304 protein-coding genes (1 of these 304 only partly in view) are annotated in these 461,373 nt (G+C 47.3%); 170 read left to right on the top strand and 134 right to left on the bottom strand.

Translation table 11 applies throughout. The features are described from left to right. From OL444_RS26015 to OL444_RS25980, 8 genes are all read left to right on the top strand, one after another. Positions 1–624, top strand: the 3' portion of a protein-coding gene (locus OL444_RS26015; protein ID WP_264728648.1) for a DUF58 domain-containing protein. Its footprint begins 261 nt before the window's first position; the window shows 624 of its 885 coding nt (coding positions 262–885); its start codon lies off the left edge, out of view; it ends in the stop codon at positions 622–624. A gap of 6 nt (positions 625–630) precedes the next feature. Next, entirely contained in the window at positions 631–1,959 is a 1,329-nt protein-coding gene (locus OL444_RS26010) for a BatA domain-containing protein (protein ID WP_264728649.1), read from the top strand. After that, entirely contained in the window at positions 1,952–4,075 is a 2,124-nt protein-coding gene (locus tag OL444_RS26005; RefSeq protein WP_264728651.1) for a DUF4175 family protein, read from the top strand. Before OL444_RS26010 ends, OL444_RS26005 begins: the two co-directional genes overlap by 8 nt. Continuing rightward, a complete protein-coding gene (locus OL444_RS26000; protein ID WP_264728652.1) occupies positions 4,072–5,520 on the top strand; it encodes a hypothetical protein in 1,449 nt (482 codons plus the stop codon). The genes OL444_RS26005 and OL444_RS26000 overlap by 4 nt, the downstream gene beginning before the upstream one ends. 172 nt (positions 5,521–5,692) lie before the next feature. Further along, positions 5,693–7,330 (top strand): TldD/PmbA family protein, encoded by a 1,638-nt coding sequence (locus tag OL444_RS25995; protein WP_264728654.1) that lies wholly within the window; start codon positions 5,693–5,695, stop codon positions 7,328–7,330. A 10-nt stretch (positions 7,331–7,340) separates the two neighbouring features. Beyond that, entirely contained in the window at positions 7,341–8,675 is a 1,335-nt protein-coding gene (locus OL444_RS25990) for a TldD/PmbA family protein (protein ID WP_264728656.1), read from the top strand. 50 nt (positions 8,676–8,725) lie between these two features. Further along, complete coding sequence (locus OL444_RS25985) at positions 8,726–10,360, top strand: TldD/PmbA family protein (protein ID WP_264728658.1); 1,635 nt, start codon at positions 8,726–8,728, stop codon at positions 10,358–10,360. Between the two features lie 3 nt (positions 10,361–10,363). After that, positions 10,364–11,701, top strand: coding sequence for a TldD/PmbA family protein (locus OL444_RS25980; RefSeq protein ID WP_264728661.1), 1,338 nt, complete (start codon positions 10,364–10,366; stop codon positions 11,699–11,701). Between the two features lie 161 nt (positions 11,702–11,862). Here the strand turns inward: OL444_RS25980 and OL444_RS25975 are convergent, their stop codons facing one another. Then, positions 11,863–12,279 carry a hypothetical protein gene (locus OL444_RS25975; RefSeq protein WP_264728663.1) on the bottom strand — a complete coding sequence of 139 codons (417 nt, stop codon included), beginning with the start codon at positions 12,277–12,279 and terminating at the stop codon, positions 11,863–11,865. A 95-nt stretch (positions 12,280–12,374) separates the two neighbouring features. Here OL444_RS25975 and OL444_RS25970 point away from each other — a divergent pair, with 95 nt between their 5' ends. The 4 genes from OL444_RS25970 (at position 12,375) to OL444_RS25955 (ending at position 15,405) form a co-directional block, all read left to right on the top strand. Beyond that, the gene (locus OL444_RS25970) at positions 12,375–13,193 is read left to right on the top strand and encodes an alpha/beta hydrolase (protein ID WP_264728665.1); all 819 of its coding nucleotides are present in this window, start codon (positions 12,375–12,377) and stop codon (positions 13,191–13,193) included. Positions 13,194–13,224: 31 nt separating this feature from the next. Next, a complete protein-coding gene (locus OL444_RS25965) occupies positions 13,225–14,010 on the top strand; it encodes a porin family protein (RefSeq protein WP_264728667.1) in 786 nt (261 codons plus the stop codon). A 77-nt stretch (positions 14,011–14,087) separates the two neighbouring features. Further along, positions 14,088–14,444: a hypothetical protein gene (locus tag OL444_RS25960; RefSeq protein ID WP_264728669.1), complete on the top strand. Its 357-nt coding sequence runs from the start codon at positions 14,088–14,090 to the stop codon at positions 14,442–14,444. A gap of 4 nt (positions 14,445–14,448) precedes the next feature. After that, a complete protein-coding gene (locus tag OL444_RS25955) occupies positions 14,449–15,405 on the top strand; it encodes a hypothetical protein (RefSeq protein WP_264728671.1) in 957 nt (318 codons plus the stop codon). An 80-nt stretch (positions 15,406–15,485) separates the two neighbouring features. Here the strand turns inward: OL444_RS25955 and OL444_RS25950 are convergent, their stop codons facing one another. Continuing rightward, positions 15,486–16,202: a 3-ketoacyl-ACP reductase gene (locus OL444_RS25950; RefSeq protein WP_264728673.1), complete on the bottom strand. Its 717-nt coding sequence runs from the start codon at positions 16,200–16,202 to the stop codon at positions 15,486–15,488. Between the two features lie 128 nt (positions 16,203–16,330). On the opposite strand from OL444_RS25950, the gene OL444_RS25945 reads away from it, so the two are divergent. Then, on the top strand, positions 16,331–17,200 hold the full coding sequence (locus tag OL444_RS25945; protein ID WP_264728675.1) for an aldose 1-epimerase family protein: 870 nt from the start codon (positions 16,331–16,333) through the stop codon (positions 17,198–17,200). Between the two features lie 81 nt (positions 17,201–17,281). Here the strand turns inward: OL444_RS25945 and OL444_RS25940 are convergent, their stop codons facing one another. The 6 genes from OL444_RS25940 to OL444_RS25915 all read right to left on the bottom strand — a co-directional run bounded on the left by OL444_RS25940 (position 17,282) and on the right by OL444_RS25915 (position 26,513). Beyond that, positions 17,282–17,800 carry a hypothetical protein gene (locus OL444_RS25940; protein WP_264728677.1) on the bottom strand — a complete coding sequence of 173 codons (519 nt, stop codon included), beginning with the start codon at positions 17,798–17,800 and terminating at the stop codon, positions 17,282–17,284. 67 nt (positions 17,801–17,867) lie between these two features. Further along, positions 17,868–20,987, bottom strand: a complete 3,120-nt coding sequence (locus OL444_RS25935) for an efflux RND transporter permease subunit (RefSeq protein ID WP_264728679.1) — start codon at positions 20,985–20,987, stop codon at positions 17,868–17,870. 11 nt (positions 20,988–20,998) lie between these two features. Continuing rightward, the gene (locus OL444_RS25930; RefSeq protein WP_264728681.1) at positions 20,999–22,045 is read right to left on the bottom strand and encodes an efflux RND transporter periplasmic adaptor subunit; all 1,047 of its coding nucleotides are present in this window, start codon (positions 22,043–22,045) and stop codon (positions 20,999–21,001) included. 11 nt (positions 22,046–22,056) lie between these two features. Continuing rightward, positions 22,057–23,424 carry a TolC family protein gene (locus OL444_RS25925; RefSeq protein WP_264728683.1) on the bottom strand — a complete coding sequence of 456 codons (1,368 nt, stop codon included), beginning with the start codon at positions 23,422–23,424 and terminating at the stop codon, positions 22,057–22,059. Between the two features lie 183 nt (positions 23,425–23,607). Next, the gene (locus OL444_RS25920; protein ID WP_264728685.1) at positions 23,608–24,222 is read right to left on the bottom strand and encodes a TetR/AcrR family transcriptional regulator; all 615 of its coding nucleotides are present in this window, start codon (positions 24,220–24,222) and stop codon (positions 23,608–23,610) included. 65 nt (positions 24,223–24,287) lie between these two features. Then, the gene (locus tag OL444_RS25915) at positions 24,288–26,513 is read right to left on the bottom strand and encodes a glycoside hydrolase family 20 protein (protein ID WP_264728687.1); all 2,226 of its coding nucleotides are present in this window, start codon (positions 26,511–26,513) and stop codon (positions 24,288–24,290) included. Positions 26,514–27,321: 808 nt separating this feature from the next. Here OL444_RS25915 and OL444_RS25910 point away from each other — a divergent pair. After that, complete coding sequence (locus OL444_RS25910) at positions 27,322–28,422, top strand: sensor histidine kinase (RefSeq protein ID WP_264728690.1); 1,101 nt, start codon at positions 27,322–27,324, stop codon at positions 28,420–28,422. 7 nt (positions 28,423–28,429) lie between these two features. On the opposite strand, the gene OL444_RS25905 is transcribed toward OL444_RS25910, so the two are convergent. Beyond that, the gene (locus tag OL444_RS25905) at positions 28,430–29,272 is read right to left on the bottom strand and encodes a hypothetical protein (RefSeq protein WP_264728691.1); all 843 of its coding nucleotides are present in this window, start codon (positions 29,270–29,272) and stop codon (positions 28,430–28,432) included. Between the two features lie 313 nt (positions 29,273–29,585). On the opposite strand from OL444_RS25905, the gene OL444_RS25900 reads away from it, so the two are divergent. After that, a complete protein-coding gene (locus tag OL444_RS25900; RefSeq protein ID WP_264728693.1) occupies positions 29,586–30,254 on the top strand; it encodes an HAD family hydrolase in 669 nt (222 codons plus the stop codon). A gap of 68 nt (positions 30,255–30,322) precedes the next feature. Beyond that, entirely contained in the window at positions 30,323–31,030 is a 708-nt protein-coding gene (locus OL444_RS25895) for an NUDIX hydrolase (RefSeq protein WP_264728695.1), read from the top strand. 81 nt (positions 31,031–31,111) lie between these two features. Here the strand turns inward: OL444_RS25895 and OL444_RS25890 are convergent, their stop codons facing one another. From OL444_RS25890 to OL444_RS25860, 7 genes are all read right to left on the bottom strand, one after another. Further along, entirely contained in the window at positions 31,112–32,941 is a 1,830-nt protein-coding gene (locus OL444_RS25890) for an alkaline phosphatase (RefSeq protein ID WP_264728697.1), read from the bottom strand. 104 nt (positions 32,942–33,045) lie between these two features. After that, complete coding sequence (locus OL444_RS25885) at positions 33,046–34,554, bottom strand: RagB/SusD family nutrient uptake outer membrane protein (RefSeq protein WP_264728700.1); 1,509 nt, start codon at positions 34,552–34,554, stop codon at positions 33,046–33,048. 18 nt (positions 34,555–34,572) lie between these two features. After that, positions 34,573–37,950, bottom strand: a complete 3,378-nt coding sequence (locus OL444_RS25880; RefSeq protein ID WP_264728702.1) for a TonB-dependent receptor — start codon at positions 37,948–37,950, stop codon at positions 34,573–34,575. 100 nt (positions 37,951–38,050) lie between these two features. Further along, positions 38,051–38,989: a FecR family protein gene (locus OL444_RS25875; protein ID WP_264728704.1), complete on the bottom strand. Its 939-nt coding sequence runs from the start codon at positions 38,987–38,989 to the stop codon at positions 38,051–38,053. Between the two features lie 99 nt (positions 38,990–39,088). Then, positions 39,089–39,640, bottom strand: a complete 552-nt coding sequence (locus OL444_RS25870; protein ID WP_264728707.1) for an RNA polymerase sigma-70 factor — start codon at positions 39,638–39,640, stop codon at positions 39,089–39,091. Positions 39,641–39,948: 308 nt separating this feature from the next. Continuing rightward, complete coding sequence (locus OL444_RS25865; RefSeq protein WP_264728709.1) at positions 39,949–40,494, bottom strand: RBBP9/YdeN family alpha/beta hydrolase; 546 nt, start codon at positions 40,492–40,494, stop codon at positions 39,949–39,951. A 469-nt stretch (positions 40,495–40,963) separates the two neighbouring features. Further along, complete coding sequence (locus OL444_RS25860) at positions 40,964–41,716, bottom strand: DNRLRE domain-containing protein (protein WP_264728711.1); 753 nt, start codon at positions 41,714–41,716, stop codon at positions 40,964–40,966. Positions 41,717–42,470: 754 nt separating this feature from the next. Between OL444_RS25860 and OL444_RS25855 the strand changes: the two genes are divergently transcribed. Continuing rightward, positions 42,471–42,680, top strand: coding sequence for a hypothetical protein (locus OL444_RS25855; RefSeq protein WP_264728715.1), 210 nt, complete (start codon positions 42,471–42,473; stop codon positions 42,678–42,680). A gap of 282 nt (positions 42,681–42,962) precedes the next feature. Here OL444_RS25855 and OL444_RS25850 read toward each other — a convergent pair whose 3' ends face one another. Together OL444_RS25850 and OL444_RS25845 are read right to left on the bottom strand one after the other, a co-directional pair. Further along, positions 42,963–43,373 (bottom strand): hypothetical protein, encoded by a 411-nt coding sequence (locus tag OL444_RS25850; RefSeq protein WP_264728717.1) that lies wholly within the window; start codon positions 43,371–43,373, stop codon positions 42,963–42,965. After that, positions 43,348–43,836 carry a hypothetical protein gene (locus OL444_RS25845; protein ID WP_264728719.1) on the bottom strand — a complete coding sequence of 163 codons (489 nt, stop codon included), beginning with the start codon at positions 43,834–43,836 and terminating at the stop codon, positions 43,348–43,350. The genes OL444_RS25850 and OL444_RS25845 overlap by 26 nt, the downstream gene beginning before the upstream one ends. A 274-nt stretch (positions 43,837–44,110) precedes the next feature. Here OL444_RS25845 and OL444_RS25840 point away from each other — a divergent pair, with 274 nt between their 5' ends. After that, complete coding sequence (locus OL444_RS25840; protein ID WP_264728721.1) at positions 44,111–44,884, top strand: hypothetical protein; 774 nt, start codon at positions 44,111–44,113, stop codon at positions 44,882–44,884. Here OL444_RS25840 and queG read toward each other — a convergent pair. Beyond that, positions 44,881–45,795, bottom strand: a complete 915-nt coding sequence (gene queG, locus OL444_RS25835; RefSeq protein WP_264728723.1) for a tRNA epoxyqueuosine(34) reductase QueG — start codon at positions 45,793–45,795, stop codon at positions 44,881–44,883. The genes OL444_RS25840 and queG overlap by 4 nt on opposite strands. A gap of 114 nt (positions 45,796–45,909) precedes the next feature. Beyond that, the gene (locus OL444_RS25830) at positions 45,910–47,190 is read right to left on the bottom strand and encodes an OmpA family protein (protein WP_264728725.1); all 1,281 of its coding nucleotides are present in this window, start codon (positions 47,188–47,190) and stop codon (positions 45,910–45,912) included. Between the two features lie 470 nt (positions 47,191–47,660). Between OL444_RS25830 and OL444_RS25825 the strand changes: the two genes are divergently transcribed. From OL444_RS25825 to OL444_RS25810, 4 genes are all read left to right on the top strand, one after another. Then, positions 47,661–48,809, top strand: a complete 1,149-nt coding sequence (locus tag OL444_RS25825) for a hypothetical protein (protein ID WP_264728727.1) — start codon at positions 47,661–47,663, stop codon at positions 48,807–48,809. Between the two features lie 82 nt (positions 48,810–48,891). Next, positions 48,892–50,085 (top strand): quaternary amine ABC transporter ATP-binding protein, encoded by a 1,194-nt coding sequence (locus OL444_RS25820; RefSeq protein WP_264728729.1) that lies wholly within the window; start codon positions 48,892–48,894, stop codon positions 50,083–50,085. A gap of 22 nt (positions 50,086–50,107) precedes the next feature. Further along, the gene (locus tag OL444_RS25815; protein WP_264728731.1) at positions 50,108–50,938 is read left to right on the top strand and encodes an ABC transporter permease; all 831 of its coding nucleotides are present in this window, start codon (positions 50,108–50,110) and stop codon (positions 50,936–50,938) included. A 12-nt stretch (positions 50,939–50,950) separates the two neighbouring features. Then, a complete protein-coding gene (locus tag OL444_RS25810; RefSeq protein ID WP_264728733.1) occupies positions 50,951–51,796 on the top strand; it encodes a glycine betaine ABC transporter substrate-binding protein in 846 nt (281 codons plus the stop codon). Positions 51,797–51,883: 87 nt separating this feature from the next. Here OL444_RS25810 and OL444_RS25805 read toward each other — a convergent pair whose 3' ends face one another. Next, positions 51,884–54,202, bottom strand: a complete 2,319-nt coding sequence (locus tag OL444_RS25805; protein WP_264728735.1) for a PDZ domain-containing protein — start codon at positions 54,200–54,202, stop codon at positions 51,884–51,886. Positions 54,203–54,401: 199 nt separating this feature from the next. On the opposite strand from OL444_RS25805, the gene clpB reads away from it, so the two are divergent. Both clpB and OL444_RS25795 read left to right on the top strand, forming a co-directional pair. Continuing rightward, a complete protein-coding gene (gene clpB, locus OL444_RS25800; RefSeq protein ID WP_264728737.1) occupies positions 54,402–57,005 on the top strand; it encodes an ATP-dependent chaperone ClpB in 2,604 nt (867 codons plus the stop codon). Positions 57,006–57,124: 119 nt separating this feature from the next. After that, the gene (locus tag OL444_RS25795) at positions 57,125–57,604 is read left to right on the top strand and encodes a nucleoside deaminase (protein ID WP_264728739.1); all 480 of its coding nucleotides are present in this window, start codon (positions 57,125–57,127) and stop codon (positions 57,602–57,604) included. Positions 57,605–57,705: 101 nt separating this feature from the next. Here OL444_RS25795 and OL444_RS25790 read toward each other — a convergent pair whose 3' ends face one another. The 4 genes from OL444_RS25790 to OL444_RS25775 form a co-directional block, all read right to left on the bottom strand. Further along, entirely contained in the window at positions 57,706–58,059 is a 354-nt protein-coding gene (locus OL444_RS25790) for an anti-sigma factor family protein (protein ID WP_264728742.1), read from the bottom strand. Positions 58,060–58,076: 17 nt separating this feature from the next. After that, the gene (locus tag OL444_RS25785; RefSeq protein ID WP_264728744.1) at positions 58,077–58,658 is read right to left on the bottom strand and encodes an RNA polymerase sigma factor; all 582 of its coding nucleotides are present in this window, start codon (positions 58,656–58,658) and stop codon (positions 58,077–58,079) included. Positions 58,659–58,753: 95 nt separating this feature from the next. Continuing rightward, positions 58,754–59,851 (bottom strand): tetratricopeptide repeat protein, encoded by a 1,098-nt coding sequence (locus tag OL444_RS25780; protein ID WP_264728746.1) that lies wholly within the window; start codon positions 59,849–59,851, stop codon positions 58,754–58,756. After that, positions 59,841–60,416, bottom strand: coding sequence for a sigma-70 RNA polymerase sigma factor region 4 domain-containing protein (locus OL444_RS25775; RefSeq protein WP_264728748.1), 576 nt, complete (start codon positions 60,414–60,416; stop codon positions 59,841–59,843). The genes OL444_RS25780 and OL444_RS25775 overlap by 11 nt, the downstream gene beginning before the upstream one ends. Before the next feature lie 92 nt (positions 60,417–60,508). Here OL444_RS25775 and OL444_RS25770 point away from each other — a divergent pair, with 92 nt between their 5' ends. Next, a complete protein-coding gene (locus OL444_RS25770) occupies positions 60,509–61,285 on the top strand; it encodes a C40 family peptidase (protein WP_264728750.1) in 777 nt (258 codons plus the stop codon). 100 nt (positions 61,286–61,385) lie between these two features. On the opposite strand, the gene OL444_RS25765 is transcribed toward OL444_RS25770, so the two are convergent. From OL444_RS25765 to purE, 4 genes are all read right to left on the bottom strand, one after another. After that, a complete protein-coding gene (locus OL444_RS25765) occupies positions 61,386–61,925 on the bottom strand; it encodes an inorganic diphosphatase (protein WP_264728753.1) in 540 nt (179 codons plus the stop codon). 231 nt (positions 61,926–62,156) lie between these two features. Beyond that, entirely contained in the window at positions 62,157–62,645 is a 489-nt protein-coding gene (locus tag OL444_RS25760) for a nuclear transport factor 2 family protein (RefSeq protein WP_264728755.1), read from the bottom strand. A gap of 248 nt (positions 62,646–62,893) precedes the next feature. Next, positions 62,894–63,847 (bottom strand): PhoH family protein, encoded by a 954-nt coding sequence (locus OL444_RS25755; protein ID WP_264728756.1) that lies wholly within the window; start codon positions 63,845–63,847, stop codon positions 62,894–62,896. A gap of 99 nt (positions 63,848–63,946) precedes the next feature. Further along, on the bottom strand, positions 63,947–64,402 hold the full coding sequence (gene purE / locus OL444_RS25750; protein ID WP_264728758.1) for a 5-(carboxyamino)imidazole ribonucleotide mutase: 456 nt from the start codon (positions 64,400–64,402) through the stop codon (positions 63,947–63,949). 310 nt (positions 64,403–64,712) lie between these two features. Here purE and OL444_RS25745 point away from each other — a divergent pair, with 310 nt between their 5' ends. After that, the gene (locus tag OL444_RS25745) at positions 64,713–67,322 is read left to right on the top strand and encodes a PAS domain-containing sensor histidine kinase (RefSeq protein WP_264752042.1); all 2,610 of its coding nucleotides are present in this window, start codon (positions 64,713–64,715) and stop codon (positions 67,320–67,322) included. 9 nt (positions 67,323–67,331) lie between these two features. Next, entirely contained in the window at positions 67,332–67,721 is a 390-nt protein-coding gene (locus OL444_RS25740) for a response regulator (protein ID WP_264728761.1), read from the top strand. On the opposite strand, the gene rpe is transcribed toward OL444_RS25740, so the two are convergent. Genes rpe through thrA form a run of 5 tightly spaced genes read right to left on the bottom strand, consistent with a single transcriptional unit; the run spans position 67,702 to position 74,169 of the window. Beyond that, on the bottom strand, positions 67,702–68,367 hold the full coding sequence (gene rpe, locus OL444_RS25735; protein WP_264728763.1) for a ribulose-phosphate 3-epimerase: 666 nt from the start codon (positions 68,365–68,367) through the stop codon (positions 67,702–67,704). The two genes, OL444_RS25740 and rpe, sit on opposite strands and share 20 nt — an antisense overlap. Positions 68,368–68,401: 34 nt before the next feature. Further along, the gene (locus tag OL444_RS25730) at positions 68,402–69,415 is read right to left on the bottom strand and encodes a tetratricopeptide repeat protein (protein WP_264728765.1); all 1,014 of its coding nucleotides are present in this window, start codon (positions 69,413–69,415) and stop codon (positions 68,402–68,404) included. 24 nt (positions 69,416–69,439) lie between these two features. After that, a complete protein-coding gene (gene thrC, locus OL444_RS25725) occupies positions 69,440–70,735 on the bottom strand; it encodes a threonine synthase (RefSeq protein WP_264728766.1) in 1,296 nt (431 codons plus the stop codon). Between the two features lie 17 nt (positions 70,736–70,752). Next, positions 70,753–71,679 carry a homoserine kinase gene (locus OL444_RS25720; RefSeq protein WP_264728767.1) on the bottom strand — a complete coding sequence of 309 codons (927 nt, stop codon included), beginning with the start codon at positions 71,677–71,679 and terminating at the stop codon, positions 70,753–70,755. 45 nt (positions 71,680–71,724) lie between these two features. Beyond that, positions 71,725–74,169, bottom strand: coding sequence for a bifunctional aspartate kinase/homoserine dehydrogenase I (gene thrA, locus OL444_RS25715; protein ID WP_264728768.1), 2,445 nt, complete (start codon positions 74,167–74,169; stop codon positions 71,725–71,727). Positions 74,170–75,133: 964 nt separating this feature from the next. On the opposite strand from thrA, the gene OL444_RS25710 reads away from it, so the two are divergent. The 21 genes from OL444_RS25710 (at position 75,134) to OL444_RS25610 (ending at position 99,665) form a co-directional block, all read left to right on the top strand. Continuing rightward, complete coding sequence (locus OL444_RS25710) at positions 75,134–76,291, top strand: homogentisate 1,2-dioxygenase (RefSeq protein WP_264728769.1); 1,158 nt, start codon at positions 75,134–75,136, stop codon at positions 76,289–76,291. A gap of 54 nt (positions 76,292–76,345) precedes the next feature. Further along, positions 76,346–77,476 (top strand): 4-hydroxyphenylpyruvate dioxygenase, encoded by a 1,131-nt coding sequence (gene hppD / locus OL444_RS25705; RefSeq protein WP_264728771.1) that lies wholly within the window; start codon positions 76,346–76,348, stop codon positions 77,474–77,476. Between the two features lie 323 nt (positions 77,477–77,799). Continuing rightward, positions 77,800–78,618 carry a hypothetical protein gene (locus OL444_RS25700; protein WP_264728773.1) on the top strand — a complete coding sequence of 273 codons (819 nt, stop codon included), beginning with the start codon at positions 77,800–77,802 and terminating at the stop codon, positions 78,616–78,618. A gap of 288 nt (positions 78,619–78,906) precedes the next feature. After that, positions 78,907–79,656 (top strand): L,D-transpeptidase family protein, encoded by a 750-nt coding sequence (locus OL444_RS25695; protein WP_264728775.1) that lies wholly within the window; start codon positions 78,907–78,909, stop codon positions 79,654–79,656. Positions 79,657–79,926: 270 nt separating this feature from the next. Continuing rightward, on the top strand, positions 79,927–80,502 hold the full coding sequence (locus tag OL444_RS25690) for a gluconate 2-dehydrogenase subunit 3 family protein (protein ID WP_264728777.1): 576 nt from the start codon (positions 79,927–79,929) through the stop codon (positions 80,500–80,502). Between the two features lie 80 nt (positions 80,503–80,582). After that, entirely contained in the window at positions 80,583–82,280 is a 1,698-nt protein-coding gene (locus tag OL444_RS25685; RefSeq protein WP_264728779.1) for a GMC oxidoreductase, read from the top strand. 68 nt (positions 82,281–82,348) lie between these two features. Then, on the top strand, positions 82,349–84,046 hold the full coding sequence (locus OL444_RS25680) for a GMC oxidoreductase (RefSeq protein WP_264728781.1): 1,698 nt from the start codon (positions 82,349–82,351) through the stop codon (positions 84,044–84,046). Positions 84,047–84,316: 270 nt separating this feature from the next. Beyond that, on the top strand, positions 84,317–84,760 hold the full coding sequence (locus OL444_RS25675) for a CBS domain-containing protein (RefSeq protein WP_264728783.1): 444 nt from the start codon (positions 84,317–84,319) through the stop codon (positions 84,758–84,760). A 262-nt stretch (positions 84,761–85,022) separates the two neighbouring features. Beyond that, positions 85,023–85,499 carry an NADH-quinone oxidoreductase subunit A gene (locus OL444_RS25670; protein ID WP_264728785.1) on the top strand — a complete coding sequence of 159 codons (477 nt, stop codon included), beginning with the start codon at positions 85,023–85,025 and terminating at the stop codon, positions 85,497–85,499. 49 nt (positions 85,500–85,548) lie between these two features. Further along, positions 85,549–86,187 carry an NADH-quinone oxidoreductase subunit B gene (locus OL444_RS25665; protein WP_264728787.1) on the top strand — a complete coding sequence of 213 codons (639 nt, stop codon included), beginning with the start codon at positions 85,549–85,551 and terminating at the stop codon, positions 86,185–86,187. Positions 86,188–86,271: 84 nt separating this feature from the next. Further along, positions 86,272–88,017, top strand: coding sequence for an NADH-quinone oxidoreductase subunit C/D (gene nuoC / locus OL444_RS25660; protein ID WP_264728788.1), 1,746 nt, complete (start codon positions 86,272–86,274; stop codon positions 88,015–88,017). 11 nt (positions 88,018–88,028) lie between these two features. Then, positions 88,029–88,493, top strand: coding sequence for an NADH-quinone oxidoreductase subunit NuoE (nuoE, locus tag OL444_RS25655; RefSeq protein ID WP_264728791.1), 465 nt, complete (start codon positions 88,029–88,031; stop codon positions 88,491–88,493). A gap of 64 nt (positions 88,494–88,557) precedes the next feature. Beyond that, complete coding sequence (nuoF, locus tag OL444_RS25650) at positions 88,558–89,838, top strand: NADH-quinone oxidoreductase subunit NuoF (protein WP_264728792.1); 1,281 nt, start codon at positions 88,558–88,560, stop codon at positions 89,836–89,838. Continuing rightward, a complete protein-coding gene (gene nuoG, locus OL444_RS25645) occupies positions 89,819–92,512 on the top strand; it encodes an NADH-quinone oxidoreductase subunit NuoG (RefSeq protein WP_264728794.1) in 2,694 nt (897 codons plus the stop codon). Before nuoF ends, nuoG begins: the two co-directional genes overlap by 20 nt. A 3-nt stretch (positions 92,513–92,515) precedes the next feature. Beyond that, the gene (gene nuoH / locus OL444_RS25640; protein WP_264728796.1) at positions 92,516–93,466 is read left to right on the top strand and encodes an NADH-quinone oxidoreductase subunit NuoH; all 951 of its coding nucleotides are present in this window, start codon (positions 92,516–92,518) and stop codon (positions 93,464–93,466) included. A 34-nt stretch (positions 93,467–93,500) separates the two neighbouring features. Continuing rightward, positions 93,501–94,016 (top strand): NADH-quinone oxidoreductase subunit NuoI, encoded by a 516-nt coding sequence (gene nuoI / locus OL444_RS25635; protein ID WP_264728798.1) that lies wholly within the window; start codon positions 93,501–93,503, stop codon positions 94,014–94,016. Between the two features lie 10 nt (positions 94,017–94,026). After that, entirely contained in the window at positions 94,027–94,554 is a 528-nt protein-coding gene (gene nuoJ, locus OL444_RS25630; protein WP_264728800.1) for an NADH-quinone oxidoreductase subunit J, read from the top strand. Continuing rightward, on the top strand, positions 94,551–94,859 hold the full coding sequence (gene nuoK / locus OL444_RS25625; RefSeq protein WP_264728803.1) for an NADH-quinone oxidoreductase subunit NuoK: 309 nt from the start codon (positions 94,551–94,553) through the stop codon (positions 94,857–94,859). Before nuoJ ends, nuoK begins: the two co-directional genes overlap by 4 nt. A 15-nt stretch (positions 94,860–94,874) precedes the next feature. After that, on the top strand, positions 94,875–96,764 hold the full coding sequence (nuoL, locus tag OL444_RS25620; RefSeq protein WP_264728805.1) for an NADH-quinone oxidoreductase subunit L: 1,890 nt from the start codon (positions 94,875–94,877) through the stop codon (positions 96,762–96,764). A gap of 23 nt (positions 96,765–96,787) precedes the next feature. Further along, complete coding sequence (gene nuoM, locus OL444_RS25615; RefSeq protein ID WP_264728807.1) at positions 96,788–98,239, top strand: NADH-quinone oxidoreductase subunit M; 1,452 nt, start codon at positions 96,788–96,790, stop codon at positions 98,237–98,239. Continuing rightward, the gene (locus OL444_RS25610; protein ID WP_264728809.1) at positions 98,226–99,665 is read left to right on the top strand and encodes an NADH-quinone oxidoreductase subunit N; all 1,440 of its coding nucleotides are present in this window, start codon (positions 98,226–98,228) and stop codon (positions 99,663–99,665) included. Before nuoM ends, OL444_RS25610 begins: the two co-directional genes overlap by 14 nt. Here the strand turns inward: OL444_RS25610 and OL444_RS25605 are convergent. The 3 genes from OL444_RS25605 to OL444_RS25595 all read right to left on the bottom strand — a co-directional run bounded on the left by OL444_RS25605 (position 99,662) and on the right by OL444_RS25595 (position 103,777). Further along, entirely contained in the window at positions 99,662–102,103 is a 2,442-nt protein-coding gene (locus OL444_RS25605) for a TonB-dependent receptor domain-containing protein (RefSeq protein ID WP_264728811.1), read from the bottom strand. The two genes, OL444_RS25610 and OL444_RS25605, sit on opposite strands and share 4 nt — an antisense overlap. 58 nt (positions 102,104–102,161) lie before the next feature. After that, positions 102,162–102,434 carry a hypothetical protein gene (locus OL444_RS25600; protein WP_264728813.1) on the bottom strand — a complete coding sequence of 91 codons (273 nt, stop codon included), beginning with the start codon at positions 102,432–102,434 and terminating at the stop codon, positions 102,162–102,164. Positions 102,435–102,496: 62 nt separating this feature from the next. Further along, a complete protein-coding gene (locus OL444_RS25595) occupies positions 102,497–103,777 on the bottom strand; it encodes an aspartate kinase (RefSeq protein WP_264728815.1) in 1,281 nt (426 codons plus the stop codon). A 144-nt stretch (positions 103,778–103,921) separates the two neighbouring features. Between OL444_RS25595 and fbp the strand changes: the two genes are divergently transcribed. The 5 genes from fbp to OL444_RS25570 all read left to right on the top strand — a co-directional run bounded on the left by fbp (position 103,922) and on the right by OL444_RS25570 (position 107,550). Further along, on the top strand, positions 103,922–104,932 hold the full coding sequence (gene fbp, locus OL444_RS25590) for a class 1 fructose-bisphosphatase (protein WP_264728817.1): 1,011 nt from the start codon (positions 103,922–103,924) through the stop codon (positions 104,930–104,932). Between the two features lie 156 nt (positions 104,933–105,088). Next, a complete protein-coding gene (locus OL444_RS25585; protein ID WP_264728819.1) occupies positions 105,089–105,583 on the top strand; it encodes a CAP domain-containing protein in 495 nt (164 codons plus the stop codon). An 88-nt stretch (positions 105,584–105,671) separates the two neighbouring features. Next, entirely contained in the window at positions 105,672–106,436 is a 765-nt protein-coding gene (locus OL444_RS25580; RefSeq protein WP_264728821.1) for an ABC transporter ATP-binding protein, read from the top strand. Positions 106,437–106,452: 16 nt separating this feature from the next. Continuing rightward, complete coding sequence (locus tag OL444_RS25575) at positions 106,453–106,980, top strand: YfiT family bacillithiol transferase (protein WP_264728823.1); 528 nt, start codon at positions 106,453–106,455, stop codon at positions 106,978–106,980. 9 nt (positions 106,981–106,989) lie between these two features. Next, on the top strand, positions 106,990–107,550 hold the full coding sequence (locus OL444_RS25570; protein ID WP_264728825.1) for an NUDIX hydrolase: 561 nt from the start codon (positions 106,990–106,992) through the stop codon (positions 107,548–107,550). A gap of 1 nt (position 107,551) precedes the next feature. Here OL444_RS25570 and OL444_RS25565 read toward each other — a convergent pair whose 3' ends face one another. From OL444_RS25565 to OL444_RS25555, 3 genes are all read right to left on the bottom strand, one after another. Continuing rightward, complete coding sequence (locus OL444_RS25565) at positions 107,552–108,841, bottom strand: bifunctional folylpolyglutamate synthase/dihydrofolate synthase (protein WP_264728827.1); 1,290 nt, start codon at positions 108,839–108,841, stop codon at positions 107,552–107,554. Between the two features lie 105 nt (positions 108,842–108,946). Beyond that, positions 108,947–110,392: a DUF5723 family protein gene (locus tag OL444_RS25560; RefSeq protein WP_264728829.1), complete on the bottom strand. Its 1,446-nt coding sequence runs from the start codon at positions 110,390–110,392 to the stop codon at positions 108,947–108,949. A 173-nt stretch (positions 110,393–110,565) separates the two neighbouring features. Further along, positions 110,566–111,456 (bottom strand): hypothetical protein, encoded by an 891-nt coding sequence (locus tag OL444_RS25555; protein ID WP_264728831.1) that lies wholly within the window; start codon positions 111,454–111,456, stop codon positions 110,566–110,568. Between the two features lie 143 nt (positions 111,457–111,599). Between OL444_RS25555 and OL444_RS25550 the strand changes: the two genes are divergently transcribed. From OL444_RS25550 to OL444_RS25540, 3 genes are all read left to right on the top strand, one after another. Further along, a complete protein-coding gene (locus OL444_RS25550) occupies positions 111,600–112,820 on the top strand; it encodes an MDR family MFS transporter (protein ID WP_264728833.1) in 1,221 nt (406 codons plus the stop codon). Positions 112,821–112,887: 67 nt separating this feature from the next. Beyond that, positions 112,888–113,322: a hypothetical protein gene (locus tag OL444_RS25545; RefSeq protein ID WP_264728835.1), complete on the top strand. Its 435-nt coding sequence runs from the start codon at positions 112,888–112,890 to the stop codon at positions 113,320–113,322. 175 nt (positions 113,323–113,497) lie between these two features. Next, complete coding sequence (locus OL444_RS25540; RefSeq protein WP_264728837.1) at positions 113,498–114,400, top strand: AraC family transcriptional regulator; 903 nt, start codon at positions 113,498–113,500, stop codon at positions 114,398–114,400. A gap of 18 nt (positions 114,401–114,418) precedes the next feature. On the opposite strand, the gene OL444_RS25535 is transcribed toward OL444_RS25540, so the two are convergent. From OL444_RS25535 to OL444_RS25525, 3 genes are all read right to left on the bottom strand, one after another. After that, the gene (locus tag OL444_RS25535) at positions 114,419–115,714 is read right to left on the bottom strand and encodes a radical SAM family protein (protein WP_264728839.1); all 1,296 of its coding nucleotides are present in this window, start codon (positions 115,712–115,714) and stop codon (positions 114,419–114,421) included. A gap of 75 nt (positions 115,715–115,789) precedes the next feature. Continuing rightward, positions 115,790–116,377, bottom strand: a complete 588-nt coding sequence (locus OL444_RS25530) for a hypothetical protein (RefSeq protein WP_264728841.1) — start codon at positions 116,375–116,377, stop codon at positions 115,790–115,792. 16 nt (positions 116,378–116,393) lie between these two features. After that, entirely contained in the window at positions 116,394–117,437 is a 1,044-nt protein-coding gene (locus OL444_RS25525) for an agmatinase family protein (protein ID WP_264728844.1), read from the bottom strand. A 238-nt stretch (positions 117,438–117,675) separates the two neighbouring features. On the opposite strand from OL444_RS25525, the gene OL444_RS25520 reads away from it, so the two are divergent. The 18 genes from OL444_RS25520 (at position 117,676) to OL444_RS25435 (ending at position 138,169) form a co-directional block, all read left to right on the top strand. Beyond that, entirely contained in the window at positions 117,676–118,074 is a 399-nt protein-coding gene (locus OL444_RS25520; protein WP_264728845.1) for a cytochrome c maturation protein CcmE domain-containing protein, read from the top strand. Between the two features lie 92 nt (positions 118,075–118,166). Then, positions 118,167–120,650 carry a cytochrome c biogenesis protein CcsA gene (gene ccsA / locus OL444_RS25515; RefSeq protein WP_264728847.1) on the top strand — a complete coding sequence of 828 codons (2,484 nt, stop codon included), beginning with the start codon at positions 118,167–118,169 and terminating at the stop codon, positions 120,648–120,650. Between the two features lie 171 nt (positions 120,651–120,821). Beyond that, positions 120,822–121,826 carry an alpha/beta hydrolase gene (locus OL444_RS25510; RefSeq protein ID WP_264728849.1) on the top strand — a complete coding sequence of 335 codons (1,005 nt, stop codon included), beginning with the start codon at positions 120,822–120,824 and terminating at the stop codon, positions 121,824–121,826. A gap of 80 nt (positions 121,827–121,906) precedes the next feature. Beyond that, the gene (locus OL444_RS25505) at positions 121,907–122,527 is read left to right on the top strand and encodes a DUF4294 domain-containing protein (protein WP_264728851.1); all 621 of its coding nucleotides are present in this window, start codon (positions 121,907–121,909) and stop codon (positions 122,525–122,527) included. A gap of 46 nt (positions 122,528–122,573) precedes the next feature. Beyond that, positions 122,574–123,071 carry a hypothetical protein gene (locus tag OL444_RS25500; protein ID WP_264728854.1) on the top strand — a complete coding sequence of 166 codons (498 nt, stop codon included), beginning with the start codon at positions 122,574–122,576 and terminating at the stop codon, positions 123,069–123,071. A gap of 46 nt (positions 123,072–123,117) precedes the next feature. After that, entirely contained in the window at positions 123,118–123,849 is a 732-nt protein-coding gene (gene bshB1, locus OL444_RS25495) for a bacillithiol biosynthesis deacetylase BshB1 (protein ID WP_264728856.1), read from the top strand. Between the two features lie 579 nt (positions 123,850–124,428). Beyond that, positions 124,429–124,983 carry a peroxiredoxin gene (locus tag OL444_RS25490; RefSeq protein WP_264728859.1) on the top strand — a complete coding sequence of 185 codons (555 nt, stop codon included), beginning with the start codon at positions 124,429–124,431 and terminating at the stop codon, positions 124,981–124,983. 86 nt (positions 124,984–125,069) lie between these two features. Beyond that, positions 125,070–125,657, top strand: a complete 588-nt coding sequence (locus OL444_RS25485) for a carboxymuconolactone decarboxylase family protein (RefSeq protein ID WP_264728861.1) — start codon at positions 125,070–125,072, stop codon at positions 125,655–125,657. 190 nt (positions 125,658–125,847) lie between these two features. After that, on the top strand, positions 125,848–126,084 hold the full coding sequence (gene rpmB / locus OL444_RS25480; protein ID WP_073086206.1) for a 50S ribosomal protein L28: 237 nt from the start codon (positions 125,848–125,850) through the stop codon (positions 126,082–126,084). A gap of 31 nt (positions 126,085–126,115) precedes the next feature. Then, the gene (rpmG, locus tag OL444_RS25475; protein WP_264728868.1) at positions 126,116–126,298 is read left to right on the top strand and encodes a 50S ribosomal protein L33; all 183 of its coding nucleotides are present in this window, start codon (positions 126,116–126,118) and stop codon (positions 126,296–126,298) included. Positions 126,299–126,372: 74 nt separating this feature from the next. Next, positions 126,373–126,546: a DUF4295 family protein gene (locus OL444_RS25470; RefSeq protein ID WP_264728870.1), complete on the top strand. Its 174-nt coding sequence runs from the start codon at positions 126,373–126,375 to the stop codon at positions 126,544–126,546. Positions 126,547–126,873: 327 nt separating this feature from the next. Beyond that, positions 126,874–127,836 (top strand): signal recognition particle-docking protein FtsY, encoded by a 963-nt coding sequence (gene ftsY, locus OL444_RS25465; protein ID WP_264728871.1) that lies wholly within the window; start codon positions 126,874–126,876, stop codon positions 127,834–127,836. 214 nt (positions 127,837–128,050) lie between these two features. Beyond that, positions 128,051–128,932: a cupin-like domain-containing protein gene (locus OL444_RS25460; RefSeq protein WP_264728873.1), complete on the top strand. Its 882-nt coding sequence runs from the start codon at positions 128,051–128,053 to the stop codon at positions 128,930–128,932. Positions 128,933–129,153: 221 nt separating this feature from the next. Further along, complete coding sequence (gene rimO, locus OL444_RS25455; protein WP_264728875.1) at positions 129,154–130,461, top strand: 30S ribosomal protein S12 methylthiotransferase RimO; 1,308 nt, start codon at positions 129,154–129,156, stop codon at positions 130,459–130,461. A gap of 172 nt (positions 130,462–130,633) precedes the next feature. Continuing rightward, positions 130,634–132,427, top strand: coding sequence for a DEAD/DEAH box helicase (locus tag OL444_RS25450; RefSeq protein ID WP_264728878.1), 1,794 nt, complete (start codon positions 130,634–130,636; stop codon positions 132,425–132,427). 136 nt (positions 132,428–132,563) lie between these two features. After that, complete coding sequence (gene glgB / locus OL444_RS25445) at positions 132,564–134,498, top strand: 1,4-alpha-glucan branching protein GlgB (protein ID WP_264728880.1); 1,935 nt, start codon at positions 132,564–132,566, stop codon at positions 134,496–134,498. Positions 134,499–134,803: 305 nt separating this feature from the next. Next, entirely contained in the window at positions 134,804–135,376 is a 573-nt protein-coding gene (locus OL444_RS25440; RefSeq protein WP_264752041.1) for a toxin-antitoxin system YwqK family antitoxin, read from the top strand. A gap of 1,653 nt (positions 135,377–137,029) precedes the next feature. Next, entirely contained in the window at positions 137,030–138,169 is a 1,140-nt protein-coding gene (locus OL444_RS25435; protein ID WP_264728883.1) for an AcrVA2 family anti-CRISPR protein, read from the top strand. Between the two features lie 942 nt (positions 138,170–139,111). Here the strand turns inward: OL444_RS25435 and OL444_RS25430 are convergent. Both OL444_RS25430 and OL444_RS25425 read right to left on the bottom strand, forming a co-directional pair. Next, the gene (locus tag OL444_RS25430) at positions 139,112–141,517 is read right to left on the bottom strand and encodes a glycoside hydrolase family 31 protein (RefSeq protein WP_264728884.1); all 2,406 of its coding nucleotides are present in this window, start codon (positions 141,515–141,517) and stop codon (positions 139,112–139,114) included. A 258-nt stretch (positions 141,518–141,775) separates the two neighbouring features. Then, positions 141,776–142,882, bottom strand: coding sequence for a WD40/YVTN/BNR-like repeat-containing protein (locus tag OL444_RS25425; protein ID WP_264728886.1), 1,107 nt, complete (start codon positions 142,880–142,882; stop codon positions 141,776–141,778). Between the two features lie 124 nt (positions 142,883–143,006). Between OL444_RS25425 and OL444_RS25420 the strand changes: the two genes are divergently transcribed. Together OL444_RS25420 and OL444_RS25415 are read left to right on the top strand one after the other, a co-directional pair. Continuing rightward, on the top strand, positions 143,007–146,135 hold the full coding sequence (locus OL444_RS25420; protein WP_264728888.1) for a ligand-binding sensor domain-containing protein: 3,129 nt from the start codon (positions 143,007–143,009) through the stop codon (positions 146,133–146,135). Between the two features lie 47 nt (positions 146,136–146,182). Further along, positions 146,183–146,851, top strand: a complete 669-nt coding sequence (locus OL444_RS25415; RefSeq protein WP_264728890.1) for a response regulator — start codon at positions 146,183–146,185, stop codon at positions 146,849–146,851. Positions 146,852–146,967: 116 nt separating this feature from the next. On the opposite strand, the gene OL444_RS25410 is transcribed toward OL444_RS25415, so the two are convergent. Next, the gene (locus OL444_RS25410) at positions 146,968–147,117 is read right to left on the bottom strand and encodes a hypothetical protein (protein WP_264728892.1); all 150 of its coding nucleotides are present in this window, start codon (positions 147,115–147,117) and stop codon (positions 146,968–146,970) included. Positions 147,118–147,454: 337 nt separating this feature from the next. Between OL444_RS25410 and OL444_RS25405 the strand changes: the two genes are divergently transcribed. The 4 genes from OL444_RS25405 (at position 147,455) to OL444_RS25390 (ending at position 153,270) form a co-directional block, all read left to right on the top strand. Continuing rightward, positions 147,455–149,371 carry a DNA topoisomerase IV subunit B gene (locus OL444_RS25405; protein ID WP_264728894.1) on the top strand — a complete coding sequence of 639 codons (1,917 nt, stop codon included), beginning with the start codon at positions 147,455–147,457 and terminating at the stop codon, positions 149,369–149,371. Between the two features lie 64 nt (positions 149,372–149,435). Continuing rightward, positions 149,436–150,320 carry a DUF1835 domain-containing protein gene (locus OL444_RS25400; RefSeq protein WP_264728896.1) on the top strand — a complete coding sequence of 295 codons (885 nt, stop codon included), beginning with the start codon at positions 149,436–149,438 and terminating at the stop codon, positions 150,318–150,320. Next, positions 150,317–150,721: a hypothetical protein gene (locus tag OL444_RS25395; protein ID WP_264728897.1), complete on the top strand. Its 405-nt coding sequence runs from the start codon at positions 150,317–150,319 to the stop codon at positions 150,719–150,721. Before OL444_RS25400 ends, OL444_RS25395 begins: the two co-directional genes overlap by 4 nt. A 17-nt stretch (positions 150,722–150,738) precedes the next feature. After that, on the top strand, positions 150,739–153,270 hold the full coding sequence (locus tag OL444_RS25390; protein ID WP_264728899.1) for a DNA gyrase/topoisomerase IV subunit A: 2,532 nt from the start codon (positions 150,739–150,741) through the stop codon (positions 153,268–153,270). 75 nt (positions 153,271–153,345) lie between these two features. Here the strand turns inward: OL444_RS25390 and OL444_RS25385 are convergent, their stop codons facing one another. The 9 genes from OL444_RS25385 to OL444_RS25345 all read right to left on the bottom strand — a co-directional run bounded on the left by OL444_RS25385 (position 153,346) and on the right by OL444_RS25345 (position 161,313). Further along, a complete protein-coding gene (locus OL444_RS25385) occupies positions 153,346–154,314 on the bottom strand; it encodes a hypothetical protein (RefSeq protein WP_264728902.1) in 969 nt (322 codons plus the stop codon). Positions 154,315–154,340: 26 nt separating this feature from the next. Further along, positions 154,341–154,862: a D-glycero-alpha-D-manno-heptose-1,7-bisphosphate 7-phosphatase gene (locus OL444_RS25380; RefSeq protein WP_264728904.1), complete on the bottom strand. Its 522-nt coding sequence runs from the start codon at positions 154,860–154,862 to the stop codon at positions 154,341–154,343. A gap of 41 nt (positions 154,863–154,903) precedes the next feature. Continuing rightward, positions 154,904–155,605: a nucleotidyltransferase family protein gene (locus tag OL444_RS25375; protein ID WP_264728906.1), complete on the bottom strand. Its 702-nt coding sequence runs from the start codon at positions 155,603–155,605 to the stop codon at positions 154,904–154,906. Continuing rightward, a complete protein-coding gene (locus OL444_RS25370; protein WP_264728908.1) occupies positions 155,602–156,180 on the bottom strand; it encodes a D-sedoheptulose-7-phosphate isomerase in 579 nt (192 codons plus the stop codon). Before OL444_RS25370 ends, OL444_RS25375 begins: the two co-directional genes overlap by 4 nt. Positions 156,181–156,206: 26 nt before the next feature. Then, positions 156,207–157,232 carry a GHMP family kinase ATP-binding protein gene (locus tag OL444_RS25365; RefSeq protein WP_264728910.1) on the bottom strand — a complete coding sequence of 342 codons (1,026 nt, stop codon included), beginning with the start codon at positions 157,230–157,232 and terminating at the stop codon, positions 156,207–156,209. A gap of 15 nt (positions 157,233–157,247) precedes the next feature. Continuing rightward, positions 157,248–158,402 (bottom strand): glycosyltransferase, encoded by a 1,155-nt coding sequence (locus tag OL444_RS25360; protein ID WP_264728912.1) that lies wholly within the window; start codon positions 158,400–158,402, stop codon positions 157,248–157,250. 134 nt (positions 158,403–158,536) lie between these two features. Further along, positions 158,537–159,490 (bottom strand): glycosyltransferase family 2 protein, encoded by a 954-nt coding sequence (locus OL444_RS25355; RefSeq protein WP_264728914.1) that lies wholly within the window; start codon positions 159,488–159,490, stop codon positions 158,537–158,539. A gap of 15 nt (positions 159,491–159,505) precedes the next feature. Then, positions 159,506–160,042, bottom strand: coding sequence for a DUF4199 domain-containing protein (locus tag OL444_RS25350; RefSeq protein ID WP_264728916.1), 537 nt, complete (start codon positions 160,040–160,042; stop codon positions 159,506–159,508). Between the two features lie 5 nt (positions 160,043–160,047). Beyond that, positions 160,048–161,313: a dihydroorotase gene (locus OL444_RS25345; RefSeq protein WP_264728918.1), complete on the bottom strand. Its 1,266-nt coding sequence runs from the start codon at positions 161,311–161,313 to the stop codon at positions 160,048–160,050. A gap of 162 nt (positions 161,314–161,475) precedes the next feature. On the opposite strand from OL444_RS25345, the gene OL444_RS25340 reads away from it, so the two are divergent. Together OL444_RS25340 and OL444_RS25335 are read left to right on the top strand one after the other, a co-directional pair. Continuing rightward, positions 161,476–162,420 carry a hypothetical protein gene (locus OL444_RS25340; RefSeq protein WP_264728920.1) on the top strand — a complete coding sequence of 315 codons (945 nt, stop codon included), beginning with the start codon at positions 161,476–161,478 and terminating at the stop codon, positions 162,418–162,420. Between the two features lie 131 nt (positions 162,421–162,551). After that, entirely contained in the window at positions 162,552–164,714 is a 2,163-nt protein-coding gene (locus OL444_RS25335; RefSeq protein ID WP_264728922.1) for a S9 family peptidase, read from the top strand. Positions 164,715–164,819: 105 nt separating this feature from the next. Here OL444_RS25335 and OL444_RS25330 read toward each other — a convergent pair whose 3' ends face one another. From OL444_RS25330 to OL444_RS25320, 3 genes are all read right to left on the bottom strand, one after another. Further along, on the bottom strand, positions 164,820–165,491 hold the full coding sequence (locus tag OL444_RS25330; RefSeq protein WP_264728924.1) for a DUF1349 domain-containing protein: 672 nt from the start codon (positions 165,489–165,491) through the stop codon (positions 164,820–164,822). 50 nt (positions 165,492–165,541) lie between these two features. Next, complete coding sequence (locus OL444_RS25325; protein ID WP_264728926.1) at positions 165,542–166,645, bottom strand: SGNH/GDSL hydrolase family protein; 1,104 nt, start codon at positions 166,643–166,645, stop codon at positions 165,542–165,544. Positions 166,646–166,895: 250 nt separating this feature from the next. Next, a complete protein-coding gene (locus tag OL444_RS25320) occupies positions 166,896–167,921 on the bottom strand; it encodes a LacI family DNA-binding transcriptional regulator (RefSeq protein WP_264728929.1) in 1,026 nt (341 codons plus the stop codon). Between the two features lie 267 nt (positions 167,922–168,188). Between OL444_RS25320 and OL444_RS25315 the strand changes: the two genes are divergently transcribed. Together OL444_RS25315 and OL444_RS25310 are read left to right on the top strand one after the other, a co-directional pair. Then, a complete protein-coding gene (locus OL444_RS25315) occupies positions 168,189–169,049 on the top strand; it encodes an OmpA/MotB family protein (protein WP_264728931.1) in 861 nt (286 codons plus the stop codon). A 105-nt stretch (positions 169,050–169,154) separates the two neighbouring features. Beyond that, entirely contained in the window at positions 169,155–170,063 is a 909-nt protein-coding gene (locus OL444_RS25310) for a DsbA family protein (protein ID WP_264728933.1), read from the top strand. Positions 170,064–170,121: 58 nt separating this feature from the next. Here the strand turns inward: OL444_RS25310 and OL444_RS25305 are convergent, their stop codons facing one another. Then, positions 170,122–172,794: a TonB-dependent receptor gene (locus OL444_RS25305; RefSeq protein WP_264728935.1), complete on the bottom strand. Its 2,673-nt coding sequence runs from the start codon at positions 172,792–172,794 to the stop codon at positions 170,122–170,124. A 184-nt stretch (positions 172,795–172,978) separates the two neighbouring features. Continuing rightward, positions 172,979–174,394: an SDR family oxidoreductase gene (locus OL444_RS25300; protein WP_264728938.1), complete on the bottom strand. Its 1,416-nt coding sequence runs from the start codon at positions 174,392–174,394 to the stop codon at positions 172,979–172,981. A gap of 91 nt (positions 174,395–174,485) precedes the next feature. On the opposite strand from OL444_RS25300, the gene OL444_RS25295 reads away from it, so the two are divergent. After that, entirely contained in the window at positions 174,486–174,962 is a 477-nt protein-coding gene (locus OL444_RS25295; protein ID WP_264728940.1) for a DinB family protein, read from the top strand. Here OL444_RS25295 and egtD read toward each other — a convergent pair. The 6 genes from egtD to OL444_RS25265 form a co-directional block, all read right to left on the bottom strand. Next, positions 174,959–175,957, bottom strand: coding sequence for an L-histidine N(alpha)-methyltransferase (egtD, locus tag OL444_RS25290; protein ID WP_264728942.1), 999 nt, complete (start codon positions 175,955–175,957; stop codon positions 174,959–174,961). The genes OL444_RS25295 and egtD overlap by 4 nt on opposite strands. 76 nt (positions 175,958–176,033) lie before the next feature. Continuing rightward, positions 176,034–177,188: an ergothioneine biosynthesis protein EgtB gene (egtB, locus tag OL444_RS25285; protein ID WP_264728944.1), complete on the bottom strand. Its 1,155-nt coding sequence runs from the start codon at positions 177,186–177,188 to the stop codon at positions 176,034–176,036. A 12-nt stretch (positions 177,189–177,200) separates the two neighbouring features. Then, complete coding sequence (locus OL444_RS25280; RefSeq protein WP_264728946.1) at positions 177,201–178,769, bottom strand: ABC transporter permease/substrate-binding protein; 1,569 nt, start codon at positions 178,767–178,769, stop codon at positions 177,201–177,203. Between the two features lie 6 nt (positions 178,770–178,775). Further along, complete coding sequence (locus OL444_RS25275; RefSeq protein WP_264728948.1) at positions 178,776–179,723, bottom strand: ABC transporter ATP-binding protein; 948 nt, start codon at positions 179,721–179,723, stop codon at positions 178,776–178,778. A gap of 42 nt (positions 179,724–179,765) precedes the next feature. Continuing rightward, a complete protein-coding gene (locus OL444_RS25270; protein WP_264728951.1) occupies positions 179,766–181,148 on the bottom strand; it encodes a mercuric reductase in 1,383 nt (460 codons plus the stop codon). A 208-nt stretch (positions 181,149–181,356) separates the two neighbouring features. Next, entirely contained in the window at positions 181,357–181,569 is a 213-nt protein-coding gene (locus OL444_RS25265) for a hypothetical protein (RefSeq protein WP_264728954.1), read from the bottom strand. Positions 181,570–181,630: 61 nt separating this feature from the next. Here OL444_RS25265 and dusB point away from each other — a divergent pair, with 61 nt between their 5' ends. The 4 genes from dusB (at position 181,631) to OL444_RS25245 (ending at position 185,145) form a co-directional block, all read left to right on the top strand. Then, positions 181,631–182,668: a tRNA dihydrouridine synthase DusB gene (gene dusB, locus OL444_RS25260; protein WP_264728956.1), complete on the top strand. Its 1,038-nt coding sequence runs from the start codon at positions 181,631–181,633 to the stop codon at positions 182,666–182,668. 66 nt (positions 182,669–182,734) lie between these two features. After that, positions 182,735–183,307 (top strand): hypothetical protein, encoded by a 573-nt coding sequence (locus OL444_RS25255; protein ID WP_264728958.1) that lies wholly within the window; start codon positions 182,735–182,737, stop codon positions 183,305–183,307. Between the two features lie 138 nt (positions 183,308–183,445). Continuing rightward, positions 183,446–184,279: an aldo/keto reductase gene (locus OL444_RS25250; RefSeq protein ID WP_264728960.1), complete on the top strand. Its 834-nt coding sequence runs from the start codon at positions 183,446–183,448 to the stop codon at positions 184,277–184,279. A 152-nt stretch (positions 184,280–184,431) separates the two neighbouring features. Then, positions 184,432–185,145 (top strand): DUF4198 domain-containing protein, encoded by a 714-nt coding sequence (locus OL444_RS25245; RefSeq protein WP_264728962.1) that lies wholly within the window; start codon positions 184,432–184,434, stop codon positions 185,143–185,145. A gap of 18 nt (positions 185,146–185,163) precedes the next feature. Here OL444_RS25245 and OL444_RS25240 read toward each other — a convergent pair whose 3' ends face one another. Next, the gene (locus OL444_RS25240; protein WP_264728964.1) at positions 185,164–186,297 is read right to left on the bottom strand and encodes an aminotransferase class V-fold PLP-dependent enzyme; all 1,134 of its coding nucleotides are present in this window, start codon (positions 186,295–186,297) and stop codon (positions 185,164–185,166) included. Between the two features lie 183 nt (positions 186,298–186,480). Here OL444_RS25240 and OL444_RS25235 point away from each other — a divergent pair, with 183 nt between their 5' ends. Continuing rightward, positions 186,481–187,065, top strand: coding sequence for an ester cyclase (locus OL444_RS25235; protein WP_264728966.1), 585 nt, complete (start codon positions 186,481–186,483; stop codon positions 187,063–187,065). A 47-nt stretch (positions 187,066–187,112) separates the two neighbouring features. On the opposite strand, the gene OL444_RS25230 is transcribed toward OL444_RS25235, so the two are convergent. From OL444_RS25230 to OL444_RS25205, 6 genes are all read right to left on the bottom strand, one after another. Then, positions 187,113–188,348, bottom strand: a complete 1,236-nt coding sequence (locus OL444_RS25230; protein WP_264728968.1) for a cation:proton antiporter — start codon at positions 188,346–188,348, stop codon at positions 187,113–187,115. Positions 188,349–188,466: 118 nt separating this feature from the next. Next, a complete protein-coding gene (locus OL444_RS25225) occupies positions 188,467–188,814 on the bottom strand; it encodes a TfoX/Sxy family protein (RefSeq protein ID WP_264728970.1) in 348 nt (115 codons plus the stop codon). A gap of 41 nt (positions 188,815–188,855) precedes the next feature. Then, positions 188,856–189,929 carry a serine hydrolase domain-containing protein gene (locus tag OL444_RS25220; protein WP_264728972.1) on the bottom strand — a complete coding sequence of 358 codons (1,074 nt, stop codon included), beginning with the start codon at positions 189,927–189,929 and terminating at the stop codon, positions 188,856–188,858. A 21-nt stretch (positions 189,930–189,950) separates the two neighbouring features. Continuing rightward, complete coding sequence (locus tag OL444_RS25215; RefSeq protein ID WP_264728974.1) at positions 189,951–191,195, bottom strand: multidrug effflux MFS transporter; 1,245 nt, start codon at positions 191,193–191,195, stop codon at positions 189,951–189,953. A 126-nt stretch (positions 191,196–191,321) separates the two neighbouring features. Then, the gene (locus OL444_RS25210; RefSeq protein ID WP_264728977.1) at positions 191,322–192,923 is read right to left on the bottom strand and encodes a glycosyl hydrolase family 18 protein; all 1,602 of its coding nucleotides are present in this window, start codon (positions 192,921–192,923) and stop codon (positions 191,322–191,324) included. 129 nt (positions 192,924–193,052) lie between these two features. Then, positions 193,053–195,914, bottom strand: a complete 2,862-nt coding sequence (locus tag OL444_RS25205; protein ID WP_264728980.1) for a triple tyrosine motif-containing protein — start codon at positions 195,912–195,914, stop codon at positions 193,053–193,055. A 331-nt stretch (positions 195,915–196,245) separates the two neighbouring features. On the opposite strand from OL444_RS25205, the gene OL444_RS25200 reads away from it, so the two are divergent. The 4 genes from OL444_RS25200 (at position 196,246) to OL444_RS25185 (ending at position 203,146) form a co-directional block, all read left to right on the top strand. Further along, positions 196,246–197,460 (top strand): family 16 glycosylhydrolase, encoded by a 1,215-nt coding sequence (locus tag OL444_RS25200; protein ID WP_264728982.1) that lies wholly within the window; start codon positions 196,246–196,248, stop codon positions 197,458–197,460. Positions 197,461–197,612: 152 nt separating this feature from the next. Further along, positions 197,613–201,227 carry a T9SS type B sorting domain-containing protein gene (locus tag OL444_RS25195; protein WP_264728984.1) on the top strand — a complete coding sequence of 1,205 codons (3,615 nt, stop codon included), beginning with the start codon at positions 197,613–197,615 and terminating at the stop codon, positions 201,225–201,227. Positions 201,228–201,301: 74 nt separating this feature from the next. Further along, positions 201,302–202,090 (top strand): helix-turn-helix transcriptional regulator, encoded by a 789-nt coding sequence (locus tag OL444_RS25190; protein WP_264728986.1) that lies wholly within the window; start codon positions 201,302–201,304, stop codon positions 202,088–202,090. Between the two features lie 69 nt (positions 202,091–202,159). Beyond that, complete coding sequence (locus tag OL444_RS25185; protein ID WP_264728988.1) at positions 202,160–203,146, top strand: S41 family peptidase; 987 nt, start codon at positions 202,160–202,162, stop codon at positions 203,144–203,146. A gap of 34 nt (positions 203,147–203,180) precedes the next feature. On the opposite strand, the gene scpC is transcribed toward OL444_RS25185, so the two are convergent. Then, complete coding sequence (gene scpC / locus OL444_RS25180; RefSeq protein WP_264728991.1) at positions 203,181–204,683, bottom strand: succinyl-CoA:acetate CoA-transferase ScpC; 1,503 nt, start codon at positions 204,681–204,683, stop codon at positions 203,181–203,183. 193 nt (positions 204,684–204,876) lie between these two features. Here scpC and OL444_RS25175 point away from each other — a divergent pair, with 193 nt between their 5' ends. The 3 genes from OL444_RS25175 to OL444_RS25165 all read left to right on the top strand — a co-directional run bounded on the left by OL444_RS25175 (position 204,877) and on the right by OL444_RS25165 (position 208,030). Further along, positions 204,877–205,293, top strand: a complete 417-nt coding sequence (locus tag OL444_RS25175; protein ID WP_264728993.1) for a hypothetical protein — start codon at positions 204,877–204,879, stop codon at positions 205,291–205,293. A gap of 109 nt (positions 205,294–205,402) precedes the next feature. Next, on the top strand, positions 205,403–206,830 hold the full coding sequence (locus tag OL444_RS25170; RefSeq protein ID WP_264728994.1) for a DNA/RNA non-specific endonuclease: 1,428 nt from the start codon (positions 205,403–205,405) through the stop codon (positions 206,828–206,830). Positions 206,831–207,115: 285 nt separating this feature from the next. Continuing rightward, positions 207,116–208,030, top strand: coding sequence for a glycosyltransferase family 2 protein (locus OL444_RS25165; RefSeq protein WP_307735001.1), 915 nt, complete (start codon positions 207,116–207,118; stop codon positions 208,028–208,030). A gap of 108 nt (positions 208,031–208,138) precedes the next feature. On the opposite strand, the gene OL444_RS25160 is transcribed toward OL444_RS25165, so the two are convergent. The 3 genes from OL444_RS25160 to OL444_RS25150 form a co-directional block, all read right to left on the bottom strand. After that, on the bottom strand, positions 208,139–209,989 hold the full coding sequence (locus tag OL444_RS25160) for an ABC transporter ATP-binding protein (protein WP_264728996.1): 1,851 nt from the start codon (positions 209,987–209,989) through the stop codon (positions 208,139–208,141). Positions 209,990–210,463: 474 nt separating this feature from the next. Further along, on the bottom strand, positions 210,464–211,378 hold the full coding sequence (locus OL444_RS25155; RefSeq protein ID WP_264728997.1) for a UbiA family prenyltransferase: 915 nt from the start codon (positions 211,376–211,378) through the stop codon (positions 210,464–210,466). A gap of 87 nt (positions 211,379–211,465) precedes the next feature. Continuing rightward, positions 211,466–213,241 (bottom strand): ATP-binding protein, encoded by a 1,776-nt coding sequence (locus OL444_RS25150; RefSeq protein ID WP_264728998.1) that lies wholly within the window; start codon positions 213,239–213,241, stop codon positions 211,466–211,468. 131 nt (positions 213,242–213,372) lie between these two features. Here OL444_RS25150 and OL444_RS25145 point away from each other — a divergent pair, with 131 nt between their 5' ends. Continuing rightward, positions 213,373–213,774 carry an Hpt domain-containing protein gene (locus OL444_RS25145; RefSeq protein WP_264728999.1) on the top strand — a complete coding sequence of 134 codons (402 nt, stop codon included), beginning with the start codon at positions 213,373–213,375 and terminating at the stop codon, positions 213,772–213,774. A 67-nt stretch (positions 213,775–213,841) separates the two neighbouring features. On the opposite strand, the gene OL444_RS25140 is transcribed toward OL444_RS25145, so the two are convergent. Then, entirely contained in the window at positions 213,842–215,152 is a 1,311-nt protein-coding gene (locus tag OL444_RS25140; protein ID WP_264729000.1) for a hypothetical protein, read from the bottom strand. 48 nt (positions 215,153–215,200) lie between these two features. Beyond that, positions 215,201–216,751: a sulfatase family protein gene (locus tag OL444_RS25135; protein ID WP_264729003.1), complete on the bottom strand. Its 1,551-nt coding sequence runs from the start codon at positions 216,749–216,751 to the stop codon at positions 215,201–215,203. Between the two features lie 247 nt (positions 216,752–216,998). Between OL444_RS25135 and OL444_RS25130 the strand changes: the two genes are divergently transcribed. The 12 genes from OL444_RS25130 (at position 216,999) to OL444_RS25075 (ending at position 228,402) form a co-directional block, all read left to right on the top strand. Beyond that, on the top strand, positions 216,999–217,253 hold the full coding sequence (locus OL444_RS25130) for a hypothetical protein (protein WP_264729005.1): 255 nt from the start codon (positions 216,999–217,001) through the stop codon (positions 217,251–217,253). Between the two features lie 108 nt (positions 217,254–217,361). Then, positions 217,362–217,604 carry a hypothetical protein gene (locus OL444_RS25125; protein ID WP_264729007.1) on the top strand — a complete coding sequence of 81 codons (243 nt, stop codon included), beginning with the start codon at positions 217,362–217,364 and terminating at the stop codon, positions 217,602–217,604. Positions 217,605–217,657: 53 nt separating this feature from the next. Then, a complete protein-coding gene (locus tag OL444_RS25120) occupies positions 217,658–219,007 on the top strand; it encodes an SWIM zinc finger family protein (RefSeq protein ID WP_264729009.1) in 1,350 nt (449 codons plus the stop codon). 26 nt (positions 219,008–219,033) lie between these two features. Further along, positions 219,034–221,883 carry a DUF6493 family protein gene (locus OL444_RS25115; protein WP_264729011.1) on the top strand — a complete coding sequence of 950 codons (2,850 nt, stop codon included), beginning with the start codon at positions 219,034–219,036 and terminating at the stop codon, positions 221,881–221,883. Between the two features lie 264 nt (positions 221,884–222,147). Next, a complete protein-coding gene (locus OL444_RS25110; protein WP_264729013.1) occupies positions 222,148–223,278 on the top strand; it encodes an NAD(P)/FAD-dependent oxidoreductase in 1,131 nt (376 codons plus the stop codon). Further along, positions 223,278–223,991 carry a methyltransferase domain-containing protein gene (locus tag OL444_RS25105; protein WP_264729014.1) on the top strand — a complete coding sequence of 238 codons (714 nt, stop codon included), beginning with the start codon at positions 223,278–223,280 and terminating at the stop codon, positions 223,989–223,991. Before OL444_RS25110 ends, OL444_RS25105 begins: the two co-directional genes overlap by 1 nt. Continuing rightward, the gene (locus OL444_RS25100) at positions 223,988–225,040 is read left to right on the top strand and encodes a type III polyketide synthase (RefSeq protein ID WP_264729016.1); all 1,053 of its coding nucleotides are present in this window, start codon (positions 223,988–223,990) and stop codon (positions 225,038–225,040) included. The genes OL444_RS25105 and OL444_RS25100 overlap by 4 nt, the downstream gene beginning before the upstream one ends. After that, on the top strand, positions 225,034–225,831 hold the full coding sequence (locus OL444_RS25095; protein ID WP_264729018.1) for an SDR family oxidoreductase: 798 nt from the start codon (positions 225,034–225,036) through the stop codon (positions 225,829–225,831). Before OL444_RS25100 ends, OL444_RS25095 begins: the two co-directional genes overlap by 7 nt. 2 nt (positions 225,832–225,833) lie before the next feature. Further along, positions 225,834–226,280, top strand: coding sequence for a 3-hydroxyacyl-ACP dehydratase FabZ family protein (locus OL444_RS25090; RefSeq protein ID WP_264729020.1), 447 nt, complete (start codon positions 225,834–225,836; stop codon positions 226,278–226,280). Next, positions 226,273–227,544 carry a beta-ketoacyl-[acyl-carrier-protein] synthase family protein gene (locus OL444_RS25085; protein WP_264729022.1) on the top strand — a complete coding sequence of 424 codons (1,272 nt, stop codon included), beginning with the start codon at positions 226,273–226,275 and terminating at the stop codon, positions 227,542–227,544. The genes OL444_RS25090 and OL444_RS25085 overlap by 8 nt, the downstream gene beginning before the upstream one ends. A gap of 47 nt (positions 227,545–227,591) precedes the next feature. After that, positions 227,592–227,855 (top strand): acyl carrier protein, encoded by a 264-nt coding sequence (locus OL444_RS25080; protein WP_264729024.1) that lies wholly within the window; start codon positions 227,592–227,594, stop codon positions 227,853–227,855. Then, a complete protein-coding gene (locus OL444_RS25075) occupies positions 227,842–228,402 on the top strand; it encodes a 4'-phosphopantetheinyl transferase family protein (RefSeq protein WP_264729027.1) in 561 nt (186 codons plus the stop codon). The genes OL444_RS25080 and OL444_RS25075 overlap by 14 nt, the downstream gene beginning before the upstream one ends. Here the strand turns inward: OL444_RS25075 and OL444_RS25070 are convergent. From OL444_RS25070 to OL444_RS25060, 3 genes are all read right to left on the bottom strand, one after another. Beyond that, positions 228,385–229,680 carry a sensor histidine kinase gene (locus OL444_RS25070; RefSeq protein WP_264729029.1) on the bottom strand — a complete coding sequence of 432 codons (1,296 nt, stop codon included), beginning with the start codon at positions 229,678–229,680 and terminating at the stop codon, positions 228,385–228,387. The two genes, OL444_RS25075 and OL444_RS25070, sit on opposite strands and share 18 nt — an antisense overlap. Before the next feature lie 79 nt (positions 229,681–229,759). Next, positions 229,760–229,999, bottom strand: a complete 240-nt coding sequence (locus OL444_RS25065) for a hypothetical protein (RefSeq protein ID WP_264729031.1) — start codon at positions 229,997–229,999, stop codon at positions 229,760–229,762. A gap of 42 nt (positions 230,000–230,041) precedes the next feature. Then, positions 230,042–230,656 carry a class I SAM-dependent methyltransferase gene (locus OL444_RS25060; RefSeq protein WP_264729034.1) on the bottom strand — a complete coding sequence of 205 codons (615 nt, stop codon included), beginning with the start codon at positions 230,654–230,656 and terminating at the stop codon, positions 230,042–230,044. Between the two features lie 428 nt (positions 230,657–231,084). On the opposite strand from OL444_RS25060, the gene OL444_RS25055 reads away from it, so the two are divergent. Beyond that, positions 231,085–231,753, top strand: coding sequence for a DUF4253 domain-containing protein (locus OL444_RS25055; protein ID WP_264729036.1), 669 nt, complete (start codon positions 231,085–231,087; stop codon positions 231,751–231,753). 6 nt (positions 231,754–231,759) lie between these two features. On the opposite strand, the gene OL444_RS25050 is transcribed toward OL444_RS25055, so the two are convergent. The 4 genes from OL444_RS25050 to OL444_RS25035 all read right to left on the bottom strand — a co-directional run bounded on the left by OL444_RS25050 (position 231,760) and on the right by OL444_RS25035 (position 234,794). Further along, positions 231,760–232,527: a metallophosphoesterase family protein gene (locus tag OL444_RS25050; RefSeq protein ID WP_264729038.1), complete on the bottom strand. Its 768-nt coding sequence runs from the start codon at positions 232,525–232,527 to the stop codon at positions 231,760–231,762. A gap of 113 nt (positions 232,528–232,640) precedes the next feature. Next, positions 232,641–233,177 (bottom strand): YceI family protein, encoded by a 537-nt coding sequence (locus tag OL444_RS25045; protein WP_264729039.1) that lies wholly within the window; start codon positions 233,175–233,177, stop codon positions 232,641–232,643. A 113-nt stretch (positions 233,178–233,290) separates the two neighbouring features. Continuing rightward, a complete protein-coding gene (locus OL444_RS25040; RefSeq protein ID WP_264729041.1) occupies positions 233,291–234,205 on the bottom strand; it encodes an SAM hydrolase/SAM-dependent halogenase family protein in 915 nt (304 codons plus the stop codon). Between the two features lie 40 nt (positions 234,206–234,245). After that, entirely contained in the window at positions 234,246–234,794 is a 549-nt protein-coding gene (locus tag OL444_RS25035; protein WP_264729043.1) for a suppressor of fused domain protein, read from the bottom strand. 468 nt (positions 234,795–235,262) lie between these two features. On the opposite strand from OL444_RS25035, the gene OL444_RS25030 reads away from it, so the two are divergent. Beyond that, entirely contained in the window at positions 235,263–236,210 is a 948-nt protein-coding gene (locus OL444_RS25030; RefSeq protein WP_264729046.1) for a terpene synthase family protein, read from the top strand. Here OL444_RS25030 and OL444_RS25025 read toward each other — a convergent pair. Next, entirely contained in the window at positions 236,195–237,949 is a 1,755-nt protein-coding gene (locus tag OL444_RS25025; RefSeq protein WP_264729049.1) for an ATP-binding response regulator, read from the bottom strand. The genes OL444_RS25030 and OL444_RS25025 overlap by 16 nt on opposite strands. Before the next feature lie 733 nt (positions 237,950–238,682). On the opposite strand from OL444_RS25025, the gene OL444_RS25020 reads away from it, so the two are divergent. Continuing rightward, positions 238,683–239,438 (top strand): GNAT family N-acetyltransferase, encoded by a 756-nt coding sequence (locus OL444_RS25020; protein ID WP_264729052.1) that lies wholly within the window; start codon positions 238,683–238,685, stop codon positions 239,436–239,438. Between the two features lie 63 nt (positions 239,439–239,501). On the opposite strand, the gene OL444_RS25015 is transcribed toward OL444_RS25020, so the two are convergent. Then, on the bottom strand, positions 239,502–240,944 hold the full coding sequence (locus OL444_RS25015; protein WP_264729055.1) for a SusD/RagB family nutrient-binding outer membrane lipoprotein: 1,443 nt from the start codon (positions 240,942–240,944) through the stop codon (positions 239,502–239,504). A 23-nt stretch (positions 240,945–240,967) separates the two neighbouring features. Further along, positions 240,968–244,171 carry a SusC/RagA family TonB-linked outer membrane protein gene (locus OL444_RS25010; RefSeq protein ID WP_264729057.1) on the bottom strand — a complete coding sequence of 1,068 codons (3,204 nt, stop codon included), beginning with the start codon at positions 244,169–244,171 and terminating at the stop codon, positions 240,968–240,970. A gap of 318 nt (positions 244,172–244,489) precedes the next feature. Here OL444_RS25010 and OL444_RS25005 point away from each other — a divergent pair, with 318 nt between their 5' ends. The 4 genes from OL444_RS25005 (at position 244,490) to OL444_RS24990 (ending at position 247,995) form a co-directional block, all read left to right on the top strand. After that, positions 244,490–244,807, top strand: coding sequence for a hypothetical protein (locus OL444_RS25005; protein WP_264729059.1), 318 nt, complete (start codon positions 244,490–244,492; stop codon positions 244,805–244,807). A gap of 176 nt (positions 244,808–244,983) precedes the next feature. Further along, a complete protein-coding gene (locus tag OL444_RS25000) occupies positions 244,984–246,465 on the top strand; it encodes a c-type cytochrome (RefSeq protein ID WP_264729061.1) in 1,482 nt (493 codons plus the stop codon). 18 nt (positions 246,466–246,483) lie between these two features. Continuing rightward, entirely contained in the window at positions 246,484–247,821 is a 1,338-nt protein-coding gene (locus tag OL444_RS24995) for a c-type cytochrome (RefSeq protein ID WP_264729063.1), read from the top strand. A 6-nt stretch (positions 247,822–247,827) separates the two neighbouring features. Further along, positions 247,828–247,995: a hypothetical protein gene (locus OL444_RS24990; RefSeq protein WP_264729064.1), complete on the top strand. Its 168-nt coding sequence runs from the start codon at positions 247,828–247,830 to the stop codon at positions 247,993–247,995. Between the two features lie 122 nt (positions 247,996–248,117). Here the strand turns inward: OL444_RS24990 and OL444_RS24985 are convergent, their stop codons facing one another. Then, the gene (locus OL444_RS24985; protein WP_264729066.1) at positions 248,118–248,279 is read right to left on the bottom strand and encodes a hypothetical protein; all 162 of its coding nucleotides are present in this window, start codon (positions 248,277–248,279) and stop codon (positions 248,118–248,120) included. Positions 248,280–248,734: 455 nt separating this feature from the next. On the opposite strand from OL444_RS24985, the gene OL444_RS24980 reads away from it, so the two are divergent. The 4 genes from OL444_RS24980 to OL444_RS24965 all read left to right on the top strand — a co-directional run bounded on the left by OL444_RS24980 (position 248,735) and on the right by OL444_RS24965 (position 252,737). Continuing rightward, complete coding sequence (locus OL444_RS24980; protein WP_264729067.1) at positions 248,735–248,890, top strand: hypothetical protein; 156 nt, start codon at positions 248,735–248,737, stop codon at positions 248,888–248,890. Positions 248,891–249,341: 451 nt separating this feature from the next. Further along, the gene (locus OL444_RS24975) at positions 249,342–250,556 is read left to right on the top strand and encodes a lanthionine synthetase C family protein (RefSeq protein WP_264729070.1); all 1,215 of its coding nucleotides are present in this window, start codon (positions 249,342–249,344) and stop codon (positions 250,554–250,556) included. 193 nt (positions 250,557–250,749) lie between these two features. Then, positions 250,750–251,376: a response regulator gene (locus OL444_RS24970; protein ID WP_264729072.1), complete on the top strand. Its 627-nt coding sequence runs from the start codon at positions 250,750–250,752 to the stop codon at positions 251,374–251,376. Positions 251,377–251,774: 398 nt separating this feature from the next. Further along, a complete protein-coding gene (locus OL444_RS24965; protein WP_264729074.1) occupies positions 251,775–252,737 on the top strand; it encodes a 2,3-diaminopropionate biosynthesis protein SbnB in 963 nt (320 codons plus the stop codon). 116 nt (positions 252,738–252,853) lie between these two features. Here the strand turns inward: OL444_RS24965 and OL444_RS24960 are convergent, their stop codons facing one another. From OL444_RS24960 to OL444_RS24950, 3 genes are all read right to left on the bottom strand, one after another. After that, the gene (locus OL444_RS24960) at positions 252,854–253,063 is read right to left on the bottom strand and encodes a dodecin family protein (RefSeq protein WP_264729076.1); all 210 of its coding nucleotides are present in this window, start codon (positions 253,061–253,063) and stop codon (positions 252,854–252,856) included. 64 nt (positions 253,064–253,127) lie between these two features. Then, positions 253,128–253,427 (bottom strand): hypothetical protein, encoded by a 300-nt coding sequence (locus OL444_RS24955; protein WP_264729078.1) that lies wholly within the window; start codon positions 253,425–253,427, stop codon positions 253,128–253,130. Between the two features lie 182 nt (positions 253,428–253,609). Then, on the bottom strand, positions 253,610–254,242 hold the full coding sequence (locus tag OL444_RS24950) for a hypothetical protein (RefSeq protein WP_264729080.1): 633 nt from the start codon (positions 254,240–254,242) through the stop codon (positions 253,610–253,612). Between the two features lie 367 nt (positions 254,243–254,609). On the opposite strand from OL444_RS24950, the gene OL444_RS24945 reads away from it, so the two are divergent. The 7 genes from OL444_RS24945 (at position 254,610) to OL444_RS24915 (ending at position 259,778) form a co-directional block, all read left to right on the top strand. Then, positions 254,610–255,131 carry a 2'-5' RNA ligase family protein gene (locus OL444_RS24945; RefSeq protein WP_264729082.1) on the top strand — a complete coding sequence of 174 codons (522 nt, stop codon included), beginning with the start codon at positions 254,610–254,612 and terminating at the stop codon, positions 255,129–255,131. A gap of 207 nt (positions 255,132–255,338) precedes the next feature. Next, positions 255,339–255,554, top strand: coding sequence for a class I lanthipeptide (locus tag OL444_RS24940; RefSeq protein ID WP_264729084.1), 216 nt, complete (start codon positions 255,339–255,341; stop codon positions 255,552–255,554). Positions 255,555–255,978: 424 nt separating this feature from the next. After that, positions 255,979–258,234: a sensor histidine kinase gene (locus OL444_RS24935; protein ID WP_264729086.1), complete on the top strand. Its 2,256-nt coding sequence runs from the start codon at positions 255,979–255,981 to the stop codon at positions 258,232–258,234. Between the two features lie 3 nt (positions 258,235–258,237). Next, positions 258,238–258,861, top strand: a complete 624-nt coding sequence (locus OL444_RS24930; RefSeq protein ID WP_264729088.1) for a response regulator — start codon at positions 258,238–258,240, stop codon at positions 258,859–258,861. Between the two features lie 91 nt (positions 258,862–258,952). Further along, positions 258,953–259,282, top strand: a complete 330-nt coding sequence (locus OL444_RS24925) for a magnetosome magnetite crystal formation protein family (protein WP_264729090.1) — start codon at positions 258,953–258,955, stop codon at positions 259,280–259,282. A 35-nt stretch (positions 259,283–259,317) separates the two neighbouring features. Then, positions 259,318–259,572: a hypothetical protein gene (locus OL444_RS24920; protein WP_264729091.1), complete on the top strand. Its 255-nt coding sequence runs from the start codon at positions 259,318–259,320 to the stop codon at positions 259,570–259,572. 2 nt (positions 259,573–259,574) lie between these two features. Beyond that, the gene (locus OL444_RS24915) at positions 259,575–259,778 is read left to right on the top strand and encodes a hypothetical protein (RefSeq protein WP_264729093.1); all 204 of its coding nucleotides are present in this window, start codon (positions 259,575–259,577) and stop codon (positions 259,776–259,778) included. A 317-nt stretch (positions 259,779–260,095) separates the two neighbouring features. On the opposite strand, the gene OL444_RS24910 is transcribed toward OL444_RS24915, so the two are convergent. After that, positions 260,096–261,214 (bottom strand): alkene reductase, encoded by a 1,119-nt coding sequence (locus OL444_RS24910; protein ID WP_264729095.1) that lies wholly within the window; start codon positions 261,212–261,214, stop codon positions 260,096–260,098. A gap of 89 nt (positions 261,215–261,303) precedes the next feature. On the opposite strand from OL444_RS24910, the gene OL444_RS24905 reads away from it, so the two are divergent. Continuing rightward, positions 261,304–262,167, top strand: a complete 864-nt coding sequence (locus OL444_RS24905; protein ID WP_264729098.1) for a helix-turn-helix domain-containing protein — start codon at positions 261,304–261,306, stop codon at positions 262,165–262,167. 79 nt (positions 262,168–262,246) lie between these two features. On the opposite strand, the gene OL444_RS24900 is transcribed toward OL444_RS24905, so the two are convergent. From OL444_RS24900 to OL444_RS24880, 5 genes are all read right to left on the bottom strand, one after another. Continuing rightward, positions 262,247–263,479, bottom strand: coding sequence for an alkaline phosphatase family protein (locus OL444_RS24900; protein WP_264729099.1), 1,233 nt, complete (start codon positions 263,477–263,479; stop codon positions 262,247–262,249). Positions 263,480–263,492: 13 nt separating this feature from the next. After that, positions 263,493–264,956 (bottom strand): SusD/RagB family nutrient-binding outer membrane lipoprotein, encoded by a 1,464-nt coding sequence (locus OL444_RS24895; protein ID WP_264729101.1) that lies wholly within the window; start codon positions 264,954–264,956, stop codon positions 263,493–263,495. A 20-nt stretch (positions 264,957–264,976) separates the two neighbouring features. Continuing rightward, the gene (locus tag OL444_RS24890; RefSeq protein WP_264729103.1) at positions 264,977–268,399 is read right to left on the bottom strand and encodes a SusC/RagA family TonB-linked outer membrane protein; all 3,423 of its coding nucleotides are present in this window, start codon (positions 268,397–268,399) and stop codon (positions 264,977–264,979) included. A 49-nt stretch (positions 268,400–268,448) separates the two neighbouring features. Further along, positions 268,449–269,435: a FecR family protein gene (locus OL444_RS24885; protein ID WP_264729104.1), complete on the bottom strand. Its 987-nt coding sequence runs from the start codon at positions 269,433–269,435 to the stop codon at positions 268,449–268,451. Positions 269,436–269,537: 102 nt separating this feature from the next. Continuing rightward, on the bottom strand, positions 269,538–270,134 hold the full coding sequence (locus OL444_RS24880; RefSeq protein WP_264729105.1) for an RNA polymerase sigma factor: 597 nt from the start codon (positions 270,132–270,134) through the stop codon (positions 269,538–269,540). A 684-nt stretch (positions 270,135–270,818) separates the two neighbouring features. Here OL444_RS24880 and OL444_RS24875 point away from each other — a divergent pair. From OL444_RS24875 to OL444_RS24840, 8 genes are all read left to right on the top strand, one after another. Then, on the top strand, positions 270,819–273,887 hold the full coding sequence (locus OL444_RS24875; protein WP_264729106.1) for a SusC/RagA family TonB-linked outer membrane protein: 3,069 nt from the start codon (positions 270,819–270,821) through the stop codon (positions 273,885–273,887). Positions 273,888–273,907: 20 nt separating this feature from the next. After that, positions 273,908–275,308 carry a SusD/RagB family nutrient-binding outer membrane lipoprotein gene (locus OL444_RS24870; protein ID WP_264729107.1) on the top strand — a complete coding sequence of 467 codons (1,401 nt, stop codon included), beginning with the start codon at positions 273,908–273,910 and terminating at the stop codon, positions 275,306–275,308. Positions 275,309–275,583: 275 nt separating this feature from the next. Further along, positions 275,584–275,841, top strand: a complete 258-nt coding sequence (locus OL444_RS24865; protein ID WP_264752040.1) for a hypothetical protein — start codon at positions 275,584–275,586, stop codon at positions 275,839–275,841. A gap of 56 nt (positions 275,842–275,897) precedes the next feature. After that, positions 275,898–276,605 carry an ABC transporter ATP-binding protein gene (locus OL444_RS24860; protein WP_264729109.1) on the top strand — a complete coding sequence of 236 codons (708 nt, stop codon included), beginning with the start codon at positions 275,898–275,900 and terminating at the stop codon, positions 276,603–276,605. A gap of 6 nt (positions 276,606–276,611) precedes the next feature. Continuing rightward, entirely contained in the window at positions 276,612–278,036 is a 1,425-nt protein-coding gene (locus OL444_RS24855) for a DUF3526 domain-containing protein (RefSeq protein WP_264729111.1), read from the top strand. Then, the gene (locus OL444_RS24850; RefSeq protein ID WP_264729114.1) at positions 278,020–279,471 is read left to right on the top strand and encodes a DUF3526 domain-containing protein; all 1,452 of its coding nucleotides are present in this window, start codon (positions 278,020–278,022) and stop codon (positions 279,469–279,471) included. Before OL444_RS24855 ends, OL444_RS24850 begins: the two co-directional genes overlap by 17 nt. A 21-nt stretch (positions 279,472–279,492) precedes the next feature. Then, complete coding sequence (locus OL444_RS24845; protein ID WP_264729116.1) at positions 279,493–281,601, top strand: TonB-dependent siderophore receptor; 2,109 nt, start codon at positions 279,493–279,495, stop codon at positions 281,599–281,601. Between the two features lie 168 nt (positions 281,602–281,769). Continuing rightward, the gene (locus tag OL444_RS24840) at positions 281,770–281,946 is read left to right on the top strand and encodes a pinensin family lanthipeptide (protein ID WP_264729118.1); all 177 of its coding nucleotides are present in this window, start codon (positions 281,770–281,772) and stop codon (positions 281,944–281,946) included. A gap of 186 nt (positions 281,947–282,132) precedes the next feature. Here OL444_RS24840 and OL444_RS24835 read toward each other — a convergent pair whose 3' ends face one another. Genes OL444_RS24835 through OL444_RS24820 form a run of 4 tightly spaced genes read right to left on the bottom strand, consistent with a single transcriptional unit; the run spans position 282,133 to position 289,830 of the window. Further along, positions 282,133–284,055: a lanthionine synthetase LanC family protein gene (locus tag OL444_RS24835; protein WP_264729120.1), complete on the bottom strand. Its 1,923-nt coding sequence runs from the start codon at positions 284,053–284,055 to the stop codon at positions 282,133–282,135. Continuing rightward, the gene (locus OL444_RS24830; protein ID WP_264729122.1) at positions 284,021–284,905 is read right to left on the bottom strand and encodes a thiopeptide-type bacteriocin biosynthesis protein; all 885 of its coding nucleotides are present in this window, start codon (positions 284,903–284,905) and stop codon (positions 284,021–284,023) included. The genes OL444_RS24835 and OL444_RS24830 overlap by 35 nt, the downstream gene beginning before the upstream one ends. A gap of 3 nt (positions 284,906–284,908) precedes the next feature. Beyond that, positions 284,909–287,593 (bottom strand): lantibiotic dehydratase, encoded by a 2,685-nt coding sequence (locus OL444_RS24825; RefSeq protein ID WP_264729124.1) that lies wholly within the window; start codon positions 287,591–287,593, stop codon positions 284,909–284,911. 26 nt (positions 287,594–287,619) lie between these two features. Continuing rightward, positions 287,620–289,830, bottom strand: a complete 2,211-nt coding sequence (locus tag OL444_RS24820; RefSeq protein WP_264729125.1) for a peptidase domain-containing ABC transporter — start codon at positions 289,828–289,830, stop codon at positions 287,620–287,622. A gap of 253 nt (positions 289,831–290,083) precedes the next feature. Between OL444_RS24820 and OL444_RS24815 the strand changes: the two genes are divergently transcribed. Next, complete coding sequence (locus tag OL444_RS24815) at positions 290,084–291,937, top strand: NACHT domain-containing protein (protein WP_264729126.1); 1,854 nt, start codon at positions 290,084–290,086, stop codon at positions 291,935–291,937. Between the two features lie 395 nt (positions 291,938–292,332). On the opposite strand, the gene OL444_RS24810 is transcribed toward OL444_RS24815, so the two are convergent. Further along, on the bottom strand, positions 292,333–292,854 hold the full coding sequence (locus OL444_RS24810; protein WP_264729128.1) for a DUF4240 domain-containing protein: 522 nt from the start codon (positions 292,852–292,854) through the stop codon (positions 292,333–292,335). 838 nt (positions 292,855–293,692) lie between these two features. Between OL444_RS24810 and OL444_RS24805 the strand changes: the two genes are divergently transcribed. The 7 genes from OL444_RS24805 (at position 293,693) to OL444_RS24775 (ending at position 300,966) form a co-directional block, all read left to right on the top strand. Beyond that, entirely contained in the window at positions 293,693–293,959 is a 267-nt protein-coding gene (locus OL444_RS24805; protein WP_264729130.1) for a hypothetical protein, read from the top strand. A gap of 220 nt (positions 293,960–294,179) precedes the next feature. Beyond that, entirely contained in the window at positions 294,180–294,902 is a 723-nt protein-coding gene (locus OL444_RS24800) for a sigma factor-like helix-turn-helix DNA-binding protein (protein WP_264729132.1), read from the top strand. 224 nt (positions 294,903–295,126) lie between these two features. Beyond that, positions 295,127–295,954 carry a M12 family metallopeptidase gene (locus tag OL444_RS24795; protein WP_264729134.1) on the top strand — a complete coding sequence of 276 codons (828 nt, stop codon included), beginning with the start codon at positions 295,127–295,129 and terminating at the stop codon, positions 295,952–295,954. 332 nt (positions 295,955–296,286) lie between these two features. Beyond that, complete coding sequence (locus tag OL444_RS24790) at positions 296,287–297,756, top strand: PfkB family carbohydrate kinase (protein ID WP_264729136.1); 1,470 nt, start codon at positions 296,287–296,289, stop codon at positions 297,754–297,756. A gap of 15 nt (positions 297,757–297,771) precedes the next feature. Next, positions 297,772–298,755: an ADP-glyceromanno-heptose 6-epimerase gene (gene rfaD / locus OL444_RS24785; RefSeq protein WP_264729138.1), complete on the top strand. Its 984-nt coding sequence runs from the start codon at positions 297,772–297,774 to the stop codon at positions 298,753–298,755. Positions 298,756–299,032: 277 nt separating this feature from the next. After that, positions 299,033–300,244, top strand: coding sequence for an alpha/beta hydrolase family protein (locus OL444_RS24780; protein ID WP_264729140.1), 1,212 nt, complete (start codon positions 299,033–299,035; stop codon positions 300,242–300,244). A 107-nt stretch (positions 300,245–300,351) separates the two neighbouring features. Further along, on the top strand, positions 300,352–300,966 hold the full coding sequence (locus OL444_RS24775) for a TetR/AcrR family transcriptional regulator (RefSeq protein WP_264729142.1): 615 nt from the start codon (positions 300,352–300,354) through the stop codon (positions 300,964–300,966). A gap of 6 nt (positions 300,967–300,972) precedes the next feature. On the opposite strand, the gene OL444_RS24770 is transcribed toward OL444_RS24775, so the two are convergent. Beyond that, a complete protein-coding gene (locus tag OL444_RS24770) occupies positions 300,973–301,698 on the bottom strand; it encodes a DUF92 domain-containing protein (RefSeq protein WP_264729144.1) in 726 nt (241 codons plus the stop codon). Between the two features lie 592 nt (positions 301,699–302,290). Here OL444_RS24770 and OL444_RS24765 point away from each other — a divergent pair. The 5 genes from OL444_RS24765 to OL444_RS24745 all read left to right on the top strand — a co-directional run bounded on the left by OL444_RS24765 (position 302,291) and on the right by OL444_RS24745 (position 397,936). Then, positions 302,291–303,331 (top strand): methyltransferase, encoded by a 1,041-nt coding sequence (locus OL444_RS24765; RefSeq protein ID WP_264729146.1) that lies wholly within the window; start codon positions 302,291–302,293, stop codon positions 303,329–303,331. Between the two features lie 301 nt (positions 303,332–303,632). Beyond that, a complete protein-coding gene (locus tag OL444_RS24760) occupies positions 303,633–304,847 on the top strand; it encodes a Gfo/Idh/MocA family protein (protein WP_264729148.1) in 1,215 nt (404 codons plus the stop codon). Positions 304,848–304,896: 49 nt separating this feature from the next. Continuing rightward, positions 304,897–306,018 (top strand): FAD-dependent oxidoreductase, encoded by a 1,122-nt coding sequence (locus OL444_RS24755; protein ID WP_264729149.1) that lies wholly within the window; start codon positions 304,897–304,899, stop codon positions 306,016–306,018. Positions 306,019–306,782: 764 nt separating this feature from the next. Beyond that, a complete protein-coding gene (locus OL444_RS24750; RefSeq protein ID WP_264729150.1) occupies positions 306,783–307,547 on the top strand; it encodes a M57 family metalloprotease in 765 nt (254 codons plus the stop codon). A gap of 539 nt (positions 307,548–308,086) precedes the next feature. Further along, positions 308,087–397,936 (top strand): non-ribosomal peptide synthase/polyketide synthase, encoded by an 89,850-nt coding sequence (locus tag OL444_RS24745; RefSeq protein WP_264729151.1) that lies wholly within the window; start codon positions 308,087–308,089, stop codon positions 397,934–397,936. A 113-nt stretch (positions 397,937–398,049) separates the two neighbouring features. Here the strand turns inward: OL444_RS24745 and OL444_RS24740 are convergent, their stop codons facing one another. Both OL444_RS24740 and OL444_RS24735 read right to left on the bottom strand, forming a co-directional pair. Next, positions 398,050–398,238 (bottom strand): hypothetical protein, encoded by a 189-nt coding sequence (locus OL444_RS24740; RefSeq protein ID WP_264729152.1) that lies wholly within the window; start codon positions 398,236–398,238, stop codon positions 398,050–398,052. Positions 398,239–398,947: 709 nt separating this feature from the next. Further along, positions 398,948–401,098, bottom strand: a complete 2,151-nt coding sequence (locus OL444_RS24735; protein ID WP_264729153.1) for an Ig-like domain-containing protein — start codon at positions 401,096–401,098, stop codon at positions 398,948–398,950. Between the two features lie 1,335 nt (positions 401,099–402,433). Here OL444_RS24735 and OL444_RS24730 point away from each other — a divergent pair. The 5 genes from OL444_RS24730 to OL444_RS24710 all read left to right on the top strand — a co-directional run bounded on the left by OL444_RS24730 (position 402,434) and on the right by OL444_RS24710 (position 410,935). After that, on the top strand, positions 402,434–403,420 hold the full coding sequence (locus tag OL444_RS24730; RefSeq protein WP_264729154.1) for a DNRLRE domain-containing protein: 987 nt from the start codon (positions 402,434–402,436) through the stop codon (positions 403,418–403,420). Between the two features lie 390 nt (positions 403,421–403,810). Then, positions 403,811–405,586, top strand: coding sequence for an ATP-binding response regulator (locus OL444_RS24725; RefSeq protein ID WP_264729155.1), 1,776 nt, complete (start codon positions 403,811–403,813; stop codon positions 405,584–405,586). Between the two features lie 138 nt (positions 405,587–405,724). Continuing rightward, the gene (locus tag OL444_RS24720; RefSeq protein ID WP_264729156.1) at positions 405,725–406,636 is read left to right on the top strand and encodes a UbiA family prenyltransferase; all 912 of its coding nucleotides are present in this window, start codon (positions 405,725–405,727) and stop codon (positions 406,634–406,636) included. A 1,037-nt stretch (positions 406,637–407,673) separates the two neighbouring features. Next, positions 407,674–408,504: an RNA polymerase sigma factor gene (locus OL444_RS24715; protein WP_264729157.1), complete on the top strand. Its 831-nt coding sequence runs from the start codon at positions 407,674–407,676 to the stop codon at positions 408,502–408,504. A gap of 100 nt (positions 408,505–408,604) precedes the next feature. Then, positions 408,605–410,935, top strand: coding sequence for a DUF262 domain-containing protein (locus OL444_RS24710; RefSeq protein ID WP_264729158.1), 2,331 nt, complete (start codon positions 408,605–408,607; stop codon positions 410,933–410,935). A 45-nt stretch (positions 410,936–410,980) separates the two neighbouring features. Here OL444_RS24710 and OL444_RS24705 read toward each other — a convergent pair whose 3' ends face one another. The 6 genes from OL444_RS24705 to OL444_RS24680 all read right to left on the bottom strand — a co-directional run bounded on the left by OL444_RS24705 (position 410,981) and on the right by OL444_RS24680 (position 414,936). Then, positions 410,981–411,184 (bottom strand): hypothetical protein, encoded by a 204-nt coding sequence (locus OL444_RS24705; RefSeq protein ID WP_264729159.1) that lies wholly within the window; start codon positions 411,182–411,184, stop codon positions 410,981–410,983. Between the two features lie 4 nt (positions 411,185–411,188). Beyond that, on the bottom strand, positions 411,189–411,569 hold the full coding sequence (locus tag OL444_RS24700; RefSeq protein ID WP_264729160.1) for a hypothetical protein: 381 nt from the start codon (positions 411,567–411,569) through the stop codon (positions 411,189–411,191). Positions 411,570–411,648: 79 nt separating this feature from the next. Continuing rightward, on the bottom strand, positions 411,649–412,167 hold the full coding sequence (locus OL444_RS24695; RefSeq protein WP_264729161.1) for a YbhB/YbcL family Raf kinase inhibitor-like protein: 519 nt from the start codon (positions 412,165–412,167) through the stop codon (positions 411,649–411,651). 95 nt (positions 412,168–412,262) lie between these two features. Beyond that, positions 412,263–413,123 carry a helix-turn-helix transcriptional regulator gene (locus OL444_RS24690; protein ID WP_264729162.1) on the bottom strand — a complete coding sequence of 287 codons (861 nt, stop codon included), beginning with the start codon at positions 413,121–413,123 and terminating at the stop codon, positions 412,263–412,265. A gap of 69 nt (positions 413,124–413,192) precedes the next feature. Next, positions 413,193–414,059 carry a DUF1963 domain-containing protein gene (locus tag OL444_RS24685; protein ID WP_264729163.1) on the bottom strand — a complete coding sequence of 289 codons (867 nt, stop codon included), beginning with the start codon at positions 414,057–414,059 and terminating at the stop codon, positions 413,193–413,195. An 88-nt stretch (positions 414,060–414,147) separates the two neighbouring features. Beyond that, a complete protein-coding gene (locus tag OL444_RS24680) occupies positions 414,148–414,936 on the bottom strand; it encodes a helix-turn-helix domain-containing protein (RefSeq protein ID WP_264729164.1) in 789 nt (262 codons plus the stop codon). An 88-nt stretch (positions 414,937–415,024) separates the two neighbouring features. On the opposite strand from OL444_RS24680, the gene OL444_RS24675 reads away from it, so the two are divergent. Genes OL444_RS24675 through OL444_RS24665 form a run of 3 tightly spaced genes read left to right on the top strand, consistent with a single transcriptional unit; the run spans position 415,025 to position 419,015 of the window. Further along, entirely contained in the window at positions 415,025–416,356 is a 1,332-nt protein-coding gene (locus OL444_RS24675; protein ID WP_264729165.1) for a TolC family protein, read from the top strand. 11 nt (positions 416,357–416,367) lie between these two features. Continuing rightward, complete coding sequence (locus OL444_RS24670) at positions 416,368–417,420, top strand: HlyD family secretion protein (RefSeq protein WP_264729166.1); 1,053 nt, start codon at positions 416,368–416,370, stop codon at positions 417,418–417,420. Positions 417,421–417,425: 5 nt separating this feature from the next. Beyond that, positions 417,426–419,015: an MFS transporter gene (locus tag OL444_RS24665; protein ID WP_264729167.1), complete on the top strand. Its 1,590-nt coding sequence runs from the start codon at positions 417,426–417,428 to the stop codon at positions 419,013–419,015. Between the two features lie 239 nt (positions 419,016–419,254). Here the strand turns inward: OL444_RS24665 and OL444_RS24660 are convergent, their stop codons facing one another. Beyond that, positions 419,255–420,361, bottom strand: a complete 1,107-nt coding sequence (locus OL444_RS24660; RefSeq protein ID WP_264729168.1) for a hypothetical protein — start codon at positions 420,359–420,361, stop codon at positions 419,255–419,257. A gap of 136 nt (positions 420,362–420,497) precedes the next feature. Next, entirely contained in the window at positions 420,498–421,070 is a 573-nt protein-coding gene (locus tag OL444_RS24655; protein WP_264729169.1) for a Crp/Fnr family transcriptional regulator, read from the bottom strand. A 154-nt stretch (positions 421,071–421,224) separates the two neighbouring features. Here OL444_RS24655 and add point away from each other — a divergent pair, with 154 nt between their 5' ends. After that, positions 421,225–422,208: an adenosine deaminase gene (gene add / locus OL444_RS24650; protein ID WP_264729170.1), complete on the top strand. Its 984-nt coding sequence runs from the start codon at positions 421,225–421,227 to the stop codon at positions 422,206–422,208. Between the two features lie 3 nt (positions 422,209–422,211). On the opposite strand, the gene OL444_RS24645 is transcribed toward add, so the two are convergent. Continuing rightward, on the bottom strand, positions 422,212–423,090 hold the full coding sequence (locus tag OL444_RS24645) for a LysR family transcriptional regulator (RefSeq protein WP_264729171.1): 879 nt from the start codon (positions 423,088–423,090) through the stop codon (positions 422,212–422,214). Between the two features lie 78 nt (positions 423,091–423,168). Here OL444_RS24645 and OL444_RS24640 point away from each other — a divergent pair, with 78 nt between their 5' ends. After that, positions 423,169–423,759: a thioredoxin family protein gene (locus tag OL444_RS24640; protein ID WP_264729172.1), complete on the top strand. Its 591-nt coding sequence runs from the start codon at positions 423,169–423,171 to the stop codon at positions 423,757–423,759. Positions 423,760–423,949: 190 nt separating this feature from the next. On the opposite strand, the gene OL444_RS24635 is transcribed toward OL444_RS24640, so the two are convergent. The 4 genes from OL444_RS24635 to OL444_RS24620 all read right to left on the bottom strand — a co-directional run bounded on the left by OL444_RS24635 (position 423,950) and on the right by OL444_RS24620 (position 428,490). After that, positions 423,950–424,993 (bottom strand): NAD(P)-dependent alcohol dehydrogenase, encoded by a 1,044-nt coding sequence (locus OL444_RS24635; protein ID WP_264729173.1) that lies wholly within the window; start codon positions 424,991–424,993, stop codon positions 423,950–423,952. Between the two features lie 64 nt (positions 424,994–425,057). Continuing rightward, positions 425,058–425,279 carry a hypothetical protein gene (locus tag OL444_RS24630; RefSeq protein WP_264729174.1) on the bottom strand — a complete coding sequence of 74 codons (222 nt, stop codon included), beginning with the start codon at positions 425,277–425,279 and terminating at the stop codon, positions 425,058–425,060. 518 nt (positions 425,280–425,797) lie between these two features. Continuing rightward, positions 425,798–426,964, bottom strand: coding sequence for an SDR family oxidoreductase (locus tag OL444_RS24625; protein WP_264729175.1), 1,167 nt, complete (start codon positions 426,962–426,964; stop codon positions 425,798–425,800). 449 nt (positions 426,965–427,413) lie between these two features. Next, positions 427,414–428,490 carry a 3-oxoacyl-ACP synthase III family protein gene (locus tag OL444_RS24620; RefSeq protein ID WP_264729176.1) on the bottom strand — a complete coding sequence of 359 codons (1,077 nt, stop codon included), beginning with the start codon at positions 428,488–428,490 and terminating at the stop codon, positions 427,414–427,416. 478 nt (positions 428,491–428,968) lie between these two features. Between OL444_RS24620 and OL444_RS24615 the strand changes: the two genes are divergently transcribed. Next, positions 428,969–430,426 (top strand): flavin-containing monooxygenase, encoded by a 1,458-nt coding sequence (locus tag OL444_RS24615; RefSeq protein WP_264729177.1) that lies wholly within the window; start codon positions 428,969–428,971, stop codon positions 430,424–430,426. Between the two features lie 250 nt (positions 430,427–430,676). On the opposite strand, the gene OL444_RS24610 is transcribed toward OL444_RS24615, so the two are convergent. Further along, the gene (locus OL444_RS24610) at positions 430,677–432,059 is read right to left on the bottom strand and encodes a S41 family peptidase (RefSeq protein ID WP_264729178.1); all 1,383 of its coding nucleotides are present in this window, start codon (positions 432,057–432,059) and stop codon (positions 430,677–430,679) included. Positions 432,060–432,168: 109 nt separating this feature from the next. On the opposite strand from OL444_RS24610, the gene OL444_RS24605 reads away from it, so the two are divergent. Next, positions 432,169–433,173: a prolyl hydroxylase family protein gene (locus tag OL444_RS24605; protein WP_264729179.1), complete on the top strand. Its 1,005-nt coding sequence runs from the start codon at positions 432,169–432,171 to the stop codon at positions 433,171–433,173. On the opposite strand, the gene cysC is transcribed toward OL444_RS24605, so the two are convergent. Together cysC and OL444_RS24595 are read right to left on the bottom strand one after the other, a co-directional pair. Beyond that, on the bottom strand, positions 433,174–433,728 hold the full coding sequence (gene cysC, locus OL444_RS24600) for an adenylyl-sulfate kinase (protein WP_264729180.1): 555 nt from the start codon (positions 433,726–433,728) through the stop codon (positions 433,174–433,176). A 21-nt stretch (positions 433,729–433,749) separates the two neighbouring features. Further along, positions 433,750–434,940, bottom strand: coding sequence for a sulfotransferase family protein (locus OL444_RS24595; RefSeq protein ID WP_264729181.1), 1,191 nt, complete (start codon positions 434,938–434,940; stop codon positions 433,750–433,752). A 287-nt stretch (positions 434,941–435,227) separates the two neighbouring features. Here OL444_RS24595 and OL444_RS24590 point away from each other — a divergent pair, with 287 nt between their 5' ends. From OL444_RS24590 to OL444_RS24575, 4 genes are all read left to right on the top strand, one after another. Beyond that, on the top strand, positions 435,228–436,883 hold the full coding sequence (locus tag OL444_RS24590; RefSeq protein ID WP_264729182.1) for a vitamin K epoxide reductase family protein: 1,656 nt from the start codon (positions 435,228–435,230) through the stop codon (positions 436,881–436,883). A gap of 130 nt (positions 436,884–437,013) precedes the next feature. Then, positions 437,014–437,307: a hypothetical protein gene (locus tag OL444_RS24585; RefSeq protein ID WP_264729183.1), complete on the top strand. Its 294-nt coding sequence runs from the start codon at positions 437,014–437,016 to the stop codon at positions 437,305–437,307. 177 nt (positions 437,308–437,484) lie between these two features. Then, positions 437,485–437,787: a hypothetical protein gene (locus OL444_RS24580; RefSeq protein ID WP_264729184.1), complete on the top strand. Its 303-nt coding sequence runs from the start codon at positions 437,485–437,487 to the stop codon at positions 437,785–437,787. A 377-nt stretch (positions 437,788–438,164) separates the two neighbouring features. Further along, on the top strand, positions 438,165–440,003 hold the full coding sequence (locus OL444_RS24575; protein ID WP_264729185.1) for an Ig-like domain-containing protein: 1,839 nt from the start codon (positions 438,165–438,167) through the stop codon (positions 440,001–440,003). Between the two features lie 88 nt (positions 440,004–440,091). Here OL444_RS24575 and OL444_RS24570 read toward each other — a convergent pair whose 3' ends face one another. The 3 genes from OL444_RS24570 to OL444_RS24560 all read right to left on the bottom strand — a co-directional run bounded on the left by OL444_RS24570 (position 440,092) and on the right by OL444_RS24560 (position 445,099). After that, positions 440,092–442,608 (bottom strand): eCIS core domain-containing protein, encoded by a 2,517-nt coding sequence (locus OL444_RS24570; protein ID WP_264729186.1) that lies wholly within the window; start codon positions 442,606–442,608, stop codon positions 440,092–440,094. 371 nt (positions 442,609–442,979) lie between these two features. Continuing rightward, complete coding sequence (locus tag OL444_RS24565) at positions 442,980–443,378, bottom strand: response regulator (protein WP_264729187.1); 399 nt, start codon at positions 443,376–443,378, stop codon at positions 442,980–442,982. A 527-nt stretch (positions 443,379–443,905) separates the two neighbouring features. Further along, on the bottom strand, positions 443,906–445,099 hold the full coding sequence (locus OL444_RS24560; RefSeq protein ID WP_264729188.1) for a hypothetical protein: 1,194 nt from the start codon (positions 445,097–445,099) through the stop codon (positions 443,906–443,908). 377 nt (positions 445,100–445,476) lie between these two features. Here OL444_RS24560 and OL444_RS24555 point away from each other — a divergent pair, with 377 nt between their 5' ends. Further along, complete coding sequence (locus OL444_RS24555) at positions 445,477–446,016, top strand: hypothetical protein (protein WP_264729189.1); 540 nt, start codon at positions 445,477–445,479, stop codon at positions 446,014–446,016. A gap of 92 nt (positions 446,017–446,108) precedes the next feature. On the opposite strand, the gene OL444_RS24550 is transcribed toward OL444_RS24555, so the two are convergent. Together OL444_RS24550 and OL444_RS24545 are read right to left on the bottom strand one after the other, a co-directional pair. Next, complete coding sequence (locus OL444_RS24550) at positions 446,109–449,852, bottom strand: AAA family ATPase (RefSeq protein ID WP_264729190.1); 3,744 nt, start codon at positions 449,850–449,852, stop codon at positions 446,109–446,111. Positions 449,853–449,856: 4 nt separating this feature from the next. Further along, complete coding sequence (locus OL444_RS24545) at positions 449,857–451,098, bottom strand: exonuclease SbcCD subunit D (protein WP_264729191.1); 1,242 nt, start codon at positions 451,096–451,098, stop codon at positions 449,857–449,859. Positions 451,099–451,573: 475 nt separating this feature from the next. Between OL444_RS24545 and OL444_RS24540 the strand changes: the two genes are divergently transcribed. Then, positions 451,574–452,440: an alpha/beta fold hydrolase gene (locus tag OL444_RS24540; RefSeq protein WP_264729192.1), complete on the top strand. Its 867-nt coding sequence runs from the start codon at positions 451,574–451,576 to the stop codon at positions 452,438–452,440. Positions 452,441–452,496: 56 nt separating this feature from the next. Here the strand turns inward: OL444_RS24540 and OL444_RS24535 are convergent, their stop codons facing one another. From OL444_RS24535 to OL444_RS24520, 4 genes are all read right to left on the bottom strand, one after another. After that, on the bottom strand, positions 452,497–453,093 hold the full coding sequence (locus tag OL444_RS24535) for a DUF4304 domain-containing protein (protein WP_264729193.1): 597 nt from the start codon (positions 453,091–453,093) through the stop codon (positions 452,497–452,499). Positions 453,094–453,185: 92 nt separating this feature from the next. After that, positions 453,186–453,419, bottom strand: a complete 234-nt coding sequence (locus tag OL444_RS24530) for a hypothetical protein (RefSeq protein ID WP_264729194.1) — start codon at positions 453,417–453,419, stop codon at positions 453,186–453,188. Positions 453,420–453,674: 255 nt separating this feature from the next. Continuing rightward, complete coding sequence (locus OL444_RS24525; RefSeq protein ID WP_264729195.1) at positions 453,675–454,376, bottom strand: LytR/AlgR family response regulator transcription factor; 702 nt, start codon at positions 454,374–454,376, stop codon at positions 453,675–453,677. Beyond that, positions 454,373–455,425, bottom strand: coding sequence for a sensor histidine kinase (locus OL444_RS24520; protein ID WP_264729196.1), 1,053 nt, complete (start codon positions 455,423–455,425; stop codon positions 454,373–454,375). The genes OL444_RS24525 and OL444_RS24520 overlap by 4 nt, the downstream gene beginning before the upstream one ends. A gap of 554 nt (positions 455,426–455,979) precedes the next feature. On the opposite strand from OL444_RS24520, the gene OL444_RS24515 reads away from it, so the two are divergent. Together OL444_RS24515 and OL444_RS24510 are read left to right on the top strand one after the other, a co-directional pair. Beyond that, the gene (locus OL444_RS24515; protein WP_264729197.1) at positions 455,980–457,185 is read left to right on the top strand and encodes a cytochrome P450; all 1,206 of its coding nucleotides are present in this window, start codon (positions 455,980–455,982) and stop codon (positions 457,183–457,185) included. A gap of 22 nt (positions 457,186–457,207) precedes the next feature. Next, on the top strand, positions 457,208–458,413 hold the full coding sequence (locus OL444_RS24510; protein ID WP_264729198.1) for a cytochrome P450: 1,206 nt from the start codon (positions 457,208–457,210) through the stop codon (positions 458,411–458,413). Positions 458,414–458,542: 129 nt separating this feature from the next. Here OL444_RS24510 and OL444_RS24505 read toward each other — a convergent pair whose 3' ends face one another. Both OL444_RS24505 and OL444_RS24500 read right to left on the bottom strand, forming a co-directional pair. Next, positions 458,543–458,977 (bottom strand): hypothetical protein, encoded by a 435-nt coding sequence (locus OL444_RS24505; protein ID WP_264729199.1) that lies wholly within the window; start codon positions 458,975–458,977, stop codon positions 458,543–458,545. An 11-nt stretch (positions 458,978–458,988) separates the two neighbouring features. After that, complete coding sequence (locus OL444_RS24500) at positions 458,989–461,076, bottom strand: TonB-dependent receptor (RefSeq protein ID WP_264729200.1); 2,088 nt, start codon at positions 461,074–461,076, stop codon at positions 458,989–458,991. Positions 461,077–461,373 lie beyond the last annotated feature (297 nt).

Here is a 461,373-nt window from a genome sequence, read left to right as displayed (position 1 = left end):
GCCAGTAACTCGATGTTACATGAAGAAGCGGGGATCACTAAAATGGAGTACACCCGTTACCTGACAGCTTCACTGGGCTACCTGGCGCACCTGCAGGGCGATGCAGCCGGCTTGTCTGTGTTGCACCATGCCGGCCTGCAGACGTTATTGCCCCGGCGCGAAGCGCAACACATGGCCCGCTTCTATTATCAGCTGGAGCAGATACAACCGGGTGGCGCCTTTATTACACCCACCGCTTACCGTAATCTGTTTACCGGCCCGCATACCCGGCAGCTGCTGGTGTTCATCACCGATTATTATGAACGCAACGGAGAAATTACGACGCTGCTGCAAACACTGGCTCACTCCGGACATGAAGTACTGGTATTTCACGTGATAGGGGAGGAAGAGTGTAAAGGCAATTTCCGGGGATACGATGCGGTGGAAGACCTGGAAACGGGAGAGCTGGTGATGCTGGAAGGTGGTCATAACATAGACGGTTATACGAAAAATACAAACGAATATATCAACACGCTTAGAACCACGTTGCTGAATAAAGGAATTCATTACCGCAGCCTGTTCCTGCAGGAACCGCTGGACAAGGCATTGCGGGATTTTTTAAACCAGCGTAATAAACCAAGATAATAACGCTTGTTATACCTGTTACAACCCATATGGATGCTGTTGGTATCCGGGATCACGATCCCGGTATTTATACATTTATGGCACCGCCGGCCAGCCAGGGTACGGAAGGTGGGTAGTATACAGTTGTTGGCTGCCGCTACGGTAAAGCATGCACGTAGTAAGCGGGTTTCAGAATGGTGGCTGCTTTTGCTGCGCTGCCTGCTGATCCTGCTGCTGGCGTTACTGCTATCACAACCGGTCTGGCGTCGCCCGTTTACAGCCCATACCCAAAAAGGCTGGGTACTGGTGGAACCGGTTGCCTACACGCATTTTAAACCGGTAATAGATTCGCTTTTGCAGGCCGGTTACCAGTTACATGCCTGGGATACGGCGTTTGAAAGCAGCACACCGGGTACCTGGTCACCAGACACGCTGCAGTTACCTTATTGGCAAACCTTGCAATTGCTTCCAAAAAAAATACCGGGAGATCTTCCTGTATATCTTTTTACCGGTCAGCAGCTACGACGATTTCAGGGCAACCGGCCGGTATTGCCGTTGCATTTACATTGGTATACCGCCGCCCTTACAGATACAGCAGAGCGCTGGGATGCGTTGCAATATCCGTTGGAAAATGGGGGAACACGGATCTTACAAGGATATAGTACCGGTACAGGTACCCGCTATGAATATCACGATACTGCGGCAACGGCTGCTCCGCCGCTCCGGGTAACGGTATACGCCGGAAAGTATCCTGCTGATGCGAGTTATCTGTATGCGGCCTTACAGGCGGTGCAACAATACACCCGGCGTAAAATAAATATTACCCTCGTAAAAGCCGGACAAACCTTGCCACAGGAACAGGACTGGTTATGGTGGCTGTCTGAGCAACCGGTACCAGCCGGAATACAGGCTACACGCCAGGTGGTGTATGCTGCCGGCAAAATAAATCAGGACCGTGCTGTATGGGCCGGTAGGGATATATCGGTAACCAAACGAATCATAACATCGGCTAATGATAATGCCTTGCTGAAAGATAGCTATGGCCATACGTTACTGGCTAAAGGAGATACTTTATATACCCACCTGCATCCTGCCTGGAGTGAGTGGGTGTGGAATGAGCAGTTCCCGGTATACCTGTTACAGTGGATGTTTCCCGCGCCGGCTATGGGGCACCATGATCGGCGTAACATAGATCCCGTGCAATTACAACCCGTGTTGATCACGCCAGACAAAATAACGCACCCTGTTACGATCAGTGACAATCAGGAAAAAACGGTCTGGATATTACTCTTGCTGGTATTTTGTATAGAAAGATATCTGTCGTTGCGCAAAAGAAAGGAGGAGGCCCATGGCTAACGGACAGGTACATACGATGATTGAGCGCATCCGTTCCCGCTGGATAAGGCTGCAATGGTGTACCACCGTATTGCTGTCGCTGGCAGTGGCGCTGCCGCTGTTGCTGCTATATCCGTTATATAGCATCGGCGCAGGAGTGCTGTTGCTGGGTATCCGGATAGGCTATAAACGCCCCTGGGAATTACGGCCTGCAGAAGTAGCCCGTTATCTGGATCAGACTTTTCCGGCGCTGGAAGACAGTACCGGTTTATTACTCCGGTCTGCTGATAACGGCAGTTTGCTGGAACAGTTACAGGCCCGTAAGGTAGCGACCGTACTGGAACAACTGCAGCTGCCCGCTGCTTTCTACCGGCCACTGAAAAGGGCTGCCCTGCTGGCCGGTGGAGCATTGGTGGCTGGCATCGTACTCTATTATGCGGTGCAGCGGTCTGCATGGAAAGATACGTTACTACAGCAGGGAAAGGCGATTGTGCCTGCAGAAAAAACAATACCGGGCATGACGGCGGTACAAATACAAATCCGGCCACCGGCCTATACCCGCAAGGCAGTGCGGGAACAACATTCCTTTCATATTACCGCAGAAGACAGTGCACAGCTGTATTGGAAACTGCAGACCAATATACCGGTGACCCGGTTGGTACTACTATTCAACGATAGCACCACCCTGTCATTACAACCGGATAAAGACAGCACTACGTGGACGGCTACCCGGTTAATGCGCCGCTCCGGATTTTATCAGGTACAGCTGAATCATACTTTGTCTGAACGTTACCAGTTGCAGCTATTGCCGGATCATCCGCCGGTGGTGAAGATATTGACGCCGGCGCCTTATACCGTGATTGAATTCGGGCAATCCACCAAAGTGAATATACAAACGGAGCTGACGGATGATTATGGTATCCGGGAGGCCTGGATCAATGTCACTATTGCCAGCGGCAGCGGAGAAGCGGTTCGCTTCCGGGAGCAGCGGATTGCACTGGATGGTAACCTGCAGCGACAGGAGGCGCACTACCGGTTGAACCGCTTGTTGCAGCTGACCAGCCTGGGTATGAAGCCTGGCGACGAATGCTACTTTTATGTGGCTGCTACAGATACCCGCTTGCAACAAACCCGCTCCGACATTTATATCATCACCTTGCCTGATACTGCGCAACTCTTTAGTATGGAAGGCCTGGTCAATGGCGTGAATTTCAAACCGGAATATTTCCGGAGCCAGCGACAAATCATCATGGATGCAGAACAGCTGATCCGGGAAAGAGACACGCTGGGAAAAGAACGGTTTAATGCCCGCAGTAATGAGCTGGGTACCGATCAGAAATTATTGCGGTTGCGTTACGGAAAATTCCTGGGAGAGGAATCGGAGTCGAATATCGGAGACCCAAGGGTGGCAGCGGAAGGAGAGCATGAGCACGATCATGGCCATGATCACGGCGCTACAGAAGATACGCCTGCCTCATTCGGAGATGCCGCCGGTATACTGGATCAGTTTACCGATAAACATGATAATGCAGAAGATGCCACCTTCCTGGACATCCATGTAAAACAACAATTGAAAAATACCCTGACGGAAATGTGGAAATCGGAGTTGCAGCTACGGTTGTATAAGCCACAGGAAGCATTGCCCTATGCCTATAAGGCGCTCCGCCTGTTAAAAGACCTGCAGCAGCAGTCGCGTGTGTTTGTGGCTAAAACAGGCGTAAAAACAACACCATTGAAGCCAGAGAAAAGGTTGACCGGTGAGCAGGATAAAATCAATCCGGCAATACGGAAGGAGACGAAGATGGCAAAAGATGAACAGGAAGCAGTACGTATAGCCCTCTCCGTATTATCGCAGGGAAAGCCCGATGTTATCTCCGGACAACAGACCGTATTGCAGCAGGCGGCAGGGATATTGAGTACGCATGCGGCTGCAGCGCCTGCATTATACCTGCCTGCGCTCGAAGCCTTATACCGTATTACAGGGGGCCGTATAACAGCGAAGGACCTGACCCTGGCGCAGCAGGGATTACAACACCTGCTCCCCGTTCCTGCGCGTAAACCGGCTGCCGGACAACGTTTGCCGGATACAGGTTTGTCAGACCGTTATTTCAATAACCTTAAAGCCACACACCGATGAACAGCTGGCATATTATCATCATCGTAACAGGCATGATATTGTCAGGTATCTTACTATGGCTGGAATATCACCGTGCCAACCGGCGCAGACGGATAGCCCGGCTGATAGCTACTATCATCGCAGTGGCAACGGTATGTTTGCTGGCGATCCCTTTTCAGCGGACGATCCGCCAACCGGCGCCGGAAAAAATACCGGCTGTTGTATGGCCATCACCTTCCGGTATCGTTAGCTGCAACTGGCCATTGCAACGCCACAAAGGCCAGCTGTGGCAGGTACAGGGGCGCTATGAGAATACCGCTAAAAAAGAAGTATGGCTGCGTTTAAGCGGCTTTGATACCGCACTGGATTCCTTGCTGATTCCTGCTGGTGCCACAACTGTTTTTAACCTGAAAACCATTCCCCTCCACCTGGGCCCTGCGGTATACCGCATTACAGCGTTGGCAGGAAAAGATACACTGGAGCAGCAACCCCTGCCGGTAGAAGTAAAGGATATAACGCCGATGGCTATACTGATTTTAGCGGCGGCGCCGGATTTTGAAAATCGTTTCCTGGCAGACTGGCTCACGCAACAGGGATACACTGTGGCGATGCGCACACTGGTTAGCAAAAATAAATATGCTGTTCGTTTCAGCAATACGCCGCCACTATCCCTGGAACAGCTGTCTCCGGCTGTCCTGGACAAATTTGATGTAGTGATAACAGATCCGGCATCTTTAACGAAAACAATACAAAGCCAGCTGGAACAGGCAGGCATCGGATTAATCCGGAAGGCCGACAGCACAGGTACACATCCACAACCGCTGGCCTTGCAACTGCAACAAACGATATTACCTCCCTTGCAAACCGACCCGGTGGCCGCTGTACATAACAGCGGGGAGGGACTACCCCTGGTAACAGACAGCGTAGGAAGGGTATATGTGAGCGTAGCTGTTGCCGGACAAAGCAGGCGGATTCAAACCGGGTTACTGAATACCAGCAACTGGCTGCTCGAAGGAAAGGAATCCGTGTATCAGCAGTATTGGGCTGTTTTGCTGGAAGCAGCGGCACGCCGGAAACACAGAGAAGAAATAGTAAGGCTGGAACCTGCAGTACCCCGGGTAAATGAACCGGTGACGATTACGCTCGACACAAAAGGCGACGGCGTGGTATATGCCGGGAAGGCTGTGATAGCGATGGCACAGGACCCCTGGTTGCCCTCCCTGCAAACCGGTACCTGGTGGCCTTTACAGGCGGGCTGGCAGTTGCTGGCAACACCGCAGGGTACACATCGGGTGTATATTTACCGGCCCGGCGAATGGCAACAGTTATCGGTTGCTGCACCCCGACATGAAAAGATAACAACACCGGCGCGCGAAATAACAACGACGGTACGGCTTTCACCATGGTGGCTGATCATACCGTTGTTAGGTGCATTGGGTTTTCTATGGCTGGAGAAGAAAATGTGACAGACGGTAGGAATTAATAAGAAAAAAAAATTAGTTTAGGCTTACGTTAAGGTATCGTGTCTGGGCTCTTGAAAAATCACACTGGCCGTGCCATCTGATTGTTTGTATTACTAGTTGCACATACCTGCTTTATCAACAAATCTAAATCAAACTAAACCGGAGGAACTGTCTATTGAAACGTAAAGACTTTATCCAGCTTTCCGCTATGGGACTGGGTGCGCTCATGATGCCGAATCTTACCGCTTTCGGCAACCCTGTTGATCCATCGCGTTTTCTGAATGATGGTATCGATGTTAAACTGAAAAAACAACTGGCAGACATTGCACTGAATGCAGCCCGCGCGAAAGGCGCTACCTATGCGGATGTGCGTATCGGCCGTTACCTGAATCAGTTTGTGGTAACCCGCGAAACCAGGGTGCAGAATATTGCCAACACAGAATCCTTTGGGATTGGCATACGTGTTATTGCCAATGGCTGCTGGGGCTTTGCCGCTACCCATAACGTCACAAAGGAAGAAGTGGCCAGAACAGCCGAACGGGCTGTTGCCGTGGCTAAAGCCAATTCCAAAGTGGCAGCGCCGCCGGTACAACTGGCGCCGCAACAGGGATATGGAGAAGTAAGCTGGAAAACTCCCATTGTGCAAAACACCTTTACCATACCGGTAAAAGATAAAGTAGACCTGCTGTTGTCCGTGAATGATGCCGCCCTGAAAGGAGGCGCCAACTTCGTGAACTCTGCTATTCTTTCCATCAACGAACAAAAATATTTTGCTTCTACAGATGGCTCTTATATTGATCAGGATATTCATCGTTTATTTCCCACTTTCACCGTCACCAGAACAGACCGCAATTCAGGAAAATTTGAAACGCGGAAATCATTGAGTGCGCCGGTGGGAATGGGATACGAATATCTTACGCCTTCTGCAGCAGATAAGGTAGATGGGATTGTTACCCGGTACCGCAACCGCTACGACATGCTGGAAGATGTGAAAAATGCGACCAGAGATGTGGAACAGAAACTGAAAGCAAAATCAGTAGAACCGGGTAAATATGACCTGATTCTGGATCCTTCTCATCTGTGGCTGACTATACACGAATCTGTTGCGCATCCGACAGAACTGGACCGGGTATTGGGCTATGAAGCCAACTATGCCGGTACCAGCTTCCTCACATTAGATAAATGGAAATCAGGCAAATTCAATTTCGGCAGTAAACTCGTGAACGTAGTAGCAGATAAACTGCAACCCGGATCACTGGGTGCGGTGGGGTATGACGACGAAGGTGTGAAGTGTGGTAAATGGGACATCATTAAAGACGGTGTACTGGTGAACTACCAGGCGATCCGCGATCAGGCACACATCATTGGCCTGGACCATTCGCAGGGTTGCTGTTACGCCCAAAGCTGGGCCGACGTACAGTTTCAGCGGATGCCGAATGTATCCCTGCAACCGGGTAAAGAAAAACTGAGTGTGGATGATCTGATTAAAAATGTGGAGAAAGGCATTTACATCATCGGTGATGGCTCTTTCTCTATCGATCAGCAACGGTACAATTTCCAGTTTGGCGGACAAACCTTCTATGAAGTCAAAGAAGGAAAAATTGTCGGCATGCTGAAAGATGTTGCCTATCAGGCCAACACGCAGGAGTTCTGGAACAGTTGCTCCGCTATTGCCGATAAAAGCGATTACCGCCTGGGCGGCGCTTTCAATGATGGTAAAGGACAACCAGGGCAATCCAACGCCGTATCACACGGTAGTGCAACCACCCGCTTTAATGGTGTAAACGTTATTAACACAGCAAGAAAAATCTGACCTCACGAACATGGCTATACTAAAAAAAGAAGAAGCACAGGCATTGCTGAAGAAAGTGCTTTCCTATTCCCAATCAGATGAATGTGAAGCTTTTCTCCGGGGAGAAGTGGGCGGTAACGTACGTTATGCCCGGAATGCGATTTCTACAGCAGGCGATATCAGTACCATGACGCTGTCGGTGACCGCCACCTTCGGTAAAAAATCAGGTACTGCTACCATCAACGAATTTGATGACGCTGCCCTGAAAAGAGTGATTGCCCGTGCAGAAGAACTGGCCCGGCTGGCGCCGGAAAATCCGGAATACATGCCGCTCCTGGGACCAACAGATTTTAAGGAATCAAAAACATATAACCCGGCTACGGCAGCCATTACGCCCGATCAACGGGCGGAAGCGGTAGCAGGAAGTATTAATGTAGCTAAACAGGAAAACCTGGAAGCTGCCGGATATATTGAGAATGCCACGCAGTTCAGCGCGATGATGAACTCGAAGGAGTTATTCGCCTACGAAGCCAATACGGATGTGGTGTTTACCATTACCACCCGTAATAGCAGTGGTACCGGTTCCGGCTTCGCTGCCCGCGGATATACCGATGTATCCCGCCTGGATACGGTGGAAGCAACAAAAATTGCCGCCGCCAAAGCCAACGGTTCTGCCAACGCGAAAGCCATTGAACCAGGTAAGTATACCGTTATCCTGGAACCAGTGGCCGCTACCTATATGCTGGAGAATATGTTCCGCGGACTGGATGCCCGCAGTGCGGATGAAGGCCGGAGCTTTATGAGCAAACCCGGTGGTGGCAATCGTTTGGGAGAGCAGCTGATGGACCCCAGCATTACCATTTACTCTGATCCTTTCCACCCCGAACTCCCCGACAGCACCTGGAGCCGGGAAGGACTACCCCACGAAAAAGTAAGCTGGATTGATAAAGGCGTAGTGAAAAATCTGGCCTATTCCCGGTACTGGGCGCAACACAAAGGTGTACAGCCGGTACCCGCACCCTCCAATATTATTATGGAAGGCGGCACCGCTTCCCTCGATGAACTGATAAAAAGTACAGAACGGGGTATCCTCATTTCCCGCCTTTGGTATATCCGTATGGTGGATGCACAAACCCTGCTGCTGACCGGATTAACAAGAGACGGCACTTTTTATATCGAGAATGGACAGATTAAATACCCGGTAAAAAATTTACGTTTTAACGAAAGCCCGGTTATTATGCTCAATAATGTAGAAGCATTGGGCAAGTCAGAAAGAAGTGTCAGTATAGAATCGTATCGCAGTTTCCTGATCCCGCCTATGAAGATAAGAGACTTTACATTTACCTCTTTGTCAGATGCTGTTTAGGGAATAATAAACGTGGTGCATATATCATCGTTATCCAAAATCTTAGCTCCATGAAAAGAAGACAATTTCTCCAGATGGCCGGGATGGGTATGGGCGCCGGGCTCCTGGCGCAGATACCGCTGGTCGGTCATGCCGTGTCCCTGGACAGGCCCTGGTACACCATAGATGTGGCCAGAAAAAAAGAACTGGCTGATGTAGCCCTCAATGCAGCACGTAGTAAAGGTGCTACGTATACGGACGTACGAATAGGACGTTATCTGAATCAGTTTATCATTACCCGGGAAGATAAAGTGGAAAATATCGCCAATACAGAATCCTATGGGATTGGTATCCGGGTAATTGCCAATGGCAGCTGGGGCTTTGCGGCCACAGATAAAATGGACCGTGACAGCATTGCCCGCACGGCAGCGCTGGCGGTATCCATCGCCAAAGAAAATGCACGCCTCCTCACCGAACCGGTACAGCTGGCCCCCCAGAAGGGTTATGGCGAAGTAAGCTGGAAAACACCCATCGAAATCAATGCCTTTGACGTACCGGTAAAGGAAAAGGCAGAATTGCTGTTATCTGTAAATGACGCTGCTTTAAAGGGTGGCGCCAGTTATGTAGGATCTAACCTGTTTCTGGTAAATGAACAGAAGTATTTTGCCAGCTCCGAAGGTTCTTACATCGATCAGGATATACACCGTATCTGGCCTTATTTTGATGTAACCAAAGTAGATGCTGCCACCGGTAAATTTGAAGTGCGCGAATCATTGGGTGCGCCCCGTGGCATGGGGTACGAATACCTGGTTCCCCGGGAATCCGATAAAATAAAAGGTATTACAACGTTGTACCGCGACCGTTATGATATCCTGGAAGATGCCCGGCAAAGTGCGCGGCAGGTAGAAGAAAAGCTGAAAGCCAAATCTGTGGAACCAGGTAAATACGACCTGGTACTGGATCCTACCAACCTGTGGCTCACGATCCATGAATCGGTAGGCCACCCAACAGAGCTGGACCGCGTGATGGGCTATGAAGCCAACTTCGCCGGTACCAGTTTCCTGACCCTCGATAAATGGAAATCCGGCAACTTTAATTTCGGCAGTCCTATTGTAAACCTCGTGGCAGATAAACTGCAACCAGGTTCTCTCGGCGCCGTAGGTTACGACGATGAAGGCGTAGCTACCCAGCAATGGGACCTGATCAAAAATGGTAAACTGGTGAATTACCAGACTACCCGCGATCAGGCGCACATCATCGGACTGGATCACTCACAGGGATGCTCTTATTCACAAAGCTGGTCTGATGTACAGTTTCAGCGGATGCCTAACGTATCCCTGCAACCAGGTACGGCTAAGCTGTCGCCCGCAGACATTATAAAAAATGTAGAGCGTGGTATTTTTATCGCAGGAAGAGGCTCTTTCTCTATTGATCAGCAACGGTATAATTTCCAGTTCGGCGGACAACTGTTCTACGAAATCAGAAATGGTCAGATCACCGGCATGCTGAAAGATGTGGCTTATCAAAGCAATACCCAGGAATTCTGGAATTCCTGTAAGGCAATTGCAGATAAAAGCGACTACCGCCTGGGGGGGTCCTTCTTCGATGGAAAAGGCCAGCCAATGCAGAGCAGCGCTGTTTCCCATGGTGCATCCACCGCACGGTTCAACGGAGTAAACGTTATTAATACAGCCAGAAAAATCTAATATATGCCTATAGTTACTCAGAACGAAGCGCAGGCATTATTGAAAAAAGTGCTTGCCTTTTCCAAAGCAGATGAATGCGAAGTTATTTTATTCGGGCAGGATTCCGCGAACCTGCGCTATGCCAGGAATGCGGTATCTACCAGTGGAGGCAATAGTAACAGCACGTTGGTAGTTGCTTCTGCTTTCGGTAAAAAATTAGGTATAGCTACCATCAATGAATATGATGAGGTATCGCTGGAAAAAGTAGTGAGAAGATCAGAAGAGCTGGCCCGGCTGGCGCCCGAAAATCCGGAACATATGCCGGCACTGGGGCCGCAGCAATACCAGCCTTCGCCAGCTACCTACAACGCAGATACAGCTGCCATCGACCCACGATTCCGGGCAGATGAAGTGGCCAAAAGCCTGCGGATCACCAAAGAAAATAAACTGGTAGCCGCCGGTTATCTGGAAAATACCACCGGATTTTCCAGTATGATGAACAATAAAGGCCTTTTTGCCTATAACAACTACACCGACGTTAACTTCAGTGTCACCCTGCGTACGGAAGATGGTACCGGTTCCGGTTATGCTTCCAAAGGATTCAATGATGTAAACGGACTGAATATCTCTGCTGCCACCAGCGTAGCCGCTAAAAAAGCATTGGCTTCGAAAGGAGCGAAAGCCATTGAACCAGGTAAATACACAGTTATCCTGGAACCACTGGCAGGCCTGGTATTGCTGGAAAATATCATCAACAGCATGGATGCCCGCAGTGCAGATGAAGGACGTAGTTTTCTCAGTGCGCCAGGTGGTAAAACAAAGCTGGGCGAAAAACTGATGGACGACCGGGTAACCATTTACTCCGATCCCTGGAGTAAGGAATTACCTTCCAGCCATTATGCACGGGATGGCCGGCCGCAGGAAAAAACAACGTGGGTAGACAAAGGCGTGATCAAAAATATTCACTACTCCCGCTACTGGGCGCAGAAAAAGAATGTACATGCCATACCGGAGCCCGACCGCTTTATCATGGAAGGTGGAAACACCTCCCTGGAAGATATGATCCAAAGCACGGAAAAAGGGATCCTGGTAACCCGCCTGTGGTACATCCGGCCGGTAGATCCGCAAACATTGTTGTTTACCGGATTAACAAGGGACGGAACTTTCTATATTGAAAACGGAGAGATTAAATTCCCGGTAAAGAATTTCCGCTTCAACGAAAGTCCGGTGATTATGCTCAATAACCTGGAAACTTTAGGTAAGCCGGAACGCACAGTGAGCGTAGAGTCGGGCATAAATGCCCTGATTCCGCCCATGAAGATCCGGGACTTTACCTTCACATCTTTATCAGATGCTATTTAAGAACAACCCATGTATAAATGAAAAGTCCTGCATCATATTTTATGCAGGACTTTTCGTTTATACGGTAACGTAATATAGGATGCAGTATGTAATCTTCGCGTATATCATCTTCCGAAAAACAAACGATCATTGATCTTCCCGGTAATCATCTTCCGAAAACTTTATGCTTCAATGATTTCTTCTTCTTCCTGATGCCGGGGTTTGTAATACAGGTAATAGTAAGCCAGTACAATCAATCCGGTGACGAATGGTATCAACGCCAGGTGTTTGTAGGTAATGCCTCCTGTGATGATGTGTGCATCAAAATGGAAAAATTCACTTACCATCCAGTAGGAGTTCGCGCTGATCCAAACGGCAATCGCCAGATTGTGACATAGCTCCGACATGAATTGCCGGGTTCTCCAGGCAATGACAATCGCAATAATCAACGTGGGGAAAATCATGGCAATACCCAGTGGTTTCCATATCATACACCAGCTCACATCTTTCAGCAGCCAGAAAACGATATGTAAATTTTCCATTTTGCGGTACTTTAAAGGAATGCTGTATACCGGAGTGGTGGTCTCGGTGTGGTTCATGTAGCTGTATCAGTTAATTTTGGTAGTGACGGATGTTTAAAACAGGGGATAAAGATATTCTTTATCTTCGTTTTTTGTCAGATAAACTCCCCGGTATGAACGAATTCAATTGGTCTTTTCAACATACCCGCTTTGCCGGTATCAGCTGGATACCCGAAAACTACAGCCGGGTGATGATTATCATACATGGCATCGGCGAACATGTAGGCCGGTATGAACAGGTGGCTGCTTTTTTTATGCAACAGGGCTTTGCGGTGATGGGCATCGATCACTATGGCCATGGCAAAAGTGACGGGAAGCGGGGTACAACGCCTGGTTTTGATTTCATGTTCGATTACCTGGCCGCCTTTCTGGCGCATGTAACCGCTACTTATAATAAACCGGTCGTGATGTACGGGCATAGTATGGGCGGCGGCTTACTGACCGGCTTTCTCCTGAAAAGACAACCCGCCTTACAGGCAGCGGTAATATCCGCCCCGGCTTTAATCGTGGGCGCAAAGCCCGGAGCTTTCCTGAAAGGAGTCCTACGCGTGTTGAGCGCAGTGGCACCCAATTTCCGGATTGCACAGGGACTGGACATCAATAAAATATCACATGATAAAACTGCGGTAGAAAAGTTTCGCAACGATCCGCTGCGCCACGACAGACTGAGTTTGCGCCTGGCCAATGACATGATCCGTAATGGCGCCTGGTGCCTGTCGCATGCGGATCAGCTGACGGTGAAAACCTTGTTGCTCCACGGCAATGCAGATGCATTTACCGCGGTGGAAGGCTCCCGGCTTTTTGCACAGCGCGCACCGGCCAGCCTGCTTACCTACCAGGAATGGAATGGTTATTATCATGAACTACATAATGAATTCTCCTGGAAAGAAGTCGGGTTATATATTGCGGGGTGGTTAAGCGCTATCAAATAATAGATTATATTTGAATATAATTTAACTCCTTATGAACCTCTGTACATCTCTCCGGTTGCTGGTACCGGCAGCACTTACTTTTTTTTGTTTACAGGCCAATGCTCAGGTAGATATCGGTGTAAAAGCCGGTTTAAGCATTCCGAGCCTCAAATCAGGTGGTAATGAAACGGACATCAATGCCGGTTATAAATCACGCCTGGGGCCCGACTTTGGGGTACTGGTAGAATACCATGTGAATAAACGGTTTTCCATCCAGGGTATGATTAACTACTCTGCCCAGGGAGGAAAAAGAACCGGCTTTCAGCCATTCGCTTTCCCGGATCAATTAGTAGGTCTGTTACCGCCTGGTGCGCCTAAACCACCTTATCTGTATGCCGATTTCAAGAGCGTAGCCAAATTGAACTACCTCATGGTGCCGGTATTGGCTAAATTCGGCTGGGACCTGGGAGCGCATTCACCCTGGCGCCTGCATGTAGCCGCTGGGCCTTTTGCCGGTTTCCTCCTGAGTGCAAAGCAGGAAACCTCCGGCACTACTGCAATATATGCGGATCCGGGAGCCAAAGTGATGCTGACGCCTGCGACCTTCTCCATGAATAATACCACTGATATCAAAAATCAGCTGAATACCTTCAACGTGGGTGTTATCGGAAACGTAGGAATCACCTATACTTTAAGCGCTTACCACAGGGTATTTGCAGAAGTGGGCGGCAACTATGGTTTCCTCAATATCCAGAAAGGAACTGAAAATGGTAAGAACAATATCGGAGCGGCTACCGTGTCGCTGGGATATGCTTACCGTTTGCATAAAACGAAGTAATGGTTATCGCGTGTATGTCTCACAGTGAGGCATACACGCAATAATGATGTTGTCAACAATAATGCATAGCACAACCTATGGCCATCAAAAAGAGAAAGGAAACAACCGATCTCACTGTCATACCAGCTTCAGAAGTAAGCCTGACTATTACCATCGGGAATGCGCAGATAGGAGCCAGCGTCGTGCGCTCCGATGCGAATGAACAAATAATTGCCAAAGGAGATATCCGCAACCTGAAACTGGGAAAAGCAGAAGACATCCGTGGTAAAACACTGAAAGTTACGACCAACATACTGGACTCCAATACCCTCACAAACGGGATGGTGGTAACCTGCTATTTTGAATCCTGTAAACCCAATGTGGTCGTATTCCAGGATGAAGTAAAATCGGATGGGGATATACTGTCTTTTTTACTGGACTTTAATTTCAGATAGTAACATGAAAAAGATACTTTGCCTTCTGCTGTTGGTAACGGCAGTCCGGATGACCTATGCACAGCAGAAAGGTACGCTGAAAATAAGCGATATGACCATGCCATCGTCGCCCGGATTTATACTGGCAGACAAGGCGCCATCAGCTGTGGAGAAGCCGGTAAACCCTGCTGCCTTTGGTATCAGCCTGATTAATCTCTGGCAGGGGGGTGCGATAGACGTAACGCCCTACTGGCTTACCAACAAACCAAAACTGACTTTTGAAAATTATATCCGTAACCGCTTCCCCATTATACAAACCTTCAACATTTCGGCGGCTACTTTCAAAACAGATTCAACAACCAGTTTGTCTGCCGGTTTCAGAACCCAGCTGTTCAAACTGTACTACCGCCGCAACCGGGAAGCGATGCTCCGTAAAAAAGAAGAAATAGCGGCGTTGCTGGCCGTCAGTGATCCTGCTTTGCTGGATACCGTTGCCATTGCACAGCAGAATAAGGCACTCCGCGAGATGTTCGATGTACAACGCAGTAAAGGCCTGATCATCGTAGAACTGGCCGGCGCTATCGTAGGCGATGCCCCCAACAATACCTTCCGGAACCTGTCTGCTTCCCGCTCCGGGCTATGGACCAATATCCGCTGGTCGCCCTGGAAATTTCCGCTGGACTTTGTGGCGCTGGGCCGCTATAGCCGCAACGCCGGCAAAGGACCGGAAAGCAAATACCTGGATTATGGCTTATCTGCCAACTATCAGCGGAACCGCTTCGACCTCTCCGTGGAATATGTGAACCGCCGTGATCTGGAGTTAACGAATAACTATGACCGGCTGGCCTTCGCCGCCAATTTTATGATCAACGAAAACTTTTTTGCGGTAGCTGCTTTCGGGAAGAATTTTGATAAGATGAATAACATTATCGCCCTGCTGGGCGTGAAATTTGCCATCTCCAAAGAAAGGGTTACGCTATAGAAATAACTAGCCAAAACAAGACGGGCCTTACTTTCAATAGATAGAAAGTAAGGCCCGCTGTATGTTTTATCCTGTTGTGATTAAGGATTGGTAGACCATAATCCGGCTGATTTTACCAGCACTCTTCTGTTCAGTTTCAGTTGAGATACTACAAATTCTGCCAGGTCTTCCGGCTGCAATACCTTATCCGGATTGCCGTCGGTGAGTTGCAGGTCTTTGGCCATATCAGTAGCAATGGTGCTGGGTGTTAAGGCGCTCACCCGGATGTTGTGTTTTCTTACTTCCAGCATCAGGGACTCTGTTAAGCCCAGCAAGCCGAATTTAGAAGCGCTGTAGGCACTGGTAGCCGGTGCGCCGCGTTGTCCGGCAGTAGAAGAAATATTGATGATATCACCGGTTTTTCTTTCGATCATCGATGGCAATACGGCACGGGTTACATAGTATACACCCAGCAGGTTTACCTGTATCATTTGCTCCCACTGCGCCGGTTCCAGTTCCAGGAAACCGCCGAATGCCGCAATACCGGCATTGTTGAGCAGGATGTCAATAGCGCCCAGTTCGCCGGTTAATTGTGCCACGGCAGCATTAACGGCTGCCATATCCGCTACATCTGCAGTAGCTACGGCTGCTTTAACACCGGCGTTACGCACGGCAGTTGCCACTTCCTCCAAAGGACCGGCACTGCGTCCCATCAGGGCAATATCCACACCTTCCGCTGCCAGGGCTAAAGCCAAAGCACGGCCAATACCTTTACCACCACCGGTGATCAGGGCCTTTTTTCCTTTTAATGATTCCATATATATGTGCTTTTTTTATCGGATCTGTCACTGCGGTCAAATTTACGAAGTTTTCATACGGCGGCATATTTTGTTATGTTTAAATAAATATCTGATCCGTATTTTGCAACCAGTAATGTATAATTCCCATGATACAGATTTCCAATGAAAAACTCACGGTGAGTATGGCAGCGCAGGGCGCCGAACTGCAACACATCGTACACCGCGAAAATGGCCTGGAATACCTTTGGAGCGGTGACCCCGCTTTCTGGGGCAAAAAAAGCCCGGTGCTGTTTCCGATTGTAGGCGGACTGAAGAATAATACCTACCGTTATAACGGAGAAACCTATACGTTGGGCCGCCACGGCTTCGCCCGGGAACAATTGTTTACCGTAACGGAACAAGGCCCGGATCACGCTGTGTTCAGTCTGACTGATAGCCCGGCTACGTTGCAGGTATATCCCTTCCGCTTTGCCTTTCACATCACTTACCGGCTGGAAGAAAACCGCCTGTCTGTTACCTACCGGGTAGAAAACAAAGACACGAAGCCCTTGTTGTTTTCCGTTGGGGCGCACCCGGCCTTTAAAGTGCCGCTGGTAGCGGGTACCACCTTTGAAGACTATTACCTGCACTTCAATCAGACCGAAACAGCCGGCCGGTATCCCTTATCACCTGGCGGACAAATTGAGCTGACGCCGGTATCCCTGCTGGAGCATACACAGGAGCTGCCTTTGCAAAAGGCATTGTTTTATGAAGATGCCCTGGTGTTTAAGGGATTGCAGTCAGATGCGATCAGTATTAAAAGTCGCCGTACGCCACATGGCCTCACCCTGTATTTCGGCGGTTTCCCGTATATGGGCATCTGGTCTGCCAAAGATGCGGATTTTGTGTGTATAGAGCCATGGTGCGGGATTGCAGATAATGTGGAGGCTACCGGTGAGCTGGCGGAAAAAGAAGGGATCAACGAACTGGCGGCAGGCAGCCATTTTGAACGCACCTGGATAGCCGAGTTTTTTTAAACCACCAGGATCGTATAAAAAATTACGCCATCAGGAATCCATTTCCTGATGGCGTAATAATATAGTATTCACTGTACGTAATTAGAAATTATATCCAGCTTTCAGACCAAAGAATCCGTGGGTATTATCCTTAAACCAGGCTTCGTATTTGGCTTCCACATCCAGTCCCAGTAAACGGATACCTACACCGGGTGCTACGAGTGCGCCTACGCCGTTGTTGTAATCTCCGGTGAAATTGGCGGTACCGCCTTCCACTTTTACATACAGGATAGAGATCAGGTTATACCGTAACCCCAGGCGGATCGGAATAACTTTGGCATTGGCAATATCATACCGGTTGCCAAGGGCATCGGTCTGGCTTTTGCCACCGAAGTACATATAACTCACAGAACCTACCGCTGTTAAGCCAGCTACCAGTTTAATGTCAGCGCCGATACCAATACCGTAACCGGTATTATGGGTGTTGCTGAAATTACCGGTAGGGAAACCCGCTTCTACAAAGGGACCCAGGCTAAACCGCTTTAATTGTGCCTGTGAAGTTTGTGCACCCAGACAAAACATGAACAACATGACTGAAAACGTCAGTAAAGCTTTTTTCATAATAATCAATTTTCAAAAGGAATGGTGACGTGCAATTTAGCTGCAAATGTAAGCAATCAATACTAAATCAGCTGCCGGATATCATTCCTGCTTTTTTCAACCCATAGGCTTCGCCGTTATGGGCCGGCGGCGGTGTAGTCGCTACCGGTTCAATGGCGGGCGGCATCAGCTTGTACACCACCGGTGTAACAATACGCGACAGCAGGGTAGAACTGATCAATCCGCCTATCAATACGATGGCCAGCGGCGCTATCAGCGGATTGGTAGAAATGGCTATCGGAATCAACCCGCCAATGGCTGTGAGCGAGGTCAGTACAATCGGCAGGAAACGTACTTCCCCGGCTTCCCGGATGGCATCTTCCAGCGAATGGCCCTGCATACGCAGCTGGTTGGTGAAGTCCACCAGTAAAATGGTATTCTTCACCTCTATCCCCGCCAGGGCAATCAATCCGATAATGGCTACGAAAGAGAGGGAGTTACCGGTCAGCCATAAGGCTGTCACGGCGCCTACAATACCCAATGGGATCACCGACAGCACAATCAGCGTGCTTTTAAAGGTCTTGAATTGCAGAATCAATACGCCGATGAACATAAATACCGTAACAATAATGATATTCATAAAACCGCCGAAAGAGTTGTTCCTGCTTTCCACTTCACCCCCCATTTCGTAACTGTAGCCGGCTGGTAGCCGCAAGGCATCCATTTGCCGGATCACCTCATTGATGACACGGTCGGCCAGAAATCCTTTTTTCACAAAGGCGCCTACTGTCACTACCCGGTTTTTTTCCTGGTGGTGAATACTGAGCGGAGAGGTTTCGAACTGCAGCTGCGCTACCTGCGCCAGCGGAATAGCGGTACCCTGGCTGTTGTTGACGTACAGGTCTTTGAAGACGTCCAGCGTAGGCTTGCCGGTTTTTTGTTTGGTGAGTAAAACGTCGTAGTCGTTATCGTTCTTATCATTGTATTTACCCAGGTTGATACCGGCAATGGCTAAACGAACAACCTTGTCGATGTTGGCCGTAGGAATACCCAGCTGCTGCGCTTTTTCCCGGTCTATCTGTACCCGTATATCCGATTTCAGGTTGCTCACGGGGTTGGTAATATACATCGTGCCCGCTGTGTTTTCCAGCATCTTTTCCACCTGGCCGGCCAATAACCGTAAGGTATCCAGATTATCGCCGAAGACCCTGACTTCTACAGGTGCGGTCACCGGTGGCCCTTGCTCAAAATTCTTTACTTCCACCCGGGCGCCTGGATAAGGGGTCCATTTTTTACGCAGGGTTTCTATCAGTGCCATCTTTTTAGCCGGACTGGCATGTTCATCCAGTTGCACAAAAAGCTGTGCGTAATCGCTTCGCTCATTTTCCGGTACCTCGTTGTAATAGATACGGGGATTGCCTTTCCCGATGTTGCTGGTATAGAATTTTACATCCGGCTGTGCCTTTAATTCTTTTTCTATCTGTTGTACCACCTGGTTGGTATACGCTAATCCGGATTGCGGCGGCGTAATAATGTTGATGAAGAACTGGGGCTTCTCAGAGGCGGGGAACAGACTGAATCCCACTACCTTAAAGAGACCAACAGCGCCGCCAAAAACCACCAGCGATACCAGGATGGTGAGTGCCGGCCGTTGTAAGGCTTTGTCCAGCAGGCGGGCATAACTGCCATGGATCAGCTTTTTCAGCATCCGCATGAAAATATTACCTTCCGGATGGCCGGTATGTTCTTTCAGCAAACGGCTGGACAGAAAAGGAATAATGGTCAGCGAAACCGCCATGGAAGCGAGTACACTGAAGATAACCGCCAGGGGAAGACTGCGGATAAAGTCGCCGCTGGCTTCCGGCATAAACACCAGTGGCATAAAGGAGATGATCAGAGCAGCCGTACAGCCGATGACGGCAAGGCCTATCTGAGAGGTGGCTTTCAGCGTAGCTTCCAGCCTGCTGTGTCCTTCCAGCATCCATCGCTCTATGTTTTCTACTACCACAATGCTGTCGTCTACCAGTAGCCCCAATGCTACTACCAGGCCTACAATACTGAGCTGGTTGAGGTTATAGCCAAACAATTGCAGCAATACAATACCAATGGATAACGACAGCGGAATGGAAATCATCACAATGAGCGCCGGCCGCTGGCCCAATGGCAGCAAGGTTAAGGCTACAAGCAGAATGGCGATGATGAAGTCTTTCCCCAGGCCACTCAGGCGGTTATTCACTGCATTGGCCTGATCGAAATATTGTACCAGGTCGATGTTGGCCGGTAACGTCTTTTTGAATTTCTCGATGACAGGTTTATACTGCAGCTGTGTTTTGCTGATATTCTCGCCGGTTTTCTGGGCAGCAGATACCACTACGCTACGATGTCCGTTTAATCGTACATAGTATTTCTCGTCTTCAAATCCATAGTATACCCGTGCAATATCTTTCAGGAAGATATTTTTGCCGTTGACGGCAGATACAATGGTATGGCTGATTTCATCGAGCGATTGGTAGTTGCCGCTGGTTTTGATATTGAAGCTTTTTTCGCCGGCGTCAATGCTGCCACCGGGAATATTGGCCATCTCGCTTTGTATGGCGGCAGCTACGGCATTTACCGGCAGGTGCAGCTGCGCCATTTTATCCAGCTCCAGTTCTATACGTACCTGTTGATCCGGTAGCCCGTGTTGTTTTACATTTTTCAGGCTGGGTACTTTTTCCAGTTCATCCTGCAGTTTTTCTGCATAGTACCGGAGTTTGTCCCGGGAAGCATTTTCAGAGATGAGCGCCACCTGCAGCACATTCACATCAGAAGGTTCGCTTTTTTTCACTTCAATGCTATAGATGTCGGTGGGCAGTTCCTGCTTTTTATTGTTGATTTCCCGTACCAGCTCCTGGTATTTCTGATCTACGTTGGAACTGTATTTATACTCCACGCGGATAACGGCTACCCCGTCGCTGATGGCAGTACGTACCCTTTTGATATCTTCCAGGCTGTAGATCTCTTTTTCCAGCGGATCTACTACCAGGTCTTCCATGTCTTTAGGGCTGGTGCCCGGGTATACTACTACCACGGTGAATTGCGGCGATCTCAGTTCCGGATCTTCCGAACGGGGCATATTCAGCATGGTAGTGATGCCCAGTACGATGATCATGATGAATATTACCAGGGTAAACTGATAATTTTTAACGGCATATCTGGCTATTTTCATGACAGTAGATGTTATTGGATGATGCGGATAGGAGATTGATCTTTCAGATAAGCGCTGCCGGAAATAATGAGTGCTTTGGCCTGTTCCATGCCGGCGCTGATCAGTACATTTTCTTTTTCCATACCGGCAATGGTTACCGGAATCCGGGTAGCAGTGCGGTTATCGTTGGTGATAAATACAAATCCGGTGCTGCCGTTGCCGTCCAGGAGTGCGGCGTAGGGAATACTCCAGGCAGTACTGCCGGTAGCTACGCCGGAAGAAATCTGACAACGGCCAAACATGCCGGCCGCGATGGCGGCGGGCTTGTTTTCCGTGAGTTGTACATCAATAATGAAAGTGCCGCTTTGGGCATCTATACCTTCTGATTTACGTATAACGGTGCCCGTTAGGGTGTCATTAGGTTGGGCCTGTGTTTGTACAGTCGCTTTGTCGCCTGTTTTTATCTGTGCCCATTCGCGGTCGCTGACCCCGATGCGCAGCAGCCACCGGGTATGATGGGCGCCATTGGTTTGCAGTACAGGCGTGCCGGCATTCACCAGTTGTCCGGCGCTCACCAGTTTGCGCAATACATAACCATCCTGGGTAGCATGAATGGCAGAATAGCTACGGTTGAACTGAGAAGAGCTGAGTTGCTGCCGGGCCAGTTCCATCGCCGTCTGGCTGTTTTGCAACTGTTCCAGGGTGGCCACGCTGTCGCGGTGCAGGTTTACCACCCGCTGATAATCACGCTGGGCTTTTTCGTAGGCCAGCTGATCGCGTTGTACCTGGGTGTTGATTTCTGTGAGATTGAGGGTAGCAAGTAGCTGTCCTTTTCTGATGGCATCGCCTTCTTTCACCAGGATATTGTTGATGATACCATTTGTTTTGAAAGACAGCAATACTTCATCGTCGGTGGTGAACTGCCCCGATGCAGTGGTCTGCAGGTGTGTACCTTGTCTGGTCAGTGGCATAACCTTTACCGGAATGGTGTCGGCAGGTTGTTGACTGGCTTGCTGCGGCTGGTTACAACACGCAAACAGCAACAGGGAAAATGACAGGAGCAGGGAAGTATGTTTCATTTGGGTAGATTTTAAAGTGATGAAGAAGAATTGATCTGATAAGATGCTTCGGTGCGTTCTACGGCTGCGAAGGCGGTTTGTACGGCTGCCTGTGCGGCCACGGTTTGCAGCCGGGCCTGGGTCAGCTGGTTCTGCGCGTCCAGCAACTCTATGTACAGCAGCTGTCCGGCTTTATATACTTTCAGCTGATCGCGGTAGTAACGCTCCGCGAAGGAGAGCTGACTTTGTGCCGTACGGAAATTCAGGACGGCGGTGCGGTAATTGTTGGACGCTTCGTATAGCTGTAACCGTAAGGCGTCTGCGGTTTTATCTGCCTGATTGGAGATGGATTGCACCGCTACCTGTGCCTGTTTGATTTTATAGCGGTTTTTATTCGCTGCAAACAGGTTCCACTCCAGGTTTACGCCAAACATATAGTAGCGGGACTGGTTGTCGAAATGCAGGCCCATAGACTGGGTACCCAGGTCAAGAAAGGTATTCAGTTTAGGGATGAGATAGGAACGTTGCAGCTGTTCATTGAGGCGATAGCTTTTGGCGGCGCTTTGCAGCTGGGTCAGTTCTTCCCGGGCGTTGATGTCGCTGGAAGCCGCCAGGGTAGGCGTTTGCAATAATGTAATGTCGAGGGTCACCGAGTCTGTCAGTTGCCGGTTGAGTAGAAAGTTGAAATAGGCTTTGGCATTTTCCCGGGCATTGATGGCTTTGTTGATATCGCCATCGGTTTTCTCTTTCTCGGTTTGGGAGCGGTACAGCGCCGTATTGTTGCGGATGCCGTTGCGGATCATGCTTTCGTTGATGCGGATGTTTTCATTAATCAGCGATAAGGCGCTGTTGTAAATGGATACTGCCTGAGAGGCCTGATAGTATTGGAAATAGGCGGTTTTGATATCTTTTACCAGTTCCCGTTTGTAGACATTCAGCGCCGCCTGTTGCTGGGTGATTTGTTCTTTTTTGATTTGCTGGTTATAGTAAATTTCTGCGTTGACGAGCGGCAGGCTGGTACGGAGCTTTACATCATAAAAGTTGTCTGGCGCCAGCTGTACGGATACATTTTCCAGCGGTGGGAACTGATTGCTGCCAGTCAGGTGATTCAGGCTTTTGTATACCGGATTCAGCATGTCACCGGCCGGAAAGTCAATGGTACGGCCGCCTTTAGCTTTGGTGTAGTTGCCCAGGAGGGCCACATTGGGACCAAAGAGGCTCCTGGCTTCCTGCAGGGCGTACATGGATTTTTCCAGCTCAAAATGTTGCTCCCGGAGACCTTTGTTGTTTTGAAAGGCTTGTTGTATGTATTGGTCCAGCACATTGTTTTGTGCAAAGGAGGGGAATCCCGCCAGCAGCAAGACTATTAACGTCGCTCCTTTTGTGACTGATGTGTACATAATGAACAGTGTTTATTTATAGCGAAAAAAATAAAGCCGGAGCGGCTTTGGTTATCGTTGTTGATATAGTGAACAGTGTTTTGTTGTCTGCCTTAAAAAAAGCCTCGCGGCTTTTCTATTCCTGGCAGTGCAGGTAAATCCGGCACCATAAAGCGATGCCTTCAACAGTCTTTGGTATCATCGTCAGGCGACAATGATCTCGAGATAAGCTTTAATACACGCGTCAATCTTGTCCTTAATTTCCGCTTCTTCTATCTGTGCTACTTTCAACCGGCACCGCAGATTCAAGCTCACCAGGCCGTGGGCAAAGCCCCAGAAGGAAAGGGTGGCCACCATAGGATCCGTATACCGGATCAGCTTTTTCTCAATACATTCCGTCACCAGGTCTTGCAGCGCATCATAGGCGCGGTCGCCGTTTTTCCAGTTTTCATCCTTGTTCACACTATTCATCGGCTCCTTGATAATAAACATCAGATCGTACAATTCCGGGTGATTTCGTGCAAATTCAACGTAGGCCCATGACAGTTGTGCAAGCCGTTTAAGGGGATCCGCTTCCGTGATTTTTGACTCAAATTCCCTGGCCAGGGTTTCAAATGCTTCTGCCTGTACATCATACAACAATTCATCTTTGTCTTTATAGTACAGATAGATCGTAGCCGGGCTGTACTCAATCATATCAGCGATGTTCCGGATAGACATTTTCTCAAATCCTTCTTTCACAAACATGGTAATGGCCGCATCTACAATACGTCTGCGCATTTCTGCCTTTTCACGCTCTTTTCTTTCTGTTATCCCCACATTAAATTATTTACAGTGCAAATATACTGAACGGTGTTTAGTTTCCAAATTTATTTTGAAGCAATTTATTCCACGCTCACTTCATCGCAGCACAAGGCCGGCTTTTTTCCGGCCACCAGTCGCCATTCCGGCAGGCTTGCCGGGCACCGGGCCGTAATCCGGATATATCGGCCCGTAACACCGGGTTGGGGGAAAAGATAAGGCTGTATACGAACGGTGTAGTCTTCCGCCCCGGCAGGGATGCTTTGCTCGCCTGCCGCCTGGAAATGCTTCCCATCTGCAGATACCTCCACCGTTACATTTACCGGATTAAAAATATAATGCCGGGCATCCTGCAGGAAATGCAGGGAAATACGACGAAGCGGTTTGCTGCTACCCATATCGATCGTCGCTATCAGATCCTGTCCATAGGTATAGAGCCAGTTGTAACTGAAATCGGAATTGCCAAAGAGGCCGTCTGTCAGCGTGGCGGCTCCTTTGGGAGTATACTCCGGTGTAAAGGCATGCGCCAGTGTAACCGGTGCTCCCAGCGCCAGACTGGGAATCCAGGGCTGAGAAAAAGTACGCTCCCAGTCCTGCACATAACCCTCCGGCGACAGGCCACCTTCGGCCAGTTCCGTGATGCCGGCGCGCTGGCAGCCGGCTGCAAATGCCCGCACCTTTTCCCGCCAGCCGGCACGGATAGTCCCATCAGGATGCAGGTAACCACCATCGGCCGTACCATAAAAACGGGATTGCTGCAAAGCAGTATAGGTCAGCGACAAACGTACCTGTTCGACTCTTTTCAGCAAGGTGGCCTCATTTTTTACGGCGGCCGTGGCCTGGTCCAGCAGGGCATTATACTTTTTCAGCCAGATAGCCGACAGGTAATCGTGGGAACTGCGAACGGGATTCCCATAGATATCCAGTGTGGCACGGGTATCTTTTACCGCCTGGGTTAATGCAGCCAGGTATTGTTGTATATAGGGCCCGGCGGCGCCATAATAACTCCGGAGAAAACGTTCACTTACCGCTGTAACAGCTGCCTGCGGGTTCCATAACAGACACGCCTGTACGTAGCTGTTATAGGCGGCCATATCGCCGGCCGCAGCGCCGCTGCCCTGAGAAAAAATTCCCTTTACACCATGGCGGGCGAAGTATTGCAGATTCGGCTGCAACTGCGCATAATCCGGAAACGGGGTGAGATAATGGGTAAACTGGGTTGTATAATCCCAGATAAAAAGATTCGGTGTAAGGGCGGCCCATCCTTCCAGGTTTTTACGGAAAGGAGCGGCGGAAGGCGCCGTGGCCAGTGGCTCCTGCCGGAATGCATCAATGGTGCTGAGCATAATGTATACGTTGCTGGCTGGCCGGAGGTGCTGTGGTGGCCGGGCACTATAGCCATAGGCCAGCGTAGTAAAACGCTGCTCCGGAAACTGCGCGGCTATCCGGTTCACAAAACGAATCAATGAACCTTGTGGCCCGCCCGCTGCGGCATCCGCCTGACGGCAGGCATCACAGGTACAGGCGCCTGGACCGTCCTCCTGTGCGATAGACCAATACCCGGCATCCGGATGTTTGGCAATGGCCTGTTTGAAATAGGCGACTGCCAGGTCATAGACCTGTTCATTGCTCAGGCAAAGCTGTAACGGTTGCCGCCGGCCGTTGACCAGCGAAAAATATTCGGGATGGGTGTTGAAATAAGTGTCCGGCGGTACGATCCGGAAAAAGGAATGTCCCCATACGCTCCAAAGGTCTTCAAACCGGTGCAGCCCATGCCATTCCAGGTATTCGGGATCGAGGGAGGCAGGGTAGTAGGTTTCCCGGTAAAGAAAGGCAGGTTCCTGCAGGTCGTGCAGCTGTCCAGGAAGGCGGATATCGCGGGAAGCCGGTACAACGGCCGGTTCTCCGGCATCCTTACGGCAACCCATATACGTTTCCAGCACATGATACACCCCATACACGACCCCTTGTCCGCTTCCACCACGGATGTACAAGTGGGGCGCCTCGCTGCCGATAAAATATCCTTCCCCTTTTATCTGCTCCGGACCATGGCTATGATCTGTTTGCCCGATGAAAACAGCGGGTTGTGTGTGGTATTCATTTTCCGGAATCACCGTTAGCCGGGCGCCGGAAATTTGTTCGATATAATTCCGGAAGATACCGGCTGCCCGCTGTTCCGCTTTGGAAGCCTGTGCCGGAACAACAATTACGTACGCACTCTTTCCTTCGTGTACCAGGTTAATATCCTGGCTGTTCCCGGAAAAAGCTGTATGCCACCACATCGTCATCATCAGTAATAAACCGCTCATATGCTGAAATAAATTAGTCTGTTATCGTCCCGTCACAACGGGAAGTTCTTATACTTACCAAAACCTTGCCTTTCCTGTTTTTGCCACTGATTTTTCTGCTGGAAACCCGGTAACGGGTAATGGGTACCGGATACCGGTTGGTATGTTATGATAATGCTATGATTTGTCGGGCCGGTTCCTGTATGGTTGGGTATCCCCCGCGCCACACAAGGCCTTCCTGTCATGGCAACAAGGGAAGCTGGTTGCCGGAGTAATAACAGTTATCCGGAGCAGATGGTTAATTGTATAATGTTCGCTTACCTTTGCTGTGTAGTACGGAGATGCATTTTTAATACAAGGGCAGGTAGGGCTGCCCGTCATCAGGACAGTACATGATTTCAATAGCAACAAGACGACAACTGCCAACCGGTATACCGGTTGCCTGCGGTATTGGTACAGTTATTGAAATATAGGAGGTGCCTTGTATACAGGTGTGAATGTTTTGCATCTACGGAAAAATACAGATTGTGATTTGGAGCAGCTATCATTAATACAACAGCCAATTTTAGCACCGGCATGGCATGTACCCATAACAGGTATATTTGCCTACACTACTAAACACCTGGCTTATCATCTGTCGGATAAAGCGGATCGTACTCTTTTTTAACAAGATACTGCCTTATTACTATTGCCTTCAGCAACAGCTGATAATAGTGAACGCTATTCCCCGGATCGGGTAATACCGGCACTGCCCTGCATGGGTATAATAGCAGCGCGGTTTCCTGGTAGGATGACATTAATTATCGCCTATATTTAAATAATCGAATCAATGAAACAGCAACAACCGAAAGCATTTACTATCTTATTGGTAGATGATAATACGGAAAGGACGATTGCGTTGGAACAAATGCTGGATGCGGAGGAGCGCGAAATCATAAAAACCTCGTCAGGTGCAGCCGCACTGGACATCATACTATCTCACAACAATATTGGATTAATCATATTGAATACGGCTATACCGGATCTCAAAAGTCCGGAAGTACAGCAACAGCTACAGGATCATCCCAGGATTAAAGATATTCCTGTGTTGTTTATGCTGGGGGCAGCAGCTACCTCACCTTTGCCGGGACAAGATATAAAAACGGGTACCGTTGATTATATTATTCTGCCGCTGCATCCACAGCTGGTAAGCGCCAAGGTAAAGGTGCAGGAACAATTGTACCGGGCACAGTATGAATTAAAAACAGCGGTAGCAGAAACCGAGAAGGTGAACAAACAACTGGAGCGTTTCATGTACATGGTGGCACATGACCTGAAATCCCCGTTGTCCGGCGCGATTGGCATGCTGGCGCTCATCAGTGATGATGAACGTATTCAGGCGGCGCCCGACCTGAAAGAATATATGAGTATTGTAATGGGTGCTACCAACAGCTTGTCAGAAATGATTACGGCGATGCTGGATTATACCCGGCAAAATGAGATGGAGCATACAACAGAAGAAGTGAATATACCGGCGCTGATCAACCAGTTGTCACGCCTGCTGTTTTTACCGGCGCATATAAAAATTGAAGTGGCGGATACATTTCCGTTGTTTCATACCAATCAGGTGAAACTGAAACAGGTCTTTCAGAATCTGCTCACCAATGCCATTAAATACATCAACAAAAAAGAAGGGCTGATTACCATTGGTGGTACGGATAGAGGCGCCTACTATGAGTTCTATGTGAAAGATAATGGTCCGGGTGTGGCGAAGCGGGATACAGATCGCATCTTTAAATTGTTCGAAAGACTGGATACCGGCGGCAAGGAAGAAGGCACCGGTATCGGTCTGAATATATTCAAACTGCTGGTAGAAGAGCAGGGTGGAAAAGTATGGGTAGATTCTGTTCCCGGTGAAGGAAGTACTTTCTACTTCTTATGGCGGCAATAACCTCCGGTTATTGCTCAAATATCCATAGCCTGCCTGTCACCTGTTGGGTGGTAATCGGTAAACAGGAAACTTTTAAAGTAGGCGTTTCCGGTGTTTCCATTTCCCATATCCAGTTACAGATAGCATTTTCCGGCGAAGTAAAAAGACGTACGGCTTCTTTATAGATATCTGTCGTATTGGTTGTTTTATTACGCAGCTGGGTCATGGCTTCCGAGATGATGGCGGGCAGCTGTTCTCCGGGTCCTGATAGTTGTAGCAAGGTCGCAGCTTCCTGATTCACCCAGCCGGAAAATCCATCGTTGTTGATAAAAACCAGCGCATGCGGAATGGTATGCAGGATAGCGGCAAAACGCATGGCTACCCGCTGAAAGTAAAGCTGTTGCTGCGATTGCATCAGTATCTCTTTCAGGCGTAGCCGGATGGTTTCTATACATTCCTGAAAGCCGGCATCAAACGCTTGCGGCTTGTTCCATCCTACCACAATAACACTATTATCCGGAGAGGTATTGATCGGAATGATGACAGCAGTAACGGCATGGCCCAGCAGGCCTTCAAAAGCCGTTTCTGTAGCCGCTATTTCATGCCAGTAAATGGTTTTGAAACCATGGCTGTACAACAGTTTTTTGACAGGCGCCGAATCAATGACCATTTCATCCAGTTGTACAGGAGAGGCATTTTTTACCCGGGCAGTATGTTCATCTTCAAACTCCAATTGCAGGGCGATATCTGCTTCCAGCAGGTTTTTAACCAGTGCAATACTGAATGCGAGAAAAGAAGAAATATGTTTATCCTTATCCCAGCGCCCTGTTTGATTGATAAAATTTAAGGCTTTCCGCTCCCAGTTGACCACGACGTACATTTAAAACTGATGAATAAATAAAAGGAACTTGGCTATGTCCGTGCTGCTTTTTCCAGGCCCTTGGTTGGCGGAAACCTGGTAGTTGGTTGATGACAATAGTTCTGTGCCGGTATTTGTAAAAGCAGGTATTATTTTCAAATATAAGTAAATAGTCGGAACCGTACTATTTACTTATTGTCTGCAGATAGATAAAATAGCCGGCCAGGAGGCAAAGCCATACTGGTAAAAGCACGAGCGGGATAAAAAGGCATAAGAACCCGGATTTTTTTATGGTATTTTGCAGTTCAAAACGGAAAACGGCTTTATGACACCATCTGACAAAGCGTTCATCTTTGATATGAACGGTACAATGATCAACGATATGGAATACCACCTGGATGGCTGGCACCGCATGTTGAATAAACTGGGAGCCAACCTGACAAGGGAAGTGGTACGCAGCCATATGTATGGCAAGAATGAAGAACTGTTGGTACGGATTTTCGGGAACGAACGTTTTACCCTCCCGGAGATGCTGGCCATTGCCCATGAGAAGGAAGTAATATACCAGGAAGCTTTCCGGCCTTATCTGGCATTGATAGATGGATTACCCGCCTTTTTAGAACAGGCGCAGCAGGCTGGTATTCCGATGGCTATTGGCTCCGCTGCCAATAATTTCAATATTGATTATGTATTGGATAACCTGGCAGTACGTCCTTATTTTAAAGCGATCGTCAGTGCGGAAGATGTGGTCAGCAGCAAACCTGATCCGGAAGTATTTCTGAAATGTGCGGCAGCCCTGGGGGTAGCCCCGGCAGACTGTATTGTATTCGAAGATGCGCCTAAAGGAGTAGAGGCGGCAGCGAATGCAGGCATGGAAGCAGTGGTACTAACTACTATGCATACCCGGGAAGAATTTGCCGCTTATAACAATATCAAAGCGTTTGTAGCAGATTATACCAACCCTGTGTTGCAACAATTGTTTAACCGTTCATAATGAAATGTGTAATATATTTCCTAATGTCAGTGCTGTAGCCTAAATTGCCGGCCTATTACACGACATATATGGCTGGTATTACACGTTATTCGGGACAGTCAAGAATGCTGGTAGCAGTTGACTGCATCATTTTTGGTTTCGATGGTCAATCATTGAAACTACTGCTGATTAAACGGGGATTTGAACCGCTGAAGAATAAGTGGAGCCTGATGGGCGGTTTTGTACAACCCAATGAAGGTTTTGAAGGCGCCGCTGCGCGTGTACTGCACAAGCTGACGGGGCTGGAAGGCGTATATATGGAACAGCTATTTGCCTTCGGAGCGCCTGACCGGGATCCGGTAGAGCGTACGGTCGCTATCGCCTATTTTGCGCTGATCGATATCAACAAGTTCCAGGTACAGCTCAGCGATGAATACCATGCAGAGTGGGTGTCGCTGAATAAGGCGCCTCATCTGATCCTGGATCATATGGCCATGGTGAAAATGGCGCAGGAAAAATTGCGTTATAAGGCAGCTATTCATCCTATTCTGTTTGAATTGCTTCCGCCTAAATTTACCATTCCGCAGCTGCAACTGCTGTATGAAGCGGTATATGATATTACGTTTGATAAGCGTAATTTCAGCCGCAAGATCCTGTCTACGGGCCTGCTCATCAAACAGAAAGATAAAGACAAACTCTCTTCCAAACGGGGGGCTTTTTACTTCAAACTCGACAAAAGAAAGTATAACGCCAAGTTCAATGCCTTTTTGAACTTTGTAACCAACCCGGTTATTTAAAATAACTACGCTTATACGAAAAGATCTCCTGAGGAGCGCTTTCTGTATAAGCGTATTTTTTAATTGGTAATTATCTCTATGCTATAATCCGAAGCAACGCTGCATCTTCTTAAAGATTTCATTGTTCTCATACACCCCCCGGAATAATCCGGAATTAGGACCATAGGCAAATACCATAACGGGAATGCCTGTATGATCATTGGTGGCGAAATGTCCACGCAGCTGTCCGGTAGCTATATCGCCATCCATTAAAGCCAGTCCGCCTGTTTCATGATCAGCCGTTACAATCACGGTCGTTTGCTTGTTTTCATCGGCAAAACGTAACGCCGTACCCACTGCATCATCAAAGTCCAGCATCTCCCGTACCAGGTAATCCAGGTCGTTGAAGTGCCCGCCATGATCAATACGGGAACCTTCTACCATCAGGAAAAACCCTTTGCCGGAAGCGCTGAGCTGTTGCAGGGCTTTTTTGAGCGCCTGTTTGAGATAGTTGCCTCTGCCTTCGCGCATAGACCCTACCGCTTTATTGGAAAGGATGACCAGGGTACGGTTTTTTACAGCTGTATTCCAGCTATCCAGGTTATCATAAAACTGAACGCCTGCCTGTTGCAAACGGGCGCCGAGGTCTTGCTCCAGTTCTTCTTTACCGCCACCCACAGCCAGTTGCAAAGGACTGTTCAATAGTTGAGATGCCAATGTAGCGGTGTTGTCCCGGTCGGCAGTATGGCCATAAAAAGAAGCGGGTGTAGCGCCGGTAATTTCTTCCGTTACAATCACACCGCTGGGAATACCTTTGGCAGCCAGCAATTCCGGCAATACTGGTACGGATACATAGGTGTTGTCCATCCCGATTTCCCGGTTATTGGTTTTAGTACCGGTGCCCATGGCAGAACCACCTGCAGCGGAATCAGTATGGTAGTTATCAGAAGACTGGGTTTTGGATAATCCCAGTTGTCTCATACGGAAAATATTCAGATCCCCTTTGTTGGCGGTATAACCGGCAAACATCTGTGCCAGCCCGGTGCCGTCTCCTATCATCAGGATCACGTTTTTCGACTTTACCTGCGTGGCATCTGCTACATACGTTGGCGTATATACTTCATGTACAGGCAGTTGTCGTGCCGTGGTTTTATTAGTATGATGGATGACATCATAGAGCTCTTCCGGATGATCGGTGCCAATAACATCCACACCCAGGTCCATCAGTTTGTAATAACAGCTTCTGGAAGAAGGAGCGCCCCAGAACCGGAAAAGAAAGCCTTGTTCATGTGCCTTTTGAACAACAGCGGCTACTTTCGTTTGCTCTGCGGGCAGGAGGGTACCTTTACCGTTCCATTGGCTGAACCGGTGGAAGTCGGTACTCACCATGGCTACGCGTGATTTTAACGCTGCCGGATATACGCTGTCGGGTCTGCCATCAAAAAAGAAAAGCGGATCATACTGCAGCCAGTCAGCGGTGGCAGGTATATTGCCGGATAACACAATGCGCACGGCATTGGGATTAACACTGCGGTCAAAGTACTGGCGGTAGGGTTGCAGGAGGGCCTGTAAAGCCTGCAGGGTAGGCTTTCCTTCGGTTTTAATATCTACCAGTAATTGCAAGGGCGTACCATCCGTGTATACTTTACCGTTATTCAGGGCAAATTGTCTGACTACCGGTAATATATATAGTTCCTTAAAGGTACGGAATGGCTGTATGTCTTTGCTGTCGTGGGCCACATAGAGTATGCTGTCTTTCAGGTGTATGTCTGCCTCAATAGAGCCGAAGCGGAGCGCCGCTGCCGCATAAAAAGGCGTGCTGCGTTCGTAGTCGTTATGAGAATGCGCCTGCGCAGTCGTATACTGCCGGCTTTGTGCCTGCACTTGTACTGTCAGGAGTATACCAGACAATACGGGAACCAGTTTTTTCATGATACGATAATATAATAATAAAAAAAGAATGACGACAAAACATACAGTATCAAACAGCATGTTTTATCGTCATTCGTGATGCTTTACTGTAGTATACCGGACGTTTACCAGCTTTGTTTGTACAATCCGCCGCTGGCGTCAATCACGCGCTGCGGAACGGGCCATACATGGTGTTTCTTCGGATTGAAATCACGGGCAGGCCATACTTCCGCACCGGTTACACCGTGCAGCGGTTTGGCATAGGCTGCCTGGGCATCGCCCCATCTTACGAGGTCGCGGTGACGGTCGGCCCATTCGCCGGCCAGCTCACACCTTCTTTCGTGTTTCAGGTTTACCATCGTTGCATTGGTAACTGGTTTCAAACCAGCACGTTTACGGATGGCATTGATCTCGTTGTCTGCATTTTTACCCTGCATTAATGCTGCTTCTGCTTTGATCAGCAATACTTCTGCATAACGCATCAGCGGTGGATTCAGTGCCGTGGTAGGATGGTCGCCGCTGGGGCTCAGATAGGTACCAATCGGATTGGAGTAGCCAAATGGTTCCATATATTTACGGAACTGGTAGCCAGACAGACTGTTGTTAGACTTGTAGGTCCTCATCTCGCCAAAATATTTGAATTCATCGCCTGGTTTCAGGATAGTCGCTTCCCGGCGTAAGTCACCTGTTTCATATTCATCATACAATTCTTTGGTAGGAGTATAATATCCCCAGCCATTGTATTTACCCCAGCCGGTATTTTCCAGCATTACACCTGGCAGGATGCTGCCCCAGCCACCAGCACCGGCAGCGGTGCTGTATGCGGACCAGATGTATTCATCGGTCCAGTTGTTGGCAACAGTAAAGACGTCGCTGAAGTTGTCCAATAAACGGTGTTTGCCGCTGAGGATCACAGAGTCAGCAAATCTCTCTGCATTGGCATAATCCTTTTTGAAAAGATAGGTTTTGGCGAGGTAGGCGAATGCGGCTGTTTTATGCGCATGGCCAAAATCTTCCTTTTTATAGGTGCCAAAATAAGGAAGCAGGGAAGCTGCCTTTTTGAGATCTACGATGACAGAGTCATAGTTGACATTTACATTCTGCGCCCGTGGCAAGGTTACACCGGGAGTAGGATTGTATTTATCCACAATAGGTACCCCTGCGTTCTCATCCCCGTAGTTATAAGCCAGTTGATAGTACATCAGACCGCTGAGGAAGTAAGCTTCACCCATGTAACGGTTTCTGTTTTCGGTACTCATCGGGATAGCTGGCGCATAGCGCAGGATATCATTGGCGCGTTTGATGACGTTATACCGCAGGTCCCACTGACCTTCTGTATAACTACCACCAATAAACGAACGATCGAAATTTTTGATGTATTCCGCTTCGGGTTTACCACGGCCCACAATCATGTCATCGCAGGCGTCAATAAACCAGAAACATCCGCGGCCATAGAAGTTTTCATCATCAAATGGCTGGTAGGCGGCATTCAATCCTTTGACAATACTTTTTTCTGTTTGCCAGAAGTCAGCTACAGTAGGCGTACCTTCCTGTATAACATCCAGTTTTTTATTGCAGCTGCTGGTGGCGGCTACGGTAGCTATCAGTGCGAGGGTGTTGATAATCTTTCTCATGTTGTTGTGTTGGATGGTTTAGAAATTCACGTTCAGACCCACGAGGAAACTTCTTGCCTGTGGATAGCGGCCCAGGTCAATACCATAATTGTCGGTACCTACTTCCGGATCCATGCCACTGTATTTGGTGAAGGTGAAAACGTTATTCCCGGTTACGTATACACGTAATTTTTTCAGACCTGTACGGGCGATGAGTGCGTCCGGTAAAGTATAACCCAGGGAGATGTTCTTGATGCGCAGATAAGAGCCATCTTCCAGGTAAAAGTCAGAGTTGGTACCGAAGTTATTGTTACGGTCGCCGAGGGTAACACGTGGGATACCGGTGTTGGTATTTTCAGGTGTCCAGGCCTTTTTCACATCTGCCAGCAGGTTGTATCCCTGACCGGTTACCAGTGGCGCCAGGCCCGTGTATTTCAATGCATTGAATATTTTGTTGCCATGTACGCCCTGTGCAAAGATGTTGAAGTCGAACCCTTTATAGCTGGCGTTGAAGCTGAAACCATAGGAGAACTTAGGATAAGGAGTACCTACGAACTGACGGTCTTCATTATCTATTTTACCATCTCCGTTGGCATCCACAAAGCGGAGATCGCCCGGTTGCGCTTTCGGTTGTACTTTATGATCCGTTACTTCCTGTTGTGTCTGGAAGATACCATCCGTTTTCACCAGGTAGTAGGAGAAGAGCGGGTGGCCTACTTCAACGCGTACCGGTGTGAGGGAGCTGCGCACGTTAATGTTGGAAGTGTTGTATACTTTATCATTCCCGCTAAGCGACAGTAATTCATTCTTTACGCTGGAGATATTGGCATTGATGCTGTATTGGAAAGCGGCTGCAGGCTTGTTGTTATACGTTAAGCCCAGCTCAAATCCTTTATCTCTCACTTTACCGGCATTGTAAAAGGTGGCTACTGTTACCCCGTCTGTTGGCTGCGGCGTTTTTTCCAGCAGCATGTCATCTGTAGTCTTTACAAAGTAGTCGGCAGTGAGGGTTAACTGGTTATTTAGGAAACCTGCATCCAGACCCATATTGAGCTGTTTGGAATTGGCCCAGTTCACATACGGGTTCGCAATGGCCTTTTCTGCATAGCCACCGGCAATGTTGGAAGACTGACCAAAGTAAGAGGTGGTTTGTTTCATTTGTGGATCCACTACACCTGGTATCAAACTTCCCAGGTTACCCAGTTTACCATAACTGGCGCGGAGTTTCAGGAAGCTGAGTACATTTTCAATGTGCTGGTTTTTTAAGAAATCTTCATTCGTAATTACCCAGCCTGCGGAAGCAGAGTAGTAGTTTTGATAACGGTTTTGCGGTGCTACGAGAGAGCTGCCATCCCGGCGTCCCAGCAAGGTAAACAGGTATTTGGCTTTATAGTCGTAGTTAACACGGGCGAAGAAAGACTCCATCGCTTCTAATTTTTTACCACCATTCATGCCGTCTTTATCATAACCGGAGCCATTCTGCGGGTAACGGTACCCCGGACGTTCGTCATCATAGCCGGTCATAACCAGTTGAATAAAATCCAATGTTTTCTTCTGGTAGCTATAACCTGCAACCGCATCGATATGATGTTGGTTCAGCTGTTTGGTATAGGTAAGGGTTTGTTCTGCGAGTAAATCATTGGTGTTACCATTGTAGAACCGCAGGTTGTTGGAGCTGGCTACTTTTCCAATCTCCGGTACCCTGGAGGTAAATTCTTTCTGGTTATCAAATACTTTATTGAAAGCCAGGTTGGAACGGAACAGGAGATTTGCCGGTAACTTTATTTCCACATAGGGATTGATGAGGAGGTAGCTTTTCGGCGTTTTATAATCCAGTCTGTGCAGATAGGCAACCGGGTTGATCACATCGCCATAGCTGCCGGCAAAGTCGATCGGCAGTCCGGCAAAGGAGCCATCCGGATTATACGGTGTTACGCTGGGTGTATAAAATGCGGCAGCAATAACAGCACCGGTATAGGCACTGGTGGTATTGGCGCCGTTGCCGTTGGAATAGGCATAAGACATATTCTCTCCGAATTTCAGCCAGGAATTCAGCTGGTGATCGGAATTTAAACGGAAGTTATAGCGCTCATTGAAAGTATTCAGCAAAATACCATCCTGTTTGCGGTAGCCCATTCCGATGAAGTATTTAGACTTATCATTACCACCGGCAATGTCCAGGTTGTATTCCTGTACTTTGGCCGTGCGGAAAATTTCTTTCATCCAGTCGGTACGGGTCACGGCGCCATAAGGGTTTTTAGTGGCGTCGTAGCCATCCCTTCTGGGTTTGCCGGAGTTGTCGGCGGCCTGGTTCATCACGCTGTTAAACTCTTCGGCATTCAATACCTTCAAGGTTTTCCAGGCTTCCTGTACGCCTACTTTAGCGTCCAGGTTCACGGTCATCTTGCCAGCCTTTCCTTTTTTGGTCGTAATCAATACCACCCCACCGGATGCGCGCATACCATAAATAGCGGCAGCAGCATCTTTCAGTACGGAAATAGATTCGATATCGGCCGGGTTGATGAGGCCATTATAAATAACACCATCTACTATATATAAAGGATCTTCTCCGTTAATACCGCCAATACCACGGATATATACTTTAGGAGGAGAGGTAGGATCACCACCCTGGTTTTGTACAGTTACGCCGGGTGCTTTACCCTGTAAGGCTTCTGCAACGCTGTTTACAGAACGGGAAGAGAGTTTATCCAGTTTTACATCAGTGATGGCGCCGGATATTTTGGTTTTGCTTTGAGAACCATAACCTACTACCAGTACCTGGTTCAGCTCTTTGCTGCTGATTTCCAGGGAGATGTTCAGGGGAGTACCTGTGTAGGTAATCTCCTGTGTTTTATACCCAATCATGGAAACGGTGAGTACAACATCACCGGTGTTGCCGGTATTGATGGAGAAATTACCCTGTGCATCGGTAATGGCTCCTTTGGTAGTGCCTTTAATGGCTACTACGGCGCCTACCAGGGGGCCGCTGTTGTCACTTACCTTACCGGTAATTTTGCGTTCCTGATTCAGGTTGCTGAAGGAAGCAGGAGCAGGTGTGCCGCTCACCGGGTAAATGATAATGGTGTTTTGTCTTTCTTCAAACTGCAATCCGGTATTACTTAACAAATCCGACAGGATACGTGCTACCGTTTCATTTTTCCAGGATCTTTTTTCAACCCGCATGTTGGCAAGTGCCTGCTGGTCAAAGGAGATTTTAATAGCGCCTTTTTTTTCCAGCATGGCGATGGCATTGGTGAGCTGTCCCTGTTTAACTTCCATGCCTGGTACTACGTGTTTGAGCGCCTGGCTGAAAGCGGAAAAGCTTTCGGTAAAGGGAGCGGCTGCGAGCATCAGCATCAGCAGTGGCTTGATCTTTTTTTTCGGATGCCTCAGATGGTGAAGTAAATTGGAATGCATAATTGTATTGGTATTAAATTAAGTGGTCTGTCTAATGGGCATAGCAATAGCCTTACGCTGTCGGGCGTTGCATTTTTGCTGGTGCTGATGTATGTTTAGTTTATTGGTATACTTCGTATATACTATTTCCTTTTTTCCTGAACCTTACCTTCGGCGTAATGCTGATGGTGGAGATGATATCCAGTTTGTCCTGCAACGACATGTTGCTGTTGAAACTGAGGTTCAGGTGTCCCTGATCCATATTGAAATCACTATGGAAGGTAATGCCATAGAAATTTTCCAGTTCCCACAACACCTGTTGCAGCGTGGCATTGCTGATCACCATATCTCCCTTGGTCCAGGCGCTGAGTGCACTGGTGTCTGTTTTACTGATTATGGTGCGATTACCCGTACAGGTAAGCTGATCGGCTGGTAACAAGGTGGCCAGCACGGCAGCTTTGTGTGAAACCTGCACCTTCCCGCTGGCTACTGCTACCCGGGTTGGCTGGCCGGCTATATGCCGGACGAGGAAAGCGGTACCCAACACCTGTACCCGGAAGTCGCCCGATTGTACGGTAAAGGGTTGTTCTTTGTTTTGTTGTACATCAAAGAATACCTGTCCCTGTATTTTTACCAGTCTTTCGCGGGTATCAAAGCTGGCCGGATACTCCAGCGTGGAAGCCGCATTGAGCCAGGCGATGGTACCATCAGGCAGTTGTACCTGTTTGATTTCCTGTTTGCCTGTGCTGCTTTTTAACCACGCAATAGCCGGTGTGCGGGAATGCCGTACCTGTTGCTGCCACCAGACAATACTGAGGCAGGCGGGTAATAGCACGGCGGCGGCTATCCATTTACGGGCCTGGTACCATTTTTTTACCGGCGTATGGATATGTGCCATGACGGCGGATTTCACAGCATCCTGTTGCAGAGAAGGCCGGGGTGTTTCCTGCGCGGTGGCGTCCATGCGGTCCATCCAGGCAAATAACAACACGATTTCTTCCGCAGTACATTTGCCTGCTTCGTATTTCTCCAGTAAATGTTTTAATTCCGTTTGATCCACTTCCGTCAATTTTGCAATCCCTGTTTCTGTAGTAATGTCACATCCGGAAATAGCTTTAACTATCCGTTTTCCGGACTTAACAATTCGGTAATATTGGCTTTAGAGGAAGAACGAAAGGAAGGAGGATTTCAATTGCAGTTTTAAGCGTTTGTTGGCCGTGTTGAGTTGGTTCCGGATGGTTTGTTCAGAGGCCTGCATGATGTCGGCAATTTCAGGAATGGTCTTGTGTTCAAAGCGGCTTAGCTGGAAGACCTGTTTAATACGGGGCGGCAGCAGGTCCATGTATTGCTGCAGCTGGGAATAGACTTCTTTTGTTTGTAGTGCTTCGGCAGCGGAGTTGGTATGTGACTGGAGTAAAGCGGCAAATTGTTGTTCATGCCGGCTGCGGATATCTTCTTTCCGGAGTGCATTCAGAATACGTAGTTTGAGCAGGAAAACCAGGAAGGCGCTGATGTCCCGGGGGATAGGCAGCGTACTGCGTTTTTCCCATAGTTCAATAAAAAAGTTCTGCAATATATCCTGGGCCAGTGCTTCATCTGTAATAATACTGCTGGTATATTGTACCAACCGGTCCCAATGTGCGTGAAAAATTTGTTCAAAGGCAGTGGTGTCACCACTTTGAAATGCCTGCCATAAGTTACTTGCTGCCATAGACTCCCTTTTCACTGATATAAACTTCATATGCGGGTTCAAAGGTAGTAGTAAACTCATCTAGTCACCTCATTGCCACGCTTTATGTTTATGTTAATTGTTGTCTGATATGGATAGAAAATCGATTTAGATTGGCTGTTTAAAGGCTAAATATAGGAAGTTTAACTGGTAAAGATAAAGCATCATAAAACCAGGCAAAAGAAAGACGTATCGCGGGTAACAGCGACAACAGCAATGGGGTACCGGAAAAAGTGTATTACAGGTTAAACGAAGCAGCGGGTAGCAAAATACGCGGGCAGATGGATCGCTTATAAGGTGACCCGGTTATGTACCAGTTCACTCAGCAGGTCTTTCCCTTCCTGCCATTCTTCCAGGTTAGAGTCGGCATTAATATGGCCTTTGGCACCGGCATTCACAAAGCTGCTGCCCCAGTGTTTCGCCAGCAGTGCGGCACGTTCCAGTGAGCAATAGGCATCATTGGTACTGGCTATCAGGATACTTTTGAAAGGTAATTTTTTCAGCGGCACGGGGTTGAAGCTGGCGGCCACTTCGGGGAAGTCGGGGCGCTCCACATCCGGCGGTGCTACCAACAGGGCGCCCGCAATGGTCAGATGGGTTTGCTGGGCCCAATGTGCAAGCGCTATACAGCCCAGGCTATGTGCGGCAATCACTACCTGTGGCCCGGCTGCACTGATCGCTGCCTCCAGCTTATTGATCCAGTTATTTAAGGAAGGGGTATCCCAGTCAGATTGTTCTATGCGTAGGGTACCTGGAATCGATTGCTCCCAGCGGGATTGCCAATGTAAAGGACCAGAACCACCCAGTCCGGGTGCGGTCAGAACTTTAATTTCCATGACTTAACAGTATGTTAGTCTGGAAAGATAAGGAAAAGAAAGACGAATAACGAATGGCTGAAAGCTGCCGGCAGTAGCGGAATACCAGCTGCTATGCTGCTGTAATGCCCTGTTAACGGATCATACGGGGAGCAGCTAAAAAAGGAAGGTCGGCTTTATGCATCAGGACATGCGATGGATTTTCTTGTATTGCATGCAATGATAGTTATCTTCAATAGTATTTTGTTTTACTTCGTTTCAAAGCATTAAAACCAACGTGCTTCAAACTTCGGCAACCTGGAGTTGATTGGGCTGTCCTCCAGTCAAAAGTGATATATCTGCTTCCGCCCAATCCAATCATAATAAAGATGAGGGTACCTGAAAGAGTCGAAGGTAATATACCTGCAACCCTTTCAGACCTGATATTGTAGGTGATTTTGCCGGGAAGCTGCGCAGTATTTTCATCCATTTCCGCCCGCCCCGGAAACGATTAAGGAATGGTAAATGTTATGGTAAGTTTGGGCCATCTGGCCGGATCGGAGTGCCGGTGACCCGCGAAATTGAGGTTTCTGTAATAGCTTTCTACCTGCTGTTGCAGAGAGAATCCATAATTCTGTCCACTGTTAACAATATCCTGCACCAATGCCGTTACATTAACGGTTGTATTATAATCCCATTGTGAGGTGGAGGCGGCGACTCCTGCCTGATTAAGACTGGTAGTTCCTGGTTGGTTACTCCAGGTGATCGTATTTTCTTCCCAGGGTCCGGTGACTCTTTTCACCCAGCCGGCATTATCACCGAAAGGGTTATACGGAGAACCGGGATAAAAAGAATTTCCGGTATTATTTGCAACAGCAGTACCTGGCGCCAGGCCATAAAAATACAACGTCGCCGCATTTATTGTTGTGCCGGCTGGGAGATAGCTGATGCCAGGGAATTTAAAAAAATCTCTCGCAATGCCGAATGTACCCTGATAGGTCCATGCTGATGCGGCCAGGTCGGGGTTGCTGGACAGGTTGCTGGTTGGAAAGATACTATTAACCAGGCAATCCTGTTGTCCGCTACCACGGTTGGGTGAGCTAAATTCAAGGGTATGTTTTCCGGAAGTTAGTTTTTCGGCAATATCAATCTGGTCTGTCTTTTCTGAAGACCTACCGGTGCCGGGATTAGGCGCAGCATCTTTCCGGCAACTGACAAACCCGGCTAAAATAACAGTGCAAAGTAAAAAGGAAATTCTTTTCATGTTAAAGGATTTTGGGTTATCAAAAGGGTGTACAAAACATGTTTATACAAAGCATGTATAGCAGCTGGATTCCATATAAAGCGGTTGGGTGACCAAATAATAGTAATGATTAATAAAAATGTCGCTAGGTTGTAGGTATGTGACACTAAAGGTAATGCCGTAGGATTAAACACTAACCGCAGTGATCAAAAAACGGAGGTATGACGAGATAACGGAATGAAGGAGAGCAGGCAGATTTATTTTTCTCCCCGATGATATGAACGGGGCTTCCATCCATAAACCTGTAAGCGACGGAAAACTATTATGGTAGGAGATCAAAGTACAAGTATGTTAAATCCACTGTAACAGACTGGGTTTTCAACAGGGGATAGGGTACAGACAAAAAAGAAAGGTCGAAAGAATTCGACCTTTATTGCTAAAATTCCACGTTATGGCACTCAGGTCCATAAAAAGTTTATCAACTATTCGTTCCGGCGTTACCGGTATATAATAAATGATTTTACTGGTTTATAAGGCAACGATGAAGTCGCCACTTGTGATACAAAAGTAGGTGATGCTAAAACCAATGTCAAGTATTTAGCAGATATATTTTTGTTAAAGCTTGAAATCGGCCACAGTAAAGGATGTTATAATAGTGTATGAAATAGGTAAATCAGTACCATCAATACTGCAACCGATGTCGTACATTATTTTTTCAATGGGAAAGGTTATGTATCGACTGTTGTGTTGCCTGCTATATGGCTGCATAATTATCATGTTGTCCTTACCGGTGACCGCTCAAAATAAATTAACGGTTACACGGGATTATTATTATAACCATGAATTTAAACAGGATAAAACCGGTAATACGATCTGCTGGCATTATACCTGGGAAGAGCAGGAGAGCGGAGGTTTTTCATTATGGGGACATATTTTTGATTCGCTGGGAGTGAAGAGGGATACGCTGGCGATACATGAGGTATAGATCAACATATGCCGCCAAATCCTAGTCTTATCTTATTGTAAAATATATATTTTTATATAATATTGATATATAAGTATTTGTATTTAGTTGAGTCTTATAAATATCGCCAATCTTTTTGGGTTAATGGTAAGACTGATGGAAAAGGTAATAGTATCATTCCAGTATATTGAGCGTAAACCGCTATTGATAATACTAATAAAGGTCATAGAATAATGTGTAGTTCTGACACACTGCAACGATAGACTGTTCGACGCTTCAAATGCTGATACTAATTTATTTTTCTCATTTAAAGATTAGGGTTAGCGTTTTCCATGCACTATCATCCATCGCCGGTTTTCTTGCCAGTGCAAACACCTTGTTATTATACTCGAATGTTAGTTTATCTGCTGTCTGATTACATACAATATCGGTAATAGCGCAACTAAAATCGTTTCTTTTAAAGAAGGATTTATTAATAAAGCTGAACGTCAAATGATCTCCGCTTTTCTGAATAAGTGTTAGCTCATGCTTGTTCAAATAAAATACTGCCACTGTCCCGATGAAAATAAGGAGCATTGTTAGGAAGTAACTATAGCTCTTATCGATTTTTAATAACAGCAATAGTAATAATCCTGCAATACCCCCGGTGAAATATAATCCCAGCAGGAGTTTATTAAGATAAACCGCCTTACATTTTATGGTCAATACTTCCATCTTTTACTTTTTTTAATGCTTCCTGTATAACAGCTATTTCTTCATTAGACCATCCCAGGTTATATTTCTCCCTGATTTCCGCTATCATTTTTCCATGCTCCTTTATTCTTAATGTAAGGGGGGATGTTCCTTTCCTGTACAAAGTTCTTTCGTATAAAAAACTTAAATCTTCATAAGATATCGTCTTTTCAAATTGTAGGAAAAGAAACTGGTAATAACGAATGATACATGTGTTTGCATCATTGTTAAGACTGATTTGGTATATATATCGTTGTTTTTTGCTTAACATACTTAATAGAACTGAACCTACAAAGCCCAATTCTACCCATAGTATATGTGCTTTGTACCAACTGTTCATTACAATGAAGAACATAGCGTGTATAATCAGAAAAAGACTTATCGTATCATTTATGGAGGTCCCGTTAATTAATGGCCTTCGTTTTTGTATACTGAATGTAATCATTGATCCTCCTTGTTTATTCGTGGGTGCCAAAATTAAAGGGATCATTAAATAGTACAAAATTCAAGTGTCATTTCAGCGCTGATTACCTGTCAGATATCTGGCAGACGTATTTTCATTACACCTTAAATCCGCTACTACAGCAAATGTTATAATACGGTATGAAATGGGTAAATCAGTACCATAAGTAATAAAGGCGATGTTGTATTTTATTTGTTCAATCTGAAAGGTTATGTATCGATTGCTGTTTTCCCTGCTATACAGTTGCATAGTTATCATGTTACCTGCGTCAGCTACCGCTCAAAATAAAGGAAGGGTTACACTGGATTATTATTATAACCATGAGTTTAAAAAAGATAAAACTGGTAATACGATCCGCTGGCATTATACCTGGGAAGAGCAGGAGAGCGGCGGCTTTTCATTATGGGGACATATTTTTGATTCGCTGGGAGCCAGTAGAGATACGCTCGCGATAGCACCATCTGCCGCTGCTTTGGCGCATACCAGTATTTATATCATCGTAGATCCGGATACGGAACAGGAGTCGCCGGCGCCACATATGATGCAGGAAGAAGCCGCCGCCGCGATATACAAATGGGTGCAGGCGGGTGGCGTATTGGTATTATTGGGCAACGACAGCGCAAATGCAGAGCAGCGGCACTTTAACCGGCTCAGTGAAAAATTTGGAATCCATTTTAACCCGGACAGTTACCACCGGGTACAGGGGCGTCATTGGGAACAGGGCGCTTTCCGTATCGAACCACATCACGTTATTTTCCCGCATGTAGTACAGGTATATATAAAAGAATTAGCTACACTCACTATTCAGCCACCCGCGAAGGCGGTTTATGAAGATGGCGGAAATGTGATCATGGCGGTGGCACAGGTAGGAAAAGGAACTGTGTTCGCCGTAGGAGATCCCTGGTTTTATAATGAATATACAGATGGTAAAAGGCTACCGCCGGTTTATCAGAACTATGCAGCAGCAGTGGATCTTAGCCGTTGGTTGTTGGACCAGGTACCACAGAGACACCGTAAAAAGAGACATTAATCTTCCAGGAATTTCAGGTTCCTGCGAATGCCGGCATACTTGCTGCGCTTCATGGGGGAGTGCCGGAAAATGGTCTTAAAGCTTTCTTCCGTGAGGGCTTCCCAGTCTTTGGTAGTGAAGTTCAGGATAGCAGGTATCGGCGTAAAGGCAGCCTCCTGGTGTGCCTTGGCAAAGCGATTCCACGGACATACATCCTGGCAGGTATCACAGCCAAACATCCAGTTATCAAACTGTCCTTTCATCTTATCAGGAATCAGTTGTTCTTTCAGCTCTATGGTATAATAGGAAATACAGCGGCTGCCATCTACTACGCCCGGTGCTACCAGTGCGCCGGTAGGACAGGCATCGAGGCAGCGGGTACAGGTACCGCAAAAGTCCGCCACGGGATTATCATAATCCAGGGGGATATCGGTAATGAGGGTAGCAATAAAGAAGAAAGACCCGGTTTGTTTATTGATAAGATTCCCGTTTTTACCAATCCAGCCAAGGCCGCTGCGTTTGGCCCAGCTGCGTTCCAATACCGGTGCAGAATCCACAAATCCCCTTCCCTGTACAGGGCCAATTTTTTCCTGCATGCGCAGCAGCATGGTCTTCAGACGGTCGCGGATCACCTCATGATAATCCTGGCCATAGGCATATTTGGAAATCCGGGGTGCATCGGCGGTTTGTTTTTCTTCGGGGAAGTAGTTAAACAGCAGGGTAATGACAGATTGGGCGCCGTCTACCAGCTTGCGGGGGTCTATACGTTTGTCGAAATGATTTTCCATGTAATGCATGTTGCCATGCATGCCTTTGTTCAGCCACGTCTCCAGTCGCCGGGCGTCGTCATCCAGCTGCGTCGCTTTGGCAATACCACAGTGATCAAATCCCAGTTCACGTGACAGCTGTTTTATAAATGGCGTCCAGTTCATCGGTGCGAAATTACGAATTAAGCGGCATGAAATACGCATGGTGAAACAGGGGCGGTGTGATCCGCTGTTCCTGTTTCACCATGCGTGATGCTTTATTCGTAATAAACCGTGTTTTTATTTTTCTCTCACACTCACAGAAATGTGACGGTCTTTCTTCCTTTCTTCATCCGGTGCAGTGGCCGCTGCTTTGGCAAACTGAGAACCATAACCTTCTGCGCCCAGCAGCTGTGCGGCATCTGTATTTATTTTTTTTAGGGCAGTTTCAACGGCAGCCGCACGGGTTTGAGACAGTTTCAGGTTCTGGGTGCTGTCGCCGGTGCGGTCGGTATAACCCCCTATTTTAATCTTGGTTTTGGGGAATGCTTTCAGAATGGCGGCAATATTGCTGACCTGAGCAGCGCTTTCTGTAGTCAGTTCCGCACTGCCGGTTTTGAAGTTGAGGTTATCAAAATCAAACCATATATCCTTGCCTGGCTGGCGGCTGTCGTCTTTCAGGAAGGTAACCAGCTGGTCTTCGATACCGCCTTTGTAGGCATCGAGCACGGTGCCATCCGGGAGTGTTACCTTGATGGATTCACGGGTTACGGCTGGTGTATTTTCGGTAACGGTGATATTGGCAGAATCAGCCAGCTGGCTGGTTGTAACGCTGTCGGATACTGTGCCACCACCGGTTTTGCCGCCACCACAGCCGCGCATCAGGTACCATAATAGCAGAATGGCCACCAGTATGAGTAATAAAGACCAGATCCAGCGGCTGCCACCTGATTTTACCGTGTTAACCGCACTGCCGGCAGCATTGGATACACCGCTGCCCAGACCAGATACCAGGCCGCCCAGCTTTTTACCCAGATCGCCCAGGCTGGCCAGTCCCAACAGGCCGGCAATATTCAGTCCACCAGGTACTGCACCCAGGATTTTATCTTTTTGGGAGTTTAACAAGGATAGAAAAGAGTTGGGAGAAAGATTGTTCTGTGCTGCATATTGTCCTACCGTGCCTAAAGTAGCCGGAGCAGCTGTTTGCAACAAGGTATTGGCGGAAGATTCTTTAATACCGGCATAAGATGCAATCAGTCCGGCCAGACTACCTGCTTTGTCTCCAAACAGGCTGCTTAGCAGGTCGCGGCCTTTGCTGAGTAAATTACCACCGCCGCTTTGTAAGGCACTCCCAATCGCAGCCGGGCTGGCATCTGATGCCACTCCTTTCACTGCATTCAGTAAACTGCCGGCATCAGCAGCCGATCCTGCTTTGTTTAACAGTCCGGCCAATACCGTAGGTATAATGCCGCTCAATGCCTGCTGAATACCACCTTCACTCTCGCCCAATTGTGAGGAAGCCTGACTAACTACGTTGCTGTTAAAAAGATTTTTTGCACTTTCTAATAAGTCAAATGACATAATTGTAGGGTTTAAAGATGAAGAATGTAATGGAGTTTGTGAATCAATGATCATCCCGCTTTACGTGATGGCGTTGGTGCGCCGGGGTAATTATTAACAACGGAGTCCGGTGTCTTGTTTGAATTATGGCAGAAAAAGTCTGGTATTAATTAGATGTTGTAACTCATAGTTGGCTTTATTAAATTATTGATTTGTAAGAAGATGTATATCTTTTTTTGTATTTCCTTTGGCGCCGTACTTGTTTTTTTGTATCTTCGCCACGCTTTACGCATTTTTTCGGCTGTTTAATGTGCCTTCCGAGTACGACGCAATACGCTATAACAGCCACTCTTATTGGATTTGATCATTTGTCGGGCCGCATCGCGCCCGGTTCCCTTTCCCGGCTGCTGTTTTATACAGTTTGCATGCACATAGACGAACTATGTCGCCTGGAAAAAGATCAGCTTAAACATATTTAAAAATTAATAACTATGATTAGAACATCATCGTATTGGTTTTTGCTGTGCTTATTGCTCCTCTTGCCTAGTTTGCTTGTTGTTGCACAGGATAGTACCCAAACCAAAAAGGATAAACCCACCTTCCATATAGGCGGTGCCTTACGTTTCAATTACAATATGTCATCCTGGAAAAAAGAACAGGTAAAACGAGGCGGAGACTTCGGATTCGACATGTTTCGCGTAAATGCAGATGCTGCCTGGAAAGGCCTGTCATTACACGCTGAATACCGCTTCTACTCCAAAGATTTTGGCGGCGGTATGCTCAAAGAAGGATATATGCGTTACCGTTTTAACGACAGTACACATATTGAAATAGGCCTTACACAGGTACCCTTCGGCAATCAGACCTACAATTCCCATAGCTGGTTTTTTAACCTGCCCTATTATGTAGGTAAGGAAGATGATTATGATATGGGCATAAAATTCCAGCGCCACAGCAACCGCTGGACCTATCAGCTGGCCTTCTTTAAAAATGCAGAAGAACTGAACTTTGGCGATAAATCAGCCATAGATCCCAGCCGTTATTCCTACGATGTAGCCGGGCGTAATAAAGAAGTAAATCAGGGGAATGCAAAAGCAGACTATCATTTTGCGAAAGAAAGTCGTGTAGGCGCTTCCGTTATGCTCGGCGGACTTTATAATATTCCTTCCGGTAACATGGGTAGTCACTGGGCTGCCGCGCTGCATTCCGATATGCAGTTCGATCGCTGGAACCTCAAACTGCAAACCATGTATTACCAGTATAATGTGGCAGATTCCACGCAGTTTGAAAATACAGTAGACATGGCCGCTTATGGCGCGTCTTATCAGGTCGCCGCCAAAGCTTTTCTGCATACGGCTTCCGTGTCCTACAAATTACCCGTGAAATGGGGCCCCGTGAGCACATTGACATTCTACAATGACTACTCCTATATGCAGAAGCCAGCCACAGATTTTGCAGACACACAGATGAATGTACTGGGCTGTATGGTCACTGCCGGACATATTTACACCTATATAGACTGGGCAGCAGGGAAAAACCAACCCTGGCTCGGACCGGAATGGAACGCTGCCCTCGCTGCCGGCGATAAACAATCTAAGTGGCACAGTCGTTTTAATATAAACTTCGGATACTACTTCTGATCAGTAGCTACCGTTTCATCATATTCATTACACTTTTTTAAAACGCTAACAGCGCTTCGCTGATAGCTAAAGCTTAAAAGATATGCCTAAACTGAAAATAGAAGACCTGACGCTTATCTTCGGCCGTGAACGCAACACTGCGTTACAGCTGTTGAAACAGGGCAAAAGTAAAGCAGAAATTCTCGATGCGACCGGTTGTACGGTGGCCGTGAAAAATGCTTCTTTTGAAATAGAAAAAGGAGAGTTCTTCGTGATCATGGGCCTTTCCGGTAGCGGGAAATCCAGTCTGCTGCGTTGTCTCAATCGTTTGATAGAACCTACAGCCGGTAATATCCTGCTGAATGGTACCAACATCACGACACTTAACGAACAACAACTCCAGCAAACCCGCCGGAAAGAAATATCCATGGTGTTTCAGAAATTCGGATTGTTACCTCACCGTAGCGTACTGGACAACGTGGCTTTCGGCCTGGAACTGCAAGGCATGCCTGCCGGTGAAAGAACCGCCAAAGCCCAATCTGTGATAGAACTGGTAGGACTGAAAGGATATGAACAAATGCTGCCTGCAGAACTGTCTGGCGGTATGCAGCAACGGGTAGGCCTGGCGCGTGCCCTGGCCAATGATCCGGAAGTGCTGCTCATGGACGAAGCCTTTTCTGCTCTTGACCCGCTGATCCGTACACAAATGCAGGACGAATTGCTGGACCTGCAGGAAAAACTGCACCGTACCATCGTATTTATTACACATGACCTCGACGAAGCCATCCGCCTGGGCGATCGTATCGCGATCATGAAAGATGGAGAAGTGATACAGGTAGGTACGCCGGAAGAAATCCTCACCGCACCCGCCAATGATTATGTAACCTCCTTCGTGGAAAAGGTAGACCGGAAAGCGATTATTACTGCTTCTTCCATGATGGATACGAAACCCACCATGGCGGTATTCCGCAAGGATGGTCCGGAAGGGAGCCTGCGTAAAATGCGGGCTACCGGCCTCGATATCCTGCCGGCAGTGACTGTCGATAAACACTTCCTCGGATTCGTATACCTGCATGAAGTACTGGAAGTGAAAAAACGCGGTGATAAAACCATCGAAGCTGTCATTCACCGCGAAGTACCGGTGGCATACCCCGATACAACCGTAGAACAAATGCTGCCTTTCATTGCGGAAACAGATAAACCGGTAGCGGTAGTAAATCCGGAAAATAACAAACTGCTGGGCATCATCTCCCAGACAGCATTGATCATTGAAACCACCGGTAATCAGCCGGTATAACGTACCCGACTAAACGAAAAATATGATTAAAATAGGAAAATATATAGAACAATTCATCAACTGGCTGACACACAACTTTAATCCCTTTTTTAAAGTCGTGAAAACCGGTGTTGAAACAATGGTAGACAGCGTATTATGGCTGTTTACCTTCATGCCCTTTTATGTAGTGATTGCCCTGATGGCCGTACTGGCCTGGAGAAGAGCCGGTTGGGGCGTAGGCGTGCTGACAGGACTGGGCATGAGCTTCATCTACGCCATGGGCTATTGGACCCAGACCATGGAAACACTGGCCCTCATTCTGGTATCCGCTATTATCGCATTGCTGATAGGCGTACCCTTAGGTATCTGGGCTGCCCGGAATAAAACAGCCGGTAAAATCATGCGTCCGTTGCTGGATTTCATGCAAACCATGCCGGCCTTCGTATACCTGATTCCTGCCGTGTTATTCTTCGGATTAGGGAAAGTACCCGGTGTATTTGCAACCATCATTTTTGCCATGCCTCCGGCAGTGAGACTTACCACACTGGGTATCAGCCAGGTGCCGGCAGATATTGTGGAAGCTACCCGCTCTTTCGGTGCTACGCCCCGGCAGCTGTTGTTTAAGGTGGAATTGCCGCTGGCACTGCCTACCATCCTTGCAGGGGTTAACCAGACCATCATGATGGCGTTATCCATGGTTGTGATCTCCGCCATGATTGCAGCAGGAGGGTTAGGACAAGTGGTACTGAAAGGGATCACCCAGCTGAAAATAGGATTGGGCTTTGAAGGCGGTATCGCCGTCGTAATCCTGGCCATTATCCTCGATCGTATTACCCAGTCACTGGGCCGGAAGAAACAACGTGCTAAAGTTTAAAATTACATACACATGAAAAAGATATTTATCCTCGCATTGGCAGCGCTGACAGTTGGTTTTATGGCTTGTAATCCCGGCGCTGGTAAAGATGAAAAGAAAGTTACCATTGCCTATGTAAACTGGGCAGAAGGGGTAGCCATGACCCAACTCGCTAAAAACCTGCTGGAGAAAAAAGGCTATCAGGTGGCGTTGAAAAATGCAGACGTGGCGCCGGTATTTGCTGCCGTAGCCAACGGTGATGCAGATATATTTATGGATGCCTGGATGCCGGTAACCCATAAAACCTACATGGAAACCTTCGGACAAAAAGTAACCGTACTCAATACCAATTTTGATGCGGCCCGCATAGGATTGGTGGTACCGGATTATGTAGCGGTTAAAAGTATCGAAGACCTGAATGCCGCTAAGAAAACATTTGATGGTCATATCGTAGGTATCGATGCAGGTGCCGGTATCATGGACAAAACAGAAGACGCCATTAAAGACTATCAGCTGGATTATCAACTGCAGTCTTCCAGTGAAGCGGCGATGATGGCTACCCTGAAAAAGAGTCTTGATGAAAAACAACCGGTGGTAGTAACCGGCTGGGCGCCACACTGGATGTTCTCCCGTTATAAACTTCGTTTCCTGGAAGATCCCAAAAAAGTATATGGTGAAACAGAAAAACTACTCACCATTGCCAACAACGAATTTTCTGTGAAAGATACCGTAGCGGTAAATTTCTTCCGCAAATTCAAACTCAACAGCGAGCAGCTGGGCTCCTTAATGGGTGCATTGGGAGATGCTGATGGCAAAGAAGATGCGGCTATCAATCAATGGATTGGTGAACATGCAGACCTGGTGAAGGAGTGGGAATAACCTGCTTTTGTTAACCATACAAATAAAGGAGAAGAGCTTACCCGGTTGATGACCGGATAGCTCTTCTCCTTTATTTATGTGCGGTACTTAGTTGGTGTATTGTAAGGTTTGCATCCCCTGATTCCTGAATATGCGGATCGCCGGCTGCTGAGGCGCCGTGGTGGCATACACTTGCAGCAGTGTGGTTACATTGGTGACTTTCCGGTCGCCTATTTGTAATATCACATCACCTGGTTGCAGGGCATACGGAAAACGAGCGGGTACGCTCACGACATATACTCCTTTGTTATCCGGCATACCGGCGGCAGAACGTTCACCCAGGGTTTCAATATTTTTGATCACAGCACCTTTCCAGTGTACTGAGCTACCAGCTGCGGTTTGCTGTTGCTGTAATACCGGCAGGGGCGGCTGTTGGGCGAGCGCTTTTAATGCCGGTGAAGTAACGCCGAAAGCATCCATCGGAAAGTTTTGAAAGCCTGTCTGCAAGGCAGGAGAGCCGGGCTTAACCCGGTAATCGCCCGCTGCCGGTGCCATAAACAAGGGATCTCCCTGTAGCGCATGCGCATCGGTAGGTGTCTGGATCGTTGTACCGGCTGGGAACAGGTTATAGTCGATGGTATCTCCCCAGTAATGCATGCCGATAGGCTGATAGGGGCCACTGACAATGTTGTGCCGGAATACATCATGGCTGTTGGTAAACCACACATGCGGATGAAAGGAGTTGTTGAGGAGGATGTTATTTTCCACAATGCGGTAGAATCCTTCCCGTAGTTTAAGGCCGCCGTTCAGGCAAACGTTGTTATAGATAAGATAATTAGACGACCCGTCATCCAGGTCTATATCCCAGCCATGGTCGCAGCGGAAGCGGTTGTGGTGCAGGCGGGTCGGGTAGATGGCATCCTGTTTTACCATCCAGGGATGTGCGGCAGCCTGGCTATCCAGCTGTTGCCGGTCGGGGTACCACCAACGATCCCGGCCCCAGGAGTTAAAGGCGCCATGGTCGCCCGTTTCCAGTACGGTGTTGAAAACATCATTCCAGCCAATGTCATGACCGCCCCAGGTACCTTCACTCACGTTAATGCCTGCACGCGGTACATCATAAATGGTATTATGAGATACGGTGATGTTCATGGCCATAGATAGCTGTATCCCGGCGGTTTGTTTTTCTATGCGCCCGGTGCGGCAGATCAGGTTATTGGTAGCCATACAGGAATCGGGATAGTGATTATTCAGTGGCCCCCATGCGGTATCTGTTTCCGCAAAAGGGCGGGATTGATGATATTCAAACAGGGGGCTACGTACGGCATCCGGACTGCCCACAAAACAAATCCCGTTACCGCCGCCATCATGTATATAGCAGTCACTGATCCGGGTATGGCGGTTGTATCGGCTTACAAATACAGCATTGCCGCCATTGTGGTCAAATTCGCAGGAACGGATACTGCAGCCGGCAGTGCCTTCCAGCAAAATGGCGCCGCCCCGGTAGATGGTCCAGTCGCTGCGTAACAACGGTTCGCGTGTAGCCATGAACGTGGCTTCCGCATGTGCAAAACGGATACCCTGAAAAGAAACATCCTGTACAGGATGATCTGCGGTTCCTTTCACAGCTACTATTTCAGGCCATCTGCTGATCACCACACGGGCAGTGGATAAAGAAAGCTGTGGCGGTGGTTTATAATACAAGGTTTGATGGGAAGCATCATAAAACCATTCATGAGCTGCATCCAGTTCTTCCAGGATGTTTTCCACAAAACGGTGCTGGTCGTGCATCCCCATTTGCCGGTTGTTCTGATAACCGCCCTCCGTTTGTAAGGTAGCATCCGCATTTACACCGGTGATGCGATAGTGATAGCCACCCCATTCAGCTTTATGCAGCGCATGTATATAACCGCCCACCGGATGTTGCCAGGTACGTACCCGGGCCGGACTAACGGCATCTGCTGCCGTACCATTATAATGTACCGCATTGCTGTCGTAGTTGGGATAACGGGCCAGCACCTGCTGTTTATCGTTGATATATAACTGATGAAAAGAAAACGGGACGGCCAGGTGGGCGCGATAAATGCCTTTTTTCCATAAGGTCCATTTTACGCTTACCGGATAACCGCCGCTGATGGTCACGTTGTTGTTGCCACTTGTGCGAATGGTAGTATGACTGTCTGCGGGGGTGAGTAGCAAGGTACTGTCCAGGTAATAGGTACCTGGGGCCAGCTCCAGGGTGACCGGGATGCCGGGCGTAGTTTGCCGCCACTGTTTTGCCTGTTGCAATGCGGCTGCAATACCGGATACATGCCCCGGCTTCGGTGGACCTGGTTGCACCCGTATGATACGGGATTGTGAAAAGAGTATAGCCGGTAACGTTAGTAAGACGGTTATACCCGTAAAAAAGTAGCGGATTGTTTTCATAACATATAGCATCTCTGCAATTTAACAGGTGGAATAATGATATAATAATGAAAAATTAGCAGTTACTAAGTGGATTTTCTGCTAAAACTGCAGGGCGAAATGACTTTATATGACATAATTTCCGGATATACAACATTGGATCACGGTTTGTTGTTACCATAGCACGATTGAAAAATCAAAAAAAGGAAAAAACTGACATATGAATCTTAATAATTTCACTATAAAATCGCAGGAAATACTGCAACGTGCCCAGCAACTCGCATTCGATCACCAAAGCCAGTCCATTGAAACCGGACACCTGTTGAAGGCGTTGCTGGACGACGAAGACAGTCCTATTGAATACCTGCTGAAAAAGAATGATGTAAACGTGACGTTCCTCTCCGGAAAGCTGCAGGAGCAACTGGAAAAGTATCCTAAGATGAGCGGAGGCGGAGATGCCGGACAAACACTGAGCCGCGACGCAAATAACGCGATGCTGCGTGCTGGTGCCGCTATCAAAGAGTTTAAGGATGAATTTGTAAGCGTGGAACACCTGCTGCTGGGTATACTGGGCGGTAGTGATGATACTGCAAAACTCCTGAAAGCGGCCGGTCTTACAGAAAAGGGCCTGAAAACCGCTATCCGGGAGTTACGCAAAGGAGATACCGTTAATTCGCAAAGCGGTGGTAATCAATATAACACCCTGCAACGGTATGCAAAGAATCTCAACGAGATGGCCCGCGAAGGCAAACTGGATCCGGTAATAGGCCGTGATGAAGAGATTCGCCGCACCTTGCACATCCTGTCCCGCCGTTCCAAAAACAACCCCATTCTGGTGGGAGAGCCGGGCGTAGGTAAAACTGCCATCGTAGAAGGCCTGGCGAACCGTATTCTCAACGGTGATGTACCGGAAAACCTGAAGTCCAAAATCATCTATGCACTGGATATGGGGGCACTGATGGCCGGCGCCAAATACCGGGGTGAATTCGAAGAAAGATTGAAAGGGGTGGTAAAAGAAGTAGCAGAAAGTGACGGGGAAATTATCCTGTTTATTGATGAGATACATACCCTCATCGGCGCAGGTGCTATGGAAGGCGCCATGGATGCGGCCAATATCCTGAAACCAGCATTGGCGCGTGGAGAACTCCGGGCAATCGGGGCCACTACCCTGAATGAATACCAGAAATATTTTGAGAAAGATAAAGCCCTGGAACGCCGTTTCCAGAAAGTATTGGTAGATGAACCTTCCGTAGAAGATGCGATTTCCATTTTACGTGGACTGAAAGAAAAATACGAAAGTCATCACCATGTACTGATTAAAGATGAAGCGATCATTGCCGCCGTGGAATTATCCCACCGGTATATCACCGATCGTTTCTTACCAGACAAGGCGATTGACCTGATTGATGAAAGTGCGGCGAAATTAAGACTGGAAATGAACTCCATGCCGGAAGAACTGGATGAACTGGAAAGACGTATCCGTCAGCTGGAAATCGAGAAAGAGGCGATTAAAAGAGAAAATGATACCGATAAACTGCGGGAGCTGGGCGAAGAAATTGCCCGTCTCAGTGAAGAACGGAACACCTTCAAAGCCAAGTGGCAGGCAGAAAAAGAATTGGTAGATCAGATTCAGAATGCGAAAGCAGCGATCGAAGATTTAAAACTGGAAGCAGAACAGGCAGAACGGAACGGAGATTTTGGTCGTGTGGCAGAGATCCGCTATGGTAAAGTGAAAGAGCAGGAAAAACTGGTGGTGGATTTAACAGAAGAGCTGAATAAAATATCTGCCAATCAGAAACGTCTTCTTAAAGAAGAAGTAGATGCGGAAGATATTGCGGAAAATGTAGCTAAAGCAACCGGTATCCCGGTATCCAAAATGCTGCAAAGTGAAAGAGATAAGTTGCTGCACCTGGAAGATGAATTGCATCAACGGGTAGTAGGACAGGAAGAAGCCATCATTGCCGTATCAGACGCCATCCGCCGTAGCCGCGCCGGATTACAGGATCCGAAAAGGCCGATCGGTTCTTTTATCTTCCTGGGTACTACCGGGGTAGGTAAAACAGAACTGGCGAAAGCACTGGCAGAATACCTGTTCGACGATGAGAATATGATGACGCGTATCGACATGAGTGAATACCAGGAGAAACATGCGGTAAGCCGCCTGGTAGGAGCGCCTCCGGGATATGTGGGATATGATGAAGGCGGACAGTTAACAGAAGCGGTAAGGCGGAAGCCATATTCCGTGGTGTTGCTCGACGAAATTGAAAAGGCGCATCCGGATACATTTAACATTTTGTTGCAGGTACTGGACGATGGCCGTTTAACGGATAATAAAGGCAGGGTGGTGAATTTTAAGAATACCATCATTATCATGACCAGCAACATGGGCAGCCAGATTATCCAGGACAACTTCGAAGATATTGATGAAAACAACCGTGAGGAAGTAGTAGATAAAACGAAGGAAGAAGTACTGGCATTGCTGAAACAAACCATCCGGCCGGAGTTCCTGAACAGGGTAGATGAAGTGATTATGTTCCAGCCTTTGATGAGAACTGAAATTAAGGGAATAATTAACATTCAGTTGCAGCAGTTGAAGGAGATGGTAGCTAAAAATGGCATGATATTGGAATTTTCTGATTATGCTTTGGAATATCTTTCTGTACAGGGTTACGACCCGCAGTTTGGTGCAAGACCACTGAAAAGACTGATTCAGAAAGAAATCATCAACCTGTTGAGTAAAAAGATTCTGGCAGGGGAAATTGATAAATCCAAACCAGTACTGGTAGATGTGTTTGATGGTGTGGTAGTGATCAGAAATAATTAAACGCAAATAAGTAATTCTAAATACGACGATACATAGTTAACGATAAACCCCGCGATTCTTCGCGGGGTTTTTTTGTGCGTTGCTTTCGTTAAATTTGGAAGAACCAAAAAAGTACAGGTATGACCGGAGAAAGAGAAAGAGCATTTATGCAGTATGCTGTCGCATTATCGCGCAAGGGAATGGAAAGTGGGGAAGGCGGGCCATTTGGCGCTATTGTGGTGAGAGGGGATGAAATTGTGGGAGAGGGCTGGAACCAGGTACTCAGTCATACAGATCCTACCGCCCACGCAGAAGTAGTGGCCATCCGCGATGCCTGTAAAAGGCTGGGTACTTTTCAACTGCACGACTGTGAAATCTATACTTCCTGCGAACCTTGTCCGATGTGCCTGGGGGCTATTTACTGGGCACGGCCGCTGCGCGTGTATTTCGCCAATACCAAGGAAGATGCCGCTGCCATCGATTTTGATGATTCCTTTATTTACCGGGAAATCAATGTATCTCATGAGCACAAGAAAATTCCGCTGATCGGTTTAAAAGATCCGGATGCCTGGCCGGTATTTGAACAATGGAAAGCCAAAGGCAACAAGACCCTGTATTAATAATGCAATACGCATTATCCAACGTACGGTGGCCGGTTTCTCCTGCCGGTTATACTGTGGGTAATGCGTATGATTGTTTTGCCTCTCTGATCAGGCCTGATTTAATGCTGACTGGAAAAATGGTACATCCAGAATAATGCCAGCAGTAAAAACAGGATGGAGAGGATAATAACGGTGAGGTATATATTATTTTCTGTTTTCCGCCGGGTCCGGGTCCGTTTACGGAGTTTTTTCAGCAGGTCCCATTTCATCTGATGAATCCAGCCGGGTATCTTTTCTTTGTCCCTGATGCTTGCCAGGCCTTCCAGCGCGTCGCTGCAAAGCTCACAGTCTGCCAGGTGCATTTCTACCTCGTGTTGTTCTTCTGCAGTCAGCTTGCCCTGTACATAGTCCAGTAGCTGCTGTTGAGAAGGACAGCCCGTAGTTACAAAAATATCGTTGAAATGCTCGTTCATATCGCTATTGGTGCAAATTAACTTTTGTTTGCGCGTTGTAGTTTTTCCAGTAAAAGTTTCAGGTTACGTTTGCCATTCTGAATATAGCTTTTCACTTGCAGTAAGCTGTATCCGGTATGGCCGGCAATATCCTGATACGATTTCTTTTGCAGGTAAAACTGCTGTACGCATACCCGCTGTTCAGGATTTAACAGGTTGATGGCCTGTTCCATATTTTCCAGCATGACATCTTTTTCCTGGTGTTGCCGGATGTCTTCCTGTTCTGCTGCGATGACGCCAATATGTTTGTCGCTGATTTCCTCCTTATACTTCATATGGTGCTGGCGCAGCTGCATCAGGCAATAGTTTTTAGTTACCTGGTATATCCAGGCACGAAAATACTGCACTTCATGCTTATTAATATCAGCCAGCATTTTCAGGAAGATTTGCTGTACTGCATCGCGTGCATCTTCTTCGTTCTTCAGGTATTTCATGCACATACCGAGTAACAGTAAGGCATAACGGTCAAAAAGCACACCTATCCAATCACTGTTGTGGTCAGCTTTGAACCGTAGTAGTAGCTCCTGGTCTGTAAGTTGTTGTATGTCTGGATTATTCACAGGCTATATTAGAATGCTGTCTGTTAGATGCAGCCAGCTGCAAAAATCCATAAAAAAATGAAAGTATCCCCGTGGAATTTTACTTTCCGTTTATGTTACATGCTGTCTAATGCCTGTTGTGCGGCAGCTTTCAGGGAGCCTTCCATGCGTATTACTTCCCGGAACATGCGGCGGGCTTTCCCCATCTGGCCTTTACTGCGATAACAGATGGCCAGTTGGTAACGTGCCATTTCCACATATTTACCGGAACCCGCAGACTCGATGCGTCTGTACCGGTCAATGGCTTCGCTTAGATTGCCCTGTTGCTGATATCCCATAGCTGCTTTGTACAGGTATTCGTCCGTATTGGCGGCTACCGGTGCTGCTGGTTCTTTTTCCTTTTCTTTTTTAGGAGAATCGGCAGGGGGAGGTGCCTGTTCTTTAGGAGCAGGTTTGGGCTCTGGCTTTTTTTCTTCGGGTGGAGTGGCTTTATTTTTTTCTGCTTCTTTTCTGAGTGAGTCCTGTTGTTTTTGTAATGCCTGCTGTTTCTGGATGGCCGCCTGCTTCTTCGCGATGCTGTCGGCTACGGCTTTCTTATGCAACCATGCTTTGGCTGCTGCGGCTTTCAGGGCCGCAGAATCCGGCTTTGGTACAGCAGGGGTAGCCGCGTTTTTTACGGCAGTAGTAGTGGTGGGTGCTGCAGTCGTAATAGCAGGTGTATGATCCGGTGTAACGATAGGCTGTTGTTCGGTGGTAAGTACCGGACTGTCTGCCGGCGGTGGCGGTAGTACAGCCAGTGGTCTGCTGATGACAGGCTGATTGCGTACATGGCCGCGTAATACATAAATACCGCTGATACCCAATACCACAAAGGTGATGAGCCAGAAGTATACCAACAGATTTTCCTTGGTTCTTTCCTTGCGGGTATACTGGGCTACCTTTTGTACATGGGAAACCGGTTGTATACTTTGATGGATATAGCGTTGCAGTTTATCGGTCAGGTCGTGGTATTTCTCCTGGTTCGTTTCCTGTTCCAGTGCCTGCAGGGCATCGAAACACAGATCACAGTCTGTGAGGTGCTGTTCCATTAAATGTTTTTCTACCTCTGTCAGTCTGCCTTCCAGATAGCGGGGAAGCTGATCTTTATTCAGACAACGGATGGCGGAAAAAACCTTTAGTACTTTCTCATTATGCTGTTTATTGCTACTTGACATATCCCTGATTCATGAATAGCTTGGCTAGTTTACCTTTGGCGGCTTTCAGCTGGTTTCTCAATCTTTCCCGGGAAATTCCGTGGCTGGCTGAAAGGTCGGCAAAAGTTTTGTTTTCGATATAAAATTCGGTAATCAGCGTTTTGTCTTCTGCATGTAACCGTTGTAAGGCTTGTTCCAGCCGTACGGTGAGGTCCTGCCGGTCGATGATATTGGTAGCAGCTTTATCTACCTTGTTTTCGATGTGGAGCAGGTCTCTTCCGTCACGGGACGGATAAAACGGTACATTTTTTTCCGGTTTACTGAAATATCCTTTTTGTATATGCAGCATCCATTCACTGATCCTGTAAATAGTCTGTGTTTTTACACCGGCACTCAGTCGTTGCAGCAGGGAAGGAAAGACTACGTTGGGGTCCAGGCTGGCATCGTTTTTTAAATGAGGTAGGGTAATTGCCACCAGCAGGTGACTGTAGCGGTCCATTAATACGCCTTCCGCCTCCCGGTCTTTTTGCTTTCTGGCCCGGGATATTAGCTCTTTATCTGATAAATTGGTTAACTGCTGGTGCATAAACTTATTACTTTATATTTACGTATAAAAGCGGAAAAAGTTCATTAGGTACGTAAGATTATTGAATAATAAAACGGATTTATACAATTTATATGCCATACGCTATTGTAATAGTGCCGGTTGCGCCATTGAGAGCAACGGCCGCGCATAAAAGTGAGATGATTTCCCAGTTGTTGTGGGGAGAAGGAGTGGAGGTACTGGAAACTGCTGCCGGAGGTTGGGTGAAAGTAAAAAATGAGTACGACGGGTATATTGGCTGGGCTACAGCGGTACACCTGGAAACGGTGGATATGTCTTTATTGCAGGAACCTGCCACACACTATTTGTCAGGTTGGGTAAACAAGGTACTGGTCAATGGCCAGCCGATGATGGTGCCTTATGGTTGTTTGCTGAAAAACGGCGACAGGCACACCGCAGATTGGGGAACCAGGCACCTGGAATGGGAAGGGCAGCCGGAGGCTATCCGGCAGGCAGCGCAGGCAGATCCTGCTGCGCTGAAAGCTGCAGCATTTACTTTTCTGAATACGGCCTATCTCTGGGGCGGCCGGTCTGTATTTGGGGTAGACTGTTCCGGGTTTACGCAGGCCGTGTTTAAACTGATGGGTATACCGCTTTTACGCGATGCCTATCAGCAGGCCACTCAGGGTGATACAGTGGATTTCCTGGTAGAAGCCCGGTTGGGAGATCTGGCTTTCTTTGATAATGAAGAAGGGCGTATAACCCACGTAGGTATTTTATTGAATGATCATGAAATCATTCACGCTGCCGGAAAGGTAAGAGTAGATGCCATCGACAACCAGGGAATTATTAATGTAGATACAGGATTAAGAACCCATTCCCTGCGGATTATAAAACGTTTGCTGGCATAAGTCCGGCTGTAGCAGCGGCTATAAAAAACTACGCTTTATGTTACAGCTGACAACAATCGGTCTGTAACATAAAGCGTAAGTAAGGCTATAACAGCGGTTATTAGCTTTGTTTGAAGATTTTACGGTAGTCTTCAAAGCTTTGGGTGATGATTTCCTGTGCTTTGAGTTTGTCCTGGAATTCTTCCACTTTCACGGTTTTCCTTTCCAGTTTTTTGTACTCTTCGAAGAAGTGACGCATCTCATCAATAAAATGAGGCGGCAGTTCAGATATATCGTTGATGTGATTAACGCTCATGTCGTTTGCTGCAACAGCGATGATTTTATCATCCGCTTCACCACCGTCTACCATCTGCATCACACCAATAACTTTGGCTTCGATGATACACATAGGTACACATTCAATCTGAGAGAGGATCAGGATATCCAGTGGATCATGATCATCGCAATAAGACTGTGGTATAAAGCCGTAGTTGGCAGGGTAGTAAACAGAAGAATACAGAACCCGGTCTAATTTGAGTAATCCGCTTTCTTTATCCAGTTCATATTTAGCACGGCATCCCTTTGGAATCTCTATAATTGCGTTTACAACATGTGGCACTTGAGAGCCGGGACTCACGCTGTGCCAGGGATTTGTCATCATAATCTAACTTTACTTTAAGGTTTATAGTTCAATATTTGCTTTAATGCAGAAAAGTGAATCTGCCAGATAGGCCACTTTTCATGAAGATATGGTCAAAGGCTTCCGATAAGTATAAAAAGAAACTCAGCCACACATCTTTTTCATTAATGCGTGGCAAAATTAAGGGAACTCAGTCTGAATAGCTAAAAATTATCCTTTCCTTTTCCGGAAAAAAGGAGCGAAGCGCTATTTTTATTTGACTGCCGGTACAGTCATGCTACCGCCGGATGCTGTATCAGCCGGCACTACAGCGGTAGAGTCTAAAGCGGTACCTGCGTTGGCAGGGGGAATGTAGTTGGGAATGATACTTTCAAATGTCAGGGATATTTTCCACTGGCCACTTTCTTTTACCAGCTGCAGTACTTCTTTCTGGTGGGCAGAAGAGTTGAGTATTGTAACGGCGGCTTTATCGCCATTCTCTTCCATATTCACTACTTCTATACGGGCATTTTTGATTTTTTCCCGTTCAGCATCGCTGCGGCGGGCATCAAAAAACGAGTAGAGCTGTATTACCTGTTGGGATTCTTTGGTGGCGTAATCCCGGGCCTGGTCGAAGTTCGAATCCTGTATGGCATGCATAAATGCAAGGGCTACTTCCTGGGGAGTAGCTCTTTTCTTACAGGCACTGAAAAACAGTGTTGCAAGTAAAGCCAGGGTGAAGATTCGAAAATAATTGGTCATGCGGTCGATAAATTATGATATCACAACAAAAATAGGGGTAAACATTCAAATCGGCAACGCCAATCGTCTTCCGCATACTGATTCACAGCCTTTCCTCCTTGAATATCCCTTAAAAAAGCAGGTGAACTTACGGCAAACCTCGTTAATAAATAGTTAAATATCCTGATATTTTGTTATTTTCTTAGAGAAAGACCACTTTCTGATAAGAAAATAACAAAATACGGATATTATAATTCGTTTCAGGCTGCCTAATCCTTATTGGCCTCATACGCCCGGATGATGGCTTTCACCAGTCGGTGTCTTACCACATCTTCCTCGTCCAGTTCCACATAACCGATACCATCAATGTTACGGAGTATGCGGGCTGCTTTATCGAGGCCGGATTTCTGATTTTTAGGCAGATCTATCTGAGTCAGATCTCCTGTAATGATGGCCTGTGCAGAGGCACCAATACGGGTTAGGAACATTTTCAACTGCAGGTCGGTAGCGTTTTGTGCTTCATCCAGGATAATAAAGGAGTTATCCAGGGTACGGCCACGCATATACGCCAGCGGGGCAATTTCAATCACCCGGTTGGTCATATAATACGTCAGCTTTTCAGCCGGAATCATGTCATCCAGCGCATCATACAATGGCCGCAGATAGGGATCGATCTTTTCTTTCAGGTCCCCTGGCAAAAATCCCAGGCTTTCGCCGGCTTCCACCGCAGGACGGGTGAGGATGATTTTCTTAACTGCTTTATTTTTGAGTGCGCGTACAGCCAATGCTACAGCGGTATAGGTTTTACCGGTACCGGCTGGCCCAATGGCAAAAATGATATCATTCTTTTCAGCCAGCGACACCATCTTTTTCTGATTGGCGGTTCTGGCTCTTACCGTACGTCCGTTAGGACCAAATACCAATACCTCGTTAGGATTTCGTTCACTGAAATTATCTATCCTGGTACCTTCTTCATCTCCCAGTATCTGTTCAAAATAGTTTTCCGTAAGATTACCATTCCGCTCCAGATACTTGACGATCTGGCCGATTTTCTCCTCCGCAGTAGCCACTTCTTCCGGTGCCCCACTCAATTTTAACTGGGTACCCCTGGATAGGATCTTCAGCAGCGGGAATTTCTTTTTCAGCAGATCCAGTTTTCCGTTGTTAACACCGAAAAACTCAATGGGATTAATACTATCTAAGTTGATAATGGATTCAGTCAATGATTCTTGATTTAAGTGTCCAGGAAAATGATCCTTATTTTTTAATCCGAATATATTTAATTCTGACAGAACCTGGAGCCTGAATTTGTTAAGCTATCACTAAATTCTATAGCCGTTCTGTTTGAATGCTTCCACCTTAGCAGCAATATCCTTGTTGCCTAAAGCCAGGATACGCGCTGCCAGTACGGCTGCATTACGAGCGCCAGCTTTACCTACCGCCAGGGTACCTACAGGCAGACCAGCAGGCATCTGTACAATAGAATACAGCGCATCCACACCACCTGGTAAACCACCATCCAATGGAACACCCAGTACAGGCAGGGAAGTATAGGCAGATACTACACCCGGTAAAGCTGCTGCCATGCCCGCAGCGGCAATGATTACACCAAATCCTTTCTCCTGAGCAGAGATACACAGTTCTCTAACCTTATCAGGATTGCGGTGAGCAGAAGCTACAATCATTTCATTCTCGATTCCAAAATATTGCAGGTGTTTCTGAGATTCTTCCATTACTGGTTTGTCACTCTCCGAACCCATGATAATCAAAACTTTCATCTGATAAGATTTAAAAAAATAATAATTAATTACGATGCCTCAAAGATATTGATCGTTTGACAAAAACCGAAAACTGAAAATCCACAACTGGTGGATAACACCATAGTTACACTACCGGTGCAGCCATAATCCCGTTATTACCTTGCCGGAATCAGGCCTGCCCTTTAAAACGGATTTTATTACATTTATCACAGTGATAGTACTTTTTTGTTATATAATGTTTACTTTGAGCTATTCCTGACACAACTATCTTAGATCCTCGATTATGAATGTAGATATGCCTGAGCAGCATTACGTGCACTTGCAGCATATGGAAAACGCTATTAACGCTTGCGCATGGTCCCTTTCCATGAACAGAGAAGGCTTCCTGACTGCCATTAATATGCAGGTGGTGCAAGCCTTGCAGCAACCCGGGGAAACACTGATCGGTAAAGCTTTTACAGACTATCTGGAACCAGCCGGCATCGCCCGGTGGCAAGAGATCAGACAACAATTGGAGGAAGGTACACCCACCCTGCAGGAATCCATTTGCCTGCTGGCGCCCGGTAAACAGCCGGTTTGGCTGGAAGCTATTATCAGCATTACCGCAGGCAGCAATAACATACCCGCACAAATACTACTCATCGGCATCGATGTTACCGTGCGCAAACGCGCCGAAATCCGCCTGCAGGAAGAAAAAAAATATTCCGGCCAGATCCTGGAAAACCTGCCGGTAGGGCTGCAGGAATTTACGCCGGATGGCATCAGTATGGACATGAATGGCCGGCAACGCGAAATATGGGGCAGCACGCACCCTTTCCTGACCCAGCCAGGTTATAACTGGCTGCAGGATCCTTTCTTTGTATTGAACGGTCTCTCTAAAATATTTGAAGAAGTTCGCCAATCCGGTAAGACCCTCAAAAGGGAAATCCTGCTGCGCTACTCCGAAAAACAACAAAAAGAAAATCTTACCCGACTACATCCGGTATATTTTGAGGCAACGGTATTTCCTTTGACAGACGGTGATTGTAATCCCACCAACCTCTTCCTGATTCTCGATGATATTACACCGAAAAAACTGGCGGAGCTCCGGCTGCAAAAGAACGAACGCCTGTTGCATCACATCATAGAAAATCTGCCCATCGGTTACATACAGTTCGACAACTTCGGCTTTATCCGCCGGATTAATCAAACCCAACGCCGGTTCTTTAATTCTCCGGAACCTGCGGTACGCCGGAAATTCAACCTGATGAATGACCCACTGGCCAGTGATGCAGGCCTCGACGCTTTGTTTGTAGAGGCGCTGGAACGTAATGAAACACTGCGCGTGGAGAAAAAAATAGATTTCTCCGGCGACGACCGGTGGACCACCATTGGCCGGGAAGTATACCTGGACCTTACCATCTTCCCGGTAGTAGAGCCGGTAGATAAGGAACGGATTGTAGTAGCGCTGGTGAATGATATTACGGAAAGAAAAATGCAGGACCTGGAAAATAAAAAGAACCAGGAATTCCTGCTGCAAACCGGCGCTATCGGAAAGATAGGCGGATGGGAACTGGATGTATATACCCAGGAATTACGCTGGTCTGCAGAAACCTATCACATACACGATTATCCGGTAGGCAAGCCAATCGATCTGGCTACCGCGTGGTCTTTTTATACCGGTACCTCCCGGGCGGAACTGGAAAAACTCATGCAACAGTGCGTGGAAACAGGGCGGCCGTTTGATGTGGAACTCAGCATCCTGTCGCTGAAACAACAGGCCCGCCGGGTACGTGCCATCGGACAACCCGGTTATACCAATGGTGAGCTAACGTCTATGTACGGTGTTATTCAGGATATCACCGCCCAGCAGGAGATACAGGATGAACTGACCCGTAATACAGAGCTGATGCGGCTTTTCTTCGATACCATCGATATGGGATATGCGGCCATGGAGAGAGATGGCCGCCTGCATTTTCTCAACCGCAAAGCGGAGAAAATGATCGGACATCATGTGCAGACCGGCAGCAATATTTTTGAAGAATTCCCCCGGCTGAGCGGCACCGTGTTTTATGCCCGTTTACAGGAATGTGCCAGCAAGCATCTATCTCAGTCATTCGGTATCTATTTTGCCGCTCCCGACAAGTGGTATGACTTTTTGCTAACACCCATGCAGGACGGCCATATCTCTGTATTCATGCGGGATATAACCGAAAGCCGGAAAATGCAGAAAGAGCTGAGAAAGGCCAACGACCAGTTATCCAATCTCAACAAAAATCTGTTGAATCAGAATAAACAACTGGAAGATTTCGCACACATTACTTCACATAACCTGCGGGCGCCCATCGCTAACCTGAAAGCACTCATGCAGATGCACAACGAAGCGGCTACCAGTCATGAAAGGGATCTTTACCTGGGGATGTTGCATGAGGTGATCAAAAAAATTGATGAAACCCTGAACGACCTGGTAGAAGTAGTGCAGATCCGGAAAGATGTGAATGTGGAAAAAGAGAAACTGTTTTTTGCAGAACGCCTGCAGAAGGTAAAAGACATCTTACTGGTGGATATTGAAACCAGTACTATCCGGATTACCTATGATTTTGACCAGGAGCCGGTGATTGAATACCCCCGGGTGTACCTCGATAGTATTTTACAGAACTTTATTACCAATGCCATCCGTTATCGTTCGCCGGAACGCACGCCAGCCGTGCATCTGCAGACCCGGAAGGAAAATGATAATATCGTGCTGACGGTACAGGACAATGGCATCGGTATAGACATGGAACGCTTCGGCAACAAATTATTTGGTTTCCGGAAAACATTTCATAAGAACAAAGACGCCAAAGGAATTGGTTTATTCATTACCAAAACACAGGTGGAAGCGATGGGTGGAAGTATAAAGGCAGAAAGTCACCCCGGTCATGGAACAAAATTTATTATTACATTTAGGCCCGAATAAACCCCTTTTATGAAGCTGATCAATATGATTTTTATTGTAGATGATGACCCGATTCACCAGCAGATTGCTAAAATCATGATCGAACGACAGGCCATCAGTAGCAATATCCGGGTTTTTTCTGATGCACAGGATGTATTGGATTATATCCGGGAAAATAAAGATGTGCCGGCAGCTTTGCCAGATCTGATTTTGCTGGATCTCAACATGCCTGTAATGGATGGCTGGGAGTTCCTGGAAGAATATGCTGTGTTTTGTGAGCAGTTGCCCAAAAGCATCCGCATATTTGTATTGACATCTTCTATTGATGAGAAAGACAAAGAGCGGGTAAATGCCTACCGTTTTGTAACCGGTTACCTTACCAAGCCTTTGTCAAAAGAGATTATTGCGCACTTGTCCTGAGCGTGTGAATGATTTTTTCCGGATCAGGTGCCGCAAATACGGCACTGCCGGCCACCAGTACGTCCGCACCGGCTTTTACGAGTTGTGCTGCATTTTCCGGACTAACCCCTCCGTCTACTTCAATTAAAGTCTGTGCACCGGTAGCGGTGATCAGCTGACGCAGCTCCTGAATTTTCTGATAGGACTGTGGAATAAAGGATTGTCCGCCAAAACCAGGGTTAACACTCATGATCAGCACCACATCAATATCCCGGATCACATTTTCCAGTAACCGTACAGGCGTATGCGGATTCAATGCTACACCGGCTTTCATGCCCAAACCTTTGATTTGCTGAATGTTTCTGTGCAGGTGTATACAGGCTTCATAATGTACAGTCAGGATATCGGCGCCTGCTTTTTTAAAGTCGGCGGCATATTTTTCCGGTTCCTCAATCATGAGGTGTACGTCGCAGGGTTTATTGGCTTTTTGTTTTATCTGGGCGATGACAGGCAGGCCAAAACTGATGTTGGGTACAAAACGGCCGTCCATCACATCCAGGTGAAACCAATCTGCTTCGCTGCGATTCAGCATGTCCACTTCTCTCCCCAGTTCCAGAAAGTTGGCTGCCAGTAAAGAAGGCGCCACTAAAACTTGTTTATTTTCCAAAGCATTTTATTTAGCGTGATATAAATTTAAGCAATTACTTGCTGAGTCTTTTGAGTGCGGCCAGGGCTTCTGTGAAATCTTTCCTGAAGGAAGCCGCTTTCGTATAATCTGCTATTGCCAATGCTTTCTCTCCAAGTTGTTCCTGACACAGGGCCCGGTAAAAGTACGCGTCTGCATCTGTCGGCGCAGATTTGGCGGCCAGGTTATAGAAAGAGAAGGCTGCTTTCCACTGTTGCCGGTCGCGGTATATTTTTCCCAATGCCAGGTAAGCGGGTGCAAATCCGGGGTCTGCTATAATGCATTGCCGGTAGGCAGCTTCGGCCTGCTGCAGGGTGCCCAGTTCTTCCCGGTATTGGGCGGCTTCATACAAGGGATGTGCATTGGTGGTATCCAGGCGCCATGCCTGTGTGTAATAGGTGAGGGCAGCTGGTGCTTTGCGCGACCGCAGGAGGTCTCCCAGTTCCATCAGTGCTTCAAACTCCGGATGGTCGCCGGCTGCGGCGATGGCGGAGGTCAGGTATTGGATAGCCGCTGTGGTATCCTGCTGATCCTCTGCCATCCTGGCTTTCAGGTAAAAGGCCTTATCGCGTGCCGTTGTCGTTTGTGCTAATACGTTAGTAAGGCTGTCTGCCTGCGCATATTGTTTATCTTCAATCAAAGCTGTGGCCAGCCGGTATTCCAGATAATCGTAGCCAGGGGCAGTACCCAGCGCCTGTTGGAACAGGGTGGCTGCCTGCCGGTAGTTACTGGCCACCAGTGCCGCTTCTGCGGCGCCTGCCCAGTAATCGGTATTGGCGGGCATCAGTTTGGCAGCCTGCTCAAAATCAGCCTGCGCCAGGCCCGGATTGGTATTGAATAATAACAGGGCCCGGCGGTAATACAATGCATGATTCTCCGGAAACTGCCGGATAGAGTCGGTCACAGGCCGGACGATGTCACTGTTAAGCACGGAATCTGCTGTTGTTGCTGTATTTTGTTGCCGGGTGCCGGTTTGGTTGCAGGACATGATAACGCCTGTCAATACCAGCAGGATAGATACATATTTCATACTGGCGCCAAATTTACAGCATCCTCACCGCAATAACCAGTTTTTCAGCGCGGTATAATCGGGCTGCAACAGGGTGGCGGTCTTCTCCTTATCATACAGGGTCATTACCCTGGCTGGCGTAGCAATGTTTTCCCGCAAAGTTTCCGGAGCAGTATCTTCAAACTTCACAGGGTGAGCGGTTTCCAGGAATACGCCGGTCAGTTCCGGTGCCGTTTCCAGGTATTGCTGCAGGCCCAGAAAACCTACAGCGCCATGAGGGTCGAGCATGTAGTGATGTTCTTTCCATACCTGTTCCATGGCTTGTATGGTGTCTTTGTCTGAAAAGCTGTAAGCCGTGAATTTTTCCTGGAGTGCGGGTAAGCTGTTACCAAATAACGCCAGTACCCGTACGAAATTGCTGGGATCTGCCACATCCATGGCATTGGAAAGGGTGGCAAAGGCCTTGGCAGGTTCGTATTTGCCGCTTTCCATGAAGCGAGGTACGGTATCGTTGATATTGGTGGCGGCTACAAAATGCGCTACCGGTAAGCCGGTGGCAGCTGCCATGAGGCCGGCGCAGATATTACCGAAGTTACCGCTGGGTACAGAAAATACCAGACGGGGATGCGCGGCTTTCATTTGTTTGTAGGCCAGGAAATAATAAAACATCTGCGGCAGCCAGCGGGCTACGTTGATGGAGTTGGCCGACGTGAGCGGGCGGCGGGCCTGCAGCTCCTTGTCCAGGAAGGCTGTTTTAACCAGTTGCTGACAGTCGTCGAATGTGCCTTGTATTTCCAATGCGCGGATGTTGCCACCCAATGTCGTGAGTTGTTTCTCCTGGAGGGTGCTGACTTTCCGGGAAGGGTAGAGGATCACTACTTCTACGCCGGGAACATTATAGAATCCGCTGGCAACAGCACCGCCGGTATCACCGGAGGTAGCTACCAGTACGGTTACGGGTTCTTTGCTGTTGCGCCGGAAGTAACCGAGGCAACCGGCCATGAACCGGGCGCCTACATCCTTGAAGGCAAGGGTAGGGCCATGAAATAATTCCAGGGCATAGGATTGGCCGGATACTTTTTGTACCGGAAACGGAAAGTGCAGGGTATCTGCTACAATCTTTTTTAAGGCTTCTTCCGGTATTTCATCTCCCACAAAAGACTGTATCACCTGATAACCTATTTCCTGGTCGGTATACTGATGCAGTTGCTGAATAAAATCCTTGCTGAGTGTTGGAATGGTTTCCGGAAAATACAGCCCTCTGTCAGGAGCAAGCCCCTGTACGACGGCGGTTTCAAAATTTACCCGGTGTTGTTTGTTTTGTAAACTGAAGTACTGCATGAATCGTGGTTAATCGGTTAGTCAATCACTTTTACACCTGCGGTGTTGATCCGGGAAACATAAATTTTATAATCTACTCCCAGGGAGGCATACACACTGTCCATAGTGGCAGCTACGCGGCGGGCGTTTTCTTCTCCTTTGCTGAGCATAAATACAGAAGGGCCGGAGCCGGAAATGCCGCCGCCAAGTGCGCCTGCTTCCTTGCATTTCAGTTTCAGTTCGTGGAATGCCGGAATCAGGATAGCCCGCACGGGTTCTACAATCACATCTTCCAATGACCGGCTGATGAGTTCATAGTCTTCCTGATACAGGCCGGCTACCAGTGCGCCTACGTTGCCCCATTGCCGGATGGCATCTGTCATCAGTACTTTTTGTTTTAATATCTCGCGGGCATCAGAAGTTTTTACTTCTATCTGCGGATGAATAACAGTTACCCACAGCTGTTCGGGGGTATGGATGGCGGTGATGTCCAACGGGCGGTAACTTCTTACCAGGGTAAAGCCGCCGAGGATGGCCGGGGCTACGTTGTCGGCATGGGCGGAACCGCAGGCCAGTCTTTCCCCTTCCATGGCAAAACGTACCAGCTGTTTGGGGGTGAAAGGTTCTCCGAGCAGGCGGTTTACGCCTACCACGGCGCCCGCACTGCTGGCGGCGCTGGAGCCGATGCCGCTGCCGGGATGTATATGTTTGAATATCTCTATTTCAATGCCCACTTCCGGGTGTTCATATTTTTGTAACAGGGCCTGTACGGCTACACCGGCTACGTTACGGGCGGGGTCCAGGGGAAGATCCGCGCCGTGGATGGCAGTGATGCGGATACCGGGTTCATTACTTCTGCGGAGGATCATTTCGTCGCCTGGTGCATCCAGTGCCAGTCCGATGACATCAAAGCCACATGCAACATTCGCAACAGTGCCTGGCGCAAATACCTTTATACTATCCATATAAGCGTTTATGTGTGTTAGTTGAATAAGGGCAGCGGTTTTGTATTAGAAACGTGCGCTGCGGATAATGTCTGCAAATATGCCGGAGGCAGTTACATCTGCACCTGCGCCGGCTCCTTTTACAATCAGGGGCTGGTCCTGGTACCGGCTGGTTTTATACAGCACGATGTTGTCTTTACCTTCCAGCTGATAAAAAGGATGATCCGGTGCAATGCTTTGCAGGCCTACGGAAGCCTTACCTTCTTCGTAGCGGGCTACAAATTTCAGGCGTTTGCCGGCGGCGGAAGCGTCTTTCCAGAGTTGCTGAAAATGATCGGCATGTACATCCAGTTCTTTGTAGAAGTCGGCCACGGAAGGTGCATTCAGACAAGCTTCCGGCAGGAAGGAATGATTGGTGATTTCATCCATTTCCATCACTGCTCCGCTTTCCCGTGCCAGGATCAGTATCTTGCGCATCACGTCTTTCCCGCTCAGGTCTATACGTGGATCCGGTTCGGTGTAACCCTCATCCTGCGCGGCTTTCACAACCTCACGGAAGCTGGCGCCGTTTACAAAATGGTTGAATACAAAGTTGAGACTACCGGATAATACGGCTTCTATACTATGTACTTTGTCGCCGCTGCGTACCAGGTCATTTAAGGTATTGATAACCGGTAATCCTGCGCCTACATTGGTTTCAAAGAGGAAGGACGCGTTGTATTGACGGGCCAGGTCTTTCAGTTGCTTATAATAGTTATAGTCTGCAGAGCAGGCAATTTTATTACAGGTAACGATAGAAATACCATGTTCCAGGAATTCGTGATAAATAGCGGCTACTTCACTGCTGGCGGTGTTATCAACAAAAACGCTGTTACGGAGATTGAAGGTTTTGATTTGTTGCACCAGTTCCCGGATATCCAGTTTGTCGCCCTGGTCCAGCTGTTCCCGCCAGTTGTGGAGGCCGATGCCATATTCACTCAGCAGGGTGTTGCGGCTGTTGGCCAGCCCGGTTACCCGGATTTGCAGGCCCAGTTCCTGTTGCAGGTATTTTTGTTGTTGTTGTAATTGTTCCAGCAGTTTGCTGCCCACATTGCCTACGCCGGCCACGAAGAGGTTTACCTGTTTCAGGGGTTCTTCGAAGAAGGTTTCGTGCATCAGGTTGAGCGCTTTTTTGATATCTGCTTTATTGATCACCGCAGAGATATTTTTTTCAGTAGATCCCTGTGCGATTGCTCTTACATTGATACCATTCCGGCCGAAAGAACCAAACAGCTTGCCGCTGGTGCCGTGGTGGTTTTTCATATTATCGCCTACCACTGCTACGATAGACAAATCTTTTTCTACCTGCAGGGGTTTAATGCGTTTATCCTGTATCTCCTGTGCGAACTCACTGTCGACCGATATTTTGGCTTTCAGCATATCAGTTTCGTGGATACCCACAGTGATAGAGTGTTCGGAAGAACTTTGGGTAATGAGAATAACGTTGATGCGTTCCCGTAAGAGGGCTTCAAACAGACGTTTGGAGAAGCCGGGAATACCTACCATGCCGCTGCCTTCGAGTGTCAGCAGGGCAATATGCTGTATGCCGGAGATGCCGGTTACCGGGTAGCTGCGTTCCGCGCTGTCCTGTATGAGGGTGCCGTAGTCGTTCGGGGCAAAGGTATTTTTGATCCAGATGGGAATGCGTTTCTCCATCACCGGTTGTATGGTGGGCGGATAAATCACTTTGGCGCCGAAGTGCGACAGTTCCATGGCTTCCACATAAGAGATGTGGGCGATGGGGAGTGCCTGGGAAACAACGCGGGGATCGGCTGTCATCATCCCGCTTACGTCTGTCCAGATGTCGAGTACGTTGGCAACAACAGCTGCGGCTACGATAGCGGCAGTGTAGTCGGAGCCGCCGCGACCCAGTGTGGTGGTGTCGCCTTCGGTGGTAGCCGCTACGAATCCGGGCAGCACAGTATAGGATTCTGTGGCCTGGGCAAAGTATTGTACAATATTATGATTGGTAGCAGGGAAGTTTACTGTAGCGTTACAGAAATTGTCATCTGTAATAATCAGTTCACGACTGTCTTTGCAGGCAGCGTTGAGTCCTTTTTGTTTAAGGGCGGCCGCTACGATCACACAGGACATCAGCTCTCCGTAGCTCATGAGTTTGTCGAGAGAGCGGGGACTGAGTTCTCCGACCTGGAAGATCCCATCGCATAGATTTTCCAGTGCATTCAGTTTTCTTTTCAGCTGGCTGATCATGCTGCTTTGAGCAGTGATAGGGAATAATTCACGGATAGTGTCCAGGTGTCTGGTTTCAATTTCCTGCAATACAGTTTTGTATTCTTCCTGGCCTTGTCCGGCCAGTTGCCCGCAGCGTATAAGCTTATCCGTTATACCGCCCAGCGCGGATACTACAATGGCATATCTACCTGCCGGCTTGTTGTGCAGCAGGATGTTGCAGACCTGTTCAATGGCTTTGGCGCTTCCGACTGAGGTGCCGCCAAATTTTAATACTTGCATGGGGAGTTAAAATTTATAGACAGAAATGTTCCGGTTTTTTCCGGTAGTTACCACCAGTGGTGGTCGTTGGATGATATGTGAAAACTAACCCCGCAGTGGGGTTGTAATAATGGATGTAATAATAGCGCCTGTAGATCCCGGTTGGGGAACGGGAGCGAAGGGAAGCTGATATGTTAATACGGGTAGCACTATTTTAAATATGACGATTGTATAACAAAAGTCTATAATTAAGCTGGTAAATAAAAGTGACAGGCTAACATTTTGAAATGTTTCAAAAAAACACATTTTAATTATTTTTTCGTCAATATAAGATGTATTTATTGATTTAAGAAGCCGTTAACGGAATATTTATTGAAACTTAATACCCTGTTGATATATCTTTTGAGGATGTTTTAAGTTGTTTTTAAGACAATTTTATGACAAATTGTGTTTTCTTTGCTGGTTTTCAGAGAACCATTGTATACAATAATGTGACAAATGAAGGAGAACCACTTTTGCTGGTCGCCGGTAAAAAATAAGAACGCTTTTGCGGTCATAAATATTTAGCTGCAAAAGCAGGAAGGAAGCGGAAAGAAATTTTTTTTATCAATCCATTAATATTAGTTGGTTTGATAAGAAATATCATTAACTTTAGTTGTCCAAAATCATTACTCTTGTCCATTTCGTTGAAATATACAAGTAACAGTCAGTTAAACTACTACTTCCTCATGGCTACGCTGGCCATGGATTCGACTTTGGCATAACTCCACCTACAGCCACTACCGGCTATTCTTCCTGTTTTTATACCGTAACTTTGTAATAGTATTATCAGTATACTATTCCTCTTCATGTACACTGGTACATGTGATCGTCAGCATCGGTTGTTGCGTATAGTCATGCAGGTCAGGCAGCATTAATATTTGAATCACAGACCAATTCAGTCTTTATATATCATACACCAAAGCAAATTTTTAATTAACCTGATATGCCACATTATTATAAGCTAGGGCAAATACCGCACAAGCGCCATACCCAGTTCCGTAACGCGGATGGCCGGCTGTATTCTGAGCAGTTGTTTTCGACAGAAGGGTTTTCTTCTAATTCCAGTTTATTATATCATTGTCATCCGCCTACTGAAATTGTGAAAGTAGATGAACCCTACTCTGTAGCGCCGAAAGTGGCAGAAGAGAAAATGCTCAAACATCGTAGCTTCCAGGGTTTTAAAGTGCAACCGGAAGACGATTTTATGAAAAGCCGCAAAGCTGTACTGGTTAATAACGACCTGCATATTGTACTGGCAGCTCCCCGTAAAAGCATGGAAGATTACTTCTATAAAAATGCCGATGCGGACGAGATGATTTTTGTACATGAAGGCAGCGGGGTACTGAAAACCCAGTATGGTCAGCTGAAGTTTGGCTATGGCGACTACCTGGTTGTGCCACGTGGTACTATTTATCAGATCACCTTCGATACGGAAGATAACCGCCTGTTTATTGTGGAGTCGTTTAGTCCTATCCGTTATCCCAAAAGATACCTGAGCAAATACGGACAGCTGCTGGAACATGCTCCTTTCTGCGAAAGGGATATCCGTCAGCCGGAACAGCTGGAAACGATAGACCAGGAGGGCGACTTCCTGATCCGCATCAAAAAGAAAGGCGTGGTATACCCGATTCATTACAAGCATCATCCTTTTGATGTGATTGGATGGGATGGCTGTGAATATCCGTTTGCCTTCTCCATTCATGACTTTGAGCCGATTACCGGCCGCGTACATCAGCCGCCACCGGTACACCAGACTTTTGAAGGCAGCAATTTTGTCGTTTGTTCTTTCTGTCCGCGTTTGTTTGATTATCACCCGGAGGCTATTCCGGCGCCGTACAATCATAGTAACATCGATAGTGATGAAGTATTATATTATGTAGATGGTGATTTTATGAGCCGCAAACATGTGGTGCGTGGCATGATCACCCTGCATCCGGCAGGTATTCCGCATGGACCGCATCCGGGCGCTGTGGAAAAAAGCATCGGTGCAAAAGAAACCAAAGAACTGGCCGTAATGGTGGATACTTTCCATCCGTTACAGATTACGGAAGCAGCATTGGGCATTGAAGACGACAGCTATGTAATGAGCTGGGCAGAATAAAAGCATGAAAATCATACACCAAAATAAACTTACACACCAAAACATTTAAACGTCATGGAAACTGTATTCGCTACCCCTGGCAATGTGACCGGCCAGCAGGATTTCTTACCACTCAATGGTACAGACTATATTGAATTTTATGTTGGCAATGCCAAACAGGCGGCCCATTTTTACAAAACAGCTTTTGGTTTTCAGTCTTTAGCCTATGCCGGACCGGAAACAGGTGTGAAAGATCGTACTTCCTATGTATTGGTACAAGGGAAAATCCGTTTCGTTTTAACAACCAGTTTATCTCCTGAGAGTGAGATTACAGCTCACGTAACCGAACATGGCGATGGTGTAAAAGTATTAGCCCTGTGGGTAGATGATGCCCGCCTGGCTTATGAAGAAACCGTTAAACGTGGTGCGGTATCTTACCTGGAACCAGTAGTGGAAAAAGATGAATTCGGTGAAGTGGTACGTAGTGGTATCCGCACCTATGGTGATACCGTACACCTGTTCATCGAACGTAAAAACTATAATGGCCTTTTCCTGCCGGGTTATAAAGCCTGGAATACTGCCTATAACCCTGCCGATACCGGTTTACTGTATGTAGACCATTGCGTGGGTAATGTGGGCTGGAATGAAATGAATACCTGGGTAGATTACTACGAAAAAGTAATGGGCTTCAAAAACCTGATTTCTTTCGATGACAGTGATATCTCTACCGAGTATTCTGCTTTGATGAGTAAAGTAATGAGTAACGGTAACGGTCGTGTGAAATTCCCGATCAATGAACCGGCAGAGGGTAAAAAGAAATCTCAGATTGAAGAGTATCTCGACTTCTACGGCGGTCCAGGTGTACAACACGTAGCCATCGCTACCAATGATATCGTAAAAACAGTAGGGGATTTACAGCAAAGAGGCGTTGAGTTCCTGACGGTACCTTCTTCTTATTATGAGACTGTACTGGATAGAGTAGGTAAAATCGACGAAGATATCCGCCCGCTGCAAGAGTTGGGTATCCTGGTAGACCGGGATGATGAAGGGTATCTGTTGCAGATCTTCACCAAGCCTTTGCAGGATCGGCCGACTGTATTCTTCGAGATTATTCAGCGGAAGGGAGCTCAGTCGTTTGGTAAAGGTAATTTTAAGGCCCTGTTTGAATCGATAGAAAGAGAACAGGCGCTCCGCGGTAACCTGTAATATCGTTAACATATCGATAACTATGTATCTATTGCTGCAGAGAAAAATGCCGGCGTCCGGTCATCCGGTTTGTTATCCCCTGATGGTGACCCGCACATAATGCCCGGCTGAAATGGTTACAACAAATTCAACTCCAGTCCGTTCCGGTTTCCCGGAACGGATTTTTTATTATTTTAAATAATTTATTATTATATTTAATATGTAAAATATGGATTATACAAAAAATATTACTGTATAACCCATGTGTGACGTGTCCCACTTAAAACGGGAGGTTTTGGTACGATTTTCATTATATATTAGCCCAAAATTAATACAGAGCACCTATGCACAACAAGTTCATTGCCCAAGGGGCAATCTTTGCCGCTTTATTGTCGTCCGTAGTAACTTTTTCCAGCTTCCGGCCGGAAGGCGACAATCCCCACAACACTTATCTGCATAAAGTATCTTCCCCCGCAGGACAAATGCTGCTGGAATACAATGCAGATAAAACCATCAAAAAGATTGTACAGCAGCACAAAACGGAGAATGCCTCCTATAGTGATGTACAACTGCCGGTATACGAAAACGGCCGTCTCGTAAAAAGCCTGCTGGCCGACGACGAGCAAACCACTACCGGAGATCTGTACCTGTCATTCGACTACGCCGGTACCGGCGATAAAGTAGCTAAAATCAGTTACTACCGCGACGGCGCCGTTTATGCGTACGATTCACTGGTATATAATAATGATGGTAAACTGGCTACCCGCTACCAGTTCTCTAAAAATGCTGCTAAAAACACACTGGAAAACAACGGCTACCAGGAATACACCTGGAACGAAAAAGGCGATGTAAGCCAGATGGACAACTACGCTAAATTACCAGGTAACAGCAAATTCATGCCTGTGTCTTCCGTTAGCTACACGTATGACAACAGACAAAACCCGCAGCTGCAACATCCTGAACTGGCCAGCCTCCTGGATGCCACTGCACCGAACCTGTCTGCCCACAACGTACTGTCTGAAAGTATCAGCACACCACATTCTTCCCGCGTGATTACCAACACCTACTCTTATGCCTACAACGCCGGCAAATATCCGGTGCGGGGCACTTTCAGTTCAGGTATGGATCAAACCGTGGCTAAAATGGAATGGGTGAAACTATAACCTGGATTTTGTACGGCAATCCCCTGATAATCTCTTAACTTTACAGGCAATATTCAATCAATTGTTCCGTTTTTATGAGCATACAAGTGCTGTTTGGCGTATTGTTTTTATTAGGTGGGATTTTTCAGGCCTTTACGGCTATATTGATTTATCAGGGGCACCGACATTATATCCTGAAGATCGCTAACCGGAAAGTAGGCATGATAATATATTTCATTTTTGCTTTATTATTGTTTTATCTTGCCTACATAAACCTGGTGTAAATATTTAAACTTTGTTGAAATAGATATGAAGCGATTTGTAGTTTTAGTCCTGATCCTCTTAGGTACAGCTAAAATTTTTGCCCAGCAATCTTTCCTCGATAACCAGAAGATGTTTCCTAAAGTAGGAGAAGCATACCGTGAGAAGGAAGAACTGTTGAAGAAAGAATTTGAAAAGAAAGGGCTGACATATCCTGCAAAATATATGTTTGTCCGCTCCTTTAAGCTGGACAGTGAAATGGAGATATGGGTGAAAAACAACGTCTCCGATACTTTCCGTCTCTTTAAATCCTACCGCGTGTGTACCCTCTCCGGAAAGATGGGACCCAAACGTAAGGAAGGCGACCGTCAGGTACCGGAAGGTTTTTATTATATCAACGATTTCAATCCCAATAGCAGCTATCATTTATCACTGGGTATCAACTATCCCAATTTTTCCGACCGCATCCTGAGCGATCCGAAAAAACCAGGTGGAGAAATCTATATTCATGGTAACTGTATTACAGTGGGATGCATTCCTTTGACAGATGAATTTATTGATGAGGTATACATCCTCGCGGTAAATGCCAAAAATGCCGGCCAGGATTTTATCCCGGTACACGTATTCCCGGTAAAGTTCGGGAATATCCGTTCCATGGATTATCTGGGTACCGTTACCCTGACAGATAACTCTTCCCAGCAATTCTGGGTAGAATTGAAAACAGCGTACGACTATTTTGAAAGACACCATCGCCTGCCGATTGTACTGGTAGATGATAAAGGCAAATATATTATGTAGTAAAAGCGCCACCACAGTACCACACAGGGTGCTGCCCGGCAGGAAAAGATACCAACAACGAAAGTGCGAAGCAGGAGCAGGTGTTATATCGGCTTTTTCTTCGCTTTTTTTATGCCGGTAATCCCGGCAACAGCCAGACAGCCTGAGCAGGCTGTTTTATATACGACCACGATGAAATGATGCTGCAGTCAACCGTAATTTCTGATTCCACATTTGGTTTTTAAGAATATTTTTTTCAACTTGTCCAAAGGTCAAATCAATTTACCATTTATGCACAGAAGAGACGCAATCAGGAATGTGGCGATTTTGTTGGGTACTGCCATTTCCGCTTCCACGTTATCAGCGCTAGAAAGCTGTACAGGTTCCGCTCCCAAAAGTTATGATTTACATAAGCCGGAAACAAAAACGTTACTGGCAGAAATAGCGGAAACCATCATTCCCAAAACAGATACACCCGGCGCCAAAGAGGCGAAAGTAGAAGAGTTTATCATTACCATGATAAACGACTGCTACAAAAAAGAGGACCAGGAGCGCTTCCTGGAGGGACTCTCCAAAATTGATGCTGCCGCAAAAAAGCAGTTTAAAAACGGATTTAATGAACTGACGCCGCAACAGCGTACCGAGCTGCTTACCCAGATAGATAAAGAACGGGTGGAGTACAACAACCGTAAAGACAAAAAAGAAAACGACCCGCCACACCATTTCCAGCTACTGAAAGAACTGACCCTGCTGGGGTATTTTACTTCTGAACAGGGTGCTACCAAAGCCTTGCGCTATGTTCCTGTTCCTGGTAAATATGAAGGCTGCATACCCTACACGAAAGGGGAAAAAGCCTGGGCTTCCTGATAACAGGATCGTTTAATCGGTTTAAAGCCGACAGCTATCGGCTGAAGGCGGTTTCATTTACGCTTAAATCCTAAAATTCCATGAATCTCAATATCAAAGCGCAGGAACAAAATACCTATGATGCCATCGTAATTGGTTCTGGTGTCAGCGGTGGCTGGGCTGCCAAAGAACTGACCGAAAAAGGCCTGAAAGTACTGATGCTCGACCGGGGCAAACCCCTGGAGCATATCAAGGATTATGATACGGCTACCAAAGACCCCTGGGAATTCAAACACCGCGGCCGCATCACGGTAGATCAGCGCGAAACCCATCCCAAACTGGCGCGCGACTACCCTTACAGTGAACACAACGAGAAATTCTGGATCAACGATTCGGAAAGTCCCTATAACGAAGTAAAACGTTTTGACTGGTATCGGCCGGATATCGTGGGCGGTAAATCCATCATGTGGGGCCGGCAGTCCTACCGCCTTAGCGATATGGACTTTGAAGCCAACGGGAAAGATGGCATCGCCGTAGACTGGCCGATCCGGTATAAAGATATTGCCCCCTGGTACGATTATGTGGAAAAATTTGCCGGTATCAGCGGTACCCGGGAAGGATTGCCACAGTTACCGGACGGACAGTTCATGCCTGCCATGGAAATGAACTGTGTGGAGAAAGATGTAAAGAAACGCGTGGAATCTGCTTTTAAAGGCCGTATCATTACCATGGGCAGGGTGGCCAACATTACCCAGCCGCTGCCTGGGCGGGGCAGCTGCCAATACCGGAATCTGTGTAGCCGCGGTTGTCCGTTTGGCGCCTATTTCAGTACACAGTCTTCTACCTTGCCGGCTGCCATGGCTACCGGTAACCTCACCCTGCGTCCGGATTCCATTGTGAACTCCGTTATCTATGACGAAAAACAAGGAAAAGCTACCGGCGTAAAAGTGATTGACAAGCACACCAAGGAAATGGTGGAATACTACGCTAAAATCATCTTCATCAATGGCTCTACACTGGGGTCTACTTTTGTGATGATGAACTCCGTTTCTTCCCGTTTCCCGAACGGGCTGGGAAATGATAGTGGCGTATTGGGTAAATACCTGATGGATCACCATTTTCGTACAGGCGCCTATGGTACTGCAGAAGGATATGAAGATAAGTATTACTTCGGCCGCCGGGCCAATGGTATTTATATCCCGCGTTACCGTAATATCGGCAACGATAAAAGGGATTATATCCGTGGCTTTGGTTACCAGGGTGGTGCCAGCCGCTCTGGCTGGAGCAGGGGTATTGCCGAAATGGGCGTGGGCAAAGATTTCAAAGACATGCTGACCGAACCCGGTAAATGGAGTTTGGGATTAGGTGGTTTTGGAGAATGCCTGCCTTATGAAGATAACCGGGTTACCCTGGATACCAGTGTGAAAGATGCCTGGGGCCAGCCGGTGCTGAAATTTGATGCGGAGTTCAAAGAGAATGAAAACAAGATGCGGAAAGATATGATGAACGATGCCGCAGAAATGCTGGAAGCTGCCGGTCTGAAAGATGTAAAAACTTACGACAACGGTTCCTATCCGGGCATGGCCATTCACGAAATGGGTACCGCCCGTATGGGACGTGATCCGAAAACCTCCGTACTCAATGGTTTTAACCAGATGCATGCTGTGAAGAATGTATTTGTAACGGATGGCGCCTCCATGACTTCCGCCTCCTGCGTCAATCCATCCCTGACCTATATGGCGTTGACAGCAAGAGCGGTGGACTATGCTGTAAAAGAACTGAAGAAAGGAAATATCTGATAAGCCACTGTTTTCCGGCAGGTACAGGGGAGCCCTGTGCTGCCGGGAAACAGTAATACCCACGATTTATGAATCTGAATATAAAGGCAGAGCAACAGCATACCTATGATGCGATCGTTGTCGGTTCCGGCATCAGTGGCGGATGGGCAGCAAAAGAACTGTGTGAAAAAGGACTGAAAACCCTGGTCCTGGAAAGAGGCCGGGAGGTCACACACGTAAAAGACTATACGACCGCTATGATGGATCCCTGGGAGTTTAAATACCACCTGGGTACCTCCAATGAAATGCGGGAGAAATATCCTATTCAAAGCCGTTGTTATGCCTTTGATGAGGCTACCCAGCAGTTCTGGGTAAACGATAAAGAAAATCCGTATAACGAAATAAAGCCTTTTAACTGGCTGCGGGGCTACCAGGTAGGGGGCCGTTCGCTCATGTGGGGCCGGCAGGTATACCGCTGGAGTGACCTGGATTTTGAAGCCAATTTAAAAGACGGACATGGCGTAGACTGGCCGATCCGTTATAAAGATCTGGCGCCCTGGTATAGTTACGTAGAAAGCTATATTGGCGTAAGCGGACAGGCAGAAGGCCTGCCGCAGTTACCGGATGGCGTTTTCCTGCCACCTATGGAAATGAACTGTCTGGAAAAACATGTGGCGGCCCGGATTAAGGAAAAGTACCAGGATCGTATCATGACTATTGGCCGTGCAGCGCACCTGACCAAAGGATTGAATAACCGGGGACCTTGCCAGTATCGTAATCTGTGTGCCCGTGGTTGTCCTTTTACCGGCTATTTCAGCAGCAACGGTGTAACGTTGCCGGCTGCTGCAGCTACCGGTAATCTCACCCTGCGGCCGGATTCCATCGTATTGGAAATACTATATGATAAAGATAAAAGCAAAGCTACCGGTGTGCGGATCATGGATGCACATACTTTACAGACAACGGAGTATTATGCAGACCTGATTTTCCTGAATGCTTCCACGCTGGGTACCAGCTGGGTCATGCTGAATTCAGTATCAGATCGTTTCCCGAATGGTTTTGGCAATGACAGCGGCCAGCTGGGGCATAACCTGATGGATCACCATTTTGGTGTAGGCGCCGGCGGTGACTTTGATGGTTTTGAAGACCAGTATACCAATAGCGGTCGCCGTCCCAATGGTATTTATATTCCGCGTTTCCGTAACGTGAACGAACAAACGAAGCAGGGGGATTATGTACGGGGATTTGGTTACCAGGGAGGGGCCGGAAGAGGCCGGGGTACCAGCTTTGATGGTATTGGTGTGGCATTGAAGGTGGCGCAGTCTGAACCTGGTAAGTGGGGCATGGGTATTGGCGCCTGGGGTGAACACCTGCCTTATTTTGAAAACAAGGTATCCCTGAATCAGGCGAAAAAAGATAAGTACGGACTGGCCACACTGGATATCGATTGTACGTTTAAGGAGAACGAACAGGCCATGCGTAAAGACATGCAGGAAAGCGCGAAGGAAATGCTGGAAGCGGCCGGGATTAAAAACATATATGGGTACGACAGCGCGCCGCCTCCGGGGCATTGTATTCATGAAATGGGTACCGCGCGTATGGGCAGAGATCCTAAAACGTCGGTACTCAATGATTTTAACCAGGTGCACGCAGCGAAGAATGTGTTTATTACAGATGGTTCCTGTATGGCGTCTTCCTCCTGTGTGAATCCATCCATTACGTATATGGCGCTTACCGCCAGGGCATGCGACCATGCGGTAAAGGAAAAGAAGAAAGGCAATATTTAATCCGCATAAAGAAAAAGCAGGATCCCCTTTCCGGGAGTTGGCAGCAGGCTGGTTGCAGCCGGTATGTTGCAGATGGCTGGAAATGAGTATCCTGCTTTTTTGATGCAGTACGGAAAGACGCATAGTGACGGGGAAAGTGGCTTATTTTAGCGCCTCCTTAGCGTAACATATACACTAATAAATAATCCCACTGCCTTGTAATTCCCGGTGAAAAATCTTAACTTAGGAATATAGGTACTTCTATTTTTTTACTATCTAAAAAGGCTTGCCATGGGAAAAGTACGTAACATCCTGCAAGCCAAGGGTCACGCAGTTTATTCAATTCATCCCGATAGTACTGTTTTTGAAGCCCTGCAAATGCTCGTTGATCGTAATGTGGGGGCGTTGACAGTCGTTGATGAAAATGAAAACTTCCTTGGCATTTTTTCTGAACGGGACTATGCCCGCAGAGTTATTCTCAAAGGACGTGCATCAAAAGAAACCCTGATCCGTGAGATCATGACAGAGCGTCCTATTACCGTTACCGAAGAGGAGGGCATCGAAGAATGTATGGTAAAGATGACGGATAAGCGTATACGTCATTTACCGGTAGTAGATGCACAGAACAGATTAATCGGTCTCATTTCCATCGGAGACGTGGTGAAGTTTATTATTGATGACCAACGCTATATTATTACCAGTCTCGAGTGTTATATTACGGGAACGCATACCTGATTTCCTGTGTAAATCATTTTTGTTTTTTCGGTTAAATCTGTGTAAATTCATCTTCATATAGTCTTTACCGTGATGAAGATGCTGACGTTATGAAAAAGGATTTTTTCCGGTTACTTCCTGTATACACTTGATATTAGTCTTCGTATTTTAGAATAGACATTTTTTCAACAGCTTTATTTAATAGAAAGGAAAGCATACGACCGCTTTTTTGATAGACTGGCATAACGGACTTTAAAAGTTAATCGCTCGGAGGGCGAACACCTTGAAAAGCGCTGTTTCAGACATCACCCCTATCTGGCCCCTGCTGGCCTATGGTGCTATTGTTGTGGTACTGATTGGTATCATAGTAGGATTATCCTATGTGCTCGGACAACGTCACCATGACCGCGCTACCGGCGAAGCATATGAATCCGGCATTATTTCTACCGGCTCCGCCCGACTCAGATTCCCCTCACAGTTTTACCTGGTAGCTATGCTGTTCGTTATTTTTGATATCGAAACAGTATTAATCATTTCCTGGGCTATTGCATATGAAGAAGTAGGATGGACCGGATTTATTGGCGTGTCTGTCTTCATTTTTATCTTACTGGCTGTACTCATCTACGAATGGCGTAATGGTGCCCTGGATTTTGGCCCTGACGGGAATAAAATACTGCGCGCATATAAAAAGATGCGCAAGCATCGTACTACTAACGCTAACGACTACACGGATATTAAGACACAACAAATTGTAATGTAACACACCAGACTGTTGATTTTTTACTTCACCCTCAGTAAATCAACACTGCATGAAATGGTGGTTGACCAAAACGAATGACGTCTCGGGCAAAATATCCGGTAATACTTCTATGGAAGAAGTAATCCAGCAAAGCGTAATGCTGACTTCCGTTGAAAGCCTGCTGGCCTGGGGCCGTAAAAACTCTATGTGGCCTTTCCATTTTGGCCTTTCCTGTTGTTTTGTGGAAATGGCAACTGCCATGACACCCAAATATGATGTAGCCCGCTTCGGCGCCGAAGTAATCCGCGGTACCCCCCGCGAAGCAGATGTGATGATCATTGCCGGTACCGTATTCATTAAAATGGCGCCCGTTATTCAACGGTTGTATGAACAGATGATGGAACCCCGCTGGATTATTTCTATGGGCTCCTGCGCCAACTCCGGTGGTATGTATGATATCTACAGTGTAGTACAGGGCGTAGATAAATTTTTACCGGTAGATGTATACGTACCCGGATGCCCACCCCGCCCGGACGCTTTTATGCAAGGCCTCATGCTGCTGCGCGACCAGGTAGGCAAAGAAAAAAGACCCCTCAGCTGGGTGATCGGAGAACAAGGCGTCATCAAACCGGAGAAAATTGTGATGAAAGACGTACTCCGGGAGAAACGGCAGCAAATGACACAGTTTAAAACACCTGATGAAATATAGGCTTTACTCACTGTAACGGCTATATGAAATAACAGCAAGGAACTCTCCGACATTTTATCGTCACAAGTCTAAACTTAATACGCTATGCCACAGCGCATTGAAGCGGAATTAAGCTCCCGTTTCGGGGATGATACCTTTCATCCGCAAACCACACGGGATGAGACGCCCACCTTCTGGACGCCGCAGGAGAAGATTGTGGCCGTTTTACAATACCTTAAATCCGGAATAAAAATGCCTTACCGCATGCTCTATGACCTCACGGCCATTGATGAGCGTGCGTATAAAAGGGCACAGAACGGTCATAAACCCTATGACTTCACGGTAGTATATACCTTGTTCTCGTTCGACAGAAATGAATTTCTCCGCCTGAAAGTAGGTCTGCACGGAGAATACCCTTCCCTCGATACTATTACGGGCATCTGGCCCGCGGCCAATTGGTATGAACGGGAAGTATACGATATGTTCGGCATTCGCTTCAACGGCCACCCGCTCCTCAAACGTATATTAATGCCTGTTACCTGGGAGGGGCATCCCCTCAGAAAGGAACACCCTGCCCGCGCTACCGAAATGGGCCCTTTCAGGCTCTATGATGAGAAGGTAGACAGGGAGCAGGGAGCTTTACAATTTGACCCCGAAGAATGGGGCTTAAAACGCCACAGCGAGGATGCCGACTTCATGTTCCTCAACATCGGCCCACAACACCCGGGCACACACGGAGTTCTCCGTATCATTTTACAACTCAATGGTGAAGATATTATAGACGCTGTTCCCGACATCGGGTTCCACCACCGTGGTGCGGAAAAGATGGGGGAAAGGCAGTCGTGGCACACCTATATCCCCTATACAGACCGTATCGACTATCTGGGAGGCGTCAATAACAACCTGGCATATCTCCTGGCCGTAGAACAGCTGGGAGGAATTGAAGTGCCCTTGCGGGCCCAGGTGATCCGCGTGATGTTGTGCGAGTTTTTCCGGATCGCCAGCCACCTGGTATGGTATGGCACCTTTGCCCAGGATCTGGGCCAGTTGTCGCCCGTATTCTACATGTTCACCGACCGCGAACGCATTTTCGAAATTATTGAAGCCATTTGCGGAGGCCGTATGCATCCCAATTGGTTTCGTATAGGTGGCGTTGCACAGGACCTGCCCAACGGCTGGGAGCAGCTGGTGAAAAACTTCATCAGCTATTTCCCCCGCCAGCTCCGGGAGTACGACAATATGGTCATGAAGAACTACCTGTTTAAGGCAAGAACCAAAGGTATTGGTATCTATACCGAAGCAGAAGCCATTGAGTGGGGCGTCACCGGTCCCGGACTAAGGGCCTGCGGCCTGGAGTGGGACATGCGTAAAAAACGTCCGTACAGCGGCTACGAAAACTTTGCTTTTGAAGTGCCCGTGGCACAGAACGGAGATTGTTACGACCGGGCCGTGGTACGCGTGGAAGAAATGCGGCAAAGTCTGCGCATCATTGAACAATGCGTAGCCTATATGCCTGCCGGTGACTACAAATCACATCACCCGCTGGCCACTCCGCCTGTGAAGGCACACACCATGAAAGATATCGAAACCCTCATACACCATTTCCTCAACGTAAGCTGGGGACCGGTGATTCCGGCAGGAGAGGCCATGAGTTGCACGGAAGCAACGAAAGGCTGGAACAGCTATCACCTGCTCAGCGATGGCAATACATCGGCCTACCGGGTACGGGTACGAACGCCCTCTTTCCCGCACATGCAGATGTTGCCGTATATCAGCCGGGGCTACACGGTGGCAGACCTGTTATCGATTCTCGGCGGAATGGATTATGTACTGGCAGATATTGACAGATAATTTATCAACATATGCTTTCAGCACTTGAAATAGAAAAAATTACGCATGAAATACAGCACGTGCCCGTGAAAAAGGCGGCCTGTATAGAGGCGCTGAAAATCGTACAGGCACAGCGCCGCTGGGTCTCTGATGAAAGTATTCAGGACATCGCTGCCATACTGGATATGAGTACGGCGGAAGTAGACAGTGTGGCTACTTTCTACAACCTTATTTTCCGCAGTCCGGTAGGCCGGCATGTGATTCTGCTGTGCGATAGTATCAGCTGCTACGTGATGGGCTATACGGAGCTACGGAATAAACTGATGGAATTATTGCAGATAAAATATGGACAAACAACCGCCGACGCCCGCTTTACCCTGCTGCCCAACGCCTGTCTGGGTACCTGCGATCATGCGCCGGCATTGATGATAGACGACGACCTGTACAGAGATCTGCAGGTAGCAGATCTGGAAGGAATACTGGCGAAATACGAATGAATCAATTGACCCTGCTATCCGCATTACTTATTGGTTATTAAACAGACCGCTTAATCATTCTTTTATGGAACGACCACTCACCCAACATATTCCTGCTTCCGGAGCTGCCTTGCATATCAGGGAGTATGAAGCTGTAGGGGGCTATAGTGCTTTGCGTAAAGTACTGGAGCAGTTTACACCGGCAGAAGTTACTGCTCATGTAAAGGATGCCAATCTGAAAGGCCGTGGCGGCGCAGGTTTCAGCACCGGGATGAAGTGGAGTTTTGTACCCATGAATGTACCTGGCCCCAAATACCTGGTTGCCAACGCAGATGAAATGGAACCGGGTACCTTCAAAGATCGCTGGCTGCTGGAGGGCAATCCCCATCAGCTGCTGGAAGGAATGATCATCGCCGCATATGCCATCCAGGCTACCCAGGCTTTTGTATTTCTCCGCTGGGCCTACAAACAGGCGGCCCGTGAAATGACCCGGGCCATTGCCGATGCCTACGCGGCTGGTTATCTCGGTAAAAACATCCTCGGAAAAGATTATAGTCTGGATATACAATTACATACCGGCGTAGGCAGGTATATGTGCGGAGAAGAAACCGCCCTGCTTAATTCGCTGGAAGGTAAACGGGCCATCCCACGCGCCAAACCGCCCTTTCCACAGGTAAGCGGCTTGTTTGGCAAACCTACCATTGTCAATAATGTGGAAACACTTTGTTATATCCCGCATATCATGAACAAAGGCGGCGATTGGTTTAAATCACTGAGCTATACCGCCGACGGGGGAACGAAAATTTATGGGGTAAGCGGAAAAGTGAATAAACCCGGCGCCTGGGAATTGCCCATGGGCGTTACGATGCGGGAATTGCTGGAAGAACATGCCGGCGGTATGAAAAATGGCTTCCGTTTCCGCGGCGCTTTGCCGGGAGGTGCTTCCACTGATTTTCTGACAACAGCGCACCTCGATGTGAAAATGGATTTCAACGGCGTGGCCGCTGCCGGCAGCCGTTTGGGTACGGGCACTATGGTGGTGCTGGATGATCGTACCTGTCCTGTCGGATTTGTACATAACCTCGAACATTTCTTTGCGCAGGAATCCTGTGGCTTTTGTACGCCCTGTCGGGAAGGATTACCGTGGACAGAGAAAATACTATACGCCATGGAACAAGGGAAAGGAACGGAAGAAGACCTGCAGTTACTGGATATGCATACAAAGCTGCTCGGACCCGGCAACACCTTTTGTGCGCTGGCACCCGGTGCAATGGAACCTTTGCAGAGTGCGCTCAAATATTTCAGGGAAGATTTTGAACAACACATCAAAGAAAAAAAGTGCCCTTATGCCCATCATTCACATTGATAATAAACCATACGAGATAAAGGCTGGTAAAAACCTGCTGGAAGCCTGCCTGTCGCTGGGCCTCAACCTGCCTTACTTCTGCTGGCACCCGGCCTTGGGATCTGTAGGCGCCTGCCGGCAATGTGCGGTAAAAGTATTTAAAGATGAGGCAGACACCAAAGGCCGCATTGTGATGTCCTGCATGGAACCGGTGAAAGATCAGCTGCGTTTATCCGTTGACGATAAAGAAGCAGCCGACTTCCGCAAACATATCATTGGCTGGCTGATGACCAATCACCCGCACGACTGTGCTGTGTGTGATGAAGGGGGCGCCTGTCATTTGCAGGATATGACTGTGATGACCGGCCATTCCTACCGCGACTATCACTTTACCAAACGTACCCACCGCAATCAATACCTGGGGCCATTCCTGAATCATGAAATGAACCGCTGTATCCAGTGTTATCGCTGCGTACGTTTTTATAAGGATTTTGCCGGCGGCAAAGACCTGGATGTTTTTGCGGCACACAACCACGTGTATTTTGGCCGGCAGGAAGAAGGTACGCTGGAAAGTGAATTCAGCGGCAACCTGGCGGAAATATGTCCGACTGGCGTATTCACGGATAAAACCCTCAAGGAGCACTATACCCGCAAATGGGATATGACCTATGCGCCTTCTGTATGCCAGGGGTGTGGCCTGGGTTGTAATATCACTGCCGGAGAAAGATATGGTTCGCTGCGGCAGATCTCCAACCGTTTTAACAGTGCGGTAAACGGTTACTTTTTATGTGACCGTGGCCGCTACGGATATGAATTTGTGAACAGTGACCAACGTATTAAAGAACCGATCGTGCGGCATTTTCCGGGAGAAGGCGCCAACGGCCTGCCGGTAATGCAGCACATCCGGAATAAGGTAAAAGCAGGGAAGGTGATTGGCATTGGCTCTCCACGCGCTTCCCTGGAATCGAATTATATACTGAAACAATTGGTTGGCGCGCAGCAGTTTTATCTCGGTGTGTCTGCTGCAGATCATGAGCTGGTATCCCTGGGTATGAAAATACTGCAACAGGGGCCGGTGCGGGCAGCTTCGTTGCAGGAGGCCGCCGCTGCAGATGTGGTATTGATTCTGGGAGAAGATATTACCAATACGGCGCCGATGCTGGCATTATCTGTCAGACAGGCGGTGCGCCAGGTACCGGTAGGTGCTGCTGTGAGTCAGATACAGGTGCCCACCTGGCAGGATGCCGCCGTACGCGAAGCCGTGCAGGATGACAAAGGCCCTTTGTTTATACTCAATGTACAGGAAACCAAACTGGATGAACTGGCACGCGGTGCTTACCATACGGCGCCTGATAATATTGCACGTATAGGCTTTGGTGTTAGTCATCTGCTGAGCAGTAAAATGCCGGAAGTAACAGGCATGTCTGAGCAAGGTAAAGCTGCGGCAGAGCAGATAGCCGTAGCATTGAAAAATGCAAAGAATCCCCTGATCATTGCCGGCTATGGCAGTGGCAGCGAAGCCGTGCTGAAATCGGCCGCAAATGTGGCCTGGGCATTGTATGACCTGGGCATTGATGCCATGCTCACCTTTACCGTGCCGGAATGTAACAGCATCGGCCTGGAAATGCTGGGCGGCGCCCGCCTGGAGTCTGCGGTAGACCAGGTACTCAACGGGTCTGCAGACACGGTGATCATCCTGGAAAATGACCTGTATCGCCGCATGGATCAGCATAGTGCGGAACTGTTTTTTAAACATACCAAAGAAGTGATCCTGCTGGATCATCTGTATAATGCGACGGCAGAAAAAGCAACTGCGATTTTACCCGCCGGCACCTTCGCGGAATCTGATGGCAGCCTGGTGAATAATGAAGGTCGGGCACAGCGCTTCTTCCAGGTGTTTACACCGGCCAGCGCTGCCAAAGAGAGCTGGCGCTGGCTGCTCGAACTGGCAGCCGTGCTGGGACATCCTACCTTGTCGTCGCTGGCGCACCTGGATGATGTGGTGAAAGCAATTGTACAGGATTACAAAATATTTGAAGGGCTGGAAAGTATTGCGCCATCCGCAGACTTCCGGATAGCCGGACAAAAAATTCCACGGGAACCGCACCGCTACAGCGGCCGCACGGCCATGCTGGCAAATATCAATGTCAGCGAGCCCAAACCGCCGGAAGATCCGGATACGGCGATGTCGTTTACCATGGAAGGATACCGGGGAGAACCCCCTGCAGCCATGATTCCTTTTTTCTGGTCACCGGGATGGAACTCCATTCAGTCTGTCAATAAATTCCAGGAAGAAACCGGCGGCCCGCTGCATGGTGGCGAATCGGGTAAACGGCTGATCAATCCTGCCCGGAATAAACAGGCGCCCTTCTTTACAGATGTGCCGGAACCTTTCCTGCCGCTGGGTGGCCACCTGTTGCTGGTACCGCTGTTCCACATCTTCGGATCAGAAGAACTGAGTGTACACACACCTGGTATTGCGGCGCGTATGCCGGCGCCCTACATCATGCTGCATAGTGCAGATGCAGAAAGATTACAGATTACGGCTGGTCATCTGTTGCATTTTACAGATAACGGTCATCACTATACGTTACCGGTTATTATTAACGATACACTGCAGCAGGGCGCTGCCGGCATCCCGGTAGGATTACCGGATATGCAGATTGCAGAAGCGCCGCAGCTGATAAAAATATAGGTTATGATCAACACCTGGTGGATTATAGGAGGAGTGCTGTTTGCACTGTTAAATACGGCTGCGGGCCTGATATGGGTGGAGCGCCGGATGCTGGCGCTTTGGCAGGACCGCTACGGGCCCAACAGAGCAGGCCCTTTCGGCATCCTGATCGTATTGGCGGATACCATCAAACTGTTTTTCAAGGAAGACTGGATACCACCGTTTGCCGATAAAGTAGTGTTTGTATTTGCACCAGGTGTAGTCGTATTCAGTGTGCTGATGAGCTTTGTAGTAGTGCCTTTTGCCCCCGGTATTATTGTGGCAGACCTGAATATCGGCCTGCTGTTTTTCCTGGCGATGTCATCGTTGGGGGTATATAGCATTGTACTGGGAGGGTGGGCCTCCAATAATAAATATGCCCTGTTGGGAGCCATGCGTGGCGCTTCCCAGATGATCAGCTATGAGGTATTCATGGGGCTGTCGCTGATGGGGGTAGTAGTACTGAGCGGATCTTTTAATTTACATGAAATAGTAGCGGCGCAGAAAACAGTTTGGTTTATCGTGCCGCAATTTATTGGGTTTCTTATTTTCCTGGTAGCCGGTGTAGCGGAGACGCACCGGTTACCATTTGATATTCCGGAAGCGGAAAGTGAGCTGGTAGCTGGTTTCCATGCGGAGTATTCCGGGATGAAATTCGGTATGTTCTTTATTGGTGAATACCTGGGGGTGACACTGATATCTGCGATGCTGGTGACCCTGTATTTTGGCGGATGGCTGGGACCCGCTTTCCTGCCGCCGGTGATCTGGTTTGTACTCAAAACATTTGTTTTTATTATGCTGTTCATCCTGCTACGGGCTTCTATGCCGCGGCCGCGTTATGATCAGCTGATGGAATATGGCTGGAAGGTACTGTTCCCTTTGTCGCTGGCAAACCTGTTGGTAACGGCGGCAATTAAACTGTGGCTCAACGGATGAAATCTGTATTACTGAACTTATAAATCCTTACAGGATGTTTAGTTTATTTAGAAGTATGTGGCTCACGTTTCTGCATATGTTTCATAAGCGGGAAACGTTTCAATATCCGGAACAGAAAGCACCATTGCCAGCCCGCTGGCGCGGACGCATTGCCCTTACCCGCGACCCCGACGGAGAGGAGCGTTGTGTTGGCTGCTACCTGTGTGCGGCGGCCTGCCCGGTAGATTGTATCTCCCTGCAGGCAACGGAAGATGAACACGGCAGGCGTTATCCGGAATTTTTCCGCATTAATTTCTCCCGCTGTATCTTCTGTGGTTTCTGTGAAGAAGCTTGTCCTACCTATGCCATACAACTCTTGCCCGATTTTGAAATGGCGGAATACAACCGGCAAAACCTGGTATATGAAAAAGAGGATCTGCTGATCAACAGCCAGGGAAAATATCCGGGTTATAACTATTACAATATCGCTGGCCTGGCCATTAAGGATAAGGATAAAGGAGAGGCAGAACAGGAAGAACCACCAGTAAATATCAAAAGTTTGTTACCATAAACACAACCAGATGAACACAGCCTTTTGTATCGCAGCAGCTATCGCTGTATTGTCCACGCTGATGGTCATTACCCGTTATAATATCATGCACGCCCTGTTGTACCTGGTGGTATCGTTGCTGGCGGTAGCGGTGGTATTGTATATGTATGGCGCGCCGTTTATGGCTGCCCTGGAAGTGATTGTATATGCCGGTGCGATTATGGTGTTGCTGATCTTTTTTGTGATGATGCTGAACCTGGGAAAAGAATCGGCTATACAGGAACGACAGTGGCTGAAACCACATATCTGGATTTTTCCGGCAATATTATGTCTCATTCTGCTGGGAGAGTTGTTGTTTCTGGTGATGCAGAACCGGCAACCGGCGGCAGGTATACAGGTGGTTGACCCCAAAGCTGTGGGCATGGCCCTGTTCGGGCCTTATCTGTTGGCGGTGGAGCTGACCGGAATGTTGCTGATGGCAGGTATTGTAGGGGCGTATCACCTGGGCCGTCAAAAACAAAAAACCTTACATCGTTTCCTTGAAAATACAGACGTATGAACCTACATCCAACTACAGCGGGCTTGCTGTTGTCCGGCGTTTTATTCGTACTGGGATTGATCAGTATACTGGTGCGGCGCAATATCATTTTTATGTTATTGTCGGTGGAGATTATGCTCAATGCAGCAGGACTGGCTTTTGTAGTCGCGTCGGCGCATTGGGGTACGGCAGACGGGCAGGTGATGTTTATGTTCATCCTGGCGATGGCAGCAGCAGAAGTTTCCGTTGGACTGGCATTGATTCTCCAGCTGTATCATCAACTTAAAACATTGGATAGTGACGAAGCCAATAAAATGAATGGCTAATAAAAATAAGATATTATGTTCCCTGCACTCATCCCCGCTATTCCATTTCTAAGTGCCTGTATCCTGATGCTGTGCTGGCGCCGCATCGGACGTACAGCCGTTACCGTAGTCGGATGCGGTAGTATTGCCTTGTCAGCTTTGGTAGCCCTGGTAATAGTTGGGCAACTGGCGGCAAACGGTCAGCAGCCTGTTGTACAGCATGTCTGGAACTGGCTGCAGGCAGGTGGATTTACAGCGGGTATAGACCTGCGCATAGATGCCCTGTCGGCTATGTTTGTGCTGGTAATTACGCTGGTGGGATTCCTGATACATGTATATGCCACAGGCTATATGGCAGATGATCCGGATTACAGCCGCTTCTTTGCCTGTATGAATTTATTTGTGGGGGCTATGCTGGTATTGGTGATGGCAGATAATTTATTGTTGCTTTATTTCGGCTGGGAAGGCGTGGGGCTGTGCAGTTATCTGCTGATCGGTTTCTGGTATAAAGATCCGGCCAATAATTACGCCGCCCGTAAAGCATTTATTGTCACAAGGGTCGGAGATACTGCGATGGCAATTGCCCTGTTCCTCCTGTTCCAGTATACCGGTACCTTAGAGATCCCGGGGATCCTAAGTAGTGCAGCACAGCAATGGACAACAGGCAGTCCTATGGTAACGCTTATTGCTTGCCTGTTGCTGGGAGGAGCAGTTGGCAAATCAGCCCAGCTGCCATTACAAACCTGGCTTCCTGATGCCATGGCTGGTCCTACGCCGGTGAGCGCGCTGATTCATGCGGCTACGATGGTAACGGCCGGGGTATATCTGCTGGCGCGTACCCACACCCTTTTTGAACTGGCGCCGGATGCACAGGCGGCTACGGCAATTATTGGCGCCGTGACGCTGGTACTGGCGGGTTTCAGCGCGCTGGTACAAACAGATATTAAAAGAGTGCTGGCCTATTCTACGGTGAGCCAGATCGGTTATATGTTCCTGGCACTGGGATGCGGGGCCTGGTCGGCGGCCGTTTTTCATTTTGTTACCCATGCTTTTTTCAAAGCCTTGTTGTTTATGAGTGCAGGCGCCATCATTGTGGCTTTGCATCATGAACAGGATCTATTTAAGATGGGAGGATTGAAGAAACAGCTGAAAGCGGTTTACTGGGTTTTCCTGATCGGAGCCGCTTCGCTGGCAGCCATTCCTTTTGTTACGGCCGGCTTTTATAGTAAAGACCAGATTATCTGGCTGGCGTGGTCCGCAGCGGGCGGCCATCCTGCCTTATGGGTGGCAGCATTGCTCGGCGCCTTGCTGACAGGCATGTATACTTTCCGTATGTTCTTCCTGGTATTTTATGGAGATGCCAAAACACATGTGCATCACCTTCCCGGAAAAGCCATGATGATACCGTTATATATACTGGCCGTTTTATCTGTGGTAGCTGGTTTTGTAGAGCTGCCACATACACTGGGGCATCTTACGCTGGTAACCGATTGGTTATTGCCGGTATTGCCACAGGTAACCGTTGTGCAGGAATCGGCTGCGCTGGAGTGGTTGTCGCAGGGCATATCGGCCTTACTGGCGCTGAGCGGTATCGGCCTGGCCTATACCTGGGTCATCCGCCGGCCTAAAGGGATGTCGGACTTCCTGGAGATGCCGGCGCTGGAGTGGTTCCGCGGGCACTGGGCGAGAGGATGGGATTTCGACCGGTTGTACGATGTACTGTTGGTACACCCCTTTGTATACTTGTCCAGGGTAAACCGGAAAGATCTGGTAGACCGCCTTTACACGGGTATTGCCCGGTTAATGGAAGTATGTCATCAGCTGCTGGCACGTACCCAAAGCGGTATTCTCCGCTGGTATATCCTGGGTGTGGTATTGGGAGCAGTAGCTATTTTATCGGTATTGATCTGGCGGATCTATGAATAACTGAAACGACTAAACGATTTTTTATGATCCTGTTGTTGCTTTTACTGATACCTTTCGTGGCGGGCCTTTTATCCTGGGTGGCAGCCGGCGGCCGTAACACGTGGTGCCGGTGGATTGCCCTTGTCAGTCTGCTGGCAGACCTGCTGATCACATTGGGAATATGGATACAACACCCGCAGGATACCGGACAATGGTGGTATACCTACCGGGTATCCTGGATACCACAGTTTGGTATCAGCCTGCACCTCGCCATGGATGGACTCAGCCTGCTGATGCTGGCACTGACCTTTTTCCTGGGCGCACTCGCGGTATTGATCTCCTGGAAAGAAATACAAACGCGGGTAGGATTTTTTCATTTCAACCTGTTGTTTGTACTATGTGGTATCACCGGTGTTTTCCTGACCATGGATCTCTTTCTTTTTTATTTTTTCTGGGAGATGATGCTGATACCCATGTATTTCCTGATAGGCATCTGGGGGCATGAACACCGGGAATATGCTGCCAATAAATTTTTCATCTTCACACAGGCCGGTGGCCTGTTGATGTTGCTGGCTATACTGGGATTATATTTTGTACATGGGGCTAACACCAACGTATATACGTTTGATTACTTCGATCTGTTGCGCACCCCTATGGAACAGGCTACCGGCCGCTGGCTCATGCTGGGTTTCCTCATTGCTTTTCTGGTAAAGGTACCCGCCGTACCCTTTCATACCTGGCTGCCGGATGCCCATACGGAGGCTTCTACCGCCGGCAGTGTGATACTGGCCGGCCTGTTGCTGAAAACGGGTGCTTATGGTATCCTGCGGTTCGTATTGCCGCTTTTTCCGGAAGCAGTGGTGGTATATGCCCCGTGGATCATGTTGCTGGGAGTAGCCGGTATCCTGTATGGCGGTATGCTGGCCTACGCACAGACAGATCTGAAACGACTGATTGCCTATACCAGTGTTAGCCATATGGGCTTTGTATTGCTGGGCGCTTTTGCTTTCAATGAAATTGCCTACAAAGGTGTGGTCATGCAGATGATTGCACATGGCATCAGTACAGGGGCATTATTCATTATTGCCGGCGCCTTGTATGAACGGATTCATACCCGCGATATCCGTGAGATGGGTGGCTTATGGTCCAGCGTTCCCCTCATGGGCAGTGCGGCCATGATATTCGTGATGGGCTCACTGGGATTGCCGGGGTTGGGCAACTTTATTGCGGAGTTCCTGATTTTGCTGGGGAGCTGGGAAGCCAATCACTGGCTGACCGTGCTGGCGACGATTGGCCTGGTAGTAGCTACGGCGTATTCCCTGCGGATTATGCAGCACGTCTTTTTTGGTCAGGATTCCCGTCAGTATGCCCTACAGGACCTGAATAGCCGCGAACTCATTATCATTATTGCATTGGTATTGGTTATTTGCTGGCTGGGATTTTATCCGCAGCCGGTATTACATACTTCCCAAATCATAGATTATGTCGTACGCTGATTTTATAAGTCTGGGACCTTTGATTACCCTTTGTGCGGCCGCTGTTATCGCCATGCTGCTGGTAGCTGTCTGGCGTAATCACCGGCTGGTATATGCTTTTACGGTACTGGCTTTTCTCATGGGGTTGATGGCTATTGTACCGGCCATCCGGTATATTCCGCACTTGGTGCCGCCTTTACTGGTAATTGATGAGTTCTCGCTTTTTAATACCGGATTGATACTGGTAGCAGGATTTATCATTGTCTTACTTTCCTTCAACTATTTTGAAGAACGGGAAGAACGGAAGGAAGAATACTATCTGTTATTATTGTTAGCCACTATCGGCGCGATGGTGCTGGTGGTAAGCCGGCATTTCATGTCTTTGTTTCTGGGGCTGGAAATACTGAGCATCAGCTTATATGGGCTGATTGCTTATCTGCGGGCACGGGAACGCTCTGATGAAGCGGGTATTAAATACCTGATGCTGGCGGCTTTGTCTTCTGCTTTTTTATTATTCGGTATGGCATTGATCTATGCTTTTACCGGGCATATGGATTTTCCGGGCATCGGAGCGGCCCTGCGGCAGGCGGGGTATTTACCGGTGAGTGTGATGGCTGGTTTTGGCCTGATGCTGATAGGCGTAGGTTTTAAGCTGGGGGTTGTACCGTTTCATATGTGGGCGCCGGATATCTATGAAGGAGCACCATTACCGGTAGCGGCCTTTATCGCCACGGTTTCCAAAGGAGGTATGCTGGTGCTGCTGATCCGTTTTTACCAGGATATTCACGGTAACGACTATCCGATGTTGTGGTGGATTGTAGCCATTGTGGCGGTGAGTTCTATGTTTGTAGGAAACTGGCTGGCGCTGATGCAGCAGAATGTAAAACGTATACTGGCTTATTCTTCTATTGCCCATATGGGATATATACTGGTAGCTTTTCTGTCGGGAGTACAAACAGGGCTGGAAGCAATTGCTTTTTACCTGGTGGCCTACTTCATTACCAGTATTGGTGCTTTCGGGGTGGTCATTGTGATGTCGAGCAGTCAGCAGGATGCGGAAACAGTAGCAGATTACAAAGGATTATTCTGGCGTTATCCCTGGGTGGCTACCATCTTTACGGCGATGCTATTGTCGCTGGCAGGTATTCCGCTGACAGCGGGCTTTATCGGGAAGTTTTATGTGGTGATGGCAGGGGTACACGGGCACCAGTGGGTATTGTTATTTATGCTGGCGGCGAATAGTGTAATCGGGTTGTATTACTATATCCGGCTTATTGCTGCCATGTTTAATACGCCGGCTGCCGGAGAGTGGGTGGCGGTGAAGCCTGCGCTCCCCGTTGCCGGCAATATTACGTTGGCATTGTTAATGATACTCCTGGTAGGATTGGGTGTTTATCCCACCGGTATGATGCAGCTGATTCAGCAGATGATGAAGATCCTGGTTTAACCCGCTCTCTTCTGTTCATCACTGGTAGCTGTTTTCCTGTCTCTTGCGGCTTTGATATTTGTATTGCCGAAGCGATAGGTAAAGTATAGACTATAGGTTCGGAACTGCCAGGTATTGAATATATTCATGTGCATATTGGTATATTCTGCTGCTCCCCGGTAAAACTCATTCCGGAGAATGTTATTTACACTGAGCTTGATGGTACCGGCTTTTTTCAGGATGGTTTTCTGAATACCGGCATTCATGTTATACCGCTCTACGCCTCTGAATATGCCATACATAAAAGGAGAGTGGTAGTATCCCATTATTTCCAGCTTCATATCATGCGGCAGGGTGAAGGTATTAGTGCTGGTAAAATCATAGGCAAACCCATTGCTGTTATACCGGATATTCGGATTGCCCGGGTCGCTGAAACGGTAATTGTTCAACGCTAAATCGATGTTGTTATCGGTGGCCCACCATTTGGTTACCTGGAATGGTATTGTAAGGATAAGGCCATAGAAATTTGCGTTATCAAAGTTTTCCATCGTACTGATAGAAGCTTTGGTATTGTTGTCCTGGGCAATAAATTCTTCTATAATATTGTTGGTCCGGTTGTAACTCAGGGTAGCAATGTATTTATCCATGAACGTGTAGGACAGTTCAAAGTTATTATTGTACTGTGGGTTCAGGTAAGGATTGCCACGAAAGTAGGTGTACCTGTCCAGGTAAAACATGAAAGGATTCAGCTGGCCGTATTCCGGGCGTTCTATCCGGCGGTTGTAGGCCAGGGCTATCTTGTTTTTATCATTCAGTTTTTGTTCTACATTCAGGTTGGGGAAGAAGTCGAGATAGGAACGTTTTACATGGGTATTTGTGGTAACGGAATAGCCATCAGATTTTGTGTTTTCCAGTCTTAATCCCATTTGTATCCCTGTTTTGCCCAGTTGTTTTTTATAGCTGGCATAGGCAGCATAAACATCTTCCGTATAATTAAATTCATTGCTTTGGGAAGGAGCGGGTTTGTAGCTGCCGTTCTGTAAAGAATCGTACAACAACACATTGGAGGTACCCACGGAGCTGTATTTCAGCCCGGCTTCCAGTTTGCCTTCCTTACCAAGTGGCCATGCCAGGTCCGCTTTTACGCTTTTGATGGTTACCTGTGTATTCCCATTGTTCTGAATGCCGTTAAAGCTATGATGTCTCTTAGCGCGCGTATCATACATACTGTCATTCAACAGGAGGTTACGATCGCTGTTAAAACGGGCATAGTCTGCATCAATGCTGAATTCTTTGCCACTGGTATCCAGTACCGCCTTATAGTTGAGGTTAAATGCCGTATTGTTGAAACGGTTATGATTTCTGCTGAAAGAGCCGAGTATGGAGTCAGGTACCTGCTGTGGCTGTCCCAGGTAGGTGTCGCTGGAGGTTCTGTTGTTGAAAGAGTTGATGTAACCGTTTACCAATATACCGATGGTATGTTTTTCATTGATGAAAAAATCCAGTCCGGCTTTGTAGCTATTGTTCTGAAAACGGTTTCGTTGTAATACATCCTGTTGCAGGGCAGTAGTGATGCCTTTGTCGTTGGTAGCCTGCCGGCTGTAATCACGGGTAACCATAAAAGGGCGGTCGCCTTTGTTGAAATCGCCAAACAGGTTGAAGGAAGAAGTTCGCCAGTTAAAGTTACCGCCAGCCCTGTAAAAGCCATATTTGGCCTGGGAGAGGGTTACATTCACAGCACCATTGATCCCGGTTAGTTTACCTTTTTTGGTTTTGATGTTGATGATACCACCATTACCGGCGGCGTCGTACTTGGCGGAAGGACTGGTCAGGATCTCTATCTGGGCAATGGTTTCCCCGGAGGTGTTCTTTAACAGGTTAGCCAGGTCTTCTCCACTAAGGTAGGTTTGTTTACCATCTATCATCACAGTGACGGTCTGGCCTTTGATCTTCACATTTTCGCTGTTGTCTATTTGTACACCGGGCGCTCTGCGCAGGATGTCGAGGGCGGTGTTACCTGCAGCTGTAACGCTGCCTTCTACGTTGAGGACTGTTTTACCGGCAGATTTTTCAATGTAGGGCTTTGTGGCGGTTACATTTACCGCTTGCAGGTTTTTGGCGAGTGTGGGCAGTTGGAGGGATTTAAGATCTATCCGGGTATGGGTGGCATCTACCTGAAATGCAGTACTATAGGTGGTGGTATATCCCATCTGGGATGCCTGTATAAAATAGTGACCGGCTGTAATGTTTTCAAACCTGCCTTGTCCGGTTTCGGTAGTCAGTTCGCCTTTTACAAGGGTGGAATCTTTTACCTGGCGTAACAGCAGATTGGCAAAGGGAAGTGGTTTCCCGCCATTGTCTGTTACCTGTATGGTGATGGTTCCGGAAAGAGCGGCATGTTGGGCTAGAGTGGTTAACGCATGGCAAAGCATTCCCAGCACGACAATGAATTTTTTCATACTATCGTTCCTTTAAATTGGTTCTCAAAAGCGTTATAAAATGAATTTGGTTTCTTCGCTACTTCCTATCGTACGTGTTAAGGTGGTGTTGAATCAGTTGGAATAATGCGTCTTTTACATCCTCGGTAGATACAGGTATTTTATCCAGCGTCAAATTAGATTTAGCGGAAGGTATAGCAGTGGGTTGCTGGAAGTTGCCCAGGGTAAGCAGGTAAAACGGCAAAGCGTCCGGGCTACTGGCCGATATGGGGCCGGTGTCTGTGAAGGTATCCTTACAGGCCTGGAGCAGGCCGAAGGCGGTGATAAATATAAGAATGGCAACTTTTTTCATACTGGTTTTTACTAAAGACGAGCAGATATGAAAAAAGTTGCACGGAAGTTCTGATTATTTTATTACTGGATAAATTTGTTTTTCCAGAGACGTTGGATGGTTACGGGAGAACGTTGTTCCAGTAATACGGCATGGCCGTCACTGAGTTCTTCCAGCAGTCCGTCGTGGTAATATCGTACGGTCAGCAGCTCAAGTCCTTCATTATAAGCAATTTTGAATTGCTGGTGTAAGGTTTTGATGAGTAATTCTATTTTTTCCGGGTTGTTGTCGATACAGCAGGAGAAGCTGATGGCTCCGTTTTGCATCAGGTTGATTTTTACTTTCAGCCCGTGGAAAATTTCATAGATATCACTGATCTTATCTTCTGTAATAAAAGAATAATCTTTGGAAGTAATGTTCAGTAATACCTGATTTTTCTTTAGCACAATGATCGGCGGTAATTGTCTGCTGTCTGCTACTTCCCGGATAACAGTACCCGGCAGGTTTTTATCCAGGAAACATTTTACCAGCAACGGAATTTGTTTATTCTGTAATGGCTTGATCGTTTTAGGATGTATTACCTGTGCGCCGTAATAGGCCATTTCAATCACTTCTCCATAACTGATTTCGGGAATGTTGATGGTATTGGGAAACAGTTTAGGATCGGCATTTTTTAAACCTTCCACATCTTTCCAGATAGTCTGACTTTCTGCATTAAGCATATTGGCGAATACAGCTGCAGAGTAATCACTTCCTTCCCGGCCCAGGGTAACGCTTTCATTCTGATCGGTACTACCGATAAAGCCCTGTGCAATGATGATGTTGGTGGATTTAAAGATAGGCGCTACTTTCTCGTTTACCTGACGCTGGGTATATTCCCAGTCGATGTTGGCATCCCGGAAATTGTCGTCTGTCCGGAAAATATCCCGGACATCGATCCAGGTATTGTTAAGTCCGATCGTATTGAAAAATGCACTGACGATGGCGGTACTGAGCAATTCACCCAGGCCTACCAGCTGATCGTAGTAGTAGTCATAGGTGCGGAGTGGTTTTTCTCCCAGCGTCCATTCAGCTTCTGTGAAGAACTGTTGCAACTGGGTGAAAAGCGGATGTTCACGGTTCCCCAGCAGGGCTTCCGCTACCTGGATATGCTGCTGCTCCACATTAAAGAGGAGCTGCGCGGCAATTTCCCGCTTACGCAGATAATAATTCTGGGCTACTTTCTCCAGCTCATTGGTTGTTTTAGCCATGGCAGAGATAACAATCAGGAGCTGATCGTCGGGAAATGACTGTACGATTTGCGCCACTTGCCGGATACGTTCAACACTTTCTAAACTTGCGCCACCAAACTTGAAAACCTTCATATGATTATTTATCTTCTATTAAAAAATTATTTGGCAAATTAAGACAAGTTTAGAATTGTTTTAAAATCTCTTTTTGCCGAAAATGACAGTTCCGCTAAAATAGTTTCAATTCCTTTAATTTCGCCCGGACAAGTTATTAACGTTATGAATCTTAAGCAAAAAGTAATGACACTGGATGAATTTACTATTCAGGAGTTACGGAATTACCCGGGAGCAACCGGACAGCTGTCCGGATTATTACGCGACATTGGCCTGGCAGCAAAGCGGGTAAATGTGGAAGTAAATAAAGCAGGTATTGCTGATATCCTGGGAGAAGCCGGCAAAACGAATGTGCAGGGGGAATCCGTTAAGAAACTGGATGTATTTGCCAACGAGCAATTCATTAATTCGCTGGAAACCAGTATTTACTGCTGTGGGGTGGCGTCTGAAGAAAATGAACACTTCATTCCCTTTACAGACGAACATTCCAAGAAGTCCAAGTACGTAGTACTCATGGACCCATTGGATGGCTCCAGCAACATTGATGTGAATGTTTCTATTGGTACCATCTTTTCGGTATACCGCCGGTTATCTCCGGAAGGCACCGAATGTGAGCTGGAAGACTTCCTGCAACCAGGTACCCAGCAGATTGCTGCCGGTTATATCATTTATGGCTCTTCTACCATGATGGTATATGCTACCCGTCGTAGCGTACAGGGTTTCACCCTGGATCCTTCCATCGGGGAATTCTGTATGTCACATCCGAATCTGAAATGTCCGCCGGATAGCGATATCTTCTCTGTAAACGTGGGCTACTACCACTTATATGAGCAGAACATCCGTCATTCCATTGATCATTTTATGGCAAGGAATGAAAACGACCGTATTTACCGCCATCGTTTTGTAGGCTGTATGGTGGCCGAAATACACCGTACCCTTATCCAGGGAGGTATCTTTATGTATCCTGCCTTCGGCAAATACCTGTCTGGCCGTTTACGCCTTTGTTACGAATGTAATCCGATGTCGTTCATTATGGAAAAAGCCGGCGGTGTGGCCATGGCTACCGGTAAACAACGGTTGCTGGAGCTGAAGCCTGCCCAGCTGCACCAACGCGTGCCCATTTTCATCGGCTCGAAGAATATGATGGAAACGTGGAAAGATATTGTCAATAAGTAAAGACAGCGTTTTTTACAACCGGTTATTACGCATTTATGGGTTCACATCTTCCGGGATGACGATCCGTAAATGCGTAATTTTTTTGTATCCGGCCAGTTTTTTTCGTTTTGGTATAACAGTTGCTCTTTAATCCATATATCAAACCATTTTTATCTTATGTTGATTTTGAAAAACCGTCAGGTCTTCCTGTTACTCTTCGCCTTGTTTGCGGTATTTCAGGCAGTTGCCTGTGCTGCTCCGGCTACACCGCGTGCGAAGATGAAGCCTGGCAATGGGGGGAACCTGGATGAACAGATCCTGTATTACACTAATAAATTCAGGCAGTCCAAAGGGTTGAAGCCTTTACAGCTGAGCGATGAAGCAAGCCGCGAAGCCCGGCAGCACAGCCGGGATATGGCCAGTGGTAGAACCGGTTTCGGTCATGAAGGGTTTGAAGACAGAATAGCGCATGTATCCAAACAGATGGGACGCATCGGCAATGCGGCAGAAAACGTGGCCTATGGTACGCTGGACGCAGAAGCCGTGGTAGATGGCTGGATCAAAAGCCCCGGTCACCGTAAAAATATGCTGGGAGATTATAATCTCATTGGCATCGGTACCGCAGACAAAGGCAGGATCACCTTTTTTACCCAGGTGTTTATTAAGAAATAATTTAAAAAACCACCACAACAGAAAGGAAAAAGCGGCCGGGATATATCCCGCTGCTTTTTCCTTTCTGCTTTTTGCTTAATTTGGCGGCATGGAAAAGAAAAAGATCATTGAGGTAAATAACCTGGTGAAAAATTACGGGGAATTTGCCGCAGTAAAGGGAATCAGCTTTGAGGTGTATGAAAATGAGATCTTTGGTCTGCTGGGACCTAATGGCGCGGGTAAGTCTACTACCCTGGAGATCATCGAAACGCTCCGCGAAAAAACAGCCGGTAAAGTATGGGTAGATGGTTTTGACCTGGATAAAGACCCTAATAATATCAAGAAAATCATCGGTGTACAGTTGCAAAGCTCCGGTTATTATCCGGGCCTTAACCTGGTAGAACTGATCGAAATGTTCGGCGGACTGTATAACCAGCCGGTAGAACCGATGCAATTATTAGGGATGTTCAACCTGGAAGATAAGGCCAAAGCCAAGTATAAAGAGTTATCCGGTGGCCAGAAACAGCGTTTTTCCATCGCTACTACCCTGATCAATAAACCCCGCATCATTTTCCTGGACGAACCTACCACCGGACTGGATCCACAGGCCCGGCGCAATCTATGGGACCTGATTCAGGACGTACGTGCACAGGGTACTACCGTTGTGATCACCACCCATTATATGGATGAAGCAGAGTTCCTTTGCGATCGTTGTGCGATCGTTGACAGTGGCCGTATCATTGCCCTGGATTCTCCGGATGCATTAATTGATAAACTCGTATCACAGGGATTTGAAAGAAAGAAAGAAGTGAAGAAAGCCAATCTGGAAGATGTATTCATTCATCTGACAGGCAAAGACCTGCGGGAAGAATAAACCAACAATAGCTAGTATGGATGCATTACAATACCCGATCGGCCCTTTTGAAGCACAGGCCGATTATACGCCTGCTGCCATTGCCGGCTTTATCGCAGATATCCGCTTCCTGCCCACCCTCATCGAAATTGCCGTACAGCAACTGGATGCCTATCAGCTCGACACGCCGTACCGGCCGGGTGGCTGGACGGTAGCCCAGGTGGTACATCACCTGGCAGACAGCCATATCAATGCCATCACCCGCATGAAACTGGCGCTGACAGAAGACAATCCGGTCATCAAACCCTATGACCAGGATGGCTGGGTAGGATTGCCTGATGTAATGCATACCCCTGTAAATGTATCTGTTACCCTGCTGCATGCTTTGCACACCCGCTGGGCCGATCTGATGGAACGGTTAACGGATGCACAATGGGAAAGAACATTTGTACATCCCGAAGGCAGGAAAGTATTTAATCTGAAAACACAGGCAGCCAACTATGCCTGGCATGGAAAACACCATCTGCAGCATATTTTGCGGCTGAAGGAAAGAATGGAATGGTAAAGCTTTGATATGATGAATATGGATTGGCAATTGCTCTCATCGGAGTATCTTTTTAAAGATCAATGGTTAACGGCACGGGTAGACCGCTGTCTGACCCCCAGTGGTAAAATCGTAGAGCCTTATTATGTGCTCGAATACAATAACTGGGTAAACGCCGTGGCCCTGACAGCCGACGGGCAGGCCATTATGGTACGGCAATACCGGCAGGGAATTGGTAAAACCTTACTGGAAATTCCCGGCGGTACTATGGATGCCGGAGAAACTTCGCCGTTGCTGGCTATGCAACGGGAGCTGCTGGAGGAAACCGGTTACCGCTTTGAAGAAATGATTTCCCTCGGTACTATTGCGCCTAATCCGGCTTCCAGCAATAATATTACGCATATGTTCCTGGCTACAGGGGGCGTAAAAGTGCAGGAACAGGAACTGGATCCCACAGAAGAACTGGAAGTAGTGGTGATGCCGCTGGCAGAACTGCAGCAACTGGTATTGGACAACAAGATTGTACAAAGTCTGCATACTACCTGTATCTTTTACGCGTTGCTGCATCTCGGAAAGCTGGGGGTAAAGTAGGCTACATTACTTCCGCTACTACAAAGAAGCTGCCGCAAACCAGGATCATATCGTCCGGCTGGGCGTGTTGTCGTGCTGCCTGGAGTGCTGCCTGTACGCTGGGATATGGGTGCCCCTGTAACCCGCTGTGAGCGGCTTGTTCAGCCAGTTCGTTTTCGTCGAGGGCGCGCGGCAGCTGTGCTTTACAAAAATAATAATGCGCCGTAGCAGGGAATAACGGCAATACTTTTTCTACCTCTTTATCTTTCACAAAGCCTACTACAATATGTAACTGCTGGTAATTCATGTGGCGCAGCTGCTCCATGATTTCGCGGATGCCGGCTTCGTTGTGACCCACATCGAGTACGGTTAGCGGATGTTGCTGGATGACTTCCCAGCGGCCTCTTACCCCGGTGAGTTTCTTGACATGCGTCAGCGCATGGATAACCTGGTCGGTATGCAGCTGCCAGCCTTTTTCCTGGAGTACGCGGGCGGCTGATAATACTCCCATCACATTTTTTTCCTGGTATTGTCCGTTCAGATCCAGTTTAATGTGGCGCATCTGCTGTTGGCGTATATCCATCAACGTTAGTGCCAGGTGTGTGCTGGTGATATCGCTGCCATCGACCATCCATTCCTGGTCGGCGAAATGGATCGGCGCCGCTTTAGCGGCGGCGGTTTGTTCAAACACATGCCGGATCTCCGCCTGCGTTTCACTGATGACTACCGGTACACCGGATTTGATAATACCCGCTTTTTCACCGGCGATTTTTTCCAGGGTATCGCCCAGAATATTTTTATGGTCATAGCTGATATTGGTAATCAGCGACAGCTCAGGGGTAATGACATTGGTACTGTCCAGCCGCCCGCCCAGGCCCGTTTCAATGATGGCGATATCTACTTTTTCCTGTGCAAAATAGCTGAAAGCCATGGCTACGGTCAGCTCAAAGAAAGAAGGCTGGATGTGATCAATATGGGTTTGTATCTGCCGGGTGAAGTCTACCACAAAGGATTCCGGTACCATGGCGCCGTTGATCCGGATACGTTCACGGAAATCGAGCAGGTGAGGAGAGGTATACAAACCTGTTTTATAGCCGGCTTCCTGGAAAATGGCTGCCAGCATATGACTGGAAGAACCTTTTCCGTTAGTACCGGCAACGTGTATACTCCGGAAATGCTGATGGGGATTATTTACCTGTTCCAGCAATGCCAGTGTATTGTGGAGATCTTCTTTATAGGCTGTAGCGCCTACCCGCGTAAACATGGGTAGTTGCTCATACAGGTAGGCTACGGTTTCTTTGTACGCGTCCATGACTATGAATTACCATTATGATAGATCAGGTATGCAGGTAATGCATTTATCCGGCAGCTCACAAAGGAGTTGCCGGATAGACGATATGACTGCAGCTGTAATTTATTAATAATTATTAACGGGACATCCTACCTGATCTTTTTGACGGCTCCGGTTGAACATCTCCGAATTTATCCGCAAAGCTACGAAAGCGTCTGCATGATTAACACGGCTTTGAACCAGGTTGGATAAAATACTGTAAGAGCCCAGTACTACTGGTCCGAAGCGGATGCCCACCCCGGCATCCAGTTGCCCGGCGTAGTTCACCACTACCGGCAGATAGGCGCCAAAACGGGCGGTTTCATAGCGGGGGGTTACCATAAACTGGGTGAGGGCAGTTGTTTTAGTCACATCTTTTTTGCCGGCATGAAGGGCAATCACTGCGTTGGCGCTCACAAAGAAACGACTGTCGATATTATAGTCGCCCATCAGGTTTAATGCTGTGGGCAATGTCATATTAAAATCGCGGGGCGATGCAATAGGTGTAAAATACCTGTTTAACCTGGCAGCATACTGCCGGAGCCCTTCATTATTGCGATAGGTAAGGGCATTGGGATTGACGTTGTCTTTGCGCAGGTTCAGGTCAGTATTGTTGGCTGCTTTCTGGTATTTGATACGGCCGATGTCTGTAATGGAAACGCCTATACGAAATTTGTATTCGTCGGCATCGGTGCCTTCATATTTACCGAATCCGCCGTTATCGGGGCGGTATTCATAAATCACGCCGAGATCGACTCCCACGCCTATATTCTGAAAGGGCTGGAAATTGCGGAGGGTAGGAGATTGCCAGTGATCCAGTTCATCACTGTAACCATAGTGTAAAACACCGCTGGTAATATCGGCCTGCTGCCGGTTGTTCAGTTCAAAGGAAACATTGTCTGCTGCCGCATAGCCTCCTGCAATGCCACCCAGCAATTTAACTGTGATACCCGCCTTCCAGCGGCTGTTGTAGCCTTCCTTGATGACCCGGGCATAACTGATCCCCATCTCATTCCAGATGTTGGCAGATACGGCGGTATGTGGGAGATAGAAGTCGCGGTGGGCATATTGCGGATTGGGGAAGTCGATGCCAAAGAAATTGGCGATCGGCGTCGTGAGTTTTCCGCCGTTGGCACTGCTGCGTACCCGCCAGATAAAGGAAATGGATTGTTTCTCATCAATGGCGTAGAGTACAGACGGCATCACTATTTCAGCCGCTCCCCAGCCACTTTGCCTGCGTTGGGCCGTGGAGTCCAGGAAATAGTCGCGGTTCCGCCGGAAATTATCCGGCTGATTGAACAGCAATGATTTGGGAAAGCGGACGTAGGTGTTGCCGGCTTTCACATCTGCCCCGATAATGTTTACATCCCATTTATACCGGGACCCGGCAGCGCTGGCAGGGTTGGCAATAACGCCGTGAATACCTGCATAGGTGCTGTTGTGATAGCCGGGGAAAGTCTGCGCAGTAGCAGTATTCACCAGCAGTAAGGATACCACGGTGCCGGATAATACGCGATTAATAACATTACTCATCGTTGGCAATGAAAAACAGGTTTTTCGTAAAGACGCAAAAACGCTGCGCTTATTGGCTCTTAGTTGCATAGGATGATTGGTACGTCACTGAAGGCAGGAAACAATTGTTCGGTTCAAACAGCATGCTAATGCTGATACATACTCATACTGTCGGCTTTCAGGAAATACATGGTTTATTGTGCTTTGAAAAAGAATCGGACAGTTCCGAATTGTTCTTCGGGTGCGTCAGGATTTGCATTATACTTTAATTGCCCGCTTCTGGCAGCTCTTTTGGCGATCTCGATCAATTGCGGATTACTGATAGTGGAACCTTTCATACTGAAAGTAGCGGCAATTACATTGCCTTGCTGGTCCACTTTAATATTAATAGCTACGTAGCCGGTTTCGGTACCGTCATAGGTCACCTGCGGCCGGCCGATCAGGTTTCTGCCATTCAGATGAAAATCGGAACGACCACCACCCAATCCTCCACCCGTATAGCCTTTGGCGTTAGGATCTCCATTAATTTGTCCGCGGTCTCCGGGCTTTCCTGTGTTTCCTTCTCCGGTAGAATTGTTGGAACCGTTGGCACTGTTTCCACTGTTTTTATTGGTGCTGCTGCCACCTCCATATACTGCTTTGGGTTTGGGCGCCGGTGGTGCCGGAGCTGGTGGTGTTTCTGCAGGCTTTTTAGCTGGCTTGACAGGTTTAGGTTCTATTTTTTTAGGTAGTTCCTTAGGTTTTACAACTGGCTTTTCCGGTTTCTTTATTTCCGGTGCTTCTTCATCTTCCTGTGTGGCTATATCAGCGGGCGGCGTGGCATCTTTTTCCGCGGCGGTATTGGCTTCTTCCGGTGCAGTAGCTGGTTCTGTGGCTGTTTCACCGGGAGGATTGGGATTCAGCGGCTGTACGTCGCCCATTCCCTCGTCAGAGGTACCCAGGTTCACTTCCATACCCAGATCCTGGTCTGGTAATGGAGGAGGAGCAGAAAAACCGGCAAATAAAAACGCCACTAACAGCAGCGCATGTACGCCGATCGTAACTCCCAGTGCCTGAATATTTTTTCTAACTTTTTTTTCCTCCATGATAGCCTTGTTGAGCGCCTGTTGGCACCAAAGTTAATGTTTTGATCCAGAAAAAATATACCCATCCAAAAGATGAATTATTAATCTTTGCAAAAACTATGCTGTTAATCCCCTGGTGTCTTATTTTATTTTGAATTGGCTTTATGAATCCTGTAAAACAAACAGTCCGGCTTTATCAGAATGCTTATACCGGCTTATCTGCGTCTACCTGGTGGCTATCCCTTGTGTTGCTGATCAACAGAAGTGGCGCCATGGTAATTCCTTTCATGACAGTGTATCTCACACAACACTTACATTTTACTATCGCCCAGGCAGGTATTGTGATGGCCTGCTTTGGTACCGGCGCTATTGTCGGCGCTTTACTCGGGGGCTGGTTATCAGATAAGATCGGTTTTTATCAGGTCCAGTTCTGGAGCCTTTTCTCTAACGGTTTATTCTTTATTTTATTGGGTCAGATGCGCACTTTTCCGCAAATCTGCGTCTGCGTATTTATCATGAGTTCCGTCGGGGATGCTTTCCGGCCAGCCAACAGTATCGCTATTGCCGCTTACAGTGAACCCTCAAAAAGAACCCGTTCGTATGCCCTTAACCGGTTGGCTATCAACCTGGGATGGTCTGTAGGACCTGCAGTGGGAGGTATCCTGGCGAGTTTCAGTTACAACCTGCTGTTTTGGGTAGATGGCTGTAGTTGTATGCTGGCTGCGGTATTAATGCGGATCTTTTTACCACCGGTGCCAGCGCCTGCAAAAGAGGTGGTCGCCAATACCAGCAAAAAAACAGACCGGGTGTGGCACGATCACATTTATATCTGGTTTTTAATATTAGGTACCCTCAATGCCATCTGCCTGTTCCAGTTCTCCAGTATTGTACCCTTGTATTTCAAGGAAGTATTGCACCTGAAAGAATGGGCTATCGGGTTGAACATGTCTATTAATGGTATCCTCATTGCTGCAGTGGAAATGGTGATGGTGTACCGCCTGGATGGTACCAAGCCCGGTCTGGTGTTCGTTGCCCGCGGCGCCGTGATGATAGCTGTAGCTTACCTGGCCTTGCTCATAGGGCCACCGGTGTGGATGGTAGCTGTTGTTTTTATGCTGATCATCACCTTTGGTGAAATGTTTTGCCTGCCTTTTATGAACAGTTTCTGGATTGGCCGGAGTAAAGAGCATAACCGCGGACAATATGCCGCGTTGTATACCATTTCCTACTCCATCGCCAATATTGTATCTCCTACTACCGGTGCTTTTGTGGTGGAACGTGTAGGCTTTGACTGGTGGTGGGGCATCACCGCGGCTGTTTGTTTAATGACGGCAGGAGGGTTTATGTGGTTACAGCAAAAGCTCCCTAAAGCAGTACAGCTATAGTTATCAGGTGCTTTATTAATGCAGGAAAGTGGTGGTTTTTCTTTATTTTATAAGAAATACCTATAACATGAAGAAAATAAGATTTTTTCTGTTGCTGTCTGCCATGACATGGCTTTCCGGCCAGGCTGGCGCACAGGTGCTGCGGTCAGTAGCAGTTGCTCCTGTAGTGGCCGATATGCATCGCTGCGGCCCCTGGTTTGTAGTACAAAAATACCTGGGAGCAAACGTCAGCAGCATGACCCTCAGCGACGGTGGGGGATATTCCCACACTGTCAATAATCCGGTGTTTCCCTATACTTTTCCGCAGGGAGGTAGTGGTACCTATCAGTTATCCATTCAGTTTACAGCAACGGCCACCGGATACCTGGGAGTAAGTGTGGGTGCTGATCCTACTACTATCAGCTGTATCCCCTTCCGGCAAGCCTATAGTACCAGTGTCACTTTTGCGGCCGGTACCTGCGAACAGTATTCCCTCGTACTGGACCGGGCCTGTCTGAACTGATGCCTTCCGTTGGATGAACTTTATTCCCTGATTGGTCCGGATCATACCGGACCAATCGTTTTTCTGGCCGGATATGCCTGACCCTGTAGGATCCTCTTTCATTGAAATTGTTCAACGCTTTACGGAAATTGTCCAATAAATGATTAAATCCTGGAAAAAGTAGTAAAATTGGTTAATGAAAGTGATTCCATTTACCGTACCTGTTGCCGATGGGGGTACAGTAGTTATCCAGGAAGACATCCTTCCCTACTTTTATAATTACCTGCACCGGCACAAAGAAGCCCAGGTTACCTTAATTATTAAGGGAGAGGGAACACTCATTGCCGGCAACTATACCCAGCCTGTGAAAGCCGGAGATGTGTATGTTATCGGCGCCAACCAGCCACACATGTTCCGCAGCGATGCGAAATATTTTGAAAACGTACGGGAGAAAAATATCCACGCCATTCATATTTTCTTTGACCATGAACAGGGCCTGCAGGGATTATTCTCGCTGCCTGAAATGGAAAATGTCCGCAAATTCCTGCTCCAGACCCGCCTCAGTATCCAGTTACCGGGTATCTATGAAGAAAAAGTAGGGGCAGATATCCTGCGTATCACGCGGTTATCCGGCGCGGAAAGGTTATTGGCTTTTGTGAATATGCTGGTATATTTTTCCAAGCATGTAAAGGAATGGAAATCGATGTCCACCGGCTTTTCCCGGCATATCTACAGCGAGTCGGAAGGGATGCGCATGAATGATATCTACCAGTATACACTGGAACATTACGCCGAAAATATTACGTTGGAGAAGATCGCATCGGTTGCGCATTTAACAACCTATGCTTTCTGTAAATATTTTAAGAAACATACCCGCAAAACCTATCTGGGGTTTTTACATGAAATCAGGATTAATGCGGCTTGTAAGAAGATGATCAAAGGGGATTTTGACAGCATTGCTTCCGTAGCCTATGCTACCGGCTACAACAACCCGATTACCTTTAACCGCGTTTTCCGCAAGGTTACCGGGATGTCTCCATCTACCTATGCGCGCCAATATCGTTATGATGAAGTGAACGCGCATAGTGATGGCTTATAATAAAAAGAACAAAATCAACTAGTGGGCAAAGTCAGACAGGTAGTCACCTTTGATACGCTCCATCGGCGGGTTGAAATACCCGAACTTCACATCCGGAAACTCTTCATGAATCAGTTCCTGCAGTTGTTTAACACCTAAACATTCACCTGTTTCGGTGATATTCAGTTTACCCAGGTACCAATCCGGATCAATATTGAAGTTCCGCCACTGAATCATATTCAGGCCGGTTTCCCGGATCAGTTTACGCAGTGCTTCATATTCATCCGCACTATCCGTCATACCCGGAAATACAAAATAGTTGATGGAAGTCCACCCTCCGAACTCATGTACTACTTTCAGACTCTCGATGATATCTTCAAAAGTATAGTTGTTCGGGCGGTAATAAGGGGTATAGTATTTTTCCTGGGCAGAGTTTAAGCTCACCCGGATGCTGTTGAGGCCTGCTTCGCACAGTGCCCGTACTGCAGCGGGTTTACTGCCATTGGTATTGATGTTGATGCTGCCTTTAGGAGTATGTTTCCGGATTTCAATGATGGATTCCCGGATGGTTTCCCACATCAGCAGGGGTTCGCCCTCGCATCCCTGTCCGAAGCTTACAATCGGATAAGGAGCTGTTTCCAGGTGAGGTACGGTGTACTCCACAATTTCCTGTGCCGTTGGTTTAAACCGTAAACGGTCCTGGGTGGAAACGATGCTTTCTTCTTCCGGCTGGAAGGAAATACAACCTACACAGTTGGCATTGCAGGCCGGAGAGGAAGGAATCGGGCATTCCCATCTGCCCATAAAATAGTTACGTGCAGCGGGACATTCATAAGTCAGTGCGCAGTTCTCTGCCAGGTGCTGTACCAGCCTGTTGTGCGGGTAAGCTTCTGTCAGTTGTTTTACGCCCTGTTTTACTTTATTGGCATCAAATCCGGCGCATTCCTGGCGGATATCTGATTCAATACGGGTAGCAGGTACATAGAACTTACCATCGAGCCAGCCTACAGCCGTATAACAGAATAAGGGCAGGGTAGGTGCGTCTGGCATGGTTTCGTAGGCAGCCAGGTAAAAACCGGTATGTGCCGGCGGAATAAACGCCGCAACGGCCCAACCTTTATCACAAAGTTGCATATCGCCGGTAGTGGCATTGATACCAATACCCCGGCGGCCAGGCAACTCATACAGGTTACCACCTTCCGGTAATTCAATCCATTCATCTGCTTCCACCGGCCATGCATCCCAGCCACTGCGGCCGGTTACGAGCATAGAGGTGTCTTCAAAGATATTTCCTTCACCGTCTGAGTATAAAATATAAGGTGTTTGTTTTAACATGTATGCTTTTTGTGATATACTAATTTGACCAGCCGCTGTCAGCGGCTGGTCACTGATTGGTCGTACGCTTTATATTCAGGCAATTCTGCTCTGAAAGAAATTATTTAAGACTTCCCGCTGTTCTTTCCCCGGCTCATCTAATATCTCCAGCTGAATAATTTTATTGTTTTTAAAGTCGATGGTGAGCAGGTCGTTGCGCAAAATTACGTTATTCAGTTCGTTCCAGCCAATGAGCCTTTTAGAAAAGGTGGTTGGGAGGGTCATGCCGGTGGTGTCTGCTGTGACGAAAACCGGTTGAAAAATCCGGTGCTCGATCCAGCCGATATAGCCCAGGCCCAGTCCTACGAGGATGAGCAGCAGTCCGGTAGTGGGCTGCAGATGCGACAGGAAGTATAAACTGCCGGTCAGGCATATAAATGCCTGTATGATCCTGGCAATGGTGTTTATTTCAGTGAATTTCCGGAACTTTTTAATGGTGAACGGAAAGGCCAGGCAGGCAGCGCCCAGCACCAGGAAAAACAATACCAGGAACCAGTTGGGCTGCGGACTGCGGTAAATACCGATCGCATTGAACAGGAATAAGATCCCGGTAAGACCGTGCATGACCGGCAACAACCGGAGTCTGCTGGCGGTACCGGGATGTATGATACGCAGATTATACATGTAATAAACGGGCTGATTAGGAATTAGCGCTTACCAACAGGTTGCAGAGCTTGAACAGTACACGGGCGCCTACGTTGGCATCCCAGTCGTCGTGAGAAGCACTCACCTCATTCAGGTCAAACCCGATCAGCTGGCGGCCGCTGGCCAATACCTGTTTGAACAGGTAATAGATCTGTTCTGCTTCAAAACCACCGGCTACCGGTGTACCGGTATGCGGACACAGTTTTGGGTCCAGGCCGTCGATGTCAAAACTGATGAACACCTGCTGGGGCAGGGTGGCAACAATGCTGTCGCATATGGATTTCCAGGTTTCCCCTTCAAATTGTCTTTCTTTGATGTCTTTATCGAAGAAGGTTTCCACGCGGCCATTGCTGTTGCGGATATAGTCTGCCTCTTCTTCGCAATAGTCGCGGATACCTACCTGTACCAGTTTGGTCAGCTGAGGTACTTCCGCCAGGGCGTTGTACATGATGGAGGCGTGGGAATACTTGAAGCCTTCGTAGCCGTCGCGCAGGTCGCAATGGGCATCTATCTGTAAGATACCATAATCACCTTTGTGCTCTCCGATTGCTTTAAAAAAACCAAGCGGGGTGCTGTGGTCACCACCTACCAGACCTACCAGCTTACCTTTTTCGAGTAAAGCTTTGGTTTGGGTATATACCCATTCGTTCATGGCACGGGTACCGTTGTTAACGTCTACCAGTGTTTTTTTCAGGAATTCATTCTCAGAGATATCTCCCCCTTCTGTCAGGAATTTCAGGTACAGTTCTGCTTCTTTCCGCAGGTAATCGCTGCGCAGCAACAGGTGCTTGTCCGGCTCGCGCATATAAAAACCTTGTTTCCAGCCATCTTTAACATCCGCATCGTACAGGTCTACCTGCAGGGATGCTTTGAAAATGTGCTCCGGACCACGTGCCGTACCATTGCTATAGGACACGGTTACTTCCCAGGGAACAGGCAGCAACACGAGTTTAGCATCTTCTTCGGAAAAAGGTAAACCAAAAACATTGTTCGACAACAGACCTACTGAGTTAGGGTCAAATTGAGATAAATCAGCCATGATTAAAAAACTTACTTTTCTATTTTCGCCGCAAAGATAGTATTATGTTTACTTACAGCGACTCTATCATAAAAAGAATTGCCTTTTAAATAAAAAATGTCGGAAGAAGGTCATTTTTGACTTAATTTTGCCCGGTTAATTGGAAGGAGATAAATACAGGCGAAACAGAAAGGCTGTGAAACGCGTTCGGGACGGGGATTTGTTGCTTGTGTCAAACAATAGGGAAGATAATTTTCATATGAAAAAAACAAATATTATTCTGCTGGTGGTTATTGCTGTAGCGATAGGTGTAATCGTTACAATGGTAGGTGATTTCAGTACCTATGAAACATTTGCCACCGCCCGGGAGAAAGAAGGTAAGGAGTTCCATGTCATAGGCAAACTGGATACCTTACAGGCGATGAGCTACGACCCAATGAAAGACGCCAATCTGTTTAGCTTCTACGTACATGATAAAGCCGGAGAAACACGACGTGTGATTTTCTATGGCGCCAAACCTACTGACTTTGAAAAAGCTGAATCCGTAGTTCTTACGGGAAAAATGGAAGGAAATGAATTCCATTGCAGCAAAATACTCATGAAATGTCCGTCTAAATACAAAGACGACCAGGTAGCGATGAGTACCAAACAATTATAATATATTATTGATTTACTTTTTTAGTTAGCAGCGGTATGTTGTTATATAGCTGTATAACCAAATAAATAAATCCCTAAATCGATCCGTCTCTCATGAAGTTTGTAGGGGAACACTTATTACCGGGCCAGTTGGGCCACTTCTTTGCCATACTGGCATTTGTAGCATCCATAGTAGCCACCGTGGCTTATTATAATGTTGTTAAGATAAAAGAACCTGCTGTACAGGAATCCTGGAGAAAGCTTGCGCGCTGGGCATTTGCGATTCAATCCGCTGCCGTGATTGCCATTTTCTCCTGTCTGTATTTTGTACTCTATAACCACTATTTTGAATACAAATACGCGTGGCGTAATACATCCCGCGATCTGCCCATTCAATACCTGTTGTCCAGTCTCTGGTCTGATCAGGAAGGAAGCTTCCTGCTCTGGAGTATCTGGAACAGTATTCTGGGGCTCATTCTGATCCGTACGGCCAAAAAATGGGAAGCATCAGTGATGACCGTTTTCTCCCTCGCACAGGTAATTATGGCCAGCATGCTGCTGGGTATCTTTATACTGGGTTATAAAGTGGGTAGCAATCCGTTTATGTTGCTGAGAGAAGCGCAGGAAAACCAGGCGGCTCCTATCTTCCAACAGGCCGATTATCTCACCCATATTCATGACGGAAATGGTTTGAACGTTACCCTGCAAAACTACTGGATGGTTATTCACCCGCCGGTATTGTTCCTGGGTTTTGCTTCTATGATTATTCCGTTTGCGTTTGCCTTTGCCGGCATCTGGACCCGCGATTACACGGGCTGGGTGAAACCGGTATTACCATGGGCCCTGTTTGCCGTGATGCTGCTGGGTACCGGTATCATGATGGGTGCGGCCTGGGCTTATGAATCCCTGAACTTCGGCGGTTACTGGGCGTGGGATCCGGTGGAAAATGCCTCGCTGGTACCCTGGCTTACGCTGGTTGCAGGGGTACACACGCTGCTGGCCTATAAGCACACCGGTCATGCGTTGAAATCTACCATCTTCTTTTTCTTTATATCCTACATCCTCATTCTGTACTCCTCTTTCCTGACAAAGAGCGGTGTATTGGGTGACACCTCTGTTCACTCCTTTACCGATATGGGTATGAGTGCGCAGTTGCTGATTGCGATGCTGGTATTTACCGTACCTTCTATCATATTATTGATTGTACGCAGAAAAGAAATTCCTTCTGTGAATAAAGAGGAAAGCAGCTACTCCCGTGAGTTCTGGCTGTTTGTAGGTTCCCTGATTCTGCTGATTGCAGCCATACAGATTACCTTCACTACCTCCATTCCGGTATGGAATAAATTGCTGGATCTGACAGGACTGAAAGCCCTGTTTAAGTTAGATGATATTGCACCGCCATCAGACAGTATATTCCACTATAACAAAATCCAGATCTGGATTGCCATTGTGGTAGGCGTATTAACAGCGGTGGTACAGTTCATGAAATATAAAGATACGCCTCGTGGCCAGCTGACGAAAAAGCTGCTGCTGCCTACCGTTGTATCCTTATTATTTACAGGATTGATTGCCTGGAAAGGAAGCATCAACTATACCACTTATGGCGCCGGCTTCCTGACTGCCATCTACCTGATGCTGTTTGCCAGTATCTATGCCATCGTAGGAAACTTTTCCTACATTATCATAGGACTGAAAGGTAAAGTGAAATCTGCCGGTGCTTCTGTGGCGCATATCGGCTTTGGTATGGTGTTGTTAGGGGTCCTTTTATCCTCTGCCAAAATGGAAGTCATTTCCATTGATCGTATGAAGATGCTGAATGATGGTTTCTTCCGGAAGGAGAGTAAACAAAACCCACGGGAGAATATCATGCTGCCGAAGGACGTACAGGTACAGATGGGCGATTATCATGTCACCTATAAGGGCGACTCTATTGCTCCCGGCGATCCGAAAACGTACTACGTGATGCATTACGAGAGAAAAGATAAAACTACCGGTGAAGTACTGGAGAAATTTACGCTTTATCCGGATGCTTTTGTCAATAAGAAAGAAAATGCCATTTCTTCCAACCCGGCATCCCGGCACTATCTGACGAAGGATATCTTCACCTATGTGTCGGCCGCACCGAATAAGGAAGAACAGGCAAAGGCAGATACCACTGAGTATACTACACACGTGATTAAACAGGGTGACTCTGTATTCTTCTCCAAAGGATTTATTGTGCTGAAAGGACTGAATCCTAAACCGCAAGGCCGCAACTATGCACCGCAACAAGGCGATCTGGCTGTAGGAGCAGAACTGGAAGTATATACCCAGACTGATGATCACTTCAAACTGCAGCCGATTTACTTCATCCGCGACAGCAGCTACCAGTACAGTGTGGAAGATACATTGGCGCCGCTGGCCCTGAATGTACGTTTCACCAAAATTATGCCTGCGGAGAACAAAATAGAGCTGAAAGTAAAAGAAGCCGCTTCCTACAATGATTACGTAGTAATGAAAGCATTGGTATTCCCTTATATCAATGTATTGTGGCTGGGTATTATCATTACAGTAGTAGGTACCGGTATGAGTATTTACCAGCGCACCAGAAGACGCTAGACCATCACTTATAACAGTACCTGTTTATAAAATACCGGGGAGAAGACATACGCGGAGCAGATCCGCTGTTGTCTTCTCCCCGGTGCATTTACGGATGTTGATACGTAATCCTTTCTTAATGGCCCGGTTTGAAAAATCTTCTGTAGATTTATCCTAATTATTAATATGCTTATGAAACAACGGTGGTTGCGTATATCCCTGCTCATTATTGCGGTGTTGGCAGTGATATATTTTTCAGGCCCTGCGCCGGCATCTCCTGTTTTTGATCATAACTTGCCGCCGGTACCGCAGGAGGCAGGCGCATTGATGCAGTATGTGCAGCAGCGGGAAGCTGCGCACCGGCTGAAACCCGACAATGAAGCCCGTATCATCTGGCATGATACTACGCATCGGAAAACCCCCTATGCAGTGGTATACCTGCATGGATTTTCTGCCAGCCAGAAGGAAGGAGATCCGGTACATCTTGATTTTGCCCGCCGTTTTGGTTGTAACCTTTATTTGTCGCGCCTCGACGGGCATGGCATTGATACTTCCGATCCCTTGTTGCACATGACGGCCGCCGGTTTGTGGAAAGATGCAGAAGCTGCGTTGAGTGTTGGCAAAGCATTGGGAGATAAAGTTATTCTGATGACAACGTCTACGGGTGGTACCCTGGGATTGATGCTGGCTGCTGCCTATCCCAACGATGTGTATGCCCTGATCAATATGTCGCCCAATATCGCCATCAATGATAAACTGGCCTTCCTGGTCAATGACCATTGGGGGCTGCAACTGGCCCGGCTGGTCAGTAAAGGGGATTTCCGGCAAACAAGAGAAGAAGATCCGGTGCGGGCACAGTACTGGAATAGTGATTATCGTCTGGAGGCCGTCGTGCAGCTGCAAAACCTGCTGGAGGCAGGTATGCATGCCGCCACTTTCAACAAGATACATCAGCCGGTATTGAACATGTATTATTATAAAGATGCGCAGCATCAGGATCCTACGGTACGGGTATCTGCTATTTTGCAAATGACACAGCAGTTGGGTACACCCGACAGTCTGAAAATAGCCGTGCCGATACCAGGCGCCGGAGGGCATGTACTGGGGAGCTCACTCATCTCCAAAGACATCCCTGCGGTAGAAAGGACAGTGAATGCTTTTGCACAGGAAAAGCTGAAGATGATACCAGTACAATAGAACGATTTTGTTAACGCCACGTCTCAAAATCTTTTTTAACTTGTGGTAATATTGAATGGCTAAATAACGTTAAAAAACATATGCATCGCCTGAAGTACATTGCGTTTATCTTTTTCATGCTGGGCGCTTCACTGTGCCACCGGCAAGCAAAGGCGCAGGAGGCACATGGTGCGGATGTGATTCCGTTACATGCCATTGTAGTGGGCAATGATACCATTCCGGTGATCACCCTTGCCATTGTGGATGTAGTGGAAAAGATGCCCAGAGCGCTCCGTAAGGAGCGGGAACGCTGGAGCCGTTTGCGTAATGCCGTTTACGTTACCTATCCCTATGCCAAGTCGGCCGCGCGGGTGTTGAAAGATGTGAACGGCCGCCTGGCTGCCATGTCCGGAAAAAGAGAGCGGAAAGAATTCCTGGCCTCCAAGGAAAAAGAACTGAAAGCACAATTTGGAGATAAGCTACAGAACCTCTCCATATACCAGGGGAAAGTATTGATGAAACTCATTGACCGGGAAACCGGGCAAAGCTGCTATGAAATTATCAAGGAGCTGAAAGGTGGGTTTAATGCCCGAATCTGGCAAACAGTAGCCTTTTTCTTCGGGGGGAACCTGAAAAGCGGTTACGACAAACAGGAAGACCAGGATATTGAAGTGATTGTGCAGGAACTCGAGCTATACCAACAATTCCGTGCCTATAATTAATGCTGCTATCTTCGTAATATTGGCCTGTCTTGAAAAAGGAAATATGATGAAAGCACGGATCTTATTTATTTGCCTCTTATTTACATCGCTGAGCGTTTTCGCGCAGGAAGAAGAAAACGATGATCCGGTATATGTGCTGGATAGTGTGCTGGTAACACCAGCGGCTGTCAGCCAGTTATCGGCCGATCAGATAGGCGTGATTACCATTGCCAAAGGGAGGCGGGCTATCCTGAAATATGGCAGCCAGGCAGCCAATGGGGTGGTATATATGGAAACCAAGCCTTTCGCCCGCAAACGGGTACAGGCTTTATTACGGGAGGTGGCCCCGGCCTACGATAGCCTGATGAAATGTTACATGAATGACAGCAGCTGCTATTTCATTGTGAATGACAAACCTGTCACCCCAACGGATGAAGCCCGGATGATGACCCTGGATAAAAAGACATTCCGGTCCCTGCAAATTATAACTGACAAAAAATCACGGGAGCAATACCTCGTTCCTGCCAATAAGGTAGGCATCCTGATCCGGAGTACCGAAGATTGAGGAGAATGAAATAATTTCTCATCTTTGCACCTCAATTTACAAGCATATGAAACTGGATATACTGGCTATTGCTGTGCACCCTGATGACGTAGAGCTGGGGTGTGCAGGCACATTGATGGTGCATGCGCAGCAAGGCATGAAAGTAGGCGTTGTGGATCTCACCCGGGGAGAACTGGGCACGCGGGGTACACCTGAGCTTCGGGAACAGGAAGCACAGGACGCCGCAAAGATCATGGGACTGGAAGTAAGAGAAAACCTGGGGCTGGCAGACGGCTTTTTCAGGAATGATACGATGGAGCAGCTGGCGATTATTGCCGCTATCCGTAAGTTCCAGCCAGACATTGTACTGGCCAATGCGATGGATGACCGCCATCCGGATCACGGCCGCGCCGGTAAACTGATTGCCGACAGCTGTTTTCTGGCCGGATTGCGGAAAGTGATTACCAAAGGAGCCGATGGGCAGGAGCAGGCTGCCTGGCGGCCGAAGCAGGTATTTCATTTCCTGCAGGACCGCTACCACGAACCTGATTTTGTAGTAGATATTACACCGGTAATGGAAAAGAAGCTGGATGCTATCCGGAGTTTCAGTTCCCAGTTTCTGGCTGCCAAAGATCATGAGCCGCAAACCTATATTTCGGGCAGTGGTTTCTTTGATAGCGTGATATACCGGGCTAAAATGCTGGGTAAGATGGTAGGAGTGGCGTATGCGGAAGGTTATACTTCTGCCAAGATGGTGGGGATCCGGAATTTTGCCGACCTGATTAATGAGGTAACCTGAGGCGTAGTACCAGATATATAAAAATAATTACGGATGTGATGACAATCATAAGCGGAAAGTATTCGCGCCGGTTGTTATCACATCCGTAATGTTTTAGGTGTGCTTATATATAATTGAACAGCAATAAAAAGCCGGTCCCTGTGTAGGGAGCTGCTAAAGGGTATGTCAGACCCGCTAAACACTAAATGAACAGATCTTTAGTAGCGTCAAATTCATCGTGTTTGATGATGCTGTTTTTGATAAACGGAATCAAAGCAAGTCCAATCGTTATAACCACCAGTAATACGTATTTCTTTTTCATTTCCATGCTATTTAAAATTACACTTCTAATATAACTAAATAACGTGCCAAAATGATGCATAAATCCCATAAAGATGTTAATTCCGGGATATTTTTTTTGGTTATATAGGCAGGTGTCGGGCAGATTCAGCAACTGGTCGGGAAAAAAGCACATATATAGAGAATCTCAATGTCACATTTCTAAAATCTATTTGATTCCTACTAAATGTAGTGGCATCTTTGCGGCGGTAAAAAATTAATAGTCTAGTCTGTAAATCAAAAAATAGAAATAGTTATTTTATGAAGAATGTTATTTTATCCGTAGGGTCAGCGTTTCCCGAATTCAAAAAAACAGCGGTTGTTTCAATAGAAAAAGGCAAAGAATTTTACGAGCTGTCTTCTGAAGAGCTGAAAAGTTCCGGAAAATGGATGGTGATGTTTTGGTGGCCTAAGGATTTCACTTTTGTTTGTCCTACCGAAATTGCTGAATTTAACAAACATGCACAGGATTTCACTGACCGTGATGCAATCCTGATTGGTGCTTCTACTGACAGTGAGTTTGTACACGCTGCATGGAGAAGAGATCATGAAGATCTGCGTGGTCTGCAGTTCCCGATGCTGGCTGATACATCTAAATCCCTGGCTACTGAACTGGGTATCCTGGAAGTAAATGAAAAAGTTGCTTACCGTGCTACCTACATCGTAGATCCGGAAGGTATTGTACGTTGGGTTTCCCTGTACGACCTGTCTGTAGGCCGTAACGTGAAAGAAGTACTGCGTGTACTGGATGCACTGCAAACAGATGAGCTGTGCCCTTGCAACTGGAATAAAGGCGAAGCTACCCTGGCGGTATAAGTTTATTTAAGTTTATCTGCTGATAGCCGGGACGTGCCTGGTAAGGGTATTATCCCGGCTATTTAGTAATTAAAATTTTATCTGTTATGTTTGCATCTACAAATCAGGATACAGCGGTACAATTGCTGGAAGTAGTGGGATTGAATGAATGGCCGGTATCAGAAAAACTGCAGTCGTTGGTAAGCACCGATGCACGTTACCTGAAAGATCTGAAGATAAATGTGACCAATTCGATTGGAGCAGCTACCCTGTCTAAAAAAGAGGCTTACATGATAGGTCTGGCAGTGGCCGTAAATGAGAAGCATGCCGCGTTGGAAGCATCGTTTACCAAACTGGCTGTACAGGAAGGCGCGAATGAAAAGGAACTGGCTGAGGTCATTAGTTGTACTTCACTGATGAATGCCAATAACGTGTTTTATCGTTTCCGGCATTTTGTGAATAAGGAATTTTATACCGCTACTCCTGCGGGCATCCGGATGAGCATTATGGCTAACCCGGTTTTAGGAAAGGAGTTTTTTGAATTGTTGAGTTTGGTGGTATCTGCGCTGAATGGCTGTGAAATGTGTGTAACTTCTCATGAAGAAGCATTACAGAAACATGGAACAGAACAGCAGCGGATATTGGAAGCGGTGAGATTGGGGGCTGTATTACGCAGTCTGGTAGTATTATTATAAAAAATATATTAAAAAAGACAGATGGAAATTTGTCTTGTATTTAATTGATTATCAATTATTTGCATTGTGTTTATATTTTAAGTGGGTGCCTGGAAAAGTGCTTTTAGGCAAAATTGTGAATAACTTCGGTTAATTATATTTGTAAAATCCACAAAAAAATTGGACTTTTGCATTCCTAAATTTTTAGATCATGGCAAGAGTATGTCAGGTGACAGGAAAGAAGCCGATTACAGGTCACCATGTTTCCTTCTCCAACATTAAGACAAAGAGACGGTTTCTACCTAACCTGCAGAAAAAACGTTTTTTCCTGGCGGAAGAAGACAAGTGGATATCTTTAAAAGTATCTGCTGACGGTTTAAGAACCATCAACAAGAGAGGTTTGTATGCAGTAGTGAAAGAATTACGTGCTGCAGGTCAGGAAATTTAATTCTAAGGACTCACTTAATTTGTAATACGCAATGGCAAAAAAAGGTAATAGAGTACAGGTAATTCTGGAATGCACAGAGCATAAGACCACTGGTCTGCCCGGAACTTCCCGTTACATCTCTAACAAGAATAAGAAAAATACTCCTGAACGTCTGGAGTTGAAAAAGTACAATCCTATTTTAAGGAAAGTTACTGTACATAAAGAAATTAAATAGTAAATTGTTGATGGTGAATGGCTGTTTTGCATACCAGCCATATAGCCATTAGACCATAAAAACAATAGAATACCATGGCAAAAGCAGCTTCAAAGAACTCGAAGGTAAAAGATGCTAAAGCAGCAGCGGAATCGAAAGTGTGGACTAAAGTAGTAAAAGCAGTACGTTCTCCAAAAACTGGTGCGTATACTTTTAAAGAGGCTATCGTGCATAAGGATAAAGTGCTGGAGCACATTAACCAAAAGTAATTCGGCTTTACTAATAATACTGAAGAGCTGTCCCGTTAAACGGACAGCTTTTTGTGTTGGTATACGCTCATGAATGATGTAAAGAGACGCAACGGCATCCCCCGGAGGATATCTCACCAGAAACCAAATATTGGTAGTACCTTGTTGAACAATACACCTGAAATGTCCCGCTGAAGGGAACACTGCATTTTGATAGCATACCACGCAGTAATTGTTAACACAAAAGACGTATTTTAGCAACTTGTTTGAAATCTATACTGCGCCCAAAGGGGGCTGCATCAAAAATAGAGGGGCATCTCCGGATGACCATCTTAATTAAACTAAACTATGAGCTTTTTCAACAGACTATTTTCCAGGGAAAAGAAGGAAAATCTGGATCAGGGTTTACAAAAAACCAAAGAGAGCTTTCTCAGCAAAATAGGACGCGCCATTGCCGGTAAATCAACTGTAGATACGGAAGTGTTGGATAACCTGGAAGATGCTTTGGTATCTGCTGATGTAGGCGTGGAAACAACTGTAAAAATCATTGACCGCATTGAACAACGGGTAGCGAAAGATAAGTATCTGGGAACCGGTGAGTTGAACAGAATGTTGCAGGAAGAAATCGCCGCATTGCTGGTAGATGCCCCGGATAGCGGTTTCCGTGACTTTGATGTGCCCGCTGGCAAAAAACCTTATGTTATCATGGTGGTAGGGGTAAACGGTGTTGGTAAAACCACGACTATCGGTAAACTCGCCTATAATTTCAAAAAAGCCGGTAAATCTGTATTACTGGGTGCGGCGGATACTTTCCGCGCTGCGGCTGTAGATCAGCTGACGATCTGGAGTGACCGTGCCGGTGTACCGATTGTAAAACAACAAATGGGATCTGACCCGGGTGCTGTAGCTTTTGATACCGTACAAAGCGGTGCTGCCAGAGATGTGGATGTTATTATCATTGATACAGCTGGTCGTTTACACAACAAGCTGCACCTGATGGACGAGCTGGGTAAAATTAAGCGCGTGATGAAAAAAGTGATTCCGGATGCCCCGCATGAAGTGCTGCTGGTACTGGATGGATCTACCGGACAAAACGCCGTAGAACAGGCCCGTCAGTTCACTGCAGCAACGGAAGTAACAGCATTGGCCATTACCAAACTCGATGGTACTGCAAAAGGTGGCGTGGTATTGGCTATAGCCAATCAGTTCAAAATCCCGGTGAAGTATATCGGTATCGGCGAAAAAATGGAAGATCTGCAGGTGTTTAACAAAGAAGCTTTTGTAGATTCTCTTTTCAGTATAAATAATTGATCTATTGGTTGTTATGAATGATTGTCAGACAACCGGCATACATCTTGCCAGCGATAGATTGTAGTAAAATATTCATCCGGGCGCTACAGGCGGCCCGGATCTCTTTCATCCACTCCCGTTCTTTTACACTTAAATTTAAACGATCCGTAATTCCTTACATTTTTACATTTGAATAGTTGTTCCCTTTTTGTACCTCTTTAACAATTCGTCAGTTATGATAGTAAAACACATAGACCGAGTTGATAACATTACACCAGCAGAATTCAAAGAGAACTATTACAAACCCCGTAAGCCTGTTGTGATTACAGCAGGAGGCTTAAGTAAAAACTGGCAGGCTCATGACAAATGGACATGGGATTATTTTAAATCTGTCGTAGGGGACAAAATGGTGGGTGTTTACAATAATGAACGCGCCGGCGCCAATACCCTGGTAAATGGAGCAGATGACTATATCGCCTTCGGCGATTACCTGGATATGATCCAGCGCGGCCCGGTAAAATTGCGCATTTTCCTTTTCAACATTTTTCAGCATGTACCCCAACTGGTGGAAGACTTTACCTGGCCGGATATCCTCGCTTCCGGTTTTCTGAAAAAATACCCGATGTTATTTGTGGGCGGAGCAGGTTCAATCGCACATATGCATTATGATATTGACCTGTCGCATATCTTCCATACCCAGTTCCTGGGGCGTAAAAGAGTATTGTTACTGGAAAACAAGCAGTCCCCTTATATTTACCGGATGCCCTTTACGGTAGAGAGCGCGGCCAGCTTTGTCAACTGGCATGAAGAGCTCGATACGGAACAGTTTCCGGCATTAAAATATGCCCAGGGGCATACCACGATTCTGCATCACGGCGATACGCTGTTTATGCCGGGTGGCTACTGGCACCATATGGAATATATGGATGGCGGATTTGCGATGAGTCTGCGGGCACTGGACCCTACCTTAACCGGTAAGCTGAATGGTTTGTATCATTTGGTAGGATTAAGGGGGATGAATAACCTGATGATCAAAATGGCTCCCGAATGGTGGTATCACTATAAGCGTAAAAAAGCCCGTGATCGTGCAGAAAAGCTACTGAAATCGGTGCAGTAAATTAGAAAAAGGATTTGTAAGTTGTTGAAATGTAAATCTTTATCTTAAAATTTATAATTGTCAATTCTTTTTATTACCTTTGCACCTTCCTTATTTTAACCCCCACTAAGGCTCAAGTCACGTACAGTAAGTCTGCTGTTTTATTCAATTAGTGTCTGTGTGTCTTCGTGGCGGTAAGCGGGTCAGATTATACCTGACCACATGCTCTAAAACATTCGCGCTTGAAGACGAAAACTTTAAAGAAAGACAAGGTTAACATTATTACGCTTGGTTGTTCCAAGAACATGGTTGATTCAGAAGTCCTGAGTGGACAACTGCTGGCCAATGACATCGATGTAGTGCATGAAAGTGCCAAACGGGACCATAATATCGTAGTGGTAAACACCTGCGGCTTCATCGACAAAGCCAAAGAAGAATCCATCAATACTATTCTGGAACAGGTAGATCTGAAACAACGGGGTAAACTGGATAAAGTATACGTGACCGGCTGTTTAAGTGAACGTTACCGGGGCGACCTGGAATCTGAAATTGCAGGGGTAGACGCCTGGTTTGGTACCATGGAACTGCCGCTGATCCTGAAAAAATTCGACGCTGACTATAAATCAGAGCTGGTAGGTGAACGGTTACTCAGTACCCCTTCTCATTATGCCTATCTGAAAATCGCCGAAGGTTGTAACCGTACCTGTTCCTTCTGTGCCATCCCACTGATGCGTGGCGGACACGTTTCAAAACCCATCGAAGAACTGGTACTGGAAGCCGAAAAACTGGTGAAATCCGGTGTAAAGGAAATCATGCTCATTGCGCAGGAACTGACTTATTATGGTCTGGATCTCTACAAACAACGCCGCCTGGGGGATCTCATGCGGGCGCTTGCAGGGGTAAAAGGACTGGAGTGGATCAAACTGCATTATGCCTATCCTACCAAATTTCCGATGGAAATCCTGGATGTCATGAATGAATTCCCCAACATCTGCAAGTACCTGGATATGCCACTCCAGCATGCCTCCAACGCTATGCTGAAAGCAATGAAACGCCAGATTACAAGAGAAGAGATTGAAGAACTGGTGCAGGCGATCCGCGCCAAAGTACCGGGTATCTGCTTACGTACTACGTTGATTGCCGGCTTCCCGGGTGAAACCACAGAAGATGTGGAAGAGCTGAAAGGTTTCCTGGAACGAATGCGTTTTGACAGAGTAGGTGTATTCACCTATAGTCACGAAGAAGGCACCAGCGCCCATGAACTGGAGGATAATATCTCTGCCGAAGAAAAAGAAAGCAGGGCACAGGAAATCATGGAAGTGCAACAGGAAATTTCTTTGGAGAAAAACCAGGAAAAAGTAGGGAAGATCTTTAAAGTAATAGTAGATAAAAAAGAATCCGGCAGATACCTTGCCCGTACCGAGTTCGATTCTGTGGAAGTAGACAACGAAGTGATCATCAATACCACCAAACGCCTGAAACCCGGTGATTTCGTGGAAGTACGTATCACTAAAGCGTTTGATTACGACCTGGAAGGTGAGCTGGTATAAAACAGGAATTGTTTAGCTGTTAGCTGTCAGCTACCAGTAAAGCGGTTCTTCTCACCATTGGCAGGCAGTACAAGACTGTCGGCCGGTAATCAATAAAAATATTTTCAACAGCGGATGGCTAACAGCTAAAAGCTTTACACAGCTCCCGACGGAGCTCGATCAATGCAAATCAATGACTACATTTGAATCACTGGGCTTACAAGAGCTTATTTTAAAGGGAATTACGGACCTGGGCTTCGTTTCCCCAACTCCCATCCAGGAACAGGCAATACCGGTATTATTAGGAGGCGACCGCGATTTCGTAGGTCTGGCCCAGACGGGCACCGGTAAAACAGCCGCCTTTGGTCTGCCTTTGCTGCAGCAACTGGACCTCAAGCTGAATAAGGTACAAGGTCTGATTTTATGTCCTACCCGTGAACTGTGTCTGCAGATCACAAACGACCTGAAAAACTTCAGCAAATACCTGGGCGATGTGAATACCGTAGCGGTATATGGCGGTTCCAGCATCGTACAACAGTTGCGCGAACTGAAAAGAGGCGTACACATTGTCGTAGCTACTCCCGGCCGTTTACTGGACATCATCGACCGTGGTGCTATCAATTTTGATAACGTACGTTATGTAGTACTGGATGAAGCAGATGAAATGCTGAACATGGGATTCCAGGAAGACATCAATAATATCTTATCGAACACACCGGAAGAAAAAACAACCTGGTTATTCTCTGCGACTATGCCACAGGAAGTGCGCCGCATCGCAAAGAAATACATGGAAGATCCGTTTGAACTGACGGTAGGTAACAAAAACAGCGGTAACGCTAATATCGAACACGAATACTACGTAGTACGTCCCCGCGAGAAATACGCTGCACTGAAACGTATCGTGGATTTCAACCCTGAAATTTTCGGTATCATCTTTACCCGTACAAAAATCGAATCACAGGAAATCGCAGAATCGCTCATCAAGGATGGCTATAATGCAGATGCACTGCACGGGGATCTGACCCAGCAGCAACGTGATAAGGTAATGAAACGTTTCCGTGAAAGAGCGCTGCAGGTGCTGGTAGCAACGGATGTTGCCGCACGTGGTATCGACGTTGACAACGTTACACACGTTATCAACTACGACTTACCGGATGACGTAGAAAACTACACCCACAGAAGTGGCCGTACCGGTCGTGCCGGTAAATCAGGTATCTCTATTGCTATTATCAGCAGCCGGGATATCGGAAAAATCCGCCAGATCGAACGCGTGAGCGGTAAGAAATTTACAAAAGCAGAAGTACCCGATGGCTTTGCAGTATGCGAAAAGCAACTGTTCGGTCTCGTACATAAAGTACATAACGTAACTGTAAACGAAGAGCAGATTGAACCTTACCTGGAACGCATATACGAAGAGTTTGCAACCATGAGCAAGGAAGAACTGATCAAACGTTTTGCGTCCCTGGAGTTTAACCAGTTCCTGGAGTACTACCAGGATGCACCGGATCTGAATGCCAAAGACGACAGACGTTCTTCTGTGGGAGATGATGGCAGCCGCGGCAGCCGTAACAACGGTAAGTTTACCCGTCTGTTCATCAACCTGGGTTCAGTAGATGATTTCAACCGGGGCGATATGCTGCGCTACCTGTGCGACAACACAGGCGTACGTGGTAACAAGATCGGCAGAATTGATCTGAAAGGTGTTTACTCTTTCTTTGAAGTGGAAAATGACGAACTTGAAAAGGTAACGCAGGCATTCAAGAAAGTAGAATACAACGGCCGCAGTGTACGGATCGAAATGTCTCAGGACGGCGATAAACGTGCCCGTACAGGTGGTGGCGATCGTGGTCCGCGCAGAGAAGACGGCACACGTAAAAGAAGCTGGAACGGAGAAGGCGGCAGCCGTCCGGGCGGTGGATACCGCGGTGGCGACAAACGTGAGTCTTCCGGTGGTGGCAGCAAACCTCCATTCAAGCGTAAATACTAATCTCATTTTAACCGTAATAGAGTAGAAAGGTGTCCTTAGGGGCACCTTTTTATTTTTACAGGCATCTGTCAGAACTATCCCGCTGTTTACAAAATTTAAACTATCTTGTTAGGTAAGACCCAATTCACACGTTATTATGATCGGAAATATTAATCGTACTTTACAGGTCGTTGAACCCTTTTCCCTATTCTCATCCGGTGATATAACCCTGTTTCAGGCCGGCTCTCACTACCGGCTATACGAAAAGTTTGGCGCGCACCCTGTAGAATATGAAGGGGCACAAGGTACCTATTTTGCAGTGTGGGCTCCGGATGCCGCATTTGTAGCCGTTATGGGCGACTTTAACGGATGGGATCATTACAGTCATACCCTGTTTCCACGTTGGGATAGTTCCGGTATCTGGGAAGGTTTTGTTCCCGGTGTACAACCCGGTTTCCTGTACAAGTATTTTATCCGGTCGCATAATGGGGAAGAGCTGGAAAAAGGCGACCCGTTTGCTTTTTACTGGGAAGTACGCCCCAAAACTGCCGCCATTGTACATGCGCTGGATTACGAATGGGATGATAAAAAATGGATGAGCCACCGCGGCCAGCACAACTCCCTGAAAAGTCCCTATGCTGTTTATGAAGTACACCTCGCTTCCTGGCGCCGCCCGGACCCCCTGAACCCCGAAGCCGTATATTCCTACCAGGAAATCGCTGATATGCTGGTACCTTATGTAAAGGAAATGGGATTTACCCATGTGGAGCTGATGCCGGTGATGGAGCATCCTTTTGATGGTTCCTGGGGATATCAGCTAACCGGCTATTTTGCTGCTACCGCCCGGCATGGTACGCCGCAGGACCTGATGGAAATGATAGAAGCCTTTCACCTGGCAGGTATTGGCGTCATTCTGGACTGGGTACCTTCCCATTTTCCGGGAGATGCCCACGGGTTGTTCCGTTTCGATGGATCACATACGTACGAGTATGCGGATATGCGTAAGGGGTATCATCCTGATTGGAACAGTTATATTTTCAACTATGGCCGCAATGAAGTAAGGTCTTTTTTGATCAGTAATGCTATTTTCTGGTTAGATAAATTTCATGCAGATGGTTTACGGGTAGATGCCGTAGCCTCGATGATTCACCTGGATTATTCCCGGCCGCGCGGTGCATGGGAACCGAATGAGCTGGGTGGTAATGAAAACCTGGAAGCGATCAGTTTTCTCAAAAAACTGAACGAAACGGTATATGCCCTGTTCCCCGATGTACAAACCATTGCAGAAGATTCTACTGCTCATTTCGGTGTGTCCAGACCAACTTTTATGGGCGGACTTGGATTTGGGATGAAGTGGATGATGGGATGGATGAATGATACCCTGGAATATTTCAAAAAAGATCCTATTCACCGGAAATGGTATCAGCATGATGTTACCTTTAGCCTGGTATATGCCTATGGAGAAAATTATATGCTGCCGTTCAGCCATGATGAAGTGGTGCACGGCAAGTCGCCGCTGATCTATAAGATGCCAGGCGATGAATGGCAGAAGTTTGCCAATCTGCGACTGATGTACAGTTATATGTACACACATCCGGGTACGAAGTTGTTGTTTATGGGAGATGAGTTCGGACAGACATCTGAATGGAATTATCAGGGAGAGCTGGATTGGCATCTCCTGAAATTCAATCCCCATAAAGGATTGCAGGATTTTGTGAAAGACGTGAATCAGTTGTATACAACTACGCCGGCATTGTATGAACAGCAGTTTGATATGGCGGGATTTGAATGGATCACGGTGAATGATTATGATAACTGTGTACTGGCATATCTGCGGAAAGGCCAGGAGCCGGAAGATACACTGCTTATTGTATTGAATATGACCCCGGTAGTACGGGAACACTATATGGTAGGTATCCCCGGAGATGGCCGCTGGGAGGAAGTCTTGAACAGTGATGCGCCCCGGTATTACGGAAGTGGTGTGGTCAACACGGGTATATTAAGACCGGTAAAGCAGGTCTATAACGGCAAAGACTATACGCTAACATTGCGGTTGCCGCCATTAGGTGCTACTATTTTAAAACGGATTTAAAACGAATGATAACCGGGCCGCTCATAACGGTCTGTTGTACGTACACAGGTGATTGCTGAAAAGTAATCACCTGTGGTGTATATACCCGTTTGTCAGGGGGAGTGGAGATATGGCTATTGAATATGGCTGACCAATACACGGCTCACTGCAGGGAATAGCCGGGGGCCGGATGAAAACGATTCAGGGATAAGCTGTTAGGTCATTAGGAAGGTTTTAACTTTTTATACATACTAAAAATACATAACTTGTGTAACAGCAATGATCCGTTATTTATGCAAAAATGGTGTTTATATATCCTCTTACAGTTGATAGTTGTAAGCGGGATCGCTCAGGGAAAAATCAATCAGAAAGACGCGCAGCAGCGTAAGCAGGGGCGTTGGATAGAGGAAGTAGGAGAGATCCGGGGCGAACCGGGCTTTTCCTGGGAAGGGGATTATCGTAATGGACGTAAGGAAGGGGTGTGGAAGAAAACATCCGCAGGGGGCAACCTGATTGCGGAGGAGACTTATAAGAACAATGTCCTGGATGGCTATTGCAGGTACTATTATCCCAATGGCAAGCGCAGTGAAGAGGGATTATTTATTGCCACGGAAATAGAAGGGCAGCGGGATACGATCCAGATCATAGATCCGATTACCGGTGCAGAAACACCTACAGAGATTATCCGGAAGGGCAACTCGGTGAGACATGGCACCTGGAAATTGTATGATGAAGAAACCGGTAAAATGGAGAAGGCTTATTTTAACCGGGGTGAGACGACAACAGCCGGAGAGCTGGGCGACAGCGACAGTACAGCAGTAGCGCCGGCTGCCGCCAAACCGGCACCTTTGCGTTTGCCCCATGAAGCCGCAGGAAAGTCGCGCAAGAAGGGCCAGTAAAATGAACGCGCTGGTGGCTAAAATGAACAAAAAGAATTATCTGTTTTGTTTTTTTAGTTGTAATTTCATGAAACGAGGATGTGATCATACAACCCCAATGTTGAGCACTAAGCTATTGCGTTAATTTTTTAATTTGTTTGTATGAAAAGCCTGAGTATTAATCACGCGGATAATCAAAATGAGTTACATGGAATAGACTATACCAGTGACCGGATGGAAATCCTGTTTAGGGCTATTTTTATCTTTTTTGTTTTTTGTGCCCTGATGTCTATTTTCTATTTATCTATTTTTTATTGAGTAAGCACCAGGAGGTGTTTTTTTGCGGGTAGTCATGGAATGTAGCTATCAATAGATAGGGCTGCTGTATTATAATGTAACAGTGAGTCTTTATCGATGGGATAGTACTATAGGCTAATGATTGTCTGTGCGACAATATTTACACTACTTCCTTTTTGAGTTTAAGTGAATAGATGTAGTAAGGTGATGAATCTTACCGATTAGCTGTTATTGTTTTGATGTTAGCTGTTATTGTTTTCTGTTATTCTTTTCTGTTATTGTTTTATAATGATGCATGATAGGCATGATGGTATGCTTTATGAATTGCAGCAGACCGGTAGTTTGCTGGTGGTTGAAAAATGTTTGATTTCCCCTCTTCTTTGTTGTTTCCATGGATAGTCGGTTGAAGTGAAAAAGTAAGCGTCACCTGTTATAGGCTGATAATGGGAGATGATTGGCTGTGTGTTGAGGGTATTTTGATGTAGGCTTATTATTGGTATAACAAGAGGAGCTACGTTGATGTTGGGATAGAGAACAAGAACAGATTGTTATGAGAGACCAGTTGTAGTGATGGGGCAGGGCGATATTTGGAACCATGATATTGATATTGTTTTTCGGCTTCCAACAAGTGTATTGGGGTAAGTATCTGTCGGCTGTTTAATAGCGTCGGTCTTCCTTTTGAAGTCAGGTAGCAGCTGATTTATGCAATTGTATTGCTGGCTTGATCGTATTATTATTCTATTTTGAAACCAGGCAGTTAACCAATTGTTCTAACATGGGTATGTGCATCAAAAGAGCGCTATTTATTTTTGAAGGCAAACAAAAGTCTTATTAGAAGCATATTCCCCAATGCTCTGAATGCGTTATAACTTTGAGCGACAATATGTCAATTTATCGATGTTTATATAGAGACTATCAATATTCCTTTTGTAAGATCACATAATAACAACAGCGCGATAGGTGATGCTGGTGAATTTCCTTCATGGTCAATATTTTACTATGAACGAATGTATTAAAATGTCGTTGTTGCTTTTTGAAGGTAAACAAAACCTTATTAGAAAAATATCTCCTCATACCTTGTATGCACCCTCTCTTTGGACGACAACATGATAATTTTTCTCTCTTTATCTTTATTCTAGCGACTATCAATATTCCTTTTGTAAGATCACATAATAGCAACAGCGCAATAAGTGATGCTGGTGAGCTCCTCCATTACCATTATAATTCTGGCTGGAACAAGCAGCAAATGTAAACAACCGGATGATGGACGGAGTGTGTTCACAGCGACAGTATTGAACCTGTATACTGTAAATGGAAACTTTCGTATTTTTATAAGAATCGCCATTTTATCAAACTATTGAAACGCCCTGTTATCAAATGACGGAAGAAGCACTATCGTATTATTTCCCCTATACCATCGACAAACAGCATCACTTCAGACATTTCGTTGAGCAAGGCCGTGATGCATTTTGCAAAAGACATGTACCCGGTTATGATGGTACAAATGTGGGGGAGTTTCTATACAACAAATCTGGTTTAAGTAAGGAGGAGATACATGATTTTGAGTATTTGTATGAAAACTATGCCCATTGGGAGGAATGGTTTAAAAATGGGAAAAACATCTTCTCATTTCAGCAAGCACTGTTATCATTGCTCGACAAAACAGATGTCAGTGAAATAACACCAGACAAGTTTCATTTACCCTATGACACTTTTTATCTGTCACTTAAACCACTGCATATTAAGATTGCCAATGGGAGAGAGGAAGTGATTGAAGGGGTTTATATTGACCATAATATCTGGAATGGACATGGAGAGCATCCGGAGGGATACTGTGATTTATCTTTTTATTTTGTCGGGAATTTTAAACAACTTTTCCTGGAGTATATTCCACATGTGAAAAGCCGGCTTGAGGATACATCTGGTGCATATGATGAGCTGCCTGTAGGTAGTTTCTGGAATGTGTGGCTATCATTTGAAAAAAAAGAAGGTAGAGAAAATGTTAAACAAGCGGTCGCGCATTTTATACAAAATTTGCAGGCGGAGATATTACCGAAAGAACATTCACTGGAAAGTGGTGCGGATACAGATTTTTATAATGCAACAGTTGAGTTGTTAACGAATACGATCAACCTGGTCATAAATTGCTTGTTATATCTTTCTCAGCCTACCGAAAAGGTGGAGGTAGAAAAAAGATTTCCTACCGGATTACCAGGTAATTTTGATAAGCAATTATCGTTTGCGAAGACGGATAAAGAAACAAAAAAAATCGAGGAAAAGATTAACCAGCTGGGGTTCACCAAAATCAGATATGTTGGCCAATCTTTCAAAAGAACAGTCGTTGCAGCTACAGCAGATGCAACGGTGAAAGCACATTGGAGACGGGGACATTGGCGAAATCAGAAATTTGGAGAGAAGTTATTGCAGGATAAAATGATCTGGATTATGCCAACAATTGTCAACAGTCATATCGGAGATCCTTTAAAGGGGCATATTTACGATATAGAAGAAAAATAAAACAATCTGTCAGCAGCTTGTTTTTGAATAGTGAGACCTATGGCGCTTATGGGATCGCATGCCTGTAGGTTTTCTCATTTCCCGAATAGTATCTATCATGTATTGTTCCAATTTTTCCGTTTTTGTCATGCTTATATTCCTTCAGGAACTAAAATAAAGCATCAGCTGGTAACCAAAGTGGTATTAAATAAATCGTGTGAATACCCAATATGCAGGCAGGTAGAAAGGTCTGGTTAATCTTATTTGATGTCAACGGAAATATCTACTACCTGTTTTATACTGGTAAGTATGCATAACAAATCGTTACTTTTCAAGCAGATCGATAGCTGTTGGAGAGTTATTCCGGATGTACCCGGAATTATTAAAATTGATAAGAAGTGCTACTTGTCCATAAAGGAGTATAGGAATACACCTGAAAAACAGCGCACTGTTGCATGCCCCATTGATCTAAAAAATAATACCGTTATACTATTACGCTTTATCTGGGCGGTAAGCGGGAGAATGAAATATCCGGATAGTATACCGGTTGAGAATGGGAGGATACAGACAATCCCATCGGCAATGGCTAACCAGGCAGGATTCCTGCCACAAAACCCATTGTGTTTACATTAACAATAGTAGACACGGCAACAAGCAACAAAAGGTACTCTCAACAATCTTGATAATAATACAAAGCGGGCATATCAGCCTCCTGATATGCCCGCTTCAACATTACAAAATTGATTTTATATAGAAAACCCCATACAGTAAAGGATTTTGCTAAATTGTCTTGTCGGTATACTTAATTCAATGTTAAAAAATCGTTCATTTTATTCATTCCTTCTTTTACGCCTCCGGACATTTTGTACTAAGAAATTAACCGGTTACTTTCGTATCACTAAAGTTGGCATAGGTTAGGAACCCGGCGCCAGATCTCTATCTGAAGCCTTTTCTTTTACTTCGCTATTCTCCGGCCACTAAGATAATTTCTTCAAAATTACGTACCGCCGTAAACGAAAGGATACCATCCGCTAACAGGTTCTCCGGAAGCAACGCTACCTTTTTACCATCAATGATTACCGCCGTCGGTTGGAAAGGCAACCCATGAACAATCAGCCGGTATTGCTGGTAAGTCGTTTCATAGTTCACATAAAACTTCTTTTTCAGCCGGAACTGTTGTGGGGAAGAGGCTTGTTTAAACCGGATCACATTGTACTGTCCGTTCCGGTAGCCATAATGATCACCAGCATCTTCATACAACAGGCTCTTTACTTCCTGATCGCCGTAATAAACGTGCAGGAGCATTTCAGTAACTGGTATCTGCTGGGTGTACTGCATCACCGGGTATTGGGGCAGCACCGCGCCTGCCTTTACAAAGAGCGGCATTTCATCCAGTGGGGTAGGCACCGTAATCGTCTGTGCACCATTGTACACCTGATCGTTAAAGTAATAATACCAGTTGCCAGCCGGCAGGTAGATGCTTTTTTCTTTCATGCCCGGTTCACTTACATGACTGATCAGCAAGGAATCCCCAAACATAAATTCATGCGTACAATTGTAAGTGGCAACATCGTGTTGTGCAACGAAAGCGAGCGGCCGCAGCATGGGCGTACCCTTGCTGGCATATTGCCAGAAGGTGGAATATAAATAGGGCAGCAGCTGGTAGCGCAGGTTAATAAATTTGGTGACCACTTTTTCATATTCCGGCCCAAAGCTCCATGGCTCCTGGTTAAAGCCGGTTTCGTTGCTGGCGGAGTGGGTCCGCATCAACGGATGAAAAACAGCCAGCTGTATCCAGCGGGTATACAACTCTCCGTCGGGTTCTCCGATGAAACCACCGATATCGCTGCCGGTAAAGGAAATACCGGAAACGGCTAAACGCTGACACTGTACGGAGGCCAGCCAGAGATGTTCCCAGTTGGATACGTTGTCGCCGGTCCATACAGAAGACCAACGCTGTGCCCCGGCATAGCAGGAGCGGGTAATGAGGAAGGACCGGTTGGGCAACAGGTATTTTTTCATACCGGCGGCCGTGGCCTTACTCATCAGGTGACCATATATATTATGTGCTTTCCGGTGACTGACTTCTTCCCCGTCATAATCATGGCGTACATCTTCAGGGAAGGTCCCCATTTCAAATACGGCTGGTTCATTCATATCGTTCCATACGCCGCGCACGCCGGATTCGGCCAGACTTTTAAACAGGCTGCTCCACCATTCGCGCACCTCCGGATTGGTATAGTCGGGGAATACACATTTACCCGGCCATACGTCGCCTTCCATCAGGGCGCCGTCGGCGCGTTTGCAGAAGTAGTTGTTTTTGATACCTTCCTGGTAGACGGCGTAGTCGGGGTCTACTTTGATACCTGGATCTATAATCACCACGACTTTGAATCCCTGGGAGGCCAGTTCTTTGATAAGGCCTACCGGATCGGGGAACCACTCCTTGTTCCAGGTAAAGCAGCGGAAGCCGTCCATGTAGTCGATGTCCAGATAGATGACGTCGCAGGGGATGTTACGGTTCCGGAAGGTGGCCGCCACTTCTTTCACGCGGGTATCCGGGTAATAGCTCCAGCGGCATTGGTGGTAGCCCAGTGCCCACAAAGGAGGCAGTTCCGGGGTACCGGTGATGCGGGTATAGGATTCCGCCACCTCCAGCAGGTCGGGGCCGTAGATGAAATAGTAATTCATTTCACCGCCACGGGCCCAGAAGCTACAGGCATCTTCCCGTTCTTTTCCGAAGTCGAAGATGGTGCGAAAGGTATTATCGAAGAAAATGCCATAGCCAATGCCATGGTGCAAGCCGTAATAAAAAGGGATGTTGCGATACAGCGGATCGGTATCTTTCTGATAGCCGTAGGCATCGGTACCGTAGTTCTCGAGGCGTTTGCCGCGGAGATTCAGGTCGGTGGGTTTGTCGCCCAGGCCGTAAAAACATTCGCCTTCCTGTACCAGCTTACTGCAGTATTGTATCTTGCCTCCTTTCAGCAGGTAGTGTTGCCAGTGATAACCCATTTCATCCTGGTTAATCACTTTGCCTTCGTGGTCGGTGATGGTGATGCGCAGGTTGTCGCGGGCAATGAATACCCGTAACACATCGGTGAAGATTTCGAAGGTTTCTTCCCATTCCCGGATCCCGAAGGTGATGGGGGCTTCTTCCAGGGTATCGCTGGTAGCGTAGGAAAAATCCCGTTGGAAGGTGCCATCGGCTGCATACCGGAAGCGGATGATTTTATCCGCAATCACGCGTACTTCCAGGATGGTTTCCGTTGTATAAAAGCAAAAGTAATTTCCTTCTTTTTTCCATTCCCGGATATTGTCGGGATAGTGTTTAGCGCCGTATTTGCTTGACGAAGTTTCAACTTGCATAATCTCTGTTTCTGATTGCCTGGCAATGCGTTACCATGGTCTTAAATTACACAAAAAATTCACAGTAGTGATATGTCTTTCACGGTGAAAGCGGATAAGTACACGTTTACCTGATAAAATACTGGTGTGGCAAAAAATACCGGGAAATGAATAAATTACTTATTAACTTCATATCATTAAATGTACTTTTTGCTTTAACCTATTTTTACCGGTGCTCCTTTCCAGGCGCACCGTTTTGTTATCGGTCCCTCGCATGAATTATTTATTGCTTTCCAGTACCGCGATCGATTTGCCCGCTAAAAATATCCGGTTTCCTTTTCTGGCTTTGGTGACAACGTTAAATCCTGCTCCGATGGGTTGCCAGTCTTTACCGCCATTATAGGAAATATCGGTGCCGGAAGTGCCGGTAGTCACCAGTATGTGGGGTGTCAGGTAGGCTACGCCCGATTTATAACCGCCCGGAGGCGTGGAAGGCGCTACCCAGTTGCGGCCGCCGTTGCTGGTCAGCATGCAGTTGCCGCTACGGGCGGTATCGTTTTTATAATCGCCGCCTACGGCAATACCCTGCTGCGGGTTCAGGAAGGTAATGGAGAAGGTACCGGTGGTAGCGGTACCCTGCACAACCGGAATCGTATAGGCATGCCAGTTATCACCGCTGTGAAACAGACGGGATACAGTGCCGCCGGTGGCGAAGTAGGTTTTTTTATCCCGGAAGGTAACCAGACCGGTACCGCTCGCCGCAAAAATGGATTCTCCTGTTGTCGCGGCAGGTAAATCCGCCGGCGTATCCCGGTGCCACGACAGCCCGCCATCATGGGTGCGAATAATGGTAAAGCGGCCAGACAGCGGGTCGCCGATGGCGATTCCTTCCTGTGCATTGAAAAAAGACAGCGCGTCAAAAAAGATGCCCGGGGTGGTATCATAGAACGCCCGTTTCCAGGAAGTGCCCCCGTCGGTGGTCAGAAAAAGTTGCGCCGGTTCGCCGGCATTCAGTACAACGGCTTTCTGGTCGTTGAAGGCATACAGCGACCGCCAGTCGCAGCTATCGCAACCCGATACCCGGTTCCATTGCCAGTGCCGGCCGCCATCCAGACTCCTGCCTACCTGGCCGCCGGTGCCGGAGGCCCATACGATGTTATCGGTGACGGCACTGAGCCCCCGAATGCTTTGTACCGGGGTAGAGGCTATAATATTTATATGATGCGCTGCGGCAGACTGCTGGGCAGTGGCAGTAGAAAAATGTCCGGATAAATAAATAAAAAGGACGCTTAACAGCAGGCGGACTATGCAGGGTTTACCGCTTGTAACGCGCCATAGCAGGGTACCTAAGGTAGGACAAATCAGGTCGTTCCGGGATTTCTTCATAAATTATACTATTTATTTTCAGTATGTTATCTGCAAGAAAAATACAAAATAGCTAGAAAGTGTGAAGCAGATTTATATATTTGCAGATCACCTAAACCGGCTTACTTTTATCTAAATCAACATAGTGCTGTTACTGCGTCAATCAAAAATACTTATCCTGTTTTGCCTGTGTGTGCTATACGGTAGCCCGCTATTAGCCCAGGAGAAGCCATATATTTTCGATAGCTACAGTGTCAATGAAGGCCTTTCGCAGAGCACCGTATTTGATATTGCGCAGGACGACCAGGGGTTTCTCTGGATTGCTACCCGCGATGGCATCAACCGGTTTGACGGATATACTTTCAATGAATACCGCTATAAACCCAGCGCCCTGTCCAAGGCGGGCGAGGGCAAAGGAGAACTGGCGCCCCGGGGCTCTACCGGCAACCGGGCGGTCATCAACCGTTTTGACCTCAAAGGCTACAAAGCATTTTCTTTTTACAAAGACAGTCGTCATCAGCTGTTGCTGACCCATAACAACGGGATCAGCATGTATGATAAATACCGGAATAACTTTCGTACCCTCCTGGAAGATACCGCCAACCTGAACTACATGGAACGCGACAGTAACTTTAAATTCAGGATACTGGGAGAAGATACTGCTACCAACTCGCTGTGGGTATGGCGGCCTACGAAAGGGTTGTATGTACTGGATAATACGAGCTATGCGATTAAACGTATCATCCTCTACCCGCCGCAGTTCCGGCAAAGAGGGGTGGTACCTGCTACGGTGATGAAAGATGGCGATACCATCTGGATGAGTGCCGAGCAGGGGGAGTTGTTGTCGTTGAATATAAAATCCCTGCGCTTATCCACGTATTGCCTGCCAGGTGTAGGCAACCGGCCGGTGATGCGTAACCTCAACGCCGACTCCATGATTATTGTGAGTCCGGGACACATTATTGTCTTCAATAAAAAACGGAACAAGTTCAGTGACCTGGCTTATGATGTGAAGAATGAGCTGGGCGAAGCTTTTGAGCCGGCAGTGATGGAGGTAGACCAATACGGCAACGCCTGGGTGGGTGGTAACGACGGTGTACTGATATACAGCGTGGCCCGCAATGAAATCATCCGGCATATTGTAAGCTTTAATACTTTTGAAACCCGCTCCTTTAATAATGTCTCGTTCCTTTACCGGGATGGCTCCGATAATATGTGGGTAGGTACAGACGGCGATGGTATCAAAAAATATTCTCCCCATAAAAAAGTATTTAACCTGTACCGGTCGCCCTATATCACACATAATATGGTGCAGTCGGTGTACAAGCACGACGATGGTAAATTGTACCTGGGGCTGATGCGCGACGGGTTAAACATTTATGCAGAAGGGGGCAAATTCCTGGAACGGATTTCCAATGAACTGTATCCGGGTAAGTTCCCGGCCAACGATCTGGGAGCTATCTGCCGCGAAAACTCCGATCATATCTGGCTCCATTTTTCCAATATGTACATTGGGTTGTTTAATGTACAAACCAAGGCTTTCCTGGATCTGAGCAGTAAAATAAAGGAACTGGGATTACCGTATCAACCGGATCCTTTCCCGTTTCTGTTCAAACGGGTCAACGGCGAATTGTATTTCAACTATGGCGGGCACCTGCTCATGTTTAACAGTGATACACACAAAGGATACCGGGTATCTGTGGTACATGATTTTAAAGATGAGATCCTGACGGCGTATTATGAGGATTACATGGGCAACCAGTATGTGGGCACCAAATCATCCCTGTACGTAAAGCTGGCAGATGATGCCCGCTGGCGGTCTATTCCGCTGCCACAGGGCACGGCGGTGAAGTCGATCAATAAAAATCCGCATAAGGAGTTACTGGTGGCTACCAACAAGGGATTGTTCATTATCGATCCGCAGCACCGCATCAAAATGCATTTTAACAGCTACGATAATCCCAAGCTGATTAATGATTATATGTACGGTGTATTGCTGGATGATAAAGACCGGATCTGGGTAAGCCACAATAAAGGATTGTCGCAGATCAATCCGGTAAGTGGCGAGATTACTACCTTTAATTATGAAGATGGACTGCAGTCCAATGAATTTAATACCGGTGCTTTTTATAAATCGATCGACGGCGAGTTGTTTTTTGGCGGAATTCGTGGGGTAAATGGATTCTATCCGAAAAATTTCCGGAATAATCCTTTTTATTCCACAGTGATTATTCGCCGGATGGAAGTACTGAATAAGCCGTACGAATCAGATACCGCCATTTCGCTGCTGAAAAAAGTAGAGCTGCCTTATAACCAGAATACCATTGCCATAGAGTTTGTGCCGCTGGAATATACCAATCCACTGAAGAATAAGGTACGTTATAAGCTGGAAGGCGCCGACGAAGACTGGGTTGATGCAGGCACTTTCCGTATGGCACGGTATACGAATCTGCATCCGGGAAGTTATACCTTTAAGGTAAAAGGGTCGAATAATGACGATATCTGGAATCCTGCCTATACGTCTCTCGAAATTGTTATTAAAATACCTTTCTGGCAATCGTTGTGGTTCCGTTTTCTTTTGTTATTATTACTGTTGGGTATCGCTTACTATTTTTCCACGTTGTACCTGGATTATAAAATCAGACACGAAAAACTGAAATTAGAGAAGGAGCAGGCAGTAGATCAGGAAAGGGCGCGGATTTCAAGCGATATGCATGATGACCTGGGTTCAGGTTTATCTACCATCCGGTTGTTGAGTGAGGTCGCCAAACGGAAGATCCAGGATCCTGGACAAACGCGGGAGATCGAGCGTATTTCTGAAACAGCAGGAGAAATGGTGGATAAGATGAGTGAAATTATCTGGGCAATGAACTCTTCCAATGATTCGCTGGCTAACCTGATCGCCTATATGAGAAGTTTCGCCGCTGAATTTTTGGAGCACGCGCATATCACACATCAGTTTTATATTCCGGAAACAATCCCCAATATTAAATTAAGCGGGGGCACGCGAAGAAATATTTACCTGGCAGTAAAAGAATCGTTGCACAACGTAGTAAAACATGCCAAGGCCACGGAAGTGATCATTGAAGTGAAGATGCACAAAAACATGACGATAATGATCAAGGATAACGGGAAAGGATTTGATCAGGAGAAAGTACGGTTATTTGGTAACGGATTGAAGAACATACAGAAAAGAATGAATGCAGTAGGAGGAAATGCAGATATTTCTTCTAACAATGGAACAATAGTTTTTCTCGATATCCCGCTAAATTGACATACATTTGTTTTTAATAACATTTAAGTGTTATAATTCCTATAAACATGACGGTATACTCAAAAAAGAAGTCCCAGGATAACATGGACACCATCACTATTGCGATAGTAGAAGATAATCATGATATCCGCACGGCTATGGAATTGCTGATTAATGGTTCTGACGGATATGCCTGTGTTGGTACTTTCAATAATGCAGAAACCGCCGTAGAACAGATCCCTCAACTGATGCCAAATGTGGTGCTGATGGATTTCAATCTTCCTGGTGGCATGAACGGTATTGAATGTATTGCCCGGTTAAAGCAAGAGTACCAGGATATGCAGTTTATGATGCTCACAGTATATGAAGATGATGATAAAATCTTTATGGCACTGGAAGCAGGCGCAAGTGGCTATATCCTGAAGAAAACATCTCCGGGAGAATTGTTGGAAGCCATTCGTGATTTGTATGATGGGGGATCTCCCATGAGTTCCCAGATTGCCAGAAGGGTCGTGGCATTTTTTCAGAAACAGGCCAAACCCAATCCTGCACTGGAAGCTTTAACCACCAGAGAAAAAGAAATCCTCGACCAGCTGTCTAAAGGTTACCTGTATAAAGAAATTGCCAGCAACCTTTTTATCAGCATCGAAACCGTGCGTCGGCACGTGCACAATATCTATGAGAAACTGCACGTACGTAGCAGAACAGATGCCGTAAACAAATATTATAACCGCTAAGCCGGTATACATGATATAACTGCAGCAGCGAAGAAATAAGCGGATCATCTTTCACCGCTTTTATCTTCGCTGCTGTTTATTTGAGCAGCCTGCCGGCATACTGCACAACACAGTAGTTACCGCATCATCTGCCACGCATCGAATTTTTTAATCAGGCGGAGAAATTTGTTACCAATATTGTTTTCCTGCTCTTTGCGAATGAACCAGGTGGCCATGGATGCAATCAGGAGAACGGCAATCAGGAGAATCAGCATAAGTGTTTTCATAAGGCGATAGGTTAGGATATTCAAAAATAGGTTCTGCTTGGTAAATATAATTAAATTTATCATATAATACCCCTGACTCATCATAAATTTCATAATATGATAGCACTGGCAGCATAGAAAAACCGGGAAAAACAGGTAGCATTGTGGGAATATCAATTTTTATAAGTCTTAATTAATTGATAATAAATGGTATAAGTATAGTGTATAACTAATACTTGGGATGATTCCCTGAATCCTTTATTTTTGCCAGCAATCTGATTTTGCTAAAAGATTTAGTATCCTTGCACAAAAACGGATTCGCTTGAGATCTCTAATATTTAGGAAATTTTAATATATTATGGCAAACACGGAAAAGACGGATAACAAGGATTTATTTGCTTCCTATACGGAAGACTCCATACGGTCGCTGGACTGGCGGGAGCATATCCGCCTCCGGCCTGGTATGTACATCGGTAAACTAGGAGACGGAACCAGCATGGATGATGGTATCTATATACTGCTGAAAGAGGTAACAGATAACTGCATCGATGAACATACCATGGGATTTGGTAAACAGATTGATATTAAAGTAACGGAACATAGTGTCACGATCCGCGACTTTGGCCGGGGGATTCCTTTGGGTAAAGTAGTGGACGTTGTCAGCAAAATCAATACGGGCGCCAAATACGACAGCAAAGCCTTTCAGAAATCAGTGGGATTGAACGGTGTGGGTACGAAAGCAGTGAATGCACTGTCGAGCTACTTCCGCGTACAATCTGTACGGGACGGCCGCGCCAAGATCGCAGAATTTGAACGGGGTGTACTGACAAAAGAACATAAAGAAGGCGCTACTACAGAAGCCAATGGTACCCTGGTTACCTTTACACCAGATGATACGGTATTCAAGAACTTCCGCTATATCCCGGAATTCCTCGAAAACCAGATCTGGAACTATTGCTTCCTCAACGCCGGTCTGACCATCTCCTTCAACGGAAAAAAATACCTTTCCAAAAACGGATTGCTGGACCTGCTGCAACGTAAAACCAATGAAGAAGACCTGCGCTACCCGATCATTCACCTGAAAGGCGAAGACATCGAAGTGGCCATTACACATGAAAGCCAGTACGGTGAAGAATACTATTCGTTTGTAAACGGCCAGCATACCACCCAGGGTGGTACGCACCTGGCAGCTTTCCGCGAAGCCTTTGTAAAAACCGTACGGGACTTCTATAAAAAAGATTACGAAGCCACGGATATTCGTGCTTCTATCTGCGCTGCCGTAGCAGTAAGAGTACAGGAGCCGGTATTCGAATCACAGACAAAAACCAAACTGGGTTCACAGGTGGTACACGAAGGTGGCCCTTCTGTAAAAGCATTCGTACTGGATTTCCTGTCCAAACACCTGGATGATTTCCTGCACCGCAACCCGTCAGTAGCAGAGGCCCTGAAAAAACGTATCGAACAAAGTGAGCGGGAACGCAAGGAGCTGGCAGGTATTAAAAAACTCGCCAACGAAAGAGCTAAAAAAGCGAACCTGCACAACCGTAAACTGCGCGATTGCCGCCTGCACCTGAATGATGAATTCACTGGTAAGGATAAATCAGAACAGGAAGCACGCAGACTGGAATCTACCATCTTTATTACGGAAGGGGATTCTGCCAGCGGTTCCATTACCAAATCCAGGAATGTGGAAACACAGGCGGTATTCAGCTTACGGGGTAAACCCCTGAACAGCTACGGTCTTACCAAAAAGATCGTATACGAGAATGAAGAATTTAACCTGCTGCAACACGCACTGAATATTGAAGAAGGACTGGAAGGACTGCGTTACAATAACATTGTGATCGCTACAGATGCAGACGTGGACGGGATGCACATCCGGTTGCTGCTGCTCACTTTCTTCCTGCAATTCTTCCCGGACCTGGTGAAAAACGGACACGTATATATCCTGGAAACACCGTTGTTCCGCGTGCGTAATAAACAACAAACCATTTACTGTTATACGGAAGAAGAAAAACAGAAAGCAGTAAAAAAACTGGGCAATAAGCCGGAAATCACCCGCTTTAAAGGTTTGGGCGAAATTTCGCCGGATGAATTTGGCCGTTTTATCGGAGAAGATATTCATATCGAACCGATCATCCTGTCGAAAGATATTCATGTGCAGAAACTGCTGGAATATTATATGGGCAAGAATACCCAGGCCCGTCAGGAGTTTATTATCAATAACCTCCGGTATGAAAAAGACCTGGTAGAAGAAGCTGCCGAAGCGAATTAACAGGTCGGAACCAGGACATAATAACAACGGAGTATCGTATCCGTAATTAAATAGTATGATGGGTTTGTTACATATAGTTTTTGGTCAGCCTGCAGTTACGGTGCTGGGAGAAGCAGTAGCGATGGATGAGAAAATGCAGGGAGAGATCCTTTATTTTGAAGATGATCTGTCTGTAGGACCTTTGTTTATATTGGATACAAAAGATGGACAGGCCGCTCGGAAACTATGGTGGCAGCAACTCGCGGGTATTCAGCCGCAACCGGCTGCTGTTACTACGGAAGAAACAGCCCCACCATCGCAGCCTGTAGCAACGCCCGAAGAGGAAGAAACGCCGGGCGATGCAGACCGGTTCAGGAGCCTGAAAGCCCGGCTGAAAGAAGAGCCGGAGCTGGAAGTATGGATCTGGGCAGGACAGAATGCACGTGATGTTTGTGGCTATTACTGGTTGGTCAGCCAACTGTATGATTTTGCCGGCCGGATACATATCATCTACCTGAACAACCTGCCTTTCCTCAACGAGAAAGGTGGCGTATTCTATCCTACACACCTGCACCAGATATTGCCGAAAGAATTCCTGAAAGCAAAAAAACTGGCCCGCCCGATATCCCTGGCAGAATATGAGCTGGATGGAGAAGAGTGGCACCGCCTCATGAATGAAAATGGTGGTATCCGTTTGCTGGAAGGGGGGAAAAAGATAAGAGGAGAAGCAACGGCTTTCTACGATAAAGAACTGGTGACGCAAAGCGGGAAAGAATTCGTGAAAGCCTGGAAAGTTGTACAACAGGTAACCGGCAAACTGAAATACCCGGTGATGGACCAGTTCCTGGGATGGCGGCTGAAAGAGCTGATCCGCGAAGGTAAACTGGAAAGTAAAGGAGAACTGAAAACCATCCGTGATTTTGAAGTGAAGCTGCCGGGAGAACAAACCATCAATGAAACCGCATCATGATAACGGTAACGCCTATACAGCTTGTCGGGGAAGATGACCGTGGCAGCAACTATATGTGGGAATGCACCCGAAGCGGCGATTTCATGCTGTGTTACCGGCACGCCGGCAGCAGCAGCGGACAACATTACCACGAAGGGAAAAGCCCGAATAAAGATCCGGAAATAATGTTCCTGTTCAGCGGCAAGGCAGCCATTCACTGGTGCCCGCTGGACGGCAAGGAAATCATTACCACGGAAGTAACGGCGCCTGCGAGGGTGGAAGTACCGGTCAATGTATGGCATCAGCTGATTGCTATTACCGACTGTTGCTTTATAGAACTGAATTCGACTGCAGATGTACAGCGTGACAGCGTACGCGTGTGGCGGGAAGATTTTGAAAAAATGATTAACGTAAATTCGTAAGTGTACTATACATGGATATGGAAAATATAACATCAGATGAATCTCTGCACAATGTCATCCACGTTGGAGGCATGTATGAGAGCTGGTTTCTGGATTATGCATCCTATGTAATCCTGGAACGGGCTGTACCCAGCGTGGAAGATGGCCTGAAACCGGTACAGCGCCGTATCCTGCATGCCATGAAAGAAATGGATGACGGCCGCTTTAATAAAGTGGCTAACGTTATCGGACAAACGATGCAGTATCACCCGCATGGGGATGCTTCTATCAGCGATGCTATCGTAAACCTTGGACAAAAAGACCTGCTGATTGAAACACAGGGTAACTGGGGCGACGTAAGAACCGGTGATGATGCGGCTGCCGCCAGGTATATTGAGGCACGTTTATCAAAGTTTGCACTGGATGTAGCTTTTAACCCTAAGACTACTTCCTGGCAGCTCAGCTACGACGGTCGTAAAAACGAACCGCTGGCTTTACCGATGAAATTCCCGTTGTTACTGGCACAGGGAGCAGAAGGTATTGCGGTGGGGCTGTCTACCAAAATATTACCACACAACTTCTGTGAGCTCATAGAAGCGGCTGTTAAATACCTGAGAGGAAAGAAATTTGAATTGTACCCCGACTTTATCACCGGTGGTATGATTGATATTGCCAACTATAATGATGGTAAACGCGGCGGTAAAGTACGCGTAAGGGCGCACATTGAAGAGAAGGACAAAAAGACCCTGCTCATCAAGGACGTACCTTATGGTGTTACCACCACCCAGGTAATGGAGTCCATCGTTAAAGCCAACGACAGCGGTAAAATCAAGATCAAAAAAGTAGTGGATAATACCGCTGCGGAAGTAGAAATTGAAGTACAGCTGGCGCCGGGCATTTCACCGGATATTACCATAGATGCCCTCTACGCATTTACCGATTGTGAAATCTCTATCTCTCCCAATGCCTGTGTAATTGTCAGCGATAAACCACACTTCCTGACCGTATCAGACCTGCTGAAAGCCTCTACCGATTATGCCAAAGACCTGCTGAGACAGGAACTGGAAATTAAACTGGCGGAGTTGCAGGAAAAATGGCACTATACTTCCCTGGAAAAGATCTTCTTTGAAAAACAGATCTACAAGGAACTGGAGCAGAAACATAAAGACTGGGAAACCGTTCTGAATGCTATCGACAAAGGATTTACGCCGTATAAAAAACAACTGAAACGCGAGATTACCCGCGAAGATATTGTGAAACTAACGGAGAAGCCTGTACGTCGTATATATCGCCTCGATATCAATGAACTCAACGAGCAGATCAAAGGTATTGAAGGGGAAATCAAAGAGGTGAAAAACAACCTCGCCAACCTGGTGGATTACACCGTGTCTTACTTCGATAACCTCCTGAAAAAATACGGGAAAGGCCGCGAGCGTAAAACCATTATCAAAACATTTGATACCATCCAGGTACAACAGGTAGCCATTGCGAATACCAAGATCTATGTAAACCGTGCAGATGGTTTCATTGGTACTTCCCTGAAGAAAGATGAGTTTGTGGCAGATTGTTCTGACCTCGACAATATCATCGTTTTCCGCCGGGATGGTAAAATGCTGGTGACCAAAGTAGCCGATAAAACCTTTGTAGGAAAAGACATTATTCACGTGGATGTATTCCGCAAGAATGATGAACGTACTACCTACAACATGATTTATGTAGAAGGTAAAACCGGTGTCAGCTACGCCAAACGTTTTAATGTAACCGGTGTTACCCGTGATAAGGAATATGAGCTGGCACACAAAGGAGAGAAAAATTCCAAAGTGCATTATTTCTCTGCCAACGCCAATGGAGAAGCAGAAGTAGTAACGATTAAACTCAGTCCTAACTGTAATGCCCGTAACAAAGAGTTTGATCTCTTCTTTGAAACCATCGCCATCAAAGGGCGTATTTCCATGGGGAACGTGGTGACCAAATACCCGATCCGCAGCGTTAAATTCAAAGAGAAAGGCGTATCTACCCTGGCAGGCCAGAAAATCTGGTACGATACCGAAACCGGCAGATTGAATACAGAAGAGCGGGGCGTTTACATCGGCAGTTTTGAAGGAGAAGATAAAATTTTCGTTGCCTTCAAAAACGGTACCTACGAGCTCACCAACTATGAACTGATCAACCGCTACGAGTCCAATGACGTCGTGTACATTGAGAAGTTCAATCCGGAAAAAGTAGTGACGGCCATCTATTTTGATGCAGATAAAAAACAGTTTAATGTGAAACGTTTCCGTATTGAAACGCAGACATTAAATAATAAATTCCTCTTCATTAAGGAAGGCACCAATAATTACCTGGAAATGGTGACTACCCATACCCAACCGGTAGTACTGCTGAAAACAGGTAAAAAACGGAGCCCCGAAGAAGAAGAAATAGATCTCTCCGAATTTGTGGAAGTAACCGGCTGGAAAGCGGTAGGTACGCGGATTGCAGGAGATGACCTGATCAGTGCGGAACTGTTGTCGGAAGATGAAGATCCGGATCCGAATGAAACGACCGGAGGTCAGGGCGAATTGTTTTAATTGATAGATCGTTATAAAAAACGGGAGCAGATCCAATCTGCTCCCGTTTTTTTATGTTGTTTGATAACGTTGCCGTTATTGTTTTTTCTTCTTTTGGGCAGGTGTCGCCGGCTGAAAATCTTCTGCCGATTTAGGATGCATCATACTTTTTTTCTTCTGATCAAGGGGCATCGGGGTCGGAGCGCCTTTACCCAATGGAATGGCATCATGGAAAACCTTATTGATATGTACCCATTTGCCGGCTTTCCATTTAAAGCCCTCATAATCCATGTCAGACACATAGGTATATTTCTTCACCGGCTCATTGGTTTCTGAAATCAGGTGATCATATACAATCATGTCCAGTTCTTTATTATAGTTGAGCGTAGCGGTGCTTTCCTTTTTATACTCTATGATAAAGCGGTTGCGGGTAGGCGTGGGCACGCTGTCTTCCGAAAAGCTGAAAAAAGGTCCGCCGAATACAGGCGTACCGTTTTTAAAGGTCAGCATTTCCACTATCTTTTTCTGGCTGCGCGGATTGTTGGGATCCCAGCCGAAGAGGGTGTAGTACTCCTGATTGAAATAATGCCGTTGTACGATATTGTAGTAGAGGCAGCCGTACCAGGATTTATTATTGGTAATCGTATCCGGATTACTCAGGTAGTCGGAGGCATCAAAGAGCGGGAACAATTTCAGCTGTCCGTCGGGCGTATTCATCTGAATAGCGCCAAAATGCCTGTAGAAGCCTGTTTCCAGCTCCAGCGCCCACGAGAATATCCGGAAAGAACTATCTGCAGGGTATTGTATGGAAACGGTTTTCAGGGAGTCGAAAGGAAAGCGGAAAGCGTATTTGGTTTTCAGCGCCCGCACCAGCGTTGGAATGAAGGCATCCACGGCCTTTGTACGGCCTTCGTTGCCTTTACCATTGAAAATTTCCTGGCTGAGGTGCTGCAGGGTATCCTGTTGCTGTCGTAATAAGGTCAATGCAGCGGCATCCGGGCACTGTGCATATAGCAACACACACGTGAGTAGCGGAAACAGTGATAGTAGTAACTTTTTTACCATATCTATAATACGGTTCTGATTGAATTTTATTGTATTTCCTGCGCAAACTGCAACAGGTTTTCTACCCGTTTGTCGATGAGCGGATGGGGAAAAGGTACTTCCGGCCAGGTAGAAGGAATAAATACTGTGTGCATGCCCAGTGTTTTCCCAAACTGCATATCGCTGAGGGTATTACCTACCATCACGGATTGTTCGAAATCTATTTCCGGAAAATCCTGCCGGGCCTGTAAGGCCATGCCACTTTGTGGTTTGCGGCAAGGACTGTCGTTATTGACGTCGGGACAGAAATAGATGTTGTCAATTCTGCCGCCATGTTGCCGGATAGTCGCCAGCATCTGTGCGTGAATTTCCTCCAGGCCGGCCACCGTCAGTAACCCTCTACCGATACAGCGCTGATTGGTAACAATCACAATCCGTTCGAAATGTTGGGCCAGTAGCGGCATCGCCGTTAATACACCATCGCTGAAACGGAACATATCCGGATGCAGCACGTAGCTGTCGCGGATTTCATCATTGATCACACCGTCTCTGTCGAGGAATAAGGTCATGTTTGTGGATGATATAGCAGTACTTCCGCCTGTATGGACGGTTAGTGGTTGCCGGTTAAATATTGTTGTGCTGCGGCATAATCTTCCGGGATACCGATATCAATGAAATAGGTATCACTCACAAAGCCATAGAGGTTGCCGGCAGTTACCTGCGGTTCCAGTACAGATTGCTCAAAAGAAAACTTTTCCGGTAAAGACAGGCTTTTCAAATAAGCAGGGGAAGTCAGATAGATACCTCCATTGATCAGGCCCGCCTCACAGAATCGTTTTTCATGGAAAGCGGTGATCCGTTGTTGCCCGTCCAGTGTAATACTGCCGTACCGGTCAAATTGCTGCATGGGTTTCAGGGCCAGCGACAACTGACTGTGCTGTTGCTGGTGAAACTGCCGGAAAGCGGCCAGGTCTACGTCGAAGTAAGTATCGCCGTTTACAATGAATACGGCTTCGCCGGAGATGGCTGGTAGTGCGTGTAAAATACCGCCACCAGTACCCAATGGCTCCCGTTCTACGGTAAAGGATACACGTAATGGCAATGGTGTTTGTTCGCACCAGGAGATCACCTGTTCTGATTTGTAACCCAGAGACAGTACTGCGTGAGTAATGCCTTGCCGGTGCAGGTATTGCAGCAGGTAATACAAAAAAGGCTGATCGCCTACCGGCGCCATGCATTTGGGTTTGTCTGCCACTACGCTGCGTAGGCGGGTTCCCAGGCCTCCTGCCAGTACAATACATTCAGTGATCATTCGCCAAAGAGATTATTTTCTACTATTTCGCAGATGATATGTCCGACTGTAATGTGGGCTTCCTGGATACGGGGAGTATCGGTGGAAGGTATATTGATCAGGTAATCGCTGCCATCTTTCATTTTACCGCCGGTACTGCCGGTCATGCTTACCACAATCATCCCTTGTTCTTTGGCCGTTTTCATGGCTTCCAGAATGTTGGCAGAATTGCCGGAAGTAGAGATGCCTACCAGTACATCACCGGGTTTGCCGATACCACGGAGGATACGGGCATATACCTGGTCGTAGCCGTAGTCGTTGCCTACAGCAGTGAGATAGGAGGTATTGCAGTGCAGGGCTTCTGCATATAAAGGCGTACGGTCTTTATAGAAGCGGCCGGAGAATTCTGCTGCCAGGTGCTGTGCATCTGCAGCGCTGCCGCCGTTACCGCAAAAGAGAATCTTATGATCGGTTTGCAGGCTGTGGGTAATCACTTCTGCTACCTGTTGTATGGTGTGTAACAACAATTCGTCCTGGCAGATGGCTTCTTTTACCGCAATACTCTGACGAATGGTGTTGGCAATTTTTTGTTTCATCCCGTTCTGTTTTGTAGGTGAGATACTTAGATGCTCCAGGTTTGAATACCGTGGGTAGTAAAGTTATAGCGTTTTACATCGCCGCCAAAACCGCTGAGTGCATCTACTACTGCAAAGCGGGTATTGCCGGGGCAATAGAAAATCATGAAACCACCTCCACCGGCGCCGGATATTTTTCCGCCGCTGGCGCCGGCTTTACGGGCCGCATCGTAGATTTCATCCAGTTGCGGGTTGGTAATGCCTTTGGCCATTTTTTTCTTGTATTCGAAACCGTAATTCAGTATTTCGCCTATTTTATCAATGGTACCGCGGAGGATAGCTTCCTTCATCATGATCGCCTGTTCTTTCAGGTGGTGCATGGCTTCAATGGAATCATCCTTTTTATCGGTTACATTTTTTTGTTGCTCAGAGATGATGGAAGAGGAGAGACGGCTGGTAGAAGTGTAGAACAATACCAGGTTGTTCTCCAGTTCGTGCAGGTTTACTTCCTTGATGCGGAGTGGGTTTACAATGACTTTATCGCCTTTGTAAAACTCCATGAAGTTAACGCCGCCGAAGGTGGCTGCATATTGATCCTGCTTGCCACCGGCTTGTTGTAGGTCCTCTCGTTCGATACAGTAGGCCAGATGGGCCATATCATATTCGCCCAGGGGAAGTTTCAGCCATTCGGCAAAAGCGCCCAGTACCGCTACTACCAGGGTGGAAGAAGTCCCCAGGCCGGAGCCGGCGGGTGCATCCACATAGGTGGTGAGCTTGAATCCGTTGCCGGATAAAGTACCGAAGTCTTTCTGTACCCGGTTGATCACGCCTTTGAGAATATCCAGTGTGCCATCTAACGGTAATGGATATACGGCATCATAGGTAGCAGTCTCCCTGCGGTCGGCACATTCAAAAATAATTTTTCCATCAGTGCGTGGTTCTATCGCAGCTCTTGCGTATAAAGATATGGTAGCATTCAGAATTGCCCCGCCGTATAAGTCCGAATACGGACTTACATCTGTGCCGCCACCGGCAAGGCCTATACGCAGAGGTGCTTTACTTCTGTATATCATTGTTGTTGTTTTGGGCTATGCATCGCGTTTTACGCCTGCCGCTAATGTATGAATTTCTTTGGCCAGTCGTGCCCAGGAATATTGTAATTTTTCTTTTTTGAGTGCTGCTACCATCGCTGCTTCGTGGTTGCCGACGAAATATTTTTCAATAGCAGCTGCAATGTCGGCGGGATCAGGAGCTGCCTGAAATCCTACCACACCGTCTGGTACCATTTCCACGAGACCGCCTACATTGGTAACTACCATCGGTTTTTCGAAATGGTAGGCAATCTGTGAAATGCCGCTTTGGGTAGCACTTTTATAAGGCTGTACCACCAGGTCGGCCGCACAGAAATAATTTTTCACGGCTTCTGTCGGAATAAAATCGGTATGCATGAGTACCCGATCACCCAGTTGCAGTTGTTCCAGCAACTGCTGATAGGGTGCAGCGTCTTCATAGTATTCTCCGGCTACGATGGCATGTACATCCAGCTTTTTCATCCGTTCATCAGCCATAGCCTGCAGCAGCAGGTCGAGGCCTTTGTATTGGCGGATGAAACCGAAGAACAGGATATAACGCTTGCCAGGTGTCAGTTTCAGCTGCGCGCGTGCGGCTTCTTTGGAGATAAGCGCACCATAGTTATCGTAAATGGGATGTGGAATGAGCGATGCCGGTTTATGCGGTTCAAAAGTACGCAGGTCGTTGAGTACCGACTGACTCATGGCCACAAAGGCATCTACCGGTTTGAGGAAGTATTTGGTGAAAAGTACATCCCCGGGCCTTTTCTCATGTGGTACCACATTATCCAGTACGGCAATCACTTTGGTCCGATGGCCTTTTTTACCCAGCCGGAGCAGGGTACCGAGGCAGGGGCCCATAAAAGGAAGCCAGTATTTGGAGATGATGATATCCGGATTCATTTGCCGGATTTTGCGTCCCATGATCCACCAGTTGATAGGATTAACGGCATTGATGAGCCGTTTGATCCGCAGGTGCCGGGGGGCCGGGTCGGTAGAGTATTGGCTCTTGCCGGGAAAGAGGAAGTTGGGATATTGGATGGTAAACGTCCATATTTCCACATCATCCGTTTGCTGGAGCTCTTCTGCGAGCCGCTCATTATAAGCAGCCAGCCCACCCCGGAAAGGATAGGCTGTGCCAAGGATTAGTATTTTCTGCTTTTTGTCAGTCATTTTTATCAGGGTGCATAACGGATTATGCATGCAACAAGCGCTGTTGTCGGGAAGCGAACGACGGATGATCTGTGTATTTGTCTTCCGGAAAACAGCGCTTGTTTAACATATGTAATACGTCACTGCATTTAGCGTTATTCCTTTTCGGAGCAATCCATCCGTTCTTCCACGAGGTATGAATTACGTTCCGGTGCATTGCGGGTTACCAGTTCACCGATAAATCCGGTGAGAAACAGCTGAGAACCTATGATCATCGCCAACAGGGCGAGATAAAAGATAGGTCTGTCTGTCATGTTGTACTGGTAGTACAGTATTTTAGCAATGGTCAGATAGAACGCAATAACAAAGCCAATAAAGAAGAAGAGGGAGCCAAGTGCACCAAAAAGGTGCATCGGACGTTTCCCGAATTTCCCGATGAACATAATGGAAGCCAGGTCGAGGAAGCCATTGATAAAGCGTTCCAGACCGAACTTACTGGTGCCGTATTTACGGGCACGGTGTTCTACCACTTTTTCACCGATGTTACGGAAGCCGTTCCATTTGGCGATAACAGGAATATAGCGATGCATTTCCCCGTATACCTCTATGGATTTCACTACCTTTTTACGATAGGCTTTCAGGCCGCAGTTCATATCGTGCAGCTTTACGCCACTCATCCGGGTAGTGGTATAGTTGTACAACTTTGATGGCAGGTTTTTAGTGAACGCATTATCGTAACGTTTCTTTTTCCAGCCGCTGACCAGGTCATATTTTCCTTCGGTAATCATGCGGTACAGCTCCGGAATTTCATCGGGACTGTCCTGCAGATCCGCATCCATGGTAATGACAACATCACCCTGGGCAGCATTGAATCCTTCGTTCAGTGCGGCAGATTTGCCGTAGTTCCGTTGGAATTTAATGCCTTTGATATGTTGGTTCTGTGCAGCCAGCTGTTGTATCACTTGCCAGGAATCGTCGGTGCTGCCGTCGTCCACCATCCATACCTCATAGGTAAAGTGGTGGGCCTGCATCACCCGGGCTATCCAGGCTGCCAGTTCAGGCAATGATTCTTCTTCGTTTTTTAAAGGAACGATTACGGATATGTTCATCTTGATAGCATAGTATTATAGTTTCACGTCCACCGGCGCCTTTTTACGGACGATCAGGGCAATGATAACAGATATAACAAAGTAGAAAATAATACCCTTCAGGAAATCCATGAAAGATTTGGACAAGCCCACATTAAAGTCTGTGCCGTTGAGTTCATCGAGTTGTTTGTCGATTTCGTCCTGCGGCGCTTTCATCATACGCAGGGTGCTTTCAGTTGCCTGCATGATATGATGTTTGAGTGCATCTACCAGCGATGGATCAATGAATTTATACAGTACATACTGGTACAGCGTAATCATCAGCGTACCAATGATGAAGGTGATGAAAACCGGTTTTAACACATCTTTAAAACTGATAAATCCACCAGCGGCTTTTTTTGCCTCTATGCCGGCGAGTATACCGAAGAAAGCAAATATTAACAATTGAATAATACTGTTCCACCAGGCAAATAGGATGGAGGAACCTGCGACCCAGCTAATGACATTCAGAAAAATTAATACTAATCCGGAAATAATACCCCATTTGATGCCGGGATTCGAAGTTTGTTGCATGTAGGTTAAGAGTTTAGATGAAAAATAGGACCATTAACTGTGGCAATCACCTTGCCCTTCAGTTGGCTTCCAATATACGGTGAATTTTTGGATCGGGAAGCAATATGTGCAGTAGTAAACTCCCAGTTGATATCCGGATTAAATACCGTGAGGTTAGCGGCTGCGCCCTCCATCAGAGCGGGTTGTGGCAGTCCGAATACTTTTCTGGGTTGTGCAGAAAGCAGGGTAATCAGCTGATCAATGGGGAGGTTGGGAAGGTATTGTCTTAACACGCCAAAAGCGCTTTCCAATCCTATCATCCCATACTTTGCATATTCAAATTCTACCTGCTTGGCATCCCAGTCCTGGGGTTGGTGGTGGGTGGCAATACAGTCAATAATACCCGCTTGCAATGCTTCCTGTAAGGCTTGTACATCATCGGCTGTACGTAGCGGAGGATTTACTTTTAAGTGGGTATCGTAGCTGAAAAGCTGTTCGTCGGTTAAGGATAAATGATAAGGGGTTACAGAGCAGGTTACTTTGATCCCTTCAGCTTTGGCAGCTGCGATCAGGTCTACTGACCGGCGGGTGCTGATACCGGTGAAGTGGATACGGGAGTCTGTATATTTTGCGAGCCGGAGGTCCCGCTGAATGATGAGTTCTTCCGCGATGGCCGGTTTGCCGGGCATGCCCAGCCGGGTGGAAGCAACGCCTTCATTCATGAGTCCATGGGCAGAAATACTTTGGTCGTCGGGTACCTGGAGTAAGGTGCCGTCAAAAGCCTTGATATACTGGAGGGCTTTGAGCATCAGACCGGGGGATTGCAGGGGCTTAAGGCCATCTGAAAACGCAATGGCGCCCGCATGGTGCATTTCATACATTTCGGCCAGGCCGCTTCCTTCCAGATTTTTGGTAACGGCGCCAATTGGCAGTACCGTTGCTGCAGCATGTCGTGTAGTGCTCAGTACGTATTCGATCTGCGGCTTGGTATGCAGGGCCGGTTGGGTGTTGGGTACGATCATCACCGTCGTAAACCCGCCGGTGGCTGCTGCCTTCACACCGCTGTACAGATCTTCCTTGTGTTCCTGGCCCGGATCGCAGAAGTGGGAGAAGATATCCATCCATCCGGCAGAAACATGCAGGTTATCGCCCGCAATCACAGTAGCATAGGGATCTTCGAGATGATCTGCTATCTGTTGAATGATGCCGTTTTGAATGGAAATATCTTTTTGCTGCCCGTGCAAAGGAGAGGAAGGTGCTGTAATCTTTACGTTTTTGAGTAATATATGCATGCTTTACGTTCTATTCAAATATCAAAACCAGTCAGAAAATACAGGGGCAAATGTAATATAAAACTGTTAATTGTCGACGCTGGCCCCCTGCACTTTTCTAGGGTTTGTTCAGGTTGGTATGATAATTGAAAACAGACGGGTAGCAGATCAAAATAACTACAGATGATTGACTACCTTACTAATCTTATTATACGGATATGCGATCGCTCGGAGCAATTGAATAACGCCCAAACCATCAGCTGGAAAGCACTCCGTGAAGCAGAGCAACTGGCTAATCACGCTTATATACCCCTTCTGTATCAGTATATCGCATCCGAACCCGATAAAGAAAAACGCCGCGCCGCCATTTTCATCATTACCCAGCTTTCCAGAAACACCAACGACCCGGAAGTAATCCGCTTTTTGCTGGACCAGCTCAGAATGGAGCAGGATACAGACATGATCACGGCCATCCAGCAAGACCTGGAGCGGGGCCTGCTCATTCCGGGATACATCAACCTGGAACCTTTATTCAATAATACTTTATCACAGAATAATAATATTCGCCGTTCGGCCCTCCTGGCTTTACGGGGTACCCATAACCCCGCCGTGGAAGAGTGGGCCCTGTCGCTGTTGAAGCGCACGGTGAATGAATATGATATTTATTATATCACCCTGCTGCTGCATAAAGTGGCCAGCCAGAAAAGTTTACCAGCCCTGAAACGCCTGTTGGATTACCACCGGCAGGATGTGAAAAGCCTGGCTTTTGCAACCATCGCCGATATTGAAAAGGAAAAAGAAGCCCTTTTCTATGCCCGCTGCCTGTTACGTGGCCAGCTGAAGTTTGAGGCGATGGAGGCGATTAACAAATATGCCGATGAAACGGCCATCCAGCCGGTGATTACCCGCATTACTGAGCTACTTTCCAAAAGACGTAGCAGTGCCCGGATGACGATGGAAACCGTGAAAAACGGCTTTACAGACCTGATGCTGGGTATGGAATTCCTCTTCCGTTTCCGTTCCGTGAAGGCAGATGTAAAGAAAACCTTCTCCTGGATCACGGAAAAAAGAGCAGACTACCTGCTGCCCGAAGAAAAAGAATGGGTCAGACAACACCTGGCGATGTAAATCATCTCCCGAAATATAAATTTTATAGCATAAGGAGGAGATCAGTATAACTGATCTCCTCCTTATTTTTTAATTCCTCCGCGGCTAATTCCTATTTATTTTTATTTTCGTCTCCTAAAAATAAAAAGGACATGAGAAAAGCATTATTGTTGCTTTTGACAGGATGTGTTGTTGGAGGACTGCAATTTTCGTATGCCCAGCAACGTAAGTATACCATGGCAGAAGCTACCAACGGGCTTCGTCAGCAGCTGGCCCCTGAACGGGTGAAACAGTTTGAGTGGCTGCCCGGTGAGAATGCCTATAGCCGCCTGGTAACAGCCGATGGTAACACTGCCTGGGTAAAATATACCGTGCCAGCCGGAAAGGCAGATACCCTGCTTTCCCTGACTGCTCTCAATGCGCAGTTGTTTAGCGCCAAACCATTACGTGCCCTGCCTGCCCTGCATTGGATCGCGGCCGGTACGGCCTGGTTCAGCAGCGGCACTACGCTGTATAAAGGACAAACCGACAATGGCCGCCTGACTTTCACCACCTGGTGCACCCTGCCGGAAACAGCGGAGAATATCACCGTCAACGCTGCCAGCGGGAATATTGCCTATACCATTAAAAATAATTTATTCCTGCGCACAGCCGATGGTACAGAACATGCCATTACCAATGATACAGATAGTAATATCCTGAATGGTAAGAGTGTACATCGGGAAGAATTTGGGATCGACAAAGGTATCTTCTTTTCGCCCAAAGGCAACCTGGTGGCGTTCTACCGCATGGATCAACGTATGGTCAACGACTATCCGGTGATCAACTGGGCGGTAACACCCGCTTATGCCAATATTATCAAGTATCCGATGGCCGGCGGCAAATCCCATGAGGTAACGCTGGGTGTATACGACCCGGCTACTAAAAAGACCACCTTCCTGAAAACGGCTGGTGAAGCAGATCATTACCTGACCTGTGTTACCTGGGCGCCGGATCAGCAATCAATTTATGTAGCACTGCTCAACCGCGCACAAAACCACCTGTGGCTGAACCAATACAATGCTGCTTCCGGTGAACAGGTGAAAACACTGCTGGAAGAATCAGATAAAAAATATGTACATCCTTCCCATCCGCTTACTTTTATTCCCAATAAGCCGGATCAGTTTATCTGGTGGAGCGACCGGGATGGTTACGCCCATCTTTACCTGTACAATACACAGGGACAACTGCAACGCCAGCTCACCAAAGGCGATTGGATCGTGAATGAGCTGACGGGTTTCCATCTGCCGGCCAATGAGGTAATCATTACCACAGCCAAAGAAAGTCCGATGGAAAAACACGCGTATGCCGTAAATCTGAAAACAGCGGCGATGCGCCGGTTGGATACCGCAGCCGGCTGGCATGATGTACAGCTGAGCAATGATGGCGCCTATGTACTGGATACCTACAGCTCCGGTACTGTGCCGGGAGCCGCACAACTGCTGGCACTCAAAGGTAAATGGCAACAAACCATTCTTACAGCGGCAGATCCGTTGAAAGACTTCCAGCGTCCGGAAATCCGCCAGGTAACATTAAAGGCAGATGATGGTACGCCTTTGTATGGCAAATTGATTTTGCCGGTTGACTTTGATGCGGCTAAAACCTATCCGGTGATTGTATACCTGTACAATGGTCCCAATGTACAGTTGATCCGTAACACGTTCCCTTACAGCGGCAACCTGTGGTACGAGTATATGGCGCAACACGGCTATGTAATTTTTACCATGGATGGCCGGGGTAGTGCTAACCGCGGAATGGGCTTTGAACAGGCTACTTTCCGCCAGTTGGGTACTGTAGAAATGAATGATCAGCTGCAAGGTGTGGCTTATCTGAAAACACTGCCTTTTGTGAACCAACAGCAAATGGGCGTACATGGCTGGAGCTATGGTGGCTTTATGACTACTTCCCTGATGTTGCGTCATCCGGGCGTGTTTAAGGCAGCAGTAGCCGGTGGTCCGGTGATTGACTGGAGCAAGTATGAAATCATGTATACCGAACGCTATATGGATACGCCACAGGAAAACCCGGAAGGTTATGCAACGGCTAATCTGCTGACGCAAACCAAAAACCTGCAGGGAAAACTGATGCTGATTCATGGTACCAATGATGATGTAGTGGTATGGCAGCATTCGATCGATTTCCTCAAGGCTTGTGTAGATAATGAAGTACAGGTAGACTACTTCGTATATCCGGGACATTTACACAATGTACTGGGTAAAGACCGTGTACACCTGATGCAGAAAATAACAGATTATTTTGAGGCCCACCTGAAATAAATCAACAGGTATTGCCGCAAATAAAAAACGGTTTGGCCGGAAGATAACAGCGAAGAAATATGGCTGCTGTCTGTGGGCCAAACCGTTGTCTTTTAAAGTACGTGTTTATTCGCCGGTCCAGAAATCCTTGAAGGCTTTTGGCGTATATTTGATATCAGAGAAATAGCTCGTACAGGAAGTTCCCTGCGGCGATTGCGAAGAAAAACCTATCCGCAGCTGACCCTTTGGCTCGCAGTGGAACATGCGTATCATTTCCCATTTTTTACCATCCAGTGAATAGAAGAGTCCACATAGCTTCCCCGATTTACCAAGCCTGAAATACACTTCGTTCGTAGGTGCTTCCCCGTTATTACTTTCATCTGTAAAAATATTGGTCACACCAGCGCATATGATAAGTTTGCCGGCATGGCTTTTCTCAAACAGGAACTTGGTCCATTGCAAAGAATCAACAAAGAGGTACAAGGCGCCGCCATCGTATTGTGTGTGGAAATCCACTTTGATACGGGTGGTCAGCACAAAGTTCTCATCCGGCGTAAAAGCGAGGATGGGAGCGGTGGCGATGTTGTAACCACCACCGGCATAGTTGTAATAGTCTGAGCCTTTGGCAGCGGTAATAGACAAGGCATTGGCGCCGGTGATTTTAAAGGATGCCGGCTGGTTAATCCAGCTGCAGGCATGTGGGATAGCCGGAATGGTAATGCTGTCTGGCGGTGCAGCGGCGATGCTATGCAAGGCAGCGAGTAACAGGATACTCAGCAGATACAGGTGTTTTTTCATCGTGAAAAATTAAAAAATAATACGGGATGATAAAATGATATAAATAAAAGCTATGATTTTGCTTTTAATAAACGTTGTAACATGGGTTGGATTTTGGTGGCAAAGCGTTCCATCCCGATGTCGGTAGGATGTACACTGTCTATCGTTCCTTCCAGGTCATCACCGATCAGGCCATCGCCGGATTGATAATGCAGGTTTTTAACGCCTGCTTTGATCAGGTCATCAAAAGCTTTGCGCAGTTCCGCTCTCTTTTGCAAGTCGGCATCTTTCCCTGCTTTATGGAAGTTGCCGCCGGTGTACAGGTAGTTTTCTACCAGCAGTACCGGTACTGTAGGATGGCAGGCGCGAAGCTGTTGTACCAGTTTAACCGCTCTTTCGTGAATCAGTTCTACAGCTGTATTCGGATTGCAGTCAATTATCAGCAGGGCAGGTTTGGTTTCGCAAATGGCTGCTCCTACGGCCGATTCAAACATACCGTTGCCACTGAACCCGAGATTGATCACTGGCCGCTGCAGGCGCCTGGTGAGGATGTTCGTAATGGCCATGCCGGGCCGGGAAGCGCAACCACCTTGTATAATGCTGCTGCCGTAATAAACAATGGGTTGTTTATCCGATAGCGGTAATTGTTGTGGCGCCGTGATTTCCGCACCGTTTTCTATGCCGATGGAAAGGGAATCTACGCCATCATACAAGGGCAGAAAGAGCAGGTATTCACGCCAGCCCGGATCGCCGTCCTGCAACAGGGTCCGCTGGAAATTGAAGCTGCCTTCCGGAATGCCGCTGTTAACGAACTGCCATTGGTTGTTGACCAGTGCATAGAGGTCCAGTCCTTTGACGCCGGTAGCGGTCATGTGTGCCATGTTGGCGTTGTGCATCACTTTCCACCGGGCCGTTATGTTGGTGGCATTGCTGCGGAAGCGGATGGCGATACCGGCGCTGTTCATACTGAGGGCCCATACCGCCGGGCGCACAGTAGCCTTGTAGCTGGCTGGTAACCGGTTGAAATTAGGCTCCTGGTGGTACTGATTGATCACCGGAAAGTTACGTGCATCATGGTAGTTGAGGGCAGGAGCGGAAGTTTGTGCATACAGGGATAATCCCGTGAAACATAGTACAGTCAGGGAGGCGAAGAGGAATCGCGTTTTTTGGTACATGAGATATCAATTGGTTGTGGGCAGACAAGATACAGGAAATAGGGAAAAAGTGCGCTTTTTTTGCAGTTACGCAAACGCTTGCGTGGTTAACGCAAGCGTTTGCGTGAACGGAATGTTAAAAAATTGCTTTAAAATCGTAGTGCAATTAAGTGGAAAATAGTTAAGCCAGAAGGCAAGTATAAGAACAGCGAACAATGAGGTCGAATAGCCAGCCACGGTACAGACTGTGGCATGGTTATCGGCGAAATCCCTATCGGTTGTGAATAACCAGCCGCGACTCCATCCTGTTATTCTGATAATCATTTAAAGGGCGTTCTCCGCTCAGCAATGATAACAACATATGCGTAGCCGCCTGTCCCTGTTCATAGGGAAACTGCTCTACCGATGCTGCCGGCGGAAAAGCCGTGTAGCCACTCACCGGTGTGTTGGCGTAAGATACAAAAGTAATGTCTTTATTTATTTCCAGTTTTTGTTTCAGGGCATACTGTACCGCATCCATGGCTACATAGTCGTTGAAGGTAACGATGGCGGTCACTTTTCTCTTCAGGGAAAGGAGATATTGCATGGCGCTTTCCGTACCAGCGACCGTGAGGTCTGCATTTACGATCAGTTCAGGATCGTATTTCAGCCTGTGTTTACCTAATGCTTTAATGTAGCCGGTAGCGCGTTCTTTGCTGGCCATGAGCTGTTCCGGACCATTAATCATACCAATGACCCGGTGCCCTTTTTTCAGCAGAAAATCTACTGCCTGGATGGTACCGGATTCGAGATTGCAGGAAACAGCATGTATGTTAGGAAGGTCGGGAATCCGATCAAAAAAAACAACCGGAATACGTGCCTGTTGCAGCATTTCGAAGTGTTCATAGTTGCGGGTATTTTTGCCGAGAGAAACAATACAACCATCTACCCGGTGTTGTTTCATGCTTTGTATGATTTGTTTTTCACGGGCTTCATCATCATGCGACTGACCTAACAATACGGTATAGTTATTACTGTAGGCCGTATCTTCAATGCCACTGATGGCACTGGAGAAAAAGGCTTCCGACAGCTCTGGCAGCAGGATCCCGATGGTGAATGTTTTTCCCTGCTGGAAATAAATGGCTGTCTGATTGCGTTCATAATTCATTTCTGCGGCCAACTGCTGAACCCTGGCTTTGGTTCTTAATCCGATACTATGATGATCATGTAACGCCCGTGATACAGTAGATACAGAGATGTTCAGCCTTTTTGCAATTTCCTTTATTGTTGGTTGACCCGAAGAAACCACCTTTCTCATACATTTCAGCAATTAATGGAAAATAGATATAAGCATATGCGCGCCCGCCCAAGTTACTTAGTTATTGTAAAACATTAACTTTTTTTTAGGAATAATCAGGCGTTTTTATAGAGATAGGAAAATTTTAACAGCATTATAATATTTATTCGCCATTTTAAGACTAATTTTAATATGCTTCGGCCTGTTATTTGCGGTGAAGTTGCGCTTCCATTGTATTCCGATAACTTCATATATAGATACTTGTTAGATTATTTAAATATATATTTTATGAGAATAGAACGATTAGCCTTGCCCGTAGCTTTAGTCACTATTTTTGCGTCCTGCTCTGCTCCCCGTAAACTGAGAGAGTCTGAAGCACGTAATGCGCACCTGGACAGTCTGTACAGAACTGCATCCGGACAATTGAAAAAATGTGAAGAAGATGCGGCAAGGGCAGCAGCTTCCTATAAGGATAAGGTAGAAAACCTGCAGGAGCAGCAGGCACAATTGAAAACCAATAATTCCCAGATGCTGGAACACCTGAAAGAGCTGTCGGTTATCTCCGGCTCACAGGCAGAAAGTATCAAAAAATCGCTGGATAATATCGGCGCCAAAGATGCCTATATCAAAGATCTCCAATCTGCCATTGCCCGTAAGGATTCCCTGAACATGCAGCTGGTAATGAACCTGAAAGGTGCAGTAGGTAATATGGATGATAAAGACATCAATATTAAAGTAGAAAAAGGAGTCGTATATATTGATATCTCTGATAAACTGTTGTTCAAAAGCGGTAGCTACGATATCAACGAACGTGCTAAGGAAGTGTTGGGTAAAGTGGCCAAAGTGCTGATCAACCAACCGGATATTGAATTCATGGTAGAAGGCCACACAGATAATGTGCCTTACCGTCCGAATGTATTGCTGGACAACTGGGACCTGAGTGTGAAAAGAGCTACTTCTGTAGTACGCATCCTGCAGAACCAGTATAATATTCCGGCTGCACGTATGACTGCTGCAGGTAGAAGTGAATTTGTACCGGTAGCATCCAACGATTCTGCAGAAGGCCGCGCTGCCAACCGCAGAACAAGAATCGTGATATTGCCGCAGCTGGATCAGTTCTTCAAATTACTGGAGAAACCAGCTAACTGATAAACTGATACTAACTATATATAAGTTCTTACCATGAAAAAGCCGGCAACATTGCCGGCTTTTTCATGGTAAGAACTTTATCTTTACGACCTTAAATATCCAGTGATGCAAACACCTTTATTCTGCGACCCGGCTACCGGCGTATGTGAAATTCCGGGCGCCCCTATACAGGCAACCACCGTTACGGCTGATATGCAGTCCGTTGATAAACCTGTGAAACTGATTTATTTTACAGATCCTATCTGTTCTACCTGCTGGGGCATAGAACCGCAGTGGCGGAAGCTCAAACTGGAGTATGGCCATTTATTGGACATCAATTACCATATGGGCGGTTTGCTGCCTTCCTGGGATGTATACCAGTCCGGTGGTATCAGCGGCCCGGCAGATGTAGCACATCATTGGGATGAAGTGAGTCAGCATTATCAGATGCCGATCGATGGCAATGTGTGGCTGGAAGATCCTTTGCCTTCCTCTTATCCTCCTTCCATCTGGTTTAAGGCGGCCCAGCGGCAGGATCAACACAAGGCCATTATTTTTCTGCGTCGTATGCGGGAAATGCTGTTTATGGACAAACAAAACATTACCCGCCCGGAACCAGTACTGGCAGCTGCTGCCTATGCCGGATTGGATACCACGCAATTGCAACAGGACTTTGAGCAGTATGCCCCATCCTTGTTTGAAGCAGATCTGCAATTAGGAAAACAAATGGGCGTACGGGGTTTCCCTTCTGTTTTCTTTATCAGCGGAGCAGGCGAGTCTACCCTGGTATACGGCGCCAAACCTTATGCTGTATTTACTACGGCATTGCTGAAAATGATACCGGATGCACAGGCACGTACCTATGCCAGAGACCTGGGTGTGTTTAGCTATTATCCTACGCTGACAACAAAAGAATTTGCGGTATTGAATGACCTGACTTATGAAGCTGCTGAGACACAGTTAAACGCGTTTCACGCTGCAGGACAATTAGGCCTGAAGACAATTGCAAGTGGTCATCTGTGGTGGTTATTGTAAGAGAGGGGAGAGAGGGAAAAGAATAAAATCTGTCGGGTGGCAAGGGAGCGATGGAATATTATTTGCTGGCAGCTTTTTTTCCGAAGTAGTAAGTAAGGCTAAACATCAGATACTGCGATAGCATGTTGGACGTCGATGTTTCTATGTAAGTTTCTGCGAAGGAAGTGGTAATGTTTTTGTTTTCTTTAAAGATGTCATACAGATAGAGTTTTGCCGATAGATTCTTTTTCGGTAGCATGGTTTTGGAAATCCAGCCGTTGGTGAGCAGAAAGTGCTGCTGGGCCCCGGTATTGCTATAGTAATTATTGGATACACCAACGTTGATATTCCAGGGCAGATAACTATTGATGTTGAGCGAAAAAGTGTATTGCAGGAAGTCGCGATAAATATTTTGCTGCAGCGAATACCGGGTGCCGGTATATTTGATCAGGCTTACAGCGCCTATTTCCAATAGATTTTTATACATAATGGAAGCGGCGAGGTATTGTCCCAGGTCATAGATGGTACTGGTATTTTTGGTACTGTTGACATAAGAAATATCATTGTGGGTACCGGCGAGGAATTGATAGTTGAGGGTAATACCGCTTTTCTTCAGCCGGGTACCCATGGTAATGGTGTGGGTAAAGCTGTACAGGCCATCCACGTTAACGGGTATACTGACTTGTTTGCCGCTTTTATCTGATTGAATCGCCATTGCTACGGCATTATCACTTAAAGCCGCATCCAGCCGGGCGGTAAAGTTTAAACCTTTTATATCCAGAGAGCTGTATTCCAGCGATGCCCGGTTGGTAACACTGGGTTTCAGATCAGGGTTACCCAGCTCAATATAGAGCGGGTTACTGACGCTATTCACCGGCATCAGCTGGGTGATGGTAGGAGGCGTGGTTTCATTGCTGTAATTCAGTTGTAATGATTTGTAATGATTGATTCTGTAAAGCAGCAGAAAGTTCGGTGAAAAGTATTGGACAGGTTGCCTGAAATATTTGCTGGTAGTATAGTTGCGGCTATCGGAGTTGTTTGTATTGAGGGCCAGTCCAAGCATGCTTTGTATTTTTCCCTGATTATATTGTAAAGATATTTTCCAGGACTGGGTGAGCATCGTGTTTTTAAAGTGATAGGTGAGTGAGTCGTTGAAGCGGCGGTATGCTTTGGCGCTGTAATCAAAATCATACGTTCGCTGGTTATTCTCTCCTACAGCATTTTGCATTTTATAGGCTGCATTCAGGGTCAGGTACTTGTTGATCGGTTCTGTAAAGGACAGGCTGGCCGAAAGCAGTTGCTTTTTTTCAACGGGCTGAATCTGTTGATTAATGGTGTCGGCACGTTTTTGAAAATTGTTGTTGAGGGTATGGTTTACCTGGGTGCCGTCCTGATTGGTGACCTCATAATTGACGGTAGCTACGAGGGACCTGCCTTGTTTTAAAAAGGCATGGGTGTATTGGGAGGTGATGGCAAGTTTGCGCGTGGTACTTTTCTCCGTGTTGAGCGTCGCACCGCTGTTGATCAGGTCATTGTTTTTTCCGGAGGTGCGGTAGTTGTTAAACGAATGATCATCGCGGTCCATCAGACTGGAGAATACACCGATGCTGATTTTATTCTGGATATCAGGTTGGGCGTCCAGGAAAAAGGCGCCGGAGGTAGTAATGCTTTCCGCTGTTTTCCGGGTCCGGTTATTATAACGGAAACTGCTGTCCTGCAGAATGTTTTCACGTTCCGTAGCGTCATCCGTGACCGCCCTGGATTGTTCCCGTGAAAAATTGAAATTCATTTTTGTTTTTTTACTGATGTCCATGCCGATACTGGTGCTGCCATTGATGTTTTTATTGATACCCGGCAGCCGGCCGATCAGGTTCTGTGATTCATCGCTGGCGGCGAAGCTGGTATTGGTATTGATGTTATTGGCATTTCCCATCAGGTAGATCTGTTTGTTGTCGCGTAGCATATTTACATTGCCGGAGCCGGTGACTCTTCTGTTGGTCCCCAGTCCGGCAGTAACCGTACCGTTGATCCCTTTTTTCATTTCTTTTTTGATGATGATGTTCAGTACTTTTTCACTGCTACCGGGATCAGAAATACCATCGAGACTTTTTTTGTCGGCCACCTGTATTTTTTCCACCATGTTGGCCAGGAATATTTCCGCAATTTTTCTGGGATCAGCGGAGCCGTTGGCTGTTTGCCGGAACGCAGCCCTGCCATCTATATAGAGATCCCGTATCGGTTTGCCCTGGAAGTAGTAGGTCCCGTCTCCACCAATGGTTAGTCCGGGGATTTTTTGCATCAGATTTTTGAGTGATGCATTCTCCACTGTTTTAATCTGGCTGACATCAAACTCGATCGTATCTTTCCGGATGGCAAAAAGCGGCTTACTCACTTTAATATCTATACTGGACAATTTAATACTGTTACGCGCCAACTGCACATTGTTAAAAATGAAAACACCTTTTTTCTGATAAAAAGTAATTTCATCGATGTTGGCTTCATAACCGAGAAAACTGATGATAAACTTGTAATTGCCGACAGGAGGATTTAATAATTCGAAATGACCTTTTTCATCAGATAATGTCTGTGCTTTAAGAATAGATGTTTCTTTAGTAAACAGTAGAATACTGGCGCCTGCGAGTGGTTGCCGGGTAGCTTTGTCGTATACCGTTCCGCTTATTTTCCTTTGCGCAAATAATACAGAACAGCAACAACAGAATAGAATAGTGATAGTAGCTAGAGGTCTTATCATAAGGAATGGTGAATAAACACAATTCTATAATTTCTGTAATTGGCTTCTGTTAATCCAAACTAAACACGATCAAAATTTTAAAAGAAAATTTTTTCGATAAGATTCTTTGTGGTAAAGGAAATGATTATTTTCAAAGTTTATGTTAATGAAACGTAAATGAGATGCTGCATCATGAAATGATAACTTAATTCTCACTTGTTATATAACGGATCATGCCAGGGAAAATAAAAGCATGAAACGGTAACATAGCATACCAGTAAAGTTTTCCAGTGATGCCATGTGGTTTGAATGTGGCAGTTTGTATTAATTCCTGATCAATTATTTCAAAGGATAACCAGGCTTCTCCCGGCACTTTCATTTCTGCATACAGCAGTAATTTTTTATTGGCTTTATCAGCAGTCACAACTCTCCAGAAGTCAAGTGCCTGGCCTGTTGCGAGCCGGGTGCTACTGGTTCTGCCGCGCTGTTTACCGGCGCCTCCTGCCAGTTTATCCAGCAGTCCGCGTATAGACCACAACCAGTTTGCGTAATACCAGCCATGAGAACCACCTATCTCCCAGATTTTTTTCAGTGCCTGTGTAGGAGCGTTGACCCGTTTTTTCCGGATATCTTTATAACAACCGGTAACAGGTACCTGCTGATAATGCATAATGCCTTTCTCCGGGGTATAACCGGATTTTGTATCTCTCCAGCTCGACAGTACTTCATCCCGGAATATTTCCTGTAACGCGTGATGCACAGCAGTATCAAAAGAAAGCTGTTGTAAAGGTAACAGTGTAGCTAATGAATTTGTTCGCGGTAAAACTGTGTCAGCCCACATCTTTTTTATCAGGTGTTGTGTATGCGGTAAAGCGGGTGCTGTCAGTACTGCCAGCTTTAATGCTGCCAGCTGCGGCCAGGCGGCCGGCAGTGGAAAAATCGGGCAATTTACCTGACAGATCACGGCTAAACGTTGTAGTATTTGCCGCCAGGTAAAGGTATCCGGACCTGTTATCTCCAATTGCCGGTGACTGACAGGAGGTAATGATAACGTATGAAGAAGATAATGGATCACATCGCGGAGCGCAATCGGTTGACAGGTGTTATGCAGCCATTGGGCGCCGGAGATAACGGGGCTTTTCCTGACCCAGTCATACAGGATATGAAAGGTGGCGCTGCCGGCGCCGATAATGATATCCGCTTTTAAAATAGTGGTAGGAAAGGCAGCTTCGGCTAATATAGCGTCAACCCCTGGCGGTGCAACGGAGGGAATCAGATGTATGTCGGAGGCAGTGTCAGATAAGCAGATGACGTGTTGTACCCGGGTTTGTTCCAGCCTTGTACGGAAATGACGGGCCGCCGTGATGGCTACCTCACTGGCCGCAGCAGGCCCCGGATGTACGAGATAATAGGCTGCATCAATATCTGCCGGTATATGCCGGAGCGAAGCGGGATCCATGAAATCAACCGTGATGACCTGTAACGGATAAGATGGGTATTTGTTGGCATCGAATCTGCAGCTGTCCCGTACACAGCAAATAACTTCATGTCCATTTTCCAGTAAAACAGGTAGTAGTCGTTGTGCAATATATCCGCCAGCTCCTGTGAGCAGGATCTTCATTTACTTATCTGCTGTTTAAAACAAAAAATCAGTGTGCTTGTTTAGCTTGAACTAGGCCGCGAAATTACTTTAATAATTTAAAATTACTGCGATGAAAGATCAGACAGCTGTTGTACATACGTTGAAGGAGCTATTGCTCAACGCCCATGCCCATATTACTTTTGCGGATGCGGTAAAGGATTTGCCCCTTGCTTTAAGCGGGAAAATCCCGGATGGATTGCCTTACAGTATCTGGCAGCTGGTAGAGCATATCCGCATCTCTCAATGGGATATACTGGAGTTTTCCCGCAATCCGCAGCATGTGTCGCCCCCATGGCCGGCGGGCTATTGGCCGGAGGAAACAGCACCCGCCAATGAGGCGGCCTGGAAAAAAAGTATCCGGCAGATAAAAGAAGATGTACATGCCTTTGTGGCGTTGCTGGAAGCACCCGATGCAGCCCTGTTTCAGCCATTCCCGCACGGCAGCGGGCAGCATTTATTCCGGGAAGCCGTATTATTGGCCGACCATACCAGCTATCATACCGGTGAGATTATTGTATTGCGTCGTTTGTTGCATGCCTGGGATTAACTACGTTCCCATAATACATCCACAAACCATTTTTTGTGATCTGCAAAATGGGTCACAGGTGTAAAGCCCGTTTGCCTTGCCAGGGCAGTAATTTCCTCCAGGGTATATTTCTGGGAGATCTCCATATGCAATGCTTCATTAGCAGCAAAGTCAATACATACGTCTTCTCCGATGTGTACCTGCTGTGTGGTGAGGCTGATCAGGTAACTGCTGCAGGTACCTGTGCCCGGATCATAGGTGGGGTAATGCATGAACTGCTGTACATCAAAATCGGCATTCAGTTCGTGGTTGATGCGGTGCAGCAGATTCAGGTTAAACGCGCGTGTAATACCGGCGGCATCGTTGTAGGCATCCAGTATCACCTGCGGATGTTTTTTCAGGTCAAAGCCAATCATCAGCAGATCGCCCGGTTGCATATACTGATGCAGCTGCTGGCAGAAACCACGGGCTGCTTCCGTGGTAAAGTTGCCGATATTACTGCCCATAAACAGCAATACTTTTTTCCGGCTGGTATGTTCGGCTGCCTGCTGCAGCATCTGGAAATATTCACCGTTGAGGCCTTGAATCCTGAGTTGCGGCAATGCCGCTGGTAAATTTATTTGCAATTGGTTAATTACATTCGCGGAAATATCTATCGGAAAATACGTATAGTCTACTCCGTTAGATAGCAACTGTCTTAATAAGTGTATGGATTTGGTGGCATCACCTGCCCCCAGTTCCACCACATCAAAGTTGCCGGCCCGTTGTTGCAGGGTATGTGCTATCTGCGCTGCCTGCCGGGTGAAAATTTCCATTTCGCAACCGGTCAGATAGTATTCCGGACATTGCATGATCTGCTGGAAAAGTACATCTCCTGCAGCATCATAAAAATACTTGGCGTCCAGGTATTTGTTTGGAGCAGTGAGTCCTTTTACGACATCATGGTAAAAGGCTTGCAGGTGTTGTTGCCGCTTGCGGGAAGCGGTGTACGTTGGAATTACAGTGGTCGTGTGCATACCTCTTGTTTTAACACCGGCCGGAGATAGATTACGATTGGCTTTCCGGTCCGGTAAATCAGTTAATCCTCTTCAATCATCTTGCCAGCCTTATGCCGGTAAATTGCCAGCGCAAAGCGGGATGAAAAAAATTTCTGTAGGTAATACGGCTATGATGGGGCGATGTGACTTCTGAACCTCCCCGCAGTACCATCTGGCTGATCATAAATTTGCCGTTATATTCCCCAATAGCGCCTGCAGCTTTGGTGAAACCGGGATAAGGCAGATAAGCGCTTTCTGTCCATTCCCACCGTTGGCCCCATGCCAGCTGGGGCGCTGCGGCTTCCCATTCAAATTCGGTGGGCAGGCGATATCCTTTCCAGGCGGCATAAGCAGCAGCCTCATAGTAGCTGATATGTGCCAGCGGAGTATCGGGGAGCAGGGGTTGTAAGCCCTGCCAGGTATAATGCATCCACTGCCCTGAAATGTTGTACCAGTACATCGGCATGGTAACCTGGTTTTGCCTGACCCAATCCCAGCCTTCTGCATGCCAGTAACTGAAATCCTGGTAGCCGCCCGATTGTATGAAATCGAGGTATTCTCCATTGGTAACCAGGTGGGTACTGAGTGCAAAATCTGATAAATATACTTTGTGCCGCCCCAGTTCATTATCAAAACAAAATCCTTCTCCCGCAAATCCGATGTTATAAATACCGGCCTTCATATTTAACCAGGTATCACCGGAATTGTTCGTTATCGTATCCGGGAGTGGCATATGTTCGCTGTAGGGTGGAAAGAGGGGATTATGCCCCAATATGTATTTAATATCTGTGTATAATAATTCCTGGTGCTGTTCTTCATGATGAAGTCCCAGTGTAATGAGTGCCTGGAGATCCGGCGTCAGTTCCTGTTGCAATAATAGCTGCATAGCTTCATCTACATATTGCCGGTAACGCAGAATATCTTCCACAGCCGGTCTGCTGAGGTTGCCCCGATCTGTGCGGATAACGCGCGCACCCACGGTTTCATAATAGCTGTTGAACACAAAATTATATTGTGGATCAAACGCGGTATAGCCGGCTGCATGAGGGAGTAGTATAAAGGTTTCAAAGAACCAGGTAGTATGCCCCAGGTGCCATTTCGGAGGACTTACATCCACAACGGGTTGTACGACGTAGTCTTCTGTTTTGAGTGGTGCACAGATGGCGGTTGTTCTGTTCCGTACGGTTTCATATGCTTGCTGTAACAACATAAATACTGGTGGTTATTTATGGTTTATGTATGCGGTTAAATCGGATATGCTTTTGATATGCAGGCTGGCTGCTGCTTCCCGGCGCATCATCAATGCGTAGGTATTATTGAAGCCAATGGGTTTCAACCATTTTATCCGGTAGTTTTTTTCAAATTTCTCCCGCACATAGTCGTATACTTTTTTGCTATCTGCCATCATGGAGGCTGTTTCCTGCGAAGAGGCCTGCAGGATGGTCAGCAGGCCGGTACCGGTATATTCCGGGTACAGATCGATCTGCTGATTGGTTAAAGCATCAAACACAATTTTAGTGCCTCCCAGGCCGGTTTTCGTCACCGCAGCCAGATCGGTATGGCCTTCAATCAGCATCTTGTACATATTGGCCAGGATATACCCATCGCCAAAAATTTTGGCGCCAATACGGATGGTGCCTTTGTGGCCATTCCGGGCAGGTTGCCATAATTTGGCTGCTACCAGAAAATCCTTTGCTACCTTTTCCGGATTTTGTTTGAGATAATCCACCCGGTAGTTCAACGTTGTCATGATGCTATCATTAATGATGCCAGACAGCAGGTTGAGGGTACCTTCCAGTTCCGGATATTGTTCCAGCACAGCCATGTTTACAATGGGGGCAGCATAGTAGGGTGGGAAAATATGTTTATCATCTTCCAGTACTACCAGGTCAAATGCCTGTACCCGTCCATCGGTACTGCTACCGCTGATGACGTCCAGTTTTTTCTCCCAGGCGGCTTTATACATAATCATATCGCTGATCACCAGGGTGCGGATGTGTAAACCATAAACAGATTTTAACCCCAGGTAGCCATCTTTTCTGCCCATAAATTCGGGCGTGAAACCTGCCAGCATTTTACTGTTGTAGGTATCCGGAATCAGGTAAAAAGAAGAGAGGGCGAGGAGTATAGCGGGTAAGGCGTACAGCAGTTTCCGGGAGCTGCGGCTTTTCAGGTGTTGCAGCCGCGACAGCAGCCAGTCGAACAGAATAGCCAGCAGGGCTGCCGGCAGGGCGCCTGCCAGCATCATATTGGTATTGTTCAGCGCAATACCACCGAAGATAAATTCTCCCAGGCCGCCGGCAGCAATATAGGCGGCGAGGGTGGCCACGCCTACATTAATGACGGTAGCAGTACGTATCCCGGCCAGTATAACGGGCATGGCTAGTGGTAGTTGTACTTTGAACAGTAGTTGCCACGGACTCATTCCCATCCCTTTAGCGGCTTCCATAACGCTGCTATCTACCCCGCTGATACCGGTGTAGGTATTGCGGATTACGGGTAGCAATGCATAGAGTAATAACGCTACAATAGCGGGTTTGGGACCAATGCCCAGCAGCGGAATCATAAAGCCGAGCAAGGCAATACTAGGAATGGTTTGCAGGACGCCGGCCGTGCCGAGCGTAATACCTGCCAGCTTTTTATGACGGGTAATCAGGATACCCAGGGGGACGCCAATGGCTACGGCCAGTAAAACGGAAATAAAGGTAAGCCCGGTATGTGTGAGGGTTTGCTCCAGCAGTTTACCGGATTGTTGTTGTACAAAGTCGAAAAAACTCTCCGTTGCTTCCATGCGGTATTATTGGTTTTTATAGGCAGATACTGCTTCCATAAGTATGCTGGCAGTCAGTATTTTTTGTTCCTGTTGATAGTGTACTGTGGCTGGTTGTTGTGATACGGCTGCCAGGGCTTCCCAGCTGGTGGTGGTGGCAGGAAGTGCAGATGCGTTGTTGTTGTTGCCGGCGGGCCCGAGCCAGGGCCACAGGTCCTGCAGGTATAATGCTTTTAATTCCAGTTGCAGCCGTTGCGGGTCCAGGAATTTTTTCACGAAGTCATTGGCCGGGTGAAACAGCAGGTCGGCCGGTGTACCGAGTTGTTGTATGCTGCCTTCATTCATAAGGCAGATGCGGTGTCCCAGCTCAAAAGCTTCTTCTATATCATGTGTGACCAGTATGATGGTTTTGCTGTTTAGTTCATCGAGATGGCTGAATTCTTTTCGTACGCTGATGCGGGTGAGTGGGTCCAGCGCGCCGAAAGGCTCATCCATCAGTAATATCGGCGGATCGGCTGCCAGTGCGCGTGCCAGCCCGACCCTTTGTTGCTGCCCGCCGCTAAGCTGATGCGGATAGGCGTTGGCGTAGTCGCCGGGGGGCAAGCGGAGTTTTTCCATCAGGGTGGTGATACGTTGTTGTATCCGGGGTTTATCCCAGCGGAGTAAACGGGGAACTACACCAATGTTTTCACTGACTGTGTAATGGGGAAACAGGCCGGTATGTTGCAATACATAACCCATATTACGGCGCAGGATTTCTTCGGACTGTTGCTGGATATCCTGGTTGTTGACCAGGATCCGGCCGTTGTCCGGCGTGATCAGCCGGTTGATCATGCGTAGGGTAGTGGTTTTGCCGCAGCCGCTGGTGCCCAGTAATACGAGGGTTTCACCGACGGCTACTTCAAAGGATATCTCCTGTACTGCTGCTTTTTGTTGCCGGTTGAAATATTTGGAAACATGATCCAGTTTAATCATGGAGGATATGGTTGAAGCGAAAAAATAAGCGCCGGTCAACGATTATTTTTCCAGGGTCATAAAAAGGTTGTTGAGTGATTCTGTATACAGGGGATGTGCAAAAATCATCCCACGTAGTTGCGTTGCCGTTACACCACCGGCCATAGCCATTTGCAATACACTCATGATTTCACCGCCTTCTGTTCCGATGATAGCGGCGCCTAATATTTGCCCGGTATGTGCATGTACAATGGCTTTCATAAATCCGGTGGTAGTACCGGTTTCAATGGCCCTGGCCACTTTGTCCATACCAAGACAGGCAATTTTTACAGGAATGCCTTCGCGGGTAGCTGTATGGGCAGTAATGCCGATACGACCCAGCTGCGGATCGGTGAACATACAATAAGGTACCTGCCGGTCCAGCACAGACAAGTTAGCATTTTCAAACAAATTTTTATAGAGCAGGAGATGATCATTATATGAAATGTGTGTGAAAGCAGGCCCGCCTTTAACATCCCCCAGGGCATAAATGCCCGGCACGGAAGTTTCCAGCTGGTCATTCACCTGGATATATCCTCTTTCATCTGTAGTAACGCCCGTATTTTGCAGCTGGAGGGCAGCTGTCGCAGGTGTGCGGCCAGTGGCCAGCAATATATGGGAGCCCGTGATGCTGGTATGGGTATCACCGGTGATGAGATTCAGTTGTATGCCCGCCGTTGTTGGCTGGATACCTGTTGTGGTGGCGCCGGTGTAAATGCGGATACCCTCTTCTTCCAGGAAGTTCCGGATAACAGCCGCTACATCCGGGTCCTCTTTGGACACAAGTTGTGGAGACGTTTCAACGATTGTAACGTTACTGCCTAAACGCTGATACAGTTGTCCCATTTCCAGGGCAATATAGCTGCCCCCCAGGATGATCAGATCCTGGGGCAGGGTTACCTCATCCAGCAGGGTGGTGGAAGTCAGCCAGGGCACTTCCTCCAGTCCGGGAATATTCGGGATATGAGGTGCAGCGCCTGTATTAATGAATATCAGGGGGGCCGTGAGCTGTTGTTCACCGCCGTCCGAGGAGGTGACGGTAATGATCTTTTCTCCGCTGAAAGCGGCACTGCCATATATGACCGTGAGTCCGGGTGTTTGTGTCAACCCTTTGGCAGCACTGTTTCTGAACCGTAACACGATATCATTCTTGCGGGCAATAATAAAGGGAAGGTCCACCGTAAAACCGGGTGTGGTAATGCCCCATTTTTCGCTGTGGGCAACGGTATGGGCTACCTTTGCACTGGCGATCATGGTTTTGGTAGGCGTGCAGCCATCGTTGATGCAGGTGCCTCCTATGTAACGTTGCTCAATAATAGCGGTTTTCCGGCCTTTCCCGGCCAGTTTTTTTGCCAGTGGCGTACCTCCCTGGCCGGAACCAATAACAATCGCATCAAATTTTTCCATATCCCTGAATTTGGAATTACAATAAAGCATTATGCCTGGATACGTGTGGTGATAGCGGAAATTAAAAATTACGACTTTATAAGCAGATAACGGATAGAAATAACTCATCCCGAACAACCGTGCCGGATATCTGCAGAAGAAAATACTTATTTTCGTATTCCTTCTCCACGCTATATTTTTCCTCCTGACACAACCTGCTGGTATTATTTTAACCAAAAAATCCGATGGCTTTCATTCGGTTAAAGTGGATCATTCGTTTTAGTAACGTAGTAGTAAGCATATCTGGTAATATAATATCATTTATGCCCCATTTTCCGCTACATAGGGTAGCAGTTTCCCTTGTCATGAGCAGGTATGCTGGTGTGCCGGCTTCCTTTACCTGCCGGCCATGGGGTATATGATATGCTAATGCTTTAGCCATCAGTTTCTCCCGGACCACAATTATTTTTTATCTTTGCACTTCTTTTTAAAAAATACAGATTTTGGTAAAGATTGATGACATAACATTACCTGATTTTCCTTTGCTGCTGGCACCGATGGAAGATGTGAGCGATCCGCCGTTCCGGGCTGTCTGCAAGGATGCAGGAGCGGATCTTATGTATACTGAATTTATTTCAAGTGAAGGACTGATCCGGGATGCCATCAAGTGCCGGAAGAAGTTGGATATTTTTGAATATGAACGCCCGGTAGGGATTCAGATATTCGGAGGAGATGAAGACAGTCTGGCTATGGCTGCTAAAATTGTGGATGTCACCAATCCGGATTTACTGGATATCAATTTTGGCTGCCCCGTGAAAAAAGTGGCAGGAAAAGGTGCTGGCGCCGGTGTATTGAAAGATCTGGACCTGATGGTACGCCTCACTGCGGCATGTGTTAAAGCCACCAAACTGCCTGTGACGGTAAAAACACGGCTGGGCTGGGACGACGATACCAAAAATATTGAAGAAGTAGCAGAACGACTGCAGGATGTGGGTATCAAAGCATTGGCCATCCATGGCCGCACCCGCTGCCAGATGTATAAAGGGGAAGCTGACTGGACGCTGATCGGTAAAGTAAAAAACAATCCCCGCATACATATTCCCATATTTGGTAACGGGGATATCAATAGCCCGCAAAAGGCCCTGGAATACAAAAATCGTTACGGTGTAGACGGTATTATGATCGGACGTGCTGTGATCGGTTATCCGTGGTTATTCCGGGAAATAAAACACTATGTACAGACCGGCGAAATACTGGCTGGCCCCACATTGGAAGAGCGCATTGCTGTCAGCAAAAAACATCTCCGCCTGTCGGTAGAGTGGAAAGGCCCGGTACAAGGTATCAATGAAATGCGTGGCTGTTATGCCAATTACCTGAAGGGACTGCCGAATATCAAAGAGTTCCGCAGCAGACTGGTGGTGTTAAAAACGATACCGGAAGTGGAAGCGGTACTGGATGAGATCGAAGCCTATTACAAAGGCATTGAGCTGGCACAAACGCCGATAGAATTAATTGACTACCATCAGAATTGTCCGTTGTAAATCATGATAGGGTGATATAACAAAACATATCCGGTGTGCTTTTGTTATATCATAAATCATGGGACGATGCGCAGGAAGTTGTTACCCGTCATTTTATTAAGCTGCAGTTTTGCAGGATTGCTCTGTTGCAATACTGGCCCCAAAGAAAACCTGCTGGCAAAAAAGAGCCGGTATTTTAATCATCAGCTTTCGTATAGTGATGTCCGTTATCGCGATCAGCAACGTATTGAAAAAGTACTGATCGGTTTTTGTGAAAATTTTGATAATGCAGCACTCCGTAAATGTCTCGATTACATGGATGATAGTATTCATGGAGAAATAGACGGCATTCCACTGGAAGGGAAATATAACTGGCAGGCCCGTACGGCGCCGCTCCTCTACCTAATAAAGGAGCAACATTTTCAGCCCCGGCGTCTGCTCTCCAACATACAGGTATCGCCGGCCCCCGGCTATGTGGTTGATTTCAGTGCATATGCCACCTGTTTGCAAACCAACCTGGTCACCGGACAGGTACAGGTGGTCACTGCCGGTTATTACAAAGGCAGTGTGGTAAGGAAAGCAAACAAATGGTTGATTCGTTCCTTTCATTCTTTACCGGATAACAGATTAGTCAATCAGTTTCATCAGGACACGGAATAAGGGAAATATCCTTTAATGGTACAGAAAAATCCTGCTTTATTACTGCTATTGTAATGCAGCTAGCTGTATTTTTGCGCTACGCAAAAAGCCAAGGCTGAAAAAAATATTTTCAGATTTTATAAAATAAAAGAGAGACGTATGAATATTACAGACATCAAAGGTACTGTACAACTGGCAAACGGTGTACAGATGCCTTATTTCGGACTGGGTGTTTATAAAACCAATGATGGGCAGGAAGTGATTGACTCCGTTAGATATGCACTGGATGCTGGTTATCGCCATATCGATACGGCTGCTATCTATAAAAACGAAGAGGGTGTAGGAACAGCAGTAGCGAATCATGCTATCGACCGTAAAGATATTTTTCTCACCAGCAAAGTATGGAATGCAGACCAGGGTTATGATAGTACCTTGAAAGCGTTTGAAACTTCAGTAAATAAACTGCAGACAGACTACCTGGATCTGTACCTGATCCACTGGCCGGTGAAAGGTAAGTATAAAGAAACCTGGCGGGCATTGGAACAGTTATATGCAGATGGCCGTGTAAAAGCGATTGGTGTAAGTAACTTCCTGCAACATCACCTGGAAGATCTTTTACCGTCGGTGAAGGTAACGCCGATGGTGAACCAATTGGAATTCCACCCCCGCCTGGTACAACAGCCACTGCTGGATTTCTGCAAAAAACACGGTATTCAGTATGAAGCATGGAGCCCGTTAATGCAAGGTAAAATATTTGATATTCCTGAACTGCAGGCATTGGCAGAAAAATACGGTGTAACGGTGGCGCAGCTGGTATTAAGATGGAACCTGCAGAAAGACGTGGTAACAATCCCGAAGAGCATTCAGGAAAAACGTATCATCAGCAATGCGGATGTTTTCAATTTTAGTATTGAAGTAGCAGATGTAGCTAAGATTGATGCTTTAGACCGCGGTGAACGCGTAGGTCCGGATCCGGATACTTTCGACTTCTGATAAACAGCTGGCCATCCGTTGGAATCTTCTCCGGATGGCCAGCTTTCTTTCTCTTCCCTTTATTTTTCCCGAATCAGCAAATATTTTTTCTGATTGTTCAAGCAGGCTATCCATGGGATAGCTATTTTTGTTTCCCTAATCTATATGCGCTCATGAAAATAAAATTGTTGCTTAGTTTGCTGCTGGTTTGTTGCTGCAGCCATGTTTTCGCTCACATGCTCTGGATCGAAACCCAACTCACCGGCACCAAAGGGAAAGAACAACAGGTGAAGATTTACTATGGAGAATACACGGAACATACACCTGAAAAAGTATCGGACTGGTATTCAGATGTAAAAACGTTTACCTTATGGCTGATCGGCCCTGATAAACAAAAAACAAAGCTGACCTGCACGCCGGGAGCAGATCACTTTACTGCCAGCTTTACGCCTGCCACTGATGGTGTATACACCCTGGCTGTTTCCCATGATGCCAGAGAGCTGGGTGGTACTACCAAATACCAGTTCAACGCCAGCGCTACGGTAGCAGTAGGTAAAACAGCTGTGGCTACTGAAACGGTAACCGGACATGAACTGACGGCCTTTACCGGCGCCGGAAAAGTATTTAAAGTAAACAAACCGGTAGCGGTAAAAACCAGCTTCAAATCTACTCCTACAGAGAAGATTCAGGTGGCGGTATTTTCTCCCAGCGGCTGGAATACAACAATTGTAACCGATGCTGCCGGTGTGGCTACCTTCGTGCCTTTATGGCCTGGCAAATACATGCTGGAAGCTACCAACATGCACACAGAAGACGGTACGCTGTATGAGAATAAATACAACGGCGTATGGAGAAATGCAACGATTGCTTTTGAAGTAGTAAAATAAAGTCAATACACCGGGAGATTATACTCCCGGTGTATTTTCACCGATAACGGCAAAAAGATGATCAATATCCGCCGTGTTATTGTAAAAACTAAGCGCCACTGTCAGCTGTTCGTTGCTGTACCGGGCTGCAATATTTTCCGCTTGCAGGGTGGCATATTGCGCCGGCGTAATGCGTAACCGCTGAATCCCCGAAAAATGCGGCGGCGTATAAGGTGTCAGCCACTTAATACCATGGGCGGCGGCCTTTTCCCCCAGATACGCTACCAGCGTTTGTACATAGCTTTCTATCTCTCCGATGCCGATAGCCTCCAGATACTCCAGGGCTGCTTTCAACAACAGGATATTCACATAGGGGAGTGTACCCATTTCAAATACCGTAGCATCCTTTTTCAACGTAAATTTCGTATAGTCGGTATTGGTTTGGAAGTCAGGCTGGGCATAGTCTACATTCTGCCAGTTGGCCGCATGTGCCGGATATTGGGCCAGTATCTTTTCAGAGATATACATGGCGCCGATACCATAACCCGCATTCACCCATTTATAGGCATGAAAGATGAGCACATCTATGTGATACGCCTGTACATCTATCGGGAACAGACCAAATGACTGCGTTGCATCTACAATATGAATGAGCTGATGCTGCCGGCATAGGTCGCCGATCTGCGCCAGGTCTTGCCGGAATCCTGTTCTGAACATCACATGACTGGTCACCAGCAGCCGGGTCTCCGGTGTGATCTGCCGGGCAATGGCGGCAACGTCAATAGTACCATCCGGCTGGCTTTCTACCAGTACAACGGGCTGTCCGCTGTGTATCCATCCTACATAGCTGGAAGGGAAATCATCCCGCATGGAGAGAACGCCATGATCTTTGGGGAACAAGTCCTGCAGTAAGGTCATCGCATGCGCGGTATTGTTGATAAAGGCAATTTCATGTGGCTGGGCATGAATCATCCGTGCCAGCAGCTGGCGGGTATCCCGGGTTTCCTGTTCCCATTCCGGTATGATCAGCCGGCCTTTTTCACTGAGTGTCGTCAGCAGTTGATGTGCCTTGTTTATCAGCGGCGTGCTCACCGGCGCGCCGCCATTGGTGTAGAGGTAAGTGTAATGATTAAATACCGGATAGTCTGCTCTTATTTTTTGCCATTTGTTCATCGTATAATCATTTAGCATAAAAAAATCCTTGTCAAGTTAAACTATCTCACATTAGTAACCAGCAGTTGGGATAAAAAGTGAAGCCCGGCAACAGGGGCGATGTGTGGTAAAACAATCCGATATTATCTGCTGTTGATATTCCTGACGGGCTGTTTACCTCATAATCACTAAAACAAGATTATCATGAAAAAAAATGATTTCAGCTGTTTGTTGATAATGATATTCGCAGGTACTTTTTTTGCCTGTTCGCCCGGTACGCCGGATGATATAAAGGGGCTACAGGCAAAGGTAGATTCGTTGGAGAAAGCGTTGCAGTACTACCGGGACAATAAAGCTGCAGAAGATAAATTGCTAACCCGTTTTGATTCCCTGGATTACGATATATATAGTAACCAGCGATGGGATCAACTGAAAATAAGTCATGCAGATGATATTCTGGTATATTATCCGGATGGCCATACTACTACCGGTATTGATCCGCAACATATCAACGCATTGAAACCTCAGTTTGTATTTGCTCCCGACACCAGAATTAAGGAACATCCGGTGAAAATAGCGGATCGGGAATGGACAGCGGTGATAGGAATCATGGAAGGTACATTTACCCGGCCGATGCCTGTCGGGGAAGGTAAAACAATTCCACCTACCGGTAAGGCATTCAAGCTGATGATGTGTACGGTAGGGCACTGGAAAGACGGACGAATGACGGAAGAATATTTATTCTGGGATAATCAGGCATTTATGCAACAAATCGGATTGGCAAAATAAACCGCAAAAAAAATCCCGTCAACGATGATGTTGACGGGATGGGAAAATTAATGTACCAGTTTATCCACCACTCTTTTTAAGGTCAAACCTTGTACTATAATGGAAAAGAGTACGACAATATAACTGGCCGATAAAATGATTTCCTTGTAGGGAGAATCAGGCAACGACAGCGCCAGGGCAACGGAGATGCCCCCTCGCAAACCTGCCCATACCAATATACCAATGCTTTTATAATCTGTTTTCAACGAACGTTTTAATACCACCGCCGGTATGGTAATACTCAGCGCTCTGGCCACCAATACAAACGCCGTTGCCAGCAGGCCTGTGAGCCAGTAGTTCTGCAGGAAAGGCATCACCACAATCTGTAAACCGATCATCACAAACAAAATCGTGTTTAACAATTCATCAATCAAACTCCAGATGTTGTGAAAATAATGTTGCATACTTTCTGACTGTATAGCACCCAGTGAAGTATTGCCTAATATCAGTCCGGCCGAAACAGCTGCCAGCGGAATAGATACGTGTAACATACTGCCCAATACGGATATTACCATCACCATGGATAAAGACACCAGTACAATGGTCTGGAAATCATCTACCCGTTTCATGGTTCTGTAAGCTACTATTGCGGAAATCACACCCAGTAATATACCACCGAAAACTTCCTGGGAGAACAGTGCGATGGTGTGCGATAAGGAAACATGTACGGAAGATTGATCTGCAATTTCTTTCAGGATCACAAATAATAAGATACCGGTACCATCATTCAGCAGCGACTCGCCTCCAATAATGGTTTCCAGTGCCGGTGGTACTTTCGATTTTTTGAGTATAGACAATACGGCTACCGGATCTGTCGGAGAAATCAAGGCGCCGAACAGGAGGCAGTATATCAATGGTAAATCAATATGTAACAGCGAGGTGGCCCAATAGAGCAGGTATCCGAAAATAAAGGTGGAACCAATCACGCCAATGGTGCTAAGGGCCAATACGGGATAACGTTGTTCCCGTAGTTTTTTCAAATCAAAATGAAGGGCACTGGCAAACAGCAGGAAGCCTAACATAATATCCAGCAGGGTTTGTGTAAAGTCGATACTGCTGGTTAAACTTTTTATAAAGCTATAAGCGCCGGGAACGATCTTACCTGTGAGGAGTATCACAAAGGATAACAGGAGCGAAACCACGATCACGCCTATGGCGCCGGGTAATTTAATGTATCGGTTATTGATATAGGAGATTAACGCACTGATGGTAATTAATGCCGTAATAATAGTAAATGTATCCATACGCAAATAGAATAATGCCGGTTAAAAAATCTGGTTACTGTTAATGCTACATGATGGTCCGAAGTGGTTAAAGATAAAAAAAATAGTGGCAAATCAGCTGCTGAATGGCATTACCCACTTATTTTCTGCGGGAAGATTTAGCAATATGGTTAAATTCTAATGCCATTTTAATCCAGTATTGCAATTGTTTTTGTGTTTGTAATGTTGTTGCCGGTACGAAAATATATCCTTTCATCGTTTTACCACCATGGATCATAGGGGTGCACTCCGGATTGTTTTCAAGGATTTGATCTGTCAGGGAAGGATCGATGCGTACCATGATGGAAGCCGGTTTCACACCTACGCACATTTTATCGTGCACCATAAAACATAAACCACCAAACATTTTCTTTTCTGTTACTGCAGATGTAGCAGCGGCGAGTAATGCGCGTACGCGATCAGCGAGTTGTTCAGGGTAGGATGTCATACTATTTGCTTTGTACTGCTTTTAAAGATACAATTATCCTGTCAATAGCCGTATTGCTTTTCAAGTGCCCGCTGTAAGGTGTCCAATGCAGCGGCTATGTCGTCGCGTTGTTGATTGGTAAAGATGATATAACCCCTGTTGGCTGTTGGTATGACGCGTACCGTTGTGAGGAAGGTGCCGGGATTGCCTTTGTTGTAAGATACGCGGTGATGCGCATCGTTATGTTCCCAAAACCAGCCTACAGCAAAATGTGGCAGACCAGTATGGAGGAAAGCAAACTCTTTTGCTGTCAGCAGGTCTGAACGGCCGGCTAATCCTTTTAATTGCAGTTGTATGAAACAGGCATAATCTTCCAGGCTGATGTTGATATTGCCCGCCGCCATCAGCCAGTTGAGTTTGTAATGATCTGCCGGTGGTTCGGGTATACCATGGGCATCATGTCCCCAGGTTTGTGTACTGTCCGGATAATTGGGACTGCCTACGCCAAAGTGTAGTTGCAGTTGTTGTCCCAGTGCTGCCAGCAGTTCGGGGTAGGTATGTCCCGATGCTTTTTCCAGCATCAGGCTGGCCAGCGGATAGCCGCTGTTGGTGAGGTTGATATCGGCTGTAGCCGCAACCGGTGGTTGTTGTAGCAGCCATGCTGCAAAGTGATACCGTTGCATAGCTGGTGTGCCGGGTATCTGTGCGGGCGTAGGGGCGTTGTTGGTATAGGTATAGGGAATCAGTCTGGTTCTGAACGTAAGTGTCTGTAATAGGGTGAGGTGATGATAAGCCGGATGGCTGTGGCTTTTCAGCTCCGGAAAGAGGCTGAAAAATTCTGTGTCCCACCGAAGGTGACCCGCTTTTACCTGCATGGCCGCCAGCATACCGGTAATTGCCTTGGTATTGGAACCAATCCGGAACCGGTCTGAAAGCGTAGCTGGCGCCGGATCTCCGGCCTTTCTAACGCCCAGCATCCGGATGTCGGGGATACTGTCTGCCGTTACAACGGCATAACCCAATGCAGGCAGGTGTAAGGCCTGGCGGATACTATCAGCCAGTTGTGCACACGATTGCCCATAGGAGGTTACTGTACTACTCAGCAACAGTAACAGCAGCAGCACGTTGTTTTTCATCAGCGGTATGCAGATTGGGTATTAATGTACGATAACGGCACTGGCTTTATCCGGCGTGGTAATCGCTGTTTTTATCTGTTTACGGCCCATCAGCAACACCAGCAAGGCTAACAGTGAGGAACCAAACATGGTCACTGCCAGCGGCATAGCGGAGTGCGTATCAAACAGACTCACCACAGCAGATGCGAGTGCACCCAGCCCCATTTGAATGGCGCCCATCAGCGCAGAGGCGCTACCGGCATTTTTGGTAAACGGCGCCAGTGATAAGGCGGAAGTATTGGGATTGATACAACCCAGGCAACATAAAAAAGCAAATAACAACGTAATGATACCGGCCAGCGAAAGCCAGTTGTTCCAGGCGCCTACAATCAGTATTAAGCAGACGATCACTTGTCCGGCCATGGCAATAGGTACAATCTGTTGACTGGTGAAGTGTTTCAGCAACCAGCTGTTTACCTGGCTGGAACCGATCAGGCCAATAGACAGGAAGGCAAAGATCCAGCCATAGGTGGTATCACTGAGTTTATATACATCCATGAAAATCTGTGGGGAGCCGGAAACGTAGGCAAATAAACCGGAGAAGGAAATCGCACCGGCAAAGGCGTAGGTATAGAACTGGGGCTCACTGACTACCGACAGGAAGTTGGTAATAATAGGCCGCGGTTTCAGCGACATCGTTGTGTCGGGATGGTAGCTTTCCGGTAGCCATAATATGGTTGCCAGCAAAATTAAGATGCCCATCACACCTAATATCAGGAATACGGTATGCCAGCTGAAAACGCTGGTAACATAACTGCCTACGGTAGGCGCAATCATCGGAGAAGTACCTACTACCAGCATCAGAAGTGCAAATACTTTCGCATTATCCTTCACCGGGAAAAGATCGCGCACCATGGCTACAGAGGCTACGGCTGCGGCACAGCTGCCAATGGCCTGTACAAATCTCAGGATAATCAGGCTGTTGAGGGTGGTGGCATACATGCAACCGGCGGAAGCTACGATGTATAATACCAGTCCGATATATAACGGAATCTTTCTGCCGAAACGATCCAGCAGCGGGCCATACAGTAACTGACCGGCGGAGATGCCCACAAAAAAGCTGGATAAGGATAAGGCTACACGGGCCTGGTCTACTCCGAGATCCTTGGCGATGGCCGGGAATCCGGGCAGGTACATGTCAATAGAAAATGGTCCCAATGCTGTCAGTGTACCCAATATGAGAATAAGAGAAATATATCTCGAACGGGAGAGTGCTATTGTTGTCAATGTTGTCTTGCTTAATTAAATCCATTGCAAAAGTACAGCGGAAAAAATTAAGATCATCCGGAAGAGAATGACGGATTTGTTAAGAGATGGCGGGCATCTCCCGCAAATCCGTCATTGATCAGGTGTTTATAGTATCAGTATCTTTTTGATGTACCGTTTGGTACCGTTGGTGATCTCAACAAAATAAGTGCCTGCAGGAAGGTTGCCGGTGTTCAGGGTGAAGTTACCGGCCTGTACGCTCTTCCGGGAAAGTACCTGTCTGGAGCTGCTCAGCAGGGATGCCTGTACGGTGGCCCGGGCATTGTAGTCCGGCAGGGTGATGTTGAGCAGGCCGCCACTGTTGACCGGGTTGGGGTATACTGTGAAGGCTGCTGCCGCTTTTTCCTCGGGTGTAATTGTTTGTGCATTTTGCTGTGCGCCTGCCGGTGCATAGTGGAAGGATTCCCATTCACCGATAGCCGTACGCCAGCTGCTCAGGGCGCCTGCACCGTTTTCGCTGCTCAGGTAAGCGCCGGTACTGGTTTGCAGGGAGATGGTACCATTGCTATTGTTGATCCAGGTGAATTTTTCCCAATCCGCCGGAGTAGCACGGTTGCAGGTAACATTTTGTGCCCCGTTTTCACCGGAAACATATTTCCCCTGATTACGAAGCGCTACTTTGCCATTGCCGGCATCCAATACTTCAAATGCTTCCCATGCCTGTACGGCAGTACGGTTGCAGGTCATGGCCTGGGTGCCGTTTTCGCTGCTCACATATTTACTGTTGTTGCCGCGCAGCCAGATGGTTTGTCCGATAGGGGCCTGGCCGTTACCGGGGGTATTGCTCCGCACCAGTACCACTTCATGAATGGCCGACAATAAAGAGTTGGCGCCGGTTGCATCCTGAGAGAGTTCCCACATCATGATACCACTACCTTTGTCAAAAGCCAGATTGGTTTTTTTCTTGATGGTGGTGATCCCGTTATAACCAACGTTGTTGTATACGTCGGCATAGGGATCCGCACCACGGGCTACCAGTTGCTTAAATGATTCCCAGGACGGACGGCCATAGAAAGGTACGCCCAGTACCAGTTTGGAAGCAGGTAGTCCGCGTCCGAGCCAGTAGTTGACAGATTGCACGGCATAGTTGTAGGTGGAGTGATCAAAGTTGTTATAGTCGTAGGCCATCAGGGTGTAAAAGTCTACCAGCGGAAAAGCAGTGCTGAGGATACTGCCGCCGGCATCGCCAACAATTGCGCCGGTGAGCAGTTTACCACGTGTATGCATGGCCGTGGAGAGCTGCGTCATGAGCAGAATATAGTTATTGGCGGAAGCGCCGGCATCCGGATATTCCCAGTCGATGTCTACGCCATCCAGGTTGTACTGGTTGACAAAATTGATCATGTTGTTAACAAAGGCCGTCCGATAGGTACTGTTGGCAGCAAGACTTTCAAAGCCGCTGTCATTACCATCATTCCAGCCGCCGACAGAAATAAGCACTTTTACATTATTGGCATGCGCCGTAGTAACCAGGCTCTGTAACTTGGGCGCATTGTCGAGGTATTGCAGGCCGCCGGTGCTCGTAGGTAACAGAAATGCATAGTTGATATGGGTGAGTTTACTGTACTGTACCTGGCTGACAGATCCTGACCAGGAGGGCATATAGCCGACTACACGAAAAGGAGTTTGGGAAAATACCTGTAGGCTGCATACCAACAGCAGGGTCAATAGGTTTAAAAGTGTTTTCATCGTGAAAATGGATTTGGGTTTGGGTTAAGAAAAGCGGGGCAAATAAATCGGTTCCAATATAAGCGTTCAGGGGTGGGAATCCTTTTTTTACACTACGACATTTCTACGTCATGCCCTCCCTCGGGGTTATTATCCTGCAGGGGAGATGGTGATCAGGAAGTCATACAGGGTGGTGTCTCCCGGCAGGTCCAGTTTTTTGCGCAGCCGGTAACGACTGGTTTCCACACCTCTTACAGAAATGCCCATCGACTGCGCTATTTCTTTAGTCGTGAGATTGATGCGGAGATAGGCGCATAGTTTCAGATCTGTGGTAGTGAGCTCCGGAAATTTCTTTTTAAGGGTGAGGAGGAAGTTGTTATGCACTTCATCGAAGTGTTGGGAGAACTGTGTCCAGTCTTCTTCATTATTTTCTGCTGCTTCAAAAAGGCGTAACACTTTTTTGAAAGGAGGGGGCACGGCAGGATTACCTGTTTTTTTGATGCTTTGCAGGAATTCATCTTTGATGTGGGACAACATTTTTCCTTTCTGCACCAGGTTCATCGTAGCACTGGCCAGTTCCTTGTTTTTATGCTGTACATCGGCTTCCAGTTTTTCATTGCGGAGCCGGATCAGTTGTTTTTCATTGCGTTCCAGTTCCAGCTGGTGCAGAAAGATGAGGTGCTCCTGCACTTTGCGGTGTTGTTCCTGCTGCGCCGCGAGTTTTTGCCGTTGTTTCCGCAGCAGATAAAAGAGGAAGGCGACTAAGAGCAACAGATAACCTATGCGGGCAGCGAGGGTTTGGTACCAGGCCGGCCGGATAATAAAAGGAAAGCGGGCCATGGCTGTTGTGGTGCCCTGGTTATTGGTGGCAGTGACGGTAAACGTATAGGCGCCATGAGGCAGATTGGTATATTCCTTTTCGGTTTTGGTAGTCCATTCACCAGGATGTTCTTCCAATCCGATCAGCTGATACCGGTAACGAACAGGCTGCGTATGATCAGCTGCAGGCGTGGCGTATTCAAAGCGGAAGTCGCGGTAGGCATGCGGTAATGTTACCAGTGCTGCGGTGGCACGGGTGCCGTAGCCGCCGTATAGCAGGCTGTCCTTACTGCCGGTGGCGGTAATACGTCCCAGCAGTACACGAGGGCCTGCCCGGTGGGCATGGTATTTTTTATAATTGAGATGGAAGATACCTTTCTCTCCGCCAAAAAAAATATTCTCCTCATTATAGGGGTAGATGAATTCAAAACCGCTGACGATTTTTCCGGTGAGCTCCGGAAAACGGGTAATGGTATGCTGCTGCAGGTCGATGACACCAGGCTGCCGGTCTGCTACAAACCACAGGTGGCCGTAGTTGTCCGCTGTCAGGTATTGGATGCTCACAGGTCCCAGTAAGGAAAAGAATTGCGGGGAACGTATAAAACGCTGCTGTGCATCATTGTACTCATAGATACCCTGCATGGTGGCTACCACCATTTTATCCCGGATGCGGAATACATAGTTGTTGTTGGTTGCAGGTAACCCGTCTTTTTGTGTATACAACCGGGAGTGCAGTACCGTATCGCCTTGCAGGGTAAGCTGGTATACGCCGCGGTAGGGATGAGAGGCCCAGATGCGCTGCGCGCTGTCGGTAGCCAGGAAGCGGAGGGATTCATACAGGCCGGGGATATGCCGGGTGATACGGGTACTGCCAGCAGGACGCGGCAGGCTGGCCAGGCCGTTATAACAGCCGATGAGGAGTTGCCGGGCCATAGGCAGGTATAGCCAGGAGCCGGCATCTTTCAGGAGCGGTATCGCTTTGTTGTGCTGAATTTCAAAGGTGCCTTCGTGATGCCCCATCAGGAGGTGCTGATCTACAGTTTGCAGCCGCCATACCTGTCCTTTGGTTTGTGGCACGGGCTGAAAGGGCTGGCTGGAGAGGCTGAAATCAGTCATGCTGTCCAGCGGTGCACGAAACAGTCCATCGTTGGTGCCGATATAGAGTTGTTGTTGAAATATACAGGCGGCATATGCTGCGAGCGAGTTGCGTTTGTCGGGGAAAATCTGTTTGATGGCGGTGTTGTATTGCAGCAGGTCAATCCCGTTATCGAGGGTGAGCCAGATGTTTTGTTGCTGGTCGGCCAGCAGTTTCAGGACGTTATTGTTTTGCAGCCCCTCTTCCATGGTGAATTGCCGGACGATACGGCCATTGGATTTATCGATAATAAAACAGCCCTGCGAGAAAGTACCTACCGCCAGTTGGTTGTTGCGGAGGGCGATGGCGCAGTAGATACGGCTGTTGCGGAAAATGGCATCAGCGGCGGTATGGAAGGGAATGAGCTGTTGCCGGTGTAGTTTAAACAGGCCGTCTTTAAGGGTGGCCAGCAGGAGGGTGTCATGTTGTTCTTCGGGAATAGCAGTGACCAGCAGTTGTTTTTGCGCGATGGCCGGGCAAATGTTCTGCCATTGGCCATTTTGCATCCGGAGTAACCCGGTATGCTGATCCTGCGCATATATACCGGCAGGAGTACTACCCATTATCTTCCACTCTGAGGGGGCCGTGTATACCCGGATGGTTTGACCATTGTATTCAAATATTTTGTTGTTGCTGCGGAAATAGATCCGGTTGTTATAGCCGGCAATGTTCCAGATGTCTGCAAACTCCTGTTGTCCGGCGGGGATGTTTTTTTTGAGAGACGTATACCGGAGTATCCCGTTTTTATCGGGCAGGTAATAGCCGAAGTCGTCCTGTGCGCCTACATAGATGCGGCCGTCACCGGCTACTTTGACAGCTCTCAGCCGTGTGTTGTTGGGAACGGGGAATAGTTGCCAGTAATGCCCGTTAAAGGTAAGCAGTCCTTCGTTGTTGGCGAAGTAGAGGATACCGTTGTGATCAGTATCTGCGTCCCAGGTTTGGCCGTTGCCCTGGTATTGGGTTTTGGTGTAGTTAACAATGCCGGGTAACCCAATGGAATGTTGCGCGGACACAGTGCTCCAGTACAGTAGTGGAATCAGCACCAGGAAATGCTTCATGGATCGTGTTTTACTAAAAATAAAAATTTTTCGTTGTTCCAGGTAGTCGGGAATGGGCGCAAACAGTACTCAACAGGTGAGTGGTATTGGCTGCAGGTTGTGTGCAGCGCTGTTGTTGCTGCCGGTATGCTGCATGCGGCCGTGGTGGTAGTACAGAGACGTATTGTAATTTGCTGGTTTTCAATGAGGCAATAGCAGGATAACGTGGTTTTGACGTACCCTTAAATTTTGAAACACGATAAACATTGCCCAACTTTATCGCTCCTGAAACATATAATTCCACGTGTACAGTTAAACCCTTTATTATTCACTTTGTATAATTGTAAATTCCATGAAAACAACACTCCGTTTATGCAGCGTAGCGGCTTTGCTGTTAGTAGCCACTATGTATTCCTGTAAAAAAAATGCGAAAGAAATAGAACAACCCCTGTCGGCAGAGAGCCAGGCGACGGCGGCAGCCGGACTGGCTGCGGCAGATTATCAGCTGGTATGGTCCGATGAGTTTAATGGTACCGGCGTAGATGCTTCCAAGTGGTCTTTTGAAACCGGGCCCGGTGTCAACAATGAAAAGCAGTATTACCAGGCTGCCAATGCCAGCGTAAGCAATGGGAACCTGGTGATTACAGCACGTAAACAGTCAATCAATGGCTGGCCCTATACCTCTGCGAGGATGAATACCGCCGGTCACTTTACCACGCGTTACGGACGTATAGAAGCCCGTATTAAACTGGCTTCCGGACAAGGACTATGGCCGGCATTCTGGATGCTGGGCAATAACTTCGGCAGCGTAGGCTGGCCTAAATGCGGAGAAATAGATATCATGGAGCAGGTAAACACCAGCGGTACCATTTACGGTACGATTCACTGGGATTATAATGGGTATGCCCATTATGGCGGTACCACCAGCACTAACCATACCGATTATCACGTATATGCGGTAGAGTGGGATGCCAGTGAAATCCGCTGGTATGTAGATGGTAACCACTATCACACAGCCAATATCCTGAATAACATCAATGGTACAGAAGAATTTCACAACCCGTTTTTCATTATCCTGAATATGGCGGTAGCCGGCGATTTCCCAGGTCAAACCGTGGATGAAAGTAAACTGCCGGCCAATATGTATGTGGATTATGTACGGGTGTTTGCTATGACCAATGGTGGCGGTACCGCGCCGATAGGCAGTACCATTACCCTGAAAGGACTCAACAATGCTTTTGTCAGCAGTGAAAACGGTACGCAGCCGATGACCTGCAACCGGCCCACAGCGCAGGCGTGGGAACAGTTCACCGTAGTGGATGCCGGCGGCGGAAAAATTGCCCTCCGCAGTCAGAATAAATATGTGTCTTCTGAAAATGGTGCTGCCCCGATTACGTGTAACCGTACGGTTATTGACGAATGGGAAAAATTTGACTGGATTGTCAATGCAGATGGTACGATTTCGCTCCGGGGCAATAATGGCCGGTATATCTCTGCTGAAAACGGCACCCAGGCAATGACCTGCAACCGTACCACTATTTCCGGCTGGGAAGCTTTTCGCTATTAGTGGATGATCAAGATGATGATGGATGCTGCCGGCCTTTACAGGCCGGCTTTCTTAATTTTATTAAAAACAGCTGTTTGTTAAGGTTTTCCTGATAGACTATTGGATTAATAAAAATAATCATATATTGCGTCGTTTTTTCATAGTCACATCCGATGCACGAGCCTGTTCTGAGTAAAGCAAACCTACTGCTATTTCTATGCCTGCTGTTTTCGTTTTTTGCCAACGCACAGGAAGGGGGACCGTTGACGGTACGTCCCTGTGGTGCCGATGCATTCCGGCAGGTCTGGCGAAAAGATGCCGCCTTTCTGCAACGGGAAGAAGCCATCAACAAAACCATCCTACAGCAATATTATCAAAAGGCGCCGGGGGCTGCTGCTGCACCTGCTGCCGTGGTATTGCCCGTGGTTTTTCATATCATCAACGAAGACCCTGCGGCCTTTCCCGATCCGGACGTACTGAAAGCCTTACAGCGGATGAACGAAGCCTTTGGAGCTACCGGTGCTTTCACCGGCGGTCGTACGGATACCCGGATACAGTTTTGCTTGGCGAAAACAGCACCGGATGGCAGTAAAACAACGGGTATTGTACGTACGCACTCCTACCTGTCTGATTTTGACGTCGACATGGAAGGCAGTGCACTGACAGCCCTGGGTAAATGGGATGGCAGTCGTTATATCAACATATGGGTCGTTACAGATATTAAGTCGGAATATATGCAGGGTTTCGAGTGTGGCAAGTGGTCGCGAATGAAAATGGGCGGTTATGCCAGCGCCGGCGGCGACATTGTCGTAGCCGGATTGGATGTCGGGTTGCTGGCGCATGAAATGGGACACTACCTGAGCCTGGCCCACACCTTTGCGGCGGGAGACTGTAAGAATGACGATTGCCTTACTGATGGCGATATGGTCTGTGATACGCCACCGGAGAAAACCATTGCCGGCGGTTACGCCTGCAATGTGCCACAGAATTCCTGCAGTACCGATACCCTTTCCGGATTCACCATCGATGTGCCCGATCTGCCGGACAATATTATGGATTACGGCCAGGGTCTTGGCTGTATTCTCTCCTTTACGGCTGGTCAGGCACAACGGATGCATCACTTTATCACGACGGGACTATCAGTTATGCTAACGGGTACCGTGTGTCAGGAACCCTGTACGGGTAATATCACGGCGGCCTTTTCCCAAAGCAAGGATTATCCGGTAGTGGGAGATGTGGTGACTTTTTCCAGCACCGGCGCCGGAGAAGATACTTACGAGTGGCTGGTAGACGATGTGCCGAAAGGAACAGGGCACGACCTGGTGCTGTCGGTTACCCAACAAAAAAATTATCGTATCACCCTGCGTGTAACCAATACTGTTAGTAACTGCCATGCGGCTGCCTATAATGTATTGTCTGTTACCTGCGGCGTGGTAGCCCGCTTTTATCCGGATAAAAGAAAAATTGCTTCCAGACAAGGGATTGAACTCGACAGTGTGAAATTCACCAACCGGTCACGCAACGCTACTGCCTGGAGTTGGTTGATCAGTAGCAGTGGTATGGCGGAACAGGTAGTAAGTACCCAGGCGCAGCTCACCTATGTGTTTAAGCAACCCGGTATCTATAAAGTACGTTTAGCCGCTACAGATGGCCATTGCCACGATACCACCCAGCCCGTAAATATCATTGTGGACGATCCCGTGGCCGATGGTGCGGTATACGTAACGCGGGTAGAGTGTTTCGAGCAGGATAAAGTGCGTATTTCCCTGTACTTCCATAACTTCGGATACCATACCATTCCCAAAGGCACACCGGTATCTTTCTATGATGCCGATCCGCGCAAGGGAAATGCCAATAAGCTCGGGCAGCCCTGGCTGCTGCCGGCAGACCTGTTGGGTAAGTGTTCCAGCATCTTGTATACCACCACAGCTACAGTAGGCCGCGCCAATCTCGATACCCTGGTAACGGTATTCTGTGATGCCGGTAATGTACAGCCGTTCGTATTACCCAACACGCCGCTGGAGGAAAGTAATTATAACAACAATATCGACATCCGGCGTAACTTTAAATTTGAAGTACACCTGCAGCCGGCAGACTACACACTACAACCGCAGGACAAACTGGTCTTGAAACCCGCTGTTACCAACGGTCAGCTGCAAACGGCCGTATGGGCAGCCTCTCCTTTCCTGGATTGTACCGCCTGTATCAATACCACCTTCACAGCGCCATACAGAAAAGATACCGTGACTACCCAGCTGGTAACCGGTTATTCACAGCTGGGCTGTTATGATACGGCTACCGCGAAGATACATGTGCCGGTAGTAGATGATTATAAGGTTACCCTGCAACAGATAGAATGTGCGAAAGGAGATAACCTGCATGTAGGTTTTTCTATCTGCAACGGATATACGAAAGGAAATATCCCGGCCCGGTTAACAGTAGATTTTTATGACAGAAATCCGGTAGATCCGGCCGCCGTATTGCTCAATAGCGGATTTATGACGCCTGCGCAAAGCAGTAATGCCTGTGCGGACTACGGCACTACCATTAAAGCCACTGCTACCGGCGATGTATTTGCCATCGTCAACAAACGGGGTGGGCAGCACCCGCCGGAAACCGGACTGAATGAAACAGATGCGGCCAATAATACGTCGATTAAGCGCTATCAGGCGGCTGCATTGACTGTTTATCCAAGAGATACCACCGTTTTCCGGAAAGCTCTTTTTCCGGCATATTATCACCTGACTGGTTTTACGCCTAAAACAATTAAATGGCAAAACGACGACGCCTATACGCTCAGTTGCTATCAGTGCCCGGCGCCGCGGGCGGCCATGCGCAATAGTGCGGTTATTGGCGTACAACTTACCAACCCATATGGCTGCGAGTTAAAAGACCAGCAGTTGGTAAAGATTTATCCACCTGATTTTACGATGGATATTACGGACATCAGTTGCTACGATAATAACCATGTACTGGTGAAATTCAGAATCTGCACTGCCAACGGGTACGATAGTATTCCGGAGAAACTCCCGGTTACTTTCTATGATGGCATTCCAGGTAAAAGTAATGCCGTGCCAATGGAATACCGCTACTATACACCGGTAACGGCCGGTGAATGCCGCGAGTTTACGCACATCTTATCCATGCCGCGTCAGCAGCAGATAGGGGCTGTGATAAACCAGGGAACGACCAATGTCAGATTACCGGAAACGAATTATAAAAACAATGAGGCTACAGCAAACTATACACCTTTCTCCGTGACACTGAACCAGTCTTTGATAACGTTGCCGCGCCCCGCTGCCACCCGGTTGTTTGCGCGGGTAGCGGGTAGTAATGCTGCTACCTATACATGGACGCCACAAAGCGGGTTATCCTGTATTACCTGTCCTTCGCCGGTAGCTGCGGCTACCTCTTCTATGCAGTATACTGTGACGGCAGCCAATGAATATTACTGTACAGATACTGCTTCGGTTTATATCCAAACATTTATCAGCGAACTGGTAGCCATGCCGAATGCCTTTACACCCAACGGCGACGGGCAGAATGATGTGTTCTACATCATAGGCCGGCAGGACATCAGTATGGTAAAAGACTTCACCATTTTTAACCGCTCCGGTAACCGGGTATTTGAAGTACACAATACCGTGGCCAACGACCGGCGCTTTGGCTGGAACGGACAGATAAATGGTGTACCTGCCCCGATAGGTACCTATGTATATTTTGCCAGCATTGCCCTCACGGATGGAAGTGTGCGATTGATTAAGGGAACCGTAACGGTTGTGCGATAGTGTATTTGTTGGTGGGAAAAGCCAATCATTACTTATCTTAACAGCATCAATCGTACTACGGAAAAATAAGGTATATGCGTGCATTGGAAGGAGGTACCTACCTGGGAACGACGGCACGGTCTTTTCAGGCGGGCGGTATTATCATCAGCCAGACCCATTACCGGGAAAAGGTGTATGAAGGCTGGCATTGCCACGAACATCATCATGTATCCCTATTGCTGAAAGGCGGTAATACCGAACACCGGAAAGGCACATCCACTGTGGTGGGTGCAGGTGATGTTATTTACTACCGTAGCGGCGAGGTACATCGGAATGTAGATACCAGCCATCCTTCCGGAAACCTCAACCTGGAAATAACCAGTGCATTTCTGGAAAAATATGACTTGCATTTTGACACGCTGGAGAAATTTCCGGCGCAGGTACACCGGTTGAAATTTGCATTATTGCAGATTTACCGGGCATGCAGCGAAGGATACACCAACCCGGAGCTGGCCATACAGGATTATCTGTTACCTGTTTTCAGTACGCCTGTAGTACGGCATACAACAGAACCGGCCTGGGTCATCCGTTTGCGGGAACTGATGCACGACCGCTGGAATGAAACGTTGCTGCTCGACGAAATGTCGGTTATCACCGGTGTACATCCCGTCACTATTTCCAGGTATTTTCCCCATTATTTTCATTGTTCCCTGAGTGAATACCAGCGGCGTATAAAGATAGCGCAGGCATTGATCCTGGTGCGGGAAACACCGCTTTCGCTGACAGCGATTGCGCACCATTGCGGGTTCTTTGACCAAAGCCATTTTATCCGTACGTTTAAAGCCTGTACCGGCTGGCTGCCCCGTCAGTTCCGGGAATTATAGACCACGCTAATTTTATGCTATTTCCGGGTAGCTATCCATCGGATCTTTGCAGGCATAAACGTATTCGTTATGTTGTTCCGCAGTTATGTTTTCATTTGTTTTTTGTTGCTGGTGTCCACGGTGAAAGCGCAGTTGCCGCAGGCTGAAGTGCGTGCTGCCGTGGATACTGCCGCCGCACAGATCCGGCGTTATTATGTATTCGCTGATAAGGGCGAAAATATAGCCCGTCACCTGGAATCCCGATACCGGCAAGGGGCATTCCGGCAGGTAGCCAGCTGGCCTGCTTTTGCCACCCTGTGTTCCGGTATCCTGCGCAGGTATAGTGGCGATGGTCATTTGTATGTGCGCTATAGTCCGGAGAAGGTTAAAAACCTGCGGGACACGGCCGCTACCCGTCAGGATGATTTCTTTTATGGCGCTGATGCCGCCTTACGCAATTATGGTATCCGGGAAGTGGCGGTAACCGGAGATAATACCGGTTACCTGCGGTTGTCTGAGATCAATATTTCCCGGTTAAGTATGCCGGTTTTACAGGCTGCCATGTCAGTGGTGGCCCGTACCCGGGCCTTGATTATTGACCTGCGTCATAATGGAGGTGGCGGCAGCGATACCGGGGCGGTAATAGAAAGCTATTTTTTACCGGACCGTTTGCCCTTACTCACTTTCCATGCCCGTTCCGGGCGGGTGGAAACAGATAGTACGCAGGTTTCGCTGGCCGGCCATGTTTACCGGCAGCCTGTTTTTATATTGGTAGACCGTAAAACCGCATCTGCAGCAGAGGCTTTCGCTTTTGTGATGCAGGCGCATCATCGTGCCGTGATTGTTGGAGAGGTGAGTGCAGGGGCGGCTAATATGAATGAGTTTTATCCGGTGAATACCGGCGTCTTTATATCGGTGTCGGTAGGTGCACCTGTTTTGCCGGGTACTACCCGTTCCTGGGAGTCGGTGGGCGTAAAGCCGGATATCGTAACAGCGCCGGATAAAGCCCGGCAGATAGCGGAGCAGCTGGCCATTAAACAGGTATCCGGGATAAAAAAGAAAACCGGCCCCCAGTGAAGGGCCGGCATCTATTCATCACTCTTTCAACACACTAAAGAGGAACAGTTCTAAGCATGGTTCCGTTGTCTTTGAATCTGGTGTGCCAGCTAAGGGCTTCCTGCAGCCGGTGTGGCGTATGACCTCCTGTTTTGCAGGCGTTGGAAAAATAGTCATTCAATTCATCACGATAGCTGGCATGTGCACAATTAGCTATGATCAGTTTAGCCCGTTCTCTGGGCGCGAGGCCACGCAGATCGGCTAAACCATTTTCCGTTACGATAATGTCTACATCGTGTTCTGTATTATCTATATGTGAAGCCATGGGTACGATGTGTGAGATCGCTCCGGCTTTGGAGGATGACTGTGTAACAAAAATGCTCAGGTAAGCATTGCGGGCAAAATCATTGGAGCCACCGATACCATTCATCATGTGGGTACCACCGATATGCGTGGAGTTTACATTGCCGTAGATATCGCATTCGATAGCTGTATTGATGCTGATCACACCGAGGCGGCGAATGACCTCTGCGGCATTGCTGATATCTTGCGGCCGCAGTACAATATGCGGTTTGTATTTCTCAAAATTGTTGAATACACGGTGGTAGCAGGCTTCCGATACCGTGATAGAAGAGGCAGATCCCAACAGGAGTTTGCCGGCATCTATGAGGCTGAAAGTGCTGTCCTGCATTACTTCCGAATACATGGTCAGATCATGGAAATTTCCATCGATAAAACCTTCCATCACGGCATTGGCTACCTTCCCGATACCTGACTGCAATGGGCGCAGGCGATGGGTCAGCCGGCCAAGGCGGATTTCTCTTTCAAAGAATGTCAGCAGGTGTCCGGCAATCGCGCGGGTTTTATCATCGCGTTCATTGATCTGGGCCGGACTGTCCGTCGTTTCCGTGAGTACGATACCGGCAATTTTTTCCGGATCTATTTTAATCGCGTGACTGCCGATGCGGGTGCCGGCGTCGGTGACCGGAATGATCTGCCGGTTGGGCCAGTTGCCAGCCATGAATATATCGTGGATACCGTGCAGGGAAACAGGAACAGACATATTGATTTCCACAATGATTTTATCGGCTGCCGCGGCAAAGGCAGGGGAGTTCCCCACCGAAGTCGTAGGTACGATGCTGCCGTCTTCTTCCAGCATCAGTGCTTCAATCACAGCGATGTCTACTTTGGGTATGACCTTTTCGTGAATCAGTTCTGCGCTTTCCCCCAGGTGCTGATCAATAAACAATACTTCTCCGTCGTTGATGCTTTGGCGTAGTATCGGATCTACCTGGAAAGGCATTCTTTTTTTCAGTACGTGTGCAGTAGTTAAAATCCCATCTGTGCCGTGTCCGAGGGAGGCCCCGGTGAGGAGTGTGATCTGAAGCGGATCTTCCTGTGCCCGGGCGGCCAGGGCTTTCAGTACTGCTTTGCTGTCGCCTGCTTTGGTGAAGCCGCTGGAGGCCACCACCATCTGGTCCCGGAACAGGGCCGCAGCCTGGGTGGCCGTGATAATCCTGCTTTGCAGTTCCGCTCTTTTGATTCTTTCGTTATACATACTGGTATATGATGCGTGGAAATGACAATCGCGTGTTGTGATTTATGGGTACAATATTACAACATACCCGGGTGGCCGATTTGTGTATGTGCGTCAAAAATTTGTTTGATCCGGCCAATGTAGGAATGAGAACAAAATGGTATATTTAAGAAGAGTCATGATTCCTTGATGTTTACTTAAAACCACTCCATTTATGGCAAAAAAGTTCATGTTGTTATTGTTCGGTGTATGTTTTTTGAGTTTTTCCATGCAGGCGCAGGGTATCCTGGACCAGGCCAAAAAAGTAACCGGCAGCACCCAAAATCCTTTATCCAATTCCGGTGGGATCGCCAATGCTATCCTGGGGCAATTAACCCCTGCTTTGGGATTAAACAACACCCAGCAACCTAAGTTATTGAATCTGGTCAGCGGGTTCCTGAAACAGAAAGCTGGCATACTGCCATTGCAGCAGACTAACCCTGCCGGCTATACGTCGAAATTGGGCGGTTTACAAAAAGGTTTGTTTGGCAAGATTAAAACTTTGCTGACCGTTGCGCAGTACACCAAGTTTTTAGGATTGAAACCGGCAACCAATGATGCCGGTAATGTATTGTCGCAGCTCTTTTATTAGGGAACTGCATTTGCGCTGCAGTAGCAGCAGGTGATTGAAAATAAGTACGCGTAAGCTGATTTTTTCAATACCTGCTGCTGCATAAAAATTAATATCTTCGCGGCCGACTATGCCAAAGAAGAAAACGAAGAATAATAAGCGCACACAGAATAATAGTTTAGCCGTTATCGTTATCCTGATCATTGCTACATTTGCTGTTACTACCTGTTCCCGGAAAATTGCCGGTCTTGAAGAAAAAACACCTGCAAAAAAATCATCCCGCAAAAAAAATAATAAGCCGCCTGCCGCTAAAAACCTGTTGCTTGAAAACTTTGAAAAAGGTTCCAAAACAAATTACAATACCGGTAGTGAAGATTTTTCCAGTGGCTCCTGGGAATTAAAGAATGCTGTTACCGGTACTACAGAAGAAGATCATAAGGTGGGTAAACAGGCCCTCCGGCTCCGGGATAATGGCAGTGCAGCCATGAACTTTGATGTGGCTGTAAAAGGCATTGTTACGGTTACCCTGAAATATGCCTTGTATAGCAACGACAAGGAAGGTAGCTGGGAACTATGGGCATCGGTCAATAAGGGACAGCGATATACCCGGGTAGGCAATACCGTTAGTGTTACTGCCAACACGTTGCGTACCGCTACGTTCACGGTCAGCAGTCCGCAGACGATCCGTTTTGAAATCCGTAAAACAGATAAAACCGGTAGCCGCTTAAATGTGGATGCCTTTACCGTTACTGCCGGTGGCCGGTTATCTCCGGAAACACCTGCGTCTGACGGGCACCCGGCAACGGGAGACGATAGTCATCTCTTGCTGGGCAACCCCAGTGATGCTACGCCCGCTGTGGTGATGACCGGCAATTACCTGATGGATAAAGGCTACTTTGTATTATCCTATAACCGCGATAAAGGCACGCCTAACTGGGTTAGCTGGCATGTATCCAGTAAAGACCTGGGCAGCATGTCGCGCGCCAATGATTTCCGGCCGGATGCAGATCTGCCGGGCAGCTGGTATCAGGTAACACAGTCCAGTTATATCGGCAGCGGATTTGACCGGGGACATAATTGTCCTTCCGGAGATCGTACGGCTACCCGCGATGCCAATGAAGCTACTTTCCTGATGACGAATATGATTCCGCAGGCGCCTAACCATAACCAGCATTTATGGAAAAATCTGGAAGACTATACCCGCGACCTGGTGAGGGAAGGCAATGAAGTATATGTGATCATGGGGAGTTATGGCGCCGGAGGTACCGGTAGTAAAGGGTTGGCAAGAAAAATTGATAATGGCCGTATTCAGGTGCCCGATCATATCTGGAAAGTATTGGTGATTTTACCAGCCGGAAATAATGACCTGCAGCGTATTAATAAAAATACACGCATTATTGCTGTGAATACACCGAATAAAAATGATGTAAATCCCCGATGGACAGCCTACCTGACGTCTATTGCAGAAATTGAGGAAGCCACAGGCTATAAATTGTTGGATAAAGTACCAGCTAATGTACGCCAGGAGCTAATCCGAAAAATAGATGATGGTCAGTAAAAAAAGGGCAATTAATCAGGCAATAAAATTTATTATGGCATTGTTATAATATGTTATAAATTGCATAAAATTGTTATGTTTGTGGTAGCCCTGGCTGCGGCAAATGAAAGTACGTACCAAAAAAAATTGCTTTTATCGAAACTGATCAAATTGGCATAATTTTACGGAATAATTTTATGTACTGAAGAATGTATGTGTAACTTATTCTATCCTTGAAACGTTAGCATACAGGAAAAAACCTGAAAGCAATTATAACTGACCAATTTAGTAGTGCTATGAACCTGCATGTTCCTTAGTTATATCCATGTATACTGCTGTTATTGCATCATCAACCGCAATGGCACTATACGGGTTAAAGCAAGACTGTTCGGATTTTCAATAATAAATAATAATAGACTTAATAATATGGGTGATAGAATGTCGGTGGCCTTACTTGTGACAACATACAATTGGCCGGAAGCTTTAAAACTTGTGTTGGATAGCGTTTTGAAACAAAACGTGCTGCCGGACGAGGTTATTATAGCGGACGATGGTTCAGGCGATTCAACAAAAGCAGTAATAGATGCTTTTAAGAAAAAGGCGCCGATGCCTGTTAAACATTTCTGGCATCCTGATGAAGGCTTCCGGAAAACTATTATCATCAACCAGGCCATCACAGGAACAGCATCTGATTATATTATTCAGATTGATGGCGACATCGTATTGCATGAGCTCTTTATAAAAGACCACATCAGTGAGGCGGAAAAAGGTTTTTACATCCGGGGCAGCCGCGTGTTGCTACCAGAAGATAAAACAGCCCGTTTCCTGCGTAGTGGCATTTTTGGAAGGGTTGCCACCTTTGGAAGAGGGGTGAGGAACCGGTTCAATTCTCTTCGTATTCCGGTGCTGGCTCCACTACTGATTAAGAAGAGCAAGCGCTCCCGTAATCTCATTGGTTGCAACTGTGCTTTCTGGAAAGCCGACTTTTTGAAAGTAAACGGTTATAACAATGAATTAAAAGGATGGGGACACGAAGATATTGAACTGGCCGCCCGTTTCATCAACTCCGGCTTAAGCCAGAAAAAAGTGAAACTGAAAGCAGTTTGTTATCACCTGCATCATCCGTTTAATGATCGTGTACATGAGAATATTAACTACCGGGTATACCTGGATACGCTCAAACACGGCATCACCTACTGCACGAATGGTTATTATCATTAAGCGGGTGTTACCAAGACAATTATTGATTTTGAAGTAATAAAATCTGATACAAACAAGAAAGCCGGCTGCATTTGCAGCCGGCTTTCTTGTTTGTATCAATAGCGGATATTATCCGATGACTTCGCTGGGAACGGTTTCGTTGGAACTGAAAGTCTGCATTTCAATCAGCTTGCGATAGATACCATTGGCATTCAGCAGTTCCTGGTGGGTACCCTGTTCTGCTATCTGGCCGTTATCCAGTACAATGATCTGGTCTGCGTTCTGAATAGTACTCAGCCTGTGTGCAATCACCAGGGAGGTACGGTTCTTCATCAGGTTATTCAGCGCTTCCTGTACCATTTTTTCAGATTCAGTATCCAATGCGGAGGTAGCTTCATCCAGCAACATGATGGGCGGATTGGCCAGCACAGCACGGGCAATACAGATACGTTGCCGTTGGCCGCCGGAGAGCTTGGAACCTTTATCACCGATATTGGTAGCATAACCATCCGTTGTATTGAGAATAAATTCATGTGCATTGGCAATCCGTGCAGCTGCTTCTACTTCTTCAGCGGTGGCATTGAGATTACCGAAAGCAATATTATTAAAGATAGAGTCATTGAAGAGAATGGATTCCTGGTTGACAATACCCATCAAGGTACGCAGGGATTCCATGGTCACCGACCTGATGTCTTTACCATCAATCAGGATGTTACCTGATTTTACATCGATGAAACGGGGCACGAGATCCATGAGGGTAGATTTACCACCACCGGAAGGCCCTACCAGCGCGATTGTTTTCCCTTTGGGTACGGTAAAGCTGATATTACGTAATACCTCTTTCTGCTCATAGGCGAATGTTACATTTTCAAACCGGATCGCCTCTTTGAATTCCGTCAGTGCGGTAGCATCCGGCGCATCGTTGATCTGGCATTTCATATCTATCATTTCCAGTACACGTTCGCCTGCCGCAATACCGGAGTGGATACCGCTGAAAGAAGCAGAGATAGCCTTTGCAGGCCGCATAACCTGGGAGAAGAGGGCGATATAGGCGATGAAGCTGGCAGCATCCATATCTCCTTTATGTTCCAGTACCAGGGAGCCACCAAACAATACGATACCTGCTACCATGATTACGCCCAATGTTTCAGAAACGGGCGACGCCATCTGCTGTTTTTTAGACATGCTGCGGATGATCTTGGAGTAATGTACGTTCTGTCTGTGGAAACGGTTGGTAATAAATTTTACCGCATTGAATGCCTTAATGATTTTGATACCATGTAAAGCTTCATCCAGGTAACTGATCATCATACCATAGGCAACGTGGGAAGCCATGGCCTGCTCTTTCAGCTTTCTTACAATCTTGGAAATCAGAAATCCGGCTATCGGTATAATCAGCATAGATGCCAGGGTGAGCTTATAGGAGATGATGAACAGGAATACGAGGTAAGCAATGATGGTAACCGGTTCTTTGAACAACACCTGTAAGGTACCGGTAACAGAGTATTGTACTACCTGTACATCAGAAGCTACCTTGGAAAGAATATCCCCTTTTCTTTCATTGCTGAAATAGCCGAGGTGCATATCCATTACGCTGTCGAATACAGATTTACGCAGGTTCAGCAGGGTGTGGATACGCAGACTTTCCATAATACGGTCTGCGAAGTAGCGGAAAATATTACTGAGCAACACGGAGATCACAATGGTTACACACACAAATTTCAGTGTGGCCATTGGCCCGTACATTACTTTGGTATAGCTGGTGTAGTGTTTGAAAACGGCAAATACATCGAAGTAGCTGGATGGCATGGGTGAAATCACCTGTTGGGTGTTTTCATCAAACAGCGTGGTGAGCAAAGGCGCTACCAGTGCCAGGTTCAACGTACTGAATATAACGGAGAAGATGGTGCAAATAATATAAGGGATCGCATATCTGTTGATGGGCCGGGCAAATGATAAGAGTCGGAAGTATGTCTTCATATATCTGTTAAAATGACTGTCGATTAAGTGATAAATGTGGTGCATAAAAAAAACCGCATCGGATGGGATGCAGTTCCTTAAGTTTTAATCTTCTTTTATCAACAACTTAAAGACAAATTCTTTTCAAACACCGCTTTTATGTCTGCAGATCACAGCAATCCTGCAACCAGAGAGCAAAAATAGACCTTTTGTCTTAATTGTCAAAAGTTTAGCACCAGTGCGGGAAAAATAAAGGAGCACAACGGCGACCGAACGGTGTTGCCACGATATTTCAGGCTTTTTTCATCACTATCTTCCGAAGAAAAAAAACGATAACAACATCTTTTCTTGTCGGGGATACCGATGTCCTCCGGCCGGATGTTGGCGACGGGAAGCGTACTGTCTTTTATCTTTTATGTGGCTGATTACAGGCAAAAGATTCCCTTACCGGGCGGTGGCCCGGTAGGTATAAGATAAAGGAGGCTCACCTCGTTGCTACAAAAAGCAGATCACCGGTACGCCGGCACAGAATAAGGCCACGTACAGGTGATAGGTTTTATTATCCGCCGAAGGGGTCTTGTAACGGACCACCCGGATGGAAATACACCAATGAATAGCAATTTGTAGCAAGAGGATGATCATGGCGCCTTCCCGGCTGAAGATCTGCTGGGGCGAGAGCTGCGTGAGCATAGCCCCCAAAAACAGCGCGGGAGAGAAGACCAGGAAGTTGATGAAAAGCAGCATCCTGGCCTTTTTGTCGCCGAAAGTAATGGGAAGGGTTCTCCTGCCCATTTTCCGGTCGCCCTGTTCATCGCGCATATCCTGCAGCGGCAAGGCAATGCCGGCCCAGACGCTGATCAGCGCCATGTAGCCCAGCACCTGCACGCTGGCAGGTGTATCCGGCGCTGCAATACCCCATTGCACGTTCAACAGGATGAAGGTGCCGAAAGTCATACCCAGCACGTTTTTGGTAAACCAGTGATTACTCCATCCATAGGTATTGAGGAGATAAGTCACTGCCACCCAGGCCAGGGAATACCAGAAGATATGCAGCCGCCAGGCTACCAGCAGGTAGACGACGGTGTATACCACAATCCTGATCCAGGTGGCTTTTACGGTTACAAGGCCCGTGGGTAGGGGGCGATAGGGTTTGTTGATCCGGTCTTCTTCTACGCCGTTTACCTGATTGGATAAACAAAAAGTGTAGATGTACAGGGCGGCATAGCCGAGAGAATAGCCTAACCGGGCAGGAAACTCATTCCAGGACTGGTTGCTGTAGCACCAGGCTGTCATAAAGGCGATTAAAGACGGACAGATGGTGTCCCAGATGTCGTTGTCGATGAAGCGCCAAAGGATAATGAATTCCCTGCAAATAGTAGCCGGGAGGCCAGATTTGCATAAAGATGGCATGTCACATGAAAGCTAGTTCCTGTAATATAGTACGAAACCGGGCTTAGTGACCCTTTCCAGGGGGAAAACCGGAAAAATTACCGCAGTCTATCGGTCGAGATGTCGGGTTAAAACGCTGTTCAATTCATTAAAATCGATGGGCTTAATCACAAAATCATTGGCGCCGGCAGCCATATATAATTCCCTGGATTCGCTGAATCCGTCGCCGGAGGTAAATACAACAGGGATATTGGCAATTTCGGCATCTTCCCGGATCAGGTGCAGGGTTTCAATACCACCCATTTCCGGCATATGCGTATCCAGGATGATGATATCCGGTTTTTCGGTTTTGGCCATTCTCAGACCTTCCACCCCGTTTTCTGCCTGGATAAAGTAATTGCCATCCAGGTATTTCCGGACTACATCCCGGCAGGTGATTTCATCATCTATAATGAGGATTCTTTTGTTTTTTATTTCCCGGGCAGAAGGTGGCAATATGGGTTTATCCTGGGTGTACCGCTCTTTCAGCAATTCACTGAAACGAACCGTGAAGGTGGTATTTTCTTCTTCCATACTTTGTATGGAGATGATCCCGTTTAACTGTTCCACCAGTTTCCGGGTAATATATAATCCCAGGCCGGTGCCTTCTGTAAATCCGTCTTTGCCGGTTACAAAAGGCTGGAAGATTTCTTCCTGCATCTCTTTGCTGATTGGTTTGCCGGCATTGGTGACCTGCAGGTATAAATCATCCTGGATGCGGAAAACGGCAACGGTTACACGGGAATGAGATGGCGCGAACTTAATGGCATTCGACAACAGGTTATGCAGGATCTGTGTGCACTTCATTTTGTCGGAAATGATCATAGACGGGATATTCAGCCGGTCCATCTTCAATTCTGTCAGTATACTTCTTTCCTGACAGGCATGTTCGTGTATTTTCAGAATATCGCGGAGCCAGATGGTCAGGTGGAAAGGACCTTTTTTAACTTCATCCAGTTTACCCTGGTCAATGGCGGATAACTCCAGAATGTTATTCAGTACCCGCCGGCTATGGTTGGAGGAGGAAATAATACAATCTACCAACTCCTGTAGCTCCTGTAATTCCGGTCTTTCTTCCAGTAGTTCGGGCGTAAAATATTTCTCCGTTTTTCTTTCCAGTAACTGGGCATTGCCAAAAACGGCATTCAGCGGCGTACGTATTTCATGGCTGACTTCCTGCAAAAAAATCCGTTTATAGAGATTGGCCATTCTCAGAGAATTGAACAGGTGATCATTCTCGCGGATGAGCGCTGTAATCACATAGGTGATCAACAGGATAACACCTCCCTGGCAAAACCAACGGAAAATAAACCGGTTGCTGTCGCTGAGTGGCAGCGGAATAATCACTTTAAAGTAGTTGTTGGCTTCAATAACAGCCAGCAGTATAAAGGCAGCGGAAAAGCCAATCGCCCGGATACGGATATCCTTGTAGAGCAGACAGGAACCGAAACCCAGACATACAATCAAAAATACCGACACCAGTTCCAGTGGCAACACAATCCCAAACAGGGAGCCAAAATAGATGGCGGAAAAAGCATGTACCAGCAACATGGCCGTATTGGCCAATGTGTGTTGTTGTTTTTTATTCAGATACAGAATGCCATAGAAACAGGAGCCTTCAATGATGACGCCCGTCAATAGCATGCGGGAATGAATGAGATAATAGAAGTAAAGTCCAATCGCAAATACCATTGTGCCGGTGAGCAAGGCCAGGGAATTGATTAGCAGAATACTTCTTTTTTTTGCAGGGTCGGTAACAGCTGCTGTGCCGGTGTTAATCAGTCGTTGTATAAAGCCCGGGATATAGGATCTTTGCCTGCCGATTACATGGTTAAGATACTTCATAACGCAATCGCTGAATTTAAGGATATGTATTGTCTGCTATCGTTGTTTTTATTTCGGGGGTAATATACTACCTTTATCCGTGATAATCCTTTTCAGGTTTCTTTCCTCAAAGTACCTATTAATTTGCTGATATGGAAACTGTAAATATCACACCATTCCAATTTATACATAAAGACCTGGATATTACATATTTGCATGTACTGTATGATCGTCAACCAGATTATGCCTATGACATGTTTGAAATCTTCCTGACACAGACAGACCGGCGACTGGAAATGCTGAAAACAGCTATCGAACAAATCGACTGGCCGCAGATATTTTTACAGGTACATCAGGTACGTACGTATATCTGTGCCGTTGGACTGACCAAATCTGCAGGTATTGCCGCCGAACTGGAATTGAACTGTAAGAACAAAGAACAGGAAGCGGTCAGCCGCCTGTTTGATGAACTGAGTGGTGATATTGCCAGATACAGAGGCGCGGTACAGGAAGAGTTTCATCGGCTCGAAGCTTATATCAGCCAGCATTTCTAATCCTTTGTACTTATCTTTTCGCACTATTTAAAATTCCGGCGCAACACTGACGGTAACCGCGAAGTGGTTACCGGTTGAATGTTTTGTATATAAACAGGGAAGTATCCACCTTGTTTTTATGCAATAGTGCATTCAATGCCCGTATACCTGCTTTGAACCGGGCTTCACTGATACCACTGCTTTCCCTTCCGGCGAAATAAAAGTAAAAAGTTTTACGCAGCCGGATCTGACTGAGCATGATATTCATGCCTGGCATACTACGGTCAATGGCATATTGCAGGTTGCTTGTGTCTTTGATATTAATACCCCAGCATACATCAAATACACGGTAGGTGGTGGTGTCATTGTTGCGGGGATAGTTGGGTTTGATATGCTGATTGGGATCGTAGGCGCGTACCAGCAACTGTTGTTCCGAACTGTCGGGCGCACCGGTGAATCCTGCCCTCATCCGGGTAACCACAGTGTCGCCGCCAACCAGGTAGGTGAATATCGGCATGGAATCCGGATTGGCCAGGAATGCTTCCATATCCATGTTGGCCTGTGAATGCTCAAACAGGGATATCCCGAGCGGGTTATCATCATTAATCTGCGGAGCGAGTGCCAACGATGCAGCGGTATCGTTGGTATACAGAAATGCGGCGCCTTCTGTTTTGAGTTTTTCGGCTAATACGGCGCGTACCCGCTCCTTATTGATCTGGTACATTTTCTCAGAAGAGGTCCTTAATCCCCGGAACTGGTCTCTCCTGGCCTCTATTACGCAGGCGCGTATGACAGACAAGGCCGCGATTAACAATCCCAGAGAGATCAAAACAGCGGGTTGGTTTACCCATTGAGAGAATTTATTTACCGGTACCCCTCCTGTACTGGTAGGGGTAGGAGCAGGAGTTTTGGAAACGCTGCCGCCACCGGGTATGCTGGTGGTGGTTTGTTGGGAGGAAGACAACTGTAACTGCAACTGCAGGATGAAGGCCGTTAGATCGGCGAGATCAGTGGCAGTAGGCGGGATGGCACTTTTGCTGCTGTTCAACCCCCAGACATGTGATTTACCATTGCGGAGCCGGACTTTCAACGATGGCGGAATGCCATACCAGGGAGCCGACGTTTTTACAATATCTGCCAGCATGATTTCTCCGTACAGGGCCGATTGCAGCCGGTCGGCAGACAGGGTAATACTTTCCGCCCGGTGTATCCACCGCAACATGAAGATGATGCCCGCCAGCATAGCGGTTACGCTGATCACGATTACCCAGACTTCCGGCAGTTTCAATGACAAGCCGGTAAATAACAGGGCCATTCCCCCGAATACGATTCCCAATGTGCTCCACAGCGTTCTTGTATGAGAGACAACCGTGAATTGATAACTATGTGTAACAGCCATACGATGTATAATGCCAGATAAAAGATGAAATAATACTATCCCGGTAATCTATTTACCCGCCCTGGTTTCATTGGTTTCCAGGATACGGAGGGCGGCGGTGTCCTGGTATTGTACCATGAGTTTTTTCAGTTCCTGTTTTAGCGAGATGGTCAGCTGTTCGGTGCCTTTGGTACCATAGATATTGCTGACCTGCTGCGGATCTTTTTTCAGGTCATATAATTCCCAGGCATGGGTAGGCCCATAAAAATAGACGAGGGTATGTTGTTCCGTACGAATACCGAAATGCGGATATACATGATGCGGCTCCGGAAATTCATAATAATGGTAATAGGCTGCTTTCCGCCAGGCTACCTTTTTTCCACCGGTTTGCAGTAAAGGAAGGAATGACGTGCCTTGTATATCTGCCGGTACTTTTACCCCCGCTATCTGCAGGAAGGTAGGCGCCCAATCGATGTTCAGCATCAGTTGATTTACCTGTGTACCCGGTTTTACCACGCCGGGATATTTTATCATAAACGGTGTACGTAAGGATTCTTCATACATAAAGCGTTTATCGAACCAGCCATGTTCTCCCAGGTAAAATCCCTGGTCGGATGCATATACTACCACGGTATTTTCCGCCAGGCCATTTTTATCGAGATAGTCGAGTAGCTGCCCGATGTTGCGATCCAGCGACCGGGCGGTGGCCAGGTAGTCTTTCAGGTACCGTTGGTATTTCCATTCCAGTAGCGCAGCTCCGCTGAGGTGTAATGAATCAAAGGAGCGGCTGACCTGTTGTTCGTAGTAAGCCGTATATGCCTGGCGCTGCGCTGGGGTGAAACGGCCATAGATCCCTTTGTCGTAGTTCGCATGTACTTTCAGGTCTTCCTTCAGGCGCATGGTTTTGGCAATGGTCATATCCTGATCCTGTGCCGCTACCCGGTTTTTATAATCGTCGTGGAAGTTGGGTGGTAAAGGAAATGTCTGGTTGTCGTAGGCGCCGAGGTCGGGCAGATCCGGCAGCCATTCCCGGTGGGTCGCTTTTTCGCCAACTACCAGGAAAAAAGGTTTGCTGGTATCCCGTTGTTGCAGCCAGCCGGTAGATAACTGCGTGATGAGATTCGTTACATAACCTTCCATCACGGTGGTATCCTGCGGACTGATGATTTCAGGGTTAAAGTATTGGCCCTGGTTGTTGAGAATACGCCAGTAGTCAAATCCCTGTGGCAGGCTGCCGAGGTGCCACTTGCCGATCCAGGCGGTCTGGTAGCCATTTTGCTGTAGTATACGGGGAAACAACGGTTGCTGCACATCAAATTTCCGCTCGTTCAACGTATACCCGTTTACGTGGCTGTATTTTCCGGTGAGCAGGGTAGCCCGGCTGGGACCGCAGATAGAATTGGTGACCAGGGCCTGTTTAAACAAGGCGCCTTGCCGGGCAATACGATCTATATTGGGCGTTTGGGCCAGCTTGCTGCCGTAGGCGCTGATCGACTGCCATGCGTGGTCATCGGAGAAAATAAAAATAATATTGGGTCGTTTTTGCTGTCCGTATCCTGGTGTGGTTAACAGGAGCAGCAGGCTGCCTATGGCTGTGAAATATCGGATGATGTGTTGCATTTTCAGCTTGTGATAATGTCTGCAATGGGTAAAGTATAAGGCCAAGATAAAATAATCCGGAATGATTTTATAGTATTCTTTGTGAGAGGCGATAGAAAAAGGTACGCCGTTAGGGGGGCTGATGATATTATTTGCCGCGCTGATAGTATTTTGTGTTACTTTGACGTATAGGCGTGAGGGTACTGGCTAGCAATATATATGGTGATGAGATAAGAAGAATAGTATAGGAATAATAAAAGAATTTTGTATGATGGAATATTGGAAGTTTGATGGGATGAAATTTGAAGAAGAAAATTATATACAGTACTATGAATTTGAGAATGAATACGTGCGTAGACAGATTAATGTAAATTTTTTCAGAAAAGGAATTTCTTATCTGGAGATTCAAAAGCGCGAAGATTGGGCGGAAATGTTTGATCAACCACTAACTGATTTTTATCGTGTATCCATGGAACGTCTTACTGCTGATGAATTTGAAGTATTGTGGAGGAATAAGCCGTAAATTATTTATCATGCTTGAATGTGCCGATAAAAGGTGTTGGTCATTTTAAACCATTACTTCATAAAACGTAGAACCAACAGGTAAAATGTAATCTTAATTTGCTCCGTTATGCTCACCACTGTTTCGCTGATTAATATGGAGTCCTTTACAATCGGTACGATAGCAACGCTTCGATTTCCAATAGGGAACGTGCCTCGTGTAGGCGATATTGTACAGTTACCAACCGGTGTGTATCGGATTACTGGGGTCGTTTTTTCTGTGAACACCGCTGTTGGTTTTGCACGACTGGCAGATAATATATTTGATTGCCGGATAGCAGGCATCGCGGAAGATCCGCCCCAGCCGGTGTAAAATATTTCAGCAGCTCTGGGCAAAGTTGTATTTTTAAATCTTACAACACAGGCATGTCTGAAATCATCACGTACAGTTACCGGCAATCATCTTCCCTGCATCATACCGCGCAGACGCCACAATTATTGTTATCTGCCTACAGTGAAGTAGAGAAATCGCAATTATCCTGTTTCTTTCAGGGGGTGATCCGCGAGTCTTATATGTTATCGAGATGCCTGTTGGTGTTGTCGAATGTGGTAAAATCCAGTTTTAATCTTTCCCCTTTTCAGCTGGCATTGTTGAAAGATCCGATTGTAACGGCCGGCAATCAGCAGCTGCGTTTTGAAGGTTTTTCCCATTGTGCGGGTGTGTATGCCCGGGTAGATGTGATGCCGGGCGCGCTGGATGGCGTATTCCCGGCCAGTGGTACCGTGAATGTGGATTTTAACCAGCCTATGCTGAATGCATTGGCGGCAGTAGGAAGAAATGATGCGTTGTTGTTGTCGGTAGGAGAGAAGGAGATCGCCGTGCAGACATCACCGGCAGAAAATATTATAGAACGGAAAGTACCGCTGCCGGTAAAATGGATCAAGGGCCTGACCAGCGTACAGTTGTTGCTGGCAGCCGCCGGAGAGGTGCATACCTTTAATAAAATGCAAGCCCTGCAATTGTTTCAAAGTATTCCGAATGGTCAGCCCAAGGCAGATTATTACCTGGTAACACGGGGTAACAAACCCTTGTTTTCACCGGTGAATACCAGCAAAGGGATTTGTATCGGTGGTATTCACAGATTGAAATTACTGGAACCTTTATTGCCATTGGCAGATCAGCTACGGGTATTTGCGGATCCCGATATGCAGGCGACTACCTGGCAGTTGTATTTCGGGCAGGTACGTTTTAGTTTATCATTGTCCAGAGAATGCTGGCGTGGCTTTTCGGGAGAAGGTGCGGCGCTGGAATCTTTGCTGGCTGATATTCCGGATAGTTTGCTGGCCGCCATGGATAAATACAGTTATGCCAACCAGGCGTTTAATACCACCTTGCTGGCGGTAACAGAAAACATGAGTTTCAAACAGGCGGATAGCCTGACCGGCAGAATGGCTGCTATGGGATTGTTGGGATATGATCCCGATGCCCGTCATTATTTCTACCGGCGCCTGCCCTATAAGCCCAGCCGCATCTTACAGCTGAATCCGCGGATGAAAGAAGCGGAACAGTTGCTGGCAGAAGATAAAGTAATGCTATTGTCTACAGCAGATGAAAAAATAGAAGCCCGCGTAGCAGGCAGTCAGGTATGGCATACCGTGGTGATAGACCAGGGGAAAGCCCGTTGTACCTGCACCTGGTTTGCCAAACACCAGGGAGAACGCGGCGCCTGTAAACATATACTGGCCGTAAAGAAAAAAAGCGATAGCCGTTTTTAATTACCTACCATTGAACCTTTAGAGACATGACCGTACAGGAAAACCTGCAGACCAGGATTGCCAACGAAACAGCGGAGGACCTGATTCCTTTTCTGCAACAACTGGATAGTAATGATAAAAAAGCGCTGATACCTGTTATTAAGCAACTCAACAGCCATTATACCGAATTTGTAGAGCTGGAAAAGAACCGGTACGGCATGCGGGGAACGGCAACACAGCAGCGCATATTGGGTATCGTATCTTTTGTTTGTCTGGATAAAAAAGATTTTGAAAAAACATGGTATGCCAACAGTATCCTGAAAAAGGAAACATTGGAACTCCTCCTGCCGTGGTACCAGCCCGCGTGGCTGGGTGACCTGATATTATCGTATGAAGACCGGGAATTTGTTCCTTTTGATTATCAGTTGCTGATGTGGCTGGCGGCTCAGGGACTGGCAGTGCCGTCTCCGCTTTTGGTGGCGCGTTTACTGCCTTATGCCATCTATAAGTCTGAACAAAGAGCAACGGGGCAAAAATTATACGGGCCAGAAAATTTATTCGTATACCCGGAAACGTTAGCCACCCATGTCTGGTATTTGTTTGAATATCCCTCTGATATTAACTGGGTAAATGGTGGTGGGGATACAGGTGATAAAACACCATGGCAGCTATTTTTTGCAGCAAACACCGCTAATGGAAAGCTGGACCGGGAGCGGGTATTACAGGCCTGTTTACAGGCCACTACCCGGAATTTCAATAAGGTATTATCGGGGTGGTTTGTAGACCTGTTTACGATAATGGCGCCAGATGAAAAAGAGTTGTTGTTACTCCGGCAATCTTTGTTGCTGTCGCTGGGTTCACCGCATAGTAAAGTAGTCAATGCCGCACTGGCAGCGATTAAACATATCTGGTCTGCCAGCGGGTTTGACCGGGATGCCTTACTGGATCATCTGCCGCCGGTGATGACCTCCGATACAAAGTCGGTTGTTATGGCTGGTATTGCCCTCATAGAAAAATTATGTCCATCCTATCCGGACCTCCGGCTGAAGGCTGTATTGCTGTTATGTCAGGCATTGCTTAGTAAACAGGAAGCGGTGCAGGTAAAAGCAGCGAAGCTGATCGCACAGTATGGCGTCATAACAGATGCTGTGTTGAAAGCACAGCTGGAGCAGTTGCAGGACATGCTGCTGGTGAATACCCGAAAGGCATTGGCTGATTTTGCCCTGCCGGCGCCCATCGCAGCAGCGGAGGATATCACGCCGGAACAAGCCATCATCGCCTTAACAGGTGCACATAATATTATTGAACCGGTGACCACTACGGCAGAACTGATTTTTCTGGCCAGTCAGGCATTTGAAAATAATGCGGCGCATCATTTTGATCTGCTGCCGGCTACGCTGGTTACTTTGCAGTCACAAATAGACGTACCTGTTTTACAGGCGCTGGAACCAGCCTTTCAACGCGCCTTTGTTATTTATAACCGCCTGCCCGGTAATGCCGGATTCCTGGATCAGTTGCTGGCATTATTCTTCCTGCATTATGGCCGGTTAATGGCCACCCGTTTCCCGGAATATGGCGCCTATCTGCTACGGCAAAAAGGCAAGCACTGGTGGCCGCAGACAGTAGTCTTACCGCCGTTGGCAGAATGGGGGCCGGCGCACAGCGATGGACACATTTTTATGCCGGCCAGACAACTACTCGTTAATGCGTTACAAAAAATAACAGCCGGCGATACTTTGCCGCTGTTGTCCACACCTACACATACACCTGCCTGGATAGATCCGCTGGTGCTGGTACAGCGGCTGCAACAATACCAACAACAGCCGCACACACCTGCTGATATGGATTTTCAGGTGGCTATTACCCGTTGTGCGCTGCAGGATACGGCAGCAGCATGGGCATTGGCCGTGAAAGAACTGACCGGTGAATACCGGCAGCTCATGCGGTTTTTACTGGATACCTCCGCCATGCCGGAGCCGCCGTTTACCCAGCCACAGTACTGGATGCAGGCGGGTATTACCAAAACCCCGCAGGCGACCTATCCGGCGTTTGCTGCTTTTTCCTATAATGAGTTTCCAGCCGTTTACCTGCACGGACAATTTGAATGGACGGCTATGATGGAAAAATACCTGGCATATGGGACTTATGACCGGGAAAAAGGAGAATACGAACGATACGAAGCAGAGTGGCCCGCATTACGTATAGCCTTGCCCGAAAATACTACTGCGGAGGTATTGCTGTCATCGCCGGCGCCATTGCTGCAGGCGTACCTGGGTATTGTGCCTCCCTATCTGAGTGTGACGGCAAATGACCTGCAACGGTTGCTATTGTTGACACCCGGGCATCCGGATGTGCTGCTGGCAAGAATTATACATCATGATATGAGCAGTTCATCCTTCGCGGAAGTAACGGAAATCAGTCATGTAACCGCTATCATTCGTACTTTATTGGAACTGATGGTACCGTTGAGTGCCGTGGGGCATTTGTTTGTAGCTTCCTGTATGTTCCATGCCGATAAAACCATTCGGGCCTATGCTGCAGAACTATGGATCAGCGGCGTGATGACCGGTTATATCGACAGCCGGGAAATTGGCCGTATCACGGGATTGGAAGAACGGATAGAGTGGGCGCCGCTCAAGCGTTTTACAGACCTGATAGCAGGCAGTATGATCAAGATCAGTGCCTTGCACAACCGCGAACTGGAAATATTACTAACAACCTGTCTGGAACAACTGCCGGATAAACCGATCAAAGACCTGAAAAAACTGCTGGAACTATATCACGAAGTATTGTCGGTAAACGGGCAACCTGTCAGCAGCAATATTGTACAGGAAAAGCTGCAGCAGTGGCAGCAGACAGCGGGTTTGAAAAAGACGATAAAAGATTTATTGCCATAAACATAAAAAAGGAGCAGTCTTAACTGCTCCTTTTTTATGTTAAAAAAATATAGGCAAATGTTAATAAACTATCGTTCTGGTTAAACAGAATGGTCGAACTTTATACCCCATCAGGAGATAGTATTCACAACGATATATACAAATCACTATCTCTTTCCTCATCTTCCTCAATCTGTTACCTGCTTTTATCGGGTCAACCTTGTTCAGGTCCACTACATTTTTGCTATATTACAGAGAACTGTTTATCAGAACCACTCTTATGGCATGGGATCAAGAGATGTAATCATTATCGGCGGCGGGCTGGCTGGCCTTACCGCTGCTATTCATTTGTCAGGGGCAGGTTTACGCGTGGCTATCATCGAAAAAAACACCTATCCGCAGCATAAAGTATGCGGGGAATATATCAGTAATGAAGTATTGCCGTATCTGCAATGGCTGGGTGCTGACCCGGTTGCATTACAGCCATCCCATATTAACCGGTTGCTGTTGTCTGATCAGTCGGGCAATACTGTGGAAGGTGCGCTGGAGCAGGGCGGCTTTGGGGTAAGCCGTTACCGGCTGGATCAGTTCCTGATGGAAAAGGCCCTGGTAGGGGGAGCCGAACTGCTGACAGATACGGTGACCAACGTCCGGTTTGAAGCAGGACAGTTTTTTGTAGATACTGTGCAGCATGGCATATTAACCGCGCCATTCGTACTGGGTGCCTATGGGAAACGATCGGCATTGGACCAGAAATTATCCAGACCGTTTATGGCCGGTAAATCAGCCTGGCTGGCTGTAAAAGGGCATTACCAGGGCGATTTCCCGGATCATCTGGTGGCGCTGCACAATTTCGCCGGTGGTTATTGCGGTGTATCGAAAATCGAAAATGACATCATTAATGTCTGTTACCTGGTGCACTATGACACTTTCAAGCGGTATAAAAATATTGCCGCTCATCAGGAAGCCGTACTATATAAAAATATTCACCTGAAAACATTACTGACGCGTTGTACGCCGTTGTTTGATCGACCGATGTCGATCAGCCAGGTGTCGTTTGCTGCCAAGGAAAGCGTGACGGCTCATATGCTGATGACAGGCGATACTGCAGGATTGATACATCCTTTCTGCGGTAATGGTATGGCGATGGCGATACATAGTGCGGGTATAGCAGCAACCCTCCTTTTGCAATACTTTGATGGCGCTATTGCCGGCAGGGCCCTGCTGGAAGAAAAATATACGCAAGCATGGCAGGAATTATTTGCCCAACGGATGCAGACAGGCCGCATCCTGTCCCGCGTATTCCGGAGCAGTATCCTGTCGGCCGGCATGCTCAAAGGATTGCTGTGGTTTCCCGGTATATTGCCGGCCATTATTAAACGTACACATGGTAAGCCACTTAATGTAAATGTCTGATGTGGAAGGATACAAAAAACAGAAGTACTGCCACCGAAATCATGGACGACTTCCAGATGGAAGGAACGGAGTTATATAAGACGTTGGAAAAAATAGCGATGATTAATCGTACCCTTGGCGGGAATAAAATCACGCTGGAGGGAGTAGCTATATTGCTGAAACAATTACCACCGGCACAACCGGTAACGCTTGTAGATGCAGGATGTGGTAACGGCGATCTGTTACGGGAATTGTGGCGGTATGGCCGGCAGCATAACCGGCAGCTGCAGCTGATTGGCATCGATGCCAATGCTTTTACCGTGCAGCATGCCGCGGAACTATCCGCTGCTTATCCGGGCATTCAGTATCACTGTATGGATATCACTGATCCGGCATTTGCCACCTGGCAGTATGATATCATATTGTGTACGCTGACGCTGCATCATTTCAGCAACGAAGCGATCGCACAGTTGTTGCGGATTTTTCGGGAACGTGCGGCCGTGGGCATCGTGATCAATGACCTGCATCGCAGTAAAGTCGCCTATTATCTTTTTCAGCTGATGGGATATGTTGTGCGGCTGAATCCTATGTCGCGGCAGGATGGAGCCGTGTCTATTCTGCGGGGATTCAAAAAAAAGGAGTTAATACGTTTTTCACAGGCGTTGAATATTGTTCACTATTCCCTGCAATGGAGATGGGCTTTCCGTTACCAATGGGTAATTTCAAATGTATGAGTGTTAGAATTCAGGCAGTATCCAAAGCTTTACCTGCGTATTCCAGATCAACCGATGAAATGCTGCCTTATCTGGATGTATGGTTATCCGGACAGGAAGAACGCTTTGTCAGAAAGGTAAAAAAGATTTTTGAGCAGGCGGCGGTAGACAGGCGTTATGCTATTATGGGGCCGGAAGAAGTTTTTATGGCTACTTCTTTTGAAGAGAAAAATGAGTTGTATATAAGAGAAGCGATCAGGCTCGGCAAAGTAAGTCTGCAAAGCGCTTTGGATAAAGCCGGTATCACCGGTCAGGAACTGGATTATATCATCACTGTTAGTTGTACCGGCATCATGATTCCTTCGCTGGATGCGTACCTGATCAACGAACTGCAATTGCGGCAGGATATTGTGCGGTTGCCGGTTACCGAAATGGGATGTGCAGCCGGTGTATCCGGACTCATTTATGCAAAAAAATTCCTAGCCGCCAACAAGGGAAAACGGGCAGCGGTGATAGCGGTGGAATCGCCTATGGCTACCTTTCAGCAACACGACTATTCCATGGCTAATATTGTGAGTGCTGCCATTTTCGGAGATGGTGCTGCGGCCGTGATATTGTCTTCACATGAAGCAGATACCGGGCCGGAGATCATCGCAGAAGAGATGTATCACTTTTATGATGCCACGCATCTCATGGGATTTAAACTCACGAATCCCGGTTTACAGATGATACTGGATGTAACGGTACCGGAACAGATTGCGACGCACTTTTCGGATATCATCTATCCTTTTCTGGAAAAAAACGGACATTCCATCGAAGATATTCAGCACCTGATTTTTCACCCCGGTGGAAAAAAGATTATTCAGCTGGTAGAAACCTTGTTTGCCTCACAGGGAAAACAAATAGACGATACGAAGGAAGTATTGCGTTTATATGGTAATATGTCGAGTGCCACTATTTTTTATGTACTGGAGCGTTTTATGGACAAACAGATTCCTTCCGGAGAGAAAGGACTGATGTTGAGTTTTGGTCCTGGTTTTTCTGCACAGCGAATTTTATTGCAATGGTAAAAACATTTGAAGCACATCAATACTGGGCTGTCATCCTGGGTGGCAGCAGCGGATTGGGACTGGCTGCTGCCAGGAAGCTGGCGGCACAGGGTATGCATATCTGTATTGTGTACCGGAATAGCCGAACGGAAGAAGCAGAGATTGCCCGCGAATTTGAAGGCATCCGGGAGATGGGGGTACAACTGCTTACTTTTAATGCCGATGCCGGCCGTGAAGAAAAGCGGGCGGACCTGATCACAGCGCTGGCAGCAGCGCTGCAGGGAAAAGGAAAAGTACGTTGTTTACTGCACAGCATTGCCAAAGGGAATCTCAAGGCGATGGTACCCGATGAAGGCAATGCTTTGGCTACGGATGACTTCCGGATCACCTATGACCACATGGCCGTCAGTTTGTATAGCTGGACCAAAGACCTGTTGGCGCAGCAACTGTTTGCTGCAGATGCGCGGGTGCTGGCTTTCACCAGTGAAGGCAGCCACAGGGCCTGGAAACATTATGCCGCCGTATCGGCGGCTAAAGCAGCACTGGAAGCCATTGTACGCAGCATTGCTTTGGAAATGGCGCCCTTCGGTATCCGTGCAAACAGTATACAGGCGGGCATTACCGATACCCGGTCGTTGCGGATGATTCCCGGCAGCGAGCAATTGATAGCATACAGTAAAAGCAGGAATCCTTTTCAACGGCTAACGACGCCGGAAGATGTGGCCAATGTGGTATACCTCCTATGCAAAGACGAGGCTGCCTGGATCAATGGCGCGGTTATTCCGGCGGATGGAGGCACACATATCAGCTGATCATGGATACTACCGATATTATAGCACGTTTGCCATTTGCGGCTCCTTTTTTATTTGTGGATACACTGGAGCATATTGATGAGGAGAAAGTGATTGGCAGTTATACTTTTCGCGCCGACCTGGCATTTTATGCCGGCCATTTTAAACAATATCCGGTCACGCCGGGAGTATTGCTGACGGAGATGATGGCGCAGACAGGACTGGCTTGTCTGGCTATTTATCTGACCCGGCATGAGCCACCGGAGCGGGAAGCCACTTGTATGATGACTGCTGTGAACGTCGCTTTTTTGTTGCCGGTTTTTCCGGGTGAAAAAGTAACCGTGACGGCAGAAAAAATATACTTCCGTTTTGGTAAACTAAAGTGTAAGGTATCTCTCAGAAATGAGGCACACCAGGAAGTGTGTAATGGTACCATTGAAGGAATGTTAATCAACAGCGCACATGCATAACCGGGTTGTCATCACAGGACTGGGAGTAGTAGCTCCTAACGGCACAGGCGTACCTGCTTTCCGACAGGCCATTCAGCAGGGGGAGAGCGGTATCCGCTACGACCCGCGGCTGGAGGCCCTGCAGTTTTCCTGTTGTGTTGCCGGCGAACCGGTGATTCCGGAGACGTTGCTGCAACAGTATTTTGATCCGTTGGAATTGCGGGGATTGCAGTGCAGCAGTATTGTATACGGTGTTATCGCCGGTATGGAAGCCTGGTTGCATGCGGGGTTACCACTGACGGATACTGCTGATCCGGATTGGGAGAGCGGTGTTATTTTCGGTGCAGGTAGTTCCGGGGTAGATAAAATCCGCGACTCCATCTATAAAGTAGATGCCTTGCAGATACGTAAGCTGGGAAGTACTGTGGTGGTACAAACCATGACCAGTGGCGTGAGCGCCTTTCTGGGAGGAAAGCTGGGCCTGGGTAACCAGGTATCTACCAATTCGGCGGCCTGTACCACCGGGGTGGAAAGTATATTGATGGCGTACGACCGTATCCGTTATGGCCATGCCACGCGGATGCTGGCGGGTAGTACGGGAGAAAGTGGTCCTTATATCTGGGGCGGCTTTGATGCTATGAAGGTGACAACGTGGAAAGGGAACAGCCAGCCTGCGGCAGCTTCCAGGCCGATGAGCGCCAGTGCTGCAGGTATTGTACCTGGCAGCGGCGCGGGTGCTTTGGTGCTGGAATCGCTGGAAAGTGCGCTGGCCCGTGGTGCAACCATTTACGGCGAAATACTGGGTGGGCACCTGAATGGCGGCGGACAGCGGAACGGTGGCAGTATGACTGCGCCCAACAGTATGGCGGTACAGCGCTGTATTACCACTGCTTTGAATAATGCCGGCGTGACGCCGCAGGAAGTGGATGTAATCAACGGACACCTGACAGCTACCGGAAAGGATGCTGCAGAGATACACAACTGGTGTGTGGCACTGAACCGGTATGGACAAGATTTTCCGTATCTGAATGCCCTGAAAGGAATGACCGGTCATTGCCTGAGCGGATCCGGCGCTATTGAGCTGGTGTCGGCAGTACTGCAGCTGCACGAAGGTTTTTTATTTCCGAATATCAACTGTGAAGATCTGCATCCGGAAATAGCGGACCTGGTGGCCCGGGAAAAGATTCCGCAGCAATGGCGGCAACAAAACATCAATATCCTGATAAAGGCCAGCTTTGGTTTTGGTGATGTAAACGGCTGTGTGGTCTTGAAAAAATACGCATAAAGCCTTTTCTTTGTGCGCTTGCAACTTGTTTATGAAAAACTGTATATATGGATAATGCAACCCTGATCGCCCGGCTAAAAGAGATCGTAGCCCCGTATGCGAAGAATGAAGAAGCCTTGCAGCAGATCAATGCAACAACAGATTTTATCAATGACCTGAAAATTAACTCTGCCAACCTGGTGGATGTGATCCTGGATGTAGAAGAGAAATTTGACATTACCATCAGTAATGAAGAAATGGAAAAGATGCTGAATGTGCAGGCTGCGATGGATATTATCACGGCTAAATTAAATACGGGTGCTGGGGAATGATGTCATCGACCTGACAGTGGCCGGCCGGGAGAGTAACTGGCAACGGCCGGGGTATCTGTCTAAAATTTGTACACCGGCAGAACAAGCCCTGGTGGCTGTTGCGACGCAACCACATCAAATGGTCTGGTGGTTGTGGAGTTGTAAGGAAGCTGCTTATAAAATTGAACACAGGAACACCAGGGAAAGAAGATATACCCCGTTACGTTTTATATGCACGCTGCAGACAGCGAACGAAACCTGCATGACGGGCAGGGTTTCCTGCGGACAGCATGTGTACTATACCCATACGGTGATTACCGGTGATTGTCTGCATACCTGGGCGGTGGCACAACCATCGCTTTTTAAGCTGGTGGCGGGGATTACAGGCTTATCCGCTGCTGTCATATCCGCTGCATTGCGACCGGATGAGCAGTTACAAAAGGATGTGATGGGGGTACCCGTAGTGGCGCATCACCAAGATGGCCGGCAACCGGTTTCTATCAGTCATCATGGGAAATATACCGCCCTGGTGCGGGTGTTGCCCGGTATCTCAATTGGCCAGTGGTAGCGACAGGTAGAAGGAGCTGCCTTTCGGTTCGTTGTCTTCATGCCATATTCTTCCCTGTTGGGCATTGGTATATTCCTTACACAGGAAAAGCCCCAGTCCGATGCCTTTTTCATTTTCGGTACCAAAGGTGGAGCGTACTTTCAGGGAAAAAATATCGTCTTTACCGGCGGCTGTAATACCGGAACCGGAATCGCTCACTACAATCACACAATCATCTCCCGAAGGGAAAGACTGTACAGAAATATTACCGCCGGCAGGTGTAAACTTGGTAGCATTACCAATCAGATTGCGCACAATCAATTGCAACATATTGACGTCTGCCAGGGCGCTCATAGAGGTGTCTATGTTATGTTGTAACGAGATCCCTTTTTTGGAAGCTGCGGATCTGTTGAGTTGTATAATGGGCATGATAGCGTCTGAAACGTTGACGGGCGTGAGGTTTACGACCAGTCCATCCAGCTGGGTTTTAGACCACAGGAGGATGTTGGTGAGCATTTCCTGGGTGTTGTTTACCACATACAACAGTTCTGATTCGATCTGTGTTTTTTCTTTCTCTTCCAGCGGAATATCCTGGAGCAGCTGCAGATAACTTTGGATAGAAGCCAGCGGATTGCGGAGATCATGGGAGATGATAGAAAACAGTTTACTCTTTTCTGCATTCAGGATTTCCAGTACATTGGTTTTTTCTTCCCGCTTTTTCTTCTCCTCATAATAGGCCCGTTTCATATAGATGGCGCCGGCAAAAATGCCGGTGATGGTAAACAGGTAAGTGGAACCCATATCGATGTAGATGTCTTCCCTTTGCGGATATACATCCAGTACGCTTTGCGGAAAATAGAATTCTGTGGTAATCAGTCCGGCTACCAATAGCAGATTGAAGAGCAACCATCCGATGTGCTGGGCGCTGGGCGTGATCAGCATGATCAGGAAAAAACTGAACGTAAACGATAGGAGGGAAGCGCCCTGGATACCCGAACTGAAAAAGTAGTTGACGGCAAACATCACGTTGATCAGAATACTGCTGATCGTTATGCTGGCATTGAGTTTTTGTTTGTATCTGCTGAGGTAGTAAACGCCGGAAAGGAATAGGAAGATGAGTGCAAAAATATACGCGGAGATGGTGAGTCCTGTCAGATAATTGAAGGGAATGTTATAGCCAATAATCAGCAGGCCTAACAGATTTATTCCATTAAAGATACGGTGCTCGAGGGTAAATATCTGTGGATCTCCGATAAGGAAACTCAGCAGGCGTTTTAACGGATCAGACAGATTTTTCATATGAATTGGCAGCATTGCCGCAAAACTAATGAAAAATCTGCCTGTCGTTTGTCGTTATAGTTGGATGTTTTGTCCCTTTCTATGCTGAAGCGGGTTGCAGCATTGTTTTTTTGTTAAGGAACATTAAGGCATGTCTGTAGTTACGCCATTCGGTACTTTCGCAATCGAGCGGAGATACTTTTTCCAGATGTTGTTGTAAAGCAGTTACTGTTTGATTGGGCAGTGTACCGTTATTGGTATTGGCAACGACCTGTGTAATGATAGCCGCTACGTTGTCTGCGTCCTTTGCTGTTTTGAGCTGTTCGATAATCCGTAACATATATTCGTCTGTAGTTATGGTGTCCTATGTAATTGTTTGAGTTTATCTTTTAATCCACATTTTTAACTGATAATCATGAGAGGTGTCCACCACCTGAAAGCTGGGCGGGACCTCATTTTCAGAGCTATGGAAAGTCACCAGGCGGGTACCGCTTGGCCGGCTGTCCAGGGCTTTGAACAAATAACGGGAGTAATAAACGTACAGGCTGGATGAATATTCGATCTGGTGGTCAATTCTGTCGTTATTATCCAGGTTCTCAAAAAAGGAATTGTAAAAATAAAAATTATCGTATTCGCCTAAATCTATCTGTGTAAAGTTTCCATGTATGAAATCGGCGTTGTGAATGCCCATGGCATCGCGGGTGGTCAGGGCCAGTCTGTGCAGTTCTTTTCTTTGCTCTACCCCATAAAAGGTAGCATGCGGATAGTGTTGTGCAGCTACCAGGCAAAATTTGCCTACGCCGCTACCAATATCCAGCACCTTTTTACCAGGTACATTGGACAGAAAAGCGGCTGCCTTCCTGGTAACGCTCATGGGTGTCCAGTGTCGTCTTGATAACTGTTGAATCCTTTCCGGGTAATGCCAGTCAAAAGCGGCATCATTGATAAAGCGGGTGGGTTGCAATGCGTCTTTGTGGTGTACAAGTTTCGTCAGCATACTTAACGTAAAAATGTTTGATGTGTTTACGGAGACAGGAGATTTTTACATGCCTGGAAGCATACCTGTGCCGTTGATCCGTTTAGTGTGTTTGCTGAAGAAAGAAAGCCTGGATCGGAAATGAAGTTTTAGTTTCATCCTGCAAAGATAATCTTTCACAGGTTTAAAACCAGCCGAAAGTTAACAAATCATGAACATGCAGATAAAAAAAATAGATAAATGTTTATTTGTTTTAATGTATCTGGGTGCCTGGAATTGTTTACTGGTAGGGAATTGTGGCCGATTTACTACCCTTGGTATCGCAGGGTGATGTGGAGGGAATGCAGTCTGTAAAAATATGCGCCGGATCGGGAGCTGTTCCCCATAATTTTAGGTTAACTCCTTACATTTGCAGTGGCTGTGCCGGTTAATTATTAATCCTATATCAGATGAAAAAAGTATTTTCCCTCTTACCCCTGTTTTGTTTAATGACCGCGTGCTTTAACCATCAGGGAGATACAGCCCGTAAACCCGGTAAAAAAGATTATGCGCTGGCAGATTCCCTGCATTTTGACCATACGGTCATAGCTTCCCTTCGGGCCATTACAGCAGCTCCTTTCCAGCGAATGACCCTAACAGGGCATCGCAGCAACGCCGGCAGTCCGCCTCCAGCCGCACTGGAATTTGCCTACGATGAAGGCGATAATCCCCTGGAAATGGTAGATCAGTTGCTGGAAGATTTTAATCGTAAAGGCTATCATATTTTCCGGTCGGCCGAAAGTTTTGGCCCGGAACCGGATAAGATTGCCGTATTAAAATCAGCCGACCAATTTGATATCCTGCGTTACAAGGGTACCAACGGAAACAACTTTGGTATCTCCACAGATAGTCTGATCAAAAGATTACGGGAATGGGATACCCAATATCATTTTCAGATCATAGGGGCAGATCATGATTGGGTAGAATTGAAGTTTGGTACTGTACCACCGGATTTTACCGACCTGGCCCAGCAGGTGTATGATTTCTGTCCGGATATTGTGGATCAGGGCACGGAAACGGTACAAGCCCTGTCCGAAGAAATGCAGCGCACCCACACCCTGTACCTGTGGTGGGATTAAGATGCATCAATGCCTTTGCAGGAATGCCGCGTAGAAATCAGGGATCTTACTTTCCCGGATGCCCGTTGCTGTTACTTCCACGGCATAGGGAACTTTCCGGATAACGGGTATCATCACAGGCTTTTCTGCTACGGTATGGTCTATTTGCAGCAGCAGGTAAGTCGCCGCAGGATTATCTTCCTTGGAGCGCCCTACAGAGCCGGCATTGATAACCAGTTTCCGCGCGTATGCACCGTTCTTTTTGCCATGCAGCTCCCGGATGTAGGAGAGGTGGGTATGCCCGCCAATCAATACATCCGCCTGGTGTGCTTCCAGCATGTCCCACAAGACAGCGGGATCGTGATCTGCATAGATGTACTCATCTATGTTCCGGGGACTGGCATGTACCAGCAGTACCGACAGCGGTTTTTCCGGTGTCCCAAACTGCAGCCGGATATGGGCAGGCAGACTGGCCAGAAACTGTTTGTTTTCCTGGCTGATGGTGCTGCGGGTGATGGCGATTGCTTCCAGGCGGGCCGCCGTTTCTGCTGCGCTGTGTTTTTGCAGCGGCACCACAGGTATATCAAAGGCAATACGTTCGTCGTGGTTGCCCATGATTACGGGAATGCGCAAGGCCCTGATGCGGTTAATCACTTCATTGGGCCAGGGTGCAAAATCCACCAGGTCGCCCAGGCAATAAATCTGATCCGGTGCTATGGTGTCCAGGTCGGCCAGTACGGCTTCCAGCGCGGGCAGGTTGGCATGGATATCACTGATAACGGCTATGCTGAGCATACGGTATATACAATTGTGGTCATGAAATAGGTTGGCAGTGCAAGGTAAAAACGCTTGCGGGCCGGCCGTGGTATTATTCCCTGTTTGTGTGGTAGCACTTACCACCTGGCCTGTTAATGGGCCGTAACGGGCACAGTGACGGTCAGTTGCGTATAGTCGCTATCGTTGCCACTGGCACTGCTGAGACCAAAGTCGCTGCGGTTTACCTTAAATTGGCCGTTGAATACGCCACCGGCACCGTTTTTCAGGAAAGTGAAAGGAATGCTGATCGTTTTTTTAACCCCATGCATATCCAGTATTCCCTGCGCCACATACTGGTTGCCCGACCGGCTTACCGTAGTGGAAGTAAAACGGATCTCCGGATATTTTTCCGCATCAAACCATTTGGCGCTGCGGGCATGTTTATTTTTCAGCCAGTTGCCGGTATTGATGGAAGCTACATCGATGACCACATCGAATTTAGCTGCGGTGGGGTTTTGTTCGTCAAAAACCACCGTGCCTTTCAGCGTTTTAAAATAACCATCGGCATATTTACCGCTGAATTTCACCTGGTAATCGCTGCCGATACGCCACTGTTGTACGGTAATAACCGAGAAGGCAAAAACAACCAGCAGCAGGAGGGCTGCTACCGGGAACATCATTTTTTTCATCGTATAACAACTGATCAGTGAAAGTATAGCTGATTTCCGCCGGCAACACTTCCTGTGTGCCGTTACCTGCAAAATTACGGCAGTAGCTACGTATATCCCTGTTGGGGCATACTTTATTTTTTATGGGTGATGCTCACGGTTACACTCCATTCATGACCGCTGCCGATATGATAGGTGTCTGCAAAGCTGCCCAGGTTCAGGGCAAACGACAGTTCCATCAGGCTGTTCAGGTAACCCAGTGGTTTGCCTTTGGCCACGGCGCCGAAGGTCGCGCAGTAAGGCGCATCGCCTTTATACACCTGTTTGCCTTTGTGGTAAATGGTGAGGTGCAGGATATCGCCATAGGCAGGCTGTAGTTCCCGGAAGAGGTCTGCAGAGATGTTGGTCCAGATGTTTCCGTATTGCACATCCAGGATGGCAATGCTGCCTTTCAGGGTATTCCCCTCCTTTACTGCGGGCTGGTAGGGAATACTGACAACGTTGCGGGGCAGTTCCGGGCCTACCTGTTCAAAGGTGATGGTGCCGGCGGCCAGTCTGGCGGCTGTATAGGCATATACATCGCGGCCATGAAAGGTATACGACTGCTGACTGCCTTTTCTGCGGTTGGCGGCTTCGTCTATTTCCCGGATGGCGGCAATGCCCAGGGAGCGGGCTACGAGCGTAAGGGTACCGTTGTCGGGCGTTACGATGTAGTGACCGGAGTTGGTTTTTAATACCACCGATTTCCGGTCGGTGCCTACGCCGGGATCTACGACCGATACAATGACGGTGCCGGCCGGCCAGTAGGGAACGGTTTGTTCCAGGCGAAAGGCGGCTTCCCAGATGTTATAGGCCGGAATTTCATGCGTGAGGTCATAGAGTTTCAGGTCGCCGGAAACGCCTGTGGCTACGCCTTTCATAGCAGAAACGGCGCCGTCCTTTAATCCGAAATCCGATTGGAAAACCACTACCTTGTTTTGTGCGGCGACAGACAAGGTAGTCAGCAGGAAATATAAGCCGGCGAGGGTACGCAACAGAGATGTGTTCATAAGAGATGTCTTGTATGGGTCTGTGAATGAAATCAGGGTGTCAGGAGGTCAGACTGGTGCGGGCAGGATCTGCATAAGGCAATGACTGGTCTTCAAACAGCTGTTCCAGAGCTTCGTGGCCATGGGCTACTTTATAGTCTCTTTCCTGTTCTGTAATAGGAACGTACCAATAGCAGTATACCGTTTGTCCGTTTACGGCTACTTCCGCCAGTGGGCTGTCCAGCCAGGGATAGGAGATAAAGCCATGGTCGCATGATGATTGATCGAGCCAGGGGCGGCCAAGGTTTACGGTATGATACAGCAGCAAGGGGGCTTTGTTCCTGTGATAGGACGCACATACTGCCAGCAGCTCTGCGAGGCCTTCCTCTTCCCGGGGGGCATATACCACCAGTTCTGTTAAGTATGCCATATCTCCGGCAGACATCCCAACTGTACAATAGGTGTACAGGGATTGCCGGCTGTTGGGCGGAAATACGAGCAGGTAAAAATCCGGGTGTAGTTTTTCGAGCGGTCCTTTATCCCAGGTAATTTTTTTGCCGGGGATACCAAAATAGGCTTCATAATGCTGGTGCAACTGATCTGTATACATGATTTCAAAGCTAGGGATTAATAGCTAATCCGGAAAAAAACGGTGATGATTCCCGTATAGCGGCAAGTGGCTGCGGCCGGTTGGCGGTGTATTTGTCCATTTTTTTCGGGTAAATATTATTTATTTGAACGTCAATACTTTATGAAAAAAAATATTTGTCCAATTTAGCTTTAGTGCAATTAAGTATCATTCTAAAACCCCAACTTTGCATGAGTTAGAGTACTTTATTTAGATATAATATCTGCATATATAGATATTATCCGCATCTGAATGTATTGACATCGTGTACCATATCGATATTTAATTTGACCAACAACCAAAAGTAGAAAGAACCGGAAGGCTCTTTTAGAGATAGCAAAGTAGTAGCAGCGCATTTTGTAGTTCTTTGTCTGGTATGAATGGTATTTATTATCAGGCAATCCCCGGTTTGTAAATTATTTTTTTCAATAACCAATTAACTTTTCCCTTATGTCAAAAACAATGTGCTCACCTGTTGAATTCCCCGGTCCTCCGCGGATCAGTTCTTTTTCTGAAGATGTACAGCTGCAGTCTTTGCACTGGGCTGAAAGGTTCGATTTTACGTCGGCGATCAAGCCAATGAGTTGGTATGTTAAATCACAATTCGGGTTACAGGCAGCACGGGAATATCCCTATGCTTCTTTTAGTCAGTTATGTCTGGCAGGCGATTTACTGACCTGGTTATTTTCAGTGGATGATATGTGCGACCGGGCCTCCAGCAATAATATGGAAGCAGAACGGATGCGGGCTTTGCTGAATGGTTTTTTGGATATTCTGGAGAATGAGGGGACGCCGGAAGAGCATATTCTGAATAATGGTTTGATGGATATAAGGGATCGTTTTAAACGGATTAGTCCCCCGAATTTATACCGGCAGTTTTGTAAACACATGACTACTTACCTGCGGGAATGTTTTTTTGAGATTGATATGCAGTTGGATGATTATATGCCGACGATTGCAGAGTACTTTAAAGTGCGGCCGGAGACAGGCTTCTCCATTATGTTTCCGTTGGTGGCTATTTTTTCCGGGCTGAATCTGCCGGATGAAATCTATGAACACGATATCATTCAGCGAATAGAACTGGTATTGAATCTGATTGGTGGATTAGGGAATGACCTGCATTCTTTGAGAAGAGAAAAGAGCCTGGAAAAAGCCGGATTGAATCTGGTGTGTATAGCTCAGAAAGAGTTGAATATAACACAGGAAAAGGCGATTCAGTTTGTGATTGATCAGCACCAGGATCATATGCAGCAATTGGAGCAATACCGTAGTGCTATTCCTTATTGGAGTAAGGATATTAACAGGCAGGTGGAAGAATATGTATCAGGTGTATGTACGATTGTGAAAGGGTATGATGACTGGGCTATACTCGATACCGGTCGTTATGCCGATTTGTGAAACTGGGGTAACTGTTTGTATAGCTCGTTATATAATTCCTTGAAGTGAATGGGTTTGGTGAGAAATGCGTCTGCACCGGCACTGAGGATATTTTCACTGGCAGAATTAAAAGCATCTCCGGAAACGATAATGACCGGGATGTTTTTCAATTCCTGGGTTTCACGTATATGCCGCAGTAATTCTACGCCACCCATTTTCTCCATATGCATATCGGTAATAACGATATCTGGTTTTTCTGATTCTATAGAGGTGAGCCCACTTCTGCCATTGTTGCACAAGGTGGCGTTGATACCAAGGCGGGAAATCAATTTGGTGATCAATGCACCGCTGGCTTCATCATCTTCAATAATGACTGCCCTGGCGCCTGAGAAGGAATTGTTTTTCAGATCCAGGTTACTAACGGCAGCGGGTGTGGAGTACTGTGCTATTTCATAAGGAATATTGAAGGTAAATACTGTGTAGTTGTTGTCTGATTCGATGCTGATATCTCCGCCCAGCAGTTCTATCAGGTGTTTGGTAATCTGCAGGCCCAATCCGGTGTTTTCAGCATATTGATTGCGTTCTGTAAAAAAAGGTTCGAATATTTTTGCAATTTTTTCTTTGTTGATGCAGCCCTGGTTACTGACCTGGAACAGGAAATCTTTATTGTTGCACGATGCTTTTACTTCAATTAAACTATCCGGGAGCGAAAACTTGGCGGCATTGGATAACAGGTTATTGATGATTTTGATGAGGATGATTTTATCGGTATGTATCAACGTCGGTAATTGCCTGGCTGGTGTATAGGAAATCCGGATACCTCTTGCATTGGCGATGTAGTGATTCATCATGACACAATGTTCTATACAGTCGTTCAGCCGAAAAGATTCTTTGATGATTTCATTGAATTTACCCGCCTCTATCCGCGACATGTCCAGTACGTTATTGATAATATTCCGCGCTGTATAACAGGCGGCGTACAGGTTGTCTATTTCCTTCATTTCATCGGTGTTGAATTTGTCTTTATCCAGCTGCAGCAGCTGAATGATACCGAAGATATTATTGAGCGGAGTTCTTAGCTCGTGGTAGGTTTCCCGCAGAAAAGTGCTTTTGGCGATGGACGCATTTTTTAGTTTTATTTCAGAAGATAATAAACTATTGATTTGCGTCATGTAGGAAGCGAGGATTAATACAATCAGTACGAAGAAGGCGCCGGAAGTAATAAAGCGCATAGCAGAAATAATGCCGTTGCTGAAACTGAGGGGGGCAATAAACCGGTAATAGGTATTGATCTGGACGACGACCATTAAGGTTACGACGGTAACGAGACTGACGATTAATACTTTCCTTTCTTTATAAAGAAACAGCGAACCGGTTAAATGAAAAATAATGAGAAACAGAAATGCCAGCAACAGATCCATCGATACACCTGTTCCCAGTATCAGACTCCAGTAGGCCGCAAACATACCGTTGGCAATCAGCATCAGCAGATTTGCCTGAAAGAATTTTTTCCATTGATTGAGGGCTATGACTATCGCAAATCCTGTTACTTCTACCACAATGCCACCCGCTATCCACCACGATTGTTTTAACGTATAGAAATAGGTACCAATGGAGAGCACTAAGACGCTAAGCGTAAGTGCGAGTAAGTTAACAACGATGATAGGATATTTGGATTCGGGTTTTTCCAGGTGTTGGGTACCGGCCATCAGGGGGAAGAATAGCATTGACTTTAGCGGATTTCGATGTTCTATAGCCATGGTGGGTAGTTTTGAGGTGATAAAGAATATGTGCCGAGGGATTTCAAATAGCGCTGATAGTAATACGGGCATACAGGCCCCGATAGCGTTTCATAGCATTAATTATTATTGAGGGTCATAATTTTGGTTTTTCTACATTACTACAAAATTCTTATACGTACTAATTACAAGAAGGGGTATTTACATTGCCAAAATACTATCAGCAAGTTTCAAAAAATTATGATAAGAATTGTTAATCGAATGTTAACTGCCTGCCTTTACAATAATAACATTTTTTCTATTAAAAAAATAAAATGTTAGCAAAATTACAACCACTGACTGCATAATGGCGTGGGTATGTCTCTCCTGAAAAAGAAAAACAGACGATCGTATAAATAATTAAAATATAATTATTTACATAGTTATTTTATATATGTTGTTTAAAGGATATGGGTAGTCCGTTTTAGCTGATCTGTTTGTTATTCCCGGAATGATAGCAACTTGCATATTGATATCTTTTCGATTGCATTTGATTAACATTTATCAACTGCTAAAGGGAAATACCATTTTTGCAGCGGCACATCAGACAAATAGATGGTGTCACTGCTATTTTATGGCAGGTGTGATGTCACGTATACCATACAGCTATATGAACTGAACAACCGACTGTACTTCTGGGTGCAGTCAGTACCTGATACACAGCGTATTGCAGACGAACATAACTTTTAGTACATTTGGTAACGCACTGTTTGTTATGGACATCACCATTACCCCGGCTACCCTGGATCACATTCAAGATTTTCGTGTATTATTTCTGCAGGAAAATAATTTTCAGTTTGTAGGTAATAAATGCCATGAATATGGCTGGGCTGATAGCTATCTCTTTACTGTAGATGGAGAGAAGGCCGGCTATGGCGCCGTGTGGGGCTCTACCCGCCGGGAAGAAAGAGATGCCATTTTTGAATTCTATGTACTGCGGCCTTTCCGGGAGTGGACCAGCCTCATTTTTACTGCCTTCCAAGCGCAGTGTGGCGCAACTTTTATAGAATGCCAGAGTAACGATCAGTTGTTGTCGGCCATGTTGTACGAACATGCCCGCAATATCCGGGCAGAAGCCGTGTTGTTTGAAGATACGGTTACCACTCATCTGAGTATACCGGAGGTGGTATTCCGCCGCCGGTTGCCGGAAGATAACCTGGGCGGAGATGCGGGCGACTATGTACTGGAATCACATGATCGCATTGTGGCTACCGGAGGATTGATGCTCAACTACAACCTGCCGTATGCAGATGTATATATGGAAGTGGATACCGCTTTCCGGGAAAAAGGATTCGGGAGTTTACTGGTACAGGAAATAAAAAAAGAGGCCTATCAGATAGGGCGGGTACCTGCTGCCCGTTGTAACATTAATAACAAAGCTTCGAAGGCTACCTTGCTGAAAGCAGGCTTCAACATCTGCGGCTTTCTGCTACTGGGCGACCTGCATAAAGAGATACTGCCGGATACGTAAAACGGCCGCCTCAGCAAGATGCTAAGACAGCCGTTGTTGTGTTGTTGTTGTTTTAGTGTTAGTCTATTTCTTTTCCCACCACACTTTGGTGTTGATATCGTCGCCACCCATGGCAGCTACCGCACTTTTGTAGTTGTCGGGGTTTGTAATTTGTACGGTTGCCGGATATTTAAAACGCACAGGCATTACTTTTCCATTCAGCATACCATCACCCTTCGGTAATACCGGTAATCCGGTACGACGGTATTCAAACCACTGCTGGTAATCGGTAAAGAACAAGGCGCAGTATTTCTGCAACATGATGCGGTCCAGGGTACCATCATAGGCCGCTGCCGTATTGGTGAAATAATCATCCGGCATGGTAGCGCCCCACTGTTCGATAGCGGCTTTTACGCCTTTCTCGTAATGTGTTTTGGCATCTTCTGCAATAATACCTTTCTGTGCCAGTTCTGCTTTGATCAGTTCCACTTCCGCGTAGGACATCATTACTCCATTCAGTGGTGCAGTTGCGAGGGCAACCAGCATATTGGATGGGTTGTATTTGAACTGACCGGCATCACCACTGTAACCACTGGGAATACCCTTAAAGCCGAGGTCTGTTTTACCATCCAGGCTTTGGGCTCTAGACAGCATTTTTTCACGGCGGGGATCATTGAAATCGTTCAGGGTGTTTACGAAAAACTCGCCGGCGCAACGGGTGGTGGTAAAGTCCACCGCACGGCCCCAGGGCGACAGGTTAGGAGCTGCGCCGGTAAAACGCAGCAGGGCAGCCTGGCTGTTATCGTTAAATACCGGGTATTTGGCAGGATTGGCAATGATGGCCGCCATCTGCTCACCTGCTTTGGTTTCGGTACGGTTAGAGATACGCAGCAGTAAACGTAAGCGCAGGGAATTACCAAAACGTTTCCAGTTTTCTATTTTGTTCTGGTACAGCAGGTCTACGTTTTCTTCCATTTTTTCGTTGACATCAAACAGGTTGTTGGCGGTTTCCAGATACGACAACAGCTGCGGATAAATATCCTGCTGTCTGTCGAATTTAGGTCGCATGATGCCTTCTTCCGCACGGTTAGCTTCCGACATCGGGATATCGCCGAAACAATCGGTCAGGTTGGCGAAATTCCAGGCTTTCAGTACCAGTCCGATGGCCTTATAGTTCTTCTTGCCGGTTTTTTCGGCAATCTGAATCATGTCGTTGATGTTGGTCATCCAGCTATAGTAAGTATTCCAGGAACCATTACCGGAGGCGTCGGATACCACATAGCGGTGGATCCCACCGGAGTTGCTGGGCCACGGCAGTCTTACCTGCATGATATCGAAGGTAAAATCGTCGCTGCGTTTGGTGTTGTAACTGGTGAGCTGATAGAGGATCGGATTCAGTAAGGCACCAGCAGTTACATCTTTCGGATTATTCGGATCGGTGTTGACAGATTCAAAGTTCTTGGTACAGCTGCTCAACAGACTGCCGGCAAGTGCACTCAGGAAAAAATATTTTTTTATACGGATCATGATCATTGTTGTTTAACGGATGATTAAAGTTTGAGGGTGATGTTCATACCAAAGGTGCGGGTACTTGGCATCTGACCCATTTCTACGCCGGGCAGGATACTGCTGCCATTCATTGCCGCGGTTTCCGGATCAAACATCGGGAAGCTGGTCAGCATGGCGAGATCACGGCCGTAGAAGGCTACTGAAATCTGGTTAAATTTGGTTTTGTTCAGCAAGCGTTTGGAGAGGTTATACTCCAGGCGTACTTCCCTTAATTTCAGGAAGGAAGCATCAAAGGAGTTGGCCTCTACGTTTGCTCTCCGGTAGTATTCATCATAGTAATCAGCTACCGCTACTTTTTTGGTATTGGGAGAATAGGACCCGTCGGGATTTACAACCACACCCTGTCCAACAATCACACCTTCTTCTCTACCGGCTAAGGTATTGGTCAGCTTACCCTGTTCAGACATTTTGTGGTGTGTCTGGGAGTAGATCATGCCGCCATACTGGCCGTCGATGAGGAAGCTAAAACGCAGGTTTTTGTAGGTAAATTCATTGCTGATACCACCTTTCCAGTCTGCGAAAGCCCTGCCGATATATTGTACCTGAGCTGGTCTGGCAGGTACGCCATCCTTGTTGTAGATAATCTGGCCATCTGGTGTTTTCAGGAAACCAAAACCATAGATATCGCCGGTGCTGCCGCCAACTTTGGCAATGATGCTGGCTTCGCCGCCTGTACCGATCAATTGCTGATCTACTGTACCTGCTGCGAGTTCCAGTACTTTATTGGTGTTTTTGGCCCAGGTAATAGTGGTATTCCATTTGAAGTTTTTATTATTGATGGGTTTACCATTCAGCATCAGTTCTACACCTGCGTTACGTACCAGACCGGAGTTGATCCATGCTTTGTTGTAGCCGGTAGACAGGTCCAAAGCAGCTTCCAGGATCTGGTTGCGGGTATTGGTACGATAGTAGGTAACGTCCATGCCTAAACGGTTTTTCAGCAACTGGAATTCCATGCCGGTTTCAAAGCTGTTGGAGATTTCCGGTTTCAGGTTGGTATTATACAGGGTACCACTGGAGCTTACGCTGCCCGGGAAATCGTTGGTCCGGAAGTATTTGTCTACACCATATGGATCGGTATCGTTACCCAGCTGGGCAAAAGACATCCTTAATTTGGCATAGTCAATGGCTTTCGGTAAGTGCAGCAGTTTGCTCAGGATTACGCTGGTACTTACAGATGGGTAAAAGAAAGAGTTGTTGTTGGCCGGTAAGGTACTGGACCAGTCGTTACGACCGGTTACATCCAGGAAGATTTTATCATCATAGGATAAATTCGCAAATGCATACAGGCTGTTGACGTTTTTATCTGCGTTGACCTGTCTGGCGATAGCTGGGTACAGTCCTTTGTCCAGACCATATTCTCCCGGTGTGGCCAGGCCGTTGATATAGGCATTCTGGGCCGTATAGCGGTTCCGCTGTGCGTTACCACCACCGGAAGTGCTCAGTTTGAATTTCTGACTGAATGCATGCCGCCAGGTTAAGAGGAAGTCGGTGTTCAGTTCGTAACTGTTGATGCTTTGTTCTTTATAATAGCCTTTGCCAAAATTTTGGGTACTGAGTGGTCTGCGTTGTGCACGATCTTCATCCACGAGGTTGAGGGCCGTACGTACCATCAGATCCAGGTTCTTGTTGAAGGAATAGGTCGCAGAGAGATTACCTACCACGTTGGCGGAGCGAACGGAGTTGGTCATTTCATACGCAATCAGGTAAGGGTTGTCGATATAGGAGCTGAAAGGGTGCACCTGATCTACCTGTTCTTTTCCTTTTTTCCAGTATCTGCGGTACCAGTTCAGGTCCACGTTCGGATTCTGGAATATCATGAAATAGCTGATAGAGTGGTTATTGTAGCCGGTGGCAGGCAGGTTGTCGCTTTTTTTACCGGTATAGGTACCTTTGGCGCTGATCTTCAGTTTGCTGGTTACATTGTAGTTACCGCTGAGGGCTGCAGACAAACGTTCAAAGCCGGTGTTGGGCATGATCCATTCATTTTTGGAATGGGTAATGGAAGCACGGCCATTTGCTTTGGTGCCGCCTTTTTCCATGGAAACACTGTTGGTCAGGGTGTAGCCATTTCTAAAGAAACCTTTTACGTTATCTTTATAAGCCCGCCACTCGCGACGTTCAGGCGATTGCCCTTCTACTTCCGGATCATACTGGAAATAGTACTGCCCATTGAATTTAGGCCCGAAGGCACTGCTGGTACTATGATTAGCTACCCCATCTGCAGATTTGCCATAAGAGTAATACAGGTCGCTGTTGGGTTTGCCGCTGGTACCAGTACCCTGGCCATATTCATATTGGTAATCGGGCCATTTCAGGATATCGTTTACGGCAATGTTGCTGTTAACGGTAACGCCTAAACTTTTATTTTTCTTCGCACCGGATTTGGTGGTGATGACCAGTGCCCCGTTGGCAGCACGGCTACCATATAACGCCGTGGCGCCCGCACCTTTCAGTACGGTAATGCTTTCAATATCATCCGGATTGATATCATTGATACCGTTACCGAAGTCGATGGGTAGGTCATTGCCACTGCTGGCCTGATAAGCGTTGCTAACACCGGAGCTGGTGATGGCGGTATTAATAGGGGTACCGTCTACGATGATCAGGGCGTTGTTGCCACCTGCTTTCATCGAACGGTCACCACGGAGAATAATGTTGGTGGAGTTGACAGGACCGGAACCAGGAGAAACGAGTGTCAGACCGGCTACTTTACCGGAAAGCGCACTTACCCAGTTATTGGAACGTGCATCATTTACTTGTTTGTCGCCAATGGTCTGGGTGGAATATCCCAGCGCCATCTGGTCTCTTTTAATACCCAGTGCCGTTACAACGAGGGCATTCAGTTGTTTGCCATCTGTACGCAGTACTACATCCACGATACCGGAAACCTGCCAGGGTTTCATGGCTTTCGCATAGCCTACATAACTGAATTCCAGGGTGTCTTTGGCATTGAATAAACGGTCAATCGCCAGGTCGTACTTACCATCCTGTCCGCTGAGAGTTGCTTTGTTGGTGCCTTTGAGTTTTACTGTTGCCCCGGGAAGGGTGAGGCCATCGGCGTCTTTTACTGTGCCGGAAACGTGTCCGGATTGTGCATACGCATTTGTTGTCCATGCAAAAAAGACGGCCAGTAAGCAATACTTCGTTTTGCTCACATAAGTGCTACAGATCGTTGTTGTCATTCCTTATCTCTGTTTTGTCAGGTCGGTGTTCAGTTGGTGTTCGGTGTGTCAGTGCTTGATTACAGGAGTGCTGCTATAGCAATCCCAAAGGAAGTTTCACGATCCCGTATTTTTTATTCGAGCCGCGAAAGTACAAGTTATAGCACGTTAGTGGGGTAAAGTCAGTGTAAACAAATCGTTAAGTAATTTTATGCCGTGATAAATAATAAAGCCGGAAGGGGAGCCACCACCGTATATGTAGCATTATTTTATAACAGGGTGCTGTTTAGTCATACTGTTTATTCCGGCAGAAAATGTAATTTGAACAGATGGTAAAAAATGACAACGATGAATTTTGACCAGGATTGTTTGCGCACAGCCGGCCTGTTACATGCGCCTTCTTTGGAACAATGGCTGGGAGACAGCTGGACATCAGCGGAGATCCGTGCCTGTTATCATACGGCCTGCCGGCAGGTACTGCATGGCCGCCCGCTGATATTACTGCAATCATTGGCAGATATAGATGGTTATTCCCGTTTGTACCAGGCAGGCGACGATTATCTTTTTGAATCCATAGACTGCTGGGATCATTATGTCAATGCCACAGAACCGCTGATGCACCAGATCATAGCGGCTATGGAGGCATTGCGTTCCTGATGTTGCCGTCGCTTTAATGATATGTTATGCACGGATGGTGATATCTCCACGTCCGTTTTTTGAAATGCCAGCCTTTAATGACGAACAAAGCCGGAACGTTTATTGAAACTTCCGGCTTTGTTGTTGCTGGCCGTTCCTGGAGCCAGTACCGAATTTTGTGCTTCAAAAAAGCAGGTATGGATTTTCCCTTATTTCATCTCGACTGGCTCAACGATCGTTTCCTGATTGCCTTCATTGCCATTATTCACGTATTGATCAATCACGGACTGGCAGTAGGATTTATTCCCTATATCACCTGGCTGGAACAAACCGGCGTGAGAAAAGCAGCACCTGACCAGATTACAGATCCTGCCTGGGATGAGATGGTATATAAAAAAATGAAGGTGGCATTTATGATTACCACTACCCTCGGGGCCATGACCGGCGTCGGGATCTGGTTCTCCGCAGCCCTTATCAGTCCGGCTTCTATCGGTAGCCTGATCCGTGTATTTTACTTTGCCTGGTTTGTAGAGTGGACGGTATTTGTAACAGAGGTAGTACTGATTCTCATCTATTTTCTCACCTGGAAAAATGCCAATCAATCATTGGTATCCAAATTACGGCATATCCGTTTCGGCTGGTTCCTATCGTTGTTTTCCTGGATCACTATGGCCATCATCGTGTCTATCCTGGGCTTTATGATGGACCCGGGCAACTGGAACAATGATCACAGTCTGCTGAACGGATTTACCAATCCGATTTACCTGCCCCAGTTATTATTCCGCACACCCGCAGCGATGATATTGGGGGGTGTTTTTGGGATGTTGCTCACCACGGTATTCACAGACCGGGGAACGGCCATCCGTAAGCGGGCGCTGAAAATGGCGGCTGTCTGGATATTATCCTGGATGCCGGTTTGTATAACAGCGGCCGTATTGTATTACCGGGTGATGCCGGCAGCGATGAAAGCCAATATGAGTACAGCGGTGGGAACGATGGAATTTGCGCAGTATTACGATCTGCTGAAATATGTGATCATCGGTGCGTTGGGATTGGTGGTAGTCGTGAGTGTATGGGCATTGATAAAACCGGCGAAACTGCGTTTCATCGTGGTATTGATTCCCTGTATCGCGGCATTTGGTTTCCTGGGGCTTTTTGAAAGGGTGCGGGAATTTATCCGTAAACCTTATGTGATTGGCGGTTATATGTATTCCAACTTATTGCGGGAAGAAGATTACCCCTTGTATCAGCGGGATGGTATTTTGAAACACGCCATCTATACGGCGGCACCGGAAGTAACGGCCACGAATAAACTGACTGCCGGCAGAGAAGTTTTTTTGCTTTCCTGCAGCCGCTGTCATACCACACATGGAATCAACTCCGTGGTGACTGTATTTGAACGGATGTTTGGCGCCGGCAAGCCGCTGGATGAAGCCTCCATGATTGGCTACATTCCCAATATGCATATGGGCCGTACCTATATGCCACCGTTTCCGGGCAACAAAGCGGAGCTGGAGGCACTGGCTGCCTATATCCGTTACCTGCAGCAAACCGGAGAAACATTGGAAGGTGCGCAGGCTGCCGGCGTGACCGTCAGTCCCCTGCAAAATACGATGGCATTACCCGCACGCATAAACGAAGATACCACTACCGTGGCAGGCACGATTACACCACAATAAAAAAATAACAGATACCATATGATGGCTTTATTACAAACAAGTACCCCTGTTCCGAGAGATATTCCGCTGGCACTTCCGTTACCGGAGTGGGCATTGGTGGTGCTGCTGGTGCTTTCTTTTTTGCTGCACCTTATTTTTGTGAACCTGATGCTGGGTGGTTCTATCCTGACACTATGGGCACAGATCAAAGGATTAAAAAACCGGGAATATGATATCCTGGCACATGAGATAGCTAAAACCATTACCGTCAACAAAAGCCTGGCCGTTGTATTGGGTGTGGCGCCGTTATTGAGTATCAATACCCTCTATACCGTATATTTTTATAGCGCCAATGCCCTGACAGGACTGATGTGGATTTCTATTATACCATTGGTGACCCTGGCTTTTCTGCTGACGTACCTGCACAAGTATACGTGGCATCAACTGGAAAACAACAAGCCGCTGCATATCACTTTTATTGCGGCTGCCGTATTGGTGTTCCTGTTTATTCCGCTCATCTTCCTGGTGAATATCAACCTGATGTTGTTTCCGGAGAAATGGGGTACTATCAAAGGTTTTGTCAGTGCGTTGCTGTTGCCGAATGTATTTCCCCGGTACCTGCATTTCATCTGTGCTTCTCTGGCGGTCACCGGCTTGTTTTTATTCTGGTATACCCGCCGGAAACGTTATCCGTTTGAAACATACTTTACACAGCTTACCCGGTATGATGTACAGAAAAAAGCTTATTCGCTTACGCTTGCCGCTTCTTTGCTCCAGCTGATGATTGGGCCGATTGTACTGATCACGCTACCGGCAAAAGGGGTGAAGTGGAACCTGATCGTAGTCATTGCAGCAGGTGCGGCGATTGCCTTACCGGCGATGTGGCGCATGTGGAAAGCGATTACCGGTCCGCCGGAAGACATACAGCGGCATTTCGGTAAAGTGGTGATAGCGATGACCCTTACGGTGTTATTCATGGGAAGCGGCCGGCATATATATCGTGCCAATGCATTGGCTACCCACCGGCAGCTGGTAGCGGAGAAGACGACTGCTTTTGAAGCCATGTCGGCAACAGCACGCAGTCATGCCCGGGAGGAGCAGGCCGCCGCGGCGCCACCGGCAGCAACAGATCCGGTAGCCAAAGGCACTGCTATTTTTAAAATGAACTGCAGCGCGTGTCATCATCCGCAGCAAAAGCTGATAGGGCCGCCTGTTAAAGAGATGGCGGGTATCTATGCGAATGACAGGGAAGGACTGAAAAAGTGGATCAAAGCGCCGGGAAAAAAACGTGCCGGATATCCGCAAATGCCGGGCTTTCCGCAGTTGTCGGCAGCAGAACTGGACGAATTATCTCAATATATTTTATCCGTTAAATAATGAAAAATGTCTGTAACCGTATTTACTTCCGCTATTGTATTATTGTTGCTGGCCATTGTCCGGCAGCTGATATTGCTGTATTCCACTTTTATCCGGTTGCACAAAGACAATGCTTTGTGCCAGGTACGCATAAAAGAAGAAAAAGAATATCTGCTGATTAAAGGACTTTATTAGCACTGCCTGCAGGGCTGTTTCCGGGAAGATGTTACGGGCCATCTTCCCGGAAGCAGTTTTGTTGTTTGATGAAGTAGCCGTGTTGTTTTTTCTTCCGGATAGCGATCTGCGATTCATGGTATCTATGCAAAAAAATGGTAGATCACCCGTTGATGTTTACGCTGGTTGGAGAGTAATAGTATGTTCAGGTACTTATGGATATAACTGGCGGGCAGTGAGTAGCGCTGGTCCTGTGCAGCTACCTGTTGCAGTGATATGCCGTCTATATTTTTCCGAGCGGGCATGGAAAAATGCGGCGGCTAAAACTGTTCCGGAAAGTTAAAGGGAAGAAGCGGTGTGTATACGAAATAAAAATCTTCGGCTATCATCATGATCGGCATTCAGCTGCAGTGATGGCATGGTGGTTGTCTTATGCTGATGAACGTGGCCGGTTTGTAAGGGTAAGGGTATCACGGAAAAACGTGATCTTTTTTGCTGCAAAATAAAATCACGTTTTTCCGTGATCTTATTTTATCCCTTTCTGATTAATTTTAAACTAGTTTATAAAGAATGCTATTTGCTTTTGAAAAACGGCCACCACAAATTGTTTCGCGTTATAAAATGAACACTTTGAAAACTGTAAACCTTTGCCCTATTCACCCTCATAAATATAAATTCTGTTGGCACAGACACCATGCTGCCATCTGTCACATATTCTAATATATATTTTTATTTTTCACAACGTTAAACCTTTATTTTTATGAAAAAAGCACCAGCAAAAAAACTGATCTTAAGCAAAGTTACTGTTTCCAACCTGAGCCTGGCCAACGCAGATGCAGCAAACGAAAAACTTCCAACAATCAATGGTGGTTGCAGCATGCTGAGATGTACACCTCCTTCAACAAAAGTTTGCTAATTCAGTGATGAAGCATTGAACCTGTATCTGCTGAAGCAATCAACCTAAAAAACTGTACCTCGGAAAATCAGGGTCGCCAATCTGGGCAAATCAGCACAGGATGTAAAAGGCGGCAACGCTTTTAGGACAAGTCTGGTTTGTGGCGTATAGCTGTTAAGATTTCCTGCCTTTGTCAGGGAGCTCCGGTTTACAGTGAAGATTCCTGTATCTTCTGATGGAGATTCACAGAATTATGATTATCTTGGAAAAGAGAAAGAAAAAAACGTGCGATCCGAAGAACCTGCATCGCTTATTTACGTGGAGGTACCCCGGTTTGCAGTGAGGTTTCTGCTCATTTTTGTACGATAGTGACATAATTTTATTTCATAGATACCATGCATGGCAAGGCATGTACTTATAAAACAGTACATGTTTTGCCATTGCAGTTTTCAGTAAGTTGAACCCTACACATATGGATAATAAGCAAGCGGCTGCAGCGGTATTGCAGCAGATTAGTCAGGTATTGGACGATATCGTTACAACGGACACGTATCCGGGTTTATTGGGCGGGTACACAGGATGTGCACTTTTTTACGCTTATTATTATCAGTTAACCGAGCGCGATGAGCACCTGGAAAAGGTACATGCATTGATTCTGAAAAGTATAGAAGCATTATCTGCGGAAGCCATGAGTGTAGCGCATTGCAATGGTATTACCGGTATTGCCTGGAGTATTCAGCACCTGATTGAACTGGGCTTTATTGAGGAAGATGATATCGCAGATACTTTTTCAGAAATAGACCTGATTGCCGGTAGATTTCTGACGGCAGAACTGGCGGAAGAACGGCTTGATTTTCTGCATCAGGGCCTGGGAATTGCCTTGTATTTGCTGGAACGATTGCCGGCAGAACATGCGGCCACGCATCTGACTGCACTGGTACAGCAGCTGGAGCAGCAGGCCATCCCGCTGGAGCATGGTATCAGCTGGAGAGATAATTTTTCTGCCACCAGCCGGGAAGAGAAGGAGCAGCCTGTTTTTAATCTGGGGCTGGCCCACGGTATGCCTGCTATCATCGCCTTACTGGGTCGGATATACGAAAAAGGGATTGTACCCGAAAGAACGTTGCCATTGATTGAAAAAAGTGTACAATGGTTGCTGGCAACGCGGAATAAAGAAGTCCCTGCCGGTGGCGCTTTGTTCCCGGTTATCGTGGATAGGAACAATGTGGCGATCAATGGTACACAAAGCCGGCTGGGTTGGTGTTATGGCGACCTGGGTATTGCAGCTGTACTGTGGCAGACAGGGGTACGTACAGGCCGGGAAGATTACAAAACGGAAGCACATCTGATATTTAAACATATTGTACAACACAGAAATGCAGAAAACGGCAGCATCAACGACGCCTGTTTGTGTCATGGCAGTGCCGGCGTAGCCCACATGCTACTGCAGGCCTTTAAAGCTACCGGCGATCCGCTGCTGCAACAAGGAGCTGAGTTCTGGCTGCAAGCCACCCTCAAAATGAACACCTGGGAAGACGGCCTGGCCGGATACAAATTCCTGCATCACCCGGATTATGTCAACAGCCATAATGTACTGGAAGGCATAGCTGGTATCGGACTGGCGCTGATGAGCTTTGTAGACGATAATACCGTGCCTGCCTGGGATGAATGTTTGTTGATGTCCTGATGACTGTCTGTATAATAAAATTGCCAACAAGGAGCGCGCAAACCATGCTATCAATTTCCCCTTCGACTTACTGCTGAGCAGTATGTTTTTTTTAGTTATATTACGTTTATTCTGTGAGTACTTTTAATTTTCTGTTCGCCCGATTTAGGCTATGCCATAGCATATGTTAACGTTACAGCAAACCTGAAAAACCATGATCCGCGTTTACTTTGTGGATGACCATCCATTAATACTGGAGGGGCTTCACTCGCTACTTTGCCTTGAGAAAGATATAGAGCTGGCGGGGCAGGCCAGAAATGGCGCCTCCTGCCTTAAGTTTTTACTACATCACCCGGTAGATGTGATGTTGTTGGATATAACCCTGTCAGACATCAGTGGCGCAGACCTGTGTGCTACTATCAAAAGAAGATACCCACAGGTGAAAGTCCTGGGACTGAGCTATCAGAAAGAGAAAAAACACCTGCAGGACATGATGGAAAACGGCGCCAGTGGTTGTATGCTTATTAATACCAATAAGGAAGAACTGCTGACGGCTATTCATACTGTACATGCCGGCGGAATTTACCTCTCACCGGATGCGGAGGAAACCTTGCATGGCCCGTTACATAACGGGCGTGTACATACGCCGCATGTGACTAAAAGAGAAAAAGAGGTATTGTCGCTGATCGCCAACGGGAATACCAACCTGGAGATTGCAGAGAAATTATTTATCAGTGCCGATACGGTAGACAGCCACCGTAGAAATCTGTTAGGGAAACTAAAAGCCAGAAATACCGCCATGCTGATTAAGTGCGCGATTGACAATCAATTGTTATGTTGATGTAATGCTTTGTTGATGCAGGTTTACAAAGAAAATGAGCGCGTCTGGAAGTGAATATGTTGAAGAATAATTTTTTATTTTGCCGTTTTTCAATATTTTGCTACTGTTTTTGTTTGTTGGTGGTTGCCGGTTCGCTGATACCAGCGCCAGCTATGCCTTCCTATGAGACATCGATTAACCCAATGGGCCATGGCGTTGTTTTATAGTCAACATCCCATACCTGTCATTTTTACAATCACACCTTCTTTTCATGTGTAGACTTTTCTGTTGAACAGAAGAGAAAGAGACGTATTGTAATACTTTGTTACCCATTGTTGTAGTGGACGTGTAATACGTCGACTGCGACATATCCGCGCATCATCATTCATTATCATTTTTATCGTAAAAACTCAATAACCATGATTTATCTGGGCACAAATGAAATACTGACAGTTGGGAAAGACTGGAAAGAACTGGTAAATATTATTAGCGATGCAACGGTACTGATCCGTGAAAAAGATTTTGCACAGCCTGTAAAACCTTATCTACGGTACCGGGACCTGACGAACCGGATTATTGCCATGCCGGCTTATGTGGGAGGAGACGTAGCGATGGCAGGCATCAAGTGGATCGCCAGTTTCCCATCGAATATTGAGCGTGGCCTGCACAGGGCCCATTCGGTAACTATTTTGAATGAAGCTGACAGCGGCGTGCCGATTTCTATTTTCAACACCACCCTGATCAGTGCTATCAGAACGGCAGCCGTCTCCGGGTTTTTCCTCACTGAGATGAAACGGCGGCGGAAATTCCGGAAAGCACTGAAAATAGGGATCGCCGGTTTTGGGGTCATTGGCCAGATACACCTGGAGATGTTGCAGGCGGTGCTGGGCGACGCCATCGGTGCAGTTGTTCTGTACGATATACGTCCGATAGCTGCTGAAAGTATACCGGCGGATCTGGATGTTACCGTCGTGTCTACCTGGGAAGAAGCCTACCAGGATGCGGATATTTTTATTACCTGTACCGTATCACCGGAGCGATATATTAATATTCCCCCCAAAAAGGGTTCATTACAACTAAATGTTTCCCTACGTGATTATCTCCCTTCATTATTACCATATATGAGCTATATTGTAGTGGATAACTGGGAAGAAATCTGCCGGGAAAATACAGATATTGAAAAAATGCACCTGGAACTGAGCCTCCAGGAAAAGGATACGATTTCTATTCCGGAACTTACCCTGCCGGGCATTCTGCCACAGATCGGCGTCGATGATGTGGTGATGTTTAATCCCATGGGTATGGCCGTATACGATATTGCCATCGCTTCCTATTATTACCGGAAGTCTGTGGCCGATAACATCGGAATTCAGTTGCAGTAACAGGAAATCAGCCACCTGTTGATTGTTGAGGGAAGGCCCTTCCGCTACCATGCTAAACGGTGGCGGAAGGGCTTTCCCCGTATCAGGCCTTTGTACCGGATAAACGATACGGGTGGCTACTTGTCAATGTCTACCCGGAAAGAAATCTTACTGATAACACCATATGAGGCTACCTTGCCGTCTTTGATGTGTACTTTAAAATCCTTGATGTACAAACTGTCTATATTCCGGACGGTCTTGGATACTTCAGCAACCGCCTGTTTAATGGCATCTTCAAAACTTACTTCAGAGGATGCAATGACTTCAATAACTTTTACAATAGACATAATAACAGGGTTTATGGTGAATAAATGTTGCCGTTTTCATCCTGTTTCCCTTCCGGAAATATATTTACTGTGCCCTGTTCTCATAATAATCCCGGTAGTCGTCTCCATCGGCGGTATCATCCGCTATCAGGTTGTTTTCCTCGGGCACTCTTTCCGGGTGTCTGGGCTTATAAGCATTTTGAGTGGTATAGTTATCTATGATGTCCTGTAAGGGCGAGGCGCCTGTTGTTTCCGGCTGTTGCGGCTCATCCTGATCCTTTGCTGCTGCAGGTGATACGGCAGAGTGCTGTTTTTTGACTGCTTTCTTTGCTGTTTTGCCGGGTGTATGTGGGTGCGTTTGCTGGTTTGCAGAAGACTTTGTCATAACATAAACATTTAGTAAGCGGAAATAGTTGTTAAACGGATGCCCGTCAGGAAGATGTTGTAACAAGTATTTTTTGCTGATACGAAGTCTATCCCAATACCCGATGGGCTGTTCCCGTATGTTTTTAATGTAGCGGCAGATTTTACCTGCCCGCTGCCTATGCATGTTAAGCAGCAACATCGTCAGGTGACAGGCCCGGACTTTAATAATCCGTTGACCAGTTTTTTCCATTGCACTTTTGAGAATCCGAGTATAGCGGTGAAGCCGATGAGCAGATTTCTGAGCTTGTCGGTAAAAGCCCTGACGGTTGTATTAGGTATTTCATTCCTGCCAAATACGCTGGCGATGATTTTATTGCCTTTCTTTACTACCATAAAGGAGCTGGAGGCATAAGCCCGGAAAAAGTGCGCGACTTCCTTATGGGCATGTGCCGGCGCCGGGAAAGGACGCACGCGCATACCTATATAGGCCAGCGCATCGTTATCATTTTCGGCCTCCTGTATTTGTTCAATACATACCCAGTCATAACCTTCGCCGGTATCGGTGCCTGGTGCAGGAATCTTAACCCGGATATGGTCTCCTTCCCGGGCATGGCGGCGTAATAGCTTTCCATTTTCATCCACGAGGGTAAAGGAAGCCGTAAGCCCTCCGCTGAACTCCTGCCAGTGATTGACATCGAGGAGCCTGTCTTTGGCTGTCTGATAAATCATGCCGGCTTCTGTAGCGTTGCCGCTGGTACGGGTGCTGGACGTGTTGGATTGTCCTCCTTTCTTCTGCGGAGGAATCAGTTGCGTAGCAGATAAGGACGTAGTCATGGCAAAAGTATTTGAGCGGTTATTTACTTTTACGGGATTGCGCTCAACAACTATGCCTCTGTGATAATAACCGGAAGCGGAACAGACCCCGTGAAAGGTGCATGTATAAAAGATTGGAAGGCATCGTTATCGGATGATGGCAACCGCCGGATCGTCTTTACTGCCACCGATATGGATCAGCGCGTAGCGCAATTTTTTACCCATCTTCTGGAGCGGCTGCCACAGCCTTATTGTTCAGTATGTTTAGCGGAACGGGATGATGGATAACGGCATTTGTGCGCTGCCAGCATAGGTTGTAGCCGTTACGGGCCTGGTGATAAAAAGATCAGGGGGAAAGCTGTAATTTCGCTCCGCGAGAAAGCTCCTTATGCACCATAAACCATTAATCATCACGCTGGATATTGACGAGACGCACAGGCATTTTTTTAATGCTTTACGGCAGGCGCATTTTCCGAATCATGCCAACTATCTGGATGCACACCTGACTTTATTCTATCATTTGCCATCCGGAGAACCGGCGATTTATGATATCCTGCGCAGCATGGTACAACGCCCTCCTTTGGTATTGACCGTAGACGGCATCGTGAATTTTGCTAACGGTGTGGCCTATACGATACAGTCCGACGACTTACAGCAATGGCATGCTGCCATGCAAACCGCTTTTGATCCCTGGCTGAAACGGCAGGACCGGCAGGTATTACGGCCGCATATTACTATTCAGAACAAAGTCACTTCCTTTAAAGCACAGCAACTACATACACAACTCAAAGAAACATTTGTACCCTTTACTATAACGGGGATTGGCATACGTACCTGGTTGTACCTGAGAGGACCCTGGAAAGAAATTCATCTCACCAATGGCGTACCCGACTTCCGTTTCCGGTTATAAAAAACAGGGTAACAAAGTGTGAAAAAGAACGGCTTGCAGCAATACCGCACCCGCTTTTATTAATTTTAAAGTGCCTGGCATGATGGCTATTCCCAACAGCTATCTGTAGTTATCCTTACCAATATCTCCTGAAAAAATATACTGGTAAGATAGCCGTAAAAGGTAAGTCACCTATATTTTATCATGTAATCCCACAAAATGTTACGTATGAAAAAGAAAACACTCCTCCTGACCAACAAACTGTCACTGCACAAACAAACCGTGGCTGACTTAAGCAACGATGAGCAAATGTTATTGATGGCCGGAAACGGGGCACAGCAGACTTCACCGCATGTGATCAGCCTGCCTGTTTGCCTGCCGCCCACCCGGAATATCTGCAGTCCGCTTTGTGTGCCTACGCTGAGATGTCCTGTTACCGCGTAAAGAACGTTTACCTGAGACAGCCCGCAGCAGTGGCTGTGTTCAGCTAATCCTGTAATTTGCCTTATGCTGAGAGGGAAATGGTGATGTATTGCCATTTCCCCTTTTTTATGTCTTGTTGATAGGAAACAGAAAAACCACTATGGACGCATGCGCCATAGTGGTATGGGGTTAAGGGGGCACTTTTTTGGGTATATTAATCTCTTATGCCGGATGATTTGATGACACAAAATTAGCTCGTTGCTCCCTGATAAAATATCCCCGGAAACAGCCATTTATCTACCCCGTCAAAGCGACGAATACCCCTGTAATCAGGGATTTTTGGTGGCAACCCGTTCAATGCATCTTTATAATATTATCTTTATGGCCGTATTTATTTTTGTAAAACAGTAAGAAGCAGGGCGTCAGTAAACAGCCCGGAAGCGGCATGAAGGAACGAACACGTTTTATATATCATCTCATATATCGTATCAGTCTGTTGTTGCTGTTGTGTACCGGTTTCCGGATGATGCCCGTGAGGGCACAGGAAGGAGAAACGGCCGACAGTTTAAAACGGGTGCTGGCCAAACCGCAGCTACCTGCCGGCGAGCGGGTACTCGCCATGGCAAAGCTGGCCAATATTATCTATTACCGGAAAAGCCATTCCGCGGCTTTTCAAATGATGGAAACTACCCTGCAACTGGCCCGTTCCCTGAAAGATCCACAGTACCGGTCATTCGCCTATGCAGTACTGGCTACGCAACACAGTGCAGATGCTGCGCCGGAAAAGGCCCGGTTGTATATCGACAGCGCGCTTACTTATAGCCCGTATATCCGGGATAAAGTCATCAAAGGATATGTGATGTATTGCAACGGGTGGTTGCTGGAACGGGAAAACAAACCCCAGGAGGCGGTAGCTAGTTTTTTGAAAGGCATCGCGCTGCTGGATAAACAAAACAACGGCTTATACCTGAGTGCTATTTATGGTGAACTGGCGGGCATTTATGATCAGTGGGCAGATGTGGCGATGCAGGAAAAGTATGCCCGGCTGGGTTTTGAGGCCGCCACCGGCAGTCATTCTCCGGAAGCCATGGCAGCTGCCAGTAAAAATCTGGGTACCAGCTTTATCAATCATTTCAGAAACGATACTACCCGGCGCGACTTGCTGGATTCAGCCCTTTATTATCACAGGCAGGCCATGCAGCTGGTACGGCGGAACGAAAATAAAATCACCCATTTGTCTGAAATGGCAGCAACGGCCGTGAATATAGCCGGTATCTACAAATCGTATATGCCTGCCCGTTATCGAGATACTGCTTTGTATTACCTGGACATGGCCATTGCGCTGGGGCAGAAAACCAACGACTACCTGACGTTGTCGCGGAGCTATACCATGATGGCGGCTTACGCCCTGGAGAAAAACAATGATGCCTATGCTGAATCGCTGATCGGCGCCGCTATTATGGAGTTGTATAAAGAACCCATCATCGACAACCGCACCGAAATCCGTTTCAACGAAATACTGGCGCAGATTCATGAAAGAAGAGGCGATTTGCCGGAAGCGCTACGTTATTACAAACAATACATCAATGCCTACACCAATATTTTTAATGGTGATAAAATGAGTTTGGGTAAACGGCTCGAAGCTCAGTATGAAGCCGCCAAAAAAGAACAGGCCTTGCTCGAAGCCCGCTACCTCTCCGATAAACAGGATAAGGCACTGACAGAAGCGCGTTATGAAACCGGCAAAAAAGCGCAGGCACTACTGGTGGCACAGTTTGAAGCCAGCTTGAAAGACAAAGCATTGCTGCAGGCCCGGGTAGAACAGGGAAAACAGGAGCAGGCACTCACAGCTGCCCAGCTGCAAGCAGCAAAGAAGGAGCAGGAACTGGTGGTGATGCAACAAAAAATAGCTTTCAATCACAGGTTAAATCAGGTATATATTGGCCTCTCCATCGCCAGTTTACTGGCGGTGTTACTGTTGGCCTACGCCTATCAGCAACGCTCTAAAACCTTAAAACAGGCGCAGCAACTGCATCAGCTGGAGGTAGATAAAATCAGGCAGGAACACCGCATTTCGCTGTTGTCGGCCATGCTGGAAGGACAGGAACAGGAACGGACGCGACTTGCCCGCGACCTGCATGACGGATTAGGCGGATTATTATCTGGTGTGAAGATTGAATTGTCGCAACTGGTGTTGGTAGCAGAAGGAGAGAAGCCCAAACATATTGTAGGCCGTACCCTGCATCACCTGGATAACGCCGTGGATGAACTACGCCGGATAGCACGCAGTATGATGCCGGAAGTATTATTGGTATACGGGCTGGGAGAAGCCACCATTGAGTATTGCAATGGCCTGAAGAAAACAGGTATTCCAGTGGCTTGCCAAGTCTATAATTATCAGAATGACATGAGCCATTCGCGGCAGATTGTGTTGTACCGCATCATGCAGGAGCTGATTAATAATGCCGTTAAACACGCTGCTGCCACCCAGATATTCGTACAGTTACAACAACGCGATGGTATGTTGTTTCTCACCGTGGAAGATGATGGCTGCGGATTTGATACGCGGCAGCTGCAGCACCTGAAAGGTGCGGGCCTGGCAAATATACAAGCCCGGGTGGAATTGCTCAACGGGCGGCTGGATGTGGAGTCTGGCGTTGATACCGGCACTACCTTTACGATAGAATGTTCAATTATATAAATTATGATCAAAGTAGTAATTATAGATGATCACCCGATTGTGCTGGAAGGGTTGAAAAACCTGTTGTCCAGCCAGGACGATATAACCGTAACCGGCTATTTTGATACGGGGATGGCGGCACTGGCGGCATTGGATAAAGCCATGCCTGATTTGCTGTTGCTGGATATCAACCTGCCGGATATCAGTGGTCTGGATTTGTGTAAACAGATCCGCCGCAAAAATAAAGACCTGAAAATAATTGCGTTGAGTGTGCACAATGAAAGGCCGGTGATAAAAAGCATGTTGCAGCAGGGCGTGAACGGATATGTGCTGAAAAATTCTGTAGGTGAGGAAATTATTCATGCCATTCATGAAACAATGGATGGTCATACCTATCTGTGTCCGAAGACACAGGAAGTGCTAAAGAATAATACCGAAGGCGGACTGGTAGAAATACCCCGTATTACCCGCCGGGAGAAGGAAATACTGGAGTTGATCGGGCAGGGATGTACGACCGCGCAGATAGCCGCACAACTGTTTATCAGTATACACACAGTAGAGAGTCACAGAAAAAATCTCATGGGAAAATTTGAAGTCAGCAACATGACGTCTGTCATCAGACTGGCAACAGAATACAATCTGTTATAACAGAATTGGCTGTTTTCAGGGATATTGATATCGTGCGGTAAGCAATAATTTTGCTGAACATTAATAATCGTTTACATCTTAATAAAAAAAAATGGACAAGAAAACACTGGCTATCGTTTCCTACATCACTATCATCGGATGGGCAATCGCGTATATTCAATTTAATAAAAGTGAGTCGAAAGATGCACTGGTACGGTATCATCTGAAACAGGCACTGGGTGTAGCTTTAATTAGTATCGTTATTTCATTGGTGGTGAATCTGCTGGCTCATTTTTCACCTGCTTTTGCTACGATCGCCTATGTACAATGGGGCGTGCTGGTGTTATGGATACTCGGCATCCTGAATGCCAATAACGGACAAATGAAACCGGTACCGGTCGTAGGACGTTTGTTTGAAGACAAGTTTATTTTTCTGAACTAATCCGTTATCTTGCTGCTCCTTTAAATGCCGGCTGTATGCAGAAAATTGGAACCTATATCGCTATACTGGGCCTGTTGGCTATTGTCATGAACCTCTTTAACTATGTACCACGCTTGCTGGCAGGGATTTACCAGTGGGGAAACGGCGTTGCCTGGAGCATCCAAACGGGCCTCGTGGTATCAGGGATTATCCTGTATATGTTGGGTGGGCCTTCCGGTGAAAAGGCAAGGGGGGCACGTTGGTATTTTTCCGGACTATCATTTTTCCTATACAACTTTAATCATTATTAATTATGCAAAAAATCGGTGCGTACATCGCTATTCTGGGCCTGCTGGCTATTGTCATGAACTTCTTTAACTATGTACCACGTTTGCTGGTATGGATCTACCAGTGGGGTAACGGTGTTGCCTGGGGTATCAAAATCGGACTGGTGGTATTTGGTGCGGCCCTGTATTTACTGAGCGGATCATCCAACAAAACAAACGATGCCCGTTAAGTGCATCTGATTGGTGTGCTGTCGGTTAAATGTATTGTGTTGTCATGCGTAAGCTGATGTGTCGTGTACGCACTGTTTTGCTGCTGGTCATGTGTAATGGATATGTACAGCGAACAGCTGTACAGCAGGGAAAAGAGCGTGCGGCTTATCCACTTGATATATAACGGTATCTGCAGCAACTGCAGGCAGCTGACTACCGCTTGCCCGATAAGCTGGCAGCCAGCATGCATACAGTCATTGAACTTTTATATCTGTAACCGGATACAATTAAAAAATGAAGAGAGGTCGTTTCTGTTATGGAAACGGCCTCTTTTTTATTAATCTGCCAGGAGGGTATCGGCATGCGTGTGGGGATAGATAGCCGGATAATCAATATAACCGGTATTACCACCCTGATAGAAAGTGTCTTTATCAGCTTCACTCAACGGGGCATTGTGCCGGATACGAGCTACCAGATCGGGATTGGCAATGAATGGTCTGCCAAATCCGATGAGGTCTGCGAGACCGGCCTGCAGGGTAGCTTCTGCGGTATCGGGTGTATAGCCGCCGGCCAGAATGAGCAGGTTGCGGAACCGTTTGCGCAGGTCTTGCACAAAGGATGCCGGTATAGGAGGTAAGCCGTTGGAAGACTGATCGGAGAGGTGGATATATGCGATATCCATTTGTTGCAGGGCATCCGCGATATACTGATGGGTAGCTGCTTCTTCCGGGTAGGCAGGCAGGTCGTTGAGGGTGGCAAAAGGAGATAACCGGATGCCCGTGCGTTCCTTGCCGATAGCAGCGCTCACCCCTTCCATAATTTCCAGGAGGAACCGGCTGCGATGGGCGATGCTGCCGCCATACCGGTCTGTTCTGCGGTTGGTATGGGGATGCAGGAATTGCTCCGGCAGAAAGCCATGGGCGCCATGTATTTCCACGCCATCGAATCCTGCTGCCATGGCATTCCTGGCGGCCTGTATGTGCGCGGTTATATGGGCCGCTGCCCCGGCGGTGGTCAATACTTCCGGTACTGGTACGGGGAGATGCAGATCGCCCGGCACGCGTACTGTTTCTGCCGCCTGCACGGCGGAGGGAGCTACCAGCGGTGCTGTACCTTCCTGGTTCAGCGGATGGCCAATACGGCCGGTATGTACCAGCTGTACAAATATTTTTCCGTTCCTGGCGTGTACGGCATCGGTGACCCGTTTCCAGGCGGCTATTTGTGTATCGTTATAAATACCCGGTACATGCAGATAGCCGTTACCGTTAGCTGCCACGGCTGTATTTTCGGCAATGATCAATCCGGCGCCGGCTCTTTGTGCGTAATATGTGACGGCATTTTCACCCGGAATACCCTGTACTGCCCGCCGTCTGCTCATCGGCGCCATGACGATCCGGTTGGGAAGGTGAAGTGCCGGTGTAACCAGCGGTGACAGTAATTTTTCTCGCTTATTCATAATGGTTATGTTTTCCGGGATCAAAATTACAGCGGGCGGCTACGCCGGAACAGTGACAAAGAAGGGTTTGTTTTGTAATTTTACAGGTTATGGAGCATAAAGCACTACATCAGCCGTTTGAACTGTATGTATCAGATATGGAACATTGGCAGGAGCGCCCGCTGATCTACCATTTTTTTGAGATTGTGCAGATACTGGAGGGGAGTGGAACCCGTTTGGTGAATAACAATACGTTTACGTATAAAAAAGGGTGCATCTTCCTGTTTACGCCCCTGGATTGCCGCGGATTTGAAACAAAAACGCCTACCCGTTTCTGTTCTATCCGTTTCTCGGAAGTATTCCTGGGACAGTACCGGCATGCGGCAGACCGGGAAAGGATTGGTCACTGGCTGAAACAACTGGAACATCTCTTTTATCACCATAACCGTTTCCGGGAGATCCTGATTCAACAGCCGGGCGACTGCCAGATGATTACTACCCTGATTCATAATATGATAGGGGAGTATGAACAGAAGCCATCCTATCATGAGCAGAACCTGCAACACCTGGTGACATTGATCCTGAATATCCTCGTGCGTAATGTGCATGATCATGCAGACACCGTTACCGGAGAGGAGGCTACAGAGCCGCTGATCAATGGGATGCTGCTGCATATCCGGCAACATATCAGTGATCCGGAAAAGCTGCGGGTAGATTACCTGGCACAGCATTTTAATCTCTCCGTCAATTATGTAGGAGAGTATTTCCGGAAGTTTACCGGTGAAAGTTTACAGCAGTATATCACCCAATATAAAATACGCCTGGTGCAGCAACGGCTGGCCTACAGTAACCTGACGGTGAGCCAGATTGCCGGTGAGCTGGGCTTTTCAGATGAGAGTCACCTGAGCCGGCAATTCCGCAAGCATAATGGGGTAAGTCCGCTGGAATACCGGAAGAATGCCCGGCCGGCATAAACGCATGCATAGCATGGATAATAAGAAGGGGCCCTCCACACCATGGAGGGCCCCTTCTTATTATATACCAGTTTTGTTATTAAGGTGTTTTGATCACCCAGCGATTCACACTGTTATCCGGTCCTTCCAATACAATTTTATAAAACGCGGAAGGTTTGTTTTTGACAGCGATAACGGCCTGTTGCTGCTGCAGGGATACTTCCCCGGCCAGCTGGTAGTCATCTTTGCCCCCGGTTTTATACTGATTGGTAGTGGTCAGCCAGATTTTTACTTTCCCTTTCTTTTCCCAGGCTTTCCAGGAAAGATGGAGGGAATCGTTTTGCAAAGTGGCGGTTGGATGAGATAATGAAATCTTCCCGGTTAAAGGCACACCGTCCAGTTCGCGGGCATCAGCGGGCGGAATGGGGATGTGGAGGAAGCGGGCGATGGTAGGCATAATGTCCACAATACCCGGTTGTGCATTTTTGAAATAGGGATGCAGGTTACGGGCATTGGTGACCATCCAGGTGGTACGTTCCCGATCGGATTGTCCGCCGTGGTGGTGCCCACCAGCTGCGTCGCGGCCATGATCTGTGGTGATGAATACCTGCCAGTCTTCCCCAAAGTTTTTCCGACGGTAGTTGATCGCCGCCCAGATGCGGCCAATCTGGTTGTCGAGCATACTGATGGCGGTATCTAACCGCTGGCCGTCGCCATAGCGGTGCCCCATATCATCGGTATATTCCAGGTACACCCAGGTAAGATCGGGGGCGTCGGTGCGGATATAATCGGCTGCTGCAGACACCACTGCTTCATCAATGAGATGGATGTACCAGCTGTCTTTATCATGCGGGAAACGGCTGGTGTCTTTTTCCAGGCCATCCACATAATGATCGGTTTTCAGGTAGCCGGTTTGTGGCAGGTTGTCGCCCACCAGTTTGGTGCGGTTATCCAGCCAGGTAGAGAAGATCGCTGTTTTTTTATCCGGCCGGGCTGCTTTGAAAAACCGGAAGATACTCTGGTAGTGATAGTTCTGGGCAGCGATGTCGTTGTCCCACACGTTATGTTTATTTACCCAGGTACCGGTGAGCAGGCTGTTGTAGCCTACAGCCGAAATGGTGGGCGTCTGTGAGTAACCTTGTCTTTCTCCACCTACATAAGCGCGGGTATAGCCACCTTCAGCGGCAATACTGCGGAGGTGCGGCGTAGGTTGTTTTTCGATTACATCTGCCGGAATACCATCTGCAATAATGAACAGGGCTTTTTGTTTTTGCTGGGCCATCAGAGAGAGGCTGCAAAAGAGGCCTGCGGAAAGAAAAATAGTTTTTATCATCGTCCTGCTGCTTTTAATCTTTTATGAGTAACCACATCACTGCATTGATATCATCTCCCTGCGGGAACTGCCGGGCAATGGCGGCGGTCACGTTGTCCCGGTTCAGGTTCAGTTCATCTTCCGGATACATCCAGCGTTTGGGTATCCGTTTGTTGTTCAACACCCCGTTGCCGGAAACATCGAATACGGGAAGGCCTGTACGTCGTTGTTCATAGAACAGCTGCCAGCCGGAGTTCATAAAAAAGCTGATGTACTTCTGGTTAAAGATAGCTTCCATTTCCTTGCCGGGCAATAGTTGTACGGCAGGCTGGGCTTTATAGGCGGTAATATCGGCTGCGGGTACTTTGTAATGCTCCATGGAAGCCTGGATACCTTTTTTATAGTATTCCTCTGCATTGCCGCCAATCCATTTCCGTACCACCCCTTCTGCCAGGATAAACTGCAGTTCGGCGTAGCCGATGGCAATACCAGGTTCGTTCACCGGATCATTGTAATACCGTTTCGCAATTTTGGATACCTGCCCGGCTGTAACACGGCTGGTATTTTCATCGATGGTAGCGCTGCCTTTTGCACCGCCATAGGCGTTGAAGTCGTTGTCGGGTAAAGCGGCTGACTGCGGCGCTTTCTGGGCGAAGCGGAACAGGCGGGGATCTCTCGTTCCTTTCAGCAGGTTCACAAATGTTTCTTCCAGGTAGTAAGCTGTTTGCAGATCATTGCTATTATAGAAAGGGTAGCGGTTATCTTTCAGGTCTACATATACCAGTTGACCATTGTCCTGGTTGCCGGTCATCAGCGGGTATTGGCCCGGGTTGTTGACAATTTCCCGGAAGCGTTGCTGTATGCCCAGCTTTGCATTGTTTTCTTTCAGCGAAAGACTCATCAGGATACGCAGCGAGAAGGTGTTGATCAGCTGTTTCCACTGCTGGATTTTACCACTGTAGACGATGTCGCCGCGTATTTCGCCGGCATCTGCTGTCAGTAGGTTATTAGCTATTTTCAATTCATCCAGGATATGGAGGAAGATGGTTTCCTGTCTGTCGTAAGCAGGCGTGAAGCTTTTGGATTCTCCCTGTAACGCTTCGGAATAGGGGATGTCGCCATATACGAGCGACAGCCGCATGAAAAGGTAAGCCCGGAAGAACTTTGCCAGCGCAAGATAGACCGGTTTATTGAGGCGGGTGGCTGCCTGTTCCATTTTCACTACCTGGCGCAACTGATCGAAGTCGCCGAAACCGGCGCGCTGCCAGCCATAATATTGATTGGCGCTTACCCCATCGGTATTCACCAGTTGTCTGGCAGCCAGCGGACAGGAAGTGCTGACTTCACTGAAGGTTTTCGCTTCAATACTGGTCAGTAATAAGTCCGGTGTGCTTTCGGTGGGTTTGTTCGGATCGGTCTGGAAGTATTCGAATTTCTTACAGGCGCCCAGCGTTATCAGCAGGGAGCAATATAGGATGGCAAGTGATCGCTTTTTCATGATAATAGTTGCTTGGGTGATCAGAATTTTAAATTCACGTTAAAGCCCATACTGCGTGTAGACGGTGTTTGCAGGTTATCGCTGCCCGCATCCGGATCTACATTCGGCAGTTTGGAGAACAGCAGCAGGTTGCGTCCTACGAGCGATACGGCGGCGCTGCGGAAGAACGTTTTGTTCAGCCACTTGCGGGGCAGCTGCCAGGTAATATCTACTTCCCGCAGTTTCAAAAAGGTCTGCGAATAATAGTTGTAGTTATTATTGGCCGCATTGCTGGTGTTGATCATGTAATCGATGTAGTTCACGGCTTTGGTATTGGGTGCAAACTGGCGGGTGTCGGAAATGACATTGCCATCTGCATCGTATTGGATCGAGCCGGAAGTAACGACTACGCCTTGTCCTACATAGGTATTTTTACCGGCGTTGGCATCGTCGCGGTATTGGTTCACGGTGCCGGGATGTGTACCGCCCCACCACATTTTCTGGTTGGTGCTGGAGTACATGAGGCCACCGATTCTGCCGTCTACGAGGAAGCGGAAGGACACCTGTTTGTAGCGCAAGGTGTTTTCGATACCATAGGTCCAGTCAGGATCTTCGTTGCCGATAAAACGGTTGAAAACATCTCTTTTCGGGAATCCGTTTGGTTCGTATACAATGTTCCCTTCCCGGTCTGTTTCATATACACTGGCGAAGATGCGGTCCATCCGTTCTCCGGGTCTGATTTTTTCGAGTTGTTTGGCGTTGTTGTAGATGTCTTTCAGGATACGTTTGTAGGTGCTGAAATTGGCCATTACATCCCACCGGAAATGATCGGTACGTACAGGGGTGGCCGTTAGCATAAATTCCCAGCCGGTACGGAGATAGGCATTACCGTTTTCCATATGCTGACTATAACCGCTGGCGAGAGATGATGGTATCTGTACAATATTGTCGAAATCGCGGACCCGGAAGTAAGTAACGTCAAATCCCAGGCGGTTATCGAAGAGTTTCGTTTCCACGCCGGCTTCCCAGGCATTGCTGGTTTGCGGGTTGAGAAGTGGATTTTTCAGGATGTCGCTGATCGTCAGAGAAGGAGTGGCGCCCCATTTAATGCCTTTGTCGAAAGTCTGCAGGTGTTTATACGTATAGGGATCTCCTTTATCCAGTTGTCCGCTGGATACCTGCGACCAGGAACCTCTTGCCTTGAGATAGCTGATCCATGCCGGCATTTTCACCAGTTCTGAAATCACCACGGAAACAGAGGTAGAGGGGTAGAAGAAGCGGTTATTCGCAATAGGCAGGGTAGAGATCTTATCGGTACGACCGGTTACCGACAGGTAAAGGGCGCCCAGAAATTCCATATCCACAAAACCATATACGCTGCTGGTTCTTCTTTCTTCCAGGAAGTTAATACCCTGGATAGGATTGGCGGAGTTACTCAGGTTATAAAATTGCGGAATGGTTAAGCCATCCGTAAAACTTTCCTGGTAACGGTGATTGCGGTAGTAGTTGGAACCACCGGCTTCTGCATGTATAGAGAAGTTTTTACTGAAAGTATGTTGATAGCGGGCGATGAGATCGGTGACGATGTCAAAATAGTTTTGCGCGCCTACCGAATAGTTACCTCTTGATTTATTACTGTATCCGATATAGCTTACCGGCTCTTTGGTATTGGTGGAGAGCCCGTAGGTATTGGTACCGGTACGCAGTTTAACGCTGAAATCCTGATTGATCTTATAGTCCAGCGTCATGGAGCCGAAGGTGTTGTTTTTGTAGTAGCCGGTCAGCAGTTCATAGGCCTGGAAGTAAGGATTGTTGTACCAGGAAGTGTTGTAGTGGCGTTGCTGAATACCTTCCTTACCAGGCACCCAGTAGTTGCGCAGGTCGCGGATGTCTACATCGGAACCGGTCCATAACACGAGGTTATAGAGGTAATTACCAGGTCCGTAACCCACCGTCGGGTAGTTGTCGGTGTATTGCCGGTTGTAGGTAAAACGGGCATCTACATTCAGGCGGTCGGTCAGGTTGTAGTTGCCGGCGATACTGAAAGAGCTGTTGTTGAGTTGTGTGTTGGGTACGATGCCCTGCTGATAAATATGGTTGGCGGAGGCGCGGAAACTTCCTTTATCGCTGGCCTGTACCACACTCAGACTATTCGTAGAGATGACGCCGGTTCTGAAAAAGTTGCGTACATTTTTTTTACCACGGGATAACCAGGGAAGTGGCTGTGGTTTGCCGGTAACCGGGTCAATCGGGCTGTTGTACTGCGGAGTTTCCCAATAGCCGCTGGGGGTAGTGGGATCCTGTTGATCCAGTTTGGGTCCCCAGATCCAGCCGGAGCCTTCAGGGCCGCTGCCGGAACCGTCGATGTAGGCATACTTTCCTTTGTTGCCGCTGCCATAGGTGGTTTGCACCTGTGGAATACGGATGAAAGAAGGCTGGAACATCGTAGAGGAGTTGAAGTCTACCGTCAGTTCTTTGCCTTTACCTCTTTTGGTGGTAATCATCAGGGCGCCGAATTGTCCGATGGAACCATACAATGCAGAAGCAGAAGTACCTTTCAGTACGTTGATGCTTTCTACATCATCCGGATTTATTTTCCACATGTCGGCAGTCTGGTCAGGTATACCGTCGATAACGATCAGTGGTTTTGTACCACGCAGCAGAATAGCCGCATCGCGAAACATATCTGTGGAGTTGCGGATAACGAGACCGGCTACACGCCCGGTCAAAGAGCTAACCAGGTTGGGTTCCCTTGCCTGTGTCATGCTTTCGCCTTTTACGGATTGTACCGCATAACCGAGCGATTTTTTTTCTTTCTGGATACCCAATGCCGTTACCACTACTTCACTTAATCCGGCTACATCTGCCTGGAGGGAGATGTTCAGTTCTTTGCGGCCGTTGACAGGTATTTCCAGGGGTTTATATCCCAGCAGGGAAAAGCGGAGGATATCATCCGGTGAGATGCCTGCCAGGGTATATTTACCGGTGGCATCTGTATTGGTACCTTTGGCTTTGCCTTTTACGGTGATCACTACACCAGGTAAGAGGTTGTTGTCGCCGGCATCGGTTACCACCCCTTGTACGGTGTGGGTGGCTGCGGCATGCATCGTGGTTGCCGGTAAAGGTTTAATAGCGTAGTAATTGCCCTGGATCGGCTCGCAGGTAAGCCCCAGTGATCGCAGCAGCAAGGGGAGTGCAGTGGTAATGTCCGCCTGCTCCATTTTTTTCAGGAGGGCGGCATTCACGGTTTTCCCGCGCAGGATTTCACTGTTATAATTGAATTTTACTTTACGGATACTTTCCAGCCGGGGGAATACGTCTTCCAGTTCATATATTTCCCGGGTGTTTTGTAAAAAGCTGCTGTTGGCTATCGCGCTTTGAGCGGCCAGCGCATGTGGTGCGGCTGTTACCAGGCACAGTAATAGCCCTACTACCTTATTTTGCATAAGTAGTTTTGTTTGCATAGTCATGCGTTTTAGTAAATCTGTAAACTGTCTGTTGTGGCGATAATGATTATCTGGCCGGTTTAATCATTATCTGATTGTTGTGTTGATCGATCCTGATATCAAGGGATGATTTAAGAATGGTCAGTATTACATCCAGGTTATTGGCTGGTGTGGTACCGGTAAAGCGGAGCTGCGCCAGCTGCGGGGAGTCGAAAGTAATTTGCACCCCGAACTGTGCGGTCAGTTTTTCCGCAATATCTTCCAGGCTGTTTTCCCGGAATGTAAACTGATTGTCTTTCCAGCTGGTCAGTTGCAGGGTGTCCGCCTGATGGAGGGATAGCTGTCCACGCTGCAGGTGGTAGGCTGCCATTTCACCAGGTTGCAGTACAACTGACTGTGCCGGTTGTTTATGATTGGAAATGTTCACTTTTACTTTTCCGCTGTTGAGGATTACCTGTACCTGTTGCTGTTGCGTAGCCACGCTGAAACGGGTGCCCAATACCTGTACGGCTACTGCTTCGCCGGCGTGTACAGTAAATGCTGTATGATTAGGTACTACATCAAAAAAAGCTTCTCCTTTAATCCATACTTCTTTTGAGGCAGTATGCCAGTGTATACTGTCGTATTGCAGCGTAGTGCCGGCATTCAGGGTCACCTGGCTGCCATCCGGTAAGGTCAGTTGCCGGATTTCCCCGTAACTGGTGGTAGTAGTCAGTAAGGTTGGTGCCGGCCGGGAAGGACGGTATACCAGTACCAGGGTGGTGATCACTGCTGCGGCCATGGCGGCCCACCCGTAATAACGGATACGCCGGGGAGCCTGCCGGATGGTTGCCGGCGCTGGCAGGATATGATCTAATACCCTGGCAGTGGCCGTAGCATCCAGGGCTTTGGGTGCGGTAGTGATGTGGATCAGTTCTTCCGGCCCAGGCAATACTTCTTCGCTGCCTCCTTCCTGCAGATAGCGAATAAGGAACGCGGCTTCCGCCTCGGTGGCAGTGCCTTCCGCGTGTTTGATAAACAATTGCCTGATATATGCCGGATCTGGTATCATCATCTGAACGACTTTCTTATAATACAATTGGAAAAAGACAAAGGACGATCCGGTATGAAAATTTTTTTTCGGGAGATGACTACCGCGTTATGGATCTGCGATCATTTAATGGGAAGTGGTGGTAACGCCCATGGTTAATACCAACATAGGAATGATAATATCGTGGTGGGTGTGGAGTTCCTGTTTCAGAAAGCGGCTGGCTTTTACGATCTGGTCTTTGACTGTGCTTTTGGAGATGCCCAGTTTTTGCGCAATTTCCTCGTGGCTCAGCCCATCGATACGACTCAGGCAGAAGATCAGCTTGCGTTGTGGTGGCAGGAGGTCCAGCACTTTTGTTTTCACCCGTTGCAGTTCGGCGTTTCTGATTTCGTCGTCGGTGGTATTGGCGGCAGTCGGCTGATGATAGAATATCGCTTGCCGCAAGCTGGCATCCAGCGCTGCTTTTTTGAGGATATTAAAAATACAGTGCCGGGTAGCCGTATACAGATAAGACTGTATGGAGAGGTCCGGGTTCAGTTGCTGCCGGTTGATCCATACTTTCATAAATACTTCCTGCACGGCTTCTTCCGCCAGTTCGGAAGAACGGGAAAGTTTACAGGCGTAGCAGAAGAGGGCATCTTTGTAAGTGTAAAACAACTCACGGAAGGCCGCAGTATCTCCATCCTTTATCTTTAATATGCATTCAGCTGTTGGTAGGCTCATACTTTATACGGCGCAAAAGTCAGTACTTTTTCTTTCCTGAATATTAAGGATATATTAAATAATAAACAAGCCTGTGGGGACATAAAGCTATAAAGTCTTACTGATAGCGGATTACACCTGCCGGATGCCCCCGTTATACAAGACAAAGATATTTTTCGGGACAATAGTCGCTACAGATACCCCGCCATATCAAATGAATCCGTTATTGGCAGTAGCTATGCCACGGTTGCCTGTTGTTGACGCCAAGGCATGCCGGTATCAAATTTACAAGGAGTGGCAAGTTAATATCAGCAAAAAAGTGGTTAATTATAGCGTATCGCTGTAAAGGAATGTACGCTAATTTTAGGGCTGTTAAATATTAGCGGCGTAGTTTTTATTCAGGGCTGTACGGATAAAAGCTGCAGTGAGGAAACTGTCAACCAACACAACACTCAATTATTGCGGTGCATCTGTCTATAGCAGTATGTATATAACCATTTATTCATAAAATTTTGTCACTGATTTAATATGTAATCCTGCGTACCACGCTGAATTTTCTTTGCATGCAACACAAATAGGGTTTGGCCTGTAAGGCCTTTTATTCACGTTTATAATTCCTGCTTTTTTACTTATTCAACGGCGAGTGGCCGTATCATCCTGTTGATGATACTACCCGGTTATTATCATTATTCAATTATTACACTTATGAAAAGAACGATTGCATTAGCAGTATGGCTGCTAGTAGCGGTAGCTTTTGCCTATGCGCAATCTCCGGTGTTATCGGGGAAGATTACAGACAAACAGGGAACTCCCGTTCCGGGGGCGTCCATTCAGGTAAAAGGAACAAAGAACGGCACTGCTGCAGCTGCAGACGGCAGTTTTAAAATAGCCGCTAAAGAAGGCGACATGCTGATCGTGACAGCTATGGGGTTTATTACTTCACAGATAAAAGCAGGTAGCAGTAATTTTTTACCGATCACGTTGCAGGAAGATACCCGCAACATCAATGAGGTAGTGGTGACTGCCCTGGGTATCAAAAGAGATAAGCGTATGCTGACTTACAGCGTACAGGAAGTAAAAGGAGCTTCCGTCGTAGAAGCGAAGCAGGATAATCTCGTGAATGCACTGGCAGGAAAAGTAGCGGGTGTACAGATTGGCAATTCCAGTGGTATTCCCGGTAGTTCTGCCCGTATCGTGATTCGCGGTAATACCTCATTGGTAGGTAACAACCAGGCATTGTTTGTGGTGGATGGCGTACCGATGGACAACAGCGAAGCCGGAAACCCCAACCGGCCGGAGTATTCCGGTGGTACCACCAATCGTGCCAGTGATATTGATCCAAACATTATTGAAAGTATTTCCGTACTGAAAGGCGCAGCTGCTACCGCATTGTATGGTTCGGCCGCTGCCCGCGGAGCGGTGATCATCACTACTAAAAATGGTACCGGCGCCGGCAAGGCAGGAAAGCCTACCCTTTCCATCAACAGTAGTTATAGCTTTCAAACACCGATCCTGCCTAAGTTCCAGGATAAATTTGCACAGGGTAGCGAAGGAATTTACATTGATGGCAACAACGGAGAACTCAGCTCTTCTTCCTGGGGACCTGCCATCGATACCCTGAAAGTAAATGGTCAGCCGGTAAAAAAACATAACCCTGCCAAAGAATTTTTCAGAACCGGGCATACCACAGATAATAACATTAACCTCAGCGGTTTTTCCGACCGGTCTAATTACCTGATATCTTATTCTTATCTGAAAACGAATGGTACCATTCCCAATACAGATTATTCCCGTCACGCCCTGTTTCTGAAATATGGGGTGAAGGTATGGGACAAATTGCAGCTGAATGCACAGTTCAACTATATACAAACCAACAACCACCGGTACCTGGAAGGCAACAACTTTGTGAACCCTTTATGGACCGTATACGGCGCTCCTATTTCCTGGGATCCGCGGCCTTCTGTTAATGAAGACGGTTCTCAGCGTTTATACCGTGCCGGTCGGAACAACCCTTACTGGATATTGGATAATACGGGCCTGGGAGATAAAACCAACCGCATCCTGCCGGTGGTGAGTCTGAGTTACAATCCGCTGCCGTGGCTGACGATTACCGAAAGACTGGGTGCAGATATGTATGTGAATACAACTGACTACCACGAAGCACCCGGCGCTATTGGTTGGGGCAACAGTGGGGCCACACCTATTACCGGACAGTTATATAAACGTGATAATAAGTATCAGCAGTTTAACAATGACCTGATGATAGAGGCGCGGAAAGAGTTTAATAAAGACTGGTTTGGTAATATACTGATTGGTAACAACATCCTGACCACCTATTCCGATAATAATTTCGTACAGGGGGTAGGGTTAGGCGTGTCTGATTTCTATAACATCAGCAATGCGGAAAAAGTAACCTCTTCTTATGCTTATTACCGTACGCGTAAAGTAGGTTTTTATGCACAGGCCAACATTGAATATAAACGAATGCTCTCCCTGGGGCTTACCGGACGTTATGATGGTAGCTCTGTGTTGTCGGCAGATAAACAGTTCTATCCCTATGGATCAGCCAGTGCAGGTTTTATCTTTACAGAAGCATTGAAGATGGCGGATAACCGCATCCTGAATTTTGGTAAAATCCGGGTGTCATATGCCGCGGTGGGTAATGATAATGTGAGCCCTTATTTGATGAATAATCCCTATTACCAGGCGGGTGTAGGCAATGTGCAGTTCCCTTACCAGGGGCAGAACGGTTACCTGCGTACCACTACCTATGGATTCCCATTGAAAAATGAATCCCTGAAAGAGTTTGAAGTAGGACTGGAAACCCGTTTCTTCCAAAACAGGGCTTCCCTGGAAGTATCCTGGTTTCATAAAAGAAGTGCGGATCTGTTAACGCCTGGTTCCCCGGTTTCTGCCGGTACCGGCTATCCCAGTATTTCTGTGAATGCCGGCAGTATGGAGAATAAAGGTTTAGAAGTGGTATTGGGTGTTACGCCGATAAAAACAAAAAACTTCAACTGGAATATTGGTGTTAATTATAGCAAAATCAGCAACAAGGTGTTGAACCTGTCTAACGGGATCCAATATCTGCAGTTTGCAGGGTTTACACATCCGGGTGTTTTTGCTTATGCCAACCAGCCTTATGGTGTAATCTATGGTAATCATTTTCTGAGAAATGATCAGAACCAGCTGATCGTTACAGAAGATGGATATCCGATCATCAGCCAGGATTATGCGCCGATTGGAAATGCCAGCCCCAAATGGATAGGTGGGCTGACCAGTAACATGACCTACAAGGGCTTTAGCTTCTCTTTTGTACTGGAACATAAACATGGCGGAGATGTGATCAACCTGGATAACTCTTCCCTGTATTATTATGGTACCCATAAGGTGACTGAAAACAGAGGTACAGAAGTGGTATTACCTGGTGTAGTTGAGCATTCTGGTGCTCCTAATACCAAGGCGATCACTATGGACGAATATTATTATAAGTCCTATCTGTCTGCAGTAGATGAGTCCAGCGTAGAAGACGGTTCCTATTTCAAATTAAGACAGGTATCACTGGCTTACAACCTGGGAGATTATCTGTTAAAAAACAAGGCTTTCAAAAACCTGACCTTATCTGTTACCGGCACCAATTTCATCCTGCATAAAAACTACACCGGTTCAGATCCGGAAGTGAGCCTCAACGGAAGTGGTAACGGACAAGGATTTTCCAACTTCTCCGTACCTGCCAACAGAAGTATCATCATTGGATTGAAAGCTGTGTTTTAATTAAAAAAAAAGAGAAAGATATGAAGCATATATGCGTATCCGTTATTCTGGGATCTTTATTGCTGATGCAGAGCGGATGTAAAAAATTCCTGGATATCAATACTGATCCGAATAATCCGCTGGCAGTAAAAGAAGCCCATTTGCTGGCGCCTGTAGAAATAACATTGGCCACACAGGTGGTAGGTGGTACCACCAGTACCGTAAACTCCTACTGGATGCAACAGCTGTCTATGAATCAGCCGTCTCCCAGTCTGGAATCCTATCTCATTACCCCTACCGATGCAGACAATACCTGGAATTATTATCTGTATGCCAACATTTTCAGCAACCTGGATATCATGCTGAAACAGGCGGCTGCTGCTAAACGTCCGCAATACCAGGCAGTGGGAAAAACACTCTTTGCCTATAGCCTCGCTATTACCACTGATTTATGGAATCATGCTATTTATTCCGAAGGATTCCGGATGCCGGACGTGATGCAACCGCGGTACGACAAACAGGAAGCCCTCTATACAACGATCCAGGGGATGCTCGACAGCGCCTTGTATTTTTGTGATCAGCCGCTTGCACAGGTAGCGCCGGGTGCGGAAGATTATATTTACAAAGGGAAGATGACCCAGTGGAAAAAATTCATTTATACGCTGAAAGCACGCTATTACCTGCGTTTGAGCAAAGCACCGGGACATACCGCTGCCGTACAGGCAGAAAAGGCACTGGAAGCCCTGGAAAAAGGATTTAAAAGTAATGACGATAACGCCCGTATCGTTTATGCCGGTACTGCACAGGCGGAAAATCCCTGGAGTATTACTACCCGTGACGCTACCGGAGGTGTTGTGATGGCACAGTCATTCATTGATTCCCTGGTGACGCGCCATGACCCACGGTTATCAGTACTGACTATCCCTGGCAAAGACGGTGTTTACCGGGGCAGAAGGGTTGGAGACCTGCCGGCGCCTGATCCTAAAATCTATTCCCGTGTAAATACTTTTTATGCCGGTGCTGGTGCAGCGTTACACCTGGCCACTTATGCAGAAGCCCTGTTCATCAAAGCAGAAGCTACCCTGATTAAACAGGGCGCTACGGCGGCACAGCCGGTTTATGAAGCCGCCATTGCTGCGCATATGACCATGCTGGGTATTCCTGCAGCGGCACAGCAGACCTATATTGCCTCCCGTCCGGTCTTAACCACGGCGAATGCTTTGCAACAGATCATTACCGAAAAATATGTGGCAGGCTTCCTGTCGCCGGAACCTTACAACGACTGGCGCCGCACCGGTTTCCCCGTGTTGAAAGCGCATACCAGCGGTACTGTGAAAGGTATTCCCAGAAGATGGCCTTACCCTGCCAATGAAATGCTGACCAACCCGCAACCGGAACAGCAGGTAACTATCAACGACCGTGTATGGTGGGATAAAGAATAATAAACGAGCCTATATATATCCCTACACCGCTACATCGCTTACCGCAGATTACCGCAGTATCTTACTGCTACATCTGCCGGTAGGCGATGTGTCGTTTAGGACAGAATATTTTTTATTAGTTATTGCATCTATGTTGCAATTTTACCTATATTTGAAAAATGGGAAAATGCGGCAAGCATATCATGCATCGACTAATGGCAGTAATATTACTGTTCGTTATGTTCTTTGTGCAAACAGTAAAACTGTTGCACAGGCATGATAACAACTTGCCGAAAGTGAAGACGGACACAGTATGGCAGCTCCCGGATACAGGAGACACCCCCGCCGGTAAGATCCTTGCTTTTTTTCAGCAGAACACCCATCATCATTGTAATATCTGTGATTACCAGCTAACCAAAGACACTACCTTAACAGACTTTATCGCTGTTGAACAGGTAATAAGGTATAGCAATCCGGTTTATATTACCCATCAGCCGGTATTCCTTTCCGGCTTCCATTATGTCAGGGATAACAAAGGTCCTCCCACAGCCTGATTCTCATCTGCTTCACTACTGATTATCTGTATTTCTTTACTGCATCCCTGAAAGATATGCTGCAAGCTATTGCGCTGACCAGACAATTTGGTCGGCATACAGCGCTGAATGCGCTGCACCTTGAAGTTGGCAAAGGAGAGGTGTTTTGTCTGCTGGGCCCTAATGGCGCCGGTAAAACCACTACTATTAATTGTTTCCTGGGCTTTCTTGCGCCCAGTAGCGGCCGCGTACTGGTAAACGGCATTGATGTGCAGGCGCACCGGGAGGAAGCCCGCCGGCATATTGCCTACATACCGGAAACCGTGATGTTGTATCCCTATCTCACCGGTTATGAAAATCTCGAATTTTTCCATGCCCTTACCGGACAGGCCTACACGAAATCACAGCTATTTCATTTCCTGCTGGATGCAGGTTTGCAGGAAGCAGCTATTCACCGGCGGGTAGAAACCTATTCCAAAGGCATGCGGCAGAAAGTAGGCATTGCCATTGCCACAGCAAAAAATGCCAAAGCTCTGTTACTGGACGAGCCAACGTCGGGTCTTGATCCCCGTGCCAGCAATGAGTTTTCTGTATTGTTGCAACGTTTCAGCAGTGAAGGCCGGGCGGTATTAATGGCCACTCATGATTTATACCGTGCGCGGGAAGTAGCGGGCAGAATAGGCATCATGAAAAACGGGCATCTCCTCACCGTCATGCAGGCACAGGAAGTAGATCACTATGCACTCGAAGCTATCTATATGGAACATATGAACGCAGCCCTGTAATTACCTATGCTTAAAATTATTATGCTGAAAGAATGGCGCGCTGCACAGCGCAGCGGCCTATTGCTGACAGGTACCCTGTTGCTCCTCGTGATGCTGGGCATTGCCTTTGCCGGCAGCCGCCGGGAAGCGGTGGCGCTGCAGCAGCAACGACTGTCGGCCGACAGCCTGTTCCGCACACAATGGGAGCAAATGAAGGTGAGCAATCCGCATGATGCGGCGCACTTCGGCACCTACCTCTTTAAGCCACTGACTATATGGAGCAGCTTTGATAATGGCATCAATAAGTCCGGCGGACATGTCATGCGGGTAGAGGCGCATGTGCAACATACACCTGCTGCTGCGCCGGTAAGTCCGGCAGACAACTACCTGCGCTTTGGATCCCTGACCATGGCGACAGTCTTACTGCTGTTTTTTCCGTTGTTCATTATTTTCTATTGCCACAACAGTTATACCCGGGAACGGGAATGGGGTACCTTAAAATTACTCTTTATACAAGGGGCGAATAAAAGGATCCTATTACCAGGTAAAAGCCTGACAGCCTTATTCTCCTGCAATGGTATGCTGTTACTGGGATTGTTGGTATATCTCCCTTTGTTGTTTTTATATACGCCCGTGCAACCGGCCGCTGGTACAGCCATCCGGATTTTTTTCCTGGTGGTAGCCTATAGTATGTATGCAAGCATTTTTGTGTTGTTGTCGATCCGGATCTCAGCTGTTGTACAACGCAGCGGCCAGGCTTTAATGTGGCTGCTGGGCATCTGGTTGCTGGGGAATGTATTGTTGCCCCGCATGATTGCCGGTATTGGCGCTATCGTATATCCGTTGCCGTCGCAATATGCTTTTCAGGCGGCCGTAAGCAAGGCAGAAAAGTTCGGCATCAACGGCGACGAGTCGCGTGAGCAGCGGCAGCAAAAGCTGGAGCAGGCGTGGCTGACACGGTATCACGTAAAAACAGTAGCCGAACTGCCCGTAAATTTTGATGCCATCCAGCTGCAGGATACAGAAGATTATATGCAACGCATATACGAACAGCAGGTGGCAGTAGTAGACAGTATCATCCGCCTGCAGAACCGGTTATCGGTATATGCTTCCTGGATAGATCCCTATCTCGCTGTGCGAAATATTTCGATGGCAGTATGTGGTACAGACTATGCCCATCATGCCCATTTCTTTGCCGCTGCCCGCGCTTACCGGAATGATTTTATCCGGCGGCTCAACCACGAACTGGCATGGGGTGGCAGCCGCACCGGCGATCCGGAATGGAAAGCAGATCCGGCATTTTTTAGAAAGATACCTCCTTTTGTCTGGCAGCCTCCTGCTGCCGGCAGGGTGTTGCAACAGCAGTGGATGAGTTTTGCCGCCTTGCTTGGCTGGTTGCTGTTGATATGTTCAGGCTTAAAAAGATTATCACGGTATGAAGCAGTTATATAAGCGCTGGCAGCTCACCGGACGGTTGCTGCACTTTGAGTGGCGATGGTTGTTGCGTACATCCATATTACCGGTATTGTTGGCGGTGTTTACCATCACGGGTGGCTATGCCCTGTTTTATGGGCGTGCAGCTACAGTAACGCGTGTAGCCGTGATAGATAGTCTGCAGGAAGATTACCAGGCCCGGTTCCGCAAAATGCATAGCGGCCTGGAAGCCGATACTTCGGTGGCGGCGGGTAAAACTGCCTATCAGCAGGCTACAGACCCGGCGCTGGTGGAGTACCGGTTGTTTTCTAATTCCACCCATACGCCGGCTGCTTTTGCCTTGATGGCAGTAGGTATGAGTGATATTGCCCGGTATTATTATCCGGTGCGTATTAAAACGGCGTATACGCCGGCAGAAGAAAAGATCAGCAATCCGCAGCAGCTGATGACAGGCAATTTTGATCTGGCATTTATGCTGATTTACCTGGTACCGCTGATGGCGATCGGACTTTGTTACAACCTGTATGCCATAGAAAAGGAACAGGGTACGCTTACCTTACTGCTGATACAAAGCGGGCAGGTGGCAGGCATGTTGCTGGTACGGCTGCTGATGCGTTACCTCGTGTTGTTGCTGCTGATTGGTACGTTGACCGTTGCCGGTTTGTTATGTCTGCCGGCAGGTATCCCTGTTTCGCTGAAAGATTTTTTAAACTGGATGTTGGTGGCCGGCGCGTACACCGCTTTCTGGGCAGGCCTTATCTGGTTTGTCATTACCTGGAACCGTCCGGCTGCCGCTAATTTGGTAACGCTGTTAGGCATCTGGTTACTGATGCTGGTAATTCTTCCGGCTATCTTTCATTTCTGGCTGAGTAGGGAAGAAAAGACGGATAACATTGCCGTCAATGCAGCCCTGCAACGGGAGATTGAATGGGAGACCTGGGAATTACCACAGCATCAGTTGCTCGACAGCTTCTACCACACCTTTCCGCAGTATCGTAATGCACATGCCTACGATACCGGCGGTACCAGCATGCGCCGTTCTATGGGTTATTATCAGCTGGCAGAAGAAAGAATGAACCGGGTGCTGGCAGCACAGGAAACAGCCTACCGGCATAGCCGGGAAGTAGCTGCTGCTGCCTATGTCTATAACCCGGCTGTATATACGCAGGTGTTGCTGAACCGTATTGCCCGTACAGATGCTGCTGATTATGATTTCTTCCGTGAACATACCCGCACGTTCCGGGAAACATGGAAGCATTATATGTATCAGTTCTATTTCAATGACCGGGTATTTGCACCGGAAGATTATGCAAATCTGCCGGTATACCGGCCTGTGACTGATACGGGCACCGATCAGGTATTGTTCCGGGGGATCCGTTATCTGTTGGTAGGAGCCATTATATGGCTAGTGATGGGATACCTGTTGTTGCGGCAACGGCAGGAAAGTATTTAAGTATTAAGTGATAAAAATGATATGAAAGCAAAATTACCTATACTGTTTTTTTGGTGTGGACTACTGGGCGTGCAGCACAGTATGGCGCAACACCAGCCGGACAGCCTGCGGAAGATGCGGCTGCGCGGTATTGAAGTGATGGATAAAAAGAAACGGCTTACCGTAGACAGCTTGTCGCCGGCACTTAGAATGGAAGCCAGCTTTATTGAAACGCCACAGCAGATCATCACTGTGAACCGGGAGCTGATTGCACAGCAGGGTGGATTGGTGATGAAGGATATTGCGCGGAATGCCAGTGGTGTGTATTTCGGATACAACAATTCTGTGTTTGATGCCTCCAGTGTAGTCTGGATGCGAGGCTTTGCCGCAGCAACGTATGTCAATGGGATGCAACAACGTGGTCCTATCGATGATGCGGCGATTATTGAAACCGCAGAATTTATCAAAGGCCCGGCGGGATTCCTGGCATCCACCGGAGAGCCGGGGGGCAATATGAATATCACAACGAAGACACCCGGGAAACAACGGATACGTAATATAGAAATCGCCGGTGGCAGCTTTAACCTGCGGCGGGCGGCCTTTGACCTGGGTAGTGTGGTTCGCTCCAAAGGATTTTCTTTCAGGTTGAATGGCGCCTATCAGTATCAGGAATCGTTTATGGATTTTATCAGCACACATAAGTATGTGCTGGCGCCGGTGGTACAATATAATTTTAGTCCCCGTACGGCCTTACTGGCAGAGTATAACCTGATTCGCATGACGGCAGCCGGTGGTAGCAGCGTCACTAAAATAGGATCGGATGAAGATATCGCCAATACCAGTATCCTCCGGAACTATGGGGCTGATCCGGGATTGCCGGGATCTTATGCCCAAACATCATCGGCGCGTTTGTTATTCACGCATGCATTCAATCAACGCTGGAAACTGGTGGCGCAGTCGAAATATTCCACAGCGCCTATGGAAACGTGGTACCTGTTGTCTGCCAACAGGTCGCCTGTGAATTTCCATAAAGGCGATACCACACGTCGATTGCCGGTATTCAATGAAGTAAAAAGAACAGAGGCGGTAGCGCAGGTATATGTGAAAGGTATTTTTAACACGGGCAACCAGGTGAAACATTACCTGATGACCGGTGCGGATTATAATTACAACCGGGAAGATTTTTTATATGTCAACGGAAAAAATAGTTTCTACTTTGATCGGAGTCACCCGCAATATGGCTTAAATAGAGATAGTGTACAAATGTTGCAAGCGGGTACACCTTCTGTAACAGAAAATGGCTGGTGGTCAGTTTTTGTATATGATATGATTCATCTGGGCGACAGCTGGCGCATCAATGCCGGCGCACGATATACACTCAGCACCAAGGCGGGGGCCGATCAGCAGGCGGCAGTAACGCCCCGGTTGGGTCTTACCTGGTTGCTGAAAGAAAATGTGTCGTTGTATGCTTTATATGATCAGTCATTTATTCCGCAACTGGGAAAGGATTTTGAACAAAAGGCTTTTCAGCCGCTGCGGGGTAATAGTATCGAGGCTGGCGCCAAAGGAGCATGGTGGCAAAATCGTTTAACGACGAGTGTGGCTGTTTACCGTATTGTCAAAAACAATATCACCGTGAAAGACCTGGCACATCCGGGTTTCCGGCGACAAATAGGTCAGGTTACCAGTACCGGTGTAGAAGTGGATGTGACCGGAAATATCACGAAACGATTAACTGTTTCTGCTAACTATGCCTACACTCATGCGATTGTCAGCAAGGATAATAAAAAAGAAAAAGAAGGTATTCCCATGGCTTTTGTGCCGCAACAGCAAGTGAATACCTGGCTGCAATATAGTATTCCAGTAAATGCTTCCGACCGGCTGCGTCTGAGCGTAGGACAAACGACGGTAGTAAAGCCGGCAACCTATACACCCGGTACTTACCTGCCCGGCTATACGAAATGGGATGCGGGAGTTGTATACGATGCGACTAAGTGGTATGTACGTGTGGTGGCCGATAACCTGACCGATAAAAAATATTTCTCCAGCGGGGATGTATTGGTAGGCTCTGTGTTTCCGGATGTTAAAACTACTTACTATATAGATGGTACACCACTCAACTTCAAAGCTTTTGTAGGTGTACGTTTGTGAGGATTGATCGGGTGATGATTTCCTGATAAAAAAATATAAAAAAAGAGGAAATTAATCGCTGAAAATATTTGCAACAATGTTTCATTTTTGTATCTTTATAAGGATTGCAATCCGGGGAAATGCTGAAACCCTATAAGAGTAGGCTTTAATCTTTTCAATAACTATTTTATGGAAAAAAACACTTTAAAACTGAACCTGGAAGATTTAAAAATTGAAAGCTTCGTAACCAGCCTCGACAGCGAAATGAACAAACGCCTGGCTGGTGGCCTGGCAGGCGCTTCTCATCCTACGCATACTGAACCTACGGATGATGAACATCCTTGCACAGGACCAGTATGTCAATAGTGCTTCGTAATATAGAATAAGGGACACGGGGAGGTACATGGGTACCTCCCCGTTTTATTTATGGGAGATAGTCATTGTGTATGATGGCGATTGGATGTTGTCGGGATATGGTGTTATTTACCCTTACGCAGGATGATACATTTATCAGCTTATAGTAGCCATAGTGGCATGTTGTAAGTGGATATCCTATGGTGTCAGTAACAGGTGCCCGCTTTTAAGTAATTCTTTTATTTGTGCCAGCAGCGCTGTTTGTATGGCAGCTACTTCGGTGGCGGGTATATCGGAGAAATATGCTGTGATCAGTTGTGAGAGTAAGTCCGATACGGTATGTGCTGTTTGCAGGCGGGGGATCAGCAAGGCGGTTAATTTACCGGCAGGTGTAATGGTAAGATCCACATCATTGCAGCGGGCCAGCTGATAAGGAGGTGTGGCCGTATTGGTGTCCGGTGTTTCCCATATGCGTGTATGCGTGGCTGTTATGATCCGCTGCGTCAGCAGGAAACTGTTGTCCGCAGATAATACTTTTGCTATCAGTGGTTGTTGCAGCAGGTAATGCTGATGGGCATACAGCCATCCTTTGTGTTGCTGCCATAACTCCGTGGCGGCTTTTTCCGCCTGAAATACCTGTTGCGTATAGCGATCCGTAGCAGCTGTGATTTTCGCCATAAGCAGCTGTGTAAAGCCTGTTATATCTGTCGGTTCGCTGATAGCAGCATGCGAAAGCGCTCCTTGTGCTGTCAACAAAGCAATGGTTTGCGGATAATAACGACTAAACAATCGTTGTTTCACGGCGGAGGTGGTATACTTTTCATCCAGAGGTAAAGCGTGTTGGCCACTAACAGTGGGATGTAATATGGATTGGGCTCCCGGCGGAAACAAGGTACTGAGTAACAGGTACCCAACACCTGCGAGGCCGGAAAATAAGCCGGGGTCTTTCGCATCCGCTGGCCGGTGCGGATTATAGGTGCCGTGTGTGTGATAATATTGAATCGCGCGCAATGCCGTTTGCTGTGCTTCTTCCTGTAAGCCTGGCATATCCAGTACTGCTGCTCCCTGCAACAAGACTGCTACAATGCCGCCATAGCCGCTGCATAACGTAAAGTCGCCCCGTTTCAGCAGGGCATTATCGTGGCTGCAACGCCTGATAACGGCTAAGGCCTGCCGGAGATACACCGGATCACCCGTCAGCTGGTAGGCATATAATCTGGTTTGCCCTGATCCCGCGGCGCCATGTGCCCAGGTATTGAGATCAGTCATCGTCGGATAAAACAGCGTGGTTTTCCAGGACAGCAGTTGTTGCTGATAGGCTTCCTGTAAGGCCTGCAGTCGCGAAGGGCCAATACGCAGATCCATCCAGTTGTTGCGGGGTATATCGTAATACGTCATCTCATAGGTAAGTGCTTCTTTGGCGAGGTATAACCAGCCCTCGTTGTTACAATAGGTACCTGCCTGCAGCCAGGCAAAAGCAATGCCGCCGGCGCCATGGGAGAATCCGGTGAGCGAATCGGAGGCATGTTTCATCGGGTCCCATTTCAGGCCGGCCGGGGCAATACGGGCGGTATCTATGAGGACATCGGCGATGCGATGGATCCAGGACAGGTAATAACTATTTTGCGTATAGGCGTACAGGTGTGTCAGGGCCAGCAGGTTACCGGCGTGGCCACTGAGAAGGTCTGCCTGTTTCACCTGTGTGAGCAGGCGTTCACCGTAGCGGTGAATGAGTGCCTGCGCCTTGTGTAGATATCCATCGTCGCTGGTAATGGCATGCAGCCGTATACACAACCAGGGTACAGCAGTAGCGCCGGTATAAAAAGTATAATGTACCGGATCCATTACATCGGGATGCGCCAGCAGGCGGTCGGCTGCCCGTAAGGCTATCCGCAGGTGTGCAGGATCCTGTTTACATTCGTATAGATACAGATAAAACAGGATGATGCCTGCACTGCCGTTGAACAGACTGATGTGTTCTCCTGCCGGCGTGAATTTGTCCAGCCGGGGACTTTGCCAGTATACGCCTTTATCATCTTCCAAAGCGCTGGCAGTTAATTGATCCGCTATTTCCAGTACAGCAGCTTCAATTTGTTGACGGAGAGAGGCCTGAGTCATCATAAACAGGTGCCATACTTTTTAGGGTGAGATACATGATATAGGCTTCATCCATATTGGCAATGCCCAGCCGGTTGTGGGTCATATGCAGCAGGCTGCGGGCGATCTGTTCCAGTTGTGCCGGTTGTGTAATCAGTTTGCGGTAGCGCTGGAATATGCATGTCAGTCGCATCGTGAATGTTTGCAGCAGCACATCGGCCTGTTTTTGCTGCAAGGCTTCCCAGGAAGCGAGGATAGCTGGTTGCAGCACAGCTTTGTATTGTTCATACCTGCTTTCCATCTGGGCAGTTAACTCCATTTGTTGTACTGCTTCCGGGCGGGCGGGATCGTATAGCCGTGGGAGCCAGCCCGCGATGAAACCTTCACAGATCCTTTGGAAGGTGCCATAACCGCCCTGCAGCGCATAAAAGAAACAGGTATGTAATTGCAGGGCGCTGCTGAATGCCAGGTGATAATCCCAGGTTTGTTTTTCGTCTATCCATTGCCGTATGACCGCCGATGATAAATAAAATATTTCTTCGGCCAGGGGTAAGGTACGGGCATCTCCATAACGGTCTGTCTCCGGAATATAATCTATATAAGATAACACCGGCGCTGCTATGTCCGGATCGGGGACGGTAAATGTGCGGACATATTGCGCCAGCATATCTTTTACCGCATATTCCCTGTGGGGAGATACCTGCAGGCGTAGGCGGATATGCGGACCGCCTTCGTTATACCGGATAAAAAAGTAAGGCATGTCCGGCCGCAGCAGGGGTTGTGCTTCCTGCAGAAAAGGAGATACCAGTTGCTGCAGGAGCAGGTTTAGATTACCGTTGTAAAACAAGTGGGCAGATAACCAATGGGTGTTCATAACTCAGGATTTATACCAGTGCAGCAAATGTTCTGTTACAGGTGGCTGCTGTTCCTGTTGTTCCAGGTACTGTAGGTGTGGCAACATTTCTTCCAGATATACCTGGTCGCCTGCACGGGATAACAGTTTTCTAAAAAGGATCACCAGCAGCGGATTGTGAAAATGAATATACTGTGGTTTGTAGTCATCCGGACGCAGTTCACTTTTTTGTGCCGGGGTTTGTGTGGTATACCGCGTGCGGAGGAACAGGAAAATATGTTCCGGAATACCTGCCGCCTGTCGCCAGGTATGCAGTCGCAGTAAATAATCAGCTTCACTTTCGCTGGCAGATAATGGCCGTAAAACCTGGCTATTGACCAGCCATCCCATGCGTCGGATAACAACGGTGGTTTCAAATGTAATCCGGGGAAATACGACCACTTCCTGCTGCGTAGCAGGAAATGCCGTTCGGTGCTGTGCATCCACCGTGCCTATAAATTGCCGCAGGGGAATATGAAAGGCCGGGTTGAAATGCGCCAGCAGGCGATAAAAATTAGACCGCATAGAGAATGCCTGCAGGCAAAGATCAAATGCATATACCGGTTGCTGGCTGGGGCGATGTACCAGCTGCAGTTGTCCGCTGGTATCATCATACTGCACCTGTATCTCCTGCAGCGATAATTGCTGCCCGGCGGGATAGTTGTTATAACCGCCCGGCATACAGCTCTCAAAAGGCAGCAGGGGTGGGTGGATGTTGGCGTTGAAACTGGAGCCATCGCTGAGTTCCATCAGCAGATAGCCAGGATGCAGTTGCCGGTTCCACTCATTGAACAGTTGCGTTACTGCGGGATCGAAGCGATCGAGAAAACGGCCTGCTACCTTACCCAGCCCGGGTAACAAATTATTGATGACACCGGAGATACTGTCGGCAGGTGTGGTGGTGTCTTGAAAGAATTGTACGAACATGGCCATACTGCCCGGCTGTGAGGTGGCTGTTGTCAGTGCTTCCAACCGGATATGCCGGGCATCCACTGCGTGTATACGTATGCGTTGCTGCAGGATTTCCTGTAACGCAGGTGATATGGCTTGCCGGCTGGCCCGTTGTTCTTTAGCAGGATCAGTGGCTTGTTTTTTTTCATGCAGATAGTAGGTGTGATAAAAATCCGTGACGTTTTCGCGATGCCCTGGCGGGTAGTGTTGCCGGAAGAAATCGCGCATGCGGTCTCTTTCCGGTTGCAGAAAATCCAGTGGGCGCAAGGCTTCGCATAAACGATCTGTTTTTGTCGTGAAGTCCTGCACCGCTGTCAGTGGCAGCTGGGATATACCGCTAGTGCTGGTATCTTCATAAAAAAGACCTGTGGCCGGAAAATGCCGGGGTACGAATGTATTCACTTCGAAAGTACCAGACTGCCTGTGTTTTTCTACAATGTTTTGTTGCAGCATTTCATGGAATGCAGTGGTAGCAGGTGGTAAACCGGCTTCCGTGTGCAGGGTATGTAAAGTGCTGTTCAACGCTTCTGCGGCTGCTGTTAACAGGTTATTGCGTGTCGCTGCATCTGCAGCGGCAAATTGCTGCCGGGCAGTATGTAGTTGCACGAGTAACTGATGCAGTGGGGCAGCGGCCGGATGGGCGGTCAGTTGCTGCGCCAGGAAGTTGGTGAGGGCGATATCCCAATCCGGATTAATGCCGGAGCATCCGGTACCGGCTTCCAGAAATCCTGCCGTGACCAGCTGCAGCAAGAAGGCTTTCACGCCATTCCTGTCTGCATCCGCCGTCGCGGTTAACAGCTGATCTGTTAAGGCACCCAGTGTGATGGTGGCCGGTTGTTGTGTCAGGAAGGTGGTCAGCCATTCGGTAATACTACCGGCCCGCATGCGCTGGAAGGATTCTATATTAAAATAATTGACCAGAAAATGTAATTGTCCGTCGCGGATCGTCCAGGTATTGTTGAGCCGGATGTATAACATTTCATTCAACACAGGATGTTGAATCAGTAAAGACTGCAGATAGGAAAATAATCCGTTGTTCAGCCGGATGCCGCTGCTCACGGGAGCAGTAGTGTGCAGGGTGATAGCCTGGCATGCCGCCGTCACCGCAGTAATACCGGTATACGTAAACGTACTGAAAGGTGATGTTTTAAACGCCATCCGGGTCAGGTAACGGAGCAGGCTATACTCATTTTTTTGTTCTTTGTGCCGGAATCCTGCCGGGTCTGCGGCAAGGAAAGCTGGCAACTGTTCATACAGGGTAGGACTGGAGAGCAGTAAACCCTGCTGCAGTTGTTCATTGCCTGCCAGCTGTTGTAACTGTTGCCTGTGTTGCAGCAGCCGTTGGGCATAATAATACTGCCAGGTAGTTTGCAGCAGGCGTGTACGGCTATGTAATTGCTGGTAACGTTGTAATTGTGCGGGGAAGTCAGGTGGAATGATAGCCTGCGGTGGCAGCTGATAATCCTGTGCGATCGTTTTACCGGCAGTGATATCTTTTTTCAGGCGGATCAGTTGTTTACGCACCTGATCATCTTCCTGTTGCCGGATCACTTCAAATAACGTATGCTCCAGGGTATCCCGGCTATGTTGCAGTGTAGCTGCCAGCCATTGCCGCAGCTGCGATTGCCGTGAGATGCCATGCAGCTGCAATGCCTGGAAATCCTGGTGCGGAGCGCCTGCATAACGGGTAAACGCATATGGAAAAACTTGTAGTGGCATATGTGTCGGATTAACGGAACCGGGTATTACTTGCCCAGTTCCAGTTGGTTTTTGATCAGGTGATAATACGTGCTTTCCTGGCGGATCAGTTCCTGGTGCGTGCCGCTTTCTACAATACTGCCCTGGTGCATCACAATAATCTGATCGGCATGTTTGACGGTACTCAGCCTGTGTGCTACCACCAGCACCGTTTTGCCCGGGAAGAAGCGATCCAGGTTTTCTATGATGGCTCGTTCGTTGTGGGCATCCAGGGAATTGGTAGCTTCATCCAAAAAGATAAATGCCGGATTGCGATAGATCAGCCGGGCAATCAGCAGTCGCTGGGTCTGCCCTTCACTGAGGCCATATCCATCTTTACCTACCATGGTATCATAACCGAAAGGCATCGATAGAAAGAAGTCGTGGATGCAGGCCATCTTACCGGCTTCATATAACCGTTCGTAATCTCTTTCCGCTGCACCGGCAAAGATGTTGTTGGCAATGGTATCCATAAACACATACCCATCCTGCATCACCACGCCGCAGTGGCTGCGCCACGATTTAGCGGATAACTCACTGAAAGGAGTATTACCCAGGTAGATGTTGCCAGCCACCGGTTGATAGAATTTCAACAGTAACTTGATCAGCGTGGTTTTACCACCACCGCTCATACCTACAATAGCTGTGATTTTTCCGGCGGGTAAGGTGAGGTGAATATTATTCAATACCATCGGTGAATGCGCATGGCCATACTGAAACGATACATTTTCCAGGCGGATGTCTTTACCGGTAATGGCCGACAATACCGCCGGCGGCGCGTTAGGCGCATCTTCATCCGGCTCCTGGTGTACTTCTGCCAGTCGCTGTAAACTGAAACGGGCATTCTGCGCAATGCGGATAAAATCTGCCAGCTGCAGCACCGGTGCATTCAGTTGTCCGCATATAAATGTAATGGCCAGCATGGCGCCCAGTGTTATTTGTCCGTTGATGACCAGCGTTGCCGCCAGACAGGTAATCAGCACATTTTTGAATTCATTGATAAATGCACCGGTGCCCTGTATGAACTGGTCCATGCGCAAGCTTTCCAGTTTCAGGCCGGCAGACTTCTCCTGCAGCTGCTCCCAATGCGCACTTTTGATTTGTTCGGTACCGCTGATTTTGATTTCCTGCATCGCAGAAAAGATCTCCAGCAGAATATGTTGATTAGCCGCCAGCAGCTTGAATTTCTTTTGATCCAGCACGCGTCGTTGCTCCTGGAAGGCATTGGCCCACCCGATACCTGCCGCTGCACCCACCAGGAAGAGGAGGAAGATCCAGCTGTTGTAATACAACAACGTACCGCCCAGGACCAGTATCGTAATAACAGACAATACCAGCGTTACCAGCGACGTAGTCAGGAAATCTTCCATCCGCTGGTTGTCGCTCACCCGCTGCATATTATCGCCCGCATGGCGGTTGTCGAAGAAAGACAGCGGTAGCCGCATCAGTTTCAGCAGGAAGTCTTTCAGCAGCTGGATACTGATCAGCGTACCTGCCCGGAATAACACCCGCGCCCGTACGAAATCCATGACCATACGGCCCAGGAACAGCAGCAGCTGGCCTATACAGATCAGCCATACCAGGTGTATGTTTTGCCCGCGTATGCCTTTGTCAACAATCTGTTGGGTCAGTACCGGGGTGACAAAGGAAAAAAATCCCGCCAGCAACAAACTTGCCGCTACAGGCATCACCTTGCCTTTATGCAGCCGTAAATAGGGCAATAAAGACCACAGGCTGGTGTTACTCCCCGGCGCCGCTGTTTGTTCGTAAAAAGCGGCTGTAGGCTCCAGAAAAAGTGCCCGGCCGGTAGCGCTGTGTGGTTCCTGTTCCCATCCGGCCGTCAGCTCTGCCAGCGTTTTTTTGGAGCGCCGTCCCAGGGCAGGATCTGCGAGGTAGGCGTGGGTGTTGGTGATGCGGTATAATACCACGAAATGTTGTTGCTCCCAGTGCAGGATGCAGGGGAGTGGGGCTTTGGTGGCCAGTACTTCCAGCGGCAACGCAGCGGACAATGTTTTGAATCCTAATATCTCTGCGGTGGCAATGAGGTCGGCAAAGGTCACGCCCTGGCGTGTCAGCTTGCTGATGTTCCGCAGGTGCTGCAGTGAAAAGACTTTGCCGTAGTAGGCGGCGATCATTTTCAGGCAGGTAGGTCCGCAATCCATGGCATCGGATTGTTTATGAAAAGGGAAGGATTTGCGGAGTGTTGATTTTTGAAACATTGTTGCAATTATAGAAAATCTTATTGGGATGGCAAATAGTTTTTTTTGGAGGGAGGGGTGAGATGACGGAGAAAAGGGAGGAGTTGTTTTATAAGAGAAGTAACAGAATAATATTTTCAACGACCTTGTAATAGGATAAGAAAATATTATATTTACAGAGGTTACAAATAGATTAAAATGAAAGGCCTATCTGGTTCTATATTGTATAATAAATGCTTACTTGTTCTCAGAATTGTGTAAAAAGAATGAACATATGGAAATATCAATTATAACATCAAGTGTGGCTTTAATAAAGGATATAACCACTGAGTTGACCAGATTTTATAAATTTACCGAAGCGGAAGTTTCCTCTTTTTTTGAATCTGGAATAAAAAAATATTTAGAATCCCACTTGCAGAAATATCTTTTTACTAAAACATTTTTATTTAGAGATAGACCAATTTACTTTTTTGATATTTATTTCCCTCTGCAATTATCTGCAAGAAAATTATTCGGGGGTATACAGGATGATATTGGTGCTTTAATAATCAATAATAAATATTTGTCAATTACCGGAGGGGCGGGCTGTGGGAAAACAATGCTAATGAGATTTTTTTTCTTAAATGCATATAGTAATTTCTTACGTATTCCCATATTTATTGAATTCAGGAATTTCTCATTTATTAATGAAGGGTTTCAAGATTATATATTTAAGATTATTTTAGAAAATAAAATATCACCTAATGATAAGATAATGGAAAGACTTCTTCAAGAAGGGAAATTTATTTTTTTGTTAGATGGTTATGATGAGCTTGATTATAGAAAGAAAAGTATAATAACCAGTGAAATTAACTCGTTTATTGATAGATATCACAATAATAATTTTATAATCAGTTCAAGACCAGAGGCAAATGTTGAATCGATCCCAAGATTTATTACATATAATATTGAACCACTCAGTAATGATTCTATTATTAGTTTTATTGATGTTCAGCGGAAGAATTTTCACGATGCTACCCTTCTTGATAAAATAAAAACTAACATCGAGGAAATAAAGAGTTCGGAAATAGTTGTTTTTTTGAAGAATCCGCTTCTGTTAAGCATGTTTATTCTCACGTATGAATATTATCCTGAGTTACCCAAAACCAAGAGTCGTTTTTATTTCAATGTTTCTGATACTTTGTTTACAAGACACGATGCAATAAAAGGTGGTGGATTTCAACATGAAAAAAAATCTGGATTACAAAGAGAAGAAATTGAAGAAGTGTTAAAATGGCTTTCACTACTGGCTTTTATAGAAAATAAGTTCAGTTTTGAGCTTCAGGATTTGACATCTATTCTTCTTAAAATTCAAAAACTAAAGAATCTCTCATTTAAGGTAGATGACCTGATTTACGATTTAGTTGTTTCAATAAATATAATATTATTAGATGGTGCAATTTATTCTTTCCCGCATAGATCCCAACAAGAATATTATGTTGCTTTGTTACTTAGTCAGGAGAGCGTTGAATTTAAAGAATCATTTTATAAGCACAACTTAAATACATTATCTGGTAGTGATTTAAGTAATTTTTGGCTGCTATGCATTGAATTAGATAAAGAGAGTTTTTATAGTATGTATGTGATTGAAGAGATGCATCAATTTTTGAAAATAATTTCCTATGGTGGAGATGTAATGTATGTCGCAATGCAGTTAATGAAATATTTAGATATTGGATTTAGTTATATCGAAAATATTGAAAATGGTGAAATGGTATTTGAATCTATGACTACAACTGGAAATGTGTTTAAAGAGTTGGCTTCATTTGTTGTTGGGATAAATTTAAATGTCATACTTTACCGTTTTGCTCCATCAGCAGCGAATCCTATTGTTAGGTCTCTCATTAATAAGGCTGATTCAGATACTCGAATCAAAAGTGAGCCTAAAATAAATGATCATGAAGAGAGGATTGTAAAGAGGATTTATATGAGCTATCTAGAAGAAGGCGATTTTCGTAACTATTTAGCCCAGTCTCGGTTGCCGCAGAAAATAGGATCTTTTTGTGATAAGCTAAATAGTAAAATTTTAGAAATTGAAAAAGAAATAGCAGATTTAAAGGCTAAGAAGATAGGTTTGTTGAATATTTGAAAAAATTAAGTAGCAGATGTTTTTTTATTAATTAAATGACGTAAAAATACCTGTATAGGTATACATAAAAAGGATTTATTCTAATGAGAGAATCGTCGATTTATGAGCCTCGTCCCATGAATTGAAAACTACTAGATAAAGTGCATCAATAAGATATATTTTAACTTTAAATTAATAGTACAATATGGGAAAGCAAAAAATTGCTTTCGAAGTCTTCAAGATATAAGCTAAGGACCATTTGAAGAACGAATATACGCTTTGGAGTATGGAGACTGAAACAGCAGGTTGGTAGGAACAACGATTTTATAATGTCCTAGCATAACTACAGCGGGTTAGTTTTTGTACTAGCTTAACTAACCCGCTATAGGATTATGCTAAAACGAAGACTATTGAAACTAGTTAAAAATTGCCCACAGTTTTGGATAGACACCAGGCAGATCACGCTCTTCGCATTTAGTACCTTTAGTGGGAGGCGCGTCTAAATCGTAATCCAAACCTTTGCTATAGGCTATATTTCTTGGCAAATTGTCATCGTCATCACCAACGCCGCTTTTAAATTGATAGGCATTGTCAGCTATATACAAAAGGTCTTCAAAATCAGGTAAAGTTGATTGGTCAACAATTTTCGCTATGTCATCAGGATGCTGCAGAGCGATGTCAAATATTTCCCTACCCTTACTAATTATCCAACACCGGAAATATATGTAGGAATCATCGCTCACATAACCATCAATTATTTTTGGTATCCCCATCACCTTATAGTCATCTAGTTCTATGATTAATTCTCTCATAATAATTTCAAAATCTACGATGTCACTTAATGAAAACTGAGAAAGTAGACGTTGAAGTTCGTTGGCCTGATCTTCTTGTACCAGCAGAGATTTTTCAATAATCTCCCAAAATATTCTTTTTTCCATGCTAAAGTTAAAATATACGTTTTAAGTTGCTAACGGTTTAGAAGGCGCTATAATAGCGCTAAATGTGCACATATAAAAGAAATTTTTGGGAGTAAATGTTGGTGACGGCTGTTGCTTGTTTATGAGACTTTTATAGATCTTGACAATATTGGTTGAACCTATTATAGATTAATATTACGCCTGGCAATAAATGCTCATTGCTAACGAACGTAGGTACTACAAAGTATCACGAGTATATGTATTAATCCCAAGGGGGATCACGAAGGAGAGTAAAGAGAAATACTCTTATGTAGTTATAACCTTGTAGAAGTTGATTCTACAAGAGCATTAAATCCCAACCAGTAAACATTTTACTTGAGTTACATACTACATTTTCCAAACTGCCGGTACTTTTTAGAGAGCGTGTTAGTGAGGAGTGTAATTATAATTATAATACTCCAACTTTCTATAGGAAAATGTGGGAAATGGATAAACGTGTTGAAGGAAACTAGTGTGGGCATTAAGCAGGGTAGGGAAGGAAAAGATATGTGAGATTGCTGAGAGAGTAACCAATAGTTTATCTATCTCCATTTTCGGAGAGCAGGATTAGAGGCATCGAGTTTTTTTATGTGTTATGCCTAAATGATAATGGTGCTTGATTCTTCTTGCGCTATTTCTGTTATAGGATATTGAATGCGCAGCATGAAAAGGTTAAGAGTTTTGGTATTACCAAAACATAGCTGGCTATACGGACGTAAAATGGTATTTGTTTGGAGTTTTCTAATCTTTTTAGAATTTTTTTTATTTTGTGGTGTACGTAATTTTTCTTGCCCGAATTTAATAGTTACCTAGTTTAGCAATGATTGATGACAAACGGAAAATATTAGCTAAAGAACCAATTGTTTGGCAAGGAGATCTTTCTGATGATTGTACCGCTGAATGGGCGGGTTTAATGTTGCGGGCGGAATGGATGGACGAAGATTATTGGTGGTGGGCTGTTTATGATATGGAAATGAATGAAATCACAGTAGATAGCTCCAATGAATATCCTGAGGAATTTAAAGGGGGAGTAGTTGCGAGAGCAAAGGCTGAAAGCATAGCTAAAGCATACTTAGGCATCGACTAGATGTTTTTTATTAGCCTATACTTTCCTATTACGGATTTGATTTTATGGTGGGTGAGGAAAAAAGAGGATTCCTGTCAGTGGTGCGTCTTCCGGTGACGTATGCCGTTATTTTGTTAAAAGAAACTTAAAATCTGTTTTTTCCGGCTGTTGGAATAAGGGGATACCCCACCTCTAGGTGTTATATAGGCAGATGATACAACAAAATACCCTGTAGCAAGTTTTGGAAGAGGCCACCGATCGTACATATCTGTCATTGTTTAGTACTTTTTTTCATGAACATTATGGAAAACTGCATCGCTATGCCTTTTACAAAGTAAAATCGGCTATGGTGGCAGACGAAATTGTGTATAACCTGTTCGCGGAGCTATGGCAGTATAAAGTATCCTTTGTTTTTACAGCACAGTTGCGGACCTACGTATATGCTACTACGTGCGATCGGTGTGGCTGGTGGCTGTTATTGTCGCCAACAGCAGTACCCCCTGTTGAGATGGTACAACCCATGAAATTGTTATCCGGCAGTTGCCGGGCTATCTTCCTGAAAAACAGAACAGAAGAGAAGGGCTACCGCGACATTGCCGGGGAATTGGGCGTGTCGGTAACCACGGTAGCTACCCAGATGGGAAAAGCGTTGCGATTATTGCATCAATGCCAGGTATTACTGGACGCGCAGCAGGCAGTGGTAATAGACGAAGAAGAGGGCGGAGGATTAACGTTAATCAGCAGCTACCTGTCGGGTAAAGCCTCGCCGGAAGGTGCTATTGTGCTGGATGACTGGTGTGCGCATTGCAGGGAAAATACCCAGGCATTTGAAGAGATGGCCCGCCTGTGGCACCAGCTGCAGCGTAATTTACCTTATCGTATGACAGACAGCCGGCTGAAATGGGATCAATTCTGCCATAGCCTGCATATATCCCACACGGATACACGACATGATAATGTCTGACAGCCGGAATGCAGTATTGACTGCTGTTTCCGGATAATTTATCCCCACATTTTCTGTTTTCCATATTATCCATTACATTTGATTCATCAGTGACAACCAAAATCTGTAGCAACCAATATCTGTAGCCATCATCAGACCACTTAGCCCGGAAGTAATCATCAGCATTGCTGCGTTTTATGAAGCCCTGTCATCCAGTATTCTCTTCACCCATAATACAGCTATAAATGAGAACGTTGATCCACCAGGCAACCACTGTTGTTGCATTCGGCTTCCTCTTTGTTTTTGCGGCCTGTACTAAAAAAGAACAGGCGACCCCACCAACAGATATTTCGCTGCAGGCACCCGGCGAAATACGTACCGGTTATTTTCTGGGAGAAAAAATCACCTATGAACAGAAAGGTGGTTTTAATATTTTTCAGGGAGATATTTTATTGTCAGATAAACAATTAACCCAAACACCTCCACCCCGTACAGAAGGGGCAGGCGTACTGGCGGTAGACAGATGGCCGCAGGCACGTATCTACTATACCATTGCTGGTAATGTACCCAACAATACCCGTCAGAAAATAGCAGATGCGATTGCCCACTACAATGCGAAAACCAATATCCGCTGGATTGCCCGTACGAACCAGTCCAACTACGTTAATTTTACGTCGGGATCACCCAATGGCGGCGACGGATGGGCGGCAATTGGTATGTGGGGCGGCGCACAGAATATCACGCTGGACGGCCAGATTTCATTGGGCAGTACTGTACATGAAATGGGCCATGCTGCCGGTTTATATCATGAGCATACCCGCAAGGACCGCGACAGATATATCCGTATCCTTTGGAATAATATCTATTCCAATCAACAGAGTAATTTCCAGATTTACCAAAGTGGTAGCGACTATGGTACGTTCGACTTTAACTCTGTGATGATGTACTGGCCCTACTCTTATTCCGCCAATGGGTATCCTTCTATTGTAAGGGCAGATGGTTCTTCCTTTACCTATAACAGGGGAATGCTGACCAATGGAGATATCAGTGCACTGAAAAGCATGTATCCATAAGTAACGTACATGGACAGTTATTAAAAACCGGTGCCTCGCTTTTAATGCTGTCAGTGGATATAATGGTGTAACCATCACAGCAAAGTAGCGATGCTGCTGGTGGTTGCACCCTTTTTTTATATAGATAGTGCTGTATACCCGCAGTTGTTTCCATTTATTTATTTTTCGGCGAAACTTTCATTAATTATTGTAATTTAATGGAATTGGAAATACCCGCAGTATGCATCGCGTGATGGGTAGCCAACTGATGGAGTAAGTGTTGTTATGCCCGATTTTTTTGCCCACGGAAGAAAAAAATATACCCGTTATTCATTGTAAATGATCCTTCAGCCATGTACAAACATTTAATCTCACAGTTCCGGCAGTTTTCGGTATTGGTTATTGGAGACCTGATGCTGGATGTATACCTGAAAGGCGCCAGTACCCGCCTGACGCCGGAAGCCACCGTGCCCGTTGTAGATATCCTGAACAATAGCACCGTACCAGGCGGTGCTGCCAATACAGCTGCCAACCTGAAACACCTGGGTGCTGCCGTTACCTTTTGCAGCATATGCGGCGCAGATGAGTATAGTGAAAAAGCCCAGGCATTGTTATCGGCTACAGGTGTGACGTGCCGGATTTTACGGGATCCGGAAAGGAGCACCCTGGTGAAAACCCGGGTGATGTCTGGCAAGCAATTGCTGATCCGCTACGACAGCGGTTCGGTACATCAGATCAGTGCGGAACAGGAGCAGGCATTTATTGTGTTGCTGGAAGAGCAGTATCCATTGCATGATGCCATTGTGATTGCAGACTATAATAAAGGACTGATTACACCGGGCGTGATTGCGGCGTTGCAGGCACTGAACCGGCGCCGGGAAAAATTCATTGCCGTAGATTCCAGGCGGCTGGAAGCTTTCCGGTCGCTGAGTCCTTCTTTGGTGAAGCCCAACTATGCCGAAACGGTACAGTTGTTACAGATAGCAACAAAGTATGAGGCCCGGGCCCGGCAGCTGCAGGAGTCCGGCGCTGCCATGTTTGCCGCTACAGGCGCTGCTATTACCGCGGCTACGCTCGATGAAGAAGGCGCTGTTATTTTTGCCGGCAACCAGTTGGCGTACCGCAGCCATGCGCATGAAGTACCACCCCTCAATGTGGCGGGTGCCGGAGATGCCTATATCAGCGCTTTCACGCTGGCCTGCCTGGCGGGAGCTGATATTCCTGCAGCAGCAGAAGTATCGGCCGCAGCGGCGGCTGTTGCCGTGAGCAAGCATACCACGGCCTGTTGTACCTGTGAGGAGCTGACGGCCTATTTATCTGTCAACGAAAAATATGTAACAGACCCGCAGCAACTGGCATACATCAGCGCTATCTATAAATCCCAGGGGAAAAAGATTGTCTTTACCAATGGGTGTTTCGATATCCTGCACAGCGGGCATGTGAATTACCTGAACCGCGCCCGGGAACTGGGACACATCCTGATGGTAGGCATCAATACCGATGATAGCATCCGGCGGCTGAAAGGCAGTTCCCGCCCCATCAATACCCTGGAAGACCGCATGGAAGTACTGGGCGGACTGGGAGCGGTACACCATATTATTCCTTTTGGCTCCGAAGCAGAAGATACCGCTGCTCCTTTGATCAGCCTGATTAAACCGGATGTATTTGTCAAAGGAGGCGACTATACCCGGGCTACCTTGCCGGAAGCAGGTCTGGTAGAGGAACAGGGAGGAGAGGTGATCATTCTGCCATTGTTGCCTGATAGATCTACTACGTTAATCGTGAATCGTATTCACACCACACATAACTTAAAGCGGGTGTAATCACCGGAAAAATTTATGGATAAGCACAGCAGAATTGTCGTAACAGGGAGTGCCGGTTTTATCGGCAGTTGTCTGGTAGGATTTTTAAATGAAAAAGGATTTGAGCAATTAATTCTGGTAGATGATTTTACCCGGGAAGACAGACAGCAAAACCTTGCCGGTAAAACCTATGAAGCCTGTATAGAACGGGAAGTTTTCTTCGACTGGCTGGCGGCTGCAGACCGGCAGATCGATTTTGTGTTTCATCTGGGGGCACGCACAGATACTACCGAGTTCGACTATACGATACAGGAGTATTTTAATGTAACCTATTCCCGCCGTGTATGGGAATATTGCGTACGCCATCAGATACCGCTGGTGTATGCTTCTTCTGCAGCCACCTATGGCGGCGGAGAACAGGGCTATGCAGATGATCATGGCATCGTTACGGCGTTGCAGCCGCTGAATGCATACGGCATATCAAAGAATGAGTTTGATAAATGGGTATTGCAGCAAACGGAGCAGCCGCCTTTTTGGGCGGGACTGAAATTCTTTAATGTATATGGTCCCAATGAATACCATAAAGGCCGTATGGCCAGTATGATCTGGCATTCCTATCACCAGATCCGGAAGCATGGGCAGGTGAAACTGTTCCGGTCGCACCGGCCGGATTTCCGCGATGGAGAACAGTTACGGGATTTCATCTATGTAAAGGATATCCTGAAAGTAGCTTATTGGCTATCGCAACATACCAGCACAGCCAGTGGGTTGTATAACCTGGGAACGGGCCATGCCCGTAGCTTTGTGGCCCTGGTGACCAGCACGTTTGCCGGTATGGATATCCCCGCTGATATTACCTATATTGATATGCCGGAAGATATACGGGATAAATATCAGTACTTCACAGAGGCCAGCATGGCTAAACTACAGGCAGCCGGTTACCCCGATGCTTTTTATTCCCTGGAAGAAGGCGTGACGGATTATGTCAGCAACTATCTGGCGAAAGACGCCTGGTACTGATGTTACACAGGATGACTTTAAATATTTTTTACGGCGCGAAATAGCCGCCACTGCTATATAATCCCATGGTATCCCGGGAGAAGTGCATACTGGTTCCCGGGATGCAATGTCATAACAGGGCAGTGTTAATATCTTTGCACCAGTGTATTTTAAACAGCAGGAAATAGACGCGTTTTAAATTAAAATACCTGAACTATTATCGGCGCAACGTTGTTAGTACCCAATATAAAACCCACCCTCACTACAACCCTATTGCTCATCTCTTAAAACCATTACTATGATCAGATGTACTGCTCTTCGCGCTTTTGCATTTGTATTGATTGCTGGTATTGTATTCGTGGCTGGTTGCCGCAAAGATGCCACTCCTCCTGCTGCCGCGCCGGCGCATAAGCCTACCGTTGAATTGCTGGGAGAAAAACAAATCAAAAAAGAGCTCCTGAATGCTCGTGCCACCACCATTGATGGTATTGACCCTAATTCGCTGTGGGCGCTGCTTGTCAGCACGGTGGTGAATGTTTACAAGGTGACCTATCCTACCACCGATCCGGATGGCGTACCGGTGGATGCGAGCGGACTCCTGGTCATTCCCAAAGACAGGGAATCGGTTTCGCTGATCAGCTTCCAGAATGGAACGGTGTTCGACCCGAAGCAGGCGGCTTCTTTCTTTAATCCGGATGGCCCTTTACATTACTGGATTCCGGTAGCGGCGGCCCTGGGTAGCGCCGTGATTGTACCGGATTATCTGGGCTATGGCAACACGGCTAATATTCCGCATCCCTATCAGCATGCTGCTTCGCTGGCCCGCACCTCTGCGGATATGATCATTGCCGTAAAGCAATGGCTGGAAGAACAGCATATACAATGGGATAAAAAATTGTTCCTGGCCGGCTATTCCGAAGGTGGCTATGCAACGATGGCATTACACAGGTTGCTGCAGGAGCAATATGCCACCCAGTTACCGGTAACGGCAGCTTCCTATGGTGCAGGCGCCTATGACATCACCAGTACGGCGCGCTATTTCCTGGAACGTGATGAAGACAGGGACTCTTTTTATATCAGAAGCCACATCTGGGTGCTCACCAGCTTCAACAGAATTTATCACCTGAACAGACCCCTGAATACTTTCCTCAAAGCACCGTATGACGTGGAAGTAGCCACCCGCCCGATTTCCCAGGCTGTATTGCCGTTGAATCCGGCGCAACTGCTGAATCCCGTATTTAAAGCCAACGTGCTGAATGGAAACGATACACAGTTGTTGAATATATTGTCCCAGAATGATATTTATGACTGGAAACCACTTTCGCCGGTACTGCTGATACATTCAGATGCCGATCGTAATGTGCCCATTTTTAACTCAGACCGCGCCTATGCCGGCTTTAAAAGCAAAGGTGTAGACGCTGAGTACCTGATCATTCCTGGTAAGAGCCACCAGGATGCTATTCCTGATTTTGCCCTCAACTCCTTGCTCTACTTCGCCCGCTATCAATAACAACCTTCCGCAGGAGCAGGTCATTTTAGGATGATCTGCTCCTGATAGTGTAATTCCTGATTCTTATTACTAACTTTGACTGCTCAGCAATAAAAGCCGGAAAGTTAATGGGTACAGAGAATAAAGATGAAATGCAGGATAAAATCCTGGACGCTGCTTTAAAACGTTTTACCCGCCATAGTGCGGCGAAAACGACGATGAATGAGATAGCCCAGGATCTGCATTGCTCCAAAGCAGCCCTGTATTATTATTTCCCGGATAAAAAAAGCCTCCACCAGGCAGTGCTGGAAAGAGTAGCGGATCTTTATTTTGAGGAAATGAAACAGGAAGCAGAACGGGATAAGCCGGCTACCCGGAATATCTTTGCCATGGTGGCTATCCGGCAGGAGTTCGTATTGCGTTTCAATAAACTGGAATTGTTCCGCATCGCACAGTATTCTTCACAGACATTTTACGAAGGCATGATGAATGCCAAAAAAAGAGAAATAGCCATCTTCGAATCTGTTATACAGAAAGGAATCCGGAATGGAGAGTTTGCCGTGGATAATCCCGGTGAAATTGCCGCTTTGCTGGTACAGGCCATGATAGGATTACGGTTTACCATACCGGAAGCCAATGGCAATAATTATGATATGCTGGAAGAAAAAGACGTAAAAAGTATTATCCGGCAACAGGTAGCGTTGGCAGAAATCTTTGTCAATGGTATCATGAACAGAGTGTAATAGCCCTCAACTTATCCCGTACAACACACCTGCTACCAATGCCGCGAAAAGCGTATTCAGGAAATTAACGGTGTCATTGCCTATATAATATTTTCGTTCCAGGGCAGCGCCCAGTATAGAATCCATGAGGTTGCCCAGTATGCCGGCCAGGGTAATAAAAAGACAGGCAACGCCGAAACCTGCTGTCAGTCCGTATACGCCGGCAATCACCACCGCGCCGGCAGCACCCAGTAAAGTACCTTCGATACTCACCACGCCATCCAGTCCTTTCGGTTCTTTTTTCCAGCTCAGGATATTATAAAAACGACGGCCGTATACCATGCCTAGCTCCGATGACAGCGTGTCTGCCGTAGCGGAAGCCAGACTGCCGGCCAGCATTACTATATATAACGATTGATGCGCGGGATCAACGATGGCCGCCAGCGCACTTAAAGCGGCTACGCCACCGTTGGCAAATACCTGGCTGGCCTTTCTTTGTTCCGGATGGGCAGCCTCCGGTGTGAGGGCCGCTTTCTTTTTCTTGCCGTGGGAAGTGGCTAAGGTGCCCAGGATAAAAAAGAGTACCAGTAATAATAAACCGGTGTAGCTGGTACCGAGGAATACCACCATACCTGTTAATCCGGCCGTCAACGCTGCCGGCACGGAAAGTTTGCGGGTACGGATACAAAGTGCCATAAAGGCAATGAGCACAAAAAGCAGGATGCTGGTTTCAGCAATAGATGGTAGATGCATATACGATCCGCAAAAATATAAAAATATCTCTTTTTCTGTTACGAAGCTGCGGGCTCCGCTGGCGGGTTTTACCACCGGTTATACGTGTTTTATACAAGCACTGTATATGTTATTTCAGCAACCTGAAATAAAATTGCAGTTACATGCATTATTTTTATGAGAGAAGTGTAGAGAAGCCCTAACCCGTACAGGTTTATTTAATCAGATTATCATGCTTGTGGATGTAAACATACTGCCAAAAAGCAGGTGTTGACATTTTTGTGTTTCCTGTTTTAAACAGGGTAGGCGGAAGAGATATATTCTTACAGTAGTAACAGTCGGCATAACAGCGCAGCTTCGATAGTAATGCTCACAATGAAATATGTTTGTCACTTACTTCCTGCCACAGGCAGTGAAAGTAGCGGATAATCCTTTGCCCGTTTATTGTGTATCCATCACTCATGCCCGCTTCCCGCGAATGATCAGTTGTGTGTTTACGTTGAACCGATCCGGTCGGGAGTGGTAACGATTGGAGGCGCTTGGAGCTATGTCAATATAACAGTACTAACATTTCTTTTCATGATCGCTAATAATTAAACACTAATTTTTATTTATGAAACAACCTACTGTCGAAACATCCGCGATATCTGCTTCTGATGCCGCTGTTATGTTTAATTTATCTATCAGTCACTGGTATTCCTGTTGCGTGTATGTAGCAGCGAAGCTGGGTATTGCAGATGAATTGAAAACAGGCGGAAAAACCGTAGCCGAACTGGCTGCCATTACAGACAGCGATCCGGATGCGCTTCATCGTATCTTGCGGGTACTGTTCAGCATTAATATTTTTAAAGAAGCTGATGATGGTACCATTGAACTCACCTCGCTGGCCCGCACCCTGCAGGAAGACGCTCCTGATTCCATGAAAGGGTGGATATTGACGGCCATCGGCCACCGGCTGCCGCTCTGGAGCCAGTTGCTGCACAGCGTAAAAACAGGGCAAACCGCTTTTAAAGAAGTGTATGGCGCACCGGTATGGGAGTATTATACCCACAACAAACAGGATGGTGAAAACTTCATACGGGCCATGGCGAATCTTACCCGGCCGGTGATTGAAAAAATTGTTACTGTTTATGATTTCTCTCCCTATCAGACGATTGTAGATGTAGGCGGAGGCAATGGTACGTTATTGATCAACATCCTGGGCGCTTTTCCGGAAAGTAGCGGCGTGGTCTTTGATGAACCTTATGTAGCAAAAATTACCAGTGGTAAAATTGAAGCCAGTGCGGTGAAAGACCGTTGTACAGCAACCGGCGGCAGCTTCTTTGAAACGGTACCGGCAGGTGCGGATTTATATATTCTCAAAAATATCCTGCACGACTGGAACGACAAAGACGTAGCCCGCATCCTGCAGGTATGTGCCCGTGCCATGCGGCCCGACAGCCGGTTACTGGTACTGGAAACTATTATCCCTGCGGGTAATGAAGTGCATTATGCCAAACTGAATGATGTGAACATGTTGCTGGCGCAGGGCGGCCGTGAGCGCACCGGCCGGGAATATGAAGTGCTGGCAGCGCAGGCCGGATTACAACTGGTCAATATCGTGGATATCGGACTGGAAGAATGCAGTATCATCGAAATCATCAAAAAAGAATAACCGGAAGATAAGTTGTTTGTTTATCTGTTTGGATAACCTGATCAGCTTAACCCACATCATTGTTAATCCGGGCGTTACAAACGCCTGATCCTACAACTGCAACAGCAGGAATACCTGTAAGGTAATTGCAGTTACAGCACTACCCGATGATGGTGGTGTTGCGATATGAAAACTGATTACACTTCACCTACAGGCGAGAGCAGCATTACTTACCATACCACTTCGGAGAAATTCGGCTTAGACCTTATCTGTCTATTTGTTCAACAGTCACCTTTAGCATGATCCTTTAAACCAAAACGTCATGAGCGTACGAACTACTACCCACAGGGTGGGCATTATCATAAATGGAGCCACTTCACGTATCGCCACCAATCAACACCTGCTGCACTCTCTGATACCTATCATTGAGCAGGGTGGCATCAAATTGAATGAATGGGAATATATTATGCCGGACCTCATACTGGTAGACCGCGATGAGGGAAAGCTCAGACAGCTGTCTGCCCGTACAGGTATCACGAAATATACGACTAACCTGGACGAAGCACTGGATAATAAACAATACAGTGTTTATTTTGATGCCCGCCTCACCGGTTTGAGAGCAGATGGGGTATTGAAAGGAATTGAAGCCGGAAAACATATCTATTGTGAAAAACCTACTGCTACCGATACCGATGCGGCTATCGGGTTATACAACAAATGCCGGGCTGCCGGCCTGAAACATGGGGTAGTACAGGATAAACTGTGGCTGCCGGGATTAATAAAACTGAAACGGCTGATAGAAAATGATTTCTTCGGTGACATATTATCTGTTAAAGCTGATTTTGGTTACTGGGGATTTGAAGGCAATACGGTACCGGCTCAACGGCCTTCCTGGAGCTACCGCAAAGAAGATGGTGGTGGTATCATCCTGGATATGTTCAGTCATTGGCGCTATATCCTCGACAACCTCTTCGGACAGGTAAAAGCAGTATCCTGCTTAGGCAGCACGTTTATACCACATCGCGTAAATGAAGCCGGCCGGTCATTTATTTGTACGGCGGAAGATTCGGCTTTTGCCACCTTCGAACTGGAACAGGGTATTATTGCCCAGTTCAATTCTTCCTGGGCAACGCGTGTACGTCGGGAAGACCTGCTGACCATGCAGGTAGACGGAACCAAAGGATCTGCTGTAGCGGGATTGCGGCATTGCTTTACCCAGCATTATTGTAATACACCCAGGCCCACCTGGAATCCGGATATGGAACAACCTATCAACTTCTTCGATAACTGGTCCAAAGTGCCGGAACAGGAAGTGTATGAAAATGCTTTTAAAGCAGAGTGGCAACTGTTCCTGCGGCATGTGGTAAAAGACGAACATTTCCACTGGAACCTGAAAGAAGGCGCCAAAGGAGTACAGCTGGCAGAGAAAGCCACACAAAGCTGGCAGGAACGCAGATGGATAACCGTACCTGACCTGTTCGACACTTTTTTATCTCCCAGCGGGCAAGGCTGTGGAGGCAGCAATGTATTGCATTAAAACGTAGTTCCGCAACTGCGTCATTAAACAGTATTTATAATCTGATAGTATGTTTAAAGAATCAACTTTTGCCATTGTCGGATGTGGCATAGGAGGCGCTACTGTGGCAGCGTTGCTGCAAAAGTATGGCTACCGGGTAACGGTCTATGAACAGGCGGTATCGTTTGTACCGGCAGGAACAGGTATTCATATCACGCCCAATGCCATGAAAGTATTGCGGCAACTGGGAGTGGAGCCTGCCTTGCATGCAACCGGATTTCAACCGCCTGCTTTTGTCAGCCGTGCCTGGGATACGGGCGAAGTCCTGTTTGATTTTCCGTTGCAAACCATGCAGCAACAATACGCCGGTAGCTACCTGACCATTCACCGGGGTAACTTTCACAGCATATTAATCGCGGCGGTAACACCGGGTACCATTCACTATAACAAAAGATTGAAAGAGGCGGTGCAGGAAGAGGACGGTGTAACCTTGTTTTTTGAAGATGGTACAAAAGTGCAGGCCGACTATGTGATTGGTGCAGATGGTATTTATTCTGCCATCCGGAAAACGATGGCGGATCAGGCTGCGCCGGCCTTTACAGGACAGGCAGCTTTCCGTGCCATCATTCCTGCTGCAAAGCTGCGATCAGCGCCGCTGGATGGTCTCACCAAATGGTGGGGGCACGATAGGTCCCTGATTTCCTATTTTCTTTCCGGTGATCAGTCGCTGTTTTATTTTGCGGCAGGCGTACCTGCTGCTACGTGGGAGGGAAGAGCGCACAGAGAAGCTACCCGGGAAGAACTGCTGGATAGTTTTGCGGGCTTTCATCCTGCGGTGCAGGATATATTGCTGGCAAGTGAATACCCGACGCTCTGGCCTTTATTTGAGCGGCCTGCTGTTAATAAGTGGTATCAGCAGCGGATTGTATTGTTGGGAGATGCCTGTCATCCGATGATGCCACATATGGCTCAGGGCGCCGTGATGGCGATAGAAGATGCGGCTGTTTTGTTGCGTTGTCTGGAAGATGCCGGTAACAGCAGCTGGCAGCAGGTAGTAGAGCGTTATGCCACTACCCGGAAGGAACGTATCGAAACCGTACAGTTGCAATCTGCAGAAAACAAATGGTTGAAAGCACCCATGGACCCTGGCTGGGTTTTTTCCTATGATGCATTGCTGGCGCCACTGGCCTGATATTGCAGCAGTAGCTGTTGTAGCTGTTGCCCATATCAGTGAGTGATGACGTACTGCAGGATCATAATGAATGTCACCATGCTGCATACAGGCGTTGCCTTGTATGCAGGCATGGTGACTGTTGAAAATGAAAATAGTTAACCGTGCTTACTATATATAAGTGCCTTGTGATTGGTCGAGTTTAAATCCGGTTTGGTCTAAAAAAAATATTTGTTTCTGTTGAATACGCTATCCTTGCAGAGATTACCAAAATCTGAGTTTACATCCGGAGCATATTCTTTTCTTAGTAAAGCAAAACAGTGATGGGAATTATTTGTATAACCCAATGTAAATGAGTCATAGCGGGGTTTTAAGTCACAAAGATCGTCCGTACGTATTACAAGAGGAGCACAATCATATTACTGTTAAAGCCGTATATCAATGCCCCGGTTTCTGCGATTAAAATAACTGTAGCAACAACTTACATCTGCTTAGTAAGCCATCTGAACATTCATCAATTATTGTCAGCACATGTTTTATGGCAGTAACTGTATGCGCTGTACAGACAGTGATGAATCAGGTTACATTATCATATCCGTATGATAATAACCCTTGCTGTGTGCTGATGAGGGATAAGGTGTATGACAATGTAATACTGTCTCAGTGCTGCATGTAGCTGCTGTTTCACCATGAAACGTTTAAAAATTGATCATAAACGTGTATTCCTTTATTGCTAAACATTTAATCCCGATTCAAACAATCAGTTTAACCTAAACTATCTACGCATGAAAAAAAGCCTTAGCATTATCGCCGGCGTGGCCCTGGCAGCCTTTATGATGGCAGCATGTAACAAATCCAATGACAACCCTGCTGCTCCTGCAACCCAACAAAGTAATGGAGATAAAGTGTATGCCTACATTACAAACTTAGGATTTGCTCCGTCCAATATCCAGGATAATGGTACGGAATACATTGTAGAAGGAGACATCATTTTCCCGAAAAACATGCAGGTGCCGGCTGATAACGGTAAAGTTAAAACAGAACAGTTTTACACCGGCGTCCTGGTGAGCCAAACGAACAGTAGAAAAATCCGCCTGAAGGTACATTCGACCATGACCAGCATGAGCGCAGAAATTGATGCCGCCATTGCGCAATGGAACGCCGTACCTAATTGCTCTATCCATTGGGAATTAGCGACTGGTACTTCCTATGATGTATTGATTCAGGATGCAAACCTCGGTGCAGGGGTGTGTGGACAAGGACAATTCCCTGCCGGCGGCCTGGCAGGCGCCTTGATTAAAATCAACAAAGCACAGATTGCCGGCAACAGTTTCGCACAGCGGCAAAGAACCATCACACATGAGATGGGCCACAATGTGTCTTTCAGACATACCAATTGGTCTGCCATTGGTGAATCCAGCGCTACACCAGTACCTGGCGTAGGTGGTACTGATGCTTCTTCTATCATGAATGGTGGGCAGTGCGGCAGCGGTGCGACTGTATTGTCTGCTAAAGATAAACAAGCGGCAGCAGTATTGTATCCATTGTAATTGTAAGGGTGATTGTAATCACTCTTCATCCGGTTCCTGATAAAAAATTGTCAGGATAATTTATAGATAAATAATGTAGTCATCCCCTGATATCCTTTTGCATAAAGGATATCAGGGGATTTTTATTTTCGGCAAATGATGGGTCTGGTATTAATGTTGTCATATTTAGCATGATAAATTAAGAACTGATGTTTTAAAGCGGTACCATGAGATAAATTTGAATTACCTCAAATTAATCCTTTGAAATGATATCTTATTTGTTCTAAGTAATAATAGTAACTACTGCTACCAGGATGTGGGCGTTGTTGAATCTGATGTTTTAGAATTACAGTAATCCCAATGTTATAAAGATCTTCACACTTTTGTTTGCGATTCAATTATCTGCGCAGATTAAGGTGTTATGAGGGTCAGGGTAGCACTATGCCATTACGTTAATATAGCCTTTTTGCACTGACAGCAATACGAAGACACCGGATATTATTGAGTGAACCCGTTAAGATGTCTGTTTTAATCACAAACATTAATAACCCGCTTTGTTTATGAGTATAGAAACCCCCATTATCGACTCCGCTGATATTGAACAGGTCATTAAAGTTGCGTTGACACCCTATCAGTTGACATTCTATTATGAATGGTTATTGAATCCATTAAGAAGTGATTACAACATTATTTGGGATCAGGTGTTGTCGGGGGAATTTGATCCGGACAGATTTAATAAAGCCATGATACGCTTTATGAATGAGTATTTACTGGTAAACAGTAATGTGTTGCAGGAAGGGGAGCTGGTATATTGGATTAAGCGTCCCCCGGTGCCGGATACAGCTAACTTAATCAATTATTATTCGCACGATCCGGGAGAAGCTGCCATATTGGAAATGGTGAGCTTTCCGTTTCAGCTGGAAACGGCACTGCTCATGCGTTTTTACGTAGTCAGGCTGGGAGAAGGGAAGCATCGGTTGATTTTTATGATGCCACATATTCTGAATGATGCGGTAAAAGCCGATTTTTTTCTCGCTGAACTCAGCCGGTATTATAATGATTCCCAATACACGAATAAACAGAGTATTGCTACGCAGGCAGCACTTTGCCTTCAGTTAGGTGTTGAGCTGAATCAAACACTGACAGCAGGCAGAGAGCTGATGCAGGCATGGTGGAAGCAGCACCTGAGTGGCGTTAGCGGGGTAGATCTTAAGTTTCTGAAAAAAAATGCATACACGGAAAATGGTGAATCTGCACCCAGATTAAGTCCTGTGAGCGAATACCGCTTTCATATCGGAGAACTGGAAGCGACCGGATTTCATGCCATTATTGCCAGATACAAGTTGTCAGTTTTCTACTACGGACAATTGGTGTTCGCCATATTACTATACAGAATAACCGGACAACAACATATTGGAACCGGCTACCCGGTATCGATAAGGGAAGGGAAAACATTTATTTATGGCGCCCATATCAACACACTTATTAAAGTATGCCGGTTTGATGAAGTCACTACCTTGGGTGCGCTGGTGGATGATGTATTGTCTTACCTGCGTGGGTTAAAGGATAGTAAAGGACAATACCTGCCCATCAACCAGCTGATTACACATACCGCCGGAAAAGAAGTGCTGGACATCATATTCGGACAAACCAACCTGAAAGATACAACAGTTAATTTTGAAGGAGTACACCAGGTCACCATCAACGACTCCCTGAATATCGATCTTTCTGCTATGTTGCTGTTTGAACAGAAACAACGGGACGGGAAACTCAATTACCGGATCAGATATGACAACCGGTTGCTGGATCGTACGCTGGTGGAAAATTTCGGCATGCTTTACCGGCATTTGTTCTATGAGGTGCTGGCAGATCTTGCTGCTAATAACCTGGATAAACAACTGGTGGATTACATCTTGCCGGATGAACCAACACGTCACAAAATCATTCATAACTGGAATGATACTGCCACACCTTATCCTGCAGACAAAACGATCAGTCATTTATTCGATGCGCAGGTAGCTTTGTCGCCGGATCATATAGCCCTGATAAGTGATGACAAAACATTTACCTACCGGCAGTTACAGGAGCAGGTCAACCGGCTTGCGGCATATCTTAACAGTACAGGTAAGGTAGCACCGGATAGTTTGATCGGCATTTTCCTCGACCGGTCGGCAGATATGCTGATTGCCATGCTGGCGGTACTCAAAGCTGGTGGCGCCTATGTACCATTGGATCCGGAATATCCACAGGACCGTATTGCCTATATCCTGTCGGATACACAGACGACCCTGATACTTACCAGTGACGTATATGCTTCCGGGTTATCTTCCCTTGCGGCGGAAAGAACAATAGCGCTCGTATCAGTAGCCGCTGTTTTAGCCGCGACTGCCGTATATCCGGCAACGATATCTATTGACCACTGCGACGCACAGCAGCTGGCATATGTAATCTATACCAGCGGCACTACCGGTAAGCCCAAAGGGGTCATGGTGGAACATCGCAGCATCGTTCGGCTGGTAAAGGAAACGACGTATGTTGCCATCGACAGCCGGGATAACATATTGAGTTTATCCAATTTCTCTTTTGACGGATCTGTATTTGATATATATGGTGCCTTGCTGAACGGCGCAACGTTGATTGTGCCGCCCAAAGCCGCGTTGCTGGATGTAGTCGCATTGGATACACTGATGCAGCAACAGCAGGTGACTATTTTCTTTATTACCACTGCCTTGTTTAATACGCTGGTAGATGAAAAGATCGCCGGACTGCAGGGGCTGAAGCAGGTACTGTTTGGTGGCGAACAGGTATCGCCCGGACATGTGACCGCTTTCCGCGAAAGACATCCCACAGTACAACTCAGTCACGTATACGGCCCTACGGAATGTACCACGTTTGCAACTGCTTTTCTGTGCGACAGCCGGGTGGCAGGCGCTGATACGGTACCGATTGGTCGCCCTATTGCGAATACCACAGCCTATGTACTCGATACCCGGCAGCTGCCCTTGCCGGTAGGCGCCGTTGGTGAATTGTACCTGGGCGGACCAGGTGTCGCACGCGGGTATCTGAACCAACCCGAACTCACCGCCGAACGTTTCATCAGTAATCCCTTTCGTACAGCTGCCGATATAAAAACCGGCGGCCATGACAGGTTGTATAAAACCGGTGATCTGGTCAGGTTTTTACCGGATGGTAACCTGGAATATATCGGACGAAATGACTTCCAGGTAAAAATCCGCGGATATCGGATAGAACCAGGAGAGATAGAGAACCGGTTATGCTCCTTCCCGGGAATTAAACAGGCGGTCGTCATCCCCAGAGAACAGCGCGGTGGCGGTAAATACCTCGCGGGGTACTATGTATCGGCGGAAGCGCCGGACCCGCAACAGCTACTGGCCTATATCAGCGAATACCTGCCAGACTACATGGTGCCTGCTACCCTGGTGCACCTGTATAAACTGCCACTGACGCCAAACGGGAAACTCGATAAAGCGGCATTGCCGGAACCGCTGTTCACGGATGCCGCACAGTATCAGGCTCCCCGTAATGAAACAGAGGCAGTGCTATGTAGCGTATACGCGGCCGTGTTAGGACTGGATACCAGTAAGGTGGGTATGGAGGATGACTTTTTCCGGTTGGGAGGAGATAGTATTATCGCTATTCAGCTGGTCAGCAGATTAAGGCAACGTACAGGCATTCACGTAAGTGTGAAGGATATTCTGCGTTATAAAACCATCTCCACACTTTATCAGCAGGTGGTACGTCATATACTGCCTGCGGTGGCCACACCCGTGGGAGAACAGGGTACATTAACCGGAGACGTGGACCTGCTGCCGGTACAGGCCTGGTTTTTCGGTAAGCTGGATAGGGGGCAGTTGCCAGCCGCGCATCACTGGAATCAATCATTTCTGATACAGGTACCGGCACTGGATAAAACTATTTTACAACAGAGTATACAATATTTATACGCGTACCACGACAGTTTCAGGTTGCGTTATACAACGCAGGCCGATGGCGCCGGATACCGGCAGTATTATGCAGCCGCATCGGAAGCCGTTTCGCTGCGTTATCTGGATGTTGGCAGTCTGCCTTCACCAGATGCGCTCCATGCCACTTTAACGGCCTGGCAGCAGGATTTTGAACTATCCGGTAACCACCTGGTACAAGCCGGCTATCTGGATGGATATGCGGACGGCAGTGCCAGGATCTTTTTTGCCGGGCACCATCTCCTGATTGATACCGTCAGCTGGCGTATTATCTGCGAAGACCTGGAACGCATCTATCAGTACCTGGAAGCGCAGACGGCTACCACGGAAACGGATACACTAACAGACATATCGGTAACGGATATACTGGGATCGAAAGGTAGCAGCTACCGCCAGTGGGTCAATGCGCTGGCCACCTATCCTGCTTTATTTGCGGCACAGCTGCCGGAAGAACAGGCTTACTGGCAAGCTGCAACAGCCGGTATTGCTGCTGCCAACGAACAACTGGAACTATTGACTGCGGGAGTAACACAGCAGGTGACAGGTACATTGGCGCCGCAGTATACTACCTGGTTGCTGCGGGAAAGCAATCACGTATACAACACCCATATCAACGATATCTTACTGACTGCCTGGGGGACCGCACTGACACAGCTCACAGGTAATCATCAACAGCATATATTACTGGAAGGACACGGAAGGGAAGAGATAACCGCCACCGTGGATATTACCCATACCACTGGTTGGTTTACCGCTCTATACCCGGTGTTGCTGGATATAACAGGCAACACACCCGGGGAAAAGCTGGTTGGGGTGAAAGAGATGTTGCGCAAAGTACCCCGTAACGGTATAGGGTATGGCGCATTGTACGGATATGTACCGGCAGTACTGCCCCGCATCAGCTTTAACTACCTGGGGCAACTGGACCGGGAAGACCGGGATCCGCAGACACGCTGGTTTATTACAGGCGAATCTGCGGGTATCATGGTGGCTGCTGAAAACCAGGATGATAACGTCATCACCATCAATAGCTTCATTACAGCGGGGCGTTTACAATTCTATATCGCGGGCCGGCTTTCTGCCGCCCGGCTGGCCGCACTGGCAGCAGCATTTCAGGAGGCGCTGGAGGCATTGTTGGAATACCTGCATGGCATAACCCGTACTTATCTGACTGGTAGTGATATGGATTATATCCTGCCGGCGGCTTACCTGCAACAGGTACAGGCTACACGGGAGATCACAGCGGTGTTGCCCGTGAACAGTCTGCAGGAAGGATTCATTTATCACGCCATCAGTCAGGGAGATACAGACGACGCTTATCTGGTGCAGTTAAAGTGGGCATACCGGCACGCATTGGATGTAGCTAAACTACAAGCCGCATGGCGTTATGCCCAGCAAAAATACAGTGTGCTGCGTCTGCGTTTCGACTGGGAAGAAACCCTCGTACAGATAACCGACAAAACAGGCATCTTAGACTGGCGCTACCACGACATCAGTGAGCTGCCGGCAGCGGAGCAGGAGCAATATATACAGGTACTGGCCGCCGCCGACAGGCGCGAGCCCTATGACCTTACCGCAGGCCATTTGTTCCGGGTATATATCGTCCGGCGCGAGGCAACGGAGTACTTTTGTCTTTTCAGTAATCACCATATCATATTGGATGGATGGAGTATACCCGTTTTGCTGGAATATATACATACGACTTACCGACAGTTGCTGCTGGAAGAACCTGTCAGCGATGAGCCGGAAACAGCTTATCTGGCTACGCAGCAATACCTGCAGGCGCATGGAAATGATCATACGGCCTGGTGGAAAAAAGAGCTGACACGGTTGGCTGGCAAAGAAGACCTGAGCAGTTTGCTGCAGCCATCCTGCCGTCACCTGGTACTATCGGAATACCGGCATATAAAAGAGCCTGCGGAACAGGCGATCACGATAACGGGTACACGCTATCAGCTGTTGAAGCAATATTGTGCCACCAACGGCTTTACTGTAAATGCCGTATTGCAATACCTGTGGCATAAATTGCTGGCAGTATATGGTAACACGCGTACTACAGTAGTGGGGATGACCGTATCCGGCCGTAACCTGCCGATAGATGATGTGGAACAATCCGTTGGCTTGTTTATCAACACGTTGCCGGTCATCGTGGAACATGGCAGCGGTAGTGTTGTCAATGCTATTCACGAACTACAAGCCTATATCAGCGAAATTAATACCCGTAGTAATGTGCGGTTGAGTACCCTGCAACAAGGCGGCGAAAGGTTGTTTAATACCCTGTTCGTCTATGAAAACTATCCGGCTGCTGTCAATAATGCGATGGAGGAAGCCATTGGTTTTGTTTTCAACGGCTTCACCGAGAAGCTGGATTATCCGCTGGGTGTCATCGCCTATGAACAGGGACAGATCATTACCTATAGCCTCAAATATGCAGCAGAGTTATTCGCAGTTGCTACCATACAGCAGCTGCTGGAAGGTGTACAGACGTTGCTCGGTCAGTTACTGGAAAATCAGGAGCAGACAGCAGACCGTTTGTTATACCTCAACACAGCGGAACAATGGCAACTCCTGTACGAATGGAATGATACCGCCCAGCCATATCCCGCAGACAAAACATTGCAGCAGCTGTTTGAAGAACAGGTAGCGCACACACCGGATCATACTGCCCTGATATGGGAAGATACGAAGCTGAGTTACCGGGAATTAAATGAAAAAGCCAACCGGCTGGCGGCATTGCTCCGCGCGGAATATGCGATACAGCCGGATGAAGGGGTTGTGATTTGTCTGGACAGGTCACCTTACATGCTCATCGCCATGCTGGGTGTACTGAAATCAGGCGGCGCCTATGTGCCGGTAGATCCCGGATACCCGGATGAAAGAAAGGCGTATATCGTGGCCGATACCAAAACAAGAATAGTGGTCACGGAAGACTGGTATGCACATCAATGGCAGGAGATCACCAACGGCGCTGTGGCCGCCGTTATTCCGATAGATGAAGCCGGGCTGCTGGAGCATTATCCGGCAGAAAATCCGGTGCCGGTAACAACCGCCAGGAACCTGGCGTATATCATCTATACAAGTGGTACAACCGGTACCCCTAAAGGTGTTATGACGGAGCACCGCGGCGTGGTAAATCTCATTACAGCGATTACCCGCCGGTATGGATTCGGCGAAAATGAAGTCGTGCTGCAGCTGGCAAATTATGTTTTTGACGCATCCGTTAAGCAAACATTTGTGGCGTTGCTGAACGGCTATACGCTGTTGCTGGTGAGAAACCGGATCTGGGAAAACCCGGATGAATTCCTGGCGCTCCTGGTAAGACATCAGGTAACGTATATTCACAGTACCCCTTCTTTGCTGGCCCAGTTCTCATTTGCCGGTGTACCTTCTCTCAGGCGATTGAATACGGGTGGCGAATTTTTAAATACGGCGTTGCTGCAACAACTGCAGCAGACGGGTGTCATGCTGATCAACTCTTATGGCCCCACAGAAGTAAGTGTTTCTGCGGTAGTTAATGTACCCGCTACCACCAATTATATCGGTCGTCCTTTGGCCAATACCACCTTGTATGTGCTGGATCCGGCCATGATTCCGGTGCCGCTGGGTGCTATCGGAGAGTTGTATATCGGTGGCGCCGGGGTAGCCAGGGGCTATTTGCATTTACCTGAACTAACGGCTGCACGCTTCCTCCCTAACCCGTTTCAGACGCCCGCAGAAAAGCTGGCAGACATAAACGGACGTATCTACAAAACCGGTGACCTGGTGAGGTATTTACCGGATGGCCAGGTGGAATATATCGGGCGTAGTGATTTTCAGGTAAAGATAAGAGGCTATCGTATAGAGCCGGGTGAAATAGAAAACAGGTTGCTGGCTTATCCCGGTGTGCAACAGGCGGTGGTAGTAGCACGGGAACAGGCATCCGGTGGGAAGTACCTGGCAGGTTACTATGTAGCGGATGAAACCTTATCGCCGGAAGCATTACACGACTACCTGAAAAACTGTTTGCCGGAGTATATGATTCCGGCGGCATTGATACCACTGGCACAGCTGCCTGTGACTATCAATGGTAAACTGGATCGTGCGGCGTTACCTGATCCATCGTTTACCGGTGAAAAAATATATGAAGGTCCAGCCAGCGAAACGGAAGCACTGCTTTGTACTATTTATGGTGAGATACTGGGCCTGGATGCTGCTAAGATCAGTATTCATGATGACTTTTTTAGCCTGGGAGGAGATAGTATTGTCAGTATACAACTGGTCAACCGGCTACGGCAACGTGCAGGCATTCACGTGAGTGTAAAAGATGTATTTAAATATAAGACCATTGCCGCTTTATACCGGCAGGTGATCGCCGGTAAACTATCGGATACGGTAGTCTGGCAAACAGAACAAGGTGTGCTGACGGGCGATGCCGGACTATTACCGGTGCAGCAACGTTTTTTTCATCAGATAAAATCGGGATTGTTAGCTGTTGCAGGACACTGGAATCATGCCTTCATGATCCGGGTACCGCCATTGGATCAGGCACTGCTGACAGCCAGTATCATAAAACTGATCAGTTACCACGATAGCCTGCGGCTACGGTATGCAGCGGCGGATACTACCGCCGGTTACCGCCAGTTTTATCAGGAAGAGATACCTGCTGTTGCCCTGAAATACCTGCATGTAGGAGAACTGACAACACCGGAAGAACTATCGCATATCTTAACGGTTTGGCAAAGCAGTTTTGAACTGACAGGTACACCATTGTTTCAGGTGGGCTATCTGGAGGGGTATACAGATGGTAGTGCCAGAATCTGGCTGGCAGCGCATCACCTGCTGATAGATACCATCAGCTGGCGTATCCTGCAGGAAGACCTGGAGAAGATGTATACCTACCTGAGCAGGGAAGTAAGAGATGATGCAGGTATAGCTGCTATTTCCGCAACGCATATACTGGGTGCCAAAGGTAGTAGCTACCGGCAATGGGTACACGTAGTATCCGCCTATGAGTCGTTGTTTGCGAGCGAGGTGGCGGCTGAAAAAACATATTGGGCCGGAGTACTGAAAGGAGTGACTGCCAGCAACGCTATACTGACAACATTAGCTGCAGGGCCGTTGCAACAGGCGACGCTCTCCCTGGATACTGCCCATACTGCTTTATTATTGCGCGATGTGCACGAGGTGTATCATACCGCTGTCAATGATGTTTTATTGGCAGCATTGGGGATGGCGTTATCTGATCTCACGGGATACGACAGTCACCACGTGCTGCTGGAAGGGCATGGCCGGGAACCGTTATCAGATACCATTGATATCACCCATACTACGGGTTGGTTTACCAGTCTGTATCCGGTACATCTGGAAACGAATGGAACGGAGTTAGGCGCCATACTGGTACAGGTAAAGGAAATGCTGCGTGCCGTACCCCGTAAGGGTATTGGCTATGGCGCCTTGTATGGCTATACGGCTACAGAACTGCCCCGCATCAGCTTCAACTACCTCGGACAGCTGGATAATACAGGTACTGCAGCAGACCGGAACTGGGTGATTACCGGAGAAGACAGCGGCGTCACAGTGGCTGCTGCCAACCAACTGTATACGGTGATAAATATTAATAGTTGGGTTATTGATGGCGTCTTGCAGTGTACCCTGACAGGCAGTCTGCCTCCCACGATATTATCTGCGCTGGCCATCGGTTACCAGGAGGCGCTGCTAACCATCATCAGTTTCCTCACCCGGGCTACCCGTAGTTATCTCACTGCAAGTGATATCAATCATATCATCTCTGCTACCTATCTGGATGCATTGCAGGCATCCGGCGAAATAACCGGTGTATATGCCGCCAGCAGTTTGCAGGAAGGGTTTATTTATCATGCGTTGACCCAGGGCGCAATAGATGATGCCTATCGGGTACAGTTGCGATGGGAGTATCGCCAGCAGCTGGATGTGACCCGGTTGCAACAGGCATGGCAGGCGGCTCACGCCAGGTTCAGTGCATTGCGGCTACGTTTCGGCTGGGACGAAGCGTTGGTACAGGTAATTGATAAAACAGGAGTGACCGACTGGCGTTACAGTGATGTGAGTGAGCTGCCGGCAACTGTACAGGAGGCTTACTTAGCGGAGCTTTCTGCGGCCGACAGAAAGGAAGTGTTTGACCTTTCCGCAGGTAATTTATTCCGGGTGTTCCTGATAAAGTGTGCGGAAGATCATTACCATTGCCTGTTCAGTAATCATCATGCCATATTGGATGGCTGGAGTTTACCTGTGTTGCTGGGCTATGTGCATGAGGCATATCATACACCATGGGTAACCGTATCGCCGGATAACAGTTATAGCGCTGCCCAGCAATACCTGCAGGAACATCGTACGGAGCATATAGCATGGTGGAAAAATTATGTAGGGCAGTTGTTGTCCAAAGAAGACCTGAGCAATTTATTGCTGCCGGCACATCGCCTTACGGCATTGTCTGATTACCGGCATATTAAAATGCCGGAAGCGGTCTCTTTTGTGATCAGAGAAACGCGTTATCATGCCTTTAAATCCTATTGTGCGGCACAGGGATTTACGGTAAATGCGGTATTGCAATATCTGTGGCATAAACAACTACATGTTTACGGACATGCGGAAACAACGGTAGTGGGTATGACGCTGTCTGGCCGCCAGTTACCGATAGATGATATTGAACATTCCGTAGGTTTGTATATCAATACATTGCCGGTCATCTTCCTGCATACGACCGGGCTGGCAGTAGCAGATATCCGCACCTTACAGGCAGATATCAATGAGATAAACAGTCGCAGTAACGTACAGCTGGCCACCTTGCAGCAACAGGGTGAGCGACTGTTTAACAGCCTGTTTGTATATGAAAATTATCCCGTGCCTGCCACCACCGGTAATGCGTTGTCTTTTGTATGGCAAGGAGGTATTGAAAAACTGGATTATCCGCTGGCCGCCATCGCGTATGAACAGGAACAAGTGATCACCTTACAGTTGAAGTATGCGGGTGAGTTATTTGCACCTGCCTTGATGCAGCAAATGCTGGATGGTATGGAAGTACTGCTGGATCAGTTGTTGGCGGATCCGGGTATCGGAGCAGTAGCGTTGTCTTATCTGCCGCCGGACATACATCATCAGATCGTGTACGAATGGAATACTCCCGCAGCTACCTTGCCGGATGAAACGCTCCCTGAAATTTTCGCCGCGCAGGTGTTGCAACATCCCGACCATAATGCTGTGTTGTGTGGAGATCATATCCTCACTTACCGGGAATTAAATGAACAGGCAACGGCATTGGCAACATACCTGCGGCGTAACTATGAGATCCGGCCGGATGACCTGGTGGCCCTTTTTCTGGACCGGTCTGTATACATTCCGGTAGCCATACTGGCGGTGTTGAAGGCGGGTGGCGCCTACGTGCCCATCGATCCGGCGTTTCCTGCTGACCGGATCCGGTATGTACTGGCAGATACTGCTACAAAGGTTGTATTAACAACGGAAACGAATACACGAAAAATAACTGATCTTACCAACGATCTGCCGGTAAAGATACTAGCTATTGATAGCCTGGATTTACAAAATGAAGCTGCCATAGCAGTATCTCCGCTGCAGGCTCCGTTGCCGGAACACCTGGCATATGTTATTTATACCAGTGGAACTACCGGTCACCCCAAAGGGGTGATGGTAGAACATAGGCAGGTCATGCATTTATTCCGGCATACTGAACACGAGTATGTCTTTACTGATAAAGATGTATGGACATTATTTCATGCCTATGTTTTTGATTTTAGTGTATGGGAGATGTGGGGCGCTCTTTTATATGGTGGTAAACTGGTGATCCCTACTTATGAACAGACAAGGGATACCACGCTGTTTTATGACCTGTGCCGGGAAACGGGGGTAACGGTACTCAATCAGACACCCGCGGCCTTTTATGCTTTCATGGATGTTGCCATAGCAGCGCCTTATCATCCGGATACCCTGCGCTATATTATATTTGGGGGAGAAGCACTGAATTTCGCCAGAATAAAACCCTGGTATGACAACAACGTATGCCCGTCGGCGTTATTGGTGAATATGTACGGTATTACAGAAATAACCGTACATGCTACCTGGCAGACACTCAGCAGCAAACTGCTGCCAGGAGATTCACTGATCGGAAAAATAATCCCCGGATTATCGGCTTATGTATTGGATGCCCACCTGCGTCCTTTACCAGCCGGTGCTACCGGCGAATTATATATAGGCGGCGCAGGTATAGTACGTGGATACCTGCATTTACCAACATTGACGGAAGAGCGTTTTATTACCAATCCATTCCTGACAGACGCGGAAAGGGGAGCGGGGATAAACAGCCGGTTGTATAAAACCGGTGATCTGGTAAGATATACACCGGATGGTAACCTGATGTATATAGGCCGGAGCGATTTTCAGGTAAAGATACGTGGCTATCGGATAGAGCCGGGTGAAATAGAAAACCATCTGCTGACTTACGCCGGTGTGAAAGCGGTGGCAGTGATAGCCCGGGAACAAACGACCGGTGATAAATACCTCGCAGCCTATTATGTAGCAGATACGGCTGTAACGGAAGATGACCTGCGGATTCATGCAGCAGCGGCTTTACCGGATTATATGGTACCGGCTGTATTTATACCATTGGAAAACATCCCACTGACCATTAACGGTAAACTAGACCGGCAAGCCTTACCTGCACCACAATTCGGTGATCAGCACCGCTATGAAGCGCCTGCCAGTGAAACAGAAAAACAACTATGTGGCATATATGGCGCTATACTGGGATTAGATGCGGATACGATCAGTGTAGCAGATGATTTCTTCCGGTTGGGAGGTAACAGTATACTGGCTATCCGGTTGGTGAACGAGGTAAATAAAACCGCCCACAAAACCCTCAGCGTAAAAGATATACTGATGGGCAGAACGATTCGTAAACTGGCGGATTTGTTGACTGTAGCCATAGAGACGGCGCCGCAGATAACGGCTGTACCGGTTACGCAACCAGATCAGCAGCGCTTGTCTTTTGCCCAGGAACGTTTATGGTTTATTGAAAACTTTGAAGAAGGCAGCCATGCCTATCATATTCCGATAGTACTCCGGTTGCACCCGGATACCCGGGAGGAAAGCCTGTTGTGGGCGGTGAGAGCCATTGTACATCGCCATGAAGTATTGCGGAGCTTCATTAAAATAAATGAAGAAGATACGGGTTATCAGGAAGTGCAGGATGATACGGTGATGCCATTGCATATAGAAAAATGTACGCTGTTTGCAGAAGAAACATTGGCGGCTTATCTGGTGGCAGCCAACAAAAAAGTATTTGATCTGACAACGGAATATCCGGTAAGGGTAACCTTGTATACCCTGCATGCAGCCTTGCAGGAAGAAGAACGATTACTGGGAATCGTGTTGCATCATATTGCATTTGATGGCTGGTCGGCAGATATTCTGTTGCAGGAACTGCAACAGCTGTATTGGTACCAGGAGGCATTACAGCGGGGCGATCAGGCTGCAGCAGCTGTTTATCAGCTGCCGGCACTGCCCGTGCAATACCGCGATTATGCCTTGTGGCAACGACAATACCTGACCGGCGATGTACTAAACACACAGCTGAGTTACTGGAAGCAGGAACTGGCAGCATATGAAACCCTGCAACTGCATACGGATAAACCCAGGCCGAAACAGCTCAGTTATACGGGAGCACAGGTTCCTTTTTCATTGGAACTGTCACTCAGCCAGGATTTGCGGCAAACGGCCAAAGAGCTGGAAGTAAGTCTGTATAGTGTATTATTGAGTGGATATTATCTGTTATTAAGTGCGTATAGTCATCAGCAGGATATTATCACGGGCGCGCCTGTTGCCAACCGGCAGCATCCGGAAATAGCAGGACTGATCGGGTTTTTTGTCAATACCCTGGTGTTGAGAAAAAATATTTCACCGGCGCAATCCATTCGTGATTTTATCCGCGAGGTGGGCAATAAAGTAGTAGCAGCGCAATTCCACCAGGACGTACCTTTTGAAAAACTGGTAGAAGAACTGGCAGTAGTACCGGACACTTCCCGGCATCCGCTTTTCCAGGTATTGTTCAATATGCACGGGTTTGGACAACCGGTGCTCGCCGCCGCATCGTTGTTTGATTGGTACGATAGTACCCCGCACTATGCAGTGGCAAAATTCGACCTGAGCTTAACACTGGATGATAGTCAGGAAACAATTGCCGGCTTGTTTAATTACGCGACCGCTTTGTTTGAAAATGATACCATCGTTGCGTATGGTCATACTTACCTGACCATACTGCAGCAGCTCGTCCGATACAGCCGGGCCGGGAGAATCAGCGATATCAGTTACCTGAGTGAGCAACAGTATGCGGCCATCATCACTAACCGGAACGACACTACGCAGTCATATCCGGCAGCTACCACCATACACCAGTTGTTTGAAATACAGGCGGCGGCTTGTCCTGATCAGGTAGCACTGGTATTTGCCTCCGAGGAGCTGACCTATCGTACCCTGAATGAAAAAGCGAACAGACTGGCGGATTATCTCCGGCAAACCTGTGGCGTTCAGCAGGAGGAACTGGTGGCACTTTGCCTGAACCGCTCGGCATATACGCTGATTAGTATATTGGCCGTGCTCAAATCCCGCGGCGCTTACGTACCTATTAATCCCGACGATCCGGAAGAAAGAATTACCTATATCCTGAACGATATTGCCGCGAAACAGGTATTGACAGATAGCGATCATATAAACCGTATTACGGCCATCACGGCAGGGTGGCCGGTAAGGGTAACTGCCGTGGATCAGGATGCATGGTTATCACCCGGAGATACAGACAATCCGGTGTATCGCAGTAGTGGGACTGATCTGGCCTATGTGATCTATACCAGTGGAACAACCGGTGTGCCCAAAGGCGTGATGGTGGAACATCGCAGTGTAGTTAATATGCTGCAGGGGATAAAAGCAAACTATGACTTTACCGCTGATACCGTGATGACGGCGTATACCGCCTATACTTTTGATGTATCGGTGGCCGAGTTTTTTATCGCATTATTGCAGGGTGTCACCTTACACCTGTTAAGCGATGATGTCCGGAAAGATGCAGGGCTGTTGCACGATTATCTGTTGGCGCATCGTATCAGTGATGTATACCTGCCACCGGTGATGCTGGCGATGTTGCCCAAGGTGGAGTATCCGGCATTAAAAACAATCAGCTACGCAGGAGAGGCTTGCGATGCGGCTACCGCGTTGTATTGGTCGTCCCATAAACAGCTCTTTAATTATTACGGTCCTACAGAAGCTACCGTGTATGCAACTGTCAGACATATCAGGCAGGGGGAAGTGCAGATTATTGGTCGCCCGTTACCGAATGTAACGACGTATGCACTGGATGCCGTTCAACGCCCTGTGCCGGATGGCGGTATCGGGGAATTATATATCGGTGGTGCGGGAGTAGCCCGTGGCTACCTGCATGCACCGGCGATAACGGCAGATCGTTTTATAGCGAATCCGTATCAGTCGGCAGCAGAAAAACAAGCAGGTGTTAATAGCCGCTTATACCGTACCGGCGACCTGGTCAGGTACCTCCCGGATGGCCATATCATGTTCCTGGGACGTAACGATGGCCAGCTGAAACTAAGAGGCTATCGTATCGAACCCGGTGAAATAGAAGCACGGCTGATCGCTTATCCGGGGATTGAACAAGCGGTGGTACTGGCTGCAGAACAGGCTACTGGCAGCCGTTACCTGGCAGGATATTATGTGGCGGCAGCTGCCCTGGATCAACAGGAAATACTAATCTACTTACAACAATATTTACCGGATTATATGGTGCCGGCTGTGCTGGTACATTTGAATGCATTGCCACTGACCGTAAACGGGAAGCTCGACCGGCGTGCTTTACCGGATCCGTTATTGATACAAACGGAAGTATACCAGGCGCCCGCTGATGAAACAGAAACCTTGTTATGTGAAATCTATGCGTCGGTATTGGGACTGCCGGTGACACAGATCGGCGTAACAGATGATTTCTTCCGGTTAGGGGGAGATAGTATTGTGAGTCTGCGGCTGGTGAGCCGGATCAGACAGCGTATAGGCGTGCAGGTGACAGTGAAGGATATTTTCCGTTGCCGGACCATCGCTGCACTCAGTAAACTGGTGAGAACAAATGAAGGAGGGCCGGCGAAATTGCTGTTGACAGAACAGGGTATACTGGCCGGTAGCCTGGAATTATTACCCATCCAGGAATGGTTTTTTAGTCAGATAGATAAAGGCATCTTCCCGGAATATAACCATTGGAATCAGTCTTTTCTGATACAGGTACCGCCGTTGGATCGGCAGCTGCTGGCAGTAAGCCTCCGGTTACTGGCAGGTTATCACGATAGCTTCCGCCTGCGGTTCCGGCAGACAGATACGCACTATGAACAGTATTATGAGGAAGTGATACCGGAAATCATCCCCCATTACCTGGATATACGCAGCCTGCCTGCTACCGATACATTAACGGCTGTATTAACAGAATGGCAGCACCACTTTGATATAACAGGCGATCGGCTGTTGCAGACCGGCTACCTGGAAGGCTATGCAGATGGCAGTGCACGTATCTGGCTGGCGGCACATCACCTGCTGATCGATGCCGTGAGCTGGCGGATTATCTGTGAAGACCTGGAAAAGATCTATCGTCATTTGGTGGAGACGGAAGCAACAACACCGGATCTAAATAAGCTATTAGGACAAAAAGGAACCAGCTACCGGCAATGGGTACACGAAGTAAACCGTTATCATAGCGATGCGGAAAAATCATACTGGGAACAGGTGATAGCCGGTGTAGCTGCAGCTAACAGTCTGCTGGCTGCCCGTACCACTGCGACGGTAAATTATGCCGGTCTGAAACTGGATGTGGACAATACCCGCCGGTTACTGCGTGATACCGCACAGGTATACCATACGCAGATCAATGATATTTTACTCGCTGCATTGAGCAGGGCGCTGGCTGATGTGACAGGCCGTAACGAGCATTACGTATTGCTGGAAAGCCATGGCAGGGAAGAGCTATCGGCAGCCGTAGATATCACCCATACTACCGGATGGTTTACGACCATGTATCCGGTGCAACTGACCGCCACCGGTAATGACTGGGGTACACTCGTCATCGGAGTAAAGGAAACATTACGCGAGGTGCCCCGCAATGGTATTGGTTATGGTCCGGTAATAGGCTATACGGCGCATGAACTACCAGGTATTTGTTTTAACTATCTGGGACAGTTCGACCGGCAGGAAGAAGTGAAGGCCGCCGAATGGTTTATCACCGGCGAAAACAGTGGTATGTCTATCGCTGCAACCAACCATTCCGCACATTTGCTGATGATTACCGGTTGGGTAATAGACGGGCAGTTACACCTCTCGTTTTCCGGGCGGCTGGCGGCCACTGAATTATCGGAGCTGGCTAATCATTACCGCCAGGCACTGGAAGCTGTTATTACGCATCTGAGCAGTGCACAGCGTAGTTATCTGACCGTAAGTGATACAGGTGGTTTTGTTTCCACGGAATACCTGGATCGGCTGCAGGTTGCAGGAGAAATTACGGGCGTGTATCCGGTGAACAGCCTGCAGGAAGGTTTCATCTATCACGCCCTGCATCAGGGAGCTGGTGGTGATGCCTATCAGGTACAGCTGAACTGGGAATATCAGGATGAGCTTCATGTGGCGCATTTGCAACAGGCATGGCAATCAGCGCAGCAACAGTATAGCGCGCTACGGCTTCGCTTTGCCTGGGATGAAGCATTGGTGCAGGTGATTGATAAACATAGCACAGTCAATTGGTATGATGCAGATATCAGCGAACAAACCGTTGCCGCACAGGAGGCATATATTGCGCAGTTGGCTGTAACCGACCGTGCTACTGCCTTTGACCTGGCAGCAGGTAACCTGTTCCGGATTTACCTGGTGAAACGGACAGACCGCCTGTATCAATGTATGTTCAGTTATCACCATGCCATACTGGACGGTTGGAGTATTCCGGTATTGCTGGCATTTGTACATCAGGTGTATGGCCGGTTACAGGCCGGACAGCCGGTGATGGTACAACCAGAGAACAGTTATATCCAGGCGCAGCAATACCTGAAGCAACATGCATTGGAGCAGGAGGCCTTCTGGACCCGGTATATCGATCAGGATCTGCCTAAAGAAGACCTGAGCAGTTTGTTGCTCCCGGATAAGCGCCAGCTGTTACGTCCGGATTATCGGGATTTGCAGACAGAAGATGCTTTGTCCGTCGGAATTGCAGGAGCACGTTATCAACAACTGAAAACATACTGTTCTTCACAGGGTGTTACGGTGAATGCCGTATTACTGTACCTGTGGCATAAACAGTTAAGCATATACGAAAATACCCCCACCACCGTTGTGGGCGTAACCGTGTCTGGCAGAGGGCTGCCGATAGACGATCTGGAGCAGTCCGTCGGCTTATTTATCAATACCCTTCCGGTTATTGTAGCACATAAATCCGGCCGCCTGACGGATCACATCAGCGCATTGCAGGCCCATGTTAATGACATGAATAGCCGGAGCAATGTTAGTTTGCGTAAACTGCAACGGGATGGCGAACGATTGTTTAACAGCCTGTTTATTTATGAAAACTATCCGGTGCCGGATGCGGCCCGGAATACCTTGTCGTTTGTTTTCAAAGGCGCCGTGGAGAAACTGGATTATCCACTGGCAGTAGTGGCCTTTGAGCGGAATGAAGAAGTGGTAGTACGGTTGAAATATGCCCGTACTTTATTTGCTGCCGCGCGTATACAACAATTGCTGGACGGCATGATTACCCTGCTGGACCAACTGTTGGAAGAGCCGGATATTGAAACAGGTCAGTTATCTTACCTGGATGCCACCCAGTATGTGCAGGTGATGCAGCAATGGAATGCCACAGCTAAAGCCTATCCGGATACACAAACCATTCATCAGCTATTTGCGGCACAGGTTTTACGTACACCCGATCAGCCGGCATTGATATACAAAGCAACACAACTGACCTATGCTGCCTTGAATGTACGCGCCAATCAGCTGGCAGCTTACCTGATCCAACAACATGGCGTGGGACCTGATGTGCCGGTCGTATTATGCCTGGATCGTTCGCTGGATTTAGTGGTGGCTGTATTGGCCGTATTGAAGGCAGGTGGCACCTATGTGCCGGTAGATCCGGGATATCCGGAAGAACGAAAAGTATTTATCATACAGGATACCGGTACACAGGTGGTGTTAACCAACGCCTCTCAGGTTACCCACCTGCAACAGCTTGCAACCCATATTGCCATTGCTGCGGTAGATGAGGAAGCGCAATATGCGACTTATGAAACAGCTGATCCGGCGTATATCGCTACTGCTGATCATCTCGCCTATATTATTTACACCAGCGGCACCACGGGTTATCCTAAAGGAGTGATGGTGCCACACAGGGGGGTGGTAAACCTGATGCAGGAACTGATACCGTTGCATCAGCTGAATACCTATAAACATATTGGCTGCTATTCCAACTATGTGTTCGACGCCTTTGTATATGAGGCTTTCCCGGCATTATGTAATGGCAATAGTTTGTATTTGTATGGAGATGATATCCGGACTTCACCGGAAGACCTGGCCGTTTATATCCGGGAGCACAATATTGCTGTATCATTTATTCCACCGGCATTACTGCAACTGTTTATCCGGCAAAATCCTTCGCTGGCATTGATTTTCACCGGAGGAGAGTCATTACCTGATCTGCGTGACTATGCTTTTGAAGGAGAAATCATTAACGAATATGGTCCTACGGAAGCAACCGTATGTACCACGTGGCACCGTTACCGGGAGAGTGGTAATGCGGCCAATATTGGCAGGCCTATTGCCAATGCAGTCTTGTATGTACTGGATGCGCAACAGCTACCTGTTCCGCCGGGTGCCATCGGGGAATTATATATCGGGGGTGCCGGTGTAGCACGGGGCTACCTGCATTTGCCGGAACAAACTGCTGCTTCCTTTATCGACAACCCATTCCGGACAGCAGCAGAAAAAACACAGGGTATCCATGCCCGTTTGTATAAGACAGGCGATCTGGTGAGATACCTGCCGGATGGTAGTTTGGAGTATGCGGGCAGGAATGATGCGCAAATTAAAATAAGAGGCTACCGCATTGAAACCGGAGAAATTGAAAGCAGGCTGGCCACTTATCCGGATGTGGAACAGGGAGTAGTCGTAGCTCGGGAGTCAGCTACTGGTGGCGGAAAATACCTGGTGGGTTATTATGTATCTACCACCACGTTGGATGAGCCGGCGATGTTGACTTACTTAGGGATGCACCTGCCCGAATACATGATACCGGCCGTATTGGTGCACCTGCATCAATTGCCGCTGACCGTGAATGGGAAAGTAGATCGTGCTGCATTGCCGGTACCGGTATTAACAGATCAAACCACTTACCAGGCGCCGCAGAATGAAACAGAAGCTATATTATGTGCTATTTATGGCGAAGTGCTGGGCCTGGCGGCAGATAAGGTAAGCGTACACGACGACTTTTTCCGTTCAGGTGGAGATAGTATTGTCAGTATACAGCTGGCCGGCCGTATCCGGCAACGTTTAGGCGTGCAGGTAAGTATTAAGGATATTTTCAGATATAGAACCATCGCAACACTGTACCGGGCTGTTATTGCAACAGCAACGCAGGAGCATCTTATTGATGCGGAGCAAGGTGTACTCAGGGATACGTTGCCACTGTTACCGATACAGGCCTTGTTTTTTGAACAGGTGAATAATGGGCAATTGCCGGCCGCTCATCATTGGAATCATGCTTTCCTCATCCGGGTGCCGGAGCTGGATAAAGTATTGCTGGAATATAGTATAGCTATCCTGCTCAGTTATCATGACAGTCTGCGTTTACGCTACCGGAAAGATCCTGTCACCGGCAGCTACATACAGTCTTACACGGCCGATATTACGGTATCGCTGCAGGAAGCTACCATAGATCCCGCTGATCCGGCAGTGCTGTCGGCTATGCTTACGCGCTGGCAACAGGATTTTGATATCCTGGGTGATAAGTTGTTGCAGCCTGGGTATATAACAGGATATCCGGATGGCAGTGCCAGGATATTTTTTGCCATGCATCACCTGCTGACAGATACGGTTAGCTGGCGGATACTCACAGCTGATCTGGAAAAAATATATCATTACCTCCACGAGGCATGGCATAACAATAAAGGCGATAAAGCTGCGCTGGCCCATATACCAGCCCGGCGTATTTTGGGTGATAAAGGCAGTAGCTATCGTCAATGGGTAAACGTTATACATAGCTACGCAGGTATTACCGCCGGACATACAGCGGAACGGGCGTACTGGGAGCAAGTAGTAGAAGGGGTGCATGATAGTAATACCAGCTGGCAACAATATACCGGTGATTACTATCAGCAAGGCTGGTCATTGAGCAATGAACATACCCGGCTGTTATTGCAGCAATGCCATCAGGTGTATAACACGACTGCAGAAGATGTATTATTAAGTGCGTTAAGTATCGCGTTGTCGGCTGTCACGGGGCAGGATGCTCACCACCTGCTCCTGGAAGGGCATGGCCGCGAGGAGCTGAGTACCACCATTGATGTTACCCGTACAACCGGTTGGTTTACGGCCGTATATCCGATTGTATTGGTAACAGCAAACGGTCATCCGTCGGAAACACTGATCCGCGTAAAAGAGATGTTGCGGGCAGTGCCGCACAAAGGAATCGGTTACGGGGCATTACTGGGTTATGTGCATACGGAATTGCCTTGTATCCGCTTCAACTACCTGGGACAATTTGATCAGCAGGATGCCGCAACAGCAGCAGTATGGCGCATCACCAATGAACACAGCGGTACTACCATTGCTGCTGAAAATACAGACAACCGCAACCTCCATATCAACAGCTGGATGATAGGCGGTAAACTGGAATGCAGTATGGCCGGTGGTGTTAACCAGGATGTCCTGGAAGCACTGGCAGCCGGTTATCAGCAAGCACTCACGGCATTACTGGATGAGCTGAAGGAAGCGCCGCGTAGTTACCTGACAGTGAGTGATACGGATCATGTGGTAGCTGCTGCCTGTTTACACCGGTTACAGGCAGCAAAAGAAATAGTGGGTGTATATCCGGCCAACAGTTTACAGGAAGGGTTTATTTATCACGCACTCAAACAGGGTGATGTGGATGATGCCTATCATGTACAGTTGAAATGGGAATATCCGCAGGCACTGGCAGTAGATAAACTACGACAGGCATGGGCACAGGCACAGCACCGGTATAGCGCGTTGCGACTGCGTTTCGACTGGGAGGAAACGACGTTGTTACAGGTGATAGACCGCTCTGGTACACCTGACTGGCGTTATAGCGATGCAACTGCTTTAACGCGGCCGGCGCAGGAAGCATATTTTGAGGAGCTGTCTGAGGCAGACAGAAAAGAAAGTTTTGACCTGGCAGCTGGTAACCTGTTCCGGATATACCTGGTAAAAGCAACGGCCAATCATTATTACTGCTTGTTCAGTCATCATCATGCCATATTGGATGGCTGGAGTTTACCGGTGTTATTATCGTATGTGCATGATGTTTACCGGCAGTTAAGTACCGGCCAGACCCATACGTCGGAGCAGGAACATAGTTATATGACTGCCCAGCAATACCAGTATCAGCATCGGTCAGATCATTACACTTACTGGGAACAGTATACCGGAGCAATAACAGAACGGGAAGACCTGAGTAGTTTGTTATTATCTTCCCAACGAAGCATCGCGCTGGGAGATTACCGGCATATGTTGTTGCCGGCGGCGTTGTCGCTGCCAATTGAGGCAGCGCGTTATCATCGGTTGAAAACATACTGCACCGACCATGGTTTTACCTTGAATGCTGTACTGCAATATCTGTGGCACCTGCAACTGCAGGTGTATGGGAATAGTGCACTAACGGTAACGGGTATGGTGGTTTCCGGGCGCCAGCTGCCGGTAGATGATATTGAACAATCTGTAGGTTTATATATCAATACGCTGCCGGTCATCTATGAGCATCGGAAGAACAGGGTGGTGGACGCCATCGGGGAATTGCAGCAACATATCAATGATGTCAGCAGCCGCAGTAATGTGAGTCTGGCTAAAGTACAACAACGGGGCGCCCGGTTGTTTAACAGCCTGTTTGTATATGAAAACTATCCTGTAGCAACCGGTAGTTCCGGTAATGACAGCATACAGGCCGTTTTCAGGGAGTCGGTGGAAAAGCTGGACTACCCGTTGGTGGTAGTAGCCTATGAGCGGGATGCAACCGTTGTGATACGGTTGAAATATGCCGGTGAACTATTTGCGGAGGCAACGATCCAGCAGTTGTTGAAGGGGATGATAGCCTTACTGGATCAGTTACTGGCAGATGCTACCATCACTACGGATCAGTTATCTTACCTGGATGAAACGCAGTATCAGCAGATCATTCATACATGGAATGCAACGCGTAAAGCATATCCGAAGACCCAAACCATTCAGCAGTTATTTGCCGCGCAGGTGTTGCGTACACCTGATCAGCCGGCGTTGATATACAAAAATATACAGCTAACCTATGCTGCCTTGAATGCACGCGCCAACCAATTGGCGGCCTGGCTGATCCAACAGCATGAAGTGGGGCCGGATGTACCGGTGGTATTGTGTCTGGATCGTTCCCCTGACTTAGTAGTGGCCGTATTGGCGGTATTGAAAGCCGGCGGTGCTTATGTGCCGATAGATCCGGGATATCCGGAAGAGCGAAAAATATTTATCATAAAAGATACCGATGCGCAGGTGGTATTGACCAATACCACGTATATAACAACACTGCAGGCGCTTACTACCGGTATCGCAATGGCTGCAGTAGATCAGGAGGAACAGTATAGCAGTTATACAACGGCCGATCCGGCGTATACCGCTACTGCGGAACATCTCGCCTATATTATTTATACCAGTGGTACCACTGGTTATCCGAAAGGCGTGATGGTGCCGCATCAGGGAGTGGTGAACCTGATACAGGAATTGATACCGCTGCATCAGCTGGATCAATACCAACACATTGGCTGTTATTCTAATTACGTGTTTGACGCCTTTGTATATGAAGCTTTCCCGGCGTTATGTAATGGCAATAGTTTGTATTTGTATGGAGATGATATCCGGACTTCACCGGAAGACCTGGCTGTTTATATCCGGGAACATAACATTGCCGTATCGTTTATTCCACCGGCATTACTCACCTTGTTTATCCGGCAAAATCCTTCCCTGAAACTGATTTTCACAGGTGGAGAATCATTACCGGATCTGCGTGATCTTTCTTTTGAAGGTGAAATTATCAACGAATACGGCCCTACAGAGGCAACGGTATGTACCACGTGGCACCGTTACCGGGAGAGTGGTAATGCGGCCAATATTGGCCGGCCTATTGCCAATGCTGCATTATATGTACTCGATGCACAGCAACGTCCCGTTCCGCCAGGGGCAATCGGTGAGCTGTATATCGGTGGTGCCGGCGTAGCAAGAGGCTATCTGCATTTACCGGAACAAACCGCTGCTGCCTTTGTTGTTAATCCATTCCGGACAGCAGCAGAAAAAGCACAGGGTATTCATGCCCTTTTGTATAAGACAGGCGATCTGGTGAGATACCTGCCGGATGGTAATCTGGAGTATGTGGGCCGGAATGATGCGCAGATTAAAATAAGGGGCTACCGCATTGAAACCGGGGAGATTGAAAGCCGGATATTAACTTACCCGGGTGTAGAACAAGCGGTGGTGATGGCGCGTGAGGCGGCCACTGGTGGTGGAAAATACCTGGCTGGCTATTACGTATCGGCTACTCCCCTGGAAGAGCAGGAAATACGGACCTATTTAAGTACCTATCTGCCGGAATACATGATACCGGCAATATGGATACACCTGGATAAACTACCGCTGACGGTGAATGGTAAGCTGGATCGACAGGCGTTGCCCGTTCCATTACCGGCAGCCTATGAGCAATATGAAGCGCCTGCAGATGATATTGCCCGGCAGATATGTGCGGTGTATGCAGAAGTGCTGGGATTGGAAGCTGATAGCATAGGAATGCAGGATGATTTCTTTAACCTGGGAGGCGATAGTATTGTCAGTATTCAACTGGTAAACCGTTTGCGGCTACGTACTGGCATGCGCGTTACCGTAAAAGATATTTTCCGGTATCGTACCATCGCTGCTCTCTACCGGTATATCCGGGAGCATGCATTAACAGCGGCTCCGGTATTGCAAACAGAACAAGGATTGTTAACGGGCGTACTGGGACTGCTGCCGGTGCAGCAGTGGTTCTTCCAGCAGGCAGACCAGGGACTGTTTCCGGCCCGACATCATTGGAATCAGTCTTTCCTGATCCGGGTACCGGTATTGGATAAAACGCTGCTGGAACAAAGTATAGCGGAACTGGTACGTTACCACGATAGCCTCCGGTTACGTTATACTGCTCAGGATACCACTGCGTCCTATCTACAATATTACAGCGGTGATGTAACCGTGTTGCCATTAAATTACCTGGATATCCGTACGCTTCCGGATACAGCAGCATTGCCGGTTATTTTAACCACCTGGCAAAATAGCTTCGATCTCTTCGCTGGTCCATTGTGGCAGGCCGGTTACCTGGAAGGATATGAAGACGGCAGTGCCAGGATCTGGTTTGCTGCACATCACTTACTGATTGATACCGTGAGCTGGCGTATTCTCAGTGGAGATCTGGAGAAAATATATGCTTACCTGCTGGAGCAAGGTACCCGGCAGGAGGAAGATAGCTCCGCCGGTATCCGGCAATTATTGGGTGCCAAAGGCAGTAGCTACCGGCAATGGGTACACGTCGTAAATGATTATGATACCCTGTTTGCAAAAGAAACCGCCACGGAGAAATCGTATTGGCTGCAGGTAATACAGGGAATGACGGAAAGCAATACTACGATCCGGGCATTGTCTTCCAACCAGGAATCTACGACCAGTCTATCCCTGGATGCGGCAGATACGGGCAGGTTATTACGGGATATCCATACGGTTTATCAGACCAACGTACAGGATGTGTTATTATCGGCATTGTCTATTGCGTTATCACAGCTGACAGGCCGTACGGGGCATCCTATTTTACTGGAAGGACATGGCCGCGAAGCTTTGGCAGATAACATAGATCTGTCGCATACGACCGGTTGGTTTACCACCATGTATCCTGTGGTACTCACAGCAACAGGGGAACATCCGGGCGAAATACTGGCAAACGTAAAAGAAGGTTTACGGGCCATTCCACATAATGGTATTGGCTATGGCGCCTTATTCGGTTACGAGGGCAGTGCATTACCGGTGATCAGCTTTAACTACCTGGGACAATTTGATAAGCCGGCAGCAATTACCCCTGATGCATGGCATATTGTACAGGAACACAGCGGGATAACGGTGTCTCCATTGAATCAGTTACCGGCCGTATTGCTGATCAACAGCTGGATCGTGGAGGGGGTATTGCAGGTAAGTCTCGGAGGCCGCATGGCAGCCGCTCATTTGCAGGTGCTGGCAACCGCTTACCAGGCTGCCTTGCAACAGATGATCACCTGCTTGTTGCAATGCCGCCGGCATTACCTGACAGCGAGTGATACCGCACAGGTTATCGGTACTGCTTATCTAAACCGCATACAAGCCAATCGTGATATTGAAGGGGTATATCTGGCCAACAGTCTGCAGGAAGGGTTTATTTACCATGCCCTGAACCAGGGAGAGATAGACGACGCCTATAGTGTGCAGGTAAGGTGGATATATCAGCATGCACTGGAGGTAGAAAAAATGAAGGCAGCATGGCAGGGGGCACAGGAAAAATACAGTGCCCTGCGGCTCCGGTTTAGCTGGGAAGAAGCGCTCGTACAGGTGGTGGATAAAACCGGCATACTGGATTGGCGTTACGCAGATATCAGTGACTTGCCGGCCGCAGCACAGGAAGATTATGTACGGCAGCTGGCAGCCATCGACCGGAAAGAAACCTTTGACTTGTCTGCCGGAAACCTGTTCCGGATATATGTAGTGAAGCTGCAGGAAGATCGTTACCATTGTATATTCAGCCATCATCACGCTATTCTCGATGGATGGAGTATGCCGGTGTTGTTTGATTTTATTCATACCGCATATAACCGTTTACGTACAGGCGATACCGTATCTGTAGTGCCGGAAAACAGCTATGTGGCTGCACAGCAATACTTGCAGCAACATCGTTCAGATCATATCGCTTATTGGGAAGACTACGTAGGGCAACTATCAGCGAAAGAAGACCTGAGTAGTTTGCTGAGGCCGGAACAACGCATGGTGATCCTGTCTGACTACCGGCATATCCTGTCGCCGGCAGAGTCGACTGTGACGATTAAAGACAAGCTGTATGAACAGCTGAAAAACTATTGCACGGCAAACGGTGTGACCATAAATGCCGTCTTGCAGTATCTGTGGCATAAGCAGCTAAGTCTGTACGGACATAACAATACTACCGTAGTAGGGATGACAGTATCCGGTCGTAACATTCCGGTAGACCATATTGAAGCAGCAGTAGGGTTATTCATCAATACCTTACCGGTGATGCTGGAACATGCGGATAACACAATACTGGATACTATCCGGACTTTACAAAATCATATTAATGAAGCCAATAGCCGTAGTGATATCAATCTGGGCAGATTACAACAGCACGGAGAACGGCTATTCAACAGCTTGTTTATCTATGAGAATTATCCGTTGCCGGCAGAGAATAAAGCGGCTAACCTGGGTGTTGTTTTTGAAGGATCCGTGGAGAAGCTGGACTACCCACTGGCACTGGTGGCATATGAGCGGGGAGATGTCATCACCTTACGTTTGAAATATGCCGGTGAACTTTTCAGCGAAGCCATGATACAACAGGTGCTGGAAGGGATGGTATTGCTGCTGGAACAACTAAGTGTGCACGCAGCTGTGAGGGCTGATGCCTTGTCTTTCCTGACACCATTGCAATACCAACAGGTTATTCATGAATGGAATGCAACGGCACAGGTATATCCGCAAGATAAAACCATCCAGCAGCTGTTTGAAGAGCAGGTGCTGCAAACGCCGGATAATATTGCCTGTATAGACGAAAGAGGACAACTGACTTACCGGTTACTGAATGAGAAGGCCAATCAACTGGCGGCCTATCTGACGAATACGTATGCCATCCGGCCCGACGACCGGATCGGACTATGTATGAACCGATCTGTTGAGATGATCGTAGCTATATTGGCTATCCTGAAAGCAGGTGGCGCTTATGTGCCGGTAGATCCGGAATATCCGGAAGACCGTATCCGGTATATCCTGTCAGATATCCAGACAAAGGTGGTACTCACCAACACCGTATATGCGGCGATGTTAGGAGAGCTGACTGCCACTGATAAAATTGCCGTGGAAAGTATTGACAATGGTTTCCTGCAAACTATTTTATCATCCGTTTATCCGGTGGAAAATCCTGCACAGCATAACCAGGCAAGCCATCTCGCTTATGTCATCTATACCAGCGGTACAACAGGATTACCCAAGGGGGTGATGGTCGCACATCGTAATGTAAGCCGGTTGGTGAAAAATACCAATTACATCACCCTGACACCGGAAGATAACATATTGAGTTTATCCAATTTCTCATTTGACGGATCGGTATTTGATATTTTCGGTGCCCTGCTGAATGGTGCTACACTGGTGATTCCGGATAGCAATGCCTTGCTGGACCCGGAACGTCTGAATATATACCTGCACCGGTATCAGGTGTCGGTTTTCTTTATTACAACAGCATTGTTTAATACGATCGTACAGGAACGTCTCTCTGGTATCAAACAGCTGAAACATGTTTTATTCGGTGGCGAGCAGGTATCTGTTAATCATGTAACCACTTTCCTGCATGCATATGAAACGGTGAAGCTGTCTCACGTATACGGCCCTACGGAGTCTACAACGTTTGCCACTGCCTTTGCCTGTCATCCTGCCTTATTGCCGGCTGGTACGGTGCCTATTGGTCGTCCGATAGCCAATACCACGGCGTATGTACTGGATGCCCGCCAGATACCGGTACCTCCCGGCGCGATCGGAGAATTATACATTGGCGGCGATGGGGTAGCCAACGGTTATTTACATCAACCGGATTTAACCCGGGAAAGGTTTATCCCTAATCCTTTCCGTACGGCGGCAGAAAGGGAAGAAGATGCCAATAGTTGTTTATATAAAACCGGTGATCTGGTGAGATACCTGCCGGATGGTAACCTGGAATATATTGGTCGTAACGACTTCCAGGTGAAGATCCGCGGTTACCGTATTGAGCCGGGCGAAATAGAAAACCGGCTGATGGCCTATGCTGGTATTAAACAGGCGGTGGTCATCGCCAAAACACAGACTACAGGTAGCAGCAAATACCTGGTGGCCTATTATACTGCGGCCACTGCACCAGATCAAGCAGCGCTGTTGTCTTATCTGGGTACTTGTTTACCGGAGTACATGATACCGGCAGTATTGATATACCTGGAAACATGGCCGTTGACCCCCAATGGTAAACTGGATCGCCGTGCCCTGCCGGAGCCGGTGTTTACAGATCAGGTGGATTATACGCCACCGGAAGATGCTACAGAAAAACAACTGTGTATCCTCTACGGAGAAGTGCTGTGGCTGGATGCAGATAAGATCAGTATTAACGACGACTTTTTCCGGTTAGGGGGAGATAGTATTATCAGTATACAATTGGTGAGCCGGTTGCGGCAACGTGCAGGCCTGCACGTTACTGTAAAGGATATTTTCCGTTGCCGGACGATTGCGGCGCTGGCTCAGCATATCAATTCCCGGCAGGGAGCGCCGGTAGCGGAAATCCAGGCAGAGCAGGGATGGCTTACCGGTGCCGTAGACATGTTGCCGGTACAACGCTGGTTCTTTGATCAGCAGGCAGCAGGTATGTTGCCGGCTGCCCATCACTGGAACCAGTCGTTCCTGATCCGGGTGCCGGTATTGGATCAGACGATACTGCAACAAAGTATACAGAAATTAATCAGCTACCATGATAGTTTACGGCTGCGTTATCGTCAGGAGGGGGATGCCTGGCAGCAGTATTACAACGAAGCGCTGCCGCCGGTAACCGTACATTACCAGGATATCCGGCATTTACCGGCGATCGAAGCACTACCGCAATACCTCACGGAATGGCAACAGGATTTTCGGTTAACAGAGGGGCCGCTGGTAGCCGCTGGTTACCTGGAAGGATATGCGGATGGCAGTGCGCGTATCTGGCTGGCGTTTCACCATTTGCTGACGGATACCGTGAGCTGGCGTATACTGACGGAAGACCTGCAACAAATATATACTTACCTGAGCCGGGAGGTGCATACTGGCGCGATGAGTTCGGCCTTGCTGCCAGCTATTCCCGTACAGGTAATACTGGGTAAAAAAGGAACCAGCTACCGGCAATGGGTACACGCTGTAGCTGCACATCAGCCCCTGGAAGAAACGAGCTACTGGGCAGCAAAAGTAGGCCAGGTAGTACAGCATAATGAAGTACTGAAAACGGGGTATGCCGCAACCGTTAGCCAGGCAGTCTGTTTGCTGGATAAACAGCATACTGGTCTGTTATTGCACGATATACACACCGTGTATCATACCGCTGTCAACGATGTATTGCTGAGTGCACTGGCCATCGCGCTGACGGCCATTACCGGAGCGGAAAGTCATGCTGTTTTGCTGGAAGGGCATGGCCGGGAAGAACTGTCGGCCACCATAGATATTACACATACCACCGGTTGGTTTACGGTATTGTACCCGGTAATACTGGAGGCTGCAGGCAGTGATCCTGGTACGATACTAACAGGTGTCAAAGAAAATCTGCGCAGCATACCACGTAACGGTATTGGCTATGGCGTAACCCGGGGATATGTGCCGTCGGAGTTGCCGGCCATTAGCTTTAACTACCTGGGACAACTGGATCAGCAACATACCACAGCTGCTGCGGAATGGGTGATTACCGGCGAAAACAGCGGGCTGCCGGTTGCTGCGGTCAACCACCAGCCCGGCATGATCAGTATCAACGGCTGGATTGTCAAAGGTGCATTGCAGTTTCATCTTGCCGGCCATCTGGCAACAGAGGTGTTAACGGAATTATCTGTGCAGTTACGGATGGCGCTGGAAGCAATGATTACTTACCTGCATCAGGTACAAAGAAGCTATCTCACGGTCAGCGATGTAGGCCACGTAGTATCCGGTGAGTATCTCAACCGGTTACAGGTGCAAAAAGAAATTACCGGTATTTATCCGGCCAACAGTTTGCAGGAAGGATTTATTTTCCATGCGATCAGTCAGGGTGCGGTAGATGATGCCTATCATGTACAATTACAATGGGAGTATCGGGATGCGTTACAGGTAGCACATCTGAAAACTGCCTGGGAATATGCGCAACAAAAATACCCTTCCCTGCGCCTGCGTTTTGGCTGGGAAGAAACGCCTGTGCAGATCATTGATAAAACAGGTGTGCCGGATTGGCGGTATCTGGATATCACAGTACATGCGACAGCAGACCGGCAACAATTCCTGCAGGATTTACAGACTGCCGACAGGGCAGTACCTTTTGATCTTACTGTGGGTAACCTGTTTCGGGTATATCTGGTAAAACAGGAGGAACAACATTATCACTGTTTGTTCAGTAATCATCATGCGATATTGGATGGCTGGAGTGTACCGGTTTTACTGGGGTATGTACATGAGGTGTACCTGCGGCTGTGTCAGGAAGAAACGGTTGTTTGCCTGCCGGATAAAAGTTATGAAGCCGCCCAGCAATATTTGCAGGAACACCGCCCGGATAACTATACCTACTGGGACGCTGCTATCAGACAGCTCGCGGCGAAAGAAGATCTCAGCAGTTTGTTGAAAGCGGAACAACGGCAGCTTGATTTACAAGACTACAGACATGTCCGGATACCGGAAGAGCTGACCTGGGAGATTGCCGATGAGCGTTACCACCAATTACAGGCCGTTTGTAAGCACGAAGGCGTTACCCTGAATGCGGTATTACAATATCTGTGGCATAAGCAGTTAAGTGTATATGGCAACAGTGAGGTGACAGTAACGGGTATGACAGTTTCGGGCCGTAATATACCGGTAGATGATATGGAGCAATCCGTAGGTTTATATATCAATACACTCCCGGTAATCCTGGAGCATACGACCGATAGCGTGATCGCTGTCATACAGCGGCTGCAGTCGCAGATCAATGAGGTAAACAGCCGTAGTGATGTGCGGTTAAGAAAGTTGCAGCAGCAGGGAGAACGGCTGTTCAGCAGTCTGTTTATATATGAAAACTATCCGGTGTCAGCTACCGCTATTTCATCCGGTGCATTGCATATTCAACTCCGTACCTCCGTAGAAAAACTGGATTATCCGTTGGTATTGATCGCCTATGAACAGGGTGGAAAAATCGTGTGTCACCTGAAATATGCAGGTGAGCTTTTCGATAAAACCAGGATGCAGCAGATATTGGATGGTATGCTGAATTTATTGGATCAGGTACTGACGAATCCTTTACAGGAGCATCATCGGCTGGCCTGGCTGAATGAAACACAGTACCACGAATTAATACATAACTGGAACGATACTACGCAGTTATATCCCGCAGATAAAACCATCCATCAGCTGTTTGAGGAACAGGCGGCACGTACGCCCGATCAGATAGCGTTGATCTATGAAGCGCAGCAACTGACTTACCGGGAAGTCAATGAAAGAGCGAACCAGCTGGCCGCTTATCTGCGGGCAACGTATGCTATTCAGCCGGATGATCTCATCGGTGTTTGTCTGGAGCGTTCCCCTTATATGCTGCTGGCATTATTGGGTATTCTGAAAGCCGGCGGCGCCTATGTGCCCATGGAGCCGGCTTATACAAACGATAGAATCGCCTACATTATCTCTGATACCGATACAAAGGTAGTGTTGACAACCGGGGAACATACAACCCGGTTGCGACAGCTGACTGCCGGTGCTTCGGTGGCGGTGGAGAGTCTGGATGATGTAAGTCTGCAGGCCTCCCTGACGACGGCTTTCCCGGCCGGGAATCCGGTGGCGATGGCCCATGCGCATCACCTGGCCTATGTTATTTATACCAGTGGTACTACAGGCAATCCTAAAGGCGTGATGCTGCAACATCAGGGTATCGTGAACCGTATTGTGTGGATGAACAATACTTATCCTTTGCTGGCAACAGACCGGATTTTACAGAAGACCCCATATGTATTTGACGTATCTGTTTGGGAGTTGTTCTGGGCCAACTGGTATGGCGCCGGTATTGTACTGGCGCAGCCGGAAGGGCATAAAGACAGTATTTATCTGGCCGGATTAATACAAGCAGCGCAGGTGACGGTCATACATTTTGTACCGTCTATGTTGAACGCATTTTTATCCGCTTTGGAAGAAGACCCATTGCTGCGGCAGGAAGTGGCGGGGCTCAGGTATATTTTCTGCAGCGGAGAAGCGTTGCTCCTGTCGCAGGTAAAAGGAGTGCACACACACTTACCACACGTAGCGATACATAACCTGTACGGGCCTACGGAGGCATCCGTAGATGTGCTGTTTTATGATTGTAGCAGCCCGTCCTTGCAGGAAGTACTGATAGGCCGCCCCATTGCCAATACCACGGCATATGTGCTGGATCAATACCAGTTGCCGGTACCGGTGGGCGCCGTGGGTGAATTGTACATCGGTGGCGCGGGTATTGCCCGTGGCTACCTGCATCTGCCAACGCTGACCAATGAAAGGTTTATGGAGAATCCTTTCCGGACAGCGATGGAAATAACAGCGGGTACTAACGACCGGTTGTACCGCACGGGAGATCTGGTAAGATACCAACCGGATGGTCACCTGGAATACCTGGGCCGCAACGACTTTCAGCTCAAGATCCGGGGGTATCGTATAGAACCGGGCGAAATAGAAAGCAGGTTGACTGCCTATCCGGGTATTAAACAGGCCGTAGTGATAGCCCGCGAACAGGCAAATGGCAGCACCAGGTATCTGGCCGGCTATTATGTAGCCCGTGAAGTATTGGACCCGCATGTATTACGTGCTTACCTGAGCGAATACCTGCCTGAATACATGTTGCCCGCTACCCTGGTACACCTGGAGGCATTCCCGCTGACGGTCAATGGTAAACTGGATCGTAAGGCATTACCCGATCCGGTATTGACAGATACAGATCATTACCAGGCGCCGGCCAATGAAACGGAAGCGCTGATATGTGCCATATATGGTGAGATATTAGGATTGGATGCAGGTACTATCAGCGTGCATGATGATTTCTTCCGGTTGGGTGGAGATAGTATCGTAAGCATACAGTTGGTTAACCGGTTGCGGCAGCGTGCGGGCATTCACGTTACCGTAAAGGATATCTTCCGGTATAAAACCATCGCCGCCCTGTATCATCACGTGATAGCCAATACCGTGTTCGATACCATTGGCTTACAAACAGAGCAGGGATTGTTAACCGGGGAGGTGCCGCTATTACCGATACAGCAATGGTTCTTCCATCAGCAGGAACTGGGCTTGTTACCGGCCGGCAATCACTGGAATCAATCTTTCCTGATACAGGTGCCGGTGTTGGACCAGCCCTTGCTGACACATAGTATACAACTGCTGATCAGCTACCACGACAGTTTACGGCTGCGTTTCATTACAGGAGATACAAAGGATACCTGCATCCAGTATTACAATGGTCAGGTGCCACAGGTACAGTTGCAATATGCAGATGTCCGGAAGCTGAATGGGCCGGATGCATGCCGGGATCTGTTCACAGACTGGCAACAACACTTTGACCTCGCTGGTGAGCAGCTGCTGCAGGCAGGATATGTAGAAGGGTATGAAGATGGCAGCGCGCGTATTTATTTCGCGGCCCATCACCTGCTTATTGATGCGATCAGCTGGCGTATGCTCTGCGACGACCTGAAAGCTATTTATACACATCTGCAAAAAGAAAAAAATACCGGTGCTTCCTGGCATACCATACCGGTGACTGAAATATTAGGCGCTAAAGGCAGCAGCTACCGGCAATGGGTAAACGTAGTAAGTACCTATGAAACCTTGTTCGCCGGAGAGGTGGCCGCAGAAAAAACATACTGGAATCAGGTCATGCAAGGCGTAGCAGAAAGTAACGCTACATTGCTGGCCCTGGCTACGGCGGCCCCGAATGAAGCCGCCTGCGCATTGGATACCCGACAGACGTCTCTGTTGCTGCGAAATATCCATGCTGTTTATCAGACAGAAGTCAATGATATATTACTGGCTGCGCTGGGGATGGCTTTATCTTGTCTGACCGGAGAATCCCGGCACCCTGTTTTATTGGAAGGGCATGGCCGTGAAGACATTGCTGCTGCCATAGATATTGCTCATACAACCGGTTGGTTTACCACCTTGTATCCGGTATCGCTGGTAACGTCCTCTGGTCAGTTATCGGAAACGCTGATACATACCAAAGAAATGCTACGGGGCATCCCCCGCAAAGGTATTGGGTATGGCGCATTACAGGGATACCTGAACACTGCGCTGCCCCGCATTTGTTTCAACTACCTGGGGCAGTTTGAGCAGTCATTACAGCGGGATAGTAAGGAATGGTTTATTACTGCCGAATCCAGCGGTATATCGGTGGCTACCGATAATCAGCTGTATGCAGTGTTGAATATAAATTGCCTGGTGACAGGCGGCCAGCTGCAATGCAGTTTTGCCGGTACGCTGCCGCCCGTGATGATGGCTTCACTGGCGATTGGTTACCGCGAAGCGCTGGAAATGCTCATCAGCTATCTGGAGCGCGCAGAACGTGGCTATTTAACGACCAGCGACATACAACAGGTGATCGCACAGTCTTACCTGGATCACCTGCAGGCAGATCGTGAAGTAACGGGTGTTTATCTGGCGAACAGCTTACAGGAAGGATTTATCTACCATGCTTTAAGCCAGGGGGAAGTAGATGATGCCTATCGCGTACAATTGAAATGGGAATACCGCCAGGCACTGGATGTAGCCGCCCTGCAGCAGGCATGGCGTTATGCACAGCTGCGCTATAGCTCCCTGCGGTTACGTTTTGACTGGCAGGATGCCCTGGTACAGGTGATAGATAAGACGGGCATATTGGACTGGCGGTTTAGTGACGTGAGTGGATTATCTGCTACAGAACAGGAACAATATATCGATACTTTATCGGCGGCAGACAGGGCCGAAGGCTATGACCTGGCTGGCGGTAACCTGTTCCGGATTTATCTGGTGCAATGCGCGGCGGGTCGTTATCATTGTATGCTGAGCAACCACCACGCCATATTGGATGGCTGGAGCCTGCCCATCTTGCTGGGATATGTGCATGAAACCTATCTGCAATTAAGTGCAGGCCTGACCGTTAGTGTGCAACCGGATCTCAGTTATCCGGCAGCACAGGCCTATTTGCAGGCGCATCGTTCGCTGAACCTGACCTATTGGGAAAATTATATCCGGCAACTGACAACGGTAGAAGACCTCAGCAGCCTGTTGAAACCGGAACAGCGTCACCTGCTGTTATCGGGCTACCGGCATGTGATGGCTCCGGAAGAAACTGTACATATCATCAAGGATGATCTTTACCGGCAGCTGCGGGCCTATTGTGCAGCACAGGGCCTTACCGTGAATGCGGTATTGCAGTATCTGTGGCACAAGCAGCTGAGTATTTACGGCCATACCGATACCACCGTCACAGGGATGACCGTATCGGGTCGTAATCTGCCGGTGGCGGATATTGAACAGTCTGTAGGATTGTTTATCAATACCCTGCCGGTTATCCTGGAACATACCGGCGGCAGTGTAACTGCCACTATTCAGGCCTTGCAGGCACATATCAATGAAGTAAACAGCAGAAGTGATGTGAGCCTGGGCCAATTGCAACAACAGGGTGAACGGTTGTTTAATACCTTGTTTATTTATGAAAACTATCCGGTGCCAGCCACCGGTAATGCGGCGCTGGCAGTGGTATACAAAGGCACTACCGAAAAGCAGGACTATCCGCTGACCGTAACCGCCTATGAGCGCGGTGGGGCCATTACGCTACGGTTGGAATATGCCGGTGAATTATTTTTCCGGGATATGATGCAGCAATTACTGGAAGGGATGATCACCATCCTGGAACAGCTGTTGCAGCAACCCGGTATAGCTGTTACGCAGCTGCGTTACCTGAATCAGGAACAACAACAGCAGCTACTATATGGCTGGAATGCCACAGCACAAAATTATCCGGCGGATAAAACCATTCCCGGAATTTTTGAAGCACAGGTGCTGCAGACACCGGAGCAGATAGCCCTGGTATTTGAAGAACAGGAGCTGACGTATCATGTGCTGAATGAACGGGCCAACCGGCTGGCAGCCTACCTGCGGGCAACGATCGCGATACAGCCGGATGAACGGGTGGTACTCTGCCTGGACCGTTCTCCGGAGATGATCGTCGCTATCCTGGCCGTCTTAAAATCCGGCGCAGCGTATGTGCCCGTAGATCCTGGTTATCCGGAAGAAAGAATTGTTTTTATAGTAACGGATACACATACACGTATTGTATTAACCCATGCGATGCATGCGGGTAAACTGCAACAGCTGCTGTCGCCGGTGTCTGTTGTCAGTGTAGATCAGGAAAGCCACTTTGAATTGTATCCGGCTGTAAATCTGCTCCATGGTATCCATGCCGGTCATCTCGCCTATGTGATTTATACCAGCGGTACTACCGGCATGCCTAAAGGAGTCATGATTGAGCATCGGGGAGTGGTAAACCTGGTAACTGATCTGACACAACGGTATGGATTTAGTGGGGAAGAAGTGATCCTGTTGATGGCCAACTATGTGTTTGACGCCGCAACAGAGCAGTTGTTGCTGGCATTGTTGAACGGCTATAAATTATTACTGGTACGTAACCGTATGTGGGAAGATGCTACTGCTTTTGTACAGTTACTGATCAGACAGCAGGTAACTTATCTGGAAACTACCCCGTCTTTCCTGGAGCAGTTTTCATTTACAGCAGTAACATCCCTGAAACGCCTGAATGCCGGCGGTGAATTCCTGAGCAGTGCTTTACTGGCACGTTTACGGGAGTCCGGTTTTATACCGATCAACTCCTATGGTCCTACAGAAACCACCATTACCGCCATTGCGCATATAGATGCGCAGGATAATAGCATTGGCCGTCCGGTGGCCAATGTAACTACGTATAACCTGGACCGTTATTTAACGCCTTTGCCGGTGGGAGCCGTTGGCGAATTGTTTATCGGCGGCGCCGGTGTGGCGAGAGGTTACCTGAACCTGGCCACGCTGACGGCAGCACGATTTATTGCCAATCCGTTTCAGACGGCTGCAGAAAAACAAAGAAATGTAAATGCACGGCTATACCGGACCGGTGACTTAGTCAGGTATTTACCGGATGGTAAGCTGGAATATATAGGTCGTAATGACTTTCAGGTGAAGATCCGGGGATACCGGATAGAGCTGCCTGAAATAGAGAACCGGCTGGCTGCCTGGCCGGGTATCCGGCAGGTGGTAGTGGTAGCTGCCAATACGACCACAGGAGATAATAAATACCTGGCCGGATATTTTGTAGCAGATACGCCGTTGGAAGAAGCGGTATTGCTGGCATGGTTAAGTGAATCGTTGCCGGAATATATGGTGCCGGCCGTACTGATACAGCTGGATAAAATACCGCTCACCATCAATGGAAAACTGGACCGGCGTGCATTGCCGGATCCCTTGTTTACAGATAAGGAACACTATCAGGCGCCGGAAAACGAAACGGAAGTACAGTTGTGCGATATCTATGGCGCTGTTTTAGGAACAACAGCAGCGACTATCAGCGTAGAAAATGATTTCTTCCGGTTGGGCGGTAACAGTATACTGGCTATCCGGTTGGTGAATCAGATACACCGGCAGTTGGATAAAACGGTGAGTGTAGCCGCTATATTTACCCACAGAACGATCCGGAAACTGGCCAATCTGCTGACGGGCGGAGACGCAGCAACAGTGAAGCCGGTCGTGATGCCTGTCGTAGATCCGGAATCACAGTTGTTATCTTTTGCACAGCAACGTCTGTGGTTTATTGATCAGTATGAAGCGGGTACAAATGCCTATAACATTCCTACGGTGCTGCGGTTAAGACCGGGCACAGATCCGGATCATATGTTGCTGGCGATGAAAGCAATTGTACACCGGCATGAAGTATTGAGAAGTCTCATTAAAACAACGGCAGACGGTGATAGCTATCAGCTGGTGATGAACGATACACTGGTGCCTTTGCCGGTTACCAAGCTGGATGTATTTGCGGTGGCGATATTGGAAGAATATTTATCGCAGGCCGTCAATCATGTGTTTAACTTGTCGGAAGAATACCCGGTATTAGTCACATTGTATACGCTGCACAAAGACGACTGGGAGGAAGAACATTACCTGAGTATTGTGTTGCATCACATTGTGGCAGATGGCTGGTCTTCGGATATACTTATACGTGAGTTATGCCACTTTTATGGCGCTTATGCCGGGGAGGCTAAAGAGGCATTGACCCCATTGCCATTGCAGTATAAAGACTATGCTTTATGGCAACGCAATTACCTGACCGGCGAGGTGCTGGACCGGCAGCTGGCCTATTGGCAGCAGCGGCTGGCAGGTTATGAACCCCTGTATTTATATACAGATAAACCAAGACCGGCGCAGTTCAATTATGAAGGTGCGGATGTATTCTTTATGCTGGATCAAAGCACCAGCGAAGCATTACGGCAGGTAGCGCGCGATCTGGAAATCAGTATGTACAGCCTGCTGTTGGGCGGGTATTATCTGTTGTTGTCTGCTTACAGCAATCAGCGCGATATCGTGATCGGTACACCGGTGGCGAACCGGCACTACCGGGAGATTACAGAGGTGATCGGATTCTTTGTGAATACGCTGGTGCTCCGGCAGGAAATAAAACCAACGCAACGATTGGTGGATTTTCTGCGGCAGGTAGGACAGGAAGTGGTGACTGCACAGCAGTACCAGGACTTGCCTTTTGAAAAACTGGTAGATACATTGGCCTTACCAGCGGATACTTCCCGCCATCCTGTTTTCCAGGTGATGTTTGGCATGCAGCAGTTTGAAAGTGAGTTACCGGCCGAACAACAATTGTTTGATTACTACAATGCGGCTACTTTATACCGGATTGCCAAATTCGATCTCAGTACGATGATGGAGGATGGTCCGGCAGGTATCAGAGGGGTGTTTAATTATGCTGTCAGCCTCTTTGAGCCGGAAACTATTCAGGGCTATGTGGCTACCTATCAGGAAATACTGAAAAGGATTGCGGCGCTTAAAAACATCGGCCACTGGTCTGTAAAGCTGGGAGACCTGCATTACCTGCCGGCTGCGCAATATGATACATTGATTTATCATCAGCCAGCACAGATCGCTTATTACCCGGCAGCTCAAACCATTCATGAGCTGTTTGAAAAGCAGGTAGCACTGCAACCTGATCAGCCAGCCATTTTGTTTGAAGCGCAGGAACTCACCTATCAGGCACTGAATGAAAAAGCGAATCTGCTGGCAGCTTATCTGCAGGATAAGCATCATATTCGCCCGGATGATCTGATCGTACTTTGTCTGGATCGTTCCGAGTGGCTGCCGGTAGCTATTTTGGGGGTGTTGAAAGCCGGTGGTGCCTATGTACCGGTAGATCCATTGTATCCTACAGACAGGATCAGTTATATCCTGCAGGATACACAGACAAAGGCGGTCCTCACCCGGCAACAATATCTGGCATCGTTGCAACAGGCGGCAGCAGATGGGCCATTAACGGTAACCGCAATCGATCAACCTGATTTTCAACAATCCTTATCTGCAAATTATACGACGGATAATCCGGTGTATCACTGCACACCTGATCAGCTGGCCTATGTCATTTACACCAGCGGTACTACTGGTAGGCCCAAAGGAGTGATGGCCACACACCGGAATGTGGTGCGTTTATTTGAAGCCACGAATGATTGGTATCATTTTGCGGCTACAGATGTATGGACGCTGTTTCATGCGTATGTGTTTGACTTTAGTGTATGGGAATTATGGGGTGCGTTACTGTATGGTGGTAAACTCGTGATCCCTACCTATGAGCAAACACGTGATGCGGGCCGCTTTTATGCGCTTTGCCAGGAGACCGGTGTAACGGTATTAAACCAAACGCCTGGCGCCTTCTACCTGTTTATAGAAGTGGCAGTTGCAGCAGCAGTAACATTGCCTGCTCTACGTTACGTCATTTTTGGCGGAGAAGCATTGAATTTGCAACAACTGAAGCCATGGTATAATTTTTATAAAGAAGATGCACCGGTATTGATCAACATGTATGGCATTACAGAAACGACTGTGCATGTGACCTATAAAAAGATACGGGTGGATGAACTGGATAAAGGCGCTTTAATCGGAGCGCTGATACCGGATCTGTATGCCTATGTATTGGATGATAACCGGAATCCTTTGCCGGTGGGTGCTATCGGAGAGTTGTACATTGGCGGCGCCGGGTTGGTACGTGGTTACCTGCATATGCCCGAACTCACGGCTGCCCGCTTTATAGACAATCCATTCCGTACCGTCGCCGCAAAACAAGGCGATGCCCATCATCGTTTGTATAAAACGGGGGATTTGGTGAGATACTTACCGGATGGCAGTCTGGAATATATTGGCCGTAATGATTTTCAGGTAAAGATTCGTGGTCACCGTATCGAAACCGGTGAAATAGAAAGCCGGCTGGCGGCTTATCCGGGTATCCGACAAGCGGTGGTATTGGTAAAAGAACATGCTACCGGCGATAAATACCTGGCAGGATATTATGTGTCGGCTACCGCATTTTTACCCGATGTTTTGCTGACTTATTTAAGTGCCTCCCTGCCGGGATATATGGTGCCGGCGGTGTTGGTGCATCTCGAAAAATTACCACTGACCATTAACGGTAAGCTGGATCGGCAGGCATTGCCAGCTCCTGTATTTACGACACAGGAACAATACCAGGCGCCTGCCAATGAAACAGAGGCATTGTTATGTGCTGTTTATGGCGAGGTATTGGGACTGCCGGCTACCGCCATCAGTGTGCAGGATGATTTCTTCCGCCTGGGAGGAGATAGTATTGTCAGTATCCGGCTGGTAAACCGGTTAAGAAAACGTTTAGGCATTCAGGTGAGTGTGAAAGATGTATTCCAATACAGGACAATTGCAGCGTTATGCCGGCATATTCTGTCAGGGCCAGCCACGCAGGCATTATCCTTATCCACGGAGCAGGGGCTGTTGTCCGGGGAGCTGGGCTTATTGCCCATACAGGAATGGTTCTTTCATCAGCTGGATGAAGGCTGGTTGCCTGTCTATTCGCACTGGAATCAATCTTTCCTGATACAGGTACCACCATTGAATAAAGACATCCTGACTGTGGCGATCGGGAAACTGATTGCTCACCACGATAGTTTACGTCTGCGGTATCGTATAGATGAAATACGGGGTGGATATATACAGTATTATGGAGAGATGCCCGCAGCGGTTCACCTGCAATACCTGGACATTCGTACCGTAGCAACACCGGTAGTGGTACATGATATACTCACCGGCTGGCAAAGTAATTTCGACTTACTGGGAGAACAGCTGTTGCAAACCGGTTACCTCGATGGCTATGCAGATGGCAGCGCCCGGGTTTTCGTTTCTCTGCACCATTTGCTGACAGATACGGTAAGCTGGCGTATCCTGTGCGAAGACCTGGAGAAGATCTATCGTTTACTGGAGGCAGCTGCATTGGCCGGAAATACCAATTGGACTGCCATACCAGTAAAAGAGATCCTGGGAGATAAAGGAACAAGTTATCGCCAATGGGTACACGAAGTACTGTCTTATTATTCCCCGGATGAAATAGCGTATTGGTCTGCAGTAACGGCTGGTATAGCCGCTGGTAACCGGCGACTGGCTACCCGGAAAACGACGGGTGTCAGTTATGCCGGATTTGCACTGGATGTAGCCACTACTACCTTATTGTTGCGGGAAAGTAACCAGGTATTTCATACCGGTATCAATGATGTTTTACTTAGTGCATTGGGTGTTGCATTGTCTGCTCTGACAGGCAGCAACAGTCATCATATTCTGCTGGAAGGACATGGCCGCGAGGAATTGTCGGCGGCCATTGATATCACCCATACTACGGGATGGTTTACAACGATGTATCCTGTGGAAGTAGTCACCGGAGAAAACGATTGGCGGACCGTGCTGGTACAGGTAAAAGAAATGTTACGGCAGGTGCCCCGTAATGGAATTGGTTATGGCCCGTTGATAGGCTATCTGCCCGCAGCCATGCCAGGCGTCAGTTTCAATTACCTCGGACAATTCGACGGACAGGAAGCCGGACAGACAACTGGTTGGTTCATCACGGGTGAGGATAGCGGAATGCCCGTAGCGGCAGCGAATAAGGACCAGTATCTTATTAATATCAACACCTGGGTTATAGGTGGACAATTGAAGCTATCTGTCTCCGGCAGTTTACCGGCCAGCGATTTGTCTGACCTGGCGCTGCGTTACCGGCAGGTGCTGGAAGAAATGGTGACCTACCTCAGTGCATCGCCGCGCAGTTATCTGACGGCAAGTGATGTCAGGTATATCATCTCCCAAAAATACCTGGATCAACTGCAGGTACCTGCTGAAATAACCGCTGTTTACCTCGCAAATAGCCTGCAGGAAGGGTTTATCTACCATGCATTGAATCAGGGAATCGCAGATGATGCTTATCGGGTACAACTGGAATGGGAATACCGGAATACGTTGGAGGTAGCAATGCTGGAAAAAGCATGGCAGTATGCACAGGCCCGTTACAGCACATTACGGCTGCGTTTTGGTTGGGAAGAAGAGTTGGTGCAGATCATAGATAAAGCCGGTACGTTAAACTGGCAGTATACCGATATAAGTGATCAGCCGGAAGACCGGCAGGAAGCGTGGCTGCAGGAATTGCGTACCACTGACCGGTTGCAGCCTTTTAGTTTGTCTGCAGGTAGCCTCTTCCGGATACACCTGATCAAACGGGATGCTACTACTTATCACTGTTTATTCAGTAATCACCACGCCATCCTGGATGGCTGGAGTATGCCGGTATTACTGGGGTATATACATACTACCTATCTGCAGCTGATACAGGGATTGCCGGTGAATACGATTGTTGAAGATACTTACAGCCTGGCACAGCAATATTTGCAAACCCATCGTTCTGATAATGAAAAATACTGGCAGCAGTATCTCACACAACTGACAACGAAGGATGACCTGACGGATTTGTTGCAACCTGCCTGCCGTTATCTGCATTTGCCGGACTACCGGCAGGTGAAATCGCAGGAAGAAATATCGCTGACAATCGGGGCAGAACGCTTCCGCAGGATGAAGGAAATCTGTACTACATACGGCTTTACCCGTAATGCCGTATTGCAGTACCTGTGGCATAAACAACTGAGTGTGTATGGTCATACCCGGCAAACCGTGGTGGGGATGACTGTCTCCGGCCGTAACATACCGGTAGATGACATTGAACACGCAGCCGGATTATTTATCAATACGCTGCCAGTGATGGTGGAACATCAGGAAGGCTGGGTGGTAGATAGTATCCGCGCATTGCAGTTACAGATCAACGAAGTCAATAACCGCAGTGATATCAACCTGGGTAAACTGCAACAGGCCGGAGAACGATTGTTTAACAGCCTCTTCGTATTTGAAAATTATCCCGCGCCGGCAGGACTGCCAGGTGAGAACCGTTTGGCAGTGGTGTTCCGCGGAGCGGTAGAAAAACTCGATTATCCGTTGGCGGTAGTAGCTTATGAAAGAGGTGAAACCATTGTGCTGGAATTGAAATATGCCGGCGAAATTTTTGAAGCAAAAATGATCCGGCAATTACTGGATGGCATGGTCTTTTTGTTGGATCAGCTGCTGGATAACCAGGAAATCGCCACTGATAAACTCGTTTACCTGGATGCCGCACAACAGGCGCAAATCCTTTATCAATGGAATCATACCAGCAACGCCTATCCGGCAGATAAAACCATCCCGCAATTATTTGAAGAACAGGTAAGACGTTCGCCGGATCATACAGCCGTAGTGTATCAGGATACACGGCTGACCTATCAGGAACTGAATGCGCAGGCCAACCGGCTGGCGGCCTATCTGCGTGATCATTACGTGATCACACCGGATAGTCTCGTTGTGGTATGTATGGACCGGTCGGCAGATATGCTGGTAGCCATACTGGCCATTTTGAAATCCGGTGCTGCTTATGTGCCGGTCGCACCCGATTATCCGGAAGAAAGAAAACGTTTTATCATTGCTGATACGGATACCAGCATCATATTGACAGACCCGCATCATGTATCCGCTTTGGTGCAACTGACTGCTGGTACAACGGTGCAGGTAATAGAGGCGTATAACGGGGAGGTGTATACGTTATATGCCGATTCTGATCAGCCGGCAGTGGCGGGGCCAGCTGATCTGGCCTATGTAATCTATACCAGCGGTACCACCGGCCAGCCCAAAGGCGTAATGGTACCACATGGGGGCGTTATCAACCTGATTACGGAACTGATTCCGTTGCATCAGCTGGATAAACACAGTAATATAGGCTGTTATTCCAACTATGTTTTTGACGCTTTTGTATACGAAGTATTTCCTGTGTTATGTAATGGTAATTGCCTGCATCTCTACAGTAATGATATCCGCACATCGCCGGCAGATCTGGCGGCTTATATCCGCAGACAGGATATTGCTGTTTCGTTTATCCCGCCGGCCCTGTTGCCGGAGTTCCTGCGACAGGCGCCTGCACTGGCGCTGATATTTACCGGAGGGGAACAGCTGCCCGATTTACAGGAGTTGCCATTTGATGGTGAAATTATTAATGAATACGGCCCTACAGAGGCCACGGTATGTACGACCTGGCACAGGTATAAGGAAGATAATAATGCCGCCAATATCGGGCGTCCTATTGCGAATGCAGTGGTATATGTACTGGATGACCACCAGGTGCCGGTGCCGCCGGGCGTGACAGGTGAGTTATATATTGGTGGTGCCGGTGTGGCCCGTGGTTACCTGCATTTACCAGCGCTGACACAGGCTGCCTTTATCACGAACCCCTTCCCGCAACCTGGAAATGCCGCCGCATTTTTGTATAAAACAGGTGACCTCGTACGGTATTTACCGGATGGAAACCTGGAGTATGCAGGACGTAATGATACACAGGTGAAGATCCGGGGATACCGCATAGAACCGGAAGAAATTGCACATCAGCTGGCAAGTCATCCGGCTGTACAGCAGGCCGTGGTGATGGCAAAAGAACTGTTTGGTGGTAACGGTAATTACCTCGTTGGTTATTATGTAGCGGAGGAAGCACTCCATCAGCAAGACTTGTTATATTACCTGGGAGAAAGGTTGCCGGACTATATGATTCCGCAGGTGTTGGTACCGCTGCAGGAGCTACCGCTGACCAGAAGTGGTAAGCTGGACCGGCAGGCGTTACCTGATCCTGTATTTACCGGCAGTGAAGACTATCAGGCACCCCTGAACGAAACGGAGGTAAAACTGGCGGTTATTTTCGGAGAACTGTTGGGTACAGATCCTGCTGGTATCAGTGTATACGACGACTTTTTCCGTCTGGGCGGTAATAGTATTCTGGCCATTAAAATGGTGAACCGGCTATATCAGCTGACGGGGCAAAGTATACCTATGACTGATGTGTTTGCCGGTAGAACCATCCGGCGTTTGGCAGCACAGCTGATCAGTGGGGATGGAACAACTACTAAAATAGTACCGGTGCCGGTAACAGATCCGGCAAAACAGGTGTTGTCTTTTGCACAGGAACGGCTATGGTTTATAACGGCCTACGAAACAGACAGCTATGCCTATAATATTCCGGTGGTATTGAAAATAAAGGCCGGTGTCAATGTGGATAGCCTGCAACAGGCGTTACGTGCGATTGTACACCGGCAGGAAGTATTGAGAAGTTATATCCGGATGAATGAAGCCGGTAAAGGATACCAGCAGGTAATGGACGACAGCGTATATCCTTTGCCGATAGCCGTGGAAGAAGTAGCTACCCGGCAGGCACTGGACGAAGGTATTAAACAGGCAGTATGCCATGTGTTTGAACTGGCAGCGGAATACCCGGTACGGGTGAAGCTCCATATTCTGCATACGGATAACGGGGCTACGGAAAGTTATATCAGTATCATATTCCATCACATTGCTTTTGATGGTTGGTCTGCTGATATTCTGCTACAGGAGCTGACGCATTATTATACGCATTACACTACTTCATTATCCGGTGAATGGCAGGCGGGGAATGCCGGATTACCGGTGTTGCCGGTGCAATATCGCGACTTTGCTATATGGCAGCGCGAATACCTGACCGGTACGGTGTTGGAAAAGCAACTGGCTTATTGGAAAACGCAACTGGCAGGTTACCAGCCTTTGTATTTGCACACGGATCTGCCGCGGCCTGCCAGTATAAACTATACCGGCGCCGACAAGCTGTTTACGCTGAGTGAAGCGGTGAGTGAGGACCTGAGAACAGTAGCCCGGAGACTGGGAGTGAGTATGTATAGCTTGTTGCTGGCAGGTTATTACCTGTTGCTGCGTAGTTATAGTAACCAGGAAGATATTGTGGTAGGTAGTCCTGCCGCCAACCGGCATCATCGGGAAACTGCTCCGCTGATCGGATTTTTTGTGAATACCCTGGCGTTGAGAACGGTGATAGATCCGCAGCAATACCTCACGGACTTTATTCAGCAAACAGGCACCCTGGTAGTAGGGGCGCAGTTGCATCAGGATCTGCCGTTCGAGAAACTGGTAGAGGAACTGGCGGTGGTGCCGGATACTTCCCGCCATCCTGTTTTCCAGGTGGTGTTTAGTGTACAGCAGTTTGGGAATAATGCTGCTCCGTTGCAACAACTGTTTGAACCGTATGAAATAGCCGCAGGTGTAACCGCGAAGTACGACCTGACGGTGATGCTGGACGATAGTACTGCCGCCATCAGTGGCGTATTTAATTATGCAACGGCATTGTTTGCACCGCATACGATCGCTGCCTATATGCATACCTATCAGCTGATATTGGGCCAGCTGGCGGCTTTGAAAGATAGTACCCAGAGTGGATTACGTGTCGGCGCGTTGCATTATCTGGATACCGCTACCTATGCCGATGTGATAGATCACTGGAACGCCACTACGAAAACCTATGCGCACGACACAACGATACAGGCGTTGTTTGCCGCGCAGGCACAACGTACGCCGGATCAGACAGCGGTGGTGTATGAAACACAATCGCTCACCTACCAGGCATTGGACGAGCAATCCAATCAACTGGCAGCTTACCTGCAGCAGCAGTTTGCCATTGTGCCGGATGAGCTGATTGTATTGTGTATGGATCGCTCTGTGCATATGCTGGTAGCCATCCTGGGTGTATTGAAAGCAGGAGGCGCCTATGTACCGGTATCACCCGCCTATCCGGATGAACGCAAAGCCTTCATTATACAGGATACAGCCACGAAAGTGGTATTGACGGATGCCATGAATGAAGCGGTTTTACGGGGGCTGTCTCCGGCTGTATTACGTGTGGATGAACAGGAGGCATATGAAACCATAACGTTTGCAGCAACAACAGCCGTGAAAGCCCATCACCTGGCCTATGTAATTTATACCAGTGGTACTACGGGTAATCCTAAAGGGGTGATGGTACCGCATCGTGGCGTGATTAACCTGATCACCGCCCTGATTCCGCTGCACCAATTAGATCAGCATCAGCACATCGGCTGTTATGCCAATTACGTGTTCGATGCCTTTGTATATGAGGCTTTCCCGGCATTATGTAATGGTAATACCCTGTATTTATATAGTGAAGATATCCGTACGGCATTGCCGGAATTGGTGGCATATATAGCGGCACATGGGATTGCGGTTTCGTTTATACCACCAGCTTTGTTGCCTGCTTTCCTTAGCTATGATCCCGCGTTGCAGCTGATCTATACCGGTGGGGAACGATTACCGGATCTGCCGGATTATCATTTCAAAGGCACTTTGCTAAATGAATACGGCCCTACAGAAGCAACGGTGTGCGCTACGGTTCATCCTTACCGGCATGGCGACAGCAGTGCCAATATCGGCCGGCCGATTGCCAATACCCGGTTGTATGTACTGGATCCTCATTTAGTACCGGTGCCGGTAGGTGGCGTAGGAGAATTATATATCGGCGGCGCTGGTGTGACGCGTGGTTATTTACACCTGGAAGCATTAACGACGGAACGTTTTATCCCCGATCCTTTTACCGGAGCGGATGCTGGTCGTTTATACCGGACAGGAGATCTGGTGAGATATTTACCGGATGGTAATCTGGAATATATCGGCCGTAATGATTTTCAGCTGAAAATAAGAGGCTATCGGATAGAAGCCGGCGAAATAGAAAGCCGGATAGCGGCTTATCCGGGTGTTACGCAGGCGGTCGTGACGGTGTACACAGCTACACCGGGTGACAGTAAGTATCTGGCCGGATATTATGTGGCAGCAACGCCTTTGGATGAGACGCTCCTGCAGGCATACCTGAGCGAACACCTGCCGGATTATATGGTACCTGCCGTGTTGATACCACTGCCGGCATTACCACTTACTGCCAGCGGCAAGGTAGACCGGGCTGCATTGCCAGTGCCGGTATTTACGGGAGAAGCCGGCTATCAGGCGCCTGCCAGCGAACTGGAGGCGCAACTGTGTGCTATCTATGCAGAGGTATTAGGCTTACCGGTAGCACAGGTAGGGATACAGGACGACTTCTTCCGGTTGGGAGGTGATAGTATTGTCAGCATACAACTGGCCAGTCGTTTAAGACAACGTTTAGGCCTGCAGGTGAGTGTGAAGGATATTTTCAAACATCGCACCATTACCGCGCTTTATCATAACGTACTGGCAAAGGCAGACGCCACGCCTTTATTACTGAAAACCGAACAAGGTGTATTAACCGGGGAGGTGCCCTTACTGCCTATTCAGACCTGGTTCTTTGAACAGGTGGACGCGGGGCTATTCCCTGCTTATCATTATTGGAATCAATCTTTCCTGATCCGGGTACCTGTACTGGATAAAGCGCTGCTACAGGCAGCCGTATTGGAACTGCTCCGCTATCACGATGGGTTACGGTTGCACTACCGGAAAACGGATACCGGTTATGTACAATATTATGGGGAAGTACCCGCGGAAGTGATCGTACCGGTACTGGATATACGTACGGTAGCAGATCTTTCAGCCACTTTAACCAGCTGGCAGGAAAATTTTGATCTCTTTGGTGCACAATTATTGCAGATAGGTTATCTGGAGGGTTATGCAGATGGAAGCGCGCGTATTTATGTAGCGGCGCATCACCTGTTGATCGATACGGTGAGCTGGCGTATACTGAGTGCTGATCTGGAGAAAATCTATCACCAGCTGGCGGCTACAGGAACGTATGATATACCGGCTGAAAAAGGTACCAGCTATCGCCAATGGGTACACGAAGTATATACCAGCCGCGAGGAAGCAGAAACAGGTTACTGGCAGTCAGTCACCCAGGAGGTGGCAGCCAGTAATGCTGCGCTGGCAGCAAGAGCGGTACCCACCATGCAGCAGTCGGTGATAACACTAAGCCGGGAGCAAACAGATTTACTGTTACGCTCCTGTCATCAGGTGTATAATACTGCCATGAATGATATCCTGTTGGCGGCATTGGCATGGGCCTTGTCTGCCCGAACAGGCCGTAACAGTCATCACTTGTTACTGGAGGGGCATGGCCGGGAGGAATTAACCGCCAGTATTGATATTACCCGTACTACTGGTTGGTTCACGACACTCTATCCGGTAATAGTAAGCCGGGAAGCAGAAGAACTATCAACGCTGATCAGCGTGAAAGAAATGTTGCGCGCAGTACCACGGCAAGGCATTGGTTACGGTGCGCTGACAGGCTATACTTCCGACGCATTGCCAACTATCAGCTTTAATTACCTGGGCCAACTGGATCAGCAGGAAACCAGCGCCACAACTGGCTGGTATATCACCGGGGAAGATAGTGGCCAGTCTGTATCAGCTGCCAACGGGGAGCATACCTTGCTGACCGTAACAGGTGCTATCCTGGGAGGTCGCTTGCAACTGGGCTGCTCGGGGTACTGGTCTGCTCTGGATATAGCAGCATTGGCAACAGACTATGAAGCTGCCCTCACCCGATTGATCACTTCCCTGAGTACAGCTACCCGGCATTATTTAACGGTGAGTGATATCGATTTTATCATCTCTCAAAAATATTTAAACCGCCTACAACAGGAACGCGAAGTAAGCGGCATATACCTGGCCAACAGCCTGCAGGAAGGCTTTATCTATCATGCCTTAAACCAGGGCGAAACAGATGATGCCTACCGGGTACAGTTAAAATGGACCTATCAAAACGCGCTGGATGTGGTGTTGCTGGAACAGGCCTGGCAATACGCACAGGAACGATACGGCACCTTGCGCTTACGTTTCAGCTGGGAAGAAGAACTGGTGCAGATCATAGATGAGCATGGTACACCGGATTGGCGCTACTATGATATCAGCCACCTGGAAGCTGCTGCGCAGGATACCTTTATCCTGGAACTGGCGGCTGCCGACCGGCAGGAAGTATTTGACCTGTCCCGCGGCAATCTGTTCCGCATCTATCTGCTTAAACGTACGTCCACCAACTATTACTGCCTGTTCAGTCACCATCATGCTATCCTGGATGGCTGGAGCATGCCGTTGTTACTAAGTGATATACATGATGGCTACCTGCGTTTATGTAAGGGCGAAAAATTGACAGTGTCACGGGAACGCAGCTACGAAAATGCCCAGCAATATTTACAGCAACACCGCACGGAACAGATAGCCTACTGGCAGGAATACATCCGGCAATTGTCTGCAAAAGAAGAATTAAGCAGCCTGATACAAGTGCCACTCCGGCATATACCATTGTCCGGATACCGGCAGGTGGTAATGCCAGCTATCCGGTCGCTGCAAATAACCGGCGAGCGTTACCGGCAAGTGAAAGCGTTGTGTGCTACGTACGGCGTTACACTCAATGCTGTATTACAATATCTCTGGCACAGGCAATTACGGGTATATGGCAACAGCGATACAACGGTAGTAGGGATGACTTTATCGGGTCGTACGTTGCCGGTAGATCATATTGAACAATCCGTAGGCTTATTTATCAATACGCTGCCCGTAATACTGGAACATACTACTGGTAGCGCCATCGCGGCGATACAGACTTTACAGACTGTCATTAATGAAACCAACAGCCGCAGCAATGTGAGTTTGGGTAAACTGCAGCAAGGAGGCGAACGGTTATTTAACAGCCTGTTTATTTTTGAAAATTACCCCGTACCGGCAGGTACTGCGGAGCCAGGCGCCTTGTCGGTTGCGTTCCATGATGGTGTGGAGAAACTGGATTATCCATTGGGGATAATCGCTTATGAACGTGGCGGAGAGGCCATGCTCCATCTCAAATATGCCGGAGAATTGTTTGATGAGCGGATGATGCAACAGTTGCTGGATGGCATGGAAGTATTACTGGATCAGATTTTGGAACACCCGCAGCAGGAGGCTGGTAAATGTCGTTATTTGAATGAGCGGCAGCACCAGGAAATTATTTATCACCGTAATGCTACGGCACAGGCCTATCCGGAACAGGAAACGTTGCATCGGTTGTTTGAAATACAAGCTGCCGGCAAACCAGATCATATCGCCGTTATCAGTGGTGCGGAGCAATTGACTTACCGCGAACTGAATGAACAGGCGAACCAACTGGCCAATTACCTGCTCACAGTGCAGGGCGTTACACCGGAGACGTTGATTGTTTTATGTCTCTCCAGGTCTGCACAGCTGCTGATAGCTATCCTGGGTGTATTAAAAGCCGGATGTGCTTATGTACCGGTAGATCCGGAGTATCCGGCAGAAAGAAAGCAATTCATTATCACAGATACGGATACACGTATTATCCTGACCGAGGCGGTGCATCAAGCCGATTTACAGCGGATAGCCGCCGGCGTTACCACCATTTTAATGGATCACAACGGGGAATGGAATACGGCTCCGATAAGTAATCCGGTGATACCAGCCACTGCTTTGCAACTGGCCTATATTATTTATACCAGTGGTACCACCGGTCAGCCAAAAGGTGTGATGGTGCCACATCGGGGCGTGGTAAACCTGATAATAGATATCACCACCCGTTATGGGCTGGAAGCAGAAGAAGTGATATTGCAATTGGCCAATTATGTATTTGATGCGTCAGTAAAACAAATGTGGCTGGCATTGTTGAACGGGCATCAGCTATTGCTGGTCGCCAACCGGGAATGGGAAGATGAAGCGCAGTTCATCGCATTGCTGCAACAACATCAGGTAACGCATATTCATGGTACACCTTCTTTCCTGGGGCAATTCTCTTTTGCTGAGATTCCTTCCCTGAGACGATTGAATACCGGTGGTGAATTATTGTCTGTAGCCTTGCTGGAGCAATTACAGCAGATTGGTTGCAGGCTGATTAACTCTTACGGCCCTACGGAAGTAAGTATTTCTTCTGTGGTCAATGTGGATGCCACCAACAATGCAATTGGACGGCCGGTAGCCAATACCAGTGTATATGTGCTGGATGAGCAGGGTATACCCGTTCCGCCTGGTGCCATCGGGGAATTATATTTGGGTGGCGCCGGTGTAACCCGTGGTTATTGGCGTCAGCCGGCATTGACCGCTGCACGGTTCCTGCCGAATCCATTCCAGACCACAGCAGAAAAAGCGGTGGATAGCAACAACCGCATTTATAAAACCGGTGATCTGGTGAGATACCTGCCGGATGGCCAGCTGGAATTTATAGGTCGTAATGACTTCCAGGTAAAAATAAGAGGCTATCGTATTGAAACCGGAGAAATAGAAAGCAGGATAACTACCTATGCCGGTGTGAAACAGGCAGTGGTCATAGCGAGAACAATGGCAACCGGAGATAGTAAATATCTCGCGGGCTATTATGTAGCTGATAATCCACTGGATAACGCGGCGTTATTAACCTTTTTACACCAGTACCTGCCGGAATATATGGTACCGGCTGTATTGGTACACCTGGAAAAATTACCACTTACCATCAATGGTAAACTGGACCGGCAGGCGTTGCCGGATCCATTGCTGACAACAGCGGAACAATATATTGCTCCAGGCAATGAAACGGAAGCACAGCTTTGCCGTATCTATAGTGAAGTATTGGGGCTGCCGGTAGATAGGGTGGGTGTACAGGATGATTTCTTCCGGCTGGGCGGCGACAGTATTGTGAGTATACAGCTGGCAGGCCGGATCAGGCAGCGTTTAGGGATTGCCGTGAGTGTGAAGGATATCTTTAAATACCGGACCATCAGTGAACTGTATCATCAGGTGCTGAGAAAACCGGCGCGGGAAGCGGTGACACTGCATACAGAACAGGGCATATTAGCTGGTGTAGCAGCTATGTTGCCGGTACAGGCCCTGTTTTTCCAACAGCTGGATCAGGGCTTATTACCAGTGTACGATCACTGGAATCAGTCTTTCCTGATATGGGTGCCGGCATTGGACAAAAAGATACTGGAAGCCGGTCTCTTAAAATTATTGAGTTACCACGATAGTTTACGGTTGCGCTACCGAAAAGGGGAACAGGGGTATGAACAATATTATAGTGATGAGGTAACCGCAGTACCGGTGCATTACCTGGATGTCAGTACATTGAATGACCCCGCGGAAATCACAGTGGTGCTGACAACCTGGCAACGTGATTTTGACATCTTTGGTAATAAGCTCCTCCAGGCTGGTTACCTGTATGGTTATGCCGATGGTAGTGCACGGATATTTGTAGCAGCGCATCACCTGCTGATAGATACCATCAGCTGGCGTATCATCAGCGCCGATCTGGAAAAGATTTACAGGTATTTAGCTACTACTGCCGGAACGGAGTGGCCGGTTATCCCTGCAAGCCTCATGCTGGGCGAAAAGGGTACCAGCTACCGGCAATGGGTACACGAAGTAAATAACTATGCTGCCGCCGAAGAACGTCACTACTGGGCCCGGGTGACGGCTGGTGTAGCAGACAGTAATGCAGCACTGAGCAGGTATGCCACTCACCAGACAGGTTTTGCTGCTTTGGAACTGGAGACCCATTACACCGCCTTGTTGCTGCGGGAAAGCAACCAGGTATATCATACACAGATCAACGATATCCTGCTGGCTGCACTGAGCAATGCGCTGACGGCCCTCACCGGTCGTAGCAGCCACCATGTTTTACTGGAAGGGCATGGCCGGGAAGAGTTATCCGCACATATAGATATTACCCGTACAACGGGTTGGTTTACTACCATGTATCCGGTGGAAATTATCACCGGAACGGATGCACGGGAAACGATTACAACGGTCAAGGAAATGCTGCGTGGTATTCCTCATCATGGTATTGGTTATGGTGCTTTGATGGGCTATGTTCCAGGCATATTGCCGGTGATCAGTTTCAATTATCTGGGACAGTTTGATGCCAGAGAAGCTGGCGGTGAAACCGGCTGGTATATCTCCGGAGAAAGCAGTGGCTTGTCGGCCGCCGTAGAAAATAAAAGCCACCTGATACTGCGCATCAATGGCTGGGTGATGCATGGCCGGTTACAATTCGAATTGTCCGGCAATTTATCTGCCGGTGACTTGGCTATACTGGCCGATCATTATCAGGCCGCATTGGAACACCTGGTTACACATCTGGCTGGTTATACCCGTCATTATTTAACCCGGAGTGATATCGGAGATATTATCTCGCGGAAATACCTGGATCAGTTGCAGGAAGAAAGAACAGTAGCGGGTATCTTCCTCGCCAATAGTTTGCAGGAAGGATTTATTTATCATGCCCTCAACCAGGGTGAGGTAGATGATGCTTACCGGGTGCAGCTGAAATGGGATTATTTACACGCTATCAATGCAGCGTGTCTGCGACAGGCATGGCAATATACACAGGATAAATACAGTGCACTGCGACTGCGTTTTGGATGGGAAGAAGCCCTGATACAAATTATAGACGAACAAGGCCAGGTGTACTGGCATGATACAGATGTGAGCCATCTGGCGCCAGCACTGCAGGAGGCAGCGATCGATGAGCTGGCGGCGGCAGATAGGATTGAAATGTTTGATTTGTCGGCAGGAAACCTATTCCGCCTGTACCTGGTGAAACGCGCGGAAAATCATTATCATTTTATTTTCAGCCATCATCATGCGATCCTGGATGGCTGGAGTTTGCCATTATTGTTAGGAACAGTACACGAGCTATACGGGCAACTGTGCAAGGGGAATCAGGTAAGGGTGCTGCCAGAAACCGGCTATATGGCGGCGCAGCAATATCTGCAGATACACCGCTCCGATAACCGGACATACTGGGAGGCCTATACGAAACAGCTGGAAACAAACGAAACATTAGGTAACCTGCTGCGGGAAGAACAGCGGCACGTACAGCTATCGGCATACCGCCATATACTGCAGCCGGCCGAACAAGCGATCACCATAGCAGATACCCGTTACCAGCAACTGAAAACCTTATGTGCCACACATGGGATTACCATTAATGCCGTATTACAGTATCTGTGGCATAAACAGCTGAGTATATATGGCAATAGTACCACCACGGTAGTAGGTATGACTTTGTCCGGCCGTACGTTGCCTATTGATGATATTGAACAGTCCGTAGGACTTTATATCAATACGTTACCACTTATTGTAACACATACCGCCGGGAATATATTGACGGCCATACAAACGTTGCAGGCGGATATCAATGAAATCAATACCCGCAGTGATATGAACCTGGGCAGTCTGCAACGGGACGGAGCGCGTTTGTTCAGCAGCCTTTTTGTATATGAAAATTATCCGGTACCGGAAAGCGGCGAAGATAGCCGGGAACTGGTGATGGTTTTCAAGGGAGGGGTAGAAAAACTAGACTATCCGCTGGGTGTAGTGGCCTATGAACGGGCCGGCGCCGTCGTATTCGGATTAAAATATGCGGCAGAATTGTTCGATGAAAATACTATTGCACAGTTGCTGACGGGCGTGGTTACCGTGCTGGATCAGTTACTGCAGCAACCCTTGCTGGAAGTGGCAGCTTTACAATATCTGAATACCACACAGTATGAAACATGGGTGCATCACTATAACGACACCACGCAAAACTATCCGGCGGATAAAACGTTGCATGCGTTATTTGAGGCACAGGTGCGGCATACACCAGATCAGGCGGCAGTGGTGTATGGAGATCAGGTGCTCACTTATCGGGAACTGAATGAACAGGCCAACCAGCTGGCGGCCTACCTGCAGACGCAGTATGCTGTTGTGCCGGAAGACCTGATCGTGCTTTGCCTGAACCGGTCTGCCTGGTTGCCGGTAGCGATACTGGCGGTGTTAAAATCCGGTGCGGCTTATGTGCCGGTAGATCCTTTGTATCCGGAAGAAAGAAAAGCATTTATTATCACCGATACCCGTGCGAAGGTGGTGATGACTGAAACCGTTTATGCGGATGCCATCGCGGCATTAACTACGGTTGCCGTGATTCCTATTGATGAAACGGATCATTATCAACACTATCCGACAACTAACGGAGAGATCACCCCTGATGCGGGTCAGCTGGCTTATGTGATCTACACCAGCGGCACCACCGGCCAACCTAAAGGGGTGATGGTGGAACATCGGGGTGTGGTGAACCTCATCACGGACCTGACTACCAGGTATGGTTTCGGAGAGGACGAAGTAGTGTTGCAGCTGGCCAGTTATGTCTTTGATGCAGCCGTAGAACAATTATGGCTGGCATTATTGAACGGCTACAAATTGTTGCTGGTACCGCACCGGATATGGGAAGATACCGATCATTTCCTGGCGTTGTTATCCGAACATGCGGTCACGTATATCCATAGTACACCGTCATTGCTGGAGCAGTTGTCTTTTGCATCGCTGCCTTCGCTCCGGCGATTGAATGCCGGTGGCGAATACCTGAGTGCAGCCCTGCACCAGCGTCTGCAAGCGGAAGTGCCGTTGCTGATCAACTCCTATGGCCCTACGGAAACCACCATTACAGCCATTGTAAATACCGGAGAGGGACATCATCATATCGGGCGGCCAGTGAATAATATCACGACGTATGTGCTGGACCGTTATTTAACCCCATTACCACCGGGCGCAGTAGGAGAACTATATATTGGCGGGGTAGGTGTCACCAGAGGCTACCTGAACCAGCCTGCTTTAACGGCAGAAAGATTCCTGATGAACCCCTTCCAAACGGAAGCGGAGCAAGCAGCAGGCGTAAATAGTCGTTTATATAAAACCGGCGACCTGGTAAGGTATCTGCCGGATGGTAACCTGGTCTACATTGGTAGAAACGACTTCCAGGTGAAGATCCGTGGTTACCGGATAGAGCTGGGTGAAATAGAAAATTGTTTGGCTGGTTATGCAGGGGTGAAACAAGCGGTGGTAGTCGTGAAAACGGCTGCCGGTGAACATCCGTACCTGGCAGGTTATTATGTGGCAGATACGGTATTGAACCAGGAAGATATTCGCGCGTATATCAGCGCATCTTTGCCGGAATATATGGTGCCGGCGATATTGGTACCACTGGATACATTCCCGTTGACGATCAACGGTAAGCTGGACCGGGCCGCCTTGCCGGATCCGTTGTTTACAACAGGTACTACGCGGGAAGCACCGGCCGATGAAACAAGCAGGCAGCTGAGCGTGATATACGGTCAGGTGTTAGGGCTGCCGGCCACAGAAATTGGGGTAGACGATGATTTCTTCCGGTTGGGCGGTAACAGTATTCTGGCCATCCGGCTGATCAGTCAGGTGAACCAGGTATGTGGCAGCCGGTTGAGTGTACGGCATGCCTTTACCAGTAAGACGATCCGGCAACTGGCTACTTTGCTGCGTACCGGTGTGGAAGACGAAGTGCGTATTACCACCACTGTAGTAAGCCGGCCGGAAGAGCAGGTGTTGTCCTTTGCGCAGGAACGTCTGTGGTTTATCATGGCCTATGAAGGGGGCAATGCTGCCTATAATATTCCTTTGGTACTGAAACTGAAATATAATACAGATACCGACCGTTTACTGGGGGCATTGCGTGCCATTGTACACCGGCATGAAGTATTGCGAAGTCTGATTAAAACAGATGAACAGGGTAGGGGATATCAACAGGTGATAGATGATAACGTACAGCCATTACCGATAGGGTCCCATATAGTATACACAGCGGCGGCATTGGACGAACAGGTACAAGCTGCGACCAATCATGTGTTTGACCTGGAAAATACCTGTCCGGTACAGATACAGTTATACACGCTGCATACTGCCGCCGGAGATACGGAACGTTATATCAGTATTGTATTCCACCATATTGCTTTTGATGGCTGGTCTACGGGTGTTTTCCTGAAAGAATTGTTGCAACAGTATACTGCTGACGTACAACTGCCAGCAACGCCTTTGGCGTTGCCGTTGCAATACAAAGATTTCGCTTTGTGGCAACGGAACTATCTGACTGGCGCCGTATTGGAAAGACAGCTGACTTACTGGCAAGACAAATTAGCTGGTTATACGCCGTTGTATTTACCATTGGATCATCCACGGCCGGCGCAGATCAGTTATGCCGGTGCTGATAAATTATTTGCGCTGAATAAAGCCGTGAGCGAAGACCTGCGCACGGTGGCCAGAGAACTGCAGATAAGTATGTTCAGTCTGTTGCTGAGTGGTTATTACCTGTTGCTGCGCAGTTACAGTCACCAGGATGATATCGTGGTGGGTAGCCCGGTTGCCAACCGGCATCACCGGGAAACGACTGACCTGATTGGTTTCTTCGTGAATACATTGGTATTGCGCGAACAGGTGGATGGCAACCAGCGGCTGACAGATTTTATCCAGGCAGTAGGCGCAGCAGTAGTGGCCGCACAGCTGCACCAGGATTTACCATTTGAAAAACTGGTGGATGCGTTGCAACCGGAGCCGGATACCTCGCGCCATCCGTTGTTCCAGGTCATGTTTACGGTACAGCAACCAGCTACGGGCAGTTCCGGATTACAGGAATGGTTTGAACCTTATCAGGCGGCTGCTAATAGCGTGGCCAAATTTGACCTGACCACCGGCATGGAAGATAGTGGTGAACAGATTAGCGGTGTATTCAATTATGCTACGGCTTTATTTGAACCGGCTACTATTGATGCCTATATACATACTTACCAGCTGATACTGACACAGCTGGCCGGCTTGAAAGATAATCACCGGCAACAGCAGCGTATCAACGATTTGTATTACCTGGATACGACCGCCTATACGGAAGTAATCACTCACTGGAACGACACCACGAAACCCTATAATACCGCTACGACTATCCAGGCATTATTTACTGCCCAGGCATGGCATGTGCCGGATGAAACAGCCGTGGTCTGCGACGGCCAACGATTAACCTACAGAGAACTACAAACGCAATCTGATCAGCTGGCGGCCTACCTGCGGCAGCACTATATGATTGTTCCGGATGACCTGATTGTGCTATGTCTGGATCGCTCCGTGTATATGCTGGTAGCGATATTGGGTATATGGAAAGCAGGAGGTGCTTATGTGCCGGTATCACCGGCTTATCCGGAAGAACGTAAAGCATTTATTATACAGGATACAAACACGAAAGTGGTATTGACGGACGCGGCGAATATGGCGGCGTTGCAGGCATTGGCGCCGGCAGTTGTGCAGGTAGATGATCGTACATTGTATAAAGATTTTGCAGCTCCGCCTGTTATCGTAGAAGCGCACCACCTGGCCTACGTAATTTATACCAGTGGTACCACGGGCAATCCCAAAGGGGTAATGGTACCACATCAGGGCGTTATCAACCTGATTGCAGCCCTGATACCATTGCATCAGCTGGATCAGCACCAGCACATTGGCTGTTATTCCAATTATGTATTCGACGCTTTTGTATACGAAGCATTCCCGGCATTGTGTAATGGTAATACGCTGTATTTATATAGTGAAGATATCCGTACAGCTTTGCCGGAATTGGTGGCGTATATAGCGGCGAACGATATTGCGGTATCGTTTATACCACCGGCATTATTACCCGCATTCCTTAGTTATGATCCTGCGTTGCAGCTGATCTATACCGGTGGGGAACGATTACCGGAGCTGCCGGATTATCATTTCAAAGGCACTTTATTGAATGAATACGGTCCTACAGAAGCAACGGTGTGTGCCACTGTTCATCCGTATCAGCCGGGTGATAGTAGTGCTGTCATCGGCCGGCCGATTGCCAACACTACCTTGTATGTACTGGATGCTTATTTAGTGCCGGTACCGGTAGGCGGTGTTGGGGAATTATATATCGGCGGCGCCGGAGTAACGCGTGGGTATTTGCATTTACCTGCTTTGACAGCGGAACGTTTTATCCGTGATCCTTTTAACGCAGCAGAAGGTCATCATTTGTACCGTACAGGAGACCTGGTGCGGTACTTACCGGATGGGAACCTGGAATATATAGGCCGTAATGATTTCCAATTAAAGATCAGAGGCTACCGGATAGAAGCGGGTGAAATAGAAAGCCGGTTAACGGCTTATCCGGGTATTACGCAAGCAGTAGTAACGGTTCATGACAGTAAATACCTGACTGGGTATTATGTGTCTGCCGTACCAATTGCAGCGCAGGATTTATTGGCCTGCCTGGGAGAATATTTGCCGGATTACATGATACCAGCGGTGTTGCAGCACTTACCAGCGTTGCCGCTCACGGCCAGTGGCAAGGTAGACCGTTCGGCATTGCCCATACCTGTGTTTACGGATGATACGCTATACCAGGCACCTGCCCATGAAATAGAAATTCAGCTATGTGCGATCTATGCAGAAGTATTGGGCTTGCTGGTTACAGCAGTGGGGGTACAGGATGATTTCTTCCGGCTGGGCGGCGATAGTATTGTCAGTATTCAACTGGTGAGCCGCATCCGGCAACGTACCGGCTTACAGGTGAGTGTAAAGGATATTTTCAAACACCGCACCATTGCTGCCTTGTATCAGCAGGTGATTGTAAAAGCAGGTGCGGGTACCCTATTGCTGCAAACAGAACAAGGTATGCTTGCGGGAGAAGTACCGTTATTACCGGTGCAGTCCTGGTTCTTCCAGCAGGTAGATGCGGGATTACTACCCGCGTACCATCACTGGAATCAATCCTTCCTGATCCGGGTACCCGTATTGGATATCGCGTTGCTGAAAGCGGCGGTATTACAATTACTACACTATCACGATGGGCTGAGGTTACGTTACAAGCAAACCACTACCGGTTATGTACAGTATTACGGAGAGATGCCTGCAGATATACATATACCTGTGCTGGATATACGCACCACACCAGACCTGTCTGCGGTATTAACGGACTGGCAGTCAGATTTTGATCTCTTTGGAGACACGTTGTTACGGATCGGTTATCTGGAAGGCTATGCGGATGGTAGTGCACGTATTTACCTCGCGGCGCATCACCTGCTGATCGATACGGTGAGCTGGCGTATTATCAGTACAGACCTGGAACAATTCTACCAACAACAAGCGACACAAAAGATAGGTTCGCTCACGAAAGGTACCAGCTACCGGCAATGGGCACACGAAGTGTTGCGGCTCCAGGCACCAGAAGAAACGGCTTATTGGAAGACCGTAACGGATGGTGTGGCAGCCAGCAATGGGGCACTGCAGGCACGCGCCATCAACGATAAACATCAGGTGGCCTTTGAACTGGATGTACATCACACCGGTTTATTATTGCGTTCCTGTCACCAGGTATACCATACGGAGATCAATGATATTTTACTGACGGCATTGGCATTAGCCTTGTCTGCGCTGACAGGCCGCAGCAGTCATCATATTTTGTTGGAAGGTCATGGGCGGGAAGATTTATCCGCTGCTATCGATATCACCCGCACCACCGGTTGGTTTACCACCATGTACCCGGTGGCAATACACAGTGAAGCTGATCACCTCGCTGCTTTAATCGGAGTGAAAGAAACATTACGTGCCGTTCCGCGCCATGGTATTGGTTATGGGGTGCTGGTAGGCTATGCCGCGGTGGCGTTGCCTGTGCTCAGCTTTAACTATTTAGGCCAGTTCGATCAGCAGGAAACTACAACCAGGGAAGGCTGGACAATAGCGGGGGAAGACAGCGGTATATCAGTAGCCGGTAGTAATAATGATCCTGCCTTGCTCGCGGTGACTGGTGTTGTACTGGGTGGACAATTAAGATTGGGCTGCTCCGGTCACTGGCCGGCGGAAGACCTGGCAGCACTGGTGAAAGCCTATGAAGAAAGCTTACACGTGTTAATTACGGCACTGACTACAGCTACCCGCAGTTATCTAACCGTAAGTGATGTCGGGTTTGTCATCTCCCAAAAATATTTAGACCGCCTGCAAGCGGAACAGGAAATCAGTGGCGTATACCTGGCCAACAGTCTGCAGGAAGGCTTTATCTACCATGCTTTAAACCAGGGCGATGTAGATGATGCCTATCGGGTACAATTGCAATGGGAGTATCAAAACACATTGAAGGTAGCTTGCCTGAAAAAAGCCTGGCAACTGATACAGGAACAATACAGTGTCTTACGGCTGCGATTCAGCTGGGAAGAAGAACTGGTACAGGTCATAGATAAAACCGGTCATACTGATTGGCGCTATTGGGATATCAGCAAGCTGCCATCCTCAGCGCAGGATACCTTTATTACCGAACTGGCAGCCGCCGACCGGCAGGAAGTATTTGACCTGGCGGAGGGCAACCTGTTCCGGGTATACCTGTTGAAACGGGCAGTGAATCACTATTATTGTTTGTTCAGTCACCATCACGCCATCCTGGATGGCTGGAGTATGCCGTTGTTATTAGGGAATATACATGCTGTTTACCTGCGGCTGTGTAAAGGAGAAGCAATAACAATATTACGGGAACGCAGCTACGAAGCCGCGCAACAATATTTACAGCAACATCGTACGGAACACGAAGCCTACTGGGCAGCCTATATGGCGCAGTTAACCACGAAGGAAGATATCAGCGGCTGGCTGCATGCGGATCAGCGCCACCTGAAACTGGCGGAATACCGGCATATCCTGCAGCCGGCAGAACAAGAGATCGCCATCACGGGTGAGCGTTATCATCAACTGAAAACATGGTGTGCACAGTATGGTGTTACCATCAATGCGGTATTGCAATACCTGTGGCATAAACAACTCAGTATTTACAGCAACAGCGATACTACTATTACCGGTATGACTTTATCCGGTCGTACTTTGCCGATAGATCATATTGAACAGTCCGTAGGTTTATACATCAATACACTGCCGGTAGTGATGACCCATACCACTGGTAGTATTGCCGCTGCGGTACAAACTTTACAGGCCCATATCAATGAGGTGAATGTACGCAGTAATATACCACTGCGTAAACTGCAACCAGGCGGTGAACGGTTGTTCAGCAGTTTGTTTGTTTACGAGAATTATCCTATGCCTGCGGGTGAGGGTGATGACGGAGGGTTGTCGTTGATATTCAGAGGAGGCCGGGAAAAACTGGATTATCCGTTGAGTGTAGTTGCTTTTGAACGGGGCGAATTGGTGATGATCCGTTTAAAATATGCGGCTGAATTATTTAGTACACAACTGATCGCACAGCTGCTGGGTGGTATGCATACTTTACTGGATCAGTTACTGGATACACCGGAACGCAGCACCAGCGAATGGCATTATCTCAATGATACACAATATGAGCAGGTAATCAAATCATGGAACAATACCGCTGTCACGTATGCAGCGAATGAAACCATACATGGCCTGTTTGCTGAACAGGCAAGACGTACACCGGACAAAACCGCGATCGTATACAACACCACACAGCTGACTTATAAAGCATTGGATGAACAATCCGATCAACTGGCGGCTTACCTGCACCATCACTATGCGATTGTGCCGGATGAACTGATAGTAGTTTGTCTGGATCGTTCGGTATATATGCTGGTGGCCATATTAGGGGTGTTAAAAGCCGGTGGCGCCTATGTGCCGGTATCTCCGGCTTATCCGGATGAGCGAAAACTATTTATTATACAGGACACAGGCGCCAAAGTAGTAGTAACGGATACGGCGAATGCCGCTGCATTACAAGGACTGTCACCTGCAGTGGTACCGGTAGATGATCCCGCATTGTACAAAGGTTTCACTGCCCCGCCTGCGGTTGTGGAAGCCCATCACCTGGCATATGTGATTTATACCAGTGGTACGACCGGCAATCCCAAAGGAGTGATGGTACCACATCAGGGTGTGGTGAATCTGATTACGGCGCTGATACCGCTGCATCAGCTGGATCAATACCCGCACATCGGTTGTTATTCCAACTACGTATTTGATGCTTTCGTCTATGAAGCATTCCCTGCATTGTGTAATGGTAACAGCTTATATCTTTATAGTGATGATATCCGTACTGCCATCCCGGAGCTGGTGGCTTATATCGCAACGCATGATATAGCCGTATCGTTTATACCACCAGCATTGCTCCCGGTTTTCCTGCAACAGGATCCAACGTTACAGCTGATCTATACAGGCGGGGAACGTTTACCGGATCTGCCGGATTATCGTTTTAAAGGTACATTGCTGAATGAATACGGCCCGACAGAAGCAACGGTATGTGCAACCGTTCACACCTATCAGCCAGGCGATAGCAGCGCCAATATCGGCCGCCCGATTGCCAATACTACTTTGTATGTACTGAACGAGCATTTAGTGCCGGTGCCACCGGGTGCTATCGGTGAATTGTATATCGGCGGCGCCGGTGTGACAAGCGGCTATGTAAACCTACCGGCATTGACAACGGAACGTTTTATCCGGAATCCTTTTGCCGGTGGAGATGCCCAACGTTTATACCGGACAGGAGATCTGGTGAGATACCTGCCGGATGGTGACCTGGAATATGTAGGCCGCAACGATTTTCAGCTGAAGATAAGAGGTTACCGCATCGAAGCCGGTGAAATAGAAAGCCGGCTGGCTGCCTGTCCCGGCGTGACGCAGGCAGTGGTGACCTTATATGACCATAAATACCTGGCTGCCTATTATGTGGCCGCCAATCCGTTACCGCAGGATGATTTACGGAACTATCTGGTAGCATACCTGCCGGATTACATGATACCTGCAGCCTGGATACACTTACCGGCATTGCCGCTTACTGCCAGTGGAAAAGTAGACCGGTCTGCCTTGCCGGTACCGGTGTTTACGGATGAAGGCCACTACCAGGCGCCGGGCAATGCCATGGAAACAGCCTTATGTGCCATCTATGCGGAAGTGCTGGGATTACCGGTGGCGCAGGTAGGGGTACAGGACGACTTTTTCCGGCTGGGTGGCGACAGTATTGTGAGCATTCAGCTGGTGGGACGTTTAAGACAACGTTTAGGCTTGCAGGTGAGTGTGAAGGATATCTTTAAACACCGTACAGTAGCGGCACTGTATCATCACGTAACGATAACATCCGGCAATGCTGCCGCCTTACTGCAAACGGAACAGGGCATACTCAGTGGCGAAACGGCCTTATTGCCCATTCAGTCCTGGTTCTTCCATCAGGTGGATAAAGGCCTGTTCCCGGATTATCATCACTGGAATCAATCTTTCCTGATACAGGTACCAGTGTTGGATATAACACTGCTGGAAGCGGCCGTATTACAGTTACTCCATTATCACGATGGGTTACGGCTACGTTACCACAAAACGGATCAGGGGTACGTACAGTATTACGGAGCGGTACCGGCAACGGTTACGATACCGGTAATGGATATACGTCTTGTGCCGGATCTGGGAGCTGCATTAACCAGCTGGCAACAAGACTTTGATATCTTCGGCGATAAACTGCTGCAAATCGGCTACCTGACAGGTTACACGGATAATAGTGCGCGTATCTTCATCGCGGCCCATCACCTGTTGATAGATACCGTCAGCTGGCGTATTCTGTGTGCAGACCTGGAACAGTACTACCAGCGCCTGTCTGATGGCAGCGAGGCCGTTACAACAGAAAAAGGCACCAGCTATCGCCAATGGACACACGAAGTATTAAGTATCCATACACCGGAAGAAAAGGCGTATTGGTCGCAGGTGATTGCCGGTGTGCCGGATAGCAACGCGATCCTGCATACCCGCCTGGCTAACGAAACCGGCTATACGGCTTTTGAGCTCGATGGCGCTGCTACAGACGGGCTATTGCGTGCCTGTAACCAGGTTTACAATACAGAAGTACAGGATATCCTGCTGGCTGCATTGGGGCAGGCGTTGCCGGTCCTGACAGGAAGCAGCAGTCATTATGTGCTGCTGGAAAGCCATGGTCGCGAAGACTTATCTGCACAAGTGGATGTAACCCGCACGGTCGGCTGGTTTACGACCATGTATCCAGTGAAGTTGGTGAATGAGACAGCCGGTACGACTACTTTAACCGGCGTAAAAGAAATGTTGCGTGCGGTGCCGCAACATGGCATCGGGTATGGCGCCTTGATCGGTTATACAGCTGTTGCTTTACCGGTGATCAGTTTTAACTATCTCGGTCAGTTTGAACAACAGCAGACAGCTACCCCGACAGGTTGGTTTATTACAGGTGAGCACAGTGGTACAACCGTAGGCGCCGCCAATCAGCATACTGCCTTGTTAAGTATAAATGGCGTCGTACTTTCCGGCCGTCTGCAGTTTAGTATATCCGGTAAATTGTCATCCGCTGACCTCACTGCTTTGGCATTGGAATATAAAGCCGCCTTAATCCGTCTTATCACGGCATTGCACACGGCAGGGCGGAGTTATCTCACGGTTAGTGATGTGGATCATATCATCTCTCCAAAATATTTAAACGGACTACAACAGGACCGGGAAATAACGGGGGTTTATTTAGCGAATAGCCTGCAGGCAGGATTTATTTACCACGCTTTAAATCAGGGAACGGTAGATGATGCCTACCGGTTACAGCTGAAATGGGAATACCATAATACGCTGCAGGTGATACACCTGGAACAGGCATGGCAATATGCACAGGCAAAATACAGTGTGTTGCGGCTTCGGTTCGCCTGGGAAGAAGAACTGGTACAGATCATAGATAAATCAGGTACGCCGGATTGGCGCTACCACGATATCAGCCAGCTGGATAATGTCGCGCAGGAACATTTTATCCGGACACTGGCAGCTGCCGATAAACAGGAAGTATTTGATTTATCTGCTGGCCAACTGTTTCATATCTATCTGGTGAAACGGGCTGAAAATAACTATTACTGTTTGTTCAGCCATCATCATGCTATCCTCGATGGCTGGAGTTTGCCGCTGTTATTGGGTGATATACATGATATATACCTGCGCTTATGCAAAGGATTACCGGTACAGGTATTGCCGGAAAGCAGCTATCCCGCCGCACAGCAATATCAGCAACAGCATCGGAATGATGATCTGGCTTACTGGCAGGCTTATGTACAGCAACTGGATACGCGGGAAGAACTGAGTAGTTTGCTGTACCGGGAGCAACGACATATTCAACTGTCTGATTACCGGCATATCCGGCAACCGCAGGAACAATCCCTGTTGATCGCGGCAGATCGTTGTCAGCAGCTGAAAACGTTCGCTGCTACGCACCAGGTTACCATAAATGCCATCTTACATTATCTCTGGCATAAACAATTGAGTGTGTATGGTAACAGTCGTATCACCGTATCAGGTATGACTTTATCCGGTCGTACGCTGCCGGTGGATGGTATTGAGCAGTCGGTAGGGTTATATATCAACACCCTGCCCGTGATCGTAACACATACCACCGGACCGGTAATAACCGCTATTCGGACGTTGCAGGAGCATATCAATGACATCAATATCAGAAGTCATATCCATCTCGCCAGATTACAGGAAAGAGGAGAACGTTTATTTAACAGTCTCTTTGTGTATGAGAATTACCCGGTAACAGCCGGCGCGCTGGATAGCCAGGAGCTGGCGATTGTTTTCAGCCCGGGTGAAGAAAAACTGGATTATCCGTTGGCGGTTATCGCTTTTGAGCGCGCCGGTCAAATTATATTCCGGTTGAAATATGCCGGCGAACTGTTCCCGGAAACCATGATCCGGCAAGTGTTACAAAGCATCTCTGTGATGTTGGATCAGTTACTGGCAGATGTAGATATCACTTCCGACAAGTGGTTATACCTGGATGAGGAGCAACAGGAGGCGTTGATGCACGGCAGTAGTACGCCGGCTGCGGCTTATCCGGCAGACCAGCTGATTCACCGGTTATTTGAAGCACAGGTGCTACAGCTACCTTTACAGACGGCTATTGTCTGCGGCGAAAGAGAACTGACGTATTTTGAGTTAAACAAAAAAGCCAATCAGCTGGCGGCGTATTTACAAGCCAGGTATGCCATTCAACCCGATGATCTCATTGCGGTGTGTATGGACAGATCCGCGTATATGCTGATGGCGATTCTGGCCGTGCTGAAAGCAGGCGGCGCCTATGTGCCTGTCGATCCTGCCTATCCGGAAGAACGGATTGTATATATCCTGGCCGATATCCGGACCAGTGTTATACTCACGGATGCCCAAAACCAGGTTGCTTTGCAACAACTAACGGAGACGGATATATTAAATGTGGATGACGAGGCGGTGTATAACCAGTTTTCCAGAGATAATTTACAGACAACAGATAGCCCGCAACAGCTGGCCTATGTGATTTATACCAGTGGTACTACAGGCCGGCCCAAAGGAGTGATGATTGAACATGCGGGGGTAGTGAATTACCTGTATAACCTGCATGAAACACTGCCGGCAAAGATACATCATGTAGATTTCTCGTCTAACCTGTCATTCGACCTATCTGTTTCCACCACGTTGTATCCGTTATGTTTTGGCAAGACGATTTTTGTTTTTGAACAACCGGTTACGGCGATTACAGCTTATGAACATCACCTGGAGTGGAATCATATTGAACTGATAAAAGCAACGCCTGCTTATCTGGCCCTGCTATATAATGAAACCGCTGCAGCGGTGCAGGTGAAAGTAGTGATAGCGGGTGGCGAGAAATTATTGCCACAGCACGTATCGCACATCCTGCAGTTTGCAGATAACATCATCGATGAATATGGCCCTACAGAAACAACGGTAGGCGCCATGAGCTTTTTGATAGATACTACTGTCACCGGTTTCTCTATTGGAAGGGCCTATAAAAATTATCGGTTGTACGTGCTGGATCATGAAGGGATTCCTTTACCAGCTGGTGCTATCGGGGAATTATATATTGGTGGTGTGGGTGTTTCCCGTGGCTACCTGCATCAACCGGCACTTACAGCAGAACGATTTATTGAAAATCCATTTCAGACGACTGCGGAGAAAGCCTCCGGTGCGTATGCCCATCTTTATAAAACGGGAGATCTGGTGCGGTATTTACCGGATGGTAACCTGGAATACATGGGACGTAATGATTTTCAGGTAAAGATCCGGGGCTATCGTATTGAGCCGGGTGAAATAGAAGCCCGTTTAACGGCTTATCCGGGTGTACAACAGGCGGTAGTACTGGCGAAAACGCCAGCCACCGGCGAAGGCAAATACCTGGTGGGTTATTATACAACCGCTATTCCGGTTAACCAGGATGAGCTGCAGGCATATCTGAAAGAACAGTTGCCGGAGTATATGATACCGGCAGTATTGGTATACCTGGATGCACTGCCATTGACCAGCAACGGTAAAATAGACCGGAACCGGTTGCCGGATCCACTGTCTGTGAGTACCAAAAAATACCACGGGCCTCGCAATGAAACGGAAGTGCAGCTGTGTGGGATGTATGCAGAGGTATTGGGATTACCGGTTGCTTCGGTGGGGGTACAGGACGACTTTTTCCAGTTGGGAGGCGACAGTATTGTCAGCATCCAGCTGGTAAACCGGTTGCGGCAACGTACGGGTATTCACGTGAGTATAAACGATATTTTCAAATACAGAACGATTGCAGCGTTGTATGACCAGGTGATTGCCGTATCTGAAAAGGCAACTGACCGGATAAAAACAGAACAGGGGCTGCTGAATGGACTGGTACCTTTATTACCGATACAGGAATGGTTCTTCCATCATCTGGATGCTGGCCGGCTGCCTGCCCACTACCATTGGAACCAGGCATTCCTGGTACGCGTACCCGTACTGGATAAAACCATCCTGGAGCAAAGTGTAACCCTATTGCTGGAATACCATGATGGGCTGCGCCTGCGCTTTACCCGTAAAGCCGGCGGCTATATGCAGCATTATAGTGATGTCTTGCCGGTAGATATACTCCGGTATGAGCATATAGAAGCCGATACAACGCCGGATACTTTACCGCAGCGCCTAACCGGCTGGCAGGCTGATTTTGATATATGGGGCGACAGATTATTGCAGTTTGGCTACCTGGAAGGTTATGCCGATGGCAGTGCACGGATCTTTATGGCTTTCCATCACCTGATCATAGATGCTGTCAGCTGGCGGATAGTGGTAGAAGATCTGGAGACCATCTATCAATACCTGACTACCCATGGGGCTCCACCGCAGGCCTGGCAGATATTGGGAGAAAAAGGAAGTAGCTATCGCCAATGGATAAACGAAGTAAAAGGATATGCATTATCGGCTACGCCGGAAGAAAAAATATACTGGACGCAGGTGACGACAGGCGTGCCGGAAAATAATGCTGTGCTGGCAGCTATGGCCATTACAGCAACGCACTTTGCGAACCTGTCGCTCACGCAGGAGCAAACGGTTTTATTGTTGCGCGACAGCCATCAGATCTACCATACACAGATCAATGATATTTTACTCAGCGCCCTGGCGATGGCGCTGCATATGCTTACCGGCCGCAGCACCCATCATATTTTACTGGATAGTCATGGTCGTGTGGCGTTATCTCCCACATTGGATATTGCTCACACGGTGGGATGGTTTACAGCGATGTATCCTATTGCTATTACGGCGGTGCCAGGTGAGATAGGCGATACCATTACCCATGTGAAAGAAATGTTGCGCGCCATACCGCAACAGGGAATTGGTTATGGCGCCCTGTTGGGTTATATGCCAGCTGATTTGCCGCGTATCGCCTTTAACTATCTGGGCCAGTTCGATCAGCAGGATACAGCGGGCCAGGCGGCATGGGTGATTACAGGGGAAAACGCCGGATTGTCTGTCGCTACTGCCAATCAGGATCACACCCTGCTCAATATCAATGGTGTGATCATGCAGGGACAATTACAGTTCAGTGTATCCGGTAATTTACCGGCGGCGTGGCTGACGGCATTGGCAACTGCCTGGCACGATGCCTTGACGGATATGATCGGCTACCTGCAGGGGGTGCCACGCAGTTACCTGACCGCCAGTGATACGGGTCATATCATCTCCCGGCATTACCTGGATCTGCTGCAGCGGGAGCGGGAAGTGGCAGCGGTATACCTCGCGAATAGTCTGCAGGAAGGGTTTATCTATCACGCGCTGATACAAGGAGCAGTAGATGATGCCTACCGGGTACAACTGAGATGGACGTATCATCAACCGATACAGGCAGATAAGCTGCAACAGGCCTGGCAATATGCACAGGAGCGATATAGTGTATTACGGCTGCGTTTTGCATGGGAGGAAACATTGGTACAAATTATAGATAAACAAGGCATCTCCGGTTGGCGGTACATCGATATCTCTGCTCAAACAATAACAGCACAGGAAACCTATATACAGGCATTACTGGATAGCGATCGTTCCGAAGGATTTGATCTGGCCGCTGGACATTTGTTCCGGGTATACCTGATCAAATGCGGCGAGGCGCATTATCATTGTTTGTTCAGTCACCACCACGCCATCATGGATGGCTGGAGTATGCCGTTGTTGTGGGTATACATACATGAGGTATACCTGCAGTTATCTAAAGGTATCGCGGTGTCTGTAGTGCCGGATAACAGTTATGAAGAGGCGCAGCAATACCTGCAGGAACACAGGGCAGATAACCAGGATTACTGGCAGCAGTATCTCCATAGCCTGACTGATACCGAAGACCTGAGTAGTTTGCTCAAAGCAACGGCCCGCACTGTGCAACTGGCGGCATACCGTCATATTCTGCAGCCGGAAGAATGTGCCATCACATTGGAAGGGGAACGTTATCAACGCCTGAAAGCCTGGTGTGCGGCAGCTGGCGTCACCATGAATGCCTGTCTGCAATATTGCTGGCACCGGCAGCTACGTGTATATGGTCACAGCGATACCACAGTGGTAGGTATGACCTTGTCGGGGCGAACGTTGCCGATAGATGGCATTGAACAGTCTGTAGGGCTGTATATCAATACGCTGCCGGTGATCCTGGAACATACTACCGGTAGTGTACTGTCGGCTATACAAACCTTGCAGTCGCACATCAATGAAGTGAATGCACGGAGCAACATCCGGTTGAGTACTTTGCAGCGGGGAGGGGAACGGTTGTTCAGCAGTCTTTTTGTATATGAAAACTACCCGGTGCCGGAAGATGCTGCCGGAGCAGGCGCCTTATCAGTTACGTTCGGGGAAGGCATCGAAAAGCCGGATTATCCGCTGGTGGTTATTGCTTACGAACAAGGAACCAGTATGCGGTTCCGCCTCAAATATGCCGGTGAGTTGTTCAGCGATACACTGATGCAACAGTTGCTCGATGGTATTGTCACTATGCTGGACCAGTTCCTGGATCATCCGGACATCACGACAGCTGCCTTACAATATCTGCATCCGCAGCAATACCAACAAGTCGTGTATGATTGGAATACCGCAGCTGTCAGCTATCCGCATGATAAAACCATTCATGAGCTGTTTGAAGCGCAGGTAAAACAGACGCCGGATCATACCGCACTGGTATTCGAAACGGTATCGTTCACCTATCGGACATTGAATGAACGGGCTAACCAATTGGCTGCCTGGCTGAGGACGGAAACGAAGATCCGGCCCGATGACCTGGTAGGCCTTTGTATGGATCGTTCTGCAGACATTGTAATAGCCATGCTGGCAATCCTGAAAGCCGGCGGCGCCTATGTACCTGTTGATCCGACTGCGCCGGCAGACCGCATTGCCTATATTTTATCTGATATACAGGCGAAGGTTATATTGACACAAGACGTATATGCGCATACGTTAGCCGGTCTTACAGCGCCAAAAGAAACGCTTATTATTTGCCCGGATCGGCTGGAGCTGCAACAATTACCTTCGGATAACCTGCCATCGGCAGCCACTGCCCGTCACCTGGCCTATGTGATGTATACCAGCGGTACCACCGGTTATCCGAAAGGGGTGATGATTGAACATCATAGTGTGAACCGGTTGATCTGTAATGCTACCTTTGTTTCCATCTCAGATACAGATAACGTATTGGGCTTATCCGGTTTCTCTTTCGATGGCTCAGTATTGGATGTGTATGGCGCTTTGTTAAACGGAGCCTCCCTGATCGTCGCATCAAGGGCTGCTTTCCTGGAAGCAGGTGGTTTAAGCCAATTGATTACAGCCCATCATATTTCTGTCTTCTTTATTACAACCTCTTTGTTTAATAGCCTGGCAGATGAACAACTGGCCCATTGGGACAGTCTGCGTTATGTAATGACCGGCGGAGAACAAATTTCGTTGCCGCACGTGCAAAAATTCCAGGCGGCGAATCCTGCGGTGAAGATTATTAACGGTTACGGACCTACGGAGTGTACGACTTTCGCTACCACTTGCCTATACGAACATGCGATACATGCCTCCGGGTATACGATCCCGATCGGGCGGCCGATTACCGCTACTACCGTGTATGTGTTAGACAGCGCAGGTATGCCGGTACCACCGGGAGCCGTTGGTGAATTACATATCGGTGGCGCCGGTGTGGCAAGAGGTTACCTGCACCAGCCGAATCTTACGCGGGAGCGTTTTATTCCTGATACGTTTGGGGCGTCAACATCATCACAAAATGACCGTTTATACAAAACAGGTGACCTGGCGAGATTCCTGCCGGATGGTAACCTGGAATTTATAGGCCGCAACGACTTCCAGGTGAAGATACGTGGCTACCGTGTGGAACCGGGCGAAACAGAAAGCCGGCTGGCAGCTCACCCAGACATCAAACAAGCCGTTGTAGTGGTCGGCACTACCCCTGATCAGGCACATAAATACCTGGTGGGTTACTATGTGGCAGACAACCCGTTGTCATCACAGGAATTACAGGCATATCTGGGCGAATACCTGCCGGAGTATATGATACCGGTGGCCTTGATATACCTGGCAACATTACCGCTGACAGCCAATGGGAAATTGGACCGGCGTGCATTGCCTGATCCTTTACTGACCGGACAGCAATTTTATCAGGCTCCGGAAAATGAAACGGAAACGCAGCTTTGCCATCTCTTTGGTGAGTTGCTGGGATTGCCGGAAACTACTATCAGCCGTGAGGATGACTTCTTCGGATTAGGCGGTAACAGCATCCTGGCGATCCGCTTGAGTGGCCGCCTGCAGCAGCTGCATACCGGAAAAATCAGCATACAACATATATATGCCAGCAGAACGATCCGCAAACTGGCAGACCTGCTACGTGCCGGCATATCGGATACCGTGAAAATAGACGTGGCGTCTCTGGAACGGCCGGCTTTACAGCCGTTGTCTTTTGCCCAGGAACGGTTATGGTTTATCGAAACATTTGAAGGAGGCAGCGATGTATATAATATTCCGCTAATACTCCGGTTGCGGCCGGAAGTGGATAGCCACAGCCTGTTGCAGGCATTACAGGCGATTGTACAACGCCATGAAGTACTGAGAAGCCTGATAAAAACCGATGCCAATGGCAACGGTTATCAGCTGGTGAGAGATAGCAGCGTATATCCATTAGAGATAGTAACGGTGATGGCCGATACACAGGAGCTACTGGAAACATCCATATCCGATGCTGCACATCACATTTTTAAGCTGGATGAAGAATCTCCCATACAGGTACAACTGTATACGTTGCAACCTGCAAACGGAGCAACCGCGCGTTATATCAGCATCGTGATACATCATATCGCTTTCGATGGCTGGTCTACCGGCATATTGTTTAAAGAACTGTTGCATTACTATGCTTATTATGCAGCAGGGGCTATTGATGGGGAGATGACCAGCCTGGCACCATTGCCTGCATTGACTTTACAATACAAGGATTTTGCTTTATGGCAACGGTCTTACCTCTCCGGAGCGGTGTTGGCGCAACAGCTGGCTTATTGGAAAAATAAGCTGGCTGGATATGAGTCACTGTATTTACCTACAGACTATCCACGCCCTGCCAGGATCAATTATGCCGGCGCTGATAGCGCATTTGTATTGGAGGAGACTGTGAGTGAAGACCTGCGGACAGTGGCCCGCCAACTGGAGGTAACGATGTACAGCCTGTTGCTGAGTGGTTATTTCCTCTTGCTGCGTAGCTATAGTAACCAGGAGGATATTGTGATCGGTAGTCCGGTAGCCAACCGGCACCATGCCGAGCTGACAGAGATGATTGGTTTCTTTGTGAATACGCTGGTGTTGCGGGAACAACCGGATCCAGCACAGCTGTTGGCCGAATTTATACAGCAGGTAGGAGCATCCGTGACACAGGCGCAGTTGCATCAGGAGCTGCCATTTGAAAAACTGGTGGAAGCCTTACAGCTATCCCCAGATACGGCACGGCATCCTGTTTTCCAGGTCATGTTTACCGTACAGCAATTTGCAGAAGGGGCGACGCCGTTGCAACAGTTATTTGAAGCGTATCCATCAGCCGGCAGCAAGATCGCCAAGTTCGACCTCAGTGTCATGATGGATGATGGTGAGGCTGCCATCAGCGGTGTGTTTAATTATGCGGTGAGCTTATTTACGCCTGCCACGATCGAGGCATTTATAGGTACTTATATCACCATTCTTAAGCAGCTGGCAACGCTGAAAGATATCCATCAGCGTCAGCTTAGGATCCGGGATCTGCAGTACCTGGATACGGTGCAATATGATAACTGGATACATCACCATAACGCCACTACGAAAAACTACCCGGCAGACAAAACGTTGCATGCGCTATTTGAAGCGCAGGTGCTGCGTACACCAGACCAGGTGGCGGTAGTATATGACACCATCTCACTCACTTATCAGCAGCTGAATGAACAGGCCAACCAACTGGCTGCCTACTTGCAGACACAGTATGCTGTTGCGCCGGAAGACCTGATTGTGCTTTGCCTGAACCGGTCTGCCTGGTTGCCGGTAGCGATACTGGCGGTGTTAAAATCCGGCGCGGCTTATGTACCGGTAGATCCTTTTTATCCGGAAGAAAGAAAAGCATTTATTATCACCGATACCTGTGCGAAGGTGGTGATTACTGAAACCACCTATGTAGACAATATAGTTGCATTATCTGCGGTTGCCGTAATTCCTATTGATGAAACGGATCGTTATCAACACTATCCGACAACCAATGGGGAGATCACCCATGATGCCGGTCAGCTGGCTTATGTGATCTATACCAGCGGTACCACCGGCCAACCTAAAGGCGTAATGGTGGAACACCGTGGTGTGGTGAACCTCATCACGGACCTGACTACCAGGTACGGCTTCGGACAGGATGAAGTGGTGTTGCAGCTGGCCAGTTATGTATTTGACGCAGCCGTAGAACAGTTATGGCTGGCATTGTTGAACGGCTATAAATTATTGCTGGTGCCGCACCGGATATGGGAAGATACCGATCATTTCCTGGCGTTGTTATCCGAACATGCGGTCACGTATATCCATAGTACACCGTCATTACTGGAACAACTATCCTTTGCATCGCTGCCTTCGCTCCGGCGACTGAACGCCGGCGGCGAATACCTGAGTGCGGCCCTGCACCAGCGTTTGCAAGCAGAAGTGCCGTTGCTGATCAACTCCTATGGCCCTACGGAAACAACGATTACAGTGGTGGTGAATGCCGGCGACGGGCATCATCATATCGGGCGGCCAGTGAATAATATCACGACGTATGTGCTGGACCGTTATTTAACCCCATTACCGCCGGGTGCAGTGGGTGAATTATATATCGGCGGGGTAGGTGTCACCAGAGGCTACCTGAACCAGCCTGCTTTAACGGCAGAAAGATTCCTGGTGAACCCCTTCCAAACGGAAGTGGAGCAAGCAGCAGGCGTAAATAGTCGTTTGTATAAAACCGGTGACCTGGTAAGGTATCTGCCGGATGGTAACCTGGTCTACATGGGTAGAAACGACTTCCAGGTGAAGATCCGTGGTTACCGGATAGAGCTGGGTGAAATAGAAAATTGTTTGGCTGCCTATGCGGGTGTGCAACAAGCGGTGGTAGTCGTGAAAACGGCTGCCGGTGAACATCCGTATCTGGCAGGTTATTATGTGGCAGATACGGTATTGAACCAGGAAGATATTCGCGCGTATATCAGCGCATCTTTGCCGGAATATATGGTGCCGGCGATATTGGTACCACTGGATACATTCCCGCTGACGATCAACGGTAAGCTGGACCGGGCGGCCTTGCCAGATCCGTTGTTTACAACAGGTGCTACGCGGGAGGCACCTGCCGATGAAACCAGCAGACAACTGAGTGTGATATACGGTCAGGTGTTAGGGCTGCCAGCCACAGAAATTGGTGTAGATGATGATTTCTTCCGGTTGGGTGGTAACAGTATACTGGCCATCCGGCTGATCAGTCAGGTGAACCAGGTATGCGGCAGTAGGTTGAGTGTACGGCATGTCTTTACCAGCAAGACCATCCGGCAGCTGGCCACCTTGCTGCGTACGGGTGTGGAAGACGAAGTACGTATCACCACCACTGTTGTCAATCGGCCGGAAGAGCAGGTGTTGTCTTTTGCGCAGGAACGTTTGTGGTTTATCATGGCCTATGAAGGAGGGAATGCTGCCTACAATATTCCGGTAGTACTGAAATTGCGTGCGGTGGCGGATACCGACCGTTTGCTGCGGGCACTGCGTGCCATTGTACACCGGCATGAAGTACTGCGAAGCCTGATTAAAACAGACGAACAGGGTAGGGGATATCAGGAGGTGATAGATGATAACGTACAACCGTTACCGATAGCGGAGCACATCGTATACACACAGACGACATTGGATGAGCAGGTAGCAGCGGCGATAAATCACGTGTTTGACCTGGAAAACACCTATCCGGTACAGGTACAGTTATACACCCTGCACACTACTGCAGGAGATACAGAACGTTATATCAGTATTGTATTTCATCATATTGCTTTTGATGGCTGGTCTACCGGTATCCTGATTAAAGAATTGTTCCGGTATTATACGGCCGGGGCAGATGATAACTTACCAACGCCTTTACCATTACAATACAAGGACTTCGCTTTGTGGCAACGGAACTATCTGACCGGCGCCGTATTGGAAAGACAACTGACTTACTGGAAAGATACATTAGCCGGCTATACGCCGTTGTATTTACCATTGGATCATCCGCGGCCGGCGCAGATCAGTTACGCCGGTGCTGATAGATTATTTACGTTGGATAAAGCCGTGAGCGAAGACCTGCGCACAGTGGCCAGGGAACTGCAGGTAAGTATGTTCAGCCTGTTGCTGAGTGGTTATTACCTGTTACTGCGCAGCTACAGCCACCAGGATGATATCGTGGTGGGTAGCCCGGTTGCCAACCGGCATCACCGGGAAACGGCCGACCTGATCGGTTTCTTCGTGAACACATTGGTATTGCGCGAACAGGTAGATGGTAACCAGCGGCTGGTAGACTTTATCCAGGCTATAGGCGCAGCAGTGGTAGCTGCACAGCTGCACCAGGATTTACCATTTGAGAAACTGGTAGATGCGTTACAACCGGAACCAGATACTTCGCGTCATCCGTTGTTCCAGGTTGTATTTACCATGCAGCAGACAGCAACAGGTAGTTCCGGACTACAGGAATGGTTTGAACCTTATCAGGCAGCTGCCAATAGCGTTGCCAAATTTGATCTGACCACAGGCATGGATGATAATGGGGACGTAATCAGTGGCGTATTCAATTATGCTACCGCTTTATTTGAACCGGCTACTATTGATGCCTATATACATACTTACCAGCTGATACTGACACAGCTGGCCGGCTTGAAAGATAATGACCGGCAACAGCAGCGTATCAGCGATTTGTATTACCTGGATACGATCGCCTATACGGAAGTAATCACTCACTGGAACGACACCACGAAACTCTATAATACGACTACAACCATACATGCATTATTTGCCACACAGGCATTACGCTTGCCGGATGTAACAGCCATCATCTGTGAAGGACAGCAGTTAACTTACGGGGAACTGCATACACAATCTGATCGGCTGGCTGCTTATCTGCAGCAACAGTACGCCATTGTGCCGGATGACCTGATTGTATTATGTCTCGATCGCTCTGTGTATATGCTGGTAGCGATGTTGGGTGTATGGAAAGCAGGCGGCGCTTATGTGCCGGTATCACCGGCTTATCCGGAAGAACGTAAGGCGTTTATTATACAGGATACAGCTACGAAAGTGGTATTGACAGATGCGGCGAATGTGGCGGCGTTGCAGGCATTGGCGCCGGCAGTTGTGCAGGTAGATGACCGGACATGGTATAAAGATTTTGCAGCGCCACCGGTGATCGTGGAAGCGCACCACCTGGCCTATGTGATTTACACCAGTGGAACCACGGGCAATCCCAAAGGGGTAATGGTACCACATCAAGGCGTTATCAACCTGATTACAGCCCTGATACCATTGCATCAGCTGGATCAGCACCAGCACATTGGCTGTTATTCCAATTATGTGTTTGATGCTTTTGTATACGAAGCATTCCCTGCATTGTGTAATGGTAATACGCTGTATTTGTATAGTGAAGATATCCGTACTGCTTTGCCGGAATTGGTGGCGTATATAGCGGCGCACGATATTGCGGTATCGTTTATACCACCGGCATTATTGCCTGCATTCCTCAGCTATGATCCGGCCTTGCAGCTGATCTATACCGGCGGGGAACGATTGCCCGAACTGCCGGACTATCATTTCAAAGGCACTTTATTGAATGAATACGGCCCTACAGAAGCAACGGTGTGTGCCACTGTTCATCCGTATCAGCCGGGTGATAGTAGTGCTGTTATCGGCCGCCCGATTGCGAATACTACGTTGTATGTATTGGATGCACATTTAGTGCCGGTACCGGTAGGCGGCGTTGGGGAATTATATATCGGCGGAGCTGGTGTAACGCGTGGATATTTACATTTACCTGCTTTAACAGCGGAACGTTTTATCCGTGATCCTTTTAACGCGGAAGAGCGTCTTTTGTACCGTACAGGAGACCTGGTGAGGTACTTACCAGATGGCAACCTGGAATATATAGGGCGTAATGATTTCCAATTAAAGATAAGAGGCTACCGGATAGAAGCGGGTGAAATAGAAAGCCGGTTAACGGCTTATCCAGGTATTACGCAAGCAGTAGTAACAGTTCATGACAGTAAATACCTGATTGGGTATTATGTGTCTGCCTTACCAATTGTGGAGCAGGATTTATTGGCCTACCTGGGAGCCTACCTGCCGGATTACATGATACCAGCCGTGTTGCAGTATTTGTCAGCGCTGCCGCTTACGGCCAGTGGCAAGGTAGACCGGTCGGCATTGCCCATACCTTTATTTACAGATGATACGCCATATCAGGCGCCTGCCCATGAAATAGAAATCCAGCTATGTACGATCTATGCAGAAGTACTGGGCTTGCCGGTTACAGCAGTAGGTGTACAGGATGATTTCTTCCGGCTGGGCGGCGATAGTATTGTCAGTATTCAACTGGTGAGCCGCATCCGGCAACGTACCGGCTTGCAGGTGAGTGTGAAGGATATTTTCAAACACCGCACCATTGCTGCCTTGTATCAGCAGGTGATTGCAAAAGCAGGTGCGAATACCCTATTGCTGCAAACAGAGCAAGGTCTGCTTACCGGAGAAGTACCGTTATTACCGGTGCAGTCCTGGTTCTTCCACCAGATAGATGCGGGATTACTGCCCGCGTACCATCATTGGAACCAATCCTTCCTGATCCGGGTGCCGGTATTGGATATCGCGTTGCTGAAAGCGGCGGTATTACAACTACTGCATTATCACGATGGCCTGAGGTTGCGTTACAAGCAAACCACTACCGGTTATGTACAGTATTACGGAGAGATGCCTGCAGATATACATATACCGGTGCTGGATATACGCACCACACCAGACCTGTCTGCGGTATTAACCAAATGGCAGTCGGATTTTGATCTCTTCGGAGATACATTGTTACGGATCGGTTATCTGGAAGGCTATGCGGATGGCAGTGCACGTATTTACCTCGCGGCGCATCACCTGCTGATCGATACTGTGAGCTGGCGTATTATCAGTACAGACCTGGAACAATTCTACGAACAACAAGCGACACAAAAGATATTGCCTGTCACGAAAGGTACCAGCTACCGGCAATGGGCACACGAAGTATTGCAACTCCAGGCGCCGGAAGAAACGGCTTACTGGACGGCGGTAACCGCTGGTGTGGCAGCTAGTAATGCTGTGCTGCAGGCACGCGCCATCAACCATAAATATCAGGCGGCCTTTGAACTGGATATACACCATACTGGTTTATTGTTGCGTTCCTGTCACCAGGCATACAATACGGAGATCAATGATATGTTACTGACGGCATTGGCATTAGCCTTGTCTGCGCTGACAGGTCGTAGCAGTCATCATATTTTGCTGGAAGGCCACGGACGGGAAGATTTATCCGCCGCTATCGATATCACCCGTACTACCGGTTGGTTCACCACCATGTATCCGGTAGCAGTAGATAGTACCGGAGACTGGCAGTCGGCTTTAGTCAGCATAAAAGAAATGCTGCGTGCCATACCTCATCGCGGTATTGGCTATGGGGCCTTAATCGGCTATGCAGCCGTGGCACTGCCAGGTATCAGCTTTAACTACCTGGGGCAGTTCGATCAGCAGGAAACAGCTGATAAGGAAGGTTGGACGATCACCGGCGAAAACAGCGGCGTATCTATAGCAGCCAGCAACCAGGATCATACCTTGCTTTCCATAACAGGTGTTGTCCTGGAAGGGCAATTACGCATGAGTTGTACCGGCTACTGGCCGCTGGCCGATCTGGCAGCACTGGCCACAGCTTATGAAGAAAGCTTACGCGGGTTAATTACTTCGCTGAGTACAGCTACCCGCAGTTATTTAACCGTAAGTGATATCGACTTTATCATCTCCCAAAAATATTTAAACCGCTTACAACAAGAGCAGGAAATCAGTGGCGTATACCTGGCCAACAGCCTGCAGGAAGGCTTTATCTACCATGCCTTAAATCAGGGAACAATAGATGATGCCTATCGCGTACAGATAAAATGGGAATACCGAAACACATTGGATGTGGCCAGCCTGAAAAAGGCCTGGCAACTGATACAGGAACAGTACAGCGCTTTGCGGTTGCGATTCCGCTGGGAAGAGGAGCTGGTACAGGTAGTAGATAAAACGGGTGATACCGACTGGCGTTACCGGGATATCAGCCAACTGCCGCCATCCGCACAGGATGCCTTTATCAACGAACTGGCAGCCACCGACCGGCAGGAAGTGTTTGACCTGGCTGCTGGTAATCTGTTCCGCGTGTACCTCTTGAAACGGGCGACGAATCATTATTACTGTTTGTTCAGTCACCATCATGCCATCCTGGATGGCTGGAGTATGCCGTTGTTATTAGGGAATATACACGCGGTTTACTTACGACTGCGCAAAGGAGAACAAGTGACAGTACAACGGGAACGCAGCTACGAAGCTGCGCAACAATATCTGCAACAACACCGTACGGAACACCAGGCATATTGGACGGCGTATGTAGCGCAGCTAACAACCAAGGAAGATCTCAGCAGCTGGCTGCCTGCAGGTCAGCGTCACCGGAAGCTGGCGGAGTACCGGCATATCCTGCAGCCGGCAGAACAGGTGTGGTCTGTCACCGGGGAGCGTTATCATCAACTGAAAAAATGGTGTGCGCAGTATGGTGTTACCATCAATGCGGTATTACAATACCTATGGCATAAGCAACTCAGCATTTATAGCAACAGTGATACCACCATTACCGGTATGACTTTATCGGGTCGTACCTTACCGATAGATGATATTGAACAGTCAGTAGGGCTGTACATCAATACACTGCCGGTGATTATGACCCATACGGAAAGTACGGTAGTAGCGGCAGTACAAACCTTGCAGGCGCATATCAATGACGTCAATATCCGGAGTAATATGAGTCTGGGTAACTTACAACAGGCCGGCGAGCGGTTGTTCAGCAGCCTGTTTGTCTATGAAAATTATCCGGTACCTGCCGGCACGGGAGACAGCAGCGAGTTGTCGGTGGTATTTGGCGGCGGTGTGGAAAAACTGGATTATCCTTTGGCAGTAGTAGCCTATGAAGCCGGAACAACAGTTACCCTCCGGTTGAAATATGCCGCAGAGTTGTTTGGTGAACCACTGATACAACAAGTATTGCAAGGTATGCAGGTATTGCTGGAACAGGTGTTGGATACACCGGAGCTGCCGGTGACGCAGTTGTCGTACCTGTCGCGCGACCAATATCAGGCACTGATCGAACACGGGAATGATACCGCCTGCGATTATCCGGCAACCACGATTCATCAGTTATTTGAAGCGCAGGTAACCCGCACGCCGGATCGTATTGCACTGGTGGATGCCACGCAGCATTTCACCTATCACACGCTGAATGAAAAAGCCAATCAGCTGGCTGCTTATCTGCAGCAAAAGCAACAAGTAAAACCGGGCGATCCGGTAGTGCTTTGCCTGGATCGTACGGCCGATATACTGATCAGTGTACTGGCCGTGCTGAAAGCCGGTGCGGCATTCGTACCCGCAGATCCGGCCTATCCGGCAGCAAGAATAAATTGGATGGTGGCAGATACCCAAACCCGTATCATCCTTACACATACTGCACATCTCCCGGCATTGACGGAGGTGGCTGATACATACGATGTGACACTGATTGCCGTAGATGATCTTTCCCTGGCGGCTTATCCGGTGGAGAATACGGAACATACAGGTAAGCCGGAAGATATGGCTTATATTATCTACACCAGTGGTACTACAGGTAAGCCTAAAGGGGTAATGATTGCACATGATGGTGTGGTGAATCTGATCACCACCCTTATACCGGTACATCAGTTGGCACTACACACGCATGTTGGCTGTTACTCGAATTATGTTTTTGATGCCTTTGTGTATGAAGTATTTCCGCCATTGTGCAACGGTAATACGTTATACCTGTATACGAATGAACAAAGAACCAATCCGGCGGAACTGGCGGCCTATATAGCTACGCAAGGTATTACGGTATCCTTTATACCACCGGCTATACTGACTACCTTCCTGCAATATGAAGCCGGATTGCAACTGATATTTACCGGAGGAGATCAGCTGCCGGATTTATCAGGCAGTAACTTTACCGGTACGGTTATCAACGAATATGGCCCAACGGAAACAACGGTATGCGCCACGTTGCATCATTATACCAGTGGTAGCAGTCGTGCCAATATTGGCCGGCCTATTGCCAATACCGTTGTGTATGTGTTGGATGAACATCTCATTCCGGTGCCACCGGGAGCGGCAGGAGAATTGTATATCGGCGGCGCGGGTGTAGCCATAGGCTATTTGCACCTGCCGGAATTAACAGCTGCCCGCTTCTTACCTGATCCTTTCCGGCAGGATGGTTCCCGCCTATATAAAACAGGCGACCTGGTGAGGTATCTGCCGGATGGCAACCTGGAATATATCGGGCGTAATGATGTACAGGTGAAGATCAATGGTTATCGTATTGAACCGGGTGAAACAGAAAGTTGTTTGTCTGCCTGCCCGGGTATTAGCCAGGCGGTGGTATTGGTGAAAGAACAACCTGAAAATGGGCATAAATACCTGGTTGGATACTATGTAGCAGATGCGCCTTTGGATCATGACCAGCTACTAAGAGATTTAAGCCGGGTATTACCGGATTATATGCTGCCGGCTGTGCTGGTGCCACTGGCCGCTATACCGTTGACGGCTAATGGAAAACCCGACCGGCAGGCGTTACCGGACCCGTTGTTTACCAATCAGGCCACTTATCAGGCCCCACGCAATGAAACCGAAATATTATTATGTCAGATTTATAGTGAGGTGTTAGGATTACCCTTATCGGATATCAGTACCACGGATGATTTCTTCCGGCTGGGCGGTAACAGTATCCTGGCGATCCGCCTGGTAAGCCGGTTGAACACCCTACCAGGTATTCACCTGCAGATCGCGCATATCTTTACTGCGAGGACCATCCGGCAGTTGGCAGACCAGCTGATCGCAGGTGTAGGCGAGGCCGTCGTGATCGCAGCGCCTGAGGTAACGCAGCCGGAACAGCAGCTGCTGTCTTTTGCACAGGAACGTTTGTGGTTTATCAGTGTATATGAAGGCAGCAGTGATGCCTATAACATTCCACTGGTGGCGGCGATATTGCCGGATACGGATATCTCTGCCCTGGTACTGGCATTGCGGGCCGTCGTACACCGGCACGAAGTGTTGCGAAGCCTCATCAAAACCACAGCTGCCGGCAGCGCTTATCAGGTGGTGATGGATGATACCCTGTTTCCTTTATTAGTAGAGATGATCACAGTTGATACACCGGAGAAGCTGGAAGCTATCCTTGCCACGGCTGTACATCATCGGTTTAACCTGGAAACAGAATATCCGATACGGGCAGGCATATACGTAGTAGATACCGGCACCGGCAAGCCTGCCGCCTATATCACTATGGTACTGCATCATATTGCCTATGATGGCTGGTCGGCAGAGATCCTGATGAAAGAGCTGTGGCAATATTACGCTTACTATCACCACGCGGCAGCAGTACAGGAAACCCCACCATTGCCTCCTTTACCACTCCAGTACCGTGATTTTGCCTTGTGGCAACGGCAGTACCTGACGGGAGTGGTACTCGACCGGCAGTTGGCCTACTGGAAAAAGAAAATGGCGGACTATGAGCCATTGATACTACCTACCGATAAGCCCAGGCCTTTCCATGTCAGCTATGCCGGCGCAGATGCGGTATTCCTGTTGAACAAAACCGTGAGTGCCGCATTACGGGAAGTAGCGGCGGACCTGAACGTAAGTATGTATAGTTTGTTGCTGAGTGGTTATTACCTGTTGCTGCGTTGTTTCAGCCACCAGGAAGATATTGTGATAGGTAGTCCCGTTGCTAACCGGCACCACAGTGAACTGACGGGGATCATTGGGTTCTTCGTGAATATGCTGGTGCTGAGAGAAGAAGTACAGGCCGCACAGCCACTGAAAGACTTTATTCAGCAAGTAGGCAGCTCCGTGATCACGGCACAGCTATACCAGGATCTGCCCTTTGAAAAACTGGTAGAAGCACTGGCGCCGGAACCGGATACTTCGCGGCATCCTGTTTTCCAGGTCACATTCAGTGTGCAGCACTTTGGTGATAACAGCAGCGATACACAACCCCTCTTTGCTTTCCATCCGGTGAAAGAACAAAACACGGTTGCGCGGTTTGATCTGTCGGTCACGCTGGACGACAGCGGCGAACAGATATACGGTACCTTCAACTATGCCACTGGCTTATTTGAAGCGGCTACCATCCAGGCATTGATGGATACCTATACCGTAATACTGGAACAGTTCGCAGCGTTGCAACAAGCAAATAATCATCCTTGTATCAAAGACCTGTATTACCTGGAACCGGCACAGTATAGCCGTATGGTTTATGACCGGAATGCTACAGCGGTAGCTTACCCCCGCGATAAAACCGTGCAGGCATTGTTCGAAGAACAGGCCGTACTGGCACCGGATCAGATAGCCGTTATCTATGAAACAACGCAGCTCACCTACCGGGAACTGAATGAAAAGGCGAATCAGCTGGCGGCATATCTGCAAAGCAGGTACCGCATACAACCGGATGAGTTGATTGTATTGTGTCTGGACAGATCCCTGCACCTGTTGGTGGCTATCCTGGGCGTATTGAAGTCCGGCGCAGCATATGTACCGGTTGATCCGGCGTATCCGCAGGATAGAATTGCGTATGTTTTAGCAGATACAGGTGCGAAAGTAGTGATCACCGATAACCAACATGAACCAATGATATGGGAAGCTGCCGGCCGGTTGGAGATAGGGGTATTTACCTTGGATGATCCGGCACAGGAAGAATTGCTGGCGCTGTATCCCGCAGGGAATCCGTCGACAGCGGTTACTGCCCGTCACCTGGCTTATGTGATGTATACCAGTGGTACTACCGGTCATCCTAAAGGCGTAATGGTAGCACACCACAGTATTAACCGCCTCGTGAAAAATGTAGACTATGTAAGATTTGAGCCAGCAGATAAAGTATTGGGGATGGCCAGCTATGCTTTCGACGGATCGGTCTTTGATATTTTCGGCGCCCTGTTGAATGGCGCTACCCTGATACTGGCCACCAAACATGTTTTCCTGGATATCACTGCCCTGAACCGGTTGATGGATACATATGGCATCACCATTTCCTTCATGACAACCTCGCTGTTCCATACGTTGGTGGAAGAACAGCTGCCGGCCCTGCGTGACTTCAGATATGTGGTGGCAGGAGGAGAACAGATTTCCTATCCGCATGTAAACCGTTTCCTGGAACAATATCCGGCGGTTAAACTGGTCAACGGATACGGACCTACGGAAAGTACCACTTTTGCCGTTACGTGTCTGTGTAACGATTACCGGCAGCCATTGTCGGGGATTATTCCGATCGGCTATCCGATTGCCAATACAACGGCGTATGTGCTGGACCGTTACCTGCAACCATTGCCGCAGGGCGCTATCGGAGAGCTGTACCTGGGTGGAGATGGGGTGGCCCGCGGTTACCTGCACCTGCCCGAACTGACCCGTGAACGGTTTATCCGGAATCCATTCCAGACCGCAGCGGAAGTGGCTGCGGAGGTAAATGACCGGTTGTATAAAACCGGCGATCTGGTGAAATACCTGCCGGATGGCGCTTTGGAATATATTGGTCGCAGCGACTTCCAGGTGAAGATCCGCGGTTACCGCATAGAACCTGCGGAAACAGAAAACTGTCTGTTGGCTTACCCTGGTGTGAAACATGCCGTGGTGGTGGTACAGGAAACCGGTGGAGATAATGGCCGTTATCTGCTGGCCTATTATGTGGCAGATATGCCGTTGGAGGAAACAGCTATACTGGAACATGCAGCGCGGTATTTACCGGAGTATATGTTGCCGGCTGCTTTGGTGTACCTGCCGCAATTACCGCTTACAGAAAACGGTAAACTGGATCGCCGCGCTTTACCAGGTATTACACTGGCAGGCAGTGTGTATGAGGCGCCGGCCAATAAAACAGAAACCCGGCTTTGCAGGGTATGCGCAGAAGTATTGGGTGTACCGGTGGCGCAGGTAGGCGTGCTGGATAATTTCTTTGCATTGGGAGGTGATAGTATTATGGCCGTGCGGCTGACAAAACGTATCAATACACACTTCCTGACAGACATCCGGATCGTGGATATATTTGTGGCAGCTAATATCCGGGAGCTGGCTGCACAGCTCCATACCGGCGACGGAAAAGAAAAAATCCTCATGAAACTGAATGATACGTTTGATCAGCCAAAACTGTTTATGGTACATCCGGGTAATAGCGGATGTGAAGTATATACCGGTCTGGCAGGCGCATTGGCCACGCATTACAGTTGTTACGGCGTAGACTCCTATAACCTGTATCATACGGACCAGATAACGGATATCCGGGCATTGGCAGCTTATTACCTGACAGCATTGGAAGCTATACAGCCGGCGGGCAGCTATCAGTTGCTGGGTTGGTCTATGGGCGGACAGGTAGCCTTGGAAATGGCGGCCATCCTGGAAGAAAAAGGGCATACCGGTATCACCGTGTATCTGCTGGATACAATTCTGCATGATGCTCACCTGTTGAATATGCAGGAGGGACTGACAACAGAGATGACCCAGCTGGCCGGTATAACGGATGCGGCTACACAGGCGGCATTCCACGAACGGGCGGTATTGGCCTTTACAGAACGGCAGTTGCTCGCGCAAACCCTGACGACTGCCTTAAAACATACGCAGATAGTATTGTGTAAAGCGATGCTGCGGGATGAAAGATTGAAAGGGGAGAAACTGGAACAATACAATGATTACATTATCGGCCTGCCATACAATAATGTAGATACGGTAGTGGCCACCCGGCAGCAGATCAGGGTAATAGCCATGCCACATCATACGCATGGCAATATGCTGGAGGATATAACCGACCTGCTGGGGGTATTGATACAACCATAAACCAACACCTATCAACAGCAAAGAGCTGGTCTTTCGGACCAGCTCTTTGCTGTTGAAAAAATGCGCTATGGGATACTTTTAATGTATCAGTCGTATCGCTATCAGCGATACGATTACAAATCCCTGCACAGACAAATATTCAGCTTTTCATAGCAACGGCCTCCGGAATGCCCCTTCAGCATGCAATACCAGGTACATCCACCAGGTTGGTCGCAGGAATTATTGGCGGCGGCAACACCGCCGTTAATTTTTTTCATGTCAATACGGGAAAGCATTTTAGCGTTTGATACTAATTTTTTCATGATCTGAAGTTTAGGTGTTAAATAAAATGAAGGGTGTTGTTGTGTTTAGGAGAAGTAGGAATACAGGTGTGTGGAAATCACAAAATTTACTTGTGTTTAACTAGCAGACCGCCTGACGGCGTATTAACTTTCCGGGGAATACAGGGTGTTTTAATACACGCAGGACAGCAGAAAAGATGCCCCATATCTGTTGCTCCTTACTGATAAAAAAATATTAGATGTAACATATGCAACGATTCACGGCCAGATTACAATATCCGCTCCGCATTTGCCGTATATGACATTTCAGCACACAGCCATTTGAAGCATCGCATGGAATGTCGGTTTGTATTGGTCTTGTCAGGCCGCCCATGACATTTTTCATGGCTTTTCTGGAAAGCGTCTTAAGGATTGTTTGTGAATTTTTCATCATTAAAATTTATGGTTTAATAAAAAAGATAGTCATCATTAGCATGAGCAGGATCAGGGGTATTGTGGGTTATAACGGGTAACACAGGATACTGCGTTGAAGATCGCATTTAGTACTGCGGTAAAACAGCACTTTAGACGTATGGGAAGCAATAAAGGGAAAGTGTTATTTAGGGGGGACTCCTGCTAATGCGGGCAGCGCTTCAAAAAATAATTTTTATCAGAAAAAAAGAAAGCTGCACCAACAGTAATATAAAATTTTTGGCGCAGCTTTCTTTTTTAAGAGAAGATGATACGAGGATTAATGCCTGAGGATAACTTTACCCCGGTATATTTCCTGTTTATCTTTAATAACCTGCAGGAAATAAATTCCTTCCGGCAGATGTGCGGAGAGGTTTAAACCATTTTGCGTCAGGATGGTTCGTTGTACTTCCCGGCCATTGATATCTCTTACAATAGCCAGACTACCGGAAAGATTTTTATCTGTTATAAAGCGAATGGTACCATCCGTAGGATTTGGATAGATGGTAAGATCCCTGACAGGTGTATTGGGTTTACCGATGATGTTACTCATGAGTGGCTCACTGCAGAGATTCACTTTTACTTTCACGGGTTTGCGGAATTTATATTCACACTGCAGCCTGGATGTTACATAGTAGGTTGTAGTAGCCGCCGGACTTACCTTGAAATAGTTGCCGGTAAACAGCAGGTTGCCGCCGGTAGGCGCGTCGTACCAAACCGTATTGAAGGCATCGTTGATGGGGTTGTAGGCATGCAGGGTTACACTGTCACCTTTGCAGATGGTTACGCTGTCTGCATCTACTACAGGGGCGCCGCCGTCTCCACTCAGGATAAATTTAAGGAAAGTGGTGTCGGACCGGCAGCCACTTACCGGATCAATGGCCTGTATATATGTTTCTCCCTGGGCAAAAACAGTAGGCGAATAGTTAGGTGTAACGATGGTGTCCTTATTTACCACTACAAAAGAAGTATCAAAGATCGTCTGGAACAGGTATACGTAATTGATTTTTACCCGATAGTTATAGCCTGGCTGATGATTTAATACCGCAATTTTTACAGGTCCACAGGTGAAAGCAGGTGTAACAGAGGTGATCGGGTCGGGGATCTTTGTCACTGTTACCTTCACGGCTTTACGCTGTGGGTTTTCGCAAACGATAGAGGTAGCCGCGTAGTAGGTGGTGGTGACGGCCGGACTTACTTTATAAAAACTACCGGTATACAGCAGGTTGCCGCCAACAGGTGCATCATACCAGCGCATGAAGGCGCCGGCGAATACGGTGTTATAGGCATGCAGGGTTACGCTGTCGTATTTACAGATGGTCACACTGTCGAAATCCACGAGGGCCGGCCCGCCGGCTGCATTAACGTTGTAGAGCTTATGCACAGTGTCCGATTTACAACCGGTAATCGGGTTCACCGTTTGTATGTAAATGTCTGCCTGCGCGGTTCTGGTGGCGGTGTAGTTAGGCGTTGTTACCGTGTTACTGTTGACAACCGTAAAAGCAGTATCAAACAGCGGGGTGCCAAAGAAACTGTATTTCACCAGTACGTTGTAGGTGAAGCCAATCTGATGGTTTGTTATTGGAATGTTGAAACTACCGCAGGTAAGCCCTTGCGGCACGGTATACGCCGGATTGGCGGGTTTAGCCCGTACAATTACCTTCACGGCTTTGCGTATGCTTTTGCAACTACCCAGACTGGCTTCTGCGTAATAGGTGGTGGTAACGGCTGGTGATACATTGTAGCTGCTGCCGGTAGCAAGTAAAGTGCCGCCGGTAGCTGCACTATACCAGCTGATAGTGGCGCCGGGTAGGGTAGTTGCGGTCACTGCTGTGGTTTGTCCTGCACAGATAGTAATACTGTCGGTGGCGTTGGGTGGCGGTATGGCAGGGGTACGGTAGGCGTAATACAACTGAAAGGAGTTTAACAATCCTACCAGGCTGCTGCTCAACGTAATTTTTACCCGGTCAAATGTTTTGGTGGGTTTGATGGATACGAGGCCCTGGGTATTGTTTTCCAGGATGCGGAGAATCGGTGAGGTAATTACCTGAGAATCTCCGTTGGGGGTGGCACCGTTGAACGTCTGTATGCTCACGCCTCCCAGGAGGTTGGCCGATAGTATGGCATTGCCGCTGCCGATACCAATGACTAGTGAGTCGCAGCCCACACTGCTGGCGGAAGGGAAAATCAGGGTTTGATACACCGTTACGCCTAAAAGCCCTGCTGTGATGTTGAAGGTAGAATAGTCGGTCAGGTTACTGTTGTTAACCGGATTTCCCGGATTACTGACACCGCAGAGCAGGCAAACGCCTGTAGTGCCGTTGGTTTGTGCGTTGGCATATACCTGGGCATAGGTTTGCCTTACTGCGATACATAGCAATAGGAGCAGCAATAGTGCTGCTTTTTTCAGGGGGTAAAATTGTGCTTTCATGATCGGGTTTTAAGGGTGATGGAATAAAGGATACGATATGTTGGGTAACTATACAGGTCTACTGGTTTTCGGTTGCCGTTCGGGAATAACTGTTATGGCTGAGATCAGGGTTAATAGGATTGTCGTCAGGAGATATAAAGGTAGGAGGGGTGGTGTCAATAAGGGCCGCAGTTATATGGGAAGAAAGTCTGCAGGGAAATCTGTCGGCGAAGGAAAAAAAATAATGGTTTATGTCATTACTTTTTTCATAATGATACTCATAGAGGCGTATGCTTCGATAGTGGTTGTTAAGATTGATTTATAGGTGGCACGCTTTAGCATAGCAAGTGATTATGCCAATAATCACAAATAAGAAGTATCAAATTGCTACCCGGTTTTAATGTGTAGGATATCGGAGCGAGGTTTTGAGATGGTTAAGATGACAAGAAACGACTACAGTCCGCTCGTTATTTAGCCTTCAAAACGGATTAAACTAAAACAAAAAATGACACCGGAGGATTTTAAAATGAACTGGAACAATGCCAATATTTGTTCGCTGATCTTTTTTTGATCCTACTATATATCAAATTAAAGATGACCAACTTTTCCCTGGTTAAAATGTATTCGTAGATTATCATCCAGGGTATTTTAGTGTGAATCTGAATAATACCCTAAAAAATGGTGAACCAGTCTTTATGTTTGATTTGAAGAAGGTCATAATAAATATTGATGGAGAAGAAAAGATGAATTTTCTGTTTTGTGAATTATTCAATAAATACTAGTCATAGATGAGGTATTGTTGTTCTTCTGCCAAAGGGATAATAAGGATGATGGTTCGTTTGCGAGATATAATAGCCTCAGAGAAGATAGACTTTTTAAAAAATAGTTATCCATATCGGGAGATGCATATCAAGTGTATCAACTGTAAATGATTTATTGCTAAAGAAGAGTGGGCTGTAAGGATTATACGGTCTGCTTCTCCTGAATTTTATATACCACATCATTACCACAACCTGTTTACAACCTTTTATAGCCTCTGCGGTTATCGTGCACCCGCAGCCTGGCCGGCAATTCCTGTCGGTGAGTCGTCGTTTTTTTATCAACATGAGTTAACAAAACAGAACTGGTTTGTCTGCTGTGTCATGCGTTGCCGGAACAAGTAATGCGGCCACCGAAGTAATATGCCAGCTGCTGATTTCTGTTGATTGCAAATAGCTAAAATGGCCTGAAAATAGTGGAGTTCAGGCCATTTTTGTGCGATATTATTACCTGTGCCTGCCTGTAACTTTGTAGGTAACTACTATTCCAACTTCCTATCGATAGGTATCTGCATCCTTTCATGCTAAATTCATCATTATGAACCTTAAAGTAATCACCTTGGGTTTATTATTGCTGACGGGTAATCTGCAGGCACAGATTACGTTTCAGTTCCAGTCGTCCGTTTGTAACGCGCGCGATGCACCGGTTTATTTCATTAACGGGTTGCCCGCCTATGGAGCGACGAACCTGGGATCATTGGAGGAGCTGATTGTTTCAGCATGGACTTATTATGGCATTGGTGGTACAACAGGCTTTAGCCGTTTCTATATTGATTTTACCGGAATGGATCAGATTCCGCAGGGGTCGACTGTGTTGAATGCGGTGTTGAGATTATATGGTAAAAATACCAGCATATTGGCGCCACAGGGAAATACAACGCCGAATGCCTGCTGGATTGAACGGGTAACCAGTCCATGGACACAAAACACCCTTACCTGGAATAATCAGCCTACCGTTACGACCGTGCATCAAACGGTGCTGCCTGCGTCAACGTCGCAATGGAACTATAATGCCTTTGTGAATGTTACGACGCTGGTACAGGACATCGTAAATCAGGTGCCCGCCCAGCGTTATGGTTTTTCGGTCCGGTTACAGCTGGATTCTATATTTCGTAGTCTGGTATTTGCTTCGGCCGAAAACAACAATGCGGCATTACGGCCGCAGCTGGAAGTTACCATCAGTAATTGCGGAGGGCCGGAACCTATTACGCTGCCACAGGCGCCTGGGATGCAGCCCATCCCGGATCTGTTGACAGCATCACCCACAGCAGGCATTGTTTTCCGGGTTATTCCCAATCCGGTGAAAAATAACGCCCGTATTGAGTTTACGGCAGCAAAAGCGGAGTGGGTGGATATCTCCCTGCAAACCTTACATGGACAGCCGCGCCGGAGAAAACAGGTACAAACCCATAAAGGGTTGAATGTGGTACCGTTCGACGTCGGGAATGAGCCGGCTGGCGTATACTATGTTATCCTGCAATCGGCTGCCGGCAAAACAACACAGAAAATGGTCATTGTGCAGTAAATGGGGGTTGTTGGCTGTATAGATGAGGCGGAGATAAATACTGAACATATGGATATATAAGGGATAGGAAATTGAAGATGCAGTAAGTAATAAACGAGATCATTCCCGTAAAGGAAAAAGGTTGAATTTATTACTTGCTGTATTTTTTTTGTTCCAGGAGGTAGGTGGTGGCTGGATCTCCACCGGTAGGGGGCTGCTTAAACCTGCCGGAAAAGGAGTCGGTGAGGGGTAAAGTTACCCTGAACGACATTTTCAGGAAAGGAGTGGAGAGAGAGATCGCAGAAAAGCCAAAGCAAATAGGACCATTTACATTTGGTTAACACTTTTCTGATTCATTCAGATTAAATTAACAGCGTACCTACAATTTGTTTATAATCGAATCTTACTAAAATGAACCCTCTCAAGTCCGCGTTGACCAGATTATTGTATGCCGGTTCAGAAGAGCTGGAATTGGATTCAGAAAAGCGACCTGTGATAGTGATGAATGTATTGGCCTTACTGGCTGCTATCAGTGTATTGGGCATAGGATTGTATCTTTATTCGCTTTGCGGGTCCAGGTTATTATTGATCAGTGTATGTACAGAAAGTGTTTTGCTGATGGGCATCATCGTGTTAAACAAAATGAAAAAACACTTCCTGGCTAATATCGCCACGCTGGTCATTCACGTGTTTTTTGCCATCTTTTTCAGTGGTCTTTTAGGCAGAGCTATGCCGGCAGAACTGGTCACGGCATTTTTACTGACGTTTATTATCGGCGCTTCTTTTCTCGTGTATAAACAAAAGATGGTGCGGATGATTTGTATTTTCACGGCCATCGCACTCTTTATCATTATTACTGCCAATAACCACTGGGGACTGGTAAAACCAATTCCCATGTCGCTCCAGACAGAAGCAACCGTACGGGTTACCTGCTGGATTGGCATGTTGGTACTGATGATGTTTGTCACCTGGCTGATCATACAAAAAAATGATCAGTTCATCCTGGAGAATAAACAGTTATTGCGGCAGGTAGAACAGGCGAATATTGCCAAGAGCATCTACCTGCGGGAAACCAGCCACGAATTGCGTACCCCGCTGGGTGTGGTGTTTTCTATCAGCCAGATCCTGCAGGCATCTGTAGAAGAAATTAAGGACCCGGAAACGGCGAAGGCAGTGAACTATCTCTATGCAGCCAGCTTACAAGGTACCCAGATTATTAATAATGTGTTGGATCTTTCCAAACTGGAAGCGGGTAAAACAGATATGCCCGTGTATGAGCCGGTGATCTTAAAACAGTTTGTAGAGTCGTGTATATTTCCCCATCAATATGTGGCCCGTATCCGCGAAATCGAAATAGAGGTGGATTTTCAGGAGCAACTGCCGGAAGCCATCGTTGTGGAAAAAGTAGCCCTGACGAAAATTATCAATAATCTATGTAGCAATGCCGTAAAATTTGCCGGCAAAAAAAGTGTTATCCAGGTGCAGGTATACACCCAGGACAGGAACCTGTTTTTCAGTGTGACCAATGAGGGAGTTATCTCTGCGAGAAGAATGCAGCAGCTATTCCGGAGCTTCGAGGCGCAGCGTGGCGTCAACAGTACAGGGTTGGGGCTGGTCATTACCAAACACCTGGTGGAAGGCCTGAATGGCCGTATTTCTGTTAAATGTGCGAAAGGAAATACGGAGTTTACCTTCTTCATTCCGCTACAGATTAGCAAAGCAGTTGTCACGGATAAAGGGATGGGAGGTGCGCAGCGTACGGCATTGCCTTTGGCTGGTTATAAAATCCTGCTCATTGATGACAATTATATCTCCCTGCAGGTACTCAAATTACCGCTGGTCTCCAGGGGGGCTACCATTCTCACTGCAGAGAACGGGAGAGAAGGTATTAACCTCATCCTGACGGAAAAGCCCGACCTGGTTATCACAGACTCTGTTATGCCGGGAATTGACGGGACCGCCCTGTTGCGGTATCTGCGCGGTATTGCCGCCTATAAGGATCTGCCGGTAATTGTAGTGACCGGCGATACATTGGAAATAGACAATGAAGGATTGTTGATCAATAAAATTGGGACCTTGCTGGAGAGCGGGGCTACCGATTGTTTGGTAAAACCATACGATTTTAACGACCTGGAAGATTTACTGCTCCGGCATCTGCCCGCCCGGGAGATTCCGGAAGTGTCCTGAGCCATTATCGCACCAGCTGATAATATTGCCGCAGTCCCGCCCAGGAAGTGGCCTGATCCGTCATGTCCATGTGATATCATCGCAGCAGCATTTGTTAATTTTAGCTAAGATGTGGATTTCTTTTTCCCTCAGCTACAAATGCGAGCAGCGCACATTGACATTGAACCGGTATCTAAGGCAATCTGCAGGGAATTATTGCTGATCTGGCGGTTTATTAAGAATGATATATGGGATACGGTAATCCCTTGTTTTGTTACCTTCTTTACCGCCTGGATTTACTGCAAAAAACCTATTAACGAATTGCCCCTACTCTTGTTGTTTTCAATAGGGTATACCCTTTTCTACATCTTAACTTTTTGTGTTGCCAATCAAATTAACTCCGTAGATGAAGACCGTATCAATAAACCTGACCGGCCCCTGGTAACAGGATTGATCAGCGCCAGTATGGCGGGCAAAAGACTCATTATTTATAATATCCTCTTCGATATCATAGCCGTTTTACTGCACCTGTTCTGGCTGGCGTTGGCCTGGCAGTTCATTACACTGCTGTTGTGCAGATGGGGCTGCAGCCGGCATTGGATTACGAAGAACCTGGTGTGTATTAGCCTGGGTACCATTACCCTGCTGGCAGCTGAATGGGAAATTGTAGACCGGCTGCAACCTAATGTCTGGTCCTTCATTATTGTGCTGAGCGTTTGGGCCGGATTTGGATTGCCCCTGCAGGATATGCGTGATCAGGAAGGGGATAAAGTAATGGAACGGAAAACCCTGCCCCTGGAAATAGGCGACCGCATGGCGCGTATTATGTTGAGCATTTATTTCCTGATTGTTTCCCCGCTGATTTACTGCTGCGCTATTCTTACGCAGATTGATCTGACACGCCTGTTTTTCAACAAACCGGTGATCATTATTCTCATCATAGAAACGCTTTGGCACTGGTGGGTGGCTGTGCGCCTGCATCTCTATAAAACGCCCCGCGATGATGATAAAACCTATCACCTGTTTGTCTATCTGTTTATTGTAACCATCCCGCTGATTTGTATTATTTAAATCTTTTTTCAGAATGAGGACCTGCAAAATGTTATCAACTGCTACTGTTGCGAGTATTGTTTGATCAATGTTTAGCAGATTATTTTAAGGGAATTATCAGATGAATATTTCTATGTCCAGCTGATTATTATCGATAGATACCCCTATGATATCTATGAGTATACTGTCACCTGGAATGTAGGTGGATATTTTAATGATCAGGATTTTGCTATCGTTCTTTACATTAACTGGTGACCGGGAACTATTGAAATAAATTATGCAGGATTTATATAAAGCAGCTTGTAGGAACTGATGGTTGGTGTAGTGGCTTATTCATGGGAATAACCAGTATTCAACCTTGTTGTCAGTTGTTGAACTAGATAATTACCAGGTGTTATACAGCTGTTGCATTTACTTTCAATTATTCTGGTAAAGATGTAATAATAATGGAAAATGCTTGTCTGTATTGTATAGTAGGAGGTCGTGTTGAAGTATGGGAGATTTTTTTTCAAGAATTAATACATTTTCACATTGAATTAACAGATGCCTTTTAAAAAGGAATTAATTAGCACTCAAATTGAATCTTATTGTAAAGATTTAATGTATGATGTTTTATGCTGCAACTAAAGAGTACTTCTTTAGATACCTGTATCTAGTGAAATTAGGGAAATCAGATAAAACATTTAACCCTTTTATAACAGGAAGACACCGCCTGTTTTTGCAGACTTAGTTTAGTGATGTGATCCGTGTAAGTATGCTATGTCAATATTTTCCCGGCTGGTTTGATAAACGGACGGGATCCGCTGACCTGAATCTTATTGAAAGAAGTGGCATGATATGCTGGATAATAGCGAGATGTTAATAAAGTATATGCCTATTTAGCATGATACCAATTTTTTTGTTATAGACAGCGTATGCTTGTGCGGTTACTGAAATTAAATACTGATAGCGGGAATACTTGTGAAGTGCTATGCAAAGTTGTGTAGAGATGATGTGTTTTTATTTCACAGCGAGGTCTTGAAAAAATCACCATTATTTTAATAGAAAATATGTCAGCTATGAATGCTCAATCGCTATTGTATGAAGGGTCTTCCGAGAAATATTTTCAGCTCTTCAAACAAGGTTGTCAGGAAGGGTTTTCTCACATTTGGAGAATGCTATATAGGCCTGTCTTTAATTTTGCCCGTAGGATAATTTCGGATGAATTTGAAATTGAATCGATTGTTCAGGATGCCTTTCTGCTGATTTGGGAACGTCGGGAAATTATGGAGAATATTGAGCATGTTAGAGGTTACATCCGCCAACGCGTTAAGTGGAATTGTTACTCGTATCTCAACAGCGCCAATACTAAGCGAATGCAGAAACTAATACCGTTGGACTTTTATGAGGATAACGGTATTGTACTGGCTATCAGTGATCCTTGGCAGGAGGATTGTCTGCAGGGAGCAATGCTGCGCGAAGAAGAGCAAAGACAGCAACTGGAAAAAGCTATTGCTTATCTGCCTCCAAATGAAAAAATGATAGCATCCTTACAATTGCAAGGCTACCGTGTAGAAGACATTGCGGCACGTATAGGGCAGCCATGTAAAGATGTCGGGAGGGAACAGAAAAGGATAGGCCGAACATTGAAGCCGATAGTGGATCGGTTGAAAAATGTGGCCGGCGCTATCGAAAACACCCCCATGCTATCAGTAAGGGACTATGCTGTATACCTTAGCCCATTACAGATTGAGCTGTTCAAACTTCGTTATGAGAAAAAGTATGACTTTACTCAAATTAGTATTGAGATGAATTTAAACAAATGGGACGTGGTAAAAATGCATTTACTTATAATGAGGAAGATTAATAGGGCGAAGAATGCCAAAGGAAAGATGCACCGAAGAAGTTGATAGATTTCCTGCTGTGGGATTTTATTTGTGTAAAGTGGCTATAAGGAGGTACTCCGGAGGATAATGATAATTGATTTAATTCTTTTAAAAATATTTAAATATGAATACCGTTTTAATTACAAGGGATTTGCGTGAACTGTTCCGGGCTATTTTTATAAAAAATAGTTTAAGGGCTATACGATCCGTTTTTCAGATAAATAATGAACAGTCCCATTTTTTAAACTATGAGCCGCCTTATCAGCGTAAATATGTGTGGACCGAAGTGAAAGCCACCTATTTTATTGAAACTATTTTGCTCCATGGAGAAATTCCCCCAATTGTGATCTTTGTAAAAGGGAAAAACTGGGAAGTAATAGATGGTAGACAACGATGTGAAACGATTCATAGGTTTATTAAGAATGGATTTTCTCTGAAGCCACATGGATTGGATAAATTATGGAATCTGGCTGGGAAGAAATTCTCCCAGCTGGACGATAAATTAAAAGAACGGATATTAAATACGCAGCTGCGGTTAATATTTATCGCCGCTGCCGGTGAGGCACATTTACATGCCGGTGAGGAGGAGATGATAAAGCGGGAGATTTTTAAGAGATATAATCAGGGCATTATGCCGCTCAAAAAGGAAGAGGTGTTTAAAGCACAATATATTCAGGATGAGATTAACATTTACTTTAAAGGGCAATTTGAAAAAAATAAGGAGCTGTATCATGAGGTAATGGACCTGTTTGACCATAGGAGCAAAAATTTAGAAACGTTAATGCAGCATATCCGACAAACCCTGGTGTTGCATCATATTCCTATGAATAAATTTATAAGTGAACGGGAGGAAGTCGTAAATAAATATTACGATTACCTTTCCTATAATACGATAAATGATGGAGGATTGGAGAATGTGTGTCTTGTCTTTAAAAGTTTTAAGGAGAAATGTAATTATTTAACAGCAATTAAGACCCGGTTGGATAAGGAAGGTATACCTGCGAAGGGGGTGGTGTACGAATGTTTATATTGGGCATTATCGGTGTGTGAGATGGAGGGGGTAAAGTTTCAGGAAATAAATCGGGAGACCTTTAAAGAAAGACTGGTGAATCATATTGCCAAACAAATACTGTATTACCCCGTTGAAAAGCATAGTCATGTGTCACAGATTACTAAGCGATATAATTTGATGGCTACTTTTTTTACTTCTCAACTGAATGCTTCATTTGTAAGATATTTAAAGAGCGATGAAGCGTTTTTAATCGCTCATAAAGAAAAGATGGATAAGTATATGGAGCAACGATTTACAATGGCGGGTGAAGAGGAATTTTTCTCCAAGACATTACCTACATCCTGTTCGGTGAGCGATGTACTGGATAGAATGAAAAGGAAGAAATTTAATCTTAGACCGACCTATCAGCGCGACGAGGTAATGAATGTAGTAAAAGCTTCTTCATTAATTGAAAGTATGTTGTTGGGAATAAAACTACACCCACTGTATATTTATGTAAAAGAAGATGGCGTTGCCGAAGTAATAGATGGACAACAACGGTTGCTGGCGATTATTGGGTTTTTAGGAGAACGGTATTGCAATGAAACCGGGAAGATGGTAGCATCTAAAAAAGATGGTTTTTCTCTAAACCTAAATGGCGGTTTGTTAACGGATTTACATGGCAGTAAATTTAAAGCACTATCAGAAGAAGAACAATTGTGCATTAAAAACTATGATTTGGAAATTATAGAGATGAAGGAGGAAAATAATAAAGGGTTTGTTCCGGAAGAATTGTTCAAAAGGCTTAATCATAAACCGTTTCCTATAAAAGAGCACACTTTTGAATTCTGGAATGCTTATGTGGATAATGAAATTATTAGTTCCGTCAAGGGTGTTTGCCAAAGAAATAGTTGGTTATATTTAAGAAAAGATGATAAAAGAATGCTCAATGAAGAGCTTGTCACATGTCTGTGTTATCTACATTTTATGTTAAAGGAGAGTGCCGGTATGGAAAGTTTGAAAAACGTATTGTCTTTGAGAAGATCACCGTTCTCTATAGTTCTCAAACTTAAAAATAAAGCTTCTGTTACACAGATATTGGAGGACTTCACCTCTAAAGCTGAATTTTTATTGGCGCTCAATGATTTTGAGTTGGATTTTGTCGAAAAGGTTAAACTACTTATTGCCAGTTCCAATGGCAAGACGACAGGAGCGGTAAGTAACAGGCGGTTAGATACCATGCTTCATACTGGTACGGTGAGAATGTCCATGAATTTTTACTTGTTATGGGTGATATTAAAAGGTATTCCGATTGAATTTGTAAAAGAATCGCGCGCGGCCGTACAGCTTAAAATCAGTAAGGTGTTTTCAATGTTAAAAATGTCTGAATCGGTAGAAAAAGTTGAAAAAGCAATTCAGGAAACATGGGTACCTACTAATCATAGTATGAAGGAAGTCGTGTAGATGGTGCTTTGAAATAAGACTGATGTTATTTGAAGTGCTGATATTTTAGGGAATCGAGCCATTTTTTGAAATATCAGCACCCTGGTTGATAGTGAAATAGTTGATGCCAAATAATCGCCTTACAGGGCGTGAAGGGAAGGAGTTGTAAATAATAGGCATGAGCGAAGATAGAGGACCTGCAGCTGATGTTCCCGACTGATAAGCAGTAAAAGAGCCGGATATTTTATCCGGCTGGATGGAGATGTTCATCCCCTTATTTATATATCTGTGGATACCAATGATGTAACTGTAACTGATGGGCTACATCCCCGGAGATTTCCGTTCGTGTGAAAACCCCTTGTGGTAATAAAAATATCCCTTTAAAAAAGAAAGCCGCCTCCATGACAGTAAGTGCATAGAAACAAAAACCATGCGGCAGGCCTGGTCCTTTCGGATGATAGTGATGCCCCTGAATGCTGATCACCGGTTTGTTTAAAATTACAGGATCATCGCTACAAACCAATAATCCATTTTCCAGATAGAAATGATGTGTGAAGCCCAGGGCCTCGTATGGTTTGGCGAGCGTATGCAGAATGTACTCCGGATCCTGACATACGTTGGTGGCATCGGGAGTACGGTCGGGTAACTTGTTCATCAGGTTTTTTTTAGAAGAAGCGTTGGCGCAATCATCCATTGCGCCGATGTTGAAAACGTCAGCGCAATGGATAGTGAGCTTATGACTGCTGAGCATAAACCACCAGTGATGCCTTAGCCAATGTGGCAAAGTGCAGGTTAAAACCAACGAAAGCGGGGGTAGCATTTTTGTCCAATGCAAGGGTTTTGCTGAGGGCATGTACCGTGATCAGATAACGGTGTGCAGGTCCGGCATTGGGAGCCGCGCCAATATAACCGGGAGTGCCGGCATCTGTATGGCTTTGTATGGCGCCTTCCGGCAGCAGATCTTTACCCGGATCGCCCGATCCGGCAACCAGCTCGTGAACGTGTGACGGAATATTGAAAACAACCCAGTGCCAGAAGCCACTGCCGGTGGGCGCGTCCAGGTCATACATGGTAACGGCAAAGCCCTGTGTTTCCTCTGGGGCATGTTCCCAATATAGCTGGGGTGATTGGTTTTCGCCATTAAACCCCATGCCGTTGGCGTATTGCTGGTTGGGCAGCTGGCCGCCCATTGTGTTGCTTTTTAATGTAAAGGTTTGATGACTGTCTGATGTGTTGCTGATTGCTGTTGCCATGATCTTTTTCTTTTTTGTTTGAATGATAGATCAAAGGTAGCAGCAAAGCCCGGCGGCAAAGAATAGGCAACCGTTCAGAAAGTATGGCTAAACGTTCAATTTGATAATTGATACTGTTTAGGGGTGATGCCATAAATCTGTTTAAAGGATTGAATGAAACTGGACAGGTTCTCATAACCCAGTTCATAATAGATTTCGCTGGCCTTGCGGTTATCCTGGCGCAACATTTTAGCCGCACCTTCCATTCTTTTTTCCAATAGCCACCTGTTGGGACTATTCCCATAAATACGGGCGAACCTGCGTTTAAAGGAAGATAAACTCATGTTACATAAGAACGCCAACTCTTCCACTGTGATATTGCTGTTGATATGAGAGGTTACTGCCTGGCGAATGATGAGGTCATCGTTGGCTTCCGTACGCAGGTGGCTGATCTGCTGTATCTGTCCGGGATATTGTATGGCAATATATAAAAGCAGTTCTTCCAGTTTTACTTTTTGTAGGTCGTGATGTACCGGTTTACCTCCGCTAAGCATGCAGTCAAGCGACGCGGTGAAGTTAACGAGGAAGTCGTCTTTTTCAAATAACAGGAAGGGGTGCCCGGCGACTTGTTTGCTTGCGCTTTGCAACAGTGCCGCATGCCGGTTGAAAAAATCAGCTAACAGTATATTGTCGAAGAAAAAAAGAATACTACGGTAATCGGTGTTGCCGGCCACGGTTTTTTCACTCATGAGGCAATTGCCGGCGGCTAACAGCACAAACTGGTGCGGTTTTATGGTGACCTGTGTACCGGCATAATGCACCGTTTTTTCGCCGGCGAGCAAAAAGCTGAACAGGTTTTGTTGCAGCATTATTTTGGCTCTGGGCGCGGGTGTTTTGGTACAGTAACGAAGCAGGGAAAGGTGTGCTTCATCCCGTTGTTGGTCGCAGGCGTTAAAAACTAAAGTATCCTTGTTCATCAGGAGGCATATAATAAATGACGGGCAATAATACAAAATTAGTGTATTCCGGCAGTGCCGCCCTCGTTATCAGGAACTGTACAGCGAGAGGTAGGTGTTGCTGAAATTACGTTGCAGCAGGTCTTCTCTCCGGATGAAAAAATGAATACAGCCGCAGTCCCACCATTGAAAGCCGGTTTCCTCACTGCTGTCTACCTCCAGTAATAACAGCATATTATTTACTTCCTGTTCTGCCAGGGCCGCATCCTGACCGAAATGCAGGAGCAATGCGGCGCGCGCTTTTTCCGGGAAATAGTCATACCGTTTCTTCACTACCAGGTACATGGCCGCTTCCAGTGCATGATCGGCATGTTGTCCTTCCGGATAACCCCACATCTGGCCGGCATCGGGGCGTAGTGCGCCCTGCAGGTCAGACAACATATCGAAGTCGTCGTCTGATAACAGGTTGTAGTCGCCGTAATTGTAATTAGGTGGCATCAGCGCGGCGTTGATCCGGAGTTTATACCCGGTAAAGGATTGTTCGCCCTCTTCTTCCAGTATGGTGGGCTGAGGGGGCCGGGTAGGTTGTAACGCGGGCTGACCTGGTATCCAGATGACGCGGTGTTCAATATTGAAGGCGGTTTCATCATGACCGATAAAGAAATAAAGATATCCTTCCGGAGGGAGTAGTTGCAACGGATCGGTTGCTGCTACCAGCGGGAGGGCCAGTTGTGCAATGAAGGTCATGGGAATACCTTCCTGCGTGAGCGGCCATTCAAATGCCGGTGGCAGATCAGGGTAGCCAGCCATCCTGTTGTTGCCGGGCGTCTGGTAATCTTCCGGGGTATCATAGGACAACAGTATAGCGGGGCGTGATTTTTCCAGGAGATAACCGGTGAGATGGTCCAGTTTATAAGCAGTGATCAATTGTTGTAAGGCCTGTTGCGGAGCAGTCATTTTTTTGAGGGTAAAGATAATATTGTTTTTGCAGGGAATGAATAACTACGCCGGTGGGTATACGAAATGCCGGCTGATGGGAATCGGCTTACTTAAGCTGTCTGAAATCACTGGGCCGCATATTGAGCAGTTGCAGAAAAGTGTTGCTGAAAGCGGCTAAGCTGGAGTAACCTACCAGGTAGGCGATTTCGCTGATGGGGAGATGCGGGTCTTGTAAAAGCGTCATGGCTTTGATCACCCGCAGCATTTTCAGGTATTGGAGAAAAGAAATATGCAGCTGTTCCTGGAATAGCCGGGTAAGGTTCCTGACGCTGAAACCGAAGTGCCGGGCGGTTTTAGGCAACGTGAGTTGTTCGTGGAGGTGTTGGTCCATATAGGCAATAATGGCGAGGAGCCTTTCATCTGCTGTCGTTGGTAACTCCAGTTTGAAACGTTTGCAGGCATCATTGGGTAGCAGGTGCTTTAAGGTAAGCAGGAACTCAAATTCCCAGCTGCCCGGATCAAAGGGGCCCTGCCACTTGCCGGCAAATACCATCATTTCATGTAGTAGTCTGCTGACAGGAAAGATGCCGAAGGTTTTATAAAAGGGCTGATAATGCGTGGGTTCATCTACAAAATAAATATTGTGTATCGTCAGTTCAGCCGAGTTGAATTTTACATTATGCATGACGCCTTTGGGAATCCATACATAATGCCCGGAGGGGATAAAGTATTCCTTGTTGTTTGTTTTCAGATAGGCCATCCCGCCCGATACCAGCAGCAACTGATCTTTAATATGCTGATGCTCCGGGAACATATGTTCCAGCTGGCCTTTCATGATATATATACTGGAAGGGCTGGCATCTATTGCGGCTTCCAGTTTTGCTAACAAATCCATATTGGCCAAAATTAGTAAAATATTGGCCTATTATTTCAAACGGGCAAAATGAACGGGTTATAGTTTTGTATCCTAATCTAAAAAAGTAATGAAGTATAAGGTATTAATGGCATGCTCCGTCATGTTGTGTTACCTGTCAGTGTCTGTATGTGCGCAGGAGCAGTCCTCGCCGGACAGCCGGTATACACTGGAGCAGGTGATGCAGGAAGCCGGGAAGTATGCGAAAGTGTTACAGGAAAAATCATTGGGGGTACAGGAACAGGAAGTACGGATAAAAGATGCCATCAACAAACGATTGCCGGTAGTAAATGTCAACGGGATGTATGCCCGCGTATCCAATATACCGCTCTATACAAAAGGAATTTTTGCGGCCCCGCAGCAGCAGCCGGTGATTCACCAGGGGTACGCATTGGAAGGACAAGCATCGCTCAACCTGTATAGCGGTGGTACCGTAAAGCGCGACATCGCCATCCGGAAACTGGAGCTGGAAGGCGCCAGGGAACAGGAACAACTGACCCTCACGGAGGTAAAGCTGCGATGTGCGGTATACTTCTATGAACTGTTGCGCAATGAACAGTTTAAGCAACTGATAGAACAGGAAATTGTATATGACAAAAAGCTGCTGAAAGAGATATCCAGTTTGTATAAAAACGGAACGGTACTGAAAAGTGATGTATTGCGGGCAGAAATCAAGGTGTCCGGCCGGGAGCTATTGTTGTCGGAAGTAAAGAACAACCGGATCATTGCCAGCCAGCAGCTCAATATCCTGATGGGGCGTCCGGACAGTGCTGCATTGTTTGTGGATGCGCAGCAGCTGGACATGCCGGTGTTGGATACCCGCCTATATGAAGACTATCTGTCGGCTGCCTGGCAGTACTCTTTTGAAATGAAGTTGGCGGCCAATGCCATCGATGTGGCGGCGCTGCATAAAAAACAGGTGAAAGCGGCGATATTACCGCATGTCAGCCTTTTTGCCAACTACGGTTACAACTATCCGCAAATCCGGTCTTATCCCTATGCAGATGCCATGTATGGCATGGGACAAACAGGCGTAAAGGTGAGTATGCCGGTTTCCAATCTGTACCTGAATAAACACCAGGTAAAAGCTGCGGGGATCGCCTATGATAAACAACGCCTGCAACAAGCACAACAGGCAGATGTGATCAAACAGGAAGTAATGGCGGCTTATCTGCATTATAAAGAAGCCCTGGAAAAAATAGGCGTGGCCAAACAACATATTGTGCAGGCAACAGAGAGCCTGCGGATTTTGCGGAACAGTTACTTTAATCAGCAATCCCTGCTGACGGATATGCTGGACAGTGAAACGGCGTTGCTGCAGTCAAAATTTGATCTCACCTCCGCCTATGTGAATGCGCATATCGAATTCTATAAATTATTAAAAGTTTCCGGAAAGATTTAATTGTCATCAAGATGAATAATAAAAATTTAAACAAGACAGATAAAGTGATTTTGGGTACTACCCGTGGTGTTGCGATTGCAGCGTTGTGCGGACTGGCACTATGGGGCGGAAAAGTAATATGGGATATGCTGCGTTATGAACAAACCAATGATGCACAGGTAGAGGCGTATGTAAACCCGGTAAACGTAAAAGTAGGTGGGTATATCAAGAAAATATACTTCCAGGAAAACCAGCTGGTGAATCCGGGAGATACGCTGCTGCTGATTGAGAATAATGAATATGATCTCTCCCTGCATGCTTCCCGCGCGGCGCTGGAACATGCCCGTGCGCAGCTGGCTATTCTGGGCGCCAATGAAGCAACGTTGCTGAATAACGCCGCGGTCAGTCAGTCGCAAATCGATGCCGCCAAAGCAAAACTGGTCCGGCAGCAACAGGAATACACCCGTTACCAGAACCTGTTGAAAGAGGAATCTACTACCCAGCAACAGTTTGATAATGTAAAAGCTGCCCTGGATATTGCTGAGGCAGAATACCAGTCAGTCCTCCATACGCATAAAACATCCCTCTCGAAAGTGAATGATGTGAAAGTACAGCGGGCAGCTGTAGATGCAGATATCAAACGGCAGGAATACCTGCTCGAACGGAATGCACTGGATATGGGCTATACCGTGGTGACAGCGCCCTACAAAGGCCGGATCGGCAGAAAGAATATACAGGAAGGACAACTGGTGCAGGCCGGACAAACCATGACTTTCATCATTAACGAAGCTGCCGGCAAATGGATCATTGCCAACTTCCGGGAAACGCAGGTAAGTGGCTTTGCCCCCGGACAAAAAGCGATCATACAGGTGGATGCCTTTCCTGACATGCATTTCAACGGAGAAATTGAATCCATTTCTCCTGCTACGGGCTCCCGCTTTTCTCTGGTACCACCGGATAATTCCACCGGTAATTTTGTAAAAATCATACAGCGCGTACCGGTAAAAATCCGTCTTACCGACGGATATGATAAGCTGGCTGTTTTACTGGCGGGTATGAACGCCAATGTTTCTATCAATAAATGATCCGCATGAGTCAGACTACTTTACCTGTTTTCAGGAGCTGGGTGCCTGAATGGCTGATCCGACTAACCATACTCCTGGTCTTGTTGCCACCGCTCGGGATGTTTGCCCTGTATTTCAGCAATGCTACGGAAACGGCCGGTTATTATGGAATGGAACCAGCTGATGTGCAATACTCCGTTATTATAATGTATGCTGCCCTGGTAGCCTTTTTACCTATGGACGACCGCCTGGTACGTTACCTGCGGCCCCGGTATTATTTTCTGATCAGCGTAGGATTGAATACCCTCACTTTTATTTTATGTGCCCATAGCAGAAATATACCCTTGTTTTTTGTATGTCGGTTTGTGCAGGGCGTGGCGTGTGCATCGTTCTGCAGTATTTGTCTGCACCTGATTTTCTCCCGCCTGGCATCTACCCGGGCCCGCGTCATCGGCTATACGGTTTTTTATGGCACCCTGCAGGTATCTATTCCTGCGTGTGCCGTGTTTTGCAGCTGGCTGTTGTACTATTTTGATTTTAACGTCCTGTTTTATGTGTTGCTACTGCTGGAAATACCCGGTTCCATATTACTGTTGGTGATCATGAATGAGGTGCGGTTTAAAAAGAAATTTCCGCTGTATCAGACAGACTGGGTCAGCTTTGTATTTTATGCCCTGTTGTTATGTATGAGTGGTTATGTGTTTGTGTACGGACAGCAGCTGAACTGGCTGCATAGTACCCTGATCCGGCAACTATGTCTGGTTATTGTGGTGGCTACGGTGTTGTTTATTATCCGGCAACAGTATTTGAAACGGCCGTTTATTAACCTGCAGGTTTTTCGCTTTGCAGATTTCAGGAACGGACTGTTACTGCTGATGGCGTATTATATTTTCAAGGGTACTACCGGTTTTGTATATGCACACCTGCAAGGGATATTGGGCGTAGACCCGGTGCACCTGATGCCGGTGTATATCGTCAATATAGCGGGCATTGTGGCGGGAATGCTGATCGCATCGCGGCTACTGCTGCAGGGAACAGTTACCCGGTATATACTGACAGGCGGTTTTTTGTGTTTGTTGTTTTTTCATGTGCAGCTCTATTTCCTGTTTGCTCAAACCGGCGAAATCAATCACTTTTTATTACCGATGCTGATACAAGGGCTGGGAACCGGCATACTGTTCGTACCGATTGTGTTGTTTACGGTGGCGGCAGTGCCGGCGCACCTGGCCATGAATGTATCTTTTGTGGGAATCAGCGCCCGTTTTATGGGCTTCTGTTCCGGCATTGCCATCGCCAACTATTTTCAGCTGTTCAACAGAAGTATGCACTTCAACCGGTTCCGGACTGGTATTACGGTGATCGACCCGGCAGTAGCCGCAAGGGCTGCCGATGTACAGCAACAGGTACTGATCAGCGGGCAGGAGCTGCAGGCAGCCAAAACAGCTGCCGCCGGCAGTGTGAACCGGGTACTGGCAGAGCAGGTGGCTTTGCGGGCATCTATGGATTATTACAGCATGATGTGTGTGGGATTGATAGTAGTGCTGCTGGTGCTCACAATCCGGCCGCATGCGAAAGAAGTATTGGTGAAATACGGAAAACGGTTTATACCGTATTGAGGTAACGGCATATTATATACGAAAATAAGAGGGGGCTTATCGGAACGGGTAAAGGAGTGTGCCTGCCCGTTCCACTTTTATCGAATGGATTTTTAGAATAGAGCGGCATTATTAAGGGATGAAACAGCGGAAGGATGATCGATGATATAAGAGCGGCCATCACCAACAGATGGGAAAAAACAACCGGGGGGAAGTATTGGCTTCCCCCCGGTCATTTTATGTAGGGCAGCTATCGGGCGTTATTGGTTGAATTTTCTTTTCAATAGCCGCAGTACGCCGCCAAAATCAATATGGAGACTGCTGCCTTCCTGTTTTTTACCAGGAAAGCCGGCTTGCCACATCATGGTTTCCCGATCCTGGGGATACTGATCTATTTCCCGTAATAATTTGTTTTGATAGTTGAGGAGATTCAGCATTTCAATTTTATCTTCCTGCAACCGGAGTAAAAATTCGGAAGCCGTTAGTTGCCGTTGTAGGTAGCGGATATTGTCTTCCAGATCTTTTACTGCCGGATCGTGGTAATGGGCTGCCTGCGCCAGAAAGCTGCTGTTGCCCGGCAGACTGAGGTAAAGATCCAGGGCTTCCTTTATTTTATCCAGGTCGTCGTTTCCCTGTTGTGGTATTACCTTGAACAGGGTCTGATAGATTTCATCTTTTATTTCAGTATGTACGGAGATGCCCATGTCTGTCAGGAAACGGGAGAAATAAATCAGGTATTGTTTGCAGGCCGTTTTGATATTTTCCGGGAAACGGAAATAGCTGATCAGGGCATGGTTATCGATAGCCGCCAGTAAGTAGTAATTGGTTTGCTCCATGATATTCTCCAGTAGGGCAAGGAGTTTGTCTATTTCCGGGTATACGGCAACATCCGGATTGGGTGGCTGGTAGGTTAATCCGAATCCGTTCAGCATGGAATCTTCATCTGCCTGCCAGTATTCGACGGTGTTGTAGTGGTTTTCTGTAATACAGTTACTGAAAGTGGTCGCTACATCCAGCATACTCCAGGGCTTATTCCAATATTCCCAGTTTTGTATATTCAGGTTGATACGGATTTGCGGTGCGTCGTCGTCGTAGGTGGTATTACAGTAGATGGCTATATCCAGTTGGTCTTCCCACCAGGATACCGTTTTGTGAATAGACACCCGATGCAAAAAAGGGGCGATGGCTGTAAAGGAGGCATCCAGTAACGCTGCAATGGCGGTAGGTTCATAGAGGTGCACAGCGGGAAATACGGTGGCTGAATAGTGCGCATTTTTGTCATCAATACCATTGATGGAAATATATTGCTCCCGTCTGTTTTTTTGATAATTAGCTATTGAATGTTGTTTTATTTCCACTGTTAACATAATGCAGCTTTATTGATAGCAGCTTAAATTATGTCAAAGGTGCAGGAAGCAGGTGAGGGGGCTGATAATAAAAAAAGATTAACATCGTCATAACAACCATCGTAAGGTAAGCAGCCGTATTGTGCCGGAATATAGCTTATTCCGGACGATTCATCCCTTTTAACACCCTGTTCAGGCTACGTACGGCAATACCCAGATAAGCGGCCATATCTTCCTTGGAAACGGCCAGTTGTTGTTTCTCCTGAAAAGCCAGTAACCGCGTAAGACCATATTCTACTGTATACAGTTGCTGGGTAGCTGCCCGGGTACTGGTGTTGATAATACGTTCGGCCAGTTCTTCCAGGAGTAATTGCTGGAAAGGCGGATGTTTGGCCAGGAGCTCCTTAAAAAACGGAATGGGAATAACATAGGCGGTTACGGTTGTTAAAGCGGTAATGTTACACAGGCATTTAATAGACCGGATGGCTTCAATTTCCCCGGCTATTTCTCCTTTCCCCAAAAATTCAACGATAAAATCTTTATCGTTTTCTTCACTGATAAAACATTTGGTGATACCGGATGCGATGATCAGTACTTTAGTGCTGCTTGTTCCCTGCCGGAATAACAGACTGCCTGCCGGGAAGTTTTTGCGTACGATGTTTTCCTTGCTTGCCTGCTGCTGGTAAAGCGCTTCGGTGAATGTTAAAAATGCGTCGTTGGTACGTAACATAACTTGCTGACCGGGACATATGTCCTTTTAATCATTAAATATTTGATGGTACTTTGTTTTTCCTGTATACAAAGGTAATCAGGATCTGTTAATTCACCCGCCCGTAAACGGATGGGTGACAGCACATTTTATCCTTTGCGGAAAGAAAAAAGATATGGACTACAAAACACAACCGAAAGTTGAATTACACCTGCACCTGGACTGCTCACTCAGTTATGAAGTAGTGAAGCGTATAGACCCATCTGTCACCTGGGAAGCCTACCAGGATTCCTTTATAGCACCCGCCAGATGCACGGACCTGGCGGATTATATTACACGGGCCGTGAAAGGATTTGAGCTGATGCAAACCAAAGAGCAGCTGCAACTGGTCACCGCGGATTTATTCCGGCAGCTGAAAGCCGATCATGTCGTGTATGCGGAAATCAGGTTTGCCCCCTTACAACATACCCGGCAGGGCTTAACGCCGGCAGAAGTGGTGGCCGCTGTAAATGAAGCCACTGCGGCAGGAATCTGTGACTACGGCGTGGAAGCACGCATTATTTTATGTACCCTCCGGCATTATTCCGCCGCCCAGAGTATGGAAACGGTGCAGCTGGTAGAGGCATTTAAAGGCACCTATGTGGTGGGATTTGATATTGCTGCTGATGAAGCCGGCTTTCCGGTAGATAATCATGTGGCAGCATTTGCCTATGCTGCGCAGCATCATATTCCCTGTACCGCCCATGCAGGCGAAGCCTGTGGCGCCGGCAGTATCCGGGAAACGCTGGATAAATTCCGGCCGCGCCGCATCGGACATGGAGTAAGGTGTATAGAAGATCCTGCCCTGTTGTTGTGGCTGAAAACGCACGGCATTCATTTGGAAGTATGTCCTACCAGCAATATTCAGACGGCTGTTTTTGATAACATGGCCCAACATGCGGCAGACCGGATTTTTAAGGCCGGCATATCCATGAGTATCAACACCGATGCACGTACGATCTCAGATACCACGCTGACGGCGGAATATCGTTTGCTGGAGCAAACCTTTCAATGGAACCGGCATCACTTTAAACAATGTAACCTGGCTGCGATTGATCACGCCTTTGCACCAGATACTGTAAAAGCAGCCATCCGCCGGCAAATAGAAGCGGCTTATTAGTAACTACCGGAAGTATTCCTTTACAGCGGATATAAAAGGCGGGATGACCGGATTTTTTTTGCTCAGGTAAGCAGCCCGCCAGACTCTTTTCCTCAGCGGCGATTTGAGTGGCAGGGTAACAATATCCTTATTTTTCAGATAGGGCGCAATGACCCAGTTAGCAAAGATCCCAACACCCATACCGGCGTGTATCATCTCCACAATGGCTTCTGTTAATTGAATACGGGTAGTGGTTGCAGGGGTTGTTTCCCGGAAAAATTCCTGCGCAAAATGATGGGAGCCGCCATATACATCATATGACAACAGGTTTTCAGTGGCAAAATCTGCTGCGGTAAGCGCTGTTTTAGTACGGGTGAATGGATGCTGATGGGGGAGTACTGCTACCAGGTTATCTGTAAATAGCTGACTGGTATGTATAGCCGGATGATTCGGACTGTCTGACACAACCGCCAGATCCAGTTCGCCATTCAGCAAGGCTTCCAGTGGCCGTTGTGTGGCGCCGGCTACAATGGATATTTCCACGGCAGGCAGATTGGATTTTAACCGGGTGATGATTTCCGGCAGCCAGTGATAGCAGGTATAACACTCCGTGGCGATCCGTAAGGTTTGTACTTTCCCTTTTTTATACGCGGCGATATCTTCGTTGAGTCGGGATAGTTGTGGCAGGATGCTGCCGGCGCTTTCCATCATGCGCTGGCCGGTGTGGGTCAGTAACAGTTTTTTATGGACGCGGTCGAAGATCTGCAGTCCTGTTCTGTATTCCAGGTCTTTCAGCTGGTGACTGAGTGCCGATTGGGTGAGGAACAGGCTTTCTGCTGCCTTCGTAAGACTACCCTGTTCCACAATGCGTTGTACTAACAGCAGGTCATTACTGGTTATCATTAGTTTTTTTAATTAAAAGTACGAAAACTATTCATTTTTCTCATGATGTGCCAGCGGTTACCTTTGATAAAAAAAACAATGGACGTAGCTATTCAATTTTTCTCCTCTACGGAGATCGCCGAAGCGATGGCGTTGGCAAAATCTACCCGGAAGCCCGTGTTGATTGATTACTGGGCCTCCAATTGCAAAGGGTGCGCTAAGATGAAGGCGGTTACCTATGAAGATGCGGAGGTACAGGCTTATCTGCAGGAACATTATGTAGTGGTGAAATGTCACATAGATACAGTGAGCCGTGAGTTCGTGAAACAGTATATGACCCATGCCGTATTATGGGCGCCTTCTCTGTTTGTGTATGCGCCGGACGGCACAATCCTGCGTACCATCATTGGTTATGTATCGCCACGCCGGTTTATAACAGACCTGTCTATTGGTGCAGCCGCTTTGCAGATGCGGCAGGGTAAACATGCGGCAGCCTTAAAACTGCTAGGTGAGCTGCCTTATGCTGCAACATATCCGGAACTGGATCAGGAAGCCATGTATTGGGAAGGAGTGGCCGCTTTTTGGGCGTATCAACGGAATGTAGACAGACTGATACCCTATTGGAACCGGCTACGGGATACTTATCCGGATTCCACCTGGGCGGAGAAAGCGGATGTTTTTCCGGAATAGCAGGTATGTTTTACGCCGCTGGCGATAAATAGCCGGGCGGAGAAAAGGATCACTGCGGTAGCTGTCTGCTATCGCAGTGGTCCTGTTTAAAGGTAATGGATAGGAGGAGGTACTATTATAACGGGGTAGTATACTTGCTGTACGGGTAGAAGTGAATACGGTGCAGGAGACCAAAGGGATGCATGGCTTATTATAAAGTAGACATGTCAATTACAAAACGGTAGTGGACATCTCCTTTAATAATACGCTCAAAGGCTTCATTGATCTGGCTGATCGGAATGACTTCCACATCTGCTACAATCTGATGTGCTGCACAGAAGTCCATCATTTCCTGTGTTTCCCTGATACTGCCAATAAGCGATCCGATGATACTGCGTCTTTGAAATATGGCTGCACCGGCGGTAAACTTTACAGGTGCTTCCGGCAGCGCCACCAATAACAATGCGCCATCTTTTTTCAGCATATGCAGATAGCGATTGTAGTCATGATCTGCAGCAATGGTATCTACAATAAAATGAAAATATCCCTGCAAGCTTTTTATCTCTTCTTTTGAGGATATTAACCTGAAATCATGGGCGCCCAGTTGCAGGGCATCTTCTCTTTTGCCGGGAGAGGTACTGAGAACGGTTATTTCTGCACCCAGTGCTTTACCTATTTTTACGGCCATGTGGCCCAGCCCTCCCAGTCCGGCCACGCCAATCTTATGACCTGGTCCGGCTTTTACAAATTTTAGCGGGGAATAGGTGGTAATGCCGGCACACAGCAAGGGGGCTGCTGCAGCCAGCGGTAATGCTTCGGGTACTTTTACGGCATAGTCTTCACTGATCACCAGGTGGGAAGAATAGCCGCCATAAGTAGGTGCGCTGTTGTCGCGTTCCACATCTCCCATAATGGCAGTAATTCCCTTTGTGCAATATTGCTCTTCTGCCGAAGTACAGCTGTCGCAGCTTTTGCAGGAATCATACAGGTACCCCGCGCCGGCAATGTCATCCGGTTTGAATTTACGGACGTTTTTCCCAACGGCGATCACCCGGCCGATGATTTCATGTCCGGGTACCAACGGATAAACAGCATTACCCCATTCATTTCTGGCAACATGTATATCGGTGTGACATACACCGCAGAATAATATGGCTATCAGGATGTCGTTATCACCTACGGGTTTCCTTTCAAATTCAAAAGGCGATAGTGGCAGGTTGGCATCATGGGCAGCATACCCTTTTGTAGGAATCATATTGTATTGTTTTAAGTGAAAAAATGCAGTAAGTATAAACAGTATAACCGCTTGTAACAGTTGTTCAGACGTATTTTTTCCTGTTGGTCTGGAGGCAATAGCTTGTTTTCAGCGTATGCTGGTCAAAATAGAGATGATCTTTTTTAAGGGAACTCGTTCCGGGCATACTGTTGAGGGAGAACAATGTATTTGGGTCTTTTTTATCATTCATTTTTTCCTTTAATAACTGATACCATATTTCTCTTCCAGGAATGCCGGTACTGCCGGTTAAAAGAGTTGTCTCCATAATTTAAAAAATGGGTAAGTATGAGCGAATACAATGAAACGGATAACTATGAAAACAGGAGGATAGGTATATCTGATACAACTGCAGTTTTTAATATGTTGGCATACGAATCGGAAATACCTGTTATTATATAAGTGATGGCGTTACAGGAATATGCTGGAGCAATGGATGGCAGCACCTGTCAGGGTACAGCAATCGTTAAGTATGATATAAGATCCTGCTGTGGTTGGGCAGATATGCTTGTCGGGTTAAAATTAGGCTGCTTTGCTGCAGTAATATATTCAATGATCCGATCTTGGATGCGGTTACACCATGTCACTGTCTGAGAAGATAAGCTGTGGTCAGGTGGTTGGTAAAGGTTATGATACTTTCCTGTTGCCGCTGGATGCCATAATCCTGTAGCCGGAGAGTTGCCGGAGTAGGTAGCGTTGACAGGTATATCCATGATAAAACTACAATGGATATCTTTTTATATTGATTATTGCCGTGCATAAATCCTGTTTGAAGCACTGGCTGCTTTAAACAGGATTTTTTACCCGGCCGAATTCACTCTTGACCGCATAGTCGTATAATGCAGCGAAAGATGCAATCATATCTGGTTCAGGTATATGCGCAATTTTTTGCCGCAGTAGGCTGGTATCAAATTCATGAACGGGTAACTGTAAATATTCTGCCATCCAGGCCCCGATTTTTGAATAAAAGAAAGTTTCCAGATGATTGGGATCTGTGGGTATTTCTCTTGTTATGTCGAAGGAAATATCCCATGGGTGTATTAATACAGATAACCCATAGTGGAGAGGTATACCTTTGGAACTGACGGTATTCGCTTCGGTAACGTCGTCGTCTGTACGAAGATGGACAATTGCTGCCGCTAAATAATCCACGGGAACTATGTTGAGTGGCATGTCGGGATTGGCGAAGATCCGGATATGCGGAGAGGTCTGGTCCGGGCTTTCCATTCGCCATTTATACAGGCAGATGCCCATCAGATAAAATACATTATACCTGGCGATACGATACAGCGGTGCATCCAGCAGGCGACCGCCAATCATGGACGGGCGGAGAATCTGCCAGGAGATGCCTTTTTTATTGCAATAGTGAATGATTTCATGTTCTGTCAGCAGTTTGTAGTATTCATAATGGTTGCGTTGTTGTTTGTGCAACCCCATAGGATACAGCCGGCCAGCTTCGTCAAAATCATGGTATTCATTTTTTACCAGGCCTTTCAGTAAGCCGGTACAATAGGCAGTGCTGATAAAGATAAATTTCCGGATATGACCGGTTAACTGTTCCAGCAGGCGGAGGGTGGCCAGGTAATTATTTTCATATACCTCCAGCAATGCTTTATTATCGTAGTACAGATTGGTATTGGAGGCGTTGTGGATCAGGTAAATGTTTTTATACTTTTTTATCTGACTGATAGCATGGGGATCATGGACGGCAAGATCCGTGTCGATCACTTCAATGCCAGTCAGGAATTGTTCACTCGGGTAGGCAGACAGATAATGCGGCTTATCCGGAGCATTCAGCACCTCCAATAATCTATCCAATGCACTTTTATCAGGAAGGCTTCTGACAGGCAGAAGTAAATGCATGGCTTTACCACTCATCATTTCCTTTAATAACTGGTATAGTATTTCTCTTCCAAGGATGCCGGTGCTGCCGGTTAACAGAATAGTTTCCATAATTACAATAATGGTTAAGTGAGTTAAAAGGATGTGGTTACTGGGGCTGAACCTGTATACAGGCAGCTGGTACATGCAATAAAAAGGGGGTAATTAATATGTTTGCGCGCTAACTATACGAAATATTGGAATATGCATCTCGTTATCCGGTTTAATATGAGGGATTACATGATTAGCTGAGGGTATGCCTGTCGTCGCTGCGGAGATTCGTCGTTATCTACATCCGGGTATCTGTCAAAAGGTATTGTTACTTTAATGGAAATTAATGTTTTTTTCAGCAATAAAATGTTAACGGGGAAAGAATATTGCAGGCTGTAAATACTACCTGGCGGGCTCAGAAGTACGGAAACCGCAGAAAGGCGCCCCCTGCCCGTAGCATCAGTAGTGGTGGCCGTCACGGCGGATAAACCAACCCGCCGGCTATGATTTTATTACCTGTAATCGTGCTGTTAAAACTGGTAAATCATTGCATTGATATTGATACCTGCCCCCATGGAAACCAGCATGACTTTGTCACCTGGCAGGATTTCCTGTTGAGGTAGTTGTTTTTTTAGCAGCAGATCGAGGAGCGTAGGTACTGTGGCTACCGAGCTGTTTCCCAGCCATGAAGTAGTCAGGGGCATGATGTGGGACGGAATGTTTTTGATGCCGTATAAATGATAGATGCGTTGTAATACAGCAAGGCTCATCTTTTCGTTGGCCTGGTGTATCAGTATCTTGGTAATGTCCAGGATGTGCAGTCTTGCCTGATCGAGGGTATCTTTCACCAGAGCAGGTACATGTGTAAGTACCAGTTCAAATACTTTCCGGCCTTGCATTTTAAAGTACAAACTGCCCTGCTGCGCCGTGTCCGGATCAAAGGAGGTATCCATGCAGAATATATTGGCGGGTTCCAGTGCATAGGTGCGGGTTTTATGTGTCAGGATACCTGCCGGCGTATTGGCACGTGCTTCCAGCACTACGGCGCCGGCGCCATCGGCATATAAGAGCTGATCGCGGTCAAAGGGATCGGCTACGCGGGAGAGTGTTTCGGCGCCAATGATGAGGCACCGTGTAGCCCGACCGGTTTGAATATAACTATTGGCTTGTATAAGCCCTTCTATCCAACCGGGACAGCCAAACAAGATATCATAGGCTACGCATTCCGGATGATGGATTTTTAAGGCAGCTTTCACCCGGGTAGCCAGGCTGGGTAGTATATCCGTATAATGGCTGCCATGGTGTATATCTCCGAAGTTATGTGCTACAATAATGTAGTCCAGCGTTTCCGGGTCTGTATGGCTGTTTTCCAGCGCCTCCTGCGCGGCCAATGCTGCGAGGTCGGATGCCCGTTGCCGCGATAACGCATACCTGCGGCTTTCAATTCCGGTGGTATCCCTGAATTTTTCTACAAGATCGGCATTGTTATGGGGATAGGCGCTGCCATCCGGTTTTTTAAAATCATGCTGCAGAAAATAACTGTTGTCAATAATTTCTTCCGGAATAAAACTTCCGGTACCGGTGAAAACTGATCTTGGTGTTGACATGTAGTAAGGTTTACGTTCGGGCGCAATAATCTGATAGCGTTTTGATAGCATTGAATATCCTGCCCATTACAGTAGAGACCGGGATTTCCGAATAGGGTACTGGTATGTGGAAAACCGTCTGACTGTTTTAATAGATGAGCATGTGGCTGAATGGTTAACAGCAATTAAATTACCACATACCACTTGTATCCGTGTGGCAGTAACCCGTAATGCAGCAGCAGTGGGATTTAGCTGGTTGTGCTAAAATGGACTAGTCGCTGTTGTCAGTGATTGAAAATTGCGCTGACATGCACTCCTATAGCAGCATACTGTTGTTGAGAATCCTTGCAGCCTGTACATTGCTGTGAGTAGGTGTAATTTTATAATGATGGATACAAAACGCTCCTGGCTCCCGGAGCATAAAGCAACAAAGATACCAGTCGACCGGATCGTAGTTGAGCAACTCATTTAATCATCCCTTACTACAAACCATTAAAGCATGTTACACGTTGGAATCGTTGGCGCAGGTATCAGTGGGCTGGTAACCGCCAAGGTATGTTTACAGTATCATTATCGCGTTACCCTGTTGGAAAAAGCCGCTGATATCGGTGGAGTATGGCAACCGGACCGCCGTTATTTTAGTGTATCTACTCAAACGCCGGGTAATCAATATGCCTTTTCTGATTTTCCGATGCCGGACGATTATCCGGACTGGCCTTCCGGAGAACAGATTTTTTCCTATGTCACCGCTTATGCCGACCATTTTCAATTACGCCCGCATATTCGTTTTAATACCACGGTAATGGCTACCCGATATACGGCAAATACCTGGCAGGCTGATGTGCATGATGCCGGCAATCAGACCGATACCACCTTGCATTTCGATTTTCTGATCATCTGTACCGGGGCTTTTCATGCGCCGCATATACCCGTATTTCCCGGTATGCAGTCTTTTATTGATCAGGGTGGGCAGATCCGGCATTCCACTGAAATAAATACAGCTGCTATGCTGGAGCACAAGTCGGTCGCCGTAGTGGGGTTTGCCAAATCAGCCATGGACATTGCCACCCTCGCCGCCGACGTCGCAAAAGACTGTACGTTGATATACCGGCAAGTCCGTTGGGCGATGCCGCTTTTTTTGTTTGGTAAGTTCAATCTGAAATATCTTTTTCTTTCGCGGTTTGGGGAAGTTTTTGTGGACAGGCCTTATAGTAAAGGACTGCGACAACTGGCAGCCACGATTAAAAAACCATTTGCCTGGTGCCAGTGGCGGTTGATAGAGTGGGTACTGAAAACACAATTCAACCTGAAAGGCTGTAATATGATACCGGCGGATCCTATCGAAGAACAGCAGAACTGTTCGTTGGGAATAGCGCCGCCTGATTTTTATGCTAAGGTCCGGAATGGGCAGATTACCGGTATACACACAGAAATAGCCCGCTTTGAAGGAAGGACTGTATGCTTGCAAAATGGAACCAGTATTACACCGGATATCGTGATATTCGGTACGGGTTTTCACAGGCAGTTGCCTTTCCTGGAAGCGAAATACCAGCAGTTGCTATGGGGAGAAGAAAAAATATATCATCTGTACCGGAATATCCTGCACCCCGACATTCCTCAACTGGCTTTTGTTGGATTTAATACCAGCTACTTTACACCCCTCACGTCGGAACTGGCTGCCAACTGGATAGCCCGCTACATACAGGGAACGCTGATCTTACCACCTGTAGCCGACATACAAAAAGAAACGGAGCGCATGGTCACCTGGCAAAAAAACAGGAGCCATGTTACCTCTACGCAGGATGGTACCTGTATTGCGCCGCTCAATATTACGCACCTGGATCAGCTCATGCGTGATATGGGGGTGTCACGAAAGGTAAATGGAACACCATGGCGGATTTTCAGACCCATCTATCCAAAGGATTATCATGCGTTGTTGCATAGAAAAGAGAAATGACCAAGGTTATCTGTGTGCTTACAACGCTGAAAGTGTTGCTGACATGCCTTGATTGTCAGTTTACAAGGCTTGATTGCTTCCTTACACTGCCTGGCTGTCAGTTTACAATATAGGATTGCCCGCTTACCTGACCTGACTGCTGATTGACACGGTCTGGTTGTCAGCTTACAGGCCTGGGTAGGCAATGTACCGCCCATTTTAAGCCGCTGACGATAGGCGGAATGGTTTTGCCGCGCAGGCAAAGTAACTCTTATGGCCTGGTAATGAGTTGAAGGGCCTTTTGCAGTATGGGGTCGTTGTTTGTCAGGATATCTGCAGTAGTTAGTTCCACCGGATAAGTAGGCAATACGCCCTGGCCATTATTGGCGCCTGGTGTGATGCGGAAATTTTTGGTGGAGATCAAAACATGGATACCGGTATGTGGTAATGTTGCCATGATGGGATCTCCGCTGATCACATATTTGCCGCCACCTGTTTCTGTTCCGATAAAAATACCCCGTTGTTCCCGTTCTAATGTCGCCACTGTGATGGCAGTGGCGGAAAAACTCCCGCCGTTTATTAAAACGAACAGCTTTCCGGTAAAATGATGGCCCCGCGGTGTTATCATCCGTGTTTCTTTTCCTCCCCATAAAAAGCGGGCCGGATGCAGCAATAAATAAGAAAGGAGGTAACGGGCCGGCGCAAAATCGCCGCCCTGGTTGTCGCGTAGATCCAGGATGAGGTGTGTCGTTTGCTGCTGTTTTAACCGCAGAAAGAGACTGTCTATGGTCCGGTAGTAGGGCTGCCCATACGTGGAGTGCAATAGCGCAGGATCGAAGCTTTTAATGCCCAGGATAGCTGCCTGCTGCTCCGGTAGGATACGTAAATCAATACCAGGCGGGGTAGTGGTGTCGTAGCGTAGTTGCCGGAAAGCAGCGATACTGTCTTTGGTCAGTGCGGCTATTTGTTGGGTCGCCTCCACACCGGCAGAACTTTTAAGCGTTATTTGAAAGAGAGGGGTTTGCCCGAAAGTAAACCGATAGTAGGCGGCGAAATAATGATGCAGTATCCAGGCAGGATAAGTTTCGTTATACCCGTCTCTGATTTGCCGGGCGAATAATGTCTGCATGATCGTAGCGACAGGGATGTTGTCAATACTTAGTATTTCCGTGCCAGGGGTGATAGTGCTGTTGCGGCTGTAGTTTTCCGTGATGTACAATTTCCCGGCAAGATAACGGACGGCAAAAGGAAAGTACTTTCCGTATTGTTGGTTCCAGGTAGTTGCTGCGGTACCAGGTAACAGCATGGTATGACCATCTTTGATTTTCGCGTGCAGGAGACTTAGGCGGCTCAGATAAGCCTGCGCTGTCATGGGATGTGTCAGGCTGTGGGAAAGGCTGTCGAAGAAATGATCTAGCGCATGTCGGGAGGTATACCGGTACAAAGCCGGGTGTACTTTGGTGAGTTTGTTTTGCAGGAATAGCAGATCTGTCTGCAGCGCGGCGACAGGGTAGTCATGATCGGGATGGAAGGGGCATGATTGTGCCAGGAGCGGGTGAAGGCCCTGTTGCAGGAAACTTAGCAGGCAAAGGCCTGTGAGCCGGATGAGGGAAGTGTAACGCAAGGGAATGTTATTAAAGGTACGTAAGAACAAAATAGTATTTTTTGCACATTACACCAACCGCAACCCGTTGCAGGGAATGGCCTTAATTTTACAGGATATTTTTACTTGTAAGGAAAGTACCTGTTAAATGATCAATCCTATGCATAAGGATGTAAACGTTGTGCTTGACAATAATGCGAATATACTGATTGCATATATCCAGGCGTTGGGCGTCCGGGTGACGAAAACCAGTATCCGGGCGGCAATAGTGGCTTGTCCTGCCTATCCTGAATTGATGATTAAAGATATCGAAGAGATATTGCAACAGTGGCACATATCATTGCATGTGGTGGAGGGCGAAGCGATATTTCACGAACTATGCCCACCTTTTATTTCCTTACATCATGTCTTGCCGGAAGCGGAAACAAATGAGCTGTCCGGTAGAACACTGATCACCGGTAAGGAAGAGAGGAGTATCTCCTATTTAAAACATGGTATTACCTATTACTGCAGCATGGAGGAGTTTTATCGTAACTGGTCGGGCTATTTAATTATATTGGATGACAACGACGAGGGCGGAGAACCGGATTATGTGGCCATCAGCGCAGCAGAACAGGCCAAAGCGGTAGCATATCGTGCTACGATTCGAACGATACCCCATTTTTTTACGGATGAAGAATGTGAGTATGTGATCTGGTATTGTGAGCAGCAGCAGTTGTTTGATAAAAGCAAGGTATTGCAGGAAGGAACATCCATAATTAAATCCTATCTGCGCAGCAGTTACAATGCTTACCTTGGCGCTGAAGATGATCCTGTTTTAAAAAAACTGTATGATAAAATAACGACCTGCTTGCAGATTGATAGCAACAGGCTGGAAGGGTTACAGTGTGTACGTTATCAACCATATCAGGAATTCAAACCACATTATGATAATGGTCCTGCTTCTCCCCGTAAACATACTTTGCTGGTTTATCTGAATGATGATTTTACGGGTGGGGAAACTTATTTTCCGGAGATTGATTTTACCGTGCAACCGGTGAAATCCACCGCTTTGATGTTTACTAATATAGATGAGCAGCTGCAATCCATCCCTGGTTCCGTGCATGCCGGGCTACCGGTTGTCAGCGGTACTAAATACGCCTGTAACATATGGATTAAACCCTGATTAAAAATCTTTGGGAGATACAGGCCTGTTTTGAATGATGTGGCTTAACGCCTGGAGTATTTTATTACCGCTTTCCTCCACGGTTTCTGCATCGGTATTAACTACTAAAAAAGGATATAAGGGGGTTTCAAAATCGGCATTGTAACCGGTGAGGTTATCGATTTCTCCTGCTATTGCTTTTTGATAAAGTCCTTTTACATCTCTGTTGATACAAACCGCAAGTGCGCAATTAACATGTATTTCAATAAATAATTTATCTCCGATAATACTCCTGGCTATTTGCCGCATTTCCCGGAGTGGCGAAATAAATGAACAGATGGTTAATACCCCTGCGGACGAAATGATTTTGGCGATGGCTGCGGCCCGGCGGATATTCTCGCTTCTGTCTTCGGGTGAAAATCCAAGATCCCTGTTTACACTGCATCGGATATCATCACCATCTAAAATAACACAGTAATAATGAAGGAGAGAGAACTGCGCTTTTAAATAGTGGGCGATCGTTGTTTTACCGGAAGAAGGTATGCCTACCAGCCATAGGACGATTTCATTTTTCATAGACATCAATTGAATAGCTGATCAAAGAAAAAGAGTAAGATAAGGTCCCAGCACTTTCGCGGATCCTTCTGTGAAGACTTCCCATTTCATCTGCAGGGAGGTGAAGTCGGTTCTGTTATCCAGCAACGCCAGCAGCGCATGGAAGTCGATGCTGATAATATCCCGGATGTGAGAAGCAGGCGTACTGTTGGTAACATAGGGCGGATGGAAGCTGAGTTCATATCTCGCCTCGTTCGCATCTCTGATATGGAGGATGCAGGGCGGCGCATCGGGATATTGATCAGATTGTTCCGCCAGTATTTCCCGGAATTCCTGTACGATGTTTGCCAGCAGTCCGGCAGTATATTGCCTGATGGCCGGATGGTTACTGCCAATCCGGTGATGCGCCGGCACCGCTGTATTAACAGTAAGGTCAATTGGTCTGAATCCCAATGCCGCCTGTAATTGATTGATGGCGGCTATTTTGTCGGTATGCAGCCGGTGTATCGGAATTCTGTAGCCTTTACCTACTGTATTTAACTCAATGTTGTTTGTCCAGATGATTTTAGGGTCTCCGTGGCCGCGCTGATGATTGATTTTGAAAATATTTTCTATAAAATCATTTCTTACCGGTAGCTGTAAAAAATCAAACAGTCGTTGAATGGTGGCTGCTGGCTGTCGTACAATGGATTCATGGGTAACCCTGATCGCATGAAAAGCAGGATCGCTTTCGAATTTCATCATTCTTTCCACATTCCTGCACCATAAATCGGCCAATGCATTTATGCTTCCTGCTTCTCCGGAGGAATGAATTTCTTTTTTAAATAGCGAACCTGCATTGTTACTGTTGAAAATCTCGAATGCGGAATGTATAAAATCCAGACAATCCCGGTAGAGATAAATGTATCGGGCATCAGGAAAGCTTTTTTGCAGCAGGTCCAGGAAAGTAAGGTTACTGATGGATTTATCGCACCAGATGATTTTGGGAGGGCGCAGATAAGACTCCCGTAATTCCCGTATGCTTTTGGCGACAACGGCAGGTATGTGTTGCAGTGAGGTAAGGCCGCGTGCCAGCCGGGTATGTACTTCATATAATTCTTTTATCAGTCTGCCGATCTCTGTTTCCGGCTGACAACTCACCCATTCATGTGTGTCTAAAATGTATCGTAGCAGGGTAGATCCGGATCTCGCATGGCAAATGATGAAAATGGGCTGCGTATTTACATCTGTCATATAGAAGGGGATTTAGGAATGAATAAAGTAGTTTGACAACTATTCCATGAAAAGACAGCAGTCAGGATAATAACAACGATCAATACTTCAAATGTAAGCGGCGGATAATATCGCGGATCGTAAGTTAAATGTTGTGAAGGCTATAACATTGCAGCTAAGGCAGCTATCTTTAAGCCATCTTTTCCGGATTTACTTTGCCCGTCGCATCAGGAATGACTTGTTGTCTGATTTAGCCCTGTAGATTTATTGCATAGATGATTGTTTACTATCCGCTAAAAGCTGTTTCCATGAGTTTTCATAGGAGAATATTGAGTTTTACGGGTCAGAACTGTGTAAATGCCGCCTGCCTGTTGCTGCAGTCATTAAAGGTGCGGGTAACGGTTACTACTGTTAAACAGCAACTGATCAGTCATCCGGATTACCCTTCTCTGCTTAGTATCCGTGACCTGTTGCTGGTACTGAATGTGAAAAACGAAAGTATGCAGGTGCCGCCAGATAAACTGGACCTAATAGCGTTGCCTTTTCTGGCGCAGATACGAAAGCAGGGTGGGGAATACTTTACGGTGGTTACCAGGGTGAGTGCTGATACCGTCACCTGTATGAAAGTGAAAGGCAACACCTTGCATACTATTCCCAGAAAAGTATTTATGCATAATTGGACCGGCGCCATCATGCAGGCCACCACCAGTCATTTATCCGGTGAGCCGGACTATGCGGTCGCCCGGCTGGCAGAGAAAACAAAAACGATAGCTACGGCAGGTTTGTGTTTATTATTGATCGGTTGCTGGTTCGTTACCGGTTTATACGCTTTACAGGCAGATGGTGAAGGCAGACTGGCCGCATTCTTTTTAGCCACCTTAAAACTAATGGGATTAATTGTATCGCTGTTATTGCTGGTACATGAGGTAGATACTGCTAACCCATTACTGCAGAAGGTCTGCAAAGTAACCAGATACGTAAATTGTGCGGCGGTGTTACGTACCAAAGCGGCCAGGATTTGGGGCGGATTGAGCTGGAGTGAAATGGGGTTCGCGTATTTTGCCGGTGGCTGGCTGATGTGCACAGGGAGTTTGTTAAACCCTGCTGTAACGGGATTACTGGCTTGGGTGAATATAGGCGTATGGCCCTATATTTTATTTTCTGTGTATTATCAATGGCGGGTGATAAAACAATGGTGCCGTTTGTGTTTGATGGTGCAGGCGATTTTTTTGCTGGAAGGAGGTACGGCTATCGTAGGTGGTTTGTATCATGAAACCGGATTGCTGCATGCTGTGACCTGGATATGGATAATGATAGGCCTATTTCCTGTGACGGGCTGGTTGTTGCTGAAACCTTTGTTTTTGCTGCCGAAAAAATATATACATACCCGGTTTATGCTGAACCGGTTTAAACTGGATGGTGATATTTTTGCAGCAGCCTTGTACCGGAATAATGTTGCGCCGGTGCAGGATGCCACCGGATTGGGCATTACCATCGGCCCGGCTGCAGCCGTACATAAAATTATTAAAGTATGTAATCCCTACTGTAATCCTTGTTCAGCAGCCCATACGGTGCTGGAGGCGTTGCTGGATACTTATGACAACATACAGGTACAGATTATTTTTACCGCCGGTACCGATGAAACAGACCCTCGCCGGGATCCAGTGATGCATTTCATGGCGATTGCAGCCTCCGGGAATGAAGCGTTGGTAAAACAGGCTTTACATGACTGGTATAGCCATCCGCAAAAAAACTACGCGGCCTTTGCTGCCGGTTATCCGGTGAAGGAATCGTTGCTACAACAGCAATGGCAGGTAGATCGGATGTATGCCTGGGTCAATAATACCGGTATAAATGGTACCCCGGCTTTTTTTTACAATGGATATGCCTTACCCAATACCTATAGTATCAGTGATATGAAATTGTTGCTGGATATGGCAGAGCAGTTGCCGCATTCTCAATAATCGGTATCCACGATGTATAATGGAAGTATAAATAGAGATTGCTATCAGGAAAGAATTTGAATGAATGACAGGTACCGGCTAGCAGCGCAAGCAATAGTGAGTTGATCGTACAATCGAAAAAATAAACATCATGGAAGAAAATCCCACGAATGATTTTAAGCGGTTCAACCGCCAGGCTTTGCGTAAGATTACCGGAGATGGTATAAATGCCAGCCAGTTGTTATGCGTCAGAACGTCCTGTGATAATCCCGGGGAGCAGTGCCCGGGACAGGTGGTGAGCTGCATCTGCAGAGAAAGCCGGATACTGGAAGGTGCTACCCCGTCGCCGCCGCCGCCGCCTGCTGTTTCTCCTGCGGTACCTACACCTACTCCAGGAGTGATAGTGACCCGGGGTGCAACGCAACAGGTATGTGTTGGATTATAGCTATCAGGAACGTTTGTCTTTTTCGGATCACCACCCCTGAGGAATGATGACCCCTGATATGATAGGGGAAGAAATATAGATGGGCGTCAGGAATACTTTGCATGGATTATCCGTTTGATCTGTTTGCGCCGGTATAGGATATAGCAGAAAATTGATATCATTTTTTAAAAAAAGCATATGGAAGAAAAACCGACAAATGATTTTAAGCGGTTCAACCGCCAGGCTTTGCGTAAGATTACGGGAGATGGTGTAAATGCGAGCCAGTTGCTATGCGTCAGAACGTCCTGCGATAATCCTGGTGAGCAGTGTCCCGGACAGATAGCGAGCTGCATCTGTAGTGAAAGCCCGATGTCGGAAGAAGTGGCCCTTACTACTCCGTCACCAACGGCTCCATCAACTCCTTCTCCTGTGGTAACCACCCCCACCCAGGGACCACCGGGGATCCGGTATGAAACGCAGCCGATATGTGTTGGATTATAAACAGGCTGCACACCTGTATTTCCCGGGTAACGATAACAGGTCGTGTGCTGAGAGGTAACCGCCGAGGTTCGGTAGTATGATCATTGATCAGTTGTAGCTGCTGCAACTGACAACATATGACCGTGGTAATACCATTATGTTTCGCTTATGATCTGCTGTGATAAGCGGACAGGTTCCTTTTTGATGCAGGATTTTATATAAGTAACGGCCAAAGCACCTCCCTGCTTTGTAAAAATTGGTTTTTAAGTAACAAAAGAAAATAAGACCATCATCTTTGGGCATTGTACTGTTTTATTCCCTAACTCTTCCGTGCAACCGCAGGCGTTGCACTGCTGTGATCTACCCCAATTGATCAGCTGATTGTAAAACTATTCTTTATGAAAAAATATTTGTGTGCCCTCAAGCGTGCAATACTACTATGGTTGTTGGTGTTGCCGGGACTGCTGTTTTGTTTGTCGCCCGTAAACGGGCAAAAAATATATGCAAACAGTCAAACGAATCAGGTCAATGGTATTTGTGTCTTATGTAGCGTGATGAATCCTAATAACCCGGTAGATAATAGTAGCCTGGATGACTACTCCGCCTTTGTAATTAATGTGGGGTTACTGGGGGTGAGTGTGGACCAAACCCTTATTTTCCCGGCTGGCGCCAGCGGCGGCTGTGATTCACTGATAATAGGTATTGGCAGCAGTAATACCGTGTTGTCGCTAAACCTGTTCGGTGGGGTGAGTGTACAGACCTACAATGGTAATACCCCTAATAATGATTTAAAAGTCGTATCTGCGGATATATTGCGGTTACTGAACAATAACACCCGGGCAGAAGTATTACTGAAACCGGATGCACCATTTGACCGGGTAAAGATAAGTCTGAGCAGTAACCTGGTAGGATTATTGGCGAGCTTCCGGTTATATTATGCGTATCACCAGTCGGCCATACCGGCGGCGCCTGTGGTGACGCCTGCAACAGCTACCATTTGCAGCGGTGACAGTGTTACGCTGACTGCGGCCACTACTGCAGGCAATACCATCAACTGGTATGCGGCTGCTACCGGTGGTACCGCGTTGTATACCGGTAACACCTTTACGGTTAAACCTGTAGTATCCACTACCTATTATGCGGCAGCTGCAAGAGCCGGATGTACCAGTACGCGTACGGCCGTTACCGTTAGTGTGAATACCAAACCTGCTGCACCGGCTATCACTGCCAGCAGTACCAGTATATGTACCGGAGATACTGTTTCTTTAAGTGCGGCCGGCCCGAACATCAAATGGTATAATGCTGCTACCGGCGGCACTTTGTTGTTTATTGGTACCCCCTATAAATTAATACCTGCTGCTACAGCTACTTATTATGCCCAGGCAGAAAACAATGGCTGTATCAGTAGCCGTTCTTCCTTATTGATTACTGTGAAGCCGCGTCCGGTAGCTACGGTAACACCGGGCAGTGCTACCATATGCGGCAGGGATACCGCCATATTCACGGGTAGCAGCAACCTGGCAGGTGCTGTTTTTAAATGGTATAAAGATGCTGCAGGCGGCACCGCATTATTTACCGGCAATCCCTATAAGGTACAGCTAAATGGTTCTACACTACCGGTAGATATTACCTATTATGCCACTGCTACCGTGAATGGTTGTACGAGTACCCGGGCATCGGGCGCTATTACGGTATTACCGCGACCGATAAAAGCGAAACTGGTGAAAGATACTGTGGTGATTAAGCCCGGAGATACCGCTACACTGGCTGTAATACCATCGGGTGTAAATTATGCCTTCTGGTATAATAAACCGGTAGGTGGGTACCTGCTGAGTATTGGTAATACCTTTAAAGTCAGTCCGGCGCGAAGTACTACCTACTATGTTACCTTTTTCGCGCGTCGGGGATGTGTGAGCCTGCAACGAACAAAGGCGATTGTGCGGGTAAGTGCTACCGGTACAAAGTCCCGTTCAGCAGCAAACGGTTCTGTTGCCACCAGTCAGCAGCTCGACTTTTATCCAAACCCTACTACAGGGCTTATTCAGATAAGTACCAAAATAGAAATGGGCGATAGTAGGGTAGTGGTCACCAATTTACAAGGGAAAGAAGTATACCGGAATAAACTGAACACCAATCAGGTGCAGTTACCGGAAGAGATACCAGCGGGTACTTATGTGATAACGGTCCGGACTAAAGATAATAAGCGCTATTCCGGGAAAATAGTATTAAACAGATAATAGCACCGTTACAGGGTAATGATACGGCAACGTTCATGACAGCGGCATATACCGGTGTTGTGAACGTTGCTGTTATGGGAGTAATATATTACTGCGGCAGATATTTTTCAATCATTCCTCTGTACACTTCGTTGTTCACACTATGCACCTGATATTGCTGGTATTGCCTGGACTTGGTGAAATAGGAAGTAAATTCGTTAGATTCTTTGAAAGCAGGATCTGCAAACATTTTGAGTACCAGAAACTGATACTTGGTTAGATTTAAACGGGTGGCGGAGGATTGATCTGTCCATGATTTATCAGGCTGGATACCATGTTTGGTCTGGATGATTCCTTTGACTTGTTTCAGGAACTCAGGCGCTGATAAATTCCGTTGCACAGGTGCTTTGGCCGACACTTTAATATCTTTTACCTTTTTTTCTTTTTCCTCATCAGACGAACTCTCGTCGGTATCCGGGCCGGGGTCAGGAGCTTTTTTGATTTCCTTTACCTGCATCATACTTTTCAGCTTGAATATGATCTGGTCTTTCTCCGCAATAATGTTATGCAACCGTTCAATCTCCAGATCCCGTTCATCCGGGACATTATCCTGAGCAGCCCTGCTGGATTCTGCATTATAAGCTTTTTCGTATGCTTCATTATACTTCTGGTCACTGAGGATGGAGGGGCGTATTTTGACTTTAGCTTTTAAATCGGGTTTTTTCTCCTTGCGTTGTCTGGCGTCCAGTGCGCCATCCTGTGCCCCCATTACTGCCACCAGTTCCCTGCTTTTCATCACGTAGTTGTCCAGTTGTGCTGGTAGTGCAGCCAGTGTTTTTATTTCATCCTGCAGATGTACATTTTGTTCTTTCGCCGCCAGTAATTCCTGATTGACCAGGCTAATCTGCTTTTGTAGCAGGGCTACTTCTACCTCCAGTTTTAGCAGCGATTTCTTATCTGCTTCCAGTCCGGTAATTTTTGTGTTCAGTTTTTTTATCTGTAAAGCATTGACGGCAAAAGCAAGAAATTCAATTTTCATTTGTGTCGTGTCCTTGAGAACGATGTTGTTGATTGGATCAAAGGGAAGTAGTAAAGGTGTATTGGTTTTATTTTTTACGGCGCGGTCGGTCTCGCTGTCATATCCTTCCTCCTCTTCATCGTAATCGGTGGGAGAATTGATATAGATGCTATATTCCTTGATCCTTTCCAGGTGTTCGTTTTTTCCTTCGCCTATATTTTTTTCCGGTGTATCTTTTTTATACGTACCTAGCTTAATGCGAAAGACAGATGCATAAGTAATATTTTTTGCATCTGCGTCCTCGTCATACTCTACGGTAACTTTGTAAAAAACGACTTCCATTTTTTTATTGACTCTTTCAACGGCTTCCTGTTCAATGGCGGTAGATAATTTGCTGTTTACGTCTTTCGGTATCGCCGCCAGGTTTCTGGCATCATTGCCAGGGCCCCCTAAATTATTGTTTAGTAAATGCCCGGCTATATAAGGATAGCCACCGGCTTTTTTACTCAGTTTGGCAATCTTTGTTTTCAGGGTGTCATCCGGAACACTACCCAGTGGGTGATCCGGCGCCAGCACACTGGCTGTGACACCGGTTCCCTGTTCATCGTCATTCGCATCTTCCCATTCGATTTTTGTTGTGAAGTCATACCCTTTTTGTTTATGATAGGGCGAACGCACTTTATTATTGTCCTTTATTTCGGTTTTGTAGATAACCCATTTGGCATTTACAATAGCCACAGTATTAACGGCATCCATTAATAAGTCTTTCTCAATGAGTTTGTCTATGGTAATGAGGTTGAACAGGGCATTTTTCTTATCGTCAAATAAGGGGCCTTGTCCTTTCTTTTTCACGGCAACTTTGATGGTTTCCAGATCAATCAGCTTTGCCGCTTCCAGTTCTTCCACAAAGCTTTCTGCTTTTTCATTGCCCGATTTTTTATCAGCTTGCGCATCTTTTGCCACCAAAGAAGCCGCTCCTTGTATAACGGCCCATTTTACCTGGTCGGCAAAGACTTCTCCTTTGGTTAACGGTACCCGCTGTATCACAGGAGAAGGCGGCGCTGCGGCGGCGATGTTGTCTGTCTGGCGGGTGTAGCCGGCTGCTGCTGCACCTTTTGTATCTGCCTCTTTTTCCAGCTCTTCCTGATCATTGATGGCAATGCCTTTCGCCTGAATGGTCGGCGATACACGACCTTGCTGCTGTTGCACAACATGCCAGGCTTCATGCGGTAAATGCTGCTCCTGGCCGGGACCTATATGGATATCATTGCCTTGTGCATAGGCCTTTGCCTGTAGTTGTGCCGGCTTATCGGAATTGTAATGTACCTGTACATCATCCATGGCTAATCCGGACATATTTTCGATGCCGGATTTCAGCGGATCAGGTAAGCCGGTACCGTTAGGCCGGGCTGGGGCAGGAGTAGCAGTTGGAGTTGTTCCTGACGATGATTTGGCTTGCATCGTTTTACCTGGTTTGGGCTGGAAAAAACTTTCGGAAGTATTGTCGGATAACTGCCGGGTATCTTTCGGTTCAAAGAAGGCAGCTCTTTGCGCCGTGACAGGATGAGCAGGCGCCCGGTTAGACCGGGTGGGGAAATGACTAGGCATAGGACGCGAATTAAATCGGTAATAATTAGGGTTAACAATACTTTAAATTACTAAATTTTTTGGGATTGAACAAGTAAAGCAGTAAGACAGCTGAACTGTCAGGAAGCGGGAATGCAGTCACTCGTATAATGCAATATGCACGCAGTGAATGTAGGAAGGTATGTATAACAACTACCGTTTATTAGTAAACACTGCTATGTCATAACAGCCCGACTGATAGAACAGGTTGTAAGTACCCGCCGCAGGTATATCTACGGTTGTTGTGTGCTGTTTTTTTGATGATAAATTCAGTGATGAATTCCCGGTTAAAGGTTGTTTCTATAGCAGGTGGGGCTGTTGAGACGAATAAGCGGTAAATATAAAATGGTTATTCAGGTACCTGTGGAGTTGATACCTGGATTTAAGGAAGTCGCTTTTCGCTGAATAACGGTTGCTATTTTAGCGAGTAAGGTTGATTTACCAAAAGGTTTTCTGATGAAATCGTCTCCCGGACACGCTTTCATCATATGTTCTATATCCGCGGATCCGGATATGATGAGTATCGGTACATCTTTTAGCCGGGCATTTGCTTTTAGTTGTTTGCACACGGCTAAGATGCTACTTTCGGAAACATAACTATTCAGAATAAACAGGTCCGGTTTTTCAAAATTTCCTGTTAATAAATAACCCACATCGTTTTCAAAAGATATGTCGTATAGCCCTTTCAGTAAAGAGAAGAGTAAAAACTTACTGTCGGCATTGTTTTCTGTAATGAGGATTTTTCGTTTCATGATAGCTGTTTTAGTCCGTAACAGACTAATCCAATACTAAACCAAAATCAGGTATGCATGAATGCTTTGTCATCTATGTTGTATTATACCAAGGGAAATAGCACTTCCGTGGGGAGGTAGCTATGTCTGCCGGTAAATGTTGTCTAATGGATGTGTTGCCGCTTTTATGCCCGCTATTGTCCATAATACTCCCCAGGTTTAAGGGATCATTACGCTATAATATGGCGGCTTTAGTATATCTGTTATTCAACAGCCCAATGATATTATTGTACAAGTAACGGAAACGGCTATATATAGACCTGCAATGCTGCAGCATGAACCTGCCCGCAAAGCACAAACAGCCATTAACCGGGAAACATACCGGGATGATGGAGATCTTAACCAGGGCGTGAACCAAGCAAGGATCATCACAAGCTGCTGCTGATGATAGCTATATGTGTGCTTGATGTTTTTTGTTGTCACGATAGTTTTGAGCCGGCGGATGGAATACCGTGTCATCAACAACGCTTTAAATCTAATCGGGTGCTTTACTCTTCATCCCGCAGATAGCCTGCTTTATAGCGGGCATGTAGGGCACGCAATGCATGGCGGCAGCCATCACTGATATCGGTGGAATGCTGCTGGATGAATTGATCAATCTTCCTGACGGGGAGCACTTCCAGCGCAACAGTTTCCAATGCACTATCCTGGGCAATCCGATATAGGCCCATTAATTCATCGAATGACAGGTTTTCATCCAGCTGTAATCTTACATAGGAAGTAATGCCTGATTCCAATCTGTTTGTCAGCAGGACTAAATCAAAGAATTCCAGTTTTTTGATATTTTTCTGATATCGTTCTCCAATACCTAATTCTTCTTCCAGACCACGGTATACACAGGCATGAAACGAGGGATGGCCATATTCATCTTTATCTCTTGCATTAAATGCTTCATTCATGCTGTAATGCCATTTATTCCGCTCCACCATCACGGCGTCTGACCGTTTCCCTAGTATAACTTCATCGCCATTGCCCCGGTTAATAATAATGAAAGTGCATATGCCAAAAGAAGAGAAGAATACATTGTATAGATTGATATCTGCCGGTTTTTCGATTTTCATCGCCTGATGATCGTTGAGTAGTGACTGATATAAATTGGAAAATACCCGGTATGTAAAATAATCTGTTGTGTAAAATTGCATATCAAGCCCTGATTTTTCCTCCGTGTTTAATCGGGTGGTTCGCAGTTTATAGATACCGGATATCAAGCTGTTAAACCGGTTTTGGCCGGCTTTAAAATCACGCAGAAAATCCAGGGCGGTTGTTGCTGTCGCATCATCCAATCGTTTTTGGGCGTTGGATATACCCATTTTTTCCAGCAAGGTAGCTATATCTGTACGGCCATCGAATATTTCCTGCTCCCGGTATACAAAGTCATAGGCGCGGAATGCGGTTTTATATTTTTGAGGAAAGGAGATGAATAAATTTTGTTGCGTGCAACGTAGTTTGATGCCTCCTTTCGGGTCATAATAGGGAATGGCACGGTCGAGGACCAGCACATGGGGATCATTGATGAGCGTATCATTATTTAATAAACGCTTCAGCTTTTTTTCCCGGATGCGTTGTATGACTTTCTTTTTTATGGGGGTGCATATTTCATTTAATACCCAACCCAGCAGGGCTCCCACGACTAATTCTATATAATTTAAATTCTTAAAGGCGTCCATATAAGTAGTATGCATTAGCTTTTTTTAAGTACAGATATATTTTGTCAGTGATGACAGGAGAGGCTTATTACGAACCGACCGAAATTCGACAAGGATGCAGCCATGTGTAATTGCATAATCACTGGTTTACGGTGTAGATCAATGATTGAAATATTAGTTCCGCTATCATCAGGTATACCGGATTTTAGGTGAAATAAAATAGATGGTAGTTGCGCGTATCAGATATTGTCAGGATGTATTGAATCGTAAAGTGTGCTGCTTACTGGAACGTTTTTAATCTGGTGATGGCTCGTCTTAACAATTATTGACAAAATAAATCATTAGGGTAGAAAGATATATTGCTATACGGTTAAGGGAAATGGATTAACAAGTATATAACGCACTGGTAAAGTATGGATGATACCCCCTTCCCCGACGATGGCCGGCCTATCTCTCTTCTGCCAAAAAGATATTATCTTGTAGTAAATACCACTATGGAATTACCCGTTATTCAATATAGAAGACATCGCGTGGCTTTCACCGTAGTTGCAGTAACGGGACTGGGGGTAGCGGTGTGGGCGTATGCCGCGGATACAAAGGAGGACGGCCTTTCGTTCTGGAGCTGGGTGTTTTTAATCTTAGGCCTGATCATCGCTGTGATTTGCGGCTGGAGAGCGATCAACCGTTCCGTGATACTGGAACTCAATCATACAGGCATTCAATACAAAAAACGGCTTTTTACCTGGGATAAAGTACTGAGTTACGCGATCCGTGTAGTGAAAACAGATACCAGCGATTTCCATTACTTGTTATTGCGTCTGAACGGGAATGAAGACTATCTGGAGATACAGCTGGACTGGCTGGATAACTATGAGACGTTGTCGGAGTATATGGCCGCTTATGCGGATGTTTATAAGGTTACCTTTGACGGGTTGATACAGGAAGAAAGATAAAGATCTACATCCCTGTTTTAAAGCAGTACACCATTATTGAGGGCTAAAGTCAATAATGGTGTACGTAATTTATTCCATTGTGTTTAGGTCATTTAATCCATACAAAAGTCTACTACCTGCACTTTACTCTTTCCACTGGCATGTTTACTGACTTTCACCTGTACGGGGATACGTTCTGTCATTTCCTGCACGTGGGAAATAACGCCCACTTTGCGTCCCTGGTTCTGCAGCCGTTCCAGCGTATCCATCGCCATGGCCAGCGTGGCCGCGTCCAATGAACCAAAGCCTTCATCAATAAATAAGGATTCTACCTGCATACGGCTGGAAGAGAGGGAAGCCAGGCCCAATGCCAATGCCAGCGATACCAAAAAAGATTCTCCGCCGGAGAGGGAGTAAACGGTGCGTATTTCATTACCCATATCCTGGTCCAGTACCTGTAAGCCCAGGGTATCGGGAATACGCTGCAGTACGTATCGTTTATTTAGATTTTCGAGGTGCATATTCGCATAGCGCAGTAATACATCCAGGGTATATTCCTGGGCCACCTGCCGAAACTTTTTACCGTCGGAAGAACCCAGAATGTCGTTCAGCGCTGCCCAGTTTTCTGTAATCAGGCCTTGCTTTTCAATGGAAGTCAGCAAATGACCAATTTTCTCCTTATTGTTTTTATCCTCCTGTAAACGAAACACGATCTGATGATTTTCCTTGTCATCTGCTTTTAGCTGCTCCCTGGCTGCTGTCAGTAAGGTGGTCAGTTCTTCCGGCTGGCGGTCTGATAAACGTAGTGCTATATGTTTATTCAATCCCGTTTCGCGTTCGGAGCGTACGGATTGTGCCTGGGTAACGGCATTCGCTATTTGCTGCAGGAAGGTCCGTTCCGCGTCTATCCATTCCGGTGTATGTGATAACAGTTGTAATAATTCACTATGCGTCAGCGTTGGCGTATGCTGTGTATTGTACTGTAGCAGCCATTGCTCTATTTTTTCAGTAAACTCTTTTATCTCCACCTGGTGGGTAGCTATATCTTTATCTCCTTCTTCTTTCCGTGTAGTGATGCGGGTGATATCCGTTTGTAGTTTTTGCTGCGTTTCCTGATATGCTGTTGCTGTTTGCCTCGCTGTCTCTATTGCTTGTTTCAGGGATGTTTCCACAGTTGATACGGTTGCTCCGCCGAAGATGTTCTTTCTGCGCGAAAGAAGGCCCTCGTGATCTTTAGTCAATGCAGCCTGGTCGTTTTTTTTCTTTTCCACTTCCGTCGCACTCAGTTGCAGTTGCGCCTGTATTGCTTGCTCCGTTGCGGATAATATACCCTGTTGCCGGGTATTTTCATCCAGCTTATCATGCTGCGACTTCCACTGTGCGGCAAAATCACTGATACGTTGTGTAAACGAGGTGGGATCCGCCTGCCATTGCTCCTGCCAGTTGCTGGCTGTGAAGTAAGTGGATATGGCGGCCGTGATAGCGGTCAGATTATTGCTGGCAACTTCCTGTTCATGTGTGTAGCCAGCTTCCTGCTCTTGTAAAGACAGGAGTGTTCTCGCGGCATCTTTGATGGTATTGGTAATATCGGTAAGTGCTTTGTCTGCCTGTTCCACCTGCTCTTTTTGCAGCTCCACTTTTTGTTTTAAGGTAGCATGATCCTGTACCTGTTGCTGCAGCTGTCGATGTAATGTTCTTTGTTGCTCCAGTTGTTGCTGCAGCCAACTACTTTTTTGATCTTCCGGTATGCTGGTGGCTTCCTGATAGATAGTAAAAGTTTTCCAGGTTTGCTGTAACCCTTTTAAGGCAGCTTCTTTTTTCTGCAGGTCGGTTTCCTGGTTGCGGATGCTTGCTGTCAGTTGTTTACAGGTGGTATCCAGGGTGGTATGTGCTGTGAAGTATTTGTTGAAAGTTGTTTCATCCTCCAGATATATTGCTTCCAGTTCTTCGAGCACACGGTCCAGTTGCGGATTGTGTGTAACGTACGGATGTTCTTTGCTACCACAAACGGGGCAAGGCTCTTCGGGTTGTAGTTGTGCCCGCAGGCTTTCTACATTTTCTGCCGCTGCCAGCCGGGCTTTTTCCACTATGCGGGCGGAGGTGTCCCGCTTGGTTTTAGCCGTCTTTAGCAGGTCCATTGTTTGTATCAGCTCTTGTTGCTGACTACCCAGGAGCGTGGCATCCTTATTCAGGGTAGCTATGGCCGCATGATATGCTTTTGAGTCATGCTCGAGCAGTTGCCAATGAGCTGCTGCCCGGATGATATCTTCTATCACTGTATCGGTCTTTGACTTGTCTTGTTCCAAAGTCGCGATGGGAATCGCTGCCAGTGTGCTGGCATTGGCCTGGTGTGTTTCCTTTGCCGTCTCCAAAGCCTGCTGCTTCGATGCTGATTCCAGGGCCAGTTTGGCCTGCTCTTGTTTGTTGGCAGCTATCTTTTCCTGTACGGTTTTGATTTGTGCCGCAACTGTCTGTAAGTTTCCCAGCAAGGTAGCTGCATCTGATAGCTTGGAAGTAATCAGGAGGTGATTGTCGGCAACAGGTTGCCGGGCGGCATGCTGTTCTTTCCATTTGATTAACTGCGCTATATTTTCACTTACTTTCCCAGCTGTTTCCTGATTGGCCTGTAGTTTCTTTTCCTGCTCCTGGTGGGCTGTAGTGAGGGTGGCTACTGTTGCTTTGGCTTGTTGTACCTGTGCTGCTCTTTCCTTTACTTGTACATCCAGTGCCTTAGCTTCGTCCAATTGGGGCTGTGCGGCGTCCAGCGCGCCGGTAGCGGATTCCAGTGTACTTTGGGCTGTCTCTACCTGACTGGTCAGCTCTTTTTCCTGCGTTTGCAAGGTGAGTAGCGTCTGCTCCAGTTTTGTCAGGAGATCTGTTTTGCTTTGTAATTGTTGTTGGGCAGTATGTTGTGCATCTACCCATTTTCTGGCCGGTTGTACCTGGTCAGTTTGTTTTAGTTGCTGTTCCCGGGGAGCGGCTTCATTTTTAGCCGTAATGGCGTCCCTATGTACTTGCTGCGCCGCTTCCAGGCTGGATTGCAGTGCCGTGCTGGTTGCATGCCAGGCAATTTCGTTATTCAGTATCTCCAGCTGCTTTTCCTGCAGCGGAATACTTTCATCCAGTGCTGCTTTTTGCGCCGTTAAAGCGTCCAGTTCTTCGGTGGTCAGCGTAGGGATATCTTTTCGCTTTTCTTCCAGTGTTTTTAATACTTGTGCTGCTTCCCTGTGTTTTTCAAAGATCCGCCGGGAGATGTCCGAATAGATGCCGGTACCTGTCAGCTTTTCCAGCAGGGATGATTTTTCATCTTTGCCTGCTTTCAGGAAGGCCGTAAAATCGCCCTGCGCCAGTAACGCTGCGCGGGTGAACTGTTCAAAACTCAGTCCGACCAGTCGCTCTATTTCGAGTAGCAGTTCTGTTTTCTTCCCGGGAACATCGGTATCGGTACTGATATTTTTCAGGGCCATATTGAATGGCTGTAAACTGCCTGCTACTTTGCCGTGTGCCCTTTTTACCCTCCAGGTAGCCCGGTAATGCTGATTGTCTACGCCTATAAAATCTACTTCCGCATAACCTTCTGCGGTACCATCGCGCAATATCCCCCGGGTATCACCCTGACTGATCGTGCTGCCTTGTACATCGTGTACTTCAATACCACTTTCCCTGGCCTGGTTATACCGGGGTGTTTTGCCGTATAAGGCGAGACAAAGGGCGTCCAGGATAGTAGATTTGCCGGCACCCGTTGGCCCCGTAATGGCAAATATACCGGCGGAACTAAGGGGCTCCCGGGTGAAATCGATCTCTGTCACATTATCCAGGGAAGCCAGATTATTAATACGTATGCTGAGTATCTTCATGTTGTTATAAAGTTTGTGTCACCTCCTGGGTTACCTGGTGAAATAGTTGCAATAACTTTTCTGGTACCGCCGTGTTGTACCTCGACTGATATACTTTTGAAAAAACATCCAAGGGTTGCAGGTTACTCAATTCATCTGCCGCAACAATGGAGGTCTGATCGCCGTTGGTGGAGCTGCTATGGTACCGCACATCAATCCTGGCCAGGCGAACATGCTTTCCCGCCAGTGCAGATTCTATCTTAAACCGGCGGGCAGGTTCGGGGCCCTCTTCCAATACCCGTACTTCCAGGTAAGGTGCTAATCCGGAATTTTCATCCGCAGCGGGTAATTGCGCCAGGGCGGCCAGTACGGCTGATAAAGGGCTGTGTACCGCAGGAACCTGTTGTAAGGCTACGGTTACCGGTATTTCAATAGCCGTCGATTGACTGATCGTCGTACCATTCAGTTCAAAAACAATCACCTGGTGTTTATAATTGATTTCTGAAAATGACATGGGGAGCGGACTACCACTATACCGGATATGCTCCTGGCCACCTATACGCTGGGCCTTGTGTATATGTCCCAGTGCCACATAGCTGATGCCGGCAGGAAAAGCGCTGGCAGCAATGGACTCCACGCCTCCCATGATTTGTCTTTCCACCTTATCCATATCCGACGTGATGGCTTTTTGGGTATGCAGGTGTCCCATCGCAATAATGCCCTGTTCGTTTGTTTTCCGCTGGCATGCATAGTCGTATGCAGCCGTATACAGGGCTTCAATGCCTTCCGCATAAGGGTTTTCGGCATCTGCAATGACAGGGTAATCACCTATCCGCAGGAAGGGAATCGCCAGGCACCAGGCTTGTATGTGATGGTCTTTATCTTTTAACGGAATAACTAACTTTTCATAATCAATATTACCCGCTGCATCTTTCTCTACTATCCCAACGATATGTATATTGGAGGATTCCAGCAATGGTTTAGGTGATTCCAGCCTGGAGGCCGAATCATGGTTGCCGGCGGTAATGATAATCTGCAGGGCAGGATTGGCTTTCGCCGCTTTATTCAGGAAGCTGTAAAACATCCTGATAGCCGCTGCTGACGGATTAGACAAGTCAAATACATCGCCACTGACCAGTAATACGTCTACCTGCTCTTCCTGTAAGGTAGTGACCAGCCAATCCAGGAATTGCTGGTGCTCATAGGTACGGTCGTATTCATAAAACAGCTGACCAATATGCCAATCTGCTGTGTGTAATATTTTCATGGTATATATTTTAAATATCTCGTATTGCCGGTATCGTTACGCTATTTTCCGCTTTATATGCATCCGCAGTGAGGCGGGATCAGCGTATCGCATCATTGAATGTAGTAATTTCCTGAAAGAAATGAGCCTTTGGATATGACAATCATCCTGTTGGTGGGCAGGATAGATGGTGTGTGTATGAAGCTGGTGGCGCTTTTACGGTCGTTGCATCTTGTCGGTTCAGATCATCTTTTACTTTCAAAAAGGTATAATGCGTGTCTTTCAGACAATATGAGTGCATTTATGATAGAAATGATGACAAAGTGTAGAAGTAATTTTGGATATGGGGGAAGATATTAAAGGAGGAGAGGAGGGATATATCAGGAAGAGCTGTATTACTTAGGTATGAACAGTAATGCTTTAGACTTAATCAGGTAAATAAAATGCCGGCAACAAAGTTTTGTCGTACATTAACTATTGAGAAAAAAACACGAAAATGAATGACTCCAAAGCATATACCACCGGTAGCGTTACATCAAAGGATGGAACAAGCATTGGTTATAGACAAACCGGGTCCGGGCCGGGAGTTATTCTGGTCCATGGTGGGATGATGACCGCTAAAAATTTCCTGAAACTTGCCGGCTTCTTATCCAGTGAATTCACTGTTTATATTCCGGACAGGCGGGGACGCGGTTTAAGCGGTCCGTTTGGCCCGAACTATGGCATTGGATCGGAAAGTGAGGATTTGCAGGCATTAATCCATCAGACAGCAACGGATAAGATATTTGGGCTTAGTTCGGGGGCTATTGGCGTACTGCAAACGGCCATCATAGAACCAGGGCTTAAAAAAGTAGTACTCTACGAACCTCCGATCCCGGTTAGTGGAACTGACCCTGCGGCCTGGAGCAGTCGCTATGAATCAGCCCTCTCGCGTGGAAACTTTGGAAAAGCCATGTTCACGGCTATAAAAGGTACCGATGACCCTTCTCTGTTTACGGCCTTGCCGGCCTTTCTTGTTGCCCCATTGCTAAATATGGGTATAAACGCAGATGCAAAGAAACAAGCGGGCGATGACGTGCCCTTGAAATCCTTAATACCAACCGTACATTACGATCTTATATTGGTACGTGAATCATCCGGAATGATAGATCGGTGTAAAGACATTAAAGCGGAGATACTACTGATGGGTGGGACCAGGAGCCAACGTTACCTTAAACTTGCGCTTGATGCATTGAGTGCCACTTTGCCGCAAGCAAAGCGGGTAGTATTGCAGGGGCTGGGACATATAGCCGCCGATAATGATGGCAATCCGGAAAGAATTGCAAAGGAGTTAAAAGTCTTTTTTCAATCCGGTAATAGGTAAGGTTAGGTTTTAACTAACAGCATCCATTTGTCCGATTAAATAGTATCTGATATATATTAGCGGTTTCCATATCGAATATCTAATTCTTTTAAATAATATCTTGCGATAGGGTCGACAGCGGCGATATTTTCCAGTTCCTTGATATAATCAATTAATAAAGGATGATGCTCATGCTTTAGTAAGATGACTAAATTTACCATCCTCTGAAAATCTGTTAAACCTTTACTTTCTCCCCTGATCCAATGCGCTATTAAAGCATGATCACTCATGTGCTTTTTTATTTCAGGTATTCCTTTTTGTACCAGGATTTCGATTATTTCTCTGGAAAGAGCCAGCAAATCAGTAGTGGCATCTATTTCCCACCAAAAATCTTTATTGACGGGCATGAGAAAACCAATTCTTTCGGTCCAATGGCAGCGTACTATTCCTGGCATTTTAGTAAGATCTTTATCTTCAAACTTTCTTAAAACGGTGGATGACACTGCCAGATTAATGGTGAATAATATCTCTTCTTGGTTATCAGTACTGTTCTGGAAATTTATTAATCCCCAGTTGTTGTCCTGGGAAAAATAAAATGTTTTGCCCTGTTTTTTCCAATTGTTGGATTTTAAGCAATTTCCGATTGCTGATAGCAGGAATTTAAATCTATCCATAGTTGAAAAGTTGCTATGTTATGATATGCTCCCTGTTTTTACTGGAAAGGTAAGACAGGTGTTTTAATAAAGTATTTTAGAAGTTGTTTCTATTATTGAGAATAAAATAACACATCCTCATAGCAAAACCATAATTGACCATTTATAGTGTTGAAATATATTGTTACAATATTTTTATCTTCTTTACTATTCAGCCAAATCTTTACTTGTCCATCAGCAACCTTAACGTCTGAAATTTCAATATTGAATTTTGACTGAAAAAATTTAATGGCTATGCTTGCGAATGTATTTTCTTCCGGGATTTGAAAATATCTTTCGTTATTCATTTTTTCATATTTGCAATAATTGATGACAATGAAATGCCGTAATCTATCAAATTGGATATTCGATAGAAAATCAGATGGATGAATAGCGTATAAGTGTTTATGATGTCTATCTTAACTCATGTGCAGATTTGTGCTAGTGTTAATTTAATTGACTGATAATTGTTGAAAGATCGTGCTTAATGCTCCTTGTTTGAATAGATAATATTCCTTTAAAAAAGTATGATGATCATAAGGAGTGTTATGGGAGCAATTAGTTTAAGTCACTATTTTATTTTCAATGGATTTTATGAAATCTTCTTTGTACGTATTTCCGATGGGTAGTTTTTCTATAGGGCCATAAAGCGTGATTAAATTACCACATATAGATGATATTTTATCTGTATTGATAATGTAAGATTTGTGAACCCTCTTAAAGTTTTTTGGAAGCGCCTTTTCAAGTTGATATAATCCTATTTGAACCAGTTTTTTTTCCTTGGCGTTATGTATAGATACATAATTTGGGCATGCTTCAATATAGTAAACATCAGATAAAACTATCTTCTCCAGGCTTCCCTTTGCACCAGATCGTACAAAAATGACATCATTTTTAGTTTGATGATTGTCTTTAGTTCTTTCTATTAGTTTATTGATGGAGATTAAAAATCTTTCCAGGGTTATGGGTTTTAAAAGATAATCTATAACATCAAATTCAAAACCCTGATGTGCATATTCAGCATAAGCTGTTGTTAGTATTACTTTATACTTATTGCCTAATATTTTTAATAATTCGATTCCATTAATTTCCGGCATACGGATATCTAAAAAAATAAGATCTACGCTGTTCTCTTTTAGGAAATCTATTGCAGATAGTGCTGAATTTGTGGACCCTATTAGTTTTAGTGCTGATGTTTTTTGAATATGATGCGTCAGGATTTCAATTCCGGAAATTTCATCGTCTATAATCAGACAGTTAATCATTGTAGGCTTATTTTTAAATTTACTAAGAATGTGTTAGTATCTTCCTTTATAGATAATGTATGTCGTGTCTGATATGATAGCTGTAGTCTTTTTCGTATGTTTTCCAAACCAATACCGGTTGATGTATTTCCTGTATCTAATTGTTTTACGTTCTTGCAGAAAAAGTTGAATGTTCCATTGTTATAGCAAATCTCAAGTACCACTGGAGATTTGTTCGTGACGTCTCCATGTTTGAAAACATTCTCTATAAATGTTAACATTACATGTGGTATTATTTTTATGTCAGTAAAACAACCTTCCTCCTTAAATGCGAAATTTAGGTTTTGAAATCTAAGTGCATTTATTTCTATTATCCTTTTTATTTGCATGATCTCTTCCGTGATTAAAACCAACCCGGCTTCATCCTCATTTCTTTGGAGACTATATCTCATAATTTCAGATAGTTTTTCAATACCAGTGGTTAACTCATTTGGCCCGGAAAGAGATTTTGCATAAAAGAAATTGAGAATGTTATAGAAGAAGTGAGGATTAATTTGTGATTTGAGCATCTCATACTCGGCTATTATTTTTTCTTTTTCTAATCTGAGTATGTCTTTTTCTCTGCTAGATTGCTCTCTTTCATAATGAATCTTTATGGTGGCAAACCAATAGCCAAAAGCGATTAATGTGTATTGGGATACCCACCAGGTATTCATCAAAAATGATTGTAAAAAGGTATAGGGAATTTCTCTTGGGTATCCAAAAAGAGGTAGCACATAGGTGTAAAATACCTGTTTAAACAGGCTGGATATAAAAAAGAGCGCTATTAATAGCACGATATATTTTATATAGTTACTTTTATTTAAATAGCGTGGCATAGCAAACAACGCATTGTAATAAAATATGAAAGCAGCAATGAGGTATTTTCCAATTGTATCCAACATTAGTGGCTTATATTCTTCTGGTTGATATGAATAATTAATGAGATGATACAACAGGGCGTATGAGATCCACATGATAAGATGAAGAAGGACGTTTCTTAACCATTTGATGGACTTTTTTTTATACATTGACTTCCCGATTTTAGCGTTTTTTCAGGTTTTAAAAGATAGGATATACAATCTGGTATGCTATAATCCGATGAGGGGCCTTTTCATGGTATTAATTAGAGTCATTCAGATATACTTTGAAAATAGAGATATTTGTTGGAATGTATAAAAAAAATACGTGAACAGCCTTTTGGGACACCTGAACTCCGGTTTAAGAAGGGTGAAACGGGTATTCATATGTTTGTGCTTATTTTTAATGTGTTTATTGGTCCATTTCAGTAAAACACGTTATATAAGCAGTATTAGCGCAAAACCTTAAAGCTATTGCAGGATGTTTTGGGAAATAGCATCAGATACCCACTAACTACCTCATGAATTCGCTTGGTGTAAGCCCTCCGGGTACCGCGTCCTCCCAGTCGGTTATCTGTCAGGTTTTACTGTTAATCCACCTCACTTTTTATTACTATATTTATAGTACTCAGCCTGGAAAAATAACACTCAAAGTAACCAGTATTATAGCTACTCTCTCTCAGCACAATAATGGCTCATTAAGTAACCAATTGTAAATCCATTTTATGCATAGTATTAACTTCTTCTCTGAGGATTATCAGGAGAATCCGTATTACTACTATCAGCAAATGCATGAACGTTATCCGCTCTTCTATCATGAACCTACGGATAGTTACGTCATCAGTTTATTTGAGGATGTAGAACGGGCATTTAAAGATCCCATTTTTACCAGTCAGAACTATTCCTGGCAGATGGAACCTATACATGGTGTTACCATGATACAGATGGATGGACGGGAACATGCAAAAAACCGTAATGTAGTGGTGCCTTCCTTCCGAGGCAAAGAACTGCTGGAGCAAACCTTTCCGATGATACAACAAAGCGCCGCATCGCTCATTGCCGCTTTTAACGGACGGGATGTAATAGAGCTCCGGAAAGAATTTACCAATATTTTTCCCATTAAAGTGATTGTGGATATACTCGGCTTACCGGGCGAAGATTTGCACCTTTTCCATAGATGGTATACCCTTACTTCCCGGCAATTCGAGAACATCGCTAATTCTCCGGAGATCCTGCATACCGCCATGGCTGCCATGGAGGAATACCGGCAATATATGAGTCAGGTGATTGATGAACGCAAGGAGCATCCGGGTACAGATTTATTATCTGTTTTATGCACCGCTTCGATAGATGGTGTAGAGATGCCTAAAGACAGGATCATGGGCTTCTGTTCTGCATTGCTGCAAGCAGGTGGCGAAACAACAGATAAGGCGCTGGCCAGTATGTTCCGCAATTTGTTGTTAAACCCGGATCAATTGGCCCTGCTGCGGCAAGACAAAACCTTATTGGATCGCGCGATTACAGAATCCCTGCGCTATTCCCCGCCTGCACATATGATCTACCGGGTAACCAGTGAAAAAGTGCAGGTGACCGGCGGCGAAATTCCGGCGAATGCCACGGTGGTCTGTATGTTAGCTGCCGCCAACCGCGACGCTTCCAAATTTGAAAAGCCGGATGAATTTAATATCCTTCGAAAGGAAATCGATCCTAAAACCGCTTACTCCGGCGCCACCGGTATCAGTTCCTTTGGTTTTGGCCGCCACTTCTGTGTAGGTGCCCAGTTAGCTAAAATGGAAATGCAGGTAGCCGTGGAAGCCCTGCTGGATCATATGGCCGAATTTGAATTTGCAGATAATAAAGTACCCAGAGAAATAGGCATATTCACCCGCTATCCCGAAAGCATGTCCATCCGGTATAAGGTGAAAATTTAAGTAACCATTGTAAACCCATTTTATGCATAATATTAACTTCTTCTCTGAAGATTATCAGGAAAATCCTTATTACTATTATCAGCAAATGCATGCACACTATCCGCTTTTTTATCATGAACCTACGGATAGTTATGTTATCAGTTTATTTGAGGATGTAGAACGGGCATTTAAAGATCCCATTTTTACCAGTCAAAACTATTCCTGGCAGGTGGAGCCTTTGCATGGCGTAGTGATGATACAGATGGAAGGACGGGAACACGCCAAAACCCGCAATGTCGTGGTGCCTTCCTTCCGTGGCAAAGAGCTGATGGAGCAAACCCTCCCGTTGATAAAACAAAACGCGGCGGCACTCATCGCAGCTTTTAACGGACGGGATGTAGTGGACCTGCGGAATGAATTTACCAATGTTTTTCCCATTAAAGTGATTGTGGATATGCTGGGCTTACCTGGCGAAGACTTGCACCTTTTCCATAGATGGTATAGCTGTTTTGCCCGGCATTTCGAGAATATCGCCAATATTCAGGAAATCCTGGATATTGCCTTGGCTGCCAGGGATGAATTCCGGCTATATATGAGCAAAGTGATTGATGAGCGCATGGAGCAACCAGGCACTGATTTACTATCCGTTGTATGCACCTCCGCTATAGATGGGGTAGAAATGACTAAAGACAGGATCATGGGATTCTGTGCTTCCTTACTGCAAGCCGGTGGAGAAACAACGGATAAAGCGCTGGCCAATATGTTCCGCAATTTGCTGTTAAACCCCGATCAGCTGGCCCTGCTGCGGCAAGACAAATCCCTGCTGGATCGCGCGATTACAGAATCGCTGCGTTACTCCCCGCCTGCACATATGATTTACCGGGTGACCAGTGAGAAAGTAAAGGTGACCGGCGGCGAAATCCCGGCGAATGCCACGGTGGTCTGCATGTTGGGAGCTGCCAACCGCGATGCTTCCAAATTTGAAAATCCGGATGAATTTAATATTCTCCGAAAAGAGATTGATCCCAAAACCGCTTACTCCGGTGCATCCGGTATCAGTTCCTTTGGTTTTGGCCGTCACTTCTGTGTAGGCGCCCAGTTAGCTAAAATGGAAATGCAGGTAGCCGTGGAAGCCCTGCTGGACCATATGGCCGAATTTGAATTTGCAGATAATAAAGTACCCAGAGAGATAGGCATATTCACCCGGTATCCGGAAAATATGTCGATCCGGTATAAGGCCCGGCAGTAACAAAACTGGCTGGCGATAAGATGATAACCTAATGATCGACGCCATGTCTGCAGACACGGCGTCGATCATTAATAATGCTGTCTGCCGGAGGCGGTGAGGTAGGCAGCAGGCTTCCTCCGGCGTATTTTTCTATGCTGCTGCAGACTGTCCACTGTTCCCTTTGTGCCATTTCCAGGCGGCCGTAAAGTTGACAATACTCAATACCAACATCAGCGATAACATCACGATGGGAGCATAATTAGGCTGGTCAGGAATCAGTTTCTTACATTCTTCATACACCACATATATACTCAGTAATACCAGCAAACTGCTCATCACTACATTGAGCAGGCTTACCCAACGCTGCCCGCAGCTGACGATGAGGATAATCAATAGTATAGGCAGGGCGAAGAAAAGCACAGTATTGAGGGCGGTGCCGGCAACGGTAGCTCCCTCCGGATTTTCAACGGCAATGCTCTTTCCCAAAAATAAAGGCAGGAATTCAGTAATGATATTAATCGTGATACCGATCATATAAGTGATCCACAGGATCAAGGATTTTAAACGGTCATTGATAACAGCCATGATATTGTTTTTTAAAAGTTAACCCGGGTGGTGAGGCCAAATGTCCGGGGATTACCCAGTAACACAAAGCTGCCATTCTGACTATAGCCAAAAGAGAGGTAATGCTGCTGGAAGGCGTTCCTGATCCAGGCACTTACTTCAAATCCGGAGAAAGCACATCCCAGTTTAAAGTTGACCAGGTTGTAAGGTGATTGCCGGATGGTATTTTTCAGGTCAAAATAGATGGTGCCTATATTTTGCCATTCGGCCATCGCCATCAGCTGAGCGGCATTTTTCTTTTCAGATACCCGTTTGGTATATTGTACAGCCAGCATAGACGTATAGTCCGGTGACAGAAACACATGATTGTCTTTGTATTCCTTCATACCGGCTCCATCGGGCAGCGGCAGATTTTTATAACGGGCATGGTTATATCCGAAGTTATAATTTACCTGCAGGCCTTTGGCTGCCAGCCACGTCATTTCGGCTTCTACGCCATAGTTATTGGCTTTGCCGGTATTCAGGGTCACCTGCTGGTTACCGGTGCCGGGTATAAGCGCCAGCGTTTGCATGTCGAACCAGTGGATGTAGAACAAGGCTACGTTGATCCGTAACTTGTTGTCCAACGTGGTGGTTTTTACGCCCAGTTCATAGTTGTCACTTTTTTCTGCATCGTAATTGATATAGGCAGGATTGGTGGTTTGCTCATTGAAACCGCCGGCCCGGAAGCCCCGGCTATAGGCAACATAGGCCTTTACCCCGGTGGCAGCCTGCCAGGAGATATTTAGTTTGGGCGACAACGATTCAAAGGTGGCTTTACGGGTGCTGTCTTTCGCCATCACCTGATCGGGTATACCTTCCTTGCGGAATAACTGGTTGTTGGAGAATTTTTTCCATTCTACATCATAACGCAGGCCGCCAGTTACTTCAATGTGGGGCGTCAGCTGATAGCTGGCCTGTGCAAAAGCTGAACCTATGTTGAAATCGCTGCGGGAATTGAGTATGAGGGTATAGGGAGCGTTGGGATCGAAGCTACGCGCATCTTTACCGATACCATATTGATATTGTGTCGGGCTTTTCTCCGAAACGTACAGCAGTCCGGTCATCCACTTCCATTTACTGTCTGGCTGAGCGTTATTGCTTAACCTGAATTCCTGCGAGAGGTTATCCCGGTAGTTGTTATCCGGCAACTTCAGGTATTGGAAGGTAGTGAGGTCGTAAGGGGTATAGTCGCCATCCATCAGGCCCGTGGCAATGAAACGGCCGCGCTGGAAGGAGGTAATGCTTTTGAAGGAAAGCTGGCTGCCCGTGTAGCTGATTTTCAGAGAAGGTTGTACGCTGCTCTGATGTACCCAGGTATTTACGTTCTGATTGGTGGTATAGGGGCGGGAGAAAGCCAGACTATCATTGGCGGCATAGGGATAGGCGCCTTTGTTCTTGTTCATATAGCTGTTGAAGTTGAGATAGATATCCCATGCAGCTGATGGCTTGTATTGCAGGGCACCGGAAACGCCATAGCCGGTGTAGTGATCGAAGGTCTGGCCATCATGATCATTGGTAATATATCCGTTTCTGTCGTTATAGAAAGCCGATAGCTTGAAGAACAGTTTATCCTTTTTTATCGGCCCGTTAATACCGGCGCTGTAACGTTGGGTACCATAGTTGCCTACACTTACTTCCGCATACCCATTGATATGATTGGCCGGCATTTTCGTATACAGGTTGATAACACCCCCGATCGCATTTCGGCCGTAAATAGTACCCTGTGGCCCGCGCAGGATTTCGATTTTGTCTACATCGTTGATAACGGAAAATGCATTCTGCATGCTGGTCTGAGGAATATCATCCACAAACATGGCCACGCCCATGGTAGAACTGTTGGCGCCTACCCCCCGGATCGTCATATAAGGTCTTTCGTCACCGATATTGGAGAAAAAGAGGTTGGGAGAGAGGGCGGTAATGTCTTTTACGGACCATAAGCGGTAGTCCTGTATTTGCCGCGCGTTCAACGCGGTAACTGCCATCGGGATCTTTTGGAGATTGATCTCCTTTTTTTCTGCTACTACAATCACTTCTTCCAGTTGCCGTCTGGCTGATGGAAGCGCGTCCTGTGCAGCCACACTGGTTATATTATAACATAAGACAGATAGGCATAAAAAGAATCCTTTCATTACAAAAATTAGTTAAGAGGTATAATAAAATTTGTGCAAAATTGCGGAAAGGAAGCAGGGGAATGGGAACGCCAAACGGATTAAAAGGAACGCCAGCCGGATAAATCCAGCTATATTACACGCAGCTGACAGGCCGGTAACCGGTTGCGGAATCGGGAAATATGCTGCTCCAATCGGGAAATATCCCGTACCGGTATTGGTAAATCGTAGAGAAATGAGCAACTTGAGGCAACATCGTCACATGTT

The organism is Chitinophaga nivalis (assembly GCF_025989125.1).
Classification (GTDB): domain Bacteria; phylum Bacteroidota; class Bacteroidia; order Chitinophagales; family Chitinophagaceae; genus Chitinophaga; species Chitinophaga nivalis.
The sequence above is the reverse complement of the archived record's forward strand: the minus strand, read 5'-3'. Positions and strand labels throughout refer to the sequence as shown.

What these genes read in the sequence shown, in the direction of transcription:
- OL444_RS24530 (WP_264729194.1), bottom strand. Translation starts at nt 453,419, where the DNA reads ATGAATAACGAAAGATATTTTCAAATCCCGGAAGAAAATACATTCGCA.
- OL444_RS25365 (WP_264728910.1), bottom strand. Translation starts at nt 157,232, where the DNA reads ATGATATACAGAAGTAAAGCACCTCTGCGTATAGGCCTTGCCGGTGGC.
- OL444_RS25720 (WP_264728767.1), bottom strand. Translation starts at nt 71,679, where the DNA reads ATGGATAGTATAAAGGTATTTGCGCCAGGCACTGTTGCGAATGTTGCA.
- OL444_RS25870 (WP_264728707.1), bottom strand. Translation starts at nt 39,640, where the DNA reads ATGGCAGCAAGTAACTTATGGCAGGCATTTCAAAGTGGTGACACCACT.
- OL444_RS24715 (WP_264729157.1), top strand. Translation starts at nt 407,674, where the DNA reads ATGAATGCTCAATCGCTATTGTATGAAGGGTCTTCCGAGAAATATTTT.
- OL444_RS24585 (WP_264729183.1), top strand. Translation starts at nt 437,014, where the DNA reads ATGGAAGAAAATCCCACGAATGATTTTAAGCGGTTCAACCGCCAGGCT.
- nuoC (WP_264728788.1), top strand. Translation starts at nt 86,272, where the DNA reads ATGCCACAGCGCATTGAAGCGGAATTAAGCTCCCGTTTCGGGGATGAT.
- OL444_RS24820 (WP_264729125.1), bottom strand. Translation starts at nt 289,830, where the DNA reads ATGTTTCAAAAATCAACACTCCGCAAATCCTTCCCTTTTCATAAACAA.
- OL444_RS24535 (WP_264729193.1), bottom strand. Translation starts at nt 453,093, where the DNA reads ATGGATAGATTTAAATTCCTGCTATCAGCAATCGGAAATTGCTTAAAA.
- purE (WP_264728758.1), bottom strand. Translation starts at nt 64,402, where the DNA reads ATGAAAGTTTTGATTATCATGGGTTCGGAGAGTGACAAACCAGTAATG.
- OL444_RS25005 (WP_264729059.1), top strand. Translation starts at nt 244,490, where the DNA reads ATGACAACGATGAATTTTGACCAGGATTGTTTGCGCACAGCCGGCCTG.
- OL444_RS25220 (WP_264728972.1), bottom strand. Translation starts at nt 189,929, where the DNA reads ATGAAAAACAACGTGCTGCTGCTGTTACTGTTGCTGAGTAGTACAGTA.
- OL444_RS25195 (WP_264728984.1), top strand. Translation starts at nt 197,613, where the DNA reads ATGCACGAGCCTGTTCTGAGTAAAGCAAACCTACTGCTATTTCTATGC.
- OL444_RS25390 (WP_264728899.1), top strand. Translation starts at nt 150,739, where the DNA reads ATGGAAAATATAACATCAGATGAATCTCTGCACAATGTCATCCACGTT.
- OL444_RS25085 (WP_264729022.1), top strand. Translation starts at nt 226,273, where the DNA reads ATGCATAACCGGGTTGTCATCACAGGACTGGGAGTAGTAGCTCCTAAC.
- OL444_RS24890 (WP_264729103.1), bottom strand. Translation starts at nt 268,399, where the DNA reads ATGCAAACAAAACTACTTATGCAAAATAAGGTAGTAGGGCTATTACTG.
- OL444_RS25815 (WP_264728731.1), top strand. Translation starts at nt 50,108, where the DNA reads ATGATTAAAATAGGAAAATATATAGAACAATTCATCAACTGGCTGACA.
- OL444_RS25245 (WP_264728962.1), top strand. Translation starts at nt 184,432, where the DNA reads ATGAAAATAAAATTGTTGCTTAGTTTGCTGCTGGTTTGTTGCTGCAGC.
- OL444_RS24665 (WP_264729167.1), top strand. Translation starts at nt 417,426, where the DNA reads ATGAGTCAGACTACTTTACCTGTTTTCAGGAGCTGGGTGCCTGAATGG.
- OL444_RS25745 (WP_264752042.1), top strand. Translation starts at nt 64,713, where the DNA reads ATGGAAAACGCTATTAACGCTTGCGCATGGTCCCTTTCCATGAACAGA.
- OL444_RS25925 (WP_264728683.1), bottom strand. Translation starts at nt 23,424, where the DNA reads ATGTACACATCAGTCACAAAAGGAGCGACGTTAATAGTCTTGCTGCTG.
- OL444_RS25900 (WP_264728693.1), top strand. Translation starts at nt 29,586, where the DNA reads ATGACACCATCTGACAAAGCGTTCATCTTTGATATGAACGGTACAATG.
- OL444_RS24765 (WP_264729146.1), top strand. Translation starts at nt 302,291, where the DNA reads ATGAAACAACCTACTGTCGAAACATCCGCGATATCTGCTTCTGATGCC.
- OL444_RS25985 (WP_264728658.1), top strand. Translation starts at nt 8,726, where the DNA reads ATGAAAAGAAGACAATTTCTCCAGATGGCCGGGATGGGTATGGGCGCC.
- OL444_RS24575 (WP_264729185.1), top strand. Translation starts at nt 438,165, where the DNA reads ATGAAAAAATATTTGTGTGCCCTCAAGCGTGCAATACTACTATGGTTG.
- OL444_RS25980 (WP_264728661.1), top strand. Translation starts at nt 10,364, where the DNA reads ATGCCTATAGTTACTCAGAACGAAGCGCAGGCATTATTGAAAAAAGTG.
- OL444_RS24735 (WP_264729153.1), bottom strand. Translation starts at nt 401,098, where the DNA reads ATGAAAGCACAATTTTACCCCCTGAAAAAAGCAGCACTATTGCTGCTC.
- OL444_RS25570 (WP_264728825.1), top strand. Translation starts at nt 106,990, where the DNA reads ATGATGAATATGGATTGGCAATTGCTCTCATCGGAGTATCTTTTTAAA.
- OL444_RS25955 (WP_264728671.1), top strand. Translation starts at nt 14,449, where the DNA reads ATGAAAAAGATACTTTGCCTTCTGCTGTTGGTAACGGCAGTCCGGATG.
- OL444_RS24605 (WP_264729179.1), top strand. Translation starts at nt 432,169, where the DNA reads ATGCATAAGGATGTAAACGTTGTGCTTGACAATAATGCGAATATACTG.
- scpC (WP_264728991.1), bottom strand. Translation starts at nt 204,683, where the DNA reads ATGTATAACGAAAGAATCAAAAGAGCGGAACTGCAAAGCAGGATTATC.
- OL444_RS25860 (WP_264728711.1), bottom strand. Translation starts at nt 41,716, where the DNA reads ATGAAAAGAATTTCCTTTTTACTTTGCACTGTTATTTTAGCCGGGTTT.
- OL444_RS25020 (WP_264729052.1), top strand. Translation starts at nt 238,683, where the DNA reads ATGGACATCACCATTACCCCGGCTACCCTGGATCACATTCAAGATTTT.
- OL444_RS25780 (WP_264728746.1), bottom strand. Translation starts at nt 59,851, where the DNA reads ATGTCAAGTAGCAATAAACAGCATAATGAGAAAGTACTAAAGGTTTTT.
- OL444_RS25355 (WP_264728914.1), bottom strand. Translation starts at nt 159,490, where the DNA reads ATGAACATATCCGTAATCGTTCCTTTAAAAAACGAAGAAGAATCATTG.
- OL444_RS25450 (WP_264728878.1), top strand. Translation starts at nt 130,634, where the DNA reads ATGACTACATTTGAATCACTGGGCTTACAAGAGCTTATTTTAAAGGGA.
- OL444_RS25975 (WP_264728663.1), bottom strand. Translation starts at nt 12,279, where the DNA reads ATGAACCACACCGAGACCACCACTCCGGTATACAGCATTCCTTTAAAG.
- OL444_RS25430 (WP_264728884.1), bottom strand. Translation starts at nt 141,517, where the DNA reads ATGCAAGTTGAAACTTCGTCAAGCAAATACGGCGCTAAACACTATCCC.
- OL444_RS24885 (WP_264729104.1), bottom strand. Translation starts at nt 269,435, where the DNA reads ATGATGATACCAGATCCGGCATATATCAGGCAATTGTTTATCAAACAC.
- OL444_RS24580 (WP_264729184.1), top strand. Translation starts at nt 437,485, where the DNA reads ATGGAAGAAAAACCGACAAATGATTTTAAGCGGTTCAACCGCCAGGCT.
- OL444_RS25065 (WP_264729031.1), bottom strand. Translation starts at nt 229,999, where the DNA reads ATGTTACGGATTATCGAACAGCTCAAAACAGCAAAGGACGCAGACAAC.
- OL444_RS24870 (WP_264729107.1), top strand. Translation starts at nt 273,908, where the DNA reads ATGAAGCATATATGCGTATCCGTTATTCTGGGATCTTTATTGCTGATG.
- OL444_RS25840 (WP_264728721.1), top strand. Translation starts at nt 44,111, where the DNA reads ATGTTACCTGCGTCAGCTACCGCTCAAAATAAAGGAAGGGTTACACTG.
- OL444_RS25605 (WP_264728811.1), bottom strand. Translation starts at nt 102,103, where the DNA reads ATGAAAAAATTCATTGTCGTGCTGGGAATGCTTTGCCATGCGTTAACC.
- OL444_RS24620 (WP_264729176.1), bottom strand. Translation starts at nt 428,490, where the DNA reads ATGTCAACACCAAGATCAGTTTTCACCGGTACCGGAAGTTTTATTCCG.
- OL444_RS25230 (WP_264728968.1), bottom strand. Translation starts at nt 188,348, where the DNA reads ATGGATACATTTACTATTATTACGGCATTAATTACCATCAGTGCGTTA.
- OL444_RS25025 (WP_264729049.1), bottom strand. Translation starts at nt 237,949, where the DNA reads ATGGCTATAGAACATCGAAATCCGCTAAAGTCAATGCTATTCTTCCCC.
- OL444_RS25700 (WP_264728773.1), top strand. Translation starts at nt 77,800, where the DNA reads ATGCACAACAAGTTCATTGCCCAAGGGGCAATCTTTGCCGCTTTATTG.
- add (WP_264729170.1), top strand. Translation starts at nt 421,225, where the DNA reads ATGGACTACAAAACACAACCGAAAGTTGAATTACACCTGCACCTGGAC.
- OL444_RS25050 (WP_264729038.1), bottom strand. Translation starts at nt 232,527, where the DNA reads ATGCTCAGCATAGCCGTTATCAGTGATATCCATGCCAACCTGCCCGCG.
- OL444_RS25865 (WP_264728709.1), bottom strand. Translation starts at nt 40,494, where the DNA reads ATGGAAATTAAAGTTCTGACCGCACCCGGACTGGGTGGTTCTGGTCCT.
- OL444_RS24920 (WP_264729091.1), top strand. Translation starts at nt 259,318, where the DNA reads ATGCAGAAAATTGGAACCTATATCGCTATACTGGGCCTGTTGGCTATT.
- OL444_RS25545 (WP_264728835.1), top strand. Translation starts at nt 112,888, where the DNA reads ATGAAGAAAATAAGATTTTTTCTGTTGCTGTCTGCCATGACATGGCTT.
- OL444_RS24895 (WP_264729101.1), bottom strand. Translation starts at nt 264,956, where the DNA reads ATGAAAAAGCGATCACTTGCCATCCTATATTGCTCCCTGCTGATAACG.
- OL444_RS24720 (WP_264729156.1), top strand. Translation starts at nt 405,725, where the DNA reads ATGCGAGCAGCGCACATTGACATTGAACCGGTATCTAAGGCAATCTGC.
- OL444_RS25165 (WP_307735001.1), top strand. Translation starts at nt 207,116, where the DNA reads ATGTTCCTTAGTTATATCCATGTATACTGCTGTTATTGCATCATCAAC.
- OL444_RS25575 (WP_264728823.1), top strand. Translation starts at nt 106,453, where the DNA reads ATGGATGCATTACAATACCCGATCGGCCCTTTTGAAGCACAGGCCGAT.
- OL444_RS24825 (WP_264729124.1), bottom strand. Translation starts at nt 287,593, where the DNA reads ATGCCACTACAAGTTTTTCCATATGCGTTTACCCGTTATGCAGGCGCT.
- OL444_RS24875 (WP_264729106.1), top strand. Translation starts at nt 270,819, where the DNA reads ATGAAAAGAACGATTGCATTAGCAGTATGGCTGCTAGTAGCGGTAGCT.
- OL444_RS25275 (WP_264728948.1), bottom strand. Translation starts at nt 179,723, where the DNA reads ATGATTAAACTGGATCATGTTTCCAAATATTTCAACCGGCAACAAAAA.
- OL444_RS25055 (WP_264729036.1), top strand. Translation starts at nt 231,085, where the DNA reads ATGAAAAAAGTATTTTCCCTCTTACCCCTGTTTTGTTTAATGACCGCG.
- OL444_RS25675 (WP_264728783.1), top strand. Translation starts at nt 84,317, where the DNA reads ATGGGAAAAGTACGTAACATCCTGCAAGCCAAGGGTCACGCAGTTTAT.
- OL444_RS25015 (WP_264729055.1), bottom strand. Translation starts at nt 240,944, where the DNA reads ATGATCCGTATAAAAAAATATTTTTTCCTGAGTGCACTTGCCGGCAGT.
- OL444_RS24625 (WP_264729175.1), bottom strand. Translation starts at nt 426,964, where the DNA reads ATGGAAACTATTCTGTTAACCGGCAGCACCGGCATCCTTGGAAGAGAA.
- OL444_RS25970 (WP_264728665.1), top strand. Translation starts at nt 12,375, where the DNA reads ATGAACGAATTCAATTGGTCTTTTCAACATACCCGCTTTGCCGGTATC.
- OL444_RS25555 (WP_264728831.1), bottom strand. Translation starts at nt 111,456, where the DNA reads ATGGAGGAAAAAAAAGTTAGAAAAAATATTCAGGCACTGGGAGTTACG.
- OL444_RS24810 (WP_264729128.1), bottom strand. Translation starts at nt 292,854, where the DNA reads ATGGAAAAAAGAATATTTTGGGAGATTATTGAAAAATCTCTGCTGGTA.
- OL444_RS24815 (WP_264729126.1), top strand. Translation starts at nt 290,084, where the DNA reads ATGGAAATATCAATTATAACATCAAGTGTGGCTTTAATAAAGGATATA.
- OL444_RS25610 (WP_264728809.1), top strand. Translation starts at nt 98,226, where the DNA reads ATGTCGTACGCTGATTTTATAAGTCTGGGACCTTTGATTACCCTTTGT.
- OL444_RS24700 (WP_264729160.1), bottom strand. Translation starts at nt 411,569, where the DNA reads ATGAACAAGTTACCCGACCGTACTCCCGATGCCACCAACGTATGTCAG.
- OL444_RS25775 (WP_264728748.1), bottom strand. Translation starts at nt 60,416, where the DNA reads ATGCACCAGCAGTTAACCAATTTATCAGATAAAGAGCTAATATCCCGG.
- OL444_RS24630 (WP_264729174.1), bottom strand. Translation starts at nt 425,279, where the DNA reads ATGGAGACAACTCTTTTAACCGGCAGTACCGGCATTCCTGGAAGAGAA.
- OL444_RS24685 (WP_264729163.1), bottom strand. Translation starts at nt 414,059, where the DNA reads ATGACTGCTCCGCAACAGGCCTTACAACAATTGATCACTGCTTATAAA.
- OL444_RS24555 (WP_264729189.1), top strand. Translation starts at nt 445,477, where the DNA reads ATGGATGATACCCCCTTCCCCGACGATGGCCGGCCTATCTCTCTTCTG.
- OL444_RS24505 (WP_264729199.1), bottom strand. Translation starts at nt 458,977, where the DNA reads ATGGCTGTTATCAATGACCGTTTAAAATCCTTGATCCTGTGGATCACT.
- OL444_RS25740 (WP_264728761.1), top strand. Translation starts at nt 67,332, where the DNA reads ATGAAGCTGATCAATATGATTTTTATTGTAGATGATGACCCGATTCAC.
- OL444_RS25580 (WP_264728821.1), top strand. Translation starts at nt 105,672, where the DNA reads ATGGAAAAGAAAAAGATCATTGAGGTAAATAACCTGGTGAAAAATTAC.
- nuoK (WP_264728803.1), top strand. Translation starts at nt 94,551, where the DNA reads ATGAACCTACATCCAACTACAGCGGGCTTGCTGTTGTCCGGCGTTTTA.
- OL444_RS25990 (WP_264728656.1), top strand. Translation starts at nt 7,341, where the DNA reads ATGGCTATACTAAAAAAAGAAGAAGCACAGGCATTGCTGAAGAAAGTG.
- OL444_RS24850 (WP_264729114.1), top strand. Translation starts at nt 278,020, where the DNA reads ATGAAGCAGTTATATAAGCGCTGGCAGCTCACCGGACGGTTGCTGCAC.
- OL444_RS24570 (WP_264729186.1), bottom strand. Translation starts at nt 442,608, where the DNA reads ATGCCTAGTCATTTCCCCACCCGGTCTAACCGGGCGCCTGCTCATCCT.
- OL444_RS25270 (WP_264728951.1), bottom strand. Translation starts at nt 181,148, where the DNA reads ATGGAAAAATTTGATGCGATTGTTATTGGTTCCGGCCAGGGAGGTACG.
- OL444_RS25305 (WP_264728935.1), bottom strand. Translation starts at nt 172,794, where the DNA reads ATGATAAGACCTCTAGCTACTATCACTATTCTATTCTGTTGTTGCTGT.
- OL444_RS24595 (WP_264729181.1), bottom strand. Translation starts at nt 434,940, where the DNA reads ATGACAGATGTAAATACGCAGCCCATTTTCATCATTTGCCATGCGAGA.
- OL444_RS24805 (WP_264729130.1), top strand. Translation starts at nt 293,693, where the DNA reads ATGATTGATGACAAACGGAAAATATTAGCTAAAGAACCAATTGTTTGG.
- OL444_RS25470 (WP_264728870.1), top strand. Translation starts at nt 126,373, where the DNA reads ATGGCAAAAGCAGCTTCAAAGAACTCGAAGGTAAAAGATGCTAAAGCA.
- OL444_RS25175 (WP_264728993.1), top strand. Translation starts at nt 204,877, where the DNA reads ATGGCAAAAAAGTTCATGTTGTTATTGTTCGGTGTATGTTTTTTGAGT.
- OL444_RS24655 (WP_264729169.1), bottom strand. Translation starts at nt 421,070, where the DNA reads ATGTTACGTACCAACGACGCATTTTTAACATTCACCGAAGCGCTTTAC.
- OL444_RS25730 (WP_264728765.1), bottom strand. Translation starts at nt 69,415, where the DNA reads ATGAAATATGTATCTATCCTGCTGGTATTGACAGGCGTTATCATGTCC.
- OL444_RS25855 (WP_264728715.1), top strand. Translation starts at nt 42,471, where the DNA reads ATGTTGTCCTTACCGGTGACCGCTCAAAATAAATTAACGGTTACACGG.
- OL444_RS24710 (WP_264729158.1), top strand. Translation starts at nt 408,605, where the DNA reads ATGAATACCGTTTTAATTACAAGGGATTTGCGTGAACTGTTCCGGGCT.
- OL444_RS25560 (WP_264728829.1), bottom strand. Translation starts at nt 110,392, where the DNA reads ATGAGTAATGTTATTAATCGCGTATTATCCGGCACCGTGGTATCCTTA.
- OL444_RS25685 (WP_264728779.1), top strand. Translation starts at nt 80,583, where the DNA reads ATGAATCTCAATATCAAAGCGCAGGAACAAAATACCTATGATGCCATC.
- glgB (WP_264728880.1), top strand. Translation starts at nt 132,564, where the DNA reads ATGATCGGAAATATTAATCGTACTTTACAGGTCGTTGAACCCTTTTCC.
- OL444_RS24860 (WP_264729109.1), top strand. Translation starts at nt 275,898, where the DNA reads ATGCTGCAAGCTATTGCGCTGACCAGACAATTTGGTCGGCATACAGCG.
- nuoI (WP_264728798.1), top strand. Translation starts at nt 93,501, where the DNA reads ATGTTTAGTTTATTTAGAAGTATGTGGCTCACGTTTCTGCATATGTTT.
- OL444_RS25385 (WP_264728902.1), bottom strand. Translation starts at nt 154,314, where the DNA reads ATGGTAAAAAAGTTACTACTATCACTGTTTCCGCTACTCACGTGTGTG.
- OL444_RS25940 (WP_264728677.1), bottom strand. Translation starts at nt 17,800, where the DNA reads ATGAAAAAAGCTTTACTGACGTTTTCAGTCATGTTGTTCATGTTTTGT.
- OL444_RS25060 (WP_264729034.1), bottom strand. Translation starts at nt 230,656, where the DNA reads ATGCTGACGAAACTTGTACACCACAAAGACGCATTGCAACCCACCCGC.
- OL444_RS25895 (WP_264728695.1), top strand. Translation starts at nt 30,323, where the DNA reads ATGGCTGGTATTACACGTTATTCGGGACAGTCAAGAATGCTGGTAGCA.
- OL444_RS24770 (WP_264729144.1), bottom strand. Translation starts at nt 301,698, where the DNA reads ATGCATCTACCATCTATTGCTGAAACCAGCATCCTGCTTTTTGTGCTC.
- OL444_RS24745 (WP_264729151.1), top strand. Translation starts at nt 308,087, where the DNA reads ATGAGTATAGAAACCCCCATTATCGACTCCGCTGATATTGAACAGGTC.
- OL444_RS24910 (WP_264729095.1), bottom strand. Translation starts at nt 261,214, where the DNA reads ATGAATAAGCGAGAAAAATTACTGTCACCGCTGGTTACACCGGCACTT.
- OL444_RS24520 (WP_264729196.1), bottom strand. Translation starts at nt 455,425, where the DNA reads ATGTATAAAAAAAAGTCCATCAAATGGTTAAGAAACGTCCTTCTTCAT.
- nuoJ (WP_264728800.1), top strand. Translation starts at nt 94,027, where the DNA reads ATGAACACAGCCTTTTGTATCGCAGCAGCTATCGCTGTATTGTCCACG.
- OL444_RS24795 (WP_264729134.1), top strand. Translation starts at nt 295,127, where the DNA reads ATGAGAACGTTGATCCACCAGGCAACCACTGTTGTTGCATTCGGCTTC.
- OL444_RS25680 (WP_264728781.1), top strand. Translation starts at nt 82,349, where the DNA reads ATGAATCTGAATATAAAGGCAGAGCAACAGCATACCTATGATGCGATC.
- OL444_RS24915 (WP_264729093.1), top strand. Translation starts at nt 259,575, where the DNA reads ATGCAAAAAATCGGTGCGTACATCGCTATTCTGGGCCTGCTGGCTATT.
- OL444_RS25435 (WP_264728883.1), top strand. Translation starts at nt 137,030, where the DNA reads ATGACGGAAGAAGCACTATCGTATTATTTCCCCTATACCATCGACAAA.
- OL444_RS24565 (WP_264729187.1), bottom strand. Translation starts at nt 443,378, where the DNA reads ATGAAACGAAAAATCCTCATTACAGAAAACAATGCCGACAGTAAGTTT.
- OL444_RS25100 (WP_264729016.1), top strand. Translation starts at nt 223,988, where the DNA reads ATGAGTGTTAGAATTCAGGCAGTATCCAAAGCTTTACCTGCGTATTCC.
- OL444_RS25105 (WP_264729014.1), top strand. Translation starts at nt 223,278, where the DNA reads ATGTGGAAGGATACAAAAAACAGAAGTACTGCCACCGAAATCATGGAC.
- OL444_RS25350 (WP_264728916.1), bottom strand. Translation starts at nt 160,042, where the DNA reads ATGCAACAAACTTCGAATCCCGGCATCAAATGGGGTATTATTTCCGGA.
- OL444_RS24550 (WP_264729190.1), bottom strand. Translation starts at nt 449,852, where the DNA reads ATGAAGATACTCAGCATACGTATTAATAATCTGGCTTCCCTGGATAAT.
- OL444_RS25665 (WP_264728787.1), top strand. Translation starts at nt 85,549, where the DNA reads ATGAAATGGTGGTTGACCAAAACGAATGACGTCTCGGGCAAAATATCC.
- nuoE (WP_264728791.1), top strand. Translation starts at nt 88,029, where the DNA reads ATGCTTTCAGCACTTGAAATAGAAAAAATTACGCATGAAATACAGCAC.
- OL444_RS25485 (WP_264728861.1), top strand. Translation starts at nt 125,070, where the DNA reads ATGTTTGCATCTACAAATCAGGATACAGCGGTACAATTGCTGGAAGTA.
- OL444_RS25825 (WP_264728727.1), top strand. Translation starts at nt 47,661, where the DNA reads ATGATTAGAACATCATCGTATTGGTTTTTGCTGTGCTTATTGCTCCTC.
- OL444_RS25395 (WP_264728897.1), top strand. Translation starts at nt 150,317, where the DNA reads ATGATAACGGTAACGCCTATACAGCTTGTCGGGGAAGATGACCGTGGC.
- OL444_RS24945 (WP_264729082.1), top strand. Translation starts at nt 254,610, where the DNA reads ATGCACCATAAACCATTAATCATCACGCTGGATATTGACGAGACGCAC.
- OL444_RS24880 (WP_264729105.1), bottom strand. Translation starts at nt 270,134, where the DNA reads ATGAGCCTACCAACAGCTGAATGCATATTAAAGATAAAGGATGGAGAT.
- OL444_RS25000 (WP_264729061.1), top strand. Translation starts at nt 244,984, where the DNA reads ATGGATTTTCCCTTATTTCATCTCGACTGGCTCAACGATCGTTTCCTG.
- OL444_RS25325 (WP_264728926.1), bottom strand. Translation starts at nt 166,645, where the DNA reads ATGTACCAAAAAACGCGATTCCTCTTCGCCTCCCTGACTGTACTATGT.
- nuoG (WP_264728794.1), top strand. Translation starts at nt 89,819, where the DNA reads ATGCCCATCATTCACATTGATAATAAACCATACGAGATAAAGGCTGGT.
- OL444_RS24995 (WP_264729063.1), top strand. Translation starts at nt 246,484, where the DNA reads ATGATGGCTTTATTACAAACAAGTACCCCTGTTCCGAGAGATATTCCG.
- thrC (WP_264728766.1), bottom strand. Translation starts at nt 70,735, where the DNA reads ATGCAGTACTTCAGTTTACAAAACAAACAACACCGGGTAAATTTTGAA.
- OL444_RS25080 (WP_264729024.1), top strand. Translation starts at nt 227,592, where the DNA reads ATGGATAATGCAACCCTGATCGCCCGGCTAAAAGAGATCGTAGCCCCG.
- OL444_RS25070 (WP_264729029.1), bottom strand. Translation starts at nt 229,680, where the DNA reads ATGAAAAATCTGTCTGATCCGTTAAAACGCCTGCTGAGTTTCCTTATC.
- OL444_RS25550 (WP_264728833.1), top strand. Translation starts at nt 111,600, where the DNA reads ATGAATCCTGTAAAACAAACAGTCCGGCTTTATCAGAATGCTTATACC.
- OL444_RS25265 (WP_264728954.1), bottom strand. Translation starts at nt 181,569, where the DNA reads ATGGCTAAAGCATTAGCATATCATATACCCCATGGCCGGCAGGTAAAG.
- OL444_RS25460 (WP_264728873.1), top strand. Translation starts at nt 128,051, where the DNA reads ATGATAGTAAAACACATAGACCGAGTTGATAACATTACACCAGCAGAA.
- OL444_RS25155 (WP_264728997.1), bottom strand. Translation starts at nt 211,378, where the DNA reads ATGCCATCTTTATGCAAATCTGGCCTCCCGGCTACTATTTGCAGGGAA.
- OL444_RS24790 (WP_264729136.1), top strand. Translation starts at nt 296,287, where the DNA reads ATGTACAAACATTTAATCTCACAGTTCCGGCAGTTTTCGGTATTGGTT.
- OL444_RS25950 (WP_264728673.1), bottom strand. Translation starts at nt 16,202, where the DNA reads ATGGAATCATTAAAAGGAAAAAAGGCCCTGATCACCGGTGGTGGTAAA.
- OL444_RS24730 (WP_264729154.1), top strand. Translation starts at nt 402,434, where the DNA reads ATGAACCTTAAAGTAATCACCTTGGGTTTATTATTGCTGACGGGTAAT.
- OL444_RS25200 (WP_264728982.1), top strand. Translation starts at nt 196,246, where the DNA reads ATGAAAACAACACTCCGTTTATGCAGCGTAGCGGCTTTGCTGTTAGTA.
- OL444_RS24590 (WP_264729182.1), top strand. Translation starts at nt 435,228, where the DNA reads ATGAGTTTTCATAGGAGAATATTGAGTTTTACGGGTCAGAACTGTGTA.
- OL444_RS24510 (WP_264729198.1), top strand. Translation starts at nt 457,208, where the DNA reads ATGCATAATATTAACTTCTTCTCTGAAGATTATCAGGAAAATCCTTAT.
- OL444_RS25960 (WP_264728669.1), top strand. Translation starts at nt 14,088, where the DNA reads ATGGCCATCAAAAAGAGAAAGGAAACAACCGATCTCACTGTCATACCA.
- OL444_RS25690 (WP_264728777.1), top strand. Translation starts at nt 79,927, where the DNA reads ATGCACAGAAGAGACGCAATCAGGAATGTGGCGATTTTGTTGGGTACT.
- OL444_RS25335 (WP_264728922.1), top strand. Translation starts at nt 162,552, where the DNA reads ATGAGAAAAGCATTATTGTTGCTTTTGACAGGATGTGTTGTTGGAGGA.
- OL444_RS25045 (WP_264729039.1), bottom strand. Translation starts at nt 233,177, where the DNA reads ATGAAAAAAATGATGTTCCCGGTAGCAGCCCTCCTGCTGCTGGTTGTT.
- OL444_RS25525 (WP_264728844.1), bottom strand. Translation starts at nt 117,437, where the DNA reads ATGGCTGATTTATCTCAATTTGACCCTAACTCAGTAGGTCTGTTGTCG.
- rpmG (WP_264728868.1), top strand. Translation starts at nt 126,116, where the DNA reads ATGGCAAAAAAAGGTAATAGAGTACAGGTAATTCTGGAATGCACAGAG.
- OL444_RS25300 (WP_264728938.1), bottom strand. Translation starts at nt 174,394, where the DNA reads ATGAAGATCCTGCTCACAGGAGCTGGCGGATATATTGCACAACGACTA.
- rpmB (WP_073086206.1), top strand. Translation starts at nt 125,848, where the DNA reads ATGGCAAGAGTATGTCAGGTGACAGGAAAGAAGCCGATTACAGGTCAC.
- OL444_RS25120 (WP_264729009.1), top strand. Translation starts at nt 217,658, where the DNA reads ATGTCTGAAATCATCACGTACAGTTACCGGCAATCATCTTCCCTGCAT.
- OL444_RS25010 (WP_264729057.1), bottom strand. Translation starts at nt 244,171, where the DNA reads ATGACAACAACGATCTGTAGCACTTATGTGAGCAAAACGAAGTATTGC.
- OL444_RS24905 (WP_264729098.1), top strand. Translation starts at nt 261,304, where the DNA reads ATGGAGCATAAAGCACTACATCAGCCGTTTGAACTGTATGTATCAGAT.
- OL444_RS24740 (WP_264729152.1), bottom strand. Translation starts at nt 398,238, where the DNA reads ATGAAAAAATTAGTATCAAACGCTAAAATGCTTTCCCGTATTGACATG.
- OL444_RS24925 (WP_264729090.1), top strand. Translation starts at nt 258,953, where the DNA reads ATGGACAAGAAAACACTGGCTATCGTTTCCTACATCACTATCATCGGA.
- OL444_RS25345 (WP_264728918.1), bottom strand. Translation starts at nt 161,313, where the DNA reads ATGCATATATTACTCAAAAACGTAAAGATTACAGCACCTTCCTCTCCT.
- OL444_RS24705 (WP_264729159.1), bottom strand. Translation starts at nt 411,184, where the DNA reads ATGAACATCTCCATCCAGCCGGATAAAATATCCGGCTCTTTTACTGCT.
- nuoM (WP_264728807.1), top strand. Translation starts at nt 96,788, where the DNA reads ATGATCCTGTTGTTGCTTTTACTGATACCTTTCGTGGCGGGCCTTTTA.
- OL444_RS24855 (WP_264729111.1), top strand. Translation starts at nt 276,612, where the DNA reads ATGCTTAAAATTATTATGCTGAAAGAATGGCGCGCTGCACAGCGCAGC.
- OL444_RS25790 (WP_264728742.1), bottom strand. Translation starts at nt 58,059, where the DNA reads ATGAACGAGCATTTCAACGATATTTTTGTAACTACGGGCTGTCCTTCT.
- OL444_RS25095 (WP_264729018.1), top strand. Translation starts at nt 225,034, where the DNA reads ATGGTAAAAACATTTGAAGCACATCAATACTGGGCTGTCATCCTGGGT.
- OL444_RS24545 (WP_264729191.1), bottom strand. Translation starts at nt 451,098, where the DNA reads ATGAAAATATTACACACAGCAGATTGGCATATTGGTCAGCTGTTTTAT.
- OL444_RS25490 (WP_264728859.1), top strand. Translation starts at nt 124,429, where the DNA reads ATGAAGAATGTTATTTTATCCGTAGGGTCAGCGTTTCCCGAATTCAAA.
- OL444_RS24695 (WP_264729161.1), bottom strand. Translation starts at nt 412,167, where the DNA reads ATGGCAACAGCAATCAGCAACACATCAGACAGTCATCAAACCTTTACA.
- OL444_RS25340 (WP_264728920.1), top strand. Translation starts at nt 161,476, where the DNA reads ATGATTGACTACCTTACTAATCTTATTATACGGATATGCGATCGCTCG.
- OL444_RS25380 (WP_264728904.1), bottom strand. Translation starts at nt 154,862, where the DNA reads ATGACCTTATTCCTCGACAGAGACGGTGTGATCAATGATGAAATCCGC.
- OL444_RS24615 (WP_264729177.1), top strand. Translation starts at nt 428,969, where the DNA reads ATGTTACACGTTGGAATCGTTGGCGCAGGTATCAGTGGGCTGGTAACC.
- OL444_RS25115 (WP_264729011.1), top strand. Translation starts at nt 219,034, where the DNA reads ATGACCGTACAGGAAAACCTGCAGACCAGGATTGCCAACGAAACAGCG.
- OL444_RS24780 (WP_264729140.1), top strand. Translation starts at nt 299,033, where the DNA reads ATGATCAGATGTACTGCTCTTCGCGCTTTTGCATTTGTATTGATTGCT.
- OL444_RS25140 (WP_264729000.1), bottom strand. Translation starts at nt 215,152, where the DNA reads ATGGCTGTTACACATAGTTATCAATTCACGGTTGTCTCTCATACAAGA.
- OL444_RS25765 (WP_264728753.1), bottom strand. Translation starts at nt 61,925, where the DNA reads ATGATGACAAATCCCTGGCACAGCGTGAGTCCCGGCTCTCAAGTGCCA.
- OL444_RS25375 (WP_264728906.1), bottom strand. Translation starts at nt 155,605, where the DNA reads ATGATCACTGAATGTATTGTACTGGCAGGAGGCCTGGGAACCCGCCTA.
- OL444_RS25185 (WP_264728988.1), top strand. Translation starts at nt 202,160, where the DNA reads ATGTTGTTCCGCAGTTATGTTTTCATTTGTTTTTTGTTGCTGGTGTCC.
- OL444_RS25965 (WP_264728667.1), top strand. Translation starts at nt 13,225, where the DNA reads ATGAACCTCTGTACATCTCTCCGGTTGCTGGTACCGGCAGCACTTACT.
- OL444_RS25535 (WP_264728839.1), bottom strand. Translation starts at nt 115,714, where the DNA reads ATGTTAAAACAAACACCTTATATTTTATACTCAGACGGTGAAGGAAAT.
- ccsA (WP_264728847.1), top strand. Translation starts at nt 118,167, where the DNA reads ATGAAGTTTGTAGGGGAACACTTATTACCGGGCCAGTTGGGCCACTTC.
- nuoF (WP_264728792.1), top strand. Translation starts at nt 88,558, where the DNA reads ATGGAACGACCACTCACCCAACATATTCCTGCTTCCGGAGCTGCCTTG.
- OL444_RS25255 (WP_264728958.1), top strand. Translation starts at nt 182,735, where the DNA reads ATGCGCAGGAAGTTGTTACCCGTCATTTTATTAAGCTGCAGTTTTGCA.
- OL444_RS25170 (WP_264728994.1), top strand. Translation starts at nt 205,403, where the DNA reads ATGCCAAAGAAGAAAACGAAGAATAATAAGCGCACACAGAATAATAGT.
- fbp (WP_264728817.1), top strand. Translation starts at nt 103,922, where the DNA reads ATGAATCTTAAGCAAAAAGTAATGACACTGGATGAATTTACTATTCAG.
- nuoL (WP_264728805.1), top strand. Translation starts at nt 94,875, where the DNA reads ATGTTCCCTGCACTCATCCCCGCTATTCCATTTCTAAGTGCCTGTATC.
- OL444_RS24675 (WP_264729165.1), top strand. Translation starts at nt 415,025, where the DNA reads ATGAAGTATAAGGTATTAATGGCATGCTCCGTCATGTTGTGTTACCTG.
- nuoH (WP_264728796.1), top strand. Translation starts at nt 92,516, where the DNA reads ATGATCAACACCTGGTGGATTATAGGAGGAGTGCTGTTTGCACTGTTA.
- OL444_RS24645 (WP_264729171.1), bottom strand. Translation starts at nt 423,090, where the DNA reads ATGATAACCAGTAATGACCTGCTGTTAGTACAACGCATTGTGGAACAG.
- OL444_RS25240 (WP_264728964.1), bottom strand. Translation starts at nt 186,297, where the DNA reads ATGAACAAATGGCAAAAAATAAGAGCAGACTATCCGGTATTTAATCAT.
- OL444_RS25425 (WP_264728886.1), bottom strand. Translation starts at nt 142,882, where the DNA reads ATGAAGAAATCCCGGAACGACCTGATTTGTCCTACCTTAGGTACCCTG.
- cysC (WP_264729180.1), bottom strand. Translation starts at nt 433,728, where the DNA reads ATGAAAAATGAAATCGTCCTATGGCTGGTAGGCATACCTTCTTCCGGT.
- OL444_RS24840 (WP_264729118.1), top strand. Translation starts at nt 281,770, where the DNA reads ATGGAAAAAAACACTTTAAAACTGAACCTGGAAGATTTAAAAATTGAA.
- OL444_RS25145 (WP_264728999.1), top strand. Translation starts at nt 213,373, where the DNA reads ATGGAAACTGTAAATATCACACCATTCCAATTTATACATAAAGACCTG.
- OL444_RS25505 (WP_264728851.1), top strand. Translation starts at nt 121,907, where the DNA reads ATGCATCGCCTGAAGTACATTGCGTTTATCTTTTTCATGCTGGGCGCT.
- OL444_RS25910 (WP_264728690.1), top strand. Translation starts at nt 27,322, where the DNA reads ATGAAACAGCAACAACCGAAAGCATTTACTATCTTATTGGTAGATGAT.
- OL444_RS24755 (WP_264729149.1), top strand. Translation starts at nt 304,897, where the DNA reads ATGTTTAAAGAATCAACTTTTGCCATTGTCGGATGTGGCATAGGAGGC.
- OL444_RS24725 (WP_264729155.1), top strand. Translation starts at nt 403,811, where the DNA reads ATGAACCCTCTCAAGTCCGCGTTGACCAGATTATTGTATGCCGGTTCA.
- OL444_RS25295 (WP_264728940.1), top strand. Translation starts at nt 174,486, where the DNA reads ATGAAAGATCAGACAGCTGTTGTACATACGTTGAAGGAGCTATTGCTC.
- OL444_RS24930 (WP_264729088.1), top strand. Translation starts at nt 258,238, where the DNA reads ATGATCAAAGTAGTAATTATAGATGATCACCCGATTGTGCTGGAAGGG.
- thrA (WP_264728768.1), bottom strand. Translation starts at nt 74,169, where the DNA reads ATGCAAGTATTAAAATTTGGCGGCACCTCAGTCGGAAGCGCCAAAGCC.
- OL444_RS24540 (WP_264729192.1), top strand. Translation starts at nt 451,574, where the DNA reads ATGAATGACTCCAAAGCATATACCACCGGTAGCGTTACATCAAAGGAT.
- OL444_RS24760 (WP_264729148.1), top strand. Translation starts at nt 303,633, where the DNA reads ATGAGCGTACGAACTACTACCCACAGGGTGGGCATTATCATAAATGGA.
- bshB1 (WP_264728856.1), top strand. Translation starts at nt 123,118, where the DNA reads ATGAAACTGGATATACTGGCTATTGCTGTGCACCCTGATGACGTAGAG.
- OL444_RS25090 (WP_264729020.1), top strand. Translation starts at nt 225,834, where the DNA reads ATGGATACTACCGATATTATAGCACGTTTGCCATTTGCGGCTCCTTTT.
- OL444_RS25585 (WP_264728819.1), top strand. Translation starts at nt 105,089, where the DNA reads ATGTTGATTTTGAAAAACCGTCAGGTCTTCCTGTTACTCTTCGCCTTG.
- OL444_RS25190 (WP_264728986.1), top strand. Translation starts at nt 201,302, where the DNA reads ATGCGTGCATTGGAAGGAGGTACCTACCTGGGAACGACGGCACGGTCT.
- OL444_RS24670 (WP_264729166.1), top strand. Translation starts at nt 416,368, where the DNA reads ATGAATAATAAAAATTTAAACAAGACAGATAAAGTGATTTTGGGTACT.
- queG (WP_264728723.1), bottom strand. Translation starts at nt 45,795, where the DNA reads ATGAACTGGACGCCATTTATAAAACAGCTGTCACGTGAACTGGGATTT.
- OL444_RS25205 (WP_264728980.1), bottom strand. Translation starts at nt 195,914, where the DNA reads ATGAAGCATTTCCTGGTGCTGATTCCACTACTGTACTGGAGCACTGTG.
- OL444_RS25030 (WP_264729046.1), top strand. Translation starts at nt 235,263, where the DNA reads ATGTCAAAAACAATGTGCTCACCTGTTGAATTCCCCGGTCCTCCGCGG.
- OL444_RS25110 (WP_264729013.1), top strand. Translation starts at nt 222,148, where the DNA reads ATGGGATCAAGAGATGTAATCATTATCGGCGGCGGGCTGGCTGGCCTT.
- OL444_RS24900 (WP_264729099.1), bottom strand. Translation starts at nt 263,479, where the DNA reads ATGATAAAAACTATTTTTCTTTCCGCAGGCCTCTTTTGCAGCCTCTCT.
- OL444_RS25415 (WP_264728890.1), top strand. Translation starts at nt 146,183, where the DNA reads ATGACGGTATACTCAAAAAAGAAGTCCCAGGATAACATGGACACCATC.
- egtB (WP_264728944.1), bottom strand. Translation starts at nt 177,188, where the DNA reads ATGTTGTTACAGCAAGCATATGAAACCGTACGGAACAGAACAACCGCC.
- OL444_RS25845 (WP_264728719.1), bottom strand. Translation starts at nt 43,836, where the DNA reads ATGATTACATTCAGTATACAAAAACGAAGGCCATTAATTAACGGGACC.
- OL444_RS25280 (WP_264728946.1), bottom strand. Translation starts at nt 178,769, where the DNA reads ATGGAAGCAACGGAGAGTTTTTTCGACTTTGTACAACAACAATCCGGT.
- OL444_RS25935 (WP_264728679.1), bottom strand. Translation starts at nt 20,987, where the DNA reads ATGAAAATAGCCAGATATGCCGTTAAAAATTATCAGTTTACCCTGGTA.
- OL444_RS25880 (WP_264728702.1), bottom strand. Translation starts at nt 37,950, where the DNA reads ATGCATTCCAATTTACTTCACCATCTGAGGCATCCGAAAAAAAAGATC.
- OL444_RS25125 (WP_264729007.1), top strand. Translation starts at nt 217,362, where the DNA reads ATGCTCACCACTGTTTCGCTGATTAATATGGAGTCCTTTACAATCGGT.
- OL444_RS25820 (WP_264728729.1), top strand. Translation starts at nt 48,892, where the DNA reads ATGCCTAAACTGAAAATAGAAGACCTGACGCTTATCTTCGGCCGTGAA.
- OL444_RS25565 (WP_264728827.1), bottom strand. Translation starts at nt 108,841, where the DNA reads ATGGACGCGTACAAAGAAACCGTAGCCTACCTGTATGAGCAACTACCC.
- OL444_RS25405 (WP_264728894.1), top strand. Translation starts at nt 147,455, where the DNA reads ATGGCAAACACGGAAAAGACGGATAACAAGGATTTATTTGCTTCCTAT.
- OL444_RS24775 (WP_264729142.1), top strand. Translation starts at nt 300,352, where the DNA reads ATGGGTACAGAGAATAAAGATGAAATGCAGGATAAAATCCTGGACGCT.
- OL444_RS24635 (WP_264729173.1), bottom strand. Translation starts at nt 424,993, where the DNA reads ATGATTCCTACAAAAGGGTATGCTGCCCATGATGCCAACCTGCCACTA.
- rfaD (WP_264729138.1), top strand. Translation starts at nt 297,772, where the DNA reads ATGGATAAGCACAGCAGAATTGTCGTAACAGGGAGTGCCGGTTTTATC.
- OL444_RS24525 (WP_264729195.1), bottom strand. Translation starts at nt 454,376, where the DNA reads ATGATTAACTGTCTGATTATAGACGATGAAATTTCCGGAATTGAAATC.
- OL444_RS24980 (WP_264729067.1), top strand. Translation starts at nt 248,735, where the DNA reads ATGAAAAAAGCACCAGCAAAAAAACTGATCTTAAGCAAAGTTACTGTT.
- OL444_RS25945 (WP_264728675.1), top strand. Translation starts at nt 16,331, where the DNA reads ATGATACAGATTTCCAATGAAAAACTCACGGTGAGTATGGCAGCGCAG.
- OL444_RS24640 (WP_264729172.1), top strand. Translation starts at nt 423,169, where the DNA reads ATGGACGTAGCTATTCAATTTTTCTCCTCTACGGAGATCGCCGAAGCG.
- OL444_RS25520 (WP_264728845.1), top strand. Translation starts at nt 117,676, where the DNA reads ATGAAAAAAACAAATATTATTCTGCTGGTGGTTATTGCTGTAGCGATA.
- OL444_RS25885 (WP_264728700.1), bottom strand. Translation starts at nt 34,554, where the DNA reads ATGAGAAAGATTATCAACACCCTCGCACTGATAGCTACCGTAGCCGCC.
- OL444_RS24835 (WP_264729120.1), bottom strand. Translation starts at nt 284,055, where the DNA reads ATGATGACTCAGGCCTCTCTCCGTCAACAAATTGAAGCTGCTGTACTG.
- OL444_RS25210 (WP_264728977.1), bottom strand. Translation starts at nt 192,923, where the DNA reads ATGAAAACACTTTTAAACCTATTGACCCTGCTGTTGGTATGCAGCCTA.
- OL444_RS24965 (WP_264729074.1), top strand. Translation starts at nt 251,775, where the DNA reads ATGATTTATCTGGGCACAAATGAAATACTGACAGTTGGGAAAGACTGG.
- OL444_RS24690 (WP_264729162.1), bottom strand. Translation starts at nt 413,123, where the DNA reads ATGAACAAGGATACTTTAGTTTTTAACGCCTGCGACCAACAACGGGAT.
- OL444_RS25930 (WP_264728681.1), bottom strand. Translation starts at nt 22,045, where the DNA reads ATGAAACATACTTCCCTGCTCCTGTCATTTTCCCTGTTGCTGTTTGCG.
- OL444_RS25040 (WP_264729041.1), bottom strand. Translation starts at nt 234,205, where the DNA reads ATGAACACATCTCTGTTGCGTACCCTCGCCGGCTTATATTTCCTGCTG.
- OL444_RS25830 (WP_264728725.1), bottom strand. Translation starts at nt 47,190, where the DNA reads ATGTCATTTGACTTATTAGAAAGTGCAAAAAATCTTTTTAACAGCAAC.
- hppD (WP_264728771.1), top strand. Translation starts at nt 76,346, where the DNA reads ATGGAAACTGTATTCGCTACCCCTGGCAATGTGACCGGCCAGCAGGAT.
- OL444_RS25135 (WP_264729003.1), bottom strand. Translation starts at nt 216,751, where the DNA reads ATGCAACACATCATCCGATATTTCACAGCCATAGGCAGCCTGCTGCTC.
- OL444_RS25360 (WP_264728912.1), bottom strand. Translation starts at nt 158,402, where the DNA reads ATGACTGACAAAAAGCAGAAAATACTAATCCTTGGCACAGCCTATCCT.
- OL444_RS25695 (WP_264728775.1), top strand. Translation starts at nt 78,907, where the DNA reads ATGAAGCGATTTGTAGTTTTAGTCCTGATCCTCTTAGGTACAGCTAAA.
- OL444_RS25710 (WP_264728769.1), top strand. Translation starts at nt 75,134, where the DNA reads ATGCCACATTATTATAAGCTAGGGCAAATACCGCACAAGCGCCATACC.
- OL444_RS25770 (WP_264728750.1), top strand. Translation starts at nt 60,509, where the DNA reads ATGCCATACGCTATTGTAATAGTGCCGGTTGCGCCATTGAGAGCAACG.
- OL444_RS24845 (WP_264729116.1), top strand. Translation starts at nt 279,493, where the DNA reads ATGAAAGCAAAATTACCTATACTGTTTTTTTGGTGTGGACTACTGGGC.
- OL444_RS25595 (WP_264728815.1), bottom strand. Translation starts at nt 103,777, where the DNA reads ATGAAGGTTTTCAAGTTTGGTGGCGCAAGTTTAGAAAGTGTTGAACGT.
- OL444_RS25530 (WP_264728841.1), bottom strand. Translation starts at nt 116,377, where the DNA reads ATGTATAATCTGCGTATCATACATCCCGGTACCGCCAGCAGACTCCGG.
- OL444_RS25500 (WP_264728854.1), top strand. Translation starts at nt 122,574, where the DNA reads ATGAAAGCACGGATCTTATTTATTTGCCTCTTATTTACATCGCTGAGC.
- OL444_RS25810 (WP_264728733.1), top strand. Translation starts at nt 50,951, where the DNA reads ATGAAAAAGATATTTATCCTCGCATTGGCAGCGCTGACAGTTGGTTTT.
- OL444_RS24680 (WP_264729164.1), bottom strand. Translation starts at nt 414,936, where the DNA reads ATGGATTTGTTAGCAAAACTGGAAGCCGCAATAGATGCCAGCCCTTCC.
- OL444_RS25235 (WP_264728966.1), top strand. Translation starts at nt 186,481, where the DNA reads ATGAAAAAAAATGATTTCAGCTGTTTGTTGATAATGATATTCGCAGGT.
- OL444_RS24830 (WP_264729122.1), bottom strand. Translation starts at nt 284,905, where the DNA reads ATGAACACCCATTGGTTATCTGCCCACTTGTTTTACAACGGTAATCTA.
- OL444_RS25150 (WP_264728998.1), bottom strand. Translation starts at nt 213,241, where the DNA reads ATGAAGTATCTTAACCATGTAATCGGCAGGCAAAGATCCTATATCCCG.
- OL444_RS24975 (WP_264729070.1), top strand. Translation starts at nt 249,342, where the DNA reads ATGGATAATAAGCAAGCGGCTGCAGCGGTATTGCAGCAGATTAGTCAG.
- egtD (WP_264728942.1), bottom strand. Translation starts at nt 175,957, where the DNA reads ATGCACACGACCACTGTAATTCCAACGTACACCGCTTCCCGCAAGCGG.
- OL444_RS24950 (WP_264729080.1), bottom strand. Translation starts at nt 254,242, where the DNA reads ATGACTACGTCCTTATCTGCTACGCAACTGATTCCTCCGCAGAAGAAA.
- OL444_RS25250 (WP_264728960.1), top strand. Translation starts at nt 183,446, where the DNA reads ATGAATATTACAGACATCAAAGGTACTGTACAACTGGCAAACGGTGTA.
- OL444_RS25890 (WP_264728697.1), bottom strand. Translation starts at nt 32,941, where the DNA reads ATGAAAAAACTGGTTCCCGTATTGTCTGGTATACTCCTGACAGTACAA.
- OL444_RS25760 (WP_264728755.1), bottom strand. Translation starts at nt 62,645, where the DNA reads ATGACCAATTATTTTCGAATCTTCACCCTGGCTTTACTTGCAACACTG.
- OL444_RS25370 (WP_264728908.1), bottom strand. Translation starts at nt 156,180, where the DNA reads ATGAAACAAAAAATTGCCAACACCATTCGTCAGAGTATTGCGGTAAAA.
- OL444_RS25160 (WP_264728996.1), bottom strand. Translation starts at nt 209,989, where the DNA reads ATGAAGACATACTTCCGACTCTTATCATTTGCCCGGCCCATCAACAGA.
- OL444_RS24515 (WP_264729197.1), top strand. Translation starts at nt 455,980, where the DNA reads ATGCATAGTATTAACTTCTTCTCTGAGGATTATCAGGAGAATCCGTAT.
- OL444_RS25410 (WP_264728892.1), bottom strand. Translation starts at nt 147,117, where the DNA reads ATGAAAACACTTATGCTGATTCTCCTGATTGCCGTTCTCCTGATTGCA.
- OL444_RS24935 (WP_264729086.1), top strand. Translation starts at nt 255,979, where the DNA reads ATGAAGGAACGAACACGTTTTATATATCATCTCATATATCGTATCAGT.
- OL444_RS25320 (WP_264728929.1), bottom strand. Translation starts at nt 167,921, where the DNA reads ATGAGAAAGGTGGTTTCTTCGGGTCAACCAACAATAAAGGAAATTGCA.
- OL444_RS25130 (WP_264729005.1), top strand. Translation starts at nt 216,999, where the DNA reads ATGATGGAATATTGGAAGTTTGATGGGATGAAATTTGAAGAAGAAAAT.
- OL444_RS25035 (WP_264729043.1), bottom strand. Translation starts at nt 234,794, where the DNA reads ATGTATACAGATCAGTTGCACCAGCATTATGAAGCCTATTTTGGTATC.
- OL444_RS24970 (WP_264729072.1), top strand. Translation starts at nt 250,750, where the DNA reads ATGATCCGCGTTTACTTTGTGGATGACCATCCATTAATACTGGAGGGG.
- OL444_RS24560 (WP_264729188.1), bottom strand. Translation starts at nt 445,099, where the DNA reads ATGCATACTACTTATATGGACGCCTTTAAGAATTTAAATTATATAGAA.
- OL444_RS24960 (WP_264729076.1), bottom strand. Translation starts at nt 253,063, where the DNA reads ATGTCTATTGTAAAAGTTATTGAAGTCATTGCATCCTCTGAAGTAAGT.
- ftsY (WP_264728871.1), top strand. Translation starts at nt 126,874, where the DNA reads ATGAGCTTTTTCAACAGACTATTTTCCAGGGAAAAGAAGGAAAATCTG.
- OL444_RS25510 (WP_264728849.1), top strand. Translation starts at nt 120,822, where the DNA reads ATGAAACAACGGTGGTTGCGTATATCCCTGCTCATTATTGCGGTGTTG.
- OL444_RS25850 (WP_264728717.1), bottom strand. Translation starts at nt 43,373, where the DNA reads ATGGAAGTATTGACCATAAAATGTAAGGCGGTTTATCTTAATAAACTC.
- OL444_RS25315 (WP_264728931.1), top strand. Translation starts at nt 168,189, where the DNA reads ATGAGAATAGAACGATTAGCCTTGCCCGTAGCTTTAGTCACTATTTTT.
- OL444_RS24660 (WP_264729168.1), bottom strand. Translation starts at nt 420,361, where the DNA reads ATGTTAACAGTGGAAATAAAACAACATTCAATAGCTAATTATCAAAAA.
- OL444_RS24940 (WP_264729084.1), top strand. Translation starts at nt 255,339, where the DNA reads ATGAAAAAGAAAACACTCCTCCTGACCAACAAACTGTCACTGCACAAA.
- OL444_RS25915 (WP_264728687.1), bottom strand. Translation starts at nt 26,513, where the DNA reads ATGAGCGGTTTATTACTGATGATGACGATGTGGTGGCATACAGCTTTT.
- OL444_RS25795 (WP_264728739.1), top strand. Translation starts at nt 57,125, where the DNA reads ATGACCGGAGAAAGAGAAAGAGCATTTATGCAGTATGCTGTCGCATTA.
- OL444_RS25310 (WP_264728933.1), top strand. Translation starts at nt 169,155, where the DNA reads ATGCAAACACCTTTATTCTGCGACCCGGCTACCGGCGTATGTGAAATT.
- OL444_RS25225 (WP_264728970.1), bottom strand. Translation starts at nt 188,814, where the DNA reads ATGACATCCTACCCTGAACAACTCGCTGATCGCGTACGCGCATTACTC.
- OL444_RS24955 (WP_264729078.1), bottom strand. Translation starts at nt 253,427, where the DNA reads ATGACAAAGTCTTCTGCAAACCAGCAAACGCACCCACATACACCCGGC.
- OL444_RS25805 (WP_264728735.1), bottom strand. Translation starts at nt 54,202, where the DNA reads ATGAAAACAATCCGCTACTTTTTTACGGGTATAACCGTCTTACTAACG.
- OL444_RS25600 (WP_264728813.1), bottom strand. Translation starts at nt 102,434, where the DNA reads ATGAAAAAAGTTGCCATTCTTATATTTATCACCGCCTTCGGCCTGCTC.
- OL444_RS24990 (WP_264729064.1), top strand. Translation starts at nt 247,828, where the DNA reads ATGTCTGTAACCGTATTTACTTCCGCTATTGTATTATTGTTGCTGGCC.
- OL444_RS25330 (WP_264728924.1), bottom strand. Translation starts at nt 165,491, where the DNA reads ATGAAAAAACACCTGTATCTGCTGAGTATCCTGTTACTCGCTGCCTTG.
- OL444_RS25540 (WP_264728837.1), top strand. Translation starts at nt 113,498, where the DNA reads ATGAAAGTGATTCCATTTACCGTACCTGTTGCCGATGGGGGTACAGTA.
- OL444_RS26005 (WP_264728651.1), top strand. Translation starts at nt 1,952, where the DNA reads ATGGCTAACGGACAGGTACATACGATGATTGAGCGCATCCGTTCCCGC.
- OL444_RS24985 (WP_264729066.1), bottom strand. Translation starts at nt 248,279, where the DNA reads ATGCCCGCTCGGAAAAATATAGACGGCATATCACTGCAACAGGTAGCT.
- OL444_RS24750 (WP_264729150.1), top strand. Translation starts at nt 306,783, where the DNA reads ATGAAAAAAAGCCTTAGCATTATCGCCGGCGTGGCCCTGGCAGCCTTT.
- clpB (WP_264728737.1), top strand. Translation starts at nt 54,402, where the DNA reads ATGAATCTTAATAATTTCACTATAAAATCGCAGGAAATACTGCAACGT.
- OL444_RS26000 (WP_264728652.1), top strand. Translation starts at nt 4,072, where the DNA reads ATGAACAGCTGGCATATTATCATCATCGTAACAGGCATGATATTGTCA.